General features: G+C 72.0%; 362 protein-coding genes, 15 tRNA genes, 1 other RNA gene, 1 pseudogene and 1 riboswitch (2 of these 380 only partly in view). Of the genes and pseudogenes, 195 read left to right on the top strand and 184 right to left on the bottom strand.

Features of this window, described 5'->3' with window-relative positions; translation table 11 throughout:
• Together WMF11_RS33600 and recA are read right to left on the bottom strand one after the other, a co-directional pair.
• Positions 1-228: the beginning of a SixA phosphatase family protein gene (locus WMF11_RS33600; protein ID WP_437973630.1), read on the bottom strand. It extends 282 nt beyond the left edge of the window; 228 of the gene's 510 nt are visible here — the first part of the coding sequence; the start codon lies at positions 226-228; the stop codon falls past the left edge of the window.
• Between the two features lie 20 nt (positions 229-248).
• Complete coding sequence (gene recA / locus WMF11_RS33595; protein WP_437293867.1) at positions 249-1,424, bottom strand: recombinase RecA; 1,176 nt, start codon at positions 1,422-1,424, stop codon at positions 249-251.
• 301 nt (positions 1,425-1,725) lie between these two features.
• On the opposite strand from recA, the gene WMF11_RS33590 reads away from it, so the two are divergent.
• A complete protein-coding gene (locus WMF11_RS33590) occupies positions 1,726-3,030 on the top strand; it encodes a serine/threonine-protein kinase (protein WP_437973629.1) in 1,305 nt (434 codons plus the stop codon).
• A gap of 18 nt (positions 3,031-3,048) precedes the next feature.
• Here the strand turns inward: WMF11_RS33590 and WMF11_RS33585 are convergent, their stop codons facing one another.
• The 3 genes from WMF11_RS33585 to WMF11_RS33575 form a co-directional block, all read right to left on the bottom strand.
• Positions 3,049-5,169: an ATP-binding domain-containing protein gene (locus WMF11_RS33585; RefSeq protein ID WP_437973628.1), complete on the bottom strand. Its 2,121-nt coding sequence runs from the start codon at positions 5,167-5,169 to the stop codon at positions 3,049-3,051.
• 97 nt (positions 5,170-5,266) lie between these two features.
• Entirely contained in the window at positions 5,267-5,881 is a 615-nt protein-coding gene (locus WMF11_RS33580; RefSeq protein WP_437973627.1) for a TetR/AcrR family transcriptional regulator, read from the bottom strand.
• A 73-nt stretch (positions 5,882-5,954) separates the two neighbouring features.
• Positions 5,955-6,689: a tyrosine-protein phosphatase gene (locus tag WMF11_RS33575; RefSeq protein ID WP_437973626.1), complete on the bottom strand. Its 735-nt coding sequence runs from the start codon at positions 6,687-6,689 to the stop codon at positions 5,955-5,957.
• 71 nt (positions 6,690-6,760) lie between these two features.
• On the opposite strand from WMF11_RS33575, the gene WMF11_RS33570 reads away from it, so the two are divergent.
• Both WMF11_RS33570 and WMF11_RS33565 read left to right on the top strand, forming a co-directional pair.
• Positions 6,761-7,300, top strand: coding sequence for a hypothetical protein (locus WMF11_RS33570; protein WP_437709155.1), 540 nt, complete (start codon positions 6,761-6,763; stop codon positions 7,298-7,300).
• A gap of 124 nt (positions 7,301-7,424) precedes the next feature.
• The gene (locus WMF11_RS33565) at positions 7,425-8,651 is read left to right on the top strand and encodes an ArsA family ATPase (protein ID WP_437973625.1); all 1,227 of its coding nucleotides are present in this window, start codon (positions 7,425-7,427) and stop codon (positions 8,649-8,651) included.
• A gap of 14 nt (positions 8,652-8,665) precedes the next feature.
• Here the strand turns inward: WMF11_RS33565 and WMF11_RS33560 are convergent, their stop codons facing one another.
• The 5 genes and pseudogenes from WMF11_RS33560 to era form a co-directional block, all read right to left on the bottom strand.
• Positions 8,666-9,673: a sulfite exporter TauE/SafE family protein gene (locus tag WMF11_RS33560; RefSeq protein ID WP_437973624.1), complete on the bottom strand. Its 1,008-nt coding sequence runs from the start codon at positions 9,671-9,673 to the stop codon at positions 8,666-8,668.
• 48 nt (positions 9,674-9,721) lie between these two features.
• A pseudogene (locus tag WMF11_RS33555) lies at positions 9,722-10,396 on the bottom strand (MBL fold metallo-hydrolase); the annotation flags it as partial.
• 73 nt (positions 10,397-10,469) lie between these two features.
• Complete coding sequence (locus WMF11_RS33550) at positions 10,470-11,303, bottom strand: sigma-70 family RNA polymerase sigma factor (RefSeq protein WP_437973623.1); 834 nt, start codon at positions 11,301-11,303, stop codon at positions 10,470-10,472.
• Positions 11,304-11,465: 162 nt separating this feature from the next.
• Positions 11,466-13,241: a ribosome biogenesis GTPase Der gene (gene der, locus WMF11_RS33545; RefSeq protein WP_437973622.1), complete on the bottom strand. Its 1,776-nt coding sequence runs from the start codon at positions 13,239-13,241 to the stop codon at positions 11,466-11,468.
• Positions 13,238-14,170 carry a GTPase Era gene (era, locus tag WMF11_RS33540; protein WP_437973621.1) on the bottom strand — a complete coding sequence of 311 codons (933 nt, stop codon included), beginning with the start codon at positions 14,168-14,170 and terminating at the stop codon, positions 13,238-13,240. The genes der and era overlap by 4 nt, the downstream gene beginning before the upstream one ends.
• 777 nt (positions 14,171-14,947) lie before the next feature.
• Here era and WMF11_RS33535 point away from each other — a divergent pair.
• Together WMF11_RS33535 and WMF11_RS33530 are read left to right on the top strand one after the other, a co-directional pair.
• Positions 14,948-17,530 carry a glycosyltransferase family 39 protein gene (locus WMF11_RS33535; RefSeq protein WP_437973620.1) on the top strand — a complete coding sequence of 861 codons (2,583 nt, stop codon included), beginning with the start codon at positions 14,948-14,950 and terminating at the stop codon, positions 17,528-17,530.
• 129 nt (positions 17,531-17,659) lie between these two features.
• Entirely contained in the window at positions 17,660-18,160 is a 501-nt protein-coding gene (locus WMF11_RS33530; protein ID WP_437543020.1) for a TIGR02266 family protein, read from the top strand.
• A gap of 85 nt (positions 18,161-18,245) precedes the next feature.
• On the opposite strand, the gene WMF11_RS33525 is transcribed toward WMF11_RS33530, so the two are convergent.
• Entirely contained in the window at positions 18,246-19,238 is a 993-nt protein-coding gene (locus WMF11_RS33525) for a zf-HC2 domain-containing protein (protein WP_437973619.1), read from the bottom strand.
• Between the two features lie 19 nt (positions 19,239-19,257).
• A complete protein-coding gene (locus WMF11_RS33520) occupies positions 19,258-19,878 on the bottom strand; it encodes an RNA polymerase sigma factor (protein ID WP_012238576.1) in 621 nt (206 codons plus the stop codon).
• Positions 19,879-20,254: 376 nt separating this feature from the next.
• On the opposite strand from WMF11_RS33520, the gene WMF11_RS33515 reads away from it, so the two are divergent.
• From WMF11_RS33515 to WMF11_RS33470, 10 genes are all read left to right on the top strand, one after another.
• Entirely contained in the window at positions 20,255-21,112 is an 858-nt protein-coding gene (locus WMF11_RS33515; RefSeq protein WP_437973618.1) for a hypothetical protein, read from the top strand.
• Between the two features lie 26 nt (positions 21,113-21,138).
• Positions 21,139-23,547: a tetratricopeptide repeat protein gene (locus WMF11_RS33510; RefSeq protein WP_437973617.1), complete on the top strand. Its 2,409-nt coding sequence runs from the start codon at positions 21,139-21,141 to the stop codon at positions 23,545-23,547.
• A complete protein-coding gene (locus tag WMF11_RS33505) occupies positions 23,544-27,926 on the top strand; it encodes a tetratricopeptide repeat protein (protein ID WP_437973616.1) in 4,383 nt (1,460 codons plus the stop codon). The genes WMF11_RS33510 and WMF11_RS33505 overlap by 4 nt, the downstream gene beginning before the upstream one ends.
• A complete protein-coding gene (locus WMF11_RS33500; protein WP_437903312.1) occupies positions 27,923-29,275 on the top strand; it encodes a tetratricopeptide repeat protein in 1,353 nt (450 codons plus the stop codon). Before WMF11_RS33505 ends, WMF11_RS33500 begins: the two co-directional genes overlap by 4 nt.
• A gap of 8 nt (positions 29,276-29,283) precedes the next feature.
• Positions 29,284-29,538 carry a hypothetical protein gene (locus WMF11_RS33495; RefSeq protein ID WP_437293850.1) on the top strand — a complete coding sequence of 85 codons (255 nt, stop codon included), beginning with the start codon at positions 29,284-29,286 and terminating at the stop codon, positions 29,536-29,538.
• Positions 29,539-29,547: 9 nt separating this feature from the next.
• Complete coding sequence (locus WMF11_RS33490) at positions 29,548-30,168, top strand: hypothetical protein (protein WP_437973615.1); 621 nt, start codon at positions 29,548-29,550, stop codon at positions 30,166-30,168.
• A 190-nt stretch (positions 30,169-30,358) separates the two neighbouring features.
• Complete coding sequence (locus WMF11_RS33485) at positions 30,359-31,804, top strand: AgmX/PglI C-terminal domain-containing protein (RefSeq protein WP_437973614.1); 1,446 nt, start codon at positions 30,359-30,361, stop codon at positions 31,802-31,804.
• 212 nt (positions 31,805-32,016) lie between these two features.
• The gene (locus WMF11_RS33480; protein WP_437542999.1) at positions 32,017-32,592 is read left to right on the top strand and encodes a hypothetical protein; all 576 of its coding nucleotides are present in this window, start codon (positions 32,017-32,019) and stop codon (positions 32,590-32,592) included.
• A 95-nt stretch (positions 32,593-32,687) separates the two neighbouring features.
• Positions 32,688-34,016 carry a hypothetical protein gene (locus WMF11_RS33475; protein ID WP_437973613.1) on the top strand — a complete coding sequence of 443 codons (1,329 nt, stop codon included), beginning with the start codon at positions 32,688-32,690 and terminating at the stop codon, positions 34,014-34,016.
• On the top strand, positions 34,016-34,609 hold the full coding sequence (locus WMF11_RS33470; protein WP_437542995.1) for a polysaccharide biosynthesis/export family protein: 594 nt from the start codon (positions 34,016-34,018) through the stop codon (positions 34,607-34,609). Before WMF11_RS33475 ends, WMF11_RS33470 begins: the two co-directional genes overlap by 1 nt.
• Before the next feature lie 48 nt (positions 34,610-34,657).
• Here WMF11_RS33470 and WMF11_RS33465 read toward each other — a convergent pair whose 3' ends face one another.
• Complete coding sequence (locus WMF11_RS33465) at positions 34,658-35,560, bottom strand: PCC domain-containing protein (RefSeq protein WP_437973612.1); 903 nt, start codon at positions 35,558-35,560, stop codon at positions 34,658-34,660.
• Positions 35,557-37,578: an OmpA family protein gene (locus WMF11_RS33460; protein ID WP_437973611.1), complete on the bottom strand. Its 2,022-nt coding sequence runs from the start codon at positions 37,576-37,578 to the stop codon at positions 35,557-35,559. Before WMF11_RS33460 ends, WMF11_RS33465 begins: the two co-directional genes overlap by 4 nt.
• Positions 37,579-37,763: 185 nt before the next feature.
• On the opposite strand from WMF11_RS33460, the gene WMF11_RS33455 reads away from it, so the two are divergent.
• From WMF11_RS33455 to WMF11_RS33445, 3 genes are all read left to right on the top strand, one after another.
• The gene (locus tag WMF11_RS33455; protein ID WP_437973610.1) at positions 37,764-38,423 is read left to right on the top strand and encodes a Maf family protein; all 660 of its coding nucleotides are present in this window, start codon (positions 37,764-37,766) and stop codon (positions 38,421-38,423) included.
• On the top strand, positions 38,420-39,961 hold the full coding sequence (locus tag WMF11_RS33450; protein WP_437973609.1) for a hypothetical protein: 1,542 nt from the start codon (positions 38,420-38,422) through the stop codon (positions 39,959-39,961). Before WMF11_RS33455 ends, WMF11_RS33450 begins: the two co-directional genes overlap by 4 nt.
• Positions 39,962-40,045: 84 nt before the next feature.
• Entirely contained in the window at positions 40,046-40,309 is a 264-nt protein-coding gene (locus WMF11_RS33445) for a hypothetical protein (RefSeq protein ID WP_437542982.1), read from the top strand.
• Here WMF11_RS33445 and WMF11_RS33440 read toward each other — a convergent pair.
• On the bottom strand, positions 40,290-41,348 hold the full coding sequence (locus WMF11_RS33440) for an RluA family pseudouridine synthase (protein ID WP_437973608.1): 1,059 nt from the start codon (positions 41,346-41,348) through the stop codon (positions 40,290-40,292). The genes WMF11_RS33445 and WMF11_RS33440 overlap by 20 nt on opposite strands.
• A 66-nt stretch (positions 41,349-41,414) precedes the next feature.
• Positions 41,415-41,975: an SMI1/KNR4 family protein gene (locus WMF11_RS33435; protein ID WP_437973607.1), complete on the bottom strand. Its 561-nt coding sequence runs from the start codon at positions 41,973-41,975 to the stop codon at positions 41,415-41,417.
• Positions 41,976-42,703: 728 nt separating this feature from the next.
• Here WMF11_RS33435 and WMF11_RS33430 point away from each other — a divergent pair.
• Both WMF11_RS33430 and sixA read left to right on the top strand, forming a co-directional pair.
• On the top strand, positions 42,704-44,653 hold the full coding sequence (locus WMF11_RS33430; protein WP_437973606.1) for a MopE-related protein: 1,950 nt from the start codon (positions 42,704-42,706) through the stop codon (positions 44,651-44,653).
• 80 nt (positions 44,654-44,733) lie between these two features.
• Positions 44,734-45,261: a phosphohistidine phosphatase SixA gene (gene sixA, locus WMF11_RS33425; RefSeq protein WP_437903296.1), complete on the top strand. Its 528-nt coding sequence runs from the start codon at positions 44,734-44,736 to the stop codon at positions 45,259-45,261.
• A gap of 24 nt (positions 45,262-45,285) precedes the next feature.
• On the opposite strand, the gene WMF11_RS33420 is transcribed toward sixA, so the two are convergent.
• Positions 45,286-46,320 carry an AAA family ATPase gene (locus WMF11_RS33420; RefSeq protein ID WP_012238556.1) on the bottom strand — a complete coding sequence of 345 codons (1,035 nt, stop codon included), beginning with the start codon at positions 46,318-46,320 and terminating at the stop codon, positions 45,286-45,288.
• Between the two features lie 130 nt (positions 46,321-46,450).
• Between WMF11_RS33420 and WMF11_RS33415 the strand changes: the two genes are divergently transcribed.
• A complete protein-coding gene (locus WMF11_RS33415) occupies positions 46,451-47,995 on the top strand; it encodes a flavohemoglobin expression-modulating QEGLA motif protein (RefSeq protein WP_437973605.1) in 1,545 nt (514 codons plus the stop codon).
• Between the two features lie 60 nt (positions 47,996-48,055).
• On the opposite strand, the gene WMF11_RS33410 is transcribed toward WMF11_RS33415, so the two are convergent.
• Together WMF11_RS33410 and WMF11_RS33405 are read right to left on the bottom strand one after the other, a co-directional pair.
• A complete protein-coding gene (locus tag WMF11_RS33410; protein WP_437973604.1) occupies positions 48,056-48,904 on the bottom strand; it encodes an RNA polymerase sigma factor in 849 nt (282 codons plus the stop codon).
• A gap of 185 nt (positions 48,905-49,089) precedes the next feature.
• The gene (locus WMF11_RS33405; protein WP_437903292.1) at positions 49,090-49,881 is read right to left on the bottom strand and encodes an enoyl-CoA hydratase/isomerase family protein; all 792 of its coding nucleotides are present in this window, start codon (positions 49,879-49,881) and stop codon (positions 49,090-49,092) included.
• An 84-nt stretch (positions 49,882-49,965) separates the two neighbouring features.
• Between WMF11_RS33405 and WMF11_RS33400 the strand changes: the two genes are divergently transcribed.
• The 5 genes from WMF11_RS33400 (at position 49,966) to WMF11_RS33380 (ending at position 55,995) form a co-directional block, all read left to right on the top strand.
• Positions 49,966-50,232: a phosphopantetheine-binding protein gene (locus WMF11_RS33400; RefSeq protein ID WP_044969499.1), complete on the top strand. Its 267-nt coding sequence runs from the start codon at positions 49,966-49,968 to the stop codon at positions 50,230-50,232.
• Between the two features lie 25 nt (positions 50,233-50,257).
• Positions 50,258-52,570, top strand: a complete 2,313-nt coding sequence (locus WMF11_RS33395) for a beta-ketoacyl synthase N-terminal-like domain-containing protein (RefSeq protein WP_437973603.1) — start codon at positions 50,258-50,260, stop codon at positions 52,568-52,570.
• Complete coding sequence (locus WMF11_RS33390) at positions 52,567-53,481, top strand: hypothetical protein (RefSeq protein ID WP_437973602.1); 915 nt, start codon at positions 52,567-52,569, stop codon at positions 53,479-53,481. Before WMF11_RS33395 ends, WMF11_RS33390 begins: the two co-directional genes overlap by 4 nt.
• Positions 53,478-55,388: a beta-ketoacyl synthase N-terminal-like domain-containing protein gene (locus tag WMF11_RS33385; RefSeq protein ID WP_437973601.1), complete on the top strand. Its 1,911-nt coding sequence runs from the start codon at positions 53,478-53,480 to the stop codon at positions 55,386-55,388. The genes WMF11_RS33390 and WMF11_RS33385 overlap by 4 nt, the downstream gene beginning before the upstream one ends.
• 121 nt (positions 55,389-55,509) lie before the next feature.
• Complete coding sequence (locus WMF11_RS33380) at positions 55,510-55,995, top strand: hypothetical protein (protein WP_437709102.1); 486 nt, start codon at positions 55,510-55,512, stop codon at positions 55,993-55,995.
• Between the two features lie 15 nt (positions 55,996-56,010).
• On the opposite strand, the gene WMF11_RS33375 is transcribed toward WMF11_RS33380, so the two are convergent.
• From WMF11_RS33375 to asnS, 4 genes are all read right to left on the bottom strand, one after another.
• Positions 56,011-56,925 (bottom strand): patatin-like phospholipase family protein, encoded by a 915-nt coding sequence (locus WMF11_RS33375; RefSeq protein ID WP_437542959.1) that lies wholly within the window; start codon positions 56,923-56,925, stop codon positions 56,011-56,013.
• Positions 56,926-56,966: 41 nt separating this feature from the next.
• Positions 56,967-57,593: a hypothetical protein gene (locus WMF11_RS33370; protein ID WP_437973600.1), complete on the bottom strand. Its 627-nt coding sequence runs from the start codon at positions 57,591-57,593 to the stop codon at positions 56,967-56,969.
• A gap of 100 nt (positions 57,594-57,693) precedes the next feature.
• Positions 57,694-58,431, bottom strand: a complete 738-nt coding sequence (locus WMF11_RS33365) for a class II glutamine amidotransferase (protein ID WP_437542954.1) — start codon at positions 58,429-58,431, stop codon at positions 57,694-57,696.
• Between the two features lie 569 nt (positions 58,432-59,000).
• Entirely contained in the window at positions 59,001-60,341 is a 1,341-nt protein-coding gene (asnS, locus tag WMF11_RS33360; RefSeq protein ID WP_437973599.1) for an asparagine--tRNA ligase, read from the bottom strand.
• Positions 60,342-60,441: 100 nt separating this feature from the next.
• Here asnS and WMF11_RS33355 point away from each other — a divergent pair, with 100 nt between their 5' ends.
• Both WMF11_RS33355 and WMF11_RS33350 read left to right on the top strand, forming a co-directional pair.
• Positions 60,442-61,245: a PDZ domain-containing protein gene (locus WMF11_RS33355; protein WP_437973598.1), complete on the top strand. Its 804-nt coding sequence runs from the start codon at positions 60,442-60,444 to the stop codon at positions 61,243-61,245.
• Positions 61,246-61,260: 15 nt separating this feature from the next.
• Positions 61,261-61,788, top strand: coding sequence for a TrmH family RNA methyltransferase (locus WMF11_RS33350; RefSeq protein WP_437973597.1), 528 nt, complete (start codon positions 61,261-61,263; stop codon positions 61,786-61,788).
• A 46-nt stretch (positions 61,789-61,834) separates the two neighbouring features.
• Here WMF11_RS33350 and WMF11_RS33345 read toward each other — a convergent pair whose 3' ends face one another.
• The 3 genes from WMF11_RS33345 to groES all read right to left on the bottom strand — a co-directional run bounded on the left by WMF11_RS33345 (position 61,835) and on the right by groES (position 64,449).
• On the bottom strand, positions 61,835-62,368 hold the full coding sequence (locus tag WMF11_RS33345; protein WP_437542945.1) for a GNAT family N-acetyltransferase: 534 nt from the start codon (positions 62,366-62,368) through the stop codon (positions 61,835-61,837).
• 128 nt (positions 62,369-62,496) lie between these two features.
• On the bottom strand, positions 62,497-64,125 hold the full coding sequence (groL, locus tag WMF11_RS33340) for a chaperonin GroEL (RefSeq protein ID WP_437542942.1): 1,629 nt from the start codon (positions 64,123-64,125) through the stop codon (positions 62,497-62,499).
• A 33-nt stretch (positions 64,126-64,158) separates the two neighbouring features.
• Complete coding sequence (gene groES / locus WMF11_RS33335) at positions 64,159-64,449, bottom strand: co-chaperone GroES (protein ID WP_437522950.1); 291 nt, start codon at positions 64,447-64,449, stop codon at positions 64,159-64,161.
• A 483-nt stretch (positions 64,450-64,932) separates the two neighbouring features.
• Here groES and WMF11_RS33330 point away from each other — a divergent pair, with 483 nt between their 5' ends.
• From WMF11_RS33330 to WMF11_RS33280, 11 genes are all read left to right on the top strand, one after another.
• Entirely contained in the window at positions 64,933-65,508 is a 576-nt protein-coding gene (locus tag WMF11_RS33330; RefSeq protein WP_437973596.1) for a hypothetical protein, read from the top strand.
• Positions 65,508-66,173 carry a hypothetical protein gene (locus WMF11_RS33325; protein WP_437903284.1) on the top strand — a complete coding sequence of 222 codons (666 nt, stop codon included), beginning with the start codon at positions 65,508-65,510 and terminating at the stop codon, positions 66,171-66,173. Before WMF11_RS33330 ends, WMF11_RS33325 begins: the two co-directional genes overlap by 1 nt.
• Before the next feature lie 136 nt (positions 66,174-66,309).
• Positions 66,310-67,140, top strand: a complete 831-nt coding sequence (locus WMF11_RS33320; RefSeq protein WP_437973595.1) for a response regulator transcription factor — start codon at positions 66,310-66,312, stop codon at positions 67,138-67,140.
• 359 nt (positions 67,141-67,499) lie between these two features.
• Positions 67,500-69,440 (top strand): hypothetical protein, encoded by a 1,941-nt coding sequence (locus WMF11_RS33315; protein ID WP_437542933.1) that lies wholly within the window; start codon positions 67,500-67,502, stop codon positions 69,438-69,440.
• A 72-nt stretch (positions 69,441-69,512) separates the two neighbouring features.
• Positions 69,513-70,517: an AAA family ATPase gene (locus tag WMF11_RS33310; RefSeq protein ID WP_437323898.1), complete on the top strand. Its 1,005-nt coding sequence runs from the start codon at positions 69,513-69,515 to the stop codon at positions 70,515-70,517.
• Between the two features lie 18 nt (positions 70,518-70,535).
• Positions 70,536-71,489: a DUF58 domain-containing protein gene (locus tag WMF11_RS33305; protein WP_437973594.1), complete on the top strand. Its 954-nt coding sequence runs from the start codon at positions 70,536-70,538 to the stop codon at positions 71,487-71,489.
• A 2-nt stretch (positions 71,490-71,491) separates the two neighbouring features.
• The gene (locus WMF11_RS33300) at positions 71,492-73,399 is read left to right on the top strand and encodes a vWA domain-containing protein (RefSeq protein WP_437903282.1); all 1,908 of its coding nucleotides are present in this window, start codon (positions 71,492-71,494) and stop codon (positions 73,397-73,399) included.
• Positions 73,396-76,218 (top strand): VWA domain-containing protein, encoded by a 2,823-nt coding sequence (locus tag WMF11_RS33295; protein ID WP_437973593.1) that lies wholly within the window; start codon positions 73,396-73,398, stop codon positions 76,216-76,218. The genes WMF11_RS33300 and WMF11_RS33295 overlap by 4 nt, the downstream gene beginning before the upstream one ends.
• Before the next feature lie 324 nt (positions 76,219-76,542).
• Positions 76,543-77,385, top strand: coding sequence for a homocysteine S-methyltransferase family protein (locus tag WMF11_RS33290; protein ID WP_437973592.1), 843 nt, complete (start codon positions 76,543-76,545; stop codon positions 77,383-77,385).
• A 28-nt stretch (positions 77,386-77,413) separates the two neighbouring features.
• Positions 77,414-78,790 carry a glutamate--cysteine ligase gene (locus WMF11_RS33285; RefSeq protein WP_437903279.1) on the top strand — a complete coding sequence of 459 codons (1,377 nt, stop codon included), beginning with the start codon at positions 77,414-77,416 and terminating at the stop codon, positions 78,788-78,790.
• A 63-nt stretch (positions 78,791-78,853) separates the two neighbouring features.
• Positions 78,854-80,167 carry a hemolysin family protein gene (locus WMF11_RS33280; protein WP_437542919.1) on the top strand — a complete coding sequence of 438 codons (1,314 nt, stop codon included), beginning with the start codon at positions 78,854-78,856 and terminating at the stop codon, positions 80,165-80,167.
• 1,721 nt (positions 80,168-81,888) lie between these two features.
• Here WMF11_RS33280 and WMF11_RS33275 read toward each other — a convergent pair.
• On the bottom strand, positions 81,889-83,805 hold the full coding sequence (locus tag WMF11_RS33275; protein WP_437973591.1) for a HEAT repeat domain-containing protein: 1,917 nt from the start codon (positions 83,803-83,805) through the stop codon (positions 81,889-81,891).
• A 189-nt stretch (positions 83,806-83,994) separates the two neighbouring features.
• On the opposite strand from WMF11_RS33275, the gene WMF11_RS33270 reads away from it, so the two are divergent.
• The 5 genes from WMF11_RS33270 to WMF11_RS33250 all read left to right on the top strand — a co-directional run bounded on the left by WMF11_RS33270 (position 83,995) and on the right by WMF11_RS33250 (position 89,371).
• Positions 83,995-84,939: an XdhC family protein gene (locus tag WMF11_RS33270; RefSeq protein WP_437973590.1), complete on the top strand. Its 945-nt coding sequence runs from the start codon at positions 83,995-83,997 to the stop codon at positions 84,937-84,939.
• Positions 84,936-85,580, top strand: coding sequence for a nucleotidyltransferase family protein (locus tag WMF11_RS33265; protein ID WP_437903276.1), 645 nt, complete (start codon positions 84,936-84,938; stop codon positions 85,578-85,580). The genes WMF11_RS33270 and WMF11_RS33265 overlap by 4 nt, the downstream gene beginning before the upstream one ends.
• 100 nt (positions 85,581-85,680) lie before the next feature.
• A complete protein-coding gene (locus WMF11_RS33260) occupies positions 85,681-87,990 on the top strand; it encodes a xanthine dehydrogenase family protein molybdopterin-binding subunit (RefSeq protein WP_437973589.1) in 2,310 nt (769 codons plus the stop codon).
• Positions 87,987-88,469 carry a (2Fe-2S)-binding protein gene (locus tag WMF11_RS33255; RefSeq protein WP_437709066.1) on the top strand — a complete coding sequence of 161 codons (483 nt, stop codon included), beginning with the start codon at positions 87,987-87,989 and terminating at the stop codon, positions 88,467-88,469. Before WMF11_RS33260 ends, WMF11_RS33255 begins: the two co-directional genes overlap by 4 nt.
• Positions 88,466-89,371: an FAD binding domain-containing protein gene (locus WMF11_RS33250; protein WP_437903274.1), complete on the top strand. Its 906-nt coding sequence runs from the start codon at positions 88,466-88,468 to the stop codon at positions 89,369-89,371. The genes WMF11_RS33255 and WMF11_RS33250 overlap by 4 nt, the downstream gene beginning before the upstream one ends.
• On the opposite strand, the gene WMF11_RS33245 is transcribed toward WMF11_RS33250, so the two are convergent.
• Entirely contained in the window at positions 89,372-89,575 is a 204-nt protein-coding gene (locus tag WMF11_RS33245) for a hypothetical protein (protein ID WP_437903273.1), read from the bottom strand. It abuts the gene before it with no gap.
• A 508-nt stretch (positions 89,576-90,083) separates the two neighbouring features.
• Here WMF11_RS33245 and WMF11_RS33240 point away from each other — a divergent pair.
• Positions 90,084-90,380 carry a hypothetical protein gene (locus tag WMF11_RS33240; RefSeq protein WP_437973588.1) on the top strand — a complete coding sequence of 99 codons (297 nt, stop codon included), beginning with the start codon at positions 90,084-90,086 and terminating at the stop codon, positions 90,378-90,380.
• Entirely contained in the window at positions 90,377-92,512 is a 2,136-nt protein-coding gene (locus WMF11_RS33235; RefSeq protein ID WP_437973587.1) for a TonB-dependent receptor family protein, read from the top strand. The genes WMF11_RS33240 and WMF11_RS33235 overlap by 4 nt, the downstream gene beginning before the upstream one ends.
• 54 nt (positions 92,513-92,566) lie before the next feature.
• Here the strand turns inward: WMF11_RS33235 and WMF11_RS33230 are convergent, their stop codons facing one another.
• The 6 genes from WMF11_RS33230 to hisF form a co-directional block, all read right to left on the bottom strand.
• The gene (locus WMF11_RS33230; protein WP_437973586.1) at positions 92,567-94,054 is read right to left on the bottom strand and encodes an HTTM domain-containing protein; all 1,488 of its coding nucleotides are present in this window, start codon (positions 94,052-94,054) and stop codon (positions 92,567-92,569) included.
• On the bottom strand, positions 94,041-95,489 hold the full coding sequence (locus WMF11_RS33225) for an imelysin family protein (RefSeq protein ID WP_437903270.1): 1,449 nt from the start codon (positions 95,487-95,489) through the stop codon (positions 94,041-94,043). Before WMF11_RS33225 ends, WMF11_RS33230 begins: the two co-directional genes overlap by 14 nt.
• Before the next feature lie 180 nt (positions 95,490-95,669).
• Entirely contained in the window at positions 95,670-97,370 is a 1,701-nt protein-coding gene (locus tag WMF11_RS33220) for a delta-60 repeat domain-containing protein (RefSeq protein ID WP_437973585.1), read from the bottom strand.
• Positions 97,371-97,802: 432 nt separating this feature from the next.
• Positions 97,803-98,186, bottom strand: a complete 384-nt coding sequence (locus WMF11_RS33215; protein ID WP_437542893.1) for a TerB family tellurite resistance protein — start codon at positions 98,184-98,186, stop codon at positions 97,803-97,805.
• Between the two features lie 33 nt (positions 98,187-98,219).
• On the bottom strand, positions 98,220-100,805 hold the full coding sequence (locus WMF11_RS33210; RefSeq protein WP_437973584.1) for a hypothetical protein: 2,586 nt from the start codon (positions 100,803-100,805) through the stop codon (positions 98,220-98,222).
• Entirely contained in the window at positions 100,802-101,614 is an 813-nt protein-coding gene (gene hisF, locus WMF11_RS33205; RefSeq protein WP_437851199.1) for an imidazole glycerol phosphate synthase subunit HisF, read from the bottom strand. The genes WMF11_RS33210 and hisF overlap by 4 nt, the downstream gene beginning before the upstream one ends.
• A 192-nt stretch (positions 101,615-101,806) precedes the next feature.
• Here hisF and WMF11_RS33200 point away from each other — a divergent pair, with 192 nt between their 5' ends.
• The gene (locus WMF11_RS33200; RefSeq protein WP_437973583.1) at positions 101,807-103,822 is read left to right on the top strand and encodes a zinc-ribbon domain-containing protein; all 2,016 of its coding nucleotides are present in this window, start codon (positions 101,807-101,809) and stop codon (positions 103,820-103,822) included.
• Complete coding sequence (locus tag WMF11_RS33195; RefSeq protein WP_437542883.1) at positions 103,819-105,084, top strand: hypothetical protein; 1,266 nt, start codon at positions 103,819-103,821, stop codon at positions 105,082-105,084. Before WMF11_RS33200 ends, WMF11_RS33195 begins: the two co-directional genes overlap by 4 nt.
• Before the next feature lie 49 nt (positions 105,085-105,133).
• Here the strand turns inward: WMF11_RS33195 and WMF11_RS33190 are convergent, their stop codons facing one another.
• Entirely contained in the window at positions 105,134-107,374 is a 2,241-nt protein-coding gene (locus WMF11_RS33190; RefSeq protein WP_437973582.1) for an alkaline phosphatase D family protein, read from the bottom strand.
• Positions 107,375-107,594: 220 nt separating this feature from the next.
• Between WMF11_RS33190 and WMF11_RS33185 the strand changes: the two genes are divergently transcribed.
• The 4 genes from WMF11_RS33185 to WMF11_RS33170 all read left to right on the top strand — a co-directional run bounded on the left by WMF11_RS33185 (position 107,595) and on the right by WMF11_RS33170 (position 111,947).
• The gene (locus WMF11_RS33185; RefSeq protein ID WP_437903263.1) at positions 107,595-109,028 is read left to right on the top strand and encodes a DUF6986 family protein; all 1,434 of its coding nucleotides are present in this window, start codon (positions 107,595-107,597) and stop codon (positions 109,026-109,028) included.
• A 56-nt stretch (positions 109,029-109,084) separates the two neighbouring features.
• Positions 109,085-109,426, top strand: coding sequence for a hydroxyisourate hydrolase (uraH, locus tag WMF11_RS33180; protein WP_012238509.1), 342 nt, complete (start codon positions 109,085-109,087; stop codon positions 109,424-109,426).
• Between the two features lie 241 nt (positions 109,427-109,667).
• Positions 109,668-110,915: a formylglycine-generating enzyme family protein gene (locus WMF11_RS33175; RefSeq protein ID WP_437973581.1), complete on the top strand. Its 1,248-nt coding sequence runs from the start codon at positions 109,668-109,670 to the stop codon at positions 110,913-110,915.
• Between the two features lie 594 nt (positions 110,916-111,509).
• Positions 111,510-111,947: a CHRD domain-containing protein gene (locus WMF11_RS33170; RefSeq protein ID WP_437542875.1), complete on the top strand. Its 438-nt coding sequence runs from the start codon at positions 111,510-111,512 to the stop codon at positions 111,945-111,947.
• 80 nt (positions 111,948-112,027) lie between these two features.
• Here WMF11_RS33170 and WMF11_RS33165 read toward each other — a convergent pair whose 3' ends face one another.
• The 3 genes from WMF11_RS33165 to WMF11_RS33155 form a co-directional block, all read right to left on the bottom strand.
• Positions 112,028-113,581, bottom strand: coding sequence for an allantoicase (locus WMF11_RS33165; RefSeq protein ID WP_437973580.1), 1,554 nt, complete (start codon positions 113,579-113,581; stop codon positions 112,028-112,030).
• On the bottom strand, positions 113,560-114,915 hold the full coding sequence (gene allB, locus WMF11_RS33160; protein WP_437542870.1) for an allantoinase AllB: 1,356 nt from the start codon (positions 114,913-114,915) through the stop codon (positions 113,560-113,562). Before allB ends, WMF11_RS33165 begins: the two co-directional genes overlap by 22 nt.
• 92 nt (positions 114,916-115,007) lie before the next feature.
• Positions 115,008-115,889 (bottom strand): MBL fold metallo-hydrolase, encoded by an 882-nt coding sequence (locus WMF11_RS33155; RefSeq protein WP_437973579.1) that lies wholly within the window; start codon positions 115,887-115,889, stop codon positions 115,008-115,010.
• A gap of 344 nt (positions 115,890-116,233) precedes the next feature.
• Between WMF11_RS33155 and WMF11_RS33150 the strand changes: the two genes are divergently transcribed.
• Positions 116,234-117,058: a DUF3025 domain-containing protein gene (locus tag WMF11_RS33150; protein WP_437903255.1), complete on the top strand. Its 825-nt coding sequence runs from the start codon at positions 116,234-116,236 to the stop codon at positions 117,056-117,058.
• Between the two features lie 85 nt (positions 117,059-117,143).
• Here the strand turns inward: WMF11_RS33150 and WMF11_RS33145 are convergent, their stop codons facing one another.
• On the bottom strand, positions 117,144-117,950 hold the full coding sequence (locus tag WMF11_RS33145) for a class I SAM-dependent methyltransferase (protein WP_437973578.1): 807 nt from the start codon (positions 117,948-117,950) through the stop codon (positions 117,144-117,146).
• Between the two features lie 117 nt (positions 117,951-118,067).
• The gene (gene metH / locus WMF11_RS33140) at positions 118,068-121,856 is read right to left on the bottom strand and encodes a methionine synthase (RefSeq protein WP_437973577.1); all 3,789 of its coding nucleotides are present in this window, start codon (positions 121,854-121,856) and stop codon (positions 118,068-118,070) included.
• A gap of 435 nt (positions 121,857-122,291) precedes the next feature.
• On the opposite strand from metH, the gene erpA reads away from it, so the two are divergent.
• Complete coding sequence (gene erpA / locus WMF11_RS33135) at positions 122,292-122,615, top strand: iron-sulfur cluster insertion protein ErpA (protein WP_437293785.1); 324 nt, start codon at positions 122,292-122,294, stop codon at positions 122,613-122,615.
• 476 nt (positions 122,616-123,091) lie between these two features.
• Positions 123,092-123,943 carry a sigma-70 family RNA polymerase sigma factor gene (locus WMF11_RS33130; protein WP_012238497.1) on the top strand — a complete coding sequence of 284 codons (852 nt, stop codon included), beginning with the start codon at positions 123,092-123,094 and terminating at the stop codon, positions 123,941-123,943.
• Between the two features lie 66 nt (positions 123,944-124,009).
• Here WMF11_RS33130 and rnpB read toward each other — a convergent pair.
• An RNA gene (rnpB, locus tag WMF11_RS33125) (RNase P RNA component class A) lies at positions 124,010-124,474 on the bottom strand.
• Between the two features lie 192 nt (positions 124,475-124,666).
• Positions 124,667-125,524 carry a pyrroline-5-carboxylate reductase gene (proC, locus tag WMF11_RS33120; protein WP_012238496.1) on the bottom strand — a complete coding sequence of 286 codons (858 nt, stop codon included), beginning with the start codon at positions 125,522-125,524 and terminating at the stop codon, positions 124,667-124,669.
• 269 nt (positions 125,525-125,793) lie between these two features.
• Between proC and WMF11_RS33115 the strand changes: the two genes are divergently transcribed.
• Positions 125,794-127,278 (top strand): Do family serine endopeptidase, encoded by a 1,485-nt coding sequence (locus WMF11_RS33115; RefSeq protein WP_437973576.1) that lies wholly within the window; start codon positions 125,794-125,796, stop codon positions 127,276-127,278.
• An 87-nt stretch (positions 127,279-127,365) separates the two neighbouring features.
• Here the strand turns inward: WMF11_RS33115 and WMF11_RS33110 are convergent, their stop codons facing one another.
• A complete protein-coding gene (locus WMF11_RS33110; RefSeq protein ID WP_437542858.1) occupies positions 127,366-128,595 on the bottom strand; it encodes a lysylphosphatidylglycerol synthase transmembrane domain-containing protein in 1,230 nt (409 codons plus the stop codon).
• 322 nt (positions 128,596-128,917) lie between these two features.
• Here WMF11_RS33110 and WMF11_RS33105 point away from each other — a divergent pair, with 322 nt between their 5' ends.
• Together WMF11_RS33105 and WMF11_RS33100 are read left to right on the top strand one after the other, a co-directional pair.
• A complete protein-coding gene (locus tag WMF11_RS33105) occupies positions 128,918-130,042 on the top strand; it encodes a 6-phosphofructokinase (RefSeq protein ID WP_437542855.1) in 1,125 nt (374 codons plus the stop codon).
• 231 nt (positions 130,043-130,273) lie between these two features.
• Positions 130,274-133,534 carry a response regulator gene (locus WMF11_RS33100; RefSeq protein ID WP_437973575.1) on the top strand — a complete coding sequence of 1,087 codons (3,261 nt, stop codon included), beginning with the start codon at positions 130,274-130,276 and terminating at the stop codon, positions 133,532-133,534.
• Between the two features lie 34 nt (positions 133,535-133,568).
• Here the strand turns inward: WMF11_RS33100 and WMF11_RS33095 are convergent, their stop codons facing one another.
• Both WMF11_RS33095 and WMF11_RS33090 read right to left on the bottom strand, forming a co-directional pair.
• A complete protein-coding gene (locus WMF11_RS33095; protein WP_437903248.1) occupies positions 133,569-134,033 on the bottom strand; it encodes a cytidine deaminase in 465 nt (154 codons plus the stop codon).
• Positions 134,030-134,881, bottom strand: a complete 852-nt coding sequence (locus WMF11_RS33090) for a purine-nucleoside phosphorylase (protein WP_437542849.1) — start codon at positions 134,879-134,881, stop codon at positions 134,030-134,032. The genes WMF11_RS33095 and WMF11_RS33090 overlap by 4 nt, the downstream gene beginning before the upstream one ends.
• Positions 134,882-134,925: 44 nt before the next feature.
• Between WMF11_RS33090 and WMF11_RS33085 the strand changes: the two genes are divergently transcribed.
• The 3 genes from WMF11_RS33085 (at position 134,926) to WMF11_RS33075 (ending at position 137,913) form a co-directional block, all read left to right on the top strand.
• A complete protein-coding gene (locus WMF11_RS33085) occupies positions 134,926-135,363 on the top strand; it encodes a hypothetical protein (RefSeq protein WP_437542846.1) in 438 nt (145 codons plus the stop codon).
• Positions 135,364-135,667: 304 nt separating this feature from the next.
• Positions 135,668-136,642, top strand: a complete 975-nt coding sequence (locus tag WMF11_RS33080; RefSeq protein ID WP_437542844.1) for an RNA polymerase sigma factor — start codon at positions 135,668-135,670, stop codon at positions 136,640-136,642.
• The gene (locus WMF11_RS33075; RefSeq protein ID WP_437973574.1) at positions 136,639-137,913 is read left to right on the top strand and encodes a FecR domain-containing protein; all 1,275 of its coding nucleotides are present in this window, start codon (positions 136,639-136,641) and stop codon (positions 137,911-137,913) included. Before WMF11_RS33080 ends, WMF11_RS33075 begins: the two co-directional genes overlap by 4 nt.
• 8 nt (positions 137,914-137,921) lie before the next feature.
• Here the strand turns inward: WMF11_RS33075 and WMF11_RS33070 are convergent, their stop codons facing one another.
• A complete protein-coding gene (locus WMF11_RS33070; protein WP_437973573.1) occupies positions 137,922-138,227 on the bottom strand; it encodes a PilZ domain-containing protein in 306 nt (101 codons plus the stop codon).
• A 73-nt stretch (positions 138,228-138,300) separates the two neighbouring features.
• On the opposite strand from WMF11_RS33070, the gene WMF11_RS33065 reads away from it, so the two are divergent.
• Positions 138,301-139,500 (top strand): hypothetical protein, encoded by a 1,200-nt coding sequence (locus WMF11_RS33065; RefSeq protein WP_437973572.1) that lies wholly within the window; start codon positions 138,301-138,303, stop codon positions 139,498-139,500.
• Positions 139,501-139,561: 61 nt separating this feature from the next.
• On the opposite strand, the gene WMF11_RS33060 is transcribed toward WMF11_RS33065, so the two are convergent.
• The 3 genes from WMF11_RS33060 to WMF11_RS33050 form a co-directional block, all read right to left on the bottom strand.
• Positions 139,562-140,125 (bottom strand): hemerythrin domain-containing protein, encoded by a 564-nt coding sequence (locus WMF11_RS33060; RefSeq protein ID WP_437973571.1) that lies wholly within the window; start codon positions 140,123-140,125, stop codon positions 139,562-139,564.
• A gap of 163 nt (positions 140,126-140,288) precedes the next feature.
• Positions 140,289-142,532, bottom strand: a complete 2,244-nt coding sequence (locus WMF11_RS33055; protein WP_437903243.1) for a hypothetical protein — start codon at positions 142,530-142,532, stop codon at positions 140,289-140,291.
• A 48-nt stretch (positions 142,533-142,580) separates the two neighbouring features.
• Entirely contained in the window at positions 142,581-142,985 is a 405-nt protein-coding gene (locus WMF11_RS33050; RefSeq protein ID WP_437542833.1) for a PilZ domain-containing protein, read from the bottom strand.
• 59 nt (positions 142,986-143,044) lie between these two features.
• Between WMF11_RS33050 and WMF11_RS33045 the strand changes: the two genes are divergently transcribed.
• The 3 genes from WMF11_RS33045 to WMF11_RS33035 all read left to right on the top strand — a co-directional run bounded on the left by WMF11_RS33045 (position 143,045) and on the right by WMF11_RS33035 (position 146,890).
• On the top strand, positions 143,045-144,790 hold the full coding sequence (locus WMF11_RS33045) for a class I adenylate-forming enzyme family protein (RefSeq protein WP_437973570.1): 1,746 nt from the start codon (positions 143,045-143,047) through the stop codon (positions 144,788-144,790).
• A 52-nt stretch (positions 144,791-144,842) separates the two neighbouring features.
• On the top strand, positions 144,843-145,943 hold the full coding sequence (gene dnaJ / locus WMF11_RS33040) for a molecular chaperone DnaJ (RefSeq protein ID WP_437542829.1): 1,101 nt from the start codon (positions 144,843-144,845) through the stop codon (positions 145,941-145,943).
• Positions 145,944-146,044: 101 nt separating this feature from the next.
• Positions 146,045-146,890 carry a pyruvate, water dikinase regulatory protein gene (locus tag WMF11_RS33035; RefSeq protein ID WP_437542827.1) on the top strand — a complete coding sequence of 282 codons (846 nt, stop codon included), beginning with the start codon at positions 146,045-146,047 and terminating at the stop codon, positions 146,888-146,890.
• Between the two features lie 21 nt (positions 146,891-146,911).
• Here the strand turns inward: WMF11_RS33035 and larE are convergent, their stop codons facing one another.
• Positions 146,912-147,772, bottom strand: coding sequence for an ATP-dependent sacrificial sulfur transferase LarE (larE, locus tag WMF11_RS33030; RefSeq protein ID WP_437542825.1), 861 nt, complete (start codon positions 147,770-147,772; stop codon positions 146,912-146,914).
• 100 nt (positions 147,773-147,872) lie between these two features.
• On the opposite strand from larE, the gene WMF11_RS33025 reads away from it, so the two are divergent.
• On the top strand, positions 147,873-148,697 hold the full coding sequence (locus tag WMF11_RS33025) for an OmpA family protein (protein WP_437542823.1): 825 nt from the start codon (positions 147,873-147,875) through the stop codon (positions 148,695-148,697).
• A gap of 43 nt (positions 148,698-148,740) precedes the next feature.
• Here the strand turns inward: WMF11_RS33025 and WMF11_RS33020 are convergent, their stop codons facing one another.
• A complete protein-coding gene (locus WMF11_RS33020) occupies positions 148,741-151,161 on the bottom strand; it encodes a fused MFS/spermidine synthase (RefSeq protein WP_437973569.1) in 2,421 nt (806 codons plus the stop codon).
• Between the two features lie 103 nt (positions 151,162-151,264).
• Positions 151,265-151,810 carry a hypothetical protein gene (locus WMF11_RS33015; RefSeq protein ID WP_437973568.1) on the bottom strand — a complete coding sequence of 182 codons (546 nt, stop codon included), beginning with the start codon at positions 151,808-151,810 and terminating at the stop codon, positions 151,265-151,267.
• A gap of 108 nt (positions 151,811-151,918) precedes the next feature.
• On the opposite strand from WMF11_RS33015, the gene WMF11_RS33010 reads away from it, so the two are divergent.
• Positions 151,919-153,139, top strand: a complete 1,221-nt coding sequence (locus WMF11_RS33010; protein ID WP_437973567.1) for a M14 family metallopeptidase — start codon at positions 151,919-151,921, stop codon at positions 153,137-153,139.
• 194 nt (positions 153,140-153,333) lie between these two features.
• On the opposite strand, the gene WMF11_RS33005 is transcribed toward WMF11_RS33010, so the two are convergent.
• The 3 genes from WMF11_RS33005 to WMF11_RS32995 form a co-directional block, all read right to left on the bottom strand.
• Complete coding sequence (locus WMF11_RS33005; RefSeq protein WP_437973566.1) at positions 153,334-154,533, bottom strand: MFS transporter; 1,200 nt, start codon at positions 154,531-154,533, stop codon at positions 153,334-153,336.
• 195 nt (positions 154,534-154,728) lie between these two features.
• Positions 154,729-155,319: an N-acetyltransferase family protein gene (locus tag WMF11_RS33000; RefSeq protein WP_437903230.1), complete on the bottom strand. Its 591-nt coding sequence runs from the start codon at positions 155,317-155,319 to the stop codon at positions 154,729-154,731.
• A 225-nt stretch (positions 155,320-155,544) separates the two neighbouring features.
• Positions 155,545-160,584, bottom strand: a complete 5,040-nt coding sequence (locus WMF11_RS32995) for a zinc-dependent metalloprotease (protein WP_437973565.1) — start codon at positions 160,582-160,584, stop codon at positions 155,545-155,547.
• Positions 160,585-161,086: 502 nt separating this feature from the next.
• Here WMF11_RS32995 and WMF11_RS32990 point away from each other — a divergent pair.
• The gene (locus tag WMF11_RS32990) at positions 161,087-163,177 is read left to right on the top strand and encodes a serine/threonine-protein kinase (RefSeq protein WP_437973564.1); all 2,091 of its coding nucleotides are present in this window, start codon (positions 161,087-161,089) and stop codon (positions 163,175-163,177) included.
• 90 nt (positions 163,178-163,267) lie between these two features.
• Here the strand turns inward: WMF11_RS32990 and WMF11_RS32985 are convergent, their stop codons facing one another.
• Complete coding sequence (locus WMF11_RS32985; protein ID WP_437903226.1) at positions 163,268-164,377, bottom strand: THUMP domain-containing class I SAM-dependent RNA methyltransferase; 1,110 nt, start codon at positions 164,375-164,377, stop codon at positions 163,268-163,270.
• 322 nt (positions 164,378-164,699) lie between these two features.
• On the opposite strand from WMF11_RS32985, the gene WMF11_RS32980 reads away from it, so the two are divergent.
• Positions 164,700-165,029: an SPW repeat domain-containing protein gene (locus WMF11_RS32980; protein WP_437293756.1), complete on the top strand. Its 330-nt coding sequence runs from the start codon at positions 164,700-164,702 to the stop codon at positions 165,027-165,029.
• A gap of 198 nt (positions 165,030-165,227) precedes the next feature.
• Positions 165,228-165,965 (top strand): pyridoxine 5'-phosphate synthase, encoded by a 738-nt coding sequence (locus WMF11_RS32975; RefSeq protein WP_437973563.1) that lies wholly within the window; start codon positions 165,228-165,230, stop codon positions 165,963-165,965.
• A gap of 87 nt (positions 165,966-166,052) precedes the next feature.
• On the opposite strand, the gene WMF11_RS32970 is transcribed toward WMF11_RS32975, so the two are convergent.
• The 5 genes from WMF11_RS32970 to WMF11_RS32950 all read right to left on the bottom strand — a co-directional run bounded on the left by WMF11_RS32970 (position 166,053) and on the right by WMF11_RS32950 (position 177,164).
• Entirely contained in the window at positions 166,053-171,503 is a 5,451-nt protein-coding gene (locus tag WMF11_RS32970) for an AAA family ATPase (protein ID WP_437973562.1), read from the bottom strand.
• A gap of 21 nt (positions 171,504-171,524) precedes the next feature.
• Positions 171,525-173,129: a hypothetical protein gene (locus WMF11_RS32965; protein WP_437973561.1), complete on the bottom strand. Its 1,605-nt coding sequence runs from the start codon at positions 173,127-173,129 to the stop codon at positions 171,525-171,527.
• A 37-nt stretch (positions 173,130-173,166) separates the two neighbouring features.
• Positions 173,167-174,252: a hypothetical protein gene (locus WMF11_RS32960; RefSeq protein WP_437973560.1), complete on the bottom strand. Its 1,086-nt coding sequence runs from the start codon at positions 174,250-174,252 to the stop codon at positions 173,167-173,169.
• Between the two features lie 89 nt (positions 174,253-174,341).
• A complete protein-coding gene (locus WMF11_RS32955; RefSeq protein WP_437973559.1) occupies positions 174,342-174,884 on the bottom strand; it encodes a hypothetical protein in 543 nt (180 codons plus the stop codon).
• Positions 174,885-175,223: 339 nt separating this feature from the next.
• A complete protein-coding gene (locus WMF11_RS32950) occupies positions 175,224-177,164 on the bottom strand; it encodes a protein kinase domain-containing protein (RefSeq protein ID WP_437973558.1) in 1,941 nt (646 codons plus the stop codon).
• Positions 177,165-177,361: 197 nt separating this feature from the next.
• Here WMF11_RS32950 and WMF11_RS32945 point away from each other — a divergent pair, with 197 nt between their 5' ends.
• Complete coding sequence (locus WMF11_RS32945; RefSeq protein WP_437973557.1) at positions 177,362-179,023, top strand: sigma 54-interacting transcriptional regulator; 1,662 nt, start codon at positions 177,362-177,364, stop codon at positions 179,021-179,023.
• Positions 179,024-179,441: 418 nt separating this feature from the next.
• Here WMF11_RS32945 and WMF11_RS32940 read toward each other — a convergent pair whose 3' ends face one another.
• Positions 179,442-179,621, bottom strand: coding sequence for a hypothetical protein (locus WMF11_RS32940; RefSeq protein WP_437903217.1), 180 nt, complete (start codon positions 179,619-179,621; stop codon positions 179,442-179,444).
• A 100-nt stretch (positions 179,622-179,721) separates the two neighbouring features.
• On the opposite strand from WMF11_RS32940, the gene WMF11_RS32935 reads away from it, so the two are divergent.
• From WMF11_RS32935 to WMF11_RS32910, 6 genes are all read left to right on the top strand, one after another.
• Entirely contained in the window at positions 179,722-181,164 is a 1,443-nt protein-coding gene (locus tag WMF11_RS32935) for a pectate lyase family protein (RefSeq protein WP_437973556.1), read from the top strand.
• 194 nt (positions 181,165-181,358) lie between these two features.
• A riboswitch (guanidine-III (ykkC-III) riboswitch) is annotated at positions 181,359-181,427 on the top strand.
• 21 nt (positions 181,428-181,448) lie between these two features.
• Positions 181,449-181,766, top strand: coding sequence for a quaternary ammonium compound efflux SMR transporter SugE (gene sugE / locus WMF11_RS32930; protein WP_012238459.1), 318 nt, complete (start codon positions 181,449-181,451; stop codon positions 181,764-181,766).
• A gap of 54 nt (positions 181,767-181,820) precedes the next feature.
• Positions 181,821-182,846 carry a dipeptidase gene (locus WMF11_RS32925; protein ID WP_437542784.1) on the top strand — a complete coding sequence of 342 codons (1,026 nt, stop codon included), beginning with the start codon at positions 181,821-181,823 and terminating at the stop codon, positions 182,844-182,846.
• A gap of 80 nt (positions 182,847-182,926) precedes the next feature.
• A complete protein-coding gene (locus tag WMF11_RS32920; protein ID WP_437973555.1) occupies positions 182,927-183,691 on the top strand; it encodes a class I SAM-dependent methyltransferase in 765 nt (254 codons plus the stop codon).
• Positions 183,692-183,729: 38 nt separating this feature from the next.
• Positions 183,730-184,980, top strand: a complete 1,251-nt coding sequence (locus tag WMF11_RS32915; RefSeq protein WP_437973554.1) for an NAD(P)/FAD-dependent oxidoreductase — start codon at positions 183,730-183,732, stop codon at positions 184,978-184,980.
• A 91-nt stretch (positions 184,981-185,071) separates the two neighbouring features.
• Positions 185,072-186,814: a serine/threonine-protein kinase gene (locus WMF11_RS32910; RefSeq protein ID WP_437973553.1), complete on the top strand. Its 1,743-nt coding sequence runs from the start codon at positions 185,072-185,074 to the stop codon at positions 186,812-186,814.
• A 30-nt stretch (positions 186,815-186,844) separates the two neighbouring features.
• Here the strand turns inward: WMF11_RS32910 and WMF11_RS32905 are convergent, their stop codons facing one another.
• From WMF11_RS32905 to WMF11_RS32895, 3 genes are read right to left on the bottom strand one after another with little or no spacing between them, the layout of a single operon-like run.
• Complete coding sequence (locus tag WMF11_RS32905) at positions 186,845-187,714, bottom strand: hypothetical protein (protein WP_437973552.1); 870 nt, start codon at positions 187,712-187,714, stop codon at positions 186,845-186,847.
• A 2-nt stretch (positions 187,715-187,716) separates the two neighbouring features.
• Complete coding sequence (locus WMF11_RS32900) at positions 187,717-188,601, bottom strand: hypothetical protein (RefSeq protein WP_437973551.1); 885 nt, start codon at positions 188,599-188,601, stop codon at positions 187,717-187,719.
• A gap of 8 nt (positions 188,602-188,609) precedes the next feature.
• Positions 188,610-190,811 (bottom strand): TonB-dependent receptor, encoded by a 2,202-nt coding sequence (locus WMF11_RS32895; RefSeq protein WP_437973550.1) that lies wholly within the window; start codon positions 190,809-190,811, stop codon positions 188,610-188,612.
• Positions 190,812-191,135: 324 nt separating this feature from the next.
• Here WMF11_RS32895 and WMF11_RS32890 point away from each other — a divergent pair, with 324 nt between their 5' ends.
• The 3 genes from WMF11_RS32890 to WMF11_RS32880 are packed head-to-tail and all read left to right on the top strand — an operon-like array spanning position 191,136 to position 193,938.
• Positions 191,136-192,023, top strand: coding sequence for an MbnP family copper-binding protein (locus tag WMF11_RS32890; RefSeq protein ID WP_437542766.1), 888 nt, complete (start codon positions 191,136-191,138; stop codon positions 192,021-192,023).
• A 5-nt stretch (positions 192,024-192,028) separates the two neighbouring features.
• Complete coding sequence (locus WMF11_RS32885; protein WP_437973549.1) at positions 192,029-193,246, top strand: MbnH family di-heme enzyme; 1,218 nt, start codon at positions 192,029-192,031, stop codon at positions 193,244-193,246.
• The gene (locus tag WMF11_RS32880; protein ID WP_437973548.1) at positions 193,243-193,938 is read left to right on the top strand and encodes a hypothetical protein; all 696 of its coding nucleotides are present in this window, start codon (positions 193,243-193,245) and stop codon (positions 193,936-193,938) included. The genes WMF11_RS32885 and WMF11_RS32880 overlap by 4 nt, the downstream gene beginning before the upstream one ends.
• 44 nt (positions 193,939-193,982) lie before the next feature.
• Here the strand turns inward: WMF11_RS32880 and WMF11_RS32875 are convergent, their stop codons facing one another.
• On the bottom strand, positions 193,983-194,939 hold the full coding sequence (locus WMF11_RS32875; RefSeq protein WP_437973547.1) for a hypothetical protein: 957 nt from the start codon (positions 194,937-194,939) through the stop codon (positions 193,983-193,985).
• Positions 194,940-195,251: 312 nt separating this feature from the next.
• Between WMF11_RS32875 and WMF11_RS32870 the strand changes: the two genes are divergently transcribed.
• Genes WMF11_RS32870 through WMF11_RS32850 form a run of 5 tightly spaced genes read left to right on the top strand, consistent with a single transcriptional unit; the run spans position 195,252 to position 200,102 of the window.
• Positions 195,252-195,842, top strand: coding sequence for a hypothetical protein (locus WMF11_RS32870; protein WP_437903204.1), 591 nt, complete (start codon positions 195,252-195,254; stop codon positions 195,840-195,842).
• A gap of 54 nt (positions 195,843-195,896) precedes the next feature.
• Positions 195,897-197,675 (top strand): OmpA family protein, encoded by a 1,779-nt coding sequence (locus tag WMF11_RS32865; protein ID WP_437973546.1) that lies wholly within the window; start codon positions 195,897-195,899, stop codon positions 197,673-197,675.
• A 3-nt stretch (positions 197,676-197,678) separates the two neighbouring features.
• Complete coding sequence (locus WMF11_RS32860; RefSeq protein ID WP_437973545.1) at positions 197,679-198,200, top strand: Rab family GTPase; 522 nt, start codon at positions 197,679-197,681, stop codon at positions 198,198-198,200.
• Entirely contained in the window at positions 198,200-199,339 is a 1,140-nt protein-coding gene (locus WMF11_RS32855) for a sensor histidine kinase (protein WP_437973544.1), read from the top strand. Before WMF11_RS32860 ends, WMF11_RS32855 begins: the two co-directional genes overlap by 1 nt.
• 4 nt (positions 199,340-199,343) lie before the next feature.
• Positions 199,344-200,102 carry a response regulator gene (locus WMF11_RS32850; protein WP_437542750.1) on the top strand — a complete coding sequence of 253 codons (759 nt, stop codon included), beginning with the start codon at positions 199,344-199,346 and terminating at the stop codon, positions 200,100-200,102.
• 60 nt (positions 200,103-200,162) lie between these two features.
• Here WMF11_RS32850 and WMF11_RS32845 read toward each other — a convergent pair whose 3' ends face one another.
• The 3 genes from WMF11_RS32845 to WMF11_RS32835 all read right to left on the bottom strand — a co-directional run bounded on the left by WMF11_RS32845 (position 200,163) and on the right by WMF11_RS32835 (position 204,194).
• Positions 200,163-200,933 carry a high-affinity nickel-transport family protein gene (locus WMF11_RS32845; protein ID WP_437903201.1) on the bottom strand — a complete coding sequence of 257 codons (771 nt, stop codon included), beginning with the start codon at positions 200,931-200,933 and terminating at the stop codon, positions 200,163-200,165.
• A gap of 143 nt (positions 200,934-201,076) precedes the next feature.
• The gene (locus WMF11_RS32840; RefSeq protein ID WP_437542744.1) at positions 201,077-201,319 is read right to left on the bottom strand and encodes a hypothetical protein; all 243 of its coding nucleotides are present in this window, start codon (positions 201,317-201,319) and stop codon (positions 201,077-201,079) included.
• Positions 201,320-201,473: 154 nt separating this feature from the next.
• Positions 201,474-204,194, bottom strand: coding sequence for a vWA domain-containing protein (locus tag WMF11_RS32835; protein ID WP_437973543.1), 2,721 nt, complete (start codon positions 204,192-204,194; stop codon positions 201,474-201,476).
• Positions 204,195-204,497: 303 nt separating this feature from the next.
• Between WMF11_RS32835 and WMF11_RS32830 the strand changes: the two genes are divergently transcribed.
• Positions 204,498-206,651, top strand: a complete 2,154-nt coding sequence (locus WMF11_RS32830) for a protein kinase domain-containing protein (RefSeq protein ID WP_437973542.1) — start codon at positions 204,498-204,500, stop codon at positions 206,649-206,651.
• A gap of 41 nt (positions 206,652-206,692) precedes the next feature.
• Here the strand turns inward: WMF11_RS32830 and WMF11_RS32825 are convergent, their stop codons facing one another.
• The 4 genes from WMF11_RS32825 to WMF11_RS32810 all read right to left on the bottom strand — a co-directional run bounded on the left by WMF11_RS32825 (position 206,693) and on the right by WMF11_RS32810 (position 216,712).
• A complete protein-coding gene (locus tag WMF11_RS32825) occupies positions 206,693-210,328 on the bottom strand; it encodes an FG-GAP-like repeat-containing protein (RefSeq protein WP_437973541.1) in 3,636 nt (1,211 codons plus the stop codon).
• A gap of 148 nt (positions 210,329-210,476) precedes the next feature.
• A complete protein-coding gene (locus tag WMF11_RS32820) occupies positions 210,477-212,003 on the bottom strand; it encodes a hypothetical protein (RefSeq protein ID WP_437973540.1) in 1,527 nt (508 codons plus the stop codon).
• An 8-nt stretch (positions 212,004-212,011) separates the two neighbouring features.
• Positions 212,012-214,651 carry a TonB-dependent receptor domain-containing protein gene (locus tag WMF11_RS32815; protein ID WP_437973539.1) on the bottom strand — a complete coding sequence of 880 codons (2,640 nt, stop codon included), beginning with the start codon at positions 214,649-214,651 and terminating at the stop codon, positions 212,012-212,014.
• 237 nt (positions 214,652-214,888) lie between these two features.
• Positions 214,889-216,712 carry a protein kinase domain-containing protein gene (locus WMF11_RS32810; RefSeq protein ID WP_437973538.1) on the bottom strand — a complete coding sequence of 608 codons (1,824 nt, stop codon included), beginning with the start codon at positions 216,710-216,712 and terminating at the stop codon, positions 214,889-214,891.
• A gap of 969 nt (positions 216,713-217,681) precedes the next feature.
• Here WMF11_RS32810 and WMF11_RS32805 point away from each other — a divergent pair.
• Genes WMF11_RS32805 through WMF11_RS32795 form a run of 3 tightly spaced genes read left to right on the top strand, consistent with a single transcriptional unit; the run spans position 217,682 to position 221,887 of the window.
• Entirely contained in the window at positions 217,682-219,367 is a 1,686-nt protein-coding gene (locus WMF11_RS32805) for a protein kinase domain-containing protein (protein WP_437542728.1), read from the top strand.
• Between the two features lie 15 nt (positions 219,368-219,382).
• Positions 219,383-220,027: a hypothetical protein gene (locus tag WMF11_RS32800; protein ID WP_437542725.1), complete on the top strand. Its 645-nt coding sequence runs from the start codon at positions 219,383-219,385 to the stop codon at positions 220,025-220,027.
• A gap of 12 nt (positions 220,028-220,039) precedes the next feature.
• Positions 220,040-221,887, top strand: a complete 1,848-nt coding sequence (locus tag WMF11_RS32795; protein WP_437973537.1) for a hypothetical protein — start codon at positions 220,040-220,042, stop codon at positions 221,885-221,887.
• On the opposite strand, the gene WMF11_RS32790 is transcribed toward WMF11_RS32795, so the two are convergent.
• Positions 221,844-222,863: an FG-GAP repeat domain-containing protein gene (locus tag WMF11_RS32790; protein WP_437973536.1), complete on the bottom strand. Its 1,020-nt coding sequence runs from the start codon at positions 222,861-222,863 to the stop codon at positions 221,844-221,846. The genes WMF11_RS32795 and WMF11_RS32790 overlap by 44 nt on opposite strands.
• Positions 222,864-222,924: 61 nt before the next feature.
• On the opposite strand from WMF11_RS32790, the gene WMF11_RS32785 reads away from it, so the two are divergent.
• The 7 genes from WMF11_RS32785 (at position 222,925) to rbfA (ending at position 231,844) form a co-directional block, all read left to right on the top strand.
• Entirely contained in the window at positions 222,925-224,109 is a 1,185-nt protein-coding gene (locus tag WMF11_RS32785) for a phosphoglycerate dehydrogenase (RefSeq protein ID WP_437973535.1), read from the top strand.
• Positions 224,110-224,431: 322 nt separating this feature from the next.
• The gene (gene rimP, locus WMF11_RS32780; RefSeq protein ID WP_437973534.1) at positions 224,432-225,070 is read left to right on the top strand and encodes a ribosome maturation factor RimP; all 639 of its coding nucleotides are present in this window, start codon (positions 224,432-224,434) and stop codon (positions 225,068-225,070) included.
• A 30-nt stretch (positions 225,071-225,100) separates the two neighbouring features.
• The gene (nusA, locus tag WMF11_RS32775; protein WP_437293702.1) at positions 225,101-226,744 is read left to right on the top strand and encodes a transcription termination factor NusA; all 1,644 of its coding nucleotides are present in this window, start codon (positions 225,101-225,103) and stop codon (positions 226,742-226,744) included.
• A 39-nt stretch (positions 226,745-226,783) separates the two neighbouring features.
• Entirely contained in the window at positions 226,784-227,923 is a 1,140-nt protein-coding gene (locus tag WMF11_RS32770) for a YlxR family protein (RefSeq protein WP_437542715.1), read from the top strand.
• 15 nt (positions 227,924-227,938) lie between these two features.
• A complete protein-coding gene (infB, locus tag WMF11_RS32765; RefSeq protein WP_437973533.1) occupies positions 227,939-231,070 on the top strand; it encodes a translation initiation factor IF-2 in 3,132 nt (1,043 codons plus the stop codon).
• 10 nt (positions 231,071-231,080) lie between these two features.
• Positions 231,081-231,476, top strand: coding sequence for a DUF503 domain-containing protein (locus tag WMF11_RS32760; protein WP_437542711.1), 396 nt, complete (start codon positions 231,081-231,083; stop codon positions 231,474-231,476).
• Positions 231,473-231,844 (top strand): 30S ribosome-binding factor RbfA, encoded by a 372-nt coding sequence (gene rbfA, locus WMF11_RS32755; RefSeq protein WP_437293698.1) that lies wholly within the window; start codon positions 231,473-231,475, stop codon positions 231,842-231,844. The genes WMF11_RS32760 and rbfA overlap by 4 nt, the downstream gene beginning before the upstream one ends.
• Before the next feature lie 39 nt (positions 231,845-231,883).
• Here the strand turns inward: rbfA and aat are convergent, their stop codons facing one another.
• From aat to WMF11_RS32735, 4 genes are all read right to left on the bottom strand, one after another.
• Positions 231,884-232,606 (bottom strand): leucyl/phenylalanyl-tRNA--protein transferase, encoded by a 723-nt coding sequence (gene aat, locus WMF11_RS32750; protein WP_437542708.1) that lies wholly within the window; start codon positions 232,604-232,606, stop codon positions 231,884-231,886.
• Between the two features lie 61 nt (positions 232,607-232,667).
• Entirely contained in the window at positions 232,668-233,669 is a 1,002-nt protein-coding gene (locus tag WMF11_RS32745; protein WP_437973532.1) for a glycosyltransferase, read from the bottom strand.
• 54 nt (positions 233,670-233,723) lie between these two features.
• Entirely contained in the window at positions 233,724-234,479 is a 756-nt protein-coding gene (locus WMF11_RS32740; RefSeq protein WP_437973531.1) for a hypothetical protein, read from the bottom strand.
• 86 nt (positions 234,480-234,565) lie between these two features.
• Positions 234,566-237,436 (bottom strand): carboxypeptidase regulatory-like domain-containing protein, encoded by a 2,871-nt coding sequence (locus WMF11_RS32735; RefSeq protein WP_437973530.1) that lies wholly within the window; start codon positions 237,434-237,436, stop codon positions 234,566-234,568.
• 340 nt (positions 237,437-237,776) lie between these two features.
• On the opposite strand from WMF11_RS32735, the gene WMF11_RS32730 reads away from it, so the two are divergent.
• The gene (locus tag WMF11_RS32730) at positions 237,777-239,204 is read left to right on the top strand and encodes a sigma-54-dependent transcriptional regulator (RefSeq protein WP_437542700.1); all 1,428 of its coding nucleotides are present in this window, start codon (positions 237,777-237,779) and stop codon (positions 239,202-239,204) included.
• On the top strand, positions 239,201-240,208 hold the full coding sequence (locus WMF11_RS32725; RefSeq protein WP_437903178.1) for an ABC transporter ATP-binding protein: 1,008 nt from the start codon (positions 239,201-239,203) through the stop codon (positions 240,206-240,208). The genes WMF11_RS32730 and WMF11_RS32725 overlap by 4 nt, the downstream gene beginning before the upstream one ends.
• Before the next feature lie 202 nt (positions 240,209-240,410).
• On the opposite strand, the gene glmM is transcribed toward WMF11_RS32725, so the two are convergent.
• The 6 genes from glmM to WMF11_RS32695 form a co-directional block, all read right to left on the bottom strand.
• A complete protein-coding gene (gene glmM / locus WMF11_RS32720; RefSeq protein ID WP_437903176.1) occupies positions 240,411-241,853 on the bottom strand; it encodes a phosphoglucosamine mutase in 1,443 nt (480 codons plus the stop codon).
• A gap of 248 nt (positions 241,854-242,101) precedes the next feature.
• Positions 242,102-243,154, bottom strand: a complete 1,053-nt coding sequence (locus WMF11_RS32715) for an SDR family NAD(P)-dependent oxidoreductase (RefSeq protein ID WP_437903175.1) — start codon at positions 243,152-243,154, stop codon at positions 242,102-242,104.
• Between the two features lie 85 nt (positions 243,155-243,239).
• A complete protein-coding gene (locus WMF11_RS32710) occupies positions 243,240-244,562 on the bottom strand; it encodes a bifunctional folylpolyglutamate synthase/dihydrofolate synthase (RefSeq protein WP_437903173.1) in 1,323 nt (440 codons plus the stop codon).
• The gene (accD, locus tag WMF11_RS32705; RefSeq protein WP_437293688.1) at positions 244,559-245,416 is read right to left on the bottom strand and encodes an acetyl-CoA carboxylase, carboxyltransferase subunit beta; all 858 of its coding nucleotides are present in this window, start codon (positions 245,414-245,416) and stop codon (positions 244,559-244,561) included. Before accD ends, WMF11_RS32710 begins: the two co-directional genes overlap by 4 nt.
• A 10-nt stretch (positions 245,417-245,426) precedes the next feature.
• Positions 245,427-246,092 (bottom strand): CoA transferase subunit B, encoded by a 666-nt coding sequence (locus tag WMF11_RS32700; RefSeq protein WP_437903171.1) that lies wholly within the window; start codon positions 246,090-246,092, stop codon positions 245,427-245,429.
• Between the two features lie 20 nt (positions 246,093-246,112).
• Entirely contained in the window at positions 246,113-246,871 is a 759-nt protein-coding gene (locus WMF11_RS32695) for a CoA transferase subunit A (RefSeq protein WP_437542683.1), read from the bottom strand.
• A 351-nt stretch (positions 246,872-247,222) separates the two neighbouring features.
• On the opposite strand from WMF11_RS32695, the gene WMF11_RS32690 reads away from it, so the two are divergent.
• Positions 247,223-248,536: a penicillin-insensitive murein endopeptidase gene (locus WMF11_RS32690; RefSeq protein WP_437903169.1), complete on the top strand. Its 1,314-nt coding sequence runs from the start codon at positions 247,223-247,225 to the stop codon at positions 248,534-248,536.
• Between the two features lie 149 nt (positions 248,537-248,685).
• On the top strand, positions 248,686-249,318 hold the full coding sequence (locus tag WMF11_RS32685) for a hypothetical protein (protein WP_437903168.1): 633 nt from the start codon (positions 248,686-248,688) through the stop codon (positions 249,316-249,318).
• 16 nt (positions 249,319-249,334) lie between these two features.
• On the opposite strand, the gene WMF11_RS32680 is transcribed toward WMF11_RS32685, so the two are convergent.
• Positions 249,335-250,510 (bottom strand): hypothetical protein, encoded by a 1,176-nt coding sequence (locus tag WMF11_RS32680; RefSeq protein ID WP_437973529.1) that lies wholly within the window; start codon positions 250,508-250,510, stop codon positions 249,335-249,337.
• Between the two features lie 42 nt (positions 250,511-250,552).
• On the opposite strand from WMF11_RS32680, the gene WMF11_RS32675 reads away from it, so the two are divergent.
• Positions 250,553-253,402 carry an ATP-binding protein gene (locus WMF11_RS32675; RefSeq protein WP_437973528.1) on the top strand — a complete coding sequence of 950 codons (2,850 nt, stop codon included), beginning with the start codon at positions 250,553-250,555 and terminating at the stop codon, positions 253,400-253,402.
• A 65-nt stretch (positions 253,403-253,467) separates the two neighbouring features.
• Positions 253,468-253,956, top strand: coding sequence for an acyl-CoA thioesterase (locus WMF11_RS32670; RefSeq protein WP_012238407.1), 489 nt, complete (start codon positions 253,468-253,470; stop codon positions 253,954-253,956).
• A 10-nt stretch (positions 253,957-253,966) separates the two neighbouring features.
• Here the strand turns inward: WMF11_RS32670 and WMF11_RS32665 are convergent, their stop codons facing one another.
• Both WMF11_RS32665 and WMF11_RS32660 read right to left on the bottom strand, forming a co-directional pair.
• Positions 253,967-254,704 (bottom strand): M15 family metallopeptidase, encoded by a 738-nt coding sequence (locus WMF11_RS32665; RefSeq protein ID WP_437903165.1) that lies wholly within the window; start codon positions 254,702-254,704, stop codon positions 253,967-253,969.
• Positions 254,705-254,915: 211 nt separating this feature from the next.
• A complete protein-coding gene (locus WMF11_RS32660; RefSeq protein WP_437903163.1) occupies positions 254,916-255,311 on the bottom strand; it encodes a VOC family protein in 396 nt (131 codons plus the stop codon).
• A 147-nt stretch (positions 255,312-255,458) separates the two neighbouring features.
• Between WMF11_RS32660 and WMF11_RS32655 the strand changes: the two genes are divergently transcribed.
• From WMF11_RS32655 to WMF11_RS32640, 4 genes are all read left to right on the top strand, one after another.
• On the top strand, positions 255,459-255,665 hold the full coding sequence (locus WMF11_RS32655) for a hypothetical protein (RefSeq protein WP_437903162.1): 207 nt from the start codon (positions 255,459-255,461) through the stop codon (positions 255,663-255,665).
• Between the two features lie 472 nt (positions 255,666-256,137).
• Positions 256,138-256,875, top strand: a complete 738-nt coding sequence (locus WMF11_RS32650) for a DUF2378 family protein (RefSeq protein WP_437973527.1) — start codon at positions 256,138-256,140, stop codon at positions 256,873-256,875.
• Positions 256,876-257,688: 813 nt separating this feature from the next.
• Positions 257,689-258,135: a gamma-glutamylcyclotransferase family protein gene (locus WMF11_RS32645; protein WP_437973526.1), complete on the top strand. Its 447-nt coding sequence runs from the start codon at positions 257,689-257,691 to the stop codon at positions 258,133-258,135.
• Between the two features lie 115 nt (positions 258,136-258,250).
• Positions 258,251-260,011 carry an ATP-binding protein gene (locus WMF11_RS32640; protein ID WP_437973525.1) on the top strand — a complete coding sequence of 587 codons (1,761 nt, stop codon included), beginning with the start codon at positions 258,251-258,253 and terminating at the stop codon, positions 260,009-260,011.
• Positions 260,012-260,077: 66 nt separating this feature from the next.
• Here WMF11_RS32640 and WMF11_RS32635 read toward each other — a convergent pair whose 3' ends face one another.
• Positions 260,078-261,109: an isocitrate/isopropylmalate dehydrogenase family protein gene (locus WMF11_RS32635; protein ID WP_437903155.1), complete on the bottom strand. Its 1,032-nt coding sequence runs from the start codon at positions 261,107-261,109 to the stop codon at positions 260,078-260,080.
• Positions 261,110-261,274: 165 nt separating this feature from the next.
• Between WMF11_RS32635 and WMF11_RS32630 the strand changes: the two genes are divergently transcribed.
• Positions 261,275-262,333, top strand: coding sequence for a serine/threonine-protein kinase (locus WMF11_RS32630; protein ID WP_437542659.1), 1,059 nt, complete (start codon positions 261,275-261,277; stop codon positions 262,331-262,333).
• Positions 262,334-262,504: 171 nt separating this feature from the next.
• On the opposite strand, the gene WMF11_RS32625 is transcribed toward WMF11_RS32630, so the two are convergent.
• Entirely contained in the window at positions 262,505-263,371 is an 867-nt protein-coding gene (locus tag WMF11_RS32625) for an oxygenase MpaB family protein (protein WP_437903153.1), read from the bottom strand.
• Positions 263,372-263,708: 337 nt separating this feature from the next.
• On the opposite strand from WMF11_RS32625, the gene WMF11_RS32620 reads away from it, so the two are divergent.
• The 10 genes from WMF11_RS32620 (at position 263,709) to WMF11_RS32575 (ending at position 275,759) form a co-directional block, all read left to right on the top strand.
• Entirely contained in the window at positions 263,709-264,053 is a 345-nt protein-coding gene (locus tag WMF11_RS32620) for a sigma-70 domain-containing protein (RefSeq protein ID WP_437973524.1), read from the top strand.
• Positions 264,054-264,324: 271 nt separating this feature from the next.
• Entirely contained in the window at positions 264,325-264,693 is a 369-nt protein-coding gene (gene hpf, locus WMF11_RS32615; RefSeq protein WP_012238397.1) for a ribosome hibernation-promoting factor, HPF/YfiA family, read from the top strand.
• A gap of 445 nt (positions 264,694-265,138) precedes the next feature.
• Complete coding sequence (locus WMF11_RS32610; protein WP_437542656.1) at positions 265,139-265,618, top strand: PTS sugar transporter subunit IIA; 480 nt, start codon at positions 265,139-265,141, stop codon at positions 265,616-265,618.
• Entirely contained in the window at positions 265,615-266,913 is a 1,299-nt protein-coding gene (hprK, locus tag WMF11_RS32605) for an HPr(Ser) kinase/phosphatase (RefSeq protein WP_437542655.1), read from the top strand. Before WMF11_RS32610 ends, hprK begins: the two co-directional genes overlap by 4 nt.
• Positions 266,910-267,971 carry an RNase adapter RapZ gene (rapZ, locus tag WMF11_RS32600; protein ID WP_437542654.1) on the top strand — a complete coding sequence of 354 codons (1,062 nt, stop codon included), beginning with the start codon at positions 266,910-266,912 and terminating at the stop codon, positions 267,969-267,971. The genes hprK and rapZ overlap by 4 nt, the downstream gene beginning before the upstream one ends.
• Positions 267,968-268,252, top strand: a complete 285-nt coding sequence (locus tag WMF11_RS32595; protein WP_437973523.1) for an HPr family phosphocarrier protein — start codon at positions 267,968-267,970, stop codon at positions 268,250-268,252. Before rapZ ends, WMF11_RS32595 begins: the two co-directional genes overlap by 4 nt.
• Complete coding sequence (ptsP, locus tag WMF11_RS32590; protein ID WP_437973522.1) at positions 268,249-270,219, top strand: phosphoenolpyruvate--protein phosphotransferase; 1,971 nt, start codon at positions 268,249-268,251, stop codon at positions 270,217-270,219. The genes WMF11_RS32595 and ptsP overlap by 4 nt, the downstream gene beginning before the upstream one ends.
• On the top strand, positions 270,216-272,435 hold the full coding sequence (locus WMF11_RS32585) for a bifunctional metallophosphatase/5'-nucleotidase (RefSeq protein ID WP_437973521.1): 2,220 nt from the start codon (positions 270,216-270,218) through the stop codon (positions 272,433-272,435). Before ptsP ends, WMF11_RS32585 begins: the two co-directional genes overlap by 4 nt.
• On the top strand, positions 272,432-273,877 hold the full coding sequence (locus WMF11_RS32580) for a hypothetical protein (RefSeq protein WP_437973520.1): 1,446 nt from the start codon (positions 272,432-272,434) through the stop codon (positions 273,875-273,877). The genes WMF11_RS32585 and WMF11_RS32580 overlap by 4 nt, the downstream gene beginning before the upstream one ends.
• 73 nt (positions 273,878-273,950) lie before the next feature.
• Positions 273,951-275,759 carry a hypothetical protein gene (locus WMF11_RS32575; RefSeq protein ID WP_437973519.1) on the top strand — a complete coding sequence of 603 codons (1,809 nt, stop codon included), beginning with the start codon at positions 273,951-273,953 and terminating at the stop codon, positions 275,757-275,759.
• A gap of 94 nt (positions 275,760-275,853) precedes the next feature.
• Here WMF11_RS32575 and WMF11_RS32570 read toward each other — a convergent pair whose 3' ends face one another.
• Together WMF11_RS32570 and WMF11_RS32565 are read right to left on the bottom strand one after the other, a co-directional pair.
• Positions 275,854-276,660, bottom strand: a complete 807-nt coding sequence (locus tag WMF11_RS32570; protein WP_437903145.1) for a helix-turn-helix domain-containing protein — start codon at positions 276,658-276,660, stop codon at positions 275,854-275,856.
• A gap of 510 nt (positions 276,661-277,170) precedes the next feature.
• Positions 277,171-278,859 carry an acyl-CoA dehydrogenase family protein gene (locus WMF11_RS32565; RefSeq protein ID WP_437903144.1) on the bottom strand — a complete coding sequence of 563 codons (1,689 nt, stop codon included), beginning with the start codon at positions 278,857-278,859 and terminating at the stop codon, positions 277,171-277,173.
• A 297-nt stretch (positions 278,860-279,156) separates the two neighbouring features.
• Here WMF11_RS32565 and WMF11_RS32560 point away from each other — a divergent pair, with 297 nt between their 5' ends.
• From WMF11_RS32560 to WMF11_RS32520, 9 genes are all read left to right on the top strand, one after another.
• Positions 279,157-279,636: an RrF2 family transcriptional regulator gene (locus WMF11_RS32560; RefSeq protein ID WP_437542645.1), complete on the top strand. Its 480-nt coding sequence runs from the start codon at positions 279,157-279,159 to the stop codon at positions 279,634-279,636.
• Positions 279,637-279,645: 9 nt separating this feature from the next.
• Complete coding sequence (cysK, locus tag WMF11_RS32555; RefSeq protein ID WP_437542644.1) at positions 279,646-280,707, top strand: cysteine synthase A; 1,062 nt, start codon at positions 279,646-279,648, stop codon at positions 280,705-280,707.
• On the top strand, positions 280,704-281,636 hold the full coding sequence (locus WMF11_RS32550; protein ID WP_437973518.1) for a HesA/MoeB/ThiF family protein: 933 nt from the start codon (positions 280,704-280,706) through the stop codon (positions 281,634-281,636). Before cysK ends, WMF11_RS32550 begins: the two co-directional genes overlap by 4 nt.
• On the top strand, positions 281,629-281,907 hold the full coding sequence (locus WMF11_RS32545) for a MoaD/ThiS family protein (protein WP_437303463.1): 279 nt from the start codon (positions 281,629-281,631) through the stop codon (positions 281,905-281,907). Before WMF11_RS32550 ends, WMF11_RS32545 begins: the two co-directional genes overlap by 8 nt.
• Position 281,908: 1 nt before the next feature.
• On the top strand, positions 281,909-282,259 hold the full coding sequence (locus tag WMF11_RS32540) for a hypothetical protein (protein ID WP_437973517.1): 351 nt from the start codon (positions 281,909-281,911) through the stop codon (positions 282,257-282,259).
• Positions 282,256-283,206 carry a PLP-dependent cysteine synthase family protein gene (locus WMF11_RS32535; protein WP_437542640.1) on the top strand — a complete coding sequence of 317 codons (951 nt, stop codon included), beginning with the start codon at positions 282,256-282,258 and terminating at the stop codon, positions 283,204-283,206. Before WMF11_RS32540 ends, WMF11_RS32535 begins: the two co-directional genes overlap by 4 nt.
• Positions 283,200-283,772, top strand: a complete 573-nt coding sequence (locus tag WMF11_RS32530; protein ID WP_437542639.1) for a Mov34/MPN/PAD-1 family protein — start codon at positions 283,200-283,202, stop codon at positions 283,770-283,772. The genes WMF11_RS32535 and WMF11_RS32530 overlap by 7 nt, the downstream gene beginning before the upstream one ends.
• Positions 283,773-283,901: 129 nt before the next feature.
• On the top strand, positions 283,902-285,647 hold the full coding sequence (sat, locus tag WMF11_RS32525) for a sulfate adenylyltransferase (RefSeq protein ID WP_437542637.1): 1,746 nt from the start codon (positions 283,902-283,904) through the stop codon (positions 285,645-285,647).
• Positions 285,648-285,717: 70 nt separating this feature from the next.
• Complete coding sequence (locus tag WMF11_RS32520; RefSeq protein ID WP_437973516.1) at positions 285,718-287,061, top strand: hypothetical protein; 1,344 nt, start codon at positions 285,718-285,720, stop codon at positions 287,059-287,061.
• Positions 287,062-287,068: 7 nt separating this feature from the next.
• Here the strand turns inward: WMF11_RS32520 and WMF11_RS32515 are convergent, their stop codons facing one another.
• The 5 genes from WMF11_RS32515 to WMF11_RS32495 all read right to left on the bottom strand — a co-directional run bounded on the left by WMF11_RS32515 (position 287,069) and on the right by WMF11_RS32495 (position 293,931).
• Positions 287,069-289,042 carry a serine/threonine protein kinase gene (locus tag WMF11_RS32515; protein WP_437973515.1) on the bottom strand — a complete coding sequence of 658 codons (1,974 nt, stop codon included), beginning with the start codon at positions 289,040-289,042 and terminating at the stop codon, positions 287,069-287,071.
• Positions 289,043-289,463: 421 nt separating this feature from the next.
• Positions 289,464-289,787, bottom strand: coding sequence for a thioredoxin (gene trxA, locus WMF11_RS32510; RefSeq protein WP_437542633.1), 324 nt, complete (start codon positions 289,785-289,787; stop codon positions 289,464-289,466).
• A 223-nt stretch (positions 289,788-290,010) separates the two neighbouring features.
• Positions 290,011-290,457 carry an Rrf2 family transcriptional regulator gene (locus tag WMF11_RS32505; RefSeq protein ID WP_437293652.1) on the bottom strand — a complete coding sequence of 149 codons (447 nt, stop codon included), beginning with the start codon at positions 290,455-290,457 and terminating at the stop codon, positions 290,011-290,013.
• A gap of 110 nt (positions 290,458-290,567) precedes the next feature.
• The gene (locus WMF11_RS32500) at positions 290,568-292,364 is read right to left on the bottom strand and encodes a hypothetical protein (RefSeq protein ID WP_437973514.1); all 1,797 of its coding nucleotides are present in this window, start codon (positions 292,362-292,364) and stop codon (positions 290,568-290,570) included.
• 112 nt (positions 292,365-292,476) lie between these two features.
• Complete coding sequence (locus tag WMF11_RS32495; RefSeq protein WP_437542628.1) at positions 292,477-293,931, bottom strand: PLP-dependent aminotransferase family protein; 1,455 nt, start codon at positions 293,929-293,931, stop codon at positions 292,477-292,479.
• 154 nt (positions 293,932-294,085) lie between these two features.
• On the opposite strand from WMF11_RS32495, the gene yedA reads away from it, so the two are divergent.
• Positions 294,086-295,270 (top strand): drug/metabolite exporter YedA, encoded by a 1,185-nt coding sequence (yedA, locus tag WMF11_RS32490; protein WP_437973513.1) that lies wholly within the window; start codon positions 294,086-294,088, stop codon positions 295,268-295,270.
• Between the two features lie 164 nt (positions 295,271-295,434).
• Positions 295,435-296,511 (top strand): SMP-30/gluconolactonase/LRE family protein, encoded by a 1,077-nt coding sequence (locus tag WMF11_RS32485; protein WP_437973512.1) that lies wholly within the window; start codon positions 295,435-295,437, stop codon positions 296,509-296,511.
• A 34-nt stretch (positions 296,512-296,545) separates the two neighbouring features.
• Here the strand turns inward: WMF11_RS32485 and WMF11_RS32480 are convergent, their stop codons facing one another.
• Positions 296,546-296,827, bottom strand: coding sequence for a hypothetical protein (locus tag WMF11_RS32480; protein ID WP_437903127.1), 282 nt, complete (start codon positions 296,825-296,827; stop codon positions 296,546-296,548).
• A 347-nt stretch (positions 296,828-297,174) separates the two neighbouring features.
• Here WMF11_RS32480 and WMF11_RS32475 point away from each other — a divergent pair, with 347 nt between their 5' ends.
• Both WMF11_RS32475 and WMF11_RS32470 read left to right on the top strand, forming a co-directional pair.
• On the top strand, positions 297,175-299,442 hold the full coding sequence (locus WMF11_RS32475) for a hypothetical protein (RefSeq protein ID WP_437903126.1): 2,268 nt from the start codon (positions 297,175-297,177) through the stop codon (positions 299,440-299,442).
• 15 nt (positions 299,443-299,457) lie between these two features.
• Positions 299,458-301,755, top strand: a complete 2,298-nt coding sequence (locus tag WMF11_RS32470; RefSeq protein ID WP_437973511.1) for a M20/M25/M40 family metallo-hydrolase — start codon at positions 299,458-299,460, stop codon at positions 301,753-301,755.
• Positions 301,756-301,841: 86 nt separating this feature from the next.
• On the opposite strand, the gene WMF11_RS32465 is transcribed toward WMF11_RS32470, so the two are convergent.
• The 4 genes from WMF11_RS32465 to WMF11_RS32450 form a co-directional block, all read right to left on the bottom strand.
• Positions 301,842-302,654, bottom strand: coding sequence for a fibro-slime domain-containing protein (locus WMF11_RS32465; RefSeq protein ID WP_437973510.1), 813 nt, complete (start codon positions 302,652-302,654; stop codon positions 301,842-301,844).
• A gap of 326 nt (positions 302,655-302,980) precedes the next feature.
• Entirely contained in the window at positions 302,981-304,021 is a 1,041-nt protein-coding gene (locus WMF11_RS32460) for a 1-aminocyclopropane-1-carboxylate deaminase/D-cysteine desulfhydrase (RefSeq protein WP_437973509.1), read from the bottom strand.
• Positions 304,022-304,186: 165 nt separating this feature from the next.
• Positions 304,187-304,648: a PaaI family thioesterase gene (locus tag WMF11_RS32455; RefSeq protein ID WP_437542618.1), complete on the bottom strand. Its 462-nt coding sequence runs from the start codon at positions 304,646-304,648 to the stop codon at positions 304,187-304,189.
• 73 nt (positions 304,649-304,721) lie between these two features.
• The gene (locus tag WMF11_RS32450; RefSeq protein WP_437973508.1) at positions 304,722-306,368 is read right to left on the bottom strand and encodes a long-chain fatty acid--CoA ligase; all 1,647 of its coding nucleotides are present in this window, start codon (positions 306,366-306,368) and stop codon (positions 304,722-304,724) included.
• 336 nt (positions 306,369-306,704) lie between these two features.
• Here WMF11_RS32450 and WMF11_RS32445 point away from each other — a divergent pair, with 336 nt between their 5' ends.
• Positions 306,705-307,616: a glutathione S-transferase family protein gene (locus WMF11_RS32445; protein ID WP_437903119.1), complete on the top strand. Its 912-nt coding sequence runs from the start codon at positions 306,705-306,707 to the stop codon at positions 307,614-307,616.
• 51 nt (positions 307,617-307,667) lie between these two features.
• Here the strand turns inward: WMF11_RS32445 and WMF11_RS32440 are convergent, their stop codons facing one another.
• A complete protein-coding gene (locus tag WMF11_RS32440; RefSeq protein WP_437973507.1) occupies positions 307,668-308,357 on the bottom strand; it encodes a hypothetical protein in 690 nt (229 codons plus the stop codon).
• Positions 308,358-308,799: 442 nt separating this feature from the next.
• Here WMF11_RS32440 and WMF11_RS32435 point away from each other — a divergent pair, with 442 nt between their 5' ends.
• The 4 genes from WMF11_RS32435 (at position 308,800) to WMF11_RS32420 (ending at position 312,088) form a co-directional block, all read left to right on the top strand.
• On the top strand, positions 308,800-309,489 hold the full coding sequence (locus WMF11_RS32435; protein WP_437973506.1) for a RibD family protein: 690 nt from the start codon (positions 308,800-308,802) through the stop codon (positions 309,487-309,489).
• 91 nt (positions 309,490-309,580) lie between these two features.
• Positions 309,581-310,549: a zinc-binding dehydrogenase gene (locus WMF11_RS32430; RefSeq protein WP_437903114.1), complete on the top strand. Its 969-nt coding sequence runs from the start codon at positions 309,581-309,583 to the stop codon at positions 310,547-310,549.
• 22 nt (positions 310,550-310,571) lie between these two features.
• A complete protein-coding gene (locus tag WMF11_RS32425) occupies positions 310,572-310,970 on the top strand; it encodes a 6-pyruvoyl trahydropterin synthase family protein (RefSeq protein WP_437293635.1) in 399 nt (132 codons plus the stop codon).
• Positions 310,971-311,044: 74 nt separating this feature from the next.
• The gene (locus tag WMF11_RS32420) at positions 311,045-312,088 is read left to right on the top strand and encodes a glycosyltransferase family 4 protein (protein ID WP_437973505.1); all 1,044 of its coding nucleotides are present in this window, start codon (positions 311,045-311,047) and stop codon (positions 312,086-312,088) included.
• A 59-nt stretch (positions 312,089-312,147) separates the two neighbouring features.
• Here the strand turns inward: WMF11_RS32420 and WMF11_RS32415 are convergent, their stop codons facing one another.
• Complete coding sequence (locus WMF11_RS32415; RefSeq protein WP_437973504.1) at positions 312,148-313,026, bottom strand: 1-acyl-sn-glycerol-3-phosphate acyltransferase; 879 nt, start codon at positions 313,024-313,026, stop codon at positions 312,148-312,150.
• A 138-nt stretch (positions 313,027-313,164) separates the two neighbouring features.
• Between WMF11_RS32415 and WMF11_RS32410 the strand changes: the two genes are divergently transcribed.
• Positions 313,165-314,634, top strand: coding sequence for a cytochrome P450 (locus WMF11_RS32410; RefSeq protein ID WP_437903111.1), 1,470 nt, complete (start codon positions 313,165-313,167; stop codon positions 314,632-314,634).
• A 108-nt stretch (positions 314,635-314,742) separates the two neighbouring features.
• Here WMF11_RS32410 and tpx read toward each other — a convergent pair whose 3' ends face one another.
• From tpx to WMF11_RS32385, 5 genes are all read right to left on the bottom strand, one after another.
• Positions 314,743-315,237 carry a thiol peroxidase gene (gene tpx, locus WMF11_RS32405; RefSeq protein WP_437542604.1) on the bottom strand — a complete coding sequence of 165 codons (495 nt, stop codon included), beginning with the start codon at positions 315,235-315,237 and terminating at the stop codon, positions 314,743-314,745.
• A 200-nt stretch (positions 315,238-315,437) separates the two neighbouring features.
• On the bottom strand, positions 315,438-315,809 hold the full coding sequence (locus WMF11_RS32400; RefSeq protein WP_437542602.1) for a hypothetical protein: 372 nt from the start codon (positions 315,807-315,809) through the stop codon (positions 315,438-315,440).
• Positions 315,810-316,060: 251 nt separating this feature from the next.
• A complete protein-coding gene (locus WMF11_RS32395) occupies positions 316,061-317,362 on the bottom strand; it encodes an SGNH/GDSL hydrolase family protein (protein ID WP_437973503.1) in 1,302 nt (433 codons plus the stop codon).
• Positions 317,363-317,468: 106 nt separating this feature from the next.
• Positions 317,469-318,725, bottom strand: a complete 1,257-nt coding sequence (locus tag WMF11_RS32390) for a hypothetical protein (protein ID WP_437973502.1) — start codon at positions 318,723-318,725, stop codon at positions 317,469-317,471.
• Between the two features lie 343 nt (positions 318,726-319,068).
• Positions 319,069-320,409 carry an endo-1,4-beta-glucanase gene (locus WMF11_RS32385; protein WP_437973501.1) on the bottom strand — a complete coding sequence of 447 codons (1,341 nt, stop codon included), beginning with the start codon at positions 320,407-320,409 and terminating at the stop codon, positions 319,069-319,071.
• On the opposite strand from WMF11_RS32385, the gene WMF11_RS32380 reads away from it, so the two are divergent.
• Positions 320,408-320,536, top strand: coding sequence for a hypothetical protein (locus tag WMF11_RS32380; protein WP_437973500.1), 129 nt, complete (start codon positions 320,408-320,410; stop codon positions 320,534-320,536). The genes WMF11_RS32385 and WMF11_RS32380 overlap by 2 nt on opposite strands.
• A 29-nt stretch (positions 320,537-320,565) precedes the next feature.
• On the opposite strand, the gene WMF11_RS32375 is transcribed toward WMF11_RS32380, so the two are convergent.
• On the bottom strand, positions 320,566-321,105 hold the full coding sequence (locus WMF11_RS32375; RefSeq protein WP_437973499.1) for a tetratricopeptide repeat protein: 540 nt from the start codon (positions 321,103-321,105) through the stop codon (positions 320,566-320,568).
• Between the two features lie 339 nt (positions 321,106-321,444).
• Here WMF11_RS32375 and WMF11_RS32370 point away from each other — a divergent pair, with 339 nt between their 5' ends.
• Positions 321,445-322,023 (top strand): DUF6000 family protein, encoded by a 579-nt coding sequence (locus WMF11_RS32370; RefSeq protein WP_437973498.1) that lies wholly within the window; start codon positions 321,445-321,447, stop codon positions 322,021-322,023.
• Between the two features lie 64 nt (positions 322,024-322,087).
• On the opposite strand, the gene WMF11_RS32365 is transcribed toward WMF11_RS32370, so the two are convergent.
• Both WMF11_RS32365 and WMF11_RS32360 read right to left on the bottom strand, forming a co-directional pair.
• Entirely contained in the window at positions 322,088-322,861 is a 774-nt protein-coding gene (locus WMF11_RS32365) for an SRPBCC domain-containing protein (protein WP_437973497.1), read from the bottom strand.
• Complete coding sequence (locus WMF11_RS32360) at positions 322,858-323,178, bottom strand: ArsR/SmtB family transcription factor (protein WP_437973496.1); 321 nt, start codon at positions 323,176-323,178, stop codon at positions 322,858-322,860. Before WMF11_RS32360 ends, WMF11_RS32365 begins: the two co-directional genes overlap by 4 nt.
• A 387-nt stretch (positions 323,179-323,565) precedes the next feature.
• Between WMF11_RS32360 and WMF11_RS32355 the strand changes: the two genes are divergently transcribed.
• From WMF11_RS32355 to WMF11_RS32330, 6 genes are all read left to right on the top strand, one after another.
• Positions 323,566-324,066, top strand: coding sequence for a hypothetical protein (locus tag WMF11_RS32355; protein ID WP_437903101.1), 501 nt, complete (start codon positions 323,566-323,568; stop codon positions 324,064-324,066).
• 518 nt (positions 324,067-324,584) lie between these two features.
• The gene (locus WMF11_RS32350; protein ID WP_437973495.1) at positions 324,585-325,109 is read left to right on the top strand and encodes an alpha-ketoglutarate-dependent dioxygenase AlkB; all 525 of its coding nucleotides are present in this window, start codon (positions 324,585-324,587) and stop codon (positions 325,107-325,109) included.
• 94 nt (positions 325,110-325,203) lie between these two features.
• Positions 325,204-325,845, top strand: a complete 642-nt coding sequence (locus WMF11_RS32345) for a hypothetical protein (protein WP_437973494.1) — start codon at positions 325,204-325,206, stop codon at positions 325,843-325,845.
• A gap of 75 nt (positions 325,846-325,920) precedes the next feature.
• Positions 325,921-326,394, top strand: a complete 474-nt coding sequence (locus WMF11_RS32340) for a hypothetical protein (protein ID WP_437973493.1) — start codon at positions 325,921-325,923, stop codon at positions 326,392-326,394.
• A 139-nt stretch (positions 326,395-326,533) separates the two neighbouring features.
• The gene (locus WMF11_RS32335; RefSeq protein ID WP_437973492.1) at positions 326,534-327,304 is read left to right on the top strand and encodes a hypothetical protein; all 771 of its coding nucleotides are present in this window, start codon (positions 326,534-326,536) and stop codon (positions 327,302-327,304) included.
• Between the two features lie 132 nt (positions 327,305-327,436).
• Positions 327,437-327,748 carry a hypothetical protein gene (locus WMF11_RS32330; protein ID WP_437973491.1) on the top strand — a complete coding sequence of 104 codons (312 nt, stop codon included), beginning with the start codon at positions 327,437-327,439 and terminating at the stop codon, positions 327,746-327,748.
• A 145-nt stretch (positions 327,749-327,893) separates the two neighbouring features.
• Here the strand turns inward: WMF11_RS32330 and WMF11_RS32325 are convergent, their stop codons facing one another.
• A complete protein-coding gene (locus WMF11_RS32325) occupies positions 327,894-328,397 on the bottom strand; it encodes a DUF6368 family protein (protein ID WP_437973490.1) in 504 nt (167 codons plus the stop codon).
• 104 nt (positions 328,398-328,501) lie between these two features.
• Here WMF11_RS32325 and WMF11_RS32320 point away from each other — a divergent pair, with 104 nt between their 5' ends.
• The 3 genes from WMF11_RS32320 to WMF11_RS32310 all read left to right on the top strand — a co-directional run bounded on the left by WMF11_RS32320 (position 328,502) and on the right by WMF11_RS32310 (position 333,267).
• Complete coding sequence (locus tag WMF11_RS32320; protein WP_437973489.1) at positions 328,502-329,647, top strand: multiheme c-type cytochrome; 1,146 nt, start codon at positions 328,502-328,504, stop codon at positions 329,645-329,647.
• 8 nt (positions 329,648-329,655) lie between these two features.
• Entirely contained in the window at positions 329,656-331,152 is a 1,497-nt protein-coding gene (locus WMF11_RS32315; RefSeq protein ID WP_437973488.1) for a hypothetical protein, read from the top strand.
• Positions 331,153-331,506: 354 nt separating this feature from the next.
• Complete coding sequence (locus WMF11_RS32310; RefSeq protein WP_437973487.1) at positions 331,507-333,267, top strand: CotH kinase family protein; 1,761 nt, start codon at positions 331,507-331,509, stop codon at positions 333,265-333,267.
• A gap of 46 nt (positions 333,268-333,313) precedes the next feature.
• On the opposite strand, the gene WMF11_RS32305 is transcribed toward WMF11_RS32310, so the two are convergent.
• Both WMF11_RS32305 and WMF11_RS32300 read right to left on the bottom strand, forming a co-directional pair.
• Complete coding sequence (locus WMF11_RS32305; RefSeq protein WP_437973486.1) at positions 333,314-334,738, bottom strand: proteinase inhibitor; 1,425 nt, start codon at positions 334,736-334,738, stop codon at positions 333,314-333,316.
• 243 nt (positions 334,739-334,981) lie between these two features.
• Positions 334,982-336,115: a hypothetical protein gene (locus tag WMF11_RS32300; protein WP_437542573.1), complete on the bottom strand. Its 1,134-nt coding sequence runs from the start codon at positions 336,113-336,115 to the stop codon at positions 334,982-334,984.
• Positions 336,116-336,596: 481 nt separating this feature from the next.
• On the opposite strand from WMF11_RS32300, the gene WMF11_RS32295 reads away from it, so the two are divergent.
• Complete coding sequence (locus tag WMF11_RS32295) at positions 336,597-338,021, top strand: peptide MFS transporter (RefSeq protein ID WP_437973485.1); 1,425 nt, start codon at positions 336,597-336,599, stop codon at positions 338,019-338,021.
• A 100-nt stretch (positions 338,022-338,121) separates the two neighbouring features.
• Here WMF11_RS32295 and speD read toward each other — a convergent pair whose 3' ends face one another.
• The 4 genes from speD to WMF11_RS32275 form a co-directional block, all read right to left on the bottom strand.
• The gene (speD, locus tag WMF11_RS32290) at positions 338,122-338,481 is read right to left on the bottom strand and encodes an S-adenosylmethionine decarboxylase (RefSeq protein ID WP_437293597.1); all 360 of its coding nucleotides are present in this window, start codon (positions 338,479-338,481) and stop codon (positions 338,122-338,124) included.
• Positions 338,482-338,751: 270 nt separating this feature from the next.
• Positions 338,752-339,519, bottom strand: coding sequence for a hypothetical protein (locus WMF11_RS32285; RefSeq protein ID WP_437973484.1), 768 nt, complete (start codon positions 339,517-339,519; stop codon positions 338,752-338,754).
• Positions 339,520-339,747: 228 nt separating this feature from the next.
• Positions 339,748-340,218, bottom strand: a complete 471-nt coding sequence (locus tag WMF11_RS32280; RefSeq protein ID WP_012238299.1) for a PaaI family thioesterase — start codon at positions 340,216-340,218, stop codon at positions 339,748-339,750.
• Positions 340,215-343,148, bottom strand: coding sequence for a 2-oxoglutarate dehydrogenase E1 component (locus tag WMF11_RS32275; RefSeq protein ID WP_437903086.1), 2,934 nt, complete (start codon positions 343,146-343,148; stop codon positions 340,215-340,217). Before WMF11_RS32275 ends, WMF11_RS32280 begins: the two co-directional genes overlap by 4 nt.
• Positions 343,149-343,292: 144 nt before the next feature.
• On the opposite strand from WMF11_RS32275, the gene WMF11_RS32270 reads away from it, so the two are divergent.
• The gene (locus tag WMF11_RS32270; protein WP_437973483.1) at positions 343,293-344,930 is read left to right on the top strand and encodes a glucose-6-phosphate isomerase; all 1,638 of its coding nucleotides are present in this window, start codon (positions 343,293-343,295) and stop codon (positions 344,928-344,930) included.
• A gap of 416 nt (positions 344,931-345,346) precedes the next feature.
• Complete coding sequence (locus WMF11_RS32265; protein ID WP_437973482.1) at positions 345,347-346,147, top strand: hypothetical protein; 801 nt, start codon at positions 345,347-345,349, stop codon at positions 346,145-346,147.
• A gap of 211 nt (positions 346,148-346,358) precedes the next feature.
• Here WMF11_RS32265 and WMF11_RS32260 read toward each other — a convergent pair whose 3' ends face one another.
• The 16 genes from WMF11_RS32260 to WMF11_RS32185 all read right to left on the bottom strand — a co-directional run bounded on the left by WMF11_RS32260 (position 346,359) and on the right by WMF11_RS32185 (position 364,633).
• On the bottom strand, positions 346,359-346,787 hold the full coding sequence (locus WMF11_RS32260; RefSeq protein ID WP_437973481.1) for a hypothetical protein: 429 nt from the start codon (positions 346,785-346,787) through the stop codon (positions 346,359-346,361).
• Positions 346,788-346,838: 51 nt separating this feature from the next.
• Positions 346,839-350,525, bottom strand: coding sequence for a hypothetical protein (locus WMF11_RS32255; RefSeq protein ID WP_437973480.1), 3,687 nt, complete (start codon positions 350,523-350,525; stop codon positions 346,839-346,841).
• A gap of 10 nt (positions 350,526-350,535) precedes the next feature.
• Positions 350,536-350,802, bottom strand: a complete 267-nt coding sequence (locus WMF11_RS32250; protein WP_437973479.1) for a hypothetical protein — start codon at positions 350,800-350,802, stop codon at positions 350,536-350,538.
• A 129-nt stretch (positions 350,803-350,931) separates the two neighbouring features.
• Entirely contained in the window at positions 350,932-351,585 is a 654-nt protein-coding gene (locus tag WMF11_RS32245; RefSeq protein ID WP_437973478.1) for a DotU family type IV/VI secretion system protein, read from the bottom strand.
• A complete protein-coding gene (locus WMF11_RS32240; protein ID WP_437973477.1) occupies positions 351,582-353,201 on the bottom strand; it encodes a type VI secretion system baseplate subunit TssF in 1,620 nt (539 codons plus the stop codon). Before WMF11_RS32240 ends, WMF11_RS32245 begins: the two co-directional genes overlap by 4 nt.
• Before the next feature lie 19 nt (positions 353,202-353,220).
• Positions 353,221-353,799, bottom strand: a complete 579-nt coding sequence (locus WMF11_RS32235) for a hypothetical protein (protein ID WP_437973476.1) — start codon at positions 353,797-353,799, stop codon at positions 353,221-353,223.
• A 2-nt stretch (positions 353,800-353,801) separates the two neighbouring features.
• Positions 353,802-355,442 carry a hypothetical protein gene (locus WMF11_RS32230; RefSeq protein WP_437973475.1) on the bottom strand — a complete coding sequence of 547 codons (1,641 nt, stop codon included), beginning with the start codon at positions 355,440-355,442 and terminating at the stop codon, positions 353,802-353,804.
• Positions 355,439-355,825, bottom strand: a complete 387-nt coding sequence (locus WMF11_RS32225; RefSeq protein WP_437903074.1) for a GPW/gp25 family protein — start codon at positions 355,823-355,825, stop codon at positions 355,439-355,441. The genes WMF11_RS32230 and WMF11_RS32225 overlap by 4 nt, the downstream gene beginning before the upstream one ends.
• Positions 355,826-355,830: 5 nt before the next feature.
• Positions 355,831-357,192, bottom strand: a complete 1,362-nt coding sequence (gene tssK, locus WMF11_RS32220; protein ID WP_437973474.1) for a type VI secretion system baseplate subunit TssK — start codon at positions 357,190-357,192, stop codon at positions 355,831-355,833.
• A 13-nt stretch (positions 357,193-357,205) separates the two neighbouring features.
• Positions 357,206-357,775, bottom strand: coding sequence for a hypothetical protein (locus WMF11_RS32215; protein WP_437973473.1), 570 nt, complete (start codon positions 357,773-357,775; stop codon positions 357,206-357,208).
• 33 nt (positions 357,776-357,808) lie between these two features.
• Positions 357,809-359,500, bottom strand: a complete 1,692-nt coding sequence (gene tssC / locus WMF11_RS32210) for a type VI secretion system contractile sheath large subunit (RefSeq protein ID WP_437903071.1) — start codon at positions 359,498-359,500, stop codon at positions 357,809-357,811.
• The gene (locus tag WMF11_RS32205) at positions 359,493-361,181 is read right to left on the bottom strand and encodes a type VI secretion system contractile sheath small subunit (RefSeq protein ID WP_437973472.1); all 1,689 of its coding nucleotides are present in this window, start codon (positions 361,179-361,181) and stop codon (positions 359,493-359,495) included. The genes tssC and WMF11_RS32205 overlap by 8 nt, the downstream gene beginning before the upstream one ends.
• A gap of 87 nt (positions 361,182-361,268) precedes the next feature.
• The gene (locus WMF11_RS32200) at positions 361,269-362,210 is read right to left on the bottom strand and encodes a hypothetical protein (protein WP_437973471.1); all 942 of its coding nucleotides are present in this window, start codon (positions 362,208-362,210) and stop codon (positions 361,269-361,271) included.
• The gene (locus WMF11_RS32195; RefSeq protein WP_437973470.1) at positions 362,207-363,214 is read right to left on the bottom strand and encodes a type VI secretion system protein IglI family protein; all 1,008 of its coding nucleotides are present in this window, start codon (positions 363,212-363,214) and stop codon (positions 362,207-362,209) included. Before WMF11_RS32195 ends, WMF11_RS32200 begins: the two co-directional genes overlap by 4 nt.
• Before the next feature lie 2 nt (positions 363,215-363,216).
• A complete protein-coding gene (locus WMF11_RS32190) occupies positions 363,217-363,606 on the bottom strand; it encodes a DUF4280 domain-containing protein (RefSeq protein ID WP_437903067.1) in 390 nt (129 codons plus the stop codon).
• 67 nt (positions 363,607-363,673) lie between these two features.
• Positions 363,674-364,633 carry a hypothetical protein gene (locus tag WMF11_RS32185; protein ID WP_437973469.1) on the bottom strand — a complete coding sequence of 320 codons (960 nt, stop codon included), beginning with the start codon at positions 364,631-364,633 and terminating at the stop codon, positions 363,674-363,676.
• Between the two features lie 117 nt (positions 364,634-364,750).
• Here WMF11_RS32185 and WMF11_RS32180 point away from each other — a divergent pair, with 117 nt between their 5' ends.
• Positions 364,751-366,010: an eCIS core domain-containing protein gene (locus WMF11_RS32180; protein WP_437973468.1), complete on the top strand. Its 1,260-nt coding sequence runs from the start codon at positions 364,751-364,753 to the stop codon at positions 366,008-366,010.
• Positions 366,011-366,212: 202 nt separating this feature from the next.
• Here the strand turns inward: WMF11_RS32180 and WMF11_RS32175 are convergent, their stop codons facing one another.
• Both WMF11_RS32175 and WMF11_RS32170 read right to left on the bottom strand, forming a co-directional pair.
• Entirely contained in the window at positions 366,213-367,928 is a 1,716-nt protein-coding gene (locus WMF11_RS32175) for an AMP-binding protein (protein ID WP_437973467.1), read from the bottom strand.
• Between the two features lie 260 nt (positions 367,929-368,188).
• The gene (locus WMF11_RS32170) at positions 368,189-368,374 is read right to left on the bottom strand and encodes a hypothetical protein (RefSeq protein ID WP_437973466.1); all 186 of its coding nucleotides are present in this window, start codon (positions 368,372-368,374) and stop codon (positions 368,189-368,191) included.
• A gap of 34 nt (positions 368,375-368,408) precedes the next feature.
• Between WMF11_RS32170 and WMF11_RS32165 the strand changes: the two genes are divergently transcribed.
• Positions 368,409-368,927, top strand: coding sequence for a hypothetical protein (locus WMF11_RS32165; protein WP_437973465.1), 519 nt, complete (start codon positions 368,409-368,411; stop codon positions 368,925-368,927).
• 114 nt (positions 368,928-369,041) lie between these two features.
• Complete coding sequence (locus WMF11_RS32160) at positions 369,042-369,608, top strand: hypothetical protein (RefSeq protein ID WP_437973464.1); 567 nt, start codon at positions 369,042-369,044, stop codon at positions 369,606-369,608.
• 95 nt (positions 369,609-369,703) lie between these two features.
• Here WMF11_RS32160 and WMF11_RS32155 read toward each other — a convergent pair whose 3' ends face one another.
• The 3 genes from WMF11_RS32155 to WMF11_RS32145 all read right to left on the bottom strand — a co-directional run bounded on the left by WMF11_RS32155 (position 369,704) and on the right by WMF11_RS32145 (position 371,561).
• On the bottom strand, positions 369,704-370,435 hold the full coding sequence (locus tag WMF11_RS32155) for a hypothetical protein (protein WP_437973463.1): 732 nt from the start codon (positions 370,433-370,435) through the stop codon (positions 369,704-369,706).
• Between the two features lie 46 nt (positions 370,436-370,481).
• On the bottom strand, positions 370,482-371,318 hold the full coding sequence (locus WMF11_RS32150) for a hypothetical protein (protein ID WP_437973462.1): 837 nt from the start codon (positions 371,316-371,318) through the stop codon (positions 370,482-370,484).
• Between the two features lie 90 nt (positions 371,319-371,408).
• Positions 371,409-371,561, bottom strand: a complete 153-nt coding sequence (locus WMF11_RS32145; protein WP_437973461.1) for a hypothetical protein — start codon at positions 371,559-371,561, stop codon at positions 371,409-371,411.
• Positions 371,562-372,011: 450 nt separating this feature from the next.
• Here WMF11_RS32145 and WMF11_RS32140 point away from each other — a divergent pair, with 450 nt between their 5' ends.
• Entirely contained in the window at positions 372,012-373,529 is a 1,518-nt protein-coding gene (locus WMF11_RS32140; RefSeq protein WP_437973460.1) for a DUF5050 domain-containing protein, read from the top strand.
• 66 nt (positions 373,530-373,595) lie between these two features.
• On the opposite strand, the gene WMF11_RS32135 is transcribed toward WMF11_RS32140, so the two are convergent.
• The 3 genes from WMF11_RS32135 to WMF11_RS32125 all read right to left on the bottom strand — a co-directional run bounded on the left by WMF11_RS32135 (position 373,596) and on the right by WMF11_RS32125 (position 376,681).
• On the bottom strand, positions 373,596-374,906 hold the full coding sequence (locus WMF11_RS32135; RefSeq protein ID WP_437903055.1) for a hypothetical protein: 1,311 nt from the start codon (positions 374,904-374,906) through the stop codon (positions 373,596-373,598).
• A 235-nt stretch (positions 374,907-375,141) separates the two neighbouring features.
• Entirely contained in the window at positions 375,142-375,354 is a 213-nt protein-coding gene (locus WMF11_RS32130; RefSeq protein WP_437973459.1) for a hypothetical protein, read from the bottom strand.
• A gap of 217 nt (positions 375,355-375,571) precedes the next feature.
• Positions 375,572-376,681 (bottom strand): hypothetical protein, encoded by a 1,110-nt coding sequence (locus tag WMF11_RS32125; protein WP_437973458.1) that lies wholly within the window; start codon positions 376,679-376,681, stop codon positions 375,572-375,574.
• 480 nt (positions 376,682-377,161) lie between these two features.
• Between WMF11_RS32125 and WMF11_RS32120 the strand changes: the two genes are divergently transcribed.
• The 4 genes from WMF11_RS32120 to WMF11_RS32105 all read left to right on the top strand — a co-directional run bounded on the left by WMF11_RS32120 (position 377,162) and on the right by WMF11_RS32105 (position 382,112).
• Positions 377,162-377,842: a hypothetical protein gene (locus tag WMF11_RS32120; RefSeq protein WP_437903053.1), complete on the top strand. Its 681-nt coding sequence runs from the start codon at positions 377,162-377,164 to the stop codon at positions 377,840-377,842.
• Positions 377,843-377,985: 143 nt separating this feature from the next.
• Positions 377,986-378,408, top strand: coding sequence for a DUF1810 domain-containing protein (locus tag WMF11_RS32115; RefSeq protein ID WP_437973457.1), 423 nt, complete (start codon positions 377,986-377,988; stop codon positions 378,406-378,408).
• A 300-nt stretch (positions 378,409-378,708) separates the two neighbouring features.
• Positions 378,709-380,763, top strand: coding sequence for a sodium-translocating pyrophosphatase (locus WMF11_RS32110; protein ID WP_437542551.1), 2,055 nt, complete (start codon positions 378,709-378,711; stop codon positions 380,761-380,763).
• 179 nt (positions 380,764-380,942) lie between these two features.
• Positions 380,943-382,112, top strand: coding sequence for a pyridoxal phosphate-dependent aminotransferase (locus WMF11_RS32105; RefSeq protein ID WP_437973456.1), 1,170 nt, complete (start codon positions 380,943-380,945; stop codon positions 382,110-382,112).
• Between the two features lie 33 nt (positions 382,113-382,145).
• Here the strand turns inward: WMF11_RS32105 and WMF11_RS32100 are convergent, their stop codons facing one another.
• Positions 382,146-383,087, bottom strand: coding sequence for a LysR family transcriptional regulator (locus tag WMF11_RS32100; RefSeq protein WP_437973455.1), 942 nt, complete (start codon positions 383,085-383,087; stop codon positions 382,146-382,148).
• 134 nt (positions 383,088-383,221) lie between these two features.
• On the opposite strand from WMF11_RS32100, the gene WMF11_RS32095 reads away from it, so the two are divergent.
• Positions 383,222-383,629, top strand: a complete 408-nt coding sequence (locus WMF11_RS32095) for a RidA family protein (protein WP_437973454.1) — start codon at positions 383,222-383,224, stop codon at positions 383,627-383,629.
• Here WMF11_RS32095 and WMF11_RS32090 read toward each other — a convergent pair.
• The 9 genes from WMF11_RS32090 to WMF11_RS32050 all read right to left on the bottom strand — a co-directional run bounded on the left by WMF11_RS32090 (position 383,619) and on the right by WMF11_RS32050 (position 396,841).
• Positions 383,619-385,631 (bottom strand): ABC transporter ATP-binding protein, encoded by a 2,013-nt coding sequence (locus WMF11_RS32090; RefSeq protein ID WP_437973453.1) that lies wholly within the window; start codon positions 385,629-385,631, stop codon positions 383,619-383,621. The genes WMF11_RS32095 and WMF11_RS32090 overlap by 11 nt on opposite strands.
• On the bottom strand, positions 385,628-387,361 hold the full coding sequence (locus tag WMF11_RS32085) for an ABC transporter ATP-binding protein (protein ID WP_437973452.1): 1,734 nt from the start codon (positions 387,359-387,361) through the stop codon (positions 385,628-385,630). Before WMF11_RS32085 ends, WMF11_RS32090 begins: the two co-directional genes overlap by 4 nt.
• Positions 387,355-387,969, bottom strand: a complete 615-nt coding sequence (locus WMF11_RS32080) for a TetR/AcrR family transcriptional regulator (RefSeq protein WP_437973451.1) — start codon at positions 387,967-387,969, stop codon at positions 387,355-387,357. Before WMF11_RS32080 ends, WMF11_RS32085 begins: the two co-directional genes overlap by 7 nt.
• A gap of 74 nt (positions 387,970-388,043) precedes the next feature.
• On the bottom strand, positions 388,044-389,723 hold the full coding sequence (locus WMF11_RS32075; protein WP_437973450.1) for a hypothetical protein: 1,680 nt from the start codon (positions 389,721-389,723) through the stop codon (positions 388,044-388,046).
• A 56-nt stretch (positions 389,724-389,779) separates the two neighbouring features.
• Positions 389,780-390,439, bottom strand: a complete 660-nt coding sequence (locus WMF11_RS32070) for a hypothetical protein (protein WP_437973449.1) — start codon at positions 390,437-390,439, stop codon at positions 389,780-389,782.
• Positions 390,440-390,681: 242 nt separating this feature from the next.
• On the bottom strand, positions 390,682-392,349 hold the full coding sequence (locus tag WMF11_RS32065) for a hypothetical protein (protein WP_437973448.1): 1,668 nt from the start codon (positions 392,347-392,349) through the stop codon (positions 390,682-390,684).
• 241 nt (positions 392,350-392,590) lie between these two features.
• Positions 392,591-394,210 (bottom strand): hypothetical protein, encoded by a 1,620-nt coding sequence (locus WMF11_RS32060; RefSeq protein ID WP_437973447.1) that lies wholly within the window; start codon positions 394,208-394,210, stop codon positions 392,591-392,593.
• Positions 394,211-394,248: 38 nt separating this feature from the next.
• A complete protein-coding gene (locus WMF11_RS32055; RefSeq protein ID WP_437903039.1) occupies positions 394,249-395,232 on the bottom strand; it encodes a tetratricopeptide repeat protein in 984 nt (327 codons plus the stop codon).
• Between the two features lie 10 nt (positions 395,233-395,242).
• The gene (locus WMF11_RS32050; protein ID WP_437973446.1) at positions 395,243-396,841 is read right to left on the bottom strand and encodes a protein kinase domain-containing protein; all 1,599 of its coding nucleotides are present in this window, start codon (positions 396,839-396,841) and stop codon (positions 395,243-395,245) included.
• 297 nt (positions 396,842-397,138) lie between these two features.
• Between WMF11_RS32050 and WMF11_RS32045 the strand changes: the two genes are divergently transcribed.
• Both WMF11_RS32045 and WMF11_RS32040 read left to right on the top strand, forming a co-directional pair.
• Positions 397,139-397,798: an FmdE family protein gene (locus tag WMF11_RS32045; RefSeq protein WP_437973445.1), complete on the top strand. Its 660-nt coding sequence runs from the start codon at positions 397,139-397,141 to the stop codon at positions 397,796-397,798.
• An 81-nt stretch (positions 397,799-397,879) separates the two neighbouring features.
• Positions 397,880-399,499 carry an ABC-F family ATP-binding cassette domain-containing protein gene (locus WMF11_RS32040; protein WP_437973444.1) on the top strand — a complete coding sequence of 540 codons (1,620 nt, stop codon included), beginning with the start codon at positions 397,880-397,882 and terminating at the stop codon, positions 399,497-399,499.
• 102 nt (positions 399,500-399,601) lie between these two features.
• Here WMF11_RS32040 and WMF11_RS32035 read toward each other — a convergent pair whose 3' ends face one another.
• From WMF11_RS32035 to WMF11_RS32020, 4 genes are all read right to left on the bottom strand, one after another.
• Positions 399,602-400,657, bottom strand: coding sequence for a lipase family protein (locus WMF11_RS32035; RefSeq protein ID WP_437973443.1), 1,056 nt, complete (start codon positions 400,655-400,657; stop codon positions 399,602-399,604).
• Between the two features lie 202 nt (positions 400,658-400,859).
• Positions 400,860-401,852, bottom strand: a complete 993-nt coding sequence (locus tag WMF11_RS32030; RefSeq protein ID WP_437973442.1) for an N-acetyltransferase family protein — start codon at positions 401,850-401,852, stop codon at positions 400,860-400,862.
• The gene (locus WMF11_RS32025; protein ID WP_437973441.1) at positions 401,849-402,379 is read right to left on the bottom strand and encodes an Lrp/AsnC family transcriptional regulator; all 531 of its coding nucleotides are present in this window, start codon (positions 402,377-402,379) and stop codon (positions 401,849-401,851) included. The genes WMF11_RS32030 and WMF11_RS32025 overlap by 4 nt, the downstream gene beginning before the upstream one ends.
• Before the next feature lie 55 nt (positions 402,380-402,434).
• Positions 402,435-402,671, bottom strand: a complete 237-nt coding sequence (locus tag WMF11_RS32020; RefSeq protein ID WP_437973440.1) for a hypothetical protein — start codon at positions 402,669-402,671, stop codon at positions 402,435-402,437.
• Here WMF11_RS32020 and WMF11_RS32015 point away from each other — a divergent pair.
• Both WMF11_RS32015 and WMF11_RS32010 read left to right on the top strand, forming a co-directional pair.
• Positions 402,670-403,473, top strand: coding sequence for a class I SAM-dependent methyltransferase (locus WMF11_RS32015; RefSeq protein WP_437973439.1), 804 nt, complete (start codon positions 402,670-402,672; stop codon positions 403,471-403,473). The two genes, WMF11_RS32020 and WMF11_RS32015, sit on opposite strands and share 2 nt — an antisense overlap.
• A gap of 94 nt (positions 403,474-403,567) precedes the next feature.
• Positions 403,568-404,770: a hypothetical protein gene (locus WMF11_RS32010; protein WP_437973438.1), complete on the top strand. Its 1,203-nt coding sequence runs from the start codon at positions 403,568-403,570 to the stop codon at positions 404,768-404,770.
• A 25-nt stretch (positions 404,771-404,795) separates the two neighbouring features.
• On the opposite strand, the gene WMF11_RS32005 is transcribed toward WMF11_RS32010, so the two are convergent.
• From WMF11_RS32005 to WMF11_RS31970, 8 genes are all read right to left on the bottom strand, one after another.
• On the bottom strand, positions 404,796-405,335 hold the full coding sequence (locus WMF11_RS32005; RefSeq protein WP_437973437.1) for a DUF6691 family protein: 540 nt from the start codon (positions 405,333-405,335) through the stop codon (positions 404,796-404,798).
• A complete protein-coding gene (locus WMF11_RS32000) occupies positions 405,332-405,856 on the bottom strand; it encodes a YeeE/YedE thiosulfate transporter family protein (protein ID WP_437973436.1) in 525 nt (174 codons plus the stop codon). Before WMF11_RS32000 ends, WMF11_RS32005 begins: the two co-directional genes overlap by 4 nt.
• Positions 405,853-407,262, bottom strand: a complete 1,410-nt coding sequence (locus tag WMF11_RS31995; protein WP_437973435.1) for an MBL fold metallo-hydrolase — start codon at positions 407,260-407,262, stop codon at positions 405,853-405,855. The genes WMF11_RS32000 and WMF11_RS31995 overlap by 4 nt, the downstream gene beginning before the upstream one ends.
• Positions 407,263-407,421: 159 nt before the next feature.
• Positions 407,422-409,488: a toxin-antitoxin system YwqK family antitoxin gene (locus WMF11_RS31990; RefSeq protein WP_437973434.1), complete on the bottom strand. Its 2,067-nt coding sequence runs from the start codon at positions 409,486-409,488 to the stop codon at positions 407,422-407,424.
• A 177-nt stretch (positions 409,489-409,665) separates the two neighbouring features.
• Positions 409,666-412,047 (bottom strand): hypothetical protein, encoded by a 2,382-nt coding sequence (locus tag WMF11_RS31985; protein WP_437973433.1) that lies wholly within the window; start codon positions 412,045-412,047, stop codon positions 409,666-409,668.
• 406 nt (positions 412,048-412,453) lie between these two features.
• Positions 412,454-412,630, bottom strand: coding sequence for a hypothetical protein (locus WMF11_RS31980; protein WP_437542522.1), 177 nt, complete (start codon positions 412,628-412,630; stop codon positions 412,454-412,456).
• 40 nt (positions 412,631-412,670) lie between these two features.
• Entirely contained in the window at positions 412,671-412,940 is a 270-nt protein-coding gene (locus WMF11_RS31975) for a hypothetical protein (RefSeq protein ID WP_437903009.1), read from the bottom strand.
• On the bottom strand, positions 412,937-413,557 hold the full coding sequence (locus WMF11_RS31970) for a hypothetical protein (RefSeq protein WP_437903008.1): 621 nt from the start codon (positions 413,555-413,557) through the stop codon (positions 412,937-412,939). The genes WMF11_RS31975 and WMF11_RS31970 overlap by 4 nt, the downstream gene beginning before the upstream one ends.
• A 50-nt stretch (positions 413,558-413,607) precedes the next feature.
• Between WMF11_RS31970 and WMF11_RS31965 the strand changes: the two genes are divergently transcribed.
• The 3 genes from WMF11_RS31965 (at position 413,608) to WMF11_RS31955 (ending at position 417,529) form a co-directional block, all read left to right on the top strand.
• On the top strand, positions 413,608-415,269 hold the full coding sequence (locus WMF11_RS31965) for a Ppx/GppA phosphatase family protein (RefSeq protein WP_437973432.1): 1,662 nt from the start codon (positions 413,608-413,610) through the stop codon (positions 415,267-415,269).
• Between the two features lie 214 nt (positions 415,270-415,483).
• A complete protein-coding gene (locus tag WMF11_RS31960) occupies positions 415,484-416,962 on the top strand; it encodes a hypothetical protein (RefSeq protein ID WP_437973431.1) in 1,479 nt (492 codons plus the stop codon).
• A gap of 153 nt (positions 416,963-417,115) precedes the next feature.
• On the top strand, positions 417,116-417,529 hold the full coding sequence (locus WMF11_RS31955) for a hypothetical protein (RefSeq protein ID WP_437293542.1): 414 nt from the start codon (positions 417,116-417,118) through the stop codon (positions 417,527-417,529).
• Positions 417,530-417,578: 49 nt separating this feature from the next.
• On the opposite strand, the gene WMF11_RS31950 is transcribed toward WMF11_RS31955, so the two are convergent.
• Positions 417,579-419,297, bottom strand: a complete 1,719-nt coding sequence (locus WMF11_RS31950) for an NAD-dependent malic enzyme (RefSeq protein WP_437979363.1) — start codon at positions 419,295-419,297, stop codon at positions 417,579-417,581.
• Positions 419,298-419,501: 204 nt separating this feature from the next.
• Between WMF11_RS31950 and WMF11_RS31945 the strand changes: the two genes are divergently transcribed.
• From WMF11_RS31945 to WMF11_RS31845, 21 genes are all read left to right on the top strand, one after another.
• The gene (locus tag WMF11_RS31945; RefSeq protein ID WP_437973430.1) at positions 419,502-420,569 is read left to right on the top strand and encodes a protoporphyrinogen/coproporphyrinogen oxidase; all 1,068 of its coding nucleotides are present in this window, start codon (positions 419,502-419,504) and stop codon (positions 420,567-420,569) included.
• Between the two features lie 141 nt (positions 420,570-420,710).
• Positions 420,711-421,937, top strand: a complete 1,227-nt coding sequence (locus tag WMF11_RS31940) for a tetratricopeptide repeat protein (RefSeq protein ID WP_437973429.1) — start codon at positions 420,711-420,713, stop codon at positions 421,935-421,937.
• A 309-nt stretch (positions 421,938-422,246) separates the two neighbouring features.
• Positions 422,247-422,423: a hypothetical protein gene (locus WMF11_RS31935; protein ID WP_437903002.1), complete on the top strand. Its 177-nt coding sequence runs from the start codon at positions 422,247-422,249 to the stop codon at positions 422,421-422,423.
• A gap of 440 nt (positions 422,424-422,863) precedes the next feature.
• A tRNA-Lys gene (locus WMF11_RS31930) sits at positions 422,864-422,937 on the top strand.
• A 93-nt stretch (positions 422,938-423,030) separates the two neighbouring features.
• Positions 423,031-423,102: transfer RNA gene (locus WMF11_RS31925), tRNA-Asn, on the top strand.
• Between the two features lie 99 nt (positions 423,103-423,201).
• Positions 423,202-423,274, top strand: a tRNA-Pro gene (locus WMF11_RS31920).
• 12 nt (positions 423,275-423,286) lie between these two features.
• Positions 423,287-423,361: transfer RNA gene (locus WMF11_RS31915), tRNA-His, on the top strand.
• A 99-nt stretch (positions 423,362-423,460) separates the two neighbouring features.
• Complete coding sequence (locus WMF11_RS31910) at positions 423,461-425,140, top strand: TROVE domain-containing protein (protein WP_437903000.1); 1,680 nt, start codon at positions 423,461-423,463, stop codon at positions 425,138-425,140.
• Positions 425,141-425,324: 184 nt separating this feature from the next.
• Positions 425,325-425,396: transfer RNA gene (locus WMF11_RS31905), tRNA-Arg, on the top strand.
• A 75-nt stretch (positions 425,397-425,471) separates the two neighbouring features.
• Positions 425,472-425,594, top strand: a tRNA-OTHER gene (locus WMF11_RS31900).
• Between the two features lie 7 nt (positions 425,595-425,601).
• Positions 425,602-425,673, top strand: a tRNA-Asp gene (locus WMF11_RS31895).
• 4 nt (positions 425,674-425,677) lie between these two features.
• Positions 425,678-425,747: transfer RNA gene (locus tag WMF11_RS31890), tRNA-Trp, on the top strand.
• A 161-nt stretch (positions 425,748-425,908) separates the two neighbouring features.
• Positions 425,909-425,980: transfer RNA gene (locus WMF11_RS31885), tRNA-Ala, on the top strand.
• Positions 425,981-426,158: 178 nt separating this feature from the next.
• Positions 426,159-426,229: transfer RNA gene (locus WMF11_RS31880), tRNA-Gly, on the top strand.
• 88 nt (positions 426,230-426,317) lie between these two features.
• Positions 426,318-426,391 (top strand) — tRNA-Glu (locus tag WMF11_RS31875).
• 86 nt (positions 426,392-426,477) lie between these two features.
• A tRNA-Pro gene (locus tag WMF11_RS31870) sits at positions 426,478-426,551 on the top strand.
• Positions 426,552-426,596: 45 nt separating this feature from the next.
• Positions 426,597-426,670: transfer RNA gene (locus tag WMF11_RS31865), tRNA-Pro, on the top strand.
• Between the two features lie 15 nt (positions 426,671-426,685).
• A tRNA-Leu gene (locus tag WMF11_RS31860) sits at positions 426,686-426,767 on the top strand.
• Between the two features lie 4 nt (positions 426,768-426,771).
• Positions 426,772-426,844: transfer RNA gene (locus WMF11_RS31855), tRNA-Leu, on the top strand.
• Positions 426,845-426,904: 60 nt separating this feature from the next.
• The gene (locus WMF11_RS31850; protein WP_437542507.1) at positions 426,905-427,423 is read left to right on the top strand and encodes an HNH endonuclease; all 519 of its coding nucleotides are present in this window, start codon (positions 426,905-426,907) and stop codon (positions 427,421-427,423) included.
• Between the two features lie 113 nt (positions 427,424-427,536).
• Positions 427,537-429,753 (top strand): protein kinase domain-containing protein, encoded by a 2,217-nt coding sequence (locus WMF11_RS31845; protein ID WP_437973428.1) that lies wholly within the window; start codon positions 427,537-427,539, stop codon positions 429,751-429,753.
• 69 nt (positions 429,754-429,822) lie between these two features.
• Here WMF11_RS31845 and WMF11_RS31840 read toward each other — a convergent pair whose 3' ends face one another.
• The 3 genes from WMF11_RS31840 to WMF11_RS31830 all read right to left on the bottom strand — a co-directional run bounded on the left by WMF11_RS31840 (position 429,823) and on the right by WMF11_RS31830 (position 433,901).
• The gene (locus WMF11_RS31840) at positions 429,823-430,398 is read right to left on the bottom strand and encodes an HPF/RaiA family ribosome-associated protein (protein ID WP_437902997.1); all 576 of its coding nucleotides are present in this window, start codon (positions 430,396-430,398) and stop codon (positions 429,823-429,825) included.
• Positions 430,399-431,180: 782 nt separating this feature from the next.
• A complete protein-coding gene (locus tag WMF11_RS31835; protein WP_437973427.1) occupies positions 431,181-432,233 on the bottom strand; it encodes a hypothetical protein in 1,053 nt (350 codons plus the stop codon).
• A 54-nt stretch (positions 432,234-432,287) separates the two neighbouring features.
• Positions 432,288-433,901 (bottom strand): DUF4215 domain-containing protein, encoded by a 1,614-nt coding sequence (locus WMF11_RS31830; protein ID WP_437973426.1) that lies wholly within the window; start codon positions 433,899-433,901, stop codon positions 432,288-432,290.
• A gap of 397 nt (positions 433,902-434,298) precedes the next feature.
• Between WMF11_RS31830 and WMF11_RS31825 the strand changes: the two genes are divergently transcribed.
• Complete coding sequence (locus tag WMF11_RS31825; RefSeq protein WP_437902994.1) at positions 434,299-434,406, top strand: hypothetical protein; 108 nt, start codon at positions 434,299-434,301, stop codon at positions 434,404-434,406.
• A 9-nt stretch (positions 434,407-434,415) separates the two neighbouring features.
• On the opposite strand, the gene WMF11_RS31820 is transcribed toward WMF11_RS31825, so the two are convergent.
• The 4 genes from WMF11_RS31820 to WMF11_RS31805 form a co-directional block, all read right to left on the bottom strand.
• Positions 434,416-435,630, bottom strand: coding sequence for a formylglycine-generating enzyme family protein (locus tag WMF11_RS31820; protein ID WP_437973425.1), 1,215 nt, complete (start codon positions 435,628-435,630; stop codon positions 434,416-434,418).
• A 377-nt stretch (positions 435,631-436,007) separates the two neighbouring features.
• Positions 436,008-437,630, bottom strand: a complete 1,623-nt coding sequence (locus WMF11_RS31815; protein WP_437973424.1) for a serine/threonine-protein kinase — start codon at positions 437,628-437,630, stop codon at positions 436,008-436,010.
• A gap of 260 nt (positions 437,631-437,890) precedes the next feature.
• On the bottom strand, positions 437,891-438,979 hold the full coding sequence (locus WMF11_RS31810) for a hypothetical protein (RefSeq protein ID WP_437973423.1): 1,089 nt from the start codon (positions 438,977-438,979) through the stop codon (positions 437,891-437,893).
• A 144-nt stretch (positions 438,980-439,123) separates the two neighbouring features.
• Entirely contained in the window at positions 439,124-440,101 is a 978-nt protein-coding gene (locus WMF11_RS31805; protein ID WP_437973422.1) for a formylglycine-generating enzyme family protein, read from the bottom strand.
• Here WMF11_RS31805 and WMF11_RS31800 point away from each other — a divergent pair.
• A complete protein-coding gene (locus WMF11_RS31800) occupies positions 440,070-440,501 on the top strand; it encodes a hypothetical protein (protein ID WP_437973421.1) in 432 nt (143 codons plus the stop codon). The two genes, WMF11_RS31805 and WMF11_RS31800, sit on opposite strands and share 32 nt — an antisense overlap.
• Positions 440,502-440,674: 173 nt before the next feature.
• On the opposite strand, the gene WMF11_RS31795 is transcribed toward WMF11_RS31800, so the two are convergent.
• The 4 genes from WMF11_RS31795 to WMF11_RS31780 form a co-directional block, all read right to left on the bottom strand.
• The gene (locus tag WMF11_RS31795) at positions 440,675-441,730 is read right to left on the bottom strand and encodes a hypothetical protein (protein WP_437902987.1); all 1,056 of its coding nucleotides are present in this window, start codon (positions 441,728-441,730) and stop codon (positions 440,675-440,677) included.
• Positions 441,731-441,951: 221 nt separating this feature from the next.
• Positions 441,952-443,568 (bottom strand): protein kinase domain-containing protein, encoded by a 1,617-nt coding sequence (locus tag WMF11_RS31790; RefSeq protein ID WP_437973420.1) that lies wholly within the window; start codon positions 443,566-443,568, stop codon positions 441,952-441,954.
• Between the two features lie 31 nt (positions 443,569-443,599).
• Entirely contained in the window at positions 443,600-443,746 is a 147-nt protein-coding gene (locus tag WMF11_RS31785) for a hypothetical protein (RefSeq protein WP_437973419.1), read from the bottom strand.
• Positions 443,747-443,863: 117 nt separating this feature from the next.
• Positions 443,864-444,661 carry a formylglycine-generating enzyme family protein gene (locus WMF11_RS31780; RefSeq protein ID WP_437973418.1) on the bottom strand — a complete coding sequence of 266 codons (798 nt, stop codon included), beginning with the start codon at positions 444,659-444,661 and terminating at the stop codon, positions 443,864-443,866.
• 580 nt (positions 444,662-445,241) lie between these two features.
• Between WMF11_RS31780 and WMF11_RS31775 the strand changes: the two genes are divergently transcribed.
• The 3 genes from WMF11_RS31775 (at position 445,242) to WMF11_RS31765 (ending at position 447,907) form a co-directional block, all read left to right on the top strand.
• The gene (locus tag WMF11_RS31775) at positions 445,242-445,523 is read left to right on the top strand and encodes a hypothetical protein (RefSeq protein WP_437973417.1); all 282 of its coding nucleotides are present in this window, start codon (positions 445,242-445,244) and stop codon (positions 445,521-445,523) included.
• 174 nt (positions 445,524-445,697) lie between these two features.
• Positions 445,698-446,546 (top strand): DUF4351 domain-containing protein, encoded by an 849-nt coding sequence (locus WMF11_RS31770; protein ID WP_437973416.1) that lies wholly within the window; start codon positions 445,698-445,700, stop codon positions 446,544-446,546.
• A 665-nt stretch (positions 446,547-447,211) separates the two neighbouring features.
• Positions 447,212-447,907, top strand: coding sequence for a hypothetical protein (locus WMF11_RS31765; RefSeq protein ID WP_437902979.1), 696 nt, complete (start codon positions 447,212-447,214; stop codon positions 447,905-447,907).
• A 214-nt stretch (positions 447,908-448,121) separates the two neighbouring features.
• Here WMF11_RS31765 and urtE read toward each other — a convergent pair whose 3' ends face one another.
• The 5 genes from urtE to urtA form a co-directional block, all read right to left on the bottom strand.
• Positions 448,122-448,823 (bottom strand): urea ABC transporter ATP-binding subunit UrtE, encoded by a 702-nt coding sequence (gene urtE, locus WMF11_RS31760; protein WP_437708725.1) that lies wholly within the window; start codon positions 448,821-448,823, stop codon positions 448,122-448,124.
• Between the two features lie 4 nt (positions 448,824-448,827).
• Positions 448,828-449,655 (bottom strand): urea ABC transporter ATP-binding protein UrtD, encoded by an 828-nt coding sequence (gene urtD, locus WMF11_RS31755; RefSeq protein WP_437542486.1) that lies wholly within the window; start codon positions 449,653-449,655, stop codon positions 448,828-448,830.
• Positions 449,656-449,736: 81 nt separating this feature from the next.
• Positions 449,737-450,870, bottom strand: coding sequence for an urea ABC transporter permease subunit UrtC (urtC, locus tag WMF11_RS31750; RefSeq protein ID WP_437542484.1), 1,134 nt, complete (start codon positions 450,868-450,870; stop codon positions 449,737-449,739).
• 14 nt (positions 450,871-450,884) lie between these two features.
• Positions 450,885-451,781 carry an urea ABC transporter permease subunit UrtB gene (gene urtB / locus WMF11_RS31745; protein ID WP_437542483.1) on the bottom strand — a complete coding sequence of 299 codons (897 nt, stop codon included), beginning with the start codon at positions 451,779-451,781 and terminating at the stop codon, positions 450,885-450,887.
• Positions 451,782-451,908: 127 nt separating this feature from the next.
• On the bottom strand, positions 451,909-453,138 hold the full coding sequence (urtA, locus tag WMF11_RS31740; protein WP_437542482.1) for an urea ABC transporter substrate-binding protein: 1,230 nt from the start codon (positions 453,136-453,138) through the stop codon (positions 451,909-451,911).
• Positions 453,139-453,968: 830 nt separating this feature from the next.
• Here urtA and WMF11_RS31735 point away from each other — a divergent pair.
• Positions 453,969-454,739 carry a hypothetical protein gene (locus WMF11_RS31735; RefSeq protein ID WP_437902976.1) on the top strand — a complete coding sequence of 257 codons (771 nt, stop codon included), beginning with the start codon at positions 453,969-453,971 and terminating at the stop codon, positions 454,737-454,739.
• Between the two features lie 491 nt (positions 454,740-455,230).
• On the top strand, positions 455,231-455,761 hold the full coding sequence (locus WMF11_RS31730; protein ID WP_437902975.1) for a hypothetical protein: 531 nt from the start codon (positions 455,231-455,233) through the stop codon (positions 455,759-455,761).
• Positions 455,762-455,968: 207 nt separating this feature from the next.
• Here WMF11_RS31730 and WMF11_RS31725 read toward each other — a convergent pair whose 3' ends face one another.
• From WMF11_RS31725 to WMF11_RS31715, 3 genes are read right to left on the bottom strand one after another with little or no spacing between them, the layout of a single operon-like run.
• A complete protein-coding gene (locus WMF11_RS31725) occupies positions 455,969-457,774 on the bottom strand; it encodes a hypothetical protein (RefSeq protein ID WP_437973415.1) in 1,806 nt (601 codons plus the stop codon).
• 1 nt (position 457,775) lies between these two features.
• Positions 457,776-458,903 carry a tetratricopeptide repeat protein gene (locus WMF11_RS31720; RefSeq protein ID WP_437973414.1) on the bottom strand — a complete coding sequence of 376 codons (1,128 nt, stop codon included), beginning with the start codon at positions 458,901-458,903 and terminating at the stop codon, positions 457,776-457,778.
• 5 nt (positions 458,904-458,908) lie between these two features.
• Positions 458,909-460,534, bottom strand: a complete 1,626-nt coding sequence (locus WMF11_RS31715; protein WP_437973413.1) for a protein kinase domain-containing protein — start codon at positions 460,532-460,534, stop codon at positions 458,909-458,911.
• A 358-nt stretch (positions 460,535-460,892) separates the two neighbouring features.
• On the opposite strand from WMF11_RS31715, the gene WMF11_RS31710 reads away from it, so the two are divergent.
• Positions 460,893-461,373 carry the 5' portion of an ATP-binding cassette domain-containing protein gene (locus tag WMF11_RS31710; RefSeq protein WP_437902971.1) on the top strand. Its footprint extends 455 nt past the window's final position, so only the first 481 of its 936 coding nucleotides appear in the window; it begins with the start codon at positions 460,893-460,895; its stop codon lies beyond the right edge, outside the window.

Here is a 461,373-nt window from a genome sequence, read left to right as displayed (position 1 = left end):
GACCTCCGGCGCGCCGCAGATCGGCGCCGCGATCTCGGCGGTCTCTCTCGCGCGCGCGAGGGGGCTCGCGAGCACCAGCGGCAGCGGGGCGCCGCCCCGGAGGCGGTGGAGCTCGAGAGAGACCCGCGCCACGCGCTCGCGGCCCTCGGGGGTGAGCCTCCGGTCCGCGTCGCGCCCGCTGGTCGCCCGCTCCTCCGCCGGGCCGTGCCGCATCACGTAGAGGTGCATGGCGTCGATGGCAGCCGGCGTCAGTTCGTCTTGCCCGGGGGACGGCGGGCGTCCTGGCCGGACGAGGCTGCCTCGCCGCGACCCTTCGCCTGCGCAGGGGCCTCGGCCGCGGCTCCGCCCTTCGGGCCGGGGCTCGCGGCGCCGTTCGTCGGGGCGGCCCCGCCGACGCGCGAGATGCCGTGCTTCGCGAGGACCATCGACTCGATCTTGTCGAGCACCGCCGGGTGCTGCTCGAGGTAGGTGCGGGCGTTCTCCCGGCCCTGACCGATGCGCTCGCCCTGGAACGAGAACCAGGAGCCGCTCTTCTCGATGATGCTCGCCTCGGTCGCGAGGTCGATGACGTCGCCGCTGTGGCTGATGCCCTGGCCGTACAGGATGTCGAACTCCACCTCGCGGAACGGGGGAGCCATCTTGTTCTTCACGACCTTGACGCGGGTCCGGTTGCCGACGACCGCCGGCTCCTTGCCGCCCGCGGCGGCCTCCTTGATGGCGCCGATGCGGCGGATGTCGAGCCGGACCGAGGCGTAGAACTTGAGGGCGTTGCCGCCGCTCGTCGTCTCGGGGCTGCCGAACATGACGCCGATCTTCATCCGGATCTGGTTGATGAACATCAGCAGGCACTGCGAGCGCGAGGTCGTGCCGGTCAGCTTGCGGAGCGCCTGGCTCATCAGCCGGGCCTGGAGGCCGACGTGGCTGTCGCCCATGTCGCCCTCGATCTCGGCCTTGGGCACGAGCGCGGCGACCGAGTCGACGACGATGATATCGACGGCGTTCGAGCGGACCAGCATGTCGGCGATCTCGAGCGCCTGCTCGCCGTAGTCGGGCTGGGAGATGAGCAGCTCGTCGGTCTTCACGCCGAGCTTCTTGGCGTAGTTCACGTCGAGGGCGTGCTCGGCGTCGATGAACGCCGCCGTCCCGCCCGCCCGCTGGACGGCCGCGATGGCGTGGAGGGTGAGGGTCGTCTTGCCGCTCGACTCCGGCCCGTAGACCTCGACGATGCGGCCGCGCGGGTAGCCGCCGATGCCGAGGGCGATGTCCAGGCCGAGCGAGCCGGTCGCCACGGCCGCGACCTCGTCGTGCAGCGTCTGCCCGTCCTTGAGGCGCATGATCGCCCCCTTGCCGTACTCCTTCTCGACGCTGGCGATCGCGAGCTCGAGGGCGGCAGACTTCTGCTTGGTGTTCTTCTCGTCACTCATGCGTACCTCGGGAGGGAGCGATGGGAGGGGGGCGACGGCGGGGGGACCGCGGAGGTGGACCCACGACGCGCGGGGCAACAGTTTCCGGCAGCTTTACTGTCCGGTTGTTCAGGAAGCAAGACCCCCGCATCCCGGATAGGACCGAAAACGTCCGAGCAGCGGGCTGGCCCGGCAGGCGCTCCGGAGGGTCGGAGGGCGGTGATGTCGCGGTCGGAAGCGGTTCCTTGTTGAGGTCGAGTCTCACAACCAGGGCAACAATCGTGATCGTCGCACACCGGGAGCACTGGCGGGCTCTTCAACTGTGGGCCACATCTTCCGCGTGGGGGGCGGGGGGCGCTATTTCCCGGGGTTTTCCCTGGGCCGGTACGAGCTCGTCCTGCGGGTGGCCGCAGGCGACGTGGGCGAGGTCTGGGCGGCGCGTCTGAGGCGGGAGCACGGGTTTCAGCGGCTCTTCGCGATCAAGGTGCTTCGCCCGGAGCTCTCGCCCGATCCCGACGTCGTTCGGACATTCCTCGACGAAGCCGCGCTGGCCGCGCGCATCAGGCACCCGAACGTGGTGCCCGTCGTGGATCTGGGCGAGACGGACGGCACGTTCTTCTATGTCATGGAGTGGGTGAGCGGGGAGCCGCTCTCGTCGGTGCTGCGCGCCGCGCGCGGGCGACCGGCGCCGGTGCTGGTCGCGGCGAGGCTCGCCTACCAGATCTGCGCGGCCCTCGACGCCGCGCACGAGCTGCGGGACGAGGGCGGCAACCCACGGGAGCTCCTGCACTACGACGTCTCGCCGGACAACGTCCTCATCACGTCCGAGGGGCTCGTCCGCATGGTCGATTTCGGCATCGCGAAGCTCGAGGAAGGGCGGATGTCCGAGCGACGGCCGCAGTCGCTGCGCGGCGACGGCGGGCGCGGTTCAACGGCGGGCGCGGCGGGCGGCGAGGGGGGCGCGTTCCTGTTCCGGAGCAGCGCGCCGTACATGGCGCCGGAGCACATCCGGGGGCAGCCGTGCGATCGGCGGTCCGATCTCTTCGGGGTCGGGGTGCTCCTCTACGAGCTCCTGTCGGGCGCTCATCCCTTCCAGGCCGACGACAGCGAGAGCACGATGACCCACATCGCGAGCGAGCGGCCTGCCGCGCCGCTGTCGTCGCGGGCGGTCCCGTCCCGGCGCGGGTTCGCGGAGCGCCTGAGCGCGCCGCCGCCGCCCGAGCCGATCCCCCCTGCGCTCGATCGCCTCGTCTCCGAGGCGCTCGCCAAGTCGCCCACCGCGCGCACGGCGACGGCCGCGAAGCTCATGCGCGCGCTCGAGGAGGCGATCCCGGGCGCCGCGAACCCGGGCAACGACGCGCTCGTCGCCGGCTGGCTCGGACAGATCCTGGGCGACGCGTCCCACCTCCGCACGCAGCAGCTGCGCGCCGCGCTCGAGTCGCTCGATCCCGGGGATCGCTCGGCCGACGACGAGGCGGAGCCTCCGCCTGCCCCGCGGCGCTGGCTGCAGGCGCTGCTGGTGTTCGGGGCCGCCGTCCTCGGGGTCGCGCTCGCCGGGACCGCGGCGGTGAGGGACAGCCCGCTCCCTCCCGCCGCCGTCTCCGCGCCGTCCGGGCCGCGTCCATAGGGCGCGCCGCGGCGACCGTCAGCTCGCCCCCACGTCGCCGAGGAGCGGCGACCACGCCGCTCCCGAGATGAGCCAGAGCTGGTGCGACGTCCGCGTCACCGCGACGTGGAGCCGCCGGCGGGCCTCGTGGTTCATCGGGTACGCCGCCGCGGTCGCGTCGGGCACGACGACGTAGTCGAACTCGAGCCCCTTCGCGCTGTCCACGTCGGTGACGTCGATGCCCGGCTCGAACGAGAACGCTCCCTCCAGCACGAGCCTCGCCTCCGGCAGCTCCGCGATCAGCGCGTGGAGCTCCCGGGCGGCGCCTGCGTCCCGCGCGATGACCGCCACCGAGGCGCGGGGCTCCCGCCCGACGAGGTCGCGGAGCGCGCCGGCGAGGAACAGGTGCGCCTGCGCCTCGCTCGGGAAGCGGAAGAGCCCGACCGGCGCGCCGTCCCGGGCCGCGCGCGCGGGCGCCTCGGGCGCGAGCTCGCCGAGGAGCCGCCGCGCGAGCTCCGTCACCGGCTGCGGGCACCGGTACGACACCGCGAGGCGGCAGGTCGCCGCGTCGCCCACGCCGAGCGCGGCTCGCGCCGCCTCCCACCCGGCGAAGCTCGAGGAGGTCTGCTGGGCCTCGTCGCCGGCGAGCGTGACGCTGCGCGTCTCGCCAAGGAGCTTCCCCAGGACGAACAGCTCGAACAGCGAGAAGTCCTCGGCCTCGTCGAGCACGAGGTGCGACCACCCCGCCCCGTCGAGGCCGCGGCGAGCGGCGCGAAGGAAGAGCAGGATCGGCAGATCGTCGATGTCGAGCGTCCCCGCGAGCTCGTCCGGCGTCCCTTCCGCGATGGCGCGGCCGTCGAGCGCCCGCTTCCTCTCGGCCACGGTGATCGAGGCGAGCTGCCGGTCGAGCGGCTCGGCGATCTGCAGCAGGGTGTGCCGGACGGTCTCCTCGACCGCGCTCCTGGGGAGGTCCCCGCCTGAGGCGGCGACGACGCCCTCGAGGAACCCGCGATCCGTGAAGACGTCGGCGAGGCGGCGGCGCAGCCGCGGGAGCGTCGTGTTCGCCGGGGCGAGCCTGGCGAACCGCTCGCGCAGCGCACCGTAGAGCGCCGGGTGGCGCTTGAGGCTGGAGACGAGCGCCGGGGGATCGTCGCACAGGGCGATCGGCTTGCCGAAGACCTCACGCGCGGTCGCCGACGACCAGGCGTCGAGCGTCTTCACCTGGGCTTCCCCCGCGCCGAGCGGCGAGAGCAGGCGGCGCGACAGGCGCGCGAGGCCCTCCTCGGGGACGACGACGTTCATGGCCGAGAGCGGGCACCGCGCCGGATCGAGCGCGGCGATCCGGGCGAGGCGGTGCAGCGCCACGGTCGTCTTTCCGCTCCCGGCGCTGCCGAGCACGAGGAGCGGCTGCTCGGGGGGCGCGCACACGGCGGCGTACTGGTCGGCGTCGAGCAGGGCGGTGACCTCCGCGGCCTTCGCGTGGTCCGTGGCGCCGGCGCCGACGCCGAGGCTCCCGGGTCGGGCGGCCGTGCCTGCGCCGCCTGGCTGCATGGCGAGCGCCGCGCGCTCCGCGAGGGTCCATCGCCCGTCGCCTCGCCGCGTCAGGACGAGGCCGTCGCCCACGATCCGGGTGAGGGCGCCGCGCTCCACGACGACGATGCGGCGCGCCTTCACCACGCCCTCGGCCACGCGCCCCGGGAAGGCCTCCTCGTACTCGTCGCCCTCGCGGTACCGGTAGAAGATCTGCGCCACCGGCGCGACGCGCCAGTCGAGGATGCGCACGTCGGCCGACGGATCCAGGAACGTCGCGTGGCCGAGCAGGTAGTCCTTCGCCCCTTTGCCCTCGTCGACCCGGAGGTGAGCGAGGTACGGGCAGAGCGGGTCGGGCAGCGCCTCCCTGGGCTCCTGCTCGATAAGGCGCTGCCGCACGCTCATCTCGAGGAGCACCGCCGGCAGATCGTCGGCCGAGGCCGCGGCGGCCTCGTCGCGGAGCTCCCGGAGCGCCGCGACGGACCTGAGCTCGCGCGGCGAGCGCCCGAAGGCGCGCGCCGCGCGCTCCTGCGCCCTGTCCAGCGCGCCGCGCACGCGCTCGAGGAGCGTGGCCTCTTCCTCGAGGACGGCGCGCGCCTCGACGGGCAGATCAAGCGTGCTCTCCAGCATGATGGGCCTCCTTGCGCCCCTCGCCTCCGCGAGGGGTCAAGCTCGATGGGTGAATGATGAATGATTCGTTCACTTTTGAGGCGAGGCGAGGGGAAGGTTACGCGAAGAAGCTCCTGAGTCCGGCAAGGTGGTACTTCGAGTAACCGTGGACCGCTTCTCGGATGGCGTCCTCGTCCTCGAAGCGGGCGAGGGCGTTCACCGTCGTCCTGACGAAGCCCTGGTAGATCTGGTCCAGGTTGAACCGCATCGCCTCCGTCACCGAGAGGCATGGGTCGAGGGCGCGGAAGTGCTCGATCGCCAGCGCGATGAGGCGTTCGACGGTCTCCTCGGAGAACCGCTCGTACCTGGAGCCGCCGGCGCGCCCCAGGAGGATCACGACGCGCAGCCTGTTCTCTATGCAGAAGCGGAGGAGCTCCTCGGAGATCAGGTGGTAGGCGGCCGTCGGCGGGAGCGCCCGGACGTCCTCCACGCCGTCGAGCGCCTTCACGCGGCGGCGCAGCAGGATCGTGAAGGCGCGGGCGAAGCCGTCGTCGACGATCCCGTAGAAGAGCGCGTCCTTGTTCGCGAAGTACCGGTAGATGTTGCCCGTCGAGACGCCGGCCGCCCGGGCGATCTCGGCCATGGTCGCGCTCTCGTACCCCTTCCGCGCGAAGATCGTCAGCGCGGCGGAGGTGATGCTCTCCTGGACGTCGTCTTTGAGGTACTGCGCCATGATGAATAGTGAACGTGTCGTTCGCTTATAGCGATGGACGGCGGCCCGTCAAGCGAGGAGGCGGTTCACGGCCTCAGGGGTCGACGGTGCCTTCGAGGATCGCGCGCGGGCCGTCGATGAGCATGAAGCTCGCCTCCTCCTCGCCGACCCTGGCGAAGAGCGCCTTGATGCCGTCGCGCACGTCGGGGACGTCTTTTGCGGCGTGGGCGTCGCTGCACGCGGCGTAGTAGTAGCCGGCCTCGAGCAGCTGCTCGGCGGCCCGGCGGGGGGTGCGCCCGTACTTGCCGGTGAGCGCCGCGACGTCGAGGAGGAGCACCGCGCCCGCGTCGAGCAGCGGATCGAGCGAGGAGATGTCGTCGAAGACGGGCTCGTAGCGCTCCGGGTGGGCGATGACGGGGCGGAGCTTGCGGCGGCTGAGATCGAAGAGCCGCTCCGCGGCCCGGGCGGGGAAGCTCCGGGTCGGGAACTCGACGAGCGCAGCGCGGCCGCCGGGGAAGGGGAGGGCGCTGCCGTCGAGGAGGCGCTGGAAGACGATGTCGTCGAAGAAGTGCTCCGACGAGAGATCGAGCGCGGGCAGGTCGCGCGCGCCGGCCGCGGCCCGCAGCGCGGCGCAGGTCGCGTCGTAGGCGGCCTGGAGGCCCTGCCGGGTGTTGTCGAACATCCCGGGGCGCATGTGCGGCGTCGCCACGACGGTGTCGAACCCGGCGCCGCGGAGCGCGGTGAGGAGGGCGAGGCTCTCCTCGACGGTGCGGGCGCCGTCGTCGACGCCGGCGACCCAGTGGGAGTGCAGATCGATGAAGCCGCGCATCGTCGCTTCGAACTTAGCAAAGTTGGCCGCCCTCGTGCGCTGCGACCATCCTTCGCGTCGAGGAGGTGTTCGTGTCGCTCTCGTTATCGAACCAGCAGCTTGTGCCTCAGCTCGCGTCGGACGGCTGCGCTGGCGGCCAGCGCGGCGGCAGGCCGGGAGGCCGCGCAGAGCGCCCGGTCGATCCCGGCGCGCCCTCGGTCGAGCAGGGCATACCGGCCCTGGATGAGGGGATCCCCGCCTCCGAGCGGCGGCGCCGCCGCAGCGACGATCCGGTCACCGCGCTGCACTACCAGCTCTCGACGACCCGCGCCGAGGCGAACCTGGACGTCGTGGTCCTCGTGGACGACAGCGGCTGCCTCGTCGCCGGGGCGGGCGCGTGGCCGGCGTGTGAGGAGCTCGCCGCCTACGCCCCGCTCCTCGCCAACCCGGACGCCGTGCAGAGCGCGGCGGTCGGCTCGCGCATCGCCACGCTCACCGCCGACGTCGAGGTCCAGAGCCTCTCGGTGTCAGGCGGCGAGGTGCTGCTCTGCGGCCGTGGCGGCACGGCGGAGCGTGGCGCCTCCATTGCCCGGGCCGCTGCGGGGTGCTTGCGCATCCTCCGCGCCGCCTGAGCGGTCGCTGCGCCGCAGGCTGAGCGGTCGCTGCGCCGCAGCTGGCCGCTCGCGACACCGCAGGCTGGGCGCTCGCGCCCCCCCGGTTCGTGCTACAAGGGGCCGCGGCCTCAGGTCGCGCGCAATGCCCGGCTCGCTCGCACCCCCTAGGAACAGCCCGCCCGCCGCCGACGCGTCCCTTCAGGCAGACCACGCCGGTCTGGCCCCGCTGCTCGCCTCCCGCAGGGTGATCCTCTGCGTCGGCTGCGGCGGCGTCGGCAAGACGACCACGACTGCAGCGCTCGGCCTGGCCGCTGCCCGCCGCGGCAAGCGCGTCCTTTGCCTGACGATCGATCCGGCGCGCCGGCTGTCCCAGAGCCTCGGGCTCGAGGAGATGACGACGGAGGCGCAGACGATCGAGCCCGCCCGCTTCGCCAGGGCGGGGGTCGACGTGCCCGGCTCGATGACGGTCATGATGCTCGACACGAAGTCGACCTTCGACGGCCTCGTCTCGTCGCTCGCCCCCACGCCCGAGCAGCGCGACCGGATCCTGGGCAACGTCCTCTACAAGTACATCTCCACGTCGCTCGCGGGCACGCAGGAGTACATGGCGATGGAGAAGCTCTACGCCGTCAGGAGCGACCCGAGCTACGACCTCGTCCTGCTCGACACGCCGCCCACGGCGAACGCGCTGGATTTCCTCGACGCGCCGGAGCGCCTCGTCGGCGCCATCGACGGCGCGGCGACGCGGTGGTTCGTGCAGGCCTTCCAGAGCTCCGGCAAGCTCTCGCTCAACCTGCTGGCGCGCTCGACCGCCGCGGTGCTGCGGGGCATCGGCAAGCTGACCGGCAGCGGCTTCCTCGAGCAGATCGCGGGGTTCATCAGCGAGATGAACGCGGTCTTCGGCGGCTGGAAGCAGCGGGCGGACGCGGTGGCGTCGGCGCTCCGCGGCCCCGACGTGGCCTACGTGCTCGTCACGACGCCCGATCCGCTCTGCGTGCGCGAGGTGCTGTACTTCGCCGATCGCCTGCGCGAGCAGCAGATGCATCGCGACGCGTTCGTCGTGAACCGCGTTCACCCGGTGTACGGCGCGCTCCCCGGCGTCGGCGAGATCGCCGCCGCGCTCGACGGGAGCAGCCTTGCGCTCGCCTCCGGCGCCGCGGCGCGCCTGCTTCAGGCCGCCAAGGACGAGAGCCGCATGGGCAAGCTCGATCAGCTGAACCTGATCGCCCTCGAGGCGGCGCTCGAAGACGAGCAGAGCGCCGGCAGCGTCCGCGTCGACGTCCCGGCGTTCCCGTACGACATCCACGACGTGGCCGGGCTCGCGAGGATCGCCGACGTGCTGGCGCCGCTGCCCGGGGCGGCGGGGTAGCCGCTGCCCCCGGTTCATCCGGTGGCCTCTCGGGCCCGAGGGGGGGCACACGGCTGACCAGGAACCATCCCGCGCCGAACAGCGCTGCGCCGAGGAGCAGCCGGCGATCGATCGGGGCCTTTTCCAGCTTGGAGCCCGCTGGCGATCCCGCTCACGCCCGCGATCCGGCCGTTGACGAGCAGGAGCAGCGCCGCGGCCAGGCCGATCAGCACACCGCCGCCGAGGGCCAGCGCCCAGTCGCGATGCGCCGAGACGAACGCGCGCGCGGAGGCCCACGCCTCGGCCGGGATCTGCCGCCCGAGGAGGAAGGCGCCCATGACCACGACGAACCACGCGAACCCCTGGCGCAATCGCTCCTGGGGGACGCGCGCGGAGAGCCTGCCCCCCGCGACGCTGCCGGCGATCGCCGCGGCGCTCACGAGCCCGGTCAGAGGCCAGTCGATGCTCACGTGGCCGAGGTAGCCCGCGAGCCCGGCGAACGACTTCATCGAGATCACGACGAGCGAGGTGCCGATGGCCGCGTGCATCGGCAGCCCGCCTAGGAGGACGAGCGCGGGCACGACGAGGAAGCCGCCGCCGGCGCCCACCATCCCGGTGACGAGGCCGACCGCCACGCCGTCGAGGATCGCTCGGCCCGGCTTCATCGCGCGCCCGTCCGCGGCGCGGGTGGGCTTCTTCGCCCGCAGCATCGCCGCCGCGGTGAGCAGCATCATCGCGCCGAGGCCCGAGAGCAGGAGCCAGCTCGGGACGAGCCGCGCAAGCTGCCCGCCGGCGAAGGCGCCGGCCATCCCGGCGCCGCCGAACAGAGCGGCGACGCGCCACCTCACGTTGCCAGCGCGCGCGTGCGTGATCGCCGCGCTGGCGCTGGTGACCCCGACCACGGCGAGCGACATCGCGATGGCGCTCTTCGCAGGCACGTGCAGCGCGTAGATGAGGATGGGGACGGTGACGATGGACCCGCCGCCCCCGAGGAGCCCAAGGGAGAGCCCGATGAGCGAGGAGAGGAGAAGCGTGAGGAGCATGGCTGCCTTCCTTTGGCTTGCTGGGCGCGCGTGAACGGCTCACACGGCGCCGCACGCGAGGTTGGCGGGCACGGCCACGTCCATGAGCTTCGGGTTCGCGAGCTTGAGGCCGCGCATCAGCTCGACGTACTCCGCCTCGGACTCGACCTGGAGGCGGGGGTTGTGCGCCCTCTCCTCGCCGATCGTGCTCACGGTCCACCCCTTGTAATCGTGGCCCGGGTACACGAGCGTCCGATCAGGCAGCTTGAGCAGCTTGCCGAAGAGGCTGTCGTACTGCGCGCGGGGATCGCCGCTCTGGAAGTCGGTCCTGCCCGTGCCGCGGATGAGGAGCGTGTCCCCCGTGAACACGCGGTCATCCATCACGAAGCTGTAGGAGTCGTCCGTGTGCCCCGGCGTGTACATCGCGCGGATCTCCAGCCCCTCCACCCGGATGACCTCGCCGTCGCGAACCCTCTGCGAGACGCACGTCGCCTTGCTCTCCGCGCCCATCAGGGTCACGCAGCTCGTCCTGTCCCGGAGCGCCCCCAACCCGGTCACGTGGTCGGCGTGCACGTGCGTGTCCACGGCGAACACGAGCCGGAGATCGAGCTCCCGGATGAGGTCGAGGTACTTGCCGACCTCCTGCTTGACCGGATCGATGAGCAGCGCCTCGCCCCCCGCGCGCGCCGCGACGAGATACGTGTAGGTGCTGGAGTCTCGCTCGAACATCTGCCTGAACAACATGGCGTCCGCTCCCTTCTCCACAGGAGGCCGACTCGGCCTTCTGGAGGTGGGAGCCAGCTGCGCCCCGAAGGGTTCAGGAAAAATCGGCGAGGAGGTCCTGGAGCTTTTTGCGGATGGAATCCTGAATATTTGCAGGTACTTGAGACGCAGGTGCCGCCTTGCACAGGGCCAGCGTCCGCTTCAACGAGTCGCAGGCGCCGCGGCAGCGGGGGCATGCCTCCAGGTGCCGCTCCACGCTGGCGCACACGTCCGGGCTGATCTCGTCCTCGATGTGCTGTGAATAGAGCGTGAGCACGTCCGGGCATCGGCCCGGCGCGGTCGCCGCGGCGGGGATCCCGAGGAGCGGCGCGACGTGCGCGCGGACGGCGAGCCGCGCCCGGTGCAGCCGGCTCTTGACGGCCTGCACGCCGACGCCGAGCACCTCGGCGACCTCGGGCGCGGTCAGCCCCTCGACATCGCGGAGGATCAGCGCCTCCCGGAGCTTCGGATCGAGGGCGGCGATGGCCTGCTCGATGGCGCGCTCGACCTGCCTTCCCGCGAGCTCCTCGTGCGGGCCCTTCGCCGGATCGGCGACCTGGGTCGCCTCTGGGGCCGCCTCCGCATCGAGCGAGCGCTCCTCCACCGGGGCGAACTTGCTCCTCCGCCGCTTCTTGAGGCAGAAGCCCCGCGCGATCGTGTAGAGCCACGTCGAGATCGAGGACGCGCCGCGAAAATCGCGGATGCCCCGCGCCATGGCGAGCAGCGTTTCCTGGAGGACGTCCTTCGCGTCCTCGGGATCTCGGCACATCTTCATGCCGAAGCGGTACACCTGCGCCTGGTGACGCTCGATCAGCCGCGTGAGCGCTTCCTTGTCTCCCGCGCGGGCCGCCGAGAGCAGCAGGTGATCGTCCTCGTCCTGGGCCGTCACGGATCGCGGGGATCACGTTATCCCCGGCGGTGCGGCGCGCCAAGCCCGCGCCGGGGAGCGCAGGCGCGTCGCGCTTGCACGACGCTCTCCGTGCTCGCGCTTTGTCTCTGACAGGAGCGCGCCGTCCGGCCGGCGCGCGGGATGCGCCCGGAGCGCCCGGCCTTACCCCCGCCGCCTGCGCTCCTTGTACTTCACGCGGACCGGCACGCCCTCCAGCCCGAACGCCTGCCGGAGCTGGTTCGCCACGTAGCGCCGGTAGCTGAAGTGGAGCTTGTCGGGATCGCTCGCGACGACGACGAACAGCGGCGGCGACGTCTCGGCCTGCGTGACGAAGAACAGGCGGGGCGCGCGCCCGCCGTGCGTCGGCGGCGGGTGCGTGAGCAGGATCTGCTCGAAGAAGCGGTTGAGCTCCCCGGTGGGCACGCGCTTCCGGTAGGCGTCGGCCACCTGGGCCACGCTCTCGATGAGCTTCGCCACGCCGCGCCCGCTGCGCGCGCTCACGTGCGCGATCGGCGCCCACGGCACGAACGAGAGCTTGTCGCGGGCGTCCTGCTCCGCCTTGGCGAGCGCCTTGCGATCGAGCAGATCGATCTTGTTGAGGCCGATCACGACGCCGCACCCGCGATCGACCGCGAGGCCGAGGATCTTCGCGTCCTGCTCGGCCACGCCCTCGGCCGCGTCGCAGAGCAGGAGCACGACCTCCGCCCGCTCCATGGCGCGGATCGCGTGGATCACGCTGACCGCCTCGACGGCGCTGTCCTCCTTCGTCACCTTCGCCTTGCGCCGGATGCCGGCCGTGTCGATCAGCAAGAACCGCTTCCCGTCGCGCTCGGCCAGCGTGTCGATCGGATCGCGCGTCGTGCCGGGCGTCGCGTCGACCAGCATGCGCTCCTCGCCCGCGATGCGGTTGACGAGCGACGACTTCCCCGCGTTGGGCCGCCCGATGATGGCGATGCGGAGCGCCCCCGCGGCCGACTCCTCGGGCGCCGGGGGCTCCTTGGGGAGCGCCGCCTCGATGGCCATCTCCAGATCCGAGATGCCGCGGCCATGGAGGGCGCTGATCGGGATGAGCCGATCCATCCCGAGGCGGTACAGCTCCGCCGCCTCCACCTCGGCCTTCGGCGAGTCCGCCTTGTTGGCGACGTAGATCACGGGCTTGCCCGCGCGGCGCAGCAGGCCGAGCTCGGCGTGCTCGGACGGCGTGACCGGCGTCACGGCGTCGAGAACGCACACGATGACGTCGGCCTCGGCGATGGCGAGGTCGATCTGCCGCTTGATCCCCTGCCGCATGGGATCATCGCTCTCGGGGTCGAACCCGCCCGTGTCGACGAGCGTGAAGCGCCGTCCCCGCGAGGTGACGTCGCCGTAGTGGCGATCGCGGGTCACCCCGGGCTCGTCGTGCACGATCGCGACGCGCTTGCCGATCAGCCGGTTGAACAGCGTGCTCTTGCCGGTGTTGGGCCGTCCGACCAGCGCCACGATCCCGGCCGACGGGGGCGGCGCAGGCGCATCGGCCGCGGCGTCCTCGGCGGCCGCGAAGACCTCCTCGGCGAGCTCCGCCGCGAGATCCTCCCTGTCCTGCGCCGCCTCGTGGCCGATCGGCTCGGCGAGAGCACGGCCCTTGCTCGGGCCTGATCTGCTGCCCTTCTTCGATCCGGCAGCGCTCTTGCCGGGGGCCGCCGCGCTCTTTCCGCGAGCAGCAGCGCCCTTGCCGGGGGCCGCCGCGCTCTTTCCGGGAGCGGCAGCGCCCTTGCCGGGCGTCGCAGCCTTCTTTCCGGGAGCGGCAGCGCCCTTGCCGGAGGCGGCAGCGCCCTTCCTGGGAGCGACGCCGCCCCTCTTCTTCTCAGGGGCGTCGCCCTTCTTCGCCGTCCGCCCGCCTCCGGCGGCTCCCTGGCTGCGTTTGTTCGATCTGGAAAGGGCTGGCTTTGCCGCGCTCACGAGGTCTCTCCCTTGTTGTAACCGAGCTCGTCCAGCCGCTCTCGCGACTCACGCCACTCCGGCGTCACCCGGACCCAGAGCTTGAGGTTCACCTGCCGGCCGACGAGCTCCTCTATCCGGAGCCGAGCCTCCGTGCCGATGCGCTTCAGCTGCTCCGCGCCGGCCCCGATCAGGATCTTCTTCTGCCCGGGCCGCTCCACGTGGATGGTCGCGTCGATGTGGAGCGCGCCCTCGCCTGTCGGCTCGACGTAGCGCTCGATCTGCACGGCGCTCGCGTGGGGCACCTCGGCCTTCGTCGCGCGCAGGATCTGCTCGCGCACGTACTCGGCGGCGAAGAAGCGCGTCGGCCTGTCGGTGAGCTCATCGGGCGCGAAGCTGAAGGCCCCCTCGGGACAGAGCTTCGCCACCTCGTCGAGCACGCGCTGGACGCCGTCCTCGCGCAGCGCCGAGATGGGGACGATCGCCGCGAACTCCCGGAGCTTGGCGAACGCGTCGAGGAGCGGCAAGAGCAGCGCCTTGTCCCGCATCCGGTCGACCTTGTTGAGCACGAACACCACCGGCGCCTCGCTCCCCAGGTCCGCGAGCAACGTCAGATCGCTCGGGTGCGGCGCGAGCGGCGGGCCGTCCTCCCCCTCCTTCACGCGCCGCGGCAGGCGCGCGGGATCCGGCGCTTCGGTCACGAACACGATCACGTCGGCGCCCCGCGCCGCCTCGCGCGCCGCCTGGTTCATCACGCGCCCGAGCTCCGTGCGCGGCCGGTGCAGGCCGGGCGTGTCGAGCAGCGCGATCTCCGCCGGGCCGTGGTGCACGACCCCGAGGATCGCGTCGCGCGTCGTCTGAGGCGTCGGCGAGACGATCGCGAGCGGATGGCCGAGCGCCGCGTTCAGCAGCGTCGATTTGCCCACGTTGGGGCGCCCGACCAGGGCCACGCGCCCGGATCGTTTCGGCTGCGAGGCGTCGGTCTCCTCCGTCCGCCTCGGCTCGGCCGCCTTCCTGCGCTGCTGCTGCGCGGCGCCTCGGCCGGCGGGCCTCCCGTCCGGGAGCCGTCGCCCCTCCTCGCCGCCTCCCGCGCGGGGCCCACGCCCTGCCCGGCCGCGGGCCGCGCCGGAGGAGCGCGCCGCGGAGCCCCTCTGCTTGGCCGTCTTCTCACCCTCGCCCCGCTCTGCAGCGCGCGCCGCGCCGGCCCGCCGCTCCTTCTCCTTGCCCGGCTCCGCAGCGCGCGCCGCGCCGCCCTGCTCGCTCGCGCGTCGCGGTTTGTCGTCGGCGTGCGCCTGATTTTCGCGCCGGGGAGGGCGACCTCGCGGGATCGCCGCGTCGCTCGCCCGGGGGGCTTCGCTGGATTGCGCTCCCCGGCGGCTGCCTCGGCTGTCTTTCTTGGCAGGAGGACGGGGGCCGCGGGAAGCCGAGGCGGGCTTCGGCGCCTGCGGGCGCGCTTTCGCGCCCTGGGGCGCGCTCTGAGGACGGGCTTTCACCACGCCGCGCGCGATAGCAGACGCCCAGGGGGGCTACAAACGCTTCCCCACGATCCGTGGTCACGCGCGCGCGAAGGCGGTAAGGGGATGCCCTGCATGTCGAGCGTCCACCGAGGGGACCCACAGCGCGGAGCCCCGCCCGCCGCCCCCGACCCGCACGCGAGCGGAGCTCCACCCCGCGCCGAGGTGCCCCCTCTCGAGGCGCCCTCGGCTGAGATCGGTGACGCGCCGGCCATGGACCGCGACCGCGTGGCCGCCGGGGGCGGGCGCGCCGGCCTCGCGAGGCTCGCGGCCCTCGCGCTCGCGGCCCTCACGCTGCTTCCGCTCATCGGCAAGAGCGGCATCTGGGACCCCTACGAGCTCGACCGTGCCGACCTGGCCCGCCGCATCGCCATCCACGTCTTCGGCGCGCGCGGCGTGGATCTCCCGGACGCCCCCGGGCAGCTGCCGACCCTGACCGACCTCGGCATGGGAGAGCTCGGGTTCACCTCGATGGCGCTCGGCTTCCGCGTGTTCGGTCTGCACGACTGGGCCGGGCGCCTCCCGCTCGCGCTGTGGGGGCTCGCCGGCGCGCTCGTGCTCTACGAGTTCCTCGCCCGTCTCGTCGATCGAAGGGCCGGCCTGTACGGCGTCGCGGTGCTCGTGACGATGCCGCTCTACGTGATGCAGGCGCGCACCCTGCTCGGCGACATCGTCACGATGGCCGCGCTCACGATGGCGTTCTGCGGGCTGACCGGCGCGCTGCTCGAGGGCGGGCGAGGGGCGCAGCGCGGCGCCCTGCTCGCGCCGGCCGCGTGGCTCGCCGTGGGGATCCTCGGCGTCGTGGCCGGATACCTCAGCCGCGGCCTGCTGATCGGGGTCGCCGTCCCCGCGCTCGGCGCCGGCCTGACCTGGCTCCTGCTCCGGACGTCCGGCGCCTGGCCCGCGCCGGAAGGCCGGGGGCCCACGCTGGGCGACCTCGTGGGCGCCGCCGCGCTGGTGCTCGGCGTCGCGGCGGCGGCGCAGGGCGCCCTCGTGCTCGCGAGCTCGAGCGCCGGCGAGCCGCTCCCCCGCGCCCTCGGCGTGGCGCTCCTCAAGAAGCCGCCCGTCGAGTCCACGTTCGATCTCACGCTGCGCCAGCTCGGCCACGCCCTCTTTCCGTGGAGCGCCTTCCTGCCGTTCGCCGTCGGCCGGCTCTTCCGAGCCCCCGCCGCGGACCGAGCGGGCGAGGTCATCGCCCCTCTCCTCGATCGCGAGGCCGGCGTCCGGATCGCCCTGATCGTCACGTCTGCGCTCGCCTACGGCGCCTTCGCGGTCCTCGCGCCGCACGCCGGGGCGCTCCCGTTCAGCGGCCCCGCGCTCCTCGCCGCCATCGCGGCGCTCGCCATCCGCGATCTCGAGCGCGGCGCCCCCTCCTCGCGGGCGCTCGCCGTCGGCTGCGCCGTGCTCGCCTTCGTCCTCTACCGCGATCTCGTCACCTCACCGGACAGGGCGCTCAGCGTCTTCTCGGTCGACAAGCCCGTCTTCCCGAAGAGCTTCGAGGGCGAAGCGGCCTCGGCGATGCGCTTCGTCCTGCTCGCGTTCTCCGGCCTCGTCGCGCTCACCTGGTTCGAAGAGCAGCCCCGCGAGCTCGATCGCAGCTTCCGCGCGTGGGCGCGGCGCGTCCTCGACGAGGTGCACGCCGGCGCCGCGGAGCTCGCTCGCATCTGGAACGGCAACCTGCTCTTCCTGCTGATCGTCATCGAGGCGGCGCTCGTCGGCGTCGGTGCGATGCTCTTCGTCGGCAAGCGCATCGGGTGGGGCACCGTGGCGAGGATGCCGAACCACCTCGCCGCCTACGGGATGAGCGCCTGGTGGGCGCTGCCCATGCTGATGGCGGTGAGCCCCGTGCTGCTCCTCGTGGCGCGCGACGCGTTCCGCCACGCCGTCGCGCGCGCCTCCCTCCCGCGCGCCGTCGGCACGCCGCTCGCCGGCCTCGTCGCCGGCTTCGCGCTGAGCTTCTGGTACTATCCGGCGCTCGCGGCCCAGCTCTCGCCGAAGGAGGTCTTCGCGTCCTACGAGTCCCTTCGCAAGCCCGGCGAGCCGCTCGCGACGCTCGGCGTCCGGAGCCGCACGGCGGCCTATTACCAGGGCGGCGAGGTCACCTCGTTCACCGATGTCCTGCAGGCGTTCGACTGGCTCACCGCCGCGGGGAGCTCGGTGGACGGCGTCGCCGCTCCGGTCGTTCCCGCCGCTCGCCGCTGGCTCGTCGTGAAGTCCGACGATCTGCCCCGGTTGAACAGCCTCTTTCGCAAGCGCTACCAGCGCAACCTGCCCGTCCTCGACGGCCGCTCCAGCCAGATCCTCCTTGCGTCGAACGAGCTCGGGGGCAGGCCGAACGAGAGCTGGCTCGGCCGTATCGTCCTCGACGAGCCCGCCGCTCCCGAGAACCCGCTCGACGCGATGCTCGAGGATCAGCTGGAGGTGCTCGGCTGGGAGCTCACCGACGGCGACGGCCGGAAGGTCTCGAGCGTCGTCCCTCAGAAGAGCTACCACCTGCGGACGTACTTCCGGGTCCACCGGCCGATCACCGGCAACTGGAAGATGTTCGTTCACATCGACGGGTTCCAGCGTCGATACAACGGCGACCATCCCGTGATCGAGGGGCGCTACCCGCTGAGCCTGTGGCAGCCGGGCGACGTCGTCGTGGACGACCACGAGCTCCAGCTCGAGCCCAACTTCACCCCGGGCGACTACACGCTCTACTTCGGCCTCTTCGCCGGTGAGACGCGCCTTCAGGTGACGCGCGGGCCGGAGCACGAGGACCGCATCCGCGGCGGCGTCATCCGCGTGCGGTGAGCTGCCCTCGTGGGGTTCCCGACGCATGCCGCGCTGCGCGGCTCGTCTTGCGCGGCCCGGCGACGCACGCGTGCTTCTCCTCGTCGAGCGCCCTCGACGCGCGTGCGGAAAGCGGCTAGTCGCAGACTCATGACCGGGGGCCGTGGGGACTCGAACCATCCGCCCGACCCGCCGGGCGGTACGCCGCCGTCCTGCGCGCAAGCCGGCGCCTACGGCGACGCGCATCGCCCCGGCGAGGACGCCGAGCACGAGGCCCCCGCCCCGGATTCGCTCGACCGGCGCTCGTCCGAGCGCCTCGACGTCACCTGGCTCGTGGACTGCGAGACCGATGACACGTTCCTCTACGCGTCCATCACCAACATCTCGGAGATGGGCATCTTCGTCCGCACGACGCAGCCTCTCTCGATCGGCACGCGGCTCACGCTCCGCTTCTCGCCGCCGGGGGTCGACGGCTCGTACGTGCTCGAGGGGACGGTGCAGTGGATCAACGAGGTGCGCCCCCTCCACGACAACCCGAACCCGGGCATGGGGATCCGCTTCGTCGAGCTCACGCCGGACGATCGCGAGCGCATCGTCGGCACGATCAGGACGATCGCCTACATCCGCGACGCGCCGGTGAAATCGAATTGACGCTGGCGCCGCCGCGGCGCGCGCTGAGGTCGAGGCGCGGCGCCGGGGACGGCGGAGGCGCGGCCGCGCCGGCGCCCGCAATCCGTCAGCGGGACGTCGCGGCGTCGGCGGGCGCCGCCTGCGAGGGGCCCGCGGCACCTTGCTCCTCGGCGTTGCGCGGCGGCGCCGCGGGCATCGCCGCCTTGGCCGCGGCGCGCCGCGCCGCAGCGGCGGGGGCGGCGGCCGCCGGCGCCGAGTTCTGCGCCTGCGCACCGGCGGCGTTCGCCTCGAGGTCCGCGAGCTGCTGCTCGGCGCGCTCGCCGTAGCCCTTCGCGGAGCGCAGCGCGAGCAGCAGCTCGCGCGCCTTCGCTGCGTCGCCGGAGGCCTGGTAGCACCGGGCCGCCTCCCACATCGCGGCGTGCGCGGACGGCGTGCCCGGGTACTGCGCGCCGACCTCGTCGAGCTTGCCGACGGCGGCCGCGCAGCCCGACTTGCGTTGCAGCGCTTGCGCCTCGTGGAGCGCGGCGCTCGCGCCGTCGTCCGGGGACGCGGACGCACGCGCGCTCTTCTCCTTCGCCGCCTCCGCCCTGGGCGCCTCGTTCGCCTTGGCCTCGGCCGAGCGCCGGCCGTCGCCTTCCTCCATCGCGACGGCCGCGGGGGTAGGCGCGGCGGCGCGGGGCGCCTCGTGCTGATCCGACGACGCGGGCTGGCCCCACTCGGTGACCCGCACCGGCGCCACGCCCGTCTTCGGCCGCAGCAGCAGCAGGCTCGATCCGATGACGAGCACGAACAGCGCCGCCATCGCCAGCTGCGGCCGCATCGCGTGGCTGCCGGCCCAGGCCAGCGCGCGGAGCGCCTTGCGCCGGAACGGCGTCTTCTTCTGCGCGACCTCGACGGCGTCGAGGATCCGCGCCTCGAGCTCCTCGCTCGGCTCCTCGAAGGGCAAGGCGCCGACGTCGCGGGCCGCGCGCAGCCCCGCGAACGCCGACGCGCACCGGGCGCAGCCGTCCATGTGCCGCTTCATGGCCGCATACGTCAGCTCGTCGAGCTCGTCGTAGAGCGCGTCCATCACGTGCTGGTCGAACTTCTCGCAGTCCATAGACAGCTCTTCCGGAGCGCTAGCGCAGCGCCCTCGCGTAATCCTCGTACTCCGAGAGGGCCTCCTGGAGCCGCTCCAGGGCGTAGCGCATCCGGCTCTTCACCGTGTTCTCGGGCACCCCCACGATGTGGGCGATGTCCTTGAAGGGCACGTGCCCGATCTCCCGGAGCAGGAAGACCTCCCGCTGCTCGTGCGGGAGACCCTCGACGGCGCGGACGATGCGCTGCCCCATCTCGGTCCCGATCGCGACCCGGTCCACCGCGGCCTGGGGCGCCGGGTCCGCGGTCCGCTCGCCGAGCGTCGGGCCGTCGCCGCCCTCCCCGGAGCCCTGGTCGAGCGACGGGTGGCGCCGGAGCGACATCTTGCGCAGGTGATCGATGCAGACGTTGCGCGCGATGGCGAACGCCCAGGTGGTGAACCTGGCCTCGTGCTTGAAGTCGGAGGCGCTCTGCACGATCTTCACGAACACATCCTGCACCAGATCCTCGGCGATCGCAGGCCCGCGGACCTGTCGCAGGATGAAGTTGTAGATGGACGTTTTGTGCCGCCGGACGAGCCCGGCGAACGCCGCGCGGTCGCCGCCCTGGAAGCGCATCATCAGGGCTTCGTCCGTGACCTCCTCTCGAGAAATCGGGACCATCCTAGCTCCCGGAGCGGCCGAGCCTCAGCGGCGCTCCTTCGGCGGCCCGGGCAGCGGGGTGTTCGCGGCGGCGGCCGCGGCGTCGGATCGGACGCGCGGCGCGGCTCGAAGATCTGAGGAGCACTCCTTCCCCTGACACAAGCGCACCTTAGCGGATCCGCCCCCGAGCGAGCGAGCCCCCTTCGCCCGCAGCGCCGGCGGCCGCCGGAGGAGGAGGCAGGTGTCCAGGTCGTTGCGCTCGGAAGCCTGCCGCCACTAGACTCCCCGGCACCGGGCGTGAGGTCGCCCCCCTCTGCTGACGAGGGTTCAACCACGAGGTTACCTTTCGATGCGACTTATCAGGATGCTGGCAGTGGGGGTGGGAGCCTCGTTCTTGATGTCGATGCCCGCCTTCGCGCAGGCCCCGGGCGGCGCGGCGGGCAAGGCCGCTGCTCCCGCTCCCGCCGCCGCTGTGGCGCCGGCGGCCTCCACAGCGCCGGCTGTCCCCGCTGCGCCTGTCAGCGGAGCGAAAGCCGCTCCCGCGCCTGCTTCCGCGACGGGCGCGCCGGCTGCGGGGGCGGCGGCGCCTGCCGCGACGGTCGCCCCCGCAGCCGGCGCGACGGCCGCCCCGGCGGCGCCTGCTGCCCCGACGAGCGCCCCGGCCGCGGGCGCGGCCGCCGCTCCGGCGATGGATGGTCCGACCTATGCGGTGCGGCTGCGCGATCTGGAGCAGCGCATCGACGAGCTCAAGGAGCAGATCCGCCGCAGCCACACGCGGCTCTCGCTCCTCAGCGACACGATCCTCTCCGGCGGCGGCGCCGGCTCGCGCGCCGCGATCCGGTTCAACAACGAGCTGTCGTCCGCGTTCCGCGTCACGCGCGTGCTGATCGTCCTGGATGGGGCCGTCCAGTACAACAAGACCGATCAGTCGGGCGCCCTTGCCGAGCAGACCGAGATCCCGATCTTCAACGGCTCCGTTCCGCCGGGGGATCACACGCTCCAGGTGCTCGTGAACCTGCAGGGCAACGGCTACGGGGTGTTCTCCTACCTCCGGGGCTACCGCTTCGAGGTGCGCTCCAGCCATTCCTTCACGGCGGTCGAGGGCAAGACCATCAACCTTCAGGCGGTCGCGTTCGAGAAGGGCGGCGTCACGACCCCGCTCGAAGAGCGGCCAGCCGTCCGATTCGTCGAGAAGATCGTGAGCGGCCTCTCGGATGCTCCCGGGCAGCCGTCCGCCGCCGTGGGTGGGAAGTAGGTTCGAGCTCGTTAGGACAAGCCACCATGACCTGGGACACCGGATCGCGGGTACTCCCTGCCTTGCTTGGCGTGCTCGCGCTCGGCGCGGCGACGACCGCGGCCCCCGCCGAAGCGTGGGCCCTGGACGCTGAGCGCGCCTACACGAGCGCCTCTCAGCAGATCGGCAGCGTCACCTCCGGGCTGGGCGCCATCCAGGCGGCGATCCACAAGTCCCGCGGCGAGCAGCGCACGCCGGCCCAGCGCATCGCGGATGCCCAGCTCCTCATGGGCTCCAGGGATTACGAGCGGGCGGCGAACGTGCTGAACCAGGTGGTCGAGAAGTACCCCGACCATCCGACGGCGTTCCCGGACGCGCTCACGCTGCTCGGGGAGACGTACTTCCGCTCGAAGCAGTACCTCTCGGCCCGCCGGGTCTTCCAGCGGATCGTCGCGAGCGGCGCCGAGCCGCGCTTCGCCGCCTACCAGGCAAAGGCGCTCGGCCGGCTCGTGGACATCTGCCTCCGGATCAAGGACTACGACGCGCTCGACGCCGTCTTCGCGTCGATGAACAGCGTCCCGGCCTCCACGGCGGGGAGCGCCCTCGCGTACGCGCGCGGCAAGGGCCTCTACGTGAAGAAGGACTTCGGCGGCGCGAAGGCCTCGCTCGGCGCGGTCGATCCGCAGAGCGAGTACTTCCACCAGGCGAGGTACCTGCTCGGGCTGATCGCGGTGAAGGAGGCGACGCCCCCGCCCGAGCCGCTCAAGGAGGGCGAGGCGCCGCCGGCGGTGCCCAAGACCCGCTACGTCGCCGCGATCGATCTGTTCCAGAAGGTGACGCAGCTGCCGGCCGACACCCCGGAGCACCGGCGCGTCATCGACCTCGCGTGGCTCGCGATCGGGCGGCTCTTCTACGAGGCCGACCAGTGGTCCCAGGCCGTGCAGGCCTACGGCCACATCGACCGCGTCTCGCCCGAGTTCGGGACGATGCTCTACGAGCTCGCGTGGGTGTATGTCCGCCTCGGCGACGTCGATCGCGCCCAGCGGTCGCTCGAGATCCTCGCGATCGCCGAGCCGGACAGCCAGAACATCGCGGACGGCTCGCTGCTCCGCGGCGACCTGATGCTGCGCGCGGGCCGCTTCGAGAAGGCGCTGAAGGTGTACGAGGGGGTCCGCGCCACCTACGACCCGATGCGCGCGCGCGTGGACGCGTTCCTCGGCTCGACGAGCGATCCCGCCGTCTACTACGACAAGCTGAGCCAGGAGCAGCTCGAGGCGCTCGACACGACCACCTCGCTCCCGCCGCTGGCGGTGCAATGGGCGCGCGAGGCCGAGGACGGCCCGGCCGCGTTCGCGGTGATCGACGACATCAACCACTGCCGCGAGCTGATCAAGCAGTCGAACGAGCTCATCGAGAAGCTGAACGCCGTTCTCAGCTCGCCCAACCGGGTGCGCGCGTTCCCGGAGCTCAAGGCCGGCGAGGAGAAGGCGCTCGCGCTGCTCAACCGGGTCGCGCTGGCGCGCCTCGCGCTCGGCCAGGGCATGGACGACGTGGAGGACGACTCGCTCTCGGGCGAGATCGGCGGCGCGCGCGCGAGGCGCAGGGCGCTGGAGAAGCGCCTCGCGCGGGTTCCCGTCACGGACGCCGACTTCCAGGATCGCGAGGCGCAGGCGCTCAAGCAGTGGAACACCCAGTCGCAGCGCCTGCAGCAGCTCACGCTGCAGATGGACTCGCTGCAGGCGACGGTCAACGGCCTCAGGCGGCTCCTTCGCGATGGCCCGCACGCCGGGGTCGTCCGGGATCCCGCGAGCATCGCCCGGTTCGAGATCGAGCTCGCCCAGAACGAGCGCGACCTCGCGCTCTACCGCCAGCAGGCCGACGTGCTCCGCAAGCAGGTCAGCGCGGGCCGGGTCCAGGTCGGCTTCGGCGATCAGCGCTTCATCGAGGACGCGCAGGTGCGCAAGGCCCACCGCGACGCGTTGACGCGCGAGGTGGAGCTGGCCGCGGCGGGCGCCGGCGGTGCGGAGCTCGCGGCGTACGCGCAGCGCATCACGCCGGTGCTCCGGGCCGGCGACGCGGCGGACGCGAGGGTCGAGGCGGCGCTCCGCGACATCGAGGGGGAGGTCGCCCAGAAGTCCTCGGGGCTCCGGCAGATCGTCGGCCGGGAGACGGCGAACGTCGTTCACTACTCGGTGCAGCTCGATGGGCTCGACCGGGAGGCGCGCCTCGTCGTCGGCGAGGTCGCGATGCGAAACTTCGGCCTCGTCCGCGACCGGCTGAAGAACATCATCCTGCGCGCCGACGTCGGCATCACCGAGGAGGCGTGGGAGGTCCGCGAGGAGCAGATGACGCGCGTTCGCAGCCTGCAGGTCGAGCGCGCCCGTGAGGATCGGGTCCTCAAGGAGGAGCTCAACGAGGTCCTCGACGACAGCGGCGATCCGGAGGACGAGAAGTGAGCAAGGAGCGTGGTGGCGCGAGCGCGCCGCAGATCTCTGGCGCGCCGCGAAGAGGGGCAGGGGCGCAGATCCTCGGACCGGCGGTCGCGCGCGCGCCGCTCGGCGCTGTGCGAGCGGGGCGCCGTCGCCCGCGCGGCGCGCTCGGGTTTGCCAGCCTTGCCCTGGTGCTTGCGGTCGCGCCGCTCGCGCTCTCTCAGCCGGGTGGCCAGCCAGCGCCAGCGGCGTCTGCCGTCCCCGCGGCCGCGCCGACCACGTCTGCGCCGACCCCGCCTGCGCCTGGCGCCGCGGCTGCGCCGACCGCGTCTGCGCCGACCCCGCCGGGCGCCACGGCGCCGGCCGCGCCGGCGGTGCAACCCTTCGCGCCGCCGATGTCGGTCGGGCGCAAGCAGGCGCCGCCGCCTCCTCCTCCGACGCCGGCCCAGCTGGCGGCGCTCGCCGCGCTCGAGAAGGAGGCGGCCGCCTACGAGAAGGCGGCGCGCGACTACCGGAGCGCCATCACCCGCATCGTGCAGCACCACTACGAGGACCGGCGCCGCCGCATCCTCTCGTCGCTCGACCGCGAGATCGAGATCGAGAGGAAGGGGCTCCGCGACGCCCGGGAAGAGGCGATCCGCAGGCTCGAGGTGTTCGTCGAGCGCTACAGCGGCCCCAACGCCCACCCCGAGAACACGCCCGACGCGATGTTCCGCCTGGCCGCGCTCTACGAGGAGCGCGCGCGCACCGACACGGACGCGAGCGAGGATCTCAGCGTCGCGCTGCTCCCGGCCATCGCGCTCTACAAGCGCGTCATCCGCGAGTTCCCTCAGTACCGTGAGCTCGCCGGGATCTATTACTACCTCGGCCATGCGCTGAACGATTCGGTCCGGTTCCCCGAGGCGCAGCAGGTGTGGCGCTCGCTCGTGTGCCACACCAAGTATCCCTATCCGGTCGAAGTCGACCCGAAGGATCCGACGCGTGACACCGTCGGCAAGCTCCCGCAGGACCACGACAACGATTACTGGACCGGCTGGGAGGCGCGCCACCCGACGCCCATCGGGTCCACGCCAGGCGGCCGGGCGCTCCAGGGCACGCGCAAGGGCGCGCGGGGGCGGGCGCCCGTCACCGAGGACGAGACGGCGTACGTCGATCCGTATCCGGACGACTGCCAGCCGATCCCGCAGAAGACGGCGCTCGGCGCGGAGCCCCGCTACATCGCCGAGGTCTGGTGGCAGATCGGCGACTACCATTTCAACGAGATCGACCGCGCCGGCGGCCCGTTCAACTACAACAGGGCGGAGTCGGCGTACCGGCAGTCCATCAAGTACAAGAAGCCCCCTGTCCACGGCGTCGCGATGTACAAGCTCGCCTGGACGTACTTCAAGCAGCAGCGTTACGAGACCTCGGTACGCCAGTTCATCGAGCTGCTCCGCTACACCGACGAACAGGAGAAGCTGACGGGCGATCCTGGCGCGGATTTCCGCGCCGAGGCGTACACCTACATCGCCGGCTCGCTCACGTACCTCGACTTCGTCGGCCCCGGACCGGACGAGCCCTACGTCCCGCGGAACGACGTCCTCGACGTCGAGACCGACCCGCGCATGGCCGAGCAGAAGATGCGGATCGCCATCGAGCGCGTCCAGGATCCCAAGCTGATCCCGCAGGATCAGAAGTGGACGGTCGAGATCTACAAGGCGCTCGCGCTGGAGTTCAAGGAGCTCAATCAGTATCGGAACACGATCGAGGTGAGCGAGATCCTCCTCAAGAAGTGGCCGATGCACCGCGACGCGCCCGTGGTCCAGAACCAGATCGCGGACATCTACGACACGCTCACCTCGCAGTCGCGCGAGGGGACGGCCGAGCGGGCGATGAACTCGGCGAAGGCGCTCGAGGCGCGCACGAAGCTCGCCCAGTACGTCGGGACGACCCCGTGGGTCGAGGCGAACAAGGACGATCCCGAGGCGATCCAGACCGCCGAGCGGCTCGTGCGCGGCGGGCTGCGCCGTGCTGCCGCCGATCACACCAACGCCGGAAGCGCGCTCGTGCAGCAGGCGCTGACGGTCGACGACAAGGAGACGCGCGACCCGATCTTCGAGCGGGCGCTCGGCGAGTACCGCCTCGCCGCGCAGGGCTGGGCCGGCTACCTGGCTCAGGACGAGAACGCCCCGGACGCGTACGAGAGCCGGTACTGGCTCGCCGACGCGCACCACATGGTCGTGGTCATCACGGTGGCGATGGATCGCTCGCCCGCGACGCACGAGATCGAGCAGGCGAGGAGCTCGGCGGTCGGCGTGCGGGACTCCAACGAGGACGACAAGTACCTGCAGCCCGCGGCGTACATGGTCGTCGACACCGCGCACCAGGCGCTCCTGGATCGACACAAGCTCTTCCAGCGAACGAGCGGCGCCGAGGGCATCGAGCCGCGCGAGAAGGTGAAGATCGTCGGCGAGGGCGACCAGCAGCGCGTCGTCGCCGAGCCGCTGCCCCCCCAGGTCCAGGCGGCCGTCACCGCGCGGGACGAGTACATCCAGCGGGTCCCTCCCGCGCTCGACGCCCCGAAGAACATCGACCTCTACGCGTTCCAGGCGGCCGACTACTACTTCCTCTACGGCCAGTTCGCCGAGGCGCGCAAGCGGATGGAGCCCATCTACGAAGCGCAGTGCGGCAAGACGGAGTTCGGCTACAAGGCGTGGGAGCGGCTCACGACGATGTCGAACCTCGAGAACAACGTCGAGCAGAGCCGCAAGCTCGCCGAGGCGGCGCTCACGCGGAGCTGCGCCGTCAGCGAGGAGCAGAAGCTGAAGGAGGGCGACATCGCCCGGCCGACGATCTCCCGCGGCTATTACATCGACGCCGCCCGGGCCTTCGAGAAGGCCGAGAAGATGCCGGACGGCCCCGCGCGCGTCGCCGCCTGGCGCGAGGCCGCGGCGCTCTACAAGGTCGCGCTCGAGAAGGCGCCGGCCCGCGACGAGGCGCCGGAGGCCGCCATGAACGGCGCTTACTGCTACAAGCAGGTGGGCGACTACGACCAGGCCATCGCGATGTACTCCCTGTTCATCAAGGAGTACGGCAGCGAGGAGAACCTGTCGAAGCTCGAGAAGGGCGATCCGGGCGCGAACCCTCCGAAGAACCCCGATCCGAAGCGCTACGCCGAGCGGGTGAAGTACCTGAAGCAGGCCTACGACGCGCTCTCCGCCGCGTACGTCCTCTTCTTCAACTACCGCAGCGCGGCCGAGACCTACGACACCATCGCTCGCAACGGCCGGTTCGAGCAGGCGGCGCGCCGGGACGCCGCCAGGAACTCGGTGCTGCTCTACGCGAACATCGGGGAGCGCGACAAGATGACCGCCTCGCGCGCCACCTTCATGAGCCTGAACCCGCCCCCCGAGCAGAAGGCCGACATCGATTTCCTCGTCGCCTCGGCGGACCTGAAGGCCTGGGACGAGCGCGGGGCCGACGAGGGCCCGAACCGCGCCGCCCGGACCAAGGCCACGCAGTCGATGGAGGCCTATTACGCGGCCAACAAGAACAACCCGGCCGCGAGCGGGTATGTCGTCCAGGCGGCGTACCATGCATCCAAGATGCGCGCCGCCGGCGGCGATCCGAAGGCGCGGGACTGGTGCAAGAACACCATGACGGCGTTCACGTCCTTCCGGAGCTCGGCGACCGGCGACAAGGTGAAGGCCCTCGGCTCGGTGCAGGCCGACATGGCGGCGGAGTGCGCCTACAAGGCCATCGACGATCGCATCAAGGCCGAGTTCGATTACGACACCGGCCACCACCGCTACGAGGGGGTGATCGATCAGGTGAAGCGGGCCTTTGAGGCGGATCTCGCCAAGGCCAACGACAGGTACTGGAAGGAGCTCCAGGAGGTCATCACCGCCTACGAGTCGCGGTCGTGGTCGGTGGCCGCGCGGGCGCGTCAGGGCTCGCTCTACGACTCCTGCCGCACCGGCCTCTACAACGCCCGCCCGCCGGGGCTGAGGCTGTACACGGACAAGGAAGAGAAGCTGCTCAAGCTCGCCGAGACGAGCGATCGCGAGGATCTTCAGGAGACGGCCGACGCGCTCCGGCAGAACCGGCGCGAGCAATGGCGCGCGGCGCGCGAGCGGCTCCTCACCGACGCCGACAAGGCGATGGTCAAGTTCTACGTCGAGTCCGTCGTCTGGGCCAAGGCGTGGAAGGTCCGGAATCCAGCGGTCGACCTCGCGATCCAGCGGCTCGCGTTCTTCACGGACATCCTCGGCGACGCCAAGCTCCGCGAGTGGAGCCAGGGGGTCATCGATCCCGAGACGAAGCGCCCCTTCGAGTACAAGGATGGCCTCTTCCTCCGGACGCGGCCCGGCATGACTCCGCCGCTCGCGCCCGACGGCCTCCCCCTGCCCCTGCCGGTCGTCCCATGATGCGCCGCCTCCCTGTCACCCTCTTCGCCAGCCTGCTCGCGGTCCTGTCGCCGTTCGCCCTCGCGTCCTGCGGCGAGGAGGCGACGCCGCCGCCCAAGGTGCCCACGGTTCCAGCGGGGCCCGCCGCGACCGCGCCCGCCCAGGCGCCGTACGGCATGAACGACGTGCCGAGCTCTGCGCGCCCCTACGATCTGCCCGCCCAGACGGCTGCGCCGGCCATGAACGCCCGGGCGGCGGCGTTCTACCAGAGCGGCCTGCAGGCGTTCGCGACCGGCGATCTCGTCAACGCGAGGGCCCAGTTCGGGCAGGCGACGCAGGCCGATCCGCGCGCGCACCAGGCCTTCTATTCGCTCGGCGTGGTGCAGGAGCGGCTCCGCGACGCGGGCGCCGGCGCGAGCTACCGCCAGGCCTTCACGCTCGTGCCGGACTACGAGCCCGCCATCATCGCGTACGCGATGCTCCTCGCCAGGAAGAACCAGCTCGGCGAGGCCGAGCGGCTCCTGAGCGAGAAGCGCGGCCAGATGCCGAAGTCGGCGGCCGTCGCGGCGACGCTCGCGGAGGTCAAGTCGCTCCAGCGGGATACCGGCTCTGCCCAGCGGATCGCGCAGGAGGCGCTGAAGATCAACCCCGACTACCGGCCGGCGATGGTGATCATCGCCCGCGATCACTACAGGAACCGGCGCCTCGATCTCGCGCTGTACGCGCTCCAGGCGATCCTCGACGGGTTCGAGCCGGTCAGCGAGAACCCGCCGCGCGACCGGGACAACGCCGAGGCGCTGCTGCTCCGCGGCCTGATTTACCGGGAGCAGGGGCAGCGCGCCGCGGCGCTGGAGGAGTTCCGCAAGGCGGTGACGCGCCGCCCCGATCTCGTCGAGGCGCGGGTGCAGCTCGCGACCTACCTGCTCGAGGCGGGCAACGCGCAGGAGGCGCTGCCGCTCCTCGAGGGCGCCGTCCGCTTCGATTCCGAGCACGTCGCCGCGCACCTCAACCTCGGGGACGCGTACCGCCTGCTCGAGCGCTACGCCGACGCGAAGCGCGAGTTCGACTGGGTGCTCGCCCGCGACCCGAACCTGGCTCAGGTCCACTACGATCTCGGCCTGCTCTACCTGTTCGCCCCGGCCGTCCCTGGCATGACGCCGAAGCAGCAGGTGGCGGAGGCGATCAAATCGCTGACGAGGTTCCAGGAGCTGCGCAACAAGGGCCAGCGCGACGACTCGGAGGAGCTCCTGAACCGCGCCAAGCTCAAGGAAGGGGAGCTGAACGCGGCTGCCGCCGCGGCTCAGCCCGCGGCTCCTCCTCCTGCCGCCGCGCCGGATGGAGGCGTCGCCGACGCCGCGACCGACACGTGAGGGAGACCATGAGCATGTACAAGGCACTTGCGCTGGGTTCGGTCCTGCTCGCGATCCTCGGCCACGGCGCGCCGGCGAGCGCGCAGGAGAAGGGCAAGCAGCGCGGGGTCATCACGCTCGCGGAGGTGACGATCACGGGCCGCATCCAGAAGCCCATCGCGGCCGTCGACGTCAGCCGGATCCAGCCGAAGCTCACGCTCGCCGAGCTGCGTCAGCCGTTCCTCGACCGCATCGAGCAGGCGATCTTCAAGGAGCCGTTCTAGGCGGCCGGTGTGTCCGCCGTCGCCGTGCTCTTGAGCGCGCTGTCGATCGCGTCGAGCGCCGCCTGCGCCGCGATCTCGTGGAAGCACCCCGCGCAGGTCGCGCGCGCGACCGGCGGCGACCTGATGTCGCTCGCGCGCTCGCTCCGCGCGCTGCCCGGCGAGGCGCGGCTGGCGGAGCTCGCGAGGCGGTCGCCGCCGGAGAGCTGGGAGCGCCGCCTCGCGCTCGAGGTCATGGCCGCCGCCGACCCGCGCGCGAAGATCGCGGCGGCGAACGAGCTCCTCGCCGAGATCGAGCAGCGGCTCGACGCCGGCGCGGGGTGGCCGCGCGCGGCGGCGCGCCTGTCGGCGCTCGCCGCGCTGTTCCTGGCCACGCTCTCGTACCTCGCCCAGGCCGGGCCCTCGGTCATCGCGCTCGTCCTGGGCGCGGGGGGCGCCGGCGCGATCGCGTCCGCGGCCGCTGGGCGGGCCGGCCGCGCCGCTGCCGCGCGAGGGCGCGAGGCGATCGACGCGCTCGTGCGGGTCGCCCTGGAACCACTCGATAGCGCCGATGGCATCGATGGCATCGATGGCGTCGGGGCCCCACGGCGCCCTTCCGGATCGCCTCGACGCTCTCGCCGGGCGCCCCGGTGAGCGCCGCGCGCTCTCCTGGACCGCCCCGAGCTGTCCGTGTACCCTCGCAAATTATGGTGCCCTCCGCTGCGCGGCGCGTCGCTCGCGGATCCGGGCCCGGGGCCTGCCGGGCCCCGGGGCGCGGCTCCGTGAGCCCCGCGCGATCGCGATCGGCGCCGGCTTCGTCCCCCCTCTCCCGGAGTCCTTTGGAATGACCCAGCAGCCCCCGCACCCCACCCCGTCGCGCCCCGGGCAGCCCGGGCAGATGACCGCGGTCATGCGGGCGGTCGCACCGGTGACCGGCCCGAAGGTGCTCAGGATCGGCCTGGTTCAGGGGGGAAAGGTGATCGAGGAGCGCGTCATCAAGCAGCGCACCCACGTCACCATCGGCCCCAGCGAAAAGAGCATGTTCGTCATCCCGAGCAAGAGCATCCCGCCGAATTTTCGGGTGTTCGAGCTCGTCGGGGGCGAGTACTTCCTCAATTTCCTGGACGGGATGACCGGTCGGGTCGCCTTCAAGGGCGGCGTCTCCGAGCTCTCCGCGCTCAAGTCGTCGGCCAAGCGCGTGGCGGTCGGCAATGTCCAGGCCTACCAGGTCCAGCTCAGCGAGGAGGCGCGCGGCAAGCTCGTCGTGGGGGAGACGACGTTCCTCTTCCAGTTCGTCGCGCCGCCGCCGGTGCAGCCCAAGCCGCAGCTGCCCGTCTCGGTGCGGTCGGGGATCGCGAACGACATCGACTGGACGACCACGATCATCGCCGCGTTCTCATTCCTGTTCCACTTCGGCGCCGTGGGGTCGATCTACTCCGACTGGATGGACCCGGTGGTCGACGATGAGATCGACGTCGCGCAGCTGCTCGAGTCCGTGAAGCAGCTGCCCCCGCCGCCGGTGGAGCAGCCGAAGGAGGACGTCGACGCGCCGGCCGCGACAGCGGCGCCTGCTGCCGAAGCGCCGAAGGCCGCTGGCGGTGGGAACAAGGGGGCGGCGGCTGCCAGCCCGGGGAAGGGCTCTGGCGGGATGAGCGACGCCCGCGCGTCGGCGCTCACCAACGAGCTCGCGCAGCTCGACATGCAGATGCTGGGCGCGCTCAACTCGAGCGGGAACGCGACCGCCAGCGTCCTGAGCTCGGGCGACGTGCCCACCGGCTTGCTCGAAAACGCGGCCGCGTCAGGGGCCGGCGTCGGCAAGGGCGGCGTGGCGGGATTGAACATGGGCGGCGCCGGGGGTGGCACCGTGCGACCTGGCGCGGCCGGCGGCGGCGGCCTCGCCACCATTGGCAACACCGGGACCAGCGGCCCCGCGACGGCCGGCTCGGCACAGACGGTCAAGGGGCCGGTGGGCAACGCCACGGTGGGCGGCGCCGCGGTCTCCGGCGGGAGCGTCTCGAACGCGCCTTCCGTCGTGGCCGGTATGACCGCCGGCTTCCGCCGTTGCTACAACAAAGGTCTTCAAGAGGACCCGAGCATGAAGGGGTCGGTCCGGATCACAGCGAAGATCGGCCCCAACGGCGAGGTGCTCTCGGCGACCCCCTCCGGCGGCGGCGGGCTGTCCGGCACGGTGGTCTCGTGCGTCGTCGCGCGCGTCCAGAGCGCGCAGTTCGCGCCGCCCGAGGGCGGCGGCGCGACGGTTGTGATTCCTGTCACTTTCGTGAGCCAATAGCCCCCGATGCTTTCCGGGTCCGTGAACAAGACGCAATCCTCTCTCCTCGCTTGCACGTGAATGGCGTGCTGACGTCGCGCATCGAACGGGGAGAGCGCCGTACGGGGGCTCCCGACGGACGCGCGCTGCTGGCTGCTCGGCATGTTCATTGCGTTTTGACAATTACGTCTGCCCGCACCTATACTGCGCGGGTCTGACTTCCGGAGGCTTCGATGAAGCGTGAACAGATCCCTGGCTTCGCCGCAGTGGCGCTGATCTCGGTCGTTGTCGGCCACGGGATCGCCGCTGCGCAGGCGCAGACGGCGCCTCCGCCGGACGCCTCCGCCGGCCTCGCGCGGCAGGTGACGCTCTCGCCCGCAGAGCAGCTCGCGCAGAGCGAGACCTCCCTCGCCCGGATGGACGGAGCCCGCACGTCGGTTCGTCGCCAGCTGGAGACGGCCCGGTCGCAGCGCGACGTCGTGAAGACGCTCTGTCTTGACGACAAGCTGAATCAGATCGATGTCGCCATCCGCTCCGCCCGCGAGCGGCGGCAGGGCCTGGAGCTCGCCGTGAATCGGCGTGACGTCGATCTCTCCAACCATGAGTTCACTATCCTGACGGTGCTGCGGCAGCGGACCGAGCAGCTGACGGCCGAGGCCAACCAGTGCATCGGACAGGAAGCGGGCTTTATCGGCGATAGCGCCGTGACGGCGACGATCGATCCGAACCTCCCCAAGGACGATCCTTCCGAGTATCCCGTCAGCCAGATCATCATCGAGCCGCCTGCGTGCAGTAGCTGTTTTCGGTAGGCGACCGCCTCTCTCGGATTGCCACTGCCCAATAGGCGATGAAACTTCGTGAAACCATAGCCGCTGCCGCAGTCACACTCACTCTGTCCCCGGCGTTGGCCCTGGCGCAGGATCAGCCGTGGCTCAAGGACCGGCGCTACACCGAGGGCATCGGGATACGCACCGGCGATCTCGAGCTGCATCCCGGAGTCGCTGCGGAGTTCGGCTATGACTCCAACTTCTTCCGCAGAGACGAAGACGACTATGCAGGCCTCGACGATCTCGGGCCTGTTGGCTCGTTGCGGCTCCGTATCACGCCGTCGTTTTCGCTCTCGACGCTGAGCCAGCAGCGCTACGAGGTGACGCCCGACGCGCCGCCGCCGGACGTCGAGTTTCGCGCCGGCATCGCCGCGACCTATGAAGAGTTCTTCCCTGTGTCCGGCAGCGAGGTAGGGAAGGACCGGCTGAGTGAGCAGCGGAACATCGGCGGCCTGCTCGACGCCAAGCTGACGATCCTGCCCCGGCGCCCCTGGTCCGGGATCCTCGATGCGTCGCTCGGCCGGACCATCGCCTCTTCGGATCTCGGGATTTCCAACCAGAGCTTTCGGCGCGTCCACGCCGACGCGGGGGCGGAGCTCGTGTGGACGCCGGGCGGGGGGCTGCTCGACTGGCGGCTAGGCTATCGCTTCCTGGGCACGTTCTTCGAGGTCGACGAGTTCGACAGCCTGACGAACTTGCACCACACGATCCGGACGCGGGGTCGCTGGCGCTTTTTGCCCCGCACCGCGCTCATCTACGACGCGTCGCTCGGGTTCGTGAATTACCCGAACCCGGCTGCCCAGCTCTCCTCTCATCCCCTGCGAGCGCAGCTCGGCATCAACGGCCTCGTGACGTCGTCGTTTGGCCTCCTCGCGATGGCCGGCTGGGGCGCGAACTTCTACACGTCAGACAGCCAGGCCGAGGTGCACGACTTCGACAGCGTCATCGGCCAGCTCGAGCTGAAGTGGTATCTGACGCCGAACCCGTCGGCCGATCCCGAGGCGGCCACGCTCGCGCTGTCGTCGCTGTCGGCCGGCTTCACGCGCGATTTCCACGACAGCTATCTCTCGACCTACTACGAGCGCGATCGCGGTTACCTCAAGCTCACCTACTTCTTCGGCGGACGCTTTCTGCTGATCGCCGACGGCGGCGTGGCTGCCCACGTGTATCCCGCGATTCCGGGGAACGGGGCCGCCTCCACATCTGCGGATCCCTGGACAGACGTCCGCGTCGATGCGTCCCTGTTCGGCGAGTACCGGATAGGGGACTCGCTGGGCATCAACTCGACGCTGCGTTACGGCAACAACATCAGCAGCACATCGCTGACGCCTGCCGGCGAGACGACGCCGAACTACCTCGGATGGCAGCAGTTCGAAGCCTACCTGGGCGTGCGCTGGTTCATGTGATGCGGCGTGCTGGTCGGTGGACCGCCGCCGTGCTCGCGCTGGCGCTCGCTGCGTGCTCGTCGCGAACGCCCCAGCCAGCGAACCTGCCTCCGCCCGTGGAGGCGACGACCATCGGGGTCGGCGACGTGTTCGAGCTCCGCATCGTCGGAGAAGACAAGCTGCCCTCGACGTTCACCGTCGCGCCGGATGGCACCGTCGACTTCCCCTACGTGAAGCGGCTCAAGGTGTCGGGGCTCGAGCCTCAGGAAGTGGCCGAGCTCGTGCGCGCGAAGCTCATGGAAGGGCAGGTCCTCACCGATCCCAGCGTGAGCGTGAGCATCAAGGAGTACAACTCGAAGCGGGTCGAGGTGCTCGGCGAGGTGCAGAAGCCCGGGTCCCTGCCGCTCCAGCCCGGCATGACGCTGCTCCGCGCCATCTCGATGGCGGGAGGGTTCAACAGCATCGCGGACAAGGATCGGGTCACGATCCGCAGGAAGTCTCAGGGCAAGACGGTGTTCACCACCGTCTCGGTCGAGGACATCATCGACAACAAGATCCCCGATGTGCCGCTCCAGGCAGGGGACTCGATCCACATCGCCCAGCGCGTCTTCTGAGCGCGCAGGCGCCGTCCGCCACCTCTCGACGAGGTGGCGCGGTCGCTCTCAGTTCTTCCGCGCGAGGCGGAACTGCTTCCTGCCTGTCGCCGCGTCGACGGTGGGAGGCTCGATGCGGAGCATCGTCAGCGAGACCTCGCGCACGCGGCCGTCGCGCTCCTGGCGGAGGCGGATCCGCTCGCCGTCCGAGCTGATCACGGTGCAGTCGCCGAAGTGAAAGTGGGTCACGCTGTCGCCCACTTCCGGATAGAGCTCGTCCTCCTGGCGAGGACGGGTCGGGCGCTGCGGTAGCGGCGCGGCGGCGAGCTCCGCGGAGCCCGTCGAGGCCGCGCGCGGCGGCTCCACGGCGGGCGCCGGAGGCGTCGCGCGCAGCGGCTCCACGGCGGGCGCCGGGGGCGTCGCGCGAGGCGGCTCCACGGCGGGCGCCGGGGGCGTCGCGCGCGGCAGCTCCGCGGCGTGCGCCGGAGGCGCCAGGCGGGGCGGTTCGCCCGCGAGCGCGGGGATGGCGGACGACTGGGTCGCGAGCTGCATCGCGCCCGTTCGATCGTCGAACACCCGCACCAGGGGCAGATCGTCGAACGCCGTGACGCGGAGCTCCAGCCCGTAGACGCGCGCCCACACGAGCTCGCCGGCGGCGAGCTGGAGGCCGACGCCCGACTCGCGGGCCAGCGTGGCCGACAGCCGAAGCGAGGTCTCTCCCTGCTGGAGCGCGATGTTCCCCGAGAGCGCCACCACGTCGCACGGGCCGTCGAGGACGCGCGTCTTCGCGTAGGTGCGGGAAGCTTGATCGAACAGCGCCACCTCGGCCTTCTCCAGCGAGCCTACCCCCTCGATCCAGCCGGCGCGCGCCTCGGCCTCATCGAGGGCGCGCACCAGCGCTGCAGGGAGCTCCTCGCCCCGGTCGAGGCGGATGATCAAATGGCGGGCACGGCGTGCCTCGAGGACATTCATCGCTGTTTCTTTTCTCCGGTCGTCGAGGGGGCTGCGCCCGGAGCACCCGGGGCTCCTTCAGAGCGCCGAGCGCGGGTCGCCGTCACCTCGATCTGGGGCGCGCCAGGCGCGCGCTTGGCTGATGGGTCGCCAGCGGCGGCCGTGATCCGGTCCGCCGGCAAGCCCGCGGTTGCAAGGAGCTCCTTGACGGCGCTCGCGCGCGCGCCCGCGAGCTCGAGGGCGCGCGTGGACTGATCGCCCTGACGATCGGCGTAGGCCTCCACGATGACGATGTCGAGGGGCATGCGCCCGCGCATGAGCTGGGCGATCATGGCGAGCTGCGCCGCGAGGGCCGGCGGCACGCGGGCGCTCGCTGCCGGGAAGCGGGCCAGGCCGTCGAGGACGACCTCATCGCCGGACCACCGCGGCAACGATCTGCCGGTCGGCTCAGGGCAGCCGTCGGCGTCGTTCGTGCCGTCGATCGTCTCGGCGGTCACGGGGCATGCGTCGGCCGCGTCGGCCACGCCGTCCTCGTCGTTGTCGCGCTCGGGGCAGCCGTCGTCGTCCTGGAAGCCGTCGCGATCCTCGGCGTTGCCCGGGCACTGGTCGCTGGCGTCAGGGACCTGGTCGATGTCGTTGTCGGGATCGGGGCATCCGTCGTCGTCCTTGAAGCCGTCGACGTCCTCCGCGCCCATGGGGCACGTGTCGCGCGCATCCAGGATCCCGTCGCCGTCGTTGTCGGGATCGGGGCATCCGTCGCTGTCCTGGAAGCCATCGCGGTCCTCGGCGGCGTTCCGGCAGGCGTCGGCGTCGTCCGGGACGCCGTCGCTGTCGTCGTCCGCATCCGGGCAGCCGTCGCCGTCCTGGAAGCCGTCGATCGTCTCGGGCTCGTCCCGGCACCTGTCGCGACCGTCGGGGATCCGATCGCCGTCGTTGTCGGGATCGGGGCATCCGTCGTCGTCCCGGAACCCGTCGCGATCCTCCGCGACGAGCGGGCACTCGTCGTCGCGATCGATGACGCCGTCGGCGTCTGCATCGCGCCCCGTCGGCGCATAGCGGAGCCCCAGGTTGAACCGGAAGCGCGGCGCGGTGAGCGCGCCGCCGGAGGCGAGCGGGATGGCGCCGCCGCCGCCCGCGGACAGCGAGACGTCGCCTGCGAGCAGCGGGGCGCTCGTGGCCGAGAGGATCCACTCCGCCGGCACCAGCGCCGGGGCTCCGGCGGGCTGCTCGGCGAGCGTGTAGAGGGCGAACGCCTCCGCGGACGCCGAGAGCCAGCGGTCCGGGAGCACGTCGACCGAGGCGCCGAGGGCGCCGAGGAGCTGTGGGCCGACCTCGGCGTCGATCAGCGTGCTCGAGCCACGGAGCCGGGCCCCGACCTCGGTCGCGAGCAGGAGCTTGCCGAGGCGGTACGCTGCGGTGACGCTCGGCGCGAGCGTCACGGTCCCGGCGCTGGCGAACACCGACCCGTCGCCCGTCGGCACGCCCAGATCGAGGCGCGCTGCCAGCGAGAAGCCATCGAGCGGACCACGCTGGGCCGGCGGCACGATCGCGAGCGCGGCGCCCAGGCGAGCGTCGCGCATCACGCTGCGCTGGAGCTCCGTGTCGGTGCCGAGGACGTCGGAGAAGCCTGCCCCGTCCTGGTACAGGGTGACGGGAGCGGCGACCGTGACCTCCAGGCGATCGGTGAGCCCGAACGACGCCAGGAAGGTCGCGTCGACCATGTTGTCCAGCGCATGGATGACCGTCCCCTCGGGGTCGGGCGAGGCGGTGCGCAGGCCCACTGGCCGCGACAGGTAGCTCGCCACGAGGCCGAACGAGGCCTTCGCGCTCGGAGCCGTCCCTGTGCTCCCCACGGCGAAGAAAGGGCCGCCGCCTGCGTGAGGCCAGAGGTTGTCAGCGTCGATACAGCCCGACAGCCCGCTGGCCGGCGCGCACTCGTCCGCGCGCACCGGCGCCGGAAGGAGGGCCGCCATGAAGACCCCGGAAGCCACCAGCAGCGGGAGGCTCGATCGTGCAGGCTCCCTCCGGTTGGCGCGCATCGCGCCCGACCCTCTACTACTGCCGGGGGGAGAGTCAAAAGAGCAATCGACGCGTCGCGATCCGCTGGCGTCCGAGGCCGGGTTTGCGTCGGATTGCGTCGGATTGCGTCGTGCTCCGCGGTCGCGCTGGCGCCGTGCTAGGACCACGCCCGGCCGGGGCCGGCGCCGCCGGCGTCCGCACGACCATGATCGACGACTCACACCCGCTCCTGCTCGGCTCCGGCTCGCCGCGCCGGCGAGAGATCCTGACCACGCTCGGCCTGCCTCTCCGCGTCGCGGCAGCCGAGGTCGACGAGGCGGGGCGCGCCGGCGAGGACGCCGCTGCCTACCTGGAGCGCGTCACCCTGGCGAAGCTCGCGGCCGCGCGGCGCCTGCGCCAGGCGGCCGGGGCGGGCGCGATCCTCGTCGCCGACACGTCGGTCATCCTCGGCGATGCCATCCTCGGCAAGCCGCGGGACGAGGTCGACGCGCGCGCCATGCTCCACGCCCTCTCGGGCCGCGAGCACCAGGTCTGGACGCGGTTCGCGATCGCCGGCGGCGATCGGGCCGACGTCGCGACGGCACCCGCCCCGGGCCTCGCCGAGGCGCTCCACGCCGAGACGGTCGTGACGCGGGTGCGCTTCCGCGAGCTCGACGACGGCGAGGTGGCGTCGTACGCGGCGACCGGCGAGGGGCTCGACAAGGCAGGCGCCTACGCGATTCAGGGCATCGGCGCGTTCGCCGTCGCGCGCATCGACGGCTCCTATTCGAACGTCGTCGGTCTGCCCGCGTGCGAGGTCGTCGCGGCGCTGCGGGCCACCGGCTTGCTTGCGCGCTTCCCGCTGTCCCTCGCGCGCTCGTCATGAGCGACGGCGCCTCGGTCGTCGCGCGTCGGCGCGACGCGGGCGCGATCTTCGCGCTCGCCCTCGCCGCGCGGCTCGCCATGGTCGCCTGGGCGGCCGGGCGCTTCCCGCCCACCGCCGACGGGGCGTACTACCAGCGCATCGCCGAGCGGATCGCGGCGGGGCTCGGCTACACGTGGCTATGGCCGGACGGCGTCGTCACGTACGCCGCGCACTACCCGGTGGGCTATCCGGGCGCGGTCGGCGCGCTGTACGCGCTGCTCGGCGCGCACCCCGCGGTCGCGATGCTGCTGAACGCCGTGCTCGGCGCGCTCGCGGCGCTCGCCGTCCATCGCCTGGCGGCCCGCGCCGCGCCGCGCTCGCGCGCCGTGCCGGCGCTCTCCGGCGGGCTCGTCGCCCTCCACCCCGGGCTCGTGGCGTATACCCCGGCGCTCATGACCGAGGGCGTCACCGGTTCGCTCGTCGCCTGCGCGGCGTGGGCGTCCGCGAGGGCGCGCGAGCGCCGCCCCGCGCTGGCCCCGTTCGCCGTCATCGGGCTGCTCATCGGCGCCGCCACCCTCGTCCGCCCGCAGGCGCTCCTGCTCGCGCCCCTGTTCGCCGGCCTCGCCCTCTCGGGCTCTCCGCCTGCAGGCGCTCCCCGGCTCCTGCCCTCGCTTGCCGCGCGCGTGGCGCCCGTCCTGCTGGCCGTCATCGCGGCGCTCCTCGTGTGTGCGCCCTGGACCGCGCGCAACTGCCTGCGGATGAACCAGTGCGCCCTGGTGAGCGTGAACGGCGGATGGAATCTCCTCATCGGAGCGGACCCGGCGTCCACCGGCGCCTGGGCGCCGGTCCAGGTCCCCGAGGCGTGCCGCGAGGTCTTCGACGAAGCCGGCAAGGACGCCTGCTTCGGCCGTGAGGCGCGCCGGTACATCGCGGAGCACCCGGGCGAATGGCTCGGGCTCGTGCCCAGGAAGCTCGCGGCGACGTTCGACTACTGCGGCGCGGCCGGGTGGTACCTCCACGCCTCGAACCCGTCGGCGTTCAGCGAGGCCGACAAGGTCGCGCTCGGCGCCGTCGAGACCGTCTTCGAGCGCGTCGTCCTCCTCGCCGCGCTCGTGTGGGCGGCGCGCAGGCCCGCGCAGGCGCCCGGCGCAGCTCGCCGTCCCTCGCTCGCGCACCGCGCGCTCGACATCGCTCGGCTCGCGCTGTTCGCGCTGGGGGTCGTCGCCGCGCTGCACGTCCACGCATGGGTTGGCTACCTCGCGCTCCTCGGCCTCGCGCTGCTCAAGGGTCGCGTGCTCCTCCGGGCGCCGGTGCTCGTGGGCGCCGCGCTCGCCGTCCTCGCTGCGACCGCGGCGACGCACGCCGTGTTCTTCGGTGCCGGGCGTTACGCGCTGGTCGCGTTCCCGCTCCTCTCGGGGCTCGCCGCCCTCGCCGCGGCGCGCCAGGAAGCGGATCGGCCTGCCGCCGGCGCGCTCGGCGCGACCACCCCTATGCCCGCCGCGCCCCTCGCGCCGCCGCCCGGGTGCGGGGTCGGGTCGTCGGACGACGAGCTACTTTGACAGCGCCGCCTGGGCTGCTGCATCCTAGGCCCCCGTCGGCTCGGGAGCGCGTGCCCCCGGCTGGCGAACCTGGAGGAGAGACGGATGCCCTTGATTGAAACGGAAGAGGCGGCGCGCCGCCTCGCGCGCGCCATCGCGAGCGATCTCTCGCTCTACAACGAGGAGAAGATCGTGCAGGGCATCCAGCAGGATGACCTCTTCACGGTCCTGTCCGAAGAGATCGAGGAAGGGCGCGCCCTCTACAAGAGCCGCGTCGCGCCGGACCTCTACCAGAAGAACTTTTACGACCGCGCCCTCGTCGACATCCTCATCAAGTCCAAGGGCCACATCAAATCGAAGATCTGGTAGCGAGCGCCCGCAGCTGGTCGAGCGCCTTGCGCATGTCCGCTGGCAGCGCGCTCTCCCAGCGGACGGGCTTTTGCGTGGCGGGGTGGATGAACCCGAGCACGCGCGCGTGGAGGGCTTGCCGACCCAGCTCCTCCGCGATCGCCCGTACCGCCGGCTTCTTCGGCGGCTTGCCGTAGAGGGGGTCTCCGAGGACGGGTGTCCTGCCGCGCTCGGCGAGGTGCACCCGGATCTGGTGGGTGCGGCCCGTCTCCAGCGAGCACGCGACGACGGTCGCGGCGTCGCCGAGCCTCTCGAGCACGCGGACGTGCGTCACGGCGCGGCGTGGCATGGCGACGCGTGAACCGGGCGCGCCGGCTCCGGAGCCGGGGGCGCCGGCGCCGCCGCGGATCCACGACGTGAACCGGAGCCTGTCGGTCGGGTGCCGGCCGTGGAGCGTGTCGTAGGTGGCGTCTCGCGCCTCGCCGGCGACGATCGCGGCGTACTCGCGCTCGATCGCGTGCCTGGCGAACCGATCTTTCAGCGCCTCGCGGGTGGGCTCGTCCTTCGCCACGACGAGCAGGCCGCTCGTCCCTCGGTCGAGCCTGTGCACGATCCCCGGGCGGACATGGCCCATGGGATCGCGCGGATCGGCGGGCGCCAGGGCGAACCCGGGCAGGGCGAGCAGCCCGTTGACCAGCGTGCCAGACGCGTGGCCGCGGGCCGGATGCACGACGAGCCCGGCAGGTTTGTCGATGACGAGCAGGTGCTCATCCTCGTACACCACCGGGATGGCCACGTCGGGATCGGCCGCGGTGGGCGAGGGCGACGGCTCTTCGGGGTGGACCTCGACCTGCGCGCTTGCGCGCACCGCCACCGACGCGCGCGCGGGCTCCCCGTCGACGAGGACCCGACCGGCGGCGATCCACCGCTGCACCGCCGCGCGAGAGGCCGCATGGCCGGCGCGGTCGAGCAGGTGGACGACGAGCTTGTCGAGCCGGTCACGAGGGTCGCCGTCGTCCACCCGGAACCGGAAGTGGAGCGCTCCTGCACCGGCAGCCATCGCGTTCGTCACGGACGTCGTTCACGGCCGAGCGGCGCCGGGGGTGAGGGCGTCACGGCCGCGCGATCAATACTCCGTGTCGCCCTCGTCGTCCTCTTCGGCGGACCCGAGCTCGGGGTTGAGCGCCACGTGCGACTCGAGGTCCTCGAGCCGCTGCGACTCGCGCAGCTTGATGAGGCCGCACTGCTCGGCGAGGTACAGGTCGAACGCGGTGTAGCGCGGGAATACCCGGACGTTCGTGTCCTCGTTGTCGAGGCCGAGGATGACGAGCTCGCCGTCCCGCCTGGCCTCCCCGAGGTAGAGCGCGTTCCACGGCTGACCGGTGAGGTTGGGCAGCCTCACGACCTTGGCCCGGAGCCGCGATTCGGTCCAGCCGAGGTCGGTCTTCGCCTCGGCCAGCTTGCGAACCGAGGTGAGCTTCGGTCGAGGCGCCGACGGATCCTGGCCGAAGCGATGCCGCCCCTTGAACCGCGGGCCCAGGCTATCGAGCCTGAAATCGAACTCGAGGAACGCCCGCAGCGTGGGCGGCAGCTCGACCATCAGCCTCGATTCGAGCGCATCGAGCGCCGCCTGGCTCGCTCCCTCGGCGGTATGGCTGGAAGGGCGCTTCTTCAGTTGCGCGATCACGCGATGCACAAGCTCAACGCCACGTTCGATCGGTGCCATGTATCCACGGGCCGCGGTTGCGCGGTGTTCTTCAGGACCCAAAGGGCCTCACTGGGGCGCGTCTCTGGGCCCCGGCTGTTGCAGGCTCGTCGCGCGCTCGGTCGGCTCTCTACATCGGCCGACCGGGTGCGCATCCCTCTATGGTGCCTACCGGTCCGGTCCGCTCGGTGTCAACCCGCGATCGCACCGCGGTCGATCATTCCTCCTCCCCCTGAAGTGCTCGCCTGGTTTCCCGTCACCCTCGTCTCGAGGAGCGGGGTCCGCCTCTCCCGCGTGCGCTGAAGGCGCGCCGCGCTCGCCAGATCAGGACGGCGGCTGCGATGAGCACCACCGCGGCGCCGATCCCCAGGATGACCCATTGTGGCGCAGGGTAACGCCCGCGCTGGAGACCAGGAGGCGGCCGCTCGTACTCGATCTGGAGCTGCGCGCCCACCGGCCCTCGTTACACGCGGATGCTCCGACCCGCAACTGATCCCGTGGCGCGAGCTGGCCGGCTCGGCGTGCAGGCCAGCTCGTGAGCAGCCCTCGCAGCTGCTCGGGCCGGTCGCGCAGAGCGAGGCAGCGCGCTCCAGACCAGCGCCTTGCCGACCGGCCAGCGCCAGCGGATCAGAACTTGCTTTCCTGGAAACTCGGGGTTGTAAAGTGGACCGAAGCGCGGGCACCGTGCGGCCGGTGCGAGAGGGTGAGAGATGAAGCCGGGCTCTTCAGCGTGGGTCGAGGGGGCGCTTCCGCGGCCTTCCCGGATTCGACGGTACCTCATGGCGCTCGGCGCATGGGCGGCGCTCGGCGTCCTGGCGGGAGCGTGCGGCCGGACGAGCCTCCCCGAGCTCTCGAACGCCAGCGCTGGAGGGGGCGGCTTTGGTGGCGCGACGAGCGGCAGCATGTCGACCTCATCGAACGGAGGCGAGGGCGTCGGAGGCTTCGACGCGTGCGGCGGCCCCACGGACTGTGACGACGGCGACGACTGCACGAGCGACGACTGCGCGGACGGGCGCTGCGAGCATCGCCCCCGCGACGACGATCGGGACGGCGTCGGCCCGACGTCCTGCGGCGGGAGCGACTGCAACGACCTCAACCCGTCCGTCTTCCCGGGCGCGCCGGAGATCTGCACGGACGCCGCGGACAACGACTGCAACGGCGTGAGCGACTGCTTCGATCCCGCCTGCGCAGCGGGGGAGATCTGCGGCTGTACCCCGAGCCCCGCCGGCGAGCGCTGTCAGAACGGCGCCGACGACGACTGCGACACGATCGTCGACTGCTTCGACGCGGACTGCTCGGGGACGCCGGCCTGCGGCTGCTCCACCTCGGAGGCCGGGAAGTGCGGCAACGGCGCCGATGACGACTGCGATCTCGCCTTCGACTGCGACGACGCCGACTGCGGCTCCGAGCCGCTCTGCGCCTGCAGCGCCCAGCGCGAGCGCTGCGACAACCGCGAGGATGACGACTGCGATCTCCTTGTCGACTGCGGCGATCCCGACTGCCGCGGCCTCTTCCCTTGCGCGTGCGAGCCGCCCGGCTCGCCGGAGCGGTGCGAGGACGGCGCCGACAACGACTGCGATGGGCGCGTCGACTGCGCGGATCCGCAGTGCGTCTCCGCGCCGGCCTGCCGGCGCTGCGTGCCGGAGATCTGCGACGACGGCGTCGACAACAACTGCGATGAGCGCGTCGACTGCGCGGACGGCGCCTGCGCCTTCGCGCCGAACTGCGAGCCGACGCCGGAGCGGTGCAACAACGACGTCGACGACGACGGCGACGCCCTGGTCGACTGCCAGGACCCGGACTGCGCGAGCAGCCCCGTGTGCGTGCTCGAGCAGGCCAACTGCCTGTCGCCGAAGCGCATCCCCGGGACTGGCACGTACACGGGGGACACCACCGGGCACGTGAGCGAGACCCGGGGTGAGTGCGGCGGCGACGCCGGCGAGGCGGTCTTCTTCTTCGTGCTCACCGCGCCGTCGCGCGTGCACGTCGACTCGCGCGGGTCGGCCTTCGACACGGCGCTCTACGTCCGCACGGGCGCCTGCAATTCCGGCCGGGAGATCGGCTGCGACGACGACAGCGGCGGGTCGCGGGCCTCCCTGCTCGATTTCGGCATCCTGTACCCCGGTACGTATTTCGTCTTCCTCGACGGCTTCACGATCGATCCCGCGAGCGGACCGAACGAGGGCCCCTTCGTGCTCAACGTCGAGATCGTCCCGAACCCGCGCGAGATCTGTGACGACGACATCGACAACGACGGCGATCACTACGTCGACTGCGCTGATCCTGGCTGCGCCACCTTCGGCTCATGCCGGAGCTGCGCGAACGGCGCCGCGCCTGGCCCCGAGTTCGGGACCGGCGCGTGCACCGACGGGATCGACAACGACTGCGACGGCGCGCTGGACTGCGCGGACGAGGACTGCAGCGCGAGCGACGTCTACGTGACGGAGTGCTGCAACGGCCTTGATGAAAACGGGAACGGGTTCCCTGACGATTTCAACTGCCGATGCGCCTCCGATGCCGATTGTGACGAGGGGCAGATCTGCTACACGCACACTTCATTCACGTGCGGTTTCCCGTGCGAGAACTTCCGCGGGAGCATCTGTCCCTTCGTGGCGCCGGGCTCGCACTGCAACGATGCGACCCATCAGTGCGAGTTCTGAGGGGCCTCGATGTGGCGCCGCCGCCCCTTTCGCGCGGACGGCGCTCCCCGGCTGGCGCTCGTCCAAGCTAAGGTCAGGTCATGGAGATCCTGATCATTCGCCATGGCCATGCCGTGGATGACGCGCCGGACCTCGGCGACGCAGGTCGCTGGTTGACGGGCAAGGGGCGCAAGCTGACCCGGCGCGTCGCCAAATGGCTCGCGAAGCAGAAGGACCGCTGTCCTGGGATGATCTGGACGAGCCCCCTCGTGCGCGCGGTGCAGACCGCGGAGATCATCGCCGAGGCCGCCGGGCTGACCGACGAGGTGTCGGTCGTGGCCGAGCTCTCTCCCTCGCGCGACACGGCCGAGATCCTCCGGTTGCTCTCGCAGCACCAGGGGGCTCAGCCGCTGGCGCTGGTGGGGCACGAGCCTTCGTTGTCGGCGCTTGTGACGTCGCTGCTCGGCGACGGCGGCTGGGCCGGCCTGAGCCTGAAGAAGAGCGGCGTCGTCGCGGTGAGCTGGGACGGGCGCGGGCCGGGGACGCTGCGCTTCGCGCTGGATCTGAAGGCCATGAAGGCGGTCACGCCGGTGAAGGAAGCGCAGCAACAGGCGCCTCGCGCCCGGTGATGGGCGTCCGCGCCGCGGCGCCGCTCAGCGCACCGATCTCTCCACGGCGCTCAGCACGTCGACGTCGCGGACGCCGTCCGCCTCGGCGCGGTACGACAGCACGATCCGGTGCCGCAGCGCCGGGATCAGCAGCGCCCTCACGTCGTCCACGTCTGCCGCTGCCTCTCCGCGGAGCGCGGCGCGCGCCTTGGCGGCGATCACCAGCGCCTGGCTCCCGCGCGGCCCCGCGCCGTAGCGCACGTAGTCCCGGACCTCCTGCGCTGCGCGCTCCGCCCCCGGCCGCGTCGCCCTGGCGAGGCGCACTGCGAGGTCCACGGCCTCGTCGGTCACCGGGATCCTCGGGACGAGGCGCCCGATCGCCAGCACCTCTCTCGCCTTGAGCACCGCCGCGATCGCCGGCGGCTTCCCCGAGGTCGTCCGTCGCGCCACCTCGCGCTCCTCGGCCTCGCTCGGGTAGGTGACGTGAATCTCCAGCAAGAAGCGGTCGAGCTGCGCCTCTGGCAGCGGGTAGGTCCCTTCCTGCTCGATCGGGTTTCGCGTCGCGAACACCTGGAACGGGTCGGGGAGGGCGTGCGTGGTGGTCCCGACGGTCACCTTGCGCTCCTGCATCGCCTCGAGCAGGGCGGCCTGCGTCTTCGGGGGCGTCCGGTTCACCTCGTCCGCGAGGACGAGGTTGTGGAAGATGGGGCCGGGCTGGAAGCGCAGGCTCCGCGACCCGTGCTGCTCGTGCAGCACGTCGGTCCCCGTGATGTCGGCGGGCAGCAGGTCAGGCGTGAACTGGACGCGCCCGAAGCTGAGGTCGAGCGCCCTCGCGAGCGACGACACGAGCAGGGTCTTGGCGAGCCCCGGGACGCCGACGAGCAGCGCATGCCCGCGCGCGGCGAGCGTGATCAGCATCGCCTCGACGACGTCGTCCTGCCCTACCACCGCCGCCGCGATCGCCGAGCGGAGCCGCCTGGCCCCCTCCGCTGTGCGCTCGAGGAGCGCGGCATCCGAGAGGGCGGTCGATTCCTCCTCGGCGGTCGTCTCGGCGTCATTCCTGTGCTCGGGATCGCTCATACGGGCAGGGCTCGTACCCCGAGGCCGCGATGCCGACAAGGACCCGGCGAAGCCGGCTCTCCCCGCGGCGCTTGTCCTGGCCCGTGGACGTTTGCTCGGACAGGTGAGCCGGTGTTAGCACTCGATCGCAATGGCGCAGAGCTCTGAGGCCCGGGAGAGGAGAGGGGCGCACGCGGCGGACGTGGAGGCGCAGCGCGAGCTCGAGGTGAGCCAGCCGGCGGACGAGCCGAGCAGCGGCAGCGCTGGCGCGGCGGAGGACGGCGCGGGAGCGGCCGCGACCGGCGGCCAGGGCGGCCCTGGGCAAGGCGGCGCGGAGAGCGGCGAAGCGCCGTCGGCGCCGCTCGAGTCCCTGAGCTTGCACGACGGACCGATCCCGCACGCGCCGCTCCCGCCGGTCGCGGGGCCGTGGCGCTCCTACAAGGAGATCCTGGCGACGCTGGCCCAGCGCGTGCTCGATGCGCAGCGGCCGATCCGCATCCTCCAGGCGCTCCGCTGGGAGGCGGACGTCGAAGAGCAATTTATCCGCTCGAAGCAGCGCGAGCTGCCGCAGGTCGCCTACTCGGACGATCTGGGGTTCGACCCGGAGGCCAAGCAGCGCGAGCTCGAGGAGATCCTGCGCGACGCCGAGCGGGAGCTCGGCAAGCGCGATCGGCTCGGGCAGATCCTCCGCGCGACGGCGGACGAGTACCGGAAGGTCGTGAGCATGCTCATCGGACGGGGAACGAAGGCGTTCTACGCGCTGTCCCGCGAGCTCTACGGATCCCCGAAGGACAAGCTGCCAGACGGAAAGACGAGCGTGCGGGACATGGGGTTCGTGCTCTACGACCTCCTGACGGCGATCGGCGGTGAGCGGCTCGGCCCGTCGCAGCAGCGGGAGATCACGGCGGAGATGGCGGCGCTCGATCTGAACGCCCGCTTCGACCGCTTCTTCGGCGGCGCGTCGATCCGCGTGCAGGTGGACGACTCGCTCCTCGCGGACGCCGCCGCCGGCAGCGACTACGTGAAGATCCGGAGCGGCGCGATGTTCTCCAAGAGCGATGTCGACATCCTCGAGGCGCACGAGGGGTGGGTGCACGTGGCGACCAGCTTGAACGGGCAAGCTCAACCGGTGGCGCGCTGGCTCGCGAAGGGGCCTCCGCGCACCACGGCGGTGCAGGAAGGGCTCGCCGTTCTGTTGGAGATCCTCACCTTCAGGAGCACTCCGCGTCGCGCGAAGAAGCTGAACGACCGCATCCTCGCGGTGGACAAGGCGGAGGACGGGGCGTCGTTCCTCGACGTGTTCGAGTGGTACCGCACCGAAGGTTACGAAGAAGACGAGTGCTTCCAGAATGCCAGGCGCGTCTTCCGCGGCGGCGTGCTTGCGGGAGGGGCGCCGTTCACGAAGGACGCCTGCTACTGCAAGGGGATCGTCCTCAACTACGCCTTCATGCGTGCGGCCATTCAGCACGATCGGGCGATGCTGATTCCATTCTTGTTCGTGGGGAAGGTCGCGCACGAGGACGTCCCTGTCCTCCACGCGCACGTGACCGACGGGATCATCCGCCCGCCTCCGTATCTCCCGCCGATCTTCGACGACATGAACGGGCTGGCGATCTGGATATGCTATTCCTCCTTCTTCTCCCGCCTGGGAGGGACGGCGCTCGCCGAGCACTACGGCAGGATGCTGGAGCGCTGAGAGCGGCCGACCCCGGGCCCTCGGCTGCGCTGGCCTCCTTTCGGTGCGTGCGGCGGTCGCCTACGGAGCTGGCGCGGCGCAAGCCTTGGCGCTCGGGCCCGCCGCGTGCGCCTCGGCGATCGCGCGCATGACGGCGAGCCAGATCCTGCGCCGGGTAGCGTCCGGCACCTCCGGGATCAGCCTGGCGGTGCTCATGAGCGACTCTTCGTCCGCCCCGCGGGAGCGCTCGGCGACCTGGAGGCTCAGCGGATCGTGGAGTGCGCGTCGGTCCTCGGCGTTCATGCGCTTCACCGCCACCCGGAAGTCTTCGCGGGCCAGCCGGAGGCGGTTGCGTACCGTGTTCTCCTTCACGTCCAGGTCGCGCGCGATGTCGGCGGTCGTCACATCGAGCAGATCGTGCATGATCAAGACCACGCGTCGCTCGGCGTCGATCCCGCCGAGCAGCCTGCCGACGAGCTGGCCGCTTTGCTCGCGTGCGAGCAGCTGTTCCGAGGTCAAGCCGGGGTCGGCCGGCTCGAACGGCCAGCTCGCCCCGGCGCCGACCGCGATCTCTCGGCGGCGGTGGGCGCGCTCGCGATAGTGGCCGACCTGACGCCAGGCGATGCCGAACAGCCAGCGCCTGAGGGGCTCCCCGAGCGGGCTCGCCGTTTGTGGCGCCCCGCGTTCCAGGCTTGAGGCGTGGCCGCAGGGGGGATGTCGGGTGCGCGCCTCGTCTGAGCAGCGCCTCGGATCGAAGCGATCCAGCGCGTGATACGCAGCGATCATGACGTCTTGGAGGACGTCGTCGACATCGCGCTCTGCCACCCCGAGCCAGCGGAGCGCTTGTCGGAGGAATGACAGCCCGACGGTGTACACGGTCTCGAAGCTGGGCCGCTCCAGAAGGGGCCCATGCTCAACAAGCTGTTGCATGCCTGAACTTACGTGCAGCAGCCCCCTCTGATTTGAAAATCGTCCAACCCTCCGAGGTCACCAGCAATAAGTAATTTTTGTTACATTCGAGGCGGCGTCAATCCGATCCGGCTGCCCACGGAGAAGAACGGCGAGGCAGCGCATTGCGCGACGTGCGGCGTGCGCGCATTGGCCGCGGCGTGCGCTCATTTGCCTTGGAACACCGGCTTACGCTTCTCCATGTACGCAGCGAGCCCCTCGCTGGCGTCCTCCGACGTGAACAGCTCGGCCTGGAGCTCTCGTTCGAGGGCGAGCCCCTGTTCGAGCCCTACCTCGAAGCCCGTCTGAACGGCGCGCTTGATGCGCCCGACCGCCAGCGCCGCGCGGTCCGGCAGCGTGAACGTGTGGCTGTACGCGAGGATCCGGTCCATGAACTCGTCATGGGAGGCCGTCTCCCAGACGTCATTGATCAGGCCAACCGCGAGCGCTGTCTCGAAATCGAACGTCTGCCCCTCGCACATCAGCTGGATCGCCCGTGACTTGCCGATGAGCCTGGCCAGGCGCTGGGTGCCTCCGGTGCCTGGAAGGACGCCCAGCGTGACCTCGGGGAGGCCGACCTTGCCGGCGCCTTTGCGGGCGATGCGGAGGTCGCAGGCCATCGCGATCTCGAGACCACCGCCTACCGTGTGGCCGTTCAGCGCGGCGATGCAGAGCTTCGGCGTGTGCTCTAGGCGGCTCAACGTCTCGTTCGCGTGGAGACAGAAGTAGTATTTGAACGTCGGATCCGACTCGCGGAGCATGTTGATGTTCGCTCCTGCGCAGAAGAACTTTTCGCCGTGCCCGGTGATGACGATGACATGGACATCGTTGTCGAAGCGGGCCTCGAGGATGGCCGCGTCGAGGTCCTTCATCATCTCGTGGGTGTAGCCGTTGACGGGCGGATCATTGAGCGTGAGCAGCGCGACGCCTGCAGAGGTGGCGTAGTCGACGAGGGCCATGGGCGCTCTTTACCAAACCGTCAGAAAAAGCGCTGCCCCCTGGTGGAAAGGCGCGGAATTGTGCTACCCCGCTGGGACGTGCTCATGAACGCGCAGGACGTGCGGCAGAAATTAAAAGAACTCATGGTCGAGGAGCTGAACCTCGAGGGGAAGACGCCGGCCGACATCGACGACGCCGCGCCGCTGTTCGGCGCGGGGCTGGGCCTCGATTCGCTGGACGCGCTCCAGCTCGCCATGAGCGTGGAGGAGCGCTTCGGCGTCCGCATCCCGGAGGGCGACGAAGCGAGGCCGATCTTCGCATCGGTGGACGCGCTCGTGGCCCACATCGTCAAGTCGACCGCGGCGGCGTGAACGCGCCGCAGAGAGCCGTTCGGGCGTGCGCATCTGGGTGACGGGCATCGGGGTCGTCTCGCCCCTGGCGCGCGGGGCGAGCGAGACGATGGACCGGCTCATCGCAGGAGAACGGGCCTTCGCGCCGCTCTCCTTGTTCGAGATCCCCGGGACGCGCGGGCGCATCGCCGCGGAGGTCCGCGACCTCTCCCCCGAGGAGGTCGCGCCGCCGGGCGAGGCGGAAGGGTGGTCTCGAACCGACGCGATGGCCGTGCTCTCGGCCCGCGAGGCGCTCGGACACGCGGGCATCGACCCGAGGGCCGTCCCGGTCGACCTGGTGGTCGGCGGGACGACCGCCGGGATGTTCGAGACGGAGGACTTGCTCGCCTGGCTGTCGCACGACCCCAGCGCGATCGCCCCCTTGAAGCGGATGCTCTCGCATCCCCTCTCCTCGACGGCCGACCACGTCCGCGCCGCCGTCGGTCCGTTCCGTCGGGTGAGGAGCGTCTGCAGCGCCTGCTCGAGCGGCGCGAACGCCGTGTTGCTGGGCGCGGCCTGGCTCCGCGCCGGCCTCTCCACCCGCGTGCTCGCGGGGGGCGCTGACGGCCTGTGCCGGCTGACGTACACCGGCTTCGGCGCGCTCGCGGCCGTCGATCCGGAGCCGTGCCGCCCGTTCGATCGGCGGCGCGCCGGTCTGAACCTCGGCGAAGCGGCGGCGTTCCTGCTCCTCGAGTCCGAGGACGCCGCGCGCGCGCGCGGGGCGGAGCCGATCGTCGAGCTCCGCGGATGGGCGACCGGCGCCGAGGCCCATCACATCACCAACCCCGAGCGCGAGGGGCGCACCGCCGCGCGCGTCATGCGCGACGCTCTCCGGTGCGCGGCGCTCACGCCCTCGGATCTCGATTACGTCAACGCGCACGGCACCGCGACGCCGCTGAACGACGTCATGGAGAGCGCCGCCCTGCGCGCCTGCCTCGGCCCCGAGGTGAACCGCATCGCCGTCTCCTCATCGAAGGGGCAGATCGGGCACACGCTCGGCGCAGCGGGCGCGGTCGAGGCCGCGATCACCGCCCTCGCCATCGCGCGCGGCGTGATGCCCCCGACCGGCGGCCTCGAAGAGGTCGATCCGGACTGCCAGCTCGTGCACCTGAAGGAGGCGCGCGAGGTGCCGATCCGGTCGGCGATGTCGAACTCCTTCGGCTTCGGCGGCACGGACAGCGTGCTCGTGCTCGCGCAGCCAGGCCGTTTTCCACCGCCGCTCGACGCCGGCAGCGCGCCCCGGCGGCGGTCGGTCGTCGTGACGGCGGCCGCGACGATCGGCCCGCTCGGCGTCCTCGCGTCCCGCGGCGGCGCCGCCTATCTCGAGCCTGGCCCTCCGCCAGCGGAAGGGGCCATCCCCTTCAACGCGGCCGCGCACCTCGATCTCGCGCGGGCGAGGCGGCTCGACCGCGCTGGCCGGCTGACGACGGCCGCGATCCTCACGGCCCTCTCGGAGGCCGGGCTCGGTGGTGCGGTCCAGGCCGAGGCCGGCGCGGGTGATCCAGCGGCCGACGTCGCGCCGAGCCGCACCCTGCCCGGCGCCATCGTCGGCGCGTCGTTTGGCAGCGTCGACGCCTCGACCGCCTACATGCGGCGCATCTACGACAAGGGCGCGAAGTACGCGAGCCCCGCCGATTTTCCGAACCTGGTCCCCTCGTCGCCGGTCGGGCATGCCTCCATCTACCTGGGCCTCCGTGGCCCGGTGTTCGCGATGGCCGATCTCGGAGCCACCGCGGAGGCGGCCATGGTCACGGCCATCGAGCTCATCACGGCCGGGGAGGGGGAGGCGCTCGCCGCGGGCAGCGTCGAGGAGACGAGCCCGATGATCGAGCGGTGCCTCGGTCCGATCTGCTCGCAGGTCGTCAGCAGCGGTGTCCGCAGCGAGGGCGCTGCCGTGCTGCTCTTCGAGAGCGCCGCGCGTGTTCGTGAGCGAGGGGCGCGCCCGGTGGCGATGGTGTCCTGGTGGAACTCCTGGCGGGGTGACGGCGTGGGGATGCTCGCGGGAGCGCCAGCGCCGGCGCGCCTCGGCGCTCCGGGAGAGGTCGCCCTGCGAGCGCAGGCCACCGTCCCGTCGCCAGCCGCCGTGTTCGTCGGACGGGAGGAGGAGCGCCTCGTCGCCTGCCTGCAGGGCTCACCGTGGGCCGAGGTGCGGCGCTCCACGCTCGCGTCGCGCTCAGGTGATCACGAGGGCGCCGGCGGGTTCGCCGCTGCTGCGGCGGTCGCGGCGCTCGCCAGCCGCGACCTCGCGAGCGTGCTCGTCGTGGGCGGCGCACCCGACCGGGGATACGCCATCCTGCTGGTCGCTCCCGGCGACGCGTGACGACGTCGCCGCCCGCTCCCCGCCGTCGTGCGCGGCGCCTCGTCAGCGCCGGGCGCCTCCTGCTCTTGCTCGCGAGCCTCCCTGCCTGCGCCGCGAGCGCCCCGCGGCGCGGCGGCGCGCTCGACGCCGAGCTAGCGCGCCTCCTGCCTGGCCCATCGGCGGGCACGTCCGCCGCGCGGCTCGACCCCTCCGCGTGGCGAGCGGGGCGCGAGCGCCTCGCAGGCCTCCGCCGCGAGGTCGAGGGGGCTGGCCCGCGCACGCTCCGCGTCCGCCTGGCATTGCGGGAGCCGCGCACAGGCCACGTGCTCGAGGCGCGCGGCGCGATCGCGGTCGCCCCGCCGGCGATCGAAGGGCGCGCACGCGCGGCGGTGGGCGACATCCTCGAGCCCGAGGGCGCGCTGCGGATGATCCTCCTCGGCCCGGGCGGCACCACCGCGCTCGACCTGTGGGCCCGCGGCGATCGCTTCCGTTTCGCCGTTCCCGCGCTCGATCTGCTGAGGCGCGGCGACGCCTCGACGCCGCGGGCTGCGCGCCGCGGTCTGCCGGTAGATTTCCTGCGCTGGTGGATGCTCCACCCGGCGGCGGGGACGCTGCTCTGGTACTCGCGCGCCGAGAGCACGGATTCCTTCGTCCTGCGCGACGGCGACGCCGTGATCGATCTGCGGGTCAACGACCGAGGCGTGATCGGCGCGCGCCGCACCACGTGGTCGACGGCGGAGGGCGCCCGCCGGCGGCGGCTCGACGAGGAGGTCGTGATCGCCGAGGGCATGGGCTGCGGCAACGTCCGTTACGCGCAGGCCTCGACCGGGCTGCTCATCACGGTGATCTGCGAGGCCGAGGAGCGGGATCGCGCGCCGGATCCGCGGGCGTTCGTCGATCCCGACGCGCTCCGGCCGGAGGGCGGCTCATGAGCGACGCCTGCGTCATCGCCTCGGGGGCTGTCTCGGCGCTCGGCCTCGGCCCTCTCGCCTACCGCGTCCCTGCGGCTGGCGAGCCTGCGCCTGTCGCGATCGCGCGCGACGCGGAGCTGGCTCGAGCCGGCCTGCTGCGGCCCTTCGCCGCGCGCGCGCCGGCGGAGCTCGGCGTTGATCCATGCGCCGATCGCGCCACGGACCTGCTGAAGGCGGCGCTCTCACAGACCCTCGCGGCGCTGGAGGGCGTGCGTCCGGGCTTTCGTGGCGAGCGCATCGGCATCGCCCTCGGCACCTCCAGCGGCGGCATGCTCACCGCGGAGCGGTTCTTCGCCGCCCGCGCCGAGGGCGCCGACGCCGGATCGCTCGCCGCGCTGGCCTCGCGCGCGACGTATTTCGCGCCGTTCAACGACGCGCTCGCGGCGTTCGGGCTCGATCGGACCCCGCTGCGCACGCACCTGCTCGCGGCGTGCGCGGCGAGCACCCTGGCGATCGGCCTCGGTCTCCGCTGGCTCGATCGCGACGCCTGCGATCTCGTGCTCGCCGGTGGCTACGACGCCCTCAGCATCTTCGTCGCCGCCGGCTTCGAGGCGCTCCGCGCGACGACGGCGTCCAGGTCGCGCCCGTTTCGCGTCGGCCGTGACGGCATGGCGCTCGGCGAGGGCGCCGCCGTCGTCGCCCTCGTCCGCGAGGACCGTCTCCGCGGCGCCCCGGTGTTCGTCCGCGTCGCCGGCTTCGGCGCGTCCACGGACGCGGTGCACATCACCGCCCCGGATCGAACCGGCTCGGGGCTCGCGCGCGCCGGCGCCGCGGCGCTCGCCGACGCCGGGTGGCCTGCCTCGCGCGTCGGTCTGATCAGCGCCCACGCTACGGCGACGCCTTACAACGACGCGATGGAGTCGCGCGCGATCGCCGCGCTGCTCTCGCCGCGCGGCGCCGCGGAGGGCTCGGACGCGCTGCCGGGCGCGGACGCGCCTCCGCCGGTGGTCCACCCGTTCAAGGCTCAGATAGGGCACACGCTCGGGGCCGCGGGCGTGCTCGAGGCGCTCGCCGCAGCAGCCGCCCTCCAGGCGTCCATCGCTCCACCGGCGGCCTCCGAAGGCGAGCTCGACCCCGACGCGCCGGCTCACCTGCTAGAGCGCGCCGAGCCCCGCCCGCTCTCTTCGGCGCTCAAGCTCTCGGCAGCGTTCGGCGGCGCCAACGCCGCCCTCTTGCTCACGTCCTCCGCCAGCGGGCGCCGCCCGCGGCGCCCGCGCGCAGTGGTTCTCCGCGCGCACGCGCATGTGACGGGCTCCGATCTCGGGCGCCTCGCCGAGGCGACCGGCATCGCGCGCGACCGCCTCGCGCGCCTCGACGCGCTCTGCCGGCTCGGGCTGACCGCGGTGGCAGCCCTCGCCGCCATCGTCGGCGCCGATCGCTTGCGGGGGGCTGGCATCGTCGCGGGCCACGCGCTCGCCACGATCGACACCAACGATGTGTACGACGCCCGCCGCCGCGCCCGCGGAGCCCGCTTCGTCGAGCCGCGCCTCTTCCCTGCGACGTCGCCGAACGCGATCGCGGGCGAGTGCGCCATCGCGTACCAGCTCACCGGGCCGAGCTTCGCGGTCGGCGCCGGGCTCGGCGGCGCGCTGGAGGCGCTCCGTGCCGCGGCCGAGCTCGTCGCGTCCTCGGACGCCGACCGCATGGTCGTCCTCGCGGCCGACGACGCGGGGCCGGTCGCGCGCGAGCTGCTCGGCCTCACCGGCGCCCAGGACCGCGCGCTCGCCAGCGGCGCGGTCGCGCTCCTCCTGCAGGCGGATCCCGGCGACGAAGTGCGCCTGCGCAAGGTCGATCCGGACCTGCCTGTCGACCATGAGGGTCCGGTTGGCCACCTCGCCCTGCTCCGCTGGCTCGAGGAGCACGCGTAGCGGCTGCCCGTCCCCGTCATCCTTGGTGGTCGTGATCGCTTCGCTTGCCGATCCGCGCCTCGATCTGGCAAGGTTCCCAGCTGGAATCAGCTGCTTCCCCCGAGCGTTGTCCTGCCCGCGTATGTTCTGCCGCCAAACAAAAGCTGTCGCTTCGCTCCTCGTCGTTGCTTCGGCCGTCCTCGCCGGGTGCGCGACCCACTACATCCCGAACACAGACGTGGAGGACAACGACGACAACCGCAAGATCATCTCGTTCTGCGAGAAGTATCGCAACGCGGTGGAGAGCAAGAACGTGGGCGAGCTGCTCAAGCTCGCGTCGCCCAAGTACTACGAGGACGGCGGCAACATCGATGCGGCGGACGACCTCGATTACGCTGGCCTGCGCGCGTACCTCGCCGGCAAGTTCCAGGACGCTCGCGCCATCCGCTACGAGATCCGCTACCGGCGCGTCCTCAAGGGCGATGACGTCATCTACGTCGACTACACCTTCAGCGCGAGCTACCGCATCCCGGGGGGCAAGGGCGAAGAGTGGCGCCGCAAGGTCGACGACAACCGGCTGGAGCTGGTGGAGTACCAGGACGGGTACCGCATCGTCGCGGGGATGTAGCGGTCGGTCGCCGCTCTAGTTCAGCGCGCTCTTGGAGGAGGGGGCGTCGAAGACGCCCTTCTCCTTCGCGGCGGCGAGTATGCGGAGCGCGGTGCGGTAGCCGCGCAGGACGAGCGGCTTGGCGGCGAACCGGTTCATGTAGCTGTACCGGCCGATCGCGGGCGCCACGTCCAGGAAGGTGACGTTCGGGTAGAGCTTGGAGAGGAGCTCGACGCCGCGGCGCTCCTTCTCGGCCAGAAGGATGCTGAGCGACTGCCGGACGACGCTGGGCGCGCCGCTCCTCGCGATCGAGCGCTGCGACTCGTCGCGCTCCTCGGGACGGTAGATGTTGGAGATGATCACGATGTTCGCGCCGGCATTCACGGCCACGTCGGCGGAGAGCGTCCGGATCACCTCGCCGCTCAGGTGATAGCGGCCGTTGATGCGGTAGGGCCGGAACAGGCCGGGCACGCAGCAGCTGGCGGCCACCGCCTGGCTGATCGGCGTGGCCTCGTCGTAGCCGGGGCCGAACACGACGCGCTTGGCGCTGTCCACGTCCACCGCCGTCACGTAGACGGCGTGCGGCAGCTGCCGGAAGTCGTTGATCGGCAGCGTCCGGCGCACGTAGCGCTCGAGCTTGTCGATCGAGAACACCCCCGAGCAGAGGTATCCCGGATCGAGCAGATCGCGCAGGGCGGGAGCTCCGAAGAAGCTCGACACGTGGAGGCGAGGCCCGCGGTGACGTCGTCTCCAGGGGAGGCGGTAGGCGTCGAGCAGCACATCGAGCGGGATGTCTTGCCCGTACGTAGCGCTGACCAGCGCGCCCGCCCCCGCGCCCACGTAGATCTCGGGATGGATGCCCAGCTCCTCGCAAGCCTTCAGCACGCCGAGGTGCGCAAGGCCTCGCGCCGCTCCCCCGGAGCCCACGAACGCGATCTTGAGGCGGCTCATCGAGCCCCGATCTTGTCGGAGATATGGCACAAGCGCAAAGCCTACTGTAACTGGAAGTCCTCGAGCAGCCGATAGATCCTGAATCGCGGGCCGTCGCGGCGCAGCCAGACGACGATCTCGTCGCCGAGCAGGCGATCCGTGGCGACCCGCGCGGTCGCGATCGGCACGCGGATCACGACGTCCTGGTCATCGAGCGTCTCGGGCTGGATCGCGGGGTGTTGCGGCGCCGCGAGCGCGTCCTCGGCCCGGAAGATCTGGAGATCCGACTCCCGATAGACCGGCTCTCCGGCGAGCTTTCCGTACTCGAGTCGCCGGAACCGCTGCTCCCACCAGAGCCCCGCGCTCGGCGGCTGCCCCGATCCGCCTGAGCCGGTGTGGATCGCGAGGGCATCGCGCGTCAGCAGCTCGCTCAAGGCTTCGCTGTCCTCGGCGACCACCCGCCGGAAGAACTCGTCCACGACGTCCAGCGCGGCGCCGATGCCGAGCGGCGTCCGGAGGGTCACGACGCTGTCGTCGACGTCTGCCTGGTTCGTCGGTGGCGGCGGGGTGCTCGCCGGATCGAGCGCCACGCCGTCGGGGCGGCGGCGCTCGTCAGAGAGCTCGGCGGCGGTGGGAAAGGAGGCCGGTCCTCCGCGGCCGCACCCCAGGAGCGACCCGCCCGTGATCACGGCGACGAGCAGCGACGAACACGCTCGCGACGGCCGAGAGGCGTCCGGAGCGCCGGCCGGCGATGCATGCGCCCTGGCCTCCTGCGGGCCCTCCGGGCGTTCAGATCGGCTCGATCGCGGGAGCATCGGCGCGGGTGAACGTCACGATCGCACGCTCGCCGACGTGGGTCCACCCCGCGGGGGCCTGGTCGTCATCGAAGTCCGACGCGACGAGCGTCAACCGGCTCGCGGCATAGTCGGGCATGCGCATTCGGCCCAACCCGCCGTCGCTGAGGAGCCGCTCCATGTCCTCGCTGCCCTGGTAGATGCGGTACGCCATCGACGTGCCGCCGTGGGCGGCGAGCAGGTACTCGGGGTTCGTGACCACGATGTTCATCGCGCTCGGCCCCGCCCCTTCCTCCGCGCAGAGCCGGTCCACGAGCGCGATGGAGGACCGGAGGGCCGTCCGCGCGCTCGCCGCGTCCACGTTGGGTCGATCGAGCTGGCCGCTGTCGTGGAGGAAGGACAGGAACAGGTGGAAGAGGAGCTCGCTGTCCGTCTCGCCGCGAACGTCGCGCTGGAGAAACTGCGGCAGCGAGTCGCTCAGCTGGTTCCGCAGGCGGGCGAACCCTTCGACCGTGCCCGTGTGGGCGAACAGCCACTGCCGATAACGGAAGGGGTGCGTGTTCTCGGTGCGCAGGCTGCCGACGGTCGCAGCCCGGACATGCGCCACGAGGATGTCGGCGCGCACGTCCTTGGTCATGTCGGCCAGGCTGATCTCCGGTCGATCATCGATCGGCCGGCGCTTGAGGAGAATCTCTCCTCCCTGGTAGAAGCCGACCCCCCAGCCAGGGATCACGCCCTCCCTTCGGCGAACCGTGAGGGCACGTTCTTCGAGCTCGATCGCACGCGCGCCGAGATCCGGACGGTTACCGATAAAGCCGACGAGACGAGCCATAGCTTTGTCCTCGCGAGTTGGGTCGGGGAGGCGGGGGCAGGGTCCGGCTCGCCGGTAGAGCGCTCCCTCATCTGCAAGCAGGGGTGGCTCCGTCGGTCGGCCGAGTGAGCGTGGGTCGCGGGTTGCGCCCTATGCTTTCTTGATACGACAGAGTCGCCCTGCAAGCGGAGCAAAAACGGATCCCCAGCGGCGACGCGGGGCGCGGGCACGGCCTGACCACACTGCCCGCCGTTGTCGCGTGTCGCGTGGGCGTGGGCTTGCCGATCGCGTTACCTCTTACTCACGCTCCTCGCACAGCGTCGCGATTCCGATGCGTGGGTGCGCGCGAGGAGCGGCTAGCCTCGCCTGCTCCCACGCTTTCACGCTCGCACGCGTCGGCCCGCCGCGTCGGCGCCGTGGCGCATCGCGCCGTGAACGAGGCGCTGCCAAGCGGCGCCCCGAATTTCCGGCAGGATCTCTGACGCGCAGCACTAAGGCGAGAGCCGATTCAGCATGCGCGGGAACGGGATCGTCTCGCGCACGTGCGGTAGACCGCAGATCCAGGCGACGCTCCGCTCGACGCCGAGCCCGAAGCCCGCATGCGGGAAGGTGCCATACCGGCGCAGATCCAGGTACCAGCCGAACGCCTCGGGGGGCAGCCGATGCGCCTCGATTGCCCGCTCGAGGGTGGCGAGATCATCCTCGCGCTGCCCGCCCCCGATCACCTCTCCATAACCTTCCGGCGCCAGGACATCGACGCAGAGCGCGAGCCGGTCGTCCGTCGGATCGCGCTTCATGTAGAAGGCCTTCACCTGAGCCGGATAGCGGTGAATCATGACGGGGCGATCGTACCGGCCGGAGATGATCGTCTCGTCCTCGCCGCCGAGGTCCTCTCCCCAGGGAAAATCCGGAATTTCGGCCTCTCCAGCCATTTTGCGTTTCTCCGCGCGCGCCTCGTTCAGGATGGCGACGGCCTCGTCGTAGCGGATGCGCGGGAACGGCTTCTTGACGGACTCGAGCTTCCCGACGTCGCGCTCGAGCACCGCGAGCTCGGGGCGGCGCCGCTCGAGGACCCGCTCGACGATGAAGCAGAGGAAGTCTTCCGCGAGGTCCATGTCGCCCGCGAGGTCCATGAACGCCACCTCGGGCTCGACCATCCAGAACTCGGCCAGGTGGCGGCGGGTCTTCGACTTTTCCGCGCGGAACGTCGGCCCGAAGCAGTACGCCTTCCCGAACGCGGCCGCTGCCGCCTCCATGTAAAGCTGCCCCGACTGGGTGAGGTACGCCTTCTCGCCGTGGTAGTCGGTCTGGAACAGCGTGCTCGTCCCCTCGCACGCGTTCGGCGTGAAGACGGGCGCATCGACGAGCGTGAACCCGCGCCCGTCGAAGAAGTCGCGGATGGCCTGGATGATGGTGTGACGAACGCGCAAGATCGCGTGCTGCCGCTTCGATCGCAGCCAGAGGTGGCGGTGATCCATGAGGAAATCGGTCCCGTGCTCCTTCGGGGAGATCGGGTACTCGCCGGCGGTGGGGCCGAGCACGCGGAAGCCGGACGCGGCGATCTCGTAGACCCCGGCGCGCTTCGGGTGCGCCTTCACCTCGCCGACGACATCGATCACGCTCTCCTGGGTGACCTTGTCGGCGGCCGCGAAGACCTCGTCGCCGACGTCGCTCTTCGCCATCACGCACTGGACGGTGCCGAAGCCGTCGCGCAGCTCGAGGAAGTGGAGCTTGCCGCTCGATCGCTTGTTGTAGAGCCATCCGCGGAGCACGACAGTGCTGCCGACGTGCGCGCTGAGGTCGCTGGTAGCAATGACGGGCTGATCCTGCATGGGCGCCCGAAATAGCACGGTTTAGTTGCGGCTGACGCCGGCTCCGGCCAAAAATGGCGCCATCTTGGTCCTCCAACGGCATCGCGCGCTATCGCTCTGCTTGCCCGCGTTCATCCTGCTGCTCGCTGCAGGTGGCACGCCGCTCGCCGCGGGCGGCTGCTCGGCGCTCTATCCCGAGCTTTCGACCCGCCTGCACGAGCCTCCTTCAGACCAGGAGCTGCATCCTCCGCCGCCCGAGAACGTCCGATGGCTGCGTGTCGTCCGGGCGAGAATCCCGGAGCGCACTCGGGACGGCCGCGCCTGGGATTCCGGCGCCGGTGACCTCCCGGACCCCTATGTCCGCGTCTTCGTCAACGGCGCGGAGATCTTTCGGACGGCGGAGCAAGCGAACACGCTGGAGCCGACCTGGCCCGAAGGACCCAGCGGAAACTTCGAGATCTTGCCCGAGGACCGGCTCCGGGTGGAGGTCTGGGAAGCGAATCCGCTCATCGACAAGCCGATCGGGGTGCGCGACATCGGCCGTCCGAGCGATACGCACCGAGCCGCAGGCGAGATCGACGTCGAGCTCGACGCGGGCGGTTCGCTCACGCTCGCGTTCCAGCCGGCGCACGCCAAGTTCGGCCTCGGCCTCTGGTACCAGCTGCATTCCGGCTCCGCATTCATCTCGCGGACCATGGAGGGCGGGCCTGCAGAGCGCGCCGGGCTCCGCAAGGACGACGAGGTGCTGGAGATCGCCGGGCAGCCAGTGCGGCGCATGTCCGTCGCGGCGATCCGGGGCGCGCTCGACGCCGTGCCGCGCGCCGGGCTCGTGCTCCTGGTCAAGCACGCCACGGGCACGACCGAGCGGATCAGGGTCCACGAGGGGCCCATCTATCCGCTGTTCGATCGCTTCGCCGCCGAGTAGGGGAGCCAGCGCGCCGTGAAGATCCCGCCCTTCGGGCTCACCACCCGGGAGATCCGCGAAGAGCTCGCCCCCTTGCGGAACGACTTCTCCATCGCCGTCTGCCGCGCGAAGAACCCGTTCAACATCGGCGCCATCATCCGCGTCGCGCACTCGTTCCTGGTGCGGGAGATCTTCCTGATCGGGACCGAGCCCTACTACGAGCGCGCTTCGATGGGCATGCAGAAGTACGAGACCATCGTCGAGTGCCCCGACGAGGCGAGCTTCCTCGAAGCGGCGCGCGGCCGCCCGCTCATCGGCGTGGAGCGCGATCACGCGCGGCGCACGCTCTGGGAGGCGCCGTTCCCCCGCGGGCTCGTGTTCCTCTTCGGCAGCGAGGATGACGGGCTGCCGCAGGCGCTGCTCGACGCGTGCGAGGACGTGATCGCGATCCCCATGTACGGGATCAACCACTCGTACCCCGTGGCGATCGCGGCGGGCATGACCCTGTGCGAGTGGGCCCGGCGGCGCGACCCGCGCGGCGGCGTGAGCGGCGCAGGAGGGTGAGCGGCTCACGCCGCCGCGCGGGCCCCCGTCCGTGGACGGAGGGGCGCTACTCGGGGTAGCGCTCGAAGACGAGGAGTTCGCCCAGGAGGTCGTGATCGAGCGTCCCAGCAGGGCGCATCCCGAGCTTCTCGATCACCCGGAGCGACGCGCGGTGCCAGGCCGGCGTGGTCGCGATGACGCGCCTCACGCCCGGCTGCTGCATCGTCCAGTGCAGGACGGCGCGCGACCCCTCCGTCGCGTAGCCTTGGCCCTGGGACTTGCCCTCGACGCCGTAGCCGATCTCCACCGTGCCGGTCGCGTCGGGCCGGCCGTTCAGCACCACGCTGCCGACGACGACGCGCTCCTCCTGCCCGCGCGTCACCATCAGCCGCGTGCCCCACAGGAATGCCTCTGGATCGTCGCGCAGCCGGTCGAGCGGCGAGCTGAAGGCGCGCTCGACGAGCGCGCGCCCGGGCCAGGCGCCAGGGAAGCGCGCGCCGGACAGGGCCTCGGCCTCGGCGCGATCTCCGCGGATGACCGCCTCGAGCAGGGGCAGCGAGACCGGGGTGAGCGCCAGGCGCTCGGTAGTCAGGGTGCTCATCGCGAACCTGCGCCGGATCAGATCATGCGCCGCGGCCCGCCGGAAGTCGAAATGGCGAAGGGCCGACTTCCTGAGGAGGAAGCCGGCCCTCGCCCGCCGGGCTTAGCGGTCAGCGCGGCGCGTCGCGATCAGAAGTCGTGGCCGTGGCCCGCGTGGCCGCCACCAGCCGCCGGCTTCTCCTCCTTCGGCCGCTCAGCGATGAGCGCCTCGGTGGTGAGCATCAGGCTGGCGACGCTGGCCGCGTTCTGGAGCGCCGACCGGACGACCTTGACCGGATCGATGACGCCCATCTCGAGCAGGTTGCCGTAGTCGCCCGACGCGGCGTTGTAGCCGTACGAGTCCTTGCCGTCGCGCACCTTCTGCACGACGATCGAGCCCTCTTCCCCGGCGTTGGCCGAGATCTGGCGGAGGGGCTCCTCGATGGCGCGGCGGATGATGTTCACGCCGAACCGCTGCTCGTCGTTGACCTTGAGCTTCTCGAGCGAGCTCTGCGCGCGGATGAGCGCCACGCCGCCGCCCGGGACGATGCCCTCCTCGACGGCCGCGCGGGTCGCGTGGAGCGCGTCCTCGACGCGGGCCTTCTTCTCCTTCATCTCGGTCTCGGTCGCAGCGCCGACCTTGACGACCGCGACGCCGCCCACGAGCTTCGCGAGCCGCTCCTGGAGCTTCTCGCGGTCGTAGTCGCTCGTCGTGTTCTCGATCTGAGCGCGGATCTCCTGCTGCCGGGCCTTGATCTTGTCCTTCTTGCCCTGGCCGCCGACGATCGTGGTGTTGTCCTTGTCGATGAGGACCGTCTTCGCGCGGCCGAGATCGCTGATCGTGACGTTCTCGAGCTTGAGGCCGAGCTCCTCCGCGATCACCTGGCCGTCCGTCAGGGTGGCGATGTCCTTCAGCATCTCCTTGCGGCGGTCACCGAAGCCCGGCGCCTTGACGGCCGCGCAGTGCAGCGTGCCGCGGAGCTTGTTCACGACGAGGGTCGCGAGCGCCTCGCCCTCGACGTCCTCGGCGATGATGAGGAGCTGCTTCTGGCTCTTGGCGATCGCCTCGAGCACTGGGAGCAGGTCCTTCATGTTGGAGATCTTCTTCTCCGAGATGAGGATGTAGCAGTCCTCGAGGTTCGCCTTCATGGCCTCGGGATCGGTCACGAAGTACGGCGAGAGGTAGCCGCGGTCGAACTGCATGCCCTCGACCACGTCGAGGGTCGTGTCGGCGCTCTTGGCCTCCTCGACCGTGATCACGCCCTCCTTGCCGACCTTCTCCATGGCGTCGGCGAGGAGCTTGCCGATCGTCTCGTCGCCGTTCGCGCTGATCGTGCCGACCTGCGCGATCTCCTTCGCGTCCTTGGTCTGCTTGGCGGAGCTGCGGAGGTGCTCGACGATCGCCTCGACCGCCTTGTCGATGCCGCGCTTGATCTCCATCGGGTTGTGCCCGGCCGCGACGAGCTTGGAGCCCTCGCGGTAGATCGCCTGGGCGAGCACCGTCGCGGTGGTCGTCCCGTCGCCGGCGATGTCGCTCGTCTTCGAGGCGACCTCGCGGACCATCTGGGCGCCCATGTTCTCGAAGCGGTTCTCGAGCTCGATCTCCTTGGCGACCGTGACGCCGTCCTTGGTGACCGTCGGCGAGCCGAAGCTCTTCTCGATGACGACGTTGCGCCCCTTCGGGCCGAGGGTGACCTTGACCGCGTCGGCGAGGGCGTTGACCCCCGCGAGGATCATGCTGCGGGCGGACTCGTTGTAGATGATTTCCTTGGCTGCCATGGTGTCTCTCCTAAGTTCCTTCTGTCGCCCGCGTCACTTCTCGATCACGCCGAGGATGTCGTCCTCGCGGAGGATGAGGTGCTCCTCGCCGTCGATCTTGACCTCGGTGCCCGAGTACTTGCCGAAGAGGACGCGATCGCCCTCCTTGACGTCGAGCTTCCGCACGGTACCGTCCTCGGCGACCTTGCCGTTGCCGACGGCGATGACGGTCCCCTCGATGGGCTTCTCTTTCGCGGTGTCCGGAATGTAGAGACCTCCCTTGGTCTTCTCTTCTTCCTTCACGCGCTGAACGATCACGCGGTCCTGGAGCGGTCGAATCTTCATCTTTGCAAGTCCTCCGGGGACGAGCGCCGCGTCCCACGAACGGTGAGACCCAGCCGGCGCGAATGAGCGCGCCGGAAGGCCCCCTACGATTGCAGTCTGGGCACTTTGCTAGCACTCACCTGTGGCGAGTGCTAGCGAGCGCGCGGAAGATAGCCACCCCCTGGAGGGTGTCAAGAGTGGCCCCAGGCCGGCACTTTGCGCGTTGGCAGCCAGGCGCAGAGGTGGCTGTAAGTTCTGGAGATTGCAGGGGAAGGTGCGTGGCGCAAGGCTGGGCCCGGCGGAGCCCCTCGGCTAAAATGCGCTTATGAGGGCAAAGCTGCGGCAGCACAGTGACGCGATGCCCTCAGGGTCTCCAGCCCCAGGGAGGCCGTCAGGACGTGTCTGGTTGACCTGAGCGCGCGGTGGCCCGGGTTACGTCGGTATCCAGGGCACCCGCATAAGTGAGGTGCCGCTGTGAGCCAAGCGATCTCTCTCTCCCCGAGCATGACCCGCTATTTCCAGGAGGTTGTGGACGAGGCGCTCCGAGTTCGGAACGTCGCCGTAACCGAGGCGGCGTCGAGTTACCTCGTCGGTCTGCTCTGTGCTTTTGCTCACCCGGACGAGCATGCCGAGTCTGCCTTCAACCAGCCCCTGACCTTTCTTCTGCGCGACGCGCTGGAAGCCTCCGGAGCCGAGCGCTTCCAGCGGCTGCGTAACCTGGGAGACAGCGTCCTCTACGTGGTCGGTTTCTTCGGCGGCCACATCGAGCTGAAGGGGGTCGATCGCGGCTACGTGGTCGGGGTCGGGTCGACCGCCTACCACCATGCGGCCGCTATGCTGCGCCTCAATGCGCGCGTCGGCCAGGGGCCCGATGTTCTTTCGGAGATGGCCGAGAAATTCGAGCGGTTCGTGAGCGTCCTGAACGATGTGGCCGACGGCACGCTCGCGTCGGGAGCTCGGGACGAGCGCTCGGTGCTCCGGCTGTACGAGCGCTGGGTTCGTACGGGATCGAGCCGCCTCGCGGATGAGCTCGGAGCACGAGGGCTCGTGCCGAGCCGTGGTACGGGCGGGCTCAACTGATGCGGGGGGCGACCTTCCCGTCCCGGATCCAGGAGCACCTGGCCCGCACCTATGCGCTCGATGACGCGCCCGCGGTCGACGATTTCATCCGGCTGACGGACGGCAGCGCACGCGAAGCGCTGCTGATCCGGCACGCCGACGGGGATATCGAGATCGCGCTGCACCTGCCCCGCCGGGCGATCACGCGGGGGCGAGAGCGGACGTTCGACGAGATCTGCCAGATCGTCGAGGGCGTGAGCCACTTCCTCTATGTGGCCGAGCGGGCCCGCAGGGAGCTGCCGGCGACCCAGCTCGAGCTCGAGCTCCAGGCCGAGGTCGACAAATACGTGCTGCTCGTTTATGGCGATCTGGCTGACGAGGTCGAGCCGCCAGGCCCGCCGCTCCGGCGCCGCCACGAGGCGGCCCCACCCGGGGCGGGGCGCTTCGAGCCCGAGCGCGCCGCGCGGATCCGCGCCCATCTCTTCGAGCGGGTCACCTTCATGGATCCCCCGGGCACGGAGACCGGCGATCGCTACCGGATCGCGAACGATCTGGCGGCGCGGTTCGCGGGCCGACTCGAGGCCGAGTTTGCCCGCCACGGGCGTCACGCCGAGCTGCTGGCGGCGCTGCGACGCTTCTATGCGGCGGGGCAGACGGAAAAGATCGCCCTCGCGCGCGCCGCGTGAGCGCGTCCTCCCGGGTGCTCGGGGTCGCTCGGGAGGGCGGCGAACGGGCGGCGGCGACGAAGAGCGCTCGCCGCGGCCGCGCGCTCTCGTTCTCTCTTGACCGGTTCGCGCGCACGTACTCTCATCCGCATCCACGATGCCTTCCGCGAGCACGATGCCGCCCCGTGTGCTGGTGGCCGAAGACGAACCGGCGATGTTGAGCCTCGTCGCGCGTCACCTGAGGAACCTAGGGTTCTCTGTGATCGAGGCTTCCGAGGGCGATGCCGCCTGGGAGCTCGCGCGCGAACACCAGCCGGATCTGGTGATCCTGGACGTGATGATGCCCGGCATGAGCGGCTGGGAGATCTGCAAGCGGCTTAAGAGCGACACGTCCGACGGACGGCCGTTCGCGAACACCGGCGTCATCATGCTCACCGGGATCGGCGAGAACCTGAACGAGATGACCTCGCCGCTCTTCGCCGCGGACGCCTGGTTGAACAAGCCGTTCGATTTCACGGATCTGGACGCGCGGGTGCGCGAGACGCTCGCGCGTTATGCGAAGCAGGTTCCTGATGCGAACGGCGCCAGGGGTCAGACGAGCGCGGTTGGCGAAGAGCGTGAAGCCGCGGCGCAGCCGTCTTCCAGAGAGCGGGCGACGGGGGCGAAGAAGTCGGCGGCAAACGGCGCCACGGCGAGCAGTGCGGCTGCGAAGCGGTCGGCCGCGACGAAGAAGCCGGTCACCAAGGCTGCGAAGAAGCCGGTCGCGACGAAGAAGCCGGTCGCGGCGAAGAAGCCGGCCGCCAAGGCGGTGAAGAAGCCGGTCGCCAAGGCAGCGAAGAAGCCGGTCGCGGCGAAGAAGCCGGCCGCCAAGGCGGCGAAGGAGCCGGTCGCGGCGAAGAAGCCGGCCGCCAAGGCGGCGAAGAAGCCGGTCGCGGCGAAGAAGCCGGCCGCCACGAAGGCGGCGTCCAAGAAGAAGTCGATGAAGTGATCCCCTCCGAGGCGGGCGCTGTGCGCAGCGGCCCGTCACCTTGTTCGCACGCAACGTACGCGTGCCGCCGCCAAGCCGGGCGCAGAGGAGCCGTCCGATCAGCGTTCGGAGGGAAGACCCCCACCCACCACCGGCAGCTCGCATCCAGGCCTGCAGCGCGCTGAGCGCAGAGGCTGCCCCGCACGGGAATCATCAGGGCTCGCCGCGCGTCATTCCCTCGTAACGTCGCGCGCAGCCTCCCACGTACGTCGCGCGGAGCCTCCCAGGAACTTTCGGGCGCCTGACCCGTCAGCAGGTACAATGCTGCGACGTTTCCCCTTCGAGGGCCCCCGCGGGGGGCGCCCGGAGCGCTGAGCACCGTGAGCGACTCTCGCACGAAGCAACTGGACCGCATTCGCAGCGCCGCGCTCGCGGTCGAGCTGAGGCTGCGGTTCGGGCGCGCGCTGCGCGCGCTGCCGAGCGCGCTGACGCTCGCGCTCGCGCTCGCCGCCGGGACGCTCGCGGTGCACAAGGCGCTCCCGGCGTACCTCGGCGAGCCGCGCGCGCGCCAGCTCCTCCTCGGCGCGGGGCTGCTCGTGCTGGCCACCCTCGTCGTGGCGATGCTGCGCCGCTTGCCTCCCCGCGCCGGCACCATCGCCCTCGATCGGCACCACGGCCTCCACGACCGGCTGACGATCGCGCTCGCCTTCGACGCGCTGCCCGCAGCGCAGCGCACCCCCCTGATGGAGGCGGCGATCGACGACGCCTGCGAGCACGCCGCAGGGCTGCGCCCCGCCGGCGCCGCGCCGCTCGCGCTCCCTCGCGAGCTCTGGACCTCCGCCGCGGTGGGCCTCGGCGTGCTGGCGGTGGCGCTGCTGGAGGTGCGCACCCCGCGGAAGCAGGCGCCCGTCGCGGCGACCATCGACGCGCTCACCATGTCGCCCGACGACATCGAGCTCTTCAAGGACGCGGCCAAGGCGCTCGATCGGCAGGACCAGAGCCCGGAGATGAAGTCCGCGGTCGAGCGGTTCAACCAGCTCATCGAGGACATCGCCAACAAGCGCCTCGATCGCACCGAGGCGTTCCGCCGCATGGAGGCGCTCGAGCGAGAGCTCCTCAAGGGCGCGGAGGCCGACCTGAAGGCGCTCGAAGAGGCGCTGAAGGAGACGGGGCTCGACCTCAAGAAGAGCGACCTGGCGAAGGGCGTGGGGGAGTCCCTCGAGAAGAAGGATCTCGAGAAGGCGAAGAAGGACCTGAAGGAGCTCGCCGAGAAGCTCCGCGACAAGAAGCAGAAGTTCGACAAGGCCGAGATCGAGCGGCTGCGCAAGGCGCTCTCCGAGGCGGCGTCGCGCCGCAAGGAGGCCCTCGCCGCGATCAACGAGAAGCGCGCCGAGGCGCGCGAGCAGCTCCTCAAGCAGAAGCAGAAGGCCTCCGCGAACGATCAGCAGAGATCCGAGCAGGAGAGGCTGCTCAAGAAGAAGGAGCGGGAGCTGGAGCGGCTCGACCGCGAGGCCGAGCAGAAGGAGCGGACCGGGCGCCAGCTCGACCGGCTCGATCGCGAGCTCGCCAAGGCCGCCGAGGATCTGATGCGCGACCTCGGGATGTCAGCGGACGATCTCGAGCAGGCGGCCGAGGACATCAACCGGATGCAGCAGGAGGAGATGTCCGAGCAGGAGAAGGAAGAGCTGCGCCAGCGGCTCGAGGAGCTCCGGGAGCTCGTGCGCCAGCAAGGGCAGGGGGGCAAGCAGCGGATGGCCAGGATGCTCCGCTTCGGAAAGCGCGCGCGCGGCAGCCAGGGCGGCGGCGAGGAGCAGCAGGGGCAGGGCCAACAGGGGCAGGGCGACGGCGAGCAGGAAGGGCAGGAGGGCCAGCAAGGCCAAGGCGGTCAGGGCAAGGGCGGGCAAGGTCAGGGGCAGGAGCTGGTGATCGGGCCCGGCGGCAAGAAGATCTTGATGCCCGGCGGCGGGCAGGGGCAGGGGCAGGAGGGGCCGGGGAGCGGGCAGGGCAACAGCAACGGCGGCAACCAGCCCGGGGGTGACGGCGTCGGCTCCGGCCGCGGCGGCGAGGTCGCGGGCAAGCGCACCGACCCGAAGATGGGGACCCAGGACGTCCAGGCGCAGGGGCTCGACACGCAGCAAGGGCCCTCGAACAGCGAGGTGATCCTCAGCGCGGCCGAGCGGGGCTTCAAGGGGACCGGCTACAAGAAGGTCTTCACCGACTATCACACGGTCGCAGAGCAGCAGATCAACAAGGATCAGATCCCTGATGGATACCGGTTCTACGTGAACCGGTATTTCCAGCTCATCAGGCCGCGCGAGTGAGTCGAGCCGGCGGCTCGAACGCGACCGCGCCTCACCAGGCGCTCCGCGGCAGCGGGCGCGAAGCAGGAAGTCATGGCTGAGAAGACGAAGGAAGCAGCGCGGGCCGAGGTGGACGAGTTCCGCGCGAGCATCGGAGAGCTGCGCGAGGAGGTGGGGAAGGTCATCGTCGGCAACCGCGAGGTGGTCGACGGCGTGCTCACGTGCATGCTCGCGGGCTCGCACGCGCTGCTCGAGGGCGTGCCGGGGCTCGGCAAGACGATGCTCGTCCGCACCATGGCCGAGGCGCTCGACCTCCAGTTCTCGCGCATCCAGTTCACGCCCGACATGATGCCCGCGGACATCATCGGCACCACGGTCATCGATGAGAACGCGGGCGGGCAGCGGTCGTTCTCGTTCCGCAAGGGGCCGATCTTCGCGAACATCGTCCTCGCCGACGAGATCAACCGGGCCACGCCGAAGACGCAGAGCGCGCTCCTCGAGGCCATGCAGGAGCACCGGGTCACGGTCTCGCGGCAGAGCTACACGCTGGAAGAGCCGTTCTTCGTCCTGGCGACGCAGAACCCCCTCGAGAGCGAGGGGACGTACCCGCTGCCCGAGGCGCAGCTCGATCGGTTCTTCTTCAAGCTGCACGTGCCGTTCCCCAGCCGCGACGAGCTGAACTCGATCCTCGAGCGGACGACCGGCACCGACGCGATCGAGGTGCGGCCGGTCCTGAACAAGGAGCGGATCATCGCCATGCAGCGGCTCGTCCGCGAGGTGCCCGTGGCGAAGCACGTCCAGGACTACGCGGTGCGGCTCCTCCAGGCCACCCACCCCGCCGAGGGAGGCAGCCTCGACGAGGTGAAGCGGTTCGTGAAGTTCGGCGGGTCGCCGCGCGGGGCGCAGGCGCTGCTGCTCGCCGCGAAGATCCGCGCACTCTTCGAGGGGCGGTTCGCGGCGTCGGTCGACGACGTGCGCGCGTGCGCGCTCCCCGCGCTCCGGCACCGCGTGCTGCTCAACTTCGAGGGCGAGGCGGAGGGCGTGAAGACCGACGAGGTGCTGCAGGCGATCCTCAAGCACCTTCCGGAGAGCAAATGAGGCGCCGTCGAAGGTAGCATGGGGCTCTTCGACGCGTTCAAGAGGGCCGCCGCGCCGCTGCGCCGCATCTCCACGCTCTCCGCGAGCGCCCCCGACGAGGAGCTCTTCGACGACGAGTTCCAGCGCAAGCTCGACTACCTCGCGATGGTGAGCCGCCGCGTCTTCTCGGGGGCGATGCGCGCGGAGCGGCGGACCAAGAAGACCGGCTCCGGGGTCGAGTTCGCCGACCACCGCGACTACGCGCCCGGCGACGATTTCCGGTATCTCGACTGGGCCGCGTACCAGCGCTTCGACCGGCTCCTCATCCGGCTCTACGAGGAGGAGGAAGACCTCTCGATCTACTTCATCGTCGACACGTCGGCGTCGATGGCGTTCGGCGACGGCGAGAAGCTGCGGCACGCAAAGCGCCTCGCTGCAGCGCTGGCGTACGTGGGGCTCGCCAACCTCGACCGCATCGCGATCGTCACCGCGACCGACGAGATCAGCGGGCGCATGCAGTCGACCCGCGGCAAGGCGCGCATCTTCAGGATCTTCCGCTTCCTCGGGCAGGCGCGCGCCGAGGGCCCGACCGACCTCGGCGAGGCGATGAAGACCTTCGTGGCGCAGCACAAGCGGCGCGGCCTCGCCGTGATCCTCAGCGATCTCTACGATCCGGCGGGCTTCGAGCGCGGCATCAACGTCCTCCGGTACAACCGGTTCGAGCCGTTCGTGCTCCACGTCGTCGACGCGCGCGAGGCCAGGCCGGCGCTGCGCGGGGACGTGCGCGTCTACGACTGCGAGACCGGCGACGAGCGCGAGGTCACGGTGACCCCCAAGGTGCTCGAGCGCTACGCCGAGGCCTACGAGCAGTACCTCGACGAGATCCGCCGCTTCTGCACGTCGCGGCAGGTGAGCTACTTCCGCGCGGACGTGTCCGTCCCCTTCGATGAGCTGATCCTTCGCGTGTTCCGCAGAGGCGGCTTCCTCCGGTAGCGATGCTGCACTTCACCGGCGTTCCGCTGCAGACACTGCTCCAGATCGGCGCCCTCGCCGGGGCCGTGGTCGTCGTCTTCTACATCCTCAAGCTGCGCCGGCGGCCCGTCGCGGTCCCCTTCTCGAGGATCTGGGAGCGCATCCTCCGGGACAAGGAGGCGACGAGCCTGTTCTCGCAGCTGAAGCGGCTCCTGTCGCTGCTGCTGCAGCTCGCGCTCCTCGCGCTGCTCCTGCTCGCGCTGGGGGATCCGCGCCCGCAGGCGAACCTCGTCGAGGGGCGCAACATCGTCGTCCTCATCGACGCGAGCGCGAGCATGCAGGCCATCGACGTCGCGCCCTCGCGCATCGAGCTCGCGAAGGAAGAGGTCAGGAAGATGGTCCGCGGCCTCTCCGGCAGCGACCGCATGCTGCTGGCCCAGATGGACGCGGCCATCACGCCGCTGTCGACGCTCACCGGAGAGATCTCGGAGCTCGAGGCGGCCGTCGCGGCGGTGAGGCCGACCGACGCCACCGCCGACTTCGCGCGCGCGCTCCGCTTCGCGAGCGACACCCTGAGCGGGCTCCCGTCGCCGGAGGTCATCGTCGTGAGCGACGGCGCGCTCGGCGAGCCGACCGACGCCGGCGGACAGGTGCGCCTCGGCGACATCAAGCTCTCGTACCTGCCGATCGGCAAGGGATCGAGGAACGCCGCCATCACCGAGTTCTCGGTGCGGCGCTACCCGCTCGACAAGAGCCGCTACGAGGTGATGCTCGAGGTCACCAACACGAGCGACGAGCCCCTCGATCTCGAGCTGTCGCTGCTCGGCGACGGCCAGCTCACGGATCTGACGCGCATCCGGCTCAAGCCCAAGGAGAAGCTGCCCCGCTTCTATCCGAACCTCTCCGGCGCGTCGAAGACGCTCGAGGCGAAGCTCGCGCTGGCCGACGGCAGCTCGGACGACCTCCCCGCGGACAACCGCGCCTACGCGCTCCTCCCCGAGCGGCGCCGCGCGCGCGTGCAGGTCGTCTCCGCGGGGAACATGTTCCTCGAGGCGGCGCTGCTCCTCGACGAGTACCTCGACGTTACCTTCGTCGATCCGCAGCGGTACCCGGCGGCCTCGTCGTTCGACGTGACCATCTTCGACGGCGTGGCGCCGAGCGTCGCGCCGGGGAGCGGGAGCCTGCTCTACCTCAACCCGACAGGGACCAGCGTCCCGTTCGAGGTGGGCAAGGAGGTCCTCGATGACGACCCGAACTACCGCTTGGGCTTCGACGAGCTCGACGCGAAGCACCCGCTCCTGCGCTACACGGCGCTCAGCGACGTGAACGTCGCGCGCGCCCGCGTGCTCAAGGGCAACAAGGAAGACAGGGTCGTCGGCCGGAGCTACAAGGGCCCGCTGCTGATCGAGGGGCGGCGCAGCGGCGTGAAATTCGTCGCGCTCGGCTTCGACGTGCGCGAGAGCGATTTCCCGCTCCGCATCGCCTGGCCGCTCTTCCTGCTCAACGCGATCAACAACTTCGTCGAGGAGGACACGAGCTACATCTCCTCGTTCCGCACGGGCGCCGTCTGGCACATCCCGGCGTCCTCGTCCGCGGAGGTGGCCAGCCTGGAGCAGCCCGACGGGACGACGCGCGCGGTCCCCATCCAGGAGGGGCGCGCCGTGTTCCTCGGGCAGCACGCCGGCTTCTACACGCTGCGCGTCGGCGCCGCGGGCGCGCAGGAGGAGAGCATGTTCGCCGCGAACCTCTCGGCCCCGGAGGAGAGCGCGATCGCCCCCGCCGCCGAGCTCAAGGTCGACGGCCGCGGCGCGGGCGCGGTGAGCGAGTTCAAGATCGGCGTTCGCCGTGAGCTCTGGGTCTACCTGCTCGCGGCGGTGCTCCTCGTGACCGCGATCGAGTGGTTCACGTACCACAGGAGGGTGACGGTGTGAGCGCGTTCCGTGGTCGCAGGCTGCGCATCGCCGCGTGGGCCATCACATGCGCCGCCCTCGGCGGGCTCCTGTTCTGGGCGTACCGGAGGTACGTCCTCCTGCATCCGGATCCGACGCTGACGTGGGTGCGCGAGGGGGTGAAGTACGAGCTCCTCAACCCGAAGATGCTCGGCGCGATCCTGCTCGCGCCCTGGTTCGTCGGGGTGCTCGCTGGATCCCTCGCCGACCTCCCCCTGCCGCAGCGCGTGCTCTCGGTGCTGCTGCGGGTCGCGTTCGTCGCGCTGATCGCGCTCGGGCTGTCGCGGCTCGCGAGGTCCGCGACCACGGAGAAGGTCGCCACCATCTACCTCATCGACGTCTCCGAGTCGGTCACGGACGAGGCGCTCGACGACGCGCGGGCGACGCTCGACAAGGCGTTCGCCGAGAAGCCCGAGGACGGCGTCATCAAGGTGATCACCTTCGCGCGGCGGCCGCGGCTCGCCGAGCGCGCGGCCGGCGAGGCGGCCGGTCGAGAGGCGGAGCGGCGCGCGCCGCCCATCGGGCGCCACGTCGACGCGAACGGGCAGCGCGGCGATCTCGGCGCGGGCTCGAACCTCCAGGCCGCGCTGCAGCTCGCGTACGGGCTGTATCCGCCCGGCTACCTCAAGCGCGCCGTGCTGATGTCGGACGGCGTGCAGACGGACGGCGACGTGCTCGCCGAGGCCAACCGGGCGCGCGACGTCGGGGTGCGGCTGTTCTCCATCCCGTACCGGCGGCCCGCGCCGCCCGAGGTCGCGGTGCGAGAGCTCAGGATGCCCGACCGGGTCAAGGTCGGGGAGACGTTCGAGATCCACGCCGACATCTACGCCAGCCGCGCCACCAAGGCGCGCGCGCGGCTCTTCCAGGGGGAGGCGCTGAACGGCCTCGAGGGCATCCGTGACCTCGAGCTCAAGGCAGGGCCGAACGACGTCGTGTTCAAGAGCGTCGTGCGCATCGCGGGGCAGGTGACCTACGCGCTCGAGCTCGATCAGATCGCGGACGACAAGTTCAAGGAGAACAACCGGTACGCGACCACGATCGACGTGCCTGGGCGCCCGTCGGTGCTCTACGTCGAGGGGACGCCGCAGCACGCCGGCCCGCTCTCGAGCGCGCTCACCGCGCAGCAGTTCGACGTCGACGTCAGGCCGCCGGCAGGCTTCCCCGGCTCCCTCAAGGAGATGGAGCGCTACGACTTCCTGATCGTGTCCGATACCCCGAAGGAAGCGCTCAGTCTGCAGGGGCAGGAGATCATCGAGAGCTACGTGCGGGATCTCGGCGGGGGGTTCCTCTTCGCCGGCGGCGAGTCGGGGTACGGCCTCGGCGGCTGGTACCGCACCACCATCGAGCGGATCCTGCCGGTGCGGATGGACAACGAGCGAAAGAAGGACATGCCGAGCGTCGCGATGGCGCTCGTCATGGATCGCTCGGGATCGATGACCGGGCTGCCCCTCGAGATGGCCAAGGCCGCGGCGAAGGCGACCGCGGGGGTGCTGTCGTCGGACGATCTGATCGAGGTGATCGCGTTCGACTCGGCGCCGACGCGCTACGTGAAGATGCAGCCCGCGCGCAACCGCTCGCGGATCGCGGGCGAGATCGCGCGCATCCAGCCGGGCGGCGGGACCGAGATCTTCTCCGCGCTCGACGCCGCCTACCAGGACATGACCGTCACGCAGGCGCGCAAGAAGCACGTCATCCTCCTCACGGACGGCAAGGCGTCGACGGGCGGCATCCGGGACCTCGTGTCCGCCATGATCGCCGAGTCGATCACCGTGACCACGGTGGGCCTCGGGAACGACCTCGACGAGCAGCTGCTCAAGATGATCGCCGACGTGGGCGGAGGGCGCTTCCACGCGGTCCCGGATCCGAACAACCTGCCGCGGATCTTCACCAAGGAGACCGAGATGGTGGCGCGCGCAGCCGCCGTCGAGGAGTGGTTTCCGGTGACCCAGGTCGGCGACGCGGCGTTCCTCCGCGGCGTCGACGTCCGCACGGCGCCCAACCTGCACGGCTATGTCTCGACCAAGCTGAAGCCGCCGCCAGCCCAGGAGCTGCTCACGAGCGACACCGAGGAGCCGATCCTCGCGCGCTGGCGCGTCGGCCTCGGGTGGACGCTGGCCTGGACGACCGACGTCAAGGCGCGCTGGGCCGTCGAGTGGCTGAGGTGGCCAGGCTTCGAGAAATTCTGGGGGCAGCTCGTCCACGAGCACATGCGCCAGAAGCACCGGCGCGAGCTCGACATGAAGGCCGAGATCGTCGACGGCGAGCTGCGCGCGTCCGTCGACGCGTTCGGGGCCGACGACCGGTTCGAGAACAACCTGACCTCCCGGCTCAGCATCATCGGGCCCGAGCCGGGCGGCGCGACGCGGGTCGTCGACATGCGTCAGACCGCGCCGGGGCGCTACGAGACGGCGCTTGCGCTGGATCGGTACGGCTCGTTCCTCTTGCGGGCGGAGCACCTGCGCGAGGCCGAGGACGGCTCGCTCCGGCCCGTCGCCGTCAGCTACGGCCACGTCTCGAACCCGTACCCCCGCGAGTACGCGAGCTTCGAGCCCGAGCTCGCGATCCTCGAGAAGGCCGCGACGTCGACCGGCGGGGCGGTCGATCCGACCGGCGTGGCGGCCATCTTCGACCCGGCAGGGGAGAAGGTGACGTTCCACGAGGAGCTCTGGCAGCAGTTCATCTACGCTGCGATGGTGGTGTTCCTGCTCGATCTGTTCGTCCGCCGGGTGCGGCTCTTCGACCGGAAGTTCGTCGCGCGCCAGGGGCGAGGGGTAGGGGGCCGGCGCCTCCCGGCCACATGACGGCCCATGGCAAAGCGGAGCTCCTCATGAGGGCCGATCCCCCGTTCCTCCCCGGCGCCGCGCCGAGCGCCGGTGCGCGTCCGTCAGGTTGTCCCCGACTCCGCTGCGTGGAACGCTGTGCTCCAGCCCGCTGGCCTGCACCATTTCGCGACGCGGAAGGGCCGTCTTGGGCTAGTTTCCCCTTATAGACCGGTGGTAGAGGAGCCCTGGAAAGCAGCGAAGGACGTGAATGCGCTCGAGGCCTCCACCTCTCGGCCTCCCGTGGGTCGTCCGCTCATCATCAGCGGCGATCCGCTCGCTTCGCTCCGCGGACGAGGCACCGCTGTGTCCTCCAACACCGCCCTCGGCCGGCTGCTCCGCGAGTCGCCGCGGGCGATCGCTGAGCTGCACGAGCAGGAGATCGCGCTGGGGATCGACGTGGTCCGGGCGCTCACGTCCGCGACGACGACGCGCGCCCTGGCGCCCATCGGCATGGCGTTCCGCGCCGCCGCGCTGACCGGCACCGCGGTCGAGCTCGCTACAGAGGCGGCGGGCGCGGCCGCGCGCCGCGTGGCGGTGGCGGGTATCCTGGGCCACACTGCTGCCGCGCCCATGGCCGACCGGATCGCGGAGGATTACGCCGTCCATGCGGCCAGGCTGGCGGCGGCCGGCTGCGAGATCCTCGTCGCGTGCGGCTTCGATCCAACCCAGGCAGCGTGCGTCGGCCCCACGGTCGCGCGGCTCGCGCGCCGCGCGGCGGTGGTCAGCGCCAGCACGACGCAGCTGGCGACGTGGGCGCTCGTGGAGCTCGACGGCGCAGGGCGCACCGCCGATGGCGAGGGCTTCGAGGAGGTCGCCCGCTCGGCCCTCGACAGCGGCGCGGACGCGCTGCTCTTCGAGGTGCCGTCGGTCGAGCTCGGGCTCAACATGCTCCGGCGCCTCGAGGGCGTCGCGCATGAGGTTCAGATCGGCGTGCTGCTCGGCGCGGAGTCTATGCAGGCGGACGGTGCCGACCGCATCACGCCCGCCGAGATCTGCGATGCTTGGGCGGCGTCGGCGGCGCGGCTCATCGAGGCGGGCGCGCGAATGCTCGGGGGAGGGACGGGGACAACGCTGGCGCACCTGGGCGCGCTCGCGAAGATGCTCCGTACGACGCAGCGCGCGCCCCTTCTCAGGCGCGCGCTCTAAGCGAGAACGAAACCCAACCGGAAACGTGATGATGGCCGATGCAAGCCACGGGAGTGAGTCGAAGTCTCAACCGCTGGAGACGTTCGACGATCTGCTGTTTCCCTTCCACGAAGCCACGAAGCCCGAGGCCCTTCACCGGATCGGCGCCGAGGCGGAGAAGTTCGGGGTCGACGCCAGGACGGGCGCTGCCATCCCGTACGAGGGCGAGCGGAGCGTCCTCAACATCCTCCAGGCGCTCGTCGAGCGGCACGGGTGGACACCCGAGCACGAGACCCCCGGCGGTCCGCTGATCGCGCTCGCCCGGGCTGGCGCCTCGGTGACCCTCGAGCCAGGCGGGCAGCTCGAGCTGTCCGGAGCGCCCCTCGAGAACATCCACCAGATCTGCATGGAAATGAGCGGGCACCTCGCGGAGCTGCGCGACATCTCGGCCGAGCTCAAGCTGGCCTGGCTCGGCATCGGGTTCCACCCCTTCGCGAGGCAAGCCGATCTCTCCTGGGTGCCCAAGGCGCGCTACGCGATCATGCGGCGCTACCTGCCGACGCGCGGCGCGCACGGCCTCGACATGATGCGCCGCACCGCCACCGTGCAGGCGAACTTCGACTACGCCAGCGAGGAGGCGGCGATGCGCGCGCTCCGCGTGTCGCTCCGGCTCTCCCCGCTCGTGACGGCGATGTTCGCGAACTCCCCGTTCTACGAGGGGGCGCTGTTCGGCGGGCGGAGCTACCGCGCCAAGGTCTGGCTCGACGTCGACGCCGCGCGGCAGGGGCTGATCCGCAACGTGCTCGAGCGCGGGCGCCGCTTTTCGGACTACGTCGCATGGGCGGTCGACGCGCCGATGTTCCTCATCAAGCGCGACGGCGAGGTGCTCGAGAACACGGGGCAGACCTTCCGCGCCTTCCTGGAGCACGGCTTCGAGGGGCACCGGGCCACCCGCGGCGACTGGGAGATGCACCTCAACACCCTCTTCCCGGAGGTCAGGCTGAAGCGGACCCTCGAGGTCCGCGGCGCGGATTCGCTGCCGGCCAACCTCGTCTGCGCGCTCCCGGCGCTCTGGGCGGGCATCCTCTACGACGCGCGCGCGCTCGACGAGGCCGACGCCCTGTCCGAGAGCTTCAGGTTCGACGAGCTCGAGGCCGTGCGCCCGAAGATCGCCGAGCGCGCGCTCCGCGCCACGTTCCGCGGCAAGCCGCTCGCGGCGCTGGCCGAGCGGCTCGTCTCGATCGCCTCGGGCGGCCTCGAGCGGCGCGCGCGCCTGAACAAGAACGGCAAGGACGAGCGCGTCCACCTCGATCGGCTCAGCGCGCTCATCGCCAAGGGGCAATCCCCGGCCGATGCTCTGGTCGATGGACTCAGCAACGACGACCCGGACCTGCGAAGCAAGATCCTCGAACGTGCGAGGATCTAGCCGCGGCTCGTCGCCGAGGAGGCGCGGGGCGGCGGGCGCGCCGGGGGGAGGACGTCGACCGGCATGACGTTCGTCTACCTCCTGGGCACCTTGCTCCTGGTGCTCCTCAACGCGTTCTTCGTCGCGTCCGAGTTCGCCATCGTCAAGATGCGGCCGACGCGGCTGGAGCAGCTCGTGCGCGAGGGGGACGCGCGGGCCCGGCTCGCGCTGCAGATGTCGCAGCGGCTCGACGCGTACCTGTCCGCCAACCAGCTGGGCATCACGCTCGCGTCCCTCGGGCTCGGCTGGATCGGCGAGCCGGCCATCGCCCACCTCATCGAGCCGTTGCTCGCGCCGCTCGACGCCTGGTCGGGGGTCGGCGCGCACGCCATCGCCATCGGCATCTCGTTCATCCTGATCACGGCGCTCCACACCGTGATCGGGGAGCTCGCGCCGAAGTCGCTCGCGATCCAGCGGACCGAGAAGGTTACGCTCTGGGCGGCGCGGCCGCTGCACGGGTTCTTCGTCCTGATGTGGCCGGTCATCTGGGTGCTCAACTCGATGGCGAACGGGTTCGTCCGCCTCTTCGGGCTCCGGCCCGTGGGCGAGGAGGAGATCGCGCACACGTCGGAGGAGCTCCGGCTGCTCTTGACCAAGAGCCCCGCGGGGCTCGATCCGGCGCTGCGCAGCATGCTCGTGCGCATCTTCGATCTGCGCCGGCGCACGGCGAGGCACGTGATGTCGCTCCGCTCCGACGCGGCGACCCTGCGCGCGAACATGACGATCGAGGAGGCGGTGCGGATCGTGGCGGACGCCGGGTACTCCCGGTACCCGGTGCTCGACGAGCAGGGCAAGAACGTGCTCGGCTACCTGCACCTGCGCGACCTGTTCGACGTCCTGAGCCACCGCCGCCGCGCGGCGCGCGTGGCCGAGCTGCTCCGCAAGCCGATCTTCGCGCGCGAGAACACCTCGGTCGAGCGCCTCCGCCTCGAGATGCAGGCGCGCCAGGTGCCGGTGGCGATCATCACGTCGGCCTCGGGCGAGTTCATGGGGCTCGTGACGATGGAGGACCTCATCGAGGAGATCGTCGGGGAGATCCGCGACGAGAACGACGAGGAGGTGCCGCCCATCCACCGCCGCGGCGGGGGCATCGTCGACGTCGACGGCCGCGTCCTGCTGACGGACCTGGAGCGCGACGCGCACATCGTGCTGCTGCCCGAGGTGAAGACCGTCGAGACGGTCGGCGGCTACATGCTCGGCCGGCTCGAGCACCCACCCGAGGCGGGCGAGCGCGTCGAGTGCGAGGGCTACACGCTCGTGGCAATGGATGTCGCCGGCCGGCGGGTACGGCGCGTCCGCATCGTCCCGACCGACGCGGCCGGGGGCGAGCGGTCATGACGAGCGCGGCTCCCCGCGCCGCGGATCCGCGCGCCAGCGCCGTCCGTCAGGGGCGCCGCCTCCGAGCGTACGCGGCGAGGCGCGCACCCTGGAATCGGTCGCCCTGTGGACGAACGGCGCGCGGATCCAGGTACAAACTTCGGCGGACCGGTACTACCCTGGCTTCGTAAGTGGAAACGCTTGCAACTCGGATCTTGCGCGATGGCCCGCTGAACGAGCTCGACGCCGTCGGCTGGGCCATTCGTCTTGCGAAGCGGATCGAGGCGCTTCACGCCCTCGGCGTCGCGCACGGCGCCATCTCGCCGGAGTGCGTGCTCACGACCGCGGTCGATCGCACCTCGAAGGCGATCCTGGCCGACCTGCGCCAGACGCCGAGCCGCATCGCGTACCAGTCGCCCGAGCGGGTCGGGGGCGGGACGCTCTCGGCCGGCGACGACGTGTGGGCCATCGCGGCGACGCTCTACGAGGTGCTGACCGGGGCGAGCGCCTTCGGCGGCGGGAGCGACGCCGAGACGCGGCAACGGATCTCGAGCTCCTCGCCGGCGCCGCTCGCCGTCTTCGACGTGGGCGACGACGATCTCCAGCGGGTCCTCGACGATGCGTTCCAGCGCGATCGCTCCGCGCGCACGACCAACGCCGCCGCGTTCCGGCGCGCGCTCGAGGAATGGCACCCCGATCCCGCGGTGCGCACGCTGCTCCCGCTCGACGACGAGGACGCGACGAACGACGAGGACGACGACGAGGTGCGCACGCTGATGCGGGTCTCGCCGTTCAGCTCGAGCCAGCTCGACGAGGTCATCGCGCAGCGCGCGGCGGCGGCGGCCGCGGGTCAACCGGCGCCGCCCCTCCCGGCCGAGCGCGCGCGGCCCCCGGCGGCGCAACCCGGCGCGTCGGCCCCCAGGGCGGGCGCCGCCCCGATCCCCAGGGCGCCCGCCGCGGCTCCGGCCGCGCAAGGGCGCGCCCCGGTCGCGCGAGCGCGCGTTCCGGGTGTGGGGGCTGTCCCGGTGACCCAGACGTCCGGCGACGCCCGCGAGGGCTCGGAGCCCAGGATGGCCACGCGGGAGGCGACGCCCCTGAACTTCCGCGGGCCCGCTGGGCCAGCGGCCGCAGCGCCCGCGCGCTCCGGAGGAGCGGCGCCCGCCGCGCATCGCGCGCCCGACGCGGGGCGGCCCGCGCCAGGCGCGGCGCCGGCGGCTGGAGGGCCTCGAGAGCCGCCCGCTGTCGCAGCGCCGGCGCCGGCGTTCCCGGGGCGCGAGCGCCCGGACGCAGAGCCCGAAGCTGTCGCGAGACCTCAGCCCCGGAGCGGCGAGCTACCTTTCCTCGGCGATCTCGACGAGGACATGCTCGACGAGCCCACGCTCGATGCGCCCACGGTCGTCGACGACCGCGACGATGAGGATGACGACGACGTCCCCACGCGGACGCGGGAAGCTCCCACGCCGGTCGTGCCGCCCCTGGTCGACGCGACGCCGACGCTCGGCGCGCCCCAGGCGCTCGCTGATGCGGCGACAGGTCGCTCCGCTGCGGCGCCGCTCGAACGAGCCGCGGGGGCGCCCGCGGCCGCGTCGTCCACGAGGGCCGACGCGGGGGGCGGAGCGCTCCTCGGGCCGACCTCCGGCGCAGCCGGCGCGCTCAGCCCATCGCAGCAAGCCTCGGCGGCCACGCACGGCGCCGTCGCCGCGCAGCAGAGCGCGGCGCCCGCTCAGCGCGCAGCGCAGGGCTCAGCCGCGCCGGCGCCGTCGCCCCTCGGCGCGGCCGACGGCCTCGGTCTGATCACCGACGTGCCGCCTGACCGCTCGGGGCGGCTCGGGATCATCATCGCGGTGGTGGTTGCGCTGCTCCTGGCGGGGGGGGCGATGCTGTTCGCCGCGCAGCTCGGCCTGCTGGGGGCCGCGCCCACCGCGCCCGGCAGGGGGGTGGTCGAGCCGGTCCCCGCGCTGGCCGTCGCGCCGATCGTGGCCCGCTCGCGGCCGGATCGCCTCCTTGTGGAAGCTCTGGATCTGCGCGTCGAAGCCGCCCATGTCCACGCGCAGGAGCGTCTCGGGCCGGAGGCCTGAGCGGCGCGCGACGGCCTCGGTCCGCTCGGGGAACGGCGAGATCCACACCATCCTGCCGCCCGGCGCGAGCGCGCGCGCGGCGCCCTCGACGAAGCGATCGAGCATGGCGTCGAGATCTCCCGTGCGCTCGACGCGCCGCCCGAGGGGCGGGTTCGTCAGGATCAGCGTGGGCGCCTCGCCCGGGGGCGGCGCGCCGCCCGCGTCGCGCTGGAGGAGCTCCGCGCCCCGCGCGCCCGCGGCGTCGAGGTTCTCGCGCGCGATCTGCAGGGCTCGAGGATCGCGATCCGAGCCCACGAGCCGCCGGTACGGTCCGAGCAGGGCGCGCTCGCAGAGCTCGAGGCCCGAGCCGACGAACGGATCCCAGACGACGTCGTCGCCGCGCGCCCCCGCGATGCGCGCGAGCGCGGCCGCGATCGTCGGGTGTGACGCCGCGGGCACGTCGCCCCGGCGATACGCGAACCGTGGGTCGGGCAGGCGCGGCGCGAGCTCGACCCGGACACGGCCCGCGCCCTCGTAGACGACAACGTCCCACGTGCTCTGGGTCGGATCGTTGACGAGCTCCGGGGCCTCCGCCTCCACGGCCGCCGCGGCGCGGAACACCGCTGCCCTGCGCTTGCCGCCGCCGGCCCAGTCGATGCGGTAGCGGATCGCGCCCTGGGTGAAGCGGCGCAGGATCTCGCGCGCCTCCCGCGAGAGCAGCCGCTCCGCGACCGCCGCGGCGAGGTCGGCGCCCTGGTCGAGCTTCCGCAGCGGCAGCGGGAACGCGAACGACAGCATCGTGCGCGCCCCGAACAGGACGTCGAGGCGGCCGCTCAGCACCGCCTCGACCCGCGCGCCGCCGCACGGATCGCTCCGGAGCTCGGGGACGAGCGCCCCGCCGGGAGAGTCCGCGTCGAGCGCCGCGAGCTCCTCCGCGAGGATCGCCTCGAGCCCGCGCCGGCAGCGCACCGCCACCCGGAGGGGGCGCTCCGGCGCGCGATCGCCGGCGATCTCGGACGGCTCACCGCGCGTGAGGGTCCTCCTGGCCAGGAGCTCGGCGCGCGCGCGCACGCCGGCGATGTCGTCGCCGTCGAGCTCGGCCAGCGCCTCGAGCGCGGCGCTGCCGCCGACCTTGCCGAGCGCGTTGATGAGCGCGCGGCGGACGTCGGGCGAGCGCTCGCTGCGCGCCGCCGCGGCGAGCGCCTGCTCGACGAGCGCCCGCCCGGCGTCCGCCGCGTGCGGCTTACCGAGCGCCACCGCCGCCATGCGGCGCGTGCGGCGATCGTCGTCGCCGAGGCAGGCGAGCAGGTAGTCGCGCGCCCGCTCCGAGACCTCGGGATCGATCGGCCCCGCGGCCATCAGCTTGCCGACGAGCCGGGTGAGCGGCGCGCGCAGCGCGGGCGGCGCGCCGGCCGCGCGCTCGAGCGCGGCGGGCAGCGCCGCAGCGCCGGCGCGCCGCAGCGCCCGCTCCGCCAGCTCGGCGGGCTCATCGGCCGTCTCGAGCAGATCCATCAGGGCGGCGAAGTGGCGGCGGCCCGGCGTGAAGCCCGGATCGGAGAGGGCGCGCTGGAGGTCGGGGTCGAGCGTGGCGGGGGGGGTCATCGTGGCTTGTAGCTCCGCGTATTTATGTGGATCCCGGCGGTCACAGCGGGACGGGATCTCGGGGGACGCCTGCGCCGCTCTGCGAGCGCGCTCGACTTTCGCGACAAGCGCGGCGTTCCAGCAAGCTCTTTCGGCGCCGGGGCTCTCGGCGCTCTCGTTTTCGGTCGCCGGGTCGCTAGAGTCTCAACCATGCCGGATCTGAGCCAGGTCATCCCGAGGACGGCGTTCCCGCACGACGTGCTTCGGGCGGCCCTGGACGCGCTCGAGGCGGGGCGTCGGGTGGTGCTCGCCTCGGTGGTGGCGCGGCACGGCTCGGCGCCGTCGACGCCGGGGCAGAAGCTCTGCCTGTTCGAGGATCTCACCGCGATCGGCACGATCGGCGGCGGCGCCGTCGAGCGGGCGGCGCTCGGCATCATGGGGCGCGCGCTCAACGAGCTCGCCAGCGCGCCGAAGCTCGAGACGTTCCGCCTGGGCCCGACGCTGGGCATGTGCTGCGGCGGCTCGGTCGAGGTGCTCATCGAGCCGATGCTGCCCGCTGTGCACGTCCTCGTGATCGGCGCCGGGCACGTGGGCGCGTTCGCCGCGCCGCTCCTCGCGTCGCTGGGCTTCCGCGTGACCCTCTGCGATGCGCGCGCCGCCGCCGCCGACCCCGCCCGCGTGCCGGCGGCGGCGCCGCTCGCCCGCGCGCCGTCGGCGTACGACGATGCGCCGCGGGATCTCGCGCCGGCGCCCGGGGAGCAGGTGCGGCTCGTGCTCGCCGAGCACGACGACCCGGAGGTGCTGACGGGCCTGCCGAGGGAGCTCGGCGAGGCGGCGGCGCTCGTGATGACGCACGACCACGCCCTCGATCAAGAGGCGCTCGCGTGGGCGCTCGCGCGCGGCTTCGGGTACGTGGGCGGCGTCGGGAGCCGCGCGAAGGCAGCGCGAACGCGCGCGCGGCTCGAGGCGAGGGGGGTGCCGGAGGGCGACGTCGCGCGGGTCAGGATGCCGGTCGGCCTCGACATCGGGGCGCGCACGCCGGCCGAGATCAGCGTCGCCCTGGCCGCAGAGCTCGTCGCGTGGCGCGCGGGGCGGCAGCGCGCTCGATGGTCATCGGCCGGCACGACGTCCGCCGGAGAGGAGCAGGCTGGATGAATCGAGTGACCACGATCGTGCTCGCCGCGGGCGCGGGCAAGCGGCTCGGGGGGCCGAAGGCGCTCCTGGCGTGGCCGTCATCGACGAAGGGCGGGGCCGAGCGGCCGCTGGCGATCGCGCACGCGGAGGCCCGCCTCTCGGCCGAGAGCGCGCGGGTGCTCGTGGTGGTGCGCAGCTCCGTCTTTCACGCGCTGCTGGCCCATGTGCAGCCGGGCATCGACCTGGTCTCGTGGTCCGCGCCGGACGACCTCGGGCCGGCGGGCTCGCTGGCCGTCGCCACGCCGCGCATCGGCGACGCCGACGCCGTCATCGTGACGCCGGTCGACGTGCCGCCCGCGCGCGCCGCGACGGTGGCGCGGCTGCTCGCCCGCCTCGAGGCGGGCGCCTGCTTGACGACGCCGACGCCGCCGCTCGCGGTGCGGCCGCGACACCTCGGCCGCGGCGGGCACCCGGTGGTGCTGCGCACCGAGGCGCTCCAGCGCTACCTGGAGGCCGATCCACCGCCGCTCCGGGATCACCTGAGGGCGCTCGGCGACAGGTGCGTCGACGAGGAGGTGGACGATCCAGGGGTGCTGCACGACCTGAATGTGCCGGTCGACGTGCTCCGCGTGCTCGGGGGCCCGCCGCGCTTTCTCGCCTGAAGGCGGCCGGCGATCGTCCCCTGCGCGGGTCACGCCGCGGCGCGCTCGGGTCGACGCGTCCCCGGGGACCGGGCTATCGTCGGTCAGGAGGAGCATACGAATGGCGACGAGCCCTCCAGCGTCAGCGAGCACCGTGGGGAGCAGCGTGCCCCGTACGGACGGCCCTCCCAAGGTCACGGGGGCGTCGCGCTACGTCGACGACATCCCGGCGATGCCGGGGGAGATCTTCGGGCGCACCGTGCGGAGCCCCGTGCCCCGCGGGATCTTGCGGGGAGTGCGGCTCGACCCCGCGTTCGACTGGAGCGACGTCACCGTCGTGCTCGCCGAGGATGTCCCGGTCAACGTGGTCGCGCTGATCCTGGACGATCAGCCGATCCTCGCGACCGGAAAGGTGAACCATGCCTACGAGCCGATCGTCCTGCTCGGCTGCGCGGACCGGCTGAAGCTCGCGCGGGCGGTCCAGGCCGTCGCGCTCGACATCGATCCGCTGCCGCCGGTGCTCGACGCGCGCGCCGCGCTCGATGGTGGGGAGATCCTCTGGGGCACGGACAACGTCATCAAGCGGTACCTCATCACGCACGGGCGCGCCGACGCCGCGCGGGAGCGCGGCGAGGCGAGCGAGGCCGCGATCGACGCGGCGCTCGCGCGCTGCGAGGTGGTCGTCACCGGGACGTACGCCTCGCACCACCAGGAGCAGCTCTACATCGAGCCGCAGGGGGTCATCGCCTGGTGGGACGAGGCCGGCGCGCACGCGACGGGCTCGATCCAGTGCCCGTTCTACGTCCACAAGGCGTTCCTGAAGGCGTTCGGGCTCCCTCCCGATCGGATCCACATCACCCAGTCGGTGACGGGGGGCGGCTTCGGGGGCAAGGAGGAGTACCCGTCGATCATCGCGCTCCACGCGGCGCTGCTCGCGAGGAAGAGCGGCCGCCCGGTGCGCATGATCTACGACCGGACGGAGGACATCGAGGCGACGACGAAGCGCCACCCGGCGTCCTGCGAGATCACGAGCGGCTGCGATCGCGACGGCGCGCTGCGCGCGCTGAAGATCCGGATCCTCATGGACGGCGGCGCGTACGCGACGCTGACGCAGGTGGTCCTGTCGCGCGGCGCCCTCCACGCCGCGGGCGCCTACCGCTGGGACGACGTGTGGATCGAGGCGACCGCGGTGGCCACGAACACGCCCCCGAACGGCGCCTTTCGCGGCTTCGGCGCGCCGCAGACGATCTGGGCGATCGAGCGGCACCTCGACCGTGTCGCGCGGGAGCTCGGCTGCGATCCGCTCGATCTGAAGGCGAAGAACGTGCTTCGCCCCGGCGACTCGACAGCGACGGGGCAGGTGCTCCGCGTGAGCGTCGCGGGCGAGGAGTGCATCACGCGGGCGATCGCGGCGAGCGGTTACCGGCAGAAGCGCGCGGCCGGGCCGGTCGTCCGCGGGCGCGTCGCGCGCGGGATCGGGCTCTCGGTGTTCATGCACGGCGCGGGCTTCACCGGGTCGGGAGAGCGCTACTACAAGGGAAAGGTCGCGCTGGATCTCGCGCCCGGCGGGCGGCTCCGCATCCGCACGGCGTCGACGGACATCGGCCAGGGGACGGAGACGGTGTTCCGGCAGATCGCCGCGGACGCGGCGGGGCTGCCGCTCGATCGGGTCGAGTTCGCGGTGCCGTGCACGACGACGGTGCCCGACTCGGGCCCCACGGTGGCGTCGCGCACGGTGATGGTGGTCGGCTCGATCGTCGAGGCCGCGGCGCGGGAGCTGGCGAGCCGCGTGCGCGCGGAGCAGGCGTCGGCGCCGGCGGCGCTGAGCTTCGAGGAGGCGGCCGATCGGCTGCTGGCGCGCGAGGGCCAGGTGACGTCGCTCAAGCAGTACGAGCCGCCGGGCTACGTGCGCTGGGACGACGAGGCGTACAAGGGAGACGCGTACCCGTGCTTCGGCTGGGCGTGCGACGTGGCCGAGGTCGAGGTGGACCTCGACACCTTCGAGGTGAAGGTCGTCGACTTCTGGTCGGCCACCGACGTGGGCAAGGCGATCCACCCGGTGATGTGCAAGGGGCAGATCGAGGGCGGCAGCCTCCAGGCGATCGGCTGGGCGCTCTCCGAGGAGATCGTCTGGCAGGGCGGCAAGATCAAGAACCCGCGGATGACCAACTACATCATCCCGACGTCGCTCGACGCGCCGCCGTTCCATGTCGTGCTCGTCGAGGAGCCGTTCCCGTTCGGTCCAGGCGGCGGGGCCAAGGGCATCGGCGAGATGCCGATGGATGGCGGCGCGCCCGCCGTGGCCGCGGCGGTCGAGCACGCGACGGGGATCGCCGCGTGCGCGCTGCCGCTCACGCCGGAGCGTTTGCTCGAGGCGGCGCGGGGCGCCGCGGCGTCACGCCGTTTGGCGGGGAGAGGGGAGCGTCTATGAAGGTATCGCTCGTCGTCAACGGCTCGCCGCGCGAGGTCGATCTGCCGCCGCTCTCGCGGCTGCTCGACGCGCTCCGGGGGCCGCTCGGGCTCACGGGCACGAAGGAGGGGTGCGCGGAGGGCGAGTGCGGCGCGTGCACGGTGCTGCTCGACGGCGACCCCGTGAACGCTTGCCTCGTCGCGATCGGGCAGTGCGAGGGGCGGCACGTGACGACGGTCGAGGGCCTCGCCTGCGCCGGACACCTGTCGCCGCTGCAGCGCTGCTTCGTCGAGGAGGGGGGCGCGCAGTGCGGGATCTGCACGCCGGGCATGCTCCTCTCGGCGGAGGCGCTGCTCGCGCGGAGCCCGGATCCGTCGGAGCTCGAGGTGCGCGAGGCGCTCGCTGGCAACCTGTGCCGCTGCACCGGGTACCAGCGGATCGTCGAGAGCGTCCGCGCAGCCGCCGCGCTGCGCCGCGGCGGGGGAGGGGCGGCGCAGTGAGCCTCGCCGATCTGCGCCTGTTCGAGATGCGGCGCGTCGCCGGGCTCGGTCCGCTGTGCGAGATCGTGGCGGAGCGGGCCGCGCTGGGCGCGCCGGTCACGCTCCTGGCCGGCGGCACCGACTGGGTCGTCGAGCAGGAGCTCAGGCCTCCGCTCGAGGTCGCGGCAGGGAGCCCGGCGGCGCCGCTCGTCGTCGACGTGTCCCGGCTCTCGGAGCTGCGAGGCATCTCGCTCTCCGGCGACACGCTCCGGGTCGGCGCCGCGACGACCTACCTGGAGATGCTCCGGAGCGACGCGATCGCCGCGCGGGCGCCGCTCCTCGCGCGGATGAGCCGCGACGTGGGCGCGGTGCAGATCCAGGCGCGCGGCACGCTCGGCGGCAACCTGGCCACGGCGTCGCCGGCCGCCGACGGCGTCGCCGCGCTCGCCGCCTACGACGCGACCGTCGTGGTGCAGAGCGTCCGCGGGGAGCGGCGCATCCCGATGGGCGCCCTGCAGACGGGCTACAAGCGCACGTCGCGCGCGCCGGACGAGGTGATCGTCTCTGTGGAGATCGCGTTGCCGGCGCCCGGGTCGCCCTGGTACTGGCGGAAGATCGGCGCGCGACGGGCGCAGGCGATCTCGAAGGTCGCGCTCGCGGGCGTGGCCGAGGTGCGATCCGGGCGCGCCGCGCGGCTCGGGCTGGGGATGGCGTCGGTCGCGCCGACGACGGCGCTCCTGCCGAGCGTGCGCGCGCTCTGCATGTCCCGTCCGCTCGCCGAGCTCACCGCGGCGGAGATCGACGCGGCGGTCGCGCAGGACATCTCGCCCATCGACGACGTGCGCTCGACGCGCGCCTACCGGGAGCACTGCGCTTGCGGGGTGGTGCGGGAGCTCCTTCGGCAGCTCGGCGCGCCGGTCTGATCATTCCATCCAGTCGAGCTGCGCGGCCTCGGGCCTCCGGCTGCGCCCGCCGGCGAATGTCGGCCGCTCGTACGCTGGCGGCGGGAGCGGAGCCTCCGCGTCCATGTCGTGGCAGCGCGCGCATCGCCGCGGGGTGGTGGTGCCGGCCTGGAAGATGGTGACGCAGCCGCAGGCTGGGCAGATCATGCCGATGTCGTAATTCATGAGCACTCCTCGACGACGAACGCTCCGGGGCGGTCCGAGCGGCGGGAAGATGCGCTGAAGGAGCGACGTGGTCGCGACGGCGCGGCAACATCGCGTGGAAGCCTCGGCCCTGCCGGGCAGCCCATCGGAGGCGTGTCGTCGACGAGACGCCCGCCCTCTTCCATTCCGAACGCGCTCCTGGGCCTGAGAACGAGGCGGCCTCTCTCGGACCGGCGGAGACCTTCTGTGGCTGCGCGGACGGCGGTGCACGCTCCCTGTCGTCTGCGCTGCCGTCTCGCGTGAGCGCACGTCGGCCTGCGCTGTTCAAGGGCTACTCGATGTTGACTTTCATTTGTAGTAGGCCCCTGATGACCGCGAGTTCGACACGCCGTGAGCCCACCGAGCTCGCGATGCGGTGCGATTCAGTGAGTTAGTAATATATATTACATGTCAACGCAGACCCGTCCCTTCCGGGCCCGTCTCGGGCTCGCTGTTCCCGTGCTTCTGATCACCGTGGCCGGGGTCGCTCATGCGCAGTCTCCTGAACCGAGCGCGGATGCCCCGGGGGATCCAGCGATGCCTGGAGCGCCTCCGGGCACGGGAGCGCCGCCGGCGGGCCGGGACGCACCTGCACCGGCGCCGCCGGCGCCTCCCGGCGATGCGCCGGCGACGCCTCCCGGTGATGCGCCGGCGGCGCCTCCCGGTGATGCGCCGGCAGCGCCTGCCGGCGATGCGCCGGCAGGGGACCAGGACGCTGCTGCGCCAGCGCCGGCGGCTGCTCCCGGCGGTGGGCCGGCGGCACCCTCCGGCGGCGCGCCGGCGGTGAACCATGAAGGCGCTGCACCGGCGCAGGCGGCGCCTGCCGGCGATGCGCCGGTGGAGGTGACGGTCGCGGGCACGCGCGTGACGCGGACCGCGGGCTCGGCTCATGTGATCAAGAGCCGCCAGCTCGAGCGCTTCGAGCACGACGATCCCCACGCCGTGCTGGTCAGCGTTCCCGGCGTGTACGTGAGGGGTGAAGACGGGCTGGGCCTGCGGCCGAACATCGGTGTTCGCGGCGTCAACCCCGATCGCAGCAAGAAGGTGACGCTCATGGAGGATGGCGTCCCCATCTCTCCTGCGCCGTACTCCGCGCCAGCCGCTTATTACTTCCCGCTCATCACCCGCATGTCGAACGTGCGCGTGATCAAGGGGCCGGGCGCCATCGCCTATGGCCCGCAGACCGTGGGGGGCACCGTGGATCTCGTCACCCGCTCCGCCCCGTCGCTCGCGTCGGGCGCGCTCGATCTCGCGCTGGGCCAGTACGGCTACGGCAAGGCGCACGCCTATCTCGGGACGAGCGACGGGCAGATGGACTTCCTCGTCGAGGGCGTGCACCTGCGGAGCGACGGCTTCAAGGAGCTCCCGAGCGGCGCGGACACAGGGTTTTACCGCAACGAGGTGATGGTCAAGGGCAGTTACCTCGTCGACCCGGCCGCCCGCATCAAGAACGAGCTCCGCCTCAAGCTCACCTACTCGGAAGAGCTCTCCAACGAGACGTACCTCGGCATCACGGACGAGGACTTCGAGGAGAACCCGCTCCGCCGTTACGGGGTGACCGCGCTCGACCGCATGCGCAACCACCGCACCGCTGTCGCCGTGACCCACGTGCTCGAGCCGTCGCGCGACCTGTCGGTGACGACGACCGTGTACCGGAACGACTTCTCGCGCGTGTGGCGCAAGGTGAACGGCTTCCGCGGGGCCAACCTGTTCGACGTGCTCGCCGCCCCGGACACGCCGCAGAACGCTGTGTACTACGCCGTGCTGACCGGGCAGCTCGACAGCTCGACGCCGGGCGAGGCGCTGCTCATCGGCCCCAACGAGCGCGACTTCGTCGCGCAAGGCGTGGAGACCCGCGTCCGCTGGAATGTCACCACGGGGCCCGTCTCGCACCGCGTCGAGTACGGCCTGCGCCTGCACCACGATCGGGTCGAGCGCCGCCACAGCGAGAACGGGTTTCTCGTGCTCGGCGGCGCGCTCGTGCCGGACGGCGGACCGACCGTCGTGACCCAGTTCAACGAGGCATGGACCGAGGCGGTCGCGCTCCACGCGAGCGACGCGATCACCTGGAGAGCGCTCACGGTGACGCCCGGCGTCCGGATCGAGCTCATGCGCTCTGCCCTCGTGGATCGCGCGGCCGGGAGCGAGCGAACGCGGCTCGCGCAGGCGCTCCTGCCAGGCGCCGGCGCCTACCTTGCGATCACCGAGGCGCTCGGCCTCCTGGCCGGGGCCTACCGAGGATTCAGCCCCCCGGCCCCGGGGAGCGACGAGCATGTCGAGCCCGAGCTCAGCGTGAACTACGAGGGCGGCGCTCGCTTCGCCGACGGGCCGCTGCGCGCGGAGATCATCGGCTACTTCAACGATTACTCGAACATCACGGATGTCTGCACGCTCTCCAGCGGCTGTCTCGACGCGGATCTCGATCGCCAGTACGACGCGGGCGAGGCCCGGATCTACGGCATCGAGGCGTATGCGGAGCACGAGGTCCCGCTCGGCCAGCTCAAGCTGCCGATCACCGCGGCCTACACGCTCACCCGGACCGAGTTCCTCTCGAGCTTCGCCTCGGACGACCCCATCTTCGGCCGCGTCGTGAAGGGGGACGAGATGCCTTATGTCCCGCGGCACCAGGCGAGCCTCTCGGTCGGGGTCGAGCACGAGCGCGCCGGCGTCGCCGTGGGCGCCACCTACGTGTCGGCCATGCGGGAGAAGGCCGGCAGCGAGCCCATGTCCCGGGCGCTCGCCACCGACGAGCAGCTCCTCTTCGACGCGAGCGCCAGGGTGCGTGTCGTCGGGCCGCTCGTGCTCTACGCGAACGCGCGGAACCTCCTCGGCTCCCAGTACATCGTGTCGCGCCGGCCCTTCGGCGCCCGGCCGAACGCGCCGCGCTGGATCCAGATCGGGGCCAAGGCGTCGTTCTGACCTGGCGTCCGACGTTGAGTCGCGCGTGGAGCCCGACGTGGACGCGCGCGTCGATCAGAGGGGGCGGATGTGGGGGGGAGGCCCCTCTGGAGCTGGAAGGATGTAGGGCGCCGGGCCGAGGCCGTCGCGGACCGCGGCGAGATCGACGCCGGGATCGATGAGGCGCGCGATGCGGCGGCCGTTGAGCGAGACGAGGGCGTCGGCGCGCACCTCCACCGGCCCGCGGCCGCGGCGCTCGAAGTCCTCGCGGATGTGACGGGAGAGCTGCAGGATGAGATCGGGCTGGCCCGCCATCTCGCGCTCCTGCAGGCGCGTCAGGTACTCCCGCGGGCTCACATGCCATGTCCGGCCGGTCTGCCTGCTGCGGACGATGAAAGTGACGCTCCCGTTCTTCTCGCGCACCATCACGCGCCAGGAGAAGCGCATCCCCTGCTCGTGCCAGCGCACGTTGCCGCCGTACGCCAGGAAGCGGAGCGGCATCGCGAGCTGAACCGCGCAGTACGCGGCGCCCAGCGCGAGCCCGAGGGCGCGCAGCGATCGCGAGGGCGGCGCCGCCGGGGGGAGGGCAGGTTCGTCTGTAGGCGCTTGCGGCGCTTGCGGCGCTTGCGGCGCGCCGGCGCCGCCGCGGGCGGGGAGCGCGCGCGCTCGGAGCCGGGAGAGGACCCGCCGGGGCCACTCCGGGGGGAAGAACACGAGCGCGGAGAGGACCATGATCACCGGGAACATCCCGATCGGAAACAGCGCGCGCGTGACGACGTGGAACAGGATCACCGCGGCGTACGCGAAGGGGCGGAGCCTCCGGCAGAGGAGCAGCCAGACGATGCTGGTGTCGAACAGGAAGCCCGCCCAGCTCATGAGCGGCGCGGCCCACGGGTGCGTGAAGAGCGGGCCGAGGACCGCCATGTCCGTGCGCGAGCCGAGCCAGATGCGGAGCGGCTGCGCGTGCAGGAGCCAGTCGGCGTCGGCCTTGGCGAGCCCCGCGAACGTGTACACGACGCCGACCTGGAAGCGCAGCAGGTAGAGCCACGCAGCGGAGACGGAGCGCTCGCTGCGCCGCGAGAGCAGCGCGTCGATGGACCAGGCGCGGTGCGCCGGCGACGCCGCGAGCAACAGGCCCAGCAGGCTCGCCAGGTAGTAGTGGTTGAGGTACGTCGTGACGTCGATGACCTGCAGGTAGGTGAAGCCGACGACGAACAGGGGCGCCGCGACGCGGAACATGAAGCCGAGGGCGAGCGCCAGGGCGAGCGCCGCGAGCGCCCAGAACAGGGCGTGCATCCCGGCCGGCGAGAGCGGCTCGACCCACGCGAGGCCCCAGTACTTGAAGTGAAAGCCCGGCTTGACGAAGAACTCGTCGATCCAGCCATACGCGATGAAGCGCGCCATGCTCACGCACATCGTGAGCCCGAACAGGGCGCGGAACGCCGCGAGCCAGGCGATGTCGATCGGGCGAAACAGCGCTCGATGCAGCGCCGCAGCCGCGCGCGACCACGCCGCCGCGAGCCCCGGGGGGCCCGCGCGGCCAGGGGGCTCAGTCGTTGTCACCTTCCGACGACTGGGGCAGCTCGAGGTTCAGCGCGCTGACGAACTCCGTCTTGAGCAGGTCCGTCAGGGCCTTCACGGCGGTGTAGACCGACTCGACCTTCGCCCGGTCGGTCGAGAGCGCCTGCTCCAGCGGCAGGTCGAGCGCGTCCACGGCCGACTGGGCTCCCGACAGCGCCGCCAGCATGCGATCGGCGAGATCGGCGGAGTCGACCGCGCGCAGCCAGTCGTCGAACCCGACGCCCTCGCCGCCCTCGCCGCAGCCCTGGAACAGGCGCCGGAAGCCGCGCAGGTTGGCCCGGATGTGCGCCGCCGAGGCCAGGGCGAAGCGGGACTCGAGCGCCTCCGGGCAGGTGGGCGTGACGCAGTCCTCGGTGAAGCCGAGCGGGCGCCCGAGCTTCCAGTCCTTCAGCTCCTTCTCGACATAAAACATCGCGTCGCTCACCGCGTTGAGCGCGTCCTGCTCGGTCGCGAAGACGGGGCTCCCCTGGCCGGCCTGGGTGAGCTTCTCCCGGAAGCTCCCCGCCTCGGGCGCCCATGCGCGCGCGAGCGCGCCCGCCTGGGCGAGCACGTCCGCCGCCGCCGCCGCGGCGTAATCGGCCTTGCGCTGCGCGAGCTCTCCCGCGGCGAGCGCCGCCCACGTGCGGTTCGCGTTGATGGGCGAGTACTGCGAGCAGGCGTTGTCGCCGCCGCCGTAGAAGACGAGGTACTCGAGCGCCGCGAGGCCGCGCCCGTTGATGAGCGACGAGGAGAAGCTCGGCTGCGCATAGGCGCGGCTCACGATCTGCTCCTCGACCTTGCACCGGCTCACGAGGGGCCAGGAGTAGATCTGATCCCGGAGGTCCTGTCCTCCGGGCTGCGTGGAGCTCGCCGCGGGGCCGAAGCGGAAGAGCTCCACCTCCTGCCCGACCGCCATGGCGGCGAGCCAGGCGCCGCGCGCGGCGGCGGCGCTCGGCTCGCCCGGGCCGCGGGCGAGGGCCGCGGCGCTCTCGTGCAGCGCGCGCGCCTGCGCCTCGAACTCGCAGGCGCGGTTCAGCGCGCAGTCCGCCGCTGCGGTGATCAGCTTGGCCTTGCTGAAGGGGCCTTCCGCGACGGGGACCGGGGGACACACGTCGCCGGGGACCGGTTCGCCGCCCCCGGCGCCCCCCGCGCCGCTGGCGCTCCCGGCGCCAGCGGTCGTGGCGATCGCGGAGGAGGCCGCCGTGGTGCTCGTGGCGCCGCTCCCGGTCGAAGGCACGGGCGCGGACCCGCCGCTGCCTGGCGGCTGCGCGACGCCGGGCCCCGCGCCCTGGCCCGTATAGACCACCTCGTCCGGGGGCGGCTTGCGGCACCCGGCGGCCGCGGCGACGCCGACGAGCGACAGCAGGAGCGCTGTCGAGAAGCGGCGGCCCGCCCTCTCGCTCCGGGCGCGGTTCATTGTCGGCCTCACGCTGTTCATGCTGCCTCTCCGAGATACGGGCGCTCGCCCGGGGCCCGCCGGCGTCGCGGCGGCCCCGAGCTCGTTTCGCGCGAGAATCGTCCGTCGTGCCCTGCCCGTCAACACGCAGGGAGCGCTCCCCCGCCTGTCAGCACGGCGCGGCGGGGGGGCGCCTCCCGGCGCGCGTCGGTCGTGTGAGCGTCAGTCCCTCTGCGCCGGGACCGGCAGCAGGACCAGCGTCGCGTCGTCGTCCTCGGGACCGTTGCCGTCGGACCGGTACCCGGCGGCCGCGAGCCACGCGCCGTTCGGCGACAGCGCGACGCCGAAGAGCGAGTCATCGGGGCGATCGAAGCTGTAGCGCCGGTATCCGTTCGGATCGAAGCGCGTGTCCAGGGCGCCGTTCTTGTCGAACAGGGCGATCATCCCGTCGATGTTGCCCGTCGCCGGGGTGGCGCTCCCGACCATCACGACGCGATCGTCGGGCAGGGCGAGGAGGTTGCGCCCGCGGTCGTCGTCGCCGGCCACGTCGAGCAGGACGCCGCCGGCCACGCCCCAGGAGGAGTCGAATCCGCCCGTGGCCGTGACGCGGAAGGACACGAGATCCACGGGCCCGCTCTCCGCGGAGCGCCCGTAGCCGGTGGTCACGTACTTGCCGTCCGACTGGCGAGCCGCGCCGTAGGCCTCGGCCATGCCGAGCGGGAACGGCGCGAGCCTCACGACGCCGTCCGACGAGAAGGTCGTATCCGGGGTGCCGTCCGCGTTGAGCCGCAGCAGCACGATCTGGTTCCTGCCGCCCACGCTCGTGTAGCCGGAAGAGAAGATCTTGCCGTCGGCCTGCACGAACCCGTTGCGCGGGTTGTCGCCCAGGTTCAGCCCGTCGACGTCGAGCGTGTGGACGCCCTCCGTCGCGAACGTGGTGTCCAGGGCGCCGTTCGCGGTGAGCCGCACGATCGCGCGATCCCGATCGGCGCGAGCCGCCGCCTTCCTGCTGGCGAAGAGGACCAGCCGATCGCTCGCGTCGCGGTCGACGCCCCAGAGCAGATCGCCCGTGTTGCCCTCGCCGACGCCGAGATCGTGGATGGCGATGCCCTCGGTGCCGAACGTCGTATCCAGCGTGCCGTCGGTGTTGAACCGCACGACCGCGAGATCCGCGTCCGACGGCGTGGCGCTCGGGTCGTGCTCGACCTGGCCGGCGAGCACGACCTTCCCGTCCGACTGCAGGACGATGCCGCGCGCGGTCTCCGTGGTCTTGCCTGCGACCACGTTGACCCTCGCGACCCCGTTCGTGCCGAAGGTCGTGTCGAACGAGCCATCGGTCTTGAAGCGCGCCACCGCCATGTACGTGTCGCCCGCCACGGCCACGTGCCCGGCAGCGTAAGCTCTGGACTCGGCGTCGAACGCGACGGCCCAGAAGCGGTCGTCCGCGGCTTCGTCGAGCGCCACGACCCCTGCGAATCCGGTCGACCAAGGCTCCTCGCCGGTGTCGCTGCCGCCGGTGCCGCCGCCCTCGCCGGCGCCGCCGCCGCCGGTGTCGCTGCCGCCGGCGCCGCCGCCCTCGCCGGCGCCGCCGCCGCCGGTGTCGCTGCCGCCGGTGCCGCTGCCGCCAGTGCCGCCGCCCTCGCCGGCGCCGCCGCCGCCTGTGTCGCTGCCGCCAGCGCCGCCGCCCTCGCCAGCGCCGCCGCCGCCTGTGTCGCTGCCGCCGGTGCCGCCGCCCTCGCCGGCGCCGCCGCCGCCGCTGCTGCTCGTCGAGGGAGCGCCGCCGGCGCCGCCGCCCCCGGAGTTCGCCGAGTCGCCGGAGTCGTCTCCGCACGCGGCCACTCCGCCGAGCAGCACGCACCAGGAAAGTCCGAACGTCGCGAGCACGGTCCGCTGCGCGGACAACCAGGTTCTCTTCACAGGCATGGTCGGCAATCCCTTCATGAACATGAAAATGAAAGTCGTTATCTTTGTTGGATATGATCTTGCATGACGTCCACGCTGTCAAGAGATTCTGCTGTCGCTATCCCGCCAAGGCCTTTCCTTGCTGGAAATGCCGCCTGGAGCTGAAGGTGTGGGGATGGCGCTTGGGGTAGGGGAGCGCGGCGTGTGGCGCGCCTTTGAAGATGCCCGCATTGCGCCGCGCGACGCTGTCTGGGGCACCTCACGCGCGGGCAGCCTGCTCGGCGATCCATGACCGCGCGGCGCATGGCGGCGAAGCGACTCCGCCTGGGGTCGGTTTCCTTGCGGAGCACGGCGGAGCGCGGCCGACCGGCCGGAGAGGGCGGCCGGCCGAGATCGCAGCGGGAGTCCCGGCGGCGGCCGGGCCAGCGGCGTTCGGGCGCCGCGCAGGCTGCGTCAGAGCAAGGTCAGGAGGCGTCGGGCGCGGGCCTCGGCCGCCTGGATGATCTCCGCGGACTCCGGCTCGGGGAGCTCAAGCTTCTTGCTCAGCGCGGCGATGTACTGCTTCTCCGCGTCGTGCTGCTCGCCGTCCACGAACGTGAGCAGCACGGCGTGCTGCAATAGCGCGCGGCGGTCGTCGCCGCCGAGCTCGCCGAGCGGCACGTCGTCCAGGGTCCTTCGCTGGGAGGCGTAGGCGCGGATCTCCTTCGCCTGGTCCTCGTTCGCCTCGAACGCCGCGATCAGCCCCTCCACCATCTCGCGCTCGGCCTCGTGGAACTCGCCGTCCGCCCACGCCACGCTCACGAGCGACTTCACGACCGCCATGCTCTGCTCTTGCATGGCGACGAGTGTCGTCGCTCCCCCGGGGCAACGTCAATCGTGAGGGGAGGGCGCCCTCGCCTCGGCGCGCGGGACGATCTGGAGCGCTCCCCGTGCGAGCGGCTCCGTCAGCGAGGCGAAGACCTCCGGCCGCAGCGTTCCAGCGAGCCCGGCGCAGAGCAGGGCGAGCGCGAGGAGCGCGAGCCACAAGGACAGACCTCGCCGGCGCGGGGCCACCAGCGGCACAGGCGGCCTGCTGCCGTCGTCCATCGGGGCGACCGGAGCGGATCCGGGCGTGGCGCGCTCGGATGCAACGGGGCGCAGCGCGCCGGCGAGCGGCGGGCGCGCGCCGGGGATGGCGCGCGCGGAGGTGCCGGAGACAGCAGCGACCGGCGGCGGCGTGAGGGTGAGGTCGAGGCCAGCGAGCGCCTTCATGCTGCGCGCCGCGCGGCGCTGCGCGCTGTGCTCGGACTGCGCGACGAAGCGCGCGACGAGCTCGTCGACCCGGGAAGCGCCTGCACCGACGCCATCCGCGGGCGGGCGCGCGCTCCGCGATCGCCGCGAGGCGTTCCACACGATCGCGTCGATGGGACCGAGCTCCGCCGGGCACGGCGTCTCTTCCGGCTCTGCGTCGACGGGAGGCTGCGCTGATGCTGCATCCGGGGGCGCCAGGTCAGCGGGCGGCAGCTCGGGAGCTGCTGCGTCCACGGGCAGTTCCTCGGGAGCGAGAGCAGCGGGCGGCTGCTCGGGAGCTGCTGCGTCTGCGGGCGGTTCCTCGGGAGCGAGAACAGCAGGCGCCTGCTCGGGAGCTATGTCCGCGGGCGGCTGCTCGGGAGCTGCGTCCACGGGCAGTTCCTCGGGAGCGAGAACAGCAGGCGCCTGCTCGGGAGCTATGTCCGCGGGCGGCAGCTCGGGAGCCGGATCGGCGGGCGGTTCCTCGGGAGCTGCTGCTTCAGCGGGCAGTTCCTGGGGAGCTGCGTCCGCGGGAGGCGTGCCGGCGTGCGCGGTTTCCGGACCGTCGGCCTCCGCCGCGAGCAAGGCCTCGATCGGCGCGGCCGGAGCCGTCGGGAGCGGCGCAGCCGGAGCGTCGTCGTTGCGCTGCGCCGGAAGGGGCCAGGGCAGCGTGTGACGCGCCGCTGGCGTCTCGTCGAACGGCGCGACGGCCGCTCGAGGAACCGCGGACACGGCGAGGTCCGCCCGACGGACGAGCGGCCAGGCGCCATAGGCCGGTGTGACCTGGAGCGCCGCGTCCGCCGCCATGAAATGGATGGCAGGCGCGCGCGACGTCTCGATGGACTCCGGGACCTCGGTCACGCTGGCAGGAGCGTCTGCCACGGGGGAGAGGTCGGCCCCGTCGGCCGCCTCTTTCTCCTCCCAGACGGCCGTGGCCACGGTCGGCGTCGGCTCCTGCGAGAGCGGCGCGACGTCGGCGGGATCCGGGGAGAACTCGACGAGGATCGACTGGGTCGGTGTCGGCTCCCGGGAAGACAGCGCGACGCCGGGAGGAGCCGGGGAAAAGTCGACGAGGAGCACCTCGATCCCCTCGGGGCTCGTGAGCGCTTCGCTGCAGGCAGAGGGGCCGCAGGCGACGAGCGACGGCGCGGGCATGGGCCGCGCTTCTTCAGGAGCGATCTCCGCCGCCGCGCGCGCGAGCGGCGCCACCGGCGCGATCGTCCGAGCAGGCTCGATGAGCTCCGGGATGGCCGGGATCTCGGCCGGCGCTGCGGCCTCATGGAGCTCAACCACCGCCTGCACGACGGTCGGGGTGGGCTCCGGCAGCGCCTCGACCTGCTCGCTGGCGTGCGCAGGCGCCGATGGGTTCTCGGGACACGGCTCGACAGCTACCGCACCGGCAGCATCGCCTGCGCTCGCAGGCGCCGGGGGCGCCACCCCGGCGATGGCACACGCGACGAGCCCGGGGCTGAGCGTGAGCTCCACGACCGCAGGTGCGACCGGGCCGGGGCTGAGCGTGAGCTCCACGATGGGATTCGGCAGCGGGGCAGCGGGGGCGTCGCAGCGCGGAGCAGCGGGGGCGTCGCTGCGCGCGGCAGCGGGGGCGTCGCAGCGCGGAGCAGCGGGGGCGTCGCTGCGCGGGGAAGCGGCGGTCGCATCGCGCCGCGTTTGCTCCGCTTGCGGCGGCGGCCGCATCTCGTCCGCTTCCGGCGCCGCAGGCTTCGCCTGGACCTCCGGGCGCGGGCGCCTCAGCCGGCCGGCCTCCTTGGCGCGCAGCGTCTCACGGGCGAGCCGCGCCAGCGCCCGCCGGGCGGCGTTGCGGTTCACCGGGATCAGCGCGGCCTCGAGCTCCCGCGCGACGGCTTCCGGGTCCTGCTCGTGCGCGGGGCGCGGGCGCGCCGTCGCCGTGAGGTTGGGCATGCTGCCGGCGGACGCGGCGAGGAGCCGGGCGAGCAGGTCGCGCAGCAGCCGCGCCGCCTCGGCCGGCGCCACCGCCTCGCCGCGCGTGCGCACCGTGACGGTGCCCTCGGTCGTGAGCAGCACCGCGCGATCGTCGAGCCTGAGGGGCAGGCGCGACGTCGCGTCGCTGACGGCGAGCGCGAGGTAACCCGAGGTCTCCGGCACCAGCGAGGCGCTCCGCGCGTGCGCCGCCGCGACGACCTCCTCCAGGGTGACGCAAGCGCTCACGAGCGCCCCCGGCCCGCCGCGTCGCCCGGCCCGCCCGCGCGCGCCGGCCTGACCGGCACCCCCGCCGCCTCGAGGTACGCCTTCGCTTCGCCGATCGTGTACTCGGCGTCGTGGAAGATCGACGCGGCGAGCGCGGCGTCGGCGCCGCCCTCGACGAGGCCGGCGCGCAGGTGATCCAGCGTCCCGACGCCGCCCGAGGCGATCACCGGGACCGGCACGGCCCGCGCGATGGCGGCGGTCAGCAGGAGGTCGTAGCCGTCCCGCGTGCCGTCGCGGTCCATGCTCGTGACGAGCAGCTCGCCCGCGCCCGCCCGCGCGATCTCCTCGGCCCACGCGACCGCGTCGCGCCCCGTGTCCCGACGGCCGCCGTGGGTCACCACCGTCCAGGCCACGCGCGAGGGATCCGCGATCCGGCGCGCGTCGATCGCCACGACGATCGCCTGCGCACCCCAGCGGTCCGCGGCGCGCCGCACGAGGTCGGGATCGTTGACGGCGGCCGTGTTGATCGCGACCTTGTCCGCACCCGCGTCGAGGAGCGCCTTGATGTCCTGCTCGGACTTGACGCCGCCTCCGACCGTCAGCGGCGTGAACAGCACCTCCGCCGTGCGCGCCACGACGTCGAGGATGATGCCGCGCTTCTCGTGCGACGCGGTGATGTCGAGGAACGTGATCTCGTCCGCACCCTCGGCGTCGTAACGGCGGGCGGCCTCGACGGGATCGCCGGCGTCCCGCAGCCCCACAAAGCGGACGCCCTTCACGACGCGGCCGTCCTTGACGTCGAGGCACGGGATGATGCGCTTCGCGAGCATACGTCCCGCGTTAGCCCACCTGCCACGTCAGGGCCAACTGTTGCGCTGTGCGCCCGCTCCGGCGCCGCGGGGGGGCGTCCTCGCGCGCCTCTCGCACGTTTTGCCGGCATTTCCGGCCGCCGGGGAGGCGCCGCGCGCCGGCCGCAGCGCCCGGAGCCTGACCGCGCCGCGGTTCCTCGCTACCATGGCGCCATGCATTGCCCGCACTGCGGGAGACCCGTACCCGAGGGCTCGATCGCGTGCCCGCACTGCGGCGCCGCGCTCGCGCCGCCGGGCGGAGCGGCCGGCTACTACGGCATGAAGCCCGCGGCCCGCACCATGGTCGGCGTCACGCTCCCCGACCTGCTCCGACAGACGCCGTCCGCCCCCGCCGTGCCGGGCGGCGCGGGCCCCGGCCAGGCCGCGCTGCCGCCCATGGCCGGCGGGCCGGCCGCCGCCTCGCGCACGATCGTCGGCATGCCCGCCGCGATCTTCGGGGCGGCGCCAGCGCAAGCGCAGGCCGATCCGCGCCTGGCCGGGGGCACGCTCGTCGTCGGGACCCCGGCATCCGTGGCCCCAGGAGCGCGCCTCGACGCGCACGCAGCGCCGGCCGCGCCGCTCCATGCAGCGCCGGCCGCGCCGCTCCATGCAGCGCCGGCCTCACCGCTCCACGCGGCGCCGGGCGAGCTGCGCCTTGACCACACCGTGCCGATCGGCCCGGGCCTCGGGGCGCCGCGCGCTCCGGTGCCGCTGCCCGCCGTGTCGCGGACGCTGGTCGGCGTCGCCCGGCCGGGCATCGCGCCGCTCGCGCCCGGCGCCCCGGCCGACCCCGAGCCCGATCCCGAGCTCGACGCGCGCTACCAGCCGGCCGGCGAGCTCGGCGCCACGATCGCGCCGGCGCGCTTCCGCGCCCCTCCGCTGCAGAACCCGGCGCTCATGCGCCCCCATCGCCTGAAGCAGCGGCTCCCGCCGCCGAAGGGCGAGAGGCGCCCGCGCACGTCGCGCCGGGCCGTCGCCGTCGTCGTCGCTGGCGGCGTGCTCGCGCTCGGCGCGGTCCTGTTCGCGCTCCTCTGGCCGAGCGCGCCCCCGGTGACCGCGCGCGCCCGCGCCGACGCCGGCGGCCGCGAGGTCATCGAGCTCCGGTGCGACAGCTGTCCTGACGGCACCGCGGTCTCCATCGGCGAGGGGCGCGCGACCACCGCCGGCCGCGTCGCGCAGATCCCGCTCGCGAGCCCGCTCTCCGTCGGCGAAAACCGGATGAAGGTCGCCATCGACCGCCCCGGCAGCGGGCGCGACGAGACGGTCGGCGTCTCCATCCACGTCGCCTACCGGATCCGGCCGGACCTCGGCACGCTGCAAGGGGAGCGGCCCTCGATCCAGGTCGTTGTCGAGGCGAGCAAGGGCACGCAGGTGCTCCTCGACGGCAAGGAGGTCGCGCTCACGAGCGGCCGGGCCATCGAGTCGATCGACGTCACCGACGCGGTCACGGGGCCCTCGGACGAGACGAGGACGCTCACCCGGCAGGTACCGTACACCGTCACGCCGCCCGACGGCCCGCGCGAGCAGGGCATGGTGAGCGTCGCGGTCGGCATCGTCCCGCTCACCATCGAGTCGCCCGGCCCGAGCGTGGTCATCGACAAGGAGAGCTTCGTGCTCGCCGGGCGCACGGCCCGCGGCGCGCAGATCTTCGCCGGCGCGCACCCGATCGCGGTCCGCCCCGACGGCACCTTCGCGCACGTGATGAACGTCTCGTCCGTGGGCGCGACCCAGTTCGAGGTGCGCGCGAAGATGCAGGGGATGGCGCCGCGCATCGCGAAGCTCGCGGTGCGCCGCGTCGACCGCCTCGACACCGCCGCGAAGGAGTTCGCCGGCCGCGGCCCGATCGGGTACGCCGAGCTCGCCGCCGGCGGGAAGGACTCCATCGGCAAGCCGATCGCGCTGACCGGCGAGGCCCTCGAGGTGCGCCGGCAGGGATACGCGACGCTGATCCTGCTCTCGATCCCGCCCGCGTCCGGCTGCAAGGAGGGCGGCGCGGCCGCCGCGAGCGCGGACGCCGCGCCGCGCTCTCCGGAGGCGTGCAAGGTCCGCCTCGTCCATGGCGCCGACAACCCCGCCCAGCGCGGGGACATCCTCACCGCCTACGGCAGCGTCGCGCCGCCGTTCGTCGCGCCGGGCGGCGCCGAGATCCCCGAGGTGCAGGTCGAGTTCACCGTGAAGGGCGGCCGATGAGCGCCGCGCGCACCACGTCGCCCAGCCCGCGAAGGCCGCGTCGCGCCCGGACGGCGGGCCTCGCCGCGGCCGCGCTCCTGCTCTCCGCTGCGGCGCCGCTCGCCTTCGCCGACGCCGTCGACACGAGCCGGCCGCACACGATCGTGGTCGGCGCGCCCCGCGGCTTCGCCCCGAGCGAGCGGCTCGACGCGCGCCGCACGGGCCGCTCCGCCGCGCGGCTGCCCTTCCCGGCGCGCGAGGCGTGGCGAAAGCAGCTCCGCGGCGGGATCGACGCTGCGCCGCTCGTGGACGCCGCGGGCGATCTCCTCCTCACGCTGACGGTCCCCGAGGTCGTCAAGCTCGGCGCGGACGGCCGGGAGCGCTGGCGCGTGCGCATCGGGGACAGCGCGCCGCTCGCGCCCGCCGTGCTCACGAGCGACGGCACCCTCGCGCTGATCACCTCGTCCGGCGTCGCCGTCGGGCTCACGCCTGCGGGGAGCGTGCGCTTCGCCGTCCCCCTCGGCCTCCGGGGGCGCGACGCCGACGTGACGCCCCTCGCGCTCGACGACGGCGGGCTCGTGGCGGCCCTGGGGCGCTCCCTTGTCGAGCTCGCCGCGGACGGGACCGTGCGCGCCCGCGCCGAGATCGCGGATCGCGCGACGGGCGCCTTGCTCGCGGGCCCTGAAGGCACGCTCGTGACCACCGAGTCGGGCGCGGTGCTGACCTGGCGTCCGCCCGGCGCGCCGAGGCGGCTCGGCTCTCTCGGCGGCGTGCCTCGCCGCGGCGCGGCCCTCGCCGACGCCCGCACGCTGCTCGCGGTCGTCGACGCCCGCCGCCTGGTCGCGCTGGATCTGCCGACAGGGACCGCCGGGGTCCGCGCCGGCGCCGCCTTCAGCGCCCTCGACGGGCCGCCCGCCATCGGCGCCGGGGGCCTGGCCGTGGTCCTGTCCACGACCGGCCTGCTCCTCGGGGTCAACGCGTCGGGCGACCTGGCGTTCCGGGTCGCGATCGACAGGCCTCCGGGGTCCCCACCCGCCGACGCCGGGCTCTCCGGCTTCTTCGGCCCGGTGGACGCCAAGCCGAGCCCGCCGGTGGTGATCGATCGCGCCGGCCGCGTCGGCTTCGTGCGCGCGGGCGGGCGCGCCGGCGTCGTCGAGGCGGACGGCAATGTCTCCATCGCGGCCGAGCGCGTCTGCTCCGCGCCGGTCGCCGTCATCCCTGCCGGCGAGGAGCGGATGGCGATCGCCTGTCGTGACGGGACCGTGGTGATGCTGGCGCGCTAGAGCGGGGCGGCAGCGCTGGCCGCCCAGCTCGGTCGATGGATCCTGCGTCCTAGCTTGCGGTGCGCGGGATCCACTGCGTCCAGGTGCCCTGGTCCTCCAAGTACAGCTCGGACTCGGCCGCCTTCGTCTTGTACCGCGCGATCGTGATCTGCTCGTCGAGCGCCGCCGCGCCGGTCTCGTCGTACAGGGGGGCGGCGAGCGCGTCTTCGGGGATCATGTGCATGCTCACGACGAACTCGTCGGCATTCGCCTCGACGATACAGAACCCGTTGCTCGTGGCGTTGCTGAAGGCGAGGTACGGATTGGCCTTCTTTATGCTGTCGTCGATGTCGAAGTCCTCCTTCTCCAGGACGTCTTTCAGCGTCGGATGGCTCGCCAGCCGCTTCGTCAGCACCGAGCGGCACGTGGCCGACGAGATCGCGGCGCCGCCGAACTCCACGATCTTGGACGTGGCGCCCTCCACGGCGGCCGTCCCTGCGAGGAAGGCGCCGAGATCGCCGGTGATCGACACCACGTTGCCCTCGACCGTGGTGAGCATCCCGATGAGCTCGTCCCGTTCCTTGCGGAAGCCGTCCCAGCCGTCACAGCTCAGGTAAAAGTGTCGGGTGAGCGACTCCTGCTCGGGCTCCGCGGGCTCTGTGGTGTGGGCGAGGACGAGCTGTGAAAGGGGGTATTCGTTCCCCCATACCTTCCAGGTGCTCTGGGACTCCTCCATCGTCTTCTGGAACCAGGCTCTCTGCGCTTCTCCCATGACATCCGCCTGGGAGGCGAACGGCAAGTACGGGTCGAAGGCATCCTTGATCACGAAGTAGCGCGACCCGAACGCGCTGTAGTAGTCCGTCTTTCCGAAATCGGCGTAGGCGAACCCGCTCTCCATGAAGGCGAAGTCACTCGGCGGGATGGGGGGAATCGGATCCTTCCCTTGCTCGACCCTGTGCTCGTTCAGCTTCGCCACGATCTCGCCGACGACCTTGGCGCTGACGGGGCGGAGCTCGCCCTCAGCGAAACCGAGGTTCGGGTCGAATTCGAACAGGGCCGCAGCCTCATCCAGCGCCCTCTTGTAGATATCCCAGCTGCTGCCGTTGATGTCCGGGATGTAGCGGCTCGTGTAGGGCAGCAAGTCGGTCAAGCTCGCCCCGAGCTCCACCTGCTGAACGACGACCTTTCCCGGGAAGGCGTCCTCCGGGATCAGGTGATCCGCGCGGTAGGAGCGGAGATCCGTCATCACGAGGTGGACGTGCTTCCCGAACGGGAAGTCCCGGTAGATGGTGATATCGTCCGGGTACGCGACCGCTCCGTCGTAGCGGAACTCGTCGCCCTTCGGATCATTCGGGTATTCGGCCGGCATGTACTCGAACCAGGCCTGGTTCGCCGCCTTGCGCCGGTGCTCGTCCGTCTCCGGCTCCCGGCCGTCCAGATAGGCCGCCGTCGCGCCGTGGCCATCGTCGGAGAACTCGTGATCGCCCCAGACTGCGATCATGGGAAAGAGCTCGTGTACCCGCTGCAGCGCCCGGTCGGACCGGTACGTCTTGTAGAGCTCCCGGTAATTGCTGAGCGACTTGGCGGCGTGGTAGGCCGCGCCCTCCGGCTCCGGCGGCTGGAAGGCGATGGCGCCGTCCACGTCGGAGAAGGAGATGCCGCGCTGCCCCGGGGGGGCCTGGAGGCTCGGGTTCCCGGTCGTCTCGTGGATGTAGCCCCCGAGGTGGACGACGAAGTCGAGCTCCTCTTTCGCCAGGGCCACATAAGCGTTGTAGTAGCGACCGATGTAGTCCTGGCCGGACACGAAGGCGAAGCGCACCGGCACGTCCGCGCCCTGCGCGGGCGCCGTCCGCGTCCGCCCGACGCGCGAGCTGACGCAGCCTTCTCCTGTCATGTAGTAGAAGCGGTAATAGTACGTGGTGCCGGGGCTCAGGCCGCTCACCTTGACCTTGACGCAGTGATCGAAGTCCGCCCGGGCGGTCACGCGGAGCTGCGTGCTGCCCGACCCCGCCGTGGCCACGTTGTCGGAGCTCGGTGTGAGCACCACGAGCTGCGTGAACCCCTCGTCGAGCGCGACCACGAGCGCCAGGTTGAGATCCGACTGCGGCTGCTTTCTATCGATGAGCCGGGTCCACAGCACGACGCTATCGGGCCGCGGATCGCCGGAGGCCACCGACTGCGGGAAGAACCCCTCATCCTCGTGCACGTCGCATGTGCCGATGGCGTCCCCATCATCGGAGCATGCCGTCGGCACGACCACCGAACCAGCGGTCACCAGCGTGGCGCGAAGAAAGTCTCGGCGTCTCATCATCGATTCAAGTCCTCCAACGACGGATACACCCCGAGCGCTGCGCGCGCAACGGCGGCGCCGGTGCCGCCGCCCTCGCCAGCGCCGCCGCGCGCGGCGCTCCTCGCGCTCGCTCGAGCGGCGCGGGTCGCATCATGGCGCCTCCTCGCGAGGAGCGCGAGCGCCACTTGACGTGCCGAGTCAGGCGGCATCTCGTGTACGCCCTACCCGCTGAAGGCACACCATGTTCCAGACGAGCCTCTCCTCCGAAGCGCTGCGCGGCGCGCTCTCGCGCCTCCGCAGCGGGCGTTCTGTCTTCGACCGCACGGGCGCGCGCCAGCCGGTCCACACCGTCTACGGCGGCGCCCACCTGTTCAAGGCCGACACGGCCCGGAAGCTCGGGGCGGTGGCCCTCCGCGCCGTCGAGGAGCACGCGCCCGACTTCGCCGCCTTCGCGCGAGCGATCGGCCTGCCGGGGGCCGAGGGGCTCCCGGAGGGGCGCGCCGACGCCCTCGCGCTCGCGGCCGCGATCGAGGCGGGCGGAGCCGCGGCCGAGCGCGCCTCCGGGGCTGCGCGGCTCGCGCACGCGGTGCACGCGCGCGTGCTCGACAAGCTCCGCAGCGAGCCCGTGGAGGACCTGCGCATCGATTTCGAGGACGGTTACGGCGTGCGCCCCGGGAACGAGGAGGACGCGCACGCCGCCGCCGCCGCGCGCGAGGTCGCCCTCGGCATGGCCGCGCGCAGCCTGCCGCCGTTCCTCGGGATCAGGATCAAGCCGCTCGGCGACGGGTGCGCCGAGCGGAGCCTGAGGACGCTCGACGTCTTCTTCTCGGCGCTCATCGCCGCCTCGGGCGGCGCGCTCCCGCCCGCCTTCGCGGTGACGCTGCCGAAGGTGGTCGCGCCCGAGCAGGTCGCCGCCCTGGCCGACGCCCTCGACGCGCTCGAGGGCGCGCTGCGGCTTCCGGCCGGCTCGATCCGGATCGAGCTGATGGTCGAGACGCCGGCGTCGATCATCGGCCCGCGCGGGGAGATCGCGCTGCCCGGGCTGGTCGAGGCGGCCCGCGGGCGGTGCGTGGCGGCGCACTTCGGGGCCTACGACTACACGGCGAGCTGCGAGATCACGGCCGCCCATCAGCGCCTCGCCCACCCGGCGTGCGACTTCGCGCGGCACGTGATGCAGGTCGCGCTGGCCGGCTCGGGGCTCTGGCTGTCCGACGGCGCGAGCAACCTCCTGCCCGTCGGCCCGCACCGCGCGCGCCCCGGCGGCGCGCCGCTCACGCCGCAGCAGAGCGAGGAGAACCGTCGCGCGGTCGTGGGCGCGTGGCGGCTGAAGTACGGGCAGGTTCGCCGCGCGCTCGAGAGCGGCTACTACCAGGGCTGGGACCTCCACCCCGCGGAGCTGCCGGTCCGCTACGCCGCCACGTACGCGTTCTTCCTGGAGGGCGTCGACGCGGCCGCCGCGCGGCTGCGGAGCTTCGTCGAGCGGGCCGCCCAGGCGACCGTCGCCGGGACGGTGTTCGACGATGCCGCGACGGGGCAGGGGCTCCTGGGCTTCTTCCTGCGCGCGATCGGCGCGGGGGCGATGACGGAGGGCGAGGCGGCGGAGAGGACCGGCCTCACGCCGGACGAGCTCAGGGGCCGATCCTTTCAAGCCATCGTGGCGCGCCGGAGCGCGTGATAGGAGAGCACCGGAATGGCCCGGTTCGCGGAGGGCCCGAGCGGCGAGGAGGACCGATGAGCGCGATCACGACGCACGTGCTGGACACGTCACGGGGCTGCCCGGCGAGCGGCGTGCTGGTGGTGCTGGAGGTCGGCGACGACGGCGGCTACCGGGAGGTCGGACGGGGCACGACCGACGGCGACGGCCGGCAGAAGGGGCTGCTGCCGCCCGGCGAACGGCCCCTCCAGGGCCGCTACCGCCTCACCTTCCACACAGGCGCCTATTACGCGGCGCTCGGGTGCGAGAGCTTCTATCCCACGGTGTCGATCCTCTTCGAGATCCGGGACCCGGCGCAGCACCATCACGTCCCGCTGCTGCTCAGCCCTCACGGCTACACCACGTACCGAGGCAGCTGAGCGCGCATCCGCCCGAGAGCGCCGTCCCGCGCGGCGAGCGCGACGCGTGCGCCTGCCGTCCGTGGTGCGCCCGGAGGCGCAGCGAGGTCGACGGTCGGGCGGGGTGAAGCAGGTGTCCCACATGATACGATGGCGGGTGCCCGTCGGTGGGCGACTGTGAAGGTGAACTGTGGGCGCTCTACGGATTCGTTCGGGTGAAGCTCGGGATCGCCGGCGCGGTGCTGGCTGGCTGGCCGTCGCGATGGCCGCGCTGGGGCCGGGCTGCGAGCAGAGGGTGCGGAGCTTCGTCGATGGCGACGGCGGCGCTGGCGCCGCCGGCGGCGGAGCAGGTGGTGGGTCGGGCACGGCGGTCGGTGGCGGCGGGGCTGGCAGCAGCGCGACGGGGGGCGGAGCGACCGGCGGCGGAGCGACCGGTGGCGGAGCGACCGGCGGTGGCGCTGCGGGTGGTGGGGCGACGGGTGGTGGGGCGACGGGTGGCGGCGAGGCCGGCGGCGCAGCGACTGGCGGCGGCGGTGACGCAGGCGGGGGCGGGGGGACCCCTGTCGAGTGCTCTCCCGACGAGGCGCGGTGCGCCGGCGATAGCATCGAAGTGTGCGGCAGCGACGGGCGGTGGGGTCTTGCCGGTTGCGCTGGGTGGTGCGGCGCGGGCCGGTGCATCGTGCCGCCGAGCTGCCGCCTGGGCGAGACCGGGGCGGGCGAGGCCTGCGGGCCGGATCGGAACCAGCCCTGCTGCGCGAGCCCGCGCGTCCCGGGTGGCCGGTACGAGCGGAGCGACGATGCGGCGTATCCGGCGGAGGTGAGCGACCTGCGCCTGGATCGCTACGAGGTCACCGTCGGACGGTTCCGCAAGTTCGTCGAGGCGTATCCCGCGAGCCGACCCGCGGCCGGCGCTGGAGCTCACCCGGCGATCGTGCGGAGCGGCTGGGACGCTGCGTGGGACTCCCGTCTGCCCGCGAGCCAGGCGGCGCTGAGGGATGACTTGAAGTGCAACCCGGGATTGCACTCGTGGACCGACGACGCGGGCGGGAACGAGCTCAAGCCGATCAGCTGCGTGAGCTGGTTCGTCGCGTTCGCCTTCTGCGCCTGGGACGGCGGGCGGCTCCCGACAGAGGCGGAGTGGGACTACGCGTCGGCTGGCGGGAGCGAGCAGCGGGCGTATCCGTGGGGCAACGCGCTTCCGAACTCGACCTACGCCGTGTTCGACATGACGGGCAGCGCCGTCGTCGGATCGAGATCGCCGAGGGGTGATGGCCGGTGGGGGCAGGCCGACCTCGCCGGGAATATGTGGGAGTGGACCCTGGACTTCGAGGGGACGTACCCCCAGCCGTGCCGTGATTGCGCGAACGTCGAGCGCGGCTCCGCGCGGGTGATCCGCGGCGGCAGCTGGTGGCAGCCTAGACCGCAGGATCTCTCCGCTCGCTTGCGGACAGGCTGGGACCCGACCGATGTGACGGACGCGCTCGGCGTGCGCTGCGCAAGGAAGCTGTAGCGCGCGCCGCCCTTCGTGGGGCCGGCGCGCGCCGGGGAACGGGCGAACGCGCGCCGTTCAGGGAGAGATGAGGTAGATGACCGAGAAGGCCACGAGGAGCGTCGTGAACGCGAGCGCGATGAGCTTGGGCATGGTCCAGTCGTCGTTGTCGGTCTTCGAGATCTCTGTGCTCATCGTGTGCCTCCGCCGTGCTCTTTGCGCGCCTCGCGCGCGTCCGTCTCCTGGCAGAAGGCGGACTCGTCGTCAACCCTGAGCCCCCGCCCGCGACGGACCGGGCGTGCTCATGCGGATGCCTCCACCGCTGCTCTGGCCGCGCCCGCGGCCTGTCCGCCCGTGTGGAGCACCGGCCGCCTTGCCACCTCGCGCAGGCGACGCCGATTCTCCGCGTCGTGTGCCGATCCGGGTCCGCTGTCCGCCTCTGTCTCTCTCCTGCGCGCCTCGGCGATCGGGGCGAATCGCCGTGTCCGTCGTCGCCTCCTCGCCGCCCCCGCGATCGACCGACGTGCGGGGCGGCTCGCGGCGCGCGGGCGGCGTCGCCTTTGCTCTTCGTGGTGCCCTCGAATCGCACATCCCCGTGATGTGCAGGAGGGAGACATGCAACACCTCACGATGCTCGCGCTGGGCGCCGTCCTCCTCGCGACGGCGCTGGCGCGCGCGGCGTTGCCTGAGCGCCCGGTCCGCTCGCTCACGGCGGCGCTCACGGGGCAAGACGAAGTGCCCGGCCCCGGCGACCCGAAGGGGAGCGGCACGGCGCGCGTCACGCTCGATCTCGACCGCGGCGAGGTCTGCTTCGACCTCGCGGTGGCCGGCATCGCGCCGGCGACCGCGGCGCGCATCCACGAGGGCTCCGCCGGCCGCGCGGGACGCGGGATCATCACGCTGATGCCGCCGACCGGCGGCAGCTCCAGCGGCTGCGTGAGCGCGGCCCGCGACGATCTGAGCGCATTGCTCGGTGATCCAGAGAGGTACTACGTCGCCGTGCGCACCGCCGATTTCCCCGACGGCGCGCTGCGAGGCCAGCTCTCGCGCTGAGCGCCCCACGCCCGGACACCCGACGTGCCGGCGCTCCCTCCGCCCGGCGCGCTCCCTCCTCGGGGGCCGCGCCCGGGGCTCTATCCGCCCCACAGGAGCTTGTTCAGCCGGATCGCCGTGATCTTCCGCTGCTCGTCCGCGGCGATGGGCAGCTCCTGCTCCGGCGTGTGCTCGATCCGCGCGCGCAGCGCCTCCAGCATCTCGTCCGCGCTCTTCCCGGTGGCGCAGACGATGTAGATGAACCCGAACTTCTCGTCATAGGCGCGGTTCAAGCGCGCGAGCGCCTCCCGCGTATCCACCGCCGCGGCGCTCATCCCCGCCTGTTCCTGGCTGGAGAAGCGCCTCGCCGTCGCGCTCGCCTCCGCGGCCTCCGCCTGCGGCCTGGTCTCCCCGATGCGGGGGTGCGCGCGGAACGCCTCGAGCCAGTCCTCCGGCGCGAGCCGCGCGAAGGCCTGCGCCGCCGCCGCGGAGAGGTGCTCCTCGTCGCGGAACGGCCGCGCCGCCGCCATCTGCGACGCCCACGCCGACGAGCCGCACGCCACGCGGAGCTCCGCCTCGGCCTCCGGCCCCGTGAGCGCGTTGAGCCAGCGGAGCCGCTGCTCGGCCGCCCCGCTCCGGGTCGCGTTGCCGAAGATGCGGAGCCGGCTCACGCCGCCGTCAGGATAGATGTTCAGGCGCACGTGCGTGAACGGCCCCGTCGCGCGGAGCTCTTCCTCGAAGAGATGACGCGTGTGCGCCTGGAGCTTCGTCCGCGGCACGATCTCCCGCCACTCGCCCGCGCCGGCGAGCTCCGCCGCGGAGCGCCCCGCCGCGTCGATCCCCTCGATCATGCAGCTGTCGGGGTAATTGCCCTTGAAGTGGTTCGTGTCGACCTCGATCCGCGCAATCTCGCCCTGAGCCGCGAGCGCCACGAGCGCCCAGTCGTACCCGGGCCCCCTCCGGCGCCGAGTCTCCCAGCCGTCTCCCATGTTCGCCGCCCGGCCGGGCATGATGAGGTTATGGCGCACCCCGAAGAACATGTCGCTGCACGAGAGCACGCGCCCGCCGTTCTCCGCGGCCGCGAGGTCGATCTCCGCGCCCGGGCGGCCCTGCCGGCGAACGTCGGGGAGAGCGTCGCCGTGCACCCGGAGCCGCGCCACGCCTCCATCCGGGTAGATGTTCAGGCGGAGATGCGTGAACCGCGAAGCGCTGCTCAGCTCGAACGCGTTCTGCGCGTCGCCGGCCAGCGGCGAGCGCGGCAGGATCTCGACCCAGTGCGTCCGTGGGTCGAGCAAGTCCTCGACCCGCGCGTCGGGCCGCGCCGCGCACGCCTCGATGGAGCAGTGCTCGGGGTAATTGCCCCGGAAGAACGCCGTATCGACGATGACCCCGCGGAGGATCCCTGGCAGCCCCAGCCGGACGAGGCACCAGTCGAACCCGGGAGTCCGGCGCCTGCGCGTCTCCCAGCCATCCATCCACTTCCCGCGATCGGTGTACTCGTGCTCGAGGAACACCGCTTTCCCTGCCTTGAGCAGGTTCTCCTTCGGCGCGAAGAACTCGTCGTTCGCCGCGAGCACCGCGCCGCCCAGGCGCTCCGAGGCCAGATCGAGCGCCTCCGTGAACGCCGGCCCCGTCACCCCTCTCGCTTCAGCCATCGCCCTCTCGCCTCCGCGGGGAAGCTCCCGCGCTCATGGACCTTCTCGCCGCGAAGGTAGGTGGCCTCCACGACGCCGTGGAGCTCCTCTCCGGCGTACGGCGTCACCTTGTGCCGGTGCTGGAGGGTCGGCGGCTCGACCCGGAAGCTGGCGTCGGGATCCCAGAGCACAAGATCGGCGTCGAACCCGCGCGCGATCTCCCCCTTGCGGCGCAATCCGGCGAGCCTCGCGGGCCCGCGGCACAGCCAGTCGGCGAGCCGCTCGAGCGGGATGCCCCGGCGGCGAGCGTCGGTCCAGACGATCGACAGGCCGAGCTGCAGGCTCGAGATCCCGCCCCAGGCGGCGTCGAAGTCGCCGGCTTCGAGCCGCTTGAGCTCGGGGGTGCACGGGGAGTGATCGGAGACGACGAAATCGATGAGGCCTCCCGCGAGCGCGGCCCAGAGCTCCTCGCGGTTCTGCCGCTCCCGGATCGGCGGAGCGCACTTGAAGGGCGTCGCGCCGTCCGGGATCTCCTCGGCGGCGAAGTGCAGGTAGTGCGGCGTCGTCTCGGCCGACAGCGCGGCGCCGCCGTCGCGCGCCCGCCGCAGGATGTCGAGCGCCGTGGCCGACGAGAGGTGGACCACGTGCGCCGCCGCGCCCGTCGCCTGGCAGAGCGACGCGAGCAGGGCGATCGCCTGGTCCTCCGCCTCCCGCGGGCGCGAGCGCAGGTAGGCCGCGTACGTGCGCGGATCCAGGCCGGCGATCGCCGCGCGCGCCGCGTCGATCGGGCCGGGGAGCTCGGCGTGGACGAGCAGCGGCGCCCCCGTGCCCGCGAGCACCTCGAGCGCGGCCCTGAGGTCCGCCTCGGCGACGTGGCCGAACTCCGCCACGCCCGAGTCGACCATGAAGCACTTGAAGCCGAGCGCGCCGGCCTCGAGCAGCGGGACCAGCTCTCCCGCGTTGCCCGGGACGGCGCCGCCCCAGAAGCCCACGTCGACGAGGCACCGGCCCTCCGCCGCGCGCGCCTTCTTCTCGAGGTGCGCGACCGTGGTCGTCGGCGGGATGCTGTTGAGGGGCATGTCGACGAGCGACGTGACGCCGCCCGCGGCCGCGGCGCGCGTCGCCGTCTCGAAGCCCTCCCATTCGGTCCGCCCGGGCTCGTTGATGTGCACGTGCGCATCGACTAGCCCGGGCATCACCACCGCGCCCCGAGCGTCCACGACGGGGCAGCCCTCCGGCAGCTCGTCGTAGCCGGCGACGGAGACGATGGTGCCGCCCTGGATGTGCACCGAGGCCGGCCGCACGGCGCCCCCGGTGACCACCCGCAACCCGCGAACGATGAGGTCCGGCGTCATCAGGGACGCGATCGTACCACGGCGCCCGGCGGACCGAGGCGGGCCGCTCGCCGAAGCGCGCGCACGTCAACGCGCATGGGCCTGTGCGCGCGTCACGCCATCTTCATGCGATCGATGAGCTCGGCGAGCTCGGCGCGCATGGCGTCCTCGGAGGGAGCGCGGTACCGGCGGTGGTGGCCGGGCAGGACCCACGTGAACCGGTGCTGGAGGAGGCGCTCCATCGAGCGGATCTGCTCCGCCCAGGAATACCAGCAGACGTCGCGCGACGCGTCGAGTCGCCCGAGCTCGCCGGAGAAGAAGAGATGGTCCCCGGTGAAGAGGTACCGGTCCCGGAAGAGGAGCGCGACGCTGCCCCGCGTGTGGCCCGGGACGGGGATCAACGTGAGATCGGGCGCGAGGGCCACGGGGTCGAGCCCCTTGAACTTCACCTCGGCGAGCGCTGTTCCGTCGTCGATATCGTCCTCGTGGATCACGCGATCGCACCCGAAGCTGTCCCGGAAGATCCGGTGATCGGCGACGTCGTCGCGGTGGGTGAGCACCAGGGTCCGGACGCCGCCGAGCTCGCGGATGCGCTTCGTGAGCGGCCTGGCGGCGCGGGGCGAGTCGACGAGCACGTTGCCCTCGGGTCGCACGATGAGGTAGCTCGCCGCGCCAAAGGAGGACGACGAGGTATAGCCGCAATAATGGACATCCTCGTCGATCGGCTCGGGGAAGGCGGAGGTCGCGGCGGCCATCCCCGCCGCCGGTGCGGAGGTGCCGATGGAGGCGGTCGGACACGACACCAGCGCCATGGCCGCGCGGAGGTGCTCGTCCGGCGTCGCGGGCTGGCGAGCGACGATGCTCTGCTCGACGGCGGGCGCGCGCACGAACACCGAGGGGGCGAGCTGGCGGCATACGTCGCAGTCGATGCACGACCGGTCGACGAAGTAATCGCCGGGGGCGTTCTCTGGCAGGCGGTCCTCGAGGCGAGCCATCTCGTTATCTGAGGATGACACGCGGGCGGCGGGCGTGGGGGCAGATCCGCTGCGGCGACGTCCGTGGCGAACGGCCATCACTCCAGGCTTGGCGCGAGCTCTCGTTGCGTGATGGCTGCACGAGGGCGAGCATGGATATCCAGGGGAACTGGGTGAGTTGAGACAGGGAGTCTCGGGACACCGGCGCCCTGTTGTCCAGCTCCGTGCGCTCGGTCCAGGGCGGGCCTGCCGGGCGGCCGGCGGCCCGGGTCCCGGCGCGCGGCCGCCGCCGCGCGCTCGGCGCGTCCCGGCGCCGCCTTGCGCGCGGCTTGAGCTCTCGCGGCGCTGCTCCTACGCTGCGCCGCGTGAGCGCCGCCGGCCGAGCTGCGCCGCACCCGAGCGGCGCGCCAGGGAGCACCCCCGTTCCCTGGGAGCCGCTCTTCTACGAGAAGAGCCGGCTGTACTGGCCGATCCGCCCCCTGGCCGAGGCGTTCGCGGGGTGCGCCGGCTGGCCGCCTGTCGAGGACTACAACCGGGCGCTCGGCGAGGGGTTCCCCGTGCGCTTTGCGGAGCAAAAGCCGCGGCCTCGCCGGCGCGGGCGGCGCGGGCCCGTCGACCCCTCGGCGCTCTACGACGCGCGCATCCACGTCGAGGGCTGCGTGCCCACGCGCCCGAGCAACTGGCACGACTTCCTCAACATGCTGGTGTGGGCCGCCTTCCCGCGCGCGAAGGCGGAGCTCCACGCGCGCCAGCACCGGGCGATCGCCGCGCGCATCCATCCCGGCGCGGAGGCGCTTCCCCCGGCGCGCACGCGCGAGCTGGACGGGCTCGCGCTCCTCGACGAGGGCGGGCTCCTGCTGCTCTACAACAACGCGCGCGAGGCGCCCCTCCTCGGCGATGCCGAGGATCTGGAGCGCTGCGCCGGCGAGGTGCGGGACGCCGTGCAGCGGGGCGAGGCCGCGGCGCTCGTCTTCGGCCACGCGCTGTACGAGAGCCTCCTCCAGCGCGGTCCGATGGTCTACGCGATGGTGCAGCCCATCCCGTGCGGCGGACCGCTGCCCGCCGCGCCTGCCGCGCTCGTGGCGCTGGCCGACGCGCGCCTCGGCGACGTGCTGCGGTCGCCCGACAGCTTCGCGCGCCCGGAGCGCAGCCCGCGCCTCCCCCTGGACGAGCGCGTCCTGTGCCCGTGACGGCAAGTGATGGCAAGTGATGCCAAGTGACCGCCGCGGCCGGAGGACGGCGACCCCCTGAGCGTGCGTGGGGCTTGCCCCGCTCTCAGACGCGCCGTCGCGCCGCGAGCGCATAGACGAGCGGCAGTCGGCGCCCGAACTTCTTCATGCGGAGCTGCCCTGGCGGTCCTTCCACCATGTCCGGAAAGATATCGTAGGGGGACCAGTCGAGCTCGCGCAGGCGCTCCAGCGTGAGGCCCGCGTCGAGGAGCGCCGACACCACCGTCCCGATCCCGTGGTTGAAGCCGACCTCTTTCAGCGTCACGGGCGCGCTCCTGTCGGCGTACGTGCCTGTCTCCTCGGTGACGATCGGCTCCCCGTGACCATCGTAGGCATAGGCGATCTGCTCGAATGCATCGTCGAAGGTCCACACGAGGGGGTGGAACTCGACGAGGTGCAGGACGCCCCCGGGCTTCAGGCACGCTGCGGCCGCGCGCGCCCAGCGCGTCATGTCCGGGAGCCACCCGAGGACGCCGTACGAGGTGAAGACGATATCGAACGTCTCGCCGCCGAGGGCCTCGGGGGCGTCGTAGACGTTGGCCTCGACGAAGCGCGCGTCCACCGAGAGCTCCTGCGCCAGCGCTCGCGCCGCCGTGACGGCCTCGTCGGAGAGGTCCAGCCCGGTGACGCGGGCGCCCAGCCGCGCCCAGGAGAGCGTGTCCTGCCCGAAATGGCATTGCAGGTGGAGCAGCGACTTCCCACGCACATCGCCGACCTGCTCGAGCTCGATCGGCTTGAGAGAGCTCGCGCCGGCCCGGAACGAGCCCAGATCGTAGAATTTCGAGGCCAGGTGCACGCGGGTGCGCGCGTTCCAGGCGGCGCGGTTCAGCGCAAACCAGTCGGCTTCGGACATGGGGAGCTTGTTATCACAACGCTCGTCGCGCGGGCCGCGTCGGATCGCTGCCGCGCTCGGACGCCGCCCCTCTGCGGGAACGTGCGCCCCTGGGCTCATCGCCGCTTCTGCCCGTCGTCAAGCCGCCACGACGGCGCTCTCCCCCTCGACAGCCGCCTTTGGGTCATACCCCAGGTTCGGCGACAGCCACCGTTCCACTTCCTCGACCGTCATCCCCTTGCGCTTCGCGTAGTCCGCGACCTGATCCCTGCCGAGGCGCCCCACCATGAAGTACCGCGCCTTCGGGTGCGCCAGGTAGATGCCGCTGACGCTCGCCGCCGGCGTCATCGCGCAGCTCTCCGTCAGCTCGATGCCGACCGACGGCGCGTCGAGCAGCGCGAACAGCTTGCGCTTCTCGGTGTGATCCGGGCACGCCGGGTACCCGAACGCCGGCCGGATCCCCCGGTACTTCTCCTCGATGAGCTCCTGGCTCGTCAGCGCCTCTCCCGCGCCGTACCCCCAGTCCTTGCGCGCTCGCTCGTGGAGCAGCTCGGCGAACGCCTCCGCGAGCCGGTCCGCCAGCGCCTTCGCGATGATCGCGCTGTAGTCGTCCTTGTCCTTCTCGTACGCGCGCACGATCTCGTCGAGCCCGAGCCCCGCCGTCACCGCGAACGCGCCGACGTGATCGGCGAGCCCGCTCCCCCGCGGCGCCACGAAGTCGGCCAGCGACAGGTGCGGCCTCACCCCGCCCGCGGCCTTGTCGCCGCCGTCTCCGTCCTCCTCGGCGCCGCCCTGCCCCTTCACCTGCTGCTGGCGCAGCATGTTGAACCGGACGAGCTCCCGCTCCCTCGCCTCGTCCGCGTAGATCACGATGTCCCGCTGCTCGCCGCTCGCCGGCCAGAAGCCGTAGACGCCCCGCGCCGTGAGCAGGCGACCCTCGATGATCCGCCGCAGCACCTTCTGCGCGTGATCGAACAGCTCGCGCGCCGCCTCGCCGTACTGCGGGTGCTCCAGGATCTGCGGGAACGGCCCCCTGAGCTCCCACGCGGTGAAGAAGAACGTCCAGTCGATGTACCTCGCGACCTCCGCGAGCGGCACCTCCACAACGCGGCGCCCCGTGAACGACGGCCTCGCGATGTCCTCGGGCCGCCACGCGATCTCGAGCCGCCCCCCGTCCGCCGCGGCGAGCGTCACGAGCGGCTTCGCCCGCTTCCTCGCGAAGAGCTCGCGCAGCTTGGCCTGCTCCTGCCGGTTCTGCGCGTCGAAGGCCGGCCGGTTCGCCCGATCGAGCAGGCTCGACACCACGCCCACGGCCCGCGACGCGTCGAGCACGTGCACCACCGTCCCGCTGAACTCCGGCGCGATCTTCACCGCCGTGTGCTGCCGGCTCGTCGTCGCCCCGCCGATGAGCAGCGGCAGCCGGATCCCGCGCCGCTCCATCTCGCGCGCCACGCTGACCATCTCGTCGAGCGACGGCGTGATGAGGCCGCTCAGCCCGATCATGTCGGCCTCCTCGCGCAGCGCCGCCTCCAGGATCCTGTCCTGGTGCACCATCACCCCGAGGTCGATCACCTCGTAGTTGTTGCACCCGAGCACCACGCCCACGATGTTCTTGCCGATGTCGTGCACGTCGCCCTTCACGGTCGCCATCACGACCTTCCCCTGCGACGACGAGCCCCCGGCGGCCTTCTCGGCCTCCATGAACGGCAGCAGGTGCGCGACGGCGCGCTTCATCACGCGGGCGCTCTTCACCACCTGCGGCAGGAACATCTTCCCGGCGCCGAACAGCTCGCCGACGACCTTCATCCCGTCCATCAGCGGCCCCTCGATGATGGAGAGCGGCCTCTCGTACTTCCTCCGCGCCTCCTCCACGTCCGCCTCGATGAAGTCGACGAGCCCCTTCACGAGCGCGTGCGAGAGCCGCTCCTCGACCGGGCCGTCGCGCCAGGCGAGGTCGAGCTCCTTCTTCTTGCCCTTGCCCTTCACCTGCTCGGCGAGCTCGACGAGCCGCTCGGTCGCGTCCGGGCGCCGGTTGAAGAGGACGTCCTCCACGCGCTCGAGCAGGTCCCCCGGGATGTCCTCGTAGACCGCGAGCTGCCCCGCGTTCACGATGCCCATGTCCATTCCGGCCCGGATCGCGTGGAACAGGAAGGCCGAGTGCATCGCCTCGCGGACGGCGTTGTTCCCGCGGAACGAGAACGACAGGTTCGACACGCCGCCGCTCACGCGCGCCCCCGGGCAGGTCGCCTTGATGATCCGCGTCGCCTCGATGAAGTTCTTCGCGAAGTCGCCGTGCTCCTCCATGCCGGTCGCGATCGCGAGGATGTTCGGGTCGAAGACGATGTCCTGCGGATCGAAGCCCGCCTCCTCGGTGAGCAGCCTGTACGCGCGCTGGCAGATCGCGACCTTGCGCTCGACCGTCTCGGCCTGGCCGATCTCGTCGAAGGCCATCACCACGACCCCCGCCCCGTAGCGCCGCACGGCGCGCGCCTTCTCGAGGAAGTCCTCGGGCCCCTCCTTGAGGCTTATCGAGTTGACGAGCCCCTTGCCCTGGATGCACTTGAGCCCCGCCTCGATGACCGACCACCTCGAGCTGTCGACCATGATCGGGATGCGGGCGATCTCGGGCTCGGTGGCGATGAGGTTCAGGAAGGTCGTCATCGCCTGCTCGGAGTCGAGCATGCCCTCGTCCATGTTCACGTCGAGGAGGTTCGCCCCGCCGCGCACCTGATCGAGCGCCACCTCCAGCGCGGTCGTGAAGTCGCCCTTCTTGATGAGCTCCATGAACCGGGCCGAGCCGGTCACGTTGGTCCGCTCGCCGATCATCAGGAAGTTCGTGTCGGGCCGGATGACGAGCGTCTCCAGGCCGGCGAAGCGCCCGAAGCCGTCGCGCTCCGCGGGCATGGGCCGCGGCCGCAGCTCCGCCGTCGCCCGGGCGATCGCGCGGATGTGATCCGGCGTCGTCCCGCAGCAGCCGCCGACGATGTTCACGAGCCCGCTCTCCGCGAACTCCGCGAGCAGCCGCGACGTCGTCTCCGGGAGCTCGTCGTACTCGCCGAACGCGTTGGGGAGGCCCGCGTTCGGGTAGCAGCTCACCCGCGCCCGGGCGAGCTTCGCGAGATCCACGAGGTACGGCCGCATGTCGCTCGCGCCGAGGGCGCAGTTGAGGCCGACGCTGAGCGGGCTCGCGTGCTCCACGCTCGTCCAGAAGGCGTCGATCGTCTGGCCGGAGAGCGTCCTGCCGCTCCTGTCGGTGATCGTCACGCTGAGCAGGATCGGCAGGCGCCGCCCCTTCTCCGCGAAGACCTCCTCCATCGCGACGAGGCACGCCTTCATGTTCAGCGTGTCGAGGAACGTCTCGGCGAGGATCACGTCGACCCCACCGTCGACGAGCCCGCGCACCTGCTCCGCGAACGCCCGCCGCAGCTCGTCGAAGCCGACGGCGCGGAACGACGGGTCGCTCACGCTCGGCGAGATCGACAGCGTCTTCGGCGTCGGCCCCATCGCGCCCGCGACGAAGCGCGGCTTGCCGGGCGTGCGCGCCGTCCACGCGTCGGCCGCCTTCCTGGCGATCTGGGCCGCGGTCAGGTTGATCTCGTAGGCGAGCGACTCGAGCCGGTAGTCGGCCTGGGCGATCGAGGTGCCCGTGAAGGTGTTCGTCTCGATGATGTCGGCGCCGGCGTCGAGGTACGCTCCGTGGATCTCGGAGATGACGTCCGGCCGCGTCAGCACGAGGAGATCGCTGTTGCCCTTGAGGTCGATCGCATGATCGCGGAAGCGCTCGCCGCGGTAGTCGGCCTCGCCCAGGCGGTAGCGCTGGATCATCGTGCCCATCGCGCCGTCGAGGCACAGGATCCGGTGTTCGAGGATCTCCTCGAGGCGCGTGGGGCGTTCGCTTCCGTCGGTGGTGGCGCTGAGATCGAGCAAGTTGTATCTCCTAATCCGGATTAACGGATTGATTCTTGTCGGTCCCAGCAGCCGGCGTCAAGCGTCGGCTGCGCGCGGCGATGGCGGCCGTCCTGGCCGCGGACTCATCTGTGAACAATGCGACGTTCCGACGCTGCCGGATGAGCGACCGGGCGATCGCGTCTGGGCGCAGGGGTGGGCGCACGGGCGGGGCGCACCGCGCGCAGGTGGTCATCCCTGGACGAACGGTCGGCCAGGGCGCCGCCTGACGCCGCTCCGGCTGAGGCACTGGCGGACATCGCTGAAGGTGCGTATCTTTGGCGAGCCCTGAGCACCCCACCCCAGGGCACGGCCGGCCGGGCTCGCCGCACGGTTCGCCTTCCGGCGGGGCGAGCGCCCCGTCAGAGACAGGACCTGCCGTCCCCCGCCGACAAAGCACGCAGAGGAGATTCCAGGATGATCACGATCACGCAGAAGGCAGCCGAGAAGGTGATGGAGATCGCGACAGCGGAGGAGCTGCTGGGGCAGGGGTTGCGCCTGCGCGTCGTGGGCGGCGGGTGCGCCGGCTTCTCGTACGACCTGTACTTCGAGGACAAGCCGACGGAGTTCGACGAGGAGTTCGAGGACAGGGGCATCAAGCTCTTCATCGACCCGCTCAGCTTCCAGTACCTGGACGGCACGGAGATTGATTACGTGGAAGGCCTCCACGGCTCGGGCTTCAAGTTCAGCAACCCGTCGGTGAAGAGCACCTGCGGCTGCGGCTCCTCGTTCTCCGTCTGAGTCCGTTCGTTTCCGTTCGTTTCCGTTCGTCTCCGTCAGATTTCGTCTGATCGGGCGCCCGCTCTCTTCGCGGGTGCCGCTTCCGTCCTCGCTCGCGCCGCCCGTCTCCCGGGCGGCCTACGCGAGATGCACACGGGCCGCGTGAGCGCGTCTGCCCGGAGCATCGCGGCCCTCCTGGCTCTCTAGCGCCTTCGGTTTGGCTCGTGCCTCGCACGGGCGCGCCCGAGCCGCGTGCGCCAGCGCTTCGCAGCCATGGTGTACAAGCTGCCCGCCCGGGGCGGCATGCCAGCTGCATCGCAGCCTGGGTGGGCTGCTCTCTTCGGAATCTCGAACCAACCACGTCGGCGGCAAGTGCCGGCGAAGCGATCAACGCGATCGAGGCCCGGCCCCGGCCGACCTCGACAGCAGGAGACGGGGTCCGGCGTCGGCCGGCCTCAACAACCGAACCGGGGTCTTCGGACCTCGAAGGAAACCCTGTGCAAACGTCCCGAGATCAGGCCAGCGCGGTTTCGCGCTACATCACGCATGTTCGGCAGATCCCGGAGCTGTCGCGCGAGGAAGAAGTCGAGCTCGCTCGACGGTGGCGGGACCACGGCGACGAGCAGGCCGCAGCCGCGCTCGCGCTCGCAAACCTGAGGCATGTTGTCTCGATAGCGATCAGCTACCGGCGATACGGGATCCCGCTCGCCGACCTCATCGCGGAGGGGAACTTCGGGATCGTCCACGCGATCCGCAAGTACGACCCGGACCGCGGGAACCGCTTCGTGACCTACGCGGCCTACTGGATCCGGGCGTACATCCTGAACCACGTCATCCACTCCTGGAGCCTGGTCGGCGTGGGCTCGGGCCCGCTCCGCTCGAAGATGTTCTTCCGGTTGCGGCGGGAGCGGGCGCGCATCGCGGGCCTCGTGGGCGAGGGGGAGGAGGGGGATCGGCTGCTGGCCGAGAAGTTCGGCGCGCCCGCGGAGAAGGTGCTGGAGATGGCTCACCGGCTGGAGGCCCGGGACGTCTCGCTCGACACGAAGGTGTTCGAGGACGGCGCCCGGTCGCTGGTCGACACGCTGCCCGCGGACGATCAGGACCAGGAGGAGCGCTTCTCGCGCGCGGAGGAGGGGGCCCTGCTCCGGGAGCGGCTGACGCAGGCGGTGGAGAACCTCGACCCGCGCGAGCGGTACATCGTCGAGACCCGGATGATGGCGGATCCCGAGGAGGAGCTGTCGCTCGCCGAGATCGGGCGTCGCCTGGGCGTGTCGCGCGAGCGGGCTCGGCAGCTCGAGGCGCGCGCCAAGAAGAAGCTGCGCGACCGCCTCCAGCCGCTGGCGGCGTAGCGACTTGCCACAGGTGAGCGGCGGGCGAGCACAAAAGCACGAAGCCCCGCCGGGGCGGAGCTTCGTGGTCGCAGGAGACGTAAGCCGAGTTCTGTTGCGCGGGGAGTCGCCCCCCTCGCGCCGACGATCATTCCTCTAGGACGCGCGTCGCCGCGCGCCTCAAGCAGCCAACCCGGAGGCCTGGGGCGGGCAGCCCTTGCCGCGGCGGCTGTCGCCGTCGCGGACGCCTCCCTACGCGGCCTTGCTCCAGGTGGGGTTTGCCGTGCCGCCCTTGTTGCCAAGGGCGCGGTGGGCTCTTACCCCGCCGTTTCACCCTTGCCGCGCGGCGAGCCCGCGGAGGCTCGGAGCCCAGCCCATCCGGGCTGGAGGCTCGTCGCCCTCGCGGAGCGCGCGGCGCGGCGGTCTGTTCTCTGTTGCACTTTCCTCGAGATCGCTCTCACCGGGCGTTACCCGGCACCCTGCCCTGCGGAGCTCGGACTTTCCTCCCGCGGCCGGGTTTCCCCGTCCGCCGGCGATCGCCTGTCCCGCTGCGACGCGGCGAACATAGTCAAGAGCCGGCCGAACGCCAACACCTGAGGTTGGAGAACGGGCGGCGCGACTCCATGCCATGGAGCGTCGTGTCCTGTACTTTCAAGGCCAAGCTCCGGCGGTGACACTGCGCGTGGCGCGGCTGCTCCCCTGCTCGTGGTCAGCATTGGGGGACAGGCCCGCTCCTTGTCAGGCTCAGGTGCGGCGGAGCTTCTGCGCCATCTGCGCGCCCAGCTCGGCCGAGCGGTTGGACGCCGCCTCGACCGCGTCGATCAAGGTGCGGCGGAGGCCGCCTGCCTCCAGCGTGTGGAGCCCCGCGATGGCCGTGCCGCCGGGGCTCGTCACCATGTCCTTCAGGCGGCCGGGGTGCTCGCCGGTCTCGAGCTGGAGCTTGGCGGCGCCGTACACCGTCTGCGCCGCGAGCAGCAGCGCCGCGTCCCGGCCGAGGCCGACCTTCACGCCGCCGTCCGCGAGCGCCTCGATCATCAGCATGACGTAGGCGGGGCCGCTGCCCGACAGGCCGGTCACCGCGTCGAGCAGCGACTCGTCGAGCACGACGACGCGGCCGACCGCCTGGAACAGGGTCCGCGCGATCTCGACGTCCTCGCTCGTGGCGTGGCTGCCGGCGGCGATCGCCGTGGCGCCGGCGAGCGCGATCGCCGCGGTGTTCGGCATGCTGCGGATGACGCGCGCTCCCTCGGGCAGGCGCGCCTCGATGGCGTCGATCGGCACGCCGGCCGCCACCGAGATCACGACGTCCGAGCGGCCGAGCCCCGACGAGATGGGGGCGAGGATGCGATCGACGATCTGCGGCTTGACCGCGATGACGAGGACGTCGGCCCACTGGCAGAGCGCCTCGTTGTCCTCGGTGGTCTCGATGCCGTAGCGCCCGCGGAGAAAGGAGAGCCGCTCGCTCTTGAGATCGCTCGCGCGGATCTGCTCCGCGCCCACGGCGCCCCCCTGGACGAGGCCGCGGATGAGCGCCTCCGCCATGTTTCCGCCGCCAAGAAACCCGATCTTGCGCCCTCGCAGCAGGCCCTCATCGCTCGCCATCGCTCGCCTCCAGGAGCGCGCACCCTAGCAGCCTTGCCGAGCGCGCGGCTCAAATCTCGACGAACACCGCCGCGCGGCTGGGTGCGGCGCGTGCCGCGCGTGCCGCGCGTGCCGCCATGGACGGGCAGGCAGGCGCGGCGCCCGCTCGCACGGGCCGAGGAGAGCGCGCTTGTCAGCCGAGGCTGCGGCGTTCTTGGTGCGGCGGAATGAACGCAGTCGGTCCCATGTTCGTCGATCGCAGGACCCTTCGACTGCTCGACGGAGATTTCATGATTCAAGCGGTTTCCTATCGCCCTCGCGCTTCGGCCCTCGCGCTGCTCACGGCGGCGGCGCTGGCCATCGGCGGTTGCGGTCAACAGGCCCACGCCACGCCTCCTTCCACCCAGGCCGCCGCCTCGCCGCAGGCCGCGGCGCCGCCGGTCGCGACCGTGACGCTCCCGCCGGCGACGGCGCCGGTGCCGGCCACCTTCGATGTCGCCGCCCTGTCAGACCGGGTGAAGCCGATGGTCGTCAACATCACGACGACACATGAGGTCAAGGGGCCCGAGGGGCTCGACCCCTTCCAGTACTTCTTCGGTCCGCAAGGCGGCGGACGGCTCAACCCGCGGGGCCAGCAGCCGACGCAGACGGCGCTCGGGACCGGCTTCATCATCGACCCGAGCGGCTACGTCGTGACGAACGAGCACGTCATCCACGACGCCTCCGGCGTCCGCGTGCGGCTCGCCGACGAGCGGGAGTTCGAGGCCGAGGTCGTCGGCCGCGATCCCAAGCTCGATCTCGCGCTCCTCCGCCTGAAGGGCGCGAGCGGCCTGCCTGTGGCGCCGCTCGGGGCGAGCGAGCAGCTGCGGGTCGGCGAGCACGTGCTCGCGGTCGGGAACCCCTTCGGGCTCGGCCACACGGTCACGCTCGGCATCGTCAGCGCGAAGGCGCGCGCGATCGGCGCGGGGCCGTACGACGACTTCATCCAGACCGACGCGTCGATCAACCCGGGCAACAGCGGCGGCCCGCTGTTCAACTGGCGGGGCGAGGTCGTGGGCATCAACACCGCGATCCGGGCGGGCGCGAACGGGATCGGCTTCGCGATCCCGATCGACGCGCTGAAGGACGTGCTCCCGCAGCTCCGCGAGAAGGGCTTCGTCGAGCGCGGCAAGCTCGGCCTCCTGTTCCAGCCCGTCACGCGCGATCTCGCCGCGGCGCTCCAGCTCGACGGGTCTCGGGGCGCGCTCGTCGCCGAGGTCGAGCCGGGCGGCGCGGCCGCGCGCGCCGGCATCAAGCCGGGCGACGTGATCGTGAACGTGAACGGCGTCCCCATCCACCACGCCGAGGAGCTGCGGCGCAACGTGGCGCGCAACGCGCCCGGCTCGGAGATCGCGGTGACGCTGGTGCGCGCCCAGAAGCAGCAGCAGGTCGTGGCCAAGCTGGACGCGCTCCAGGACGAGGAGGGCGACGCGGCGGGCCGCGCGCGGCCGAGCCAGGGCGCCCGGCCCGAGCGCCAGCTGAGCGCCGAGAAGCTCGGCATCCAGGTCTCCGAGGCCCCGGGCGGCGGTGTGCGGGTCGACGGGTTCGCCTCGGGCAGCAAGGTCCAGGAGGTCGAGGTGGGCGACGTGATCCTCGAGGTGAACGGCGCCCCGGTGAAGGATGTCGCCGGCCTCCGGGCGGCCATCGCCAAGCTCAAGGACGGGTCCGTCGCCCTCCTCAAGGTGCGGCGCGGGAAGCTCGTCCAGTTCGCGGCCGTGCCGATCTCCGCGCGCTGATCCTGCGCCGGGCGCGGCTGGCGCGAGCCGGCCTGCGCCCGCCGCGCCGACCGCGTCACCCCGTTCCCGCGTCACCCCGTTCCCTCGTCACCCCACGCCTTGCTGCCGGTCGGTGGTGTCCTCTCCACCCAGCGGCGCCTTCGCGGCGCGCGCCGCCTCCGCGAGCGCGCGCTTCTCCGCCTCCGTCTGCTTCACGCGCTCCTCGAGCACGTCGGCGCCGAGGTAGCGGAAGACGTAGACCCCCCCGACGAACATGCAGAGGAACAGGGTGAGCACCCGCCAGAGGACGACGTACGGCACCACGAACGCGCCGTGGACCCAGGGCGACATGAGCGCGTTCGAGCCGAGCTCGGCGACGCCGCTCGCGCCGGGCGTGGGGGTCATGTAGAGCGCGAAGTTGAGCAGCGTCTGGATCAGGACGACCTGCACGATCGGCGGGCCTACCGAGACGAACGTCGAGGGCGAGGTCGGAATGCCGAGCCCGAGCAGGATGAAGTAGGCGACGGCGAACCGCGAGCAGAAGAAGCCGAACGTGAGCAGCAGCGCGGCGGCATAGGCGCGCTTGCCGCGGCGCATGTAGATGCGGAAGCCGTGGTGGAACTCGTCCACGCCCAGCAGCAGGCGCGCGGTCGTGGCGCCGGGGGCGGCGAGCGCGGCCTCGGCGCGGGCCCGCAGCCGGGGCACGCGCCGGGCGCCCAGCAGGATGGCGCGCAGGAGCTTCCCGAGCGGCACCGAAAGCGCGCGGACGATCCCCTTGAGGAGGGGCGGGTACGCCGCCGCGGCGATGAGCGCGACGAGGGCCGAGCCGAACATCGCGACGGTGAAGAGGAGCAGCCACTCGATCTGCGGGCCCGCCGGCACGACCAGCATCCCGCCCTGCTGCAGCACGAAGATGACCACGGCAGACAGGAGGAAGAAGGTGATCGTGCACGAGGCGGTGAGCAGCTCCGCCGTGGCCACGTCGACGAGCCGCATGCCGCCGTGCACGAGCACGGCGGCCTGCGACGGCGCCGCGCCGGCCTGTCCGGGGGTCACCCCGGCGCAGAACATCAGCACGAACTCCGAGGTCACCGCGGTACGGACGCGGAGCTCGGGCCAGAGGACGCGCCCGAGGGTCCAGATCCTGAGGCCTCCGAACACGCCCTCTTGCAGCGCCAGCACGGCGCCGACGAGCAGCCAGCCCGGGCGCACGTGCGCGAACGCGGCGGCGAGGCTCGCCTGCTTGTCGTGGATCTCGCTGTAGAGGACGTAAGCGAACGACGCGAGCGTGAGCGTGACGATGACCTGGATGCCTCGGATCAGGGTGGCGCGGTTCATACAGGGGCACGCAGCCGGGGTGATCGCATGCGCACGCCCCTATACCCTGTCGCCGGCGCTCGCGACCGTCATGCCTGCGCTCCTCCCAGATCGACACCCCTCCCGTGGCGGCCCCGACCACACGGCGCACGCGCGGCGGTGCGAAGGCCGGTTCGCGCAGGCGCTCCTCGCTGGGCGCGCTCCCCGGGCTCGCCCAGCGGGCCGCGTTCGCCGACGTCCGCCGTCGTTCCGTCGAATCGCCACGCGCATGCGTGCCTTTCGAGGCCAGGTCGAGGAGATGTCTATTGCGTCGCCGGGGGCGGCTCGCGATGCTGCGAGCGTCATGGCGGCACGAAAGATCGCTATCAGTACAGGCGGGGGTGACGCGCCGGGGCTCAACGCGGTGATCCGCGCGGCCACGCTCGGCGCGCTCGAGCGTGGCTGGGAGGTGTGGGGGATCCGGCAAGGGTACCGCGGGTTGCTCGACGACGCTCCGGACGGGCTCATCCGCCTGGATCGCGAGCGGGTCCGGGGCATCGCGCACCTCGGGGGCACCATCCTGGGCACCGCGAACCGCGGCGATCCGTTCCACTACCCGACGCCTGGCGAGCACGGGCTCGTGCCGCGGGATCGATCCGAGGACCTCGTGCGGCGGTTCCGCGCGGAGGGGTTCGACGCGCTCATCTCGGTGGGCGGAGACGGCTCCATGCGGATCGCGCACGAGCTGCTCCAGCGCGGGCTGCCGCTCGTGATCGGCGTACCGAAGACGATCGACAACGACGTCTGCTGCACGGACCTCACGTTCGGCTTCGACACGGCGGTCTCCATCGCGACCGAGGCGCTCGACCGGCTCCACACCACGACCGAGGCGCACGAGCGGATCATGGTCGTGGAGGTGATGGGGCGGCACGCGGGCTGGATCGCGCTCAACGCCGGGATCGCCGGCGGAGCCGACGCCATCCTGATCCCGGAGATCCCGTTCCGGGTCGAGGCGATCGCCGAGAAGATCCGCCTGCGGGAGTCGCGCGGGCGCCGCTTCTCCATCGTCGTGGCGGCCGAGGGGGCGTACGCGCAAGGCGGTGAGCTGATCATCAAGGACGCGGGCGACGCGTTCCGTCGCACCGCCGTGCTCGGGGGCGTGGCCGAGCGCGTGGCCAAGGAGCTCGCGGCCCGCACCGGCAAGGAAGCGCGCTCGATGGTGCTCGGCCACCTCCAGCGGGGCGGCGGACCCACGACGGCGGATCGCTTGCTCGCCCTCCGCTTCGGCGCGGCCGCGGCGCGCTGCCTCGTCGAGGACTGCGGCAGCGGGATGGTGGCGCTGCGCTCGAACCGGATCGAGCTCGTCCCCCTCGAGGAGGTCGCCGGCAAGACGAAGACGGTGCCGCTCGACTCGGACACGGTCGTCACGGCCCGTGAGATGGGCCTGTGCTTCGGAGACGAGGCGCCCGGCCACTTCGTCGCGCCCTGATCGGCGAGCGCGCGGGTCTTCCGCTGTCTCCCTGCTCCTCGGCAAGAGCCATGGTGGGATTGTGCGGTATCGCCCCCGGGCCGGGCGATTTCCGCTCGTCGCGACGTCGGCAGGATTGGCAGGCGGACGGCGGCCGCGCGATCTGAGCTGCGCTGCCAGCCTCGTGTTTGACACTCGTTGAAGGGGGCCGATATCTTGGTTTCCCCTCCGAACCCGCGCACACCCCGGAACATGACGAAAGTCCTCGTATTTGAGAGCGATCCGGCGTTTGCCGGGGAGCTCCGCACGGAATTGGGCCGCCTCGGCTGCACCGTTCAGGTGGTCGACGACGGCAACGTCGGCCTGCAGGCGGCCGCGGCCGAGCGCCCCGACCTCATCCTGCTGTCGATCGAGCTGCCGCGCATGAACGGCTTCTCGGTCTGCAACAAGCTCAAGAAGGACGTGCAGCTCAAGGACGTACCGCTCGTCATCATGTCGAGCGAGTCGAGCGAAGAGACGTTCGAGCAGCACCGCAAGCTCAGGACGCGCGCGGAGGACTACATCCACAAGCCGATCGCGTTCGGCGAGCTCCTCGAGCACATCCGCAACTACGTCCCGATCGACGGGGACGACGCGGAGGCCGATCCGATCATGATCGACGAGGCCGAGGTGCTCGAGGCCGACATCGACGAGGACTCCGGCGATCCCACGATCGTCACGGCCGCCGTGGGCTCGGACGGCACGCCCGGGAGCGTCGCGCCTCCGCCCGCCGTTGCGCCGTCGATCCCGCCGCCCGTGCCGAGGCCGCCGTCCGCGGCGCCGCCGCCGCCTGCCGCCGCCACGCCGTCCGCGGTGCCGCCGCCCCCCGCGCCGAGGCCGCCGTCCGCGGCGCCGCCTGCCGCGCCGAGGCCGATGTCCGCGGCGCCGCCGTCTGCCGCCACACCGTCTGCCGTGCCGTCGGCGCCCCCTGCCGCCGCTGCGCAGGATCGCGCCCGGGCGTCGGCTCCGCCGAGGCCCCCGCAGGGCGCCGCGGCGCGGTCGGACGCCCGCAAGTCGGACGAGGACATCGAGGAGTTCATCGGCGGCGCGTTCACCCGGCTGATCCGCGACGAGGAGGAGGAGCGCACCGACGTCAGGCCCTCGGTCGCGCCGTCGTCTCGGACGCTGGCGCCCACGAAGACGCCGGTGCCGGCCTCGGCGCCACCGCCCGTGAGCTCGTCGCCGGTGGCCGCGTACCGGGCTCCGATCTCCGAGCGCGGGGCCGCGTACCGGGCTCCGGTCTCCGAGCGCGGGGCCGCGTACCGGGCTCCGATCTCCGAGCGCGGGCGGCTGACCCCTGCGCCGCCCGCGCCGCCTCGCTCCGACGCCGACACGGCCGAGATCGAGCGTCTGCGTGGCGAGCTGGACAGGTCCAAGGGAGAGATCGTCCGCCTCACCAAGGAAGTCGCGGCCGCGCGCGCGACCTCGCTCCGCCTCGAGGGCGAGCTCTCCTCGACGAACGACGGCAGCCAGGAGGCGGCCCGCCTGCGGCGCGAGCTCGACGAGCTCAAGGTGAAGCTCGCGTCCGGCGCCGGCGCCGGCTCCAGGCCCGGCGGCGTGTCGAGCCGCGAGTTCCTGGATCTGCGCGAGGCGCTGAACAAGAAGGACAAAGAGATCCTCGCGCTCCGCGACCAGATGTCGCGCAAGGACAAGGAGCTGCTGGAGCTCCGGGATCAGTCGCTGTCGCTCGAGCGGGAGAAGGCCGATCAGGTCGACAGGATCCTGGAGCTCGAGCGCGCGAGCGAGGACCTCGACGGACAGGTCGCGTCGCTCCGCGCGGACAAGGAGCTCGCCGCGAAGCGCGCGGAGGACTTCAAGGCGCGCGCGGAGAAGCTGCAGGGGCAGATCGCGGCCCGCGACGCCGATCTCTCGTCGGCCCGGCAGGCGCTGATGGACGCGGAGGCGGCGCACACGGAGGCGCTGCGCGCGGCGGCGGACGAGAAGACGCAAGCGATCGCCGCCCTCGAGGCCTCGGCGCAGCGCGAGCTCGAGGAGAGCGCGCAGGCGGAGCGCGAGCGCTTCGAGCAGGCGGCCGCGGAGCACCGGGCGGAGGTGGAGCGGCTCAACGCCGAGCACGCCGCCCGGCGCGAGCAGCAGGCCGCCGAGCACCGCGCCGCGATCGAGAAGCTGACCGGTGAGCACGCCGGCGCGATCGAGAAGCTGGCCGGCGAGCACGCCGGCGCGATCGAGAAGCTGACCGGCGAGCACGCCGGCGCGATCGAGAAGCTGACCGGCGAGCACGCCACGGCGCTGGACCGCCTCCGGGCCGAGCACGCGGCGGCTGCGGAGGGAGCGAAATCCGAGCACGCCGCCGCCATGGAGGGGCTGCGGGCCGAGCACGCCGGGGCGCTCGACGCGGCGAGGCGCGAGCACGAGGCCGCCGTCGAGGCGCTGCGGCGCGAGCACGAGGCCGCGACGGAGCGGCGCGGCCGGGAGCACGCCGCTGCGCTGGACACGGCGCGGAGCGAGCACGCCGCCGCCCTGGAGCGCGCCCAGGCGGAGCACGCCGCCACGCTCCAGGGGGCGCGCGACGAGCACGCCGCCGCGCTCGAGAAGCAGCAGGCCGCGCACGCGTCCGCGCTGGAGTCGCTGCGGGGCGAGCACGCGAGCGCCATCGAGGGGCTCCGGAGCGAGCACGCGAGCGCCGTCGAGGGGCTCCGGAGCGAGCACGCGGACGAGATCGGACGGCGGGATCGCGAGCACGCGCGCGCCCTCGAGGGGCAGGCCGAGGAGCATGCGCGGGCGATCGCGCAGCAGACGGAGGAGCACGCGAGGGCGCTCGCGGCCGCGCGGGAGAGCTTCGCAACGCAGCTCGCGGCGCGGGAGCGCGAGCTCATCGAGGAGCGCGAGCAGGCCGTCCGCGACGCCGAGCAGGCCCACGCGAAGCGGGTGGCCGAGCTCGAGGAGCGCGCCGCCGAGCGGCAGGCGCAGCTCGAGGCCGCGCACGCGCAGGCGCTCGCCGACACGCGCGCGGCGCACCAGGCCGAGACCGCCGAGCGGGAGGCCGCCTGGGCGGCGCAGCGGCGCGAGCTGGACGAGGTCGCCCGCGGGCTCTCCACGGAGCTCGGGCAAGCGCGCAACCAGATCGCGGACCACGAGGCCCGGACGCAGGAGCTCGAGCAGCAGCTGGAGCAGCGCGCGGGCGAGCTCTCCGCGGCCGCCGGGGAGCGCGAGCGCCTGCTGGGCGAGCTCGCCGAGCGGGCGCGCTCCATCGAGGCGCTCCAGGGCCAGCTCGCCGAGGCCGAGCGGCGTGGGAGCGAGCTCGGCGCTCAGCTCTCGCAGCGGACCGAGGAGCGCGACACCCTGCGGGCGCACGGCGAGCAGCTCACCGAGCAGCTGGCCGTCGAGCGCGCCCGCCTGCAGAAGGCGCGCTCGAAGTGGGGTGAGGATCGCGTCTCGCTCGAGCGCGCGCGGGAGGCGCTCGCCGCGGCGCTGTCGCAGATCGATCAAGCCGAGGCGCTCTCGATCGAGTGAGCCCTCGGCGCTCCCTGGAGGGCGCTCGGGGCGATCAGCGCGAGAGCGCGGCCGCCCCGAACGCCTCGGGGAGCAGCGCCGACAGCGAGGTGGTCCGCGGCGCCACGCCGTCGGCCTCGGCGGCGATGAGGCGGATCGGGAAATCCACGGCGAACTCGGCGAGGGTTTGCCTGCACATCCCGCACGGGCTGCCGAGCACGGGCCCGCTGGTGGCGACGGTGAGCGCGATCGGATCGCGCTCGCCGGCCGCGACCATCTGCACGATGGCGGAGCGCTCTGCGCAGATGGTGAGCCCGTACGAGGCGTTCTCGACGTTGCAGCCGGTGAACACGCGGCCGGATCGCACGAGGATCGCCGCGCCCACCCGGTAGCTGGAGTACGGCGCGTGCGCCCGCGTCCGGACGGCGACGGCGGCGTGGTCGAGCGCGTCCCAGTCGATCGCCTGCGCCGCTTCAGCCGAGGCGAGCGCGTCGCCGGCGTCGCGCGGAGGGGGGCTCACGACGCCGTGCTCCCGGCCGCGACGTCGGCGCCGACGCGGCGGACCCACGCCGAGAGCAGCGCCGTGAACCGTGCGCGCGCCTCCCGCGCGGTCTCCTCGACCTCCTTGTGGTCGAGCTCGCGCTTGGTCAGCCCCGCGGCGAGGTTCGTGACGCACGAGATGGCCGCGGCCGGCACGCCCATGTGCCTGAGCGCGATGATCTCCGGGACCGTGCTCATCCCGACCGCATCGGCCCCGAGCGCGCGCAGCATCCGGATCTCGGCGGGCGTCTCGTACGTCGGCCCGAGCAGCGCGGCGTAGACCCCCTCGCGCAGGGCGACGCCCGCGTCGCTCGCCGCCGTCTTCGCGAGCTCGATCAGCCTGGGATCGTGCGCGTAGGTCATGTCGGGGAAGCGCTTGCCGAGCGCCTCGTCGTTCGGCCCGACCAGAGGGTTCGCTCCCATCAGGTTCAGGTGATCGGTGAGCAGCATGAGATCGCCGGCGGCGAACCCCGGGTTGATGCCGCCGGCCGCGTTCGTCAGGAGCACGGCGCGACAGCCGAGCCGGGCGAGCACCCGCACCCCGAACACCACCTTCACCAGCGGGTGCCCCTCGTAAAAGTGCGCGCGCCCCTGCAGGCAGGCGACCTGCACGTCCCCGACGCGGCCGGCGCAGAGGAAGCCGGGGTGCCCGGCGACGGCCGGCCGGGGCATGCCAGGGATGTCCGCGTAGGGCACCTTCACGAGGTCGGCGAGCTCGTCGCCCCAGCCGCCGAGCCCTGATCCGAGCACCACACCGACGCGCGGAGGCGCTGGAATTCGTTCGCGAATGACGCGCGCGGCTTCGTCGAGCTCAGGGAGGAAGGTCACCCCGACAAGCTACCCCAGCGCGGCGCAGGGGGTAAACGTCGCAGATGCACAGCGGCGCCGCGCGTGATAGGGTCGCCGCCCTTTCGGGGCAAGTGACGACGATGGCTACCAAGATCGAAGATTTCTTGAAGGAAAAGAAGATCGACCCCCGCCGCATCATCGCGGCGTCGGTGAAGATCGAACGGCTGCAGCCGGAGGATCGGGCGATTCGCCTGACCAAGCGGCTGGCGCGTGGCAGCGAGGACGCTGCCAAGAAGAAGGAGGCGGCCAGCGCCAAGAAGCCGCGCAGCGGTCGTCCCGTGACCGACCGCACGCTGAGCGCCGCGCTTCAGGGCAAGCCGATCAGCGGCCCCGCGAAGACGCGCGTGCTTCGCGCGGTCAACCGGCTCCTCGAGCAGAAGAAGCAGGAGAAGGTCGAGCTGTCGGCGCTCTTCGAGCTGCCCAAGAAGGGCGGCGCGGCGGGGGCCGAGGCCGCGGGCTGAAGCCGACGGGGACGACCCGGACGGCACCGCGATCTCCTCGACTCGCCCGGCTGGAGCGCGCGTCGGCCTGAGGCCGGCGCGGGCTCCAGCCGGGCCCCTTTTTGTCAGGGTCTGTAGGCGCTCGCTAGACGCGATCGCGGCGGCGGGAGCCCAGATCGAGCAGGTCGGCGGCGACGAGGGCCACGGTCAGCGATACCGCGATGAAGATCATGCGCCGGAAGGTCGCGCCAATGTGGCTCAAGGAACAACTTTTCTGCGTTCGGCGTAACCGCCGCTCCGGGAGAGCAGCCGTGCGGCGCCATGAATGATCCGGCGGCTCGGCGCACCAGAGCTCTCCGTGCATACCGTGGCGGTCGAGACGGGGGCGCTGTGGGCGCACCTCTCGCGGTCGTTCTTCCCTGCTGACGCGGCTGCGCCGGACGGCCGTGGCGACGACCTGCCCGAGTGCGCTGCCAGAGACGCCCGCGCGCCGCTCGACGTCGCGTTCGCGGGCGGTGACCGCTCTCGTCGTCCGGCGCTCCTCGTCTCTCCGTCGAGCTCCATGAGCGCCGAGGGGGCGGGTAGGCTTCCGCAGGTGACCGAGCCCGACGACGTGGGCGAGTGGATCCGCCGCTTCCAGAGCGGCGACCCGACGGCGTTCGCGGAGATCTTCCGCCGCTACCGCCGCGACGTCGCGCGCCTCGTCTTCAGGATGCTCGGGCCGACCGCCGACGTCGAGGACGTCATCCAGGAGGTGTTCATCCAGGTGCACCGGAGCCTGGGTGACTTCCGGGGGCAATCGAAGTTCACGACGTGGCTCCACCGGGTGACCGTCAACGCCGTGCTGATGGCGCGGCGCGCCGCGCGCTGCCGGCCGGTGTTCGTGAGCGAGCTCGGCGCCGATATCGAGGTGGACCGCGGCATGCTCCCGGACGAGGACGCCGCTCGCGCTCGCAGGATCGACGCTTTTCGGCGGGTGCTGGAGCGCCTCCCCGAGAAGAAGCGGGTCGTCTACGTCCTGCACGAGCTCGAGGGGATCCCGCCGACCGAGATCGCGGAGATCGTCGGCGCGCCGGTCCTGACGGTGCGGACGCGCCTGTTCTATGCGCGCCGCGAGATCGAGGCGATGATGCGCGCCGAGCCTGCGCTCGCCCAGCTCGCCGCCGAGCTGGCCGAGGGCGGCGCGGACAAGGCAGATGGCGCCGGGCCGGCAGCGGCGCGCACGCGCGTTTCCGTGGGGGGCGCCGCCGTGGGATACCCCGCGGCGGATCCATCGGCTGTCGACGCGGAGGACGCATGAGCGGCGCAAAGCATTACGACCGGGCACGCGAGCACATGGAGCGGTTGCTCCGCGCCGAGCAGCCGCCCGAGCCGCGCTGGGACACCATCGAGCGCGAGCTGTTCGCGCGGATCGAGCGGGCCGCTCCGGTCCGCCGCGCCGCGCCGCCGCAGCGCTCGCCGCTCGGGCGCGCGCTCGGGTTCGCGGCGGCGGCGGCGGCCATCGCGTTCGCGGTCCTCGCGGCCGGGCGCTCGGCCCCGCCCGTCACGGCGACGTCGACGCCGCCGCGCGTCCGCGATCTCGCCGAGGTCCCCGTGGCAGCCGGCGGCGACCGGGCGTCCGGCGACCTGGACTTCCGCGCCCTACGGCCTGGCGACTCGGTCGAGGCCGCGGACCACGCGGTCTCTTTCGTCGATGTCGGCTCGGTGCGCTGGACGCTCCTGCCGGACAGCCGCGCCGTCGTGCGCGCGGTGGGCGCGGCAGGGGTCGGCCACGTGATCTCGCTCGAGCGGGGCTCGGTGCGCGCCGACGTCGTCACGCGCGCGCCCGAGGAGGGGCTCGTCGAGGCGTTCGCCGTCGAGGTGGACGGCACCCGCGTCGCGGTGCACGGCACGCTGTTCACCGTGACCCGGCTGGAGGGCCGCGTGGAGGTCGACGTGGAGCACGGCACCGTCGCGGTCGGCCCTGCGGCGTACCGCGGCGCGACCACCGCCCACCTCCTCGTTGGCCCGTCGCGCGGCACCTTCTCGCTCGACGGCGGCCGCGAGGCGCGCCTCCTCGATCGCCCCGCGCCGCAGGAAGGCGTCGCCGCGGTCGCGTCGCCGGAGCCGGCGCCTGCACCCGCTCCGCCCCAGCCGGCCGTCGGCGCGCGTCCGCCGGGCGGAGCCGCTCTGGCCCCGGCGGTCGTGGCTCGCGCCGAGGAGCCCGCCGCCCCTGCGGTCGCCGAGCCGACTGCGCTGCTGTCGCCGCTGACGACCGAGCCCCCGCCCGCCGCCGCGCCGCCGAGCCCGGAGGCGCAGGAGGCGTCTGGCCCGCCGGCGCTCACGCCCGCCTCCGTGCAGTCGCTGCTGTCGAGCTGCTTCGCGCGGGAGAGCGCGAGCGGCAGGTCCTCGGTCCGCCGATCGATCGTCTCGACGCTGCACGTCTCCGTGCGCCCCGACGGCAGCGTCGCCGCCCTGCGCTTCAACCCGCCGCTCCGGCCGGCGCTGCAGGCTTGCGCCGAGGGCCTCTACCGAGGGCGCTTCACGGGAAGCTCGAGGCAGCTCGACATCCCCCTGACCATCGACGACTGACCGACGCTCTAGAGGGAGCCGAGGAGCTGCGTGAGCGCGTAGGTTTCTCGCGCGCCCATCATGCCGAACTGCACCCCCATCCCCTCAGGGGTGGTCCATCGCACCACCGACGGGATCACGGCGACCTGCTTCAGTCCTTGCAGGGACAGCAGCACCTCGACGGTCGCGCCGAAGGGAGCCGGCGAGCTCGTCTCGATGAACATCCCGCCGAGGCTGAGGTCGCAGCATATCGCGTCGACGCGCGGGCCGTCACCGATCCGGAACGCGATCGAGAGCTCGATTTGCTTGCGCGGGTGCTTCCGGTGATCTCGCACGTTCCTCGCTGGCTAGCTGCGCGGCGCTGAGGCGCGCCGCGTGGGGTATTCTGGAGCGCAGAGGAGACGATCAATGTCGCGAGCCGAGAGCGTCGCTGTCAAGCGCCGGGAGCCGCGCTCGAGTTCTTCTTCGAGCCGCTCGAGCCGCCCGAGTCGCCCGAGTGGCTCGACCCGATCGAACAGCAGCGGTAGCAGCACCCCCGCGGTCGCGGTCGCGTCGTCCACGAGGGCCGACGCGGGGGCGCGCCGCGGCTGGAAGCGGCACCTCGAGGGCTGGGAGCCGGGGCTCGTGGCCGTGTTCATCGCGGGCTCCGCGGCGATCCTCGCCGTGCCGCGGTCAGTCGAGCCGGCCGAGCTGCCGCTGCCGCTCGCCGACGCGCGAGTCCTCGCGCGCGTGCGAGACGCGGACATCACCCGCGCTCGCGAGGCCGAGGAGCTCGGGCTCGACGCCGAGGTGCGCGAGCTCGGCTCCGCCATCCGCGCGTTCGGGCTCGTGGACGCCGACGCGGATCACACCGAGGCCGAGCTCCTCGCCGCGCGCGCGCGCGTGACCGACGCCGTGGGCCGCGCGCTCGCCCAGGGGGACGAGGCGGTGCTCCGGCTGCGCGCCTACCAGCTGAGGGCGTTCGTCCGCGAGGTGCGCCGCTTCGAGGCGACCGGCGAGGAGTCCGACGAGCTCCGTGAGCTCGGCGGCGACTTCCTCGGGCTGCTCCGCCGAAACGCCTGGCTGGGGCAGGGGGACGCGGCGCAGCGCGGCGGCGAGGAGGGGGCCCGCCGCGTCGCCATGGATGGCGTCGTGCTCGGTGTGCTCTTCAAGAAGCGCTGGAGCGCCATCGTCGGCGTCCAGCGAGATCCGTTCGCCCCGGCGCTCGACGAGGAGCGCGCGCTGTTCAAGTTCTTGCTCGCGCGCCCGCTCGCCGCCGCGAGGAGCGCGCAGACCCTCCCGGCTCCTCCCGACGAGGAGACGGCGGCGCGCCTTGCGCAGGCGGGTGGGTCAGGGCCGCGCGCACCCGCGGCGGCGCGCCGCGCCGCGGAGGCGCGGCGCGCCGAGGAGCAGTATCGCCTGAAGAAGATCGACGAGCTCGCCGCGCTCGACCCCTCCTATCCCAGGCACCTCGCCCGCGGCGTCAGCCTCTATCGGCTGGGGAGCTTCATGCAATCGGCGGAGGCGTTCCGCAGCCACCTGGACCAGCACCCCGACGGGGCGCACACGCTTCGAGCGCAGAACTACCTGCGCGCCGCGCTCGAGCGCGCGCGCGAGGAGCAATTCTAGGAGCGGTCTCCCGTCGGCCGCGCCGAGCGGTCGTGCCCGCGGCGCATCCCCCGGGGCAGGCCTACGGGCCCCTGCGCATCCCGCCGGGGCGGTATGGGCGCCCGCTGATGCCCTTGGCCGGGTTGCCTTGCCCTCCGCGCCCTCGGCGCGTCTCCATCTCGTTCCAGATCCCCTGCTTGGCCGAGGCCTGCAGGAACCGGCGAGCGGCCGGAAATACCTCCTGCTCCTCGCTCTCCACATGGCGCTGGTGCGCAGCGCGCAGGTCCTCGATGAGCTGGGGGATCGTCTCCACGGCCTCGGGGCCGCCGTCTCTCTCGATCGCGGCGCGCAGCGCGTCGATCGCGCGCTGTTGCGCCTTGTGCTCCTGCCGGAGGCGATCGAGGGTCGGCGCGATCGCCTCGAGCACCGCGAGCCGCGGGTACAGCGAGCGCTCCTCGTCCTCGCGATGCCGGCTCATCGACCGCTCCAAGTAGGCCACCACGCTGGAGAGACCCTCGAGCGCGGCGGCGCGCCCGCGGGGATCGCTGAGCGCGCGCGCGGCGCGCGCGAGATCGTTCAGGTTCTCTTCCAGGCTCCGGTGAGCGGCGGCGAGCTTCTCGAGCGGATCGATCCGGTCATCGGACATTCATCGATGATCGAACGACAAGGCGCACGCGTGGAAGCCCTTTATTCCTTCCGCGCGCTGTTCGCGCGCGCTGGTCATCCGACCAACTCGCCACCTGACCAGCGGAGACCGTATCGCACATCCGGCCCAGGTCATCCATCCCGCGCGCGATCGCTGGCGCGTTCTACGGAAGGCCCGCGTTGCGGGGCAGATCGAGGCGCAGCGCGGGCGCCAGCATCTCGCGCGCGAGGTGCACCTCGAGCAGGTCGATCACGGGGCTCTTCGACACCGCGCGGAGCCGCTCGTCCGCGCCGGCATCCCCCGCCGCCTTCCTGGCCATCGCGGTGTAAAATTGCGCCTCCACCCGCTGCGCTGCGCTCCGGGCGAGCCTGCCGAGATCCGCGTCGCTGAGCCCACCGTTCGCCCAGGCCGCGAGCTTTCCCGTCCAGGACGCGCGGCTCGTCGCGCTGTCCAGCGCGCGGCCCGCGGTGCCGTCGGTCGCGACGCCGAGGGCGCGCTCCAGCAGCAGGACCCAGAGCCCGCCGTAGATGAGATCGTCCTCGTCCACGTTCGCCTCGAGGCCGCGCTTCAGCGCCCGCCGCGCGGCGGGGAGATCGCGCTCGACGAGCGCGCGCCCCACGGCGTCGAGCATCGTGGCGCCGAGCTGCGGCGCCTCGGCCGCCACCAGGGCGAACGCCCGATCGTACGCCCGGGTCGCGCCCTTCTCGTCGCCATAGCCGTCGAGGATGCGCCCGAGCAGCCGCTCCGTCCGCGCCTTGGCGCCGGGATCCCGGGCGCGCTGCCGGGTGTCGAGCGCGGCGGCGAGCGCGGCGTCGAGCGACTCCTTCGCCCGGTCCTGCGTGCCAGCGTCGCGGTGGAGCTCGAAGGCGAGCAGGTGCGCCTGGATGATCTCGAGCGGCGCGCTGCGCGCGTCCGGCGCTCCCAGCGCCCGCCGCACGTCCTCGAGCGCCGCCTGGGGCTCGCCGGCCTGCCGCTCGGCCATCGCGAGCACCGTGAGCCCGTTGACCGTCGGCTCGGCCGCCGTCGCCGCGCGGAGAAGCGGCAGCGCGGCCACGAGGTTGCCGGCGCGCAGCTCGAGCGACGCCATGAGAGAACGGACGCGGGCGCCCGACGGATCGAGCGCGCCGCCGCCGCGCGCCGCCTGATCGGCGAGCACGAGCAGCGGCCCCGCCGCGTTGTAGGTGCGCCGGGCCGCCTCGAAATCGTCGTTCGACGCCTCCTCCGAGAGCGCGCTCAGCACGAGCCCGAGCGCGGCCCCGAGCGCGCCCGGGCTCGGCCGGTCGCCGAGCGCGCCGGCGATCACGAGCGGCGTCGCCTCGGACATGCCGAGGCGGATCATCACCTGGGAGAGGAGCGTGGCGCTGTCGTAGTTCAGCGGGTCGCGGCGGTAGGCCTCGAGGGCGGCGCCCCAGATCGCCCCGTCGAGCAGCTCCTGCCGCATCCCGGTCTCGGCGTCGCGCTCCTGCGCCGCGTGCTGCGCGAAGGCGGCGGCGAGCGCCTGCCACGAGACCGCGTCGTCGTCGGTGGCGGCGGCCTTGAGCCGCTGGTACAGGCCGGGCGGGATCACCCGGCGCACGCTCGTGCGGTCGATCTGATCGATCGCGCCCTTCGCGTCCCCGAAGCGGAGGAACAGCGCCGCCAGGCTCGCGCCGCCCGACTCGAGCGCGCGCGCCGCCTCGACCGCCTCCTCGCGCTCCGGCCTCGCGCCGCCCTGCCGGTACTCGATGTTGAACTCGATCGCCCGATCGATCCACGCCACGGTGGCGGCGGCCGCGCGCTGGATCGACTCTGCGCGGCCGTCGACGAGGGCGCGCGAGACGGCCGCGCGCTGATCCGCGCCGAGCTGCTCGAGCGGCCCGCCGGTGCGCGTCTCCTTCATCCACTGCTCGAGCGCGGCGAGGTGCTCGTCGCTCTCGGCGCGGGCCCGGCTCCCGCTCGGCAGCGCGGCGGAGCGGAGCTCCATGAGCGCCCGCACCCGCCCCTCGTCGCCGCGCGGGCTGAGCCGCTCGATCGCGCCGGCGATGGCGCGCTCGCCCACGGCGTCGATCATCTCGGCGCGCCCCTCGCCGGGACGGACGAGGGCCAGCGCGCCCAGGACGCTCTCGACCGCCCGGTCGGGCTGCCCTGCGTTGAAGCGCCCGGCGGCGTGCGCGAGCTGCCTGCGGACCACGCCGATGAGCAGGCCCGTGCGCTGCGGGCTCTGCTTGCCGTCGCGCACGATGGAGAACAGGCTGGCGGAGAAATCGGCGTCGCGGACCTCGACGGCAGCGACGCGGCCCTCGGCGCCTGGCGGCCCCTTCGCCCCTGGCGAGCCAGAGGCCCCGCAGGCGACGGGAGAGAGCGCGAGGGCAAGCGCGGCGAGACCCCGAGCGAGACGGCGCCGAGGGAACAGGGGCGGCAGCGGCATTGCGAGCCAGTGTACACGGGGGGAGCGTGAGCGCACCCCTCGGAGGCGCTACCGCGAGCCGTCGCCGAGCTTGCGGCCGAGCAGCTTGGAGGCGAGCGTCTCGCCGAGCTCGCTCATCATCAGCTGCTCGACCACCGCCTCGGTAGCGGCGCGCTCCGCGTCGCTCGTGTACTGGAACTCGATCCCCATCCCCGCCGGAGCCGACTCCGTCGCCTCGGCGGTCGTGACGATCCACTTCACCCGCCCGCGAAGGCGGAGCGGCTCGGCCAGGTTCCGGATCGAGAGGGCGAACACGAACTCGGTGCCGATCGCGAGCGGGCGATCCGTCCGGATGAACGTCCCGCCTTTCGAGATGTTTCGGGTGTAGTCGGCGAAGAACGTGTTGAGCCGTTTGTACTCTACGCTCAGCTCGATCGCGGCGCGCTGGGCTGAGCGGCGGTCAGCTTCCGTCACGGGACCCACCCTACCACGGCGCATGCGGGCCAATGCGGGCCAGAGTAAAGTCGCCGGCCATGCGACTCGGAGGGGTCAGGTCCGCGCTGGCGAGCGGGCGAGGCACGATCGACGCGGCGCTCGCCGCCGGGCGGGCAGTGACGCAGGCGGGGCTGCTCGCCGCGCTGCGTTGGCCGGGGCTCAAGGTGCTCGCGCGCGAGCTCGCGAGAGGCAAGGCGAACCCGTCGCTCTTGTTCCGTTTCCACGCCGAGAACAGCCCGCACCGGATCGCGGTGATCGAGCCGCTGGGCCTCGCGAGCCTCGCGCCCCGCGCCGCGGGGCCCCCGGCCGAGGATCGGGTCTACTCCTTCTTCGCGCTGAACGAGGCCATCGATCGGCTGGGCTCCGCGCTCGACCGGCGCGGCGTCGGCCCGGGCGTCACCGTGCTGCTCGCGCTCAAGAACCGCCCCGAGTTCCTGATGTGCCAGGTCGCGCTGGCCCGCGTCGGCGCGTCCGTGGTGGCGGCCTCGTGGCGATCGACCCCCGCGGAGCTCGCCTACCTCGCCGGCCACTCCGGGGCGCGCCTGCTCCTGTTCGACTCCGACATCGCCGGCGTGATCCGCGAGGCCGCGCCGCGGCTCGAGGGGATCCCGCCCGAGGAGATGATCGCGATCGGCGAGCGCGTCCCGGGCTTCTCGCACCTCGACGACCTCCTCGCCGCGTTCGACGATCTCGCCGCCGAGCGGGGCGCCTCGCCGGATCGGAGCGAGCGCGCCGCGGTGGTGATGTACACGTCCGGCACCACCGGCAAGCCGAAGGGCGCGGTGCGCGGCTTCGGCGGCGGCATCGTCCTGCCGGCGCTCGGGGCCATCGGCGCGACCCCGATGCGCGCGGGGGACGTGCACCTCGCCGTGTGCCCGCTCTACCACCTCACGGCGCTCGGCTTCGTCAACCTGTCGCTCATCGTCGGCGCCACGATCGTCATCCTCCCGGAGTTCCAGCCCGAGCTCTTCCTCGAGGCGATCCAGCGGTACCGCGTGACCACCACGGCGGTCGTCCCGACGATGCTCCACCGCGTCCTCGAGCTCGGCGAGGCGCGGCTCAGCGCCTACGACACGTCGTCGCTCACCGCGATCTTCGTGGGCGGCGCGCCGCTCTCGCCGGCGCTCGCGGCGGAGGTGATGGCGGCGTTCGGCGAGCGGCTCTTCAACTTCTACGGCGCGACCGAGACGGGCATCGTGACGATCGCGGGCCCCGGGGATCTGCGCGCCTCGCCGGGCACCATCGGGCGCCCCGTCGCCGGCAGCGAGCTGCTGCTCCTGCGCGAGGACGGGACGCCGTGCCAGGACGGCGAGGTGGGTGAGCTTTACGTGAGGAGCTCGTTGCTGGTCTCCGGCTACCACAGGGACCCAGGCGCCACGCGCGAGTCGACGCGCGACGGCTACTTCTCGGTCGGCGACCTCGCCCGCCGCGACGCGCGCGGCTGCTACCACCTCGAGGGCCGCAAGCGGGAGCTCATCATCTCGGGGGGCGTGAACGTGTACCCCGCCGAGGTGGAGTCGGTCCTCCACGACCACCCGGCGGTCGCCGAGGCCGCGGTGGTGGGCGTCCCGGACCGCGCCTTCGGGGAGCGCGTGCGCGCGGTCGTCGCCCTGCGCCCCGGCGCGGCCGCGAGCGAGGGCGACATCAGAGCGCACTGCCGCGCGCGGCTCGCGGGCCCGAAGGTCCCGCGCGAGGTCGTCTTCGTCGACGCGCTGCCGCGCAACCCGACGGGCAAGGTGATGAAGCGCGAACTCGCCGGGCCCGAAGGGAAATCAGCGGATTAGGCGGCCCGGTAGCCGCTGTCCCGGGAGGGCGATCGATGCTATTTCGCACGTCGTGCGGGATCCGTACGAAGTATTGGGCGTCGAGCGTTCCTCGACGCAGGATGAAATCAAGAGCGCCTTCCGGCGGCTCGCCGGCCAGCACCATCCCGACAAGAACCCCGGGGATCAGGGCGCGCACGTCCGCTTCAAGGAGCTGAACGCGGCCTACCAGATCCTGAGCGATCCGCAGAAGCGCGCGGCGTTCGATCGGTTCGGCCCCGCCGCCGTCGGCGCCTCCGCCGGCTCGGGGGTCCCGGGCGTGCCCTTCGACATGCAGGACCTCAACCTCGACGCCATCTTCGGCGATCTCCTCGGCGCCCTGGGCATCCGGGTCGGCGACCGCGGGACGCTGCAGAAGGAGGTGCGGATCACCTTCGAGGAGGCGGCGTTCGGCTGCACGAAGGAGATCGCCTACGATCGCGTCGAGCCGTGCGGCGACTGCGCCGGCTCGGGCTCCGCGCCGGGCGCGTCGACCGAGCGCTGCTCGGCGTGCTCGGGCCGCGGCCGCGTCCGGATGCAGCAGGGGATGTTCCCCATCGCGATCGAGCGCCCCTGCGGGCGGTGCCGCGGCACGGGGCGGATCGTGACCGACCCGTGCAGGACGTGCCGCGGCGCCGGCCTCGCGGCGAAGCAGAAGACCATCGAGGTGACGATCCCTCCGGGCGTGGAGAACGGCGCGACCCGGCTCGTGGAGCGCGGCGGCAACGCCGTCCGCTCCGACCGGGGGCCGGGCGATCTGGAGCTCACCATCCGCGTCTCGCCGCACGAGCTCTTCCGCCGCGTCGGCGACGACGTGGTGTGCTCCGTGCCGATCTCGTTCGCGCGCGCGGCGCTCGGTGGCGAGCTGGAGATCCCGACCCTGGAGGGAAAGGGCCGGCTCCGCATCCCCCCGGGCACGCAGCCCGGCGCGGTGCTCCGGATCAAGGGCAAGGGGATACCGCGCCGCGTCGTGGGCGGGCGCGGCGACCAGCTCGTCGAGGTGAGCGTCGAGGTGCCGACGCAGCTCACCGCGACGCAGCGGGAGCTCATCGCGCAGCTGGCGAAGGATCTCGGCGAGAACGTGCAGCCTCAGCAGGCCACGTTCATGGAGAAGCTGAAGGGGCTGTTTGGTTGACCTGGCGCGCGGCCGCGCGCGATCCTCCGCGCTCTGCTGAACGCCGAGGCACGAGCCCTGCCTCGAGCGCCTGAGCCGAAATGGCGACGGAGGGATCGGACATGGACAAGGCGAAGTTCATCGACGTCCTGAGCGACTCCACCGGAGAGACGGCGGAGAAGGCCGTGCGCGCCGCGCTCCTCCAGTACCCGGACGCGGGGGTGCAGATCCGCCTCCACACCCGGGTGCGCACGCCGGAGGTCGCGCGGCCGGTGCTCGAGCGCGCGGCCCGGGAGGGCGCGCTCGTCGTGTTCACCGTGGTGAGCCCCGAGCTGCGCGAGTTCCTGCACGCGTCCACCGCCGAGCTGAACATCGAGGCGATCGATCTGATCGGCTCGCTCATCGTGCGGCTCGGCACCTTCCTCGACCGGGAGCCGATCAACCTGCCGAGCGCGATGCTCCCGCTGAGCGAGGAGTACTTCCGGCGCATCGAGGCGGTGGAGTTCGCGGTGAAGAGCGACGACGGCAAGGAGCCGCGGAACTTCAAGAGGGCCGACATCGTCCTCGTCGGCGTCTCGCGCACGTCGAAGACGCCGCTGTCGACGCTGCTCGCGCAGCGCGGCCTCAAGGTCGCGAACCTGCCCCTGGTGCTCGGCGTCCCGCCGCCGCTCGAGCTGATGGAGGCCCACCAGGATCGGGTCGTCGGGCTGACCATCGGGATCGATCAGCTCTGCGAGATCCGGCAGGCGCGGCTGCGCCAGCTCGGGATGCCCTCCGAGACCAACTACGCGATGCGCGAGCACGTCCGCCAGGAGCTCGACTTCGCGAACCGCCTCTTCGCCGCGCACCCCGAGTGGCCGGTGGTCGACGTCACCAAGCGCGCCATCGAGGAGACGGCGGTGATCATCCTCGAGCACCTGAAGGAGCGCGACGAGCGCGCCAAGGTCGTGCGCTCCTCGCTCGTGTGAGGCCGCGCGGCTCCCGCGAGATCAGCTCACGATCTTGAGGGCGCGGCCGACGAGGACCTCGTTGTGGCTGCCGGTCCTGTACCCGCCGAGATCGAGCGTCACGTACCGGAAGCCGTGCCGCTTGCCGGCGGCCACGATCTCGGCGCGCACCGGCGGCTCGGCGGCGCGCGCGAGCTCGCCCGCGTCGAGCTCGATGCGCGCGAGGTCGTCGTGGTAGCGGACGCGGACCTGGCGGAAGCCGAGGCCGCGCAGCGCCGCCTCGAAGCCGCCGATCTGCGTGAGCCGCTCGCGCGTGACGCTGGTCCCGTAAGGGATCCGGCTGGAGAGGCAGGCCGCGGCCGGCTTGTCCCAGATGGGCAGGCCGACGCGCGCCGCGCCGGCGCGCACGTCGGCCTTGCTGAAGCCGAGCTCGACGAGGGGGCTCAGCACGCCCGCCTCCCGCGCCGCCTCCAGCCCGGGGCGGTAGTCGCCGAGGTCGTCGGTGTTGGTGCCGTTCACGATCGCCGCGAGCGCCCACTCGGACCGCTTTCGCGCGGCGATCCGGTAGAGCTCGCTCTTGCAGTGGAAGCAGCGATCCGGGTTGTTCGCGACGTAGCGCGGATCGTCGATCTCGGACGACTCGACGAGCCGGTGGTCGGCGCCGATCAGCCGGGCGATCGAGGTGGCCTCTTCCTTCTCGGCGGGCGCGAGGCTCGGCGAGACCGCGGTCATCCCGACGGCGCTCGGGCCGAGCTCCTGGTGCGCGACCGCGAGGACGAAGGCGCTGTCGACCCCGCCGGAGTAGCAGACGAGGACCGATCCGAGCTCCCGGAGCCGGGCGCGCAGCCCGGCGAGCTTGGGATCGATGGGCGAGCCCTCGGGCGTGGGCGACAGCGCGGACATGGCGATCCTCTTACCATAAGCCGCGTTCCGCGCCGGTCGGCCCGGCGTCCGCCAGGTTACTTGCGGTCCGAGCGCCGGTTCTGACACGCTGCAGGGCGACATGGACCCGAAGAGGAAGCAGGCCGCCCGCACCTCCCTGCCGTTCGCGCTCGCGGCGGCGCTCGCGCCCGCCGCGTTCGCTGGCCAGGGGTGCAGCGACAACCGGCTGCCGCCGCGGGAGCTGCCGCGCGCCGAGGAGCAGCAGGCGCTCCCGCGATGGTACCCGGAGAAGCCCTGGTCGGAGCAGGGCGGGGAGAGCCAGGTCTACATCGAGGGCAAGATCGTCTTCGACACGAGCAAGGCGACGATCCGGCCGGGCAGCGAGAAGACGCTGGAGACGCTGCTCCAGTTCATCAAGGAGCACCCCGAGGTGACGCGGCTGCGGATCGAGGGGCACACGGACGCGCAGTCGAGCGAGGAGCACAACCAGGCGCTCAGCGCCCGGCGCGCCCTCGCGGTCGCCGACTGGCTGGTCGATCACGAGGTCGAGAGCGACCGGCTGATCGCCGTGGGCTTCGGCGAGTCGCGCCCGCTCGGGCCGAACGAGATCGCGGCAGGCCGCAGCGAGAACCGCCGGGTCGAGTTCCACGTGGCCGAGGTGAACGGGCGCCCCTTCCTGGGGCAGGATCCGTACAGGGGCGGCCTGGCGCTGGAGGTGCTGAGCCTCGAGCAGCGCAAGCAGCGCGCGGAGCAGGCCGCGCAGCTCAAGGCGCCCCCGCCCCGCAAGGGCTTCGTGGCGACGGGCGACGAGATCAAGCCGGTGCAGGTCAAGCCGCGGGCCACGTCGGAGGCGCAGGAGGGCGAGCCCCCCGCGCCGAGCGCGCCGGCCAAGGAGAGCGCGCCGCCACGTGACGGCGGTGGCGCGGCGCCCGCGGGCGGGGGCTGAGCGACCTCAGGGCGAGGTGCCCGCGGACGGGGGCTGAGCGACCTCAGGGCGCGAGGTGCCGCGCGCGCGGCGCCCGCGTCCGGTAACGCTCGAGGAGCGCAAGGGTCGCGTCGAGCGACGCGCCGTACGGGAGCACGTTCCCCTTCGGCGTGGCGTACTCGAGGTAGAGGTTGTCGTCCGTGGACAGGATCGGGCCGCCGTCCTCGGCCGCGTCGGCGATGAGGCGGTCGAGATCGTCGCCCGAGGTGACGAGGGCGTCGAGGAGGTCCTCGAGCCGCGCGCCGGCGAGCGTCGCCTGGAGCGACGGGCGCGCGTCGAGCCCGGCGAGGCGCGCCTCCGAGGCGACGAGCGGCGCGCCGCTCGCGACGAGGATGCCCTGCGCGCCGCCCACGAACAGCGCGACGTGCGGGAACGCGCTGCGCATCGTCCTCACCACGACGGCGAGCTCGCGCCGCCGGATGTGGTGGAGCTGCACCCACTGCTGCAGGACGCCGCCCTCGGTGAGCCGGGACCGGGCCAGCTCGTAGAACTCGTGGCTGTAGAGGCTCGCGGCGCCCGCGAACCAGACGCTGGTGAGCTCGATGGCGATGAGATCGTAGCGGCCCGGGGCGGCGACGAGCAGCTCGTTCCTGCCGTCGTTGAGCGAGAGGCGGACGCGGGGATCGTCGAGCGCGCGGAGGCTCGGGCCGGCGAAGAAGCGCCGAGACGCCTCGACGATCGCGGGCGAGATCTCGGCGACGTCGATGCGCTCGAAGGGGTAGGCCGCGATGGTGCCGGTCGTCGTGCCGGTGCCCAGGCCGATGACGAGCGCGGCGCGCGTGTCGCGGAGGAAGAGCGAGGGGAAGTGCGCGAACCGCCGCTGCGCCGTCATCTCGGGGCCGTCGTCGCCCTGGAACTTGCCGTTCGTGTACATGGTCGTGACGCCGGCGAGGTGCGCGACCGTGGTGACGCCGCCGTGCACGTCCTCGCGCACGAAGTCGATGCGCTCGGGGCGCGGCCCCATGGCGAAATAGACGTTCGCGCCGCTCGTGAGGCGGGCCATGTCCCAGCGGGGCGCGAGCACGGCGAGCGCCCCCGCCGCCGCGGCCAGCGCGAGGGCGCGGGGGAGCTCCGCCCCGGCGCGCGCGGCGGCGAGGACGGCCGTGAGGGCGAAGGCGAGCGCGATCGTCAGGAGCGCGCGCTCGGAGCCGAGCGCGGGCAGGATGAGGTAGCCGGTGACGATGGAGCCGGCGATCGTGCCCAGGGTGTTCGCGGAGGTCAGCCTGCCGACGCGCGCGGCGACGTCGGCGTGCGCGGCGGCGCGCGCGAGGAGCAGGGGGAAGGTCGTGCCCATGCACAGCGTGGGCAGCGCGAGGATCGCGAGGGCGGCGAGCGCGCGGCACGCCTCGCGGCCGGCCCACCCGTCGACGTGCTTGCCCGCGAAGGCGAAGAGCCGCGGGAGCTGGTCCCAGAGCGGGACGGTGGCGGCGAGCGAGAGCGCGGCGGCGGCGAGCCCCCGGGAGAGCGCGCCCTCGCCGTGGCGGCGCGCGAGGGCAGGCGAGCGCGCGGCGCCGGCCGCGAGGCAGACCAGGAAGACGGCGAGCATCAGCCCGAAGGCGTAGGCGCTGTTGCCGATGAGCAGCGCGAGCAGGTGGGTCTGGACCACCTCGGCGGCGAAGACCAGGAAGCCCGACGCGAACGCGAGCAGGAGCAGGAACGGCGGCTCGGCCCGGCCGGCGGCCGCGGGGAGCGGAGCGTCCGCGGTGCGGGCCTCGGGGGAGCGCGCGCCGGGGGCCTCGGGGGAGCGCGCGCCGGGGGCGGCGGCAGCAGGCGCCGGGCCGCGGAGCCCGGCGGAGATCGCGACGACGCCGAGGACGAGGTTGGCGATCGCCGCGGACCAGAGGGCGCCTCGGATGCCGAGGTGCGGGAGGACCACGTAGGCGCCGGAGAGCGCGCCGGCCGCGCCGCCCGCCGTGTTGATGGCGTAAAGCGAGGCGAGGCGGCGCGCGGCGTCGTGCTCGGCGGGGGGCGCGCCGCCGTCCGGCGCGGCGCCGGCGCGGAGGATGCGCGAGAGCACCGGGAGCGTGGCGCCCATCGCGACCGTGGGGACGACGACCACGAGGGCGGTCAGCGCGGCGCGCGCCGCGGTGAGCAGCGCGAGCGAGTCGGGCGCTGCGCGGGCGACGGCGACGTAGGCCGAGGTCAGCGCCTCGAACAGGAACGGCGAGACGGCGCAGATCGCGCCGACGATCACCTCGAGCGCGCCGTAGACGACGAGCGGGCGGCGCGCGGACGCGGCGTGGCGGCCGCCGAGGTGCGCGCCGAGGGCGAGGCCGCCCATGAAGGCGGCGAGCACCGTGCTCACGGCATACGCGGTGGCGCCGAAGACGTAGGCGAGCAGCTTGGAGAAGGCGACCTCGTAGAGGAGGCCGGTCGCGCCAGAGACGAAGAACAGGGCGGCCACGAGCGGGAAGCGGGAGCGCACGGGCGCGCACGCTAGTACAGGCGCCCGACGAGCAGGCACCTCAGAGCGCCGAGGACGATATCCGTCGGCAGGCGGCCGAGGGCGGGCGCGACGCGCCGCCTCGTTACCAGCCGAGCCGCTGCAGCCGCTCTCTGGCCCCCTTCACCCCGAAGATCGTCTCCTCGCCGGGCGGCACCACGGGCGCGAGCAGCACCGCCGCGAGCACCGCGGTGACGACCAGGGGCGCTCGCGCGTCGTCGCCGGCGATCGCCGGCTCTTCTACCTGCCAGACCCGCCGCGCCCGCGCGAGCAGCGCGTCGAACCCGCGCCCGCCGATCGCCCTCACCCCCGCCGCGGCGGCCGCGCGCACGAGCGGCGCGCGATCCAGCGGCACCGTCACGACGCGCACGCGGCTCGGCGTGCGCGGCATAGAAGAAGCGGCGGTGCGCGCGATGTCCACCTCGACGGCGTCGGCCATCGGCGTGGTCCCCGATGGGTACGCCTTCTTCTGCACGAGCGAGAGCTCCGCTCCGAAGAAGACGCGCGCCTGATGTGCCCAGCGGTGCTCGTCGATCCGCGCCTCGGGCTCCGGCGACAGCAGCGACCACCCCTGGCTCGGAGGCAGCAGCTCGATACGTCCTTCCGCCCACCCGTTGCCGTCGAATTCCATATGCGCGCCCGCTGCCACGGTAATCCCTGGTTTGACCTGGTCCGGATCGCACGAACGCGCGGCCGGTGGTCTATAGTTCGTGCCATCTAGGGTAAAGGTGAGCCCTGCATGCCGAAGTCCGATCAGGCGTCGGAAGAGCAAGGCCGGGCTGCCCTGAGGGCGGCCCTCTTTGTACACCGACGCGCTCCGCTCTCCCGTCTGCTCGCTCGCCGCGGGCTCGGTCCCTACCGCGGGTACGGCGAGCTCCTGGAGGCGATCGAGCGGCTCGCCGACCGCGGGGCGCAGGTCACGCTGATCGGGCGCTCGATCCGGGGCGAGCCGCTGCTCGCCGTTCACCTCGGCGCAGCCAGCCTGGCCGCTGCGCGCGGCGAGAAGCAAGCCGCGGGCCTCCTGGCGCCGAGCGCCCAGGGAGGACAGCGCGTTGCGAACGGCGTCTCGCTCCATCCGCTCGATGGCACGCCGGATGCCGATGGCAGCCGCGCGCCGGGCGGCGCGGATGACCGTGCGCCGAGCGACGCCGCCCTCGCTCCGTCGGCCGAGCGCGCCGAGCGCGCCAGCTTCCGCCCCTCGACGGGAGCCGGGTCGCGCGAGCGCGTGCGGACGACGGTGATCCTGTCCGGGATCCACCCCCTCGAGTGGATCGGCATCGAGGCCCACCTCGCGCTGCTCGATCGCCTCGCGACCCAGGACCTCGGCGGCCGGTCGATCCTCGCCGTCCCGATCGTGAACCCGGATGGGCTCCTCCGCGTCGAGATGAACCTCCGCGCCGGGCGACACCGGTACGTGCGCGGCAATGCCCGGGGCGTCGACCTGAACCGGAACTTCGACGCGGGGTGGTACGAGCGCGGCCTCATCCAGCGCTTCATCGGGCTCCTCTTCTCGCCCGGCAGCCGCCCCGCCAGCGAGCCGGAGGTGGAGGCCATCGCGCACGCGCTGTCGTCGCGCCGCATCGACCGCGCCTTGTCGCTGCACAGCGCGGGAGGCGCCGTGCTGTACCCGCCGGCGCACAGCCTCTGGCCCGTGGCCGACGCCGCCGAGCACCACGCCTTCGCGCTGCGCGTCGCGCGCGCCGCGGACCGCAGGCCGTACCGCGCCATGTCCTACGTCCGCTTCGCCTGGGGCGTCCGCAAGGCGGGCCTGGAGATCGACTGGCTCCACGATCGCCACGGGGCGCTGTCGCTCCTCGTGGAGTGCTCGCGCGGCAAGCTCGGCCTCCGGCCGTCGCGCCTCGTCGAGCCGTTCGCCTGGCACAACCCCCGGCGCCTCGACGACGCCACGCCGCCGCTCGTCGACGCCCTCCTACCCTTCGTGAAGGGCGCGCGCGCCTAGAGCGGCGGTCACCCGCTTCGGAGACGGGCCCATCTCGACGTTTTTGGTGCTCAGCGCACCGGAGTGCGCTTGCGCGCCGAAAACGCCGATCTGGGCCCGTCTCCTGTGCGGGTGACCGCCGCTCTGCTGCGGCTCTGGATGGTGCTGAGGGGGGGTGGGAACTGATGGGGTTTCGGAAGAACCAGGGGCGGCGGTCAGAGCTCGATCGGCTCGCTGACGGGGATTTTTTGCAGGCCGAGGAGGACGCCGAGGGCGGCGAAGGTGGCCGCCATCAGGCCGTACGCCGCGAGCGCCCGGTGCTCGATCAGCCAGCCGGCGCCGATGGGGCCGATGATCTGCGAGATGCTCGCCAGCGACTGGCTCACGCCGAGCGCCGCGCCCTGCTCGTCGCGGCCGACGCTCTTCGTGAGGAGCGTGGTGACGGCCGGCCGCACCACCGCCGCGCCGAACGCCGCGAGCCCCACGAGCGCGAGCAGCACGGGCAGGGTGTACGCGACGCCGAGCAGGCCGTAGCCGACCACCATCGTGGCGAAGCCGATCAGCGCGAGCCGCTCCTCGCCGTACCGCTTCGCCAGCCGGCCGATCAGGCCGCCCTGGATGCTGCCGCCGATGAGCCCGGAGAAGGCGTAGAGGTAGCCCGTCTCCTTGACGCCGAACGCGAAGCGCCGCTCGAGGAAGAGCGCAAGGCCGCCGATGAGCGTTGAGAAGGAGAGGGAGAAGGCGAAGAACTCGAGCAGCCGGCGGCGCGGGAGCGGCCGGTCGAAGTAGCGGCGGAAGGCGTCCCCGCGGCCGAGCGACGCCGGCCGGGCGGCCGCGGAGGTCGCCCCGCCCTGGGCCGCCGGCAAGGGCGGCTTCGCCGGGAGCAGCGTGGCCGTGAGGAGGACCGACAGGAGCGAAAGCGCCGCCGCGCCGTACGCCGGCGCGCCGTAGCCGAAGCGGCTCGCGAGCTCCCCCGTGATGGCCGGGCCGAGCAGGAACCCGGAGCCGAAGGCGATGCCGATCAGGCCGAACGCCTTGGTGCGCTCCTCGGGCCGGGTCACGTCGCTGATGTACGCCTGCGCGATCGTCAGGTTCCCGGCCGTGAGCCCGTCGATGATCCTCCCGAGGAACAGCATCCAGAGCGAGCTCGCCGATCCGATCACCAGGAACCCGAGGAACGTGCCGGTCTGGCTCGCGAGCAGCGTCGGTTTGCGGCCCACCCGGTCCGAGATCCGGCCGAGGATCGGCCCGGAGACGAGCTGACAGACCGCGTAGCTCGCCGCGAGCACGCCGACCACGAGCTCGCTGGCGCCGAAGTGCTGGGCGTAGAACGGGAGGAGAGGCAGGACGAGCGTGAGGCCGAGGACGTCGACGAAGACGGTAAGGAAGATCGGCAGGAGCGGCGAGCGGAGCATGGTGGCTTTCGGTGGCGATGGACTGCGGTGACGGCCGCTGGCGACCGGGCCGGCGATGGCCGGGCCTCCGGCGCCTGGACGGCGGTGTCCTCATGACGCATCTGCGCCGCGGCGGGTACCCTCCAGCGCGCGTCCAGCGCTCGTGCAGGGCACGGGCCGGGCCGCGGGCGGGCCCGGGGACACCCGCGCCGCGGCTCAGCGCTCCGACGGGGCGACCGCGCGCGGGTCGGGAGAGCGGAGCGCGAGGGTCATCTGGATGTCATCCAGGATGGCGCCGTCGACCCGGAACGCGTCCTCCCGGGTGCCGATCGGGACGAACCCCATCCCCGCGTAGAGCCGCCTGGCGCGCTCGTTGTTGGCGAAGACGCCGAGGTCGAGGTACTCGAGGCCCGCCTCGGCGCGGGCCCACGCGATCGCGGTCTCGAGCAGGCGCCGGCCGTGGCCCTGCCCGGTGTGGGGGCCGAGGATGCCCATCGCGACGACGGCGCGGTGGCCCTCGGACCAGACGCGGCCGCCGCGGAGCTCGATGTGCCCGATGATGCGCGCCCGCGGCTCGCTCGACCGGAGCAGCCAGGCCCGCCCCCAGAGCGGCTCGTCGAGCCCCTTGCCCCAGCGGTCGCGCGCGCTCTGCTCGACCTCGTCGGGGCTGAGCGACGTCGCGACGGCGAAGTGGGGCACGCCGCGCCGGCCGGACTCGGCCACGTGCTCGATGAGGTAGGCCGCGAAGGCCCGCGCGTCCGAGCGCTGGGCCGGGGCGATGGCGTGGAGGGCGGGGGAAGGGATCATGCCGCGGCGCGCGCAGCGCCACGGCGAGCGTAGTGCCGCCCTGGCGCCCGCGCGACCTCCAATGGCAGCAGGGCGGGCTCGGCCCGAGGGATCGGGACGGCCGGCGCGGCCCGCCGGGCAGGGCCGGGGCCGGCGCGCGTTCAGATCGCAGGGAGGGGGAGAGGAGGAGAGGGAGAGAGGAGGGCGGGGCCCCGGCGCAGGGCCCCCGGCGCGGGGAGGCGCGGATCAGTCGTCGTCGTTGTCGAGGTACAGGCCCAGCTGCTCCGGGTCGGCGAGCTCGAGCTGCACCATCATCTTGAGCAGGTAGTCGGGCACCGATTTGTAGCCCTTCAGCTCGTACGCGTAGTGGTTCTTGTAGATGGTGAGCTGGGTGCAGTTCTCGTTGATGTTCTGATCGCACGCCGGCACCTCCGTGAGCGGGCCGACCGCGGGCACGTCCTTGATCGCCGGATCCGGGATGATGATCGCGGCGCCGTCCGGGTGGTACGTGATCATCGGGCGACCGTACTTGTTGAAGCCGGGTCCGTACGCGGCGACGTACGCGGGATCCCCGGGGACGCTGGGGATGCTGCCGTCCGGTGGCAGCTGCTCGGGCTCCAACTGGCCGACGTACTTCTGCGTGTCGAGCTGGTAGCCCTTCGCGGTGAGGGCGTTGGCGTACTCGATCACGCGGGCCGCGATGCCCTTCTGCACCCACCTGCCGCCGGAGCCCTCGCAGGCCGCCCTGTTCTTGCCGGCCCCGAAGAGGCACTCCATGCCGTACGTGCGGGCGTAGTAGATCTGCCCGGACGTCGGGTCCTGCCACTCGATGCGCTGCTCGAAGCCCGGGTCCGCGTCGCTGCCGAGCCGGTAGACGCGCATCATGTCGAGCCAGTTCGTCTTGCCGTTCGCGGGGATGTTCGCGAGCGTCCACGCGATCAGGAACTTCTGCACCTCCCAGCCGATCTGCGGATCGACCGCGATGGTCCGGTCCACGACGGCCGGGTCGAAGTCGCCGCCGGTGTAGTTTGTGCAAAGGTTCTTCCCGTCGGTCGGGAAGCAGACCTTCGGCCCCTCGTTCGGCCACCAGCTGACCCAGCCCATCGGGCGCGCCGGGAACTCCTTCGCCAGCGGGTCGGGATCCTTGCTCTCCGTGTCGAGCACCGGGAAGCCGTCCGCGCCGGCCTCGAGGCGAGGCGCGAGGAGCGAGCGGTCGCCGGTGAGGGCGTTGGCGAGCACGCGGCGGTAGCCCTCGGGCAGCACGTCGGCCATGCCGACCGCGCGGAAGCGGGCGTCGTAGAAGTCGCGGCGGGAGCTGCTGACGAACCGGTCCTCCGACTCGGAGAGCAGGATGGCCGTGTTGATCTTGTCGTAGTAGCTGCCCGCGTTGGACGTGTAGTCGTTGTTGAAGTCGCCGTTGTCCTCCGAGTTCCGGTTCTCGAGCGGGTGACCGCCGAACCCGACGTCCTTCAGGTAGCCGGTCGAGCCGTTCGGGATCTGGACCAGCACCGGGGTGTTGACCGTGCCGCCGAAGCCGCGGAAGTCCTCGCCAGCGCCGTAGTCGTCGCCGTCGAGGTTCGAGCGCAGGACGTTCCACTCGGACCACGGATTGCTCTGATCGGCCTCCCAGTTGCGCAGGTAGTGCGGCCCTTCCTCCGGGCGGGCGAGCTGCCTCGTGAAGTGATCGAACGCCACCGTCGCGGCCACGACGTTCTCCTGGAGGCCGCCTTCGATGAGGAGCGGCCACAGCGTGTCGAACGACAGGCCCTGGTTCGTCGCGAGATCCTGGTAGATCGTCCCGAAGAACCCGATGCCGCCGGCGATGCCGAGCATCTTCTCGTTGTAGCGTTCATAGGATCGATCCGCCGCGGTGCGGACGTTGAACGTCGTGAGGTTGCGCCGGAAGTTGTCGAAGATGTGCCTGTTCTCCTGGGTGGTGATCAGGAACATCAGCTGCTCGTACGGGTCGGCGCCGTTGTCGTGACGGAAGACCGAGACGTTGCCGAGGTCGGCCCAGTTGTCCGTCGCGAACGCGTACGGCACGCGGACGCGGTTCTGGGCGTCGACCGCCGGACCGCCGCGGAAGGCGCCGAGCGCGGTCTCTTTGTCCTGCGGCATGCGCAGCTGCTTCCAGCCGACGTAGTCGACCGGCTGCTGGCGGCAGCGCTTCGTCTCGTCGCCGACCTTGACGATGCCGCCGTCGAGGAGCGTGTGCCACTTGCCGTCGAGCCGCTCGTTCCACGTCGCGGGCGGGGTCGCCTGCACGTCGTAGCAGTCGCGGATGACCTCGTACTGCGCTTGCAGCTGGGAGTAGTGGAAGTCGTTGACGCTGGGCGCGTTCGTGCTGTTGCCCTTCGCGAACATGCCGTACTTGATGCCGGCCAGCCCGCCGAAGTTGTCCGCGGCGGCGAGGAGCCCGCCGCCGATCCTGCCGCCGGCGAGGTAGTTGCGCTCGCCGTTGTCGTAGACGCTCACGGTGTCGCCGTAGAAGAAGCGCGCGGCCGCGAAGTCGTAGACGCCCAGGCCGACCAGGTCCTGCGAGACGTCGCCCGGGTAGTCCATGACCGTGGAGTGCTGGAACATCCAGATCATGTTCTTCTGCTCTTCGTCCGTGATCGCGTCGAAGTAGCGAGGGCCGACGCACTCCTCCGGGCTCTCGCCCGCCTCACCGGTGCACGCCGCCTTGACCTTCCCGTTCTTCGTCCTGAGCTGCCAGTACTGGGGCCGGAAGAAGAGCGAGGCGTAGCTGCTCACGAAGTTGTGGCGGAGGCCGATGGAGTGCCCCATCTCGTGCGCGATGACCGCGTAGTGGTAGCGGCGCTGGAGGTACTTGAACATCCTCTCGTAGCGCCCCCGCTTCTCGTCGGCCGTCTCCTCGTTGCCGACGGGGAACTTCTCGCGGAGCGCCTCCGCGAGGCCCGTCATCGCCGTGGCCTCGGGGGCCTCGTGCAGGATGCAGGCGCCGCGCTCGGCGAGCGCGTTGTCGTGCATGTGCCGGAGCCGCGAGTGCAGCTTCGGGTTGTTCATCGCGAACGGCGACGCCGCGTCGGCGAGCGGGCCCTCGATGGGCAGGCCGGCGGGGATGCCCGCGCGCTTCAGCATCGCCGGGTTCATCAGTTCCGACTCGGCGAGGCTGCCCCGGGCGGCCTTCATGCGGGCGCCCACGATCGCCTGCTGCGGGGAGGCGATGTCGCCCCGCACCGCGATGTCGGCGACCTTCGCCTTCATCGGCTTGATGAGCGCCTTGAGCTGCGGAGAGACGCCCTGCGCGACGAGGCTCTCGTACGCCTCGGGGTCGAGCTTCGTGGCGCTCGCGAGCCGCGACGTGACCTCGCGCTTCGTCATCGTGGGCCCCTGGCCGCCGCCGGAGATGCGGCTCGCCTGGGCCCAGTCGCGGATGTACTTGCCGTCCGTGATCTCGGAGGTCGGGATCTCGCCGTTGATGTAGCGGACGAGGTCGACCAGCTGCTGCGCCGCGGAGTCGGTGACGTGGCTCCAGATGTTGATGCTGGCGGCCACCTTCTCGCCGGTGAGCGGGTCGTCCGCGTCGGCCATGATGCCCCAGGGCGACGGCTTCTGCGGCTTCTCGACGATGAGCACGCTGTTGTAGCGGAGATCGCCGAGCCGCGGGGCGACGCGCTCCTCGAGGGGAACGCTCGTGTCGCCGCAGGCGGGGTGATCGCCCTCGATGACGGGGTTGTGGCAGAGCACGATCACGGACGGCTGCGTGACGACGCCTCCGATCGCGAGCGTCGCCTGGTCGCCGCCGCGCCGCTGAGAGAGCTGCTCCACGGCCTGCTTGGCCTGGTCGTCGCAGATCGACGCGTCCCAGCCCTGCTCGCGGCGGCACGCGTTCAGCGCGCGCGAGAGCGCGACGGCCTCGTCGATGTCGTCCTGCTGGCCCTTCCACATCGGGAACTGCGCGTCGCAGTCCTGGCCGCCCGTCTTCCGGCACTCGACGAGGCGCGAGGTCTGGATCGCGGTCTTCATCGCGAGATCCCACTCCTCGGCGGCCCACTGGGTCGCCTCGAAGATGTCCTCCGATGTGTCGCCGCCGACGTACCAGGGGATGACGACGGCCTCGCGCTCCGCGTAAGGCAGCGTGCACTTCTGCTTGTACACGTCGCACTGCGAGCCCGCGCCGGCCGCCGCGCACGCGTCCGCGGTGCCGTCATTGTCCTTGTCGAGGTTCGGATCGGCGTTCACGTCGCCGCCCGGGGCCGTCTCCCGGGTCGCGCAGGCGATCGCGCCCTCCATCGTCTCGGGGTTGCCGTAGAAGTGGCTGCGCTTCCAGAGGTTGTAGCGGGACGCGAAGCGCCGCCACTGGTTGTCCACGATGCCGTAGTTGCGCTCGTAGCCGTAGCGGGACTCGGCGGTGAAGATGCCGAACGCCTGGAACCTCACGCCGTCGAAGTCGATCGGCTCGTAGTCGGTGTCGACCACCTTCTTGAACGACTGCCGGATCGTGATCTCGACCGGGTTGCAGTTGCCGTACGGGTCGGTGCCGCCGGCGAAGTCGCCCGGGAGCATGCAGGCAGGGAACTTCTCGATGCCCCAGCCGAGGCTCGAGAGGTCGAGCAGGGCGGGCGTGGCGAACGCCTTCGTCGTGACGTCGAAGTAGCCGCTCCCGACGTCGAACCGCGGGGCGTCGGCGGAGGCGGGATCGCTGACGTAATAGGCGAGCGGCTCGTACTCGACACCTCCGTAGATGCCGATCTGCGACAGCGTGTCGAAGTCGTAGGCGTCGGTGACGAGGTTGCGGGACCAGTCGACGCGGAAGTACTCGCGCTCGTACCAGAGCCGGTCGCTCGTGTTCTCGACGATGACGTTCGACTCCTCGCCGGTCGACGGGTTGTAGTCGCGCACGATGTCGAAATGCGACTCGATCGCGTAGCTCGCGACGATCTGGCCGTCGTTCGTCGTCTTCTTGGTGAGCCCTTTGTAGTTGTTGCCCTTGCCGTCGGTCCCGTCGATGCGCTCGTAGGCGAGCCGGGCGTTGAGCTGGCGCTCGGTGACCTCCCACTTGATCCGGGAGACGGGCTGGGCGTAGGTCGACGTGAAGAGGCCATCTTGGGCGGCGCCGTACCCGACGTCGACGATCGTACCCCGCATGTAGAACTCGGGGTCATCGACGATGTCTTTGATGTCCTTTCCAACGAAGAAGGACTTGGCGAGCGCATCGCTCTGCACCCTTCTGATGGACGGCCGCTCCTCGGCGCAGCCCGCCCCCACGACGGTCAGCGCGACGGTGCCGAGGAGCACCGCACGCCTAAAAATTCGATTCATCAACGATCCTCCGGAAGCTGCCTGTCGAGATCGACGCACAAGCTGACCCTTCACGGCGCACAGGGCGCAGCGCGAGGTAGTCCCCCCAAGGCAAGAACGTTGCCAACGCTCGTCGACGCGCGAACGCGAGCTCTTTCGATAAGTTAAGCACCTGTCGCACATGCGCATCGGGGGTGGCGTTAAAGAGTTAACTGTTGCCGGACGAGCTTGCGACCGGCGCCCGTCTCCGGGGTGACGGCGGCCGGAGCGGTGCTCGGGACGGTCGACGGCGCGCGGCGCGCCCGCGCGCCGCCGGGGGCCGACAAGTCGTCGGCTGTCGAGTTCTTTGGTATGGTCGCCGCGTGCACTCTCCCTCGCATCGGACGCGCGGGTCGCGCGGGCGCGCGGACAGCCATGGGCGCAGCGCTCTTTTGCGCGAGGGGCACGGCCGCCCTGGGGCGGGCATGCGGTGCGGCCGCCCGGAAGCGGGCGAGCGGGGCAGACGCCGGCAGGTGCCGGGCGCATGAGGCATGAGGCGCTCCTCGGCCGCAAGGTGGCCGGGCGGTTCACGATCACCCGCTTCCTCGGCGAGGGCGGCATGGCCAGCGTCTTCATCGCCGAGCGCGACGCCGAGCCCCGCCGGGTGGCGATCAAGATCATGAACCCGGAGTTCACCGGGGACCGCGCGTTCATCCGGCGCTTCCAGCGCGAGGCGAAGGCCGCGGCGCGGGTGAAGCACCCGAACTCCGTCAAGATCTTCGAGTACGGGGTCGAGGGCGCCCTCAGCTACATCGTGATGGAGCTGCTCTCGGGGGACGACCTCTACGTCCTCCTCGAGCGCCACGGCGCGATCGGCCAGGCGCGGGCGGTCCGCATCCTCTCGGAGGTGTGCGAGGCGCTCGCGGTCGCCCACGAGATGGGCGTCGTGCACCGCGATCTGAAGCCCGAGAACGTCATGGTGGTCCCCGATTCCATGCACCCTCACGGCGAGCGGGTGAAGGTGCTCGATTTCGGGATCGCCAAGATCCTCGACACCGGCTCGTTTGGCGAGGAGCCCGAGCTCCTCGCCGACCCGCTGTCCGTCGTGACGCGCGCGGGCACGTTCGTCGGCACGCCGGCCTACATGGCTCCGGAGCAGTGCGGGCTGCTGCCGGTGGATCAGCGGGCCGATCTGTACACCTGCGGGGTCCTCCTGTTCCAGCTCGTCACGGGGCGGCTGCCGTTCGAGGGCGAGACGCCGCTCCACACGGCGACGCTCCACATCCATGCGCCGGTGCCGGCGCCGAGCAGCTGCGCGCCCGGGATCCACCCGCGCCTCGAGGCGCTGATCGTGAAGGCGCTCGCCAAGGAGCCGGCGGACAGGTACCAGACGGCGCGCGAGCTCGGGTACACGCTGCACTGCCTGCTGGCCGAGCTGCCCGACACGGCCGTGGGGCTCGGGCCGATCTCGCGCCGGCAGCCGAGCTCGCTGTTCTCGCGGGACGCGTCGCTGCAGCGAGGGCCGATGTCGCTCCCGCCGTTGACGTCGCTGCCGAGCTCGACGTCGGCGCCCATCTCCGGCCAGGCGCCGAGGGCGGAGCTCTCGATCGAGTCGGCCCGGACGCTCGTCTCCGGCGGGGGGGCCGATGGGGGGGCCGGTACCGAGGCCGCGCGTCCGCCGCCGGTGGTGCTTCACCACGCGCCGCCCCCCTCGGAGCTCCCGCAGACGCTCGATCCACAGGCGGTCGCGCCGGGGGCGGGCGCCGAGCCGCAGCGCTGGGCCGGGGAGTCGGTGCCGGAGATCTCGCTGCAGCTTCCGTCCTGGTCCCATGGCCCCAGCGAGGCGCTGCTCTCGGGGAACGGGCTGGACGAGCCGGGCGCAGACGGCGATGCGAGCGGGGACGACGACAGCACGCTCACCATGGTCCGTCGCGACGAGCTCCTCGGTCCGGCGAAGGTGCGAGTCCACACGGCGGCCTATGACGAGGGCGACGAGCTCGACATCACGCCTCCTGGCCGCGAGGTGAAGGCGACGCTCCGCTCCGCCGAGGACTTCGGGCTGGGCACGCCCGAGAAGCGGGCCGAGGTCGGCCTGGTGCGCGTCGATTCCGTGCCGGTCCCGGCGACGCCGCAGAGCCCGCTCGACGGGGGGGCGGCGGGGGTGTGGGACCGGAGATCGCCGCGCGTCGCCAACACGCTCCGGCTGGTCTCGTCCCACCCCCCGGCCGAGAGCCAGATGCCCACGGTGACGCCCGGCGAGCTCCAGGCGGCGAGCCCGCAGGGGTTCGGGGCGATGGGGTTCGGCGCGGCGAGCGCGGAGACCGTCGGGGACTCCGCGGCGGTCGTGCGGAGAGCGCCGGCCGCGGCCGACAGCGCCTCGGCGGCAGCTCCGGCGGCGTCGCTGCCGTTCGAGCTCGCCACGACCATCGCGGAGCAGCGCACGGTGCTGGAGCGCCGCGCGACGATGCCCGATCACGTCGTCGTGCCCCAGGCGCCGCCCGCGGCTGCGGCGGCGCCTCCGCAGGCGCGGGAGCCGAGCTGGCTCGCCGGCAAGCGGGGGCTCATCATCGGCTTCGTCGCCGGGATGCTCCTGACGGCGCTGGCGATGTTCCTTGTGATGCGCCTGTTCTCCTGACGTCTCGCACGTCTCGCACGTCTCGCACGTCTCGCACGTCTCGCACGCGCCCTCTCGCGCGGCGCGCCCTCTCCGACGCCGCGCGCCGCTTCAGGGGATGTCGTACGTCAGCAGCCGGCACTCGATCGGGCCGTTGAACACGACGAGCGACCGCTCCGGCCTCCGGCGCATCGCGTGCTCGATGTCCTCGGTGCCGGCGAGGATGGCGACGCGGTGGCCCGCGAGCCGCGACAGCGCCGCCGCCATGTCGCGGTAGAGGGCCAGCGTCCCCGGCAGGCGCTCGCCGTACGGCGGGTTGGTCAGGACGTGGCCCGGCGGCGCGGTCGGGGCGAGCGCGGTGATGGACTGACAGCGGACCTCGATCTGCACGCCGGCCATCCGGGCGTTGCCGCGGGTGATCTCGGCGGCGCGGGGGTCGATGTCGGCGGCGACGATCGCGGGGCCATCCGGCCGGATCCGCGCGCGGGCGGCGTCGCGGAGCTCGGTCGTGCGCCGCGCGGCGGCCTGATCGTGGCACGCCCACCGCTCGAAGCCGAAGCGCTGCGCGCGCAGGCCGGGGGCGATGTCCCGCGCCCAGAGCGCGGCCTCGAGGGCGATGGTGCCGGCGCCGCACATCGGGTCGACGAGCGGGCGGGCGCGGTCCCAGCCGGAGAGGCGGAGCAGCGCGGCGGCGAGCGTCTCCTTGAGCGGCGCGCCGCCGATGTGCGTGCGGTAGCCGCGGCGGTGGAGAGAGGCGCCGCCGAGGTCGGCGTAGAGCGTCGCGCGGTCGCGGACGAGGTGGAGGAAGAGGGCGAGATCCGGGTCGTCGAGATCGACCGACGGGCGGGCGCCGACGCGGCGCCGGATCTGGTCGACGATGGCGTCCTTGGTCCGCTGCGCGATGAACTGGGTGTGGGTCAGCGCGCTCGAGCGGCAGGAGGCGCGGACGGCGAGCGTGTGGACCGGGCTCAGGTAAGGGGCCCAGTCGACGCGCGAGACGCCCTCGTAGAGCGCGTCCCCGCTGGGCGCGTCGAACGAGGCGAGCTCGACGAGCACGCGCACGGCGGTGCGGAGCTCGATGCACGCGCGGAAGCCCTCGTCCGGCGGGCCGGAGAAGTGAACGCCGCCGCGATCCGCGCGGACGCCGCGGAACCGGTGCTCGCGGAGCTCGTCGCGGAGGGCGGGCTCGGTTCCTTTGGCGGCGGTCGCGAAGAAGTCCATGGCGACGGGGCTTCTAGCCGAACCGCCGCGCGGCGGCCCTCATGAACGCGGCCTCTGGCCGCGCGGCCGCTCCCGGGGCGAGGCGCATGGCACTGGATTCGCACGGCGTTCGCTGGGCTCTCGGGTGTGTGGACCGGGCGCAGGGACGCCGGCGCTCGGCAGGTGGGGTGAGCGGGCTCCGCGATCGGCGGGCCGAGGTCGCTCGGGGCAGCACGCCTGGCCCGAGGCCGCGGCGAGCGGGCAGAGCGAGGGAGCCAGGGCGTCGCGCGGCGGAGGCGCCGGCACGGCGATCCGCGAGGGAGGGAGGCCAATGGAGCATCGGATGGCGGCTTTGCGTGGCATCAACATCGCGCTCGGGATCTGGCTGTTGATCTCCGCGTTCCTCTGGCGCCACGGCCGGGACGAGTTCACCAACACCTGGGTGGTGGGCGCGCTGTGCGTCGTCTTCGCCCTGATCGCGCTCTGGGCGCCCAGGGCGCGTTACGCCACCGCGATCCTGGCGGTGTGGCTCTTCGTCAGCGCCTGGACGATACCGGCGCTGCTGATGGCGACGGTGTGGAACAACGCGCTCGTCGCCGTCGGCATCCTCGTCGTGTCGCTCCTCGCGACCGACGTCGCGGTGCGGGGCTCACGGGCCGCGCGGCGCGTGTAGGCGCCGAACGGCCGCGCCGCCGCGGGGAGCGCTGCCGCGGCCGGAGGGCCGGCCCGGGAGCGCCGACGGCGCTCCCCCAGTTGCGCGCTCGGGGCGCGCTCCCGGCTGCGCGCCGGCGCGGGGCGTGTTCGCCTCGCGGCGTCGATCGTGTATAGCGGCGTCGCGAGCGCCGTGCGCGAGCCGGCGAGAGGATGCCCCATGAAGCTCAGCGTCAACGTGAACAAGATCGCGCTCCTGCGGAACTCGCGGGGACACGATGCCCCGAATGTCCTCTCCTTCGCCCGGAAGATCGTGGACTACGGAGCCCACGGCATCACCATCCATCCGAGGGCGGACCGGCGGCACATCACGCCGGACGACGCGCGGGCGGTGACTCGCCACATCACCACGGTGGAGACGAACTTCGAGGGCGATCTCCGCGAGGAGTTCCTGGACCTCACGCTCGAGCTCAGGCCGACGCAGTGCACGCTGGTCCCGGTCACGCCGGGCGAGCTCACCTCGCACCGCGGCTGGGACGTCGCGAAATGGCGCTTCGTCCTCCAGCCCGTGGTGAAGCGGCTCAAGGAGGAGGGGATCCGGACAAGCCTCTTCGTCGAGGCCGACCCGGCGGTGGTGCCCGTGGTCGCGGAGATCGGGGCCGATCGCATCGAGATCTACACGGGTCCTTACGCGCAGGCGTTCGATCGCGGCGAACACCGCGCAGAGCTCGACAAGATCGTCGCGACCGTGAGGGCCGCCGTGGCGGCCGGGGTCGGGATCAACGCGGGGCACGACCTCACCGTGGAGAACCTCGCGCCGCTCGTCCGCGAGGCGCCGCAGGTTCAAGAGGTGTCGATCGGTCACCACCTCGTGGCACACGCGCTCGAGGTCGGGATGAAGCAGTCCGTGCGCGACTACCTCGCGGCGGTCGAGGCGAGCCCCGCGCCGGCTCCGTAGCGGGGGGCCCGGCCGAGCGCGCCGGCCAGCGCCGCGCCGGCCGAGCTCGCCCCGCCGCGATCGCGCCGCCGGCGGCGCCAGCCCTCGTCAGCTCCGGTGTTTGCTCAGCGGATCGACCGCGACGTCATCCATCGGCGCGGCCGCGGACGGGCGGGACGCGGGGCCACGCACCGGCAGCTCCACGATGAACTCCGCGTGGCGCCCCTTCTCGGTGTTCCCAAGGCGGATCACGCCTCCGTGGCCGTGACGCACGATCTCATAGCAGATGGAGAGCCCTAGCCCGGTGCCCTGCCCGTTGGGCTTGGTCGTGAAGAATGGGTCGAAGATCCTCTCACGGATGGGCTCCGGTATCCCGGTGCCGTTGTCCCAGACCCGGATCTCGGCGATCGACCCGACCCGGCGCGTCGACACCCGGATGCGAGGTGGCTCCGCCGCGGCGCCCCTCTCCGCCCGCGCCCGCTCGCCCACGGAGTAGAGCGCGTTGTTGACCAGGTTGATGATCACGCGAGCGAGCTCCTGATCCATCACCTCGACCGGCGGGAGCGAAGCGTCGAACTCCTTCTCGACCACCACGTCCAGGGCGGGCGCCGCGGCGAGCTTGCCGACCATCGCGAGCTCGACCGACTTCTCGACCAGCGCGTTCAAATTCACCGGCTCTCGGACGCCCGACACGACACGGGAGTGCAGCAGCATGTTGTTCACGATGGCGTTCGCGCGCTTGCCGTGCTCCGCGATCTTGTTCGCGTTGATCCTCAGCAGCGGGAGCACCTCCCTGATCTTCTCGATGACCTCGCCGCTGTGCGGGTCGTCGGAATGGATCTCGGTCGAGAGGCTGACGAGCTCATCCGAGAATCGAACGGACAGCTCAGCGAAGTTGTTGACGAAATTGAGCGGGTTCTTGAGCTCGTGAGCGACTCCCGCGGTGAGGTTGCCGAGCGACGCCATCTTCTCCGCCTGGATCAGCTGCTGCTGGGTCTGCTGGAGGTGCTCGAGCGTCGACGCCAGCGCGATGTTCTTGCGCTTGAGCTCCTCGGTCCGCTCGTCGACCTTCCGCTCGAGATCGTTGTAGAGCCGCGCGTTCTCGATCGAGATCGCGACCTGCGACGAGAGCAGGCGGAGCACCTTCAGCCGATCCGAGGTGAAGGTGTCGGTGATGAGGTTGTTCTCGAGATACAGCACACCGACGAGCTGCCCCTGATGAACGAGCGGGGCGCAGAGCACCGACCTCGGCTGGCAACGCACGACGTAGGGGTCGCTGACCAGCCGCTCATCCCGCGCCGCGTCGCGCAGCACGACGCTCTCCCGCGTCCTGGCGACGTAGTTCACCAGCGCGTGCGGGAGATCCGGGCTCTGATCCATCGGGATCGACTGCAGCACGGTGACCTCGCCGGACGCGATCGTGCCCTTGGCCTCGATCACGAGGTGGCCGTCTTCCTTGATGAGCAGGACTCCCTTCTCTGCGCCTGCGTTCTCCAGCATGATCTGCATGATCCTGTCCAGGAGCCGACCGAGCATGATCTCGCTGGAGAGCACCTGGGACGCCTTGACGACCGTGGTCAAGTCGAGATCCTGGGGCGTCGGCGACGCCGTCACGGCGGTGCCGCTCTGGTGCTTGACCTGCGCCGGAGACGACCGCATGAGGAGCACCGGATACTGCTCGTCGAGCGCGCGGACCTTGGTGTGCGCGCCCCAGGTGAGATAACAGCCGCGCGCCTCCTGGAGGTACGAGCCGGCCAGCTGCGGTTTGCCCCTGCTCAGATGGAACAGCGCCGCGCGCTCGCACGCCAAAGCCACCTCGTGGAGGTGCTCGCTCTTCCGCGCCGCGGAGATCGCGTCGTCGTAGAGCCTCGCCGCCTGCCTGGATCGGCCCTCCACGCGCGCCTCCTCGGCCAGCACCAGCGCGAGCTTGTGGCGGGCGTTCACCGCGCTGTGCTCGGCCCACTTGTGCAAGATCCGCTTTGCCTTGTCGATCGCGCCGCGCAGGCGGCGCCTGTCCGCGTGGTCCGCGTCCGGGACCAGCGAGAGCGCCGCGAGCGCCCGGTAGAACGCGTGGTGCGGGACGAACGCCGAGCTCGGGTCCAGCATGTCCTTGTAGGCCTCGAGCCGCGACGCGATCTCCACCACCTCGTCATAACGCTCGAACAGGTAGCCGATCTGGAGCGCCAGAAGCAGGTGCTGCGCGCGCTCCATGTCGTCGGTGACGTACGCGTCCGGCTCGAGCGAGTGCTCGTTCGAGCGCAGCGCGGAGGGGTCGGCGTCCTGTAGCTCTCGCGCCCAGCGCAGGGTGATCTGCATGCACTGGACCACCTTCTGGGCGTCGGTCCGTCGTCCGAACTCGAGATACCGGCGAGCCTGCGCGGCCACCTCGGCGATCGGGGTGTCGACCAGAGAGGTCCAGTAGATGTTCAGGCACATGCAGTAGGACGCCTGCACCAGGTTGCCGGAGTCGACGGCGCACTGGATCGCCTCGGTGAGCAGATCGAGCGCCTCGCGCAGGTGCGACGAGAACACCTCCAGGAAGCTCGCGATGACGAAGAGCGTCCTGCACGTCACCGATGGATCATTGAACTTGCGCGCCAGGACCAGGGCGAGCTTGCCGTACGCCGCGCCCGTCTGGGGATCGCGGAGCACCGAGCTGTTGAACATGCCGAAGCAGGCGAACGCGAACGAGGAGGCCTCGGTGTTGCCGTAGGTGAGCGACAGCTGCACGAGCTTGAGGATGATGAGCCCGATGAGCTGCTCGCGCTGCAGCAGGTAGGCAGGGAACCAGAGGGTGATGAGCAGACCCATCGCCGCCCGGATCTCCGGCGTCATGCGGTCCGGCAGCTCGCTGAGCTCGCTGATCTGCCTGCCCCGCAGCTTCCATCGAACCTGGGCGAGCTCGAGCAGCACCTCACCCATGTGCGGCTTGGACGACAGCCGTATGCCGAGCAGCTGCAGCGCGAGCAAGCCGGTCTCCACGGCCTGCTCGTACTGGCGCAGGTGCAGGAGCTGCGTCACACGGGCGGTATGCACGGCGACCCGCTCGTCGTCGGCGCGGGCGTTGCGGAGCAGGAGCGCGAACCTCTCGTCGGCGTCCGCGAAGCGGGTCATGAGATAGTCGCACTCGGCCCTCTCGAGGTGCAGCGCGAACGTCAGCTCATGACAGCGGCTCCACCCCTCCGCCCCGACGAGCTCGGTGCCAGCGGCGAGGTAGCGCAGCGCCGGTTCGTAGGCAGCGGACGCCTTTGCCCTGCGACCGGCGGTGAGATCGAGCTGCGCGATCTCCTGGCGCTCGGTCGTGTCGCGCACCACCTCGGCGCCGGCGTTCAGGTGATTGACCACCTCGAAGAGCCGCTCCGCGACGCGCTCGGCCGGGAGGCGCCGCCGGAGGAGGCGGCCGATGTCGAGGTGGGTCTTCTTCCGGTCCTGGTCGGGGATGAGCGAATAGGCTGCCTGCTGCACGCGGTCGTGCAGGAACTCGTACGGGACGGCGAGCTCCTCCAGCGACGCATCGAAGGGATCTCCCGGCTCGGCGCCGAGGAGCAGCTTGTACGACTGATCCGTGGGCAGGATGAGGCCCGCTTGCACGGCCTCCCACAGGGCGTCGGCCGTCTCCCGCGGCGAGCGCTCGAACACGATGGACAGGATGTTCGAGTCGAAGCGGCTCCCGACGCAGGCCGCGAGCTTCACCGCGCTCTGCGCCGCGAGCGGGAGCCTCTGCAGCTTGCCGACCAGGAGGTCGACCACGTTGTCCGTGACCCCGACGGACCTGAGCTGATCCATGTCCCAGCGCCACGCGCCCACGCCGCGCTCGTCGGAGAGCGCCGGGTCGAACACGAGCAGCCGCTCTTGATGGAGCGTCTTCAAGAACTCCATGACGAAGAACGGATTGCCGTGGGTCTTGCTGGCCAGGAGCGACGCGAGCGGCCCCGCGCGCTCCTTCGTGCAAGAGAGGACGTCGACGAGCCACCCTGTGAGATCGTCCTGGGAGAGCGGCGCCAGCGCGAGGTGGGTGACCCTCGTCGCCTCCACCTGGAGGCGCTCGAACGCGCGGCCCAGCGGGTGGCAGTCCGTGACCTCGTTGTCTCGGTACGCGCCGATCAGCAGCAGGTAGCCGCCGGCCGGGTTGTCGCTCAGGTAGCGGAGCAGATCCAGGGACGCGGCGTCCGCCCACTGCAGGTCGTCGAGGAAGAGCACGAGGAGGTGCTCCCTCCGGGCGAAGGCCTGAATGAAGCTCTGGAAGACCTGACGAAACCGGTTCTGAGACTCCGCTGGGCCGAGCTGGGGCACGGCCGGCTGCTGGCCGAGGACCAGCTCGAGCTCCGGGATCACATCGACGATGATCTGGCCGTTGGGGCCCAGCGCGCGTCCGAGCCGCGTCCTCCAGACAGAGAGCCGCGCCTCGTCCTCGGTGAGCATCTGGCGGATGCTCTGCCGGAACGCCTCGATGAGGGAGCTGTAGGGTAGACCCCGATTGAACTGATCGAACTTGCCGGAGAGGAAGCTGCCGGTCTGGCCGACGACGAGCCTGTGGAGCTCGTTGACCAGCGTCGATTTACCGACGCCCGAATAGCCATGGACGAGCACGATCTCGGTGGCGCCCCGGGCGACGCGCTCGAAGGCGCCCGTGAGGGCGGCGACCTCCGCGTCGCGCCCGTAGAGCTTCTGCGGGAACTGCAGCCTCTCCGAGCGATCCTGCCTGCCTGTCGGAAACGGCGCTATCTCGCCGGCGGCGCTCCACTCGGCGAGGCAGATCTCGAGGTCGATGCGCAGCCCGCGCGCGCTCTGGTAACGGTCCTCGGCCGCCTTGGCCAAGAGGCGCATGACGACGCTCGACAGCGGGGCAGGCACCCCCGGCCGCAGCTCCTCCGGCGGCGTCGGCCGCCGGGCGATGTGGCAGTGCACGAGCTCGAGCAGATCGGTGGCCAGGAACGGCGGCCGGCCGGTGAGCATCTGGTACAGCGTCGCCCCGAGCGAGTAGAAATCCGTGCGATGGTCCAGGGCCCGGTTCATCCGGCCGGTCTGCTCGGGTGACATGCAGGCCAGGGGCCCCTCGATCCGGGCGACGCTCTCGATCGTCTGGCTCTCGCGAGGCAGCCGGGAAGCGATGCTGAAATCCGTGAGCTTGGCGCGGCCGGTCTCCCGGTCGAACAGGATGCTCCCCGGATGGATGTTCTTGTGGGTGATCTCCCGTTCACTCAACGCTTCGAGCGCTCGGCAGAGCTGGATCGCGACGCGGAGGAGCAGCTCGATGTCCAGCCCTTCGGCAGGGATGGCGGAGTGCAGCGGCTCACCCGCGAAATCCTCGAGGACGAGCACCGGCACGCCCTGGTGCTTCTCCAGCCGCTGGACCTTCAGGATGTACGGGCTGTCGAGCATCTGGGCGAGCTGGTGCTCGTGCTTGATACGCGTGATGTCGAGCAGGGTCGGGTAAGCGACGTGGAGCGCCTTGAGCAGCGCTGGCTGCCCGTCGGCGGATCGGATGGCCCGATAGGTGGCAGTCCGCGCCTCTTCGACGACGGTCGCGGTCACATCGTAGCCCGGGAGGATCTGCATGAGCTCGCCCTTCGCGTGCAGCTACTTCGGCTGCTTCGGCTGAGCGCCGGCCGCGGCCGCGCTCGTCGTTCCAGAGGCCTGCCCGGCGCCCGCCTTGGCGGCCTTCGTCGCAAAGCTCCACAAGAAATCACCGCTGCCGCGCTCTCCCCACGTGATTTTATCCTGCGGCCTTCCCCTGGCGATCCTCGCGCCGGAGTGGCAGCCCATGCAGCTCGACGTATGGAATATCCGGGTCGTTTCGGGGCGCAGCGCGCCGTTCACTTCGGCAGCGACCGTGTTGCCTTTCTGCATGTAGGTCTCCAGGACAGTGTTCACGAGGTAAGATCGGTACGGCCGGCCGCCGGACTCGTTCGCGATGGCATCGGGGAGCTTGTCCGACGGTGACGGTTCGCCCCCGCCGTCCGTCGGCCACTGCGTGCCGACGAGCTCGTAGAACTGCAGGGCAGAGCGGTTCTTCTTGAGCTGAGCCTGGACCTGGCTGTTCAGGGCGGCTGTGTCCTCCGGGATCGGCTGCTGCCGGTGCACCTGCGTGCGGCCGATCCACGGACCCTCCAAGGGCGGCCAGACGCCCTTCTCCGGCGGCTCATTGACGGGGCACAGCGGGCAATCCGGATTGTTGAACGAGGGCTTGAGCGGCTTGCCATCGTGCGTCTCGAGCGGGTTGACATCGACGTTGTCGATGTGCTCGAACGCAGCCCAGACCCATTGCTTCTTGGCCGAGAGCGTCTTGATCATGACATTCGCGCCCACGAGACCGAACGTCCGCAGCGACGGGCGTGGGCCCGTGCGGACGTACGCCTTCCGGAGGATGAAGCGCCCCTCGAGGTGACGCTCGCTCTCGTCCAGCAGCTTCCACGCGAGCTTGAGCGCGATCGAGGGCGTCTGAGTCTTGTTTATCGGGTTGCCCCAGGGCGCGTCGGGGTTGGCGCAGTCCTCGGGGGTGGCGCAGTGTTCCTTGCTGTAGGCGATCTGGCCATCGACGTTGTACAGCTTGTTGTCGTTGAGGAACTCGAACAAACGCTCGCTGTACAGCACCTCGTAATACACCTTGTTGCCGTTCTGGTCCCAGAGGATGAACGAATCGGCCTGTCTGTCGTCCTGCAGCGTACGGGAGGTGTCTATCGGGACGCTCGCCTCCGGAGCGCTCCGCTTGGCCTGCTGCTCGGCAGGGTTCCAGGCATCGGGTGGGCTGCCGTCCGGCTTGAAGATGTCGTAACTGCTCTTCCAGGTGTCCCACCCATGGGCGCCATCATCCGCGAGGCGAGGCCGAGCGCGGCCGTCCTCGGTCACCGGCCATGCCATCGCGATGAAGGACTGCCACGCCAGGATGTCGTAGAGACGGTTGCCTTCCGCGAACTTTCCCCTCCCTATGGTTTCTTTTTGCAGCTCGGGATCGATGTCTCGGGGGAGGGCCGAGCACAGCTCGTCGGTGAAGCTCGGGAACTTGCTCCACAGCTCCGTCCGGCATGTCTCGTCGTCAACCGGCGAGGACGCGCCTGTGTTCTCAGGAGGGGAGGGCGGGGGAGAGGGCCTCGGCTGGTGGGCTGTCGCTGTGCACGACAGGTGTGCCGTGCCCGCCAGGAACATCAAAATCGATCTGTAGATGGAGGACGAAGGGCGTTTCATGGTGCGACGCTCCAGAATACAGCGTGTATGTCGGTTCTCAGGCGAGGGAGAAGCAACGCAAGACACCAAGGTAGGCTTTGGCCGACAGAGCTCGATCCGGGCCGAGGACGATCTTCAGGTCGATCCAGCGGCGCACGCGGGACGGCCATTCGCCCTCCTGGCAGCGCTCGCGCGAGGAGCCGGGCCACGCGGCGAGCGCGTCGCGCTGCGAGGGCGTGCAGATGCCGAGCGACGAGAGCCGCTCGAGCGTCGCGCTCCGGCCCGGGTCCAGCTTCCGGGTCGCGAGATCGAAGAGCTCGATCCCGAGCCGAGGAGCGACGCTGTCTCCGAGGGTGACGTCGATCGTGACGCGCTCGTCCTCGACGCGCAGCGTTTCCAGCAGCTCCTCCACCTCACCGGGGTTGCCCGGCCAGCCCACCCCGAGCAGGTAGCCGGTGAGCCGGTCGCGCGGCAGCGAGACGTTGAGCTTGAGCGTCGCAGGCTGCCTGGCGCTCATGACGGACAGATGAACGACGTGGCCGCCTTCCGGCAACAGGGAGAATCCGCGGAGCAGCGCGGCCTGGGTCGCCGCCGGGACGGGCCCATCGAGGAGCACGGAGAGGGCCGCCTCGACGAGCCGGAGCCGGCCGCTCGGGCTGAAGTCGCGCTCTGCCTCCGGGGCTTCCAGGTTCGTGAGGGGCCTCGGATCCAGGCAGAGGAGCACGGACGGCTCGACCGGACCACGACGCGCGGCCGGCTGATCGAACTCGAACCAGAGCAGGGGAACCTGCTCGAACAGGAGGGTGCCGGGCGTGGTCCACGCGGCGAGGAGACGCCCTGGAGGGCCCCGGAGCAGATCGGCGCCTTCCGCCGGCGGAAGGCCGCCGGGGGCGACCGGATCTTCGCGGCGCGAGCGCGGGAGCCGAGACGCGAGGATCTCTCTCCCTTCCGCCAGGACACAGGCAAGAAAGTCGATCCGCGAAGCGGTCGCCCCCAGATGACATTCGAGGGTCAGGACCGAGGCGGCGTCCAGCAGGGCCGGGGCGCAGCGGCCGAAGGCGCGCCAGTCTCGCGGTGACACGAGCGTCGGCGGGACATGAGGCTCGACGAGCTCCAGCGTCTTCTCCATCGACCGAACGATCATGCAGCGACCTCTCGTCCTGCCGGGCCGTGCCCGCGTGATGACCACCGACTGCCGCGGTCGGCCTTCGAGCAGCGCCCGAGGCTACCCGCTCACCAGGCCTTGTACCAGGCGTCGCCGTTGAGCTCGGGAACGGCGAGATCCAGCAGGGCCTCGAGCGAACCGTCGTCGGTCGGGCCCCTTGCGATGTGGTTGTCGAGCTTCTTCTTCTGCCGCTCGCTCAGCTCGAACTCGCTCATCAGCGAGCTCCTGGATTCGTTCTTGTGCGCTTCATCGTCGGGGTGGAAGCGATTGTAGACCTCCGCGGTGTGCACCAGATGATAAAGAAAGGACAGGAGACCCGGCTTGCGTACCACGCCGCCCGCCGACGGGGCGGGCGCCTCGTCGCTCGTGATCTTGAAGAGTCTCCCGTTGACCTCATCCTTCGCGAGGTAGAGGACGTTCGCGATGCAGCCGTCGTCGGGGTGCCCCATGTCGCCGCACTTGCTGAACACCTTCTTCTCGGTCGCGCTCAGGCCAAAGTCTTTCAGCACCTTGTTCTTGTCCTGGTTCACGCTGAGGCCCGTGTACCTCAGGTGATAGAGCAATGACAGGACGCCGGGCGGAGTTGTCGTTGTCTCTATGGTCATCGTCATGATTCCCTCGCGTGCTGGTCTTGAAGGGCACTCGATCCGGTCAAGAGAGATTCGGGATGGAACCGAACCGGCTGCGAACAGGAAGTGCACGGCGTGTACCAGCCATGCGTGCATGTCCGCCGCCCAGCCGACGTGCGGGGATGCGGGCGTTTCCAGGCCGGGATGGGACGGCGACCACGGGCGTTCCGTCGAGCGCGCGCGGCAAACTGTCGGCCGACGTGTCGGCCGACGTGTCGGCGGGCGTGCCGGCCGAGGTCTCGGCGCCGTGCCGGTGCCGCGCCGGCGGACATGTCGGCGCCGTGCGGCACCCTGCCGGCCGACATGATGTCGGCGCGGCGCCTACGCCGGCCCGGGCTCCAGGGAGATCTGGATCGTCTGCTCCCCCTCGAGCAGCGGCCGCGCCACGTCGCGCCCCGCCACCCTGTAGACGGTCGTCGATTCGCCCCTGGGCCAGATGCTCCGCGCGCCGGCGCTCTCGAACTTGAACTCCTGCCGGGCGGCCCGGCAGACCGCCTCGTCGACGAGGATCTCCCCGGACAGCGCTGCGCGCGCGAGGTGGGAGGCGGCGTTCACGGCCTCCCCGAGCACCGTGTAGCCGAGCCGCGCGCAGGCGTGCGAGCCGACCTCCGCCGCCAGGACGCTGCCGGTCGAGACGCCCGCGCATACCCCGTGAGCGTAAGGCGAGTCGTTCCCCGTACGCCGGGCGACCGTCTCGAGCTGCTCGCGCACGGCGACGCATGCCGAGAGCGCCCGGTCGAGGTGCTCCGGCCCGTGGAACACCGCCATGACGGCGTCGCCCACGAATTTGTCGACGATGCCTCCCTGCGCCAGGAGCTCCGGGACGATCACCTCGAAGTTGGCGTTGAGCAGCCGCGTGGCCTCGGCGGGCGGCCGCTCCTGCGCCACGCGGGTGAACCGGAAGACATCGACGAACGCGACGGTCGCCTCCAGCGCCTCGCTCGCGGCTGCGCCCGCGGGCCCGAGCGCCCGGAGCCGCTCCACCAGGGCAGAGTTCGTGAACTTCCGCAGGATGTCGTTCTCCTCGTTCGCCTGGGCTTTCTGTCGCTGCTGCTCCGCGGCGCGGAGGGACTTCTCCAGCGTGGTCTCGAGGTCGACGAAATCGAGCGGCTTGAAGAGGAAGTCGAACGCCCCCCGGTTCATGGCGCGACGGATGTTGGTCATGTCGCCGTACGCGGACACGATCACCGTCCTCGCGAGCGGGTTCACCTCAGGGATGTGCTCGAGCAGGGTGAGCCCGTCCATGACGGGCATGTTGATGTCGGTGACGACGACATCGATGTCCGGGTGTCGCCGGAGCTCCTCGAGGGCGTGCTGGCCGTTGTCGGCGAAGATGAGCTCGTAGGCGGAGCCCTTCTTGTTCTGCCGAAAATGCATCTTCAGCAGGAGCTGCATGTCGGGCTCGTCATCGACGATGAGGATCTTGGCGGGCTTGCTCCCCGCGTCGCACACCGCGGCGAACGCCGTGATGAGCTCGCGGGACGACTGGAATCTCCGGGTCCGGTCCTTTGCCAGGGCGCGCTCGAAGAATCGATCGAACCCGGGGAGCAAGGCGGCGTCGAGCGACGAGGGCGGCGGGAACGGATCGGTGCAGATGCTGACGATGAGCCCTGGCAGGTTGTCTGTTGAGAACGGAAAGTGGCCAGTGAGCGCGCGGTACGCGATGACGCCGAGCGACCAGAGGTCGGCCAGGGGGTGGGGAACGGCGCCGCGGACCTGCTCCGGGCTCATGTACGCGGGGGTTCCGATGCGCGTACCGCTCCAGTCACGCGCATCGAAGAGCCGCCACCCCACCCCGAAATCGAGGATCTTCACGGACTCGGCGGACGCACCCCGGGCGAGGAAGATGTTCGCGGGCTTGAGATCACAGTGGACAATGCCTGCCGCGCTCGCTGCCTCGAGGCCCGAGCTGAGCTGCCGGAGCAATGACAGCACGGCCGCCGCCGGGAGCTGGCGCGTGCGGCGGAGCCGGCTCTCGAGGTCTTCGCCCTCGAGCAGCTCCATGACGATATAGGGAGAACCCTCATCGATTCCGTAGTCGTGGACTTGGACGATGTGCTCGTTGCGGAGACGGGCGACGGTCGTCGCCTCCTGCTCGAAGCTGCGCCTTGCGTCGAAGGAGACGACGTTCTCGGGCATCATCCGCTTCAGCGCCACCGGCCGGCGGAGCATCTGATCGAAGGCCTCCCAGACGATGCCCATGCCGCCGCGGCCGATCTCACGCCGGAGCGCGTATCTCCCGCCGACCGTTTGGCCCTTCACAAAGGAAAACTACTACGCGTGAGCGCACATCGTGTCAACTGGCGTTACGGTGTCCGCGCCCAGGCGACGACGGCGCCAAAGCGGCTCGGTGTGCTCGAATGTGCGCGTCGCGCGTGGCGTGAGGAGCGTGGAGGGACCGAACGCCGGCTCCGCTGAGCTTGCAAGTCTTTTCGGTGGGCGCGTATCCTCCCCACCCCATGGTGACCGAGCGAACAGGGCTCACCACGATCGCGAACGCGACGACGCTGCACCCCGACACGAGCCCCTCACGGCGGGCATGCCCGCGCCTCGCTCCGTCCCTGTCCGTCCTCTACCATCCTCGTCTCGAGCGCATCGGTGAGCGCGCCGTCCTCGCAGACCTCGCGCTTCGCGATGCGGTCGCGCTGTCGCGCATGGAGCCGTACTTCGGTCCACCGGGTGCGATCGCCGATGCGCCGCTCGGGGATACCCACCTGAGCCGCAAACCCCTGCGCATCATCGCGCTGCCCGACGACCGGATCCGGCTGGACGCGGCGGAGCGCGGCTCCCACGTCGCGGTCGACGGCGCCCCGCTGGAGGGGAGCCGCGATTTCTCGCTCGGCGAGGTGACGCGGGGGATCGTTATCGAGCTCGCCAGTCGCGTCGTCCTGCTGCTCCACATGGTCGATCCGTCCCCGCGCGAGCCGGGGGAGCGCCTCGGCCTGGTTGGCGATAGCGACCTTCTGGAGCGGACGCGGTGGCATATCCGCCGCGTCGCCGACCTCGGGGCTGCGGTGCTCCTCCGCGGCGAGACGGGCACGGGAAAGGAGCTCGCCGCGAGGGCGATCCACCAGGCCGGCAGCCGGCGCAATCAGCCCTTCGTGGCCGTCAACATGGCGGCGATCCCTCCGTTGCTGGCGGCCGCGGAGCTCTTCGGCGCCGAGCGCGGATCGTATACCGGCGCCCTGCGCGACCGTCCCGGTTACTTCGGCTCGGCCGAGGGAGGGACGCTGTTCCTCGACGAGATCGGCGAAGCGCCGCCCGACGTGCAGGCGATGCTCCTCAGGGCCCTCGAGACGGGCGAGATCCAGGCGGTGGGCGCCCAGCAGCCGAAGAAGACGCGCATTCGGCTGATCACCGCCACGGACGCCGATCTGGAGGCCAAGGTGGCGGAGGGGGCTTTTCGCGCTCCGCTGCTCCACCGCCTGGCCGGTTACGAGATCTCGCTCCCTCCGCTCCGCGATCGCCGAGACGATCTCGGGCGCCTGCTCCTCCACTTCCTGCGCGAGGAGCTGGCGGCCTCGGGTGATGCGCATCGGCTCGACGCGCCGCGGCCCGACGGCGCCCCGTGGTTGCCGGCGTCCGTGGTGGCCCGGCTCGCGCGGTACGACTGGCCGGGGAACATCCGTCAGCTCCGGAACGTGGCGCGGCAGCTGGTCGTGGGGAGCCAGGGCGCGGCGCGCCTGGAGGGGGCGCCGGCGCTCGATCACCTGCTCCAGCGGGCAGCCCCGGAGCAGCGGAGCCACGCCGACGGCGATCGCGCGGCTGCGGCGAGATCGGCGCGGCCGGAGACCGCCACGGCGGCGCGGGCGAGCTCGGGCTCGGGGAAGGGCGCGGGCTGGCGCAAGCCCTCCGACGTGCGGGAAGAGGAGCTGATCGACGCGCTCCGCCGGAGCCGGTGGGATTTCAAGGCCGCCGCCGAGCAGCTCGGGGTCTCGCGGACGTCGCTCTATGCGCTCGTGGAGAGCTGCCCGCAGGTCCGCCAGGCGAGCCATCTCGCGCCGGACGAGGTCGCCCGCTGCTACGCGGAGTGCGGTGGACACATCGACGCGATGGTGGAGCGCCTCATGGTCTCCAAGCGGGCCCTTCAGCGCAGGATCCGTGAGTTGCGTCTGGCATAGAGACGTGATGCCGGGGTTCGAGCCGGTCAATCGCCGGCGCCTCGGCGTCTCGTTCGTTCGGCTCTTCACGTGGGATCTCTGCCTCGGATTCGTGGGCGTCCGCCTGCCCGTCGAGCTCTGATCGTCGCCGGCGCCTCATGCCGAGAAGGTCCGAACGACCGGTCAGAATCGGCCTTTATGAGCGATTGCCCGGAGCCAGACCAGAAAGACCAGCAATCGCCTGCGGACGTCGCCCCGCGTGACCTGAACGCACCTCGGGGAGCGCATCGCGCTCGACCGCGACGCCGATGGGCGAGCGTCGAACGATTCCCCTTCTCGGCGCGCCCGGCGGGCGGGCGCGCCTCGCGATGACATGAGCCCGCTCGTGCGCTGCTCGTGCAGGATAACCAGCATCGCTTCATCTGGCGATATGGAATTTTCAGATCGATTTTGATGTGCCCTGTCGCACAGATTGGCAATTGATGATTGCCATCGGTGAATCGAGTCCTGTAGGGTCATCACAGTACGGCTTGCGGTGAAGAGCGCCGTTCAAGACCTCCTGCGCCAGGCAGCCGAGGGCGGGCCCATCGCGCCGCTGCGCCGCGTCGCCCTGCTTCATCAGGGCACATCGTCGCGTCCAGCGCCGCGCCCACCCTGGGCTTCCTTGTTCGATCCGGTCTTGTTCGGCGCCAGATACGTACGAAAGGGGAACGAGACACATGGCATTCCTTCCTACTTGCTCTTCCATCGGCGCACAGGGGCTCCGCCGCTTCGGGTGCGCGATCGCCGCGGTCTCTGCGCTCACGGCGATATCGGCTCCAGCCAGCGCGCTCCCGTCGTTTCCGGGGGCAGAGGGCTTTGGCGCCGTCGCGACCGGCGGGCGCGGCGGGCGCGTCATCAAGGTCACCAACCTGCGCACGAGCGGGTCGGGGAGCCTCCAGGCGGCCCTCGACGCGAGCGGGCCTCGTATCATCGTCTTCGACGTGAGCGGCGTGATCGAAGGGGATGTCGTCATCCGGAACGGCGACGTGACGATCGCGGGCCAGACGGCGCCCGGCGCGGGCATCACCATCCGCGGTCGCTTGACCGCCAGGTACTCCACCGCGGTCAACAACATCATTGCACGGTTCTTGCGAGTCCGGCCCGTGCACGACGGCTCGGCCGGAGAGCAGTTCGACGCGACGCAGATCTCGCGGAACTCGAAGGTGATGCTGGATCACATGTCGATCGCCTGGGGCGTCGACGAGACCGTGGACCTCTATGAGGCAGATGACGTCACGGTCCAGTGGTCCACCATCGAATCGTCGGCGACCAAGGGGCATCCAGAGGGGATGCATAATTACGGTCTCATCAACGGCCCTGATGGCCACCGGATCACGCTCCACCACAACCTGTTCGCCCATCACAAGGCGCGTTGTCCCGCGGTCGCGAACGGCCCGGCCGACATCCGCAACAACGTGGCCTACAACGTGAGGCACGGCTTCGTGCACCACAACCGGGCGAGCGGCCAGTTCAACATCGTGGGCAACACCTACATCAAGGGGCCCAGCGATCAGCTGATCCCGTTCTACTTCGACGGCAGCGCCGGCGCGGGGCTCAAGTACTTCCTCGGCGACAACTACATCGACGATCCCGGGAAGTTCACGGGCACCGTCGAGAACCCCTGGAAGCAGCCGTACCTCCACCCGAGCTTCAGCAGGCTCAACAAACCCGAGTCGTACCGCTCGGCGACGCAGTTCAATTTCACGCGGGATGTCCCGGGGTACATCCCGGTGACGACGCAACGCGCGCAGGACGCGGCTCGGCTCGTCGCCGCGCAGGCGGGCTCGCTGCCGCGCGACGTGGTGACGAAGGGCGTCTTCAAGAACATGGAGCGCCGCGACGGCTCGTGGGGCGCCCGCTACGTGAGCAACCTGATGGAGGGTCTCAGCCCGGGGTCGGCCCCCGCAGACGCCGACCGCGACGGCATGGCGGACGCGTGGGAGCGGGCGCACGGCCTCAGCTCATCGAACGCGAGCGACCACACCAAGGTGATGCCGTCCGGATACACCGCGATAGAGGAGTACATCAACGAGCTCGCCGCCGCGCTGATCCGCCAGGCGGGGGGCAGCTTCTCGATGCTCCCGGACGAGGGGGGAATCGAGGAGCAAATCGAGGAGTAATCGAGAAATAGATCGAGAAGTAGATCGAGTAGCGAGCTCCAGGGGAGCGCGATCGAGGCGCCGCGGCGTGGTCCACCCCTACCGCGCCGCCCCGCGCAGCGGAGCGGGAGCGGCGGCGACGGCGCGGCCTCGCGACGCGGCGCGGCGCCGGCTGGCTGCCTGTTGCGCAGGCCGTCGCCGCTGCTAGGTTCCCCGCGGCGCTCCTTCAGACAGAGCGTCCCGGACGAGACGCGCCGTACCCGGTCAGGATAAGACGACGCAGCCGCATCACGAGGAGAGTCGTCATGTCCTGGCTGGCGTTGCTCCTGGCAGGCCTGCTCGAGGTCTGCTGGGCTATCGGTCTCAAATACACACACGGCTTCACGCGCCCGTTGCCAACGGCGCTCACGGTCGGCGCGATCATCACGAGCATCGCGCTCCTCGAGATCGCCTCGCGGACCTTGCCCATCGGCACGGCGTACGCCGTCTGGGTCGGCATCGGCGCGTTCGGGGCGGCGATCGCGGGCATCCTCCTGTTCGGCGAGCCCGCCACGGCCGCGAGGCTCGGCTTCCTCGCGCTGCTCGTTGTGTCCATCCTCGGCCTCAAGCTGGCGAGCCCCTGAGCGCTCGTCGCCCGGCGCGCGACCGGCCGCCTCGGGTCGACTAGCCTTCCCTCCATGCACGGAACACCCGAAGCCCGCGCCCTGCACGCGCAGTACCCCGCCATCGATCTCCACGCCGACAGCCTCATGTGGGCGCGCTGGGTCGGTTACGATCTGCAGGAGCGGCACGAGCCGCCGCTGCCGCTCGCGGCCCTCGGCGGGCACGTCGACGTCCCGCGGCTCCGCGAGGGCGGCGTCGGCGCGCAGTTCTTCGGGCTGGTCTCGCTGCCCATCGGGCAGCGGCGCGGGCTCGCCGCCGTCGTCGAGGAGCAGATCGATCTGCTGGAGCAGGCCGTCCGCGCGCGGCCCGGCCGCCTCGTGAAGGCGCTCACGGCCGAGGACATCGAGGCGGCGAGGGCCCGCGGCGCCGTCGCGGCGCTGCTCGGCGTCGAGGGGGCGCACGCGCTCGAAGGCGACCTCGACACCCTCGCTCGCTTCGCGCGGCGCGGCGTGCGCTACCTCGGGCTCTGCCACTTCAGCGCCAACGAGGCGTGTTATCCCGCCTACGGCAGCGGCCGCAGGGATGGTGAAGGCCTCACCGCCTTCGGCCGCGACGTCGTGCGCCTCGCCGAGGACCTCGGCGTCATCGTCGATCTCGCGCACATCAACCGGGCAGGCTTCCTCGACGCATGCGCGCTCGCCCGCCGCCCACCCATGGTCAGCCACACGGGTATCGCCGGCGCGTTCGATCACTGGCGCAACATCGATGACGAACAGCTCCGCGCGCTCGCCGATCGCGGCGGGTGCGCGGGGATCATCTTTTGTCCGCTTTATCTAGGCGGAAACGGGCTCGCGCCCGTCGTCAAGCACCTCGTGCACATCATCAACGTTGCCGGCGAGGACACGCCAGCGCTCGGATCCGATTGGGACGGTTTCATCATTCCCACTCGTGAGCTGCGTGATGCGGCCCATCTTCCGCTCTTGACGGATGCGCTGCTGCGAGCTGGCTTGAGCGAGCGTGTGATCGCCAAGGTGCTTCGAGAGAACGTGATGCGCATTTTGAGCGACAACCCGCTTCCAACGCGGCTCCCGGTTGCGTAGCCTCTCTCGACGGGCCGTCGGGGTGGGTGGTCCCTCCGGCGCTGCGCGAGATCCTCCTTAACTCGGAGCGGATGCAGGCCATGACTCTCCATCGCCTCGCTGCACAGGGCTACGCGACTGCAGCGGATGCTTACGAGAAGGGGCGCCCGGACTACCCGCGCGGCGCGATCGAGCTCCTGCGCGACACGCTCCGCCTCGACGCGACGAGCACGGTGCTCGATCTCGGCGCCGGCACCGGCAAGCTCACGCGCCTCCTGGTGCCCACGGGCGCGCGGCTGCTCGCGCTCGAGCCGGTCGAGGGGATGCGCCGCAAGCTGGGCCAGATGGTCCCGTCCGCCATCCCGCTCGATGGGGTCGCCGAGGCCATCCCCTTGCCCGAGACATCGGTCGACGCCGCGGTCGCCGCGCAGTCGTTCCACTGGTTTCACGGTGATCTCGCGCTCGCCGAGATCCACCGCGTGCTCCGGCCGAGAGGGCGCCTCTCCCTGCTCTTCAACCTGCGCGATGAGCGCGTCGACTGGGTCGCCCGCATCTCCCACATCCTCGACCGCCACGGCCGGGATGCTCCGGTACACAGGTTCGGCGCCTGGCGCCGGACGTTCTCCGACTCCCGCCTCTTCGCGCCGCTCGGAGAGCACGAGTTCACCCATACGCAGGAGCTCGACCTCGATGGGCTCCTCGAGCGCGTCGCGTCGATCAGCTACATCTCGGCGCTCCCCCTGCAGGAGCGTTATGCGGTCCTGAACGAGGTCCGCGAGCTGGCCGCGAGCCACCCGGACCTCGCGGGCAAGAGCGTGTACCTCTTCCCCTACCGGACGCTGGTGCCCCTGTACGAGCGGCGGTGAGCCCGCCGACGGGGGCGCCGTGCTAGAGCGGCCCCCGCATGGCGGCGCATGAAGTCGTGATCGTCGGAGGCGGGCCGGCGGGCGTGAGCACGGCGCTCTTCCTCGCCCACCATCGCCCGGCCCTCGCCGACAGGATCGTGGTGCTCGAAAAGGAGCGCTACCCGCGGGACAAGTCCTGCGCAGGCGGCCTCGGCGAGCGAGCGGACAGGGCGCTCTCGTCGATCGGGGTGACGATCGACGTGCCCTCGGTCGTGGTGCACGGCATCAGCGCGGCCTTCCAGGCCGGCGAGGTCGCGCTCCGCGAGGGCAACATCGGCCGCGTCGTCCGGCGCGCCGAGTTCGATCGCGCGCTCGCGCTCGCCGCGCGGGCGCGGGGCGTCCGGATCGTGGAGGGGGCGCGGGTGACCGGCGCCGCGCTGAGCGAGGACGGCGCCCGCGTCGAGAGCTCGGCCGGGGTGTTCGACGGCCGCGTCGTCGTCGGCGCGGACGGCGTCGGCAGCGTCGTTCGCCGCGCGATGGGGCTGCCGTTCGGCAGGCTGCGCGCGCAGGCCGTCGAGGTCGACACCGAGCCCGTCGCGGGGGACCGGGCGCGCGACCTCCTGCACTTCGAGATGCGGGACCGCTCGTTCGCCGGCTATCTGTGGGACTTCCCCACGATCGTCGACGGGCGCGAGCTCGTCTGCCGGGGGGCCTACGTGCTGCACGAGGGCGCGCTCGGCGCGGCGCGCCCCGCGCCCGACGCCGAGCGCGTGCTCCGGAGCAGGCTCGAGGCGCTCGGCCTCGACCCGGACCGCTACCGGCGAAAGCGCTTCGCCGAGCGAGGCCTCGACCGGCGGGACGTGATCGCGCGGCTCACCGCCCTGCTCGTCGGCGAGGCCGCGGGCATCGATCCGATGCTGGGCGAGGGGATCGCCCAGGCGATCGCGTACGGGGCCCTCGCGGGCGAGTACCTCGCCGAGAAGCTCGACGCCCGCGATCTCGGGTTCCACGACTGGGGCCGGCGCGTCGAGCGATCGCTGCTGGGCCTCGACCTGCGCTTCCGGCGCCGGGTGATGCGCGCCTTCTACGGCGCGCCGCGGGAGCGCGTCGAGCGTTACCTCCTCGGCGAGCCGTCGTTCCTGCGCTTCGGCGTCCGGCACTTCGCCGGCAGAGCCCAGCCGGCGGGCGACGCGCTCCGCGCCGCGGCGACGGGCGCGCTCGTCGCGGGCCGGATCGGGATCGAGCGCCTCGTCGCGTCGCTCCCGCCGCGCGCGCGCAGCGCGGGCAGCGCCGACGGCGCGCACGCCTGACGAGGCAGCGAGGCAGCGAGGCAGCGAGGCGTGCCGCGCGCACGTGAGCCCCGACACCCCCACGACGGCCACCATGCTAGCATCGCCCGCCATGGTCGCGCCGTTCCAGCCGGCGGTCGGGATGCTCTTCGGAGAGTTCCGGATCGTTCGGCCCCTCAGCGCCGGGGGCATGGGCGCCGTGTACATCGCCGAGCAGGCGAGCACTGGCAAGCTGCGGGCCCTCAAGCTCATGCACCCGCAGCTCTGCGCGGACGCCCGGCTGCGCGAGCGCTTCGAGCAGGAGGCGCGCGTCGGCGCGCTGGTGGAGAGCGATCACGTCGTGCAGGTGATCGGCGCCGGCGTGGACGCGGCCAGCGGCGTGCCCTGGCTCGCGATGGAGCTGCTCGAGGGGGAGGACCTCTCGCAGCGGATGAGGCGCAGCGGGCTGCTCTCGGCGCAGGACGTGCACGAGATCTTCCGGCAGGTCTGCCACGCGCTCGGCGCCGCCCACCGGGCGGGCGTGGTCCACCGGGACATGAAGCCGCAGAACGTGTTCCTCGCGAAGACGCAGAGCGCGACGGCGCGCTGGTCGGTCAAGGTCCTCGACTTCGGCATCGCGAAGATCGCAGCGGAGGCGAGCACGATGGCGACCGCGTCGCTCGGCACGCCCCTCTGGATGGCGCCCGAGCAGTCCGATCCGCGCGGGCAGATCTCGCCGGCGACCGACGTGTGGGCGCTCGGGCTGATCGCGTTCGCGCTGCTCACCGGGCGCATGTACTGGCGCGCCGCGAACGACCCGATGGGCACCGCGATGCCGGTGCTGCTCCGCGAGATCCTCTTCGAGGCGATCGACCCGGCGTCGGTGCGCGCGACCGCGCTCGGGCGCGCCGGCTGTATCGTGCACCCGTTCGACGCCTGGTTCGCGCGCTGCGTCGCGCGGGAGCCGTCGCAGCGCTTCCAGACGGCGCAGGAGGCCTTCGACGCGCTCGGCCCGGCGCTCTTCGTCAATCCGCTCGATCCGCGCAGCGTGCGCGCCGCCGGCGGCGCGATCTCGGTGGCGCCGTTCAGCGCCGCGGCGGCGCTCACCCCGGCGGGGCCTGCCTCGGGCCTGTCGATGACCGGACCGACCGAGATGGCCTCGGACGCGCGGCGCGCGCCGTCGTCGCCCGCCGGCGCGCGCGCGCCGTCCACCCCCGCGCCCGTCCTGGCGAGCAGCGCGCCGCCGGAGGCCCCTCCCAGGCCCGCGCGGCGGGGGCCGCTGCTCCTCGCGTGCGGCCTGGCCGGCGGCTTCGCGATGGCGGCGATCGCCTTTTACGCCGGCCGCGCGCAGAGCGACGTCCGCCAGGTGCAGCGCCTGCCGGTGCCGGCGCACCCGACGGTGGTCAGCCCGGGCCGCGGCGGTGACGCGCGCTCGCCGGCGCTGGCGGGCGACGCGAACGACACGAGCGGCGCGGGCGAGCGGCGGCCGTCGCCTGGCCCTCGCGACGCTCAGGCGCCGGCGCCCGCGCCGAGGTCCCCGCGCCCCACGCGCGAGGGCACCGCGCCGGCGGCGACGGCGGTCGCGGCGGCGCAGCCGAGCGCGGCGAGGCCGTTCGATCGCGGCGCGGCCCACGCGGCGCTGCAAGCGAAGGGCGCGACCGCGCGGATCCACTGCAAGGGCAAGGCGGGTCCGAAGGCGGTGACGGCGCGGGTGTTCTTCAACCCCGCGGGCGCCGTGCAGCGCGTCGCGATCGAGCCGCTGGTCGCGATGACCCCGGCCGGGAGCTGCGTGCAGATGCTGCTCGGCTCCGCGCGGGTCCCGGCGTTCGACGGGGGCGAGCTCCAGGACGTCACGACGGCGGTCGGGATCGAGTGATCGCCGCGGGCGAGCGCGCCGCCGGCCCCGTCACGGGTCGACAGAGACGCACTCGCCCTCGCCGCGGAAGTGCCCGATCGTGCGCGAGAGCGCCGCGACGAACGCCCCGAGATCATTGATGTCTCCGGCGCTGCCCGTCCCGTAGGTGCCCTCCTCGATCTCGACGAGGCGCACCGCGGCGAGCTCCTCCAGGGTGACGGCCCCGTCGTCGTCGGCGTCCGCGGCGGCGATGGGCGCGAACCGGCGCGCGGCGGTCGCGGCCTGGAGGTCGTCGTAGAAGAAGTGGTCGCCGTGGATGGTGAGCTCCACGTCGTCGGTGCCGCCGTTCGTGACGAGGACGCCCTCGGTCTCCTTGCCGGCCTTGTCGCCCTTGCAGTCGGCGTAGCGCGTCGCGAGCGAGAAGGTCCAGTCGAGGCGCTTCTCGACCTCGCCGCCGTCGCCGCTCTTCCGCGCGATCGCCTCGATGTGCACGGACGCTCCCGCCGCGAGCATGAGCGCCTTGTCCTCCTCCGTCGCGCCCTCGAGCGCGGTGTCCGCGTCCACCGGGCCGATCTCGTAGGAGACGGCCTCCCAGGGCTTCGCCTCGAGGTCGTCGAAGGCCACCACCGGCTTCGCGCCGGCCTTCGTGTGGTCGAACAGGATCGAGCCCTGCATGCGCGCTCCGACGTTCCCCTCGCGATCGGCGATGGTGACGTTCCGGACGACGAACAGGAACTTCTCGTACTGGATGCTCCAGCCGTCCGCGAGATCGGCGGCCGGGATCTCCTGCTCGATGTAGTCCTCTCCCCACGTCGAGAACGCCACGTTCCCGGTCCCCGACGCGCCGTCGTCGCCGCAGCCGGCGAGCGCCGCCCCGGCGAGCATCGCCGCCGTGACCCACAGTCCTTTCGTGATCTTCATCGTCATTCCTTCTCCTCCGGGGAGCCGGGCGCGAACGAGAGCGCGTAGGCCGTCCCCTTCTTGAGGCCCCGCGTGAAGCCGCGCTGGGCCTGGCTCTCGGGCTCGAGGTCGACCGGCGCGCCGTCGTCGCTCGCGGCGACGGCCTCGAAGTCGACCTGATCGAGCCAGACCGCCGGCTTCACGACGAGCGTGACGACGCCGGGCCCGTCGAGGAAGACCTCCTCGAAGACGCACCCCTCCACCGACGGCTCGCCGGTCGTGTCGTCGGCGACGTCGGCGACCAGCGCGCGCGCGCGGAACACCCGCGCGAGGTCGCCCTTCTCGGCGCGGCCCTCGACGGCGACGACGTGCCCGTCGAGCGCCGCGGCGAGCGGGCCCGAGGGCGGCGCGCCGAACGTGAAGCGCGCGGATCGCGCGACGCCGCTCACGGCGTCCGCGTCCGCGAGCGCCGTCGTCCCCAGCAGCAGGTCGACCGACGTCGGCTGCGTCATCTGGCCCCTCGCCTCGCCGGCCTGGTAGTGGCCCGGGTGCGCGTGCGCCTCGGGCACGGCCCACCGGGCGAGCCGCTCGAGCAGCGAGGGGGCGCCGCCCGGCGAGGGCCGCCGCGCCGTGAACGGGGCGCCCTCGAAGTAGTGGAGCGACCCGATCGACAGGTGCGCCTTCGACAGCGTGATGGTCCAGCCGAGCGCGTTCGTGAACGGCGCGACCGACGCCGCGTCGGGGGCGATCTGCGTCGCGAGCGTCAGGCGCTTGCCGGAGGTCGCGTCGTCGCCTGCGGCGCCGCACCCGGCGGCGAGCGCGCCCGCCGCGAGCGCCGCGGCGAGGCGCCCCGCCGCGGCGAGGGCGGCGCGCCGGCGGGACAGGGGCTGTGCGGTGGTGGATGTCATCGAGGTCCTCAGCCGATGTAGAGGGAGAGCGAAGCGAGGAAGCTGCGCGGGGCGCCGACCGTCACGTGCCGCGCGGGGAGGAGGTCGGGCGCCGCGCCGCGGGTGAAGCTCGAGGGGTAGACGAACTCGCCGTCGAACCACGCCGCGTCGAGGAGGTTGTAGACGTCGAGCCCGAGCTCGATGCGGTGGTAGCGGACGTGGGCCGTCACGTCGGTGACGAGCGCGTCGTGGCCGACCTCTCCGTACGGCAGGGGGCGGCCGTGGAGCAGCGTCACGCCAGCGCCGGCGCGGGCCTCGAGGCGCCTGCCGAAGAGCGCGCCGAGGCGCGGCGTCACCGCGAGATCGGCGCGGGCGACGACCTGGGGCACGAAGGGGAGGAGATCACCCGCCGCGTAGCGCCCGCCGGAGGCGGTGAAGGCGGCCCGGGTGTACGTCAGGCCGACGCTCGACACGAGCCACGGCGCCGGGTGCGCCACCGCGTCGAGGGCCACCCCGGTGCGGGCCGTGGCGGGCACGGGCTCATTGCGGGCGGTCGCCTCGTCGAAGACGAGATCTTGGCTGAGGCGCGTGTGGAACAGCGCCGCCGACGCCCGCACGAGCTCGTCGGCGTAGCGGAGCCCGGCCTCGGCGGAGAGCACCCGCGTGAAGGGGGTCCGCTCGCCGTCGCCGAGGCTGCGCGCCTGGGGCGAGCGGAACCCCTGACCCACGCTGGCGAGCGCGCGGAGTCCGGGGAGCAGCGCCACGTCGACCGTGCCCTTGCCGCCCACGTGGACGCCCTGCGCGCTGCGCGCCTGCGCCCCCTGGCCGACGTTGTCGACGACCTGGTACGCGAGGCCGTCGGCGCGCAGCCCGCCGCGCAGCGTGATCCGCCGCGCCGGCCGGATCGACGCGTCGAGGTAGCCGGCGATGTCGGTCGCGCGGACCTTCGCATCGACGAGCGTTGCGGTCGGCCTGTCGTCGACGGCCGCGAGGCGCCGCTGCGACTGCTCGATCCAGTCGGTGCGCGCGACGACGCCCGCCTCGAACGTGTCGCGGTCGGAGAGCAGCGGGAAGGTGAGCCGGTACGACGCGGTGGCGCCCGCCGTGATCGCCTCGTTGAGCTGCTGGGTGGCGTCGCCGTTCGTGGGGTCCGCCAGGTACCCGGTGAAGTTCGAGCGCAGCCGGAGCGCGCGCAGCACGACGAACGGCGTGAGCGAGAGGCCCTCCCCGCGGGCGGCGCCGTCGCCCGAGCCGCGCAGATCGACGACGAGCTGCGCGCGCGACGAGTCACCGCCCTGATCGGGATCGTACGAGGCGAAGCGGTCGACCTTGCCCGACTCGATGTCGCAGAGGCGCAGGACGCCCGCGGAGCCGCAGCGGGAGGCGAACGCCGACGCCATCACCCGCGCGGAGACGCCGGCGAGCGGCCGGTAGACGGCCTGCGCGACGAGCGAGGCCCGGCCGGCGGCGCGGGCGGGCCCGAAGCCGTCGGTCCCGTACGCCTCGAAGGCCGCGAACGTGGCGTCGTCCGCGTTCTCGGGGTGGTAAGCGAGGAAGAGCCGGCGCGCGCCGAACGAGCCCGCCGAGGCGGAGGCGGTGATCCCCGGCTCGCCGTAGGCGAGATCGAAGCGCATCGTCCCGGCGACCGCGAAGTCGCCCTGGCGCGGGTCGTACGATCCCGGCTGCGCGCGGAGCTCGCCGATCACCTCCGGCATCACGAAATGGAGGTCGGTATAGCCCTGGCCGTGGACGTTGGAGACCTCGTTGACCGGCGCGCCCGCGACCCAGATCTCGAGGTCCTGCCCGTGGACCGCGTCGAAGCCGCGGAAGAAGATCTGGTGCGCCTTGCACTCGCCGCTGTGCTGGGAGGTGAACACGCCCGGCACGAGCTGCAGCACGTCGCTCGCCGTCCGGTGGGGCGCCGCCCGGATCTCGGCCTGCCCGCGCACCGACTCGGAGGCGCTGCGCGGCGGCGCCGCGCCCTGCACCACGACCGTGATGGGCGCGGCGTCGGGCGCGGGCGCAGCGGCGCCCGCAGCGCCGTAGGCGGGCGCCGCTGCGCCGGCGCCGCCCGAGGCATCGCCGCCCGCCGACGTTGTCGCCCCGGCTGCGGGGGGAGGCGCGGCGCCGTCGCCGGCGCGTGCGGGTGCGGCACCGTCGCCGGCGCGCGCAGGCGCGACGGACGCGATGACAAGAAGCAGCGGGAACGCCGTGCTCAGGGAGCGGATCACAGGTGGGCTGGCCAGTAGCACGATTTTATCGGTTCGTGTTATCATGCGGACGCGCACGCTCGCCCGGCGGGCGCGCCGGCGGTTTGGTCGACGTCGCAGGCGGCGAGCGCGGTCGTGCGGTCGTGCGGTCGTGCGGTCGTGCGGTCGTCGGCGGCGTCGCTGTCTCCTGGCCGCCGAAGGCTGCTCCGGGGCCGTCCGCGAGCCCTCTTTCGACGCTGGATCGACTCGCGCTCTCGGGCGGATCGCGATAGCGACAACATGTCGCATTCGGGCGAGGGGCGACGCGGCCTATCGTGGCGCGCATCGTTCCTCGGGAGGACGCTCATGGAATCCGGTCTTCGTGCATCACGGCTCTGGTTCCCGCTGGTCGGGGCGGTGCTCGCGCTCATGGCGTGCGGCGACGATGAGGGGGTGAACCCCATCGACGGGGGGAGCGGCGGGGCTGAGACGATCGCTGTCGCGCTGCAGTTCGAAGGCCGCGTCCGCGACGAGGTGTTCTCCTGCAGCGAGACGTACGCTGTCGGCAGCGCCTCGACGGACGTGGGGCTGAACGATTTCCGCCTCTACATCCACGACGTGCGCCTGCGCCGCGCGGACGGCGAGGAGGTGCCGCTCTCGCTCGAACAGGACGAGCTGTGGCAGTACCAGGACGTCGTGCTCCTCGATTTCGAGGACCGATCGGGCACCTGCGCCAACGGGACGGAGGAGACGAACGGCGTGGTGCGCGGGACGGTCCCGGCCGGGGACTACGACGGGCTGTCGTTCAAGCTGGGCGTCCCGTTCGACCTGAACCACGGTGACGCGTCGAGCGCGCCGTCGCCGCTCAACCTGACGGGGCTGTTCTGGAGCTGGAACGACGGGTACAAGTTCCTGCGCCTCGACAGCGTCTCCACGGCGGACGACAAGCCGTTCCTCGTGCACATCGGGAGCACTGGCTGCATGCCCGGCGCGGACGGCGGGGTGGCCGCCTGCGATCGCCCCAACATCGCCGAGATCGTCCTCCAGGACATCGACCCGCTCACGACGAAGGTGCTCGTCGACTATGCGGCGCTCGTCGCGGACAGCGACCTGTCGGGGAGCGCCGACGACATCCCCGGCTGCATGTCGGATCCGTCGGATTCCGAGTGTCTGCCGCTCTTCACGCATCTCGGCATCGACAGCGCCGACGGCTCGCCGCGCCCCGATCAGCAGTCGTTCTTCAGGATAGACTAGGCGCCATGGCGATGTTCGCTTCGATGACCGCTCTCCGCCGCTCGGCGATCTCCTCCGCCCTCGCCGCGCTCGCGGCCCTCTGCTGTGCCTGCGGCGACGACGATGGGCCGCAAGGCCCGGGCGGATCGACAGGGGAGGGCGGCGGCGGCGCGGGCGCCTATGCGTGGGGGCTGCCGACGGGCTTTCCGGTGCCCAAGGTCCCCGAGGACAACCCGATGTCGTCGGTGAAGGTCGAGCTCGGCAGGCGGCTGTTCTACGACGTGCGCCTGTCCGGCAACGGCACGTACTCGTGCGGCTCGTGCCATCGCCAGGAGCTCGCGTTCACCGACCACCTCGCGAACGCCGAGGGCTCGACCGGCCAGCTGCACTCGCGCAGCTCGATGAGCCTGGCCAACGTCGCTTACCTCACGACGCTGACCTGGGCGAATCCGCTCATGGAAGCGCTCGAGGAGCAAGCGCTCCTCCCCATGTTCGGCGAGACGCCGGTCGAGCTCGGGCTCGCCGGCATGGAGGACGAGCTCCTGGAGCGGCTCCAGGGCGAGCCGCTGTACCAGGACCTCTTTCCCGAGGCGTTCCCCGGCGACGGCGAGCCCATCCGCCTCGCGAACATCACGAAGGCGATCGCCGCGTTCGAGCGGTCGCTGCTCTCCTACCGCGCGCCCTACGACCGTTACCGTTACGGCGGCGACCCCTCCGGGATGTCCGACGCGGCGCTGCGCGGGATGGATCTCTTCTTCTCCGAGAAGCTGGAGTGCTTCCATTGCCACGGCGGCTTCAACCTGTCGGACTCGGTGGAGCACGGCGGCACCACCTTCACGGAGGTGATGTTCCACAACACGGGGCTCTACAACATCGACGGGAACGGCGCTTACCCGGAGGGCAACGGGGGAGTCTACGAGATCTCCCACAAAGAGGCGGACATGGGCCGGTTCCGCGCGCCCACGCTGCGGAACATCGCCGTCACGGCGCCGTACATGCATGACGGCAGCATCGAGACGCTCGAGGGGGTGCTCGACCATTACGCCGCCGGAGGGCGCACGATCGAGGCTGGCCTCCCGAACGCCGGTGTGGGCAGCGAGAACAAGTTCAAGAGCGAGCTCATCAGCGGGTTCGATCTCACAGAAGAGGAGAGAGCGGACGTGATCGCCTTCTTGCAAACCCTGACGGACGACGAGTTTCTGAAGGACCCGCGCTTCGCGGATCCCTGGGCGGAGGCGCCGTGAGCCGAAGGCCTTTCCTGAGCCGGGCGCTCCTCGTGCCCGCGCTGGCGGCGCTCGCGTCGGCCGCGATGTACACCGGGGCGTGCGGCCACAGCCACGACCACACGTCGAGCGGGACGTCGACCGACCCGAGCCTGGCCGACGTCATCTTCGAGGGCGGCGCGACCGACGAGGCCCTGGAGGCGCTGCTCGCCGTGGACCCGAAGGACGAGCCCTCGCAGGGCACGGTGTTCGACGCGCCCGAGGACGGCGCGATGCTCCCCGGCGACGCCGCGCCGGAGCTGACCTTCCATGTCGCGGGCGCGGCGCAGCGGACGGCGCCTCGGGCCGCGCCGGAGCTGCGGCTGGCGGCCGCCGCGGCGCCGGGGGCGCGCGAGCTCGCCGCGCCGGGGGCGTCGATCGTCGCGGAGCTCGGGGCGCTCCTTGGGCCGGCGCGCGCCGCCTGGGCTCACGGGACGCCCATCAACGGGCGCGCTTACTTCCTGGTCTTCACGACGGCGGAGCGCGAGCCGCTGCTCCGGGTGTTCACGACCAAGCTGAGCTACACGCCGGACGCGGCGGCCTGGGACAAGCTCCGCGCTGCCGGCGTGCCCATCACGGTCAGCGTGACCAGCGCGCTGTTCGAGAACAACCGCATCGTGCAGGGCGGCGGTCCCTTCACGGGCGCGCCGGTCACGTTCACCATTCTGCCCTGAAGCCGCCGCGCGGCGCGCGCGGCGCCCGGCGCGGCGGTGCCGGCTCAGGACGAGCGCGGGAAGATGAGCGTGTACGAGCCCGGCGCGGGGTTGAAGAGCACCGCCTTGTCCGGGTGCTCCTCCCTGTCGAAATGGGGATACCACGGCAGCGCCCGCCAGGACTCCGACTCCTTGATGAACTCGCGGACGATGAGATCGAGCTCCACGTACTTCCCGGCGGTGATCGCGGAGAGCTCCGGTCCGAAGCTCCAGCGCTCGCGCCCAGGGCGCGGGGCGACGTCGTTGTGCAGCGCCCCGCCGTAGGCGATCACCATCTTTCCCGCGGCGTCCTCGCGGCCGAGCAGCGCCTTCGCCTCGGCGGCCGTCAGGCGCGCGATCATCTCGAGCATGGCCGTCACCGCGTCCGGCCCCGCGCGCACGATGGCGTCGTAGTCCTGGCAGGAGGGCGTGAGCTGGCGGGGCCGGATGCCGAGCCGCTTCGCCGCGTGGCCGAGCTCGAGGAACTCGTCCTGGTTCTGCGCCGCCTGTCCTTGCGTGACCGTCCGCTGCTCCGTCTCGACCCGCGCGACCTGCTCCTTCTTGCAGCGCGGGTCCACGGCCCAGAGCTCGACGATCAGATCGGAGGCGCGGCCGGCGAGCGCCGGCAGGAAGAGCTCCGTGAAGCGTCGGGTCGTCGAGGGGACGCCCTCCGAGCCTTGCTGTGCGTGCGCCTCGCCCACCGCGAGCACGCGCGGGCCGCTCTCCAGGACGTGGGCGAAGGCCTGGGCCGGCGTATCGAAGGCGAGGCAGCCCAGCGCGCCGCAGGGCGCCGGCGCAGGGGAGGCCGCGGCTGCGGGGGCGGCGGCCTGCGGGGGCGGCGGCGGCGGGGCGGCCGGGGGCGAGCCGGAACCCGAAGCGGCGGCGCTCGCGGAAGGAGCGCTCGCGGAAGGTGCGCCGCCGGTCGGAGCGCCGCAGGCCGCGAGGAAGGCCGCGGCCACCAGGGAGGTTCGCGGATTTCGCATGGCAGCATCTTACCGGGCTCCGAGAGCTCCTGTTCAGCGCGGCGCCTCGGAGCAGCCGAGCGGCTCCCCGGCCGAGCCGCGGCCGCCCCCGCGGCCTTCCGAGGGCTACCCGCGCCCAGGGTACTGACCCATGTTGCGCATCGCGTGACGTGATGAGCGAGGGGCATCGTGTCCAGACGGAAGAGAAAACCTGGGGGAGCGAGCTCGGTGAGGCGTCGCGAGCGCGACGAAGCGATACGGGAGCGCGATGACGAGCGAGCTCGGCTCGCCGAGCCCGACACGCGCGGCACGCACGGAGAGGGGGCCTTCATCATGACCATGAGGACGAGCGGGCGGGCGGAGCACGAAGCCACCGCAGGACACGCAGAGTCCGCGATCACCAACAGCCTGGAGCAGGTGCGCGACATCCTGTGCGGCGCCCAGTTCCGCGAGTTCGCTCGCCGGCTCTCGCACACCGACGCTCAGGTCGCCGCCCAGGCGGAGGAGCTGCGGAGTGAAGCGTGGCGGCGTCTGGACATGCTGGAGGCGCACATGCGCAGGGAGATCGAGGCGCTCGGCGCGTCGATCGAGGCCCAGCGCGCGGCCGCCGACGGCGCGCTCGGCAGCGTCGCGCGCGAGTCGCGGGAGGCGATCGAGCTGATCGCGCAGCGGGTCCAGCGGCTGGAGGAGCTCGTGGCGCGCACGCAGCGCGAGCTCCGGCAGCAGATCCTCGACCAGTCCAAGGCGTTCGTCGACGAGACGCGGCGTACGCGGAGCGAGCTGAGCGCGATGCTCGAGCGCGAGCTGGCCGCCGCGTGGGCCGACGGCGCCGAAGCGCTCGCGCCGGAGCCGCCGGCGCGCGAGGCGGCCGCGGAGTCGGAGCGGTACCAGAAGGTGGAGCGCCGCTCGGACGAGGCAGCGTGAGGCGGTCGCGCCGCTCCTCCCAGCGGAGCGGGCGCGGCGGTCCGGAGAAGAACGATGCGAGAGCCGAGAGCGCGCCGCGAGGCGCCTCCGCCGAGAAAGACGCTCGAAGACCTCCGCCCCCTGCTCGTGGGCCCTGAGCAGCACCGGATCCAGCGGATCGAGGAGCGGCTGGACCAGTCCATGGTCGAGATGGTCGCGGGGGCGCTGCCCGAGGCGGTGATCGAGAGCCGCAAGAAGGGTGAGGCGCTCTCGTGGGCGCTGGAGCCGCTCCTCTCGAGCGCGATCCAGGAGCGCGTGCGCCAGGACCCGGGGTCGTTCGCGGACGCGATCTCCCCCGCCATGGGGCCGGCCATCCGCAAGGCCGTGCGCTGCGCTCTCCGGGCGATGATCCAGCGCCTCAACGAGGCGGCCGCCCTCGGCCTGTCCTGGCGGAGCATGCGCTGGCGCGTCGAGGCGCGCCGCACGGGGCGTCCCTTCGCGGAGGTGGTGCTGCTCCGCTCCATGGTCTACCGGACCGAGCAGCTCTTCCTCGTCCACCGAGGGACGGGGCTCGTCCTCGAGCACCTCAGCGCCGACGAGATCCCCTACAGGGATCCCGACCAGGTCACGGCGATGCTCACCGCCATCGACGCGTTCGCCCACGACGCGTTCCGGACCGACGCGCGGCTGGAGCGCTTCCGCGTGGGCGATCTGACAGGGTGGGTCGAGCACGGCCCGTCGGCGCTCCTCGTGTCCATCGTGCGCGGCGTGGCGCCGCCCGCGTACGGGCTCGTCCTGTGCGAGACGCTGGAGCGCGTCCACCTCTCGTACGGCGGTGAGCTCGCCGGCTTCCGCGGCGATAGGACGCCGTTCTCGGGCGCCCGCGAGCTGCTCTCGCGCTGCCTCCAGCAGCAGCGCCAGCCGATCCCGCGCCGAGCGCGGGCCGTGTCGATAGCGGCCGCCCTGCTGGCCGCGGTCGTCGCGGCCGCGCTCGTCTTCTCGGTGCGCGCCTCGCGGGAGGATCAGCGCCGCGTCGACGGCTGGGGCGAGGCGCTGCGGCGCGAGCCCGGCCTGCTGGTCACCGCGGCGGAGCGGCGCGCCGGCCAGGTCGTGTTCACGGGCCTCCGCGATCCGCTCGCCGCGGACCCGAGGGCCGTGCTCGAGCGCGGCGGCCCTTTGCGCCAGGAGGTCATCCTGCGCTTCGAGCCCTTCTACTCGCTCCACCCGCAGATCGTCGAGCGCCGGGTGGCGAGCGCTCTGGAGCCGCCGCCCGGGGTCACCCTGGCGCTGCGCGGCGGCGCCGTCGCGGCCAGCGGGGTCGCGCCCCAGCGCTGGATCGAGCGCGCGCGCTGGTCGGCGGCGGTGCTCCCTGGCGTCTCGGGGTTCGACGGCGAGGGCCTGACGGCGCAGGAGTCGATCGACCGCGCGCGCGCGGCGGCGCGCTCCCTCGAGGCGATGGAGCTCTTCTTCCGCCGCGGCGCCGCGCGGCTCTCCGGCGAGCAGGCCGCGCGCCTCGACGAGGTCGCGGCCGCCGCCGAGCGGCTGATCGCCCGCGCGCGCGAGGCCGGCATGACCGCCGAGATCCGCGAGATCGGCTACGCGGATCCCGTCGGATCGGAGGCGTCGAACCGAGCGCTCAGCCAGGCCCGCGCGGAGCACGTCGCGGCCGAGCTCGTCGCGCGGGGGATCCCGGCCGATCGCCTGCGAGCGAGCGGCGGGGGAACGCGGCGCGAGGTCGTGCCCCCGTCCTGCGCCGGGGGAGCGGCGCGGGCCGAGTGCCGCGCCGGCGCGGACGAGCGCCGCGCGCGCAGCGTGATCTTCCTTGTGGACCTGCACGCGGAGAGCAAGGACTGAGTCATGGCGGAGAAACGCAAGGTCTGCGTGCTGGGCGCGACGGGGGTCGGCAAGACAAGCCTCGTCGCCCGCTTCGTGCGCAGCATCTTCTCCGAGTCCTACCGGACGACCATCGGCGTGACGATCGAGGCACGGCGCGTGAGGTGCGATGAACGCGAGCTCGACCTCATCCTCTGGGACCTGAGCGGAGAGGACGAGTTCCAGGCCGTCCAGACGTCGTACCTGCGCGGCTCCGCGGGCTGGCTCCTCGTCATCGACGGCACGCGGCGCCTCACGGCGGAGACCGGGCTCCGCCTCTACACCGCCGCGCGGACGATCGTCGGAGAGGTCCCGGCCGTCGTCGTCCTGAACAAGGCCGATCTCACCGGGGCGTGGGACATCGACGACGCCACCGATGCCAGGCTGAGGAGGGCGGGCCTCTGGATCACGAGGACGAGCGCCAAGACCGGCGCCGGGGTCGAAGGCGCGTTCAACGCGCTGGCGCGCGCCATGCTGGCGAGCGAAGCGCCTTCATTGCGGGGTTGATGGACGTGGACACGTGGCTCCTCGCGGCGCTGGACAAGCTCGTCCTCGAGCGTTTGCACGACGGGACCTTCGTCATCCGCGGCGAGCCGCCGCCATGGTTCCGAGGGCTCGGGTTCGCGCCGCCGTGGCGCGACTCGCCGCTCCCGATCGATCGCGCGCTGCCCTTCCTGGAGGTGTTCCTCCCCGAGGCGGAGCGGGCCTGGTCCGCGGAAGGCGCGCCGGGCGTGCAATCCGACTTCTGGACGCAGATGATGGGCGACGAGGCGCTTCACCTCGAGGCGACGGCGCTCCGCGTCGGCTCGTCGCGGCTGCTCGTGATCACCCGGAACGACGCGCTGTTCCAGGAGCGCCGCCGCGTCCTCCAGCGGGCGCGCGAGCTTCGCCTCGTCCACGAGGCGCTGTCGCGCGAGGTCGAGCGGAAGGATGTCCTCGTCCACTGCATCGTTCACGACCTCTCCGGCCCGCTGAACAGCCTCCTCGGCGCGCTGTCGCTGCTGGGAGAGCAGCCGCTGCCGGAGAAGAGCGGCGCGCTCGCCGCGGTCGCGCTGAAGGCCGCCCTGCGGCAGCGCGAGCTGATCCGGGAGATCCTCGACGTGTTCACCGCCGAGGGCATGGCGTCCGACGCCTCCAGCGGCGATCTCGCCGCGGTGGTCGACGTGTGCGGCACCGTCGCTCGGGTCGTCGAGGCGCTCCTGCCCATGGCGCGCAGCCGGGGGGTGTGCCTGGAGGCGCCGCCGGAGATCGGCTGCGCGCGGCCGTGCGCCGTCGTCGGTGAGGAGCGCAGGCTCGCGCGCGTGGTCTCCAACCTCGTCGAGAACGCGCTCCGGTTCACGCCCCCGCGCAGGTCGGTGCGCGTCGCGGTGCACGATGAGCCCCGGTGGGCTCGCGTGACGGTGGAGGACGATGGGCCTGGCGTCTCCCCTGCCATCGCGCCGCGCCTGTTCCAGAAATTCGCGCACGGCCACGACCCTGGCGCGGGCAGCGGCCTCGGGCTCTACGGCGCCCGGATCGCGGTGGAGCGGTGGGGCGGGGCGATCGGGTACGAGGCGCGGCCGGAAGGAGGGGCGAGGTTCTGGCTCCGGCTGCGGCGTGTCGGCGAGGCGGGCGAGTCGGGTGGCGCCGGGGCGCAAGGGGAGTGATGCCATGGCCAAGCTCTTGCTGGTCGACGATGAGTCGGGGACGCTCGCGTGGATGGCCGAGGCGCTGCAAGGCGCGGCGTACGACGTCCGGACCGTGCGCGGCGGGAGCGCGGCGCTGGAGCTCCTCCGGACGTGGACGCCCGATCTCGTCCTGGCGGACTTCCTGATGCCCGAGATGGATGGCTTCGCCTTCAACCGGCTTGTGCAGTCGCGCGAGCGGGTGCCTGTGATGCTCGTCTCCGTCGTGAACAAGCCGGCAGAGGCGATCTTGCGAGGGGTCGCCGGCTACGTGCGCAAGCCCGTCACCGCGGGGGAGCTCCGCGCCGCCGTCGAGCGCGTGCTCGGCGCCGTCGAGGGGGTAACCATCCTCGTCGTGGACGACGACGCGGACATCCGGGAGTGCTACCGGCTGATCCTCGAGCCGCGCTTCAGCGTGCTCGAGGCCGAGAACGGGCGCGACGCCCTGGAGCTGCTCGCGCGCGAGCCCGTGGCGCTGGCCATCGTGGACGTCCACATGCCCGTCATGAACGGGGTGGAGTTCATCCGCGCGATGCGCGACGACGCGAGGTTCTGCACGATCCCGGTCGTGGTGCAGACGAGCGACCGGGCGGCCGCGCGCGCGCCCGTCTGGACCGATCTGCACGTGGCGCAGACGATCCTGAAGGACGAGTTCCTCGACTGGCTCATGACCCAGATCGACGCGCACCTCGCGCCGGCGTCGCCGCGCGAGGCCGAGCGCGCCTGGTCGACCGCGAGCCGGTGAGCGCCGAGCGTCGCTCCTTCGGCGCGCGCGCGAGCGCGAGCGCGGCCCGCCCGGGCGCCGTCAGCCTGGCGTCCACCGCGGGTCCGCGGTGAACAGCCCGGATCCGAAGCTGATGTCGTAGGCCAGGAACAGGCCGAATGCCACGCTGAGGAGGCTGGCGACGGCGCCGAAGGCGTGGTGTATCCCGCTGGTGCGAGCGCGCGCGTAGGCGAACGGCAGCGCGAGCACCCCGGTGATGAGCGTCATCCCGGCGATCGTGCCCACGCCGAACAGCGCGATGTAGCCGATGCCCCACCGCGGGTCGCGCACCGTGGTGAGCACGAGGAGCGCCACCGCGGCCGAGCCTGCGAGGCCGTGGACCACGCCGATGAGCAGCGGCCGGAGGCTCGCATAGACGCGCGAAACGCCGAACACGCGGTCCGCCCAGCCGAGGTCGTGCCGGTGGCCGTCGTGGTGAGCAACCTGCGCGACAGGCGCGGCGTGCTTGACCGGCGCGACGTCGGGCGCCGGCGGCTCGCCCCGCCGGACCGCCCGGTAGAGCCGCGCCAGGTGATACACCCCGAGGCCGATCAGCATCAGGGCGACCGAGAGCTCCATGGCCAGGCCGACGTGCGGCGGCACCACGAGCCCGAAGAGCAGGATGCCGCCGCCGATCACCATCAGCGTGAGCGTGTGGCCGACGCCCCACATCGCGCCGATCAGCAGCGCCGTCCCGAGGCTCCGCACCCGGCTCACGACGGTCGCCACCGCGATCACATGGTCCGCGTCGGTGGCGTGGCGCATCCCGAGAGAGAAGCCGAGGAGCAGCAGCGGAAACGCCGAGGCGAACATGTCCCCTCTCGTAGCACGGACGGCGCGTGTCGTGTCACGCTGTCCGCGGCCCGCCTGCTCCCGCCTCCGGCCGGCTCGCTTCGGCCTGTCGCGGCGAGCCGCTGTCTGCGCGGGGGCGACGAGCGCTGTTTCAGCTCAGCATGTCAGTTCGCGCGGTCTCGACTGAGCGCGTCGATGGCGTGCTGCATCCAGACGGCGTCTTCTTCAGCCTGCTTCAGGCCGTGCATCATCTGCTGGCGCAGCACACCCGTGGTCTGACGGATACCCCGTCGAAAGACATCGGCCGCGCGCTCGTGGACGACCTTGAGCCATGGGGCGAGGTCGCGCTTGTCGAGCGGCCCTGGAGCGTCCAGGACGGTGATGCAGGCATCGATGGCCTCGCGCATGGATCGGGACTCGAGCGCGTCGGCGAAAGCGGAGAACTGGAGCAGCGACTCTCGCAGCGCAGCGCGTCCGGTCGATGAGACTCTGTCTGTCATGGCCGCGCTCAGCCTACCACCTGGGCGACGCCTCCGCCCGTGTGCGCGCTGCGATTGCGCGTCAGCGCAGGCGGGATCGCCCCGCCGTCTCCAGCAACATCGCGAGCACGAGCGGATCGCCGAGGCCCTGCTCTGCGCCCATGTGCGCGCGGAGGCGCGACAGGCGCGCCGCGTCCTCCAGGAACAGCGGTTCGTTCAGCCGGGTCGCGGCCTCGTGCAGGATGCCCTCGCGCTCGGAGAGGAGCGCGGCGGCGCCGGCGCGATCGCCGCGCGCCACGCGGGCAGCGGCCTCCGCGAGCGACTCGCCCGCGGCGAAGCCCTGAAGCGCGCGCGTCATCGACGCGTCGACGGACGCCGCGCTGGCGGCGTCGCTGTCCGCATAACGCACCTCGATGGGGATCTCCTCGATCGCGTTCTTCTTGGAGAGCCGATCTTTGTACTTGAGCTCGACGGTCGCGACGGCTCGCTTCCCCGCGCCGGGGCCGACGCTCAGCTTGAGCAGCAGCGCGTGCCGATCATCGCGGGCGAACACGGGCATGAAGAAGCGCATGCCGCCCTCGGCGTCGTCGCGTCGGTCGGCCGCGATCCGGTCCCGCGACTGGGCAGCGATGTCGGCCGCGATCTCCTGGGCGCGGACGCGGGAGGCCTCGGCGCCGTCCAGCCGGCGCGAACCGTAGGCGCGGAGCAGATCGACGCCCGCCTTCAGCCGTACGCGCACCTCGACCGCGGTCGCGACCGGGTCGAGGCGCTTGTCGAGCTCGGTCGACAGCGCGGGCGCGATCTGCTCCGGGTGGCGCAGGTAGTAGTAGCCGCCGGCCCCGTCGCTCGCGATCGAGCTCATGAGCTGGCCGTCGAAGTCGTCGCCGAGCCCGAGCGCGCTCGTCTGGATGCCGCGCTGGAAGGCGTCGAGGGCGAGCCGCGCCAGGCGCTCGCTGTGGGTGAGGCCGCTCGTCGCCCGGCCGTCGGAGACGAGCAGCACCACGCGTACGGCGTCCTCGGGGATGCCCGGCCGGCTCGCCTGCGCGTAGCCCAGCGAGAGCCCCGCGCCGATGTTGGTGCCGCCGCCCTCGCGGAGCCCCTCGACGGCGCGGCGGATCGCCGCGCGGCGCGGGCCGACGGGGCCGTCCTCGATCACCACCTCGGCGTCGCTGGAGAAGGCGGTGAGCGAGAAGTCGTCGGTCGGCGCGAGCCGATCGACGAGGGCCTGCGCGGCGCGGCGGGCGCTGTCGATCGGCGCGCCGGACATCGAGCCGCTCGTGTCGAGGACGAGGTGCACCGAGAGGTGCGGCCGCGCGGGCGTCGCCGCCGCCGCGGAGCGGAGCGCGAGGCGCAGGTGGAAGGCGCCGCCGCCCGGGCCAATCGCGGCGCGCTCCAGGTCGGCGCGCAGGCCGAGCGCCTTGTCGGGGGCGAGCGGGACCTCCGGGGCGTAGCGGGCGGCGACGTCGCCGACGAACTCGCGCTCCGCCGCGGGCACGACGCCGCGCGCGAGGGCGGCCTCGAACGCGGCGAGGTGGCCGCCCCCGGGCCGGTACGTGGTGGCGAAGCGGCCGTTCGGATCGAGGGCGACCTCGGGCTCCGGCGCGTAGGCGGCCGCGATCCGCGCCGAGACCGGCGGCGAGGAGGCGCCGGCGCGCCCGTGGCCGCTCCCGAACCCCTGGCCCGACCCGGCGCCCCCGCCGTGCCCGATCGTCCCGATGGATCCGAGCCCGAGCGCCGCGCGCTCGCCGGCGAGGCCGCCGAGGCCGGCGAGGGGGAGGCCCGCGCCGCCTGCGGACGACGCGGCGCCGTCGAGCCCCCACGGCGCCGTGGGGGCGCTCGGATCGCCGCCGCCCCCGGCGTTGAGCAGCCCGATCATCCCGAACTCGGCCGAGTCGCGCAGCGCCTGCTGCCGCACCACGTGGGGATCGGGGCTGTCGCTCGGGCCCTGGACCCCCCACATGTTCCCCGTCGCCAGCGCGCGTGGCGTGGACGATGGGTGGCCCATCGACCCTTCCTCGCCCTTGGCTCGCGTCCCTGCGCCGCCCTCCTTCGCGTCGGCGGCGGGCTCGCCCTCGCGCTCGATCGCCGCGCGCATCTCGCGCTCGTCGGCGGACGCGAGGTACCGCTGCACGAGCGCGATCCGATCCGCGCTCATGCCCGTGGACGGGTCGACGAGGGGCGGCGCCCAGCGAGCGAGGGCGCCGAGGAGCCCGAGGTGCAGGGCCGCGGAGACGGCGTGGAGGGCGAGGCTCTTCCGGTTCACGAGCGAGCGGCGCACGCGCTCGCCCGCGGTGGCATCGGCGCGGATCTGGATCCGCACGCCCGCGATCTCGACGTCCACGCGGCCCTGCGCGGGCAGGGGGACGACTGTGGCCCCGGGGATCGCCGCGCGCGCCGCGCGCTCCACGCCGACATGCAGCTCCCGCGCCGCGGCCGCGGACAGCGGCGCGCCGCCGGGGGCGAGCGTGAGCGTCCCCGTCGCGGCGCCCGGCAGGACGAAGCCGACGCGCCCGGCGCCGTCGACCTCGAGGAGCGGCGCGCGGCGCGCGCCGAGCGCGCGCTCGGGGAGGAAGCAGTCGCACGGGCGACCGTCGTCGCGCCCCTCACCGACGTCGAACGCGCGCGGCGGCGTCAGGTGCTGGACGAAGAGCACGGTCGTGCCCCAGGAGATGACGATCTCCACGGAGCGCACCGGCCCTCCGGCCTCGCCGGTGCTCGCCGCGTCGGGCTGCCTCGCGGCGGTGAGGTTCGGATCGGTGGCGGCGCCGCCATCCCCGGCGTCCGTCGTGTTCGCGCTGGGCATAGATCTCCCCTGTGCGCCGCGCGGAGCGGCGCGCTCACGTCCTCTGGAACCGCGCGGAGGACGCGCGGATCCGCGTCCTTCAGGCGGGCGCTCGGCCGCGCTGGCCGGCTGTCCGTCGTGCCTGCGGAATGACAGCGGCGGCGCGGGGAGGTTCCGGGGCTCGAACCTCACGCGCGCGGCAGCGCCTGTGCTCCTCCCCTTCCGGGCGAGGTACTCTCGCCGTTCGATGACGCGCAATGTCCTCCTGCTGGAGCCCATCGCCACGGAGCGCGACTACATGGCCGAGGTGTTGCGTGCAGCCGGGTGGTCCGTCTGCGCGCCCCCCAGCAGATCGCGGCGGTCGTCCACAAGCCGGTCACCCCGGAAGCGCTCCTCGGGGCGCTGCTCCCGTCGTCGGGCGGCGGTCCCACCCTGAGCCACCCGGCGGCGGGCGGCGCCGCCGACCCCCTGGACGACCCCGCGCGCGACGCCGAGATCGAGCGGCGAGGCCTGCGCAGCACGACGCCCGACCCCGAGCTCGTCGTCGTCGCCGAGCTCGTCGCGCGGGGCGTGGGCACGTCGGCCAGCGTCGTGACGATCATCGACTCGTCGCGGCAGATCTTCATCGGCGCGACCGGCCTCCCCCGCGACCTGTCGATCGCCGGAGGGACGCTGCGCTCGTGGTCCTTCTGTCAGCACGTCGCGCGCGACAACGCTCCGCTCATCGTCGAGGACGCCCAGGCGCACCCCGTGCTGTCCGAGAACCCGCTCGTGGCCATGAACCTGGTCCGCGCGTACGCGGGGTTCCCCGTCGTGATCGAGGGGGTCGGGGCCGTCGGGAGCGTGTGCGCGGTGTCCGGCGAGCCCCGGGGGTTCGACGCGGGCAGCATCGCGACCCTCCAGCTCGCGGCTAGGCTGGTGAGCGAGCAGCTCGCGCGGCGCTCCGGCCTCTCGCCCCACGTGACCGAGTCGAACGAGCGGCCCACGTCGCGGCCTGCGCCGGAGAGCGCCGAGGCGCCGCTCGCCCGGGGGGACGCGAACGAGCTGCCCGTGCGGCTCGCCCCCGGCGATCTCGTGGACGACAAGTACTGGATCACCGCGATCCTGGGCGAGGGGGGCCAGTCGCAGGTCTACCTGGCGCGCGAGAAGCTCCTCGGCCAGCTCGTCGCGCTCAAGGTGGTCACGGAGCCGGACGACAGCGCCCTGCTCCGCGAGGCCGAGGCGCTCGTGCGGCTGAGGCACCCGAGCATCGTCCAGCTGTACGGCTGGGGGCGGCTCGACGGCGCGCGCATGTACCTCCTCCTCGAGTACGTCGAGGGAGAGACGATCCACCGCCACATCGTCGACCGCGCCCCGCAGGGCGGGTTCATGCCCCTCCACCAGGTGCTCTCCGTCGTCCGCCAGATCGCGGGCGCGCTCGCGAGCATGCACGCCGAGGGGTACGTGCACGCGGACGTCAAGCCGGGCAACATCCTGCTCGACACGCGGATCGAGCGGGCGGTGCTCATCGACTTCGGGCTCGGGGCCCGGCTGGGCAGCGAGCGGCCCCACCTCGTCGGCGGGACGCGCGGCTTCGCGGCGCCGGAGCAGCTGATCCCCGGGGCGGCCGACCCGCAGCCGGCGCTCGACACCTACGCCCTCGCGGCGGTCACCTACGCCATGCTGACGGGCAGGGCCCCGTTCGAGGCCGCGGGCGCCTACGGCATCGTCGCCATGCAGCAGCGCGGGGAGATCACGCCCCCCTCGCGCGCGCGGCCGGGGCTCTCCCCCGGCGTGGACGCCCTCTTCGCGCGGGCGCTCGAGCCGGAGCCGTCCCGGCGCATCGCCTCGCCGGTCGCCTTCGCCGACGCGCTCGCGGCCGCGCTCCTCTCGAGCCCGCTCCTCGCGAGCCCAGGCGAGCGTACGCAGGCCCCGATCCCGGCGCCGCACGACGGCGCGCCGCTGAGCCGCGGCCTGGCCTTCCGGCTCTGCAGGGCCGAGGCGGCGCGGCGGCTCGGCGAAGGGGGCGAGGCGCGCGTGTGGAGCGGCCTCGATCCGGCGGACCGCGACGCCCTCGTCGCGGCGACCGACGACGGCGCGCTCTACCCGGTGGCGCCCCTCGTGGCCTACCTGCGCGCGCTCGGCGACGAGGCCCCCGGGAGCGTGGAGGCGGCCGGCGGCGCGCTCGCGAGCGCGGCGCTCCCCGAGATGCTGCGCAGGCTCCAGGTCGCGCGGACACCGGAGGCGCTGCTGGAGGTGGCGGGGCCGCTGCTCCGCCGGTTCCACGCGTGGGGGCGGGTCCAGGTCGAGCGCACGTCGACCCACAGCGCCAAGGTCGATCTCTGGCTGCCCGACGGGCTTGCGCCGGTGATGTGCCGCTACGTGAGCGGCTTCCTGCGGGCGCTGCTCGCCACGTCGGGGTCCACGGTGCGCCTCCTCGAGCTGCGCTGCGGGGCCGGCGGCGCGGGGGCGTGCGTGCTGCAGGTCGGCTGGCGCTGAGCGACGCGGATCCGCGCGGCGCTGCGCGGCTCCTTCACGGCCTACGCCCTCCGCCGCCTCCCCCACAGCGCCATCACCCCGACCAGCGCCGCGCCCAGCGCCGCGCCCGCGCCTCGAGCGCCGGACCCGCGCCGCGGCTCGGCGCCCGCGGCCTCGCACGCGCAGCCTCCGCCCAGCTGGAGGATGAGCGGGGCCTGCTGCGGGCCTTCACACAGGTCCACCGTCAGCGGCCGCGGCGCCGTCCGCGCGACCCCTTGCCTGAGCGGCGTGTCGAGGTTGCCCGTGTTCTGGTTGTCGTGATGGAGGCTCTCCCAGGCGATGAGCGCGCCCGTCGTCGCCTCGGTGTGCCAGGCGAAGAGCCAGCCGTCGCGCGTGCCCACGGCGATCTCCAGCGTGCCGTCGCCGTCGAGGTCGCCCACGGCGGGCGTCGTGGTGATCGACTGGCCGGTGAACTTCGGGAACCCGCGCGGCTCCCGGCCGCACCCGTCGAAGGCGTGGAGGAAGTAGCCGCTCGATCCGCTCAGCACCTCGGGGTAGCCGTCGCCGTTCAGATCGACGACCGCCTGGCTGCCCGAGATCGCGTAGTCCTCGAGCACGAACGGGGCGCGAGGCAGCATCGCGCCCGACCTGCCGCTCCAGACGGCGAGCAGGTGAGGCCCCGGCTGCGTCGCCCCCTGCGCGCCCGCGAGGGCGAGCGCGGCCGCCTTCGAGGCGCCCGCGGCGATGACGTCGGGGGTGCCGTCCTGATCGATGTCGCCGAGCGCGGGTTGCGACAGCAGCGGGATCATCGTCCGGGCGCCGGCGGCGGGCGAGAGGGGCCCGAACGTCGGGTCGAGCCCGGCCGGCGAGCCGCCGCTCGCCCGCGGCAGCGCGCCCGCCGGCGTCGCCAGGAGCTCGCGCTGCTCGCCGGGGGAGGCCGGGAGGACGAGCGGCGGCGCGCCGTTGCCCTGGACGACGCCCGCCAGCGCGCCGTCGAACCGCCCGACGACGCCCGAGGCCGTGATCCCCTCCGCTGCGAGCGGGTCGAACGAGAGCGACGGCACGGTGATGGGCCACCCCGCGAGCACGGGCCCGGAGGGCGCGGTCGTGCCTCGCCCATCGATCACGTAGACCGCCCCGGCCTCGCCGTCCTCGCCGAGCCGCTCGCTCGACGCGACAAGCAGATCCGGCAGCGCGTCGCCGTTGAAGTCGGCCACGGCGGGCGTCGCGAGGAGGCGGCTCCGCGCCGGCTCCTCTGCGAGCGGACCCGCGTAGTGCACCTCGACGGGAAAGCCGCGCAGCGCGCTGCCATCCCCGTCGAACGCGTGGACCGTGCCGTCGAACGCCGCCTGGATCACGTCGAGCCGCCCGTCGCCGTCGAGATCCGCGAGGACCGGCGAGGCGAAGGCCCCGCGCGCGATCCGCGCGGCCGCCGACATGCACGGCGCGCTCGCCGGAGCCCCGGGATCGACGGGGCAGGAGGGGATCTCGGGCAGGCGATTCGGCCACCCCCGCCGGACGTCGCCGTCCGCGCCGATGACGTAGATCGTGCCCGGCCAGGTGGAGATCGCGATCTCCTGCCTGCCGTCGCCGTCGAGGTCCCCGATGGCGGGCGCGCTCAGGATCGGCTCGCGGCCGAGCTTCCTGTCCACCTTGCTGTACGCTGGAGCGCCGACGTAAGCGGGCGTGGCCGGGGACGCCGGCGGATTGAGCAGGCCGTCGGTGGGGCGGGTCATGTACGGGAACCCCGGCAGCGGCTGCGGCCCCTTCGGCGTCACCTTCAGCACGTGCAGCGCGCCGCCGGCCGTCGGGTAGACGAGCTCGAGGACGCCGTCGCCGTCGATGTCGGCCATCTTCGGGCTGCCCTCGACGCTGTCGCCGACGCGGACGGGGAAGCCCTGGACCAGCGTCGGATCGCTGTCGACGTGGACCGTGCGCCGCGCCTCGCTCTCCACCTTGCCGGTGGCGTAGTGGGCGCTCGCTCGGACGCGCACCGTGATCGCGCGATCGTCCTCGCCGTGGGGGCTGTCGGGGTCGCGGAGGTGGGATGTGTCGATCGTGCGCACGTCGAGGGAGGCGATCGGGCCCTCGGCGCCGGTGACGACCGTCGGCGCGACGTTCGTCTCCTTGTGGATCACCTTGAAATCCGCCTCGAGCGGCTGCGCGCCTGCAGCCCACTCGACCCAGTAGTCGTAGGCCATCGCCCGCTTCGCCGAGATGGTGCCCTCGATCGGCACCGGGCCCTGGACCTGATCCTTGTAGACGACCTCGAACCACCGCGGCGACGTGATGTCGACGGCGGGCGGCACGCGCCCCTCGAGGAGCGCCTCCACGGCGCGGTTCGCGTTGACGCGGCCGTGGCCGAACCGCTGATCGAACCCCGCCTGCGAGAAGCGGTACAGCGACCCGGGCTCCTGCGACTCCGGAATGGCGATGTCGTCGGCGGTCGCGACGAGCAGGCCCTGCACCTCCCCCGGGGACAGGGACACGCCGCGGTCGAGGGCGACGGCGTAGAGCAGCCCCGCGACGCCGGCGAGCTCGGCGGTCGCGTCGCTGGCGCACCCGGGGCTCGACACGGCGAGCACGTTGTTGCCGCCGAAGCTCGAGCACGGCGACGCGTCGATGAACGTGGTCGACGTCGCGACGCTCTGGCCGTCGTGGCGGACGGCGCTCACGGGCAGCGCGTGGTTGCTCGTCGCGGGCACGCTGTGGTGGCGCGAGCCCTCGTTGCCCATCGACGCGACGACGAGCGTCCCCTGGGCGTGGGCGTAGTCGAGCGCCGCCTGGACGAAGCCGGTGTTGTCGACGGCGGTCACCGGGCACTGCACGACGTTGGCCCGGCTGTCGGCCGCGTAGAGGAGCGCCTTCGCGAGGTCCTGCGCGTCGGCGACGTGGCTCTCGCCGACGCGCAGCGGGATGAACCTGCACTCCGGGCACACGCCGGCCCCGCCCAGCTGGTTGTTCGTCTGCGCGGCCGACGTCTTCGCGCCCTCGGTGCCGTGGCCGTTGCGGGCGTCGTCGAACGGATCGTTGTCGTTCTTGAAGAAGTCCCAGCCCGCGATGTCGTCGACGTAGCCGTTCCGATCGTCGTCGATCCCGTCCGAGAAGTTGAGGATGAGGTCGCCGGCGTCGAGCTGGCCGTTCCCGTTCCGATCGCCCTGCGGCCGCCCCTCCGACGCCGCGGGCGTGAGCTCCGGCGTGTCCCTGTAGTCCGCGACGGAGAGGACCCCATCGCCGTTGCAGTCGAAGCCCTCGAGCGCGCCGTCGCCGCCGCACCCCGCGCCGTCCGCGTGCCGCGGCTTGTGGGCCGCGAGCTCGCCCTGGTTGAGCCACACCTTCTCCAGGAGATCCCCCTCTCCCCAGAAGATCCCGGAGTCGGCGACGGCGATCCTGACGCGCGGGTCCCCCTGGGTGAAGCGCCAGGCGAGATCGATCGCCATGCCGGCGGCGGACTCCTCCGGCCGGACGTACCCGCTCGGGGCCGGGATGAACGAGTAGAAGCCCCACTGCCCGCTCTGCGTGACCGACGTGCCGTAGTCCGGATCGTTCGGCCAGTGCTCGGGCTCGGCCATGTCCGCTGCGCTGGCCAACACGGGCGGCGGCCAGCCGCCGGACGCGTCGGATGGAATGAGCGCGCCCGCCGCGGCGCCGCCGAGCGCCCCCAGAAGAGCAAGCGAGGGAAAGCAAGTGCAGCGCATGCCGAGACCCTACCATCGGTTCGCGCGCGCGAGGCAACCGCCGCCTCCAGCAGGAAACCGGCGCTTTCACCGCGCCCGGGCCCGGATCGCGGCGGCCTTCGCGCCGCGCGCGACCCGACGCCGCCGCAACGCCGCAACGCTGCGGCGTTTACCGGGCGCAGGCCGCCGGCGTCGGGTGCTCGGCGCAGTACGCGCTGTCGTCCGGTGGGCCGATGCGCAGCACGACGCTCTGCGACGCGAGGCGCGGCCGCGCGCCGCAGACGTCGGCCGTCTCGGCCTCCGACGGCGCGCACACGCCGGCCTCGTTGGGCACGGTCCAGGCCTGACCGGTGCCGTAGATGAGGTTGAGCGCGTAGCTCCCCTCGGGCAGGCAGCCGAACGCGACCTCGATGGTGCGCCCGAACTGCCGGCTCAGCGCCTCCTCGACCTGGGCCACGTCCCGCTCCGCGATGATGTCGTTGCCTTCCTTGTCGGTCTTGTGGCTGAGCACGAGCACGCCCCCCCGCTCCGGCTCGGTCGGGTGCATGCACAGCGCGGCGGGTCGGACGCCGATGAGCGCGCTGTCTCGCGGCTCGTTCAGCGGCTCCGGGCCGAGCGTGGCCGTGGTCACGAGATCGTCGTAGATCGTGAGCCCCTGGAGGATCACAGCGGGCGCGGCCTGGCTGGTCAACGGCTCCTCGTCGTCCTGCTTCGCGAACACCGAGATCGGGAAGAGCGCCGGGATCAGGGCCGAGTCGGGGACATGATCGTCGCCGTCGATCGCCCCGTCGCCGTTCACGTCCTGCCGCGCGTAGATGAGGGTCGGCGCGGGCTCGCCGCCCACCGGCAGCGAGAGCGGGGGCTTCGCCGCGCGCGCGACCTCGCTGTCCGGCACCCCCGCGGCGAGCCGCAGGCGCAGCAGCGACGCCTCGGTGCCGGCGGGGTTGGCCGGGCTGAACGTCTCCAGCTGGAAGTCCGAGGCCATGACCACCTCGCTCGGGCTCTGCGTGACGCCGGACGCCGGCGCGAGCACCTCGGCGACGTGGAAGAGCGGCCGCTCCAGCGGGAGCGGGAGGCCGAGGGTGACGGCGATGCCGCTGACGCGCGTGCCCGTCTCGGGGATGGGGGCGGCGATCGTGATCGCGCGGTACCGCGGGGCGGCGCCCTCGAGCACCTCGGTCGCGTTCTCGATCGCGCCGCCGGCCACGTCGCCCCGGGTCGGCAGGTTGGCGATGCTGAAGGTGGGGTCAAAATTGCCGTCGTGGTCGTAAAAGCCGCGGACCTGGTAGGTGCCGGCGGCCAGGGGCGAAAGCCTCCAGGTAGCGCTCACGGTGACGGGCGGCTCGTCCGGCTCGGGGCAGTGGAGCGCGCCGTCCTCGGAGCGATCGAGCGCGGCGCCCAGGCCTCCGAAGAGCTCGTCGCCGGGGATCACGTCGATGCTCGCGGCCGAGGTGCCGAGCCCCTCGGGCGGCGGCAGCAGGCGCGTGTCGAAGCCGAGCACGATCGCGGCACCGACGACGTGGCCGTCCTTCGTGCAGGGCCGGGGTCCGGCGTACGTCACCGTGCCGTCGAGCACCCCGGCGGGGCCGCTCAGGTCCGGCAGCGGGACGAAGACCTCCACGTCGTCGCAGCCCGGGAGGGCCGCGAGGAGTGCGCCGAGCAGGAGGAGACCGGTGCGGGGGCTGGGTCGGAGCATGGCCTTGCCTAGAGCGAGTAGCTGAAGAATCCCATGAAGCGCCGGCCGATGCGGTTGCCGAACGGGTGCATCTGCAGCGCGTCGTCGCCGAGCCCGTCGAGCGCGTTGAACACGGTCGCGGAGATCTCGGCGCGGTCCAGGAAGCGGTAGCCGACGCGCGCGTTGAGCAGCGTGTACGCGGGCAGCTCGTACTGTTTCGTGGCGATGACCGTCCCCGTCGGGACCTGCTCGGCCCACACCTGCGAGGACTGGTAGTGAAGCGTGACCTCGCCGTCGACGCCGATCGGCGTGCGGACCTGGACCCCTGCGTTCACCTTGTGCCGGCTGGTGCGCGCGTCCTCGAGCGCGTCGCGCCCGTCGGGGCGCTGGTGCATCGAGCGGTTGAGCGCGTAGTTGGCGAAGATGTCGAGCCCCTCGATGGGGTAGACGCGGCCGCCGAGCTCGCCGCCGAAGACGTGGTAGACGTCGCTCTGGTTCTCGAAGCCGCCGAATCCGGAGGTGTATCTCCCGGTCTCCGGGTTCAGCCCCCCGGACCCGTGGGCGCGCTGCGAGAGGGTCGTGCGCTGCGGCTCGGCGAGCACGATGAGATCGCTCACGCGGTTGTAATACGCGGTGACCTCGAACTCGAAGTAGTCGCTCTGCTGGTTCAGGTAGCTCGCCTCGGCGGTGATGATCTGCTCGGGGTCGATGGGGCGCTCGGAGCTGCCCGGCGTCCTCGAGGTCGAGAGGAGCTCGAGGCCGGGCAGCGCGAGCTGGATGGGCAGGTCGACGTAGGCCTCGAGCGACGTGGGCGAGCGGAACGCCGTCGAGCCGGAGACGCGGATCGCCTGGCGCTCGGTCGGCTTGACGATGACGGAGCCGCGCGGCGACGGGATGAGCCGCTCCAGGTAGGGCACGTAGTCGAGCCTCCCGGACGCGACCACCGTGACGCGCTCGCCGAGCTTCATCGAGTCCTGGAGGAACACCGAGCCCTGGTGCTCGAGCGGCATGTCGTCCTCGAGGTAGCTCCACGACGTCGCCTTGAGCCGGTAGCCGAGGCCGATGTGGAAGTCGTGCACGACGGGGGCGGGCGCGCGGAGCGTCTTCACGAACTCGAGCTCGGCGTTCACGACGTGCTGCTGCGGCCGCCCTGCGAACAGCGTGTGCCCGAGGTAGGCGGCGTTGAGCAGCGAGTACCCGTCGAGGTTCGAGTAGTACGTCCGCGCGTTGACGTTCTCGCTGCGGTACGCGACCGCGACGTCCGCGTTGGCGACCTCCAGGTTGTAGTCGTTGAAGGGGCCGATGCCGTAGATGTCGAGCTCGCTCCGGGCGTAGCCGGCGCCCACCGTGAGCTCGCGCTGCGGCCCGAGCCGCTGCGAGGTCCGGAGGTCGATGCGGACGTTCTGCGCGCCGAGATCCTGGCTCTGGCCGCTCGTCTCGAGGTCGATGCGGTCGTCCGCGACCTCGCGCGACCACCGGGGGTAGCGGGTGTAGCCCGCGGAGAGGCGGTACGCGAAATCGCCCTCGCGCGCGGAGGCCCACACCGAGGCGTAGCCCTGCCGGTGATCGCCGTAGCCCGCGCGGAAGCCGCTCTTCCCGACGCCCGGCTCGATCGTGATGATGTTGACGATGCCGGCGAACGCGTCGGCGCCGTAGAGCGCGGAGCCCGGGCCGCGCACCACCTCGATGCGCTCGATCTGATCCACGTCGATCGAGAGCGCCTCCCAGAAGGTCGAGCCGAGCACGTCGTTCTTGACCGTGCGCCCGTTCACGAGGACGAGGATCTTGTTGGCGAGGCGGCTGTTGAAGCCGCGCATCGACACGTTCTCGTCGCCGCCCGTGATTTGCATGACGTCCATGCCGGCGACGCGCCGGAGCAGCTCGGGGATGCGCGTGATCCCGGAGAGCCGGATGTCCTGCCGGGTCACGATGGTCGTCGAGTTCGGGGAGTCGAGCGGGCTCTGGGCGCCGCGCGAGGCGGTGACGACCGTCTCCTGGTAGACGTCCTCGGTCCGGGCCGCGCCGACGATCCTCGCGGCGTCGCCGGGGGCCGCCTTCGATCCCGGCCCTGGCGCCTTCGTCGCGGCCGTCGCGGGCGCGCCCTGCGCGGCGGGCTCCCCGCCGGGGGGCGGTGTAGCGGGCGCCTCGCCCGGGGCGGGCTGCTGCGGCGCCGGCTGCTGCGGCGCGGGCGCCGGCGGCTGCTTCGGCTCGGGGATCGCCGCGGCGCGCTGCGCGGCGAGGCGCTGCTCCAGCTGCTCCACGATCCGCGTCACCTGCTCGCGGTCCGCGGGATCGCTCGCGATGTACTCGCGGTAGGCGGCGAGCGCCTGCTCGATGTGGCCCGCCTCGGCGTGCGCGCGCGCGATGTTGAAGGTGACGTTCGGGTGCGGGAGGATCTCGTTGGCCTTCTGGAGCTGCCGGATGCCCTCGTCGAACTGCTTCTGGGCGATGAGATCCATGCCTGCCCGGAAGTGGAGGCGCGCCTCGGTGCGGGCGTCGGCGAGCGCGCCGCGCGCGGCGGTCATCGCGCCGAAGGCGACGGCGCAGGCGAGGAGCTTCCGCCGGAGCGCCGTCGCGCCGCGCGGCCGCGCCGCGCGGGCGTCGTCGGTCGGGTCGAGCGCCGCGACGTCGTCGCGGCGGCGGTGCGAGCAGGAATCGGAAGACGACATGAGTTCGCCCTGTCCTCAGCGGGGCCGGGGAGCGAAGGCGATCCCGGCGAGAGCTCGGGAGCGCTGACGGCGCTGCTCCCCACGTCACACCGAACACTTCATCGACGGGTCCACGCGAGGAGCGTCCGGTGAGCTCCTCGCGCGAACGCGAAGCCGCTGCGGCCATCGTAAAAGGTCGCAGCCGCGAAAGCGCGGCGACTCTACCAGAAGAGCGGCCGGGGCGCGTCCGCGCCCTCGTCAGTAGGGGTTGCTCTTGTACGGCTCGGGCTTCTGGAGGTTCGCCCTGGGTTTGCTCGGGGTCGCCGGCGCCGCGATCGCGGCCGGGTCGAGCTTCGCGCGCACCTTCTCCTCGGCGCCGGAGACGCGCACCGTGGCGGGCTTGTAGCCCGGCTTCTCGAACACGAGCTCGTGCTCCAGCGCGAGCGCGGCCGCGGCCCCTCGCCAGACGATCTCGCACGGCGTCTCGGCGCAGAGCTCCTTGTTGCCTTCCCTGACGGCCGCGCCGGGCGGCGTGCTCTCGACGTGCAGCCCGCGCGCCGCGGGCGCCTGCGCTGCCGGGGCCGTCGCTGCGGGCGGAGGAGGGCTCACCGCGCCCTGCTCGCGCGCCGCCGCGCTCGTGTAGGCGGCCGGCCCGCGCGCCATCAGGGCGGCGGCGACGCCGACCCCGACCGCGAGGACCGCGGTGAGCGCCCAGGGGATGACCTTTCGACCGGAGCTCGCGCCGGTCTGGGCGGAGGAGAGCCCCTCCGCGGGCGGCGCAGGGCGCGATCCCATCGCGTCGGTGATCGACGGGGGGACGAAGACGGGCGCCGCCGGCGGCTTGAGGGCGCTGTCCGTGGCGAGGGGGCCTGTATAGGTGGCGGGTGAGCTCGCGGGTGGCGACGAGTACGGCGTGGAGAGGCCCGGAAAATCGCTCGTCGTCGAGAGCGGAGCGGCCGATGGGTACGGCGTGGCCGATGGGCGCGAGGGCGCCGATGGGTAGGGCGTGGCCGACGGATACGAGGGCGCCGATGGGTAGGGCGTGGCCGACGGATACGAGGGCGCCGACGGGTACGGCGTGGCCGACGTATACGAGGGCAGCGACGCGCGGTAGCCCGTCGTGCCGGACAGCATGGGCGGGTTCTCGCCCGTGTCTCGCGTGGAGATGCCGCCTGCGGTGAACTTGAGCGCGTTGACGAGCTCGTTCATCGACGAGAAGCGATGCGCCGGGTCCTTCTCCAGGCAGCGATAGACGATCCCCTCCATCGTCTGCGAGATGGAGAGCTGCGGGTTGTGGGCCTGCATCGGCGGGATCTGGTCGTGGACGTGCGACATGAGCGTCCCGACGCCCGCGCCCTTGTCGAAGGGCACCTGGCCCGACAGCATCTCGTACATCATCACGCCGAGCGCGTAGATATCGGTGCGCGCCGAGACATCGCTGCCGGTGATCTGCTCGGGCGCCATGTACTTGGGCGAGCCCATGAACAGGCCTTGTTGGGTCAGGTCCTCGCCGCTCTGGGTGTCCTTGACGAGCCCGAAATCGAGCACCTTCACGTGGTCGTGCTCGTCCTCGTGATCGACGAGCAGGACGTTGCCCGGCTTGAGGTCGCGGTGCACGACGCCGAGCCCGTGCGCCTCGCGGAGCGACCGGCAGATCTGGCGCGCGATGTGGGCCGCGCGCGCCTCGGAGAACGGCCCTTCCTCGCGGAGCACGCGGTGCAGGGTCTTCCCCTCGATGTACTCCATCGCGATGTAGTAGATATCGTCGTCGCTCTGGCCGTAGTCGAACACGGTGACCGTGTTCGGGTGCGTGAGCTTCGCCGCGATCGACGCTTCGAGGAAGAAGCGCCTGTGGAACTCGGGATCGTGGTCGCCGTCGTACTTCGGGCTCAGCACCTTGAGCGCGCAGATGCGGCCGAGCGGCGCCTGCTCGGCCCTGTACACCTTCCCCATGCCGCCGCGGGCGATGACGCTGACGATCGTGAAGCGGCCGTTGATGACACGCCCCAGCAGCGGGTCTGTCGCGGCAGCCCTCGAGACCTTCGAGCTGCCGGTTACCTCTCGCTGTCGGCTATCAGGCATGTCGCGCCTCTCCTCGGGCAGCGGGAGGAGGTGAAGATTGGACACACAGCAGCCGCCTCGGAAGCAGTGTGACTGAGGCGACTCTGAGGTGTCAATCTGCAGTGCCACGATACAAGCAGGAAATGCGCGGAGCGTGGTGCGCTGCCGTCCGTACGGTCGGTGAGCCATGGCGGGCCGCGCGAGGCTGAACGTGGGTGACCCCGGCGCGTCGCTGTGGGGTGAAGAACGTAGACGGATCGCGCGCAGGAGCGGGACGTTTGCACGGCCTGCGCATCGCCTCGGTCTGCGCGGCTCGCGGGCGGATCGCTCCGTCGCGAGCGCTGCGCGGCGCGCGGGTTGAAGGGGGTCGATCTGCGGCGGACCGCGACCGTGAGCAGGGAGCCGCGTTCTGCGCGAGGCCGCCGATCCAGATGCGGTTCGCGTCGTCGGTGAAGAGAGAGGGAGAGCGACGTGCCTGCGATCGCGAGGCCCATGAGCGGCGCCAGGGAGCTGTCGGCGCGCACGCGACCGCCGTCGCCGCTCCCGTGCACGCCCTCGGACGGCGTCAGTCGGACGATGTCCTTCGCGTCCTCTGCACCGTCTGCATCGTCCCGGACGAACATCGGTCCGCTGGGCCGTCCCCAGGCCACCGCGGAGGAGCCACTCTTCTCGCCCGTCCGGTGGATGGGGCGTGGCTTCAACGGCTCGCTGGCCCGGCGCACGTCACGCCAGCGCAGGCGCGCGCGGCGGTCGCGCCGGGCTGGTCGAGCCGCGTAAACAAATCAGCCGTCATCGTCAAGAGATCCCGGCGGCCGGGACGTTCGAAGGAGCGATCTCGGCCCAAATCAGCGGGTAGGCGGCCGCCGCCGCGCTGGGTTTGGCCTCTCCCTCCGAACGACCGTTGCGCTCGACGTTCAGATGGACGACGCTGTGCGCCGCAGCCGGTGTCGGGCACGCTCCGGTTCGCGCTCCTTTTATCCACCGCGGGCCGTGACCAAGACACCCCCTCCTCCCATCACTGCCGGAACGGTCATCAATGACCGTTACGACATCCGTCAGAGCCTCGGTAAGGGCGGCATGGGCGAGGTCTTCCTGGCCTTCGATCGCTCGACGCAGCAGACCGTGGCCCTCAAGGTGGTCCGCGAAGAGTCGCGCATGCCAGGCGACGACGAGGCGCTCCGCCAGGAGCTCCTCCTCGCGCGCTCGGTGGGCCACCCGAACGTCTGTCGCGTGCACGACCTCGCGCCGAGCCCGTGGGGCCCCATCCTCGTGATGGAGCAGATCCCCGGGCAGACGCTCCACACGCACATTCGCAAGCGCAAGGCCCAGGGCGGCTACTCGGCGGACGAGTTCCGCAAGATCGCGAGCGAGGTCTGCAACGGGCTCGCCGCCATCCACGCGCAGGGCCTCGTGCACGGCGATCTGAAGCCGGGCAACGTGATGGTCTCCGAGGGCCGCGCGGTGATCCTCGACTTCGGCTTCGCCCAGGAGCGCGCGCGCGCCTCGGCGCGCCGCCCAGGCGCCCCGCCCGACGGCGGCACGCCGAACTACATGTCTCCCGAGCGGCTGCGCAACGGCGGCGCGAGCCCCGAGGACGACGTGTACGCGATGGCCTTGACCCTCTGGGAGATGTGGACCTGCCGCGTCCCGGAGCCCGGCTACAAGCCGCGGCTCAAGACGATGAAGCAGCAGATCATGTTCGACGTCCCGGCGGGCCTGTCGATCGACGAGGTGCGGCAGATCTTCCGCGGCCTCAACGAGGACCCGTCGATGCGGCCGCAGGCGCGGCACATGCGCTTCTTCAACCCGTCGCAGCTCACGACGAGCCCGATCCAGCTGCCGCGCGAGCGCCTCGATCCGGGACCGCCGCCGGGCGGCGCGCTCAAGCTGAACTTCACCCCCGGGGCGCAGTCGCTGCTCGTGACGTACGCGACGAACGCGCCCGAGATCGTGGGCTCCCTGCTGCCGCTGCACGACACGAAGCTCGCGCTCGGCCGTCGCAGCGATCAGAGCCTGTGCGTGCCCGAGGCGACCGTCTCGGGGGCGCACGCGATCCTGAAGTGGCAGACGGGTTCGTGGTTCATCGAGGACCAGGGCAGCACGAACGGCAGCTACGCGGACTTCAACTACGAGCGCAAGTCGCAGGTCTCGCTGCTGCACGGCGGCGAGGTGCAGGTCGGCGAGTGCCGGATGAAGCTCGTGACGTTCGGCCCGGACTCGCCGCAGCACCGGCGCGCGAAGCAGTACCTCGCGAAGCGCGACGGCCTCACCGGCCTGCTCGTGCGCGAGCACCTGATGAAGGCGATCGACGAGGACGGGCTGTTCGCCGACTGGGCCGAGGTGCCGATGCAGGTCGCGCGGTACGAGCTGCGCGGGCCGAACCGCCAGGTCAGCGAGCGCCCGACCATCCTGGAGATGCTCGCCCTGCGGAAGGCGGCGCAGCGGGTGATCGATCTGACCGAGATGCTCCTGCTCAGCCTCACGCCGGCCGTCGCGGGCCGGACGGGTCCGCTCAAGTTCGTGGTCTCGATCGTGGGTCCGAGCATCGACGAGGCCCGTCACGTGGTCGAGCAGGTGGTCGCGCAGGTTCAGGGCATGCTCCCGGAGACGCTCGAGCTCGGCGCGACGCTGGTGAAGGGCGAGCCTGGGCGCCCTGCGCGGACGCTCATCGATTGAGCCTGAGCGCGTCCGATGAACAGCCGGCCTCCGTTCCCCTCCACCTCCAGTCCGCCGTCTCAGCCCTCGCCGTACCGCTACCTCGGTCGAGGCGGCAGCGAGCGCCCCGTGCGGCTCCAGATCATCATCGCGCTCGTCGCGGGCCTCATCGTGGTGGCGGTGCCGCTCTACCTGTGGCGGCGCCCGAAGCCCGAGTCGATCCCCTCCGCGGACGCCGCGACGGCTGACGCCGGCGCCTACGCCTGGGACGCGGGCGCGCTCGCCGACGCGGGCGCCGAGCTGTCGGCGGGCGTCACGCTCTCGCCGTTCACCACGATCAAGTGCGAGAACCCCGGCCCGGGCACCACCCCGCCCGAGCGCTGCGATCACGTCACGTTCTTCGAGGACGGCCTGTCGCGCGCGATCCGCGACAACGTCCAGTGCGCCCCTTCCGGCAAGGCGAGCGTCACGGTGAGCTTCGTCCTCGAGATGGACTTCCGACGCAAGCGGACCAACCTCTACGTGGGCAAGTCGACGACGGTGAGCCGCGCGAAGACGAAGGAGCTGCTCCGCTGCGTGAAGCGGGCCATGCCGACGCCGGACTGGGGGACGATCCCGCACCAGTACGTGAAGTACAAGATCAACGTCATGGCGACGTACCCTTCCAACGAGTCCTTCTGAGGCGAGCGGCTCGTGCGTAGCGCATCGATCGTCCTGGTGCGCTTCGCGCTCCTGGCCTTCGGGGCGCTCCTTGCGATCGAGGCGCGAGCCCAGCAGGGCGGGACGGCAGCGACCGCCGGGAAGCAGGGGGGGCCGGCGGCGACCGCCGCGCCGGCTCGGAGCGAGGGCTATTCGAGCTACGAGAGCGCCACCATCGAGCGTGTCCTGTCGCGCCTCGGCGCGACGCTCGATCCTGCCCCCGAGGGCAAGATCGTCGAGGGGATCGACGTGGTCCCGCTCGAGGTGTTCGAGGACCGCGATCCTGCGCCGGCGTTCCTTAACTGGTTCCACGCCCTCTCGCGGCCGTACGTCATCCGGCGCGAGGTGCTGCTCGCGGCCGGGCGCCCTTACGAGCAGGCGCTCGCCGACGAGTCGGCGCGCCACCTGCGCGAGCTGATCCAGCTGTCGCTCGTCCTCGTCTTCGCCGTGCGAGGCGGCGCTCCGGATCGGGTGCGCGTCGCCGTCGTCACCAAGGACGTCTGGAGCCTGCGCCTCAACTCGGACTACCGCATCGCCGGCGGGCAGCTCGAGTACCTGTTCCTGCAGCCCAGCGAGCAGAACCTGCTCGGCGTCCACCACGCCGTCGCGGCGCAGCTCGCGCTCGATCCCGGCGCGCTCTCGCTCGGGGTCACCTACGCGATGCCGCGCATCGGGGGCAGCCACGTGCGGCTGCGGACCCAGGCGAACGCGATCACCGACCGGGAGACCGGCAAGCTCGAGGGCTCGAGCGGCGAGTTCATCTACGGGCAGCCGCTCTACGCCACGCAGGCGGAGTGGGCCTGGGAGCTCGAGATCTCCTGGCGCGACGAGGTGACCCGCCGCTTCATCGGCACGAAGCTCGCCACCTTCGACGCGGAGGCCACGCCGGGGGACGATCGCGTCCCGTACCGCTACAGGAGCGATCTCCTGGTGGGCAGCTACGCCGTCACGCGCAGCTTCGGTGGAGGCGCGTCGAGGTCCTCGGCCGTGAAGCACGACGTCTCGGTGGGCATCGAGGCGAGCCGCAAGGCCTATCGCCTCGACGCGCCGGGGGGCCTCGCCCCTGCCGCGATCGCCGAGTTCGAGGAGCGCGTGATGCCGGTGAGCGACACCCGCGTCGCGCCGACGTTCAAGTACGCGACGTACTCGACCCGCTTCTTGCGCGTCCTCGACTTCAACACGCTCGCGCTGCAGGAGGACTACCGGCTGGGGCACGAGCTCGCGATCCTGATCTATCCGGTCACGACCGCGCTCAACTCCAGCCGGAGCTTCCTCGGGATCTCCGCGGCGGCCGCGTACACCGTCGCGCTCGGCGACGGCCTCGCGCGCGCCGTGGTCGAGACCGTCACCGAGCTCGACGGCTCGCAGATCTTCGACGCCTCCATCGAGGCGCGCGCGCGGGTCCACACGCCGAGCTTCGGCGTCGGGCGGCTCGTGTTCGACGTGCGCCTGTTCGACCGGTACAGGAACTACCTCAACAGGAAGCTGGTCCTCGGCGGCGACACACGGCTCCGCGGGTATCCGACGGCGGCGTTCATCGGCGAGGACGTGCTCTCTGCGAACCTGGAGCTCCGCACGCGGCCCCTCGAGATCTGGTCGTGCCAGGTCGCGGGCGCGGCCTTCTTCGACGCCGGCGACGCCTTCGACGGCTTCGACGATCTGCGCCTCAAGCAGTCGGCTGGCTTCGGGGTGCGGGCCCTCTTCCCGCAGCTCAGCCGCGTCGTCATGCGCGCCGACTGGGGGGTGCCGCTGACGCGCGGCTACAAGGAGCCTGACGCGCTCCCCGGCGACATCCTCGTCACCTTCGAGCAGGCGTTTCCGATGCTCCCTGCGGACGAGTAGGGACGCCGCCGGCGCCGGGCGGCGCCGGTGGACCGCTCGCGGCCGCCGCGACGCGCGCGCGGTGCGCCGAGAACGCGCCCCGGAGCGCGGGCGTCACCGGCTCCCGGTCGAGCGTCGCGAGCGCCTCGGCCGCCGGCCTGCCCGCGAGCACCGCGTGCCAGGCCTGCTCGAGCGCTCCTCGCAGGCGCGCGGCGTCGTCCTTCGGCGGCTCCTGCCGCTTGCCCTGGCCCGCCTTCTCCGCGCCGGGGCCTTCCGCGCGCTCTAGATGGAACGCCCGAGCGACGCTGCCGCGGTGCGTGTAGCGATCTCCCTCGAACCCCGCGACGTCGAGGAGATCCGGCGCGATGGGATCCGCCTCGTCCAGCGGGATCCGGCCGGCGAGCTCCAGGATGCCATCCTGGTCGACGTCGAGCGCGAACCGCGGCGGCGCCGCGAGCTCGACGGCGTACCGGGCCGCGCCGAGCGGCTGCACGGCCCAGATCTCCAGCTCGCCTCCCTCGTTTCTGAGCACGACGTCGGGAGCGCCGTCTCGGTTGAGATCGGTCCCGGAGCGGAACACCCCGAGCTGCTCCGTCGCCTCCGGCTCGTGGCCGGGGAGGAGCGACGGGATCAGCTGCGTCGCCTGTCTGCGGTCCGCGCGCCCGCTGTCGAGGGGCCCCGCGGCGATGACCACGCCGTGCGGCGTCGCCACGCGGACCGCCGAGGTGCGGCGCCCGAGCGCGTCGGTCCCGCTGTAGCCGCGCACCACCACCTCGCCGCCGCGCCGTACCGCGCCGCGGAGCTCGACCTCGAGCTTCAGCCCGAGCTCGGCGGCCTCCGCGTCGATGGCGTGCAGCCGAGCGTCGAGGTCCGGGGGCGCGACGAACGCGCCGAGCGTCGGTCTGCCCGCTGCGCCCCAGGGAGAAACCTGATGATCGCTGGCGCATGAGCTGGCGCAACTGACGCAGACGACGCAGACGAGGCGCAGAACGCCCATCGTCAGCGAGAGCTTTTCTGTTACGGTTCCCGTCCGCATGCGCCTGCTAGTAGCCGACAAAATGGACCTTTCGGCTCTGGAAGAGCTCAAGGTGCTCGGGATCGAGATCGAGTCCCGGCCGGAGCTCACCAGAGACACGCTGCCAGCGGCCCTCGACGGGATCGGCATTCTCGTCGTTCGTTCCACGGAGGTCACGGCGAAGGCGATCGCGTCCGGGCGGCAGCTCAACCTGATCGTGAGGGCAGGGGTCGGCGTGAGCACGATCGACGTCGCGGCCGCGAGCGCGCGCGGCATCTACGTGGCGAACTGTCCCGGCAAGAACGCGACCGCGGTGGCAGAGCTGACGATGGCGTTCATCCTCGCGCTGGACCGCCGCCTGGTCGATGCGACGTCGGAGCTCCGGGCCGGCCGCTGGGAGAAGGCGAAGTACTCGGTGGCCCGTGGCCTGTTCGGTCGGCGGATCGGGATCGCGGGGCTCGGCGCGATCGGCCGTGAGGTGCTCCTGCGCGCCCGCGCGTTCGGGCTCGAGCCGCACGCCTGGTCGCGCTCGTTGACGCCGGGCCGCGCCGCCAAGCTGGACGTCAGCTATGCGCGGACCTTGGAGGATCTGGCTGCCCGCTCTGACATCTTCACCGTCCACCTGACGGCCACCCCGCAGACGCGCGGCATCGTCAGCCGGAGCGTCCTCGAGGCGCTCCCCGACGGAGCCATCGTCGTCAACGCCGCGCGCCCCGAGGTGATGGACTACGCCGCGCTCGAGGAGCTCATCCCGCGCAAGGGGCTGCGGGTCGGCCTTGACGTGTTCGCCACCGAGCCTGACAAGAGCTCGGCGCCGTTCGAGTCGCACCTCCTCGCGCGAGGGCTCGTCTACGGCACCCCGCACGTCGGCGCGCAGACGGAGCAGGCCCAGCGCGCGGTCGCCCTCGAGACGGCCCGGATCATCCGTGCCTTCATGACGGAGGAGGAGCTGCCCAACGTGGTCAACATCTGCGCCACGTCGCCCGCCCGCTACGCGGTCGTCGTCCGGATGATGGACAAGGTCGGCGTCCTCGCGAACACCCTCAGCGTCATGAAACGCCACGGGATCAACATCGAGGAGATTTCAAACACCGTCTTCGAGGGGGCCACTGCGACCTGCACGAAGATGCGCGTCTCCGGCCGGCCGAGCGAGGCCTGTCTGAAGGAAATCGCGGCGTTCGAGGAGGTCCTGCACGTCGATATCGTCGCGCTGCCGAATCTGGCATAACGCTGACGGACCCGGGGGGCGCGTCGCGCGACTGCCGCGCGGCGGGGACCGCTCCAGCGCTTACGCGCCGCTGGCGGTCGCGAGGACGCGAGGAGGAACCGGCGGGAGATCTCCGGCCGTGCAGGGGCGGTTTGCCCGTATCCCCCCTTGCATGAAGGCCCGCATTCGACTAGGTTGTCCGCCGACAACTAGGCGGATCCGCGAGCCGGGTTCCCAGTTCGGGGAATCGGCTCTTTTTTTTTGGCGCAGAGGCACCGGGCACCCTCGCTCGGGGCCGAACGCGCCGGGAGGACCCGGATCCGCCGAAAGTGACGTCTCTCACATGCAGCAACCCATAGAGCCTTCGACCAGAGCCGTGTTCGACCTCGGGCGCGTTCGCGACGCCGTCGCGCCGGTGCTGGCCTCGCATGGGATCACGCTCGTCGATCTGGAGTGGATCACGGAGCGGGCGGGCTGGACGCTGCGGTTCACGATCGAGCGCGAGGGGGTGGACGACGCGGGCGGCGGGGTCACGCTCGAGGACTGCGCGGACGTGTCGCGCGACGTCTCATCGGTCCTCGACGTCGAGGATCTCATACCCAACCATTACAACCTCGAGGTCAGCTCGCCTGGCCTCGACCGGCGGCTGCGTACCGCGGCCGAGTTCGCTCGTTTCCTCGGCAGGACGGCGAAGGTGAAGCTGGCGCGCCCCGCGCCGGACGGTCAGCGGTTGCTCCGGGGCGAGCTCCTCGAGGCTCCGGAGGGGCAGGTCGCGGTGCTGGTCGACGGCAAGCGGATCGCGGTCCCGTTCGCGGATGTCGTGGAGGCGCGCCTCGTCTTCGAGCTCACGGCGCAGCCCAAGAAGGGGCAGCGGCAGGGCAAGGAGCCGGCTAAGGAGTCGGGGCAGAAGAAGCAGCTCGCGGAGGCGGCTCCGCGGTCGGGCTCAAAGCGGAGCGAGCGCGGCTCCGAGAAGCGCAAGTAGAGAGAAGAAAGATCAGGAGACAGGGACGTCATGGCAACGATGGCAGCGATGCCGACCTCGGAGACGAGCCTCGGCAGCATCCTCGATCAGGTCGCGAAGGAGAAGGGGATCGACAAGAAGATCCTCGTCGAGACGATCGAGGCCGCGATCTTGAAGGCCGCGCAGAGCGTCTTCGGCCCCACCCGCGAGCTCGAGGCGCGCTTCAACGAGGACACCGGGCAGATCGACCTCTTCCAGTACATGACCGTGGTCGAGGCCGTGACGGAGCCGGAGCGCGAGATCTCCATCACTGACGTGGACAAGCTGAAGCTGGATGCGACCCTGGGCGAGGAGCTCGGCTTCCAGGTCTTCTGGCGGCCCGAGGACGCGGAGAAGGCGCGCGATCAGGACAAGGAATACGGCGACATCCTGAAGCTCAAGCACGGCCGCACGACCTTCGGGCGCATCGCCGCGCAGACGGCGAAGCAGGTCCTGCTGCAGCGCGTGCGCGACGCCGAGCGCGATCTCATCTTCAACGAGTACAAGGATCGCAAGGGCGAGCTCATCCGCGGCATTGTGCGGCGGTTCGAGAAGGGCAACAACATCATCGTCGACATCGGCCGCACCGAGGGCGTGCTCACGTTCCGCGAGCAGACGCCGCGCGAGACGTACCGGCCCGGGGACCGCATCGTGGCGTACGTGAAGGACATCGATCGCGAGGCCCGCGGCCCGCAGGTCATCCTCTCTCGCTCCGATCCCCGGCTCGTCGAGAAGCTCTTCGAGGCCGAGGTCCCCGAGATCTACGAGGGCATCGTGCGGATCGTGTCGGTCGCCCGGGAGCCGGGCGCCCGCTCGAAGATCGCGGTGACCAGCCGCGACGCGGACGTCGACCCGGTGGGCGCGTGCGTGGGCATGAAGGGCTCGCGTGTGCAGGCGGTCGTCCAGGAGCTCCGCGGCGAGAAGATCGACATCGTGCCGTTCGATCGGGATCCGGCGCGCTACGTCATCGCCGCGATCCAGCCGGCCGAGGTGCACAAGGTGATCGTCGACGAGGCCGACGGGCGCATGGAGCTCGTGGTCCCGGACGAGAAGCTGTCGCTCGCGATCGGGCGCAAGGGCCAGAACGTGCGGCTCGCCGCGCAGCTGACGAACTGGAAGCTCGACATCATCAGCGAGACCAAGTTCAAGCAGATGGAAGAAGAGGCGATCTCCGCCTTGCAGCAGATGGACGTGGTGACGGAGCAGATCGCCAAGTCCATGTACCGGCTCGGCTTCCGCGCGCTCGAGGAGGTCAGCGAGGCCTCGGTCGAGGAGCTCGCGGCCATCCCGGGTCTCGGCGGCGTCGAGGCCGCCGATCGCATCAAGTCGCAGGCGGACACGACGATGGAGCGGCTGCGGCAGGAGCGCATCCGCTCCGCGAGCTCGCGCACCGAGCCGCTCACCGACCGCGAGCGGCTGATGTTCATCCGCGGCGTCGGCGATCGGACGGTGGTGTTGCTCGAGGAGGCCGGGTATCGCAGCGTCGAGGACGTGCTGCGGGAGGACGAGGATCGGCTGGCGATCCGCACCGGCCTCGGCATCAAGAAGGCGCGCGCCATCAAGCAGGGGGCGCGGGATTTCGTTGAAAGCGAGCAGAAGGTGCTCGATGCGGCGCGGGCGGACGTTCGTCGCGCCGCAGAAGTGAGGCACGCGTAGGCTGCGAGGAGAAGCAGAGGGCCGAGGATGGGATCAGCAGTGAGCAGACAGAGCGACGCGGGTGAGCGTGAGCCCTTCGAGAAGGGGCGAGTGCGCACGTGCGTCGGCTGCGGGGAGCGCGTCGGCGTCGACGACGTCCGCGGCGCTCGTCCGCTCGTCCGGCTCATCCTTGGTCCCGGCGGTGTGGTCGCGGTCGATCCCGGCGACGGCGGGTTCGGGCGGGGCGCACACGTCCACCCGCAGCAGGGCTGCCTCTCGGCGGCGGTCGCCCGGGGGCTCGCCCGCGCCGCGAAGGGACGTGTCCACGCGATCGTGGGGGCCGCTGGAGGAGGCGCCGAGGGCGCCGGCGATCAGGCGCAGGGCGTCGAGCCGCTCACGACCGTCTCGCTGGCGCGGGCGATCCGAGGGGCTACCGAGCGCCGGCTCCACGGGCTCGTCCGTGCCGCCGTCCGCTCCCAGAGCGCGGCGATCGGCGCCGATGCGGTCGTTGGGTCGTGCGTGCGCGGTGAGGCCGCGCTCGTCCTGGTCGCGTGCGACGCCGCGGCAGGCGCGGATCTGCCGGAGGTCCGGCGCGCCGTCGCCGAAGGGCGCGCCGTCGCGTGGGGCAGCAAGCAGGGGCTCGGCGCCCTGGCGGGCGGACCGCGCGAGCGCGACGTGGCCGTGATGGCGATCTCGGCGGCGTCGATCGCCGCTGCCATCGCGAACGCCGCGCACGTCGTGGACACGTGCGCGCGCGTCGAGCGGGGCGAGGACGCCGCGGAGGGCGGGCGCCGCGGCGCCGGTCGCAGGGGGCGGCCTTCGCGCAGCGCGGCCGCCCGATCGGAGGAGGGTGGGAGCCCCGAGCAACGCAAGGCGCCGCCTGGCCATGCTGGCCTCTCGCGTCGCCGCGGGCCGGGGACGTCGGGCGTGGAGCGCGAGAACTCCGGGGCCGGGGTTCTCTCGGCGTCCGAGGATGTCGGGGGAAGACCCGGCAGCCTGGAGGGCGCGCTTACCAGCCGCGACGAGCGGCGGGTGCCGGAGAGTGAGTCCGGTCGGCTTCTTGCTACTGCGCCGGGCATGGGGGGAGGCGGCGCGGTCGGGGGCAGGGCGGCGGTGTCCGGTCCTACCGGACGCGCCTCGACGGTGGACAGAGTGGCCGCAAATCGTCGCCCGCGCGGATGGGTGAGGCGGATTGGTTAACGTGGAGCGAGGTGCATGAGCAAAGTCCGGGTCTACGAGGTCGCCAAGCAGCTGAACATGGACCAGAAGACGCTGGTCGCGCTCTTCCAGTCCATGGGTATAGGCGACGTGCGCAATCACATGAGCGCCGTCGAGTCCGACGTCGTCGAGCGGGTGAAGCGGCACCTCGAGCGGCAAAAGTCGCCTGAGGTGGTGGAGGAGAGGATCCGCCCCACGGTCGTCAAGCGCCGCGCACGGCCCGGGGCAGAGCCCGAGCCGTCCTCGCCGGGCCGCGGGCCTGACCTGTCGGAGGCGCCCGTTCGCGCTGCTCCGGAGCCTGCGCCCTCTCGGCCTGCGGCTGAGCCCGCTCTGGCTTCGCCGCCGCTCGAGCGCGCCGCTCAGGAAGAAGCGCCCCGTCGCCCCGTTGCGCCGCCCGCCGCTCCCGTCGCAGCGCCCTCGGCGCCGGCCCCCGAGCCGGTCGTCGCCGTGAGCCCGCGCGAGCCTGCTCCCGCACCCGCGCCCAATGCGCCTGCCCCGGCGATGCCGCCTGTTGCGGCTGCGCCCCCTGCGCCGCCGCCCCCGGCGGCTCCCGCTCCCGCAGCAACCGCGCCTGCCGCGGCGTCCGCGGCCGCGGAGGAGACGAAGGTGACCTCGCCCGAGCCGAAGCCTGCGCCGCCTGTCGCGGCGCCGCCCGCCACCGCCGCCGCGCCGGCGCCCGTCCCCGCCGCGGCTGCGCCCGAGGCGCCAGCTGCCGCCCCCGCGCAGGCGGCTGCGCCCGCGCCGATCCCTGCGCCTGCCGCAGCGCCCGCAGCAGCGGCGCCTGCCGCAGCGCCTGCGCCTGCCGCAGCGCCTGCGCCTGCCGCAGCGCCTGCGCCTGCCGCAGCGCCTGCGCCTGCCGCAGCAGCCGCGGCGCAGACGCCGACCCGGCCGCAAGCCGCGCCCTCGGCGCCCGCGCCTGCTCCAGCGCAGGGGGCGTCGCGGCCGACGTCGCCGCCGCCCGCGCCGCAGCGGCCTGCAGCTCCGGCCGCCGCCCGCCCGGGCGCTCGGCCGACCACGCCGCCTGCGCCGGCGCCCGCGGCCAAGCCGGAAGAGCCGGCCGGCGCGCCGGGACAGGCGCCGCGTCGCCCGTCCTCGCCGCCGAAGACCGGCATCGAGGTCTGGCAGGGGCGCCCCGGCGTCACGATGCCGGCTGCACGCACCGGCACACCGCCGGCGCGCCGCACGACCTACGATCCGCGCGCCAACGCCCAGCAAGCGCGCCCTGGCGGTCCTAGCTTCGGTCCGGGCGGCCGGCCCATGGGCGGTCGGAACACTCGCCCGGGGATGTTCGGGCGGCAGCGCCCGGGAGGCGGCGGGCTCCCGCGCAAGCCGGTCCAGGTCTCCACGCAGGAGATGGCCTCGCACAAGAAGGTCATCAAGATCGAGGAGCAGGTCACGCTTCAGCAGCTCGCCGCGAAGATGAGCCTGAAGGCGACGGACGTGCTCATGCGGCTCCTGTCGATGGGCATGACGGGCGTGAACATCAACAGCACGCTCGACGCCGAAACCGCGAAGATCCTCGCCAGCGAGTTCGGCTGGAGCGTCGAGGACGTGGCCGTCAGCGAGCAGGACACGCTGACCGCGGCCATGCAGGCCGGGGCCGACACCGACGAGGAGGTCGAGATCCGGCCGCCCATCGTCACCGTCATGGGCCACGTCGACCACGGCAAGACCTCGCTCCTCGACAGGATCAGGAAGGCCACGGTCGCCGAGGGAGAGGCCGGCGGTATCACGCAGCACATCGGCGCTTACCGCGTCGAGACGCCGCGCGGCACGATCGCGTTCCTCGACACGCCGGGTCACGAGGCGTTCACGGCGATGCGCGCCCGCGGCGCCTCGCTCACCGACATCGTGATCCTGGTGGTCGCGGCCGACGACGGCGTGATGCCTCAGACCAAGGAGGCGATCTCGCACGCCCAGGCCGCGAAGGTGCCGATCCTCGTCGCGGTGAACAAGATCGACAAGCCGGGCGCCGACGCCGACAAGATCAAGCGCGACCTCGCCGCGCTCGGGTTGCAGCCCGAGGAGTGGGGCGGCGAGACGATGTTCTGCAGCGTGTCGGCGAAGATGGGGCAGGGCATCGACCAGCTCCTCGAGTCGGTCCTGCTCCTCGCCGAGGTCCAGGACCTCCGCGCCAACCCGAAGAAGCGCGCCAGCGGCACCGTCATCGAGGCGCTGCTCGATCGTGGCCGCGGCCCGGTCGCGCGCGTCATGGTCCAGGACGGCACGCTCCGCACGGGCGACATCCTCCTGGCCGGCGCCGCGTGGGGCAAGGTCCGGGCGATGACCGACGAGCTCGGGCGCTCCGTCGCCGAGGCCGGCCCCGCGACGCCCGTCGAGGTCCTCGGCCTCAACGAGGTGCCGAGCGCGGGCGATCCCGTCCACGCCGTCAAGGACGGGAAGACCGCGGAGGAGATCGCCGAGACCCGCCGCAAGAAGGCGTCGAAGACGCTCATCCCGCAGGATTCGCGCGTCTCGCTCGAGTCCATCACGAAGAACCTGCAGGAGGCCGATCAGCTCGAGCTCAAGCTGATCATCAAGGGCGACGTGCAGGGCTCGGTCGAGGCGATCGTCCACGCGCTGGCGAAGCTCTCGACCCAGAAGGTGAAGGTCACGATCGTGAACGGCGCCGTCGGTGGCATCACCGAGGGCGACGTCAACCTGGCGGTCGCGTCGAAGGCGATCATCGTCGGCTTCAACGTCAGGCCGGCCGGCAAGGCGGGCGCTCTGGCCGAGAACGAAGGCGTCGAGATCCGGCTCTACAACATCATCTACAACGCCGTCGACGACATCCGAAGCGCGATGGAGGGGCTCCTCCCCGCGACCAAGGTGGAGAAGGTCCTCGGCCGCGCCGAGGTCCGCCAGGTCTTCAAGATCACGAAGGCGGGCACGGTCGCCGGCTGCATGGCCATCAGCGGCTCGGTCAAGCGCACCGGCGAGGCGCGCCTCATCCGGGACAACGCCGTGGTCTGGACGGGTCGCCTGTCCGGGTTGCGCCGGTTCAAGGATGACGTGAAAGAGGTGGTCGAGGGGTTCGAGTGCGGTATCTCGCTCGAGGGCTACTCGGACATCAAGGAGCGCGACATCATCGAGAGCTTCGAGATCGAAGAGGTCAAGACGAAGCTCTGAGCCTCATCCGATGTTCGTGGGTGTACTCCGTCTCCGTCTCGATATCGTCGGGGCCCGCTCCCTCAAGGACAAGCGCAGCGTGGTGCGCTCCCTGAAGGAGCGGGCGCAGGGCCGGATGCGCGTTTCGATCGCCGAGGTCGGCGTGCTCGACGATCCGAGGCGGGCGACGCTCGGCGTCGCGGTCGTCTCGAACTCGTCGGTCATGTGCGACAAGGTCCTCGCCGACGTGGCCGCGATGGCGGGGTCGCTGCCGCACGCCGTCCTCACGGATCGGGCGACCGAGATCGTGCCGTTCGGCGATGGAGGCGCTGGGGTGCAGGGCGGCATCGAGCAGGCGCTCGGCCGTGACGATGGAGATCTGGGAGCGTCCTCGGACATGTTCGAGGACGCAGAGGACGACGAATGAGCGGCGTGGTGAAGCGGGCGACGCGGGTCGCCGAGCGGCTCCGTGAGGACCTGTCCAACCTGCTCCGAGATCTGCGTGACCCGCGGATCGCCGGCGTGCTCGTGTCGCGCGTGGAGATCACCGACGACCTGCAGAGCGCGAAGGTCCACGTGCGCCACGAGTTCGGCGCGGAGGACGCAGCGGCGCGCCGCGCCCTGCTCAAGGGGCTAGAGGCGGCGTCGGGCCGGCTGCGCAGGGACGTCGCCCGCACGATGGGGCTGCGCGTGGTGCCGACGTTGCGCTTCTTTTACGACGAGGGTCCCGACGCCGAGCGGCGGATCGAGGAGCTGCTCCGAGAGATCAAGGACGGCTCGGGCGGCGAGCGCTAGCGCGGGGTCGAGCGGCGTGCGGCCGAAGCTCGGCGACGATCAACGCGAGATGAGCCGCTCGATCGCCTGCGGGGGATCGAGGTCGAAGCGCCACGGTCCCAGCCTGGTCGGGGCGTCGAGCGCCGCCTTCAGCGCGCCGAGGAACTCGCGCCGCGGCCACTCCACGGCGCCGAATCGCTCCAGGTGGTCCGTGTACACCTGGCAGTCCACCAGCGCGAAGTCCCAGGCGACGAGGTTCCCGAGGAGCGTCGCGAACGCGACCTTCGAGGCGTCGGGCGCGCGCGCGAACATCGACTCGCCGAAGAACATCCGCCCCAGCGACACGCCGTAGAGGCCGCCGACGAGCTCGCCGTTCGACCACGCCTCGATGCTGTGCGCGACCCCGGCGGCGTGCAGCGCCGTGTAGCCGGCGATGAGCTCCTCGGTGATCCACGTGCCGTTCTGCCCAGGGCGCGGCGCGGCGCTGCAGGCCTGCATGACCCGCTCGAACGCCGTGTCGGTCCGCACCTCGATCTCGCCCCGGCGCACCCGCTTGCGCAGCGAGTGCGGGACGTGCGCCTCGCGCGGCGGCAGGACGAAGCGCGGATCCGGGGAGAACCAGAGCAGCGGCAGCCCCTCGTGAGGCCAGGGGAAGATGCCCCGACGGTAGCCGGCCAGCAGCCGCTCCGGCGAGGCCTCGCCGCCCACGGCCACGATCCCCTCGGGGGTCGCGCGCTCTGGCGGAGGGAAGTCGAGCTTGCTCGTGAGCACCGGGACCCGCATCGCTGTGGGATCGAATCCTCCCAAAAGAGCGCGCGGTTGCAAAGCGTCGCCTGGCGCGCGCTCAGGAGGCGCACACGTAGTCGGAGCCCTCGACGAAGCCGCGCGCCGCGAGGTGGCCGCGGATGAGCGCGCGCGCCCCCCGCGCCCCCACGGCGACGACGAGGGTCTCTGCGCCGCGCTCCAGCCGCGACGGGTCGACGATCGGCGCGCCTTGCGCGATCCGGCCGATCTTGCGCGGATCGATGTCCACGAACCGCGCGGGCGCCACGCCGTTCCGGGCGAGCGCCCTCGCCAGCCGCCGGCCTGTCTTTCCCGCGCCCCACACGGCCACCGGGCGCGCTGGGCCCAGCTTCCTCGCGAGGTAGTGCGCCTTTGCCTCGAGGAACCGCGCGATCGCGTACCGCGGATCGGCGAAGGTGGCGCGCCCCTCGCGGTGCCGCCAGCGCAGGCCGAGCTCCGGGAGCTTCGCCATCCGCGCGCCCGCGGCGTCGAGGCGCAGCCACAGGTCGTAGTCCTCCGCCCACGGGACCTCCCGGAACCCGCCCACCTGCTCCAGCGCGCTCCGCCGCAACATCACCGACGGGTGGCACAGCGGGGACTCCACGAACATCTCGCGCGCGTGATCCTCCGGGGTGACGATCGAGTTCAGCCAGTCGACGTAGCGCAGCATGCCCTCGCCGATCGGCCCGGCAGCGAACGCCTCGACGCGGGCCCCGACGACGCCGAGCCGCGGATCCCGGAGGAGCGTCTCCGCTTGTCGCGCGAGCCGCTCGCCGACCGAGATGTCGTCGCCATCCATGCGGGCGAGGAGCTCGCCGCGCGCCACCTCCGCCGCGCGGGAGAGCGCCTGCGCGATCCCCACACCGCCCGTCGCGACCTGGAGGACGCGGCGATCGCGCTGCGCGATGCGCGCGACCCTGGCAGGGCCGCCGTCCGTCGACCCGTCGTCCACGGCGACCACCTCCAGGTCGACCGCGCGCTCGGCGAGCACGCTCTCCAGCGCCTCCTCGATCGTCGCTTCCGCCTGCCGGTATGGAAGCAAGACGGAGACGAGCGGCGCCACGCGGAGACCATGGCGGCGCGCCCGCGCAGCGTCCACAAGAACGGGCGCGGACGCCTAGCGCTTCTTGAAGTCGCCGAGGTGCGTGATGTACCAGCGGCCCTGCCACGAGATGATCGTGTGGACGTCCAGGCTCGCCGGCTTCCCGTCGATCTCGTACTTCAGCTTGCCGTGAAAGGAGCGGTAATAGCCGATCTTGTTGACCTCGTCCCCCGGAGGCACCCACTTCGGCTTGGAGCCCACCACGAAGCCGACGAACCGCGCCCCCTCCCAGCTCTTGCGCTTCCGATGCATCGACTTCACGTCGTTCACGTAAGCGGCGTGGAGGTTGTCCCAGTACTTGCCGGGATCCTTCACGTCCTTGAGCGGGATGAACGGCTCCTTGGGGAACCAAAAGGGCTCGGCCAGCGCCGGCTCCTTCTTCACGATGGCGTCGAACAACGCCCTGGCGCGCGCCGTGAGCTCCTCGCTCTCGAGCGCCGGCAGGATCTTGTTGTCCGCGCGGGCGGAGGTCGCGGCGCTGGGGTCGGCGCCCGCGCTGGGCGCCGCTCCTGGGCCGGGCGATGCGTCGGGCGCGTCGGCGGCCGCGCGATCGCCCCCGTCCTGCGGAGGCTCCGCCGCGCTTGCGTCCTCCGGGCGAGGCGCTGACGCCACCTCGGCCGCGCTGGCGCCTGCCGTCGCTGCTGCCGCCGTTGGCGCGGCGCCGACCGAGGAGGGCCGGGCGCTCTCGGCTGGCCGGGCATCGGGCGCCGGGGTGGGCGCCGCGCAACCCGCCACCACGGCCAGCGCGGTCGCGATGACCTGCTTGATCATGCGCGTGCCCTATCGCAGCGCCCCGGCGCCGACAAGCGACGCCGAGGCGCGGCCGGATGCGGGGCCCGCCCGTCGGCGGACCTGGCTCACTTCTCCACGATGATGAACTGAACGCGCCTGTTCTTGGCCTTGTTCGCGGGCGTGACGTTCGGCGCGACGGGGCGGTCCTGTCCATAGCCCTTCGCGAGCAGCCGCGAGCCGTCGACGCCGGCCCGGATCAGCCAGGCGCGCACCGCGTTCGCCCGGGCCTCGCTGAGCGTCTGGTTGTGCTCACGCCCGCCCGTGTTGTCGGTGTGCCCCTGGATCTCGACCTTGCGGATGTTCGGATTCCGCTGGAGCACGTCCGCGATCTCCTCCATCAGCGCGTTCGAGTCGCCGAGGATCTTCGCCGAGTCGGTCTCGAAGTGGATCTGCCGCGAGATCTTGATCTCGTTGCCCAGCACCTTCACGAGCGAGATCTTCGGCCGCTTGTTCACCGTGAGGGCGGCGCGCGTGTCCTCGCTCGTCCGGACGTCGGCCTGGTTGACGTGGTTCATGTAGCCCTGCGCCTCGACCTTGAGCGTCACCGCGCCGGCCGGCAGGTCGGGGAAACGGAAGGCGCCGCTGCCGTCGGCCGTCGCCGTCTGCTCGTGGCCCGCAGCGTCGACCAGCCGGATCGTCGCGCCAGCGACCGCGTCCCCGCTCTCCGCGTCCTTCACCGTCCCGACGATGTTGCCCGTCTTGGGCAGCGCCTCGAGCGAGCAGTCGACGTCCACGAACGTCGGCCCCTGCGGCTGCGTCGGGCTCGGCGCAGCGCCAGGCCCTCCGGGCTGCGGACCGAAGGGCCCAGGCTGTCCGGGCTGCGGGCCGAAGGGCCCAGGCTGTCCGGGCTGCGGACCGAAGGGACCCGGCTGTCCGGGCTGCGGACCGAAGGCGCCGGGCTGCCCGGGCTGCGGGCCGAAGGGCCCAGGCTGTCCGAGTTGCGGACCGAAGGCGCCGGGCTGCCCGGGCTGCGGGCCGAAGGGCCCAGGCTGTCCGAGTTGCGGACCGAAGGCGCCGGGCTGCCCGGGCTGCGGACCGAAAGGCCCAGGCTGCCCGGGTTGCGGGCCGAAAGGCCCAGGCTGCCCGGGTTGCGGGCCGAACGCCCCGGGTTGCCCCGGCGCTGCCCCGCCAGGGAGGATCGTCGCCTGGCAGGTGCCGGGCTTGTACCCGTTCGCCCGGATGTTGAAGGTGTACGTCCCCGGCTCGAGGTGCCGTGTGAGGAAGCGGCCGTCCGGCCCTGTCGCGTACGGTGGCTGCGCCGCGCCCTCGATCGTCACGATGGCGTCCGCCACCGCCCCGTCGGGCTTGTTCTGCTCGTGCACGAAGCCGCGCGCGAAGGTCTGCGGCGCCGGCACGAGCTGCGGCGGCTCCTTGATGATCTGCGGCGCGGGGGCCGGCGGCGGCTCCTTCTGCTTCGTGTCGTACGCATAGCCAATCCCGAGATAGAGCGTCCACGGCGCCTGAGGCGCGACCTCCTCGATGAACACGGAGGTCGCCGACAGGCCGAGGTCGAACGCCGCGTGCCCGGAGAGCCCGCGGAACGCCTTCTCGAACGGCGTCACCCGCACGCCGAGCGACAGCCGCGACGGCGCCGCGGCATAACCCGGTCCGCCCTGGTTCTGCGGGTCAGGAGACGCGAAGTCGTCGAGTCCGAGGCAGACGTCGCCGCGCGACACGGTCTTCGTGTGGCACTCGTAACCCTGCCGGTTCACCGGGATGTCGAGGGTGTACTCCAGGTAAGGCTGCACCTTCGGCAGCGGCACCTCGACGCCGAGGTGGGTCTGGAAGAAGTCGACGCGGTTGATGCCGAGCCCGAACCGCTCGATCCGCGAGATCGGCTGCCGCTCGCGATCGTCCGTGAACGCCTTCGCGCGCGCCTTCTCGACCTCCTCCACGAGGACGCCGGAGTTGTCGAGCTTGTAGCCGAGGTTCACGTTCACCCGCAGCGGGAACCCCTTGCCCTGCGGCTTGCGCAGATCGAGCGACGCGAGCCCGCGGAAGACCGCGCTCGTGCCGCCGCCGGCGAGGCCGACGCTGCCGGTCCCGTTGAGCAGGAGCAGCTGCGCCTCGCCGCCGAAGGAGAACGGCTTGCCGATCTTCGTGGGGGTGAACGCCTTCACGCCGAACGTCGTGTCGCCGAGCACCTGCAGCAGCCGCGGGCGACCCTGGTCGTTCGCGTTCGCGAACGTGCGGATCGACGCGTACCCCTCGAGGAAGGGCAGGGGGGTCGCGTTCAGCGCGAAGAACGCTCCGACGTGGCTCGCCGAGTCCTCCTTCGCGTCAGGACCGCACGTGATCGGGTGACCGGCGAGCGTCGACTCCGCCGGATCGCAGAGGAAGCCGCTCGTGGAGAACCAGTCGAGCAGGAACGACACCCGGAAGGTGCCCGGCGCGCCCGAGCCCGCGTACGACGTCCTGAGAAGGCCGGTCGAGCCCCACAGGTTCGGCTGCGCGGTGAGGGAGAGCGCCCGCTCCTCCTCGTCCCACGCGGTGGATGTCGGCGCCGTCGCGCTGGCCTGGAGGCCCTGATCACCGACCGACGCCTGCGCGCCGAAAGAGACGCTCCCGTCCGGCGGCGGTTGGCCCGGCTGCGGCCCGAACTGCGGCGGAGCGTCGCCCGGAAAGCCCGGCTGCGGCCCGAAGGGGCCGGGCTGACCTGGCTGCGGCCCGAAGGGGCCGGGCTGACCTGGCTGCGGCCCGAAGGGGCCGGGCTGACCTGGCTGCGGCCCGAAGGGGCCGGGTTGCACGGGAGGTTGCTCGGGCCCGAAAGCGCCGGGCGGCTGCGCGGGCTGGCCTGGGATCGGCTGAGGTCCGAAGGGCGGCTGCGGCTGCTGCGCCTCGGCAGCGCCCGCGAGCGTGAGCGAGCCGACGAGCGGCAGCGCCGTGAGCGCAGCGCGCCGGGGCCTGTCGGCAAACACCTTCCGAAGCGTATGCATCGAGCCTCACCCGCGAGATCGAACAAGGAAACGCCCGCCAATCGGGACGGTGGAGACCTCGCGCGCGGCCCGTTGTATCACTCCGGGCGGCGCGTGAAACAGCGGTTTTCGCTGACAGCAGCTCCGCGACAGGCGCGCCGTACGGCTCGATAAGTACGGCATCCCCCGCGCGGTGATGCGGAGCCCTTCGGCCTTCTCTGCGCGAGGCACGGCGCCGCGCCGCCGCGCCGCCTCGGTCGCAAACGTGCTCGACCAGAGCGCCCGCGGTCCCCGCCGCCGCTCGGCCGGGGCCGAGCAGCCGTCCAATTCCGCGGACGCGCATGCTAGGAAAGCCATCACCATGGCATCCCGCGGGCGCATCCTGATCGTCGACGACGAGGCCAACGCGCGCGCGGCGCTCTCGGAGATCCTCCGCGAGGAGGGGTACACGACCGAGACCGCGGCCGACGGCTTCAAGGCGCTCGGCAAGCTCGAGGAGTTCGCGCCCGACGTGGTCCTGACCGATCTGAAGATGCCTGGGCTCGACGGCATCCGGATGATGGAGAAGGCGCAGCTCGCGCTGCCGGACGCGACCTTCGTCGTCATGACCGCGTTCGGCACCATCTCGAGCGCGGTCGAGGCGGTGAAGAAGGGCGCGTACAACTACCTGACGAAGCCGCTCGATTTCTCGGTGCTCGCGGTCGTGGTCGAGCGCGCGGTGGAGCGGGCGCGGCTCCTCCAGGAGAACTCGCGGCTGCGCGAGCGGCTGCGCGAGCGCAACGCGTTCGGGCACGTGATCGCGAGCCACCCGAGCATGGCGAAGGTCCTCCGGCTGGTCGAGCAGGTGGCGCCGAGCCGCGCGAGCGTGCTGATCGTGGGCGAGACGGGCACGGGCAAGGAGCTCATCGCCGAGATGATCCACCGCGCCAGCCCGCGGGCGAAGGCGCCGCTCGTCCGGCTGAACTGCGCCGCGCTGAGCGAGTCGCTCCTCGAGAGCGAGCTGTTCGGCCACGAGCGCGGCGCCTTCACCGGCGCCGTCGGCCGCCGCGAGGGCCGCTTCGAGCAGGCGAGCGGCGGCACCCTGTTCCTGGACGAGGTGAGCGAGATCCCGCTCGCCACGCAGGTGAAGCTCCTGCGCTTCCTGCAGGAGCGGACGTTCGAGCGGGTGGGCGGCAACGAGACGCTCAAGATCGACGTGCGGATCCTCGCCGCGTCGAACCGCGATCTGCGCCAGCGCATCGCCGAGGGGGTGTTCCGCGAGGACCTCTATTACCGGCTCAACGTCGTCACCCTGGAGATCCCGCCGCTCCGCGAGCGCCGGAGCGACATCCCCGAGCTCGCGACGTTCTTCCTCGGCCGCTACGCGCAGGAGAACGGCAAGCGCATCGAGGGCTTCACCGACGAGGCGCTGTCGGCGCTGACGTCCTACTCGTTCCCCGGCAACGTGCGCGAGCTGGAGAACGCGATCGAGCGGGCGGCGGTGCTCTGCGACGGCGCGCGCATCGAGCTCCGGCACCTGCCGGCGCAGATGTCGTCCGAGCCGGCCGAGTCCGTCGACGCGATGCCGCGCGTCCCCGGGAGCACCATCTACGACCTGGAGCGCTACGCGATCCTGCGCACGCTCGAGGCGTGCAAGGGCTCGACCTCGAAGGCGGCGACGATCCTCGGGATCAGCCCGCGCAAGATCCAGTACAAGCTGCACGAGTACAGCGCGGCCAACGCGCGCGGCCGGGCGCGGCCGGGAGACGGCGCGCCGGGCGAGAGCCCCGAGGGGGAGGAGGGCGCATGAGCAACGCAGCCGAGCGCATCGTCGAGCCGCGCGACCGGGGTGCCGCGCCGGCCAGCTCCGCCGAGGAAGGGGCGCCGGAGGGCGAGCTGCTGATCGACGTCCGCGGCCTCCTGAAGACGTTCCGGGTGGGCTTCCTGCGCCGGAAGGCGGTCGAGGCGGTCAAGGGGGTGAGCTTCGACGTACGGCGCGGCGAGATCTTCGGCTTTCTCGGGCCGAACGGGGCCGGCAAGACGACGACGATCAAGATGCTGACGGGCCTCATCGCCCCGACCGGCGGCGAGGCGTACCTGTTCGGCGCGCGCGTGCCGTCGCCCGAGGCGCGCCGGAAAATCGGCTTCTTGCCGGAGAACCCGTACGTCTACCCCTACCTCACCCCGCGCGAGTTCGTGGAGCTCTGCGGTCGCCTCTCCGGGATGAGCGGCGCTGCGCTGCGCAGGCGGGCGATGGAGGTGCTCGATCAGGTGAAGATCGCGTACGCGGCGGATCGGCAGGTGCGCCGGCTGTCGAAGGGGATGCTGCAGCGCACGGGGCTGGCGGCCGCGCTGGTCGCCGATCCGGAGATGCTGATCCTGGACGAGCCGATGAGCGGCCTCGATCCGGTCGGCCGCAAGGAGGTGCGCGATCTCATCTTCGCCGAGCGCGACCAGGGCCGGACGATCTTCTTCTCGACGCACATCCTGAGCGACGTCGAGGCGATGTGCGATCGCGTGGCGATCCTGCGCGAGGGCCAGGTGGTCGTGAGCGGCGCGATCCGCCAGCTGCTGCGGGGCGACGTGCTGCGCACCGAGGTCACCCTGGCGGGCGCGAGCGAAGGACTCCTCGCCGATCTCGGCGCGAAGGGCTTCGCGACCACGCGCCGGGGCGACGTCGTCGTGGTCGACGTGGAGGGCGAGGCGCGCGTGCGCGACGTGCTGCGGGCGTCGCTCGCGGCGGGCGCGCAGGTCGTCGAGGTCGCGCCGCGCCGCGAGACGCTAGAAGACCTCTTCATGCGCCGCGCCCTGTAGCCAGCGCCGGCCTGTCCCCAAGGCAGCGGTAGGCCCCCGGAGAGGGTGTCCTCTGCGCGGGGTGGGGGATGGGCCGATGTTTGAGGCGCACCCATGGATCATCCGGCATCGCCGGATGATCCATGGGTGCGCCGAGTTCGGCGGGGCCCCCACCCCGCGCAGAGGACACCCTCGCCGGGGGCCGGGCAGCCCTGGCTACGAGCTACGCCGATGCCCCAGCGACGTCCTGCTTGGCCGCTTCGATGATCTCGAGCGCGTACGCCCCGATGGTCGACGCGTCCTCGCCCTCGACCATGACGCGGAGCTTCGGCTCCGTCCCGCTCCAGCGCACGAGGATGCGCCCCTTGTCGCCCAGCGTCTTCTCGATGCGATCCACGGTGACCCGCGTCCGCTGCATGCTGTCGAGCGGCAGCCGCGTCGCGAACGTCGCGTTCTCCAGGACCTGCGGCACCCGCTGCATCGCCTTCGAGGCGAGCTCGCTCAGCGGCTTGTCCTCCTCCATCATGATGGCGAGCACCTGCAGCGCCGCCACGATGCCGTCGCCCGTCGTCGCGTGGTCCAGGAAGATGAGGTGCCCCGACTGCTCGCCGCCGAACGAGTAGCCGCCGTTCCGCATCGCCTCGACGACGTAGCGATCCCCGACCGCCGTGCGGACGACGTGCCCGTTCTGGGCCTTGAGCGCCCGCTCGAGCCCGAGGTTCGACATCACCGTCGTCACGATCGTGTTCCGCGGCAGCTTGCCGGTGCGCAGCATCCGGAGCGCGCAGAGCGCCATGATCGCGTCGCCGTCCACGACCTCGCCGCGCTCGTCGACCATGATCACCCGGTCCGCGTCGCCGTCGAGCGCGATGCCGATGGCCGCGCCGCGCTTGAGCACCTCGGCCTTCACGTGCTCCGGGTGCAGGGCGCCGGTCTCGCGGTTGATGTTGCGGCCGTTCGGCTTCACGCCGAGCGCCGTCACGTTCGCGCCGAGCTCCGTGAACACCGAGGGCGCCACGCGGTACGCCGCCCCGTGCGCCGCGTCGACGACGATCTTCACGCCGTCGAGCGAGAGGGCCGTGGGGAACGTGTTCTTGCAGAACACGACGTACCGCCCGCGCGCGTCGTCGAGCTTCACCGCGCTGCCGATCCCCGCCCCGACAACCCGCGCCTCGTCGAGCTCGTGGCTCTCCATGAGCCGCTCGATCTCTTCCTCCGCGGTGTCGGGCAGCTTGTAGCCGTCGGGCCCGAAGATCTTGATGCCGTTGTCCTGGTACGGGTTGTGGCTCGCGCTGATCACGACCCCGGCGTCGGCCCGCATGCTCTGCGTGAGCTGCGCGACCGCCGGCGTGGGGATCGGCCCGCTGAGCATCACGCGCCCGCCCATCGCGCACACGCCGGACGCGATCGCGGTCTCGAGCATGTAGCCGGACAGGCGCGTGTCCTTCCCGATCACCACCCGCACCTGCCGCGCCTTCCCGTGGCTCGCGACGAACGCGATCGCGCGCCCGAGCCGCAGCGCCATCTCGGGCGTCATCGGCGGCTGGTTCGCCACGCCGCGCACCCCGTCGGTGCCGAAGAGCTTGCGGCCTGCGGCCTGCTTCTGCGGTTCGCCCGTCGCCGACGGAGCGCCCTCCCTAGGATCCTTCTTGGTGTGCTTCGGCACGGTCCCTCTCTGTGGTGTGGGGCTGAGGAGACCACCCTTAGCAACCTTTGCCAAGACGGCCTACGGCCAATCGCCGCCGCAGCGACATTGACGCGGCCTACATCGCGCCGCTTTGTAGCGTGGCCGCTATCGTGCCGCGTCTGCGCCGTTTTGCAGCGCAGTAGCAACCGCGCCGTGTTTACAGCGCGGTCGCTACTGCGCCGTGTTTACAGCGCGGTCGCTGCTGCGCCGCTTGTGCAGCGCGGTCATTACCGCGCCGCTGCCGGCGGCGCCTCGTTGTTGCGCCGAGCTGCCTCGTTGCTCAGGCGCAGCAAGACCGATCCCTGCGCCGGCGTGCGCAGGTCTCGGCCCTTCGTCGTGCCCTCGCCGCCGCCCGGCGGCGGAAGGAGCGCGTTGACGAGGCCCATCAGCCTCACCGTCGCCTGCGGCGCGATGCCGTGCGCCCAGCTCAGCAGGTGCGACGACAGCCCGAGCTTCACCTCGGTGCGCCCCTCGCGCGCCGCCGCCACCACCCGCCGCGCCGCGCGCCGCGCGTCGATCGTCGCGATCGGGAGCGACGAGGCCAGGCCGAACCAGCCGAACTCGTGCTGCGGGCTGCCGCCGAACGCGGCGTTGTAGATCGACCCCGTGCGCATCGGCCCCGGGATCACCGTCGTGACGCGCGGGCCCCTCGCGCCGCCGTGCGTGAGCTCCGCCTGCACGCTCTCCGAGAAGCCCATCATCGCGAACTTCGACGCGTTGTACCCGAGCAAGTGCGGCACGGCGACGCGCCCGCCGATGGACACCACGTTCACGATGCGCGCCGCGCGCCCATGCCGCCTCAGGTGCGGCAGCGCGCGCAGCGTCGCGTGGACCGCGCTCCAGAAGTTCGAGCGCATCGCCTCGTCGAGCTCCTCCACCCGGAGGTCTTGCATGGGCGCCACCTGGATCACGCCGGCGTTGTTGACGAGCACGTCGATCCGGCCGAACGCCCTCGCCACGCCGTCGATGAACGCCTCGGCGGCGGCGCGGTCGCCGAGATCGCACGCCGCCGCGTGCACCTCGACGCCGAGCGCCTGCAGCCGCTGCTCCGCCCGGTAGAGCGCCTCCGCGTCGCGGCCGGCGATCGCCACCCGGGCGCCGTGCCGGCCGAACTCCTCGGCCAGCAGCAGCCCCAGGCCGCGAGAGCCGCCCGTGATGATCACGACCCGGCCGCGCAGATCGAGCCGCCGAAGCGCGCGGAACGCCGTCCGCGCGAGCGCGGCCGCCACGAGGGCCGCCGCAGAGAAGAGCACCGGAGAACGCCGCTTTCTGAACGCCATGCCGCGGAGGACGGCATCGCGCGTGCCACCCGCCGCGCGCCGGCGGGCAGCGACGCGCCTGCACAGCGCGCCGCTCGCGCCCGCTTCAGAGCGTGACGACCGGATCCGCCACGATGCCGAGCAGCGCCGAGCGCACCTCGCCGACCAGGTAGATCGAGCCGGCCACGACCACGAGCCCGCCGGGCGCGGCGGCCTCGATCGCGCGCGCCACCGCGGCGCGCGGATCGCCGATCGCCTCGCCCGGCGCGACCCCGCGCAGCGCATCGAGCGGCGCGGCCGCGCGGCCCTTCGGCGTCACATAGAACCGGCGGTGCGCTCGTGGCGCGAGCACCTGTAGCATTTCGCCCCACCCCTTGTCGGCCATCGCCCCGAACACGAGCGTGGTGAGCGCCGCCCCCGGACCCTCCTCGTCGAGCCACGCCGCGAGCGCCTGCGCGCCGTGCGGGTTGTGCGCACAGTCGAGCAGGACATGGGCGCCGCCCGCGTCGATTCGCTCCAGGCGACCGGGCCAGCGGGCCGCAGCGAGCCCACCCGCGAGCGCCCGCTCGACCTCGGGCCATCGCCCGGCGAGCTGCCACGCGATACCGCACGCCACGCCGGCGTTCTCGGCCTGGTGCGCGCCGCGGAGGCCGAGCTCCACCTCGATCTCGCGGCGCCCCGGCCCGGCGACGCGCGTCGCGCCCGCCCCGCGCCCGCCGCGCCCCACCGCGATCTCGCCCGCGCTCCCGCCGCGCTCCGCCGGCGCGACGCGGAGGCGAGGCCCGGCGCCGATCGCCTGCGCTGCCGCCTCGATCGCGGCGTCGGCCTCGGGATCGAGGGGGCCGAGCACCGCGGGCGCGCCCGCCTTGAGGATGCCCGCCTTCTCCCGGGCGATGTCCGTCAGCGTCGGGCCGAGCACGGCCTGGTGGTCGAGCGCGATCGACGTGATCGCCGTGCAGAGCGGCGCCGAGATCACGTTCGTGGCGTCGAGCCGCCCGCCGAGGCCCACCTCGAGGATCGCGAGGTCGACGTCCGCCTCGCGGAAGGCCACGAACGCGGCGACCGTCAGCGCCTCGAAGAACGTGAGCGGCGAGGGGACACGCTCGAGCGCGGCGGCGAGCGCGCGCTCGAGCGCCGCGTCGCCGATCATCTCTCCCCCGACGCGGATGCGCTCGGCGAAGCGAGACAGGTGCGGCGACGTGTACAGGCCGGTCCGGAGCCCGGCCTCGCGCGCGATCGACTCGACCATCGCGCACACGCTGCCCTTGCCGTTCGTGCCAGCGACGTGCACCGCCGGGAGGCCTTCGTGGGGATCGCCGAGCGCGGAGAGCGCCTCGCGGACCCGGCCGAGCCCGAGCTCCATCCCCCGCGGCGCCCGCTGCCCGAGCGCCTCGAGCAGCGCGGGCAGCCGCGGCGCCGCCGAGGTCATCGCCGCGCTCGGCGGCTGGCCGTGAGGTGCTGGAGCAGCGTCCCGATGTACGCCTTCATCTCGGGGCGCGGGACGATGGCGTCGACCATCCCGTGGTCGAGCAGGAACTCGGACCGCTGGAAGCCCGCCGGCAGCGTCTGCCGGATCGTGTTCTCGATGACCCGCGGGCCGGCGAAGCCGATGAGCGCCTTGGGCTCGGCGATGTTCGCGTCGCCCAGGAAGGCGAAGCTCGCCGCGACGCCGCCCGTCGTCGGGTGGAGCAGCACCGACAGGAACGGCAGCCGCGCCTTGCGGTACCGCTCGAGCGCCGCCACGCTCTTCGCCATCTGCATCAGCGAGAGGATGCCCTCCTGCATCCGCGCGCCGCCCGACGCCTGGAGGAGCACCACCGGGAGCTCCTCGCGCGTCGCGCGCTCGAACAGGCGGGTGATCTTCTCGCCGACGACCGAGCCCATGCTCCCGCCCATGAAGGCGAAGACGAACGCGCCGTAGGCGATGTCGCGGCCGCCCAGCCTGCCGCGGCCGATCTCGATCGCCTCCTTCGCGCGGCCCTTCTTGTGGAGCGCCGCGACGCGGTCCCGGTAGCTCTTGCCGTCGCTGAACCGGAGCGGGTCGTTCGGGACGAGGTGCTCGTCCCACGCGGCGAGCTCGCCGTCGTCGAGCAGGAGCCTCCGCCACCCGTCGGCGTCGAGCTTGTGGTGGTGGCCGCACTGCGAGCACACCTCGAAGGTGCGCGCGAGCTCGGCGGCGTCGTGCGTGTGCGAGCAGCCGTCGCAGCGACGGAACACGCCCGCTCCCAGCGAGCGCTTCTCGCTCGCGTCGGTCGTCGGCAGGGTCTTTTCAGGCCAGGTCATCGGCGAGCCCTCAGGCGCTCCCCAGGTCCATCTCGTTCACGTCGGAGGGGACCCGGAGCGTTGGTTGTGTCTTCTCCTGCACCTCTCGGGCGCTCACGCCGGGCGCGAGCTCGCGCAGCACGAGCCCCTCGGGCGTCACATCGAGCACGGCGAGATCGGTGATGATCCGGTGGACGACGCCCCGCCCGGTGAGGGGCAGCGCGCACTCGTTCAGGATCTTCGGCGCGCCGTTCTTCGCCGCGTGATCCATGATCACGACGACGCGCTTCGCGCTCACCACGAGATCCATCGCCCCGCCCATCCCCTTCACCATCTTGCCGGGGATCATCCAGTTGGCGAGATCGCCCTTCTCGGAGACCTCCATGGCCCCGAGGATCGCGAGGTCGATGTGGCCGCCCCGGATCTGCGCGAACGACTCGGCGCTCGAGAAGATCGCGGAGCCGGCGAGCATCGTCACGGTCTCCTTGCCGGCGTTGATGAGATCCGGATCCTCCGCGCCCTCGGCCGGGTAGGGGCCGATGCCGAGCAGCCCGTTCTCGCTCTGGAGCACCACCTCGACCCCGGCCGGGATGTAGTTGGCGACGAGCGTCGGCATCCCGATGCCGAGGTTGACGTAGTAGCCGTCCTTGAGCTCCAGCGCGGCGCGCTGCGCGATCTGTTCCCGCGTGAGTCCCATCGTGTCCCCTGTCCCCGCGCCTAGGCGGCCGACGCCTTGCGCACCGTCCGCCGCTCGATCCGCTTCTCGAAGCGCTCGCCCTGGAAGATCCGGTGCACGAAGATCCCGGGCGTGTGGATGTGGTCCGGGTCGAGCGAGCCGACGTCGACGAGCTCCTCCACCTCGGCGATCGTCACCTTCGCGGCCATCGCCATCATCGGGTTGAAGTTCATGGCGGTGTGGCGGTAGACGAGGTTGCCGAAACGGTCGCCCTTCCAGGCCTTCACGAGCGCGTAGTCGCCGCGGATGGCGGGCTCGAGCACGTAGTCGCGGCCGTCGAACTTTCGCACTTCCTTCTTCTCGGAGTACCTCTTCACCGCGCCGTCCGGGCCATAGAGCACGGGCAACCCGCCCTCGCTGATGGCCGTGCCCGCCCCGGTCGGCGTGTAGAACGCAGGGATCCCGGCGCCTCCGGCGCGGATGCGCTCGGCCAGCGTGCCCTGCGGCGTGAGCTCGACCTCGAGCTCGCCGCTCAGGTACTGGCGCTCGAACTCCTTGTTCTCGCCGACGTACGACGAGATCATCTTCCGGATCTGCCGGTTCTGAAGGAGGATCCCGAGGCCGAAGGCGTCGACTCCGCAGTTGTTGGACACGACCACGAGATCCTTCGTGCCGAGCTGCCGGAGCGCCGCGATGCAGTTCTCCGGGATGCCGCAGAGGCCGAAGCCGCCCGAGAGGATCGTGGCGCCGCCAGGGATGTCCCTCACGGCGTCCAGCGCGCTCTTGTAGACCTTGTCCATGGCCGACCGAGAGGTAGCCCAACTGGCCGCGAGGCAAAAGCCTCCGCTGCCGCCGCGACATGCCATGGCGCCGGCGCCGCAGCGCGGCACAGGGGCCGGGCGGCGCCGGCCGCGGCGCGGCGTCACGAGGTGATCCGCGCTCCTCGGCCGCGCTTCCGGCGGGCCGCGGGAACCTCGCGTGTGTCCGGGGTGCATGAGGCGCGCGTGGCGTCCGCCAGCGCTCGTTCACCGCACTTGCCAGCGCACATTCGGCGCAGGCTCGGCGCAGGTCTCGGGAGCGGCCCTCGGAGGGCGCGGCCAGGCGGCGCCGGCTTCTTGGCCCGGCCCGCCGAAACCCCGTAACGCACCGGTGTGCCTCGACCGCTCTCCGTGCTGTTCACGATCCTGGCGCTCTCCCTGTCCGGCTCGCAGACGGCCGCCGCGGCGCCGGATGCGCCGGCGCGCTCACACGCGCGCCCCACCGCGGAAGCAAAGCCGCGGGACGCCGCTGCCGCCAAGGCGCGCGGGGCGACGAAGCGCGCGCGGCTCGCGAAGGACGACACCAAGGGCCACCGCCCTCGCGCCGGCGACGCGGGCCCGCGATCGTCCGGGCCGGCCAGGGAGAAGGCCGCGCCCCAGGCGCCCGCCTCGTCGGTCGGCCATCCCAACGAAGGGCGCCTCGAGGGCGGCGTGCGGCTCGACACCTCGCGCAAGGACATCCGCGTCGTGCCCGCCTACGCCGGCGCCGACGTCCGCTGGGGGCTACCGGCGCTCGTCGGCATGATCGAGCGCGCGGCGCGCGGCGTGGCCAAGCGCTTCCCGGGCGCCGTGCTCGACGTCGGCGACCTGTCGCGCCAGCGCGGCGGCGAGGTCCACCGCCACAACTCCCACGAGAGCGGCCGCGACGTCGACCTCGGCTTCTACGCGCTCGACGCGCGCGGAAAGCAGGTCCACGCGCCGATCTTCCTCCGGTTCGACGCCCGGCTCGCCTCGACCAACGTGCCCGGGGCGCGCTTCGACCTGCCGCGCAACTGGCTGCTCGTCCAGCACCTGCTCACCGATCCTCGCGCCCGCGTGAGCCACATCTTCATCGCCGATCCGCTCCGGTCCGCGCTGATCGCTCACGCCAAGCGGATCGGCGTCTCCCGCGCGCTGATCGTCCGCGCGCAGCTCGCGATGATGCAGCCCACGGGCGCCGAGTCGCACGACGACCACATGCACGTGCGCATCTCCTGCCCCGCGGCCATGCGCGGCAGCTGCGTCGAGCTCGCGAAGAACGCCCCTTCCCGCGCCCGCGCGCGCATCGCGAGGAAGACGGACAGGGCGCTCCGGACACCGCCGCCGTCCGCGCGCGCCGAGGCCGCGCGCCGGCCGAAGGCCGCCGCGGCGCCCGCGCCGGAGCGGCCGCGCGAGCCCGGCGCCGGCCGGCGCGACCCGGCGCAGCCCTCGCGCCGCGACGACAAGCGACCTGAACGGGAAGCGCGCCGCTCCGCCCCGCACGCCGCTGCGAACGCCGAGGCGCTGCCGCTCGCCGCCACGCGCGCGGCGGCGCAGCAGCCCATGGGCGGCCTCGATCTGTCGTTCCTGCGTCCCGCTGCGTCCGAGGCGGAGATCGAGGCAAATTCGGATGGCGCCGACGCGAGCGGCGCGCTCGACGACAGCGGAGCGCTCAAGATCACGGACTGAGATCCGCCTCGCGCCGTTCACTACAAAGCGGCAAAGAGCCGGTAACGCGACGCATTGCAGGAAGTTCCGCAATCTCCGACCGGGGCGCCGTCGCGCCTGGACCCCGAGAGAAGACCTCGGGCAGACTGGGGCGGAGCAAAGGGGCGTTCATGCCGCAACCGCAAGAGGACTCCCACACCTCGATTCCCACGCTGCCGTCCGCGGCATCGCTCGTCGCCAGCGATCACGAGCGCCGCGCGCTGCTCGCGGCGCTCACGTTCGTCGGCAGGCCTCCCCGGAGCGCGGCGGCGCTCGCGATCTGGTTCGAGAAGCACCTCGTGGCCGCCGGGAGGATGCAGCGACCGGCCTACGTGACCGAGGGCTTCTCCAAGCAGGTGGCGCTCGGCCATCAGGCCCCGGCGGCCCCGGATGCGTCCGAGATCGAGCAGCTCGTCGACGCGGCGCGGTTCCGGGTGCTCGCCTCGCTTCGCGCCTTCATGCCGCCCGCCGCGGACGATCGCTTCCTCGCGGCGGCCATCGACAGCGGGCGCGTCCTGCGCGCCGCGGGCCTCGGGCCGTGGGAGCCGTGCCCGCGCGAGGAAGACCTGCTCAGCGACATCGTCCTCAGCCTCTTCGCCGCGGACATCCTCAACTTCCGCGAGTTCCACGACGCCTATCTCTGCGTCTGCAAGACCTGCTTTCGCATCGACTTCGACCCGAGCCAGTCCGGTCGCACCGGCTGCCCAGAGCACGAGCCGACCGTCACGGTCAACGTGATGCGCCGCAGCCGGCCGTCGCTCTGACGCGTCGCCCTGAGGCTCAGAGGCAGCCGAGGCGGCACTTGGACGCCTGCTCGAGACAGTCCGACAGGCAGCCCTGGTAACGCTGGTACTGCGTGCTCTGCGTGGGCTCTTTACCGCACTGCGTCGCCCTGCACGCCTGGTGTCGTCGCTCGCACGCCCCCACGCACCCGGCGTTGCCGCCGGCGGGCGCAAGGCCGGTCGCGGCCGCCGGACGGGGCCCCGCCCCTGGAGACGCCGGCAGCGCGCCCGGCGCCTGCGCGGCAGGCGGATCGCTGCGCTGCGCCGGCGTCGTCCGGTGCCCCGCCGAGGCGGGCGACGGTCCGCAGCGCTCGAAGGCGCGGCGCATCACGTCCTCCGCCGAGCCGGGCGGGATCTCGCACGCCCGCGCCAGGCTCTCGATCCTGTGGTCGATCGCGGCGGCAGCGCGCGACGCGACCCCGTCCGGCCGCGCCGCTGGCGGTGGGGCGCCCTTCTGCGCGGCGCTCGCCGACGCGGCGCTCCCGCGCGCCGCGTCGTCACCCGGCGCGCTCGACGCCCTGCCGATGAGGAAGGCCACGATGAGGCTTACCGCCACGAGCCCCAGGGCGGCGAGCGCGAGCCGCGGGTCGATGCGGCGCGGCTGGCGCGCCGGCGCGCCGGCGCGCGGAGAGCCGGCCGGGAGCTGCGCCGGCCCCGCGGCGCCGGGCGGCCGCGCATTCGCGGGCTGCGGCGCGGTGACGTTCGGTGTCCGCGGGGTGGGCACGATCGACGGCGGCGCCAGCGTCGCGGCCTCCAGGGGAGGTGATGGGGCCACCATCGGCGAGAGGTTCGGCAGCGGCGCCGGCCGGGGAATGTCGGTGTGCGCCGGCTCGCTGGACGCGGCGGACGGCACCGTCGGCGTGTCGGGCCACTCCACGAGCGGCCTCGCCGCGCGGAGGCGCTCGACGAGCGGCCCGAGCTCGCGGCGCTGCTCGAAGCGGCGGACGAGCTCGTACGCCGCTCCCTGGATCCCCCGCTCCCAGGGGATGTCCGGCACACCGAGCTCCTCCGCGAAGCGGCGCAGCTCGACCAGGCTGAAGCAAGCCGTGATGCGCCCGCGGATCTCCGCGGCGCTGCGCGCCGTGCTCCCCGACGTCCCCGTGCCCTCGCCGTCCACGCTCGGCAGCTTACCGCACACGCCACCGAAGCCGAACCTGGTATAGGCTCCGGACATCGTGTCCGGCGCTGCGGCACCCGGGGACGTGGAGGCCAGGAGATGAGCCGAGAGGACAGTGCAATTGGCGCGGCGCCGCCCGCCCTCGCGCCGCTGATCGGGCGCGAGGCGGAGCTGTCCGCCCTGGCCCGCGCGCTCGACGCGGTCGAGCGGGAGCGCTCCACGCGGACCGTGACGCTCGTCGGCCCGCCGGGCATCGGCAAGAGCAGGCTCGTGCGCGAGCTCCTCGAGCGGCGGCGCCAGGGCTCCGCCGCGCTGCGCGTCACCTCGGGCAGCACCGGCGACATGGCGTCCGCGTACGGCGTCTTCACCCGGCTCCTGCGCGCCCGCTTCGGCCTCTCCGACGGCATGGACAAGGACGCGGCCCGCGCCGAGGTCCGCTCGCAGGTCGCGCACGTGATGGGCGACCGCAAGGTCGGCGACGTCATCTACTTCCTCGGCCAGTTCATCGGGCTCGCGTTCGGCGACAGCCCGCTCACCCGCGCGGTGCAGGACGATCCCGCGCAGGCCGACCTCATCCGTCGCGCCGTCCTGAAGGCGTTCCTCGAGGCGGACGCCGTCCACGGCCCCCTGTGCCTCATCTTCGAGGATCTCCACGCGGCCCACGACGACTCCCTCGCGCTCCTGCGCTACCTCATCGAGTACCTCACGGGCCCGGTCCTGATCGTCTGCGCCGCCCGCCCGGAGCTGCTCACCCGCCAGGAAGACTGGGGCAAGGTCGGCGACCGGCGCCACGCGCTCCTCGAGCTCACGCCGCTCGGCGAGGCCGCCGCGGCGGAGATGGCGAGGGCGCTGCTCGCGCCCTGCGCGCCGCGCGGGAGCGACGATGTCGTCATCACCGACCTCGTCGACGATGTTCGGCGCGCCGAGCCGCAGTCCCAGCCGGGCGTGCCGTCGGAGCTCGTCGAGGCGGCCTGCTCCTTCGCGAACGGCAACCCGGCGCTGCTCGAGCAGATGGTCCGCATCTGCCACGAGCAGGGCGTGATCGAGGAGCTCTCGCCCGACTCCGCGGGCGGGCCGCGCTGGCGCGTGCACCTCGGGAAGCTGTCGACGGCGCGCCTGCCGATGACGGTCGAGGACGCCGTGAACGTCCGCCTCGCCGCGCTCGATCACGACGGCCGGCAGCTGCTCGAGCAGGCCGCGACGATCGGCCCGGTGTTCTGGAGCGGCGCGCTGTTCGTCCTCGGCAGGGCCGGCAGTCAGGCCCCCGACCTGTGGGGGGAGGAGCAGAGCGACAAGGATCTCGACCGGATCAACGCCGCGCTGCGCTCGCTGTGCGACCGCGGCTACCTGCGCAAGCAGAGCGAGTCGAGCTTCGCCGGCTCGGACGAGTACGTGTTCGTGCACGCCAAGGAGCGCGAGGCGCTCCAGAAGCGGATGAGCGCCGCGGCCCAGCGGCGGTACCACCACGCGATCGCCGAGTGGCTGGAGCAGCAGGTGGCGGTGCGCGCGAGCGAGGAGCTCCTCGCCGAGCTCGCGACGCACCGCGAGCGCATCGGCGACGCGGTGCGGGCGGGGCTCTCGCTGCTCGACGCCGGGGACGTGGCGCGCGGGCGCTACTCGAACGCGAAGGCGGCGGAGTACTACGCGCGCGGGCTCTCGCTGCTCGGCGACGCGCACGTCGCGCGGCGCATCGACGCGCTCCACGACTACGGCGACGTCCTCCAGCTCGCCGGGCGCATCGACGACGCGCTCGCCGCGTTCCGCGAGATGCTGACGCTCGCCTACCGGCTCGACAACCGGCGCAAGGGCGGGGCGGCGCACAACCGCATCGGGCGGCTCTACCGCGACAGCGGCTCGCTCGACGAGGCCGGCAAGCACCTCACGACCGCGCTCCGCCTCTTCGAGGGCGCGCGGGACGAGCGGGGGATCGCCTCGACGATCGACGACATCGGCAAGCTGCACTGGCTCCGGGGCGAGTACCAGGAGGCGCTGAAATGGCTGCGCGACGCGCTCGCCCGCCGCGAGCGGATGGGGGATCGCCGCTCGATCGCGCTGTCGCTGAACAACCTCGGCCTCGCCCTGCAGGACTCGGGCGAGTTCAAGCAGGCGCTCAACACGTTCGAGCGGTCGCTCGCGATCCGGCGCGAGATCTCGGACCTGCTCGGCGTCGTGATGAGCCTGAACAACCTCGGCATGATCGCGCAGGACCAGCGCGATCACCGCCACGCCCTCGAGCTCTTCGAGGAGGCGCTGGAGGTGGCGCGGCAGGTCGGCGATCGGAACAGGACGGCGCTGATCCTGACGAACATCGGCGGGACGCTCTACCGGAGCGGCGATCCCGACGAGGCGGTGCGCGTGCTGCAGCAGGCCGAGGAGCTCTGCGACGAGCTCGGCGACCGGCTCGGCCTGGCCGAGGCGCGGCGCGCCCTGGGGAAGGCCTACATGCTCCGGGGCGATCTGGAGAAGGCGCGCGACTCGATCAGCCGGGCGGTGGACCTGTTCGCCTCGGTCCGGAGCAAGGTGCACCTCGGCATCGCGCTCCGGACGCTCGGCGAGATCACGGCGGCGGGCGGCTGGGGCAGCGCGCACACGAAGAGCGCGCGCGCCTATTTCGCGCGCTCGGTGAGCATCTTCGAGGAGACGGGGAACGAGCTCGAGCTCGCGCGCACGTTCCAGGCCTACGCGCGGTTCCTGACGACCGATCGCAGCTTCGTGGCGAACATGGCGGCGCGGCGCGAGGCGGTGGCGATGAACGAGAAGGCCGAGGCGATCTTCGCGCGGCTGAAGGTCACGTCGGTGCGCCTGGAGGACGAGCCCACGCTCCCGACGGGCCCGCCGGGCCAGTCGGTCCCCACGAAGTCGTCGGTCAGCGCGAGCCCTGGCCGCTCGCCGGTCCCCGAAGAGCCGTCGTCTTTCCCGAGCCCAGGCAGGGCCTCGACCTCCAGCTGAGGCCGGGCGACCCGGGCGGGCCGGCGTGCTCTGGCGCGGGGGGGCGCCCGTGATACGCATGCCGGGTGAAGGCCCCGCACGAGAAGCGCGTCTCCGAGTCGGTCACGACGATGACCGAGTACGTCCTGCCGACGCACACGAACGCGCTCGGCTCGATCTTCGGCGGCCAGGTGCTCGCGTGGATCGACCTGTGCGCTGCCATCTGCGCGCAGCGGCACACCGGCAGCGCGGTCGTCACCGCGGGCATCGACGACCTCTCGTTCGATCATGGGATCAAGGTCGGTCAGGTCGTCCGTCTGGCCGCGCGGGTGACGGCGACCTTCCGCACGTCGCTCGAGATCCTGGTGTCGGTCGAGGGGGAGGACGCGATGACGGGCGCCATCTGGCCCATGGTCACGGCCTTCGTGACGTTCGTGGCCGTCGACGCGTCGCTCAGGCCGACCTCGGTGCCGCCGATCCTCCTCGAGACGGACGACGATCGCCGCCTCGCCGAGGCCGCGGCGGAGCGGCGCGCGCGGCGGCTCTCGCGGCGCGGGGGCGGCCGCGGCGCGTGATCGCCGCGCGCTACTTCTTCTTGATCCGGTCGGGATCCCCGAGGAACTCGAAGTGCATCGTGTCCTCGAGGTCGTCGTGGCCGAGCCAGTCGAAGCCGTAGCGCTCGAACGCCTTGATCCAGCAGCGGGACAGGGCCGTGCGCTCGTAGGCAGAGCGCTTCTTCTCCTGGCACAGCGGGCTCGTGGGCCACGGGTCGACGCAGCCGCAGCACGGATTCCGGTCGGGATCGATGTCGATGGCGATGCCGAAGAGGTGGTTCGAGATCTCGGCGCCGCGGTAGCTGTTCGCCGTGCGGAACCCGCCGACCGCGCGCGGCGTGTAGCGGCGGGACTTGCGGGTGCACGTCGAGCGGATCCGCTTCTCGACGCAGTGGAGCGCGGGCGCGATCTTCTCGTGGACGGAGAGCGGGAGGCCCATGAACTGCACGTTCGTCGCCTGGGAGTGGGCGCTCTCGGCGTTGTGGCGCCGCGTCTCCTCGGTCTCGACGTGGCCGTAGTGCTCGGCGAGGTAGCGGACCGCCTTGGCGTGCTTCTTCGGGTTGAGCATCCCCTTCTGGACGAAGGTGCGCCGCTTCAGGAACTTCTGCGGGCTCTGGACGCGGCACTCGTAGCTCTTCGCCTTCTTTCCCCGGGCCGGCTCCTTGGCCTCCGCGACGGGCCCGCCGCCGAGCCCCGAGGGGCCGGCCGCGAGCAGGGCGATCGCTGCTGCCACGAGCAGGTGCACCCGTGTCCGTCCGTTCGCGTTCACGGCCGGAGGTTAAGCAGGCCGCGTCAGGCGCGGCAAGGACTTGCCGTAAAAGCCTGTCAGGAGAAGCACCGTCAGGGGCACGAGCGCATTCTCGCGGCGGCCGGCGCGGCGCGTCGCTCGCGATCGCACGGTCGGTGTCGGCTCATGGGGTGAGCTGCGGCGAGCTCATGGGGTGAGCTGCGGCGAGCTCATGCGGTGAGCTCTCGCGAGCTCATGGAGAGCCCCAGGGCGAGCAGATCTCCACGAGGACGCCGTTCAGGTCGCGCACGTAGGAGACGCGCTGGCCCCAGGGCTTGTCGTGGGGTTCCGACACGGGGGCCGCGCCGGCCTTCACGGCGCGCGCGAACGCCGCGTCGACGTCCTCGCTGGTGACGATGATCTCGAACCCGGCGGGGCGCTCGCCCGGCCTGTTCTTCGCGAGCTCCGGGAGGCCCTTCTGGGCGAAGTCCTCCTGCACGAACCCGAGGGGCACCCTGCCCTTCAGCTCGCAGTAGTCGTTGTCGCTGGAGACGAAGCCGCGCTCGAAGCCGAACGCGCGCTCGTAGAACGCCGCGGCTTCCACCGCGTCGGGCACATAGACGATCACGCCACCCAGTCCTGTGTTCATGAGGTCCTCCTCGGGGGGTCCTGCCCCACGCGCCGGCATCCTAGGGCGGCGCTGCTGACAGCGTCCGGTCAGCAGCCTCGCTCGATGGACGGCGCGAGCGAGGCGCGGAGCTCTCGCGCATGAACCCCCCTTACCACGTTTCGATCGATGGCAGAGCACGACGCCTGGTCGAACCAGAGGCTCCCCACGCTCGGCGCCGAAGTGCGGCTTCTGCGCGGCGAGGTGCGGCTTCTGCGCGGCGAAGTGCGGCTTCTGCACGCGCGCCACGTCCAGGTCGAGCGCGTGGCGAGCGCGCAGGCCCACCTCGTCGCCCACCAAATTCATCGTGGGCAGGCGTACGCGGTGCTCGCGTGAAACCGCCGCCGCTCGACGGTCCTTCAGGGCCGAGGAGCGTCCAAGGCGCGAGCAAGGCTCCGCCAGCTCGGCGCTCCCGGTGCGTCAACGCGAGCCTCACGGCGCGTCTTGGGGCGTAGTGACGCGAACTTCAAGGCACATCGAGGCGAGCCTCGAGGCAACTTGACGCGGGCCTCACGGCGCGTTGACGCGGTGTTCCTTCGGCTTGGGACGCTGGCGGGTGTGTGCCGCCGCAGACGCGTGGGCTGGCCTGAGCGGAGATGAACGCCGTCCCGGTCATCTCCGCGCGGTTGCACCGCTGAACCAGCGTTTCATCCATGCAAGGGAAATCTGGCATGAACCCCTTGTTCACGCGGTGACTCGTTCATTGAGCGGTCGGCATGGCCGTTGCTAGGTGGATCGCGTGCCCTTCGCTGCGGTGGTTGCCGCAAGCGGCCTTTGTGTTGAGTCTTTTTTTTGCGGCGAGCTCCCTATGAAAGAGGTCCGCAGCGACCAGCGCCGGCAAGCGAACGAGACGCCGATCCCCAAGAGCGGTGTCATGCGCGCCGTGCCCCGAAGCGTCGCGCCGCCGAGCGCACCGTCCACAGAGGGGCTGCTTGTCGGGCCGAACGGAGCTTCGTTCGAGGTGCGTCCTTCCGATCCGCTCCTCGGCAACATCGACATCGACGTCGTGGTGGCGGGGGTCCCCGAGTCCTACGCGATGAAGGGGATGTTCTTCAACGCGCTGGCCGCGACGCTCGGGGAGCGTTTCGCGCAGGTGGTGTCGACGTTGTCGAGCCCGCCGAGGGGTGGGCTCTACCTGCCGTTCTCGGACTATCCGACGCGCGATTTCTTGCGCCTCTACGACGCGGCTGCGCGGCTCTCGCACCCGAACCGGAGCTCGCGGGAGGGCTACCGTCGCCTCGCGCGGCAGCAGGTCGGGGCCTTCAGGGAAAGCGCGCTCGGCCGGATCACGATGCACCTGGCGACCGATCCGGGCGCCGCGCTGATGCGCTACACGGGCAGCCTGGGCGCGCTCGTGAAGGGGCCGCTGGCCAGGGCGCGGCAGCTGGGGCCGTCGGAGGTGCAGATCGACATCAGCTGCCACCGCGGTACGCTGGAGTACCCGCTGGGGAACTTCGAGGCGCTCGTCATGGGGTATGGCGCCAAGCCGACCATCTCGGTCGAGGTGCGAGGGGCGGAGACGCTTCAGTTCCTGGTTAGCTGGTAGCCCACGAGAGGCCCGCGCCGGCGGGAGGGTCCACGCGGCGGGGGCGGGTGGGCGCTCGGCCATCCGCCAAGACGGGGGCCGAGGCGCTTGCGCTGAGAACACCACCCGGCATGTCTCCCTTCGGGCCATGCCTGCTGGGACGTTATGTTGCGCGCCACACAAGGCGCGCCTGGGACGTGGAGCCCCCTGCGACCTTATGGCACCTCGGTCGGTGCTCGCCGCGCCCACCCGCCCCCGCCGCGTGGACCCTCCCGCCGGCGCTACGGTGGTGGGGGGAGGGGGATCCGGGGGCGGCCCCGACGTCGATGCGGGTCTTCCGAGCGTGCTTGCGGTAAGGCCGGTGCATCAGGGCGGGTGATTCAAGATCTATCGAATCGCGACGAATGGAGTCGGCTTGCGGCCGCCTGGACGACATCGGCGATAATAAAGAACATCGTTTCAACACGAGTTGATCGAGAATCGCTGTTGATGGATCGAGGTCGCCTCCCGAGAAGGTGAATGCTCGGCTGGATGAATGCGGCATTCGCGCTGGACAGGAGAAATGTCGGGCTGCTGCGCAACATTGCGCTCGAGTTATTACGAACGCGAGCGTCAAGCGAGCATGGGGCACTGTCGGCAGTGGTGGAGGCGCCTTGGAATTGGCGGATCCTCCACAAGAACTGCAGCTCTCCAGAGGTACACAGGTGCAACATTCCTCTGGGACTACAGTCTCGCCACGGCCTCGCCTGCGTCGCTCCGAGCAGCCTTGCGCTCGCGCCCTCGCTTTGCGAGCGTCGGAGCCGGGCCGCAGAGCCCGTCCCGAGGACCACGCCAATGACGACCCATGAGATGGTGCTCTTCGTTTACGACAACCTCATGAAGGGCGAGGAGCAGCACGAATGGCTCGCGACAGCCCGCCCGCTCGGAGAGGCGACCACGACCCCCGAGTACGCGCTCGTCGATCTGGGCACGACCGGCGCTCTCGTCCAAGGCGGGCTCGTCGCCGTGACCGGCGAGCTCTACGCCATCGCGCCGGCCGCGCTCGCCGCGCTCGACGTCCACCGTGGACACCCGATCTTGCACCGGCGAGCCCCCGTCCGCCTCGCCGGCGGGCGGGAAGCCCAGGCATACCTCCTCTCGATGGAGCAGGCGGCCGGGTGCCGGCGCGTCCGCGAGGGCGACTGGCGGAAGCGCCGCGGCGCGCCCGGCGCCGTGCGGGCCCGGGACAACAGCCCGCTCGTGAGCTGGGCGAAGCGCCGCTTTGACCCGCCCCCCCGATGAGCGCCACTCACGCGAGCCTCCGCCCGCTCGGCCGTTCCGTTCGACCGGTACGTCACCCCATCCGCTCGAGCGGCACCTCTCCCAGCAGATGCTAGGCCAAGGCTTCGAGGGACGCGTGACGACGATCTCGGCGAACGACCAGCTCTCCGCCGCGAACGGAGAGCTCGCTCCCGCGGCCCAGCTGGCAGAGGCGGTCGTCGAGGCGTGCGCCGCGCTCGCCGGGACGCTCGACCCGCAGCAGATCCACAACACCATCGTCCAGCAGGCGGTCCGGCTGCTCGGCGCCGACATCGCGCTCCTCCACGGGGTGCGCTCGCCGACCGAGCGGGCGCTCCATGTCCGCCTGCTCGCCTATTCCGGCCTGCCCGGCGCGCTCGCCGGCGCGCTCGACGATCTCACGAGCACCCCGTCCCTCGTCCTGCGCGCCGCAGAGAGCTGCCGCATCGAGCACACCGCGGCGGATGCGGCGGTCATCGAGCGCCTCTCCGACGTCCGCGCCCTCGACGCCTGCCTGAGGCCGTGCTGGGTGATGGCGGCACCCCTGCTCGGCGCCGGGCGGCCGTTGGGCGTCCTCACCTGCGCCTTCGGCGAACGCAGCCCGACACCGCACGAGCTCATCCCGCGCGTCCAGGCGCTCGGCGCCCTCTTCGCCCTCGCGCTCGGGTCCGCCGAGCGCGAGGTCGACAAGCGAACCGAGCTCCACCACCGCGGGCCCGACGACGCCGGCGGCGCGAGCTCTCCGGCGCAGCAGCGCGCCGAGGCCCTCCTCCGGGACGCCCAGACCGCGCGCCGGGAGGCAGAGGACCGGCTCGCGGCGGAGCAGCAGTGGCTGCGCAGCATCATCGAGGACTTCCCCGTCGCCATCGCCGTCTTCGATGAGCGCGGAAGACGCTCGCTCGTCGCGAGCCGCCGCTGCGAGCTGCTCTGCGCCGGCCCGCACCCCCTCATGACGTTCGGGGCTCCCCAGCACGCGCGCCTGTGCGAGCCGACCGGACGGCCGCTCTCGCACCACGAGATGCCCCTCGTCCGCGCGGCGCGCGGCGAGGGGACGATCTGCGCCGAGCTGTATCTCCAGAGGCCCGACGGGACCAACATCCCCGTCGTGGTCAGCGCAGGCCCGGTCCGCGACGACCAAGGGGTGATCCTGGGCGCCATCGCCAGCTACGAAGACATCACCCATTTCATGGAGCGCGAGCGGCTCCGCGAGGAATGGCTCTCCATCGTGGCGCACGATCTCAAGCAGCCGCTCACCGCGATCACCGCGTGCGCGGGCATGCTGTCGCGCCGATCCGGAGACGCCGGAATCCAGGCGTGGAGCGGGAAGATCCTTGCCAGCGTCCAGCGCCTCGAGCGGATGACCGAGGACCTGCTCGACGCCTCCAAGCTCGAGGCGCGGCGCTTCTCCCTCGATCGGCGGCCGACCGATCTGCGCGCCCTCCTCCACGCCGCCGTCGAGCTCGCTGCTACGGAGCGGCCGGAGCGCGCCGTCGTGCTCACCGCCGCCGACGACGTGCCGCCCGTCCACGCGGACGCGGCGCGCATGGACCAGGTGCTCGGAAACCTCCTTCTCAACGCCGCCAAGTACGGCGACCCCGAGGCGCCGATCCGCGTGACGCTCTCTCTCCGCGACGCCGAGCTCGAGGTCGCCGTCGAGAACCGCGGGCCCGGGATCTCCCCGGACGAGCTGCCGAGGCTGTTCCAGCGCTTCCAGCGGCTCTCGTCGGATCCATCCAGGAGCCGCCCGCCCGGCACGGGGCTCGGGCTCTACATCTGCAAGGGCATCGTCGAGGCGCACGGAGGCAGGATCTGGGCGCAGAGCGAGCCGGACGAGACGACGTCCTTCCACTTCACGCTCCCGCTCTCGCGCGGCGGCTGAGCCCGCGGGCCACCACGGCCTGCGCCGCGGCGAAGGCGCGAGGACAGCCGTGATGACGTCGCCCGCTCAGCCGTTCTTGATGCGCGCCACGATGGCGTCGGTGAGCGTCTTCGTGTCCGCCTTGCCGCCCAGATCGCGGGTGCGGACCCCGTCCAGGTTCAGCGCCCCGTCGATCCCGGCGCGCAGGCGGACGGCGAGCTCCCGGTGGCCCACGTGGTCGAGCATCATCGCGGCGGCGAGCATGAGCGCGATCGGGTTCGCCACGCCCTTGCCGGCGATGTCCGGCGCCGAGCCGTGCACCGCCTCGAAGATCGCGGCGTGCTGGCCGATGTTCGCCCCCGGCGCCATGCCGAGGCCGCCGATGAGGCCCGCGATCTCGTCCGAGAGGATGTCCCCGAAGAGGTTCGTCGTGACGATGACGTCGAACTGCCACGGGTTCAGCACGAGCTGCATCGCGCACGCGTCCACGATCCGCTCGTCGGTCGCCACGCGGCCCTCGTAGCCCTTGCTCACCTCGCGCGACGTCTCCAGGAAGATGCCCGTGAGCGCCTTCATGATGTTCGCCTTGTGGACGATGGTGACCTTCTTGCGGCCGTTCTTCTCGGCGTAGTCGTAGGCGAACTCGGCGATGCGGCGCGAGCCGACCCGGGTGTTCACGCCCGAGCCGATCGCCACCGCGTGCTCGTCGCTGCCGATCGGGATGTAGTGCTCGAAGCCGACGTAGAGGCCCTCGAGGTTCTCCCGCACGAGCACGATGTCGATGTTCTCGAAGCGGCCGCCCGGGATCAGCGTCCGCGCGGGGCGCACGTTGGCGAAGAGCTTGAACTCCTGCCGCAGGCGCACGTTGGACGAGCGGTACCCGCCGCCGATCGGCGTCTCGAGCGGCCCCTTGAGCGCGAGCTGCGTGCGGTGGATGCTGTCGAGCGTGGCCCGCGGCAGCGGGTCGCCCGCGTCCTTGACGCCGGCCATGCCGGCCACGCACGTCTCCCATTCAAAAGGCGCGCCGAGCGCGTCGAGGGCGCGCAGCGTCGCGTCCACGATCTCGGGGCCGATGCCGTCGCCGGGGATGAGGGTCGCAGGGTGCTTCTGTGAGGTCACGGGCTGTCTCTCGATCTCGGGGTGAATCGTCGCGTCGACGAGGAAAGGCGCACGCATAGCCGAGGTGCGTGCCGCGATCCACCTCGCCGGGAGCGGCGCCGCGCGCCGCCCGCCCGCAAGTCCCTTGAGGATCCCCGCCCCCGCCGCCATCATGACCCGGGTCCCATGATTTGCCCGCGCTGCCACCGCGCGTACACCGATCGCTCGTACGGCTTCTGCCCCGACGACGGCGCGCGCCTCGTCCAGTCGCTGTCGGCCGCGCCGCCGCCGGCGCAGCCGACGCGGCAGTTCGGCGCCATCCTCGAGGATCGCTATGTGATCCAGGGCTTCATCGGCGCCGGCGGCATGTCGCGCGTGTACCTCGCGGCGGACAGCCGCACGAAGGAGCAGGTCGCGATCAAGATCCTGAACCGCAGCTTCGCCGCCGATCGGGCCCAGCGCGAGCGGTTCCTCCGCGAGCTCGAGGCGGCGGCCGAGCTCGGGCACCCCAACATCATCCGGGTCCTCGACGCGGGCGAGCGCAAGGACGGGTCCCCGTTCATCGTGCTCGAGCTGCTCACCGGCGAGTCGCTCGGCGTCCTGCTCCGCCGCGAGGTGGCCGTGAGCGAGGCCGTCGCGCTCCCGCTGATACGGCAGGCGGCGTCGGCGCTCGCCTCGGCGCACGCGGCCGGCGTCATCCACCGCGACGTGAAGCCGGACAACCTGTTCCTCGTCCGCTCCCAGGGCGGCCCGCGCGTGCTCAAGATGATGGATTTCGGCTTCGCGAAGCTGAAGACGGGCCCCACCACCGCCGCCGGTCTCGTGCTGGGCACGGTCCCCTACATGGCTCCGGAGCAGGCCCTCGCCGATCCCATCGACGGCCGCACCGACATCTATGCCCTCGGCGTCACCATGTTCCGCATGCTCGCCGGCCAGCTGCCGTTCTCCTCGCCAGACGACGTGGTGGTCGTCGCCCAGCACGCCTGCACCCCGGCCCCCCGGCTCAGCTCGATCCGGCCCGGCATCGATCGGCGGATCGAGGCGCTGGTCGCCACCGCGCTCCGCAAGGCCCCCGGGAACCGCTATGACTCGATGCAATCGCTCCTGGAGGACGTCGAGCGCATCCTCGGCGTCCGCCCCGGCGAGCCGATCGGCGCCCCGCTCAGGACGACCCCGGACGCCTACGAGCCGGTGAACCGCGCTGCCCGGGAGGCGCTCAAGTTCCTGCGGCGCCAGCTGCCCTGAGCCGGCAGGCAGCCTTGAGCCGGCAGGCAGCCTTGAGCCAGCAGGCAGCCTTGAGCCAGCAGGCAGCCTTGAGCCAGCAGGCAGCCTTGAGCCAGCAGGCAGCCTTGAGCCAGCAGGCAGCCGCTCGCCCGGCGCGGCGGCTCGGCTCGCCGGCCCGTGGAGCTGCGCTGGTCACCGCGCGCCGAGATCCTCGATACGGTAGCCGTCCGGGTACGTGCGGTTCCTCAGCTGAGTGAGCAGGCGCGGCGAGCGCCGGCGCGGCATGGCCCGCAAGAGCGGGCCGCGCGCGCGGAGGGCCGCCTGCACGAGGTTGCGCAGCCCGGGCGGAGGCCGCGGCAGCCCGACGGCGTCGAGCATGCGATCATCGATCATCGCATGGAGGACCGGCGCCCCGAGCGGCCGCAGCGCTCTCGGCAGCGCCCAGCCCAGCACGAGGTCCCGCGTCGCGATGGCGAGCTTCCGGTTGTCCTCCGAGAACCGCAGGTGCTCCGCCTCGTAATCGAGGTTGAACCGCTCGAACGCCTCGTAGCTCGGCGGGATATCCTTGATGTTCATCAGCGTCCCGACCTGCTTCCAGTAATGGTAGGCCGCGAGCTTCTCCTTTTCGAGCAGCGCGCGCCAGGCGAAGCGCTCGTTCCAGCGGATGGGCTCGAAGATGAACGTCGACAGCGTGTACAGGTACTCGTCGTTCGGGATGGCGTAACGCCCGTGCTGCCGGTTCATGCGCCGCAGCGCCGCCCGGCCGCGCTCGCTGTCGTATCCGTTCTCCAGCATCTCGGAGAGGATGAGGACGGTGTCGTCGTAGCGCTTCTGGGTGCGCTGGAGGAACTCCCCTGTCTGCACCAGGAGAGGTGTGCCCTTGGCGATCCCGAAGACACGGAACAGCGCGAGCTCGAGGGCGTGCTGCGTGTCCCACGGGAAATCATAGCACGTCGAGAGAAATGCGATCTCCTGATGATCCTTGACCGGATCCAGGTTTGCTTCGATATGGTCGCGGATCGCATAGCGCGATCGCGATTCGGGAGGGGCCCAGCGCATGGAAGATCTCCTGATGTGTATCCGCCCGATGACGCGTCCATTTCTATCATGCATCGCGCATCCTGGCGGAAACATCGCTGAACAGATGAAGACGTCCATCGTGGCGAGCGTGGCGACACGAGGTGAGGTGCGGTCTACCGTGGCGCGCCGTGATGAGGAGGTGTGATGCGGCGGCGGGCCCGCGCCGGGCGAGCCGGCTGGCCAAGCTCCGCGCGGGGAGGGCCGGGAAGCGCGGCGCCGGGGCGCTCGATCAGCTCGGTCTCGCGCTCGGCTCTCGGGGCCGCTTTCGCCCGCGCGGGCGCGTGCGCGGCCTGCGCGAAGGTGGCACGCTAGCGCCGTGCCGCCTGTCATCGACGACATGATCCAGGAGCTCCTTACACGCCATCGGGCGACCGGTCGGGTGGACCTCAACGACATCGCCGAAGTCGTCGACCGCCGGGCGGTCTCGTACGAGGAGGTCGAGTACATCATCGACCGGCTCGAGTCCGAGGGCCTCCGGGTCGCCGAGCCGCTCGATCGGGGCGATGTCGAGGTGCTCCGCGCCGTCGTCGCGAGCGCGAGGCGGCTCGCGGCCGAGCTCGGGCGCACACCCACGATCGGCGAGATCGCGCTGACCTCGGGCCACGCCCCGCACACGGTGCGCCGGGCGCTGGAACAAGCGGGGCGTGCCAAGGCTTGTTGAAGAGGAGGAGCGCTGGCCGCGCAGGACGCAGCGCGGCAAACCACGGTGACGCGCAGGCACGACGAGGTGCGCGAGAGGTGGCAAGCTGCGGCAGGCTGGCGCAAGACGCGGCAACCCACGCAGAAGCGGAACGACGCCAAACAAAACGAGAGCGCTGCGCCGTTGAGTGCAGACCAGAGCTCTACATCAGTGTTACGATGCAGATGGAGGGGTGCTCTGTAGCCGTAGTCGATTGTTTCATCTACGCATCAGGGAAGGAAGGCTGGACCCGATGAACATCACGATCACGTTCCGCCATATGGTGGGTACCGACGCCGTGAAGAATTACGCTCATGAGAAGGTGGCCAAGCTCCAGAAGTTCCTTAGGCAGGCGATGACGGCGCAGGTCACCCTCTCCGTCGAGGGTCTGACGCACGTCGCCGACGTTCGCCTCTCCTCCGGCAGTCTAGCCTTCCATGCGACCGAGCGGGGTGAGGACATGTACGCGTCGATCGACATGGTCCACGACAAGCTCGAGCGGCAGATCCGGGATGGGAAGGGTCACACCATCGCGCGGAAGCGCGGCGGCACGAGCGCCGGCGAGTACGCCGTCGAGGTGGAGCGCGAGGCGGTGGCCGCGACGGGACGCACCCGATCGTGAAGCCGCCGCGCGCGTCGCCGAGGCGCGACGCGCGAACCGGAGCGAGGGCCGCCGCGCCCGCCGGCGCGGCGCGGCGCGGTCCCATCCTGTGAGCCGCCGCTCGCGGGCGAGGCGGCGCGCTCCCTCCGCGTGAGTCGCCGCGGCGAGCGCGGCGGGCGCGGCGGCGACGCGCGCTCGTCTCCATCAGCTCACCCCTGCGCATGCCCGACCTGCCGGGGGGCCTGCCTGGAGCGGCGCGGCGGTCGCCCAGCGATCGCGGCGCGAAGAACGCGAAGAACGCTCCCTCCGGGGCCGCTCGCCGCGATAGCGTCCTTGAGTCGCGCACCCGAAGTCCCCAGGGTACGATGGCCACATCGGCTCGCTTGGCCCTGGCCGAGCGCCGCGCCGACCGTGCCACGTGCGCCGTTCCTGAGCCCTCTCACCTCGCCCGAGCGCCGAAATCAGCATGCAAGTCCGCGACATCTTGACCGCGCACCAGGTATCCGTCGCCAGCGAGCAGGAGGGGGTCGTCCGCTCCAAGACGGACGCGCTCCGCCGGCTCGCCGCCCTGCTCACGGCAGGACAGCCGGGGGTCAAGGCCGATGACATCGAGCGGGTGCTCGGCGAGCGCGAGCGCCTGCAGTCCACCGGCGTCGGGAGCGGCGTGGCCATCCCCCACGGCGCGATGGAGGGCGTCGACCGGCTGATCGGCGCGGTCCTGATCTGCCCGAAGCCGATCGACTTCGACGCGATCGACGGGGCGCCGGTGTCCATCCTCGTCGCCGTGATCGGGCCGAAGCGCGCCACGGGCGAGCACCTCAAGACGCTGGCGCGCATCTCCCGCCTGTTGCGGGACGAGACGTTCAGGCGGCGGCTGCTCGGCGCCTCGACCGGGCGCGCGGCGTTCGAGCTCATCGCCGCCGAGGAAGGGAGGTCGGTGTCATGAGCGGCCCGCGCAGCGGCGGACAGGAAGGGGAAGGGGGCGGCCGGATGCCCCCCTCGATCCGCGGTGGCCGGGCGGACCGCCCCGCCATCGCGGTGCGGAGCCTGATGGCCGACGAGGGGCTCGGCATCGACCTCACGCTCATCGCCGGCGCCGCGGGCCTCGACAGGCCCATCATGAACACCCGCATCCAGAAGTCCGGGCTCGCGCTCGTCGGCCACTTCCACGGCATCGTCCCGACGCGGGTGCAGATCCTCGGGCAGACCGAGCTCTCGTTCCTCCACAAGCTCTCCCGCGAGGACCGGCTCCTGTCGCTGCGCGGCTTCTTCGAGCTCGGCCTGTGTTGCGTCATCCTCACGCAGGGCGACCAGCCGTTCGAGGCGAACGGCTCCGGCATCGGGTTCGTCCCTGTGCCGGAGCTCGCGCAGTGCGCCGAGGAGACCGGGACGCCGCTCCTCGTCTCGGCGGTGCGGTCGAGCGCCACGATCACCGCGCTGCACGCGCTGCTCGACGATCGCCTGGCGCCGCGCCTGCGGCTGCACGGCGTGCTCGTCGACGTCTTCGGCGTGGGCCTCCTTCTCATGGGGTCGAGCGCGATCGGCAAGAGCGAGTGCGCGCTCGATCTCGTGATGCGCGGCCACCGGCTCGTGGCCGACGACGCCGTGGAGTGCGATTACCGCCCTCCCGGCATGGTCTTCGGCGCCCCGGCGGAGCTCCTCCGGTATCACCTCGAGGTGCGTGGCCTCGGCATCCTCAACGTGAAGGACCTCTTCGGCGTCACGTCGATCCGCGAGCGCAAGCGGATCGACGTCGTGGTGAAGCTCGTCGAGTGGTCGAAGGACACCGAGTACGATCGGCTCGGGCTGGACGAGCGGTACCACACCATCCTCGGCGTGAAGATCCGCGAGCTCGTCATCCCGGTGCGCCCGGGCCGCGACATGGCGTCGATCCTCGAGGTCGCCGCCCGCAACGAGCTCCTGAAGAACGCCGGGTTCCACGCGGCCCGCGAGTTCTTCGGCAACGTCGAGGGCGAGCTGCTCCGCGAGCGCTCGCCGGAGGAGTCGTCGATCCCGCCGCCGGCGAGGCTCGCAGAGGAAGGCGCCTCGCGGAGCGCCCCGCCGCCCGGCCCGCCGCGGCCGCCGCCGCCGCCCGGCCGCGGCGTGGACGCGCCGAACCCCCCGAGCAGCGCCTTCCGGCCGCCCGTGGATCGGGGCAGGCCGCCCCCCGATCGCCCGAGCTCCGGGTTCAGCCCCACGGAGTCGTCCGTGAGCCTGCCGCGGCCGAGGAGGCGAGGGTGAGCAACGGAGGCGATCAGCAGCAGCACGGCCTGCACGGGCCCGACGGCGCGCCGGGGCGCGTCGTCGTCGTCACGGGCCTCTCCGGCGCGGGCAAGTCGACGGCGCTCCACGCCCTGGAGGACCTCGGCTTCTTCTGCGTGGACAACCTGCCCACGTCGCTGGTGCAGCCGGCGGTCGAGGCGTGCGAGGCGGGCGGGATCACCCGGATCGGGCTCGGCATCGACGTCCGGGTGGGCTCCTTCCTGGCGGGCGCCACGGCGGCGCTCGACTCGATCCGGACCGGACGGGACGTGGTGATCCTCTTCCTCGACGCCTCGGACGAGACGCTGCTCCGGCGCTTCAGCGAGACGCGGCGCCCGCACCCGCTGACGACCGGCGGCAGCGGCGCCATCGCGATGCTCGACGGCGTCCTCCTGGAGCGCGAGCGGCTCGCGTCGCTGCGGGCCAGGGCGACCATCGAGCTCGACACGACCCGGCTGTCGACGCACGACCTGCGCCGCGTCGTCATCGAGCGGCTGCGCCCCGCGAAGGTCGAGGTGCCCCGGATGTCCACCCGGTTCGTCTCGTTCGGTTACAAGTACGGCATCCCGCTCGACGCCGATCTGCTCTTCGACGTCCGCTTCCTCGACAACCCGTATTTCGTCCACGGCCTCCGCGAGCTCACGGGGAACGACGAGCCGGTGCGGGAGTACATCCTGAAGAACCCGGATGCCCTCGAGTTCATCTGCAGGACAGAGCAGCTCCTCTCGTTCTGCATGCCGCGCTACGCCAGCGAAGGAAAGAGCTACCTCACCGTCGGCATCGGATGCACCGGCGGCCGGCACCGCTCCGTCGTGCTCACCAACGCGCTCAGCGACAGCCTGCGGCGGAAGACGGGGCTGCCCATCACGGTCGTGCACCGGGACGTCGCCCGGGTGAGCACGAGTGGTGTACCCTCGGGGGTGGGAGAGGGCATGGCCGGGGCGCCCGGCGTGGATCTCCGGCTGGCGCAGCCGGGAGCGGCCCCGTCGGAGCCTCGCCCGGCGTCGGACACGAGCGTGACGGGGGGCGAGCGGTGACGACCGAGGCGGTAACGAGACGATTCACCATCATCAATGTGCGCGGGCTCCACGCGCGCGCCGCGACGAAGCTCGTGCAGCTCGCGGGGCGTTACGACTGCGAGATCTCGCTGACCGGGCCGGACGGGCAGTCGGCCAACGCGAAGAGCGTGATGGGCGTGCTCCTGCTCTGCGGGTCGATGGGCACCCAGATCGAGGTGAGCGCGACGGGCGATCAGGCGGCCGACGCCGTCTCCGCCATCGGCGCGCTGATCGCGGGGCGCTTCGGAGAGCACGAGTGACGCGCGGCCCGAGCGCGCTCTCGTCGGACGCCCCGGACGAGCATCCCGCCCCGGCGGACGCCGTCCGGAGCGGCTCGGCGGCGTCCGGCGCCCGGGTCGACTCGATGCCGCCCGGCGTCCGGACGGAGACGCTGCGGGGCATCGCCGGGTCCCCCGGGGTCGCCATCGGCGCGGCCGTCGTGATGGGCGGGCACCGGACGAACCACCCGCGCCGCCGCGTCGGCCCCAGCGAGATCGCGGCGGAGCTCGAGCGCTTCGAGGCAGCGGTCGAGCGCGCGCAGGACGAGCTGCGCGACATGGCGAAGCGCATCGGCGATCACCGCGCCGAGGCGTCGATCCTCGAAGCCTACCTGCTGATGCTCGGCGACGAGGCGCTCGCCGACGCCGTGAAGCGCCAGGTCACCGAGGAGCGCCGCTGCGCCGAGTGGGCGGTGGCGACCGCGTGCGAGGCGATCGCCGGCCGCTTCGCCGCGCTCGACGACCCGTACCTGCGCGAGCGCAGCCACGACGTCCTGTTCGTCGGCGAGCGCCTCGTGCGCGCGTTCAGCCTCCCGCCCCAGGAGCCGCCGTCCTCGCGCGACACCTCGCCGCTCTCCACGCGCAGCCTGATCGAGCTGCAGAACTCGATCGCCATGCCGGCGACGTTCGGCGCGGCGCTCCCGCGCTTCTCCGGGCCGACGATCCTCATCGCGCACGACCTGTCGCCGGCCGACACCGCGGCGATGGTCGACGAGCCGGTCGTCGGCTTCGTCACCGAGGTCGGCACCCGCACGAGCCACACCTCCATCATGGCGCGCGCGCTGGAGATCCCGGCCGTGGTCGGCGTCAGCGACGTCCTGCAGCGCGTGATCACGGGCGACCTCGTGGTGATCGACGGGCTGCGCGGCACGGTCGTCGTTCGCCCCGGCCCGGCCGAGCTCGCGGACGCGCGCGCCCGCGCCGAGCGCTACGTCGCGCTCGGCAAGGAGCTCTCGGAGTCCAGGCACCGGGCCGCCCAGTCGAAGGACGGCGTCAAGGTGTCGCTCCGGGCGAACGTCGAGCTCCCGGCCGAGGCGATCCTCGCGCGCGACCAGGGCGCCGACGGCATCGGCCTCTACCGGACCGAGTTCCTCTACATCGACCGCACGTCCCCGCCCTCGGAGGACCAGCAGTTCGAGATCTTCCGCGCCGTCGTCGAGGCGCTCCGCCCGAAGCCGGTCACGCTGCGCACGTTCGACATCGGCGGCGACAAGTTCGTCTCCACGTTCCAGGTGCCGCCCGAGATGAACCCGATGCTCGGCCTCCGCGCGGTCCGGCTCGCGCTCTCTCGCCCCGACGTCTTCCTCGAGCACCTCCGCGCCATGGTGCGCGCCTCCGCCTACGGCGACGTGAGGATCATGATCCCCATGGTCGCGGGCCTCGGCGAGCTCCGGCAGGTGCGCGCGCTGCTGCGCCGCGCGCAGGAGCAGGTGCGCGCCCGCGGCCAGGCGTGCGCCGACGAGATCCCGCTCGGCGTGATGATCGAGGTGCCCTCGGCGGCGATCATGGTCGACCATTTCGCGCGCGAGGCCGCGTTCCTGAGCCTCGGGACGAACGATCTGATCCAGTACGCGCTCGCGGTCGACCGGACCAGCCGCTCGCTCGCCTACCTGGCCTCGCCGTTCGATCCGTCGATCCTGCGGCTGATCACGAAGGTGATCCAGGCAGGCCAGGATTTCGGCAGGCCGGTCTCCCTCTGCGGCGCGATGGCGAGCGATCCGCTCGCCGCCCTGCTGCTGCTCGGCCTCGGCCTCCGCGACTTCTCGATGGAGGCGGCGGCGATCCCGGAGATCAAGGAGACGCTCCGGCGCGTGACGGTCGCCGAGGCCGAGGCGGTCGCGGCGGAGGCGCTCGCCTGCGCGACGGCGGAGGAGGTCGAGTGCTGCGTCGCCGCCTCGTTCGCGCCGGACCTCTACGACCTGCTCACGGGAGAGCGCGCCACGCGGTGAGCGGCGCGCTGGGTGCGGTGGGGCCGACGCCTGCGGCGCCGGTCGCGTCCGGGGTGGCGCGCGCGCTGGCCGCCTGCGCGGTGGCGCTCGGCCTGTGCGCGGCGGGCTGCGAGGAGGAGGCGCCGCCGACGCGGCTCGTCGGGCAGGTGCACCTGACGCTGCTCCACACGTCGGACATCCACTCGCGGCTCTTCCCGTACAACCTGCAGCTCGGCCAGGTGGACGCGGGGCTCGGCCTCGGCGCGGCGGCCTCGATCGCGAACGTCGGCGGCGCCGCGCGCATGTCCCATCTCCTCGGGCGCGAGCGTGCCCGGTCGTCGCGCGCGCTTCACCTCGACGGCGGCGACTGCTTCCAGGGGGCGCCGATCTTCAATTTCTACTCGGGAGAGGCGGAGATCCGCGCCCTCGGCGCCATGGGCGTCGACGCCATGATCGTCGCCAACCACGAGTTCGACCGCGGCGCGCTGAACCTCGGTATCCAGCTCCAGCAGAACGCCGGCTTCCCCGTCCTCGCGGCGAACTACCAGCTCGAGGACCCCGCGCAGCCCGGCGCCTCTCCGCTCGGCGCCATCCTGCAGCCGTTCACGGTCTTCGACCTCGAGGGCCTCAAGGTCGGCGTCGTCGGGATGGGCAACCTCTCCAGCCTGACGTCGATCTTCGAGGCGCCGAACCGGCTCGGCGTCACCCCGCTGAACACGACCGAGGTCGCCCAGTTCTACGTCGACCTGCTCCGCCCCACGGTGGACGCCATCGTCTTCGTCACCCACCTCGGCCTCGACGGCGACGAGCGGATGATCGAGACCACGACGGGCATCGACGTCGTGCTCGGCGGGCACAACCACATCGTCCTCCAGCCGCCGAAGCGCGTCCGCGACTGCTCGCGGTACTACGACGAGCAGGAGCAGCGCCACTACATCCTCCTGAACGACGAGCGCTCGCCCGGGGAGGGCGCGAAGCGCCGGCGTTACTGCGCGCCCCGCGACGTGCTGCTCGCGCACTCCGGCGCGTTCGCGAAGTTCGTCGGGCGGCTCGACCTCGTGCTGTCCAGGGACGCCTCCGAGCTCGGGGGCGGCTACGACCCGCTGAACGGCTTCGAGGTGCTCTCGGACCGGTACGAGCTCTTCCCGGTGACCGAGGGCGTGCCCGCCGATCCGATCGTCGCCTCGGCGCTCGAGCCGTACGCGCAGGGGCTCGACGCGCTCGCGAACCTCGATCTCCTGGTCGGCTACGCGCCGGGCGGCTCCCGCCGCGCCTCGGCGAGCGGCGGCGACTCGCCGCTGGGCAACCTCATCGCCGGGGCGATGTGGCTGCGCCTCGGCATCCAGGCCGATTTCGCGCTCACGAACACGACGGGCATCCGCGCCGACCTCGTGCCCGGCCCGGTGACGATCGAGCAGATGTTCAACGTCTTCCCCTTCGACAACTCGATCTCGAAGATGCAGCTCTCCGGCCTCGAGGTGCAGGAGCTCTTCGACTTCGTGGCGCGCCGATCGAGCGGCCGCGGGTGCGCCTCGCAGGCGCAGATCGCGGGCGCGCGGGTCGTCATCGACTGCGCCGCGCGCTCGGCCGACGGCGCCGCGTCCGGCGTCGCGACCCACGTGTACATCGGCGCGCGCCAGCCGGCGATCGCGTGCCCGAACGGCGACGCCGACTGTCCGGGCGGCGAGGAGGGCAGCTGCGACGTCGAGGCGAGGCGCTGCTGGCAGCCGCTCGATCCGATCGCGACCTACGAGCTGGCGACGTCGAGCTACCTCGCCCAGGGCGGCAGCGGGTTCCGCGTGCTCCAGCGCAACACGACGCAGCTCGACACCCAGGTGCAGCAGCGCGACGCGCTGATCGACGCCATCCGCGCGGGCAGCCCGTGCGGCGCGGACGAGCGCGGCGAGCTCGCGTCGTGCGCGCGGGACGCCGATTGCGCGGGCGTGGGCGAGGGCTTCGTCTGCGCGTGCCCCGAGTCGGTGGTCGAGGGGCGGGCGTGCAAGACCGGCGAGGCGCCGTGCTCCCGGGGCGCGTGTGTGCTCGCGCGCTGCCGCGATGACGTCGCCGCCTACCAGCGCGACGTCTGCGCCGAGGCGCCGACCGACTGGGTGCGGGAGCAGTGCGAGAGCGCGCTCGCCCCGTGCAGCGCCGCGGGCGAGCAGTGCAAGTACCTGGCGTGCGTCGACCGGCGGCTCGGCAACTTCTCCGACGGCCGCTTGCGGATGGTGGGCCAGTGACGCCGCGGGCGAGGCGCCGAGGGGCGCTCGCGGCCGCCGCGCTCGCCGGGTGCGGCAGCGACGGCGGGCCGCCCCCGGGCGTCTCGAGCTTCTGGGTCCAGGTCGTGCAGGTGAACGGGGAAGCGCCCCCCTCCCCGGAGGCGCCGCTGCCGGCCAACCGCGGCGACGCGGTGGACGCCTGGTCGTTCAGGATCGAGGCGCGCGACGCTGCCGGCCGCCGGACGCCCTTCGACGGCATGGTCAGGCTGAGCGTCGATCCCGGGGCGGTGCTCGACGTCGAGGCGGACGACGAGGGCGTCGCGGTCGGCCGCAACATCCGCCTGCGGGACGGCGTCGCCGAGGGGATCGCCCACGTGACGGCCGTCTACGGGCCCGTCCGGCTGTGGGTCGAGGACCTCGGCTACCGGCCCGCGTCCCGGGGCGACCGCCCCGCGTGCGCCAACGGCGTCAACGACGATGCGCCGGGCGACGTGCTCGTCGATTTCCCCGCCGATCCCGGGTGCGCCTTCGCGGACGACGACACCGAGGAGGGCGGCTCCTTCAGCGCCGGCGTCTCGAAGCCGGTCGCCTACGCCTCGCCGCGCATCGCCGACGTGCAGGGCGGCGGCTCGGCAACACCCTACCCGTCCGAAGCGATGCGGATCGACACCGCGGCGCCCCAGCAGGTCGTCGTCACGCGTGTCTCGAGCGACGGCTTCTACGTCACCGATCTGGCCGGCCAGGCCAGCGGCTTCAACCACCTCTTCGCGTACAATTTCAACACACCTGCCAACCTGCGTGTCTGCGATCGGCTCGAGTACCTCGCGGGCACCGTCGACGAGTTCTTCGGCTTCACCCAGCTCTCGTTCCCTTCGTACGAGATCGCGCGCGCGCTGGGAGGAGCGGAGTGCCTGGTCCCGGAGCCGACGGTGCTCGACGGTCCGACGATCGCCGGCGCGTTGGCCATGGAGCGCCTCGAGAGCGGGCTCGTGCGCGTCGAGGGGTTCCACATCGGCGAGCGCTTCGGTCCGAGGCCCGCGAGGGACAACGTCTTCGCCGCGGAGCAGTCGAACTGCGATCTGAACGGCGACGGGCAGGTTGATTTCGAGAGCCAGGCCGAGAGGAGCTGCGTGAACGCGTGCTCGGACGACCCCGAGTGCAGCGAGTGGACGAGCTACTCCGCGCGCGGCAACTACAAGATCACGGACGGGTCGAGCAGGATCCAGATCCAGACGGGCACGGTGAGCGCCTTCGATCCGCCGTCGCACCGGGGCGAGGTGATCGACGCGGTGACTGGCACGCTCCGGAACTTCTCGGGCGGCGCGCTGAACTGGACGATCGAAGCCCGCTGTCCGGACGACCTCGTCTGCGGGGCGCCCGGCTGCGCGTCTGCCACGAAGCCCTCGAAGGAGGCCTGCGTCCGGACGCGCAGCCTCGACAACGACGACGCGGAGACCGACTAGCCACCTCCTCGCCTTCGCCGCGGCCGCGCCGCGCCCGCCGGTTCACCCAGGCCCAGGAAAGCCACCGCCCGCCATGCACCGAAGCGCGCTCCTCGCCCCTGCTGCCTCCGCGGCCTTGCTGTTCACGCTCACGCCGCCGGCGCTGGGCCAGCCGCAGCCGCCGCCGGCGGCGCCGAGCCCGCACCAGGCCGCGCCGGCCCCGGCGCCCGACGCGCCAGGCTCGGACCAGGCCGCGCCGGCCCCGGCGGCCGCGGCGCCGGCCACGCCGCCTCCAATCTCGCAGCCCGCCCCCGCCCCCGTTGTCCCAACCCTCTCGCGGATCGAACCCTACCTCCCGCCAGCGGCCACCGAGCCGCCCGTCCGCGCGGGGGACGCGATGGACACGCGCCTCACGTGGACGCTCGGCGACGACGACCTGCTCCACGACACGGGCCAGGCACAGCCGCTCTCGCCCAACCTCAGCGTCGGCGATCGGAAGCAATACCGGCTCTTCTTCGACAACCTCAACTCCCGCTTCACCGGGCGCGAGAACCTGACGCACCTCGCGCTCTACAAGCGGATGCCGGGGTTCATCGCGCGGCTGGACACCGAGGCTTCGCTGATCCTGCGCGTCGATCTCGCCGCGCTGTCCAGGAACAACAACAACCTCAATCAGGCGTTTTACGACGCCGGATCGTTCATTCGCGCCTTCTATCACATAGGCGGCAGGGCAGAGGGGAAGACCGGCGTCGGTGTCACGCTCTGGCCCATCGACACGGACCGGTTTCGTCTCGGCTATCTCTACGAGATCTCGTGGGGCGGGACGAACGCCTCCATCAACCAGTCCATCTTCCCGCGCATCATCGGACCCGCGCCCGGCGCGAAGGTCCAGCTCGATGCCGACCGGTTCAGCGTGTACGCGGGGTTCAAGATCGCGAGCCTCACCCAGGTCCAGAAGGTGCTCACCCCGGGCACGAGCGAGACCGAGGAGATCCCGATCGCTCAGACCAACTACGGCTTTCTCCTTGGCGGGGAAGCCGAGCTCCACCCCTGCGTTCACGTCGACCTCGGCGCCGGCTACTTCCAGCAGGGCCGCTTCGAGTTGCCCGATGTCGCCGGCGACCCGGTCTACACCTACGGCGCCTCGGCCCGCATCGTCGCGCACGCCAGGAACGAGCCCATCCCGCAGTCGATCGACTTCCTCCTCTATCGCAACGATCCCAACAAGCCGCAGATCCTCTTCAAGCCCGAGGCGTACGCGCCGGGCAAGACGACATGGGCGGTAATCCTCGAGGCGACGAACCTCTTTCAGAACCTCAAGGACTTCGAATCTGCCGGCGCCACCGCCCACCAGCCGGCACGCGCCGGCGCCCTCCAGGCGGTCGTCAAGTCCGGATATGCGCGCGCGAGCGTCACGGGCGTCTACCGCGACCTGCCGTTCGTGCTGCGCAACCAGCCGAGCTTCATCCCCTTCCAGACGATCCCGAAGACCGCCCAGACCTCGACGGCCGACGAGCTCTTCTTCGCGCTCGCGGCCGACTACCACCTCGCGTCCGCGCGGCTCACGCCCGGCCTCGGCGTCGGCCTGCAGTTCCCCGCCGCGTTCAGGACGATGTCCGTCGACGCCATGAGCGCGGTGATCGCGCGCACGTCCGTCGTCCGAGAGCAGGGCAATGTGTCGATCCTCCCCTTCAACACCTCCGCCGTCCCGATCTTCCAGCTCCGCGCGAGCCTCAAGTGGGATATCAGCGAGATCCTCTCCGCGGTCGCGTGGGCTCAGTACGTGCGTGACAACAACGGCACGTTCATGGAGCGCGATCCCTCCGAGGGCACCGTGGCCCTGCGCACCTTCGTGAACCCCGACTTCTTCGGCCTCGGCACGACCTTCCAGGCCCGCTTCTGATCCGGCGACCGCGCCCCGCGTTCACCGCGCGCCCGCGACGCGCACTCTCGTCGCGCTCCGCTTCCCGCGCTCGTCGCGCCCCAGCTGCCCGCGCTCATCGCGGCTGGAAGTCCTTGAACGCCGCCACGGCCCGCGGCGACGTGCTCACGGTCTCCACGATGCGGAAGCCGCCGCGCAGGTAGAAGCCCTCGAAGTGCAGCACGCTCTCGCCCTCGGCGGGCTCGATCTCCCAGTAGCGCGACCGGTCCTTCGTCGTGCCGAGCGCCGCGATCCGCCGCCACCCCGCCGGGATCATCCCCGTCCACTCGGGGCCGCGCTTCTCCGACAGCTCGAAGTCGTCGCGGCTGTGCTTCACCCGGAAGCTCGCGTCCGGCCCCGAGCCGATGCGCGCGTCGAGCGCGGCCCCGGGCGGTCCCTTCGCCATCTGGTCCTGGCGCCGCGGCCCCCGCTTGCTCACGCGGTAGCCCGCCACCGAGTGCGGATCGAGGTAGTAGGTGCCCCCTTCCTTGCTCGCGCGCAGCCGCCCCGCGTAGATCGCCTGGCGCACCGCGCTCTCCGAGATGCCGAGCTGGTGCGCGGCGTCCGGCACCGTCATCGTGAACCGCGTCCGCGGCGTGACGACCGCCGAATCGGGCGGCAGCCGCTTCCGCGCCACGCAGTCGAGCATCACGTGGAAGGCGGGGTCGCGGTACACGTCGGCGGTCGCGACGCTCCGGCCGGCGACGGCCGTCCTGTCCAGCAACGGGTTCTCCGGGCCGAGCACGAGATCGAGCAGCTCTGCATCGGACACCGACGGGTCCTTGCCCGCCGCCAGGACCCGGGACAGAAAGGCGCCCAGCTCGCCCGCCGGCGTCGGGAACTCGACCGTCTCGCCGGACAGCAGCGTGTATTGCGTCTTCATCTCGCCTCTTCGCAGCTCGCAGCTCGTCGTGTGCGCTCGCCCACGCCGCGCGCCGCACGCGTGCCCGGGCCCACGCGAGCCCGATCCATCCGTCCAGGAGGCGGACGAAGTCCCACGCACGCGCCGGAGGCGCGCGCAGGCGGATCTCACCCCACCGGGGACGCCGCGCCGGCGGAGCCCGCCTCGATGGACGGGCCCGCCCGCACGTCGCCCGCGTCGGGCACGCGTTCAGCGCCGCAGCACCCCATTACTGTAAGCCCGTTCAGGTTGTCCCGTCTAGTGCCTTTGCACGCCGCTAGGACAAATGCCGTCCGCTTCCAGGACGGTCGTGCGTCCACAACCTTCCGAAATCAAAGATAAATTCTGTATGATCAGAACGAGGCGCGACCACGGAAAAATCGTCGAGGGTCGCGGACGGGGCGCAGATCGCAGCGCCACGCCCGCCTCGCGCTGTCGCCGCGCCCGGGTTGCCGGAGGGGATCTGTTCAGTGGGTAGGCCCCACCTTTTGTTCAGGTATCGGGTCGCTGTCGCGTCTCGGCGAGGGCCTCGATCGTGTCGCGATCGTGGTCCCGGATGCAGTCGACGCCGTTGCGCTCGAACTGGATGGCGGCGGCCAGCGCGGTCCGGCTTCGCTCGCGGTCCATGGCCCACGCGGCGTGTCGCACGAGCAGGGCGAGCTGCAGCGCCCGGCCCAGGGTGATCGCGACCCGGCGGGCGCCCGCCTCGAGGCCGGGGCGGTCGGCGGAGGCCATCTCCTTGATCCACGCGCGGGCGTGGGACACCGCGCGCGACGCGGACGTCTCGGCCTCGGCGAGCTTCGGCTCGACGACGCCGGTCAGGAGGCGCGCGACCTCGGCCGCGAGGATGTCGAGCGAGCCGTCCTTCAGGATCACCCGCAGCGCGTCGAGGGCGAGCACGTTCGTCGTGCCCTCCCAGATCGTGAGGACCTGCGCGTCCCGGAGCAGGCGCGGCAGCCCCGTGTCCTCGACGTAGCCGGCCCCGCCGAACGCCTCGAGCACCTCGCTCAGCACCGACACCGCCTGCTTGGCGGTCGTGAGCTTCGCGAGCGGGATGATCAGCCGCAGCAGCTTCGCCTCCGAGTCGGTGAGCGAGCCCGTCTCCTCGCGCCCGAGCAGCTCGATCGCGCGGAAGGTCAGGTGGAAGGCGCCCTCGAACTCGGCCTGGAGCTCGGCGAGCGTGTCCATGTGCAGCGGCTTCTCCGCCAGCGTCGTGCCGAACTGGACTCGGCTCTGGGCGTACGAGCGCGCCAGCGCGAGCCCCCGGCGCATCCCGGCGATGGCGCCGATCGCGTTCCAGGTGCGCGTCACGTTGAGCATCGGCGCGATCGCCCGGACGCCGTTCGACAGGCCCGCCACCGGCGTGGCGAGGACGCCGTCGAGCGTGAGCTCGGCGGTCGGCACCTTGCGGGTGCCGAGCTTGTCCTTCAGCCGGTTGATCAGCACGCCCTCCCGGCGCCCCGCCTCGCCCGCGAGCTCCACGTAGAAGAGGGCGAGCCCGCGGCTGCCCTCCGGGTTGCCCTCGGGGCGCGCGAGCGTGAGCGCCATCTCCGAGGTGGTCGACGAGGCGAACCACTTCGTCCCGTGCAGCCGGTAGGCCCCGTCGGAGCCGAGGCGCGCCGCCGTCTCGCTCCGCCCCACGTCCGAGCCGCCGGTGCGCTCGGTCATCCACTGGCCCGAGGTCCACGCGGCGGCGGGGTCGCGGCTTGTGAGCCGGGGCACAGCGCGGTCGATGAGCGCGCGGTTGTCGCTCGCGAGGAGCGTCCGCGCGGCGCCGTCGGTCATCGCGAGCGGGCACGTGTACACGTCGCTCGACGCGTCGAAGAGGTACGCCAGCGCGAACTGATGGACGCGCGAGAACGCGCCGTGCGCCCGCTCGTAGGCCGTGGCGACGACCCCGTGTTCGCACGCGATCCGGGCCGCCTCCTTCCAGAGCTCGGTCACCTCGACATGGTCGATGCGCCTGCCCCAGGCGTCCCATGACGTGAGCTTCGGCTCGTTCGCGCGATCGGCGAGCTGCAGCTGGTACAGGCGGCCGCCGGCGAGCTCGCCCATCTCCCGCAGCGAAGGCGTTATCGACGCGGCCACCTCGCGCGGCAGGGCCCGCGCGAGGTAGGACCGCAGCACGCGGTCATCGTCGTACTGGTTCCCGAGTGTGGGGGGGTCTTGATAGAAAGCCACCGGCTGACTCCTAGGTTGGTGCGCCGCAACCCGAACCGTGCGACGCCCGCGCGCCGATCACGTTCCGCGCGCCCCTCCGTGCACGCGCGGCGACTCGCAGCCTCGATAGAGCTCGAAGCTACTGAACCCGTCCCACCCGGTTCAACAGGAAGCCGGAGGCTGCGTCGCGCCGACGCGGCGAACGGTGAACCTCTGCTGGTAATTTCGCCGCGACGCCCGGTTTTTGTGGGCTGTTCGGGTGCTGTGTCGCACGGAAAGAAGCGGAAGTCGCTGAATGTGCAGTTCTTGACTTCTCCGATGTACCAATGCATATGGCTGGCGGTGAAGCTCTCGAACAAGGGTCGCTACGGTGTGCGCGCATTGTTCGATATCGCATTCCACAACGACGGGCGGCCGACCCAGATCCGCGAGATCTCCGAGCGGGAGCTCATCCCGGCGCGCTTCCTTGAGCAGATCTTCCAGGACCTGAAGAAGGCCGGGCTCATCAGCTCGAAGCGGGGGCCGCGCGGCGGCTATCACCTCGCGCGGCCCGCGAGCGAGATCAGCTTGGGCGACGTCGTCCGCGCCCTGGAGGGGCCGGTCGCCGTGATCGCTCCGGATGACGACGGCCGGCCGGGGGGCTCACCGCTCGACCCGCCCACGGCCGTGTTCCACGATCTGGCGCTCGCCATCGAGCGCTGCTTCGACTCGGTGTCGATCGCCGACGTCTGCGAGCGCGGCGTCGAGCTCGGCGTGCACCGCAAGGGGCGGCCGGAGCGCTCGACCTACGTGATCTGAGCCGACACCATGAGCAGCCCCGAACGATCCGCACACTCCACCGGCGCCCCCCGCACACCCGCGGAACCCGCGGGCGGCGCAGCGCAGCTCCCGCCGCTCCCGTCGCACCCGCGCGTCGTCGACAGCCTCCTCGACCTCGTGGGCGACACGCCGCTCTTCGAGATCCGCCGCGTCGACGCGGCGACGCCCCGGGGGCGCGTCTTCGGGAAGGCCGAGCAGCACAACCCGGGCGGCTCGCTGAAGGACCGGATCTGCCTGGCGATGATCGAGGGCGCCGAGGCGCGCGGGCTGCTCGGCGCGGGCGGCGTGGTCATCGAGCCCACGTCGGGGAACACGGGGATCGGGCTCGCGATCGTGTGCGCGGCGAAGGGGTACCGCTGCATCCTGACGATGCCGGCGAGCATGAGCCTGGAGCGGCGCCAGCTGCTCGAGGCCTATGGCGCGGAGGTCGTCCTGACCGAGCCCGAGGCGCAGATGGAGGGGGCCATCGCCCGGGCGCGCGAGCTCGCGGCGGACATCCCGGGGGCGCTCATCCTCAGCCAGTTCGACAACCCCGACAACCCGCGCGTCCACGCGGAGACGACCGCGCGGGAGATCCTGCACGCGATGGCCGGCCTCGACGCGCCGGGGCGGCCCGGTCCCCGGCAGTCGCTGACGATCGACGCGTTCGTCGCCGGCGTGGGGACGGGCGGGTCGGTGAGCGGCGTCGGGCGGGTGCTCAAGCGGATGCGCGCGGCGACGCGCGTCATCGCGGTCGAGCCCGAGTCCTGCGCGACGATCTCGCGCGGCGAGCGCGGGCCCACCAAGATCCAGGGGCTCGCGGCCGGGTTCGTCCCCGCGAATTACGATCCGGGCGTGGTGGACGAGGTGCGGACGGTCAGCGATCGCGCCGCGTACGAGACGAAGGTGGCGCTGGCCCGGCAGGAGGGGCTGCTCGTCGGCATCAGCGCCGGCGCGGCGGTGCGCGTCGCGCTCGACGTCGCCCGCGAGCTCGGCCCCGACGCCAACGTGGTGACCGTCCTCTGCGACACCGGCGAGCGCTACTTCAGCCTGGACGAGTATTTCCGATGAGCGGCAGCGGCGAGGCGATCCGGGGGTGCGTCCTCGTGGTCGGGGCGGGGGGGATCGCCGCGCCCGCCGCGCTCGCGCTCGCCGCCGCCGGGGTGCGGGAGCTCCGGGTCGCGGACGACGACCAGGTCGAGCTGACGAACCTGCATCGTCAGATCCTGTTCGACGACGACGACGTCGGGCGGCCGAAGCTCGATGCGTTCGCGGAGGCGCTGCGCCGCCGCTTCCCCGGGCTCCGCGTCGATCGTCGTTACGGCCGCTTCACGCCGAGCGCGGCGGCGGGGCTGATGCCGGGCGTCTCCCTGGTGGTCGACGCGACCGACAACTTCGCGTCGCGGTTCCTGATCGCCGACGTGTGCCGCCTCACGAGGACGCCGGTGGTCCATGCCGCCGCGATCCGCTGGCGCGCGACGGTGATGGCGGTCGCGGGGGAGGGGGCGCCCTGCTACCGCTGCCTGTTCGAGGACCTGCCGACCGGGGACGCGCCGGATTGCGCCACGGCCGGGGTGGCTGGCCCGGTGTGCGGCGTGGCCGGCGCGATCGCGGCGGATCGCGCGCTGGCGATCCTCGCGGGCGACGCGTCGATCTTCGGCCGGATCGCGACGTACGACGGCCTCACGGACACGCTGCGCAGCGTCCCTGTCTCCGCGCGGCCCGCCTGCGACCTGTGCGGATCGCGCGCCGCGATCGCGACGATCGACGCGTCCCGCTACGTCGTCGCATGCGCGGCCGAGAGCGGATCCTCGACCCCTGCTGAAAAGGACCGCGAAGGCGGATCCCCGACCCACGTTGAAGGGGACCGCGAAGGCGGATCCCCGACCCACGTTGAAGGGGACCGCGAAGGCGGATCCCCGACCCACGTTGAACCTGAAAACGACCGCGAGAGCGGATCCTCGACCCACCTCAAGACTGGAGAGCAAGACCATGGCTGACACCGCGACCGTCCGCATCCCGACCCCGCTCCGCACGCTCACCGGCGGGCAGGACGAGGTCAAAGCCGCCGGCGGCACCGTCGGCGAGCTGATCGAGAACCTCGAGAAGAGCTACCCCGGCATCCGCGACCGACTCCTCGACGACAAGGGCGTGCGGCGCTTCGTGAACATCTTCGTGGGCGACGAGGACATCCGCTTCCTCGACGGGCTGAAGACGCCCGTGAAGGGCGGTGACCAGGTGGCGATCGTGCCCGCGATCGCCGGGGGCTGAGGTGGACGACCCGCGCTATCTCCGCCAGGTGTTGCTCGCGGAGATCGGTCCAGAGGGACAGGCGAGGCTCGGGGCGGCGACGGCGCGCGTGCTCGGCGGCGGCAGCGGCGCGCCGCCGCTCGCGCACGAGGTGGCGGAGCGCTACGCGCGCGGCGCCGGCTTCGGCGCGCTCGCGGACGGCGCGATCGACCTCGCCGCGCTCGCGCCCGCGGACCTCGTCGCCTCGCCCGCCGCGCGCGCCGTGCTCGCCGGCGCGCGCGCGGCGCTCGCCGAGATGCGCGCCGCGCTGGCGCTGGGCAGCGCCGCGGGGAGCGCGGGGCAGGGGAGCGCGGGGGAGGTCGACCCGTCATGAGGCGCTCGCTCGCCCGCTCCCGCCGCCTGGGGTCGGTCGTCGACGCCGTGGGCGACACGCCGCTCTTGCGCCTCTCGCGCGTCGGCCGCGACACGCCGTCGGTCGAGGTCTACGCCAAGCTCGAGTTCGCGAACCCCGGCGGCTCGGTGAAGGATCGCGCCGCGCTGCGGATGATGACCCGCGCCGCCGCGGACGGGCGCCTCACCAGCCAGAAGACGCTCATCGACTCGACGAGCGGCAACACCGGGGTCGCCTACTCGCTCTTCGGCGCGGCGATGGGCTTCAAGGTGGCGCTCGTCATGCCGTCGAACGTGTCGAAGGCGCGCAAGGACATCGCGCGCGCGTTCGGCACGGAGCTCATCTTCAGCGACCCGATGGAGGGCTCCGACGGCGCGATCCGCCTCGTGCGCTCGCTGGTCGAGAAGGATCCGGAGCGGTACTTCTACCCGGATCAGTACTCGAACGAGGACAACCCGCTCGCCCACTACCACGGCACGGCGCGCGAGATCCTGGAGGCGGTCGGCGACAGGATCACGCACTTCGTGGCCGGCATCGGCACGAGCGGCACCATCGTCGGGACGAGCCGGCGGCTGCGTGAGCACCACCGCCCGATCCGCTGCGTCGCCGTGGAGCCCACCGAGGCGCTCCACGGGCTGGAGGGGCTCAAGCACCTGCCGAGCTCGCTCGTGCCCGCCATCCACGACGAGGGCGCGTACCACGAGACGATGCGCATCGCGACGGAGGACGGCTGGGACATGTCCGATCGCCTCGCGCGCGAGGAGGCGCTGCACGTCGGGCACTCGGGCGGCGCGGCCGTCTTCGCGGCCTTCGAGATCGCGAAGCGCCTGCACCGCGAACAGCAGGGAGGGTGCGTCGTGGCGATTGTCCCGGACCGGGGCGACCGCTATTTTGCGCCCATGAAATGGGAGAAGCGTTACGTATGGTGATGTCTCCACAGCCGTGGACCGCCGGTGGGGTCGTCCTCAAGGCGAGCGTGCTCAAGGCGGTCGAGGACGAGGCGCTCGCCGGCTACGCGCGCGACGAGGAGGCCTGCGGGTACCTGAAGGGGCCCGCGGACGAGCCGCTGCTCTGCGACGAGCACGTCCGGATGGACAACATCGCGAACAAGCTTCACGCCATCGATCCGGAGCGGTACTTCCGGACGGCGCGCACGTTCTTCGATTTCAACGGCAAGCGCTTCTCCGACGCCGTCGAGAAGGGCGCCTCGGCGGGGCGCCCGGTGAAGGTGCTCTATCACTCGCACCTCGACGCCGGCGCCTACTTCAGCCCGACGGACGCCGCCATGATGAGCGGCGGCGAGCCGCCGGCCGACGAAGGGGGCCAGATCGTGATGGGGCCCGGGCCGGCGTTCCCGCTCGCGTTCCTCGTCACCAGCGTGCGCGGCGGCTCCGGCGAAGGGCGCCCGGAGGAGGCGCCCCGCATCGCCGAGCACCGCCTCTTCGTGTGGGACGGCACCGCGTTCGTCGCGTCGACGTTCTCCGTCGTCGATTGAGCTCATTGCGCCGGGGCGCGCGTCCGCGCACTCTCGCGCAGCCCTCATCCGCTCGCTGAGGCATCTGCATCCGAGGCCCGGAGAGGCCGAGTCCGTAGTCGTCACTTCATTATCGAAGGAGTTGCCTAAATGTCAGGTTTTGTTGTCTGGTTCACCGGTTTGAGCGGCGCCGGCAAGAGCACGCTCGCGGCGATGCTCTCGGCCGAGCTCCGCGCCCGCTCCGTCCACGTGGAGGTGCTCGACGGCGACGAGGTGCGCACCAACCTCTCGAAGGGCCTCGGGTTCTCGAAGGAGGACCGCGATACGAACATCCGGCGAATCGGATACGTGGCGAAGCTCATCGCCCGGTCGGGCGCGTGCGCGATGACGGCCGCCATCAGCCCTTACAAGGCAATCCGTGACGAGCAGCGGGCCCAGATCCCCCACTTCGTCGAGGTGTTCTGCTCCTGCGAGATCCCCGTGCTCGCCGAGCGCGACGCGAAGGGGCTCTACAAGAAGGCGCTCGCGGGCGAGATCAAGAACTTCACGGGCATCGACGATCCGTACGAGGCGCCCGAGAGCCCCGAGGTGCTCGTCGACACCGGCAAGGAGACGAAGGAGGAGAGCCTCGCCAAGATCCTCGCCAAGCTCGAGGACCTCGGCTACGTCCCGCGCCGCGGCGCCGCGGTCGCCGTGTCCGGCGCGGCCGCCGCGGGGGCGGCCGCGGGCGGCGCGCGCGGGCTGATCGCGCCGCACGGCGGCGAGCTCGTGAACCGGTGGGTCGAGGGCGCGGCGAAGGCGTCGCTCGCGGAGCGGGCGAAGGGGCTGCCGGTCATCGAGCTCGACGAGCGGACCGAGAGCGACGTCGAGATGATCGCGATCGGGGCGTTCTCCCCGCTGCGCGGCTTCATGAACTCGAAGGACTACCTGCGCGTCGTGCGCGAGATGCGGCTCGAGAGCGGCCTGCCGTGGTCGATGCCGATCACGCTCGCCGTCTCCGAGCAGGCGGCCGAGGCGCTCCGCGTGGGCTCCGAGGCGGCGCTCCGCGCGCGCGACGGCCGCATCGTCGCGGTCATCGAGCTGAGCGACAAGTGGCGGCCGAACAAGGAGATCGAGGCGCAGGAGGTGTTCCGGACGACCGAGACGAAGCACCCGGGCGTCGCGTACCTGATGAGCACGGGCCCCGTGTACGTCGGCGGCGAGATCCGGGTGCTGGAGCGGCCCGTCGACTCGGCGTTCCCGGCGTACGACCGGAGCCCGGCGACGACGCGGGCGTACTTCGCCGAGAAGGGCTGGCGCCGCATCGTCGGGTTCCAGACGCGGAACCCGATCCACAGGGCGCACGAGTTCATCACCAAGACGGCGCTGGAGATCTGCGACGGCCTGATGATCCACCCGCTCGTCGGCGCGACCAAGTCGGACGACATCCCGGCGGACGTGCGGATGCGTTGCTACGAGGAGCTCATCGCGAAGTACTATGTGAAGGACCGCGTGCTCCTCTCGATCTACCCGGCGGCGATGCGCTACGCGGGGCCGCGCGAGGCGATCTTCCACGCGCTGGCGCGCAAGAACTACGGCTGCTCCCACTTCATCGTGGGGCGCGATCACGCCGGCGTCGGCAGCTACTACGGCACGTACGACGCGCAGGAGATCTTCAATGCCTTCAGCCCCGGAGAGCTCGGCATCACCACGCTCAACTTCGAGAACGCGTTCTACTCGACGGTGGTCGGCGCGATGGCCACGGCGAAGACGGCGCCTGGTGATGCGTCGACGCAGGTCAACCTGTCCGGGACGAAGGTGCGCGAGCTGCTCCAGCGCGGCGAGCTGCCGCCGCCGGAGTTCTCCCGTCCGGAGGTCGCGCGCATCCTCATCGAGTCGATGCGCAGCTCGTCGTAGCCCCGGGCGCCTGAGGGCCGCGGCGGGCTGCGCCGCCGAGCGGGGCCGCGCGGTATCAGGCCTGGCGCGCGTGGCGCGCGCCGCGCGCGCCGCGGCCCTCTCGCTCCTCGCCGCGCTCGCCGGCGTCTCCGCGGGGACGCCGGCGCGCGCGGATCTCAGCGACGACGCCGCGCGCGTCGCGCGGATGTGGTCGCTCTCCGGCGCGCGCGTCGCGCGCCTCCCCCCCATCTTCCTCGAGCACGGCCGCGCCCGGGTCGTGGCGGTCGATCCGCCCGCCGGCCCGGCCCGCGTGGGTGGCGCTGCCGGCGCGGCGGCGGACGAGTGTCTCACCGCCGCGTTCCTCGCGCCGCGCACGGCGGAGTTCACGCTCTCTCCCGAGGGGCCATCGGGCGGCGTCCCCGCCCTCGAGGGCTTCCTCCAGCAGCTGCGCGGCGCGGAGCCCGAGGACGACCGCCGCGTCCAGAGCGTCGCCGGGGTCGCGGCCATCACGCGGTGCGGGGCCGAGCGCGAGGGGCTGCGCCGCGTGGCCATCGAGGTGCTGTCGACGCGCAGCGCGTTCGATGTCGTCGTCGCCGCGTCGAGCGGGCCGCTGGAGCGCGTCGAGGCCATCCTGCCGGAGCGCGCTTCCGGGCCCGTCGCGCCCCGCGGCGACCCCGGGCGGCCCTCCGAGCCGGGGCCGCTCGACGCCCGGGTCGCGCGGGCCGCCCGGCGCGCGCTCGCGGAGGGGGCGCCGCGCGTCGCTCCGACCGACATGCGCGCCTCGTCGATCGGGACGGGGCAGTTCTCGGTCAAGCTCCCCGAGGGCTGCCACCGCCTCGACCTGATGGCCGAGGTGCCGAGCGCCACGTTGCGCCGCGCGACCGACCTCGACGCCGAGGCGCGCGAGGGGACCACGGGCAGGCTGCTCGATCGCGACAGGTCCGACGCGCCCGACGCGCGGCTCGATTTCTGTCTGGGCGAGCAGGGGGTCGTCGAGGTGCCTTTCCTCGGGGCCGCGGGGCCGGTGAAGGTCGTGCTGTCCGACGCGCAGTGGCCGATGTCCGCGTTCGTGCCGGGGCACTTCGGCGCGCGCGCCCGGGGCAACCTGGCCGCCGCGCTGCGCCGCCGCCACGCGCCCGCGCCGCGCGCGCAGGCGATCGCCGAGGCGATCGGCGCGCAGGGCGACACGCTCGTCCCGGTCCAGGTCGAGCCGGGCCGCTGCTACTTCGCGGCGGCGGCGCTGGCCCGGGGCGAGCTGCGCGCGCTCCGGATCTCCGTCGAGCTCGGCGACCGCGCCGGGCGCGACGACGCCGGCGAGAACGGCGAGAGCGCCGGCGTGGCGTTCTGCTCCGAGATCGAGGAGAGCGCCGCGCTCCGCGTGTCCGCGCGCGGCGGCTCGCCGGTCTGGGTCGTCGCGGTCTGGCCGATGGACTGACCCCCGCTCACCCCGCGGCGTGGGGGCGCCTGGGGCGGCGGCGCGGGGCCAGCTCCGGGCCTGGGCTGGCCGCGGCGCCGGGCTGGGCCCGCTCCGGCAGCAGCTGGCGGAGCTGCCAGGCCTGCAGGAACGCGCGTCGCTCCGCGGCGCGCAGCGCGTGCTGGTGCTGGCCCATCATGAACGCCGGCACGACCAGCATGAACAGGGTCGTCAGCGTCAGCGCCGTCATCGTCGCGATCTTCGAGTGCTCGACGGCCTGGGGCAGGATGACCATCGCGCCGCCCGCGAACTCGTACGAGCGGGGAAGGACGCCCGAGTACTCGATCCACGCGGCGGCCAGCACCGCGATGCAGCTGGTCACGACGACGGCGACGCGGTAGGCGGTCCGGTACGTGAACGAGTTGCCGTACGTCAGGATGACGAGCAGCATCGGCATGAAGAGCAGCGGGCCGAAGCCGCGCCCGATGCACAGGAAGCTGAGCACGTTGAAGACGAAGCCGGCGTAGGCGTACCACTCCGCGGACGGGCGGTGGACGACGCGCGCGGCGAGGAACTTCATCAGCGCCGCCAGGGCGGTGAAGCCCAGGATGAAGGCGAAGACCTGCCACTCGCGGATGCCCAGCCATACCGCGGCGACCAGCGTCGCGATCGCCGTCGCGAGCAGCTCGGCGCGCATGCCCGCGCGCAGCTGCAGCCGGTGCCGCGCCGCCGCGGCCGCGTCCAGGTCGGCGAGCACCTCCGCCGGCATCTCGCGCGGCGGCTCGGTCAGGACGCGCCGGAGCGTCTCCAGGGCGCGCTCGTTCGACGGATCGAAGGCGAGCGCCTGGCCGACCTCGCTGAGCAGCGCCTTCCGCGCGCCCTCGGCTTCCTTGCCGCCGGCGAGCGCCTCCGTCACGCGCTCCTCGGCCAGCCCCGCGTGCCGCGCCGCGAGGTCGCGGCGGAGCTCCACGTCCTTGTCGCCGTCGAGGAACCGCTCGACCGCCTCGTAGAGCGCGCGGGCGGACGGGTAGCGCTCGGAGGGCTCGCGCCGCGTCGCCGTCACGCAGATCGCGTCGAGCTCAGGCGGCACCTCGCGCTCGGGCGCGCGCACCGACGCCCGCGCGTCGGCGCCGTGGATGAGCGAGTCGAGCATCTCGGTGCGGTCCTTCTTCGGGTGCAGCGGCTTGAGCGTGAGGAGCTCGAAGAGGATCGCGCCGAGCGAGTAGATGTCGCTGCGCACGTCGAGCGTGTCGACGCACCCCTGCGCCTGCTCCGGCGACATGTACCCGAGGGTCCCGAGCACGTCGCCCGGGATGGTCCGCGTGCTCATGGGATCTTCGCCCATGTCGATCGTCTGGAGCGGCGTGTCGATGAGCTTCGCGACGCCCCAGTCGAGCAGGTACACCTCGCCGAAGTCGCCGAGCATGATGTTGGCGGGCTTGAGGTCGCGGTGGAGCACGCCGCGCGAGTGCGCGAAGTCGACGGCGATGCAGACCGACGAGAAGGCGGTGAGCAGCCTGCGGCGCGAGAAGCTCTGGAGCGCAGCCGGGTCGCCCTCGCGGAGCTCGTTCAGGATCCTCGCCAGCGTGAGGCCCCGGAGGCGCTTCATCGTGAAGTACGCCGAGCCCTTGTTGTCCACGCCGAGGTCGTAGACCGGCACGATCGACGGGTGCTCGAGCTGGCCCTGCACCCGGGCCTCGCGGAGGAACCGGTGGCGCAGCGTCGTGTCGCCCTGGTGCTCGGCGCGGATGACCTTCATGGCCACGTCGCGGCCGATGCGGCGGTCCCTGCAGAAGTGGACCTCGCCCATCCCCCCGACGCCGAGCAGCGACCGCATCTCGTAGCGGGGGCCGTCGCTCGACAGATCCGCGAGCTCCGCGCGGGCGCGGCCGAGGCTCACGGGGGTGGGGCTCTGGCCGTGCGAATCTCCGCCCTTCCCGCGAGATTTTCGCATCTCGGGGAGCTGCTCGAGCGTCTCGAAGTCGTCGTCGAACAGGGCCATGGCGTCCGGGAAGCCAGGCTCGGTCGCGCCGTGCCAGAAATACCCACACCGGCAGGGCTCCGCGTGGCGACCCTCGACCGCCTCGACGGACGGCAGCGAGCGGCGTTGCGGAGTGCTGGGCTTCCTCGGACGAGAAAATCTCGTATCGGGTGGTCATGTCAACGGGATGCTGCGTCCGTAGAAGACGGCCGGCGCGCAATGCGACGGCGGCGCGCCGCGCACATCCCGTGCGGTCGGGGTGAAGGCGGGAGCCGCTCACGAAATGCAGGTCGGTGTCGGGTTTTCAGCGGTCCTGGCGAGCGCTGTGGTGGCGTCTCCGTCGCGCAGGGTGCGCGATGTGAGGCACGTCACGGCGCGGGCGATCGCCGGCGGAGGCTCGATGCGCTCGAGGTGCTCGGCGCGCTCGCTGCGTTCAGCTCGGTCAGCGTCCGAGGAGCGCGAGCAGCGTCTTCTTGTTCGTGAGGCCGACGTGACGCCCGATGGGCTCGCCCTTCTGGAAGGCGACGACCGTCGGCAGGCCGCGGATGCCGAAGCGCTGCGCGGCCTCGGGCGACGCGTCGACGTCGAGCTTGACCACCTTGACCTGGCCGGCCGTCTCGGCCGCGATCTCATCGACGATCGGCGCGAGCCGCTTGCAGGGGGCGCACCAGGATGCCGAGAAGTCCACGAGCACCGGCGTGTCCGTCTGCAGGACCTCCTGCGCGAAATTCAGGTCGTTGACTTCGATGACATGGCTGCTGCCCATGGCGCTGTCCTTTCGGTTTTCTCGGGATTGAGCGGGCCCTGGCTGCGACGCGCCGGGCCGATGCCGGCCCGATCCTCGACAGCCTCGCTCGCTCCAACTGTTATATGCACGGTTTCAGTTTCTGCCAGGGGAGCGGCTCGGCCGCCCGCAGGGAGGGCGGCCTCGCGTGTGTCCCTGGGAGGAGGCCGGCGCGGCGTCGCCGCGCGGCCAGGCGCCTCCGCGATTAGCCGGCCTTGACCGGCGCAGGCGCCGGGCGGCCGAGGTGCTGCGCCCGGAGCGCGATGTCCGCGACGGTCTTCTGCGCGAGGCCGCGCAGCAGCCCTGCGTTGGCCGCCTCGGCGACCTCATCGAACGCCCGCTGGATCCCCGACCCGATCGGGCACCTCGCGTTCGGCTCGCACGGGCTCGGCGCGATGGCGCCTTCCGGCTCGACGGCGGCGTACACCTCGCTCAGCCGGATCTTCTTGGCCGGCCTCGCCAGGCGATAGCCGCCCGAGCGGCCCTCCCGCGCCTCGATGAGCCCGGCCTGCGACAGCCGCGCGAGGATGCGCCGCAGGAAGGCCGGGTTCGTGTTGATGCTCGCCGAAAGCGCGTCGCTCGCGCAGCTCTCGTCGGACTGGGCGAGCAGCGCGAGGGCGTGCGTGGCGATGGCGAAGCGACCCGAGGACATCGAAAGGCCCCTCGGCCGTTATCTGAGGGCTCGGGGGGTTCCGCTGTCAAGGCGCGGCGGGCGGTCGATCGTCCGTGCGCTCGCGCGCTCGCGCCTCGGCGCCTGTTCGCTCAGCGCGACCTGGGCGAGGTGCGGATCAGCACGAGGGCGTCTCCCTTGCCGTCCGCGAGGCGCAGCTCGATCGACGCGGGGACGGCCGCCGGGCCGGCGCAGCGGCTGTCGGACACGACGTGCCGCGCCCTGGCGAGCGAGCTCTCGCCCGTCGAGGTGTCGACGAGCCGCAGATCGACGCCCGCGCCGTCGGCGTCGAGCGCCGCGATCACCTCGGCGCACGTGTTGGCCGGGATCGGGAGCGGGAGGATCTTGAGGCGCGCGGCGTCGAGCCCCACGGCCTGCGCGCCGGCCGCCCCCGCGGCGTCGGCGGGGCCGGCGGCGCTCATGCGCCCGAGCAGCCTCGCGGCGGCGATCGGATGGGCGACGAGCGCCGGCGGGGCCTCGGGCTCCTTGCGGACCTCCACGGCGAACGGGCCAGGCTGCGCCATCGACTCGACGTCGACGCGGGCGGGGCCGCCGCGCCCGCAGGTGAAGAGCGTCGCGCGCGCGCCGCCCCGGGCGCGGCCGAGGAGGGCGTGGCCCTCGCTCCAGAGCTCGGCGAGCACGTCGGCGAGCGGCTTGCCGGCCAGCACGTCGATCCGCGCGCAGCCGGCCGGCAGCTCGATCGGCAGCGTCGTCCGGCTGCCGAGCCGCGCGGTCCCGGTCGACACGCGCGGCGCGCCGTAGCCCCGGCCGGCGAGCGCGCGGGCGTGGTCCGCCCGCGCCTCGGCGAGGTCGCGGCCCTCGGTCACGCGCTCGATCGGCGTGGCGCCGGAGATCTCCGCCTCGGCGCCCGGCTGCGAGCGGCTCACGACCACGGCCACGAGGCCCTGCGTGCCGCGCGAGCGGATCGCGATCGAGAGCTCGACGGAGACCGCCGAGCAGAGGAGCAGCGAGCGATCCTGGCCCCGCTCGCGCGCGCGCGCGACGACCCTGCCGGTCTCGTCCTCCGCGACCACCTCGAGCGAGGCGACCTCGTCGCTCGGGGAGACGAGCACGTCGAGGCAGCGGCCGCCGTCGAGGGTGGCGCCGATCCGGCTCGCGGTCCGCGAGCCGACGGGCAGCGCGACGCGCCGGACGTCGTCCCAGCGCGCGCCGACCGCGGCGCGGCGCGCCCTGATCTTCGCCTCCAGGCCGGGCCACGACTCGAGGCGCCCGCTCTCGTCGCCGGACCTGCCGCGCGCGCCGACGGCGCGGGCGACCGCGTCCGCCGCCTTGACCGGGACGCTCTGCACGCCGACGCTCACCGCCCCGGCGCCCGACATGACGCGCGCCATGACATAGAGCCTCCGCGGGTGCGGCGGGCAGACGAGGATGGAAGCGCGCGCGTCGGCGGCCTCGTCCGTCGAGAAGGCGCTGCCGTCGTCCTCGAAGGCGAACAGGTCGACGTCGCTGATCGTCGGCGAGACCCGCGCCATCGCGAGCATGCACTCGCCCGCGGGCACCTCGACGAAGGCGCCGAGCCGATCGCCGTCGGACGCCATGTCCGCGCCGATCACCCGGAGCGCGCTCGCGCCCGCCTGCGCTGCGCGCTGCGCGTCTCCGCCGAGGAGGGTGCTGCCGTCGATGCGATCCGGCAGCGCGCGCAGCGTCTCCGGCGCTCGCGCGCCCGGCGAGGCGATCGCCCCGGCGCCGCAGGCGGGCAGGACGGCGAGCGAGGCCGCGAGCGCCCACGCAGCGCGGGCGGGCGACGGAGCCGCGGCGCGGGCGGGCTCGGACGGGCGGCGCGCAGGCAGGATCGGGAGCGCAGGCCGCAGCGCGGGCGTCGGCGGGGGCGCGGGCGAAGGAAGGGACGCGGGATGTCGGGGGCGCAAGGGCGTGGGCTCGTCGGGGCGGGCGCTCGATCGAGAGGGAAGGTTCTACTTCAGCGCGGGTACGGCATCCAGGGCGCGCCGGCCGCCGCCGGGGCCGCGGCCGTCCACCGCGTCATCCCTCGGCGGTCTCGGCGCAGATCCGTCCGAGCGTCCGGACCGCGTGCTCGCTGAGCTCCGTGAACGGGTAGCCGCAGTTCACCCGGATGTAGTTCGAGAAGCGGTGCTTGGCCGAGAAGATGGGCCCCGGCGCGACGCTGATGCCGTGCTCGAGCGCGCGCTCGTGCACGTCGAGCGCGCTCGTGCCGGGCGGCAGCTCGACCCAGAGCACGAAGCCGCCGGCGGGGCGCGAGACGCGGGTGCCGGGCGGGAAGTGCTCGGCGATCGCCTCGCTCATGCGCGCGACCTGGGCGGCGAGCCGGCGCCGGAGCGTCCGCAGGTGGTGGTCGTACCCGCCGAGCTCGAGGAACTCGGCGATGGCCATCTGCGGCAGCGTCGCGGTCGCCACGCTCTGCGCGAACTTGAGCTGCTCGACCTCGTCGAGGAAGCGGCCGGGCGCCGTCCAGCCGACCCGGTAGCCCGGCGCCACCGTCTTCGTGAACGACGAGCAGAGCATCACGAGGCCCTTCTTGTCGAACGCCTTGGCGGGGCGGGGGCGGACGTCGCCGAAGTGCAGATCGCCGTAGATGTCGTCCTCGATGAGCGGCACCTCGCGGCGCGCGAGCATCGCGACGAGCCGCTCCTTCGCCTCGTCGGGCATGGCGCTGCCGAGGGGGTTGTTGAAGTTCGGGATCGCGAGGCACGCCTTGATGCGGTGGCGGCCCAGCATCTCCTCGAGGACGTCGAGGTCCATGCCGGTGCGGGGGTGCGACGGGACCTCGATCGCCTTGATGCCGAGGCTCTCGATGAGCTGGAGGAGCCCGTAGTACGCCGGCGACTCCAGCGCGACCGTGTCGCCCCGGCGGGCGACCGCGCGCAGGCAGAGGTGGAGCGCCTCCATGGCGCCGACCGTCGTCACGATGTCGTCGGGGGAGAGCGCGACGCCCGACTCGACCGAGCGCCGGGCGATCTGCCGCCGCAACGCCGGCAGGCCGGGCGGCGGATCGTACGAGACGCCGGCGCCGCCCGCGCTCCGCGCGATCGCGCTGAGGATCCGGTTCAGCTTGTCGGTCGGCAGGAGCTCCGGGCTCGGGCACGCCGCGCCGAACGGGACGATGTGCGGGTCCCGGCACGCCCGGTAGACCTTGGAGACGAGGCTCTTCACGCTGACCCGCGTGGCGGTCGTGCAGGGGCGCGCGGCCCGGGGCTCCGGCAGCGCCGCGCCCCGGCGGGCGCGGACGTAGTGCCCCGACTGCGGGCGCGCCTCGATGAGCCCGCGGTTCTCGAGCTGCATGTACGCCTGCAGCACCGTCGCGACGCTGACCCCCTGCTGCCGGCTGAGCCGCCGCACCGACGGGATCCGGTCGCCCGGCCGCAGCGCGCCGCGCGCGATCAGATCCGCGATGTGCGCGGCGACGCGGTCGTAGAGGTGGGCCTCGTCCTCCGCTTCGATGGGCGCCTGCACCTGCACGAGACGAAGTGTACAGCCGGGCGGGCCCTGCGGTACCGGTACAGCTGCCGGGCGTGAGGACCAGCACAGTCGCCTGTTCCGGAAACTGTACCGGCCGCAATTACCGACCGACTGCCTCTGTACCGGTCGCTCGCTTGGCCCCACCCTTCGGGGCATGAAATTGACCTCACTTGTTTCGGAGCCGCCATCGCGCCTCCGGGAGCCGTCGCGGATCGAGCTCGGGAAGGGTCGCCTGTGGACGCACCGCCTGCGGGGCGGCCCGCTGCTCCTGAGCTGTACCGCCGGCGCGGTCTGGATCACCCGCGAGGGGGAGCCGGAGGACGTGGTCCTGGAGGCCGGCTCCAGCTATGGGGGCGAGGGGCGCGGGCTCCTCGTGGTGGAGGCGCTCGAGCCGGCGCAGATCGCGGTGGCGAGAGGCGAGGCAGGGAAGACGGTGCGCGCGGCGCTGGCGAAGGCGCGGGGGAGCTGGCTGGTGCTGCTCTCGCTCCTCGCGCTGTACGTGATCTGGGGCTCGACGTACCTGGCGGTCTCGGTCGCGCTCGAGACGATGCCGCCCTTCTTGCTGGCCGGGACGCGCTTCATGACGGCGGGCGCGCTGCTCTACGGCGTGCTCCGGCTGCGCGGCGCCCCGCGGCCGACGCTGCGGCAGTGGGGCGCGGCGGCGCGGGTCGGGGTGCTGCTGCTCGTCTTCGGCAACGGGTTCGTCGTCGTCTCGCAGCAGTGGGTGAGCTCGGGCGTCGCCGCGGTCGTGGTGTCCACGATGCCGCTCTGGCTGGCGCTCTTCGCCACCGCGCGAGGCCGGGGCGCCGCCGGCGGCGCGCCCGCCGGCGCCCCGGAGGTCTCCCGGCGCGAGTGGATCGGGCTCCTCGTCGGGTTCGCGGGCGCGGCGCTGCTCCACCTCGGCGGCGATCTCCACGCGGCGCACGCCGGGGCCCTGCTCATCTTGCTGGCCCCCGTGTCGTGGGCGCTCGGCTCGCTGTACAGCCGCTCGCTGCCGCTCCCGGAAGGGCCGATGGCGGTCGCGGCGGAGATGCTCGCGGGCGGCGCGGTGATGCTCGCGGTGAGCGCGCTCTCGGGTGAGCACCTCGCGGCGGCGCCCTCATCGCGGTCGCTCCTCGCGCTCGCCTATCTGGCGGTGTTCGGATCGATCGTGGCCCTCAGCGCGTACACGTACCTGCTCCGGAGCACGCGCCCGGCGATCGCGACGAGCTACGCGTACGTGAACCCGATCGTCGCCATCGCGCTCGGCGTCCTGCTCGGCGGCGAGCGGGCCTCCGCGACGACCTGGGCCGCGGCGGCCATCGTCGGCGCCGGCGTCGTCATCGTCTCGCGGCGCTAGGCGCGCTGCGCTGCGCTGCGTTCGCGGGTCACCCCACCCCCACCCCACCCCACCCCGCTCCGACGGCGCGTCGCGCCGGCCGCCTTCGCGCCCCGGGCGCGCGCCGTCGACCGTAGGCAATGCGGGAGGCGGCGTGTAGTGTGCGCAGCGAGGAGGCGAGGTAGATGAAGAGAGGGTACCGGCTGCTCGGCTGGGCGCTGCTCCTGTTCGGGGCGCCGTCGGCGTGCAGCGGCGGCCACGTCGGCGCTGCGTCGAGCAGCGGGGCGAGCGCGACGTCGGGCGCGGGCGCCGGCGAAGGCGGCGGCGGCGGCGCGACCGCGGGCACCGGGGAGGGCGGCGGCGCGGCGGTGGGCGCCGGAGAAGGCGGCGGGGCGGCAGTCGGCGCGGGCGCAGGGCCGAGCGGCGAGTGCGCGGCGCTCGTGCCCGGGCCCTTCGAGCCGGCGCTGGTCACGGCCGTGTTCAGCGGCAGCGAGGACTTCGCGTTCGACGGGCGCGGCTACCTCGTCGCCAAGCAGGGGCCGAACCTCGTTCGCTTCGACGCCACGGGCCGGACCTCGAACTTCGCGTCTCTGCCCGGCCCCGTGCCTGGGCTCCGGTACCGGCCCGACGGGACCCTCGTGGCGGCGCTGCCGGCCCAGGGCGCCGTCGTCCAGATCTCGGCGACCGGAATGGTCGACGACTACGTGGCAGGCCTCACGGACCCGAACGGCCTCGCTCCGGACGCGCTGGGCAACGTCTGGGCGACCGACCTCGCGGGCGGCCGGGTGATCCGCCTCAACCCCGATGCCACGATCGACGAGATCGCGAGCGGCGCCCCCGAGGTGAGCGAGCCGAACGGAATCGTCTTCGACCCGGCGCGATGGGCGGTTTTTTACACCAACTCCTCTGCCGGCGAGATCCGCAAGATCGACCTGAACAACCCTGGCGAACCGCCCTCGCTCGTGGTCACGGTCGCCTCGTCCGTGCTCGACGGACTCGTCCTCGATATGTGTGGTCACCTCTACACGGTCGATAACGAGAACCGGAGGCTCTATCGTGTGAGGCTCGACGCGGGCGGCGCCGCTCTGGGGGAGGCCGAGCTGCTGGCGCGCTTCCCGACCGGGGTGGCCAATGCGCAGTTCGGCGCGGGCCCGGGGTTCGATGCGAGGACCCTTTACGTCGGAGGCGCAGCCGGCTCGATCTATGCTGTTGCCGTCGGCATCGCCGGCGCGCCGGTCCCGGCGCCGCCAGAAGCGCCGTGATGGGCGCTCCTCGGCGGCGCGCTGGAGGGGGCGCTCAGCGGGCGCCTTCCGCTGCCACTTCGCCCTTCTTGAGCTTCTCTTGAAGCTCGCCGAGCTTCCCCGCGGATCGGTCGAGGGCGCGCGCGGCGCCCTCGAGCGCGATCCGCCCGTAACCGATGGCCACCCCTGCCCAGGAGGTGCCCAGCTCGCGCAGCGTCTCGACGAACGGCGGCTTGACCGGCGCCCCGCCGCCGGCGTCCGCCGCCTGCGCGGGCCCGGCGCTCCCGTTCACGCTGTTCTCGGCCTTCGGCTCCGTGATGCTCTGGGTCTCACTCATGGTCTGCCTCCCACTTCGGTGTGTCCCCCCGCGACGACCGCGGGCGTACAGAAATGATGAATCCAGCGTTGACCCCCGTGCCCCGCGCGTCGCCCGCTCTCGCGGGCTCGCAAGACGCGATGTGCACTGGAGCGAGGGGAGCCCCGCCGCACGGCCGTGCCCGCGAACAGAGCCACCTTGTGGCTTCGTCGGAGGCACAATCGCGACGCCACGAGACTGCGACGCGACGCGTTAACTGTCAAGGCCTCATGTCGATTTTGTTGCCGTCGTTTTTCCCTAGGTTGTTTGATGAGGACGCTGCGGCGGCCATCGCGTTCGCTCGGCAGGTCAAGGAAGGGAGTCACCCTATGTCGCTCGCGCGCTGGAACAAGGCCACGCCACCAACGCTGTTGTGGCTTCTCGTGGTGCTGTCGCTGCTCGCCGTTCCGTCGCTCTCGATGGGGCAGGCGCCTGACGCGCCGACGGCGGCGCCCGCCGCGGGCGCGGCGCCGGCGACGCCCGCGGCGAAGGGCGCCGCGGTGCAGGCGCAGGCGCACGGGCCTCCGCCGGACTCGTGGGCTGGACAGCTCGAGATGCTCTCTCGCTGGGTCGACCAGCGCGGCGGCTCCGGGGGCTGCGAGGAGCGCTGTTACGCGCTCGATCGGCTGCGCATCACGGGCGCGGTGGGCGAGGGGCCGCTCCAGTTCGAGCTCTCGGGCGGCGTGCTCACGGACCGCCCCGTGGCCGTGCCGCTCTTCGGGCCGCCGGCGCACCTCCGCATCGAGGCCACGCTCGACGATGGACGGCCCGCGTCGCGCCGCGAGGCCGCGCCGATCAGCTTCGAGGACGACCACTACTACCTCTGGACGGCCGCGCGCCGCTTCGTGCTCCGGGGCAGCCTGTGGCTCGAGGGAGACCTCACGCTCCTGGTCGCCGGCCCGCTCAACACGTTCGAGGCCGACATCACCGGCGGCTCCGTCGCCGAGGGCGCGCGGCTCTCGGGGCTCCGCGGGGCGACGCTCCACTTCACCCCCGACGGCGGCGCGGGGGGCGAAGCGGGCGCGAGCGCGGGCCCCACGGTGTTCCAGCTGTCGCGCGCGGTGCGGGTCGGCCGGGAGATCGGCTTCGAGTACCGGCTCGTCATGCGGTCGGGCAGCGACCTCGGCGTCGTGCGCCTGCCGCTCGCGTTCGGGGAGAAGGTGCTCGACGTCGCGGGCGCGAGCGGCTTCCGGGTCGAGGGCGGCGAGCTCGTGCTGCCCACCTCGGGCCGCGCCGCGGAGATGAAGATCTCGGGCACGCTCCCGAAGGTCGGGGCGTTCTCGCCCGATCCGCGCTCCGCCTACGAGTGGTGGCTGTTCGAGTCCGACGCGGAGCACCGCCTCACGGTGAAGGGCGACGCGCGCCAGGTCGACGCCGCCGAGTCGCCGATCCCGCGGACCCAGGCGACGTCGCGGCTCCTGCTCGTGCAGCGAGGGCAGCGCGTCGAGGTCGCCGTCGAGCCGCTCTCGGGGGTCGAGGTCCTCGCCGCGGTGGTGCGCGACCACCGCCGCACCCTGGTCCTTACCGAGCGCGGAGACCTCGTGGCCGACGACGCGCTCACCTACGAGAACAACGGCATCGACTACCTGACCTACGCGCCGGGCGGGCGGCCGATCTACCTCGCCACCGACGGGAAGGCGCAGCGGATCATGCACCAGGGCAAGGCCGCGGAGGAGGTCCTCGTGCCGCTGCAGACGGGGAGCCACACGATCCAGGTGCAGTCGCTGGCGCAGGCGGCGGTGCACTCGCTCGGAGGAACCCTGGAGCTGCCGATGCCGAGCTACCCGCTCACGGCGAGCGAGGTGGCGCTGACGGTCGGGCTGCCCGATCGCGTGGTGCCGCTCGCGCTGCTCGGCGGCGACCGGCCGGTGTGGTTCGCGGACGCGGGCGACGCGTTCGCGGTGGCGATCGGCTTCGTTGCCGCGTGGATCGCCGTCCGCCCCGGCGGGGCGACGAGCCGCGGGCGCGTGCGCGCGCTGCGCGCGCTGGGCGGGCTGCTCATGGCGGGCCTGTGGTTCCTGGCGCCCGCGACGTTCGTGGCGCTGCTGGTCGGCATCGCGACGGCCGTGGCGGCGTGGCTCGCGGGGCGGCTCCTCGGAGGCCGCGGCCGCGCCGCCGCGATGGTGGTGCTGCTCGGCCTGGGCGGCCTGGCGCTCCTGGTCGGGCTCTTCGCCGTCTCGGCGAGGAGCTACAGGGCGGAGCGCTGGAACTCGACGTACAGCGAGTCGGCGGCGCCGGCGCCCGCCGCCGTGCGCAGGGCGAAGGACGACGATCTGGCCAAGGGCGGCGGCGCGCTCGCCCCTGGAGGCGCGGTGCTGGAGGGGGTGACGCCGGTCGCGCTGTCGCTCCCGGCCTACGAGCGGGCCGTTCAAGCGCGCCGCGAGCTCGTCACGCGCGAGCGCGCCTTCCGCCCCGTGCTCGTCTACACGACCTCCTCGGCGCTCGTGCCGCTCGTGCTGCTGTGGCTGGCCGGGGTGACGGTGCTCCTCGCCGCGCACCGCGCGCCGCTCACGGCGCTCTACCGGGGCGCGGCCGCGCGCCTCGCGCGCAGGCCCGAGGACGACGCCCAGGGGGAGCCTCCGGCGCCTGCGCGCTGAGGCCGATCGACCGTCATGGCGTGGTCTCCTCGCCTCGCCGCGGCCCTCGCGCTCCTCGCGCTCCTCGCGCTGGTCGCGCTCCGCATCGCACAGCTGAGCCCTCCCGACGTCGTCCCGGCGAGCGCGCCGCCCGAGGTGTTCTCGGCCGAGCGGGCCAGGGCGCACCTCGCGCAGATCGCGGCCGAGCCGCGCCCCACCGGCTCGGCGGGCCACCGGCGGGCGCGCGACTACCTGCTCGCGGAGCTGTCGAAGCTCGGCGTGCAGCCCGAGGTCCAGCGCGCCTCGGTCCTCAGCCGGCAGTGGGGCCTTCCGTACGACGCGGCGCGCGTCGAGAACATCGTGGCGCGGCTGCCGGGCGCGGACAGCACCCGGGCGGTCGCGCTCGTCGCGCACTACGACTCGGTCCCCGGCAGCCCGGGCGCCGCCGACGACGGCAGCGGGGTGGCGGCGCTCCTGGAGGCGCTGCGCGCCCTGAAGAGCGGCCCCCCGCTGCGCAACGACGTGCTGCTCCTGTTCACCGACGCCGAGGAGGGGGGCGTCCTCGGCGGCAAGGCGTTCATGGACGAGCACCCGCTGCGCGGCGAGGTGGGGATCGCGCTCAACTTCGACGCCCGCGGGGCCGGCGGCGTGGTCGCGATGTTCGACACCGGGCCCGGCGACGCCTTCCCCGTCCGCGAGCTCGCCAGCGCCGCGGCCTACCCGGTGGCGTCGTCGCTCTTCCCCGAGGTCGCGCGGCGCATGGGCCACAGCACCGATCTCAGCGTCTTCAAGCGGGCCGGGATCCCCGGGCTGAACTTCGCCTTCACCGACGACGCCGCGCACTACCACGCCCCGTCCGACACCGTGGCCAACCTCGACCTCCGGAGCGTGCAGCACGCCGGCGACTACGCGCTCTCGCTCGCGCGGCGCTTCGGCGCGCTCGACCTCCGGGATCCCGGGCGCGGAGACGCGGTGTACTTCAACACGTGGGGCGCCCACCTCGTCTCGCACCCGATCGGCTGGACGCTCCCGATCGCCGCGCTGGTCACCTGCCTGTTCGCGGGCGTGGTGCTCCACGCGGCGCGGCGGCGGGCCGCTTCGCCGGGCAGGATCGCCGCGGGGCTCCTCGCCTTCCTGGCGCTGCTCCTCGGCGTCGCCGCGGCCGTGGGTGGGCTCGCGTGGATCCTCCGCAGCGTGCATCCGGCCCTCCGGGTGATGCCGTTCGAGCCGTACAACGCGCCCGCGTACCGGCTCGCGCTCGCGCTCGCCGCGCTGGCGGCCTCCGCGGCGGGCTACCGGTTCTTCCGGCGGCGCCTCGGCGCCTGCGAGCTCGCCCTCGGCGCGCTGCTCCTGTGGCTGTTGCTGCTCGCCGCGGCGAGCCTCTTCATGCCGGGCGCGAGCTTCTACTTCGCCTGGCCGCTCGCGTTCACCCTGCTCGGGCTCGCGGCGGTGACGATCCGGCGCGGCGACGCCCCGCCCACGCTCGCGGACGCCGCGATCCTCGTCGCGACCGCGGTGCCGGCGGTCGCGCTCGCCGTGCCCGGCCCGTACCTGTTCTTCGTCGCGCTGGGCCTGCCGAAGGCGGCGGTGCCGGCCCTCGCCGTCGCGCTCGTCTTCGGGCTCTTCCTGCCGCACGCCGAGCTGCTCGGCGGCGGCCGCTCGCCGCGGCTCTCGCTCGCGTTCGGCGTCTCCGGCCTCGCGGCGCTCCTCGTCGCCTGCGCCACCACGGGCTTCACCGAGGCGCGGCCCCGACCGGCGAGCCTCGCCTACGCGGTCGACACCGCCGGGAAGGCCCACTGGCTCTCGGCCGACCGCGACCTCGACCCGTGGACCGCAGCGTACTTCCCGGACGAGCGCGGGCAGGCGCCCTCGTTCGCCGTGCCGTTCGTGCGCGTGACGCGTCAGGGCGAGGCGCCGGCCCTCGCCCTGCCGGCGCCATCGCTCACGGTGCTCGGCGACGTCCGGCGCGACGGCGTGCGGGCGCTCCGGCTCCGCATCGCCTCATCCCGGGGAGCCCCCTGGCTGTTCGCCGAGGTGACGTCCCCGAACCGGGTGATCCGCGCCGAGGTGGACGGAAAGGGCGTGGAGGAGCGGGGTCGCGCGGCCGACGCGAAGCGCGATGTCCGCTGGGGGTTCACCTACATGGGTTTGCCGCCGGAAGGTATCGAGTGGTCGCTGGAGGTCGAGGACTCCGGGCCGATCGAGATCCGGCTGATGGACCAGACCTACGAGCTCCCGCGCGAGCTCGTGCGCGGGCCGCGGCCGAGGGAGATCATGGGCGTGCCGTACCGCCTCGCCGATTCCACGTTCGTCAGCGGGTCGTTCCGGCCTTAGCCCCGGCGGGCTCGCGGAAGCGGGCCCGCCGCCGTCGCTGCCCAGGGTAGGTGAGCGGGATCAGTCGAGCGGATCAGTCGAGCGGATCAGTCAACGAAGATGGGTTCGCAGTTCGTGAACGCGAGCGTCGACTGGATGGTGAAGTTCGACTCGCTCGTGTGCCGCTCGGCGTGGAAGAAGTCGAGCGCGTACTCCTGCCCGGGCGTGATCCCCAGCTCGTTCGCCATCGCGTCGAGATCGAGCCTGTCGTTCTGCGGGCCGTGGAGGCCGCCCAGATCGATGGCGAGCCGGTTGTTGATGAACACCCAGAGATCGTCGTCGCCGGAGAACCTGAACTCCTCGCCGCCGTTGTACACGAACGTCATGTGGAGCTCGAACGTGAAGTGGAAGTTATGCTGCCTCCCCTCGTTCCCGAAGCCCTGCTCGTCGATGGGGAAGAAGGCCCGGTTCTCGTAGGTGGCAATGCCGTCCGCGCCGACGACGGGCGTGATCGTGAACTGGATGGGCATGTTCACGCCCTCGACGTCCCGGTACCACTGGTTGAACTCCTCGGGCCCCGTCGTGTGCGCGGTACCGCCGTCATGCGCATAGACGGGCTTCTGATCCGGGCCCAGCTCGCGCTGGACGATGCCTTTCAGGCCCTGGCCCGTGAACGTCTCGAAGTCAGGGTGCCCCTCGCCGTCTTCGTAGGCGCGGAAGTCGCGCACGATGCCCGTGAGGCTCGCGTTGCACCCGTCGCCGCTGCCGCTGCTGCCGTTCCCGTTGCCCGCGCCCACCGACACACCGGACCCGAAGTCGCTGCCGCCCGTGCCCGAGCCGTACCCCGCGCCGGCGCTGTTGCTGGAGTCGCTCGCACCCTCGGTGCCGCCCCCGCACGCGACCCCGGCCAACACGAGCATGGTTGCGAGCGGAGTACACCAGTTCGACTGTAGCGGCCTAAGCATGTAAAGACTCCTTCTGTGGGGGATACCGCGCGTGGTCTGCGCGTCCGTTGTGCGTGGTCTGCGCATGTTTTGCGCGTTGTGTGCGCGCGGGCCTCGGCATTACGAGCGCCGGGATGGGCGGTCGCCGAGGGCGCAAGCGAGGCAGCAATTCTATCTCGTTGCAATGGCGGTGCGATCCAGAAAATTGCCGCCGCGCGCTGGCAGCACGAGGTCGAAGCGGAGAAAAGTGCAACCGAGCGACGGCCGCACGAGCGCCGGGCAGGCGCCGAGATGTAGGTCGTTTATCGAGATCCGCCGCCGCAGTGGGCGCCGAGGCGCCGCGACAGCGCGGCCGGGAGCCGCTCGCAAAAACCGTCGTGCCGGGGCAGGGGCTCGCGCCGCGCGGTTTGCCAGAACAGCACCGGGCCGAGCCGGCGCTCGCGCGCGTGCGCGATGAGCGCGGCCATGGCCTTGCCGGTGTAGACCGGCTCCAGCGAGATCCCCTCGGCGGCGAGGGCGTCGCAGGCCGCGAGCGACGCGGGCGTGGGCGATCCATACCCGCGGCCCAGGTAGCCGTGCACGACGTCGATCGGCGCCGCGGGGGGCACGGGCGCGACGCCCCGCCGCGCGAGCGCGGCGCGGAGCTCGGCGGTGAGGGCGCGGAGGCGGAAGCGCGAAGCGAGGAGGCGCTCGACGACGGCGACGGCCACGACCCGCGAGCGCAGGCCGCCGAGCGCGAGCCCGACGGCGAGCCCGGCGGCGGTGCCGCCGGAGCCGAGCGGCACGTAGACGCGCGCGGGCTCGGGGAGCTCGCCGGCCCGGATCTGCGCGCCGAGCTCGAGCGCCGCGCGCGCCGCGCCCAGCATGCCGAGCGCCGACGTGGCGCCGAGCGGCACGATCGCCGCGCCATCGTCGTCCCGGGCGCGGAGCGGCAGGAAGAGCGACGGGCGCGCGAGCGCGAGCTCGAGGCGCGACGGGTAGAAGCGGATCGAGGCCGGGCCCGAGGCGGTGAACGCGAGGTTGTCGAGCACGCCCCTGGAGAGGTCGGTCCAGAAGAGGTGCGCGTGCACCCTCCGGCCGAGCCGCTGCGCCGCGGCGACGAGCGCCGCCACGTTGCCCGAGCCGATGCCGCCCGCCGCGGACCACGCCGCCGCGGTCGAGAAGGGCGGCGCGGCGAGCACGTAGTCGAGCTTCCGCATCTTCATCCCGCCGTGGAGGGGCTCGCAGAGGTCGTCTCGCTTGACGCCGAGGAACTCGACGCCGAGCGCGGAGGCGAGCCGCGGCAGCGCCGTGACCGGCGAGGGCGCGCCGACCCAGCCGAGCCGGGGAATGCGGTCGATCATCCGAAGGGCGGCTGCGTCGCGCAACGGGGGCACCTCGCGAAGGGTGTAAGGCGCTCGGGCGATCGGGCAATCGGGCGAGCGGGCAATCAGGGGGTCAGGCGAGCCAGCGATCGGGCAATCAGGGGTCAGGGGGAGCTGGCGGTCAGGCGCTCGCGCGATCGACGATCACCCGGGGGTGCCGGCGCGCTGCCCCGCGAGCGTCGCGTCGGGCTCCAGGACGAGGAGGCGCACGCGCCCCGAGGCGCAGAGCCGGCCCTCCTCGTCGTAGACCGAGCCCTCCCAGACCTGGGTGCGCCGCCCGCGGTCGAGCGGGCGCGCGGTGGCGCGAAGCCGCCCCGACCGGACCGCGCGCAGGAAGCTCGTGTGGTTCTCGAGCCCGACGACCGAGCGGCCGTCCGGCAGGGCATGGAGCGCGGCGCCGATCGACGCCAGCGTCTCCACGATGCCCGCGTGGACGCCGCCGTGGACGATGCCATAGGCCTGCCGGTGCTGCGGCCCGATGTCGAGCTCGGCCTCCACCTCGTCGCGCGTGGCGCGGATCAGCCGGAGACCCATGGCGCTGATCCAGCCGTCGATGGCCGCGGCGTTCAGCGCGGCGGCGAAATCCTCGGGTTCCCCTTCGGCCATGGCGGCAGCGTAGTACACGCTTTGCCGGGAGCTTCCGGCGATTTCTCCCCGGGCGCGCGGGCGCGTCAGCGCGTCATCCGGATGCCTTCTTCTCCAGGAGATCGGCGAACTCCTCGCGCAGCTTCGATTTGAGGAACTTGCCGGTCGAGGTGCGCGGGATCCGCTCGAGGAAGAGGTACTCGTCCGGGAGCCAGAACTTCGCGAAGCGCGGCTCGAGGAGGGCGTGGAGCTGCTCCTTCGAGGCGCTCTGGCCCTGCCGCAGGACGATCGCGGCGAGCGGGCGCTCACCCCAGAGGGGGTGGCGCGCCGCGAACACAGCGGCCTCCAGGACGGCCGGGTGGCTCATGAGCGCGTTCTCCAGCGCGACCGAGCTGATCCACTCGCCGCCCGACTTGATCACGTCCTTCGTTCGATCCGCGATGCGCATGTAGCCCTCGCCGTCGATCGTCACGACGTCGCCGGTCTTGAACCAGCCGTCCTTCGTGAAGCGGTCCTCGCCCTCGCCGCCGAAGTACGACGAGGCGACCCAGGGGCCCCGCACCTCGAGCTCGCCCATCGTCCTGCCGTCCCAGGGCAGCGGCCGGTCGTTCGCGTCGACGTGGCGCTGATCGATGAACGGGACCGGGTAGCCCTGCGACGCGCGCGTCTGCAGCGAGGCGGCCGGGTCCTCGTGGAGGCGGCCCAGGCTGCTCCGGACGTGGGCGACGGTGCCGAGCGGGTTGGTCTCGGTCATCCCCCAGGCGTGGAGGACCACGAGCCCGTGGCGCGCGCGGAAGCCCTCGATGAGCGCGGGGGGCGCCGCCGAGCCGCCGATCACCATGGCGCGCATCGACGAGAGATCCCAGCGCTTCGGGTGCTCGTCGAGGAGCGCGAGGATCCCGAGCCAGATGGTGGGGACGCCCGCGGCGAACGTGACGCGCTCCCTGGCCATGAGATCGAGCAGCGACGCGGCGTCGAGGTGCGGGCCGGGGAGCACGACGCGCGCGCCGGTCGCGATCGCCGCGTACGGCAGCCCCCAGGCCATCGCGTGGAACATGGGCACCACCGGAAGGACGATGTCGCGATCGCGGAAGCCGAGCGCGTCATGCATGCAGGAGACCAGCGTGTGGAGCACGATCGATCGGTGGCTGTAGGCCACGCCCTTGGGGTTGCCGGTCGTCCCCGACGTGTAACAGAGCATGGCCGCGGAGCGCTCATCCAGGCTCGGGAAGTCGAAGTGATCCGGCTCGGGCGCGAGCAGCGCCTCGTAGTCGAGCCCGTCGCCCGCCGCCGGATCCACGGGCCCGTCGTCGTCGAGGACAAGGACGCGCTGGATGCTGCGGACCTCCGGCGCGAACTTGCGGAAGAGCGGGAGGAGCGAGCGGTCGACGACGACGACCTTGTCCTCGGCGTGGGAGGCGATGTACCCGAGCTCGCTCGGGTGGAGGCGCAGGTTCAGGGTGTGGAGGACCGCGCCCATGGCCGGGACGCCGAGGTAGAGCTCCAGGTGCCGGGCGTGGTTCCAGCAGAGCGTCGCGACGCGATCGCCCGCGCGGACGCCGAGCCGCGTGAGCGCGTGCGCGAGCTTCGACGCGCGGCGGTGGAGATCGGCATACGTGGAGCGGGAGACGGTCCTGTCCGGGTTCTGGGTCACGATCTCGCAGCGCGCGTGGTACGTCCGCGCCCGGTCGAGGAAGTGGGGCAACGTGAGCGGGTAATCCATCATGCGGCCGGCGAGCATGGGCGGTGCCTCCTCGTCCCGCGCGAGGCGCGGGATCCGTCGAGTCAGGAGGGCTCTTCAAGGGCGCCGCGAGACCGCAGCGCCGCCCCCCGAAACGGAGGCTAGCGGCTCGCGGGCGGCGCCGCGCAGGGAATGCGGCGCGCGCGCGGGAGATGCGGGGCGCGCGGCGTCCGGGCGAGCGGCGTCAGGGTCCGCGCCGGCGGACTGATCCGGCGCCCCGGAGCTCTCGAGAGGGGGCGGGGGATCGCAAGATCCTCCAAGAGCGGCGCGCGGCGCCCTCATTAGATTCGACAGCGAACGCCGACCCGAAGAGGTCGCCAGCGCACGAGGTCGTCCATGGCTGAGCTCATCCTGCACAACTATCCGTTATCGCTCTTCGCGGAGAAGATCCGCCGGATCCTCGCGTACAAGAAGATCGCGTGGAGATCGGTCGAGCAACCGATGATGGCGCCGAAGCCGGAGCTGACGCCGCTCACGGGGGGATATCGGCGGATCCCGGTCTTGCAGATCGGCGCGGACATCTATTGTGACACGGCGTGCATCGCGCGGCGCCTGGAGCAGATAAGGCCGGAGCCTTCGTGCGTCCCGCCGGGCCAGGCCGGGCTGGTCGAGCTGATCGAGGACTGGGCGGATCATCGGTTGATGTCCCAGGCCGTGCCGCCGGTGGTCGTGGAGATGTTCGCCGTCCTGCCGCCCGGCATCCTGGCCGATCGCGCGGCGATGTCGCCGGCGCTCGGCAAGGACGCGATCTTCCAGGCGGCGCCGCACGCCCTGAGCCAGGCGCTGCTGTCGCTCGATCGGCTGGAGCGCCAGCTCCGTGGCCGGCCTTTCCTGCTGGGCGACGCGTTCTCGATCGCGGACGCGGCGTGCTTCCACCCGGTCTGGTTCCTGAACCGGAGCGCCAGGCTGTCCGCCGCGATCGAGGCGCGGCCCGCGCTCGCGGCGTGGTTCGCGCGCATCGAGGCGTTCGGCCCCGGCGACGTCCGAGCGATGACCGCCGCCGAGGCGCTCGCGGCGGCCCGCGCGTCCGAGCCGGCCGACGTCGCCGGCGGGGAGACCGCGACCGGAGAGGGCCTGTCGCCGGGAGACGCCGTGACGATCACGGCTGACGATTACGGTCCAGAGGAGACCCGGGGCGTGGTCGTGCGGCTCTCGGCCGCCGAGATCACGATACGACGCAGCGATCCGGACGTGGGTGAGATCGCGGTGCACTTCCCGCGCGCCGGATATCGCATCAGGAAGCAGTGAGCCGCGCCGCGCGCCCGGGCCGGCGCGCTCTGCGTTCCGCCGCGGTCCTCGCTAGCTGGCCGTGCTCGACATCGCGCGCCGGAACGCGCGCATGTGGAACTCGCGCTGCTCGTCGGGATAGATGTGCTCCTGCCCGATCGGGCAGGCGCGGCGCGACAGGCACCCTCCGGTCATGCACGTTGCGCCAGGCCCGGCGTCGAGGTGGCCGACGCACGCGGCGACATCGTAGCTGCCAGGGGAGAACGCGGACACGGGGCAGGCGCTCAGGCAGGGCTGGCCGGCGCACGAGACGCAGGGGCTCGCCAGGTCCTCGCGGGGCGGGAGCGACAGCCGCTCCGCGAACACGAGGGCGGCGCGGTACCCGTGCCAGAGGCCGAATCGCGGGTGGATGAGGATGGCGAGGGGCGACGGGGACAGCGCCTCGGCCTGCTGCGCCCAGCGCTGGAACGGCCAGTAGGGAGGGCCGGTGAAGGGAAACAGGGCCGTCGCGCCGAGCTCGGCCGCGAGCGGGGAGACGACCGCGGCGGTCCAGTCGTCGAGCGCGAGATCGGGGGCGTCCTTGCGGGCGCGCGAGAACGCGCGCCACATCGACGGGCCGGCGTTGCCGAGCAGGACCAGCGTCCCCGCGGGGAGGTCGCCTGCCGCCGGCACGCCGTCGCCCTCGCGCGGGTGGAAGCCGCCGCGGAGCGGGAGGCCAGCGCGCTCGCAGCGCGAGGAGAGATCCGGCCAGCTGATCGGCATCACCGCGCGATAGGGCGCCTGGGCCTGCGCGGCAAGCGAGCGGTGGCGCTCAGTTCACGTCGACGTAGAAGTCGAGGCTCTTCAGGTTCGCGTCGCTCCGGCGACCTCGGTGCTTTGCGTGTTCGCGTGGGAGCGCCGCTCGACATCGTCTTTTCGCCCACCGAGGGTAGGAGTCGCCAGAGAACGCTCGAACCGTGTCTCTCTGATCTTCATCGGTGCTTCGAGTCGCTCGATGACGGATGAGGCTGTTGGGCGCGGAGATGAGTGCGTTCCGGGAAAGCGTGGAACTGGGTGATCGAGTGCGCGTGCTCCTCCCCGGTTCCCACGTTCTGGTCTAGAGTGCCGTCGTGCCCCGGAGGCTCCACTGTCGGCTCGGGACGGCGGCAAAGTCCCCTCTCCCCCGCGCGTTCGCTCGCGCCGGACGCGCACCCGCGAGCGCGCCATGAGCCTGCCGCGCCCGCGGGTCACGCTCCACTTCGCCCAGACGCTCGACGGCCGGATCGCGGCCCGGGACCAGCGCGTCATGCTCAGCACACCCGCCGGGCTGGTGTGCGCCCACCGGGCGCGCGCGGAGCACGACGCGGTGCTCGTGGGGATCCGCACCGTCGTGATCGACGATCCGCGGCTGACCCTGCGCGGGTGCGAGGGGCGCCAGCCGATGCGCGTGGTGCTGGCGAGCGCCCTCGGCGTGCCGGAAGGGGCGCGCCTGCTGCAGCCGCCCGTCAGCGGGCAGCCGGCCGGCGGGCGCGTGGTCGTCTTCGGCGCGGCGGGGCGCGCGCCGCGCGCGGCGCAGGCGTGGCTCGAGGAGCGCGGCGCAGAGGTGATCGTCGTGCCCGCGGACGCCAGCGGCCTCGTCTCGCTGCCGCACGCGCTGGCCGAGCTCCACGCGCGCGGCGTGCGGCGGCTGCTCGTCGAGGGGGGCGGCGCCGTGCTCACCTCGTTCCTGCGCGCGCGCCTCGCCGACCGCGCAGAGGTCGAGATCGCGCCGCGCTTCCTCGGCGACACGGCGATCCCGGCGGTCGGCGCGCTGGGAGAGGCGCCGCTCGCGTCGGCGATCGACCTGCGCGAGCCGGCGGTCGAGCTCCTCGGGGGCAACGTGCTGCTGCGAGGGGAGGTGCGTTATCCCGACTGACGCGCCCGCGCCGCCCGGGGCCATCACGCCGAGCGACGCCGCCCCGCCCCCCGCCCGGGAGCTCTGGTTCGTCCGGCCAGGGCTCGTCGAGGTGCGTCCGGGGGCCCCGCCGCGCGCGCCCGGGCCCGGCGAGGTCGTGGCGCGCGCGCTCGCCTCGGGCGTGAGCCAGGGGACGGAGCTGCTGCTCTTCCGCGGCGAGGGGCCGACGCCGTTCGACCCGTCGCTCGACGCGCCAGACGCTGAAGGCGCGCCGACCTACCCGCGCCGCTACGGTTACGCGTGGGTCGGCGAGGTCGTCGCCCGCGGCGAGGGCGCGGCGCTCGGGCCGGGCGACCGCGTCTTCGCGCTCGCGCCCCACGGCGATCTCCACCTGCTCGGGCCGGGCGCGGCGCGCGGCCTGCCTCGCTCGATCCCGGCCGAGCGCGCGGTGCTGGCCGCGAACCTCGAGACGGCGATCACGTGCGTGTGGGACGCGGGGGTGGGGCTCGGAGACGCCGTGGTGGTGCTCGGCGGCGGGGTCGTCGGGCTGCTCATCGTGGCGCTCGCGCGGCGCGCCGGGGCCGTGGTCCGGCTCGTCGAGCCGAGCGAGCGGCGGCGCCAGGTCGGCCTCGCGCTCGGCGCCGCCGCGGCGCTCCGGCCCGAGGACGACCGGCCGCGCGGCGACGCGGACGCCGTGATCGCCGCGACCGGCCATCCGGAGGAGCTCGACCGCGCGATCGCGCACGCGGCGCGCGAGGCGACGGTGACGGTCGCGTCGTTCTACGGGGCGCGGACGAGCCCGGTCGCGCTCGGCGCGGAGTTCCACCGCCGGCGCCTGCGCCTGCGGGCGAGCCAGGTCTCGACGATCCCGCCGGAGCGCGCGCCCCGCTGGGACCACGCGCGGCGCTTCGCGCTCGTCCGCGCCCTCCTCGAAGATCCGGCGCTCGACGCGCTGCTGGACCCGTCCGTCCCGATCGACGCGGCGCCGTCGGTGTACGCAGAGCTCGCGGCCGAGCCCGGGGCGCGGTTGCAGACGGTCTTCCGGTACGGCGCACGATCGGCTACGCGAGAGGCACCCTAGAAGTCAGAGGCCCGCCACCGCCATGTTCCTCCTCGGCGTCAGCGATCACGTGATGATCGCGCACAGCTTCTCCGATCCGTTCTTCGGCCCGGCGACCCGGATGCACGGCGCGACGTACTCCGTCGAGATCGAGATCCGCGCGAAGGCGCTCGGCCCGCACCACGTGGTCATGGACATCGGCGCGCTGCACGCGTCGCTGCGCCGGGTGCTCGACACGATCGACTACACGAACCTCGACGAGCACCCCGCCTTCCCCGGGCGCACCTCCACGACCGAGCGCGTGGCCGAGCACGTGGCCGGGCTCCTCGCCGAGGAGATCGCGAGGCTGCCCGCGGGAGAGGCGCCGCTCCCGGGATCGACGCTGAGGGTGCTCGTCCGAGAGTCGCCGTCGGCGTACGCGGGCTTCGAGCGCGACCTGTAGCGCCAACCGCCGCGGCGCGGCTCGTTGCCGCGCGCCGCGAGGGCGGCTATCAGGCCGGGCCGCTCCCCTGACCGATGCGCATCGCCTGGCTCGTCTACGGCGCCCTCGACCAGACAACGGGCGGCTACATCTACGATCGGCTCGTCGTCGAGCGGCTGCGCGCCCGGGGCGACGCCGTGGAGGTCGTGTCCCTCGATCCGGCGCCGCGGTCGCGGGCGCTCGCCGGCCTCGCCCTCGCGCGGCGCCTCGCCCGGATCGACCCCGCCGTGGTGGTCGGCGACGAGCTCTGCTTCCCGGAGCTCCTGCCGGCGTTCGCGGCGCTGCCGCGGCGGATCGCGCGCGCGCTCCTCGTGCACCACCTGAGCGCGTGGGAGCTCCCGCCCGGCCCGCGGCGCGCGGCGCTCTGGCTCGCGGAGGCGGCGGTGATCCGCCTGTGCGACGCGCACCTCGCGACGAGCGCGACGACCGCGGCGCGGCTCCGGCGCGAGCTCGGGCTCGCCCGGGTCGACGTGGCGACGCCGGGCGCGGACCGGCTCCCCTTGCTCCCCCGCGCCCGGCGGGACGGCGGCCCGCTGCGGCTCCTGTTCGTGGGGAGCTTCATCCCGCGCAAGCGGCTGCTGGAGCTCCTGGCGGCGTTCGAGCGGGTCGGGAGCGCGCATGCCACGCTCGTGCTCATCGGGGACGCGGCGCGCGACCCGGCCTACGCCGGGCGGGTGCGCCGCGCGATCGCCGGCTCCGCGTTCCTGCGGGCGCGCGTCTCGGCGCCCGGCGTGCTCGGGGACGAGGCGCTCGCGGCCGAGCTCGCGGCGGCGGACGCGCTCGTCCTGCCCTCGTCGCTGGAGGGCTACGGCATGGTGCTCACGGAGGCGGTCCGAGCCGGCGTTCCGGTGCTCGCCGCCCGCGCCGGCGCGATCGCGGAGGCGGTCCAGGACGGCGCGGAGGCGCTGCTCTGGGACGACGTCGAGGGCCCCGCCCCGGCGCTCGCCCGCTTCCTCGAGGACGGCGCTCTCCGGGCGAGCATGAGCCGCGCGGCGGCCGTCCGGGCCGCGGCGCTGCCCACCTGGGACGGCACCGCGGCCGCGGTGCGCGCGGCGCTCGCGCGCGCGGCGCGCAGATGAGCGGATGACCGCCTCGGCGAGGAGCGGGCAGGATCGCGCCGCGCCGGGGCGCCGGGCCGTCACGCCCCCGCGAGCAGCGCCGCCGCCTCGTCCTTCAGCCGCCGCGTGAGCGCCGCGTCGTCGGGGGCCCCGCGCGCCACCTCCGCGGCGTCCCGCGCCTCGCCCAGGCGGACCCGCACCTCGACGTCGTCGAAGCCCGGCAGCGCCGCCTGCAGGAGCGGCGCCAGCGTCGTGATCCCGCGGCGCTCGGCCCACCGCGTGATGGCCAGCCGCTTCGCCCGCGGCGAGTGCACCCCAGAGACGATCGCCACGGCGGCGCGCCCTCCCGCCGCCGCGGCCGCGCGCAGCAGCGTGCCGGCGCTCGGATGCCACGCCGCGAGCAGCGCGTCGCCCTGGCCCGCGAACGCCGGATCCGCCTCGATGCGCCCCGCGGGGAAGTGCAGCAGCGCGCCTCCGCGGCGCAGGTGCCGCAGCGCGCGGCGCACGCCGGCCGACCGCGCGGCGAGGGCGATCGCGCCGACCTCGTCGATCGGCACGAAGAGCAGCCGCCGGCTCACGTGGGGCAGCGCCCGCAGGAACCGCCGGTCGGCCGCGACGATCATGAGGTCTTCCCGGCCGAGCGCCGCCATGAGCGCGAGCGCGTCGTAGGCGCCGGGGTGGTTCGACACGACGAGCAGCGCCCCGCGCGACGGCGGCGCCGCGTCGGCCGTCCAGCGCGCCCCGAAGCCGGCGAGCGCCTCCCGCGCCGCGACGTGGAGCCCCGCCTCGCCGGTGCGCCGATCGAAGCGCGCGAGCACGCGCCCGAGCGGCCACGAAGGGACGGCGAAGGCCGCGCGCCCGGCCCGGCGCACCCACGCCGGCGCCCCGCCGAGGCCGAGCGCCGCCACCATCTCGGCGCCGGACAGGTTCGCGAGCTGTCGCTCCAGCGGCTCCGTCATGTCCGCGTCTTACTCCGTGTCGACGCCACCTCGCCAGCGCCGGCGCTCCGCCCCGCGACATCGTCCAGCGCGATGGGGCGCGTCCTCTGTCGCCTGTCGGGTTTGCGTCGGGGCGCGCCGCCTCTGTATGAAGGGGGCATGAACGCCACGCCCCCTGCCATGGAGGACGCGATCGGCCGCGGCGACGCGGCCGCGCGCCCTCGGCGGACGCTCGCGGATCTCCCGGGGCCGCCGGGCTTGCCTGTGCTTGGCAATCTGCTCGCGCTCCACCCCGACCGCTGGCACCTCGAGTTCGAGCGGTGGTGGCGCGCCCATGGAGACCTGTTCGTCGTGCGGATGGGCCGGCAGCCGGTCCTCGTCGTCGTGGACGGCGAGCTCGTGCGCGACGTGCTCCAGCGCCGCCCCGCGGTGTTCCGGCGGGTGCGCGCCATCGAGGCCGTGTCGCGCGAGGCGGACATGGTCGGCCTGTTCTCCGCGGACGGCGACGCGTGGCGGAAGCAGCGGCAGCTGATCCACCCGACGTTCCATCCAAGGCACGTCGAGGGCTTCTTCCCGAGCATCCGCGACATCACGGGCCGGCTGCGCGAGCTCTGGTCGCGGGCGGCCGACGAGCGCGCCGCCCGCGACGTGCTCGGCGATCTCATGCGCTACTCGGTCGACGTCACCTCGTCGGTCGCCTTCGGCCGCGATCTCAACACGCTCGAGCGCGGGGCGGACGCGCTCCAGGAGCACCTCCAGCGCGTGTTCCTCGGATTGAACCGGCGGATGCTCGCGCCGCTGCCCTACTGGCGCTACCTGGGCCTGCCGGCCGACCGCGCCTACGACCGCGCCCTGGTCGCGGTGAAGCGGCTCATCCTCGAGCTCGTGACCGCCGCGCGGCGCGAGATCGAGGGCGGCGGGGAGCGGCCCGAGCGCCCGCGGACGCTGCTGGAGCTCATGATCGCCGCGCGGGACGGCGAGGACCCGAGGGCGCGCCTCTCGGACGCCGAGGTCTACGCGAACGTGCTGACGATGCTGCTCGCGGGCGAGGACACCACCGCGAACACCCTCGCGTGGATCCTCTATTACCTGGGCTCGCGCCCCGACGTGCAGGCGCGCGCCCGCGACGAGGTCGATCGCGTGCTCGGCGGCGGCCTGATCCCGACGCTGGAGCAGTGCAAGCGCCTCGAGTACACGGCCGCCGTCACGCAGGAGACGCTGCGCCTGCGCTCCGCCGCGCCGCTGCTCTTCCTCGAGGCGAACCACGACACCGCGGTGGGCGACGTGGCCGTGCCCGCCGGCGCCGGCGTCGTGGCGCTCACGCGCGCGACGGGGAGGAAGCCCGAGTATTTCGGCGATCCGGAGTCGTTTCGCCCCGAGCGCTGGCTCGGGGGCGCGCCGTCGACGCTACCCCACGAGCCGAGGATGGCGCTCGCGTTCGGCGGCGGGCCGCGCGTCTGCCCGGGGCGCGCGATGGCGCTCCTGGAGTGCGCGGTGACGGTCGGCATGGTGCTCCGGAGCTTCACGGTGCACCTGGCGGATCACACCGCGCCGGTGCGGGAGCGGATGGCGTTCGCGATGCAGCCGGAGGGGCTGCGCATCCGGTTCACGAGGCGCGCGAGCGCGTGAGATCACGAGGCGCGCGAGCGCGTGAGATCACGAGGCGCGCGAGCGCGTGAGATCACGAGGCGCTCGCGCGCGGGGCCTCACGAGGTGCCCGCGCGCCGGCGCTCCGGCTCACTGCACCTTGGCGAGGGCCGCGTCGTAATCGGGCTCCTGCGCGATCTCCGGGACGAGCTCGACGTGGAGCACCTTGTTCTGCTCGTCGAGCACGAGGACCGAGCGCGCGAGCAGGCCGGCGAGCGGCCCGTCGACGAGCGTGACGCCGTACTTCTGGCCGAAATCTCCCCGGAACGTCGACAGGCCTTCCGCGTTCGAGATGCCCTCGGACGCGCAGAACCGGGTGTGCGCGAACGGCAGGTCCGCCGAGATGTTGAGAACCGTCACGCCCGGGAGCTTCTCGGCGCGCTCGTGGAACGTGCGCACGGATCTCGCGCAGACCGGGGTGTCGACGCTCGGGAAGATGTTGAGGATCTTCTTGCCGGCGTACGACGAGAGCTTGCGCTCGGAGAGGTCGGTCTTCACGAGCGTGAAGTCGGGGGCGGTCACGCCGACGGACGGCAGCTCGCCGGCGGTGTGGATGGGGCTTCCCTTGAACTTGGTCTGAGCCATGGTCGCATCCTCCTCTGTGCTCTGTGCAGCTGTGCGGCAGCGCCTCTCGTAGGCGCGCCGGGGGCGGACGCCAAGCAGAACCAACCAGGCTGCCCCGGCCGGAGCTCCGCTCGTCTGGCGCGCGGGCGTTGCGCTGGCCGGGTCTTGCCCGGGCGAGCGTCGCGCGATCGTCGATCTTCCGCGCGCGGAGGAGCGCGCGATCAGCGGAGGGGCGAGCGATGGACCAGCGGAAACGGCTCGACCTCGCCGTCATCGGGGTTCGTGGAGTCCCTGCTGTACCCGATCTCCTGTTCGGCCGTCGTGATGACGAAGGGGCCCCCGATCTCCTCCGGCTCCACCCTGTCTTCGTAGTCTTCGGTGGTGTCGCCCCTGCCCGACGTCGCCGAGGCGACGTACTGCTCGGCGATCTGCTCGGCGAGCTCGTCGAGCACCTCGGGGGGGCCGTCGCCCGGGTCGGGGATGAACGCATCTCGCCTCTCCGCGCGACCGGCGCTCCTGCGCGCCGCCTCCATGAAATCATGGCTGTGGTTCCGGCTCGTGGCCCGCAGGGAGCTGTCTCGCTTGGTCTGCATGGATGATCTCCTCGCTCGGCGACGCGCTCTCAAGCGCTCTCGGCGCCGCCGCCCTTCCGCTGTTCTGATGGCGGGAGATGCACCGCGTGTACCATGAAGCTGGATGGCCGATCCGCGCGCCACGGCGAACGGATGGGACCGACGCTCGCTCCCAGCGAGGTGGGCACTGCGCTGGGCCTGGGATGCGTGGTGCATCGTGCCACAGCGGTCGCGATGGGCCGGTGGCACGATGCCCCGGCCCCGCGCCGCCCTTACCAGTCGAGCTCTTCGCGGATGGCCTCCGCGAGCTGCTGGGCCATGAGCGCGTTCGTCTTGACGCTCGGGTGGTAGTCGCAGCCGAGCCCGTTCGCCGCGCCGTCCTGCGCAGGGAACTCGAGGACGCGCACCTTGTCGTCGCCGCTGTCGTTCCGGGCCTTCACCACCTGGCCGATGTAGGAGCGCGCCCTGGTGAGCGCCTGGGCGCCTTCCGGGTACGAGTCGCTCAGCATGGGCCCGATGGTGCAGAAGATGAACGCGTCCGGATAGTTCGTCCTGACCGTCTCGACGAGGCCCGCGTAGGCATTGGTGAACGGCGCGCGGAACTGGGCGTCGCCCGGGACGTTGATGCTGAAGTCGTTGGTGCCCAGGTTGATCACCACGACCTGCGGCACCCAGGACGAGAAGTCCCAGGCGGGCTCTGCCTCGTCGGCGATCGTCCGGCCGTAGATCTCGGGCATCGTGGGCGCGACTTCACCGTCGTAGTTCCGGTACACGCCTCTGCCGGACCACGCGACGATCGTGGTGTCGGCCCCGACGAGCCGGCCTGTCAGGGCGCTGTAGGCGAGGTAGTTGTTCTCCGTAGCGCTCGTGAACGGGCAAGTCTCGTTGGCGCCATCGACGCCGTAGCCGGCGGAGATCGAGTCGCCGATCACCTCGATCCGGCGCGCGGGCGCCGCCGGGACCGGCAGGAGCGCCTCGCCCTGCTCCGGGACGAACTCGAGGAACTGCGACACGCCGACCAGCGGCTCGGTGCGGCGGTGGAGCACGAGGTCGTGCTCGCCGTCGGGCAGCCCTTCTGCGACCGTGTAGAGATCTTCCTCGCTGTTGACCTTGAGGACGCCCTTCGCCTCGCCGTCGAGCACCACCTGGAAGAAGTTGGATTCCGCCGCGGTCGACTCGTCGTTGAAGCGGACGCCGATCGACGTCCCCGAGAACCGCGTGACGATCGCGCTGCCGGCCCAGGAGAAGCGGGGGCCTTCGGGCTTCGTGGTGTCGAAGCGCCCGATGAAGCGGATGGTGTCGCCGGAGGGATCTTCGCCGCCCGCGCCGCTCGTGCTCGACGAGGTCGTTCCGGGCTCCGCGCCACCGCCGCCGTCGCCGCCACCGCCGCCTTCGCCCGTGCCGCCGTCGCCGCCTGTGCCGGAGGCGCTGCTCGAGGTGGATGAGCCGGCGCCCGAGCCCGTCGTTCCCGTCGTTGCATTCGAGTCGTCGTCACCGCAGCCGGCCAGCGCCGACCAGGCGATGCAGCAGATGGAAGCGAGCCTCGGGAGATTGGAGTAAGCTTGTCGTTTCATGCGCGCGAGGATGCTCTAGGTCCGTGGCGCGGACAACTCGAATCTCCTCCTGCGCGCAGGGGCAGACACCGCAGCGCGGGCGTCGAGCTGCGGAGATCGGTTGATCTCAGTTCCAGGTCCGGTCCTGGCTCTTGTACCTGGAGCGCCCGCTGTCCTCGGCGGGGGAGCGCTCGTGGCGCTGGCCTTGCGAGGCGCGCACGTCGTCGCGCTCGTGGACGCGGGTCGAGTACCCCTGCGGGAGCTCGTCGCCCATGAAGCGGCCGAACCCGGGCCGGCGCTCCGGGCGATTGTAGATGTCGCCGTATCCGCTGCGTTCCTCGCTGCGGCCGCGGCCCTCGCGCTCCTCGCCGCGGCCCTGGTAGCCGCGCCCGTGGTCGCCTCGGCCGTCCTGGTGGCCAGGGGCGTTTCTCTCGTCGCGGCCTCGATATCGATCCTGGTCCTCGCCGCGCCCGTAGCCGTGGCCACGATACTGATCCTCGCGGCCCTGGTGGTCGCCTCGGGTGTACCCGCGGCCCTGGTAGCGCTCGCGGTCCTGGTAATCGTCTCGCCCGTGGTCGCGGCCCTGGTAGCGCTCGCGGCCCTGGTAGTCGTCTCGCGCATGGCCGCGGCCCTGATAGTCGTCTCGCGCATGGCCGCGGCCCTGATAGTCGTCTCGCGCGTAGCCGCGGCCCCGGTCGTCGTCTCGCCCGTGCTCGTTGCCCTGGTAGCGTCGGCTCTGGCTCTGCTCGTCGCCGCCGTGGTCGTGGCGCCCGTAGGCGCCGCGGCCCTGGTCCTCGTCCGGTCCGGAGAAGCCGCGGCCCGCGTCGCGGCCGTAGTAGCCGCGGTTCTCGTCGCGCCAGCCGCGGTTCTCGTCGCGCCAGCCGCGGTTCTCGTCGCGCCCTCGCTGCATGGATCCGAACCCTCTTCGCTCGTCCTCGGCGCCCCGCCCGCTGAAGTGATCGTCACGCCCGCCGAGCCGCTCCCACGAGGAGCTGTCCTGTCCGTAGGCGCGGCGCTCCTCGGGCTCGCGGTAGCCGCGCGCGCCGGCGCCACCCTGCTCCTGCCAGCGCCTCTCGGAGCCGCCGCGGTCGTCCTGTGCGTGCTGGCCGCCCGCCCTCCACGGGTCTCTGCCGTCTCCCCGCCCTTGCTGATCGTACGGCCGCGGCAGCTGGCCCAGCTCTGCCTGCCGGCTGCCGCCGCTCTGGTTCGCGTAGTTGCCGCGGCTGTACGACCCTCGCTCGAACGCGTCGCGCTCCGCCTCGTGACCGCGGAATCCGCGCTGATCGTCGTCCCGCGGCGCGCGCCACCGCTCGTCCCGGGGACGCCAGTCGTCGCGCGGCCCCTCGTCACGGAAATCCCGGCCCTCGTAGCGATCTCGTGCCATCTCGCTCTCCCTCTGGGTGCTGGTGAACAACTCTCGAGCCTCACGAAGGCGGTCACCTCCGTGAGCAGCGGGCCCACCCGTTTCCACCTGTTCAGCTTCAGCAACCGACGTGCCCACTTGAAACCCTGTCGAGGGGAGAGGAGCGCCGACGCCCCGACAGACGGCCTCGCGGCCGGATCGCGCCGCCGCGCGACAATGCGCCACACGCTGGGGCAAGCTGTCACGCAGGCGCGGCTCGTGTCATCGAGGACGAGCTCGCCGGGCCGGCTCAGCGGCCCAGTTCGGATCCGGGGCAGGGAAGCAGGGAAGGTGCGCGCCGCGGGCAGCGGCGCTCACCCGGCGCTCAGTAGCGCGTCTCGCAGGGGTGCTGATCGGCGAACGCCTTCACGGTGGTCTTGTTGGACGACCACGGGAAGTTCCGATCGGTGATCGACCACGAGAGCGCGCCCGCATACCCCATGTTGTAGAGGTCGCCCACGAACTTGTCGTAGCCCACGTCCATCTCTGCCATGTTGATCGGGAACTCCCCCATGACGACCGGCTTGTCCGTGAGGCCGTACTCGGAGAGGGGCTTGGTGTACGGGAAGTGGTCGTTGACCCAGCCGTACATGTGGACCTGGTAGAAGTCGACGCCCGAGCGCGTCCACGCCTGACCCCATTTGATGGCGGCGCTGCCGACGCTCACGGGCGCGCCGGTCTCTCCCCTCAGCACGGCGGCCGATTCCTTGGCGAGCGCTTCCATCTGCTGGTGTGTGACGAGATCGAACTTGCTGGAGTCGCCCTCGAACGCCGGGTCGCCGCCGTAGAGGCTCGGCCCGGTCATTGCCCACTCGGGCTCGTTGATGACATCCCAGGCCAGCATCCGGTCGCGGTGCGGGCTCGACGCCACCGTCCGAGCGATGGGGCGGACGACGTTCTCGATGAGCTTGGCGCGCCGGCCGGCGTCCGCGACGAGGGGCCCCATGCTCGCGACCGACAGGCCGTTCGGAGGATTGTACGATGTCTTGTGGAAGCCATCGAAGGAGAACAGCGTGAACATCACGTTGACCTGCGCCTGGTCCGCGAGCTCGAGCGCCGCCAGGATGTCCTGCGTCGAGGTGCCGCCGAGCCCGGTCGGGTTGCCCTGTCCGTCGAAGTTGATCTGGTCGCCGTAGAAGCGGGGGTAGATCCACCAGCGGACCACGTCCACGCCGTGGGCGCGCATGTCCTGCAGGTCGGCGAGCACCTGGCTCTTCTTGCCCGAGATGCCCGCCTGGCTCCACTTGGTCTGACCGCCGAAATCGGCGCCGAAGTCGCGCCAGGCGTAGTTCACGCCGTACATGAAGCGAAGGCGGCAGGCGATCTCGACCCCTGCCTCGAACGGACATTCGTCCTCGCCGGCGCCGGCGCATTCGCTGGGCTCTCCCCCGCTGCTGGTGCTGCTGCCGGCCACCGGATCGCCGCTGCCCGTGCTCGCGGGCCCGCCGGTGGATGAGCCGGCGCCCGTGCCGGAGCCGGTGGATGAGCCGGCGCCCGCGCCGGAGCTCGCAGGTGCGCCGGCGCCCGAGGAGTTGCTCCCGCTGGGGCCGCTGTCCCCCGCTTCGCCGCCGGCGCCGCCCTCGCCGCCGCCGTCCAGTCCGTCGCCACAGCCGAATCCAGCCACGGAGAGCTGGAGAACCCCGACAAGAAGAAGCCAGTTGCGCATGCCCGATTATCACCAGAAACGCGCGCCGGACCAGCCCGAACTCTTAATCGGTTCAGTGACTCACCGCGCAACGTTCTGCTCTTGCTACAAGATCGTGGTCGCAGCGGCCCTGACGAAGATCATGTGAGCTTCGAAGGGCACCCGCGGTATCGCCGCTTACCTGGACGGCCCGCGCGGTCTCGGGTGGATCCCCATGTACGCGGCCGCGCTCTTCGCAGAGGGATCCTCCGGGTAGCGCTCGATGAGGTCTTCCGCGAGGCTGCGGGCCTGGCCGATCCGGTCCAGGCGCACGAGCGCCCGCACGCGGAGCAGGCCGCGCTCGGCGGCGCGGGGGCTGTCGCCGAAGTCGCGCGACGCCTCGTCGTCGAGCCGGAGCACCTCCTCCGGGTTGCTCGTCAAGGCGGCGCGCATGCGGTCGATGATGCTGGCCTCGGGGTCGGTGTCCGGCGCCGGCTCCGACTCCTGTGCTGCGGCGCTCACGGTGGCAGCGGCCGGCGGGGGAGCGGGGGGGACGACGGGCGCCTCGTCGCGGCGCTGCGGCTCGCGGGCCACGCGGGGCTCGGCGCTCGGCGGGCGCGCGTTCGATGCGGGGCGCTCGTCGCGATCCACGAAGAGGAAGGCCGCCGCGGCGAGCGCGGCGACGGGGAGGCCGATGAGCAGCGCGCGGCGAGCGCCGGACGGTCGGGGGGCGTCCACGGCGGCGAACGTAGCGCGGAGGAGCGGCCGGCGGTAGCGATCGGAGCGAGCGGAGAGCAAAGCAAGGGGAGAGCCGCCGAGGTGCGATGGCCGCCGCCGTTCGCGCGACCTCGGGCCGGCCCACGTCGAGGTGTCCCTCACGCGACTGGCGACCGGCCAGCACGCCAGCGCCTCGACGCGGATCCAGGCCCTCGCCGCCGTCACAGCATTTGGGCCTTGCAGCGCAGCGCCGATGCGTGGGATTTCTCGTGAGAGAAGGCACAGAAAGCGACGAGCTGGACAGACCTGGCCTGACGGCTCCGGTTGGTCAATCGATGGATAGTTAGCCTAACTTTCCCTATGGACGCTTGGTCAAGGCACGGAGCCCCACTCTACCTGCTCCTTCTGCACGCGAATTTCCTCGACGAGCCGCCGGAGCGGCGGCATGCGTTCGCGCGGCAGTTCCTGGATGCGGCGACGTCTCTCCCCGAACGCGAGCTTGGCTACTGGCTCAACGGATCGTGGCGCGAGCAGCTGACGGCGGCATGGATCATCGCGGCCCGTCGGCTCCCCGCGTTTCGAGACGTGATCGGCGAGAGGCTGCTCGGCAGCGCGACCTGCTATGCGGGACAGGGCTTCTCTGTCGCGACCGCGCGCTACGAGGATCACCCTGCATCCGATGCGCTGGCGCTCTACCTCCAGTCGTACTTGCCGGTCGGCGATCGCGAGTACGATCAAGAGTGGGCTGTGGGATCCTTGGTGTGGCTCGACGCTCGCCTGGCCGCGAACCGCGCGGCGCCCTTTCTGAAGGCTCCTGAGCTCTGGAAGGTATCCGAGCACGGCCGGGAGTTGGGTGCCTTGGATCCGGGACGCGGCGTGGAGCGGGTAGCGCGTGCCATGGCCTTCCTGGACGACCTCGGCGCCAGCGAGGTCAGCTGATGCGCGCGCGCGTGGTCCGCTGGCCGCGCGTGCGCACGTCCCCTTCGGAGCGCCGCATCAGCCGTCAGTACACGGCCGTGAGCATGGGCAGCGCCTCGTACCGCAGCCCGATGTTGGACTTGATCGCGGGATCCTCGCTCTGGAATGTACGGAGCTCGGCTTCGTCGCGGACGGCAACGATGCCGACGCCCCATCCACCCGCCGGGTCGGCGACGGGTCCGAAGGCGATCACGTGGCCCTCGGCGAGCTTGCCGCGCCAGTACTTGCCGTGCGCCTGCATGACCGCGCGCTCATCAGACGTCATGTCCTGCATGAAGGTCGCGCGCGACGGGAGCAGCCGACAGAGAAAGAAGCGCGGCTCCGGTTGCGGCGCGACGTGGTTCGTGAGCCAACCGAGGACGCGCTCCCAACCTGCCGCATGGCTCTCGCACGACGCCACACGAGCGCCGAATCCAGCGTGTCGGACCGTGAGGCGCGTACCGGTCTCGATGGCGTCGAGGAGATAGGAGACCGTCGTCGGGGGCGCGTCCGCATCCCATGACGGTTCCCATGTCTGGACGAGCCTTCGAGGCGGATCGAGCTCGAGAACTCTGCCGCCGACATGGAACGGCTTCCCGTCTGCCCCCACGCCGTCGGTTCGCCACGCCCCTCCGGCGCGAAGGTCGATCGTGAAGGCGGTCGTGCGATACAGCTCCGCAGAACCCCACCACTTCGTCAGCTCGTCGGTCGTCAGCGCGCGGAAGACGCGCTCCGGCGGCGCGGCGATCTCGATGCGAGCGAGGATCGTCCCTTGCGCGACATCGGCGATCGAACGGGCTCGGATGCTCTTGGCTGTCATGTATCCTCCAGGTAACGCTTCAGCGACTCGAGATTGCGGCCCCAGAACGCGCGGTAGCCCTCGAGCCATGCCATCGCCTTCTGCAGCGGCGCGGGTCGCAGCGTGTAGAGCCGCTCGCGCCCGACCTTCTCCTCGGTCACCAGCCGCGACGCCTTGAGCACGCGGAGGTGCTTCGAGATCGCGGGGCGGCTCTGAGAGAAGTCGGCCGCGATCTCGTTCACCGGGGCAGGACCCGCGCGCAAACGATCGAGGATCGCGCGACGGGTTGGATCGGCGATGACAGAAAACACATCGATGTCGGCTTTCGCGGGCGACATATAGGTAACCGTTGGGTTACCAGTACCGCGGTGGGCTGGGCTTGTCAAGCGCGGGCTGCTCGCGCCGCAGGCGTGGTTCCTGGTGCGGCTGCCAGAAATGCAGCGTTTACGCGCGAGACCGACGCGAGCAGGCACTGGATGTCTACGCAATGGAGAGTGGAGACAAGCAGCCGTGACCTACCGGATTGAGCTCTTGAGCGTTGGATGCGACCTTGATGCAGAGATGCAGGACGCCGCCGCCGCGCTGAATGCCGTCCAGTCCAATTCCTTTTCGGAGCATGCTCAAAGCGAAGCGTCCTCCCGACGAGCGGCCGCTGCCGCCCGCGCCACGCGTGGCTGCAGACCCGTGAGGCGTTCGGCGGCGTGCGCTGCAGCAGTGGAGGGCCCATGGTGACACTGGAACAAGCCCACCAAGTCGTCCAGATCTATGCGGAGCAGTTCGGGGCGGTTTGGTCTGAACGCACGGTCATTGATCGTGGTGGGTACTGGTTCTTTGGGGTCGGGTATGTTGGTTCTTGTGGTGTGATCGTAGACAAGGCCGACGGTCGTCTCAGCATCATGGGCTCGGCATTGTCGCTCGATGACTGCTTCTGGGGGCACGAGCACGGTTTCTCTCCCGATCTCGTGCGCTTGCGTATCAACAAGGTCAACGAACAGGGCCGCACCATCGAGCTCCTGCTCCACCTCGTGACAGGCGGGCCGCCGCGCCAGCGGAACCCCAGCCTGAAGCGCGCCTGGCTTGCTGACCGACTTCGAGCATTGCCTTGCGAGTTCGGTCCAGATCGTCTCTGGTTGTCGATTCCTGCTTTTCGTGAGGCCCTGCAGCAGAGGTGGTTCGAGTTCGATGTCCTTGAGCCGCGCGAGGAGCTCGGGCAGGTGCGCCAATGAATCTTGGCGTAGACGGCAGGACCCAATCTGGCGCGAGACGACTGCCAAGACGCGGACGGCTGCTGGAACGCATTTGCATCTCCGACGTCGGCGCTGATGCGTGGCCCACGCGGCGCGCGGCCGCGCTATTCTTCCGGCATCGGGGCCACGGCGTTCGACGAGAAGCCGCTGCCGACCTACGCGGCGCCGATCTGCGGTACGCGGGGATGGCCGGCGTCGATCCCTCCGGCGCTCGGGTGTGGGGCAGCAAGATCGCGGGCGCGACCCTGAGCGGGGCCGTGATCCGCCGCACGCTGGGCTGGGTCTCGCTGGAGCAGCCCCCGCCGGCGCCGATGCAGCCGGAGGACGCGGGCGCGACGCTCGGGAACGCGCAGGAGGCGGCCGGCCGCGAGCTTCATCGACGCCTTCCTCGGTTCGTCCGACGGGACCAACCAGACGGCCCTGGGCAGCGCCGTCGCGAGCCGAAGGCCATTGGACGGGCAAGGACCACTTCTGTACTCTATCGATCGCAGCGACTCATGCCGGAAGACCTGGACGTTCAGTACCTGGAGGGATTCGTCGCGGAGCCCGCGGCCATGTTCGACATGGCGGAGCGGAATCTCTCGTGGGACGACCGGATGCATTCACGTCGAACCGCCTCGTGCGGGGTGGCGTACAACTACTCAGGCATCTCTTACCCGGACTGCGAGATGCCGCCCTTCGTACAGGACCTCGCGGCCCGCCTCGCCGGCGTGGTGGGGCATCCGATCAACAACTGCCTCGCCAACCTCTACGCCGGCGGGACGGCGAAGATGGGTTTTCACTCGGATTCCAGCGCCGGCGTCGTGGCTGGAACGACGACCTCGATCCTGTCGCTGGGCGCGCCTCGCGTCCTCACCTTCCGTCGGAGCCTTCGCCGGGACGAGAGGCACGACATGGCCCTGGCGCCCGGCTCGCTCCTGATCATGCGCGCCAGCGTTCAGGAGGGCTGGCAACACGCGGTCCTCGCCGTCGAAGCCGCGGGCCCGCGGATCAGCCTTACATTCCGCTTCCTGTCTCGGTGAACGTGGCGAGCTCCCCTGGTAAGCTCGTGGCCGTTACCCGGACGAGAGTGAGCGACGGCGTCAGCAGCGGGGGCGCGCCCCGAAGGAGGGAGAGGTGACGAGAGGACGAACGCAGCGAACCGCGACCGTCGGCGTCGCCGAGCACGGCAACTCGGCAGTGCTCGTCACTCTCGCGCCCGGCGGCGAGCTCCTCGATCGCCGGCGCATCGACCTCACCGATGGCTTGCCGACGCACCCGCATCACCACGAAGGGTCGTGGGCGGTGGGCCGCTACCTCGACACGCCGGGAGCGCGAGCGCTCTCGCTCGCCGACGCCGTCGCGCTCGTCGAGCGCGTGCGAGCGTCCGCCGCGCGCGGCGCGCGCGAGGGCCTCGAGGCGCTGGCCGCGGTGGTGCCCGTGCGGATCGCGAGCATCGCGATCCGCGTGTGCCCCGAGCTCCCGCCGACGACCGAGGAGCGGATCGCCGACAATCGCGCGCAGACCGTCGCCGACTCCGTCATGTATCGCCAGGCCCTCGCGGCCGCAGCAGAGGCCCGCGGCTGGTCCGTGCGCTGGTACGACCGCGAGCGCGTGTTTCGCGACGCTGCAACGGCGCTCGGCGGCGACGACGTGAACGATCTTCTGTATGCGATGGGCCGATCGATCGGGCCGCCTTGGCAGGCTATCCACAAGCTCGCGGCAGCTGCGGCGCTTGCGGCCACAGGGCATCCTGCGCCGCGGGAAGCCACCGGATAGTTTCGCGAGCCCTTCCCAGAGCCGGCCAGCCGTCAGCGAGACCTGCGTCACCCACCTGGATCCAGACCGCCCCCTATGCCGCCCTTGAAGCCATACTCCATCGCGCGCGCCGAGCTCATCGCAGAGCAGATCGGCCGGTTCGCGACCCAGCACGTTCACCAGCTGGCGGGACATCATGCAAATCTTGCGTTCTGGATCGCTGAAGCGACGGCGGCGGTCCGAGCCATTGACGAGTATCAGCATCGATTTCGACAACTCCAGGACGCGCAGCTCTCGTGGGTGCGGCAGCACGACACAAAGATCACGAGATACTGCCCAATCTGCCGCGGCGCATGTGAATTCGGTCCGCAGACCCCGGACCGTCCGCGTCGTGTCCCATCCGAAGACCTCGCCGCCGCGCGCGAGGCCGTTCGAGGCGCGGTCCGGCAGTTTCTCGTCCGGCTCTATCACGCAGGATTCGTCTCCGAAGCCGAGGTCCGCCGGTCGGCTGACCTCGTTGGCGCTTCGATCGAGCAAGAGGACCTGGAGCGAGGTGACGAAGCTCGCTGACCTGGCGGTGCACCCGACGCCGGATCTCGGTCGCTTCGCTTCCTGGGCCCGGCGCGGGTGAATGCCGAACCGTCAGGTCCGCGGAGTGCGAGGGATGTTCGTTGTCGCGTCGGGGAAGATGCCGGACGGAGGTTGCCAGATGACCGAGACGGAATGGCTGGTGTGTACTCGGACCAACCCCATGCTCCGCTTCTTGCTCGGACTCGGTCCGAAAGAGCTGCGGGTCGTGGACATCAAGACGTTTCCGGCGTGCAGGGGGAGTGACCGCAAGATGCGGCTGTTCGCCTGCGAATGTTACTACCGCGTGCGCGCCCTGCTCCCCGATGAGCTCGCAGAGGGGGCAGTGGAAACAGCGAGTCGTCACGCCGATGGCCTGGCCACGCTGGAGGAGCTCCAGGCAGCCGAGGCTCTGGTCCGGCAGGCGCTCGACTCTCTGGAGGGTAGGTGGCGGGCGTCCCATGGGGCCGAACGTATCTCGCTCCAGCGCAGGCACGACGCGCTGGCCCTGAGCTCTCAGGTGGTTCGACCACAGGCTCCGAAGGCGGCGTACTACGCCTCGTCCAACGCGCCTCTGGCAGCTGCTGCCATTGCCAATCCTGGCGCCGCGTCTGGGGATGCTTCATTCAGCGCCAGCAGCGCCGCGGAAGAGCTCGCTCAGGCCGGCGTGCTCCGCGACCTCTTTGGCAACCTGTTCCGCGCGGTGGCATTCGACCCGCGCTGGCAGACCTCGACCGCCGTCGGGCTGGCCCGGCAGATGTACGAGAGCCGCGTTTTCGGGCCGATGCCGATCCTGGCCGACGCCCTGCGGGAGGCCGGGTGCGAGGACGCCGACGTGCTCGGCCACTGCCGTGGCGACGGGCCGCACGTCCGCGGCTGCTGGGTGATCGATCTGCTGCTGGGGAAGGAATAGGCTGAGCCGGACTCACGGCTGCTGCCGATGGCCGGGCTCCGCCCGTTCGGGGCTGGCCTGCACGTTGGGCGGGCCGAGTGCGGGGCGTTGCGCGGCGGCAAGGACCTGCGTACCGTCGGGCGCAGGAGGAGCATGACGGTCTCGCTGGGCATCAGGCACCACGACAGCGGCGCCTACGACGTCGTGCCCATCGCCACGAGCGACTACTACAAGCGTCGCTGGCTGCCCGCGTGCGCTCATCTCGGCCTGCGATACGTCTCGCACTTCCACGACGGGGCGCTCTCCACGGTCTCCCCCGACGATCTCCCGGACATCGTCGCGGAGCTCGAGATTTTGCGGGCGTGGGCGGCGGCGAACGACGCTTTCATGGTCGAGAGGATCGACGGCGTGCTTCGGGCGCTGCAGGCGTTGGACGCAACGTCCTGTGAAGTTGACTTCGGCTGATGAGACGGCGCTCGCCATTGTCGTCGACGAAGGGGAGCTGACGATGGAACACGACCTTCGTCCGCCGAACAATTCAGAGGAATTGCTCGTGGCGACGACCTGAATCAAGCAGTTTAACCAGTCGTTGGACCGATCCGAGTTGCATCTACTTCACCATCCGGAAGCTCGCGTGCCGTAGCCAGGAGCGCGCGAGCGCGGCGTCTCCGTAGTGGGAGCGCGCCGTAACGAACAGCACGCCCGTGACCCCACCTGGATTCTCGACCCTGACGGGCTTGTCGTCTTCAAGGCCGTCCAGCTGTGGACTGATCGCCAGCCGCCCACCGAAATCGATGATTCCACCTTCCGCCTCGGCCAGGTCGATGCACAACCTGGCAAGCAACCGATGGTCCTGGTCGTCGTTGCACATCGCGGCGAATGAAACGACGTCTTCTGGCGACCATCCGAGCACCTCCGGGAGGCCCGCATCGAGGATCTCGGATATCGCCTCGGGAACTTCGGGCCCAACGGTCAGAATGAACGGGCGTTGGTCAACCCAGAAGTCGTCCCCCTGAACATCATCGGCGATGCGCGAGATCCCAGTTCGAAGCGCGGCGACTCGCTCCACGCTCATCTTCGACGGCAGCAACACGGACGCCACGGGACCGGCCATTCCTCGAGCGTACGCTCTCGATCCATGGCGGTCCACCGAGACGTCGCAGCCGCCGAGCTTCGATGCTTCGTCCGTCGTCCTGAGGAGTGTTATCCTGAGCGGACATGGGCAGGTGGCGTCGGACGGCCTCCGGTGAAGGGAGGACACCTCGTATCGCGGGCGCCGCCGTCGTGGCGCTCGCCGCGCTGCTGTTCGCGCCTGCGGCCGGCGTGCGCGGCGATGCGCTGCCGCCGCTGCCGGGACCCGCGCCGCAGGGGAGACCGCAGGGCTTCTCGGCGCGCATCGAGAACCAGCGTTGCGAGGCCTGCCACGAGGACATCGCGGCCGAGTGGCGCGCCTCGCTGCACCGGCAGGCGTTCACGGATCGCGTCTTCCAGAGGTCCTACGCGATCGAGCCGCTGCCCTTCTGCCGTGGCTGCCATGCGCCGGAGGCCGATCCGGCCCACCACCCCGGCGCGGACGCGCAAGCGGTGGGCGTGGGGTGCGTCACCTGCCATCTCGTGGCCGGCGAGGTCGTCTCCGCGCGCGGCCGGGACGCGCGCGGCGGCGCGCACGCGGTCCGCGGCGACGCGCGGCTCTCGACCGACGAGGGCTGCGCCCGCTGCCATCAGTTCGATTTTCCGCGAGCGCCCGGCGTGCCCATGCAGGACACCGTGGCCGAGCACCGCTCCGGGCGCTTCGCGGAGCGACCCTGCCGCGATTGCCACATGCAGCTCGTTCAGGGCATCGCCGGGAGACCGCACCGCGATCATCGCTTCTCCGTGGTCGGGGATCCGGCCATCCTGCGCTCCGCGATCAACGCCAGCGCGTCGCGGAGCGGCGCGAACGCCATCGAGGTGAGCGCGCGCGTGATCGCGGCGGGGCACGCCGTCCCCACGGGCGATATGTTCCGCCGGCTCGAGGTCCGCGCCTCGGCCGTCGACGCGAAGGGCGCCATCGTGGCCACCGCCGCGCCTGTGATCCTCGAGCGGAGGTTCTCCGTGCGCCCGGTCGAAGGAGGCATCGAGCGCGTCCCGGCCGGCGATACGCGCCTTCCCGCCTCGGGGGCGCCGCGCGTCCTGCGGCTCGTGTTCCCGGCCGCCGTCGACGGGCTCGCGGTGCGCTGGGAGGTGGTCTATCAGCGCATGGGCGCCGCGATGGGCGCGGCCTTCGGCGTCGACCCGGCCGCGGACGAGGCGGTCCTCGCCGCGGGCACGCTGGGCGCGCGCCCGGTCATCATCGGCCGACCAGCGCCCGCTCCGGTACCATGAGCGCCGCCATGCGAACCCGTCGCCTTCCCGCCTTCCTGCTGCTTGCGCCTTTCTGCTCCGCTGCCTGCCGGCCCGCGCCGCCTGCCGCGACGGCGCGCGCCGAGGTCGCCGTGCTGCCGAAGCCCCCCGTCGTGGCCGCGCCCCCGGCGGCCGCGCCCGGGCCTTCGCCGCTCGTCAGCGTGAAGACCCAGGCGCGCGTGCCTGAAGGGTTCGTGCTCGACGGCGACGTGGCGGAGTGGGGCTCGCTGGTCCCGCCGCCGCCACCACGTCCTGCGCGGCCCGCGCGAGGGGAGAGCGCGCTTCCGCCGCCCTCGACCAGCGCGATGGATGCGCCTTCGCACGTCGCCCTGGTGCTCTCCAGCGCTGGCGTTACCCTCGCGGCGGAGCTCGACGAGGGATCACGGGACGGGATCTGGCTGGGCCTCGGCTTCGGCGCGCCGGAGCTGCCGCCCATCGGCTATTTCCAGCGCGGTGGCGGGGTGATGCCGCTCAACTGCGAGACCGACATGGGAGGCGAGCCGCTCCCGGCCGACGTGCAGAAGGCCTGCCAGGAAACGCTGGCCCGGCATGACGCGTTCATCGCTGGCTACGAGGCGCGCTTCGTGCGGTTCTTCCGGCTGGATCGCGGCGGCCTCTCGGGGATCGGCGAGGACGGGAAGGGACGCCCGATCGAGGGCGCGAAGGCGGCGGTGAAGGCCGGCGACGGGAGGCTCACCATCGAGGCCACGCTGCCGACCTCCGCGCTGCCCCGCGCCTCGTCGGCGCCCATCGACAGCATGCGGCTCTTCGCGCGGGCGGCGGACGCGCCGCGCCCGCCGGCGCCGGCGGACGAGGAGTGGATCTGGCGAGAGATCCCGGAGCCGGTGAGCTACGAGCCCTTCGCGAACCTCCGGGCCCTGGCGTTTCAGGCGCCGGAGCCGATCGGCGGCGTCCCCATGTCGTACCAGCCGGGAGATCCGCTCGAGCTCGAGGTCATCGGCTATGCGGGGGGTTCGGACGGTACCGCGCTGGAGCCCACGCGCCAGGGACTCTACAGCCCGATATCCACGATAGGGGACGTCGAGATCGGCGAGCTCTTCCTGCGGCGGCCTGCCCTTGCGCTCCTGCGCAAAGGCGAGGTCGTCGACACCGTCGAGACCCCCGGCGCGCCGACGGGCATCGTGAGGCGCAACAAGGAGCTTCACATGTTCTTCTACGATCAGTACACGTCGACGGACATCTGGGCCGAGAGCGCGAGTTGGCGGGTCATCGGCGTCAAGCCGAGCGGCGAGTACACCGAGCTCCTGGAAGGGGCCGCGGACAACGGTCCCTGGGCCAAGGACGTCGAGGAGTTCCATTCGACGCGCTTCGACCGCTTCGGGATCCGCGGTACGCCATGGCACCAGGACGCCGAGGACGAGGTGCAGCGCGCCGTGGAGATCACCTGGCGCTACGACGCGACGACGGGGATGTATCGGCCGAGCTCGCGCGTGCTGCCCGCGACGAAGGCGAAGAAGGCGCGGTGAGGCGGAGAGCGCGCGACGCGCTCTCGACCGGCTGGATCAGGGTACCCGGAGCGATCGCCGGCGCGCGGTGGGAGCGCCGGTGCGATCCGCGGCCAGACGAATCGACGCTGCGTTGCGGCGCTGGCACACAAGGACGAAGCTCCTCGACAGGTGTGCCAGCCTCTGACCCTCGTGTCATGAGGGGGCTCCGGCGGCGCGTCCACGCACCGCGGCACGGACGGCGCGAGCTCCTCGACAAACCCGCCGGACCCGCAAGGGCCGACCTGCCTCCAGGGCACCGACACCGACGCGCTACAATTTCGCCGTGAACGGTACGTTCTTTGCAATGGGCGTGAAGCGGAAAGGTTGCGCTTCATGTCCAATCAGCTGCCGTCGTCTTCCTCTGCTCGATCATGGTCGTCCCGCACGCGAGTCATCTCGCTGCTTGCCCTGCTTGCCCTCCCGTCTGCCGTCATCTCGGCGGGGTGCGCTGACAAGCCGGACAACATCTACAACTACTACTACACGAACGGGGAGGGCGGCGCCGGCGGCGCTGGCGGCGCTGGCGGCGCTGGCGGTGGCGGGGGCGCCGGCGGCGCGCCCGAGCCGTACCCGGGAGCGCCGGTCGTGGACACCCAGGTGGCCGAGCACGCGCTCGACGTCTTCGGCACCGTCGGCAACCGCTACTGGTTCGCCGTCTCGGAAGAGCAGCTCGAGGCCATGAACGAAGGGCTCGGCGGCATCGGGGGCCCCATCAAGAGGGACGCATTCGGGGACATCTACTCACCGACCGGGGAGGACACCACCTTCGTCGATCATCTCTGGGTGACGACGGCCGGCGCCGAGGGCAAGACGGCCGACTACGGCAAGGTCCAGGTGGGGGTCGCTGGCCAGTCGACGCAGCGGCCCTGGACGAAGCGAACCATCCCCAACCTCAACATCGACGCCGACGAGTTCGTCGAGAAGCAACGGCTCGGCGGCTTCGAGCACGTGCGCTTCAACAACGGCCAGGTCGGCAGCATCTTCCGTGAGCGCCTCACGCTCGATCTCTATGCCCGCCTCGATTACCCGGCTCCCCTGACCAACTACGCCTGGCTGTCGAGCAACGTCTGGGGCGCGGAGGTGGCGATCCCCTACATCGTGGTCGAGCGCTACAAGAAGGCGTTCTGCACCCGCCTCGAGAGCAAGTTCGGCGGCGGCTGCGCCAACATGTGGGAGTTCGCCGGAGACTTCGCCGTCGACGTCCCGGGGGGCGGCGGGATCCCGCTCCCCATCGACATGGTGCCGTTCGGCGGGAGCGCCTTCGACGATCCAGAGAACTGCCAGCTCAAGGAGTGTGACAACACCCGCGCGAAGGAGCTCGAGGAGCTGATCGCCGCGACGCCCGCTGGCGAGGGCTTCAAGGCCGCGCTCGAGGGCTGGATCGACTGGCCGGCGTTCCACCGGTTCCAGTGCCTGTCGTGGGTGCTCGCCACCGGGGACGACGCGCTCCACAACAGCAACAACGTCGTGCTGGTCGAGCGCGCCGATGGTCTGTTCCAGTACCTGCCGTACTCGGTCGACATCAGCCTGGGGCAGAGCTGGTATCCGGTGGTGCCCCTGGCCGGCACGAACACGCTGGCGCGCGGGTGCCAGAGCGAGCCGGCCTGCTGGGCCGACACGATCGCGGCGTGCGAGGAGGTGATCGAGGAGTTCGCGGCGCTGGACCCGAACGCGGTGCTGAAGGGTCTCTACGAGCAGCTGTCGGACGAGGGCATGCTCCGCGCGGGCGACGAGCAGCGATACAAGGAGCTGGACGCCTGGCTCACCCAGCAGCTCGAGGTCCTGCCGGTGGAGCTGGAGAGGAACCGCGAGCAGCCGCAGCTCTGCATGCCTCCCCAGATCGATTGCGGCGGTTACTGCGGCTTTCCCCAGGAGTGCGGCTTCTGCGTCCCTCCCCTGGTCGATTGCGGCGGCTACTGCGACTATCCCAAGGCGTGCGGCGGCGGCGTCGGAGCGGGCGGCGGAGACGCCGGCGTCGGTGCGGGCGGTGGCGAAGCGCCCGTCGGAGCGGGCGGCGGCGACGCAGGCGCCGGAGCGGGTGGCGGCGAAGCGCCTGTCGGTGCGGGCGGCGCCGGCGGTAAAGCAGCGGACTGACGCCGGCTGAACCCCGAGGGAGGGGGCTCCGCCGTGGAGCTCCCTCTCACGGCGAAGCCTCGAACAGGCACCGCGTGATCGGGATGGCGACGTCCTCCCAGACATACAGGTAGTATTTCGTGCCCGGGACGAGCTCCTCGGGGCTCCCCTCGTCGGGATAGCCCTGCTTCGTGCCCGGTGGGACCTCGCCGTAGGTGATCCCGCTCTTGACGGGCGCGGCGCTCGAGGGCACGTCGAGCCGCCAGATCGTCCCCTCGGGCAGGTCGAGGTTGGGCGGAGCGCCCGGGTTCTCGGCGTTCGCCGACAGGACGTAGACGTAGCGGGCGTCGCCGCCGCTCCAGGTGATCTTGCCCGCGGCGTCCACGCCTTCCCCCGCCGCGCAGTCGCCTGGCACGTAGAGGCTCTGTTCATGGAGCGGCCCGCCGAACGGGGTCTCGTCGGCGAAATCCTCCTTCGTGAATCCGCGGCGCAGGAGCTCGCCCTCGAAGAACGCGACCATGCGCGCCGGGTCCGTGGAGGGCAGTCCGCTGACGTCACGGGAGAAGCCGTTGTTCTGGTCCTGCGGGTACGCGCCGAGCGCCGCCGAGGAGACCCAGCCGGCCGCCAGCGCGAGGCCCGTCGGATAGAAGCTGTCGGTCCAGACCGGTCCGGCCTCGATGTACCAGTTCGACGGCCCCGCGGCCGGCGCGGCCTTCTCCGAGTGGCAGCACACGCACCCGCACGCCTCGGTCTGCTCCGTGACCCAGGCGAGCTCGCCGAGCCATTCCGGATCGGACAGGCGTGGATCGTCGCTCGGCGTCTTGTAGTCGGAGGGGGGCGCCGGCCAGTACGGGCGCTGCGTGAGGACCGGCTCGCACGACGCGTAGTCGGTGAACAGGCGCCCCGGCTCGGTGCAGCCCGAGATCGCGCCGAACGTGCAGACCGTCCCGCCGCTCTGCCCTGCCGGCTCGCCGGCCATCGGGTCGACGCAGACCTGCTCGGGCCACTGGAAGACGGCGCCGCCCGTGCCCACGCCGCTGCCGGGCTCCTCGGCCGCGCCCTCGCAGGCGTCGGGCTCGAACCGGCCGCCGCCGAACATCTCGCAGCCGCGCTGGGTCGAGGCGCACTGGCTCGTGTCGCCGCCGGGGAGGACGAGGCTGTACTCGTCGTCGGTCCCGCCGCCGAGCACGCATCGGCCGAGCGTCTCTGGATAGACGCAGCTCTCGCCCCCGGTGAACGTGGAGCCCTGGAGCGCCTTGCAGTCGGCCTCCGCGGTCTCGGCGGTCCAGCCTGCGCCCGTGTACTCACGGCACTCCTCGGCCTGGCTGAAGGCGCTCGTATAGACGCAACGACCGGGCGACCCGGCGGCCTCTGGGGCCCCCGATGCGGCGTCTTCCTCGGTCCCCTGGCAGGCGCCCAGCCCTCCCAGGGCCGAGACGAGGAGCGCTGCGCCCAGCATCACGTGCGGTGAACGGAGGAGCTCTTGCTTCACGGTCGAATCCCCTGAACGTCGCTCTCAGACGACGTTGATTGTGATCTGCCCCACGAATCTTCCCGACAAGCGTCCGTCTGTATACCGTTTGTTCATGGTTGTTCAACTGTCGTCCAATCTTTTTGTGAGAAATATGTATGCAAGAATACGTTCTTGCTCATGGCGCAATTCGCTTGGAGGAGGCCGAGGCGTGTCCAGGGGCGTTCGCCCGCGCCCGCGGGGATCAGGCGGCGACGAAGCTCTTCACCGGAGCGCGCCGAGGCCGAGCGAGATGCACGGCTCCCCGTCGCGCAGCGAGATCCCCGCCAGCTGCTTGTCGGGCGGGTACATGTACCCGAACAGCATGCACATCTCGTTGTCCCCGTAGCCGAACGTGAGATCGTGGTCCGACGTGTTCCGGAACCTGCACGCGTACCGGAGGGAGTCGCCTTCGCCGAGCGCGAGCGCCGGCCGGAAGACCTCGATGTCGCTCTCCAGATCGAACGCCCCGCCCTCGTACACGCGCGCCTCGCCCCCGTCCGCGCGGATGACGTCGACGTCGAACGCATCGGCGTAACGGTGCGTGTGCGGCATCAGAGAGACGATGTTCCCGCCGAACGTCGAGCACGTCGTGCCGATGGTCCGCGTGGCGCGCGGCGGGACGAGGAAGTCGTTGACGCTCAAGACGAACGGCGCGAGCTCTTCCGTCCGCTCCGAGAGAGGCATGGTGAAGAAGTCGTAGGCGATCTCGACGACCGCGGGCTCGGGCGACGTGTTGAGCAGGTGGATGCTCGTCGCGATCTCGCGGGACGGTTCGAGGGTGAAGCCCATCCCCTCCGGGAAGACGAGCGTCTCCTCGCCGACGACCTGCGTGGAGCTCGCGAAGAGCACGTCCGGGATGGCCGCCGGCAGCGTACCGAAGGGATCGTCGGCGCCAGGATGGCAGCCCGGGTAAGGGTTCGGCCCGAACGATGGATTGACCGGCTTGGCGATCACGTTGCTGTGATGCAGCCCGGCCGTCGCGTAGACGCGCGCCGCGTGGACGGTCGTGCTCTCGATCGCGGGGAAAGGCCATGACACGCAGAAGGTCGCCTCCTCGCCGGGCGCCATGAGCCGCGGCGGCGCGATGATCCTGAAGCCGCTGCGCGGCGGCTCCGGCAGCGCGAGCCGGGTGAGCTCGGCGCCGAAGGCGACGACGTTGTCCCGGTCAACCCGCTCTTCAGGCTCGTAGCGGGCGGCGGGCTGGACGCACCGCCCGCGAAAGCGCTCCTCGCCAGGAGAGCACGCCTCCGGCGGCGACGGCTCGACGCCCGCGCAGGCAGGGAGAAGCAGAATCCACAGGAGACCCGTCGAACGTGCGCTGTCCCTCGGGACATAGCGAGTTTTGGGATGTTGCATCACAAAGCATCTGCGGCCGACAGCCTCTCACCGGAAGCCTCGACTGCGGATCTCGCCTTCAGAGGGAGGGCGCCCTCGCGCGGCCAGGGCGGAGCCCGCGGCGAAGGGGACGCTCCCGGCACAACCGAGGACGGCGCGGGCTGATGCGGTCCATCCGCGGCGGCCGGCGGCGTCGGCGCGGAGGCTGGTCCGCCACCACCGGCGCTCGCTCCGCCAGCGGCAGCGGCCGCTCGCCGGCCCGCGGCCGCTTCGCCCAGCGCAGCGCCGACTGGAGCGTCCCGCCCACCTGTCGTCCGGCCGTGGCCGAAGGGCCGCCTACGTGGACACCCTGTTCACCCGGCTCGACGCTGTGCGCAACAAGGGGGTGACGTGGTCGTCGCGGATCGTCTAGCATCCCCGTGCCGAGGGGCAGCGCGCCCCACGATCCCCCGCATCGCCCGACCACCACGCAGCGTGGTCCCAGCTCGTGGAGAAGACAGCATTGAGCGAGCAAGCAATCGAGCCGGCCCTCCCCGTCACCGCTTTCGAGAGGCGCTTCAAGCACCCGCCGGGGCTCGTGATCCTCTTCTTCGCGGAGATGTGGGAGCGCTTTTCCTATTACGGCATGCGCGGCCTGCTCAAGCTGTATATGGCGAACTACCTGTTCGTCACCGCGCGAGAGGCCTACCAGGGGTGCCGGCAGCACGCGCAGCCATGCGATCTCGTCGCCGGTGATCCGACCACGGTGTTCGCCTGGCAGTTCATCAAGGGACTCCTCCCGAGCGCGCCCGGCGAGCAGGCGTCCATGCTCTACGGGCTGTACACGGGCCTCGTGTACCTCACGCCGTTCTTCGGCGGCATCCTCGCCGACAGGGTGTGGGGGCAGCGCAAGACGGTGGTGATCGGCGGCGTCTTGATGGCCATCGGACACTTCGTGATGGCGTTCGAGAACTCGTTCTTCATCGCGCTGCTCCTGCTCATCCTCGGCAACGGCGCGTTCAAGCCCAACATCTCGACCCAGGTCGGCAGCCTGTACCCGAAGGGTGATCCGCGCCGCGACGGCGCCTTCACCATCTTCTACATGGGCATCAACCTCGGCGCCTTCATCTGCAACTTCGTGTGCGGCACCCTGGCCGCCGTCTACGGCTGGCACTACGGCTTCGCCGCCGCGGGCGTCGGGATGTGCCTTGGGCTCGTCGTCTACCTGGCGGGGCAGAAGTACCTCGCCAAGGACAACCTGATGAAGACGGCGGAGGGCGTCGGCGAGCAGAAGCAGCCGCTCTCCGGCGACGAGTGGCAGCGCGTCGGCGCGCTCGTGGCGCTCTGCGCCCTCAACGTCGTCTTCTGGGCGGTCTACGAGCAGCAGGGCAACACGATGCAGAGCTGGGCCGACGAGAAGACGGTGTGGCCCACCGTCCTCGGCTTCCAGATCCCGTCGACGTGGTTCCAGTCGGTGAACCCGCTCTGCATCATCCTGTTCGCCCCCCTGCTCGACGTCTTCTGGCGCTGGCAGGCGAAGCGGGGCTCCGAGCCGACGAGCGTCTCGAAGATGGCCCTCGGCTGCACCATCCTCGGGCTGTCGTTCATCGTGATGATCGTCGGCGCGCAGGCCGTCGGCGACGGCAAGGGCAGCCTGTTCTGGCCGGTCTTCTGCACGCTGCTGCTCACGATCGGCGAGCTCTACCTGTCGCCCATCGGCCTGTCGCTCGTGACCAAGGTCTCGCCGGTGCGGATCGTGTCGATGATGATGGGCATGTGGTTCGTCTCGAGCTTCCTCGGCAACACGCTGAGCGGCTACATCGGCATCTTCTACGAGCGCTGGTCGAAGGACATGTTCTTCCTGATGCTCACCCTCCTCGGCCTCGGCGCCGGCGCCGCGATGTTCGCGTTCAACAAGCCGCTCCGCCGCGTGCTCGGCCAGCACTGATCCCCACCGCGCCCGGCGCAGCCGCGCCCTCTCCGCGAGGGCGCGGCGCCGCGCCAGGGGCCCTGCCCGCGCGCTCTCCACGGGGGCGCGCGGCGCCGCGTCAGGGCGCCCGCGCGCCGGCGGGGTCGACGATCCGCTCGTCGAGTGTCGCGAGCCGCCCCTCGGGCAGCGCGCTCCCGATGGCGGCCACGGCGCGGCGGACGCTCTCCAGCGTGCTGCACGAGGCGACGTCGACGAAGAGCCGCCCCGACTCGGGCCAGGAGTGCAGCGCCACGTGCGACTCGCCGACGACGGCGCACGCGGTGATGCCCTGCGGAGAGAACGGAACGACCACCATCTCGAGCAGGGTGAACGAGCCCGCTGCGACGGCCGCCTCCAGCGCCCCGCGGAGCGCGGCCGGGCTGTTCAGGAAGTCGGAGGGACAGCCCTCGAACAGGGCAAGAGCGACGAAGAGCTGCATCGGTGAGCGAGCGCGCGCGGCGGTCCGCGCCGGCCGGCCAGGGTAGCCGACCCCGGGCGCCGCGGAACCTGAATCGGTCTCACGAAGGGGTAGGCCCGAGGAGCGCGTGTTCGCCGCGCTACAGCGCCCTCTGCACATGCCGAGCAGAGCGACGGTCTCCCGCACAGGAGACGGGCCCAGATCGGCGTTTTCGGCGCGCAAGCGCACTCCGGTGCGCTGAGCACCGAAAACGTCGAGGTGGGCCCGTATCCGAAGCGGGTGACCGTCGCTCTACCGCCGCGCGACCTGGACGACCTCCCGCACGCGCTGCCCACCCAGGTCGAAGCGCCCCTCGAGCCCCGCGAACACGAAGCTGTTCACGCGGCTGCCCGGGACCTCCCAGGCGCGGATCGACCCCTCGGTGTCCTCCCAGAGAAACAGGTTGAGCCCGCCGCCGATCGTGGGCCCCAGCGCGACGCTCTCGGACATGCGGACGTCGAGCACCACCTGGAGTCGCCCGAGCTCGATCCCGTGCGTCACCGTGTCGCCCCTCACCCCGGCCGGCGACGCGGCCCGCACCCCCGCCGGCGACGCGGCCCACACCCCCGGCCGCGCCGCGGTCCACAGCGCCCGGTAGCCGCCGCCCAGCGAGATCACCGGATCGACGCGCTCGAACGGCGCCAGGTGAAAGCTCGCCTCCGCGCCCAGCGTCACGCCGCGCACGTCGGCCCCGCCCTGCTCGGCGCCCTGCGCCGTGTACTGCTCGTACCTCGACGTCAGCCCGAGGCCGACCTTCGGCACCGCGCGGTAGACGAGCTTCACGCCCACGCCCGCCCCCGGCCCCGCCACGTCGCGCAGGCGCCGCTCGCTCCCGATGTCGCCGAACCCCTGCGCGTACCCGAGGTTGAGGCCGAGCTCGAGCGCGTTGGCAGGCGCCCCCAGCGGAGAGCGCAGGTAGCTCGGCGGGACGTCGCCCTCGAAGTCCTGCGCAGCGGCGACGCTCCCGCAGAGCACGGCGACCGCTCCCGCGGCGATCGCGACCCCGGTGTTTGCTTTCATTGCGGATCCTCCTCGCTGCGCGGCGCCGCGAGGACGGCGGATCGATCCGCGCGCCACGCCGGGAACGCCGTGCGCCGGGGCGCGAGCATCGCGTGTGCCACGGAGGCGGCGAGCAACGCCTTCCCGGTCGCGGACGGGCCGCCCGCGCCGCGCGTCAGCCGGCGTGTGCGTGTGTGCGTCTGTCAAAACGAGCGGCGGCAGCGGCCCGCGCCGTGCGTCGGCTCGGGCCTACCAGCGGTGGAAGGCGGGGTGCCCTTCCTTCACCGCAACGAACGTCCCGCGGCACGTCGCCGTGACCCGTCCGCCCGCCTCCAGGGTCGCCTCGACCACGACGCGGTCGCCCTCCGCCTCGGCGACCTGCGCCCGCAGGTGCACCGGGCCGCCGAGCGGCGTCGGCTTCTTCAGCTTCACGTGGAAGTCCGCCGTCACCGTGCACGGCGGCGCGTCGGCCCCCCGCGCCTTCATCAGGTGGTAGGCCGCGGTCCAGTTGGAGTGGCAGTCGAGCAGCGCCCCGATGATGCCGCCATTGAGCATCCCGGGGAACGCCTCGTGGTGCGGCTCCGGCGTGAAGTCGCAGACCACCGCGTCGCCCTCGACGCGGCTCTTCAGCCGGAGCCCCCTGTCGTTCGCCGGCCCGCAGCCGAAGCAGCGGCCCTGCGGCGAGTACCTGTCCTGCAGGCTCGCCGCGTCGCCGCTCACCGGGTGCCCCCGACGAACGCCTCGTCCATCAGCATCTTCTGCTCGAGGAGGTGGCTCGCGCGCGAGCCGGTCGCCGGGCTCGCGCTCGGCGAGCGGCTCACGCACGAGAGCGGCAGCCGGTCGCCGATGCGCTGCCGGAGCACCGCGAGGATGTAGTACCAGGCGCCGTAGTTGCGCGGCTCCTCCTGCACCCACACGAGCGGCGTGCCGTCCTTGTAGGGCGCGAGCGCGTTCACGATCTCGTCGTTCAGCGGGAACAGCTGCTCCAGCCGCAGGATCGCCACGTCCTTGAGCCCGCGCGTCTCCCGCGCAAGCGCGAGGTCGTAGTAGACCTTGCCCGAGCAGAGCAGCACCCGCTTCACGTCCGCCGGATCGACCCCGCTCGTGTCGGGCAGCACGCGGTGGAACTGGCCCTCGGAGAGATCCTTGATCGTCGACACGGGCCGGTGCGGGCCCTTCGACGTCGCCGGGACGCGCAGCAGGCTCTTCGGCGTCGCGATGATGAGCGGCTTGCGCCACGGCCTGTGCACCTGCCGCCGCAGCACGTGGAACAGCTGCGCCGGCGTCGTCAGGTTGCACACCTGGATGTTGTCCTCGGCGCTGTTCTGCAGGCAGCGCTCGATGCGCGCGCTCGAGTGCTCCGGCCCCTGGCCCTCGTAGCCGTGCGGCAGGAGGAGCACGATGCCGCTCAGCCGGTGCCACTTGTCCTCGCTCGACGTGAGGAACTGATCGACGATGACCTGCGCGCCGTTCAGGAAGTCGCCGAACTGCGCCTCCCAGATGACGAGCCCGTCCGGGTAGTCGAGGCTGTAGCCGAAGTCGAAGCCGAGCACGCCCGCCTCGCTGAGCGGGCTGTTGTACGCCTCGAAGCGCGCCGGCCCCTCGGCCACGCGCGACAGGGGCGCGTAGCGCGCGCTCGTCTCGACGTCGCGCAGCACCGCGTGCCGGTGGCTGAAGGTGCCGCGCTGCACGTCCTGACCGGAGAGCCGCACCGGCGTCTTCTCGGCGAGCAGCGACGCGTAGGCGAGCATCTCGCCCGTGCCCCAGTCGAACGGCTCGCCGGCGACGAGCTTGTCGTGCCGCTGCTGGAGCGTCGGCAGCACCTTCGGGTGCGCCTTGAAGCCCTCGGGCAGCTCGAGGAGCTTCTCCGACAGCGCGATGAGCTTCTCGGCCGGCACGCTCGTCGGCACCTCCGGCGTCGCGTTGTCGGCGCCGCCGCGGTAGTGCGACCACACGCCGCCCATCGAGTACAGCACCGGCGCGAAGCCCTTCTGCTTCACCTCGTCGAGCGCGGCGGCGAGCGCCTCGCGGCGCCGCACGACGATCTCGTCGGCCTTCTCCTCGGTGACCTGCCCGAGCTCCATGAGGCGCCGGACGTACACCTGCCGGACCGTCGGCTTCTTGTCGATCGCGGCGTACATCCGCGGCTGCGTGTAGCGCGGCTCGTCGCCCTCGTTGTGGCCGTACCGCCGGTAGCAGTACATGTCGATGATCACGTCGGAGCCGAAGCGGGTGCGGTAGTCGATCGCGAGCTGCGCGACGTGCGCGACCGCCTCCGGATCCTCGCCGTTCACGTGGAACACCGGGACCTTGAGCATCCGCGTGATGTCGGACGCGTAGCGGGTCGAGCGCCCTTCCATCGGATCGGTCGTGAACCCGACCTGGTTGTTCACGATGACGTGGACCGTGCCGGCCGTCGTGTAGCCCTGCAGGTTCATCATGTTGAGCGTCTCGGCGACGACGCCCTGCCCGATGAACGCCGCGTCGCCGTGGATGAGCAGCGGCATCACGCGGCGGCGCGCGTCGGTCGTGCCGTCGGCGAGCCGGCGGTCCTGCTTCGCTCGGACGCGCCCCTGCACGACGGGGTTCACGAACTCGAGGTGGCTCGGGTTGAACGTGAGCGTGAGGTGGACGTTGCGCCCGTTCTCGAGCGTGCGATCGGTCGAGTAGCCGAGGTGGTACTTGACGTCGCCGCTGCCCAGGTGGCGCTCCGCGTTCTTGTCCTCGAAGGCCGCGAAGATCTCGCGCAGGCTCTTGTCCATGATGTTCGCGAGGACGTTCAGCCGGCCGCGGTGCGCCATGCCGACCACGATCTCGTCGACCTCGTGCGCCCCCGCGCGCTCGATGATGAGGTCGAGCAGCGGGATGAGGCTCTCGGCGCCCTCGAGCGAGAAGCGCTTCGTCCCCGCCTCGTAGGACTTGTGGATGAACTGCTCGAAGATCTCGGCGTCGGAGAGCTTCGTGAGGATCCGGAGCTGCTTCTGGCGGTCGAGCGTGAGCCGGTTGCGCGTCGACTCCATCTGCTGCTGGAGCCACTGGCGCGCCTCGGGCTCCTCGATGAACGTGAACTCGACGCCGATCGAGCGACAGTACGTCTCCTCGAGCCGGCGGATGATCTCGCGCAGCGTGAGGACGGGCGGCACGCCGGCGAGGTCGGTCGTCGGGAAGGGCAGCTCGAGGTCCTCGACCCGGAGCCCGAAGTTCGTGAGGTCGAGCTCGGGCGGCGTGGCGGGCGGCAGGCCGAGCGGGTCGACGTGCGCGAAGAGGTGGCCGCGCACGCGGTAGGCGTTCACGAGGGCGTAGACGCGCGCCTTGATCGCGGCCTCCGCGAGCACCTTGAGATCGCGCGAGGACTCGGGCGAGCTCGGGTGCTCGCTGAGCGTCCGCGCGAACGCGGCCTCCAGCGTCTTCGCGGCCTCGCCGTTCGTCTTGCCATTCCCGCTCCCGTAGCCGTGCCCGTTCCCGGGCCGCAGCACCTGGTGCGGGATGGTCGGCGTCGCCGCCGGAGCGGGCAGCCTGCTCGGCGTCGCTCCGCCGTTCTTTCCCTCGAAGAACGAGCGCCAGCCGGGGTCTACCGACTCCGGGTTCTCGAGGTACTGGGCATAGAGCTCCTCGACGAGCCCTGCATTGATTCCGAAATCAAGCTGCATCGTGGTCGGCGTGCAAATAACGCGTGTCGGGCCGGCACGCTAGAGTCGTTTTCCGATGACTTCGCCTCGTGGGCCGGAACATCGTCCGGGCAAGGGGTTCGAGCGCCTGGAGAAACGGTAGGGAGAAGCGGTAGAAGGGGGGCCATGGATCAAGACCGCAGAACCCCGGGTCGAGGACCGGCGCCCGCCGTCCTCCCCTTCGATCGCTTCCGGGACCACCTCTTCCACGAGCCCAGCCTCGGCCTCTGGCTGGACGTGAGCCGGATCCGCTTCGGGAGCGACTTTTTTACCACGATGGAACCGCGAATTCAGGCGGCGCTCGCGGAGATGGCGGCGCTCGAGGGCGGGAGCATCGCGAATCCCGACGAGGGCCGCCGGGTCGGTCACTACTGGCTGCGCGCGCCGGAGCTCGCGCCCGAGGCGGCGCTGCGCGCGGCGATCGAGGAGACGAACGCGCGGATCCTGAGCTTCGCCGCGGACGTGCACGCGGCGCGGGTCCGGCCGGAGCAGGCGGCCCGCTTCAGCAGGGTGCTCGTCGTCGGGATCGGCGGCTCGGCGCTCGGGCCTCAGTTCGTCGCCTCGGCGCTGGGGACGCCGGCCGATCGGATGCAGATCCATTTCTTCGACAACACGGATCCTGATGGGATCGATCGCACGCTGGACGCCATCGGGGACGATCTCGGCGCGACGCTCGCGGTGATCATCTCGAAGTCGGGCGGGACGAAGGAGACGCGCAACGGGATGCTCGAGCTCGAGGCGGCGTACCGTCGGCTCGGCCTCTCGCTCGGCGCGCACGCGGTCGCGGTGACGGGGGAGGGCAGCGAGCTCGACCGGTACGCGACGAAGCACGGCTTCCTGGCCCGCTTCCCGATGTGGGACTGGGTCGGCGGTCGCACGAGCGAGCTGTCGGCGGTCGGCCTGCTGCCCGCGGCGCTCCAGGGGCTGTCGATCGTCGAGATGCTGCAGGGCGCGCGCGAGACGGACGAGGTCACGCGCTCGAAGGAGGTTCCCCGGAACCCCGCGGCGCTGCTCGCGCTCGCCTGGTACTCGGCGACGGGCGGCGTGGGCCGGAAGGACATGGTGCTCTTGCCGTACAAGGACAGGCTCGAGCTCTTCTCGCGCTACCTCCAGCAGCTCGTGATGGAGTCGCTCGGCAAGCGCCTGGATCGGGAGGGCAAGGAGGTCTTCCAGGGCATCGCCGTGTACGGCAACAAGGGCTCGACGGATCAGCACGCGTACGTGCAGCAGCTCCGTGACGGGCTCGACAACTTCTTCGTCACGTTCATCGAGGTGCTGCGGGATCGCGCGCCGTCGCGCGGCGTGCTCGAGGTCGACCCCGGCGTCACGACCGGCGACTACCTCGACGGCTTCCTCCAGGGGACGCGCAAGGCGCTGACCGAGAGCGGGCGCGAGTCGATCACGCTCACGATCGACACGGTCGACGCGCGCGCCGTCGGCATACTGATCGCGCTCTACGAGCGCGCGGTGGGCCTGTACGCGTCGCTCGTGGGCATCAACGCGTACCACCAGCCCGGCGTCGAGGCCGGCAAGAAGGCCGCGCAGGAGGTGCTCGACCTGCAGGCCAAGGTGCTCGCGGCGCTCGGCGCGAGCGCGGGCCGCGCGCAGTCGCTCGCCGAGGTCGCGAAGGCGGCGGGCGCGGACGACGTCGAGACGGTCTTCTGGATCCTGCGCCACCTGGCGGCGAACCCGGAGCGCGGCGTCGCGCGGGAGGTCCCGCAGGGCGGCTCGCCGTTCGACGCGACCTACCGTCTGGCGCGCTGAGGGGGCGTCCGCGCGGCGGAGCGCGCTCCGCCGCGTGGGCGCGACATGGGCGAGGGGCTCGTCGAGCAGGCCCGAGTGGATGTAGGACATGCGCCGGAGGCTCGTCGAGCAGGCCCGCATGGATGTAGGACATGGGCAGGTGCCTGGCCGAGCAGGCGCCGGCCCTGGCGCGACATGCCCGGGGCCCTGCGGCGCACGTCCCGGGCAGGTCGCCGCGCGTGACGCCGACCACTGCTCGGGGGCGACGCAGCTGAGCTTGTGCCTCTGCCTCTGCCCCGCTGCGCGATGGTGGAGTGGTGCGACGAATGACAACCGAAGATGGGATTCCTCCTCTCGGTGTCCACCGTGCTTCCCGGGAAGTTGGCCCGTGACTCGCGTGGCGCGCACGATTGTAACGCCATGATCAGGGTGCGGCGATGAGCGATGGGACGCGTGACGGCCGGGGACCGAGTGCGACGCCTCCCCATGCGGCGACGGTGGCGCAGCCGAAGCGCGCGTTCGGCGGGGTGGCGGCTCGGCCTCCACACGCGGCGACGGTGGCGCAGCCGAAGCGCGCGTTCGGCGGGGTGGCGGCTCGGCCTCCACACGCGGCGACGGCGGTGGAACGCGCGCCCGGGATGGCCATGGAGCGACCGGTGGTGTTGGCAGGTGGGGGGACCGCCGCGGGGGTCGCGCAGCGTTCCACGCTCGGCGAAGACAACTCGCACCTGTCAGCTCTGGACCTCACGAGCTACGTGAAACCTTCCAGTGGAAGGAGCGGAAATACCGTTCTTCTGGGCAGCAGCTTCGTTTACAAGCTGTTCAAGAACGTCAAGGAATACACGCGAGAGGTCGAGGAGTCCATCGAGCTCGGCGAGACCGGGGTGCCCATCTTGTTCCACAAGGCATTGGGCTACAGGCAGGTGAATGAGCCAGGCGGAATCAGCACCAAGGCGTATGTGCTGATGATGTACCGCGCTCAGGGTACAACCCACATGCTGGCAAAGAGCGGCGGAATTGCGAAATTCTGCAATGAGATCAAGAAGTTCAAGGGCAATCTGGTGCAGCTCGCCAACTTGCGCCGGTGGTTTGATAGTGCCAGCAATGCTGGCGTGAAGGACGCGCAGTTTATCTACGATTCGGATACGAATACGCCAAACTTCATGGATGTCCACCTGGGCGGAGTCAAAGGCGGCGGCGACTGTCGCGAGGTCGTCAACTTCATCGACTCGCTGTAGCTCGACCTTGACGATGCTGGCCGCGGGCGGGGTCGGCCCACGGCTTGGCGCCGCCAGCCCGGGGCGGGCACAGGATGATGCTCGGCGAGGCGGTCTCCGCCCGCGTCGCGGACCGGTGCCCGCGTCGTTCAGGATGGTCCGACGTCGCAGGCGGTCGAAGCAGCGAGCAAGGAGCTCGCGCAGTCGCCGGGCAGCCCGCGCAGCGGTTGCCTCACTTCTTCTCGACGCGGAGGCGGCTCCCCTCGAGCACGACGTCGAAGGACCCGGTGAGCGAGGGCAGGAGTGCCTTCCAGTCACCCTGGGGCCGGTAGAAGAACACGTACACGGCGATCTGGCCCTTCGCGGGCGGCGAGACCTGGAGGGCTTGCCGCGTGCCCGGGAAGACGACGGCAGACTCCAGCACCGAATCGTCCGGATCCATGACCTTCGCGGCGGCCGTGTCGTACGTCTCCTCGAGGAACGTCTTCGAATCGACGTTGCGGACCAGCAGGTACGCAGGGCGCCGCTCGTTGAGCGCGTCGTCGGGGCGCACGGTCAGGCACACCGGAGACGGGCCGCAGCCGGTCGCCATCGCGCCGCCCAGCAGCACCCAGCCCAGCGAAACCAGGGCTCTCCCTCCTAGGCGCACCGGAGACATCATGCCGCATCCGTGAAAGAGGAGCCAAGTGGCTGCCGGCGGTCCGTGGGCGTGTCACTCCAGCGAAGGGGCCCGCAACAGGCCGATCGGCGACGGATCGAAGAGAAACGCCGCGTACCTCTTCGGCCCGCCAGGGAGCTCGGCGGGGAACTCCCACGTGACGCAGGGGCCCTTCGCCTCGGTGTCGGCGCGCCGCTGGAGCAGGCGGAAGAAGGCGAAATCCGAGGGCGGCGCGTCCTGGGTCTGGACGCGCGGCGCGCCGCCGCCCGTCTCCATGGTCTGGATGCCGACGCTCGCCCGGCCAGCGCCTGCGTCGCCCGGGGACCACACGACAGGGAAGGACTGCCACGAAGGCGTCTGGTTGAACGCGTAGAAGCTGCTCGTCCCCGCGAGGAGCAAGGCGAAGGTGACCGTGCGCTCCCGCTCCACGGGCGACAGCGCCGGCGCCTTGACCGACAGCGCGATCGGCCGGGGCTTCCCGTCGGCGCTGAAGAGCAGCTGCGTGAGGTCCGCCGACCAGGAGGCGAGCCGGAGCGCGGCCGGCGGGATCCGCACCGCGCCCGCGGTCGGCACCTCGAGCGGCGTGAAGGTGCCGGGCGGGCCCTCGTGGCAAACGGGGCCGACCAGCGCGGCGAAGGCGGTGTAGAACGTCCCTTTCGGCCCGAACACGGCCTCGACGTCGGCGGCCCGCGCGTCGAACTCGGAGCGGGAATCGAAGGGGAAGCGCGAGAGCAGCGGGCTGACCACCGGGCGCAGCGCGCGGTCGTACGCCTCGGCGACCGCTCGGTCGAGGTCCGCCTTGCCCAGCCCGAGCGCCCGCTGGGGGACGAGGCGGAACGGGCGGCGCAACGACTCCGGGAGGGCCGCGTCGTTGAGCCACGCCTCGACCTGCGCGTGGATCGACTTGGCCGGGTCCCGCAGCGCGGCATAGGCGAGCGCGCCGATCGGCGCGAGGCGCGCGTCCAGCGCCGCGTCCTTCGGGGGAGACGGCGGCGCCTGGTCGACGAGCGAGGGGATCAGCGGGATGAGCAGCTTGTAGTACGGCTCGAGCGCGGGGTACTTGCCCTTCTCCCCCTGCATCAGGCGGACGATGGGCCCGTAGTCGGCCACCTTGTCGGCGATCGGCCGGAGCAGCGCGGAGGGCGACGCCGGCATCGTCGCGAGATCGGCCGTCCGCGTGAGGAAATCGGTCATGAACGACGCGGGAGACACCATGTCCGCGACGTCCGCCGCGAGCGCGGCCGCGCCGCCCGGCGAGAGCTGGAAGCTCTGGGCGTACGCGTCGAGCGTGCCGCGAAGGCCCCTGGCGTGGTCCTCGGCGGCCTTGAGCGCGACCCGGAGGTACGCCTCGCGCTCGTGGCTCGACAGGCCGGTCGGCTCCAGGGCCCGCTCGAAGCCCTGGAGACCGGGGGACACCTCCGCCCGGAAGGCCTCGGGCGTGTACTGGCCGTCGATGAACTGCGCGGCGCCGCGGCCAGGGGAGGGGAGCACCGGCTCGAAGCGGGCGCCCTTCGGGAACAGCACGGACCGCGCGGCGGCGTCGGCGAAGAGCGCGTCGAGGTAGCGGAGCGCGCGGCCGGCCACGATGGCCTTCGACCAGAGGGCCGTGTCGAAGGTCCATCGCTTGGACTGCAGCGTGATGCGATAGACGGGGTTCGCGGGGGGCTGCTCGGGCGCGGGCGCGCCGGCCGACGCCGAGGGGCTCGCCGCCGAGGCGCTCGACGACGACGCCGCGGGCGCCGACGGGGCCGCGGGCGACGGCGAGGCGCTCGACGACGACGCCGCGGAGGGCCGCGCCGCCGGGAGGGCGGAGGGCGCCGCCGAGGCCGCGGGCGCGGCCAGCTTCCTGATGCGATCGAGCCAGCTGGAGCGCGGCTCCGCGGGCGCCGGCTCGGTCGCGGGGGCCTCCTCCGCCACGAACACCGGGGGCACCGAGACGATGGGCAGGTCCGATACGGCCTCGCGCAGGCCCTTGCCCGCCCCGGAGGGGCCGTCGAGCGACGCCGCGAGGACCGCCTCGAGCAGCGGCCGCAGGCTGCTCGCGTTGTCCTGCATCCACGGCCCGGCGCCCGTCGTCGTGCCCGGGCCGAACAGGTCCTTGTGCCGGGCGTGCCGCTGCTGCAGGAGCCGGGCGATCTCGGCCAGCTCCGTCTGCGCCGCGGCGTCGTCCACCGCGCGCGAAAGCTCGCGCGCGTCCTTCTGGAGGCCGGCGAGCGTCCCCTCGTCGAGGCGCTTGCCCTGGAGCACGCTCGTGAGCCGCTCGAAGTAGCCTTGCCAGTCGTCGAGGCTCGATCCGAGGGCGGTCGGCGCGATCGGCGGCAGCTGGGCGAGCTCCTCGTCGCTCGGGCCCGCGCCGTCGCTGGCCTGGAGGTACGCGTCGAGCGTCTCCGGGAGCACGCCGAGGGCCTTCGCCCATTGGGCCTTCTCCTTCAGGATGGCCTCGTACAGGGGATCGCCCGGCCGCGCGTCGAGCACGGCGAGCGCCCGGATGCGGGCGGCGCGATCGGTGCTGCGCAGCTCGGGCAGCAGCTTGAGGTCCTGCACGGCGCGGACGTACCGATGCTCCACGTCGGCGCGCTTCTCGGGGAAGAGCACGCCGTCGCGCTGCAGGTCGAGCACCTCCCGCGCCGCGTTGGCCTCCGCGTCGCGCGTCACCGGCGCGCCCTTCTTCGCCGCGCGCTCGAGCACCACCACCGCCTGGTCGGTCTCGCTGACCTTCTCCTCCTGCGCGGCGAACACGAGCCCGCCCGCGAGCGCCAGCGCCCCGGCGGCGAGCGCGGCGCGGCGGAGGAGGCGGACGAGCCGGGCGCGCGCGTCCCGCTCGGCGAGCTCCTCGTCCGGGGCGAGGGCGTCCCCGGTGGCGCAGAACGGCTCGTCCGGCGGGGCGGCGCAGAGGAACACGCCGTCGACGATCGGCGCGCTCCTCGCCGGCGCGAGCAGCGCCTCGAAGAAGGGCGAGAGCGCGCGGAGCGTGGAGCCGCCCGCCGGCGCGGAGGCGCCCTCGCTGGCGACGAAATCGACGACGGCGGGCAGCGCGCGCGTGGCCGCCCCGCGGGGCGCCACGCGGCGCCAGGCGGCGATCGTCGTGTCCGCCGCGTCGTGCGGGATCGGCCGGCGCTCGCCGGTGCCCTGGAGCACCTCGCAGAGCGGGGCGAACCCCGCCGAGCGCTCGTCGAGGTGGGTGACCGCGACCCGCGCGTGGACGGGAGACCCTCGCAGCTCGGCGAGCAGATCGAGCTTGCGGCGCGCGACGCGCCCCAGGTCGCGCAGCCCCGCGTCGTTCCAGGTGACCGAGCGGGCGTTCACGACGAGCACGGCGCGGACCGCCGAGAGCGCGATCCCCTTCCAGAGCTTGCGGAGCGCGTCCTCGGTCTCCTCGCGCGGATCGAGCAGGAGGTCGCCGGAGATCTCCTGCACGCGCTGCCCCTCGCCCGCGTACACGCCGAGATCGGGGCCGCCCTCGTAGCGATCGGTCCCGCGCAGCGCGCCGCGGATCAGGCTGCTCTTTCCGGAGAGGCGCTCGCCGAGGACGACGATCACCGGCCCGTCGCGCTCCGAGGGGGCCATCGCCGCCACGGCGCGCTGCCAGGTCCTCGCGAGCGCGGGCGCCTGATCGCCGGCGTTCTTGCGCTTGCGCATCCGCCACGCGAGCACGAGAAAGCACCCCACCCCCACGACGAGCGCGACGACGCCGGCGATGAACCAGCCGTTCACGGAGGTGGAGCCGCCCGCCTCGTCCATCGTCTCCGCGTCAGCCCGCGTCGAGGGCGGCGGCCTCCAGGACGTCCTCGACGAGCTCGAAGGCCGGCGCCAGCTTCTCCGGATCGCGCCTGTCCGCCGGCGCCTCGAGCGCCTCCCGGATCGGCGCGAGCAGCGCCTCGATCGCCGCGGGCGAATGGACCCTCGCGAGCGCGGCCTCGACCTCCGCGAGCAGGGCGCGCGCGTCCCCGGCCGGCGGGGCCGCGCCGCGCGAGAGCAGGGGGGCCTGCTTCGTTTCGCTGCCCTGCACGTGGTCCATGGTGAGATTTCATCACACCGCTGAGGCGGCTACCAACAAAGGCGTTTGCGTGCCGGATCGGGCTGGGCGCACAGGCTGCCTCGCCGTGTCGGCAGGCCGCCACTCATGGATTCGAATCCGCGCCGTTCTTCATGGCTGCATCCTGAGCACCCTGAGCAGCCGCTCGAACCACGACGGCGGCGCGCTCGCCGCCGCCGGCTTGCTCATCGCCGTCGACCCCGGCACCAGCGCCGCCAGCGCGGCGTCGAGCTGCTTGATCCGCTCCTCCAGCCGCTCCGGCGCCTCCGAGCACCTGCCCTGAAAGCCCTCCGCGAGGCAGAACCGGTACACCGCCACGAGCAGCGTCATCTCCTGCCGCTCGTCCGTGTACGCCCCCTCGCCGAGCCTCGCCACGCGCCGCAGGACCTCGCGCTCCTTCTCGAAGAACAGGTCGCCTCCGTCCTCGTCCGGGGCATAGCCTCTCCGCTGGAGCCGCTGCCAGTGCTCCTCGCCCCGCGGCTCCATCGCGCGCACCATCACGCGCTCGTCGTACAGGCACACGAGCGGCAGGAGCAGGTTCTCCGGCGACGCCGTGCCCTTCTCCGCCACCCGCCTGCGCAGCCGATCCACCATCGCGGCGATCCGCGCGCGGAGCGCGTCGAGGTCCGGCAGGGGGGCCTCGTCGAACGCGCGCTCGATCAGCGCGAGCACCGCCACGTGCGTGTCCGTGATCTCGCGCAGGACCTCGAAGGGGTCGGAGGCCGTCAGGCGCACGGGGACGGCCTGGCTGGCCGCGGCGCTCATCGCGCGAGCTCCCTACTACCCGTTGCGGGGAGGGTCGTCGTCTCGACCTCCACGGCCTCCGGGGCCCAGGCGTCCAGCAACGCCGTCACCTGCCGGTGGAACAGGGGCGCGAGCCCCTCCTCGTCGAGCGGCGGCGGCTCCATCTGCAGCCGGTAGACCCGCCTCCGCGGCCCGGAGCTGCCCAGCGGATCCAGGGCCCAGCGCGCGTCGACCGCCGCGATCCTGGCCGGAAACCGCGCGAACGGGCTCGCGCCCGACGCCCCGAGCAGCTGCGTCAAGGCCCGCAGATCGGCGCGATCGAGCGACGGCTTCTGCCGGAGCGCCAGCACGTCGAGCCCTCTCTCGGGCGCGAGCGCGAGGGGGCTCACGGTCGGAGGGCGGACCTGGCCAAGCACGCGGAAGGCCATCCCTTCGAGCCGCTTGCGCTGGGGCTTCACCACCAGGGGCCCCCGGGCGTTGCGCCACAGCGTCGGTTGCGCCCACACCGCGTCCACGTGGGCTTTCCACGGCGCCACGGCGGCGTCGTCCGAATGCACGCGCACGAGCGGCGCGCCCGCCTCGGGGAACAGCACCTCGTACCACGCGCCCTCCTCGGACAGCGAGCGAGGCGGCACAGGCGACAGGGCGCTGCCCGCGGGGCCGCCGGCGCGGTACACGCCTCGAACACGCACAGGCTCGACGGCGGGCAGCGCCGATTGCGCCGAGCGCATCGGCGTCGCCTCGGCCGTCCCGTCCACGTCGATGGGCTCGGCGAGGTCGCTCCACGCGTTCTCCGCCGGCACCACGAACAGCAGGAACGTGTCCTGCGAGACCGCCGTCGACTCCGGCAGATCCGCGCTCAGCGCCAGCGTGACGTCGAGCCGCTTCCAGGCGCCGTCCACGGCCGGCAGCGCCAGCGTGACGAAGAGATCCTGTTCGGGCGCGTGAAAGAACGACCGGATCCGCCCCAGCGGAGAGCCGTTCTCTTCCTGCTCCCACGGCGCCTGCGGCGCGGGAGCCCCGAACGTGACGCCGCAGGGCTGTTCGACGCCGCCCTCCCTCCGCGCCGTCGCCCCCAGGAAGCAGCGCGAGAGCGCCTCGAACACCTCCGCCGCGGCCCGGGCGTCGCCGTGCCGCCGGACGAAGAGCGGCAGATCGAGCGCCCCTTTCTGGGGCACGGCCGCGGCGAGGCGGAGCCGGAGCTCCGCGCCCCGCGCGAGCCACACGATCTCGGCCTTCTCCAGGGTGATGGGGCGCACCGAGAGGGCCCGCCGCGTCGTGAACACCGAGGGGAGCCCGTCCAGGGTCTCGACGCGGAACCGCGTGCCCTCCGGCAGATCGGCGGGCACGTCGAGGAGCCTCGCGCCGTCGGCCTGCAGCATCGCCACCGCCGGCATCGGCGCGAACAGATCGTCGAGCAACCCGCCCGCCATCCGCACGATCGCCGTCCGCATCGACGCCGCGGCCGAGGCCCGCGTGCGCGCCGCGAACATCGCCATCGCCTCCACGATCCGCCGCACGTCCGGGTCCTCGGTCCCGAACGGGAGCTCCCCGCGGCGGACGCCCTCCTCGAAGGAGCCGTCGAGCGCGGCGAGCTCCTCGTGGAACCAGCGCCGGAACAGGGGTCCTTCGTCCATCAGGCTCTCCTCACGTCGCTCATCCCAGGTTGACCAGGTTGCCTTGCACGTTCGTCATGCTGCCCTTGAGCGTGGCGATCCCTGTCGACTCGGCGCTGAGCGTCGCGTCGGCCTTCACCTCCACCATGGCGCCCTTCACGGACACCTTGCTCGTCCCCGAGGCGTCCACCTCGAGCGACGCGAGCTTGGCGGCGGACGACGAGAGATCGAGCGTGCTCTGCCCGCCCCCGGAGAGGGACACCTTGGTGCTGCCGGTCGCCTTCACGTTCGTCCCGGAGATCGAGACGTCCTTGTCCGACGCCAGGGTCATGTCCTTGGCGCTCTTGAGATCGAGCGTGTTGTCGCTCTTGTAGGTCGACGCCTTGGTCGAGGTCATCGTGATGGTCTCCGAGGCGGTGACCTCGAACTGCTTGCACGAGATGGCCACCTTCTCGGCCGTCTGCGTGATCGTGCTCGTGGCGTCCGAGCCCTTCACCGTGATCGTGATCGAGGTGCCATCCATGGCGATGGTCTGGGTGATCTTGTCGTCGGCGTTGTCCACCGTGACGGTCACGCCTCCGTCCTTCGCCATCACAACGGTGCAGACCTTCGTGCCCAAGGTCAGGAGCCTCCCTTGGTCTCTTCCACCTTGAGCGTCAGCATGCCCTCTTCCAGCTTGAGCAGCACCGTGTCCTTGTCGCTCGTGCGGAGCACGCGCAGGACGGGTTTGTCGTCCTGGTAGTCGTGGAGCACCGAGGTCTGGCTCTTGTCGGATTTCCCGAAGAGGAGGTGCTGCCCCTGTCCGTCCTGCGCCACCTTCGCGCCGGGCCGGTGGTCGAGCACGCGGACGATCTCCGCCCGGTCGAAGAAGCACGCGACGCGCACCTTGGCGTGCTTGTAGACAGGCACATAGAAGGTGCCCGTCGCCTGCGTCGACAGGTAAGGCGCCTGGATCTGCTTGTTCTCGAAGGCCGGGATCTCGACCTTGTACTCGTCGATCGACGTGTCGGCGTTCTGGTACACCTGGTACGTGACGTCGGTGTCCTCGCCGACCTCGCTCAGGGCCTTTCCCTCGAGGTATCCGGGGAAGTGCGGCGCCGCGAAGGGCGGCAGGTGCACGAACGGGTCGGCCTTGTCCTCCAGGCGAACCGACATCGCCAGATCGAACCCCGTGGCGGCGTCCCCGTAATCGCGGTCCGGGCCTTGATCGAGCGCCGTGGCCGCGAGGGAGAGCTCCACCACCCGCAGCGGCCCCGCCGCGGCGCGGAGCGAGCTGCTGAACCCCCCGCTCGACGAGACCGTCACGAGGCTGCCCGGAGAGACTGGCACCGTCGGCGAGCGCTCGAACGAGAGCAGGAGCTGCGTCAGCGGCGCGCGCACCCGGCTCGTCTCCAGCGCATTTCGGTCGTCGACGTCCTGCGCCACGTCGGTGCACAGGGCCGTGTCGCGGAAGATGCCTGTCGCCGCGTCCGCGTTCGTGATCGGCGAGAGCTTCGGCGAGTCCGCCGCCACGTTCCGCACCCGCGGCGCGTACCGCGCGGGCTCGCCGATCGCCCAGGTGACGTCGCCCACGTCGTCGCGGGGCAGCGCCGCGGCCGTGCCGCTCGTGTCCTTGGTCTTTGCGAGCTTGTACGTGCCCTTGTCGTGGTCGAACGTGAAGACGCCCCCAGCGCGCTCCACGTACCAGATCAGCAGATCATAGAAGCTCGCCCCCCGCTCGGGATCGAGGTGGAAGAAGACCATCGGGACCGCCTTGGAGAGCGTGTCCCAGTCGTAGCTGAGCGTGATCTTGTCGCCCTTGTTCGCGTCGAGCACGTCCTGGAACGATTGCTGGGCGTGCAGCGAGGTCGGGTGATGCTGGCCCCACAGCGCGCGCGCCGCGTCGAGGAACCGCACCCGGTAGCGCCGGTAGAGCACCGGCCGCTCGGCGAAGCCGCGGTCGAACATCTTCTCCGTCACCAGGCGCTCGACGACGAGGCCGCGGGTCTCGATCGACGGGATCGTCGGGCTCTTCTCGGCGTCTGACCGCACAGCCTTCACCGACAGGGCGATCTCCGCCAGGTCCGGCTTCTGGAAATCGGCGAACAGCTTGTCCTCGTACTCGCCGCCGCGGGTCTTGTCGTCCTGGATCACGAGCTCGACGGTCCCCTCGGCGCCCCAGGGGGTAAGGCGCAGGCTCACCGCGCGCACATTCCCGCCAGGGATTGTGTGCTCCGTGCCGCCAGCGGTCAGGGTCACCGAGACGGAGAGCCGGTCCCTCATCGCGCGGCCCCTCCGTCCGGCGGCCCCGCCGGGATCGGCTCCACCTGGACATACCGCAGGATCGTCTGCATCCGGATCCGGAAGGCGGCCGGCCGCCCTTCGATCTCGCACCGCAGGCGGAACGCGGCGAAGAGCGAGCCTTCCCGCCCGAGGAACGTGAGCTCCGGCCTCTCGGCGCGCGGCTCGAACGCCTTCACGTTCTGCAGCATCTCGCGCGTCAGCGCCTCGAGAAGCGGCTTCGTTGCCAGGTGTTCGTCGTAATCACCCAGCCCGAAGACCTCGGACGCCTCGGCATACCCCTTCTTCGAATTGAGCACGGCCGTCAGGTTCCGCGCGACCGAGTGGAGCACGGACTCGGATCGATCGCTGGCGAGCCTGCTCATGAAGCTCATCGCCGGTCCGGCCTCGTCGCGCTGCCTGCGGAGGCAGCTTCATGGCCTTCCCCGGCACCGGCGCCGCCCCGACCGGCCTGGGGGGCGGCGTTCGTCCAGTAAAGCGCCGCCCGGATCCCGGCCATCTCCTTGGTCCGCACGAAGCCCATCGCGCGGGCCTTTCGCACGTGCGCCCATTCCTCTTTCTCCTCCGCGGTCCTCCCGGGCTTCGGCAGCGCGTAGACATCCGCGCGAGGCCCGAAATCCGCGGGCGGGGAGCTCGAGAGCACAGGGCGGATGCCCAGCGTGGAGTACTGGCTCAGCCACGGGAGGCGCCCCGGCTCCCCCACGCGGATGTTGTACTTCTGGATCGGCCCCTCGCCCGACGGCGCTGGCCGCTCGATGATCAGGTACAGCTCCGCCGCGTCGAGCACGTGGTCCGGGAGCTCCGGCGTGACGAAGCGGCCCTCTTCCTCGCGGAAGGGCAGGGTGGGCGCTGCCGGAGGCAGGTTGTCGATCTGCTCCAGGAGGGCGCCCATCACCCCGCCGAAGACCTCGCCGAGGTTGTCGTGGTCGTAGAGCGGCAGTGGATCCGCCGGAAGCTCGCCCGAGAGCAGGTGGACCTCCAGGAGCAGCTCACGGAGGGCGTGGAGGATCGGATGCGGGTGCAACCGCGCGAACGCAGGGCTCTCCTGCTTCAGGAGGACGTCGTCGAGCAACGCCCGCGCCTTCCGCACCTCCGCCCGGCCGCGCAGCAGCGCTTGCACGGGGCCCGCCGAGCGCCGCGCCGCGGCCACGTGCTTCGCCAGGTCGTCGTCGTACCGCACGAGGCGGTCGCGCAGCAGGAGGAGGGGCTCGTACAGATGGGGTGTCGCCCGCAGCCGGAGCAGGGGCGGCACCACGTCCGGCGAGGCGTGGAACGATTTCCCGTCCCGGGTCTCGAAGCGACCGACGAGCAGCGAGCGCCCGCGCGGCGCCGCCGGCTCGAACGCGAGCTGGGATCGCAGGACGAGCCGCTCGGACACGGAGCCTTGCGGGCGCGGCTCGGCGAGGGGTGGATCGGGCGAGAGCACCTGGAAGTGGACGTCCACAGCCGTCCTGCCGGCCTGCTTGAGGCTCAGGGGCTCCGGGAGAGCGACGTTGTCTCCCCCCCGGACGATGTTGCCGCTCGGGAGAGCCGCCTGGGCCTCGTCGATGCGCAGCGCGCCGCGCGAGAGCTCGCCCGCGTCCCAGGCGAGGGCGAGCCAGCCGTACGAGGGCAACCCGGGGATCTCCCCCCGGGCGCGGGCCTCCTCGGCCAGGGCCTCTTCGAGCGCCTCGAAGTCTTCGGGGCGGAGGACCTGGCCTATACGCCAGGCGATGCGCGTGAGGCTCGCCACGGCAGCTCCCAGGTCAACCGACCGCGAGGCCCCAGGACTTCGCGACGGGCTTCTGATCGGCTGTCGCGATGTGGAGCGTCTGGGCCGACGGCTGCGGCTTGACGCCCGTCTGGAAGGCGTAATTGATGGGCGACTGCACCTCGGTCGACGCGTCGTCCGCCACGGTGACGTTCAGCTCGTCGCCCCGCTTCTCGAGGATCCCGTTCATGTCCGTCGCGTTGCTGTGGAACGCGAGGAAGTACTTCTTGGCGACGGGATCGTAGTCGTACACCGAGAACTGGTACACGACCTCGACGCTCGTCAGATCGTTGATGACGAGCGAGGCGACGTTCTGCCGGTTGATGACCGAGATCTGCCCGGAGAAGTACACGGCGTCGGTGACGCCCGTCTCCCAGAGGACATCGCTCAGCACGGCGACGACCTTGAGGTCGTTCTTCGGGTTCGTCGGGTCCTTGCAGGTCTGATCGGCCGTGAGGTCCGTGCCGGCGAGCTTCATCTTCGTGATGAAGCCAACCGGCGTCTGCTTGTCTTTCTTGTAGTTGTAGCCCTGGTAGATATCCAGGACCCTTCGGTATTGCGGCATGGGGGCTCGTCCTTTGTACGCGGTCTCGGGTCGTTACTTTCCGCCCAGGCTGGCTTCCAGCCGCAGCTCGACGTCCATCCCTTCGAACTGGAGATGGGGCAGGATCGAGATGACCGTCTTGTACCACCCGAAGGGACCGGGCTTCGGCTCCACGGTCACGCTGGTGGCCTTGAACGGGTAATAGCGGAGCGTCAGGTCATCCGGGTTGACGACCGTCGTGACGAAGCCGCCCAGCCACTCGGCCAGCGTCTTCTGGATGTAATCGGCGTCGGCCGTCGATCCGATGTACTCGCGCACCATGGCCTTCACGTAATGGGCGATCTGCGTGATCGAGTACGTGTAGGCCAGGTTCGTGACGAGCTGAGCGTTCTTCGTGTTGACGTCCTCGAGGAAGGTCTTCCCCTTCTTGACGGACTGCGCGCTGAAGAAGGTAGCGACGCTCTCGCCCTTCTTGTGCACGAGCGCCATGAGACCGTTCCTGGAGAACTGGAACTCCCGAAAATCGGGGATCACGATCTCCACGGGCGGCAGGGACTCCTCGTTGGATTCGAGCTGCTTGGCCTGCTTGCCATAGACGATCTGGTCGTCCTTGCGCTTGTAGGAGAACACCGTGAGCCCCGCGACGAGGCCGCCGCCCTTGGGGCCGCGGATGTGCTGCGCCCACTCGCTCAGCGCGTACGAGCGGATGAGGTTCTTCGCGAAGAGGACGGCCGCGTTTCCCCAGAGGAAGTGGTTGTCGTCGCCGCGCGCGCCGGGCTTCACCGTCTCCTCGTACTCGACGGCGTTGCCCGTCTCTGCGTCGCCCGTGGAGCCCCACGGCACCCGCACGAGGTACCGGGGCACCGTGAGCCCGATGTAGGCCGCGTAGTCCTCGTCCCGGAACACGTCCCATTTGCCGTACTTGGAGCGCGACAGGATGGCGTCGAGGTCGGCGATGTCGGCGACCTCCTGCATGTTCTTCTTGTCGAAGAAGCCCGGCCCCGCGGAGGACACGAACGGGCAATGCGCGGCGGCGGCGATCTTCGACATGGTGCGCAGCCACTTCACGTCCTCCGCCGCGTTCGTGACCTTCTCGAACTCGTAGAGGCCGATCATCGTCGCGAAGGGCTCGCCGCCGTAGCGGTCGTACTCCTCGACGTACACCTTCTGGAAGAGCGCGCTGCCGAAGATGTCGCTGTCGTGATCCGCGAAATCCGCGCGGAGCTCCTCCCGCGTCACGTCCAGGAAATCGATGTAGATGTCTTCTTGCTCGACCTCGTCGCAGAGCTCGTCGAGCCCGCGCCAGTTGCGCTCGAGCTCGCGGAAGGCAGGGCCCTGAACCACCTTGTCGAGGTTCTCCCCGAGCTTCTGGTCGATCTCGCCGAGGAGCTGGTCGATCGTGCCGAAGAAATCGCTCAGGGTCGAGTCCTTGCCGGACAGGAGCTTGACCTTCTCGCCCGCGCCCCGCGCCGCCTTGGGGCGATCGCTGACGATCTCGACGTTCAAGAGGAGCGCGGCGAGCGCGTTCATGAGCTGCGCGCCGTCCTTGACGTCGGCGTCCCTGTCGCGAAAGACGACCTTGGCCGGTGTCTTCGCGTCCTCCGGCGCGGCGATGGTGGCCAGGGCCGTGTCGGAGAGCGGATCGAGCCGGACCAGCTTGAGCGGGTGGTCGTCGGCCTCGAGCGTATCGGTGACGGACGCGCCGATCGTGCCGAGGAGGGTCTTCTGTAGCGGGGAATTAAACATGGTTCACTCCGTCGCTCTTGGCGTTGGCGATCACGAGCTCCGCGTACTGTCCCCGGAGCTCGCCGCTCAGCGCCTCGAGCTCTGCCTTCTTGTCCCTCAGCGCCGAGCGGAGCGCGTCACGCAGGGCGGGCACGTTGCGGATCTCGGACTGGAGGGTCTGGAGCAGCTCGCGGATGACGCGCAGGCGGTTGAGCTCGGGCACGTTCGACACGATCTCATCCGGGCTGAACGAGGACCATGCGTCGAACGGCAACACGCGCTCGGCGTACGTGGGCAGGTCGGCGCTGGCGCTGCTGCTCGTGTTGGCGGCGGCGTCCTTGTCGAAGCTGGCGACCATGTCATCGACAGCCTTCTTCTCCGTCTCCGCTCTGCCCTTGGCCTCCTGGATCGGCTTGGTGGAGGTCTTGATCAGATCGCTCGCAAGATCGACCTTCTGGGCGACCTCGGCCATCCCCTCCACCTGCTTCGCCTTGTCGGTCTCCGCGGCGAGCTTCGCCGCAGCGTCGAGGGCCTCCTTGGTGGCGTCATAGGCGCTCTTGGCCAGCGCGATGGCGCTCTGGGCGGCATCCGCCACGGGCTTGACGGCTGCCAGCACCACCCGCGCCTGCCGGACGGTGGCCTCCGCCGTCTTCGTCGTCGCCTCGTCCACGGCCGCGCCAGCGGCGGCTGTCGCCTTCGGGTGCACGATCTCCACCTGCGCGGCGGCGCCCGTGTAGGCGGCGGCGGCGGCCGTCGCGTCCGGCAGGAGCGCATCGAGGTTCTTCTTGGCCTCGTCCAGGACCGACTTGAACGGCTCGAACACGGCGCTATCCACGGTCAGCGCCGTCAGGCTCGCGCTCTTGCCTGTCTGTAGCTTCGCGTCGGTGGTGAGAGCGCCCGACTGCTTCACGATCTCCTCGGCGTCGCTCTTCGCGCGCTCGCGCCGCTCGGGGAGGGGGCCGGGCCGCGAGTTCAGCGTGGCCTCGATCTGCTCTGGGTCGTTGTCAGAGATCCCGATCTGAAGGCTCACGGGATTGCTGACGCGCACGACACCTGCGACCACGCCGACCGGCTCGTCCTTGAGCGGGATCGTGAGCAAGCCGCGCACCTTGCCGCCGCCCTGGAGCTTGATGTCGACGGAGGGCGGGAGGGCCGCGCGGTCGAGCGTCACATCCGCCGAGAGGTTGACAGGGCCGCTGACGTCGCACAGCCCGTTGTCGCTCTTGCTGCTCGTGAACGTCGCGGTGCCCGAGAGCTTCACCACCGCTTCGCCGGCTTGCGTGCTGGCGGAGAGCGCTCCGGTGAGCTTCACGTTCTTCAGGCGCCCCGGGAGGATGGTCGCGAGCTCCTTCGGCAGCTTCACATACGGAAGGAGCTCCGCCATGAAGTCGTCGACGCGCCCGCCCGCCTTTCCGAACCGGAACGAGCGTATGGGCCGCGCCGCGAGGGCCGGGACCGTCTGCACGGCCTTGGGGTCCTTCGGCACGCCCTGATCGTTCTGCGGCTCCGCGTGCGCGTCAGGACCGGTGAAGTCGCCGAGCACGAGCAGCCGGAATGGGAGCTTTTTCCGCACCTCGGTCCCGCTGATCCGGGTCCGGTAGTGCAGCATCAAGCGAGAACGGTACCGCTCTGGGAACGGATAGGGGAAATCTTTACTCACGAGCTTCTCCTCGGGCGCGCAATCGCGTGCGCTGCGGCGCATCGGGCACAGGGGCCGCGACGCCCCTCCACGCCATATACAAAGTTTTTCATACGACCCCGCATGGGGCCAAAAACTCCGCGCGGTGGACTAGGGAGCTCCAGGCGCTGTGCTTTGCGGCACAGGCCCCTCGAACAGGAGGCTCACCCCCGGCCGCGGCGCGAGGACGAGCGGCTCCACGCCCACCCGGCCTCCGCCGAGCCGCAGCATGGCTCCTCCCCGCGGGTCCACGAGCCACACGCGCAGCAGGCACTCCGCGCCTCGTAGCGCTGGCCACACCCGATGATCCAGCCGCCGCACGATCTCGGTAGGCCAGTCTTCGTCGGTCCACGTGTCCGTCCGGCTGATCTGCAGCGCGACGTCGAAGCCGCCGATCGGCGCGGGGGCGCTGCCGCCCAGCATCGCGGAGCCCAGCATCGCGAACCCGAGCCGCGCCTCGTCCGCGGTCAGGGTCACGCCCACGATGCCTCGCCGGACCGACGTTCGCAGCTCCGGGAACACCCGTGAGAACAGCCAGAAGAGCCCTGAAGGCGTCGCGAGCCGCGCGATCGCGCGCATGCCTCGGTGCGTCTCGGGCCCGCCCTGGCCGAGCCACGCGCTCGACCCGGCGTCCGTCGCCTCCAGGCGCGCGCGGAGCAGCCCGTCGTCGATGCGCCCGATCAGCCCATCGAACGCAGGACCGCGCTTCGGGTCGATCTCGAGCTCACGGAAATAGGAGGGCAACGTCGATGTGCTCGAGCGCAGTCCGATGTTGAGCGTGAGGGTGATCCTGTCCGGCTGGATCTCGAGGGATTCGACGGGGGTGCGCTCCGGCGCGTGCGAGCGCTTGCTCTGGATCCATATCGGCCTCCCCGGCCAGCAGCGTTGCACGAGCCGGAGCAGCGTTGCCGGCTCGATGAGCCGCGCGCGCCTCTGGAGCGCCTCCTCCAGCCCCGGCGGGGGGTACGCCGGGGGCGATGGCGGCGACGGCGGCGAGGGGCGTCGCGGGGGCGGGGGCGGGACGCGGCGAGGCGGAAGGAGAGGCGCGCTCACGGCGTCATGAAGTGATCGGGGTCCACCTGGTAGAGCTGCTCGAGCGCCTCCCATTGCGGGCTGCCCATGGCGTCCCAGTGCGGCGCGAGCTGCTCGACGTGCCCCGCCAGGAACCGCAGGTAGGGCACGAACACATCCGGGAAAAACACCTTGGGATCGAAGCTCTTCAGCGTCCGCCGGATGTCGTCGGCGACGACGGCTGCCCGCTCCGGCTCGTCGCGCGAGAGCAAGGCGGGCACCGCTTCGAGCTTCCGGAGGAGCAGCTCGAACGCCGGAGAGACGGGGATGGTGCGGCGGTCCAGCTCCGGCGCATCGCCGGGCGTGCTCCCGCCGCGCGCGGCGGCCGGGCGGGGGCCCTCGTCCTCCGGGGCCGGCGCGGGCTCCTCCGGTTCGGCGGTCGCCTCCTCGGCGGTCGCCTCCTCCGGCTCCGGCTCGGGCAGGGGCCGCGGCGCTGGCTTCGGCGGCGCCGGGTGGCGATCGAAATGGGCGCGGATCCGGGCGTCCAGGTCCGACAGGGGCGCTGTGCACCGCGGCGCGTCCAGCGCGCTCGTCAGGGCCTCTCTCAGGGCCGAGGAGGCGCGCAGCGCCGGGCCGCCGACCGCGTCGTGATCCGAGCGGATCCACGCCTTGAAGGTGGCGTCTTGCATCTGCTCGTGCGCGTCGACGTGGTTCACGATCGACCGGAAGAGCCGCGCCAGGGTCCCGTCGACGACGCGCGCCTTGCGCTCCTCCGGGCGGAGCGAGAGCCACCGCGCGGTGACGGCCCCCCGCAGCGCCTCGAAGATGCCGGGCAGCGATTTGGGGCCCTGCTCGACGAACGCCCCGAGCAGGTACGCGGCGATCAGCCGCACGTCGGTGGAGCCCTTCTCCAGCCCGAGGCGCGCCGTCTCCGCGGCGAGCTGGGCATCCGACGCGCCGGCCGACTCCACGGCCGAGAGCCGCGCGTCGTCCGTGTCCTTCCCGTCGCCCGCGAGCGCCTTCTCAACGAGGCCGAGGTCCAGCATGGTTATGTGTCGATCACCTTGAATTGCCCGGGATTGAGCACCTGGATCACCCCGCCCCAGGCGCACATCAGCTTGCAGCTCACGTCCACCGCCGGCGGCCCCTTGAGCATCACCTTGGTATTTCCTGGCAACCACGTCCCGGCGGGGACCGGGACGCAGGGCATGGGCGTGAGCACCCCGAGCGCCGCCGCCGTCGCCGCCGCGACCGTGGGGTTGGCGAGCGACGTGCACGCCCCGAAGGGCGGGACATTCATGGCCGGCGCCATGTCGGCGATGTTCGCCCCCGGAGCGCCGGCCATGACCATCTTCACGGGAAGGACCGCGAGGGTCGACGGCGCGAGCCCGAAGCTGCACATCATCGTGGCGCCAGCGGCGACCTGGGGACCGGCCATGGAGAGCTTCCTCGCGAGAGCGTGAGGTTGCCCTTGCGAGGGGCGGGCGGCCAGTTTTCGACGGGAGCTACTTCTTCTTGGTCAGATTGTCGTAGCGCTTGCCGTAGCGCTCGCGGTGCTCCTGCGAGACATGGGTGTAGTACTTCTCGAAGGACAGGCCCCGCATCTTTCCGTAGACACATCCGCCCTTGGCCCAGCCAAGCTCGAGCTGAACGGCCGCGTCGTAGGTCCGGATCACGTTGGTCACGCCGGCGAACTCGACCCGCTCGACCTTCTCGATGTAGTCCTCGCGGGTCAGCTTCTGCGCGGCGCTGTCGAGCTCCGCGAGGAGGCCCCGGTTCTGGTGGTTGGACAGCTCCATGACGAGCTGCTGTGTCGCTTCCGACTCGGTCTGTCGGGCATCGATGAAGACGACCCTCTGTGTAGAATCGTACAGACCAGGGCCCTCGTAGACCACGATGGCCTCGAGCCCCTTCGTGACATACGCAACCCAGTCCTTCCCGAGCGTCGCCTCGAGGTTGTCGAGCAGGGTGTTCTTGTTCCAGCCCTTCCCTGTGCTCTCCGCGCTCGACGTGAGCTTCATCCGCTGCACGACCTGCGCGGGGTGCGGCGCGCGCGCGGCGCCGGCCTTCTTCGGCTGCGCTGCCGCCGCGCGCTTCACCGTCGCGGCGTGAGGACCGCGCGACGTCGCCGCCGTCTTGGGCTGCGCTGCGGCGTCGCGTTTGACCGCGGCGGGGTGGGGGCCCGGCGCTCGGGTGGGTTTCTGCGGAGGCTCGGCGGTTTTGCGCTGCACCGCGGCGGGGTGAGGGCCCGACGCGCGCGTGGATTTCTGCGGAGGCTCGGCGGCCTTGCGCTGCACCGTGGCGGGGTGGGGGCCCGACGTTCGCGTGGATTTCTGCGGAGGCTCGGCGGCTTTGCGCTGCACGCTGGCGGGGTGCGGCGGGCGTCCTTCGCCCAGCTTGGGCTGGACGGTGGTCTCGCGAGCGACGGTGGCGGGGTGCGCAGGCGGCGGGGGCGCGGCGGACATGGGATTCTCCGGGGCGGGACGACGAGCGTACGCGGCCGCGCGGGCGGCGCGCAAGATTGCCTTCGCCCCCTTCCTTTGCTCCTCGCTCACACCGGATGATACCGTCTCTCCCCGGGCATGCGATCCCGCTCTTCCTCCACCACGTCGACCCCGGCCTCACGCGTGGTGCAGGCGTGTTTCCCCGCGCGGCGCATCCCCTCGGGCACCGCCGTCCAGCGCTTCGCCCGCGTGACGCTGCCTCCGCATCCTGCCGCCGCCCAGCCTCGGGCCGCCGCGACGCACCCGGACATCCCTCCTCACCCGGCGACCGTGGCCCAGCCGCGCGGCACGGCGGCGATCGCCCCGAGACCTCCGCACCCGGCGACTGTCGCGCAGCTGCGCCCGGCGTTCGGGGCAGCGCGGGCGGCGCAGCGCAAGGAAGCCGATGTGCACGCCTTCCAGACGCCCGAAGGGTTTCTGGAGAAGTCGGGCCCCGGTCAGCCGCTGCCGTCCTCCGTGAAGCTCCGCATGGAACGCTATTTTGGCGCCGACTTCTCGGACGTGCGGGTGCACGTAGGGAACGAGGCGGCGTCGATCGGCGCGCTCGCGTTCACGCTCGGGTCGGACATCTACTTTGCGCCCGAGCAGTACCAGCCGAGCACCCGGTATGGCCAGGAGCTGCTCGGTCACGAGCTGACGCACGTGCTCCAGCAGCGCGAGGGCCGGGTCGCAAATCCGTACGGCGACGGCGTCGCCGTTGTGCAGGACGTCGAGCTGGAGGCCGAGGCGGACAGGCATGGCAAGGCCGTCGCGGAGGGGAATCCGGGGCCCGGCTCGGCGGCGCCGCCGTTCGGGGGAGGGCCGGGGAGCCAGGGAGGCGGCGCGCCCGGCGGCATCCAGGGGAAGGTGGGCACCGCACAGTCGAAGAACGGCTACAAGCTCGTGGTGGGCGCTTACATGCACGAGGGGCGTTTGCCGGAGGCGCTCGCGGGGCACAGCTTCGTCGCGATCGAGGAGCCGAGCGGCGAGCGCCACGCGTTCGGCTTTTCGCCGGCCCATTATGGCAGCTATGACCCGAACCGGGATCTGGGGCGCCTCCAGGTCGGCGTCGAGGGGGTGGTGCACGATGACGCGGGCGCCTTCGACAAGCCGGGCGTGAAGATGCAGAGTTATGCGATCACGCAGGAGCAGGCCCGTGCGGCGATGGCGAAGGTGGGTGAGTACAAGGCGGGGAAGCATCGTTACAGCGCGGACCGTCAGCAGTGCTCGACGTTCGCGCTGGACGTGATGAAGGCGGCGCGGGTGCCGGTGCCGGCGGGGGGGACGGCGCCGAGGCCGCGGGTGATGTACGAGGCGCTGGAGGCCACGGTCCAGGGGCGACGTGGAACGCGCGGGTAGAGCGGCGGTCACCCGCTTCGGAGACGGGCCCACCTCGGCGTCTTCGGTGCTCAGCGCACCGGCGTGCGCTTGCGCGCCGAAAACGCCGATCTGGGCCCGTCTCCTGTGCGGGAGACCGCCGCTCTGCTCTGCATTTAGCAGAGGTGGGCGAAAACCGCTGTAGAACCTCTGAATCCCGTGCTGCTTCGAGGCGGCCTGAAGCTCAAGGTTTCGATGGCTCTGTCGCCGTTGGACCGGCGCGAACCACCGCTGGAATCGACGAGAGCCCCCGCCGCAGCTCCCCGAGCCTCCGGATCGCGCCGTCCCTCTCCCGCGCATGCAGCCGCCCCGCCAGGTAGTTCGTCGAACACCACCTCGCGTCCGTCTTGCCGCCTTTGCCGCGCCCGAACAGCGAGAAGATCTCCACCGTATCGGGCCTCCAGTCAGGCCCCAGCCGCTCCCTCACCAGCTTCGCGATCGCCTCGGCGAACCCCGGCTCCACCGCCCGCCCTCCCGTGAACACGCAGAGCGCGATCCGCGTGTCGCCGCGCGGGCCCGCGCCGGCGAGCGGCACCACCGCCGCCCCCTGCGCGAACGGCAGCTCGTTCACCTCGCCCGACAGCGCCTCTCCCGGGAACGCCCGCGCCGACCGCCGCGGCTCGAGCGTCCCGCCCCACAGGTATTCGTTCCCCGTCCGCGCGAGCAGGAAATAGCCGTCCTCGCCAAGGTCGTCCCCGCGCCGCAAGAAGACCCCCGCTCCCCCGGGGGTGGGCTTCTTCGTCGCGGCGTCGACGAGATCCCACGCGACGCCGGGGGACGGCAGGGCCTTCGCGCTCACCCCCGCGGGCCGCCGCGCGCCGGACAGCACCGTCCCGCCGGCGGCCGTGTCGATCAGCACGTTGAAGACAGGCACCTTGCCGAGGTCGTTCTTCTTCAGCGCGTCGCGGACCTCGAGCCAGTCGAGCGGCTCGCACACGCTCCTGAACAGCGCCTTGAGCGACGAGGGCATCGGCCGCGGCGCGGCGCGGAGGGACGACGCGAAGGCCGGGGAGAGCCCGAGCACGGTGATCGGTTCGAGGCTCAGGGCGGAGGGGGTCGAGAGCAGGTGCTCCTCGGGCAGCTGCACGAACGCCGCGCCCGAGAGCCACGCGGACAGGAGCAGGGGCAAGAAGCTCTGCTCGTGGTGGAAGCCAGGCGCCGACAGGCGATCTCCCGGGGAGAGGCGATAACCCAGCATCCCGTCCGAGAGGGCGCCGCAGAGCGCCGTCTCGGCGGCGACATCCACCGGCCTGCCGAAGGGCCCTCGCAGCGGCGAGAGCGCACGGATGCAGGGGCTTTTCGGGGGGTATGCAACCGGATCGGCGGTGGGGCGGCGCGCGGGCGCGGAGACAGGCAAGGCCTTCTCGATGAGCTTGCCGACAGGGGCCGGGGAGCGCGGGTCTACCACCACGTGCTCCGGCGCGAGCGCCTTCAAGGCATGTGCGACGGCCACGTCTCCGCAAGGCAGGATCCACGACACACGCGCGCCGAGGTACAGCGCGGCCGCGAACGCCACGACCCCCACGGCGCCGGCGGGCACGACGATCGCGATCGCGGCCTTGGGCTTCACGCCGAGGCCGGACCACGCGGCGGCGAGCGCGGAGGCGCGCGCGTGCAGCTCGGAGAAGCGGAGCCGCACGGGATCCGCGCGGGGAGCGATCTCGATGAACGCGAGGCGGTCCGAGGAGGCGTGGCGCAGCACCGCGTCCGCATACAGGTCGTATGCGGCCCCGGCGACGCTGCGGAGCGGGCCTGTCCGCTGGGCCGAGTGCGAGAGGAGCGCGCGGCGGAACGCGGGCGGGTCTTCCCACGTGGCGGAGAGCGCCGTGAGATCGGGCGTCTCGTCCTCGCGCGCGAGGTCGAGCGAGCGCAGCAGGGCGACGAGGTCCGGCGCGGGCATCGTCGCCGTGCCTATCCGATGCGCGGCGGACCGGGCAAGCGGTGCGCTGCGTCCGTCAGGTGCCGAGCCATCCGGGCGTCGCCTGCGGGTTGAGCTCCAGTCTGCAGCCTTGGACGCGTCGGGTCGCGCAGGTGCCCGTTCGAGGCGAATCCGCCGGAAATTTGGTCTGCGGAGCGCGGGGAGGGAGGATCGTGCGGTCACGACAGGAGTGCGATGATGAGCGACGGGACGCGCGGCAAACGTGGTCTGGGGATCCATGCTCAGCCGCCGCACCCTGCGACGGTGGTGCAGAGGCGAGAGCCGCACGCGGCGACGGTGGCGCAGAGACGCGCGCCGCACCCGACGACGGTGGTGCAGAAGCGCGCGCCGCACGCAGCGACGGAGGGGCGTAGCAGCGCGCCGCCGCCGCACCCGGCCACGGGGGCACAGACGAAGCCGGGCTCCACGGGTGCCTCTCCACTGCCGCCCCATCCGGCCACAGTGGCAGCGGAGGGGCGGCCTCCCCATCCGGCCACGGTCGCGCAGAGCAAGCCGCGGCCGCAGCGCGTCGGCGTGTCGCGGCCCCCGCAGGTGGCCCGGCCGAGTGATTCTCCGCCGCTCGCGGGCGAGCCGGGCGAGGTCGCGCAGCCCTGGGGGTGGACGGCCCTCGGCGCGGTCGGCGTGGGCGTGGGGCTCTGGACCGCGGCTCCCCTGGTGACCGCCCTCGGCGTGGCAGGGCTCGCCCGGGGGCTGTGGAACCTGGCGACGGGGCCGACCGTCGAGCGCATCCCGGATGTTCCCAGCAGCTTTCTGAGCACGATTCCGGACGAACCCATCTATCGAGTCAAGGGGCGCGATCGGGAGCTCCACGGGGTCAACGTGGTGGTGCGTCCGGTCGGGAGCGGCAATCTCCGTTCCTATTACGGTATCGAGACGAAAGACGAGCAGATCGTCGTCGAGCGCCAGAGGGAGTCCGAGGTGACCTACCTGGCGAGCGCGATCCAGCTGGTCCGGGTCTAGGTCTCACGAGGCCGGCGCCCGACCCGGTACGAGCCGGACCAGGGCGATCACACGGTCGCCTGGACGCTGCTCGCCTATTCGATCGACGCGTTCGAGGGGTGGCTCCTGTCCGACGTGGTGACGGAGCTCCGCGAGCTCTTCAACGAGCTTGCCAACACGCCGGATCAGACGAGCGCGTGCAAAGCCGAGCTCAAGAAGCTGGACCACTTCGACTGGAACACCTTCGCTCTGCGCATGACGCCCGAGAAATGGCAGCAGCTGATATCGGAGATCCTCAACATCTACGTCTCGGCGAACCAGCACAGCCGCTGGGCCACATACAAGCGCACGGGCGGCAAGACCACCACCGTGAAGAGGGAGGACCTGGCGATGGCCACCATGCTGGCGACAGAAGATGAGCTTCGCGGCCGGCACACGCCGGCCGCCACGACGCAGGAGGTCGCCCAGGCCGCGGAAGGGCTGCTCGATGTGCAATTCCATCCCTCCCTCCCGGCCGTTCAATATGCTCATGCGGTCTGGAACTGGATCAAGGCGCTGAACCGGGCCTTCCCGATGGTCATGGCGAACTCCACCCTGAAAGCGGCGATCATCGCTCAGGTCGGCAATCGCAACGTGCCCCCCGGCTCCCGACCGACGCCCCTCGTGACCACGGTCTCGCAGCTGGTCCAGCATTCCGTGTAACCGATCGGCTCCCGAAGAGCGACGGGGTACTGGACGAAGCGCAGGTTGGGATGCCCCCGGGAGAGGCGTCTTGCCCAGCGAAACGCGCTCGATCCTCAGAAAGCGACGCGCAGGGTCGCGCCCGTCGGGCCGACGGTGAGCTCGGGGGCCTGGACCGACACCTCGCGCGGGATGTCGTCGCGCACCCAGACCCGCTGGTTGCTGACGAGGCCCGCGACGAGCAGCACGAAGCCGGTCACCTGCGTGGCCCCGTCGAAGAGGAGGAGGGCGGCGGCGAGCCGGCCGTCGTCGCGGTCGACGTCGACCTCCTCGCCCGTGCCGAGCGTGATGAACGGGCCGCCCACGGGCACGAGCATCGGCGAGTAGCTGACAGCGTCGCTGTCTCCCTCGCTGAGGATGCTCCCCGCCGTCAGCGCCGAGAGCGCCCACGCGCTGGCGAGGACGATCGACCCCGCGACCACCAGCCGGCGGTTCATCTGCGTCTCGACGCGATAGCCCGCCGGCCGGATCCCGCCTTCCGTGAAGGTCAACGTTCGCGGCATGCCGAGGATGACGGACGGCGCATACGGCACGTAGCCGGGCGGCACGTGGTCAGGCGGCGCCGCGTATCCAGGCGGCGCTGCGTATCCAGGCGGCAGCGCGTAGCCGGGCGGCGCATAGCCGGGCGGCGCGTAGCCGGGCGGCGCGCCGGCAGGGGACTGCGCGTAGCCAGACGGCGCGGCGCTCTGCGCGGACGGGGGGGCGTCGCTCTCCGCCGTGGCCGGCGCTGCGAGCGCGAGCGGGCCAAACAGCGCGGCCATCGAGAGGGCGGTGCGGATCGCGGTCACGTGCGTCTCCCTTCGGGGTGAGGGCTGTCGGCGCAGGGGCACCAGCTCAGAATCTCCATCGGAGGCTGGCGGAGGACCCGCCGATCGAGACCTCGGGCCAGCGGAACGCAGCGTGCCCAGGGTCGCGTGAGCTCACCGTGAACTGGCGCTCGAGGTACAGGTCCTCGTTCGCCAGACCGGCGGCGTACAGGATGAGCCCGCCCACCTGGGTCACGGCGTCCATCGTGAGCCAGAAGATGCCCGCGCCCTCCGCTTCCAGGGTCCCGATCGCGATCATCGGGCCGGCGAACGGGATGAGCAGCGGCCCGAACTTGTCGAAATCGTCGTCGTCGAACGACGCGATGCCTGCGACCGTGAACGTGAGCGCGTACGGGATCCCGAACGTGAGCAGCCCCGCCGTGGCGAGCTTGCGGTCCGCCCTGGTCCGGAGCGCGTAGCCGCGCGGGATCGGGTCCCCCTCTTCGTACTCGATGGTCCGTGGGTTGGCCCACGGCGGGAGCGGCGGCACCGGCAGGTAGTAACCCTGCGGGATGGGCACCAGCGCGCCGCCCGTCTGAGCGATCGGGGCGGGCGCCGGAGCGACAGCGGCGGGCACCGGAGCGATCGGGGCGGGCGCCGGAGCGACAGGGGCGGGCACCGGAGCGACAGGGGCGGGCGCCGGAGCGATCGGGGCACCCGCTGCCGCGGGCGCCGTGCCTGGCGCGGCGGCCCTCGCCCCGTCGCCGCGTGCCGGTTTCGGCGGCGCGGCCTGCGCCTGCGCGGCCGCCGGCGCGGCGAGCCCGAGCAGCGCCGCGAGCACCGCGGCGGCCTGCACGCCGCGAACGCGCGGCGCTGCGTCGCGGCGCAGCGGTACGGTACTCCCTTTCGTTTGCCCTATCGGCATGCTGGCTCCCGTCGCGCTCGCGCGACGACTCCAAGAAACTGCGGGTGGCTTCGGTGCAGCGAGGCCAGGATACGCAGACTGTTCACGAACTCAATCCGCCCGCACAGTGCGGGCGGGCGCCGCGCCGGGAGCCCCGACCCCCGACGCTGGCGAGCCGGTCGCCCGCTCCGGCCGCACGATGGACCACCCCTCGGCCATGCGCTGCACGCCGGAGGAGGCGCTCGTCGTCGCGAAGCCCGCCATGCCCCGACCCTCGGCGCATGCTGGGCTGCCGCTCCCCGGGCGCCGACGGCGCCCGCGCGCCCCTCGCTCACCAGCGCGATACCCGCCCTCGCCGAGCGTTGTCTGCGCGCCCGCGCGGCGCCGTCGCCCCGCCGCCACGACTCATGAGCCGCCGGCGACGCGCGGTCGAGCCGTGCACCTGGGACAACCCTGACAGGTAAGGACCGTAGCGAGTGGACCCCTGGGACAACCACGATGCGTAAGGGGCATGGAGAGTGGACGCCTGGGATAACCCTGACAGGTAAAGACTGTATGTCTCTCACCTGCTCTGGCTCAGCTCGCCACCGCCCCATCGGGCGCTACGCTGTTGTCTGATCAAGGGTGATGTCGCGGCCGCCTCCATGGCGAGCTCGGCAGAACCATGGCCTTCCAGGACATGGCGGCGACGACCGCCAGCGGAGGAGCGAAACGATGACAAGGATCTCATTCGTGGTGTTGGCGTGCGCGGCTGCCGCGCTGAGCAGCGCGTCGTGCGGAGGGACGGACAAGGGCAATCGCGCCACGGGCGGCGGCGATACCGGCAGCGGCGCTACAGGCGGCGGCGGTACGGGCAGCGGCACTACGGGCAGCGGCGATGCGAGCGGCGGCGATGCGAGCGGCGGCGATGCGAGCGGCGGCGCCACGTCAGGGACCGGCGCGCAGCCAGGGGCCGGCGAGCAGTTCTCCGTGGACGCGCAGGGCGGGACCTTCACAGCGGACGACGGCTTCACCATCGAGGTGCCGCCGGGCGCGGTGAGCGAGAACACGGTGATCACCATCGAGCGCATCGACGAGGCCCCCGAGGGCGCGGTGGGGCCCATGTACGTCCTTGGCCCGGAGGGCCTGACGTTCGAGAGGCCGATCACGCTCACGCTCCCGATCACCGTCGAGCTCAGGGCGGAGCTGGGCGAAAGCGCGGTCCTCGGCGCCTATGGCTTCACCGCACAGGAGGGCTCGGACGATTTCGCGCCGCTCGCGCGGCACGACGTCTCGAGGAGCAACGTCGTCACGGAGACCGACCGCCTCTCGAGGATCTATCCAGGCATGATCCTGGCGACCCCGATGGCGAGCCTGCACCGCTACCCGAGCGCGCTGGCCGCCGACGCGTCCTTCCTCTACTTCGCGAGCGGCGGCACCGAGGATGTCGCGACCGGGGACAACAACGACGGATTCATCTACCGCGTGAGGCTGGGCACCGCCGAGGCAGAGGCGATGAGCCCCGCCGATCCCGATCCCAAGGCGCTGTGGGTCAACGACTCGCACGTGTACTGGGCGAGCGGCGGTGATGATGACCCGGTGATCCCCTCGGCGCTCCGGCGCGTCGACAAGGCGACCCTGGAGGTGGAGACGCTGGCCCAGATCGGCTATGTCGTGAGCGTCATCGGCGACGCGTCGGCCGTCTACTTCGGCGACGGCGATGGAGAGAACATCTACACGATGCCGCTCGGCGGCGGCGAGCCGGTCGTCCTCGCGTCCGGCGCCGGGAGGCCCGCGTACCTCGCGCAGGACGCGCAGAACCTCTACTGGACCGGCGGCGCGGCGACCCACAAGGTCTACAAGGTGGCGAAGGCGGGCGGGGAGGTGACCGTCATCGCCGACAACGAGGCCGAGCCGGCCGGGATCGCGGTGGACGCGGCGTTCGTCTACTGGGCCAACGCCGGCGACGGCGGCGTGTTCAAGGCGCCCATCGCCGGAGGACAGAAGACCTTGATCTACAGGGGGGGCTCGATGGCGGGGCTGGCCCTCCGGGGCTCGACGCTGTTCTCGACGGACATGCGCGGGAACCGCAGCGTCAACGCGCACGATCTCGAGAGCAACAGGACCGTCCTGCTGGCGTTCGGACAGCCCGTCCCCTGGCGTGTCATCGCCCCGGAGGGGCAGGGCGTGTTCTGGTCCAACGCCGGCGACTACCGCTACCAGGGGCAAGTCGCGTCCTACCACGCTCCTTGAACCCCCGTATCCCGGCGGTGACCGCGAGGGCGCGCCGGCCTGGCTCGCCCTCCTGGTCGCCGTGGGTCAGGGGCCGAACGCCGCGACGAAGGTGTCCTCGTCTCCCGTCAGCGGCCCGGAGCCGAGGTCGAGGGTGCCGGTGAAGGTCCCTGTGGCCAGCACGCGATCGCGCGGATCGACGACGATGCCGAAGGGGCGCTCCGTGTCGAACCCCTCGACCCACAGCACGTGCCCGCCGGCGTCGAACTTCACCAGGAAGGTGCGCGCGCTGTAGCTGGACGGGTTGTGCCCTGACGGGAAGGGGATCCCATCGAAGTCGAGCGTCGCCGAGACGTCGGCGACGAGCACCCCGGACGCCACCACGTTCGCCTGGCTGTCGACGTCGGTCGAGGTGATGACCACCCTGCTCCCCGGCGCGCTGAAGCCCCTGCTCCAGACGGTGTTCCCGGCCGGGTCGAGCTTCGCGAGGAACGCGGCATCGTAGCCCTGGTTGATGATCGGCCCCGTCCCCAGGTCGATGGTGGTGCCCGTCTGTCCGACCAAAACGACGTTGCCCGCGGGGTCCGCCTCGACGTCCTGGATGAAGCCGGACGTGTCTCCGAACGCCCTGCTCCAGACATGGTTGCCCGCGGAATCCAGCTTCGCGACGAAGAGTCGAGGGCCCGGGAGCGGTCCATCGCCCAGATCCGCGCCGGTCCCCACCGATCCCGCGAAGAGCACGTTGCCGATCGGGTCCGTCGTGAGGGCGACCGACCCGTCGCTAAACTCGCTCCCGACGCCCTTGCTCCAGAGGGTGTTGCCCGCCGGGTCCAGCTTGAACAGGAAGATGTCCTGCGCGCCCGCGCTGCTCACCGGCCCCGCGCCGAAGTCGACCGTCCCCTCGAACGAGCCGAGGACGACCACGTTGTCCTCGCCGTCGACCGACAGGCCATAGACGTCTTGATAGGCCGGATCGCCGAAATGGCGGACCCACGCGGGCTCCCCTGCCGGGTCCGTCCTCATGACGTAGATGTCGCTCAGCCCGGCGCTGGGGATCGGCCCCCAGCCGACATCCAGCGAGTCGACGTAGCCTCCCGCGTTCACAAGGCTCCCGTCGGAGAGCGCGGCGATCTTCGCGCCGAACTCGTCGCCGGGGCCGCCGTAGCGCCTCGCCCAGGCGAGCCCGCCGTCCGGATCGAGCTTCGCGATCAGCACGTCGCGCTGCCCCGCGCTCGTGAGCGGGCCCCCGCCGAGATCGGCCGTACCGTTGAGCTGGCCAGTGAGGAGGACATTGCCGGCCCCATCGGCGTTGATGCTCGCGAACGACGCTTCGCCAGGAAAGCTCACGCTCCAGAGCGGCGCGCCCGGCTCCACGCAGGCGCCGTGTCCGTCGCACACCTCGCCCTCGCCGCAGCGATTTCGCCCCCGCGACGGCGGCGGTCCATACGGCGCGGGCGCATGGACGCATGCCCACCTGACGCGTGCGTCCAGGGTGCATGGGTTGTGATCATTGCAGCTCGCTGCGCCGTGACCGTGACCGTGGCCGTGACCCCGCCGTGGGTGCCTGTCATTCGCCCGGAGCGCGCTCGCGGACGCCGCTGCGCCGTCGGGCTCGGGGCTCCCCTGCTTGCTTTCAGGGGGCGCGGCGCAACTGACCATGGCGGATGTCATCACCACGGCGGCATGCATCCTGCTGTTCCTGAGAATCGTCGAGACGTGAGGCATGAGCTCCTCCAGCGCGCCTCGAAATGCGCGCTCTCTGCTCGACCATGACGACCTGCGAGCCATGGGGCGTGCAGGCCATGGTCTCCCGTGGAGCGATCGATGTTGCCATCATCTCGATCATTTCAAATCCATGATCGCCTGGCATTGCGAGTCCGCTGTCGACCTGAACGCACGCCGGTCCAGGGAGAGGCGCCACGGGCCCTGAGCGGCTGCAGACGTAGGTGGATGAAAATCCGCCCGCCGCGGTCCGCGAAGGGCCACGGCCGCGCTCGACGGCGCTCATGTCGTGATGCCGCCGCCGTGCCTGCGCTTCGCTGGCACGATCGCGACCCCGGCGCTCACCAGCCGGGGTCGAGCGCCGCGGGCACGAACTGACCGACCTCATCAAGGCTCCAGCCGCCGTGGCGGAAACAGGCGGCCGAGCCGTCGGTGCGCACGCCGCAAAGGACGCTGTTCCCGCCTTCGATGAACGTGAAGCGCCCGGCGTCGATCGGCATGTCGGCGCCATCATAGCGCCTGCACGTGAGGGCCCCCTCGGCGTCGATCGCGCACACCGCTCCGTCGGTGGCGGTGATGGAACGGTACGGTCCGCCCGAGAACTCGGGATACTCCGGCCCGGCGCAGTCAACGATGCCGGTGCGGCTGCAAGCGAAGTTCGGCTCGAAGCACCGGATGCCGCCGGCCTTCGTGAGCGCGCAGAAGATGCGGTTGCTGAACGCCACCTCGGTGAACTCACCGGGGGGTGTCTCCGTGCCGTGGGACTGCCACAGGCTGCCGTCGGAGCGCACGCCGACGGCGAGCCCCTCGAAGACGCAGAACGCTTGCGTGAACGAGCCCTCCATCCTTCTCACCGCATCCTCGTCCGGGGGCAGAGGGCGGTTGAACGACGTGCCATCGAGCACCACCGCGAACGACCCGTCCACGAACAGCGGGCACACGCCCGTGTAGTCCCACATGTTCGTCGCTCGAAAGGTGGAGGCAGGTGGCAGCCCGTCTGGCAGGACCGTGCCCGCCGCGAGCAGCCGACCGTCCTCGGTGAGCCCGATCAGCCCCTGTCGCGCGAGCTGGACACGCCGGTAGCGCTCGGCGGGCAGCGCGCCGCCCGGATCGTCGCCCCAGCAACGATAGCTGCCGTCGGCCTTCGTCACACAGGTACTGCCGACCTCGTCGTCGACCGCGACGCTTCGCGCGCACACGAAATCCGAGACGCTCCAGGCGCCGTCGCTCGTGCACGTCTCGCGCAGGCCGCTCGCGTTGCAGCGCGCCTCCCCGGCCGCGCAGGCCTCCGCGCTCCCCGGATCGCCGCCCTGCGCCGTGCCCTCGCTCCCGCCCGCGCCGCCGGCCATTGCTGCGCCGCTCTCCTGCGCCGTCCACTTCCCGCTGCAGCCCATGGCGAGCATCGTGGCGCCCGCTGCCACGAGCCGCGCCGCCCTCCGTTCAAGCGCCATGACACAAAGGATACCCAGGTGCTCCGTGTTCCGCATGCACCACCGATCGTCGAGCGCTGGCCGCGATTCAAGGAGTGAGCATCGTCGCGTCTGCCGTCTACGCAAGCGGCCAGCCCGCGGGCCACGCTTCGTCGCTTTGCACTCGAAATTTGCGCGTCAGGTGAATCCGACGACGGCCGCGTCGCGAGCTCCGGCGGGCGGCTTCGGCTCGCGGGCTTCAAGCAGCTCGCGGGCCGAGGTGGAGGCGCGAGCCTCCATCGCCCTGCCGATGGAGGAGGCTGCCGCCTCCATCGCCGGGTCGAGCGGCGGTCTGCCCTACGACCTGAGTCGCGATCCTGCGCTGCGAGAGCATTGAAGGCACAGGAGCGCTCAGGGGATCGTCGCAGGCACGCTCCCTGCTCTCTGGCTGGGGGCGGGGGCGGGTGCGGGGGCGGGCGTGGACGCGGCCTGAGAGGCCGGCATACCAAGGGGAGTCACACCATGAAGATTGCTGCGTATCATCTCGGTCTCGGTCTCATCACCTTCTCGATGGTCACGGGCTGCGTGGCGGCGGACGGCGGCAGCTTCGACGAGGAAGACACCGCGGAGAGCGCAGAGGCGCTCGGGGGAAACCCTGACCCCTGCGCCATGGGGACCGACCCGAACTTCACCAGCCCGCAGCTCACCGCGGTCGGAGCAACCGAGACCTACGTCCGCGCCTACCAGTGGATCGACGGCATCTGTCCGGACATCGGGCAGGATCGAGCGACGACGATCGTGGATTTCCCCGTGCCCGGCTATTACCAGCACCAGACCCCGGAGACATACCGCTTCGACGTGCAGCCTACCTTCTGGGGCTCCTCGTCCACCTCGTGGAGCGACGCGTCGCAGGCGATGAGCGACTGCGCGAACACCAAGATGGCCACGCGCGTGCAGCGCTGGGACGCCGCGACAAGCCAGTTCGTGCAGCTCACGTACAAGGAGCAGGCGGGCACGTGGCTCTGGGACAACCCGCTGACCGGGCGCGGGCACTGCTCGACGCCGGCGTTCGTCTACTTCCACGAGAACTACGGGACCGCGCAGCAGGTCGCCACGAGCAAGTACCGCGTCCGCACCTGGGCCACGCAGCCCGACGGCTCCCACGCGACCGTCTGGATCACGGGGACGCACACGGGCCTGTAGCCCTGCCCATCGCTCCATCCGGGCGGGCTGGCGCGAGCAGCGATCATCTGTTCGCGCGAAGCGCCTTGAATTCGCTCGGATCCTCATCGCAGCTGGAGGGCCGGCGACGGATCGAATGCTACTCTGGCGGTCGAGGAGCGCCCATGCCCGATCCGTACGACCTGAAACGATTCGTGGACGCGCAGGCTCCGGTCTATGCCCGCGTCCTGGCCGAGCTGCGCCGAGGAGAGAAGAGCAGCCACTGGATGTGGTTCATCTTTCCGCAGCTGAAGGGCCTGGGCCACAGCGCCATGGCGCAGAGGTTCGGCATCGCTTCGAAGGCCGAAGCCGAGGCGTATCTGCAGCACCCGACGCTCGGTCCGAGACTGCTGGAGTGCACTCGCCTCGTGAACCAGATCGAGGGGCGCTCGCTTTACGACATCTTCGATAGCCCCGATGACATGAAGTTTTGCTCGTCGATGACCCTGTTCTCCCGCGCGGCCCCCGGCGAGGGGGCGTTCCTCGCGGCGCTCGACAAGTACTGCGGCGGCGAGCCCGATCCGCGGACGCTCGCGCTGCTCGAGTAGCGCTGGCCGCCGCCGGACGCGCCGCTGGATCGCCCCCCGTGGGTGGATCGCCGACGCGCCCGTTCGCGTCGCGTGCGCCGTCCTTGTCTGGAACATTCCGATGTCACGGTCGCTGTTGGCTCGCGCGGGGACCAGCACGACCGACGTTGCGGACGCCACATCCCTGGCGCCAGCTCAAGATTTCGCCCTGGGCGGCAGCCTGAACCGAGGCAACGCAATTTCCCACTTGATCCGCCGTCGTGGACGGACGAGTGAGCCGGCGCTCGCTCCGGCCGGGGGCGGGCGAGAGGACCATCACCCGTGGATGCATTGTCGTACCAGTCGCTCTTAACGGGCGCCGTCGCGCTCATGGTCGCACGCTCTTTCTACGTGCGTGTCAAGAAGGCCCCTGAAGGCAACGAGACGATGGCGCGCATCGCGCGCTACGTCCGCGAGGGGGCGATGGCCTTCCTCGCGCGCGAGTACAAGGTGCTCGCCGTCTACGCCGCCGCCGTCTTTGCGCTCCTGGCCGCGACGCTCGGGCTCCTGTCCGCGGGCGCCTTCGCCGCCGGCGCGTTCCTGTCGCTCATCGCCGGCTTCTTCGGCATGAAGGCCGCGACGTACGCCAACGTTCGCACGGCCGAGGCCGCGCGCGCGCACGGCAAGCCCACCGCGCTCGTCACCGCGCTCGACGGCGGCGCCGTCATGGGCCTCTGCGTCGCGGGGCTCGGCCTCATCGGCCTGGGCGGCATCTACGCCCTGTTCCGCAGCCACGAGCACCTCGCGACGATCGTCCACTCGTTCGCCGTCGGCGCGAGCTCGATCGCGCTCTTCGCCCGCATCGGCGGCGGCATCTACACGAAGGCCGCCGACGTCGGCGCCGACATCGTCGGCAAGGTCGAGGCGAACATCCCCGAGGACGACCCGCGCAACCCGGGCGTCATCGCCGACAACGTGGGCGACAACGTCGGCGACATCGCGGGCATGGGCGCCGACATCTACGAGAGCTACGTGGCCGCGGTCGTCGCCGCGATCGCGCTCGGCCTCACCCTGCCGATCGCCAAGCTGCAGCAGCTCGCGCCGTCGGTGAGCGAGCAGGAGCTCCGCGCGATGGCGGTGTCGCTGCCGCTGCTCCTCGCGACGATCGGCCTCGCGGTCTCGGTCGTCGGCATCTTCATCACCCGCGCGCTCAAGAACCTGCCGCCGGCCCGGGTGCTGCGCCTCGCGCTCATCGTCCCGCCGTTCCTCGTCGTGCTCGCGGCGGCCGGCATCCTCCCGGGGCTCGGCTTCAGCTCCGGCACCGTCATCACCCTCGCGGCCGGCGCCGCGGGCGGCGCCATCGTCGGCCTCGTGACCGACTACTACACGTCGATGGGCCCCATCCACAAGGTGGCCCAGAGCTCGCTCACCGGCCCCGGCACCAACGTCATCCGCGGCATCGCGGTCGGCCTCGAGAGCGTCGCGATCCCCCTCATGACCCTCGTCGCCGTGGGCTGGATCTCGAACCACTACCTCGGCCTGTACGGCATCGCGCTCGCCGCGGTCGGCATGCTCGCCGGCACCGCGATCGTCATGACCGTCGACGCGTACGGCCCGATCGCCGACAACGGCGGCGGCATCTCCGAGATGGCCGGCCTCGGCAAGGAGGTCCGCGCGATCACCGACGAGCTCGACGCGGTCGGCAACACCACCGCGGCCGTCGGCAAGGGCTTCGCGATCGGCTCGGCGGTGCTCACCGTCGTCGCGCTGTTCGCCGCCTTCAACATGGAGGTCGACGCGGTCCGCCGCGCGAAGGGCCTCCCGGAGCTCGTGCTGTACCTGACCGACGCGAAGGTCCTCATGGGGCTGCTCTTCGGCGCGCTCCTCCCGTGCCTCGTCGGCGCGCTCACGATGACCGCCGTCGGCCGCGCGGCCGGCGCGATCGTCGAGGAGATCCGCCGTCAGTTCCGCGAGATCCCCGGCCTGCTCGAGGGCAAGCCGGGCGCCGAGCCGCAGCCGAAGGTCATCGTCGACATCGCCACGTCGGCCGCCATCCGCGAGATGATCGCGCCCGGCGCCATCGCGGTGCTCGCGCCGGTCGTCGTCGGCTTCGTGGCCGGCCCCGAGGTCCTCGCGGGTACGCTGGCCGGCGCGCTCGTCGTCGGCGCGGTGCTCTCGCTGATGATGGCGAACGGCGGCGGCGCCTGGGACAACGCCAAGAAGCACATCGAGAAGGGCGGCCTCGACGGCCACGCGAAGGGCTCCGACGCCCACAAGGCCGCCGTCGTCGGCGACACCGTGGGCGATCCCTTCAAGGACACGTCGGGCCCCGGCATCTCGATCCTCATCAAGGTGATGGGCGTCGTGTCGCTCCTCATCGCCCCGCTCATCGCCTGAGCGGACGCGCCGTCGCGGCGAGCAACGAGAGAGAGAACGCGGCCTTCACCGGCCGCGTTCTCGCTTTTGTGGCTTCACGCACGGCTCTCGTCCTGCTCCAGCCATCGGATTTCCTCTGCTGACAGCGGAGCTCTCGTGCTGTAAATGGCCTGTCTTCGGCGGGGGAGAAGGATGGCCGGGTGAGGATCAGCCGCCGCTCGCAGGTGCCGCCGTTCGCGGTCATGGAGGTGCTCGCCGCCGCCAACGCGCGGCGCGCGGCGGGGGAGCCGGTCATCAGCCTGTGCGCGGGCCAGCCGGGCTCAGGGGCGCCCGCCGCCGTGCGCGCGCGGGCGGCGGCGCTCCTCGCGGAGGGCGACCTCGGGTACACCGAGGCGCTCGGCATCCCGGCGCTGCGCCGCGCGCTCGCGGAGCACTACGGCCGCTGGTACGGCGTGGACCTCGACCCGTCGCGCGTCGCCCTCACCACGGGGTCGTCGGGCGGGTTCCTGCTCGCGTTCCTCGCGGCGTTCGAGGCGGGTGACCGCGTGGCGCTCGCTCGCCCGGGCTACCCGGCGTACCGGAACATCCTTCGCTCCCTCGGGGTCGAGGTGGTCGAGCTGTCGTGCGGCCCGGAGAGCCGCTTCCAGCTGACAACGTCGCAGCTCATGGCCGCGTGCGACGGTGCAAAGCTCGACGGCGTGATCCTGGCGAGCCCGGCGAACCCGACGGGCACGATGGTCGACGCCGCGGAGCTCGACGCGATGGCGCGCTGGTGCGCGGAGCACGGCGTCCGGCTCGTGAGCGACGAGATCTACCACGGCCTCACCTACGGCCCGTGGGCCGGACGCCAGGCGACGGCCGCGCGCCACGTCGACGCGGGCGCCGTCGTCGTGTCGAGCTTCTCGAAGTACTGGGCCATGACGGGCTGGCGCCTCGGGTGGCTGGTGCTGCCGCCGGAGCTCGTCCCGACGGTCGACGCGCTGGCGGGAAACCTCGCGCTCTGCCCGCCCGCCCTGGCGCAGCACGCGGCGCTCGCGGCCCTGACTCCGGAGGCGTACGCCGAGGCGGACCGGCTGGTGGAGGGCTACGCGGCCGCGCGCGACCTGCTGCTGCGGCGGCTGCCCGAGCTCGGCTGGAAAGTCGCCCCGCCCGACGGCGCCTTCTACCTGTATGCCGACGTCGGCACGGACGACTCGGTCGCGTGGTGCGAGCGGCTGCTCGCCGACACGGGCGTGGCGCTCACGCCGGGCACGGACTTCGACGGCGTCGGCGGCGCGCGGTACGTCCGGCTGTCCTTCGCGGCCCCCGTCGAGCAGGTCGACGAGGCGGTCACGCGGATCGTCGCCTGGCAGCGCCAGCGCGCGCGGTGACCGGAGGGTGGGCGCTGGAGGCGCCCGGGGAGCTCACGAGGCGGCGCGCGTCTCCTTCGGCTTCCGCCGGCCCTCTGGCATGAGCACGGCGAGCGCCGTGTCGATGAACGCGCGCAGCTTCGCCTGCGCCTGCGCGCGGGCGGGGAAGTAGAGGAAGAACCCGGGGCCCGTCGGCGCATAACGCTCGAGCGCCGTAGAGAGCGCCCCGCTCGCCAGATCCTCGGCGACGGCCAGATCGAACATGTACGCGAGCCCGAGCCCATCGCGCGCGAGGGACACCGCCAGATCGGCGTCGTTCACCGTGAGCGTGCCGGGGGCCTGCACGGTGATCTCGCGGTGATCGCGCACGAACTCCCAGCGATAGAGCGCGGCGCTCTGGAATCGGTACCGGATGCACGTGTGGGCGAGCAGATCCTCGGGCTCCTCCGGGCGGCCGTGCGCCGCGAAATACGCCGGCGCGCCGACGACGAGCCAGCGGAGATCAGGGGTCAGGCGCACGGCGGTCATGTCCTGGGCGAGGTCCTCGCCGAGCCGCACGCCGGCGTCGAAGCCGGTCCCGGCGAGATCGACCAGGGTGTCGTCTACCGAGATCTCGACGGCCACGTCGGGGTAAGCGCGGCGGAAGCGCGGGAGCACCGGCTCGATCACGAAGGGCACGGCCGTCCGGGCGACGGTGAGGCGGAGCAGCCCCGCGGGCTGGCCGCGGAGCTCGTCGAGCGCCTCGAGCGCGGCGCTGATCTCACCGGCCGCGGGCGCGAGGCGCTCGTGCAGCCGCTCGCCGGCCTCGGTGAGCCCCACGCGGCGCGTGGTGCGCGAGAGGAGCGGGAGGCCGACGCGGCGCTCGAGGGCGCGGATCGCCTGGCTCACGGCGCCCGTTGTCACGCCGAGCTCCGCGGCGGCGGCGCGGAAGCTCCGGTGCCTCGCCACGGTGAGGAAGACGGTCAGACCCTCGAAGCGGTCCGTCGCGCGGTTCATGGCGCGATTGTATAGCAGCGCTCATCGGCTCGTTTCGCGCCGTGCGTCTACCGGTCGCGGCGGGGAGGGCGCATCTAACCAGCGCGCGGCCGGGCATGCCGCCCTGCGCGCAGAGAGAGGACGGAGGAGGTAGCATGGCCATCACCCTGGTGAACCCCGGCGGGTTGCCGAAGATCGAGGCGTATCGACAGGTGTCGATCGCCACCGGGTCGAAGCTCGTGTTCGTCGCAGGTCAGGTCGCCTGGGATGCCGATGGAAGGACGATCGGCAGGGGCGACTTCGCCGCTCAGGTCGAGCAGTGTTACCTCAACGTGGCCACCGCCCTGGCCGGGGTTGGCGGCTCCTTCAACGACGTTGCGAAGCTGACCATCTACGCTGTCGACTGGACTCCCGACAAGATGCCCCTGCTGCTGGAGGGGATCGGTCGGGCAGCCGCGAAGCTGGGAGTCACGCCGGTCCCGCCAGGGACGCTGCTGGGCGTCAGCGCGCTCTCCGACCCCGAGCACCTGGTCGAGGTCGAGGCCACCGCGGTCATCGACTGAGGGCAGCAGAGTAGCCCTCGAGCTTCACGCCGCTCCCCCCGTTGCCGGCGAGCTGGGTCTGGTACAACGCGTGGTAGGCGTCGCCTGCGGCGAGCAGCTCCGCGTGTGTGCCGCGCTCGACGATGCGGCCCGCGTTCATCACGAGGAGCATGTCGGCGTCGCGGATCGTCGAGAGGCGATGCGCGATGACGAAGCTCGTGCGCTGGGCCCGCAAGGCCGCCATCGCGCGCTGGACGAGCACCTCGGTCCGGGTGTCGACCGAGGAGGTCGCCTCGTCGAGGATCAGGATCGCCGGGTTCGCGAGGAACGCGCGGGCGATCGTGATGAGCTGCTTCTCACCGGCGCTCAGGTTGCCCGAGTCCTCGTTGATCACCGTGTCGTAACCCGCGGGCAGCGCGCGCACGAAGCGGTCCACGTGCGCCGCGCGCGCGGCCTCCTGGATGTCGGCCTCGGTCGCGGCCGCATTGCCGAACGCGATGTTGTCGCGGATCGTGCCGGAGAACAGCCATGTATCCTGCAGCACGATACCGAGCTTCGCGCGCAGCTCGTGGCGCGGCAAGCGCGCGATGTCGACGCCGTCGATCAGGATCCGACCGCCGTCGAGCTCGTAAAACCGCATCAATAGGTTCACGAGCGTTGTCTTGCCGGCGCCGGTCGGGCCGACGATCGCGACCGTCTGGCCTGGCAGGATCGTGAGGTCGAGGTCCTCGATGAGGGGCTCGTCGGGCTTGTAGCGGAACGTGACGTGCTCGAACCGCACCTCGCCGCTCACCTTCGGCAGGGCCGCGGGCGGGGTGGCGTCGGGGGACTGGCCCTGTTCGTCGAGCAGCTCGAACACCCGCTCTGCGGAGGCAACGCCCGATTGCAGGACGCTCGTGACGGACGCGAGCTGGCCGAGCTGCTGAGAGAACTGGCGCGAGTACTGGATGAACGCTTGCACGCTGCCGAGCAGCATCGCGCCCGACGCGACGCGAAGGCCGCCGATGACGGCGATCGCGACGTAGGTCAGGTTCCCGACGAAATTGACCGCCGGCATGATGATGCTGGACATGAACTGCGCGCGGAAGCTGGTCTCGAACAGCTCCTGGTTCGTGGACTGGAAGCGCGCCTCGACGTCGCGGCGCCGCCCGAGCACGTTGACGAGCGCGTGCCCGGTGAACGCCTCCTCGATCTGGCCGTTGAGCACGCCGACCTGCGCCCACTGCGCGGCGAACTTCGCCTGCGCGCGCTTCGCGACCGCCGCGGTCGTGAGCACCGAGAGCGGCACGGTGAAGAGCGTGATCACCGCGAGCACCGGCGAGATCACGACGAGCATGACGACGATGCCGAGGAGCGTCAGCGCGCCGTTCATGATCTGCGTCATCGTCTGCTGCAGGCCCTGCGCGACGTTGTCGACGTCGTTCGTGACGCGGCTCAAGAGCTCGCCGTGCGGGCGGCCGTCGAAGTAGGCGAGCGGCAAGCGGGCGAGCTTGTCCTGCGCCTCGGCGCGGAGCTGCCGCACGGTGTTCTGCACGACGTCGTTGAGCAGGTAGCCCTGCAGCCAGGCGAACAGCGACGCGCCGGCGTAGAGCGCCATCACGAGCAGGAGCAGCTCGGCGAGCTCGCGGAGCTGGATGCCGCGGCCGGGGACGACGTCCATGTGGCCCACGAGATCGGCGAGCCGCGCCTGGCCGGAGCGCTGGAGCTCCGCGACGGCCTCGGCCTTCGTGGCGGCCGCCGGGAGGCGAGCGCCCATCACGCCGGAGAAGATGATGTCCGTCGCGCGGCCGAGCAGCTTCGGACCGGCCAGGCCGAGCCCCACGCTGAGCAGCGAGCAAGCGAGCACGACCGCCAGGCGCGCGCGCTCGGGGGCGAGGCGGCGGAGGAGGCGCCGCGCGGAGGGGGCGAACTGCTTCGCCTTCTGCGGCGGCGCGGCGCCCATGCCGAAGGGGCCGCGCGGCAGGATCGGGGAGCGCGCCCCCGCGGAGGCGGCGGGCGGGGGACCAGCGTGACGCGGGCTCATGCGGCCACCGCCGCGTCGCGCTGCGAGGCCACGATCTCGGCGTACGTCGGGCACGACGCGAGCAGCTCGCCGTGCTTGCCCTGGCCGACGATCTCGCCGTCGTCGAGCACGAGGATCTGGTCCGCGTCGACGATGCTCGACACGCGCTGCGCGACGACGATCACCGTCGCGGCGCGCGTGCGCTCGGCGAGCGCGGCCCGCAGACGGGCCTCGGTCGCGACGTCGAGCGCGGAGAAGGCGTCGTCGAACAGGAACACGCGCGGCCGGCGCAGCAGGGCGCGGGCGATCGACAGCCGCTGGCGCTGGCCGCCGGAGACGTTCGTGCCGCCCTGCCCGATCGACGTGTCCAGCTTCCGCGGCATCGCCTCGACGAAGTCGCGCGCTTGCGCGGCGGCGAGCGCCGCCCAGAGCTGCTCGTCGGTCGCCGCGGGGTCGCCGTAGCGCAGGTTCGAGGCCACCGTGCCGGAGAACAGGAACGCTCGCTGCGGCACGAGGCCGATGCACGACCACACCGCGTCGAGGGCGAGCATGCGCGCGTCGACGCCGTCGAGCCGGACCTCGCCCCTCGTCGGATCGATGAGCCGCGCGATCAGGTCGAGCAGCGTGGTCTTGCCCGAGCCGGTGCTGCCGATGATCGCGGTGACCTGCCCGGGGCGCGCCACGAACGAGATGCCGCGCAGGACGGGCAGCTCGGCGCCCGGGTAGCGGTACTCGACGTCTCGCAGCTCGACGATGCCGGTCGGCTCGACGAGCGTCACGGGCTGGTCGGGAGCGCGCACGGACGGCTCGGTGTCCAGCACCTCGACGATGCGCTCCGAGCACGCGGCCGCGCGCGGCAGCATGACGGCCACGAACGTCACCATCATCACGGCCATCAGGATCTGCACCAGGTAGGCGAGGAACGCCGTCATCGAGCCGATCGCGAGCGTGCCGTCCGCGATCTGGTGCGCGCCGAACCACAGGACGGCGACGCTCGAAGCGTTGAAGACGAACATCACGGTCGGGAACATCAGCGCTTGCAGGCGCCCGATGCGCAGCGCGGTCTCGGTGAGGTCGCCGTTCGCGTGCTCGAAGCGCGCCGCCTCGGCGCGCTCGCGCACGAAGGCGCGGATCACGCGCACGCCGGTGATCTGCTCGCGCAGCACGCGGTTCACGGTGTCGATGAGGGGCTGCATCCGACGGAACTGCGGCACCATCCGCGACATGATCGCGACGACGGCGCCCGCGAGCAGCGGCACCGCGATCGCGAGAAGCCAGGCGAGCGACCCGTCCTCGCGCAGCGCCATCACGATGCCGCCGACGCACATGATCGGCGAGATGACGAGCATCGTACAGCCCATCATCACCACCGTCTGCACCTGCTGGACGTCGTTGGTCGTGCGCGTGATGAGCGACGGCGCTCCGAACCGCGACAGCTCGCGCGCGGAGAACTCGCCGACGCGGTGGAACACCGCCGCGCGCAGGTCGCGACCGAAGCTCATCGCGACGCGCGCGCCGGCGTAGTTCGCGGCGACCGAACACACGATCTGGACGCCGGTGATCGCGAGCATGATCGCGCCGAGCTCCAGGATCCGCGGCGTGTCACCGAGCGCGATGCCCTGATCGATGATGTCGGCGTTCAGGCTCGGCAGGTACAGCGAAGCGAGCGTCGCCACGAGCTGGAGCGCGACGACGAGCGCGAGCAAGCGCGCCTGTGGGCGCAGGAAACGGCGCAACAGCTGCCTCAGCAAGGCTCCTCCTCCTCGGAGCGGCGGCGGATCCCGTCGAGCAGGACCTCCACGACCTCCGCGGCGGTCAGGGGCATGCCGTCGGTGATCCGCGGGTGGGTGCCCGCGAACGTCATCATGCGGACGAGGCGCGCCGCATACGCCGGATCGCAGCGCAGCTCGTCGCGCGACGCCTCGAACAGGCGCTCGAGCTGCGCGTGAACCTGCTCATCCTGGCGCGGCGCCTGGGCGCACTCGGACCCGGGGCGCACGGGGGGCGGCATCGACATGCCGAGCATCGAGATGAGCTGCCAGATGCCCTCGACGCGGCGCTGCAGGACCTCGACCGCCTGGATCAGGCGCTCGCGCAGCGGCGCCGCCAGATCGATGCGCTCCAGCTCTCGCAGCGTCGGCGCCGGATCGAACTGGGTCGCGATCGCGGCCTGGATCAGCGACTCCTTGTCGGGGAACACGCGGAACAGCGTCCCTTCCGCGGTGCCGGCGGCCATCGCGATCTGCGCCGTCGTCACGTCGCGACCGTACAGGCGCAGCAGCGGGATCGTCGCCGCGATGATGCTCGCGCGACGCTCCTCCGGACGCAGGGGAGGAGCTCGCCGGCTTGGGGGTGCCATGCGTCCCGTGTACCGGAGTGAGCGCTCACTCGTCAAGAGTGAGCGCTCACTCATTCGGTCTGAAGGCCCCCGGATCAGCGCGCGCCGGAGAGCCTCGCGATGAACCCGCGGGACTCGTTATCACTCTCGCTCCCGAGCGGCGCGGCGAGGCCGTCGAGGCGGAGCGCGCCCGTCACGGCGCCGGCGACGTAGACGGGCCCGCCCAGCGCCCCGTCCACCGCGACGACGCGGAGGGCGACGGTGCCGGCGCCTTCGACCTTGGTTGCGGAGATCAGGTTGCCCTGCGCGTCGAGCCGCATCAGAAACCCCGCCCGCTTCTGGGACGTCGTGAGGCTCCCGGCGCTCCCCAGCGGGATCGTGCCCGTGAACTCCCCGGTGACGTAGATCGCGCCAGCGCCGTCCACCGCCACGCCGGCCGCGACCTGGCTCTCCTTGTCGTCGCCGAACCCGCGGCTCCACACGACGCCCTTCCTCGAGACGCGCGCGACGAAGAAGCTCTCCGTGTCCCCCGCGTCGGGCAGCGCGGGGCAGCCGCCGCCGAAGTCGACGACCCCGCGGTACGAGCCGGCGATCACGACGTCACCGCCCGGGAGCAGCGCGGCGCCGTGCTGCGCCACCTGCTGATCTCCCTCGAGGTTCAGCGTGGTCAAGTCCACCAGAGCGCCGTCGATCGCCGTGTAGCGCGCGACGAAGACGTCGCGCTGCTCCGAGGCGAAGGGGGTCTGCCCACCGAACGTGACCGCTCCGCCGATCGACTCGTAGTCGCCCACGACGGTCACGAGGTTGCCGCCCGCCTTCGGGTTGACGGGGAGCGCCTTGACGGTCACGGCCGCCCGCGGCCCGAGGCGGTGTTGCCACTTGCACGCGCCGTCCGCCGGGTAGAGCGCGGCGAGCAGCGCCGACTCCGCCGGGACGCTCTTCAGCTCGCACGGGCCGAAGCTCCGGCCGGCGTCCGTCACGTCGACGGCGAAGACGACCGCCTCGGAGCTCGCCGCCATGGCGCGCGCCGTGGTGTTGTGCTGCGCGTCGACGCTCCACGCCCACCCGCAACGGCCGTTCGCGTCGAGCGCCGCGACGAAGCTCGTCGTGTAGCTGGTGGCGACCAGCGCAGGGCCGACGCGGCACGCGTCGAGCAGCCCGCCGGGGAGGTTGGTTGCCCCCGCGGCCTCCCCGGCCACGTAGGTGGCGCCGTCGCCCGCAGCCAGGTGCAAGCCCCAGACATCGTTCGCCGACAGCCCGTACCGGGAGTCGTTTGCCCCGCCGGAGGTCCACTTCGCGACCGAGAAGCGGAACGCCCCGCTGTCGAGGACCTCCGTGATGACCGCCGTCAGCGCGCCGTCCGACGCCGCGAGGTCGCCGACGTCGAAGCCGTGCGTCGCTCCCCAGCTGGCCGACGGCTCGACGACGGTCCCCTCGGCGTCGCTGCACAGCGGACCCCCACCGCCGCTGCCCCCGCCGCCGCCCCCGCCGTCGCCGCCCCCGCCATCGCCGCCGCTGCCTCCACCGCCGCCGTCGCCGCCGCTGCCTCCGCCGCCGTCGCCGCCGCCTGCACCACCGGTGCCCGCACCACCGGCGCCCGAGCCTCCGGTGCCAGGGCCTCCCGAGGAGGAGGCCGAGGTCGCGTCCGCGCCGGACTGAGACGAATCCAGCTCACCGACCTCCAGCCCGATGAGCGCGTTGCAGCCCCCCGCCGCCGCGGCGAGCAGGAAGGCGCACGACACGACGGATCGGATGGCACGAGGGTCGGGTCTCATCGGGTCGGCTCTCCGTTGCGTGGCATCCTCGAAGCCGCCACCGGGGCAGCGCGGGCTCAATGGCATTCCCTGACGTAACTGGGAAAGGTGATTGTCGACTTGCAGGTGAGGTCGCAGGACCCGAACGGGCCCCGGCTTCCACACGGGACGTCGCTCAGAAACACGCCGCTCGCCGCGGTACAGACGAGCAGGCCAGTGCATTTGACCGATCCGAACTCCGTCTCCTCCTCGCCGCTGCAGTCGTAATCGAAGCTGCGCCCCGGAGGGATCGGCGTGTCATAGAAGGTGCTGGGCTGGTTGGGGTGGACCGAGGGGTTGTCGTCGTTGCAATCGTCGCCGCCCTCGCACGCGATCGACAGATAGCCGTCCTTGTCGGCGTCGCAGTCGACGGTGCCACCGCTGGAGCTGGAGGTCGCCGGCCCGGCGCTCGCGCTGGAGATCGTCGAACCGCCACCGGCGCCGGAGGTCGCCGCGCTGGAGGTCGCCGAGCCGCCCGAGCCCGCGGAGCCGCCGCCGGCGCTCGCGCTGGAGGTCGCCGAGCCGCCGCCGGAGCCCGCGGAGCCGCCGCCGGCGCCCGGTGCACTCCCGCCGGAGCCCGTCGCGCCGTCGCCGTTCCCGCCGGCGCTGGAGGCCTCCGCGCCGCCGCCGGGGCCCGCCGCGCCCGAGGACGCGGCGGCGGAGCTCGCCGAGTCCGTCGTGCCGCTCGCGCCGCCCACGCCTGTGCTGGAGCGTTCTGTGAAGGTGGCGTCGGGGAATCCACAGCTGAGTCCGGCAGGGAGGGCGAGGCAGAAACAGAAGAGGCGGTGAAGCGAGCGCATCCTCTCATGGAAGCTGCCAGTCCCCCCTTCGTCAACCCGGGCTGGAATGCGCGCCGCTGCGGTCCGGTCGCAGGCTGCGTGTCGTCGTGCGGAAATGTCATGGACTGCTCGTGTGGTGCGCTGGCGTCCGCGCGCGGCGCTCACGGTAACCCCTTCACCCGGGCGATGAACCCCTCGCCCGGCTCCGCGCTGGGATGGTCGCTGGGGACGAGAGAGAACGTCTCCGTCAGCTCACCGCCGATGGTGAAGGGATCGCCGATCGTCGCGCCTGGCGCGACCGCCCACACGCCCACGGTGCCTGTGCCCGCGAACGCGGTCGCCGAGAGGACGTTGCCGCTGGGATTGAGCACGATCAGAAAGCTCTGCAATTCGTCCGTCCTGGCCGTGAGGGTCTCGCCGTTGCCCAGGGCGATCTCGCCCTCGAGCGTCCCTGCCATGTAGATCGCGCCTGCTCCGTCCACCGCCAGGCTGACGACCATCTGATCTCGCTTCTCGTCGCCGAAGCCGCGGCTCCAGACCACTCCCTCCTTCGAGACGCGCGCGACGAACGAGTTCTCCGTGTCTCCCGTGGGAGGCAGGAGCGGACAGTCGTCCTCGAAGCTGAAGGACGGCCCTGTGTAGGTCCCGGCGACCACGATGTCGCCGCCCGGGAGCAGCGCGGACCCGTGCCGCGCCGCCGCCTGGCTCCCAGCGGCGGTGAGCGGGATGAGGCCCGTCAGGGCGCCGTCGTCGAGCCGGAAGCGCGCCACGAACAGATCGCGATCCGGCGCGCGGGGGAGCGTTCTCCCCTGGATGTCGAGCGGCCCGTCCGGCGCGTCGTAGTCGCCGACGACGAGCACCTCGCCGGCCTGCGGCGCGGCGATGACCTCCGCGACGTGCACGGCGGCGGAGGATCCGAGCGCGCGGCTCCACCGGCACTTGCCGCCCGCGTTGAAGGTCACGAGGTCCGTGACCCCGCGCTGGTCGGCGGCCCCGAGGACGCACTCGTCGGTGGTCGCGCTCTTCGCCCGTGATCGCGAGACGGCGAAGGCGACCCGGTCGGTCGTCGCCGCGAGCCCGAGCGGGTAGGCGTTGGACTCGGCGTCCACGCTCCAGGCCCACCTGCACTTGCCCAGCTGGTCGAGCGCCAGCAGGAAGCTCGGCTTGAGGCCGGTGTCCGCGCCCGCGCTGGCGGTGCACCTGCCGCTGCCGCCCGACGCGAGCAAGGTGAGGGGAGCTTCCGACCAGCCGGCCACATAAGCGAGGTCCGAGACGACGGCCAGGTGCTCGGCCGAGATGCTGCCGAGCATGTCGCCGGTCGTCATCCCGTACGCGCTCTCGCGGACCCCGGACGGGCTCCACCTCGCGACCGAGAACCCCGTCCTGGGCTTGGTGGGCTCGCTGGCGAGCACCCGGCTCTCCTTGACCAGGGCCGTCACCTCGCCGTCTCGCGCCGCGAGGCCGACGACCGCCAGGCCGGACAGCGTGCCCCACTCTCCCGACGGCGGCCGGACGGCTCCCTCGCGGGCGGAGCTGCAGAGCGCCTCGTTCCCGCCGCCGGCGCCGCCCTCGCCAGCGCCGCCCTCGCCTCCTGCGCCGCCGGCCGACACGCTCGATGCGGTGGCGCCCCCGCCGCCGGCCGACACGCTCGAAGCGGCGGCGCCCCCGCCGCCGGCCGACACGCTCGAAGCAGTCGCGCCCGCGCCGCCCGCCGAGGCGTCGAGCTCGCCGACCTCGAGCCCGATGATCGCGTTGCAGCCCCCCGCGGCCGCGGTGACGAGCAGCCCGGCGCAGAACATGGGTCGAGTGCTCCTGAGATCGCGCTTCATCTCCCGTCTCCTGGTGGCGCGGCGCCGCCGCGGCCGCCAGCGAGAGCTCTCGCCTCGCTCGCCACCATCGACTTCATGGCGAGCGTCGCTCCAGGAGTCGAGAGGGTTCCGGCGCGTCCCTCACCGAAAGGCGCGCTCTCCGCCGTCGGCCGGAGCGCGGGCCGCGGCGATCCGGTCGCAGCGGCCGATGCGCGGGGCGGGGCGTCGAGCGCTCACGGCCCGGCGCGCCGGACCGCGGGGATCACCGCACGCCCGGGAGCTCGGCGACGAACCCGCGCCCCATTGCGTCGGTGAGCGGCGGGTCGCGCCCGATATCGAGGGTGCTGCCCAGCTCCCCGCCGAGATAGAGGGCGTCGCCAGGCGCCGGGCCGGGCGCGGCGGCCCACACGTAAGCGTCGCCCGTCCCCTTCAGCTCGGAGGCGGAGACGACGTTGCCGCGGGCGTCGAGCACGATCAGAAACCCGACCATCGGATCGGCGTCCGTCGCGGGAGCGACGAGCTTCCCGCCGTTCCCGAGGTCGATCTCGCCCTGGTAGTTCCCCGTCACGTAGATCAGCCCATCGGGCGCCGCCGCCACGCTGGCGACCCACTGCCGGTGCCCCGCGTCGCCGAACCCGCGGCCCCAGACCACGGACGGGCCGGCGACGCGCATGACGAAGAAGTTCTCCATGTCCGGCGCGTCCTCTTCGGGCGCCGGCGGGCAGCCCTCGCCGAAATCGAGCGAGCCGGCGTAGGAGCCGACGATCACGACGTCGCCGCCCGGGAGCAGCGCGGCCCCGCGCTGGTCCACGTCCTGATGCCCGGGGAGGGGGAACGCGTCGATGCCCTTGAGCGACCCCTCGGTCAGCGCGAAGCGCGCCACGAACACATCGCGATCCTGCGAGGGAGGGAGCAGCGCTCCCCCGACGACGTAGCCCTCCTCGCCCTCGTAGCGGCCGACCGCCAGCACCTCGCCGCGCGCCTCGTCGACGAGGAGCTCTCCGACCGTCACGGCCGGCGACGGGCCGATGGGCATCCCCCACAGGCAACCGCCTGCCGCCGGATCGAGCGCGGCCAGCCCCACGGACGTCTCCGCGCCGCCCATCGCGAGGGTGCACGTGCCGTCGTTCACGCTCGGCCCCTTCACCGAGGCGGCGATCACCACCGCGCCGGGCGCCGCCGCGAGGCCGAGCGGGGTGGAGGTGGCGCCGCCGTCCGGCGACCACGCCCACCGGCACTGGCCCTTCTCGTCGAGCGCAGCGAGGAAGCTCGGGTGAGAGCGCGCGAGCCCGCTGAGGACGCACCCGGAGGTGGACGCGCCGGGCAGCTGGGGGCCGCTCTCCGACCACCCGGCCACATAGGCGAGCCCCTGGCCGATGGAGAGGTGCGTGGCCTTGATGTCGCCTTCCAGCAGATCGGTCGCCGTCAGCCCATACCCGGCATCGCGGGTGCCGCCGCGCGTCCACCGCGCGACGGAGATCGAGCCCTTCTCGTTGACGATGGCCGCCACCCCGTCGCCGTGCGCCGCGACATCGGTGACGTCGAGCCCGAGGGTCGTGCCCCAGCGCGCCTGCGGCCCGCGGATGGCGTCCTCGCGATCCTCGCCGCAGAACGGCGCCTCGCCGCCGCCCCCGCCGCCGCCGCCCGTGCCGGCGCCGCCGCCGTCGCCTCCGCCGCTGCCGCCCGTGCCGGCGCCGCCGCTGCCACCGCCGCCCTCGGCCCCTCCGCCCGTGCCCGTGCCGGCGCCGCCCGCGCCGCCCGTCGATGCGTCCAGCTGGCCGACCTCGAGGCCGATGAGCGCGTTGCAACCTCCCACGCCCGCGGCGATGAGCAGGACGGCGGAGAACACGGCTCGAACGCTCTTCTGATCGCGCTTCACCACCCGGGCCCCTCCCTCGCGGCGACGCCGCGCAGCTCCCGTCAAAAGACGATGGTCGCCACGGCGCCTCCCGGCACAACGCCGAGGGTGGCCCGGGGCGCCGGCGACCCTTGCCCCGAGGAGGGCGCCGTGAAGACGAGCACCGCGCCCGTGCCCAGCGCCGCCGCCCCGACGAGGAACGCGACCGTCGAGATCGTCCCCGCGGTCACGCCCTGCTTCTGCAGCTTGATCCCCTGATCCAGGCAGACGTTGTCCTCGTCGCAGTACGCCTCGGCGTCGCCCTTCTTCCCGATCGCGCGCGCGCCGAACACGGCGCCGACGCCGATCCCGACCGCGCCGACGCCGGCGCTGATCCAGCCGGCCGTCCGCCGGGGCGAGCCCCCCGCCTCCTGCGGGGCGGTCTTCGGGGGGAGCGCAGGCCCCGCGCCCGCGGCGGCCGCGGCCTCCTCCGGCGCCACCAGCAGCTCGACCTGCGCGCCCTCCGCGAGCTGCACCGTGAAGATCTTCTGCTTCCGGCCCGGCGCCGCCGCCGTCACCTGGACCTCGCCCGGGTCCACCGGCAACGGCGAGCCCAGCGAGCCCGCGCCGACCGGGACCCCCGCGCGCTGCACCGCCGTGTCCGCGGGCGCCCCCGGCGCGAGCCGGATCGTGAGCCTCGGCACGCGGGCCTCGAGCGCCGCCGCGCGCGACTGGGCGATGGGGCGGCGGTCGTCGTTCGCGGGCAGATCGCGCGCGAGCTGCCGGAAGATCGACCACGCGGTCGCGACCCTGCCGCGCTTCTCCTCGCAGTCGCCGAGGTTGAGCAGCGCCCCGGGCGCCGGATCGAGCTCGTAGCTCTCCCGGAATTTCGGGCACGCGGCGTCGTAGTCCTTCGCCTGCAGCGCCGCCCTGCCGGCGTCGAACAGCGCCTCCGCGGCCGCAGGATCGCGCCCCTGCGCGGAGGCGTCGGGGCAGGCGAGGAGCACGGCTCCTCCCAGGGCGAGCACCTCCGCCGGGAATCGTCTACGCGAGCTCGATCTACGCATCCGTGCGGCCTCAACGTCTCCGGTTGTACGGGTCCTCCGCCGGCGTCGGCGCGGGGGCCGGCGTCGTGGCGGCGGGCGCCTTCGTCGCGGTCGCGGGGGATCGCGCCCTGCCCCCGGCGGCGGGCCTCGGCGCGGACGCGCTCGCGCTCGCGCTCGCCGGCGCCGCGTGCGCGGACGCGCTCGCGGCCTCGGGCGCCGGCGTGCTCGCGGGCGCGGACGGCGCGATCGCGGGGACCGCATCGCCGGGCGGCGCCGGCTGCACGCCGGCCCCGGGAGAGCCTGCGCTGTCGGGCGGCGCCGTCGCCGCCTCGGCGCCCGCGGTGGGGCGCGGCTCGGCCTCCACCGTGGAGCCGTGCGACGGATCCTCCGCGCCCCGTTCGCCCGCGCGCTGCCACAACACGAGCGCGACCAGGGCACCCACGGCCATCATGCCGGCGCCGGCGAGGAGCGCGCCCGTGGTCGCCGCGCGCGGCGCGGAGCGCTCCGCGCTGGCCGAGCGCTCCACGACCGGCGAGACCGTGCCGGTGCTGGCCGCGCCGCCGCCGGCCGCGACGCCGCTCGCCGTGCCCGCCGCGGCGAACTCCGTGCCGCGCGGCCCGCTCCCGGGACCTCGCGCCTGCGCCGACGGGCGTCCGGGAGGATCCGAGTGCGGGTGCCCGCGCCCGTGCTCCGAGTGCAGCGGCGCGCGCCCGGGATCCGGGGGCGCGCCCGGGGCCAGCTCGAGCGCCGCGCCGCCCCGCGCCTGGCGGAGCGCGCGCTGCATCGCGCGGGCGTTCGGCCAGCGGCGGTCGGGGTCGAACGCGAGCGCCACGTCCATCACGCCGGCGATCGGCGGGGGCAGGGCCGGCAGGACGCTGCCCACCGGCGGCGCCGGCTGCGTCATCGCCGCGAGGAGCAGCAGCGGGAGCGTCTCGGCCTCGTGCACGTAACGCCCCGAGAGGAGCTGGTACATCGTGCTCCCGACGGCCCACAGATCGCTGCGCGGGTCGACCCTGTCCCACTGCCCCCGCGCCTGCTCCGGCGGCATGAACTGCGGCGTCCCCATCAGCGTGCCGGCGCGCGTGGAGGCGTTCGCCGGGGAGGAGAGCTCGCGCAGCCGCGCGATGCCGAAGTCGAGCACCTTCAGCTGCCCGTGGCGCGTGAGGAACAGGTTGTCCGGCTTGAGGTCGCGGTGCACGATCCCGCGCTCGTGCGCGACGGCGAGCACGTCGAGCAGGTCGTCGGCGATGGCGAGCACCTCGTTCGCGCCGAGCACGCCGCCCGGCTCGCGCGCGCGGCGCGCCTCGACGGTCTCGCCCTCGAGCAGCTCCATCACCAGGAACACGGAGCCGTCGTCGGTGACGTCGTCGTCGAGCACCCGGACGATGCCCGGGTGCTCGACGCGGTTGGCGACGTAGCCCTCGCGCAGGAAGCGCGAGCGCGCCTCCTCGTCCTCGGACAGCTCGCGGCGGAGGATCTTCACCGCGCCGCGCATCCCGTTGCGGTGCGTGGCCGCGTAGACCATGGCCATCCCGCCGAAGCCCAGCAGGCGCTCCAGCCGCCACTTGCCGCGCAGGACCTGGCCTACGAGCGCTTCGGGCCGGAAGCCTTCAGGGTGGACGCGGGTCATCGGCGAGCATCACCCCCGGCGCGGGCCACGTGGGTCGTCGCCTCGCCGGCGAGGCCAGCGGAGCCAGCGAGGCCGGCGCGGCTTTGGCGACGGGGACGGCTGGCGGGCGCGCGAGGCATGACGGGCGCATGTTACCCCGGTCTGACGCCGCGGTGCGTGAAACCGTCCAGGGTACGCCCGCGCGCTCGCCGGATCGGGCGGATCCCGGGCGTCGCGGGCAGCGGCGCGCGGCCCGACGCCCTTGACGTCGCGCGCGAACGGGGACACTCCGCCGCCCTCCCAGGGGATCGAGCGAGCATGCGCAAGACGATGAGCCGAGCGGCGTTGATCCTCCTCGCCGCCATTTCCTCGATCCGGTGCGGCGGCGCGGGCGCCCATCCGCCCGAGGGCCCGGCGCAGGAGACCGCCGGCCGGCCGCATGCGCCTGTCCATCAGGGCCGCGGGCACCGGCACGCGGCCCACCACCACGGCCACCCGCCCGCGCAGGGCCGGCCTGCCGCGGAGGCCCCGGACGACGAGCTCCGCGCCGTCGCCGCGATCCACGGCGGGGCCGGGCCGTGGGCCGTCGCCGGCTACCGCATGGGGCGCTTTGCGCTCGCGAGGCTCGGGCTGCCCGCGAGGAGCTTCGACCTCGAGGTGATCCACCACAGCCCGCGGAACGTGCAGTTCTCCTGCATCGCCGACGGCGCCGCTGCCGCGACGGGGGCCAGCCTCGGGAAGCTGAATCTCAGCCTGATCGAGGCGAGCGAGGACGGCGTGGAGACAACGTACAGGCGCAGGTCGACCGGGCAGGCCGTGACCCTCCGCCCGTCTGCGGCGTTCCGCGCGCGCTTCCGCGACGTGCCGAGAGAGAAGCTGGAATCGGCCGGCAGGGAGGTCCTCTCCTTGCCAGACGCCGAGGTATTCGAGGAAGCGCCGGCGCGCGTCGCCAGCCCGCCGCCTGCCGCGCCGAGGTGACGCGCCTGCCCCGGGGCGCGCGCTGCCTCCGGAATTCACCGGAACCGCAGGCGCACACGTGCTACGCCCGGCCCCGCTGAGATGATCACGCTCGAAAAGCTCACCAAGCGGTACGGTCCCAAAATTCTCTTCGAGAACGTCACGATGCGCTTCGACCCCGGCAAGCGCTACGTGCTCGTCGGCGCGAACGGAGCGGGGAAATCGACGCTCCTCAAGGTCATCTCCGGCGAGGAGGAGTCGGATCAGGGCTCGGTCGAGATCCCGAGGCAGCTCCGCGTCGGCGTGCTCAAGCAGGACCATTTCGCCTACGAGTCCTCCCGCATCCTCGACACGGTCCTGATGGGGAACCGGGCGCTCTGGGACGCGATGCAGGAGCGCGATCGGCTGTACGAGGTCGAGATGACCGACGAGGTCGGCATGCGGCTGGCCGAGCTCGAGGGGACGATCGGCGAGGAGGACGGCTACACCGCCGAGTCGCGCGCCGCCGAGATGCTCGAGGGGCTCGGGATCGCGACCGCCCGGCACACGAGCACGGTGAGCACGCTCGCGGGCGGGTACAAACTCCGCGTCCTCATCGCCCAGACGCTCTTCGGGGGCGCGGACGTCCTGCTCCTCGACGAGCCGACGAACCACCTCGACCTCGACTCGATCCGCTGGCTCGAGTCGTACCTGACCGACACCTTCCGCGGCACGCTCCTCGTCGTCAGCCACGACCGGCACTTCATGAACGCGATCGCGACGCACGTCGCCGACGTCGACTACCAGACGGTCACGCTCTACACGGGCGACTACGACGACTTCATCGAGCAGAAGACGACCGGCAAGCGCCAGTCGGAGGCCGACGCCGCGCAGAAGAAGAAGAAGATCGCCGAGCTCAAGGACTTCGTGGCCCGCTTCGGCGCGAGCGCGAGCCGGTCGAGCCAGGCGCAGTCGCGCGTGAAGGAGATCGAGAAGCTCGAGGCGGGCATCCAGGTGCGGCGCTCGAGCGTCGTGCGCCCGTACATCAAGTTCGAGATCGAGAAGCCCTCCGGCCGCGACGTGCTGCGCGTCGAGGGCCTCTCCAAGGGCTTCGGCGATAAGCGCGTGATCCAGAAGCTCGATTTCAACCTGAACCGCGGCGACAAGCTCGCGGTCATCGGGCCGAGCGGCATCGGCAAGTCGACGCTGCTCAAGCTCCTCGTCGGCGAGTACACGCCCGACGCCGGGGCCGTCACGTGGGGCCACGACACGAACGTCGGCTATTTCGCGCAGGATCACCACGAGGCGATCGAGGCGGGGTTCACGGCCTACGACTGGCTGTACCGCTTCGACCCGTCCGCCCCGAAGGAGCACGTGCGCTCGGTGCTCGGGAAGCTGCTCTTCAGCGGCGAGGCCGGGCTCAAGAAGACGGAGAACCTCTCCGGCGGCGAGGCGGCGCGCCTGTTCCTCGCGAAGCTCATCCTGGTGAAGAACAACATCGTCGTGCTCGACGAGCCGACGAACCACCTCGACGTCGAGAGCATCGACGCGCTCCTCCAGGCGCTCGTCGATTACAAGGGGACGGTCGTCGTGACGAGCCACGACCGGCACTTCGTGGGCAAGCTCGGCACCCGCGTGCTCGATCTGTCGTCGAAGGATCCGCGCATCTTCAACGGCACGTACGACGAGTACCTCGAGGGGCCGGGGAACCCGGAAGCGCTGAAGAACGCCAGGGCCTCGTAGCGCGCCCGCCGGAGCCCTGGGGCGCGCTCCAGGGCGCACGCGGATCCATTCGTCCGCTCGGGGCACGGCCACGGTGGCCATCACCGTGGCTCGACCTCCCTCTCACGTTCTCTCCAGAACGAGCTCCGACCGGCGCAGACGCAACGATCGCTGGGATACGCTCACGTACCTGTGCGCGGCGTGGTCGTCCGACGAGAACGGCCGCTGCAGTCGGCGGACCAGGGGGAGCCGCTGCTTGACCCAGGCCAGGACGTCCACCGTGGAGCCGAAGGGCGCCGTGCCGGCACGACGCGCGGGCTGCTCCGAGAACACCCAGCCCGCCGCGCTCGATCGGAGCTCGTGACCGAACGGCTCGAACCTCCCGATCGACGGCGGAGGGAACATCGGCACGAGGTCGTTGGCATGGATATGACGGAAGAGGAGGCGTCCGTAAGTGTCCTGACATCTCCGGGCGAAGATCTCGTTTCCGATGCGCGGCTGCCCGTACGTGTAGACGCCGCGCACCGCGTCCCTGATGCCCTCGTGCTCCTTGTCTTCGAAGATCATGGCTGCAGCGAGGGCCGCCAGCGCGCCACCCAGGCCGTGTCCTGTGATGTAGAGCGCCTTCAAGCGGTGCTCGAGGGGCTCGCCGGTCGCGTCGGAGCCTGCGGGGGCGTCCACCGAGACGAGCTCGCCCTTCTCGTCGACGATCGATTGCCCGTTCATCGCCCTCTTCAGACGGCAGGCGATGTAGCGCGCCATCGGCTCGCGGCCGCGGTAGGCGCCGCCCTGCACGGCCTTCCACGCGTGGAGCCGAGCCGGCTCGACGCCGGTGTCGGCCAGCCGATCGCCGGTGTTCGCCGGCTCTGTGCCGCGGAAACACAGGATCGCCGCCGAGCCATCGACGTGCTGGAGGAGCGACGCGCTCGTGCGCGCCGAGACGGCATCGTTGCTCAGCGTGACGGCGTAGCACCGGTTCTCGAACCCGAGGCTGTTCATGACGTCGTGGAGCGCCTGCGGGTCGGCGTACGACCACGCCGACGCGAGCGAGAGGGCATAGGCGATCGTCTCGTCGTACTCCCGCTCGTTCCGCTCCATCTTGCCCAGCAGGTCGAGGGCCCTCCCGCTGGCAGGGGTCCCTTTGCGCTCCTCTCGGCGCTCAACGTTGGTGACGAACATGCTGTGCTGCCGCTTTCTGCGCTCGGTGGGTGCGGCGCTACGGTGCCATTTGCTCCGGACGACCCGAGCCGGCCTCGCCGCGCGAGCCCGCGATGTGTTGAATCCCGAGGCGATCGGTTCGATGACGGTGGGTGCGTTTCCGTGCGCGTTCAGCCGACGCAATTCGGGGTCGTCGAGGGTGATCGCGGGCGCGTGAGTTACCTCACGGCTGCTGGCCGTCGCTTGCAGGGTAAGGAATCGCACGCTGCATCAGGATCACGTCGAGCCAGCGGTCGAACTTGTGCCCGACGTCGCGGAGCAGCCCGGCGTCCTCGAACCCGAGCGCGCGGTGCAGCGCGACGCTCGCCGCCTGGTCTCCGGCGATCTGCGCGATGATCGTGCGGTGGCCGAGCGAGATCGCGCGGCTCACGAGATCGGCGAGGAGGCGGCGCCCGAGCCCCCGCCGGTGGAGGCCATCGCGCACGTAGACCGAGTTCTCGACGGAGCGGGCGTAGGCCTCGCGCGGGTTCCACAGCGAGAGCGAGCCCCAGCCGACCACGGTCCCGTCGCCCTCGACGGCCACGGTGGCGGGGTGCAGGGGGCCGTGCGCCGCGAGCCAGGCGCGGCGCTCCGCCGGGGTCGGGACGGTGGTGGCGAAGGTGCAGGTCGAGCGCTCGACGTAGAACGCATAGATCTCCTCGATCGCCGAGAGATCGGCCTCGGTCGCCAGGCGGATGCGCACGCCGTCGCCTGGCGCCGGGAGCGGCGCGAGGTCGGGCGCGACGAACGCGGCGCGGGCGTCGTCCGAGAGCAGCCGCGCGCGAGAGTAATGGGCGAACAGCGCCTTGCTGCTGCGGTGGCGGTCGAGGAGGCCCTCCGCGAGCTCGTGGACGGCGGCGCCTCGGTGCTCGGCGGCGTGGCGGGCGACGAGCGTGAGCCAGGCGACCGTGATCGTCTCGTGGTAACCGTTGCTCGGCGGGTGCCGCGCGTTGAAGGCCTGCAGGGCCGAGCGCATGCGCGCGAGCGCCCCCTCGGGCCCGTGAGCGCGCACGTAGTGCAGGGCGAGGAGCAGGTGGCGCGCGTGCGAGAAATCGCGCTGCGGGAACGCTGCGTCCTCGACGGCGGCGGCGAGCGCCGCGAGGTCGCGCTCGTCGATCTGGCGTTCGCGACGATCGCGGCGATCGCCGAAGGGCGGCAGTCCGTCGGCGCCGCTCACGGCGCCTCCTTCCGGGCGGCTCCGCGGCCGGGCGCCTTGCGGGGGCGCGCTTCGCCGTCGCGCGCCTCGTCGGACGGCAGCGGCAGGGGCGGGAGGGCGGTCTCCTTGGCGGTGGACAGGACGATCGTCGTGCGCGTGCGCACCACGCCGTCGTGGGCCTTGAGCTCCTGCGTGAGCAGGCGCTCGAGCGCCTCGGTGTCGCGGCAGCGCACCTTGAGCAGGTAGTCCTCGTCGCCGGCGACGTGGTGGCACTCCTGGATCTCGGCCGCGCGCTCGACGGCGCGCAGGAACTCGCCGCGACCGCGCCGGTTCGCGATCGAGACGGAGATGAACGCGGTGAGCCCGGCGCCCACGGTCCGGGCGTCCAGGCGCGCCTCCCACCCCGTGATGACGCCGCGCTCCTCGAGCCGCCGCACCCGCTCGGCCACGGCGGGCGCGGAGAGGCCGACCGCCTCGCCGAGGTCCGCCCACGACCGGCGGGCGTCGCGGGAGAGGAGGTGGATCGCTTTCAGATCGATGGCATCCATGGTTGTTGTCATTGGAAGTGAATGAATGATTGATAAAATTGTTTCGAAATTCAAGTCAGGGCCCTCCCTGAGCCGGCGCATCGGACCCGCCGCCGTCCCTGCCCGCCGCCTTTCGCCGCGCGGCCACGCTGCTCGCGGCGCAGCACCAGAGCAGCATCGCTGCTGGCCCGCGGGCAGCGGCGACCTCGATCTGCCGCGCCCGGGTCCTCGCCGGCGGCGCGGCGCTCCGGCGCGCGGGCCCTGCCAGCGCGGCGCCGGGCGCCAACACGGGCCCTGCTCGGGCGGCCGGCATGACCACCATCAGCCTCTCTCTCGACACCCCCAAGCTCGCCCAGGCCTACGAGCACGGCAGCGACCGGCAGTTCAACCACGGCAAGCTCCTCATCGAAACGCTGGGCGTGCGGCGCGGCCAGCGTGTGCTCGACGTCGGCGCGGGCACCGGCCGGCTCGCCGCTCACGTGGCAGAGATCGTCGGCCCCGAGGGCAGCGTGACGGCCATCGATCCCCTGCCGCTCCGCGTCGACATCGCCCGGCAGAAGGCCCGCGCGAACCTCGCGACCGCGGTCGGCCGCGCCGAGGACCTCTCCGCCTTCGCCTCGAAGAGCTTTGACGTCGTGTACCTGAACAGCGTCCTTCACTGGCTGAACGAAGCCCAGAAGGAGCGCGCCATCGCCGAGGCGGCGCGCGTGTTGAAGCCCGGCGGCAAGCTCGGATTCAGCACGGGATCGCGGGAGAAGCCGCACCAGCTCGAGCCGATCCAGCGCAAGGTGCTGGCCGATCTCGGGAGAGACGCGGAGGGCAATCGCCCGCACAAGCTGACGGTCGACGAGGCTCGAGCGCTGCTCGAGCGCGCCGGCTTCATCGCCGACACGGTGGAGATCCTCACCTTCGTCGACCACGCCGCCGACGTCGACGAGATCTTGAGGCACAGCGGGTCGAGCTCGTTCGGCAATCACCTCTCGCACCTGAGCCCCGAGGAGAAGCGCGAGGTGCGAGCGCGGCTCGCGAAGGAGCTCGAGGCGTTCCGCACGCCGCAGGGCATCCGGCTCGAGCGCAACCTCATCTTCGCGATCGCCCACACGGCAGGCAACTAGCCCGCCCGCCGGCGCCGCTTCAGTCCAGCGTGCCTCGCGCGTGAGAGCTCTGTTAGAATCGGGCGACCATGCGAGGAGAAGAGGGGAAAGGCTCATGTTGCGGCGCGGGCTGAGCGGCGCGGCGGGGTTGCTGCTCCTCGGTGCTGCGGCCTGCGGCACCACCCCCGACGGCCCGGGCGGAGCGACAGGCGGCGCTTCCACGGGAGCTTCGAGCGCCGTCGCGGGCGGCGGAGGCGGCGGAGGCGGCGCGACAGCTGGCAGCGGCGGCTCCGGGGCCGCCGAGCCGTCCGGGGGCGGACAAGCCGGATCTGCCGAGGGGCGTGACTGCGGGACGGCGGGGGAGGTGATCGCGGTGGGCGCGAACGTCCTCGACGAGGCGACCGGGCCCGCGCCCGAGCTGGAGCGCTTGCGTGGCTGCACGCGCTTCCTCGGCACGCTTCATCTGCTGGCCTTGGACGGGCCCGAGACGATCGACGCGCTCATGGATCTCAGGGAAATAGCGGGATCCCTGCTGCTCTACTCGCCTCCTGAGGATCTCGGACCCCTGTCCAACCTGACGCGGATCGAAGGTCGGTTGCTGGTCGTGGGAGCGCCGGAGGCCTTGCGCGGCCTGGAGTCGCTCCAGGTCGTCTCCGGGCTATGGCTCTACCAGAGCGGCTTTGCCGACTTCTCGTGGCTTCCTGCTCTCGCGGAGATCGGCGCCTCGATGATCGCTCGGCGCAACGCGCAGCTGACCGCTGAAGCGCTGGAGTCCTTCGCGACGTCGCGCGTGCGCAGCGGCGCGCTGGTGTCCCTCACGAACGCCGTTCCCAAGGAGCCGCCGGACCCCGATGCCGAGGCGATGGTGTGTGGCCAGCCGGGCGATCTGGCGATCGAGCCCTACACGGGCTTGGCCGGATGCACCCGCTTCCGGGGCTCGATCCACCTGAGCGACGTGACGCCAGGCGTTCTGGAGCCGCTCTCCTCCCTCATCCACATCGACGGCTCGCTGACCCTCTTCCGCAACCACACGGACGACTTCACCGCGCTGCGCAACCTGCGCCGCGTCGGCGCGAATTTTCAGATGCATCTGCTGGAAGGCCCGGGCCTCGAAGGGTTCGGCGCCCTCGCGGAGGTGGGTGAGCTCAGACTCGTGAGCTCGGGTCAGCTCACGAGCTTCGACTGGCTCCCAGCGCTCACCAGCGTTCGTGAATCCGCGCTGGCGGTGAGGGGGGCCCCCCTGTCCATGGAGGCCCTAGAGTCTTTTCTTTCGCGCCTGGACATCGGGGGCGAGACCGCCGTGATGATCCTCGACTGACGCGTCCTCGTCGCGCTCCAATCCATCACGCCACCCGCACGCGGCTGACGAGCGCCGCTGCGCCCGCGAGCCCGGCGAGGCCAGCCACCCAGGGCCAAGGGGACGTCTTCGTCGCCGAAGGGAGGGTGACCTTGCCGAGGTCCGTCTCTTCGACCACCTCCTTGATGTGCGGGTACACGCGGATGAAGGCGAGCGCTCCAGCGACCATCCCGAGCAGCCCGAACATCGCGTCGCGCCGGCCTTCGCCGACGGCGGCGAGGGTCGTGCCGGGGCAATACCCGAGGATCGCCATGCCAGCGCCGAAGGCCACGCCGCCCAGGATCACCGAACGTACCTGGAACGGCTTCACGTCGAGCTCGGTCGCGCCGGCCGCGCGCAGGCCGTGCGTGCCGATCGAGCCGGCGGCCGCCGCGTTCGACATGATCCGCGCAATGCTGCTGTCGCGCAGCAGGAGCTGCTTGAGGATGAGGTCGGCATCCGAGGCCCCTCCTCGCTGGAGAAAGGCGCCGAATGCGGTCCCGGTCGCGAGGCCGAGCACCAGTCTTCCGAGCGAATCCCGCTTCATCGCGCACCTCCTCGAAACAGGAGCTTCGCCGTCAAGACGGAGCTCACGCCCATCGCGACGTCGAACGCGAGGCTCGCCGCCGCGAGCTGCATCGTGCCGCTGATGCCGTGCCCGCTGGTGCATCCCTTGCCGAGCCGCGCGCCGAACATCATCAGGGCGCCCCCGCAGAACGCCGCGGCGTAGCGCTTCCCGCGGCTCTCCCCGAACCGGGCCCGCCACGCGTCCGGCAGCGCGGATCCTCGCGCGCCCGACGCGCGCGAAGCCAGGAACGCGCCAAGGACGATGCCCGGGGCGAGCAGCACCTCCCAGTCGATCTTCGGCGTCGTCTCCCGCTTGGCCACGAACTCGTTCACCCGGCTGGCCTGCGGCGCGAGCCGGCGCGCCAGCGCGCTCGCCGCCGTCTCGAACGCGGACGTCACGCCGAGAGGCCGCTTCGCGGTCCCCATCGCGAACGTCTCCAGCGCTCCGATCGCGAGCCCGGCGATCTCCGGTGCCCAGCGCGCGCTTCCCTGCGAGCTCATCGTCGCGCTCCTTCGATATCCATGGTGGTCACCGTGCGCTCGGGGCCCTGCTTCTTCGGCAAACCGAGCTTCTCCCACGCCGTCATCCCGCCGAGGACGTTGGCGACCTCGGTGAAGCCGCGGCGACGGAGGATGCTCGTCGCGAGCCCAGCGCGATGCCCGACGCTGCAGACGAGCGCGATGCGGCCATGACGGGGCAGCGCGGGCTGGATCTTCTCGAAGTGCTCGTCGAGATATCCCACGTACATGTGCCGCGCGCCTTCGATGTGCCCCTCCGCCTCGAACTCCTGATCATCGCGGACGTCGAGCACCGCGACGGCGTCGCCCGCGTCGTGGAGCTCGCGCGGGGTCATCGTGCCCGTCTTCTCGATGGGCATGCCCGCGTCCCGCCATGCGTCGAACCCTCCGGCGAGCACGCCGGAGACGTGATCGACGCCGACGCGCGCGAGGTGCAGGACCGCCGCCTCCACGTCCGCGGCGCGCGAGACGACCAGGTATACCCGGGTCGTCTCGTCCGCGACCCACCCGCCGAACACCGGGAGCCCGGCGAACCAGAGGTTCAGCGAGCCGGGCAGGTGCCCCGACGCGAACGCCTCGGGGTCGCGCGCGTCGAGCACCAGCCCCTGCTTGGATTCCGACGCGAACTTGTTTGGCGGCAGGAAGGGCACTTCGCCGGGCTTCACGGAGAGCGGCTTGCCCCCTCCGAGGTTCAGCCTCTCCATCAAGCTGAAATAGGGTGGGCGCGGGATGCGCTCCGCGACCTTGGCGCGGGCGAAGTCGTCGGCCGACTTCACGAAGACGGGATTGTAGGCGCGCTCGAGGCCGAGCGTGGAATCATCGCGCTCCGCGATGTCGCCCCCGCAGACCGAGCCGGAGCCGTGGGCGGGCCAGAGGAGCGCCTGATCGCCGAGCGGGACGAGCTTCTCGTGCACCGACGCGAAGAGGAGGCGCGCGTTGTCGCTGGTCTTGTCGCGGTCGGGCAGGTCGGTCCGCCCCGTCTCCCCGATGAACAGCGTATCGCCGGTGAAGACGCCAAAGGCGCGCCCGGGCGCGTCCGGGAGGAACACGGCATAACAGGTGCTCTCGGGCGTGTGTCCCGGCGTATGGAGCGCGCGGACGCGCAGCCCGATCAGGTCGAGCTCCTCGCCGTCCCGCATCCGGATGTCGCTCTGTCCGAAGAGCGGATGATCCAAGCTCACGATCTTCGCGCCCGTCGCCTTCGCGAGGGCGGCAGATCCGATGACGAAGTCCTCGTGGCGGTGCGTCTCGAGGATGAACTTGATCACGAGGTCCCTCTCCCGGGCCGCCGCGAGGACCTCGTCGATGTCCCTCCGCGGGTCCACCACGATCGCCTCGCCCTCGTTGCCGAGCAGGTAGGCGATGTGCGCGAGACCTGGAGTCTTCATCCGGTGTAGATGCATGCGCGGGAGCGGATGCAAGCGAGGCGCCAGGCCGACCGCTGCGAGAGATCGGCGCGACGCGCGAGCTCAAGGGGTCACCCGTCGCGCGCAGGACCGCCACGCCTCGACCTGTCCGCTGTGGCGAGATGGTGCCTGACTCGGCGCTCACGCCGCGCGGATATCGCTCTGGAACGGGGAGACGTTCTCCTGGAACATGAGCCACACGAAGAGGCAGCGCACCTCGAAGTGCTCGTCGGCCGCGATGCCCGCGAGCGTGGGGTCGAGCTCTCCGATGTCGTGCCCTTCCCAGAGGAAGCCCGGTACGCCGCGCACCCGGCTGACGAGCCCGCCGGTCTGCAGCTGGTCGCGCGCGCGGAACCAGCGGGTGAGCGACATGTTGACCGCCGCCGTGAAGTCGGGCCGGTGCGCGATGCGCTCCGGCAACGCGACCTGGTCGAGGCCGGCCGACCAGCAAAGCCAGCAGAGGGCGGCCCACTCGGCTCGGGCCCTGCGCATCAGGAGAGAGACTGGCAGGGCTCCTGGGTCGAGCGCCTCGTCCACGGTGAGCTCGACGGTCTCGACGCCATTCTCGGTCTCCTCGGTCAAGGTCGTCTCTGTCCGCGCGAGCGCCACCGGCCCGTCCGGCAAGAGGTGCGACAGGTCGGGCGGGAGCCACGGACAGGGCTCCGTGCCCGGCAGGCCGCGCTGCACGGCCTCGCGCAGGCGCAGGAGGCGTGTGGCGTAGAGCCGGACCTTCTGCTGAACCTGCTCGATCGGCTGATCGAGCTCGACCGTGACCGATGCGTCGCCGGGCACCGGATCGATGGCCTGGCGCGCCGGCCAGAAAGCAAACTCCGGGTACAGCAGCCGCACGAAGGTCCTGAGGTGCTCGGCCACGGCGGGGGCCTCGGCCTCGACGCGGTCGGCGTCCTCGAGCGCCCCGCGCGTGTCGCCGAGATCGATCCGCAGGAGCGCGCGCGTGATGCAGATCGAGCGGCACTCGGGCACGAGCAGCAGCGCCGCCTCGACGAGCGAGAGCGCAACGCGACGCGAGCCCCGGAAGACGGCGGCGAACATGCGGTAAGCCGCGCTCGGCTCGGCGCCGAGCAAGAGCTCGTCCAGGACGCCGAGCGCGGTCGCGTCGGACGCCTCGAGCAGCGCTCGCCCGCGTTGCTCCACGACCTCGGGTCTCGGCTGCAGCGTCGCGCCGCGCAGGAACTCGGCGAGCCTCTCTCGCTCGCCTCCGCGGGCCGCCGCGCGGGCCGCGGCGCAGCAGGCCTCGCGCGCGCGGCCCTCCTGCAAGAGCTCTCGCGCGAGCGCCCAGACGCGCTCGGCGTCCCACGCCGCGATCTCTTCGGCGAGCGCGGGCGATGCGCCGAGGCTCGCCTCGTCGAGGGCCGCGCCGAGCTCGCGTCGAACCACCGGCGCCCCGTCCGCGTCGAGCCCCGTGAACGCTCCGACCGGGTGACCGTGCGCATACTGGCCGCGCTCCTCGCGCACGCGCCGGTCGAGGTAAGGGCTCGTGTCCGGGTCGGGAAACCAGCGGACGGACGGGCCGTGGAAACGTCCCTGGGGATCGAAGTGCCGCTCCTCGGAAGGGCGGCCCAGCGCGTCGTACCGGAGCTCGCGAACACGCGCGCCAGCGCGGACCTCGATCTCCTGAGAGGGCTTGCCCTCGCGCGTGAAGTAACGGTCGATGAGCGAGGCCGAGGCGTCGTCCTCCTCGCGGACCAGCCATCGTTGCGACCCGTGGTCGTAGTCGGCCTCTCCGGCGACGCCGGCCGGTTGCTCGGGCCAGCGGGAGCCGTCCGAGGAGATCGGGTACCCGTCGCGGTCGTGAAAGACCTGGCGCAGGATGCTCCCTTGCCGATAGCGCGTTCGCAGCTCCCAGGCGCCGGGCGGCACACAGCACGGTCGTAGCCTGAGCTCCGTCGGGGCGTCGCTGCCGTACACAACCACCTCGCCGTCGAGCTCTCCGCCCCGGTAGCGCCCGCGCTGCGCGGGTTGACCGTTCGGGTGGAACAAGGTGAACGGCCCGTCCTTCACCCCGCCCGCGTAGGAGCAGCGCGAGAGCAACGTGCCGTCGCTCGCGCGGTAGACGTCGCACTCGCCCGAGCGGCGGCCGTCGGCGTCGGTCTCCACGAGCTCGAACGTGCCGTGCTCGGGGTCGTACCTGGCTGAAGAAGGAACCGACGGAGGCCGCTCCGCGCCGTGGTGTGCCGTGGAGTCCACGCATCACAGTCTATCGGCTTTCGCGCCGAGAAGGCGGCCCTTCACGCTGATTGCAAAGATCCGCGAAGCGCGGGTCCGGGGCGAGCGGCGCCTGCCTGAGCACCGCTCCGAGCCACGGAAGCTCGACCCTCTCCACGACCGCGGCCAGCGCAGCGGATCGCTGCTGTCTGCGCCGCGCTACTGGTTGGCGGTGTCGCCGGTGCAGATGACGAACTGCGTCGCGCCGTCCAGGGCTGCGCCGTCGCCGGTGAACCGGACCTGGCGGCGCTCTGTGGACGGGCACTTGGCGACGACTTCGTCTCGGCCGAAGCCGAGCCGCGGGTCGACATAACACCACCCGTGCACCTTCTCGCCGCCGACCTCGACAGGCGCAGGAGGCACCGTGTTCTGGCACGCCGCGAGCTCGTCCGGCGTTTTCAGCTGCTCGACCTCGCAGACGCAGTTCCAGCCGTTCACCGCCGCCACCGGATCGTCGAGCACCATCCGCTTCGCGGCGAGGTTCTCGTGGAGCACCTCCCGCCGCGCCGTCAGCCCGTCGCAGCCGCACTTCCCCTCGGCCGTGCTCCGCGCCTCGAGGACCAGGCAGCTGACCTGTCCGCTCTCGTCCGGCTGGAGCGCGCGGGGCAGGCACTGCCCGCCGAGCTTCGTCTTCAGGCGATCGACGATCGCGCCGATCGCCGGCCGATAGCCGAAGTCGAGCCGGTCCTCTTCCGGGAACCTGAGCTGCGCCGGGCACACGGAGCCGACGATGCCCTGCTCCCCGAGGTCCCGGATGAGCTCGAGCTGCCGCAGGCCCGGATAGGCCTTCGCGTTGACCTGGAGGTTGCTGTCGGTGCCGTCGGGGTTGTCCTGGCACAGGGGGCTGTCTCGGTCTTCCGTGCTCTTGCAGTCCCCGCCCGTCACGGGCTCGAGCAACTCGAACGTGCAAGCGTACTGGAGGTCACCGACGCTCGGGTTGGGGTTCCATTCATGGCCGTTGATGGCGTTGGCGTCGTCCGGCGAGTCCGGGCCGGCGATGCGCGTCCCGGTGATCGGGTTCTCGCCATCGCGGGGGAGCGGCGACTCGATCATGTGGGGATCGCCGGGGCTCCGGCGCGACTTCGGATCTCCGAGGATGATGTCCCAGGTGCTCGCGAAGCTCGCGCTGGGAGCGTTCAGCTCCTTGGCGCTCTTGAAGCCGCCGACGCGGTTGCCGTCCTGGTCCCTGCCTTCCCGGAGATCGGGCTGACCGGCCTCGTCCTGGCGCGCGATGTCCTGCCACGGGACGCCCACGAGGCCCGCGAAGAACACGTACTCCGGCGGACGGTCCGCGCTGTTCTCGTCGTCCGGGTCGAGATCCGAGAAGATCGGGTTGTCGACGAGATTGCCCTGGTGATCCTGGATCCGTTTCTGCGTGAGCGCGTCCCTGTAGCGGTCGATCGGGTAGAGCAGATCGATGCCGAACCGGCGCTTCTGGTCGAAGCAGCGCAGGTTGTGCGGATCCTCGGTCTTCGTGAGCACACGGAGCTGGCCGTCCGGGCCGCAGGTCTCCTCGTCCAGCGGGCACTCGCCCCTGTCCGACCCGCAGGACTTGCAGCACGGGTCGTCCAGGCCCTTGTCCGAGCACTCCCTGCGCGGAGGGAACATCCGGAACTCCTCCTTGTGGCCGTCTGGGTATTCGGTCAAATTCCTCGCGACCCAGAAGGCATTCCCTCCCTCCTTGATGGAACAGTCGTTCTCGTCCGACAGCATGATGATCGCGAGGAGCGAGTCTGGCCGCAGGAACGCCTTGCGCTGATCCAGGAGCTCCTTGTCCACGCCGCGCCGCTCCGCCTTGCCGTTCACCACCTCGAGGGCCTCGTAGGGCGCGGGGTCCACGAGGAAGCGGTACCAGCTCTCCAGCTGCGACTCGTAGCCGCAGCCGGTGTCGGCCACTCCTCTGACCATGTTCGTCAGCGTCGGCACCAGGCCGCGCCCCGCGCCGTCGTCGAGGATCGACTCGCCCGCGGGGCTGAGCTTCTGCTCTGGATCCCAGGCGAGGAACCCCAGATTCTGGTAGGTCGGCGGGTCGTTGTCTGCGTCGTTGTGGTCGTCCCTGTCGCTCCGGGCGATGAGGTGTCCCTTGTCGTTGTTGAAGACGAGCGGTCCCTCGGGGCACGAGTCCGCGCCATGGCTGCCGAGGCTCGTGCTGATGATCCCGATGTGGATGTCGACGACGGGCTCGAACTCGCGCTCCATGCCGCTCGGGCAGCTGCCGTCCTCCCTCGGCGGGGACGACGTCAGGGGGTCCAGCGGATCGATGCACCGGGGGTCGACCAGGCGCCTCACGAGGTCGGGCACGGCCAGCGCGAGGATGTCCTGTTTGTCCTTCATCGACCCCGAGTTGTCGATGGTCAGGAGGAGATCGATCTTGTCGACGCGCCGTGGGAGCCGCTCGACGACGGTGCCAGTCGTGCGCGTGTCCTGATGGGCTATCGGGCGGCTCAGGCACCCCGGGAGGAGTGATGTGCCGCCGACGACGAGAGAGCACAAAAGCGACGCTGCCGCGCGGGCAGCGCGGGACGGAGGACGAGCGGGCATGGATCCTTCCTTGCGCGAGAGATGGAGTGGGCCCTTTCGCGCGCCATGCGCGCGCGGAGCCGGCGCGCCCGTCTCGCGCGGAGTGGGTGACAGGCCGCCTGGCTATCGCGTATCAGACGCCGAGAGGGGGCGTTCTCTTGGCTACGTGGCGAGATGAGCGCGACCCCATCACGAAAATCCACGACCCATGGAGAGACCGCGGTGCGGTGGCCGCGTCGCACAGTGGCGGCACATCCGCCGTAGCGGCTCGCGTCACGGGCGGCACAGCCGCCATCGCGGGCGGAGGCGCCGCCGCCTCGTCGGGAGCGGAGGCGGCCTGCGCCGGCATGAAATTTAGTGAAAAATTATGCGTGGGAAGGAATCGTGAAGGCCGGGCGCCAGGGCGTCCTCGGCCGGCGGCGGGAGCTCAGCTCTCGGCGGAGGCGGCCGTCTCGGCGCCGGCGACGAGCGGCGCGTACTGCGCGAGGAACTTGCTCCAGCGCTTGTGCTTGCGGCCGGGCTTCCGGGAGCTCTGGGTGCTCCGCTCCTGCTTCTGGGTGACCTTGAGGGTGAGGTGCTGGTGCTGGCGCGTAGGGCGTTGCATGGCGGCGGATGCTGCTCGAACGCGCCCCGCTCCGCAAGCCTCAACGCGACGGAGCCCGCGCCTGCTCGCTTCGTCCGTCGCGCTCCGTCCCCAGCCGGCCGAAGCTGTGGATCCCGTAGATGAGCACCAGGAGCGCGAGCACCGTGAGCCCCATGCCCGCGTCCGACGGCCCGACGCCGACCAGCGCGAGCCCGGCGACGAGCAGCAACCCCCCGCCGCCGAGCGCGCGTCGCGCGCGCTCCTCGGCGGCGTCTCGCTCTCTCCTGTGCCCCCGGCGGCGCGCCGGCCCGCCCTCCTCGCGCGCGCTCACTGGAACTTCTGCGTCCGCGCGTAGGTGATGAAGTCCTGCACGTCGCGCGTGAGCTCGCGCTCGGCGGTGATCGTCGTGCGCTCGTGCGACTCGCCGACGAGGTCGTCGTAGAGGTAGTTCTGCTGGTAGAGGAGCACGAGGCGAATGGCCCCGTCCGGCCCGCCGCGGACGATGCGCAGCTTCTCGTCCCGGCCGTTCGGCGGCGGGATCGCGGCGCCGAGCGCCTGGGCGTCCTCCTCGGTCACGTAGACGACGCCGTACGCGCGGCTCTGCACGCCGACATCGACGCGCACCTTCTGCCCGCTGGTCAGCTCGACCTCGCGCCCGCGCGCCGGCTGCGCGCCCTCGTGCGCCATCGCGCGGCGGATCACCTCGATCGCCCTGCGCTCGTCGAGGGCGCGCAGCGGGTTCGGCGCGCGCGCCTCGCCGCCGCTGCACGCCGCCAGCGCGAGCGCCGCGGTCGCGATCCCCAGCGCGAGGCGCGCCGCTCGTCGCGCGCCGCCGAGGAGACGGCGCGCGTCCAGAGCCTGCCCGGGCGCGGGCGCGAGCGCTGAAGGTCGATGCGGAAGGGGGCCTAGATGGGGAGCCCCCGAGCCTTGATGAAGCTTCCTCGACATGAGCGGCATGAGAGTAGCCAACCGCCCGGAGCTTCGCTACTTCTCCCGACATGGCGCGGCTCGCTGCGATCGACATCGGATCCAACGCCATCCGGCTTCGCATCGTCGACGTCGATCCTCCGGCGCTCGGGGCGTTCGGGGCCGGCCGGGATCCGGCGCTCGCCGGGGCCGCGACCGGGGCGCCCGACGCGCCGCGCTTCCACCCGTTCCGCGATGTCCATGCGGATCGCGCTTCGGTGCGTCTCGGGCACGACGTGTTCACGAAGGGCCGGCTCGAGTCGGGGGTCATCGGCGCCGCCTGCGAGGCGCTCCGGCGCTTCCGCACGGCGATGGATGCGGCCAAGGTCGACCGCTACCGCGCGGTGGCGACGAGCGCCGCGCGCGAGGCCCAGAACGGCGACCTCTTCGTCGAGCGCGCCGCGCGGGAGGCCGGCGTCCACATCGAGGTCATCGAGGGGATCGAGGAGGCGCGCCTCGTCCAGCTCGCCGTCCGCGAGCGCGTCGCGCTCGGCGAGCGGACCGCGCTCCTCGTCGACATCGGCGGCGGCTCCACCGAGCTCACGCTGCTCCGCGGCCGCGGGGCCGTCTTCTCGCGCTCGCTCCCCGTGGGGACGGTGCGGATGGTCGAGGCCTTCCTCGAGGATCGCCGCCCGGTCGACGCGGGGCACCGGCGGCTCGTCGAGGAGTACGTCGATCGCGTCATGGTCGAGGCCACGCGCGAGATCGTGGAGCTGCTCGGCGAGGGATCGGGCTCGGGGATCGATCTGCTCGTCGGCACGGGCGGCAACATCGAGACGCTCGCGGATCTCTGCCCCGCGCCGGCCGGGTCCGCGGAGGGGCGGGCGATCGACGTCGGCGCGATGTCCCGCCTGCTCGACGAGATGGCGTCGAAGACGCCCGAGGAGCGCGCGCAGATCTACGGCCTGCGCCCGGACCGCGCCGACACCATCGTCCCCGCGGCGACGATCCTGGGCCGCATCGCCCGGGCGTTCGCGCAGCGGGTCATCGTCGCTCCCGGGGTCGGGCTCAAGGAGGGCGTTCTCGTCGATCTCGCCCACGCCCACTTCCTCGGCCCCGACTTCCGCGGAGAGGCCGCCGCGGTCAGCGACGCCTGCGTCCGGCTCGGCCGCCGCTACCACTTCGACGAGAAGCACGGCGCGCTCGTGGCCCGCTTCGCCGAGCGGCTGTTCGACGACCTCGCCCCGCGCCATCGCCTCGGCCAGCGCGACCGGATCCTCCTGCGCGCGGCGGCCCTGCTCCACGACATCGGCGACTTCGTCCGCTACGAGGGGCACCACAAGCACAGCTATTACGTCATCGCCCACAGCGACCTCATGGGCCTGACCCCGGAGGAGCGCGCGATCGTCGCGAACATCGCGCGCTACCACAGGAAGTCGCCGCCCAGCATGGATCACGACAACTTCCGCGCGCTCTCGCGCGACGCGCGCGCCAAGGTGAAGGCCATGGCGTCGATCCTCCGCGTCGCCGACGCGCTCGATCGCGAGCACCGGGCCAAGGTCGCGGAGGTAAGCGGCCGCATCGAGGGCGACACGCTGGTGATCGAGGTGCAGGGCGCGGAGGACCGGGCGCTCGAGGAGTGGACGGTCGTCGCGAAGGCGGGGATGCTGCGCGACGCGCTCGGCCTGGAGGTGCGGATGGTCGACGCCACGCCGAGGTCGCGCCCGCCTCCGGCCGCGAGCGCGGGCGGATGACGCGAGGCACCGCCGCGCTCGCGGCGGCTGACGCGAGGCTCCGCTGCGCGCGCTGGCGGGGTCGACGCCCGAAAAAGGCGCCATGGCCTTTGCGTGGAGCCCTGCGGGCCACCATGAAGCTCGGCACGGGGGAGGTCCTGCCCCCGTGGACGAGCGCGGCGATGCCGTACCGACGGGCGCGGCTGCGCCGCCGTGGAACAGGGGCGAGCGACCGTTGACGCTGAAATCTCCGAAGCTGATGGAGGCCCGCCGCGCCGCCGGCGTCCTGAGGTCCGCCCTGCGCGGGCACACGGGCGATCTGACGCTCGCCGACGCGTCGGCGAAGAGCGGCCTGCCGCTGCGCGACGCGGAGAGCGGCCTGCACCTGCTCGTCAGCGAGCACCGCGGGCACCTCAAGGCGACGTCCGAAGGTGAGCTGCTCTTCCGCTTCCCGTACGGCTTCACCAAGCCGTGGGAGACCCGCACGCGCCTGACGCGCGCGCTCCAGGCCGTCCTCCGGGCCGCCGCCGGCGTGGCCCGCTTCGTCGTGCGGGCGTGGATCGCGATCGTGCTGATCGCGTACGTCGTGATCTTCGTCGGGATCCTGATCGCCCAGCTGTTCGCCCGATCGAGCAGCGACTCGCGCAATCACGACGGCGTCCCCGGATCGTTCGCCGGCTACTTCCTCTTTCGGCTGGTCCTCGACGCGATCTTCTGGACGTTCCACCCGTTCTCGCCGTTCGTGTGGACGGCCGAGCCGGCGTGGTCCTCGTCGCATGGCCACCGCGGGGCGTTCGGGCAGCGACGCGACGAGACGCCCTTCTACGAGAAGGTGAACCGGTTCTTCTTCGGCCCGACGCCGGCGCCGCGCGATCCGCTCGAGGCCGAAAAGCTCATCCTGGCCGAGATCCGCGCGCAGCGGGGCCGGATCGGGCTCGCCGACGTGATGCGCGTGACGGGGCTCTCGCGCGACGAGGCGGATCCGATGATGGCGCGGCTGATGCTCGACTACGACGGCACGGTCGACGTCTCCGAGGAGGGGGGCATCGTTTACCGGTTCGAGGCGATCCGGCGGACGGCCGCGGAGGCGCCGGCGCGGGCGCCCGCGCCGGTCTGGGCGGAGCGCGAGGAGCTGCCTCCGCTGACCGGGAACGGGCCGGGGATGAACGCGCTCATCGTGGCGCTCAACGGGTTCAACCTGCTGATGAGCCTCTACGCGCTCGGGGCCCACCTGACGCTGGACAACCTCGGGCTCCTGGCGCGGGGCGTCCCGATGGCGGAGCTGCCCGCCACGGGGACGGCGGTCGCGCTCGGGGTGGTGCCGCTCGTCTTCTCGCTCGCGCTCTTCGCGCTGCCGCTCGGCCGGGCGCTCCTGCGCCCGCTGAAGCAGCGGAGGCTCGCCCGGCGGAACGGCCGGCGGGCCGTGCTTCGGGCGATCCTTACCCGCGTCGGCGCGCGGCAGGGCCGGGAGCCGATCACGGAGGCGGTGCTCCAGCGGGCGTGGCAGGACGCGGCGGGGGAGCCGCCGCGCTCGGAGGAGATCACCCGCGAGGTGGTCGCCCTCGGGGGCGACGTCGACCTCGAGGCAGGCGAGGGGATCCGGTACCGCTTTCCCGATCTGGAGACCGAGGCGAAGGCCCTCGAGGCCGAGCGGGAGGCGGCCTCCGAGGAAGAGGCGCGCGCCGGGAAGGTGATCTTCTCGTCCGACGCGTGAGCGCCGTCGCAGACGGTTTTTTCTGTGGTGCTTGATGAGGGCGCTGACAAAAACCGTCGATGGCGTGTGCGCGCGTACGGAGCCGCACCGCACCGAAGCGCCGTTCATTGACGCGCTCTGGTCTGGACGTCTACGTTAGGGTGAATTTCGCTCATGTACTCCGTTGACAACAGGGCCGGTCGTCTCATCGAGGTGAGGCTCGCATCACCGCTCCCGACTGGCGAGGTCGACGCGTGCATCGCCCGGATCCAGGGCGTCGTGACCCAGAACCGGCACGGCGCTGTTGTCTGCATCGAGCTGCTCCAGGTCGACGTGCTCGCGCCCGAGAGCGCGGAGAAGTTCCTGGAGATGATGCGGGTCCAGAACGCCACGGTGCACCGGACGGCCTACCTGCTGCCGGTGTCGAACGCGATCCTGGGGCTCCAGGTCGAGCGCCTCATCCGGGACGCGCACAACTCGAGCCGAAAGGCGTTTCGCGACACCACCTCGCTCGAGGCGTGGCTCGTCCCGGTGATGACGATGGTGGAGGCGCAGCAGCTCCGGAAGTTCCTGTCCCAGCTCGGCTGAGGTGGCGCCGCCCGCGGCGCGCGCCGCGGGCGCCCCGCCGCGCCAGGCGCTAGCCGCGGACGAACGGCAGGTACTTCGGCTGCCAGAACCGCGCCTTCACATAGGCCTCGACGTTCCCGCGGTCGACCTTCTCGCTCCTCGCGACGCCGTCCTCGAACGCCGCCCGGATGACCGCGATGGCGACGCGCGTGGAGACCTCCTGGAGCTCCTCCACGGGCGGGTAGATGAGCCCCTTGTCGAGGTGCTTCTCCGCCGTGTAGTCGACGAGCGCATACGCCGCCGCGAGCACCATGCCGTCCGTGATCTCGCGCGCGTCGGACAGGATGGAGCCGAACCCGAGCCCCGGGAAGATGAAGGCGTTGTTCCCCTGGCCGATGGGGATGGTCCTGCCGTCGACCTCCACGGGCGGGAAAGGGCTGCCGGTCGCGACGAGCGCGCGGCCCTCGGTCAGGGCGAGGATCTCCTCGGGGAGCGCCTCGCAGGAGCTCGTCGGGTTGGAGAGGGCGAAGATGACCGGCCGCGGGGTGTTGGCGGCCATCGCCTTGATCACGGGCTCGCTGAACGAGCGCGGCTGCCCGGACAGCCCGAGGAGCACGGTCGCGCGCGTGTTCTCGAGGGTCTCGAGCAGCGTCGGCACGGCCCCGGCCTTCTTCCATGCGGCGATCTTCCCCGGATCCTGCGCGAACTTGCGCTTGTACTCCTCCATCGGGCGGTCCTTCGCGAGCAGGCCCTTGGAGTCGAGGACGAAGATGCGGGCGAGCGCCTCGTCCTCGGTGAGCCCGTCGCGGAGCATCCCCTGGCAGATGGCCCAGGCGACGCCGACGCCGCCCGCGCCCGCGCCGTGGATGACCACCGATTGATCCCTGAGCCGCTCGCCGCGCAGCCTGCACGCGGCGACCACGCCCGCGAGGGTGACCGCCCCTGTCCCCTGGATATCGTCGTTGAAGGAGGGGATCACCTTCCGGTACCGATCCAGCACGGAGAAGGCGGCCTCCTTGGAGAGGTCCTCCCACTGGATGACGGCGCGGGGGCAGCTGCTCTTCACGGCGTCGACGAACCTGTCGAAGAAGTCGAAGTAGGCGTCGCCGCGCAGGCGGCGCTGGCGAACACCGAGGTAGAACGGGTCCTCGATGAGATCGGCCCGGTCGGTCCCCACGTCGAGGACAACGGGCATCGTGTGGAACGGGCTCACGCCGCCGCCCGCGGTGTAGAGCGCGAGCTTGCCGATCGGGATGGCGAGCCCGCCGTAACCCTGGTCGCCGATGCCGAGGATCGCGGAGGAGTCGGTCGCCACGATCATGCGCACGTCCTCCCACGGGAAGCTCGCGAGCACGCGCTGGGCGCGATCGATGTTCACAGGAGAGAACGAGACGCCGCGCGCGCTCTGATAGAGGAAGTTGAACTGCTGCACGGCCTCGCCCACGGTCGGCGTGTAGACGATGGGCAGCATCTCGCCGAGGTGACGATTGAGCAGCGCATAGTAGAGGATCTCGTTGCGCTCCTGGAGCGCCCGCAGATACTGATACTTGGCGATCGGCGTCGGCTCGCGGCGAAACCCGCCATAGACGCGGGCGAGCTGCTGTTCCATGGTGTTGACCTGCGGCGGGAGCAGCCCGTCGAGCCCGAGGTTCACGCGCTCTTCCGGCGTGAAGGCCGTCCCCTTGTTGGTCATGACGAGCCTGAGGAGGGCGATTCCGTCGAAGTACACCTCCATGTACTCGCGGCCATAGGCGTCTCTCTTGACGTCGAAATACTTTGAGATCCTCACCATGGAGGCATTCTAAACCGACGCGCGCGCGCCGGCGAGCATTCCTTGACCGCTTGAGCGCGTGAGCGGGCGAACTCGGGTGGTTGCCGGCCGGTGAATGGAGTGTTTCTCACAGGGGTATCACCGACGGGCGAGCCCGGGCGGATCTTGCTCGCCGGATGCAGTGCTTCTCACATTGTTATCGCCTCGTGGTATAGAGGCGCGATGCGACGCATTGCCGTCATTGGAGGCGGTCTGGCCGGGTGCATCGTTGCGTTCCGGCGGGCGATGGCGGGCGATCAGGTGACGCTCGTCGAGGCGGCTCCGCGGGTCGGCGGACAGCTCTGGACGGAGCGGGCCTCGGGCTTCGTCGTCGAGCTCGGCGCCGAGGGGTTCATCGCGCGGAGCGAGGCCGTCCCTGGGCTGGCGAGCGCGCTCGGTATCGCCGGCGATCTCGTCGGTCAGGAGACGCACCGGTCGTTCGGCTTCGACGGCGTCGCGCTGCGGGAGCTCGCGCCGGGCGAGGCGGCGGAGTTCCTCGGCTTCCAGGTGCCGCGCGACGAGCTCGGCAAGGGGATCCGGACCTTCCGCCTCGGCATGGCGCAGCTGACCGAGACGCTCGCGCTCGCGATCGCCGGGCGCGTCGAGGTGCGCTCCTCCGCAGCCGTCGCCTCGCTCGCGAAGGTGGCCGGGGGCTTCCGCCTCGCGCTCGCCGGAGGGGCCGAGATAGACGCCGACGCGGTCGTCCTCGCCACCCACGCCGCCGGCGCGGCCGCGCTGCTCGGAGAGGCGGGGCGGGCGCTCCGCGACGCCGAGACGCTCTCCAGCGTGACCGTCTCGCTGGCGTACCCGCGCGCCGCGATCGAGCATCCGCTCGACGGCACCGGCTTCGTCGTCGCCGCGGGGCACCAGGCGCACGGCTTCCGCGCGTGCACGTTCACGACCTCGAAGTTCGCCGATCGCGCCCCCGCCGGCCACGTCACGCTTCGCCTCTTCTTCCGCCCCGATCCGGCGGACCTCGAGCAGATGGGCGACGACGCCTGGACGGCGCGCGCCGAGGCCTCGCTCGCGCGCGTGCTGCGCGTGCACGGGCCCTCCGAGCGCGCGTGGGTCTCGCGCTGGTCGAGCGCGCTCCCGGTCTCCACTCCTGCGCACGCGGCGCGGGTCAGAGAGGTCGAGCACGCCCTCGCCGGCAGCGGCGTGCTCCTCGCCGGATCGGCGTTCCACGGCTCCGGGATCGACGCCGCCGTGCGCTCCGCCGAGGTGGCCGCGGAGCGCGTCGGCGCCCTGTAGAGCGCCGTCGCGCTCCGGTGCGACCACGCACGAGAGACGCCCCGTCCTCCAAAAAGCTCGCCGACTCGGGCGCGAGGAGCGCGGCCTGCCGGCGTCGATCCGCGGTGACAGGCTCGATCCGGACGGGCGAGGATGGGCACCATGACCACCGACATCACCGGCTGTCACCGCACGCGCGAAATCGAGAGGCGCCTCGCGCTCGGCTTCATCGCGGCGTGCGTCGCCGCGGGCTGCCGTGACCAGCCGCCGCGACCGACCGCCGAGAGCGCGCCGCCCGTCGCGGCGAGCTCACCGGCCGCCGTCGCGTCGGCGAGCAGCGCTGCGCCGCCGGCGCCGTCGGCGTTGCCCGCCCCGAGCGCGCGCCCGCTCACCGAGAAGGAGAAGCAGGCCCTCGCCACGTACAAGGCCGCGCTGGCCAGAGGCCGGCTCGCGACCAAGAAGCGGGACTTCAACGCGGCCATCCAGGCGTTCTCCGAGGCGATCGCCGCGGACCCGAGCGACGCGCGGGCGCTCGCGGAGCGAGGCTTCGCGCACCTGACGGCGGGCGACAGCGAAGCGGCGGACCACGATTTCGACGCGGCGCTCGCGGGGGCGGGCGATCCCGAGCTGCGCTCCCAGATCTGGTTCAACCTCGGGCTCCTGCGCGACAGGGCGGGCGACGCCGAGGCGGCCCGGGTCGCTTATGCCAACGCGCACCTGCTCAAGCCCTCGGCGGCGACGCGCGGCAAGCTCGCCGGCAGATCGACGTGCACCGTGGAGGTCCGCAAGGCCGACCTCGAGGGCGCCGAGCTCGTGAAGGGGTGGACCGAGCTCCTCGCGCGGATCGGCACCGCCGAGCAGGCGCCCCGCGAGGCGACGAGCGAGGCCGCGGCGCGAGAGCGCCTGTGCAGGCCCGACTCGAGGTGGGCGGACAGCCCGTGCACCGGCGGTCCGCCGTGGGTCTTCCCTCGCGACTACATGATGTACGTGCACCACAGCAACCATGTGGTCTTCCCCCGCAAGCCGGACGGGTTCCTGGTCGTGAACGGCGGTCATTCGGGGGGCTGGCCCGCGCACTGCCATGGGACACGCAGCGTGAGCGGCTCGGTCGAGGGGGAGCTGCTCGTGCTGGAGAGCTCCTTCAACGGCGCTGGCGCGGTCTACGACGGAGAGGTCGATGGCGAGATGCGCTGTCGGGACGGCGCGAGCTACCGCGAGCGGACGTTCTATGACGCGCGCACCGGCCGGGCGATCGTGGCGCTGCGCTGGCCGGATGGGGGCGAGGCCGTCGTGAAAGTGCAGGGCGGTCAGCTGGTCGTCTCCGGTGGCGGCTGCGACGAGCGAGTCCGGCTCGGCGCCAGCGTCGGCGACAACGTCAGCACGAAATAGGCCACGAGGTGCGCTGCGCGCGGTCGCCTGCTGCCGTCGCCCCTGGCTCAGGAGGCCTGAGCGCCGCCGCGGGTCGCGCCTGACGCCCGCGGCATATCAGGTCCAGGGCGGGCGCCGGCAAAGGGAAGATGGAAGATGGAAGATGGCGCGGTTCTTCGATTGCACCGACCGCGCTCGGACCGGCGAGCGCCGAGGGAGCGCGCCAATGGTGAAGGCGTTGAAGGCGGCGAAAAAAGAATCGACTCGAGGAACTTTTCTGTTGCGCAGCCCGTCCAAGGGGAGTACTTAATCCGAACACGAGGATTCGCCATGTTCAGCCGCCGCGACAACCTGCAGCTCGTCACCATCCTGTCCAAGTCGGGAACGCCCGATGCGGCCATGGCATGGGATCGCCTGCTGGGTGGTGAACATTGGGCGCATAATCCAGGCTACCCTTGCAGCCTCCGTCCGTCGCGGAAGCTCGGTAACCCGGAGAATAGCGCCTAGAGGCAGCTAAGCACGCGTCGATCGACGACGTTCGCGAAGGCCGCCTCGGGAAACCCAGGCGGCCTTCGGCGTTCTGGGGGCTTGTGGGCTGTCGGCTCGTTGCGGCTATCGGCCCGCTCGTGGGCTGGAGATCTGCTGTGGGCTGTCGGCCTGCCGGTGGCTGGAGATCTGCTGTGGGCTATCGGCCTGCTGTGGATCGCGGGCTGCCGGCGAGTCGAGGAGATGAGTTGTCTTGCGCGCGGCGCGCGACGTCGTCGCGCGCTGGGGTGGGGGAGTTGCGCCCGGAGAAAGGAGGCGCGGCATTGAATGCGCTGGGAGCATTCGATTCGAGGATGAGCGCCGCGGCGCGCGTTCACGGCGCCGGGTAATGCTTACGCGGAATGGTCGACGTGGTTTGGCTTGCTGACACGGCAGGCCATGCGGAGGTGTGCCCTCCGCGCGGACCCGTAGCTCAGCTGGATAGAGCAGCCGCCTCTTAAGCGGACGGTTGGAGGTTCGATTCCTCTCGGGTCCACCTGTCCTCGCCGGCGCAGCCGCGCCGGCGTCGGGGACACCTGATCTGTGACAATCCAGGATGATGAAGTGGAGGCGCGTTGCGCCTCCATGTTCCGGTGTAGCTCAATGGTAGAGCGCCCGCCTGTTAAGCGGGTGGTTGGAGGTTCGATTCCTCCCGCCGGAGCCGCGCCCCCATCGCGGGAGGCAGGCCCGTTTCGCTCACGCGAGGCGCCGGCTCGCCGCCCGCCGGGGGCGCGTCGGCGCCTCGTTCGAGCGGGCGCTGCGGGATGTAGCCTAGTGGAAAGGCGCCTCATCTGGGGTGAGGAGATCCGCCGGTTCGATTCCGGCCATCCCGACGATGGTTTGCGTGGGTGTTTCTCTTCTGGTGAAGAGGGCAGGTTGTGACCCTGCGTAGGCGGGTTCGATCCCCGTACGCCCACCCAGGACGGGTCGAACGGGCTCGGTTATCTTTGGGAGATCAACCCGAGCACGCTCTTTTATCCGTCCTCTATTGCCCGGGGGCCCGGGCCGGAGGTGGTGTGATGGCCGATTATCTGAAGCACTTCGCCGCGCTGGTCACCCCGCAGCGGCAGAAGGCCCGCGCCGATCAGGCGAAGAACAGCGCCGGCGGCTTCGCCTTCGCCCTCGACGAGTGGGCGAGGCTCGACCGCTGGCTGATCCTCGGCGCCGAGGGGGGGACCTACTACGCGACCGAGCGGAAGCTCACGGTGGAGAACGCCCGCGCCGTCGAGGCGTGCCTCGCCGCGGACGGGCCCCGCGCCGTGCAGCGCATCGTCGACATCAGCGGCTCGGGGCGAGCGCCGAAGAACGCGCCCGCGATCTTCGCGCTCGCGATCGCCGCCGCCGACGCGAAGCTCGAGACCCGGCAGGCCGCCCTCGCGGCCTTGCCCGAGGTGTGCCGCACCGGGACGGATCTCTTCCACTTCGTCCGCGATGTGCGGGGGTTCCGCAAGTGGGGGCGCGGGCTCCGGTCCGCCGTCGCCGCCTGGTACAACGGCAAGCCCGTCGACAGGGTCGCGTACCAGGCGATGAAGTACCAGCAGCGCGACGGCTTCAGCCACCGCGATCTCCTGAGGCTCGCGCACCCGGTCGCGCCGACCCCGCAGCACGACGCCCTTTACCGCTGGATCGTCGGCGGCATCGAGGCGCTCGGCAAGGAGTCGGCGCGCGGCAAGGCGCTGCCCATGACCGATCTGCCGGACGCGGTGCGCGCGTTCGAGTCGCTCCGCGCGGCGACGAACCGCAAGCAGGTCACCGCGCTGATCAGGCAGCATCGCTTCACGCACGAGATGCTCCTGACCGAGTGGAAGAACGACCCTGCGGTCTGGGAGGCGCTGCTCGAGCACATGCCTCAGACAGCGCTCCTCCGGAACCTGGGGAAGCTGACCGCGATCGGCCTGCTCTCGCCGATGAGCGACGCGTCCCGCAGGGTGGCGCGACAGCTCACCGACGCCGAGCGCCTGCGCGCGGCCAGGGTCCACCCCATCGCCGTGCTCTCGGCCCTCAAGGTCTATGAGCAGGGCCACGGCGAGCGCGCTCGCCGGCGCGCCAACGCGCTCTCGTGGACCCCGGTCCGCGAGGTCGTCGACGCGCTGAACGAGGCGTTCTACCTCGCGTTCCGGGCGGTCGAGCCGACGGGGAAGAAGCACCTCCTGGCGCTCGACATCTCCGGGTCCATGACCAGCGGCTCCATCGCCGGCGTCCCTGGCTTGACGCCGCGCGTGGCGAGCGCAGCCATGGCCATGGCGACGGCGAGGATCGAGCGCGAGTACGGCGTCGTCGGCTTCTCGGCGGCGTCGGGCGGGTACGGCGGCAAGTGGGGCGGGGGCGTCTCCGGCCTCATGCCGCTGTCGATATCGCCGGAGCAGCGCCTCGACGACGTGCTGCGCGCGGTGAATGGCCTGCCCTTCGGCGGCACCGACTGCGCGTTGCCGATGGTCTGGGCGAAGCGGAACCGCGTAGAGGTCGACGCGTTCGTCATCTACACGGACAACGAGACCTGGGCGGGCGGCGTTCACCCGTTCCAGGCGCTCAGGGAATACAGGCAGGCGATGGGCCGACCGGCCCGGCTGATCGTCGTCGGCATGACGTCGACCGGCTTCTCGATCGCCGATCCCACGGACCCCGGCATGCTCGATGTCGTGGGGTTCGACGGGGCGGCCCCCCAGGTGATGGCGGATTTCACCCGGGGTGTCTCGTAACAGGCAGCGTGACGGACGGGCTCCGCCGGCCCGTCCGTCCCACGAGGGCGCCTCACGAGCGCCCTCCTTTTGCGGGGCGCCGCCATGATGGATGGCACCTGTCCTTCACCCTTTGCCCGGGATCTCCCGGGCCTCGGAGGGACAGTTCTCGTGGTTCGACTCCAGCGTCCTGCTCTCAGCAAAAGCCCCCGAGCCCGAATGGATAGGGGCCGGCCTACGAAGCCGGTCGATGCGGGTTCGAGTCCCGCCGGGGGCGCCGGGATCTCCTCTCCGTCGCCCGCTCTCTCGCCCGATCCGGGCCGAAGGACGACGGTTCTCGGATCCCGACCATGCCGCCGTAGCTCAGCCTGGTAGAGCACCTGACATTCCGCTCTCCACCATTTGCCCGATCCGGGCCGAAGGAGGACGGTTACCGTTAATCTGGATGACGCGGGTTCGAATCCCGTCGGCGGCGCTGGTTTGCCCTCGTATGCATCTGGTGAGGCAGCCTGATTGTCGATCAGGTGAGGGGAGTTCGATCCTCCTCGGGGGCGCCTTGGGGTGTGCGTCATGGAGACGGCGGAGCCTCCAAAACTCCTGCGAGAAGGTTCGATTCCTTCACACCCCGCCGCAAAAAAAAGGAGCGCGATGATCCCAATAAGAACGATGCGTGATCGTCCAATGGGCAAGGAGGTAAAGGAGGTAAAAGAGGTAAAGGGGTTAAAGGACGTGGGGAGACAAGGAGATGGATGTTCGATGATGAAGATCTGACGCCAGGACCGCTGGCTCGGGGTGATAGTTCAACCGGGAGAACACTGCCTTCGCACGGCAGGGATCGAGGTTCGACCCCTCGTCGCTCCACCGGACGGGCCAATGCTCGTGGGTTACCATGTCGCTTGGCAGTTCCCCCTTGGGACCTCCCCACGGCGCCCTTTGCCCGTTCGTTCGTCTCGTTGCCGAGGCGGGCCGTCGTCCGGCGGCCGCACACGATGTGCGGGCGCGCGGCGCCCGGCGGCCCGCCTCTTTTTTCGATGAACCCGCGGTGGTAGCTCAACGGTAGAGTGCGAGCGTGCCAGGCTCGCGACGGGAGTTCGATTCTCCTCCACCGCTCCCTTCAGTGGCCGCGCCTCGCGGCGCTCTGCGCCAGCGACGTCGCGGCGCCGGGGCCGCAGGTCGGCGCTCTTGATCATGTGACCCTGTCCCCATCTCGCTAGAGGCTCAGGCGGCCGGATTTTCGCTCCGGAGGCGCGGGTTCGAATCCCGCTGGGGACACCGGGCCGCTCCGCTCGCCAGCGTGCTCCTTTGAGAGCCCGCGCCCGAGCGAGCGAGCCTGCCAATTCCATCTTGATGAGAACTTTCTGGGTGTGGCTCAACCTGGTAGAGCACCGGCTTCGGGAGCCGGGGACTGGGGGTTCGAATCCCCCCACCCAGACCGCGGAGGAGCGACAGCTCCGCCGCGACGCGCGACGAAGACCCTCTGGGTGTGGCTCAACCTGGTAGAGCACCGGCTCGGGGAGCCGGGGGCTGGAGGTTCGAATCCTCCCACTCAGACCGCGTCGCGCGGACGTCACCGTGACGGAACGGCATACGTGGCAGGCTGAGATCCTGCGCCCTTCGGGGTATGTGGGTTCGAGTCCCACCGGTGACACCCTGCCCGGGTGGCGAAACGGCAAACGCTGCTGGCTTAGACCCAGCCATCTGGGGGTTCGACTCCCTCCCCGGGCACCGATTGCGTCTAACCTGGAGTGACGTCATGAAGAGAAAGAGACGATAGAGAGGTGGGCCATGACCGCGCAGACGCTGCTTTTGACGCCATGGATGGTGCCCCATAAGGTCATCCCCTGGCAGACCGCCGTCACGATGAGCTTCCTGGGCAAGGTGGAGGTCATCGAGGTGTACGACGACGTCATCCGGTCGCCGTCGCTCTCCATCAACGCGCCTGCGGTGGTGCGGCTGAAGCGGCCGACGCTGGGGATGAAGCGCGGCGTGAAGTTCTCGCGGCTCAACGTCCTCCTGCGCGACGGCTTCCGCTGCCAGTACTGCGGCGTGCAGAAGGTGGCCCGTGAGCTCAACTACGATCACGTCATCCCGCGTGTGCAGGGTGGCAAGACCGTCTGGGACAACATCGTCGCTTCCTGCTACGCGTGCAACTCGGCGAAGCGGGGGCGTACGCCGGAGCAGGCCGGCATGAAGCTGCTCCGCGCCCCGGTGAAGCCGAAGTGGCTGCCGCCTGCGCCCGTGATGGGCCTGAGCGAGCGGCGCATCCCGGAGCTGTGGGCAGGCTACTGCGCGAGCTCGGGGTGAGCTGAGCCCCTCGCGCCGGCGCGCCCGCGGCCCGTCGTGCAGACGGCGGGTCGGGCGCGCCGGCGCGCGTCGGGGCTTCCACCGGCGGCCGCGCGGGTGCAGGATGGGCAGGCATGGAGACGCGTCAGGCCGAAGGCCGCGCGGAGGACGAGGACGCGCCGTTCCCCGCGATCCTGCGGGGCTGGCTCATCGAGGGGGAGCTCGGCCGCGGCGGGATGGGGCGCGTCTTCCGGGCGCGGCACCCGAAGACGCGGGCCCGGGCGGCGATCAAGGTGCTGCTCGGCGACTACGCCCGCCGGCCGGACGTCGTGGCTCGCTTCCGGCAGGAGGCGATCGCCGTCAACATCATCAACCACCCCGGCATCGTCCGTGTCTTCGACTCCGGTGAGCTCGAGGACGGCTCGCCCTACATCGTGATGGAGTACCTGGACGGGCGGGGGCTGCGCGACTGGGTGCAGGCCGTGCCGGCCGCGGATCGGCCGCGGCAGGTCGTGCGGCTCGGCTACCAGATCGCGTCGGCCATGGCCGCGGCCCACGCGTCCAAGGTCGTCCACCGCGATCTGAAGCCGGAGAACATCATGGTGATCGACGACGAGCTCGCCCCCGGGGGCAGCCGCGTCAAGATCCTCGATTTCGGCATCGCGAAGGTCCTCTGGGGCGGCCTCCCCGAGGTGCTGGAGCTGGATGCGAGGGGCTCCCTCGCGCCTGCGTCCGCGCCCACGCTCCGCACCGAGCTCTCGGCGCCGAGCGCGCCGACGGTGGGGATGGCGCCTGACCGCGAGAGCGCCGCCGGCTGGGCGGGGATGGCGAGCGGCCCTGCGAGCGACGCGCGCACGACGGCGGACAGCGAAGGGAGCTCGACAGCGGAGAGCGACCCGCGCGAGGACGACGCGCTCCGGAGCCTTCCTCGCGTGAGCCTCGAGAGGCCTGCGATCCAGATCCTCCCCGCGCCGGTCGAGATCCCGCCCGGGGTCGTCTCTTCTGCTGCGGGGCGCGTGCCCATCGAGCCCGCCGGGCCCGCGTCGAGCGGCGGGGGCGCGGGACAGCCCACGATGCCGTTCACGCAGGAAGGCGCGTGGGGCCTCGGGACGAGGAGCTACATGGCGCCGGAGCAGGAGCGCCACTCCGGGAGCGTCGACGTCAAGGCGGACGTCTACTCCCTCGGCGTCATCCTCTACGAGCTGCTCGAGGGGCAGACGCCCGACGCGCCGCGCGGCGCGTGGCCGCCCCCGATGAGCGCCGCCACGCCGCCCGATCTCGTCGCCCTCGTCCACCGGGTGCTGTCGTTCGACCCGGATGCGCGGCCGCGCATGGCGGAGGTGGCGACGGCGCTGCACCGGCTCGGCCGGGCGAAGAAGGAGCTCGACGAGGCGCTCTCCATGTGGGTCGCGAGCGGCAGGGCGCCGAGGCTCCTGCCGCGCGGCAAGGCGCTGCACGAGCTGTCCGCGTGGGCCCGGGACATCGACGATCTCTCGGGCCTGGAGCGCAGCTTCCTCGACGCGGCCCTCGGCGCGGAGGCCCGCCGCGAGCGGCTCACGAGGGTGCTCCTTGCGCTCGGCGTGGTCTTCCTGATGGGCATGGTCGCGACGACCACGGTGTTCTGGGTGCACGCGACGCGGGCGCGGGCGACCGCCGAGGCCGCCGAGCGCGCCGCGCGGGAGCACAGCCGCCTCGAGGCGGCCGCGAACTCCTCCGCGCAGGAGGCCCTCGCGAAGATGACCGAGGCGCAGCGCGCCACCGAGGAGGCGCTCGCGCTCGCGATGAAGGCGAGCGACGACGCGAAGAGCGCCAACTCCGCCAGGGACTCGATGACCGAGGCGAAGCGCCTGGCCGAGGGCGCCGAGCTCCGAGCGAGGCGCGCGGCCCAGGCCGCGGCCGCCGCAAAGGCCGAGGCGGACGAGCGCTACGAGCAGTCGAGGAGCGCCATGGAGCGCGAGATCGCCGGGCTCGAGGGCGACCGCGAGCGCCTGTCGGCGCGGCTCGGACAGGCCGAGGATGAGCGCGAGAGGGTGAGGACCGCCCTCCGCTCGAGAGAGCAAGAGCTCAGGGCGGTCCTGTCGGAGCTGAGGCGCGAGTCCACGCGCGCGGGCTTGCTCGAGCGCAGGCTCGACGAGGCCTCCACGCAGATCGACGCGCTGGAGAGGCAGAACGAGGAGTGCGCCCTGCGGCAGCGGAGGGCGCCGCCGCAGCCAGAGCCTCCCGCGGACGAAGAAATGCCCCCTGCGAAGGAAGAGAGAGAGGAGATCGCGACGCCGCCGGCAGAGCCCCCGGTGGACTCGAGGCCTCGGCCGGCGCCCCGCTGGCGGTGGCGGCGCGATACGACGATATAGCCTCGGCGGACCGCGGGGAGGCGGGGCTCGCGCCGCGCGCTCGAGCCCCGCGCGCCCTGCGCATTCGGGCTAGCTGAGCGTAGGGTTCTCCTCGCGGCCACGGTTGCCGCCGCGCGCGTCCACGACGCGCACGCTGCTCGCCTGAGGCCCCTCGTTGCCGTCCTCCTCGGTGTAGGCGACGCCCATGCCGACCCTCAGATCGGCGAACGGAGCCGATACGATGCTTCGCTCGTGGAAATAGATCTCCCGACCATCGATCGTCGTGATGAACCCGTAGTCGTTGAACAGCTTCGCGATGACGCCGGCCGTGTCCTGCGCCGGGTGTGCCTTCACCTCGCTCCGTTGCTCGTCAGCGAGCTTCTTGAGCTGACGACCGGCGCGCTGGAACACGTCGCGCACCGCCGCCGGCAGCAGGTTCCTCGCCGCCCGCTCCTCGCTCACGATCTCGTGCTTGCCGGCCACGTGGAGGTCGATGCGCACGCGGTACTCTCCGCCCGTGCCCATGCTCGCGTGGTCGCGCTCGACCACCACCGCGCAGCTGTTGATGTGGTCGTTGAAGCGCTCGATCTTGTTCGCTTGCTCCCGGATCAGCTCCTCGAGCGAGGGGCTTTTGCCGATGTGTCGGAAGGTGAGCTCCACTTGCATGCTCTCTCCTTTCATCGCATCAAATCACGCTGTAGCATCGTCGGTATGCGTCTGCTTCGCCGGAGGCGCAGGCTCGGAGGGATCGGCCCTGCGACCGTGACCACCTCGCGTGTGCTCGGCATGAACAGGTAGCAAGTTCGCTGCCATGGCCGCTCAGCCGCGCACCAGCCGCGCGGCGCGCTCCTTCACGGTCGAGCGCGCCAGGCGCGCGCGCGGAGGCGCAGGCTCTGCGCGGAGGGAGCCAGTTCTTGCGTCCCTCGTGGATCTCCAGGGTGGCGCGGCGGTGTGGCACGAAGCGACGGGGCGCCCTCTCCTGGGGCAGTTTGCGACGCGCGGCGGGCTTCATGTTGTTCCGTGGCGTCTCGTCAGCGCTCCACGCGTGTCGCGTCCGGGAGCCGTGCCGCCCGGCCTGACGAGCTCTGCCACCAGGGGGCGCCGCGAGGGGGCGGCGGCCACGATGGGCCCTCACGGAGCGCGGAGCGACGCGAAGGCCCGCCCGCCGTGCCGATCGGGAGCACGTGCGCACGGCGCGTCGTCGTGTCGTCGTGCGGCGTAGGAGCAGCGACAGGATGGCGAGCACGAGGGCGAGCGCCCGCGCCGCGAACGCCGGCGCGCCGCCGGCTCGCGCTCCCCCGCTCGGCCTGCCACGCGCCCTGCGCCGTGCGCCCGAGCTCGCCCCCGTGCCCCCGTGCCCCCGTGCCCCCGTGCCCCCGTGCCCCCGTGCCCCCGTGCCCCCGTGGCCCTTGGATCGATCTCGCTCCTCGGCGCGCCGGGGCCCCGCTTCAGCGGATCTCGAAGACGTAATCCGTGTCGTAGGTGCGGACGAAGAGCTTGCCGTCCTTCTCGACAAGGAACTCGGGGCCGCTCTTCAGCGGCAGCTTCGAGACGACCTTGCCGGTGGCGCGCTCGAGGACATAGAGGAAATCCGGCTCGGCCGTGAAGCCGTATCCGCAGAGGAGGTGATCTCCATGCAAGACGAAGTTGTCGGCGTTGCAGACGAGCGGCGCGCTCTGCCAGAGGAGCTGTCCCGAGGCGAGCTCGATGGCCGACAGGTAGGCGTTCTTGCCCTTCGACGAGGCCGCATACGTCCTGTGCCCCGACGAGACGTAGAGGACGCCGTCCTCGACCGCGGCCCAGCCGATGCTGCCCTTCACGAAGCCGGCTTCCTTGGGCTCGAACTCGGGCGGCATGAGGAAGCTCTCGAAGTCGAAGAAGGCGACGATCGTGCGCGCCGCGTCGAGGATCGCGACGAAGCGCGCCTCGGCGAAGTTCGGGCCGTAGAGCAGCGCGCTGTGGTCCCCGTGGTCGATCACCTTGACGAGCGCTTGATCGCGGTAGCGCTCGGGAGCGAAGGAGGGGAAGGTGTCGCTCGCCCCGCCCGCGTCCGCGCCAGGCGCCGGCGTGATCATCGGCAGCGCGAGGCCGTTCGTGGTGAACCATGCCGCCTCGTCCGTGATCTGGTTCTTCTTCTCGGCGATCTTCACGAGGCGCGGCGCGGCGGAGCTTCCGGCCGGCGCGCGCCGGACGAGCGCCGCGCCGAACGGCGGCGGCGGGAGCCTCACCGGAGACCGGCTATCGAGCGCCGCGCCGTCGCTCGCGGCCACCAGCGCCGGCTTCCCGTTGCCGCCGCGGGGGGGCGGCGCGGGCCGCGGCGGCGGGGCGCCGTCGTGAGGCGCCGGCGTCGCGGCGTCGGTCGCGCCGGGGGGCGTCGCGGCGTCCTGGGAGGCGCGGGCCGGCGGCGCCGAAGCCGGCTGGCACGCGCCTACGGCGAGCAACGCGGCGGCGAGCCAGCGCGCGGGGCGAAGTGGCTGAGGGGGAGGCGGGGCGGAGAGCACGCGGGCAGCGTACCGCATCCGCCCCGGCGAGAGGGCGCTCCGAGGCGCGGGAGCTCAGCCCGAGGGCGTGAAGGAGAGGTTGAGCGTGTAGGGGCCGGCCTCCTGCGTGTTGTACGGCTCGACGAAGATGAACAGCGGCACGCCGCGGTCGACGGTGATATCGGTCCTCTCGTCGCGGCCCTTGATCTGCTCCTCGATGCACGCGAGCTGCCGGCCCGTGCAGCCGGCCCGCACGTAGAAGCCCTGATCGGTCTCGGAGGACAGCACCACCCTGAGCCTGCCGGCGCTCGGCGGCGTGATCGCGTGGATCCCCTCCCGCATCCCGGGCCTGGTGCAGGTGCCGTCGAACACCATCGTCCCGCTCGTCGTGTTGCCCCGGTTCTCGCCCAGGACGGCCACGGGCGCGTCGGCGCAGATGTCGTCGAGCTCCCAGGTGCACTCGGCGGAGCAGCCGTCGCTGCTGACGGTGTTGCCGTCGTCGCACTCCTCGGGCCGGCTGACGATGCCGTCCCCGCAGGTGGCCGGAGAGAACGAGAGCTCCAGCGTGTACGGCCCTGCGCCAGCGGACGTGACGGCGTCGACGAAGATCGGCACCTCCTGGTCCTTGCTCAGGACGAGCGCGATTTCAGGCCCGGCACCCGAGGGGGAGGCCTGGGCCTGGCAGGCGATCTCGGTGGATCCGTCCGCGCACGCCGTGCGGGCGTAGAGGACGTGATCCCCCGCCCCCGACTGGAGCACGACGCGGAGCGTGCCCGACTGCCCAGCGGGAGGCGTGAACAGGTGGACGTCCCCGGGCCCCACGCCCCCGCAGGTGCCTTCGAACACGCGTGTGCCCAGCGACGTATCGCCCTCGATCGTCGACGTCGTCACCGGCGCCGCGTCCGCGCAGGCTGCGTCGACGAGCGGGCGGCAGATCGCGGCGCAGTCGCTGTCCGCGCAGTCGACGCGCTCGTCGCCCTCGTCGTCCTCGCCGTCGGAGCAGTCCGTCTCGCCGAGCTTGCAGAGGCCGTCGAGCGTGTCGCACACGCCGAGCGCCCGGCACTGCGAGTTCTCGGTGCACCCAGGGATGCACGCGGTGCGCTCGCCCCTGACCTCGCTGCACCGGTAGCCGTCGCGGCAATCCTCCGGCCCGCTGCACAGAAGGAGGCACAACCCCAGGCCCTCGCCGAAATCTTCACAGAAGCCGCCGTTGGGACAGTCTCCCACGGCGGGATCGCACTGGCCCGCGCAGGCGCCGGCCGGCCATCCCCACTCGCGCTCGGTGATGCAGTAGTCCTCGGGGCAGGCAGCGTCGGAGGTGCACGCCGCTCCATAGGGCGAGGGGCTCGCTCCGCCGGAGCCGCCGGTGCCCGTGGGCTCGGCGCCACCCGCACCGCCGGTGCCCGTGGGCTCGCTGCCACCCGCGCCGCCGGTGCCCGCGGGCTCGGCGCCGCCGGTGCCCGCGGGCTCGGCGCCGCCGCTGCCGCCCGAGCCCGCGGGCTCGGCGCCACCGCTGCCGCCCGTGCCGGTCGCGCCCGACGCACCGGCGCCGCTGCCCGTGGGCTCGGCGCCGCCGGAGCCGCCGGCGCCACCGGCGCCGCCTTCGCCACGTTCGCCGTCATCGCCGCCGCACCCAGCGGTCGTCGAGAGCGCGAGCACAAAGAGACCTGCAACGAGTCGTACGTTCATCCACCCGCTCCACCAGAAGAGAGATTGTCGAGACGTGAGGTGCACTCCACCCCACGGCGCAGCGCCGCACCATCTTCAGTGCAACGGCTTCGCCTGCCAACCCCTGGTTCTGGTTCACGGCATCCGTGCTCGTTGGCGCGCCGCGTTTGCCGCGGGCTCGTCATGCGCGATCCGCGCCGGACAGCAGGCCGTTTCGCGGAAAGAGGGCGTACCGAGGCGGCGCGCGTAGCACGCGAGCCCACCGGCCCGCCGTCGGAACACGTGCGTTCGTTGGCACCCTCGCCATGGAGGCGGCCGTCGCCGCGCGCGCGGGCGCCCTGCGCCGCGAGCACATCCAGGGCACGCTCGGCGAGGTCGTCGCGGGCAAGCTGAACGGGCGCGGCGACGCGGCATCACCGTGTTCGGCTCGACCGGGCTCGCCATCCAGGACGTCGCGCTCGCGCGGGTCATCTACGCCGCCGCGCTCGAGCGGGGCGCCGGGACGGCGTTCGACTTCTTCGGCTGATCGCGGCCGCTACGGCGTCCTCGCGCACCGCACGCCGAGGCTGTAATAGGGCGCCGACGGCGCGACGCTGACCCGCTCGGACGTCAGCAGATAGCTCGGCGTGCCGAAGCTGCTCCCGCTGCGGACCACCCGGTTCGAGGTGTCCGCCAGGTTGGCGCAGTCGACGCATTCCGCCGGATAGGTCCCGTACCCATCCAGCATCCACTCCCTCATGCTCCCGCCGAGATCCGCCTGCGTCCACCGCCCGTCGCCCTTCGGCGAGCGGGACCCGACGTGCACGATGTCGCTGAAGTCGCTCTGGAACGTGCAGCCGGGCGCCGTGCTCTCCCTGCAATCGTAGGAGGCGTAGCTCGCGTCGATGGTCGTCGACTCCGGCGGATTCGACCACGGATACTGCCGCTGCTCGTCCCCGCCGGCCGCCGCGTAGTTCCACTCGGCTTCTGTCGGGAGCCGGCCCCCGTCCCACGCGCAGAACGCGAAGGCGACATACCAGCTCACGCAGTTCATCGGCAGGTGCTCCTGGGCGCCCGCCGCCTCCGTCCACGTCCGCATGTCCGCGTTGTCCGGATTGCACATCACCGCTGCTTGGAGCGCCGCCGCGTCCGGGGGCAGCTCGCTGCTCCAGGCCGGGTTCCACCCGCTCCCCTGGATGCCCGGGTGCGCTCCCGCGTCGGCCGCGGGCTGGCTGCCGGGGTACGCCTCGAAGAACCTCCGGAACCTCCCCACCGTCACCTCGAAGCGATCCAGCCGGAAGTCGCTCACCGTCGCTGGATATGCAGCATCGTTGCCGCGGTCGAAGGTCCCCCCGGGCACCACCGCGCTCGCGCAGCAGCTCTCGCTTTCGCCCGGCCCGCACGTCGATGGCAGCCCTTCGCAGCTCGGGGGCGTCGTGCACGCCCTTCCGCTGCACACGGGCGCCTCTGCAGGACACGGCTCCGGGGCGTCCCACTGACCGCGGTCGTTGCACCGCTCTAGCCGGTTGTCCGAGCACCGCGCGTCGCCGCGCGTGCACTCGCCGGCGCCGGCGCCGCCGCCATTGCCGGCGCCGCTGTCATTGCCGGCGCCGCCGCGGCCCGAGCTTGCGTCGCCTCCGCCGGATACGGTGTCGCCGCCTGCGCCTTCGAACGGGTGATAGTCCTTGTCCAGCCCCAGTATCGCCGTGCAGCCGCTTGCCATGAAGGCCGATGCCGCCCACCACCACCGACGCGTGCGCTTGCTCTTCATATCTCCTCTTTGCCCACTCTCCCCGCGCTGTCCACCGCGGCACGCGCCCGCGATCTTACCCGGCGACGCGCGCGGCTGCGCCGCCTCCAGCGGGATGGCCGGGCCTACGGGCACGACGACATCCCGACGATGCGAGAAGAGTGGCTGCGTCCACTCCTGACCTCACCCAGCACGTAGCCGTCGCGCCGCACCACGGTGCCCGCCGGTGCTCCCGCCGGCAGGGAGAGCGCGAGCCTCCCGAGCCTTCCGGTTGTAGCGCTCGACCCCATGGGCGTCGTCGACCGAGCCCGTCGCCTCCGATGCAGCCCGGGAAAACACTGCTCCTTGCAGCGGTGCGGGCGCGCCGTCTCGGTGGAGGAGGGCTCCGGCTGGCGACCTCAGTAGCGCCCGAACAGCGTGCTGGGGGCCGGCTTGATCGGTGCTGGCGCCTTGCCGCTCGCGACCGGCCTGGGCGCGGTCGTCGTCGGCTTGTTCGGGCGCACCGGCGCAGTCGCGCTCCTGGGGGGCGCCGCCTGGACGCGTGCCTCGGCGGACGGTGTCACCGTCGGAGGGGGCGCCGAGGCCGGCGCGGACGCCACCGCCGCGCTCGGCTCGGGCGTCGCTGCGGCCGGCTCCGGCGCCGCAGCGCTCGGCGGGGGCGCTGCCGCGCTCGGATCGAGCACCGTCGGGTTGCCCGCGGGCGGCGCCGTGCCCTGGCGCGGGCTCAGCGGGCTCGCGGCGACCACGTCCGGCACCGCCGGTTCTCCCTCGCTCTCCGCGCGCTGCGCGATCCAGAGGGCTGCGACCACGAGCATCGCGACCCCCAGCAAGGCCATCCCAGCGGCGATTGGCGCCCGGCGCGGCTTCGGCGGCAGCGAGGTGGTGGCCGCGCCGGTCGAGGCCTCTGTCAGCCGCACGCGGTGCGAGCCGGAGAGGTGCTCCGGGGACGGGGTCGTCCCCAGCGCGGATTCCGTTCTCATGAGCGCCGGCGATAGCTCGGGTGACGACGGCGAGCTCGGGCGCGCTCCGGGCGAGGACGGCGGGCTCGAGAGCCGCGCGGGTGAGGACGACGGGCCCTGGAGCATGCCGGCGTAGGACGGCGCGCTCGGGAAGCTCGCGCGGCGGCCACCGCCCACCGGCATGCCGAACACCTCGCCCAGGGCGTGCACCGCCTCCGTGGCCTTGCGGAACCGCGCCGCGGGGTCGACCGCCGTGGCCCGGGCGAACCACGCGTCGAAGCCCGGCGGCAACATCACGCCGACGGAGCGCGCCCGCTGCACCGGCGGCTCCTGCGGGCCGCGGACGGCCAGCATCGCGAAGGCGATCACATCACCTGCCTCGTTGGCCTCGGGGTCCCAGTACGGGAGACCCACCAGCAGCGCGTACGCCATCATGCCCAGCGCGTAGATGTCTGCAGCGCCGGTGAGCTTCTTGCCGACATGGAACTGCTCGGGCGCCATGTAGAGCGGCGTGCCGAGGCTGCGGGTGGCGCCGGCCGCGGTGGCGCCGTCGGCGACCAGCTTCGCGACGCCGAAATCCAGGATCTTCACGCGGATCGAGCCGTCCTCGCACTGCGACAGGAAGAGGTTCGCGGGCTTCAGGTCCCGGTGGACGATGTTCGCCGCGTGGGTGCGGTCGAGGGCCAGCGCGGCCTGGTAGAGGTAGGTCACGGCCTCGTCGGGCTGCAGGCGGCCGACGCGCTTGAGGCTCTCGCCGAGCTCCTCGCCGCGCAGCAGCTCCATGACCAGGAAGGGCATGCCGGTCGCCTCGTCGACGCCCGCGTCGAACACATCGACGATGTGCTCGCTCTCGATGTTCGCCGCGATGCGCGCCTCTCGCTTGAAGCGCTCGCGCATCTCCTCGCTCTCGAAGAGGTGCGCGTGCATCACCTTGAGAGCTCGGTGTCGCTCGGTCTCGAGGTGGACGACCTCGTGGACGGCGCCCATGGCGCCCGAGGCGATGAGGCGGACCACACGGTAGCGGCGCGCAAAGACGGACCCGTCCGCGAGTGCAGTCGACACGAGCCAAGAGGATCCCGTCGGGCGCCCCCGGCGTCAAGGCCTCCTCGGGGCTTGCCGCGACGGCCCCTGCTGGCGGCGCGCCCGTCCTGTCATGATGTCGCGCAGTTACGCGGTTACGCGGTTACGCGGTTACGCGGTTACGCACTTACGTACTTACGCACTTACGCACTTACGCAGTTGCACAGTTGCACGGTTGCGCAGTTGCGCAGTCGCAAAGGGCCGCTCCTCCTCCGGAATCCTCCGGAAGGCGCCGCCGCTGGTCAGAAGGTGCCCTGGGCGCCGAGGACCGCCCCCGTCGGCCCGGCCTGCAGCACGCTCGCGCGGAGCCATCGCGGGGCGGCGCCCGTCGCCGGGCCGGCCGGCTTCGGCTCCGTCCAGTACAGCACCGCGGCTGCGCCTAGCCCGGCCAGCCCCACCCCGAAGCCGAGGGTGCTCATCAGCGCCATCGTGCCCCCGCTCTGCGCGGCTTTGTTCCCTGTCGCATCACAGGCCTTCTCGTCGCTGGCCTGGATCCGGCTGCCGCAGTGCTCGTCGACGACCGACTTCTTGTCGAGCGCGAGCGCGCCCAGGATCCCGCCCGCCACGAGCCCTGCGGCGCCCACCCCGCCGGCCACGTAGACCAGCGCCCGCCGGCCTCCCGGGGCTGCCGCCTCGTCCGGGACTCCGAGCGGCCGCGGGGCGTCGCGCTGCGATTCCGCCTCGGCGGGCGGGGGCTGCGCGGGGGCGGGCGCCGGCGGCGCGGGGATGCTGGGAGCCATCGCTTCCTTGACCTCCAGCGTCAGCGCCTTGGTCTCACCCTCGGCGATCGCGACGGTCTGTTCCCACAGGGGTCCTCCCGGCGCCTGGGTCGACACCAGGTGTACTCCGGGGTTCACCGGGAGCGCGACGCCGAGCGCGGCCGGTCCCATCGCGCTGCCATCGCGCTTCACCACCGTGCCAGGCGGGGCGCCGTCCTGCAGCGAGAGCGAGAGCCGCGGCACGCGCGGCGCGAGCCGATCGCGCTCCTCCCGCGCCGCCTTCGGCCGGTCCCCTTGACGGGCCCGCAGCGCCGGCGTCATCCGCTCCACCCAGGCCAGGTAGTTCCCGAGCTGCGTCACGGCCGTGGCGATCCGGCCCCACTGCGACTCGCACATGGCGAGCGTGAAGAGCGTACCCGGCTGAGGATCGAGCTGCTCGCTCTCCGCGAGCATCTTGCAGCCCGACTCGTAGCGGCCTGCCTGCATGTCGGCGAGCCCTCGATTGAAGAGCTCCTCCGCGGCCGCGGCGTCCTGCGCCGCGGCGGGCGCGGCGAGCGAGAGCGAGGCGAGGGCGACGAGCAGATGTGCGGACCGGCGGAACCAAGGCGTCATGTTCTGTCTCACCCGGCAGGAGAGGGGACCTCGGAGAGCGTCGCCGCCAGGGCGCGAGGCGCGCGCACCCGGCAGGAGAGGGGACCTCGGAGAGCGTGGCCGCCAGGGCAGCCAGGACGCGACACGCGCGCGGCCCGCGAGCATCTACAGCGACCTCACGCAGCGGATGCCGGTCGACCGGGTGAAGTCATTCTGGGGATGATGGCCGCGGTTCAGCGTTCGCAGCCTGGAGGAATCCTCGTTCCATCCCCCGCCCCGGAGGGACCGGTCCGCGGCCGTCGCCAGCTGGGCGCAGTTGACGCAGGGGTTCAGGTAGTCGCCCAGGAACGAGTCCAGCGTCCACTCCGCCATGCTCCCTGCCAGATCGGCGTGCCCCCACCGCCCGTCTCCTCTCGGGGATCTCGACCCGACGGGCACCATGTCATCGAACTCGCAGCCGGTGGACGCGCCGATGAGGCAAGCGTAGGTCGTGAAGGTGGTATTGAGCGTCGTCGAGGCCGGGGGTTGCGACCACGGATAGTGACGCTGTTCGTCCCCTCCGGCGGCTGCGTAGTTCCACTCTGCTTCGGTGGGCAGCCGTCCCCCGTCCCACGCGCAGAACGCGAAGGCGATGGGCCAGCGGACGCAGTTCATCGCGAGGTGCTCGTTGGCGCCGGGCGTGTCGGTCCACGTGCTGTAGATCCCGCTGCACCGGATCGCCGTCCTCAGCGCCGGTGCGTCGAGAGGGAGTGCCGAGTCCCAGTCCGGGCTCCACCCGCTCCCCTCGATGTCCGGGTGCGCTCCCGCGTCGCGCGGCGGGCGGCTGCCTGGATAGGCGTCCACGAACCTCCGGAACCTGCCCACCGTCACCTCGAACCGATCCATCTCGAAGTCGTCCACCGTGGCGGGGAACGCGGGATTGTTGTCCCGGTTGAAGGTGCCTCCGAAGACCGGCCATGCGGTGCAGCAGCTCTCGTCGCCTCCCGGACCGCACGTCACGGACAGCCCACCGCAGCTCGGCCGGTTCACGCACGTCCCCGCGACGCACACGGGCGCCGTCCCTCCGCACGGCGGGCTGCTCTCCCATCCGCCGTTGAAGCACTGCTGCGGCGTGTTGTTCAGACACCGCCTCTCGTCCGTCACGCAATCGTCGCCCCCGCCGGTGCTGGCGGTGGTCGTCGAGGTGGTCGCCGCGGTCGTGGAGGCGGTCGTCGTTGTGGTGGAGCTCGTCGTTGTGGTGCTGCTGGTGGAGGTCGGGCCGCCGCCGCTGGCGTCGCCGCCGGAGCCGGCGCTCGTCGAGGCGGGGCCGCCGCCGCTGGCGTCGCCGCCGGAGCCGGCGCTCGTCGAGGCGGGGCCGCCGCCGCTGGCGTCGCCGCCGGAGCCGGGGCCGCCGCTGCCGCCCTCCCCGCCGGCGCCCGTCGTCGCCGCGCTGGCGCCCGAGCCGTCGCCGCCTGCTCCGCCGCTGCTCGTCGTCGTGCCGGTGGCCGAGCCGCCGCTGCCGCCTTGCCCGCCGGTCCCGGCGGCGCTTCGGTCGTCGAGGTAGTAGCCGTCGAAATCGGCGATCAGGCCGCACCCGCTGGCGACGAAGACCGAGGTAGCCCACCACCATCCCGTGCGCCTGCCAACCATGCCTACTCCTCTACAGCCGCTGCGCGGGTGCTGTCCATAGCGCCGGTAGCCCCCAGGAATGCTCTTACGAAGGCGCGGTCGTCGGCGTCAGAAGCGCCCTCGCGCGCCGAACACGGCCCCATTGGGCCCTGCCTCCAGCACGCCTGCGCTGATCCACCTCGGGCTCGCGGTGACCGCCGGTGCCGCCGTCTTCGGCTCGGTGAGGTACAGGACGAGCGCCGCCCCGACCCCGGCCAGGCCCACCGCGAACCCGATCGTGCTCACCGTGGCCAGCGTGTTCGCGCTGTTCCCGGCGTCGCGCCCTGTCGTGTCGCATGCCTTCGGGTCCGTGGCCTCGATCCCGCTGCCGCAGTGCTCGTCGATGGTGCCCTTCTCGCCGAGCACGAGCGCGCCGGTGATGCCGCCCAGCACGAGGCCCGCCGCGCCGAGCCCGCCCGTCAGATAGAGAGCCGTTCGGCGGCCTGCGGGAACCTCCGGTGAGGCCGGCGCGGGCGCCGGCACGATCGCCGGTGCCGGGGACCTCGGAGGGGGCGCGGGGGCCTGGGCGGCCGGCGCGTCCTTCAGCGCCAGCGTGAGCTCTTTCGTCTCGCCCGCCGCGATCGTGACGTGTTGTTCCCGGACGGGCGCTCCCGGCGCCTGGATCGACACCCGGTGATCTCCGGGGTCGACGGGCAGCGCGACGCCCAGCGCGGCCTCGCCCAGCACGGAGCCGTCGCGCCGGACCACGGTGCCTGCCGGCGCACCCGGCGGCAAGGAGAGCGCGAGCCTCGGAATCTGGGGCGAGAGCCGGTCGCGCTCCTCCATCGCGAGCTTCGGCCGCTGGCCTTGACGGGCCTGCTCGGCCGGCGTCATCCGATCGAAACGCGCCAGGTAGTCCTTGAAGCGCGCGACCGCCGTGGCGATGCGGCCCCATCGGGCCTCGCAGGACGCCAGCGTGAAGAGCGTGCCGGGCTGAGGGTCGATGCGCTCGCTCTCGGCGAGGGCCTTGCAGCCCGTCTCGTAACGGCCTGCCTGCATGTCGGCGAGCCCCCGCTCGAAGAGCGCCTCGGCGGCGGCGACGTCCTGCGCCGCCGCAGGAGCCGAGAGGGAGAGCACGCCGAGGGCGGCGAGGAGAGGGGCGGAGCGGCGGAGACGAGAAGGCATGCGCTGGCACTCGGCAGGTGAGGAGAGAGCGGGAGACGCGCCGTCACGAGCGCGGCGGGCGGGCGGATTGGAGCACGACGCCGGAGAGGTGGGAAGGAGGGGAAGGAGAGCGGAACGGGGCGCTGAGCCGTGCCTTCATGACGGCGCTTCAACCGCTCGGAGGCAGACGAGGACACGCTCGGCGCGCAGGGGGTGAGCCGGCGCTGCCGCGGAGGTGCAGCTCAATATCGGCCGTACGGGGAGGGAGCGGTGGATGTCGTTTGTTGCGGCGTCGGCGGTTTCTTGTTGCCCGAGGGCGGCCTTTGCCCCGATGCCGATGGCTTGGCCGCGGGCTCCCGTGACTGCGCGCCCGGGCGGAGCGTTATCGGCGCGGGGGCCGCGGAGGCTTGCACCACCGCCCTGGACGGCGCGCGCGGCGCCGTCGCCGAGGGGGGAGGAGGCGTCGCTGCGGCGGTCGGTTCCGGCGCCGTGGGGGCCGGCACGGGCGCCTGCGCGAGGGGCGGCTCGGGCGCGGGCGCGAGGGTCGGCCCGGGCGCTGCCAACGTCGTCTCCGGCGCCGCCGCGGCCGTCGTGATGGCAGCCGCCGCGGCCGTCGTGACGGCAGCCGCCGCGGCCGTCGTGACGGCAGCCGCCGCTGGATCGCCGCCGCGGCTGGCGCGCAGCGCGAGCCAGCCGCCGCCCAGCAGCACGAGGAGCCCCAGCCCCGAAAGCCCCGCGGCGAGCGGGGCGCGGCGCGGTCTCGACGGCAGGGACAGCATGCCGGACACCGCGGCGCCGGTCGAGCTCCCCACGTGCGCCGGACCGGACGAGCGCGCGTCGCGCTCCGGGCCCGCGCTCTTCGCCGCCGCCGGGGCCGGCTCGGCCGTGAAGGGGGCGGGGGCCACCGCTGCGGTGGCGGGGGCGGTTCCGGGCCAGGACGGCGCGCTCGGGAACGTCGCCCGGCTGCCGCCCGCCGGGACGCCGAGCGCCTCGCCGAGGGCCCGCACCGCCTCCGTGGCCCGCTGGAACCGCGCCGCGGGATTGACCGCCGTGGCTCGGGCGAACCACGCGTCGAAGGCCGGCGGCAGCGTCACGCCCATCGAGCGCGCCCGCTGCACCGGCGGCTCCTGCGGCCCGAAGACGGCGATCATCGCGAACGCGAACACGCCGTCGACGCTGCTCGCCTCAGGATCCCAGTACGAGGCGCCCACGAGCAGCGTATAGGCCATCATGCCGAGCGCGAAGACGTCCGCGGCGCCGGTGAGCCTCGCGCGGCCGTGGAACTGCTCGGGGGGCATGTAGAGCGGCGTGCCGAGGCTGCTCGTGGTGCCCGCCGCGGTCGCGCCCTCGGCGACGAGCTTGGCGATGCCGAAGTCGAGGATCTTCACGCGGACCGAGCCGTCCTCGCGCTGCGACAGGAAGAGGTTCGCGGGCTTGAGGTCGCGGTGCACGATGTTCGCCGCGTGGGTACGGTCGAGGGCCAGCGCGGTCTGGTAGAGGTAGGTGACGGCCTCGGCGGGCGGCAGGCGGCCGGCGCGCTTGAGGCGCTCGCCGAGCTCCTCGCCGCGGAGCAGCTCCATGACCAGGAAGGGCATGCCGGTCGCCTCGTCGATGCCCGCGTCGAAGACGTCGACGATGTGCTCGCTCTCGATCTTCGCCGCGATGCGCGCCTCTTGCTTGAAGCGGGCGCGCATCTGCTCGCTCTGGAAGAGGTGAGCGTGCATGACCTTGAGCGCGCGGCGGCGCTCGGTCTCGAGGTGAATCACCTCGTGGACGGCCCCCATCGCGCCGGCGGCGATGAGGCGCTCGACGCGGTAGCGGCGCGCGAAGACCGTCCCCTCCGCAAGGATGACCGACACGAGAGGAGGCTCACGCGCCGGGCGGGCGGCGTCAAGGGGACGGGAGCCGGTACGAGGCCTCGACGAGGTGCTCGGTGACGTCGAGGCAGGCATGGAGAAGGCGGTCACCGACGGTGAAGCGGTGCTCGCGGGGGAACCTGGCGACGCGCGTGGCGACCCAGGCGAGGAGCGATTCCATCCGGGCCGCGATCACCGGCGCTGCTGCCGGGCCGGCGCTCCGCCCCCGGACCCCCGGCTTCCCGCGCTCCGGCTGCCATCGCCCGACATCGGCGGGGATCCTTGCTTGATCAAGGGTTCAAGGATCAAGGGAAGTGATGCGTATGGCAATATTTGTCCCATGTACCGACGGTGTCCTCGCGCACCGGGCCCCGACGCTGTCGCTGCTGCTCGACGGGCCGACGTAGACGCGCGCGGAGGAGAGCAGGTACGACGCACCGTCGCCGAAGCTCCCGCCGCGGAACACCCGGCTCGAGGTAGATGCTAAATTGGCGCAATCATTGCATTCTTGTGAGGCGTACGGGTCCTTGTACCAATCCAAGACCCACTCCCACATGTTCCCGGCCAGGTCCGCCTGTCCCCACCTGCCATCTCCCGGCGACCTCGACCCGACGGCCTGTATGTCGCTGAGCGCGCACGACTGCGGCATGACCCCATCCCCCATGCAGTCATGCACTGCGTACGTGCTGTCGATCGTCGTCGAGCTCGGCGGCTTCGACCACGGATACTCCCGCTGACCGTCTGCTCCTCCCCCTCCCGCTGCCGCGTAGTTCCACTCCGCCTCCGTCGGCAGTCGGCCTCCGTCCCACGCGCAAAACGCGAACGCCACGTACCAGCTCAGGCAGTTCATCGGAAGATGCTCGTTCGCCGCCGCTGCATCCGTCCAGGTCTGGTAGGTCGAGTTGCACTTCACCGCGGTCTTCAATGCCGCAGCATCCGCGGGCAGGCTGCTGTCCCACGCCGCGTCCCACCCGCTCCGTGCGATCAACGGGTGCGCTCCCGCTCCCGTCCCAGGCTTGCTCCCGGGATACGCCGCCACGAACTTCCGGAAGCGACCCACCGTCACCTCGAACCGATCCAGCAGGAATCGGCTCACCGTCGCTGGATACATCGTATCATTGCTTCGGTTGAACGTGCCCCCGGACACCGCCTCCCCCGTCGCGCAACAGCTCTCGTTGCTGCCACGACCGCACGTCTGGGCCAGTCCGGCACAGCTCGGGGGCGTCACGCATGCTCCTCGACTGCAGACGGGCGCCGCCGCACCACACGGCTCCGCGTCCTCCCACGACCCGCGCTCTCCGCACCGCTGCGGGCGATTCTCCTCCGAGCAGCGCACGTCCTCCGGGCCGCACTCCCCGACGCACTTCCCGTCAACGCACGTCTGACCGACGCACTCCTTCCCGGCCGGCGTACACTCCTCCTCGCCTCCAGCTCCCCCGGCGCCTCCCATCCCGCCTCCAGCTCCCCCGGCGCCTCCCATCCCGCCTCCAGCTTCCCCTCCGGCGCCGGCTTCGCCTCCGGTTCCGCTCCCGCCACTGCCTTCTTTCTGGACGTAATATCCGTCCTCCAGCCCCGTCACCAGCGCACAGCCGCCCGCCGTCGCCGCCCACGCCGCCCACAGCCATTTCGCGCCCGTCCTCTTCGCCATGGCTCGTCGTACCGCCGCCGCGCGCCTGATGTCCACCCACGCGCGTCCTTCCCCTCTCGCCCTGCTGCGCCGCCGCACGCTCGACCCGCGCACGCCCGTGCTGGGGCGGCAGGCGGTTTCGAGCGTGACGGACACCGACGCGGCGGCACGACGACCCGAGTTCGCCGTCCTCTCCGCCCTCGTGCACGACGCTGGCGAGCAGGGCGCTGCGATCGCCGCAGCCGTGCCGCCCGCCCTCCGCGACCTCGATGAGGAGAGGGGGCGGCAGGGCGCGCAGACTCACGGCATTACGCGCAGGTCGCCATCATGATGTCTCTGTTTCTGCTGCTCAACGTCGATATTTCGAGTGCGCTCCTCCCGGAGCGCTGATATCAACTCCTCCGCGCGCCATCGGGATACGGTTTGCGAAGCGAGACCTTCGCCGGCGAGACCCCCGCGCGCTTCCGGCACTCAAGCACCTGCGAGCCGACGCACGATGCCGTCCATGGACCACGAGATCCTCGTCGATCTCTTCAAGAACCGCCCGTCGCTCGCCGCTGAGCTCCTCGTCGAGGTGCTGGGCGTCCCGCTGCCGCCACATTCCGGAGCGCGCACCACCTCGATCGATCTCAGCCAGATCCAGCCTGCCGAGTACCGCGCCGACGTCGTCGTCCTCTTGCTCGGCGACGAACTCCCCGTCTCGGTGCTCATCGTCGAGGTCCAGCTCGCCATCGATCCTCGAAAGCGATTCACCTGGCCCGAGTACACCATGGGCGCGCGCGCCATTCACCGGTGCCCGGCCGGCCTGCTCGTCGTGGCTCCCGACCCCGACGTCGCCGCCTGGTGCGCACAGCCCATCGAGACCGGCATTCCTGGCTTCGTCCTGCGACCGCCCGTGCTGGGGCATGAGGCGGTTCCGATCGTGACGGACAAGGCCGAGGCGGCCCGACGCCCCGAGCTGGGCGTGCTCTCCGCCCTCGCGCACGGCGCGGGCGAGCAGGGCGCGAACATCGCCGCCGCCGTCCTGCCCGCCATCCGCGAGCTCGACGAGGACAGGGCCAGGTTCTACGGCGATCTCGTGCTAAATTCCCTGGACGATACGGCCCGGCGGGCCCTGGAGGCGATGGTGAAGGGCTACGAATACCAGAGCGATTTCGCCAAGAAGTACGTCGCGCAGGGACGCCACGAAGGAGAGCGTGCCATCCTGCTGCGGCTCTTGCGCGCTCGTTTCGGCGAGCTGCCGGAAGCCGCCGTCACCCGGGTCGAGGGGGCCGAGATCGCCGTGCTCGAGCAGTGGGCCGAGCGGGTGCTCAGCGCGAAGACCCTCGCCGAAGTGCTCGACGAGCCGAGCTGAGGACCGCTGCTGGGGAGATCGCCCGACAAGGCGATGGGGCCGGCGCGCCGTCTCGGTCCAGGGGAGCGAGCGGCGCGCCGCGAGGGCCGAGCGTGTGGCGCGTAGCGATCGCCCTGTCGGGTGGCGACGGCGTCCTCGCGCACCGGACCCCGACGCCGTTTGCATGATCCGATGGGATCCCGCAGCTGAGAACGGACGAGAGCAGGGACGGCACACCGAGGCTGCTGCGCAGTGCCTTGGCCGGCTCGACGGCGTGCGCCTCATCGAGGCCTACCGTCGCGCTGCTCTCGGGCGCTGTCGCTCCGCGGCCGCTCCGACCGAGCGTGACGTGTGGTCCGCGGCGCCGGGGTCAGGTCACCCGCTCTCACGCTCTTGCGCACAGGCTTGCGAATTCATCTCTCTTTATCTGCCGTGCAGATCGCTTATTTGAAGTGCGTCGCCGTCGGTGAGTTGATATCAAGACCGCCGTGGGCAAGCTTGACGGGTTCGCGAAGCTGACCTTCGCCGAGGACACGCCGCGCGTCACCGACGGCTCCGCCGCATGGCATCGGCCGCCCGAGGTGCGACTCGAGCGCGTTCAGGCCGACGGTTACCTCCGTGTGCTGCGGCCTGACGGCCTCGCTCGTCTCGCCGCGCCCTGGCCGGCGGCGTGCGACCATGACGAGGTGCTCGTCGAGATCAAGATGGCCGGCGACCACGTGGACATCGGGGAGATCAAGCGCGCGACGCTGCGCAGGCTGGCGCGCGAGATCGAGCGCATCTACGCGTGCGAGCCGCTCTGGATGGGCGAAGAGCCCCTCTGGGTCGTCGCTCCCCGCTTGCCGTCGTGGCTGTACGTTGCGCGGGCGCCGGAGCGGTTCTCTCCTGGCTGCTACCGCGTCGGGCCGTCGCCGTTTCAGTTTCTCTGGATCGCCGCCAACGAGCTACCGCTGCGCGACGAGCTCGTGCCGTTCCTGGTGGCTCGCTCCGGACAGGCCCTTGACGAGTTCGCCCGGTGGGTGGCACCGCGGCGGGAGGTGGAATGGGTGATCTCTATGCTAGAATACCTGCCGATGTCACAGTACACCCGCGAGGACTTGCTGCGGCGGTTCGATCGCTCCGACGACCCGGAGATCGAGGCGCGCAGGCAACAAATTCTCCAGGCCCTGCTCGCCCAGAGTCCGGAGGTCGAGCAGCAGCTCATCGAGAAAGGCCAGGTCACCGCTGCGCGCTTGGCGCTGCGCACGGTGCTGGCGCAGCGCGGACTTGCGCTCAGCCAGCCGATCGAGGCTCGGATTGACGCATGCTCGGAGCTGGCCACGCTCAATCGATGGCTCTGCCAGGCGGTGACGGCGACGAGCGCAGAGGACGCGCTGCTGTAGACCTGTTTACTTCAACCGTAGGCCCCGGCAGGAGGTGTTTGCGGCGTGGCGCCGGGCGGGGGACGGGCCGATGTTCGAGCCCAATTGACGTCCTCTCATCGCTGCGCGCAGCGCGTCGGTGAGAGGACGTCTCATGCGAGTTCGGCGGGGCCCCCACCCGGCGCCACGCCGCGAACACCCCCTGCCAGGGCCGGGCAGCCGCCGCGGGGCCTCCTCACACCGCCAGAAACTCCCTCGCGATCTCGTCGTCGAACTCCGCCACGCTTCCCCGGCGCACGATCCCCCCGTTATCCATGATGAGGTACTCGCTCGCCGTCGAGAGCGCGAAGTCCAGGAACTGCTCCACGAGCAAGATCGCCATATCCCCCTTCTTCCCGAGCCCCTTGATCACCTCCCCGATCTCCTGCATGATCGACGGCTGGATCCCCTCCGTCGGTTCATCCAGCAAGAGCAGCTTCGGCTTCCTCAGCAGCACCCGCGCGAGGGAGAGCTGCTGTTGCTGCCCGCCGCTCAGCGTCCCGGCCGCCCGCGCGTGAAACTTCTTGAGGATGGGGAACATCTCCATCATCTCTTCCAGCGCAGCGGGGCTAGGCGTCGAATCGCTCTTCGCCTCGAAGCCCATGAGCAGGTTCTCTCGCACCGTCAGGTACGGGAAGATCCCTCGCCCCTGCGGCACATAGCCTATCCCCGCGCGCGCCCTGTCGCTCGGCGACCTCGCCGTGAGGTCCGCCCCGTCGAGCGTCACCTTGCCGCGCCGCGGCTTCAGCACGCCCATGATCGCCTTGAGCAACGTCGTCTTGCCGACCCCGTTGCGGCCCAGCAGGCACGACACCCGCCCTGGCGCGACGTCCAGGCTGACCTGCGACAGGATGCAGCTCTCCTCGTAATAGACCGCGAGATCCTCGACAACCAGCATGCTGCTACCGCTCCTCCGCCTGAGCCTCGGCCGGCGCCTTGGCCCCGCCGCGCGCGTGCCCCGCGTCGTGCGCCCGCCCGAGATAGACCTCGATCACCTGCGCGTTGCCCTGGACCTCCTCGACCGGCCCCTCGCACAGCCGCCTGCCGGCGTGCAGCACCGTCACCGTGCTCGCGTAGCGCCGCACGAACTCCATGTCGTGCTCCACCACCAGCACCGACCGCTGCTTCGCGATCTCCTGGACGAGCTCCCCCGTGCGGTCGCGCTCGCGCCGGGTCATCCCCGCCACCGGCTCGTCGAGCAGCAGCAGCTTCGGCTGCTGCACGAGCAGCATGCCGATCTCCAGCCATTGCCGCTCCCCGTGCGCGAGCACCGCGGCCCGCACGTCCGCGCGCCGCCGGAGCCCGACCCGATCGAGCGTCTCGGCGATCTCCCTCTCTTGCGGCGCCGACAGCCCCCGGAGCAGCCCCGGCGCGCTCTCCCGGAAGCCCATCGCCGCCTCCAGGTTCTCGAGCACCGTGAGGCTGCCGAACACCGCCGGCGTCTGGAACTTCCGCCCGATCCCGAGCCGCACGAGGGCGTGCTCCGGCAGGCGATTCACCTCCACGGCCTCCCGTCCGGACTCCCCACCTCCGTGGAACACCACCCGTCCGCTCGACGGCTTCGTCTTGCCGGTCAGGATGTCGAGCAGCGTCGTCTTCCCCGCGCCGTTCGGCCCGATCAGGAACCGGAGCTCCCCGCGCTGGATGGAAAAGTCGAGCTCGTCCAGCACCTTGAAGCCGTCGAAGCTCACCGTCACCCGCTGGACCTCGACGATGTTGCCGCGGCTCATCGCGCTGCTCCTCTCCTCGTTTCCGCGTTCGTTTCCGCGCTCGTTTCCGTGCTCGCTTCCGCTCATCTCCGCGCCTCCCCCTCAGCGACCGGTCGTCGCCGGCGCCTCTGGGCCCGCCGCCGGGTCGACCTCATCCCCGCTCGCCGGCCCCGCCGCGCCGCCCGTGTCGCGGCGCGAGAGCTTCGCGGCGTGCCGCTGCAGGAAGCCCGAGACGCCCTTCGGGAGCAGCATGACCGACGCCGCGAAGAGCGCGCCGAAGCCGAGCTGCCACACCTCGGGGTACGACTCGCTCAGCGCGCTCTTGCCCAGGCTGACAAGGATCGCCCCGACGACCGCGCCGATCAGCGTGCCGCGCCCGCCGACAGCCACCCAGGTCACCATCTCGACCGACGGGATCACGCCCATCGAGGAGGGCGAGATGAGGCCGACCTGGCAGACGAACAGCGCGCCCGCGATGCCCGCCATGCCCGCCGACAGCGCGAACACCAGCGTCTTCAGCGTGACCGGGTTGTAGCCGAGGAAGCGCACCCGGTTCTCGTCGTCCCGCATCGCCACGAGCAGGCGCCCGAAGCGCGACTGGGTGAGCTTCCGGCACAGGAGATAGAGCGCCCCGAGGCAGAAGAGCGTCACGAAATAGAGCACCGTCTGCGTCCCGGTCGCCCCCCGCGCGAAGCCGAAGATCGTCTTCAGGTTCGTGATCCCGTTCGTGCCGCCCGTCACCGCTTGCTGGCCGATGAAGAGGATCGACGCGATCAGCGTCAGCCCCTGGGTGATCAGCGAGAAATACACCCCCTGGACGCGGCTCCGGAAGACGAGATAACCCACCGCCGACGCGATCGCCATCGGCAGGAGGACGACGGCGCAGAGGGCCACGACCGGCGAGCGGAACGGCTCCCAGAAGATCGGCAGCGCCTCGAGGCCGCTCCAGCTCATGAAATCGGGCAGGCGCGAGCCGGACGTCTCCAGCTTCAGGTACATCGCCATCGCGTAGCCGCCGAGGCCGAAGAAGAGCCCCTGCCCGAGGCTCAGCATCCCGCCGTAGCCCCAGATGAGATCGAGCCCCAGGGCGACGATGGCGTACGTGAGGAACTTGCCGAGCAGGTTCAGGCGGAAATCGGAGAGCACGAGCGGCGCGACGAGGAGCGGCAGCGCCACGGCGAGCGGCGCTCCCCAGGTCCAGACGAAATTGCGAAGGGCAGAGTCTCGAGGGGCCATGTCCGTGTCCTCTCCTATCGTGTGCGCAGGGCGAGCAGGCCTGTCGGACGCCACTGCAAGAAGGCGATCACCAGCGCGAACACGAGCGCCTTGCCGAGCGACGCCGTCGTCGAGAGCTCGAGCAGCGTGTTCGCGACGCCGATCACGAGCGCGGCCACCACCGTGCCAGGCAGCCGCCCGAGGCCCCCGAGGATGACCACCATGAAGGCGTCGACGATGTAGTTCGTCCCGAGCGACGGCCCGATCGAGCCGAGCTGCGTCAGCGCGCACCCCGCGATCCCGGCGAGCCCGGCGCCGAGCGCGAACGTCGCGGCGTCGACCCGGCGCGCGCGGACGCCGAGGCACGAGGCCATCTCGCGGTTCTGCATGACGGCCCGCAGCCGCCTGCCGCCCGCGGAGCGGTGCAGGTACGTGTAGACCGCGGCGATGCACGCGATCACGAGCGCGATGAGGAAGACCCGCTTGTAAGGCAGCTGCGTCCCGCCCGAGAGCGCCACGCCGCCGCTCAGCCACGAGGGGCTCGAGACCTGCACGTTGGACGCGCCGAACAAGCTCCGCGCGGCCTGCTGCAGCACGAGCCCGACACCCCACGTGGCGAGCAGCGTGTCGAGCGGCCTGCCGTAGAGGAAGCGAACGATCGTGAGCTCGAGCACGAGCCCGAGCACGCCCGCCACGAGGAACGAGGCCGGCAGCGCGAGCAGGAACCAGAGCCCAGCCTCGGTCCCCCCGACGAGCGGCGCGACGTGGTGCCCGATGACGTACGTCGTGTAGGCCCCCGCCATGATGAACTCGCCGTGGGCCATGTTGATCACGTTCATGAGCCCGAAGGAGAACGCGAGCCCCATCGAGATGAGCAGGAGGATCGAGCCCAGGCTCAGGCCATTGAAGGCGTGGAGGAGAACTTCGTTCATTCTAGAGCACCCAACCGATCGAGACGCCGCGCACAGTGAGGTTCGGGCCGCGGAGGCGCGGAGGGCGTCCTGACGAGCGCCCGCGCCCTCCGCGGCTCCGTGATCCGGGCTTCGGGCTCGCGGCCCGCTACTTCGCGGCCAGCTCCTTCGCCCAGGGGTACGCGCTCAGGTACGGATCCGGCTGGACCGGCTTGCCCGAGCTCCACACCTCGTCGATGAGGCCGTCCTTCCGGACCGCGCCGATGCGGACCGTCTTCCAGGTGTGCTGGTTCTTCCCGTCGAGCCGGACCAGGCCCTCGGGCGCGTTGTACTCGATGCCTCCGGCCTTCACGGCCTCCTTCACCTTGGCGACCTCGGTCGACTTCGCCTTCTCGACGGCCATCTTCCACAGGTAGACCCCGAAGTAGCCCGCCTCGATGGGGTCGTCCGTGACGCGCGCGGCGCCGTATTTGGCCTTGTACGCGTCGACGAACTTCTTGTTCTCGGGGGTGTCCGTGGTCTGGTAGTAGTTCCACGAGACGAGGTGTCCGGCGATGTTCTCGGCGCCGATGCCGCGCACCTCCTCCTCGGCGACGCTCACCGAGAGGACCGGCAGCTTGTCGGCGGTGTAGCCGGCGTCCTTGAACTGCTTGAAGAACGCCACGTTGCTGTCGCCGTTCAGCGTGTTGAAGATCGCGTCGGGCTTGGCCGCGCTGATCTTGCTGATGATCGTGCTGACCTCGGTCCCGCCGAGGGGCAGGTACTCCTCGCCGGCGAGCTCTCCGCCCTTCGCCGCGAGCTGAGCCTTGATGATCTTGTTGGCCGTGCGCGGAAAGACGTAGTCGGAGCCGAGCAGGTAAATGCGCTTTTTGCCCTTCTCGAGCAGGTAGTCGACCGCGGGGACGATCTGCTGGCTCGGCTCGGCGCCGGTGTAGAAGATGTTGGGCGACTGCTCCAGCCCCTCGTACTGGACCGGGTAGAAGAGCAGGCCGTTCAGCTCCTCGAACGAGGGCAGCATCGCCTTGCGGCTGGCGCTGGTCCAGCCGCCGAACACGACCGCCACGGCGTCCTGCTGCACGAGCTTCCTGGCCTTCTCGTTGAACGTGGGCCAGTCGCTGGCGCCGTCCTCGACCACGGGCACGAGCTGCTTGCCGAGCACGCCGCCCGCCTTGTTGATCTCCTCGATGGCGAGCAGCGTCGCGTCCTTCACGGCCACCTCGCTGATCGACATGGTGCCGCTCAGCGAGTGGAGCACGCCGACCTTGATGGATCCGCTGTCCGAGGCGGGCGCCCCGGGCGCCGCAGCCCCGGGCGCGGGAGCCTCGTCGTTCGCCTTGCCGCAGGCAGAGAGCAGGGCCGCGCCGGCGAGCGCCGCCATCGCGACGCAGAGCGTACGACGCCGAGAGGTGCCCGCCGCCGGCCGATCCTCAACGTCCAACCCAGACGTGTACATATTCAACGCATCCTCCTTGGGTGCCGAGGGCGCGTCCAATGCCCTGCATCGACGCGGCGCGGCGATTCGACTGCACAAGAGCCGTTGGGAGTTCGGGAGCCGGCCAGTGAAGACTCCCGGCTGGACACACCCGATGGCCGCCCTGCACAGCAGAACGCGGTCCCCGGACAAGGGCCAGCCACACGACGTCGTGGTGAAAGGCCTTATGCCGAGTGCCATGTTTCGTCGAGGTTTCGTCGACGTGAAATGTCGCCCGGCCGGCAGGCGCCGTGCGTTTTCCGCAGGCCGTTTGGATTTCTGACCACAAAGCGCGTCGAGCGATCCATCGTTGTTCTCGTTCCGCTCGAGTTTTCGCCCCGGTTACGGCTCCGGTGTGATGCACCGCACGCCGGGCGCGGAGCGCGGAGCGCGGGGTGTCGAGCGTGGGGCGCCGTTGGGCGCGCGCGCACGCGCGACCTCGCCCGGCGTCGTCACGCCCGATGTCGCTTGAGCCACGGTGTGGGGCGCTCTGGCCGCTGCGCGCACGAGAGCTGCGAGCTCCGGCGCCGTGGCGAGCAGTTGCGAGCTATGGCGAGCTATGGCGAGCTACGGCGAGCTACGGCGAGCTACGGCGAGCTACGGCGAGCTACGGCGACCAGGTGCGCTCTCCAGTGCAGTAAAAAACTTGTATCAAGAGCGGTAAATGGCGGGTACACTGATAGATGCTGTCTGCGCCCTGTGCTCGGTCGACACGGAGGGCAGGCGGGGTGGAGCCTATGAGAAGCACGAATCACTTGCCCGGCGAGACGGATGGCCGATCCACGAGCGGCGGGGCGGCGCCGGACGGCGTCGCAGCCGGGCCGCGGGACGAGAACTCGGTGGTGATCTCCCTGAGCGCGCTGCTCGCGGTGGAGAAGGACGCCTCCACCAAGAGCGGCGCGCGGGCCGATCGCGGCGCGAGGAGCTCCGGGATGGAGGATGGCCGCGGGTCCGCCGCAGGCGACGGAGAGCGCAGCAGCTACCTGGAGATCTTTCCGTTCGGCGTGCCTTCCGAGCTGCCGGCGTTCAGGCCGCCCGATCTCACGCCCGTGCCCTCCGAGGTCCCGATCGATCTGCGCCCGCCGCGCGCCCGGCGGGCAGCGGGCGTTCGCTACGGAATCGCGGGCGCCCTCGGGGCGGCGGTCGTCGCCAGCGCTGTGTGGCTCGGCGCCCCGCGCGAGACGCTCCAGGCGGCTGCGCAGCCCGGCGTGCGGCACGCGGCGAGCGCGGCGCTGGCGCAGCTGCCGAAGGTGGAGGCAAAGGCCGCGGCCGCGCCCGCCGAGGCGCCTCCGGCCAAGAAGAAGAAGGGCGACAAGACGCGCGAGCGCGGGGCGAAGGCCCCAGCCGCCCCCGCTGCCGGGGGAAAGGCGCCGGCGAAGCGCGCCGCGGAGAGCAGTGGACCGGCGACCGCCGCGCCGCCGGCGAGCCCGGGCGGCGCGCGTACAGCGGGCGACCCCTGCAAAGGCGACCTCGACTGCGCCATGCGGCGCGCCGCGGGCGGCTCGTAACACCGCCCGCGCGAGCAAAAGGGCCGAGAGCTCGCCGCCGCTCCATCGAGATCTCGATCGTTCGGAGCGCGACAGACCACCAGCGAGCTCTGGTGGGCGCCTCCTGTCTCACTTCTGCCGTTGAGGTCGCCCGCGTGCCCAGCGCGTTCCCCTGGAGCAGGTTATCCACGCGGAGCCGCTTGATCTCCCGCACCTGCCCTGTGCTAGGGTCTGCTCCTGTTGCATAAAACTGCTGACAACCGATCTGTCCCGGCGGATTGCGCGCACATTGTGCAGAGACATGCGTGCTCCTCGCGCGACCGCTTGGGGCGCAGAGGCGCAGCTGTAGGCACGAAGCAGATACCATCACGTAAAATTCTGGTGTAGGAACAGCGCCCGGCGCCGACGGTGGCGTTGAAGTGCACAGGAAGCGTGGTCCGGCGACGTCGCTCGACGTGTAGTGCCGAGTTACGAGCCGCGCGGCGCGACCCTACTCGTCTGGAGGTGGATTCATGAAAGCTTTTGGTTTCGCAGCGATCCTGATCAGCGTGGGTATGATGGCGGCCTGTACGGTCAAGAGCGGTGATGGCGACACGAGCGGCGACGGCGGCTCTGGCGGCTCGGGCTCGACGACCACCACGTCGTCGACCTCCACGGGCGAGGGCGGATCAGGCGGCACGGGCGAGGGCGGCTCGGGCACGGGCGGGGCCGAGGAGTGCTCCGACGCCGGGACCGAGGACGAGTGCTTGGACTGCTGTGATGAGACGTACGCGGAAGGGCTGGATGCCCTCGGGATTCACGGGTTCCAGCAGTGCGGTTGCGCGGCTGACGCCACGTGCGCCAGCGTGTGCGATACCACCGACGCCACGAGCGACGTCTGCAACGATGACGGCAGCATCAACACGGAGGCGAACAACCCCGACTGCCTGGAGTGCCTGAATGGCCTCGCCGATGACGATGCTTGCATCGAGGCCGCCGCGGCCGCCTGCGAAGACGATGCGACGTGCCTCCCGTACCTCGAGTGCCTGGGCACCTGCCAGTGATGGCTCTCGGGCGATGGGCCGGCGTCGTGCGCCATCGATCCTGAGGTGATCCGAGCCGGCCGGGCGGGACAGGCGATCTCGACGAGATCGCCTGTCCTGTTTTGTCCCGTACCGTCCTGCCGGCGACCCTCGGGGTCGCGCGCGTCGAGCAGCCCCCTGCGATGAGCGGTCCTGCCGGACGCGAACCTGCCAGGGATCGCCGGCGCCCTACGGCGAGAGCCTCACCACCAGGATGTCGGACCAGGACGCCTCCGCCGTGGCGCCGTCGAGGTCCACGCTGCCCTCCACGGTCCCGGCGAGCAGGACGTGGCCGCGGTCCACGAACGACGCGACCCCCGCCGCGGACCGGCGCCCGCCGCTGCTCCCGGCGCCCGGGCCGAGCCGCTTGCTCCAGACGTGGCGCCCCCTGGCGTCGAACCGCGCCACGACGATGTCGCTGCCGCCGCCGTCGAGCGGCCCTCCGCCGAGGTGGGTCGGGCCATCGACGTCGCCCGCCAGGACGAGCCCGCCGTCCGCCTCGAGCGCGAGGCGCGGCGGACGCTCCGCGGGGTAAGCCCGGCTGAAGCGGTGCTCTCGCGCAGGCCCGAGCTCGGCCACGAACGCCGACATCCCCTCCGAGAACAGCTCGCCGCCGCCCAGATCGAGGATCCCGTCGAAGGTCCCGCTCAGCGCGATCTCGCCGTCCGGCCCGATCTCGATGTCGCCGCCGCGCTGCTGGCGGCCGTCTCCGAAGGCCAGCGACGCGATGTGCTCGCCGCCCTCGTCGAGCTTGGCCAGGAACACGTCGCTCATCCCCCTGGACAGGAGCCGGGGCGCGTCGTCGCCGAGCTGGAGCTCGCCTTCGAAGGTCCCTGTCATGACCACTTCCCCGCGCGGGTCCACCGCCACACCGGTCGGCTCCTGGTTCCCCGCGCCGCGGAACTCCCGCCTCCAGAGCAGCTCGCCCGACGTGTCGAGCTTGGCCACCGCCACGTCCGTCCCGCCGGGATCCATCAGCGTCGAGACGACCACGAACTCGCCCCGCGCCGAGACCGCGATGTCCTGCGGCCTGCCGAGGAGCACCGCGCTCCACTGTGGCTCGCCCCAGTCGTCCAGCTTGATCACGAACCCCAGCGGCGCGTCGGCCGTGAGCCCCAGGTCGTCCATCTTCCCCACGAGCTCGCCCGTGATCGCGACATTGCCCTCGGTGTCCACCGCGAGCGCCTGGAGCGAGCCTCGCCCCTCGGTGACGAGCTGGCGCACCCACGCCACGGTGCCGTCCGGATCGAGCCACGCGACGAAGACGTCCTGCTCGGCGCTCGTCGAGAGCTGCCCCGCGCCGAGATCGAGGGAGCCCGCGAACTCGCCGCCCAGGATCGCGGAGCCCCCGGGGCCCGCCGCGAGCGCGCGCGCCCGCTCCTGGCCCGCGCCGCCGAGGAGGGCGTCGAGCGGTCCGCCGGGGAGCACCGCGCCGCAGTCCCATCCGCCGTTGCAGTCCTCGTCGGCCGGCGTGCTGCAGTCCTCGACCCGCGGCGTGACCTCGCCGGCGCAGGCGCCCCACCGGCTGTCGAGCCCGCATGTCCGCCGTCCGGCGCGGCACGCGCCGACGCCCACGGTGCCCGGCGGTCCTCCGTACGGGCACGTCTCGACGGTCCCGGGGGCGCAGGCGCAGACGGCGCTGCCGCCGTCGGCCGCGGGATCCTCGGGCCGGCCGCCGTCGCCGTCCGCCTCGTCGATCGCGCCGTCGCAGTCGTCGTCGGCCGCGTTGCCGCAGCGCTCCGGCGCAGGCGTCACCTCGCCCTCGCAGGGGCCGTAGCCGTCGCCGGCGGCGTTGCACCGCATGAGGCCGGTCTGGCAGGCGCCGACCCCCTCGGTCGACGGCGGCCCGCTGTAGCAGGCGATGGTCGAGAGCGGCGGGCAGCCGTCCTCCACGAGGATGCCGTCCTCGAGCCCGAGCAGCGCGTTGCAGCCGGCGCAGCCGAGCGCCACGAGGGTGAACCGCAGGCCGAGCCCGGCCGAGCCGCGCGCGCCCACGTCAGTAACTCCCGCCCACGACGAGGGAGAACCCGCCGGGGCCGGCGGCGGCCGCGGCCGTGGCGCGGCGCGAGGGCGGGCCGGCGGCGCTGGGCGGGGCCGTCCAGAGGAGCAGGCCGGCCGCGAGCAGCGCGGCGGTGCCGGTCGAGAACGCGATCGTCGAGGCGGTGCCGGCCTCCTGCGCGTCCTCGCGCAGCGAGACCCCGACGGCGTCGCAGCGGCTCCGCGCGTCGCAGTGGCCGCGGTTCGAGGCGTCCCTGCGGGCGATCGCCTCGGCGCCGAACACGGCGCCAAGGCCGAGCCCGACGAGGCCGGCGCCGCCGGTCGCGAGCGCGATCACGCGCTGCGCGCGCCCTGCGCCGGCGCCGGCTACGCGGTCGTCGATCGGCAGGACGGGAGGCGCCTGCGTCGTCTGGCCTTTCGGCGCGGCGGCGAGCGCGCGCGGGGGCGGCTCTTGCGCCAGGAGGAGGGGCACGTCGATGACGACGCCCGCGCCGTCGGGCGGGACGACGTGCTCGACCGACCAGCGCTTCCTGCCGGGCGCCTGCGCCTCGATCGTGTGCGTCCCCGGGTCGACCGGGAGCGGCTGTCCCCACTGGGAAGGCAGGAGCAGCACGCCGTTGCGGCGGATCTCGAGCCCCGGCGCGGCGCTCCCGGGGGGCACGGCGATCGCCATCCGCGAGAGCCGCGGCTCGAGCGCGGCCGCGAGCGCGGCCGCGCGCGCGGCGCGGGGGTCTCCCGCGCTCTTCGCGATGGCCGCGGTCTCGCTGAAGACGTTCCAGGCGCCCGCGGTCCTGCCTGTGCGGGCGAGGCACTCGCCGAGCCGCAGGAGGAGGTTGAGGGCGGTCGGATCGAGCGTCCGGCCCTGCTCGAGCATGGCACACGCCTCGGCGATGCGGCCCGCCTCGAGCAGGCGCGTCGCGGCCTGGTAGAGCGCGAGCACCTGCTCCTTGTGTCCGCCCGACGGCCCCGGGTTGGGTCTGGGCTGCTCCAGGGGGGGCTGCGCCGGACCGGGCTCGCCGGCCTGGCCGCTCGCCGGCGCGAGCGACAGCGACAGGGCCGCGAGGGCAGAAGCGAGCCCGCGCGGGCGCGAGCAGCAGGGGATCTTCGGCAGGGCTCCTCGGGGCATGGCGATCACCACGGGCTGTCCGGCGCGCCCGCCGGCGTCGCGGCTTCAGCGCCGCCGCCGGGCGTCGCCGCGAGGGACGGCGCGCCTGCCGCCGCGCCCCGGGCGGGCGCCGGCGCATCCGCCGCCGTCCGCACCGCGGCGCCCGCGGCGGGCGCCGCTGAGGACCCGGACGCGTGCACCCGGCGCGCCGGCGCGCGCTGCGGACCCCCCACGTTCGCCCGCGCGGGCGGCGCGGCCCCCGTGGACAGGACGGCGCCGGCTCCGCTGCGCGCGGCCGGGCGCGCGCCTCTGGCGTCCGCCTGGGGCGCGTCGCACGCGCTGGCAGCGCCGTCGCCGTCGTGCAGCGCACCTTCGGCCGCGTCATCGGGCCCCTGGAACGACCGGGCTGCCACAGCGTTCCCCTTCGGCTCCGCGGCGAGCCCCTGCGGCACCTGCGCGAGGTGCTGGGCGCCGGCGCCGTCGGCCCAGGTCAATCCCGCTGCCCGCGGCCATCCGGGCGACACGAGGATCGCGGCCAGCGTGGCGCTCGCGGAGACCGCGCCGGCCGTGGCCGCCAGCCAGGTTCGCCTGGGGCGGCGGCCCTCGCGCCTCGTCTCGGCCGGCCCGGAGGCCGTCGTGGGCGGCCGAACGGAGGCCGCGGCCGGCCGAGCGGCGGTCGCGGGCGGCCGCGCGGCGGTCGTGGGCGGCCCGTCGTCCAGCCACGTGAACGTCGGTTGGCTCCGGTGCACCCCCGTGGGCAGCGTCGCGTCGGGCGCTCCGCGCATCGCGAACGGCGCGAGCGCGGCGGCGAGCTCGCGGGCCGAGGCCGGGCGGCGCGTCCGGTCCTTCTCGAGGCAGCGCATCACGATCTCCTCGAACCCCTCGGGCAGATCGGCGCACGCGCTCCGGAGCGGCCGGGGCGCCTTCTCCGACACGACCAGCACGAACTGCTCCAGCGTCTCCGCGCCGAACGGCAGCGTGCCGCTCACGAGCTGGTAGAGAACGACCCCGAGCGCCCACAGATCCGCGCGCAGATCGATGTCCTTGGGCGTCAGCATCTGCTCTGGCGCCATGTAGCGGCGGGACCCCATGACCGACCGCGCCGTCGTCATCTCGAGCCCGTCGTGCTCCGGCTTCGCGCTCATGAACTTCGCGACGCCGAAGTCGAGGACCTTGAGGAGCGGCGTGCCGTCGGTCCGGTACGTCAGGAACAGGTTCGCGGGCTTGAGGTCCCGGTGCACCATCCCGAGCGCGTGCGCCTCCGTCAGGGCAACGCAGGCCTGACGGACGTACTCCGCCGCCTCGTCGACCGGCAGCCGCCCGCGGCGCTCCAGGATCGAGCGGAGATCGTTGCCCGACAGGTGCTCCATCACGATGTACGGCACCGGCAGCGCCATCCCCGGCCTCGGGGCGAGCGCGCCCAGGTCGTAGATCCGCGGCACGTGCTCCGTCTTCATCCGGAACATCCCGCGCGCCTCGCGCTGGAACCGCCTCAGCAGCGCCGCGTTGCCGCAGTGCTCCGGCCGCATGAATTTGACGGCCACCAGCTCGCCCAGCGACAGGTGCCGCGCCGCGACGACCGCCCCCATCCCGCCGATGCCGAGAGGCCGCTCGACCCGGTAGCGGTCTGCGATGACCTCGCCGCAGTGCACGGGCACCACTCCCTCTTCATCGCTCACCACGCGCCCCCCCACTCCGTCGCTCTGAGATTGCAGACCGGCCAGCCACGATCTCGGACCGGATGGTTCCTTGCAGGGCCGCGCTCGACGCGCTCGCCGCAGGTGTCTGGTAGATTCGATTCTCCGGAGAGGCGATACGTCGCGTCGTCTGTCGAATTTTCCGGCGCTCCTGTGGGCGCGTGGAGGTGCGCTTCATCTGCTGCGGGCGATCCGAGGGCGCCTCCGCCCTGCACGCGTGTCGCGCCGAAGGCCGTGATGGGCCGCGCCGAAGGCCGCGCTGGATTGAAGTGTCCCGGTTCCTTTCTGCCGTCCTCTGCGATACAGACGTGCCGTGTCTGCCTCTCCCGCCCTGGTCTGTCGCGGCCTGGTCAAGCGTTATGGGGACGTCGTGGCCGTGAACGGGCTCGACCTCGAGGTGCAGCGCGGCGAGTGTTTCGGCCTGCTCGGCCCGAACGGCGCGGGCAAGACGACCACGGTGGAGATCCTCGAGGGGCTGACCCGCCCCGACGCCGGCGAGGTCGAGGTGCTGGGCGAGCGCTGGGTGGGGGACGGCATCGCGCTGCGCGCCCGGCTCGGCATCCAGCTCCAGGAGACGCGCTTCCCGGACAAGCTCCGGGTCGGCGAGGTGATCGCGCTGTTCCGCAGCTTCTACCCGCGCGGCATCGAGCCGGAGCAGGCGCTGCGCTGCGTGGCCCTGCAGGAAAAGTCGAGCGCGTTCGTGCGCACGCTGTCGGGCGGGCAGAAGCAGCGGCTGTCGCTCGCCTGCGCGCTCGCGGGCGATCCGGAGGTGCTGTTCCTCGACGAGCCGAGCA

The sequence above is a fragment of the Sorangium sp. So ce295 genome (genome assembly GCF_051527405.1).
Classification (GTDB): Bacteria; Myxococcota_A; Polyangia; order Polyangiales; family Polyangiaceae; genus Sorangium; species Sorangium cellulosum_B.
The sequence above is the reverse complement of the archived record's forward strand: the minus strand, read 5'-3'. Positions and strand labels throughout refer to the sequence as shown.

Bases quoted from the DNA above. Each gene is read 5' to 3' on its own strand.
- recA (WP_437293867.1), bottom strand. From the start codon at position 1,424: ATGAGTGACGAGAAGAACACCAAGCAGAAGTCTGCCGCCCTCGAGCTC.
- WMF11_RS33585 (WP_437973628.1), bottom strand. From the start codon at position 5,169: ATGCTGGAGAGCACGCTTGATCTGCCCGTCGAGGCGCGCGCCGTCCTC.
- WMF11_RS33580 (WP_437973627.1), bottom strand. From the start codon at position 5,881: ATGGCGCAGTACCTCAAAGACGACGTCCAGGAGAGCATCACCTCCGCC.
- WMF11_RS33575 (WP_437973626.1), bottom strand. From the start codon at position 6,689: ATGCGCGGCTTCATCGATCTGCACTCCCACTGGGTCGCCGGCGTCGAC.
- WMF11_RS33565 (WP_437973625.1), top strand. From the start codon at position 7,425: ATGCCCGGCTCGCTCGCACCCCCTAGGAACAGCCCGCCCGCCGCCGAC.
- WMF11_RS33560 (WP_437973624.1), bottom strand. From the start codon at position 9,673: ATGCTCCTCACGCTTCTCCTCTCCTCGCTCATCGGGCTCTCCCTTGGG.
- WMF11_RS33535 (WP_437973620.1), top strand. From the start codon at position 14,948: ATGGACCGCGACCGCGTGGCCGCCGGGGGCGGGCGCGCCGGCCTCGCG.
- WMF11_RS33530 (WP_437543020.1), top strand. From the start codon at position 17,660: ATGACCGGGGGCCGTGGGGACTCGAACCATCCGCCCGACCCGCCGGGC.
- WMF11_RS33525 (WP_437973619.1), bottom strand. From the start codon at position 19,238: ATGGACTGCGAGAAGTTCGACCAGCACGTGATGGACGCGCTCTACGAC.
- WMF11_RS33520 (WP_012238576.1), bottom strand. From the start codon at position 19,878: ATGGTCCCGATTTCTCGAGAGGAGGTCACGGACGAAGCCCTGATGATG.
- WMF11_RS33515 (WP_437973618.1), top strand. From the start codon at position 20,255: ATGTCGATGCCCGCCTTCGCGCAGGCCCCGGGCGGCGCGGCGGGCAAG.
- WMF11_RS33510 (WP_437973617.1), top strand. From the start codon at position 21,139: ATGACCTGGGACACCGGATCGCGGGTACTCCCTGCCTTGCTTGGCGTG.
- WMF11_RS33500 (WP_437903312.1), top strand. From the start codon at position 27,923: ATGATGCGCCGCCTCCCTGTCACCCTCTTCGCCAGCCTGCTCGCGGTC.
- WMF11_RS33495 (WP_437293850.1), top strand. From the start codon at position 29,284: ATGAGCATGTACAAGGCACTTGCGCTGGGTTCGGTCCTGCTCGCGATC.
- WMF11_RS33485 (WP_437973614.1), top strand. From the start codon at position 30,359: ATGACCCAGCAGCCCCCGCACCCCACCCCGTCGCGCCCCGGGCAGCCC.
- WMF11_RS33480 (WP_437542999.1), top strand. From the start codon at position 32,017: ATGAAGCGTGAACAGATCCCTGGCTTCGCCGCAGTGGCGCTGATCTCG.
- WMF11_RS33470 (WP_437542995.1), top strand. From the start codon at position 34,016: ATGCGGCGTGCTGGTCGGTGGACCGCCGCCGTGCTCGCGCTGGCGCTC.
- WMF11_RS33465 (WP_437973612.1), bottom strand. From the start codon at position 35,560: ATGAATGTCCTCGAGGCACGCCGTGCCCGCCATTTGATCATCCGCCTC.
- WMF11_RS33460 (WP_437973611.1), bottom strand. From the start codon at position 37,578: ATGCGCGCCAACCGGAGGGAGCCTGCACGATCGAGCCTCCCGCTGCTG.
- WMF11_RS33455 (WP_437973610.1), top strand. From the start codon at position 37,764: ATGATCGACGACTCACACCCGCTCCTGCTCGGCTCCGGCTCGCCGCGC.
- WMF11_RS33450 (WP_437973609.1), top strand. From the start codon at position 38,420: ATGAGCGACGGCGCCTCGGTCGTCGCGCGTCGGCGCGACGCGGGCGCG.
- WMF11_RS33445 (WP_437542982.1), top strand. From the start codon at position 40,046: ATGCCCTTGATTGAAACGGAAGAGGCGGCGCGCCGCCTCGCGCGCGCC.
- WMF11_RS33440 (WP_437973608.1), bottom strand. From the start codon at position 41,348: ATGGCTGCCGGTGCAGGAGCGCTCCACTTCCGGTTCCGGGTGGACGAC.
- WMF11_RS33430 (WP_437973606.1), top strand. From the start codon at position 42,704: ATGAAGCCGGGCTCTTCAGCGTGGGTCGAGGGGGCGCTTCCGCGGCCT.
- sixA (WP_437903296.1), top strand. From the start codon at position 44,734: ATGGAGATCCTGATCATTCGCCATGGCCATGCCGTGGATGACGCGCCG.
- WMF11_RS33420 (WP_012238556.1), bottom strand. From the start codon at position 46,320: ATGAGCGATCCCGAGCACAGGAATGACGCCGAGACGACCGCCGAGGAG.
- WMF11_RS33415 (WP_437973605.1), top strand. From the start codon at position 46,451: ATGGCGCAGAGCTCTGAGGCCCGGGAGAGGAGAGGGGCGCACGCGGCG.
- WMF11_RS33410 (WP_437973604.1), bottom strand. From the start codon at position 48,904: ATGCAACAGCTTGTTGAGCATGGGCCCCTTCTGGAGCGGCCCAGCTTC.
- WMF11_RS33405 (WP_437903292.1), bottom strand. From the start codon at position 49,881: ATGGCCCTCGTCGACTACGCCACCTCTGCAGGCGTCGCGCTGCTCACG.
- WMF11_RS33400 (WP_044969499.1), top strand. From the start codon at position 49,966: ATGAACGCGCAGGACGTGCGGCAGAAATTAAAAGAACTCATGGTCGAG.
- WMF11_RS33385 (WP_437973601.1), top strand. From the start codon at position 53,478: ATGAGCGACGCCTGCGTCATCGCCTCGGGGGCTGTCTCGGCGCTCGGC.
- WMF11_RS33380 (WP_437709102.1), top strand. From the start codon at position 55,510: ATGTTCTGCCGCCAAACAAAAGCTGTCGCTTCGCTCCTCGTCGTTGCT.
- WMF11_RS33375 (WP_437542959.1), bottom strand. From the start codon at position 56,925: ATGAGCCGCCTCAAGATCGCGTTCGTGGGCTCCGGGGGAGCGGCGCGA.
- asnS (WP_437973599.1), bottom strand. From the start codon at position 60,341: ATGCAGGATCAGCCCGTCATTGCTACCAGCGACCTCAGCGCGCACGTC.
- WMF11_RS33345 (WP_437542945.1), bottom strand. From the start codon at position 62,368: ATGAGCACCCTGACTACCGAGCGCCTGGCGCTCACCCCGGTCTCGCTG.
- groL (WP_437542942.1), bottom strand. From the start codon at position 64,125: ATGGCAGCCAAGGAAATCATCTACAACGAGTCCGCCCGCAGCATGATC.
- groES (WP_437522950.1), bottom strand. From the start codon at position 64,449: ATGAAGATTCGACCGCTCCAGGACCGCGTGATCGTTCAGCGCGTGAAG.
- WMF11_RS33330 (WP_437973596.1), top strand. From the start codon at position 64,933: ATGACCCGCTATTTCCAGGAGGTTGTGGACGAGGCGCTCCGAGTTCGG.
- WMF11_RS33325 (WP_437903284.1), top strand. From the start codon at position 65,508: ATGCGGGGGGCGACCTTCCCGTCCCGGATCCAGGAGCACCTGGCCCGC.
- WMF11_RS33320 (WP_437973595.1), top strand. From the start codon at position 66,310: ATGCCTTCCGCGAGCACGATGCCGCCCCGTGTGCTGGTGGCCGAAGAC.
- WMF11_RS33310 (WP_437323898.1), top strand. From the start codon at position 69,513: ATGGCTGAGAAGACGAAGGAAGCAGCGCGGGCCGAGGTGGACGAGTTC.
- WMF11_RS33305 (WP_437973594.1), top strand. From the start codon at position 70,536: ATGGGGCTCTTCGACGCGTTCAAGAGGGCCGCCGCGCCGCTGCGCCGC.
- WMF11_RS33300 (WP_437903282.1), top strand. From the start codon at position 71,492: ATGCTGCACTTCACCGGCGTTCCGCTGCAGACACTGCTCCAGATCGGC.
- WMF11_RS33285 (WP_437903279.1), top strand. From the start codon at position 77,414: ATGATGGCCGATGCAAGCCACGGGAGTGAGTCGAAGTCTCAACCGCTG.
- WMF11_RS33280 (WP_437542919.1), top strand. From the start codon at position 78,854: ATGACGTTCGTCTACCTCCTGGGCACCTTGCTCCTGGTGCTCCTCAAC.
- WMF11_RS33275 (WP_437973591.1), bottom strand. From the start codon at position 83,805: ATGACCCCCCCCGCCACGCTCGACCCCGACCTCCAGCGCGCCCTCTCC.
- WMF11_RS33270 (WP_437973590.1), top strand. From the start codon at position 83,995: ATGCCGGATCTGAGCCAGGTCATCCCGAGGACGGCGTTCCCGCACGAC.
- WMF11_RS33265 (WP_437903276.1), top strand. From the start codon at position 84,936: ATGAATCGAGTGACCACGATCGTGCTCGCCGCGGGCGCGGGCAAGCGG.
- WMF11_RS33260 (WP_437973589.1), top strand. From the start codon at position 85,681: ATGGCGACGAGCCCTCCAGCGTCAGCGAGCACCGTGGGGAGCAGCGTG.
- WMF11_RS33255 (WP_437709066.1), top strand. From the start codon at position 87,987: ATGAAGGTATCGCTCGTCGTCAACGGCTCGCCGCGCGAGGTCGATCTG.
- WMF11_RS33245 (WP_437903273.1), bottom strand. From the start codon at position 89,575: ATGAATTACGACATCGGCATGATCTGCCCAGCCTGCGGCTGCGTCACC.
- WMF11_RS33240 (WP_437973588.1), top strand. From the start codon at position 90,084: ATGCGCAGTCTCCTGAACCGAGCGCGGATGCCCCGGGGGATCCAGCGA.
- WMF11_RS33225 (WP_437903270.1), bottom strand. From the start codon at position 95,489: ATGAACAGCGTGAGGCCGACAATGAACCGCGCCCGGAGCGAGAGGGCG.
- WMF11_RS33220 (WP_437973585.1), bottom strand. From the start codon at position 97,370: ATGCCTGTGAAGAGAACCTGGTTGTCCGCGCAGCGGACCGTGCTCGCG.
- WMF11_RS33215 (WP_437542893.1), bottom strand. From the start codon at position 98,186: ATGCAAGAGCAGAGCATGGCGGTCGTGAAGTCGCTCGTGAGCGTGGCG.
- hisF (WP_437851199.1), bottom strand. From the start codon at position 101,614: ATGCTCGCGAAGCGCATCATCCCGTGCCTCGACGTCAAGGACGGCCGC.
- WMF11_RS33200 (WP_437973583.1), top strand. From the start codon at position 101,807: ATGCATTGCCCGCACTGCGGGAGACCCGTACCCGAGGGCTCGATCGCG.
- WMF11_RS33195 (WP_437542883.1), top strand. From the start codon at position 103,819: ATGAGCGCCGCGCGCACCACGTCGCCCAGCCCGCGAAGGCCGCGTCGC.
- WMF11_RS33190 (WP_437973582.1), bottom strand. From the start codon at position 107,374: ATGATGAGACGCCGAGACTTTCTTCGCGCCACGCTGGTGACCGCTGGT.
- WMF11_RS33185 (WP_437903263.1), top strand. From the start codon at position 107,595: ATGTTCCAGACGAGCCTCTCCTCCGAAGCGCTGCGCGGCGCGCTCTCG.
- uraH (WP_012238509.1), top strand. From the start codon at position 109,085: ATGAGCGCGATCACGACGCACGTGCTGGACACGTCACGGGGCTGCCCG.
- WMF11_RS33175 (WP_437973581.1), top strand. From the start codon at position 109,668: ATGGCCGCGCTGGGGCCGGGCTGCGAGCAGAGGGTGCGGAGCTTCGTC.
- WMF11_RS33170 (WP_437542875.1), top strand. From the start codon at position 111,510: ATGCAACACCTCACGATGCTCGCGCTGGGCGCCGTCCTCCTCGCGACG.
- WMF11_RS33165 (WP_437973580.1), bottom strand. From the start codon at position 113,581: ATGGCTGAAGCGAGAGGGGTGACGGGGCCGGCGTTCACGGAGGCGCTC.
- allB (WP_437542870.1), bottom strand. From the start codon at position 114,915: ATGACGCCGGACCTCATCGTTCGCGGGTTGCGGGTGGTCACCGGGGGC.
- WMF11_RS33155 (WP_437973579.1), bottom strand. From the start codon at position 115,889: ATGGCTCGCCTCGAGGACCGCCTGCCAGAGAACGCCCCCGGCGATTAC.
- WMF11_RS33145 (WP_437973578.1), bottom strand. From the start codon at position 117,950: ATGTCCGAAGCCGACTGGTTTGCGCTGAACCGCGCCGCCTGGAACGCG.
- erpA (WP_437293785.1), top strand. From the start codon at position 122,292: ATGATCACGATCACGCAGAAGGCAGCCGAGAAGGTGATGGAGATCGCG.
- proC (WP_012238496.1), bottom strand. From the start codon at position 125,524: ATGGCGAGCGATGAGGGCCTGCTGCGAGGGCGCAAGATCGGGTTTCTT.
- WMF11_RS33115 (WP_437973576.1), top strand. From the start codon at position 125,794: ATGATTCAAGCGGTTTCCTATCGCCCTCGCGCTTCGGCCCTCGCGCTG.
- WMF11_RS33110 (WP_437542858.1), bottom strand. From the start codon at position 128,595: ATGAACCGCGCCACCCTGATCCGAGGCATCCAGGTCATCGTCACGCTC.
- WMF11_RS33105 (WP_437542855.1), top strand. From the start codon at position 128,918: ATGGCGGCACGAAAGATCGCTATCAGTACAGGCGGGGGTGACGCGCCG.
- WMF11_RS33100 (WP_437973575.1), top strand. From the start codon at position 130,274: ATGACGAAAGTCCTCGTATTTGAGAGCGATCCGGCGTTTGCCGGGGAG.
- WMF11_RS33085 (WP_437542846.1), top strand. From the start codon at position 134,926: ATGCACAGCGGCGCCGCGCGTGATAGGGTCGCCGCCCTTTCGGGGCAA.
- WMF11_RS33080 (WP_437542844.1), top strand. From the start codon at position 135,668: ATGATCCGGCGGCTCGGCGCACCAGAGCTCTCCGTGCATACCGTGGCG.
- WMF11_RS33075 (WP_437973574.1), top strand. From the start codon at position 136,639: ATGAGCGGCGCAAAGCATTACGACCGGGCACGCGAGCACATGGAGCGG.
- WMF11_RS33065 (WP_437973572.1), top strand. From the start codon at position 138,301: ATGTCGCGAGCCGAGAGCGTCGCTGTCAAGCGCCGGGAGCCGCGCTCG.
- WMF11_RS33060 (WP_437973571.1), bottom strand. From the start codon at position 140,125: ATGTCCGATGACCGGATCGATCCGCTCGAGAAGCTCGCCGCCGCTCAC.
- WMF11_RS33055 (WP_437903243.1), bottom strand. From the start codon at position 142,532: ATGCCGCTGCCGCCCCTGTTCCCTCGGCGCCGTCTCGCTCGGGGTCTC.
- WMF11_RS33045 (WP_437973570.1), top strand. From the start codon at position 143,045: ATGCGACTCGGAGGGGTCAGGTCCGCGCTGGCGAGCGGGCGAGGCACG.
- WMF11_RS33035 (WP_437542827.1), top strand. From the start codon at position 146,045: ATGGACAAGGCGAAGTTCATCGACGTCCTGAGCGACTCCACCGGAGAG.
- larE (WP_437542825.1), bottom strand. From the start codon at position 147,772: ATGTCCGCGCTGTCGCCCACGCCCGAGGGCTCGCCCATCGATCCCAAG.
- WMF11_RS33025 (WP_437542823.1), top strand. From the start codon at position 147,873: ATGGACCCGAAGAGGAAGCAGGCCGCCCGCACCTCCCTGCCGTTCGCG.
- WMF11_RS33015 (WP_437973568.1), bottom strand. From the start codon at position 151,810: ATGGAATTCGACGGCAACGGGTGGGCGGAAGGACGTATCGAGCTGCTG.
- WMF11_RS33010 (WP_437973567.1), top strand. From the start codon at position 151,919: ATGCCGAAGTCCGATCAGGCGTCGGAAGAGCAAGGCCGGGCTGCCCTG.
- WMF11_RS33005 (WP_437973566.1), bottom strand. From the start codon at position 154,533: ATGCTCCGCTCGCCGCTCCTGCCGATCTTCCTTACCGTCTTCGTCGAC.
- WMF11_RS33000 (WP_437903230.1), bottom strand. From the start codon at position 155,319: ATGATCCCTTCCCCCGCCCTCCACGCCATCGCCCCGGCCCAGCGCTCG.
- WMF11_RS32995 (WP_437973565.1), bottom strand. From the start codon at position 160,584: ATGAATCGAATTTTTAGGCGTGCGGTGCTCCTCGGCACCGTCGCGCTG.
- WMF11_RS32990 (WP_437973564.1), top strand. From the start codon at position 161,087: ATGAGGCATGAGGCGCTCCTCGGCCGCAAGGTGGCCGGGCGGTTCACG.
- WMF11_RS32985 (WP_437903226.1), bottom strand. From the start codon at position 164,377: ATGGACTTCTTCGCGACCGCCGCCAAAGGAACCGAGCCCGCCCTCCGC.
- WMF11_RS32980 (WP_437293756.1), top strand. From the start codon at position 164,700: ATGGCGGCTTTGCGTGGCATCAACATCGCGCTCGGGATCTGGCTGTTG.
- WMF11_RS32975 (WP_437973563.1), top strand. From the start codon at position 165,228: ATGAAGCTCAGCGTCAACGTGAACAAGATCGCGCTCCTGCGGAACTCG.
- WMF11_RS32970 (WP_437973562.1), bottom strand. From the start codon at position 171,503: ATGCAGATCCTCCCGGGCTACGATGTGACCGCGACCGTCGTCGAAGAG.
- WMF11_RS32965 (WP_437973561.1), bottom strand. From the start codon at position 173,129: ATGAAACGCCCTTCGTCCTCCATCTACAGATCGATTTTGATGTTCCTG.
- WMF11_RS32960 (WP_437973560.1), bottom strand. From the start codon at position 174,252: ATGATCGTTCGGTCGATGGAGAAGACGCTGGAGCTCGTCGAGCCTCAT.
- WMF11_RS32955 (WP_437973559.1), bottom strand. From the start codon at position 174,884: ATGACGATGACCATAGAGACAACGACAACTCCGCCCGGCGTCCTGTCA.
- WMF11_RS32945 (WP_437973557.1), top strand. From the start codon at position 177,362: ATGGTGACCGAGCGAACAGGGCTCACCACGATCGCGAACGCGACGACG.
- WMF11_RS32940 (WP_437903217.1), bottom strand. From the start codon at position 179,621: ATGAAGCAGGGCGACGCGGCGCAGCGGCGCGATGGGCCCGCCCTCGGC.
- WMF11_RS32935 (WP_437973556.1), top strand. From the start codon at position 179,722: ATGGCATTCCTTCCTACTTGCTCTTCCATCGGCGCACAGGGGCTCCGC.
- sugE (WP_012238459.1), top strand. From the start codon at position 181,449: ATGTCCTGGCTGGCGTTGCTCCTGGCAGGCCTGCTCGAGGTCTGCTGG.
- WMF11_RS32925 (WP_437542784.1), top strand. From the start codon at position 181,821: ATGCACGGAACACCCGAAGCCCGCGCCCTGCACGCGCAGTACCCCGCC.
- WMF11_RS32920 (WP_437973555.1), top strand. From the start codon at position 182,927: ATGACTCTCCATCGCCTCGCTGCACAGGGCTACGCGACTGCAGCGGAT.
- WMF11_RS32915 (WP_437973554.1), top strand. From the start codon at position 183,730: ATGGCGGCGCATGAAGTCGTGATCGTCGGAGGCGGGCCGGCGGGCGTG.
- WMF11_RS32910 (WP_437973553.1), top strand. From the start codon at position 185,072: ATGGTCGCGCCGTTCCAGCCGGCGGTCGGGATGCTCTTCGGAGAGTTC.
- WMF11_RS32905 (WP_437973552.1), bottom strand. From the start codon at position 187,714: ATGAAGATCACGAAAGGACTGTGGGTCACGGCGGCGATGCTCGCCGGG.
- WMF11_RS32900 (WP_437973551.1), bottom strand. From the start codon at position 188,601: ATGACATCCACCACCGCACAGCCCCTGTCCCGCCGGCGCGCCGCCCTC.
- WMF11_RS32890 (WP_437542766.1), top strand. From the start codon at position 191,136: ATGGAATCCGGTCTTCGTGCATCACGGCTCTGGTTCCCGCTGGTCGGG.
- WMF11_RS32885 (WP_437973549.1), top strand. From the start codon at position 192,029: ATGGCGATGTTCGCTTCGATGACCGCTCTCCGCCGCTCGGCGATCTCC.
- WMF11_RS32875 (WP_437973547.1), bottom strand. From the start codon at position 194,939: ATGCGAAATCCGCGAACCTCCCTGGTGGCCGCGGCCTTCCTCGCGGCC.
- WMF11_RS32870 (WP_437903204.1), top strand. From the start codon at position 195,252: ATGACCATGAGGACGAGCGGGCGGGCGGAGCACGAAGCCACCGCAGGA.
- WMF11_RS32865 (WP_437973546.1), top strand. From the start codon at position 195,897: ATGCGAGAGCCGAGAGCGCGCCGCGAGGCGCCTCCGCCGAGAAAGACG.
- WMF11_RS32860 (WP_437973545.1), top strand. From the start codon at position 197,679: ATGGCGGAGAAACGCAAGGTCTGCGTGCTGGGCGCGACGGGGGTCGGC.
- WMF11_RS32855 (WP_437973544.1), top strand. From the start codon at position 198,200: ATGGACGTGGACACGTGGCTCCTCGCGGCGCTGGACAAGCTCGTCCTC.
- WMF11_RS32850 (WP_437542750.1), top strand. From the start codon at position 199,344: ATGGCCAAGCTCTTGCTGGTCGACGATGAGTCGGGGACGCTCGCGTGG.
- WMF11_RS32845 (WP_437903201.1), bottom strand. From the start codon at position 200,933: ATGTTCGCCTCGGCGTTTCCGCTGCTGCTCCTCGGCTTCTCTCTCGGG.
- WMF11_RS32840 (WP_437542744.1), bottom strand. From the start codon at position 201,319: ATGCGCGAGGCCATCGATGCCTGCATCACCGTCCTGGACGCTCCAGGG.
- WMF11_RS32835 (WP_437973543.1), bottom strand. From the start codon at position 204,194: ATGCCCAGCGCGAACACGACGGACGCCGGGGATGGCGGCGCCGCCACC.
- WMF11_RS32825 (WP_437973541.1), bottom strand. From the start codon at position 210,328: ATGCGCTGCACTTGCTTTCCCTCGCTTGCTCTTCTGGGGGCGCTCGGC.
- WMF11_RS32820 (WP_437973540.1), bottom strand. From the start codon at position 212,003: ATGCTCCGACCCAGCCCCCGCACCGGTCTCCTCCTGCTCGGCGCACTC.
- WMF11_RS32815 (WP_437973539.1), bottom strand. From the start codon at position 214,651: ATGTCGTCTTCCGATTCCTGCTCGCACCGCCGCCGCGACGACGTCGCG.
- WMF11_RS32810 (WP_437973538.1), bottom strand. From the start codon at position 216,712: ATGCCTGATAGCCGACAGCGAGAGGTAACCGGCAGCTCGAAGGTCTCG.
- WMF11_RS32800 (WP_437542725.1), top strand. From the start codon at position 219,383: ATGAACAGCCGGCCTCCGTTCCCCTCCACCTCCAGTCCGCCGTCTCAG.
- WMF11_RS32790 (WP_437973536.1), bottom strand. From the start codon at position 222,863: ATGGGCGTTCTGCGCCTCGTCTGCGTCGTCTGCGTCAGTTGCGCCAGC.
- WMF11_RS32785 (WP_437973535.1), top strand. From the start codon at position 222,925: ATGGACCTTTCGGCTCTGGAAGAGCTCAAGGTGCTCGGGATCGAGATC.
- rimP (WP_437973534.1), top strand. From the start codon at position 224,432: ATGCAGCAACCCATAGAGCCTTCGACCAGAGCCGTGTTCGACCTCGGG.
- nusA (WP_437293702.1), top strand. From the start codon at position 225,101: ATGGCAACGATGGCAGCGATGCCGACCTCGGAGACGAGCCTCGGCAGC.
- infB (WP_437973533.1), top strand. From the start codon at position 227,939: ATGAGCAAAGTCCGGGTCTACGAGGTCGCCAAGCAGCTGAACATGGAC.
- WMF11_RS32760 (WP_437542711.1), top strand. From the start codon at position 231,081: ATGTTCGTGGGTGTACTCCGTCTCCGTCTCGATATCGTCGGGGCCCGC.
- rbfA (WP_437293698.1), top strand. From the start codon at position 231,473: ATGAGCGGCGTGGTGAAGCGGGCGACGCGGGTCGCCGAGCGGCTCCGT.
- aat (WP_437542708.1), bottom strand. From the start codon at position 232,606: ATGCGGGTCCCGGTGCTCACGAGCAAGCTCGACTTCCCTCCGCCAGAG.
- WMF11_RS32740 (WP_437973531.1), bottom strand. From the start codon at position 234,479: ATGATCAAGCAGGTCATCGCGACCGCGCTGGCCGTGGTGGCGGGTTGC.
- WMF11_RS32735 (WP_437973530.1), bottom strand. From the start codon at position 237,436: ATGCATACGCTTCGGAAGGTGTTTGCCGACAGGCCCCGGCGCGCTGCG.
- WMF11_RS32730 (WP_437542700.1), top strand. From the start codon at position 237,777: ATGGCATCCCGCGGGCGCATCCTGATCGTCGACGACGAGGCCAACGCG.
- WMF11_RS32725 (WP_437903178.1), top strand. From the start codon at position 239,201: ATGAGCAACGCAGCCGAGCGCATCGTCGAGCCGCGCGACCGGGGTGCC.
- WMF11_RS32715 (WP_437903175.1), bottom strand. From the start codon at position 243,154: ATGGCGTTCAGAAAGCGGCGTTCTCCGGTGCTCTTCTCTGCGGCGGCC.
- WMF11_RS32710 (WP_437903173.1), bottom strand. From the start codon at position 244,562: ATGACCTCGGCGGCGCCGCGGCTGCCCGCGCTGCTCGAGGCGCTCGGG.
- accD (WP_437293688.1), bottom strand. From the start codon at position 245,416: ATGACCTGGCCTGAAAAGACCCTGCCGACGACCGACGCGAGCGAGAAG.
- WMF11_RS32700 (WP_437903171.1), bottom strand. From the start codon at position 246,092: ATGGGACTCACGCGGGAACAGATCGCGCAGCGCGCCGCGCTGGAGCTC.
- WMF11_RS32695 (WP_437542683.1), bottom strand. From the start codon at position 246,871: ATGGACAAGGTCTACAAGAGCGCGCTGGACGCCGTGAGGGACATCCCT.
- WMF11_RS32685 (WP_437903168.1), top strand. From the start codon at position 248,686: ATGCCGCAACCGCAAGAGGACTCCCACACCTCGATTCCCACGCTGCCG.
- WMF11_RS32680 (WP_437973529.1), bottom strand. From the start codon at position 250,510: ATGTCCGGAGCCTATACCAGGTTCGGCTTCGGTGGCGTGTGCGGTAAG.
- WMF11_RS32675 (WP_437973528.1), top strand. From the start codon at position 250,553: ATGAGCCGAGAGGACAGTGCAATTGGCGCGGCGCCGCCCGCCCTCGCG.
- WMF11_RS32660 (WP_437903163.1), bottom strand. From the start codon at position 255,311: ATGAACACAGGACTGGGTGGCGTGATCGTCTATGTGCCCGACGCGGTG.
- WMF11_RS32655 (WP_437903162.1), top strand. From the start codon at position 255,459: ATGGCAGAGCACGACGCCTGGTCGAACCAGAGGCTCCCCACGCTCGGC.
- WMF11_RS32650 (WP_437973527.1), top strand. From the start codon at position 256,138: ATGAAAGAGGTCCGCAGCGACCAGCGCCGGCAAGCGAACGAGACGCCG.
- WMF11_RS32645 (WP_437973526.1), top strand. From the start codon at position 257,689: ATGACGACCCATGAGATGGTGCTCTTCGTTTACGACAACCTCATGAAG.
- WMF11_RS32630 (WP_437542659.1), top strand. From the start codon at position 261,275: ATGATTTGCCCGCGCTGCCACCGCGCGTACACCGATCGCTCGTACGGC.
- WMF11_RS32625 (WP_437903153.1), bottom strand. From the start codon at position 263,371: ATGCGCTGGGCCCCTCCCGAATCGCGATCGCGCTATGCGATCCGCGAC.
- hpf (WP_012238397.1), top strand. From the start codon at position 264,325: ATGAACATCACGATCACGTTCCGCCATATGGTGGGTACCGACGCCGTG.
- WMF11_RS32610 (WP_437542656.1), top strand. From the start codon at position 265,139: ATGCAAGTCCGCGACATCTTGACCGCGCACCAGGTATCCGTCGCCAGC.
- hprK (WP_437542655.1), top strand. From the start codon at position 265,615: ATGAGCGGCCCGCGCAGCGGCGGACAGGAAGGGGAAGGGGGCGGCCGG.
- WMF11_RS32575 (WP_437973519.1), top strand. From the start codon at position 273,951: ATGCACCGAAGCGCGCTCCTCGCCCCTGCTGCCTCCGCGGCCTTGCTG.
- WMF11_RS32570 (WP_437903145.1), bottom strand. From the start codon at position 276,660: ATGAAGACGCAATACACGCTGCTGTCCGGCGAGACGGTCGAGTTCCCG.
- WMF11_RS32560 (WP_437542645.1), top strand. From the start codon at position 279,157: ATGTACCAATGCATATGGCTGGCGGTGAAGCTCTCGAACAAGGGTCGC.
- cysK (WP_437542644.1), top strand. From the start codon at position 279,646: ATGAGCAGCCCCGAACGATCCGCACACTCCACCGGCGCCCCCCGCACA.
- WMF11_RS32550 (WP_437973518.1), top strand. From the start codon at position 280,704: ATGAGCGGCAGCGGCGAGGCGATCCGGGGGTGCGTCCTCGTGGTCGGG.
- WMF11_RS32545 (WP_437303463.1), top strand. From the start codon at position 281,629: ATGGCTGACACCGCGACCGTCCGCATCCCGACCCCGCTCCGCACGCTC.
- WMF11_RS32535 (WP_437542640.1), top strand. From the start codon at position 282,256: ATGAGGCGCTCGCTCGCCCGCTCCCGCCGCCTGGGGTCGGTCGTCGAC.
- WMF11_RS32530 (WP_437542639.1), top strand. From the start codon at position 283,200: ATGGTGATGTCTCCACAGCCGTGGACCGCCGGTGGGGTCGTCCTCAAG.
- sat (WP_437542637.1), top strand. From the start codon at position 283,902: ATGTCAGGTTTTGTTGTCTGGTTCACCGGTTTGAGCGGCGCCGGCAAG.
- WMF11_RS32515 (WP_437973515.1), bottom strand. From the start codon at position 289,042: ATGGCCCTGTTCGACGACGACTTCGAGACGCTCGAGCAGCTCCCCGAG.
- trxA (WP_437542633.1), bottom strand. From the start codon at position 289,787: ATGGGCAGCAGCCATGTCATCGAAGTCAACGACCTGAATTTCGCGCAG.
- WMF11_RS32505 (WP_437293652.1), bottom strand. From the start codon at position 290,457: ATGTCCTCGGGTCGCTTCGCCATCGCCACGCACGCCCTCGCGCTGCTC.
- yedA (WP_437973513.1), top strand. From the start codon at position 294,086: ATGAAATTGACCTCACTTGTTTCGGAGCCGCCATCGCGCCTCCGGGAG.
- WMF11_RS32485 (WP_437973512.1), top strand. From the start codon at position 295,435: ATGAAGAGAGGGTACCGGCTGCTCGGCTGGGCGCTGCTCCTGTTCGGG.
- WMF11_RS32480 (WP_437903127.1), bottom strand. From the start codon at position 296,827: ATGAGTGAGACCCAGAGCATCACGGAGCCGAAGGCCGAGAACAGCGTG.
- WMF11_RS32475 (WP_437903126.1), top strand. From the start codon at position 297,175: ATGTCGCTCGCGCGCTGGAACAAGGCCACGCCACCAACGCTGTTGTGG.
- WMF11_RS32470 (WP_437973511.1), top strand. From the start codon at position 299,458: ATGGCGTGGTCTCCTCGCCTCGCCGCGGCCCTCGCGCTCCTCGCGCTC.
- WMF11_RS32465 (WP_437973510.1), bottom strand. From the start codon at position 302,654: ATGCTCGTGTTGGCCGGGGTCGCGTGCGGGGGCGGCACCGAGGGTGCG.
- WMF11_RS32460 (WP_437973509.1), bottom strand. From the start codon at position 304,021: ATGATCGACCGCATTCCCCGGCTCGGCTGGGTCGGCGCGCCCTCGCCG.
- WMF11_RS32455 (WP_437542618.1), bottom strand. From the start codon at position 304,648: ATGGCCGAAGGGGAACCCGAGGATTTCGCCGCCGCGCTGAACGCCGCG.
- WMF11_RS32450 (WP_437973508.1), bottom strand. From the start codon at position 306,368: ATGCTCGCCGGCCGCATGATGGATTACCCGCTCACGTTGCCCCACTTC.
- WMF11_RS32445 (WP_437903119.1), top strand. From the start codon at position 306,705: ATGGCTGAGCTCATCCTGCACAACTATCCGTTATCGCTCTTCGCGGAG.
- WMF11_RS32440 (WP_437973507.1), bottom strand. From the start codon at position 308,357: ATGCCGATCAGCTGGCCGGATCTCTCCTCGCGCTGCGAGCGCGCTGGC.
- WMF11_RS32435 (WP_437973506.1), top strand. From the start codon at position 308,800: ATGAGCCTGCCGCGCCCGCGGGTCACGCTCCACTTCGCCCAGACGCTC.
- WMF11_RS32425 (WP_437293635.1), top strand. From the start codon at position 310,572: ATGTTCCTCCTCGGCGTCAGCGATCACGTGATGATCGCGCACAGCTTC.
- WMF11_RS32420 (WP_437973505.1), top strand. From the start codon at position 311,045: ATGCGCATCGCCTGGCTCGTCTACGGCGCCCTCGACCAGACAACGGGC.
- WMF11_RS32415 (WP_437973504.1), bottom strand. From the start codon at position 313,026: ATGACGGAGCCGCTGGAGCGACAGCTCGCGAACCTGTCCGGCGCCGAG.
- WMF11_RS32410 (WP_437903111.1), top strand. From the start codon at position 313,165: ATGAACGCCACGCCCCCTGCCATGGAGGACGCGATCGGCCGCGGCGAC.
- tpx (WP_437542604.1), bottom strand. From the start codon at position 315,237: ATGGCTCAGACCAAGTTCAAGGGAAGCCCCATCCACACCGCCGGCGAG.
- WMF11_RS32400 (WP_437542602.1), bottom strand. From the start codon at position 315,809: ATGCAGACCAAGCGAGACAGCTCCCTGCGGGCCACGAGCCGGAACCAC.
- WMF11_RS32395 (WP_437973503.1), bottom strand. From the start codon at position 317,362: ATGAAACGACAAGCTTACTCCAATCTCCCGAGGCTCGCTTCCATCTGC.
- WMF11_RS32390 (WP_437973502.1), bottom strand. From the start codon at position 318,725: ATGGCACGAGATCGCTACGAGGGCCGGGATTTCCGTGACGAGGGGCCG.
- WMF11_RS32380 (WP_437973500.1), top strand. From the start codon at position 320,408: ATGCCCGATTATCACCAGAAACGCGCGCCGGACCAGCCCGAACTCTTA.
- WMF11_RS32385 (WP_437973501.1), bottom strand. From the start codon at position 320,409: ATGCGCAACTGGCTTCTTCTTGTCGGGGTTCTCCAGCTCTCCGTGGCT.
- WMF11_RS32370 (WP_437973498.1), top strand. From the start codon at position 321,445: ATGGACGCTTGGTCAAGGCACGGAGCCCCACTCTACCTGCTCCTTCTG.
- WMF11_RS32365 (WP_437973497.1), bottom strand. From the start codon at position 322,861: ATGACAGCCAAGAGCATCCGAGCCCGTTCGATCGCCGATGTCGCGCAA.
- WMF11_RS32360 (WP_437973496.1), bottom strand. From the start codon at position 323,178: ATGTCGCCCGCGAAAGCCGACATCGATGTGTTTTCTGTCATCGCCGAT.
- WMF11_RS32355 (WP_437903101.1), top strand. From the start codon at position 323,566: ATGGTGACACTGGAACAAGCCCACCAAGTCGTCCAGATCTATGCGGAG.
- WMF11_RS32350 (WP_437973495.1), top strand. From the start codon at position 324,585: ATGCCGGAAGACCTGGACGTTCAGTACCTGGAGGGATTCGTCGCGGAG.
- WMF11_RS32340 (WP_437973493.1), top strand. From the start codon at position 325,921: ATGCCGCCCTTGAAGCCATACTCCATCGCGCGCGCCGAGCTCATCGCA.
- WMF11_RS32335 (WP_437973492.1), top strand. From the start codon at position 326,534: ATGACCGAGACGGAATGGCTGGTGTGTACTCGGACCAACCCCATGCTC.
- WMF11_RS32330 (WP_437973491.1), top strand. From the start codon at position 327,437: ATGACGGTCTCGCTGGGCATCAGGCACCACGACAGCGGCGCCTACGAC.
- WMF11_RS32325 (WP_437973490.1), bottom strand. From the start codon at position 328,397: ATGGCCGGTCCCGTGGCGTCCGTGTTGCTGCCGTCGAAGATGAGCGTG.
- WMF11_RS32320 (WP_437973489.1), top strand. From the start codon at position 328,502: ATGGGCAGGTGGCGTCGGACGGCCTCCGGTGAAGGGAGGACACCTCGT.
- WMF11_RS32315 (WP_437973488.1), top strand. From the start codon at position 329,656: ATGCGAACCCGTCGCCTTCCCGCCTTCCTGCTGCTTGCGCCTTTCTGC.
- WMF11_RS32310 (WP_437973487.1), top strand. From the start codon at position 331,507: ATGTCCAATCAGCTGCCGTCGTCTTCCTCTGCTCGATCATGGTCGTCC.
- WMF11_RS32300 (WP_437542573.1), bottom strand. From the start codon at position 336,115: ATGCAACATCCCAAAACTCGCTATGTCCCGAGGGACAGCGCACGTTCG.
- speD (WP_437293597.1), bottom strand. From the start codon at position 338,481: ATGCAGCTCTTCGTCGCTCTTGCCCTGTTCGAGGGCTGTCCCTCCGAC.
- WMF11_RS32285 (WP_437973484.1), bottom strand. From the start codon at position 339,519: ATGAAAGCAAACACCGGGGTCGCGATCGCCGCGGGAGCGGTCGCCGTG.
- WMF11_RS32275 (WP_437903086.1), bottom strand. From the start codon at position 343,148: ATGCAGCTTGATTTCGGAATCAATGCAGGGCTCGTCGAGGAGCTCTAT.
- WMF11_RS32270 (WP_437973483.1), top strand. From the start codon at position 343,293: ATGGATCAAGACCGCAGAACCCCGGGTCGAGGACCGGCGCCCGCCGTC.
- WMF11_RS32265 (WP_437973482.1), top strand. From the start codon at position 345,347: ATGAGCGATGGGACGCGTGACGGCCGGGGACCGAGTGCGACGCCTCCC.
- WMF11_RS32260 (WP_437973481.1), bottom strand. From the start codon at position 346,787: ATGATGTCTCCGGTGCGCCTAGGAGGGAGAGCCCTGGTTTCGCTGGGC.
- WMF11_RS32255 (WP_437973480.1), bottom strand. From the start codon at position 350,525: ATGGACGAGGCGGGCGGCTCCACCTCCGTGAACGGCTGGTTCATCGCC.
- WMF11_RS32250 (WP_437973479.1), bottom strand. From the start codon at position 350,802: ATGGACCACGTGCAGGGCAGCGAAACGAAGCAGGCCCCCCTGCTCTCG.
- WMF11_RS32245 (WP_437973478.1), bottom strand. From the start codon at position 351,585: ATGAGCGCCGCGGCCAGCCAGGCCGTCCCCGTGCGCCTGACGGCCTCC.
- WMF11_RS32240 (WP_437973477.1), bottom strand. From the start codon at position 353,201: ATGGACGAAGGACCCCTGTTCCGGCGCTGGTTCCACGAGGAGCTCGCC.
- WMF11_RS32230 (WP_437973475.1), bottom strand. From the start codon at position 355,442: ATGAGGGACCGGCTCTCCGTCTCGGTGACCCTGACCGCTGGCGGCACG.
- WMF11_RS32225 (WP_437903074.1), bottom strand. From the start codon at position 355,825: ATGAGCAGGCTCGCCAGCGATCGATCCGAGTCCGTGCTCCACTCGGTC.
- WMF11_RS32215 (WP_437973473.1), bottom strand. From the start codon at position 357,775: ATGCCGCAATACCGAAGGGTCCTGGATATCTACCAGGGCTACAACTAC.
- tssC (WP_437903071.1), bottom strand. From the start codon at position 359,500: ATGTTTAATTCCCCGCTACAGAAGACCCTCCTCGGCACGATCGGCGCG.
- WMF11_RS32205 (WP_437973472.1), bottom strand. From the start codon at position 361,181: ATGCGCCGCAGCGCACGCGATTGCGCGCCCGAGGAGAAGCTCGTGAGT.
- WMF11_RS32195 (WP_437973470.1), bottom strand. From the start codon at position 363,214: ATGCTGGACCTCGGCCTCGTTGAGAAGGCGCTCGCGGGCGACGGGAAG.
- WMF11_RS32190 (WP_437903067.1), bottom strand. From the start codon at position 363,606: ATGGCCGGTCCCCAGGTCGCCGCTGGCGCCACGATGATGTGCAGCTTC.
- WMF11_RS32185 (WP_437973469.1), bottom strand. From the start codon at position 364,633: ATGTCCGCCGCGCCCCCGCCGCCTGCGCACCCCGCCACCGTCGCTCGC.
- WMF11_RS32180 (WP_437973468.1), top strand. From the start codon at position 364,751: ATGCGATCCCGCTCTTCCTCCACCACGTCGACCCCGGCCTCACGCGTG.
- WMF11_RS32175 (WP_437973467.1), bottom strand. From the start codon at position 367,928: ATGCCCGCGCCGGACCTCGTCGCCCTGCTGCGCTCGCTCGACCTCGCG.
- WMF11_RS32150 (WP_437973462.1), bottom strand. From the start codon at position 371,318: ATGCCGATAGGGCAAACGAAAGGGAGTACCGTACCGCTGCGCCGCGAC.
- WMF11_RS32145 (WP_437973461.1), bottom strand. From the start codon at position 371,561: ATGGCGGGCTTCGCGACGACGAGCGCCTCCTCCGGCGTGCAGCGCATG.
- WMF11_RS32140 (WP_437973460.1), top strand. From the start codon at position 372,012: ATGACAAGGATCTCATTCGTGGTGTTGGCGTGCGCGGCTGCCGCGCTG.
- WMF11_RS32130 (WP_437973459.1), bottom strand. From the start codon at position 375,354: ATGATCGAGATGATGGCAACATCGATCGCTCCACGGGAGACCATGGCC.
- WMF11_RS32125 (WP_437973458.1), bottom strand. From the start codon at position 376,681: ATGGCGCTTGAACGGAGGGCGGCGCGGCTCGTGGCAGCGGGCGCCACG.
- WMF11_RS32120 (WP_437903053.1), top strand. From the start codon at position 377,162: ATGAAGATTGCTGCGTATCATCTCGGTCTCGGTCTCATCACCTTCTCG.
- WMF11_RS32115 (WP_437973457.1), top strand. From the start codon at position 377,986: ATGCCCGATCCGTACGACCTGAAACGATTCGTGGACGCGCAGGCTCCG.
- WMF11_RS32100 (WP_437973455.1), bottom strand. From the start codon at position 383,087: ATGAACCGCGCGACGGACCGCTTCGAGGGTCTGACCGTCTTCCTCACC.
- WMF11_RS32095 (WP_437973454.1), top strand. From the start codon at position 383,222: ATGGCCATCACCCTGGTGAACCCCGGCGGGTTGCCGAAGATCGAGGCG.
- WMF11_RS32090 (WP_437973453.1), bottom strand. From the start codon at position 385,631: ATGAGCCCGCGTCACGCTGGTCCCCCGCCCGCCGCCTCCGCGGGGGCG.
- WMF11_RS32080 (WP_437973451.1), bottom strand. From the start codon at position 387,969: ATGGCACCCCCAAGCCGGCGAGCTCCTCCCCTGCGTCCGGAGGAGCGT.
- WMF11_RS32075 (WP_437973450.1), bottom strand. From the start codon at position 389,723: ATGAGACCCGACCCTCGTGCCATCCGATCCGTCGTGTCGTGCGCCTTC.
- WMF11_RS32065 (WP_437973448.1), bottom strand. From the start codon at position 392,349: ATGAAGCGCGATCTCAGGAGCACTCGACCCATGTTCTGCGCCGGGCTG.
- WMF11_RS32055 (WP_437903039.1), bottom strand. From the start codon at position 395,232: ATGCGTAGATCGAGCTCGCGTAGACGATTCCCGGCGGAGGTGCTCGCC.
- WMF11_RS32050 (WP_437973446.1), bottom strand. From the start codon at position 396,841: ATGACCCGCGTCCACCCTGAAGGCTTCCGGCCCGAAGCGCTCGTAGGC.
- WMF11_RS32045 (WP_437973445.1), top strand. From the start codon at position 397,139: ATGCGCAAGACGATGAGCCGAGCGGCGTTGATCCTCCTCGCCGCCATT.
- WMF11_RS32040 (WP_437973444.1), top strand. From the start codon at position 397,880: ATGATCACGCTCGAAAAGCTCACCAAGCGGTACGGTCCCAAAATTCTC.
- WMF11_RS32035 (WP_437973443.1), bottom strand. From the start codon at position 400,657: ATGTTCGTCACCAACGTTGAGCGCCGAGAGGAGCGCAAAGGGACCCCT.
- WMF11_RS32025 (WP_437973441.1), bottom strand. From the start codon at position 402,379: ATGGATGCCATCGATCTGAAAGCGATCCACCTCCTCTCCCGCGACGCC.
- WMF11_RS32015 (WP_437973439.1), top strand. From the start codon at position 402,670: ATGACCACCATCAGCCTCTCTCTCGACACCCCCAAGCTCGCCCAGGCC.
- WMF11_RS32020 (WP_437973440.1), bottom strand. From the start codon at position 402,671: ATGCCGGCCGCCCGAGCAGGGCCCGTGTTGGCGCCCGGCGCCGCGCTG.
- WMF11_RS32010 (WP_437973438.1), top strand. From the start codon at position 403,568: ATGTTGCGGCGCGGGCTGAGCGGCGCGGCGGGGTTGCTGCTCCTCGGT.
- WMF11_RS32005 (WP_437973437.1), bottom strand. From the start codon at position 405,335: ATGAAGCGGGATTCGCTCGGAAGACTGGTGCTCGGCCTCGCGACCGGG.
- WMF11_RS32000 (WP_437973436.1), bottom strand. From the start codon at position 405,856: ATGAGCTCGCAGGGAAGCGCGCGCTGGGCACCGGAGATCGCCGGGCTC.
- WMF11_RS31995 (WP_437973435.1), bottom strand. From the start codon at position 407,262: ATGAAGACTCCAGGTCTCGCGCACATCGCCTACCTGCTCGGCAACGAG.
- WMF11_RS31985 (WP_437973433.1), bottom strand. From the start codon at position 412,047: ATGCCCGCTCGTCCTCCGTCCCGCGCTGCCCGCGCGGCAGCGTCGCTT.
- WMF11_RS31980 (WP_437542522.1), bottom strand. From the start codon at position 412,630: ATGCAACGCCCTACGCGCCAGCACCAGCACCTCACCCTCAAGGTCACC.
- WMF11_RS31970 (WP_437903008.1), bottom strand. From the start codon at position 413,557: ATGTCGAGGAAGCTTCATCAAGGCTCGGGGGCTCCCCATCTAGGCCCC.
- WMF11_RS31965 (WP_437973432.1), top strand. From the start codon at position 413,608: ATGGCGCGGCTCGCTGCGATCGACATCGGATCCAACGCCATCCGGCTT.
- WMF11_RS31955 (WP_437293542.1), top strand. From the start codon at position 417,116: ATGTACTCCGTTGACAACAGGGCCGGTCGTCTCATCGAGGTGAGGCTC.
- WMF11_RS31945 (WP_437973430.1), top strand. From the start codon at position 419,502: ATGCGACGCATTGCCGTCATTGGAGGCGGTCTGGCCGGGTGCATCGTT.
- WMF11_RS31940 (WP_437973429.1), top strand. From the start codon at position 420,711: ATGACCACCGACATCACCGGCTGTCACCGCACGCGCGAAATCGAGAGG.
- WMF11_RS31935 (WP_437903002.1), top strand. From the start codon at position 422,247: ATGTTCAGCCGCCGCGACAACCTGCAGCTCGTCACCATCCTGTCCAAG.
- WMF11_RS31910 (WP_437903000.1), top strand. From the start codon at position 423,461: ATGGCCGATTATCTGAAGCACTTCGCCGCGCTGGTCACCCCGCAGCGG.
- WMF11_RS31850 (WP_437542507.1), top strand. From the start codon at position 426,905: ATGACCGCGCAGACGCTGCTTTTGACGCCATGGATGGTGCCCCATAAG.
- WMF11_RS31845 (WP_437973428.1), top strand. From the start codon at position 427,537: ATGGAGACGCGTCAGGCCGAAGGCCGCGCGGAGGACGAGGACGCGCCG.
- WMF11_RS31840 (WP_437902997.1), bottom strand. From the start codon at position 430,398: ATGCAAGTGGAGCTCACCTTCCGACACATCGGCAAAAGCCCCTCGCTC.
- WMF11_RS31830 (WP_437973426.1), bottom strand. From the start codon at position 433,901: ATGAACGTACGACTCGTTGCAGGTCTCTTTGTGCTCGCGCTCTCGACG.
- WMF11_RS31820 (WP_437973425.1), bottom strand. From the start codon at position 435,630: ATGAAGAGCAAGCGCACGCGTCGGTGGTGGTGGGCGGCATCGGCCTTC.
- WMF11_RS31810 (WP_437973423.1), bottom strand. From the start codon at position 438,979: ATGACGCCTTGGTTCCGCCGGTCCGCACATCTGCTCGTCGCCCTCGCC.
- WMF11_RS31795 (WP_437902987.1), bottom strand. From the start codon at position 441,730: ATGCCTTCTCGTCTCCGCCGCTCCGCCCCTCTCCTCGCCGCCCTCGGC.
- WMF11_RS31785 (WP_437973419.1), bottom strand. From the start codon at position 443,746: ATGGAATCGCTCCTCGCCTGGGTCGCCACGCGCGTCGCCAGGTTCCCC.
- WMF11_RS31775 (WP_437973417.1), top strand. From the start codon at position 445,242: ATGTCCACCCACGCGCGTCCTTCCCCTCTCGCCCTGCTGCGCCGCCGC.
- WMF11_RS31770 (WP_437973416.1), top strand. From the start codon at position 445,698: ATGGACCACGAGATCCTCGTCGATCTCTTCAAGAACCGCCCGTCGCTC.
- urtE (WP_437708725.1), bottom strand. From the start codon at position 448,823: ATGCTGGTTGTCGAGGATCTCGCGGTCTATTACGAGGAGAGCTGCATC.
- urtD (WP_437542486.1), bottom strand. From the start codon at position 449,655: ATGAGCCGCGGCAACATCGTCGAGGTCCAGCGGGTGACGGTGAGCTTC.
- urtC (WP_437542484.1), bottom strand. From the start codon at position 450,870: ATGGCCCCTCGAGACTCTGCCCTTCGCAATTTCGTCTGGACCTGGGGA.
- urtB (WP_437542483.1), bottom strand. From the start codon at position 451,781: ATGAACGAAGTTCTCCTCCACGCCTTCAATGGCCTGAGCCTGGGCTCG.
- urtA (WP_437542482.1), bottom strand. From the start codon at position 453,138: ATGGCGGCGCTCGCCGGCGCGGCCCTGCTCTCTGCCTGCGGCAAGGCG.
- WMF11_RS31735 (WP_437902976.1), top strand. From the start codon at position 453,969: ATGAGAAGCACGAATCACTTGCCCGGCGAGACGGATGGCCGATCCACG.
- WMF11_RS31730 (WP_437902975.1), top strand. From the start codon at position 455,231: ATGAAAGCTTTTGGTTTCGCAGCGATCCTGATCAGCGTGGGTATGATG.
- WMF11_RS31720 (WP_437973414.1), bottom strand. From the start codon at position 458,903: ATGCCCCGAGGAGCCCTGCCGAAGATCCCCTGCTGCTCGCGCCCGCGC.